Origin of the sequence: Streptomyces pimonensis, from assembly GCF_041380215.1 — a bacterium.
Lineage (GTDB): Bacteria > Actinomycetota > Actinomycetes > Streptomycetales > Streptomycetaceae > Streptomyces > Streptomyces pimonensis.
Map to the genome: position 1 here is coordinate 1 of NZ_JAHWZY010000001.1, position 451,868 is coordinate 451,868.

The 451,868-nt window shown below is 72.4% G+C and carries 419 protein-coding genes, 4 tRNA genes, 22 pseudogenes and 4 riboswitches (1 of these 449 running past the window's edge); of the genes and pseudogenes, 282 read left to right on the top strand and 163 right to left on the bottom strand.

The window, feature by feature from the left end:
• Positions 1-273 precede the first annotated feature (273 nt).
• The gene (locus KYY02_RS00005) at positions 274-1,248 is read right to left on the bottom strand and encodes a DUF1648 domain-containing protein (protein ID WP_371235288.1); all 975 of its coding nucleotides are present in this window, start codon (positions 1,246-1,248) and stop codon (positions 274-276) included.
• Complete coding sequence (locus KYY02_RS00010) at positions 1,245-1,592, bottom strand: GntR family transcriptional regulator (protein WP_371235289.1); 348 nt, start codon at positions 1,590-1,592, stop codon at positions 1,245-1,247. Before KYY02_RS00010 ends, KYY02_RS00005 begins: the two co-directional genes overlap by 4 nt.
• Before the next feature lie 442 nt (positions 1,593-2,034).
• Here KYY02_RS00010 and KYY02_RS00015 point away from each other — a divergent pair.
• Positions 2,035-2,484 (top strand): annotated as a pseudogene (locus tag KYY02_RS00015) (transposase family protein); the annotation flags it as partial.
• A 291-nt stretch (positions 2,485-2,775) separates the two neighbouring features.
• On the opposite strand, the gene KYY02_RS00020 reads toward KYY02_RS00015, so the two are convergent.
• The 3 genes and pseudogenes from KYY02_RS00020 to KYY02_RS00030 form a co-directional block, all read right to left on the bottom strand.
• The gene (locus KYY02_RS00020) at positions 2,776-3,669 is read right to left on the bottom strand and encodes an aminoglycoside phosphotransferase family protein (RefSeq protein WP_371235693.1); all 894 of its coding nucleotides are present in this window, start codon (positions 3,667-3,669) and stop codon (positions 2,776-2,778) included.
• Between the two features lie 14 nt (positions 3,670-3,683).
• A complete protein-coding gene (locus KYY02_RS00025; RefSeq protein ID WP_371235290.1) occupies positions 3,684-4,658 on the bottom strand; it encodes a zinc-binding dehydrogenase in 975 nt (324 codons plus the stop codon).
• A 111-nt stretch (positions 4,659-4,769) separates the two neighbouring features.
• A pseudogene (locus KYY02_RS00030) lies at positions 4,770-5,124 on the bottom strand (NAD(P)-binding protein); the annotation flags it as partial.
• Positions 5,125-5,180: 56 nt separating this feature from the next.
• Between KYY02_RS00030 and KYY02_RS00035 the strand changes: the two are divergent.
• Both KYY02_RS00035 and KYY02_RS00040 read left to right on the top strand, forming a co-directional pair.
• A complete protein-coding gene (locus KYY02_RS00035) occupies positions 5,181-5,858 on the top strand; it encodes a pentapeptide repeat-containing protein (protein ID WP_371235291.1) in 678 nt (225 codons plus the stop codon).
• Positions 5,859-6,060: 202 nt separating this feature from the next.
• Positions 6,061-6,261: pseudogene (locus KYY02_RS00040) on the top strand (RNA-guided endonuclease TnpB family protein); the annotation flags it as partial.
• Between the two features lie 186 nt (positions 6,262-6,447).
• Here the strand turns inward: KYY02_RS00040 and KYY02_RS00045 are convergent.
• Entirely contained in the window at positions 6,448-6,948 is a 501-nt protein-coding gene (locus KYY02_RS00045) for a hypothetical protein (RefSeq protein WP_371235292.1), read from the bottom strand.
• Between the two features lie 50 nt (positions 6,949-6,998).
• On the opposite strand from KYY02_RS00045, the gene KYY02_RS00050 reads away from it, so the two are divergent.
• Positions 6,999-8,402: a M1 family metallopeptidase gene (locus KYY02_RS00050; protein ID WP_371235293.1), complete on the top strand. Its 1,404-nt coding sequence runs from the start codon at positions 6,999-7,001 to the stop codon at positions 8,400-8,402.
• Between the two features lie 69 nt (positions 8,403-8,471).
• Here the strand turns inward: KYY02_RS00050 and KYY02_RS00055 are convergent, their stop codons facing one another.
• Entirely contained in the window at positions 8,472-9,047 is a 576-nt protein-coding gene (locus tag KYY02_RS00055) for a TerD family protein (protein WP_371235294.1), read from the bottom strand.
• A gap of 153 nt (positions 9,048-9,200) precedes the next feature.
• On the opposite strand from KYY02_RS00055, the gene arfB reads away from it, so the two are divergent.
• Positions 9,201-9,638, top strand: a complete 438-nt coding sequence (gene arfB, locus KYY02_RS00060; RefSeq protein WP_371235694.1) for an alternative ribosome rescue aminoacyl-tRNA hydrolase ArfB — start codon at positions 9,201-9,203, stop codon at positions 9,636-9,638.
• A 324-nt stretch (positions 9,639-9,962) separates the two neighbouring features.
• Here the strand turns inward: arfB and KYY02_RS00065 are convergent, their stop codons facing one another.
• A complete protein-coding gene (locus tag KYY02_RS00065) occupies positions 9,963-10,436 on the bottom strand; it encodes a GNAT family N-acetyltransferase (protein ID WP_371235295.1) in 474 nt (157 codons plus the stop codon).
• A 64-nt stretch (positions 10,437-10,500) separates the two neighbouring features.
• Positions 10,501-11,082, bottom strand: coding sequence for a flavin reductase family protein (locus tag KYY02_RS00070; protein ID WP_371235296.1), 582 nt, complete (start codon positions 11,080-11,082; stop codon positions 10,501-10,503).
• A gap of 315 nt (positions 11,083-11,397) precedes the next feature.
• On the opposite strand from KYY02_RS00070, the gene cdgB reads away from it, so the two are divergent.
• Positions 11,398-13,095, top strand: coding sequence for a diguanylate cyclase CdgB (cdgB, locus tag KYY02_RS00075; RefSeq protein ID WP_371235297.1), 1,698 nt, complete (start codon positions 11,398-11,400; stop codon positions 13,093-13,095).
• 118 nt (positions 13,096-13,213) lie between these two features.
• A complete protein-coding gene (locus tag KYY02_RS00080) occupies positions 13,214-14,158 on the top strand; it encodes a carbohydrate-binding protein (protein ID WP_371235298.1) in 945 nt (314 codons plus the stop codon).
• Between the two features lie 6 nt (positions 14,159-14,164).
• On the opposite strand, the gene KYY02_RS00085 is transcribed toward KYY02_RS00080, so the two are convergent.
• From KYY02_RS00085 to KYY02_RS00095, 3 genes are all read right to left on the bottom strand, one after another.
• On the bottom strand, positions 14,165-15,094 hold the full coding sequence (locus tag KYY02_RS00085) for a 1-phosphofructokinase family hexose kinase (RefSeq protein ID WP_371235299.1): 930 nt from the start codon (positions 15,092-15,094) through the stop codon (positions 14,165-14,167).
• Between the two features lie 116 nt (positions 15,095-15,210).
• Positions 15,211-16,365: an N-acetylglucosamine-6-phosphate deacetylase gene (nagA, locus tag KYY02_RS00090; protein WP_371235300.1), complete on the bottom strand. Its 1,155-nt coding sequence runs from the start codon at positions 16,363-16,365 to the stop codon at positions 15,211-15,213.
• Positions 16,365-17,309 (bottom strand): ROK family protein, encoded by a 945-nt coding sequence (locus KYY02_RS00095; protein WP_371235301.1) that lies wholly within the window; start codon positions 17,307-17,309, stop codon positions 16,365-16,367. Before KYY02_RS00095 ends, nagA begins: the two co-directional genes overlap by 1 nt.
• Before the next feature lie 156 nt (positions 17,310-17,465).
• On the opposite strand from KYY02_RS00095, the gene KYY02_RS00100 reads away from it, so the two are divergent.
• Positions 17,466-18,698, top strand: coding sequence for an extracellular solute-binding protein (locus KYY02_RS00100; RefSeq protein WP_371235302.1), 1,233 nt, complete (start codon positions 17,466-17,468; stop codon positions 18,696-18,698).
• 10 nt (positions 18,699-18,708) lie between these two features.
• Positions 18,709-18,963 (top strand): DUF3263 domain-containing protein, encoded by a 255-nt coding sequence (locus KYY02_RS00105; RefSeq protein ID WP_371235303.1) that lies wholly within the window; start codon positions 18,709-18,711, stop codon positions 18,961-18,963.
• Positions 18,964-19,083: 120 nt separating this feature from the next.
• Here the strand turns inward: KYY02_RS00105 and otsB are convergent, their stop codons facing one another.
• Complete coding sequence (otsB, locus tag KYY02_RS00110) at positions 19,084-19,944, bottom strand: trehalose-phosphatase (RefSeq protein ID WP_371235304.1); 861 nt, start codon at positions 19,942-19,944, stop codon at positions 19,084-19,086.
• A 56-nt stretch (positions 19,945-20,000) separates the two neighbouring features.
• The gene (locus tag KYY02_RS00115) at positions 20,001-21,404 is read right to left on the bottom strand and encodes an alpha,alpha-trehalose-phosphate synthase (UDP-forming) (protein WP_371235305.1); all 1,404 of its coding nucleotides are present in this window, start codon (positions 21,402-21,404) and stop codon (positions 20,001-20,003) included.
• Positions 21,405-21,782: 378 nt separating this feature from the next.
• On the opposite strand from KYY02_RS00115, the gene KYY02_RS00120 reads away from it, so the two are divergent.
• Positions 21,783-22,232: a hypothetical protein gene (locus KYY02_RS00120; RefSeq protein ID WP_371235306.1), complete on the top strand. Its 450-nt coding sequence runs from the start codon at positions 21,783-21,785 to the stop codon at positions 22,230-22,232.
• A gap of 22 nt (positions 22,233-22,254) precedes the next feature.
• Here KYY02_RS00120 and KYY02_RS00125 read toward each other — a convergent pair whose 3' ends face one another.
• Positions 22,255-23,226 (bottom strand): glucosyl-3-phosphoglycerate synthase, encoded by a 972-nt coding sequence (locus KYY02_RS00125; protein ID WP_371235695.1) that lies wholly within the window; start codon positions 23,224-23,226, stop codon positions 22,255-22,257.
• A gap of 135 nt (positions 23,227-23,361) precedes the next feature.
• Positions 23,362-23,518: riboswitch (SAM riboswitch) on the top strand.
• Between the two features lie 18 nt (positions 23,519-23,536).
• Here KYY02_RS00125 and thrC point away from each other — a divergent pair.
• The 4 genes from thrC (at position 23,537) to groL (KYY02_RS00145) (ending at position 27,809) form a co-directional block, all read left to right on the top strand.
• Positions 23,537-24,844: a threonine synthase gene (gene thrC / locus KYY02_RS00130; RefSeq protein ID WP_371235307.1), complete on the top strand. Its 1,308-nt coding sequence runs from the start codon at positions 23,537-23,539 to the stop codon at positions 24,842-24,844.
• 108 nt (positions 24,845-24,952) lie between these two features.
• Positions 24,953-25,228, top strand: a complete 276-nt coding sequence (locus KYY02_RS00135; protein ID WP_030864454.1) for a ubiquitin-like small modifier protein 1 — start codon at positions 24,953-24,955, stop codon at positions 25,226-25,228.
• 429 nt (positions 25,229-25,657) lie between these two features.
• The gene (locus tag KYY02_RS00140; protein WP_004929928.1) at positions 25,658-25,861 is read left to right on the top strand and encodes a cold-shock protein; all 204 of its coding nucleotides are present in this window, start codon (positions 25,658-25,660) and stop codon (positions 25,859-25,861) included.
• A 325-nt stretch (positions 25,862-26,186) separates the two neighbouring features.
• A complete protein-coding gene (gene groL / locus KYY02_RS00145) occupies positions 26,187-27,809 on the top strand; it encodes a chaperonin GroEL (RefSeq protein ID WP_371235308.1) in 1,623 nt (540 codons plus the stop codon).
• An 81-nt stretch (positions 27,810-27,890) separates the two neighbouring features.
• Here groL (KYY02_RS00145) and KYY02_RS00150 read toward each other — a convergent pair whose 3' ends face one another.
• Positions 27,891-28,247: a hypothetical protein gene (locus tag KYY02_RS00150; RefSeq protein WP_371235309.1), complete on the bottom strand. Its 357-nt coding sequence runs from the start codon at positions 28,245-28,247 to the stop codon at positions 27,891-27,893.
• Between the two features lie 155 nt (positions 28,248-28,402).
• Between KYY02_RS00150 and KYY02_RS00155 the strand changes: the two genes are divergently transcribed.
• Positions 28,403-29,533 (top strand): NADH:flavin oxidoreductase, encoded by a 1,131-nt coding sequence (locus tag KYY02_RS00155; RefSeq protein WP_371235310.1) that lies wholly within the window; start codon positions 28,403-28,405, stop codon positions 29,531-29,533.
• Positions 29,534-29,668: 135 nt separating this feature from the next.
• A pseudogene (locus tag KYY02_RS00160) lies at positions 29,669-30,052 on the top strand (MFS transporter); the annotation flags it as partial.
• Positions 30,053-30,146: 94 nt separating this feature from the next.
• Here KYY02_RS00160 and KYY02_RS00165 read toward each other — a convergent pair.
• The 3 genes from KYY02_RS00165 to KYY02_RS00175 form a co-directional block, all read right to left on the bottom strand.
• Positions 30,147-30,716 carry a hypothetical protein gene (locus tag KYY02_RS00165; RefSeq protein ID WP_371235311.1) on the bottom strand — a complete coding sequence of 190 codons (570 nt, stop codon included), beginning with the start codon at positions 30,714-30,716 and terminating at the stop codon, positions 30,147-30,149.
• Positions 30,717-30,758: 42 nt separating this feature from the next.
• Complete coding sequence (murQ, locus tag KYY02_RS00170; RefSeq protein ID WP_371235312.1) at positions 30,759-31,700, bottom strand: N-acetylmuramic acid 6-phosphate etherase; 942 nt, start codon at positions 31,698-31,700, stop codon at positions 30,759-30,761.
• Between the two features lie 129 nt (positions 31,701-31,829).
• Entirely contained in the window at positions 31,830-32,771 is a 942-nt protein-coding gene (locus tag KYY02_RS00175) for a MurR/RpiR family transcriptional regulator (RefSeq protein ID WP_371235313.1), read from the bottom strand.
• 56 nt (positions 32,772-32,827) lie between these two features.
• Between KYY02_RS00175 and KYY02_RS00180 the strand changes: the two genes are divergently transcribed.
• Together KYY02_RS00180 and KYY02_RS00185 are read left to right on the top strand one after the other, a co-directional pair.
• Positions 32,828-33,232 carry a DUF8819 family protein gene (locus tag KYY02_RS00180; protein WP_371235314.1) on the top strand — a complete coding sequence of 135 codons (405 nt, stop codon included), beginning with the start codon at positions 32,828-32,830 and terminating at the stop codon, positions 33,230-33,232.
• Positions 33,229-33,507: a DUF4031 domain-containing protein gene (locus KYY02_RS00185; RefSeq protein ID WP_371235315.1), complete on the top strand. Its 279-nt coding sequence runs from the start codon at positions 33,229-33,231 to the stop codon at positions 33,505-33,507. Before KYY02_RS00180 ends, KYY02_RS00185 begins: the two co-directional genes overlap by 4 nt.
• Here the strand turns inward: KYY02_RS00185 and KYY02_RS00190 are convergent.
• Genes KYY02_RS00190 through KYY02_RS00200 form a run of 3 tightly spaced genes read right to left on the bottom strand, consistent with a single transcriptional unit; the run spans position 33,489 to position 35,826 of the window.
• On the bottom strand, positions 33,489-34,574 hold the full coding sequence (locus tag KYY02_RS00190; RefSeq protein WP_371235316.1) for a GNAT family N-acetyltransferase: 1,086 nt from the start codon (positions 34,572-34,574) through the stop codon (positions 33,489-33,491). The genes KYY02_RS00185 and KYY02_RS00190 overlap by 19 nt on opposite strands.
• Before the next feature lie 10 nt (positions 34,575-34,584).
• Complete coding sequence (locus KYY02_RS00195) at positions 34,585-35,247, bottom strand: HD domain-containing protein (protein ID WP_371235317.1); 663 nt, start codon at positions 35,245-35,247, stop codon at positions 34,585-34,587.
• Positions 35,248-35,304: 57 nt separating this feature from the next.
• Entirely contained in the window at positions 35,305-35,826 is a 522-nt protein-coding gene (locus KYY02_RS00200; protein ID WP_371235318.1) for an ATP-binding protein, read from the bottom strand.
• Between the two features lie 109 nt (positions 35,827-35,935).
• Here KYY02_RS00200 and KYY02_RS00205 point away from each other — a divergent pair, with 109 nt between their 5' ends.
• The 4 genes from KYY02_RS00205 to KYY02_RS00220 all read left to right on the top strand — a co-directional run bounded on the left by KYY02_RS00205 (position 35,936) and on the right by KYY02_RS00220 (position 38,955).
• Positions 35,936-36,781, top strand: coding sequence for a helix-turn-helix domain-containing protein (locus tag KYY02_RS00205; RefSeq protein ID WP_371235319.1), 846 nt, complete (start codon positions 35,936-35,938; stop codon positions 36,779-36,781).
• Positions 36,778-36,981, top strand: a complete 204-nt coding sequence (locus KYY02_RS00210) for a DUF397 domain-containing protein (protein ID WP_371235320.1) — start codon at positions 36,778-36,780, stop codon at positions 36,979-36,981. The genes KYY02_RS00205 and KYY02_RS00210 overlap by 4 nt, the downstream gene beginning before the upstream one ends.
• Positions 36,982-37,489: 508 nt before the next feature.
• Positions 37,490-38,170, top strand: coding sequence for a maleylpyruvate isomerase family mycothiol-dependent enzyme (locus KYY02_RS00215; RefSeq protein ID WP_371235321.1), 681 nt, complete (start codon positions 37,490-37,492; stop codon positions 38,168-38,170).
• Positions 38,171-38,265: 95 nt separating this feature from the next.
• A complete protein-coding gene (locus KYY02_RS00220) occupies positions 38,266-38,955 on the top strand; it encodes a copper homeostasis protein CutC (protein ID WP_371235322.1) in 690 nt (229 codons plus the stop codon).
• Positions 38,956-39,125: 170 nt separating this feature from the next.
• On the opposite strand, the gene KYY02_RS00225 is transcribed toward KYY02_RS00220, so the two are convergent.
• Together KYY02_RS00225 and KYY02_RS00230 are read right to left on the bottom strand one after the other, a co-directional pair.
• Positions 39,126-41,207, bottom strand: a complete 2,082-nt coding sequence (locus tag KYY02_RS00225) for a HelD family protein (protein WP_371235323.1) — start codon at positions 41,205-41,207, stop codon at positions 39,126-39,128.
• A gap of 189 nt (positions 41,208-41,396) precedes the next feature.
• The gene (locus KYY02_RS00230) at positions 41,397-42,284 is read right to left on the bottom strand and encodes a helix-turn-helix domain-containing protein (RefSeq protein ID WP_371235324.1); all 888 of its coding nucleotides are present in this window, start codon (positions 42,282-42,284) and stop codon (positions 41,397-41,399) included.
• A gap of 93 nt (positions 42,285-42,377) precedes the next feature.
• Here KYY02_RS00230 and KYY02_RS00235 point away from each other — a divergent pair, with 93 nt between their 5' ends.
• Both KYY02_RS00235 and KYY02_RS00240 read left to right on the top strand, forming a co-directional pair.
• Positions 42,378-43,250, top strand: a complete 873-nt coding sequence (locus KYY02_RS00235; RefSeq protein WP_371235325.1) for an aldo/keto reductase family oxidoreductase — start codon at positions 42,378-42,380, stop codon at positions 43,248-43,250.
• 135 nt (positions 43,251-43,385) lie between these two features.
• Positions 43,386-43,571, top strand: a complete 186-nt coding sequence (locus tag KYY02_RS00240; RefSeq protein ID WP_371235326.1) for a hypothetical protein — start codon at positions 43,386-43,388, stop codon at positions 43,569-43,571.
• A 60-nt stretch (positions 43,572-43,631) separates the two neighbouring features.
• Here KYY02_RS00240 and KYY02_RS00245 read toward each other — a convergent pair whose 3' ends face one another.
• Positions 43,632-44,387: a helix-turn-helix domain-containing protein gene (locus KYY02_RS00245; RefSeq protein WP_371235696.1), complete on the bottom strand. Its 756-nt coding sequence runs from the start codon at positions 44,385-44,387 to the stop codon at positions 43,632-43,634.
• A gap of 221 nt (positions 44,388-44,608) precedes the next feature.
• On the opposite strand from KYY02_RS00245, the gene KYY02_RS00250 reads away from it, so the two are divergent.
• The 3 genes from KYY02_RS00250 to KYY02_RS00260 are packed head-to-tail and all read left to right on the top strand — an operon-like array spanning position 44,609 to position 47,042.
• Complete coding sequence (locus KYY02_RS00250) at positions 44,609-45,277, top strand: DUF4097 family beta strand repeat-containing protein (protein ID WP_371235327.1); 669 nt, start codon at positions 44,609-44,611, stop codon at positions 45,275-45,277.
• 20 nt (positions 45,278-45,297) lie between these two features.
• Positions 45,298-46,254, top strand: a complete 957-nt coding sequence (locus KYY02_RS00255) for an ATP-binding cassette domain-containing protein (RefSeq protein WP_371235328.1) — start codon at positions 45,298-45,300, stop codon at positions 46,252-46,254.
• Positions 46,251-47,042, top strand: a complete 792-nt coding sequence (locus KYY02_RS00260) for an ABC transporter permease (protein ID WP_371235329.1) — start codon at positions 46,251-46,253, stop codon at positions 47,040-47,042. The genes KYY02_RS00255 and KYY02_RS00260 overlap by 4 nt, the downstream gene beginning before the upstream one ends.
• Before the next feature lie 124 nt (positions 47,043-47,166).
• Here KYY02_RS00260 and KYY02_RS00265 read toward each other — a convergent pair whose 3' ends face one another.
• On the bottom strand, positions 47,167-48,810 hold the full coding sequence (locus tag KYY02_RS00265; RefSeq protein ID WP_371235330.1) for a DNA repair helicase XPB: 1,644 nt from the start codon (positions 48,808-48,810) through the stop codon (positions 47,167-47,169).
• Between the two features lie 513 nt (positions 48,811-49,323).
• Entirely contained in the window at positions 49,324-51,948 is a 2,625-nt protein-coding gene (locus KYY02_RS00270; protein WP_371235331.1) for a helicase-associated domain-containing protein, read from the bottom strand.
• A 116-nt stretch (positions 51,949-52,064) separates the two neighbouring features.
• Between KYY02_RS00270 and KYY02_RS00275 the strand changes: the two genes are divergently transcribed.
• Both KYY02_RS00275 and KYY02_RS00280 read left to right on the top strand, forming a co-directional pair.
• Positions 52,065-53,090 (top strand): hypothetical protein, encoded by a 1,026-nt coding sequence (locus tag KYY02_RS00275; protein ID WP_371235332.1) that lies wholly within the window; start codon positions 52,065-52,067, stop codon positions 53,088-53,090.
• Positions 53,091-53,327: 237 nt separating this feature from the next.
• A complete protein-coding gene (locus KYY02_RS00280; RefSeq protein ID WP_371235333.1) occupies positions 53,328-53,957 on the top strand; it encodes an HAD family hydrolase in 630 nt (209 codons plus the stop codon).
• Here KYY02_RS00280 and KYY02_RS00285 read toward each other — a convergent pair.
• Positions 53,939-54,223 carry a hypothetical protein gene (locus KYY02_RS00285; protein ID WP_371235334.1) on the bottom strand — a complete coding sequence of 95 codons (285 nt, stop codon included), beginning with the start codon at positions 54,221-54,223 and terminating at the stop codon, positions 53,939-53,941. The genes KYY02_RS00280 and KYY02_RS00285 overlap by 19 nt on opposite strands.
• A 164-nt stretch (positions 54,224-54,387) precedes the next feature.
• Here KYY02_RS00285 and KYY02_RS00290 point away from each other — a divergent pair, with 164 nt between their 5' ends.
• Positions 54,388-54,771, top strand: a complete 384-nt coding sequence (locus KYY02_RS00290) for a cold-shock protein (protein ID WP_371235335.1) — start codon at positions 54,388-54,390, stop codon at positions 54,769-54,771.
• A gap of 31 nt (positions 54,772-54,802) precedes the next feature.
• Here KYY02_RS00290 and KYY02_RS00295 read toward each other — a convergent pair whose 3' ends face one another.
• The 4 genes from KYY02_RS00295 to KYY02_RS00310 all read right to left on the bottom strand — a co-directional run bounded on the left by KYY02_RS00295 (position 54,803) and on the right by KYY02_RS00310 (position 58,396).
• On the bottom strand, positions 54,803-55,690 hold the full coding sequence (locus KYY02_RS00295; protein ID WP_371235336.1) for a 1,4-dihydroxy-6-naphtoate synthase: 888 nt from the start codon (positions 55,688-55,690) through the stop codon (positions 54,803-54,805).
• On the bottom strand, positions 55,677-56,375 hold the full coding sequence (locus KYY02_RS00300; protein ID WP_371235337.1) for a futalosine hydrolase: 699 nt from the start codon (positions 56,373-56,375) through the stop codon (positions 55,677-55,679). The genes KYY02_RS00295 and KYY02_RS00300 overlap by 14 nt, the downstream gene beginning before the upstream one ends.
• A 23-nt stretch (positions 56,376-56,398) precedes the next feature.
• Positions 56,399-56,899, bottom strand: coding sequence for a DUF2771 domain-containing protein (locus KYY02_RS00305; RefSeq protein ID WP_371235338.1), 501 nt, complete (start codon positions 56,897-56,899; stop codon positions 56,399-56,401).
• Between the two features lie 63 nt (positions 56,900-56,962).
• On the bottom strand, positions 56,963-58,396 hold the full coding sequence (locus KYY02_RS00310) for an MFS transporter (RefSeq protein WP_371235339.1): 1,434 nt from the start codon (positions 58,394-58,396) through the stop codon (positions 56,963-56,965).
• Between the two features lie 368 nt (positions 58,397-58,764).
• Between KYY02_RS00310 and KYY02_RS00315 the strand changes: the two genes are divergently transcribed.
• A complete protein-coding gene (locus KYY02_RS00315) occupies positions 58,765-59,691 on the top strand; it encodes a DUF3027 domain-containing protein (RefSeq protein ID WP_371235340.1) in 927 nt (308 codons plus the stop codon).
• A gap of 4 nt (positions 59,692-59,695) precedes the next feature.
• Here KYY02_RS00315 and KYY02_RS00320 read toward each other — a convergent pair whose 3' ends face one another.
• From KYY02_RS00320 to KYY02_RS00330, 3 genes are all read right to left on the bottom strand, one after another.
• Positions 59,696-60,127 carry a DUF4440 domain-containing protein gene (locus KYY02_RS00320; RefSeq protein ID WP_371235341.1) on the bottom strand — a complete coding sequence of 144 codons (432 nt, stop codon included), beginning with the start codon at positions 60,125-60,127 and terminating at the stop codon, positions 59,696-59,698.
• Positions 60,128-60,260: 133 nt separating this feature from the next.
• Entirely contained in the window at positions 60,261-61,265 is a 1,005-nt protein-coding gene (locus tag KYY02_RS00325; RefSeq protein WP_371235697.1) for a hypothetical protein, read from the bottom strand.
• 502 nt (positions 61,266-61,767) lie between these two features.
• Positions 61,768-62,304 (bottom strand): ATP-binding protein, encoded by a 537-nt coding sequence (locus tag KYY02_RS00330; protein WP_371235342.1) that lies wholly within the window; start codon positions 62,302-62,304, stop codon positions 61,768-61,770.
• A gap of 159 nt (positions 62,305-62,463) precedes the next feature.
• On the opposite strand from KYY02_RS00330, the gene KYY02_RS00335 reads away from it, so the two are divergent.
• Positions 62,464-63,342 carry a helix-turn-helix domain-containing protein gene (locus tag KYY02_RS00335; protein WP_371235343.1) on the top strand — a complete coding sequence of 293 codons (879 nt, stop codon included), beginning with the start codon at positions 62,464-62,466 and terminating at the stop codon, positions 63,340-63,342.
• The gene (locus KYY02_RS00340; protein ID WP_371235344.1) at positions 63,339-63,548 is read left to right on the top strand and encodes a DUF397 domain-containing protein; all 210 of its coding nucleotides are present in this window, start codon (positions 63,339-63,341) and stop codon (positions 63,546-63,548) included. The genes KYY02_RS00335 and KYY02_RS00340 overlap by 4 nt, the downstream gene beginning before the upstream one ends.
• A gap of 75 nt (positions 63,549-63,623) precedes the next feature.
• Here the strand turns inward: KYY02_RS00340 and KYY02_RS00345 are convergent, their stop codons facing one another.
• Positions 63,624-64,250, bottom strand: a complete 627-nt coding sequence (locus KYY02_RS00345) for a M23 family metallopeptidase (protein ID WP_371235345.1) — start codon at positions 64,248-64,250, stop codon at positions 63,624-63,626.
• 351 nt (positions 64,251-64,601) lie between these two features.
• Positions 64,602-64,919 carry a hypothetical protein gene (locus tag KYY02_RS00350; RefSeq protein ID WP_371235346.1) on the bottom strand — a complete coding sequence of 106 codons (318 nt, stop codon included), beginning with the start codon at positions 64,917-64,919 and terminating at the stop codon, positions 64,602-64,604.
• 143 nt (positions 64,920-65,062) lie between these two features.
• Between KYY02_RS00350 and KYY02_RS00355 the strand changes: the two genes are divergently transcribed.
• From KYY02_RS00355 to KYY02_RS00365, 3 genes are all read left to right on the top strand, one after another.
• On the top strand, positions 65,063-68,233 hold the full coding sequence (locus KYY02_RS00355; protein ID WP_371235347.1) for a sacsin N-terminal ATP-binding-like domain-containing protein: 3,171 nt from the start codon (positions 65,063-65,065) through the stop codon (positions 68,231-68,233).
• Positions 68,234-68,402: 169 nt separating this feature from the next.
• On the top strand, positions 68,403-69,182 hold the full coding sequence (locus KYY02_RS00360) for a calcium-binding protein (RefSeq protein WP_371235348.1): 780 nt from the start codon (positions 68,403-68,405) through the stop codon (positions 69,180-69,182).
• A gap of 160 nt (positions 69,183-69,342) precedes the next feature.
• Positions 69,343-70,233, top strand: a complete 891-nt coding sequence (locus tag KYY02_RS00365; RefSeq protein ID WP_371235349.1) for a hypothetical protein — start codon at positions 69,343-69,345, stop codon at positions 70,231-70,233.
• An 8-nt stretch (positions 70,234-70,241) separates the two neighbouring features.
• Here KYY02_RS00365 and KYY02_RS00370 read toward each other — a convergent pair.
• A pseudogene (locus KYY02_RS00370) lies at positions 70,242-70,583 on the bottom strand (cation-translocating P-type ATPase); the annotation flags it as partial.
• 237 nt (positions 70,584-70,820) lie between these two features.
• Positions 70,821-71,114 carry a DUF2530 domain-containing protein gene (locus KYY02_RS00375; protein ID WP_371235350.1) on the bottom strand — a complete coding sequence of 98 codons (294 nt, stop codon included), beginning with the start codon at positions 71,112-71,114 and terminating at the stop codon, positions 70,821-70,823.
• A 251-nt stretch (positions 71,115-71,365) separates the two neighbouring features.
• Between KYY02_RS00375 and KYY02_RS00380 the strand changes: the two genes are divergently transcribed.
• Positions 71,366-72,817, top strand: coding sequence for an NCS2 family permease (locus tag KYY02_RS00380; protein WP_371235351.1), 1,452 nt, complete (start codon positions 71,366-71,368; stop codon positions 72,815-72,817).
• A 79-nt stretch (positions 72,818-72,896) separates the two neighbouring features.
• Here the strand turns inward: KYY02_RS00380 and KYY02_RS00385 are convergent, their stop codons facing one another.
• Complete coding sequence (locus KYY02_RS00385) at positions 72,897-73,136, bottom strand: ribbon-helix-helix protein, CopG family (RefSeq protein WP_371235352.1); 240 nt, start codon at positions 73,134-73,136, stop codon at positions 72,897-72,899.
• Positions 73,137-73,233: 97 nt separating this feature from the next.
• On the opposite strand from KYY02_RS00385, the gene KYY02_RS00390 reads away from it, so the two are divergent.
• The 3 genes from KYY02_RS00390 to thpR all read left to right on the top strand — a co-directional run bounded on the left by KYY02_RS00390 (position 73,234) and on the right by thpR (position 76,107).
• Positions 73,234-73,671 carry a MarR family winged helix-turn-helix transcriptional regulator gene (locus KYY02_RS00390; RefSeq protein ID WP_371235353.1) on the top strand — a complete coding sequence of 146 codons (438 nt, stop codon included), beginning with the start codon at positions 73,234-73,236 and terminating at the stop codon, positions 73,669-73,671.
• A gap of 35 nt (positions 73,672-73,706) precedes the next feature.
• Positions 73,707-75,071, top strand: coding sequence for an MFS transporter (locus KYY02_RS00395; protein WP_371235354.1), 1,365 nt, complete (start codon positions 73,707-73,709; stop codon positions 75,069-75,071).
• A gap of 463 nt (positions 75,072-75,534) precedes the next feature.
• Complete coding sequence (gene thpR / locus KYY02_RS00400) at positions 75,535-76,107, top strand: RNA 2',3'-cyclic phosphodiesterase (RefSeq protein WP_371235355.1); 573 nt, start codon at positions 75,535-75,537, stop codon at positions 76,105-76,107.
• A gap of 115 nt (positions 76,108-76,222) precedes the next feature.
• On the opposite strand, the gene KYY02_RS00405 is transcribed toward thpR, so the two are convergent.
• Both KYY02_RS00405 and KYY02_RS00410 read right to left on the bottom strand, forming a co-directional pair.
• Positions 76,223-77,215: an aldo/keto reductase gene (locus KYY02_RS00405; RefSeq protein WP_371235356.1), complete on the bottom strand. Its 993-nt coding sequence runs from the start codon at positions 77,213-77,215 to the stop codon at positions 76,223-76,225.
• Between the two features lie 312 nt (positions 77,216-77,527).
• The gene (locus KYY02_RS00410; protein WP_371235357.1) at positions 77,528-78,175 is read right to left on the bottom strand and encodes a GDSL-type esterase/lipase family protein; all 648 of its coding nucleotides are present in this window, start codon (positions 78,173-78,175) and stop codon (positions 77,528-77,530) included.
• Positions 78,176-78,293: 118 nt separating this feature from the next.
• Here KYY02_RS00410 and KYY02_RS00415 point away from each other — a divergent pair, with 118 nt between their 5' ends.
• A complete protein-coding gene (locus tag KYY02_RS00415; protein WP_371235358.1) occupies positions 78,294-79,262 on the top strand; it encodes a TolB-like translocation protein in 969 nt (322 codons plus the stop codon).
• A gap of 27 nt (positions 79,263-79,289) precedes the next feature.
• Here KYY02_RS00415 and KYY02_RS00420 read toward each other — a convergent pair whose 3' ends face one another.
• Positions 79,290-80,057: a TetR/AcrR family transcriptional regulator gene (locus KYY02_RS00420; protein WP_371235359.1), complete on the bottom strand. Its 768-nt coding sequence runs from the start codon at positions 80,055-80,057 to the stop codon at positions 79,290-79,292.
• Positions 80,058-80,143: 86 nt separating this feature from the next.
• Between KYY02_RS00420 and KYY02_RS00425 the strand changes: the two genes are divergently transcribed.
• Positions 80,144-81,109 (top strand): ATP-binding cassette domain-containing protein, encoded by a 966-nt coding sequence (locus KYY02_RS00425; RefSeq protein WP_371235360.1) that lies wholly within the window; start codon positions 80,144-80,146, stop codon positions 81,107-81,109.
• Positions 81,106-81,927, top strand: coding sequence for an ABC transporter permease (locus tag KYY02_RS00430; protein ID WP_371235361.1), 822 nt, complete (start codon positions 81,106-81,108; stop codon positions 81,925-81,927). Before KYY02_RS00425 ends, KYY02_RS00430 begins: the two co-directional genes overlap by 4 nt.
• A 170-nt stretch (positions 81,928-82,097) precedes the next feature.
• Here the strand turns inward: KYY02_RS00430 and serC are convergent, their stop codons facing one another.
• The 7 genes from serC to KYY02_RS00465 all read right to left on the bottom strand — a co-directional run bounded on the left by serC (position 82,098) and on the right by KYY02_RS00465 (position 89,192).
• Positions 82,098-83,216 (bottom strand): phosphoserine transaminase, encoded by a 1,119-nt coding sequence (gene serC / locus KYY02_RS00435; protein ID WP_371235362.1) that lies wholly within the window; start codon positions 83,214-83,216, stop codon positions 82,098-82,100.
• Positions 83,217-83,339: 123 nt separating this feature from the next.
• Positions 83,340-84,590: a cytochrome P450 family protein gene (locus tag KYY02_RS00440; RefSeq protein ID WP_371235363.1), complete on the bottom strand. Its 1,251-nt coding sequence runs from the start codon at positions 84,588-84,590 to the stop codon at positions 83,340-83,342.
• Complete coding sequence (locus tag KYY02_RS00445; protein ID WP_371235364.1) at positions 84,587-85,822, bottom strand: cytochrome P450; 1,236 nt, start codon at positions 85,820-85,822, stop codon at positions 84,587-84,589. The genes KYY02_RS00440 and KYY02_RS00445 overlap by 4 nt, the downstream gene beginning before the upstream one ends.
• On the bottom strand, positions 85,819-86,436 hold the full coding sequence (locus KYY02_RS00450) for a GTP-binding protein (RefSeq protein ID WP_371235365.1): 618 nt from the start codon (positions 86,434-86,436) through the stop codon (positions 85,819-85,821). The genes KYY02_RS00445 and KYY02_RS00450 overlap by 4 nt, the downstream gene beginning before the upstream one ends.
• The gene (locus tag KYY02_RS00455; RefSeq protein ID WP_371235366.1) at positions 86,417-86,764 is read right to left on the bottom strand and encodes a DUF742 domain-containing protein; all 348 of its coding nucleotides are present in this window, start codon (positions 86,762-86,764) and stop codon (positions 86,417-86,419) included. The genes KYY02_RS00450 and KYY02_RS00455 overlap by 20 nt, the downstream gene beginning before the upstream one ends.
• Entirely contained in the window at positions 86,761-87,168 is a 408-nt protein-coding gene (locus KYY02_RS00460; protein WP_371235367.1) for a roadblock/LC7 domain-containing protein, read from the bottom strand. Before KYY02_RS00460 ends, KYY02_RS00455 begins: the two co-directional genes overlap by 4 nt.
• Entirely contained in the window at positions 87,165-89,192 is a 2,028-nt protein-coding gene (locus tag KYY02_RS00465; protein ID WP_371235368.1) for an ATP-binding protein, read from the bottom strand. The genes KYY02_RS00460 and KYY02_RS00465 overlap by 4 nt, the downstream gene beginning before the upstream one ends.
• Before the next feature lie 301 nt (positions 89,193-89,493).
• Between KYY02_RS00465 and KYY02_RS00470 the strand changes: the two genes are divergently transcribed.
• A complete protein-coding gene (locus tag KYY02_RS00470; protein WP_371235369.1) occupies positions 89,494-92,361 on the top strand; it encodes an FAD-binding and (Fe-S)-binding domain-containing protein in 2,868 nt (955 codons plus the stop codon).
• A 30-nt stretch (positions 92,362-92,391) separates the two neighbouring features.
• Here the strand turns inward: KYY02_RS00470 and KYY02_RS00475 are convergent, their stop codons facing one another.
• Complete coding sequence (locus KYY02_RS00475; protein WP_371235370.1) at positions 92,392-92,667, bottom strand: hypothetical protein; 276 nt, start codon at positions 92,665-92,667, stop codon at positions 92,392-92,394.
• A gap of 393 nt (positions 92,668-93,060) precedes the next feature.
• Here KYY02_RS00475 and KYY02_RS00480 point away from each other — a divergent pair, with 393 nt between their 5' ends.
• Positions 93,061-93,303 carry a GntR family transcriptional regulator gene (locus KYY02_RS00480; protein ID WP_371235371.1) on the top strand — a complete coding sequence of 81 codons (243 nt, stop codon included), beginning with the start codon at positions 93,061-93,063 and terminating at the stop codon, positions 93,301-93,303.
• 37 nt (positions 93,304-93,340) lie between these two features.
• Here KYY02_RS00480 and KYY02_RS00485 read toward each other — a convergent pair whose 3' ends face one another.
• Positions 93,341-93,793, bottom strand: a complete 453-nt coding sequence (locus tag KYY02_RS00485) for an NUDIX hydrolase (protein ID WP_371235372.1) — start codon at positions 93,791-93,793, stop codon at positions 93,341-93,343.
• Positions 93,794-94,035: 242 nt separating this feature from the next.
• Between KYY02_RS00485 and KYY02_RS00490 the strand changes: the two genes are divergently transcribed.
• The 9 genes and pseudogenes from KYY02_RS00490 (at position 94,036) to KYY02_RS00530 (ending at position 104,906) form a co-directional block, all read left to right on the top strand.
• Entirely contained in the window at positions 94,036-94,983 is a 948-nt protein-coding gene (locus KYY02_RS00490; protein WP_371235373.1) for an EamA family transporter, read from the top strand.
• Positions 94,984-95,862: 879 nt separating this feature from the next.
• The gene (locus KYY02_RS00495; RefSeq protein WP_371235374.1) at positions 95,863-96,660 is read left to right on the top strand and encodes a TIGR03084 family metal-binding protein; all 798 of its coding nucleotides are present in this window, start codon (positions 95,863-95,865) and stop codon (positions 96,658-96,660) included.
• A complete protein-coding gene (locus KYY02_RS00500; protein WP_371235375.1) occupies positions 96,657-98,354 on the top strand; it encodes an acyclic terpene utilization AtuA family protein in 1,698 nt (565 codons plus the stop codon). The genes KYY02_RS00495 and KYY02_RS00500 overlap by 4 nt, the downstream gene beginning before the upstream one ends.
• Positions 98,351-99,949: an acyl-CoA carboxylase subunit beta gene (locus KYY02_RS00505; protein WP_371235376.1), complete on the top strand. Its 1,599-nt coding sequence runs from the start codon at positions 98,351-98,353 to the stop codon at positions 99,947-99,949. The genes KYY02_RS00500 and KYY02_RS00505 overlap by 4 nt, the downstream gene beginning before the upstream one ends.
• 6 nt (positions 99,950-99,955) lie before the next feature.
• Complete coding sequence (locus KYY02_RS00510) at positions 99,956-101,809, top strand: acetyl/propionyl/methylcrotonyl-CoA carboxylase subunit alpha (RefSeq protein ID WP_371235377.1); 1,854 nt, start codon at positions 99,956-99,958, stop codon at positions 101,807-101,809.
• A gap of 106 nt (positions 101,810-101,915) precedes the next feature.
• The gene (locus KYY02_RS00515) at positions 101,916-103,052 is read left to right on the top strand and encodes an acyl-CoA dehydrogenase family protein (RefSeq protein ID WP_371235378.1); all 1,137 of its coding nucleotides are present in this window, start codon (positions 101,916-101,918) and stop codon (positions 103,050-103,052) included.
• Positions 103,053-103,078: 26 nt separating this feature from the next.
• Positions 103,079-103,522: pseudogene (locus tag KYY02_RS00520) on the top strand (AMP-binding protein); the annotation flags it as partial.
• Between the two features lie 47 nt (positions 103,523-103,569).
• Positions 103,570-104,304, top strand: coding sequence for an enoyl-CoA hydratase family protein (locus tag KYY02_RS00525; RefSeq protein WP_371235379.1), 735 nt, complete (start codon positions 103,570-103,572; stop codon positions 104,302-104,304).
• Positions 104,292-104,906, top strand: coding sequence for a TetR/AcrR family transcriptional regulator (locus KYY02_RS00530; RefSeq protein ID WP_371235380.1), 615 nt, complete (start codon positions 104,292-104,294; stop codon positions 104,904-104,906). The genes KYY02_RS00525 and KYY02_RS00530 overlap by 13 nt, the downstream gene beginning before the upstream one ends.
• 124 nt (positions 104,907-105,030) lie before the next feature.
• On the opposite strand, the gene pdxH is transcribed toward KYY02_RS00530, so the two are convergent.
• Positions 105,031-105,717: a pyridoxamine 5'-phosphate oxidase gene (gene pdxH / locus KYY02_RS00535; RefSeq protein ID WP_371235381.1), complete on the bottom strand. Its 687-nt coding sequence runs from the start codon at positions 105,715-105,717 to the stop codon at positions 105,031-105,033.
• A gap of 266 nt (positions 105,718-105,983) precedes the next feature.
• Here pdxH and KYY02_RS00540 point away from each other — a divergent pair, with 266 nt between their 5' ends.
• The 3 genes from KYY02_RS00540 (at position 105,984) to KYY02_RS00550 (ending at position 109,386) form a co-directional block, all read left to right on the top strand.
• Positions 105,984-107,084 carry a citrate synthase 2 gene (locus KYY02_RS00540; protein ID WP_371235382.1) on the top strand — a complete coding sequence of 367 codons (1,101 nt, stop codon included), beginning with the start codon at positions 105,984-105,986 and terminating at the stop codon, positions 107,082-107,084.
• Between the two features lie 313 nt (positions 107,085-107,397).
• Positions 107,398-107,979, top strand: coding sequence for a hypothetical protein (locus tag KYY02_RS00545; RefSeq protein ID WP_371235383.1), 582 nt, complete (start codon positions 107,398-107,400; stop codon positions 107,977-107,979).
• A gap of 12 nt (positions 107,980-107,991) precedes the next feature.
• Entirely contained in the window at positions 107,992-109,386 is a 1,395-nt protein-coding gene (locus KYY02_RS00550) for a PAS domain-containing protein (protein WP_371235384.1), read from the top strand.
• Positions 109,387-109,585: 199 nt separating this feature from the next.
• Here KYY02_RS00550 and KYY02_RS00555 read toward each other — a convergent pair whose 3' ends face one another.
• On the bottom strand, positions 109,586-110,341 hold the full coding sequence (locus tag KYY02_RS00555; RefSeq protein ID WP_371235385.1) for an SIS domain-containing protein: 756 nt from the start codon (positions 110,339-110,341) through the stop codon (positions 109,586-109,588).
• 228 nt (positions 110,342-110,569) lie between these two features.
• Between KYY02_RS00555 and KYY02_RS00560 the strand changes: the two genes are divergently transcribed.
• Both KYY02_RS00560 and KYY02_RS00565 read left to right on the top strand, forming a co-directional pair.
• Positions 110,570-111,262, top strand: coding sequence for an iron-dependent transcriptional repressor DtxR (locus tag KYY02_RS00560; RefSeq protein ID WP_344555265.1), 693 nt, complete (start codon positions 110,570-110,572; stop codon positions 111,260-111,262).
• A gap of 554 nt (positions 111,263-111,816) precedes the next feature.
• On the top strand, positions 111,817-112,695 hold the full coding sequence (locus KYY02_RS00565) for an alpha/beta fold hydrolase (protein ID WP_371235386.1): 879 nt from the start codon (positions 111,817-111,819) through the stop codon (positions 112,693-112,695).
• Positions 112,696-112,703: 8 nt separating this feature from the next.
• On the opposite strand, the gene KYY02_RS00570 is transcribed toward KYY02_RS00565, so the two are convergent.
• Both KYY02_RS00570 and KYY02_RS00575 read right to left on the bottom strand, forming a co-directional pair.
• Positions 112,704-112,901, bottom strand: coding sequence for a hypothetical protein (locus tag KYY02_RS00570; protein WP_371235387.1), 198 nt, complete (start codon positions 112,899-112,901; stop codon positions 112,704-112,706).
• 264 nt (positions 112,902-113,165) lie between these two features.
• On the bottom strand, positions 113,166-113,816 hold the full coding sequence (locus tag KYY02_RS00575) for a bifunctional DNA primase/polymerase (RefSeq protein WP_371235698.1): 651 nt from the start codon (positions 113,814-113,816) through the stop codon (positions 113,166-113,168).
• A gap of 306 nt (positions 113,817-114,122) precedes the next feature.
• Between KYY02_RS00575 and KYY02_RS00580 the strand changes: the two genes are divergently transcribed.
• Both KYY02_RS00580 and KYY02_RS00585 read left to right on the top strand, forming a co-directional pair.
• Positions 114,123-115,508: an NsdA family TPR-like regulatory protein gene (locus KYY02_RS00580; RefSeq protein ID WP_371235388.1), complete on the top strand. Its 1,386-nt coding sequence runs from the start codon at positions 114,123-114,125 to the stop codon at positions 115,506-115,508.
• Positions 115,509-115,686: 178 nt separating this feature from the next.
• The gene (locus KYY02_RS00585) at positions 115,687-117,489 is read left to right on the top strand and encodes a hypothetical protein (protein ID WP_371235389.1); all 1,803 of its coding nucleotides are present in this window, start codon (positions 115,687-115,689) and stop codon (positions 117,487-117,489) included.
• Positions 117,490-117,541: 52 nt separating this feature from the next.
• On the opposite strand, the gene KYY02_RS00590 is transcribed toward KYY02_RS00585, so the two are convergent.
• Positions 117,542-118,852 carry an ABC transporter substrate-binding protein gene (locus tag KYY02_RS00590; protein WP_371235390.1) on the bottom strand — a complete coding sequence of 437 codons (1,311 nt, stop codon included), beginning with the start codon at positions 118,850-118,852 and terminating at the stop codon, positions 117,542-117,544.
• A 172-nt stretch (positions 118,853-119,024) separates the two neighbouring features.
• Here KYY02_RS00590 and KYY02_RS00595 point away from each other — a divergent pair, with 172 nt between their 5' ends.
• Positions 119,025-119,471: an SCO4402 family protein gene (locus KYY02_RS00595; RefSeq protein WP_442538143.1), complete on the top strand. Its 447-nt coding sequence runs from the start codon at positions 119,025-119,027 to the stop codon at positions 119,469-119,471.
• Positions 119,472-119,518: 47 nt separating this feature from the next.
• A complete protein-coding gene (gene purU / locus KYY02_RS00600) occupies positions 119,519-120,400 on the top strand; it encodes a formyltetrahydrofolate deformylase (RefSeq protein WP_371235392.1) in 882 nt (293 codons plus the stop codon).
• Positions 120,401-120,592: 192 nt separating this feature from the next.
• Here purU and KYY02_RS00605 read toward each other — a convergent pair whose 3' ends face one another.
• Together KYY02_RS00605 and KYY02_RS00610 are read right to left on the bottom strand one after the other, a co-directional pair.
• Complete coding sequence (locus KYY02_RS00605; protein ID WP_371235699.1) at positions 120,593-121,744, bottom strand: zf-HC2 domain-containing protein; 1,152 nt, start codon at positions 121,742-121,744, stop codon at positions 120,593-120,595.
• 65 nt (positions 121,745-121,809) lie between these two features.
• Positions 121,810-122,391: an RNA polymerase sigma factor gene (locus tag KYY02_RS00610; protein WP_371235393.1), complete on the bottom strand. Its 582-nt coding sequence runs from the start codon at positions 122,389-122,391 to the stop codon at positions 121,810-121,812.
• A 358-nt stretch (positions 122,392-122,749) separates the two neighbouring features.
• On the opposite strand from KYY02_RS00610, the gene KYY02_RS00615 reads away from it, so the two are divergent.
• From KYY02_RS00615 to KYY02_RS00630, 4 genes and pseudogenes are all read left to right on the top strand, one after another.
• Positions 122,750-123,130: an STAS domain-containing protein gene (locus KYY02_RS00615; protein WP_371235394.1), complete on the top strand. Its 381-nt coding sequence runs from the start codon at positions 122,750-122,752 to the stop codon at positions 123,128-123,130.
• Positions 123,131-123,281: 151 nt separating this feature from the next.
• Positions 123,282-123,794 (top strand): EF-hand domain-containing protein, encoded by a 513-nt coding sequence (locus tag KYY02_RS00620; RefSeq protein ID WP_371235395.1) that lies wholly within the window; start codon positions 123,282-123,284, stop codon positions 123,792-123,794.
• 483 nt (positions 123,795-124,277) lie between these two features.
• Positions 124,278-124,718, top strand: a complete 441-nt coding sequence (locus KYY02_RS00625) for an ATP-binding protein (RefSeq protein WP_371235700.1) — start codon at positions 124,278-124,280, stop codon at positions 124,716-124,718.
• A gap of 564 nt (positions 124,719-125,282) precedes the next feature.
• Positions 125,283-125,781, top strand: a pseudogene (locus tag KYY02_RS00630) (hypothetical protein); the annotation flags it as partial.
• A gap of 169 nt (positions 125,782-125,950) precedes the next feature.
• Here KYY02_RS00630 and KYY02_RS00635 read toward each other — a convergent pair.
• The gene (locus tag KYY02_RS00635; protein ID WP_371235396.1) at positions 125,951-127,156 is read right to left on the bottom strand and encodes a flavin-containing monooxygenase; all 1,206 of its coding nucleotides are present in this window, start codon (positions 127,154-127,156) and stop codon (positions 125,951-125,953) included.
• Between the two features lie 102 nt (positions 127,157-127,258).
• On the opposite strand from KYY02_RS00635, the gene KYY02_RS00640 reads away from it, so the two are divergent.
• On the top strand, positions 127,259-127,876 hold the full coding sequence (locus KYY02_RS00640) for a GNAT family N-acetyltransferase (protein WP_371235397.1): 618 nt from the start codon (positions 127,259-127,261) through the stop codon (positions 127,874-127,876).
• On the opposite strand, the gene KYY02_RS00645 is transcribed toward KYY02_RS00640, so the two are convergent.
• The 3 genes from KYY02_RS00645 to KYY02_RS00655 form a co-directional block, all read right to left on the bottom strand.
• The gene (locus KYY02_RS00645; RefSeq protein ID WP_371235398.1) at positions 127,854-128,519 is read right to left on the bottom strand and encodes a pyridoxine/pyridoxamine 5'-phosphate oxidase; all 666 of its coding nucleotides are present in this window, start codon (positions 128,517-128,519) and stop codon (positions 127,854-127,856) included. The two genes, KYY02_RS00640 and KYY02_RS00645, sit on opposite strands and share 23 nt — an antisense overlap.
• A 27-nt stretch (positions 128,520-128,546) precedes the next feature.
• Positions 128,547-128,972 carry a pyridoxamine 5'-phosphate oxidase family protein gene (locus KYY02_RS00650; RefSeq protein WP_371235399.1) on the bottom strand — a complete coding sequence of 142 codons (426 nt, stop codon included), beginning with the start codon at positions 128,970-128,972 and terminating at the stop codon, positions 128,547-128,549.
• Positions 128,973-129,183: 211 nt separating this feature from the next.
• On the bottom strand, positions 129,184-129,819 hold the full coding sequence (locus tag KYY02_RS00655; RefSeq protein WP_371235701.1) for a TetR family transcriptional regulator: 636 nt from the start codon (positions 129,817-129,819) through the stop codon (positions 129,184-129,186).
• A gap of 134 nt (positions 129,820-129,953) precedes the next feature.
• On the opposite strand from KYY02_RS00655, the gene kbpA reads away from it, so the two are divergent.
• Positions 129,954-130,676 (top strand): AfsK-binding protein KbpA, encoded by a 723-nt coding sequence (kbpA, locus tag KYY02_RS00660; protein WP_371235400.1) that lies wholly within the window; start codon positions 129,954-129,956, stop codon positions 130,674-130,676.
• Positions 130,677-130,858: 182 nt separating this feature from the next.
• Entirely contained in the window at positions 130,859-133,249 is a 2,391-nt protein-coding gene (afsK, locus tag KYY02_RS00665) for a protein serine/threonine kinase AfsK (protein ID WP_371235401.1), read from the top strand.
• 525 nt (positions 133,250-133,774) lie between these two features.
• Here the strand turns inward: afsK and afsS are convergent.
• The 4 genes from afsS to KYY02_RS00685 all read right to left on the bottom strand — a co-directional run bounded on the left by afsS (position 133,775) and on the right by KYY02_RS00685 (position 139,178).
• On the bottom strand, positions 133,775-133,963 hold the full coding sequence (gene afsS / locus KYY02_RS00670; RefSeq protein ID WP_371235402.1) for a regulatory protein AfsS: 189 nt from the start codon (positions 133,961-133,963) through the stop codon (positions 133,775-133,777).
• A 206-nt stretch (positions 133,964-134,169) separates the two neighbouring features.
• Positions 134,170-137,127 (bottom strand): SARP-family global regulator AfsR, encoded by a 2,958-nt coding sequence (gene afsR, locus KYY02_RS00675; RefSeq protein WP_371235403.1) that lies wholly within the window; start codon positions 137,125-137,127, stop codon positions 134,170-134,172.
• Positions 137,128-137,252: 125 nt separating this feature from the next.
• Positions 137,253-137,654 (bottom strand): nitroreductase/quinone reductase family protein, encoded by a 402-nt coding sequence (locus tag KYY02_RS00680; protein WP_371235404.1) that lies wholly within the window; start codon positions 137,652-137,654, stop codon positions 137,253-137,255.
• A 12-nt stretch (positions 137,655-137,666) separates the two neighbouring features.
• Complete coding sequence (locus KYY02_RS00685; RefSeq protein WP_371235405.1) at positions 137,667-139,178, bottom strand: CehA/McbA family metallohydrolase; 1,512 nt, start codon at positions 139,176-139,178, stop codon at positions 137,667-137,669.
• A gap of 118 nt (positions 139,179-139,296) precedes the next feature.
• On the opposite strand from KYY02_RS00685, the gene KYY02_RS00690 reads away from it, so the two are divergent.
• From KYY02_RS00690 to KYY02_RS00705, 4 genes are all read left to right on the top strand, one after another.
• The gene (locus KYY02_RS00690; RefSeq protein ID WP_371235406.1) at positions 139,297-139,503 is read left to right on the top strand and encodes a hypothetical protein; all 207 of its coding nucleotides are present in this window, start codon (positions 139,297-139,299) and stop codon (positions 139,501-139,503) included.
• Between the two features lie 114 nt (positions 139,504-139,617).
• Complete coding sequence (locus KYY02_RS00695) at positions 139,618-140,481, top strand: LLM class F420-dependent oxidoreductase (RefSeq protein ID WP_371235407.1); 864 nt, start codon at positions 139,618-139,620, stop codon at positions 140,479-140,481.
• Positions 140,482-140,525: 44 nt separating this feature from the next.
• The gene (locus tag KYY02_RS00700) at positions 140,526-143,114 is read left to right on the top strand and encodes a bifunctional FO biosynthesis protein CofGH (RefSeq protein ID WP_371235408.1); all 2,589 of its coding nucleotides are present in this window, start codon (positions 140,526-140,528) and stop codon (positions 143,112-143,114) included.
• A gap of 126 nt (positions 143,115-143,240) precedes the next feature.
• Positions 143,241-143,804, top strand: a complete 564-nt coding sequence (locus KYY02_RS00705) for a L,D-transpeptidase (RefSeq protein WP_371235409.1) — start codon at positions 143,241-143,243, stop codon at positions 143,802-143,804.
• A 328-nt stretch (positions 143,805-144,132) separates the two neighbouring features.
• Here the strand turns inward: KYY02_RS00705 and KYY02_RS00710 are convergent, their stop codons facing one another.
• Positions 144,133-144,651, bottom strand: a complete 519-nt coding sequence (locus KYY02_RS00710; protein ID WP_371235410.1) for a DUF2165 domain-containing protein — start codon at positions 144,649-144,651, stop codon at positions 144,133-144,135.
• 81 nt (positions 144,652-144,732) lie between these two features.
• On the opposite strand from KYY02_RS00710, the gene KYY02_RS00715 reads away from it, so the two are divergent.
• Together KYY02_RS00715 and KYY02_RS00720 are read left to right on the top strand one after the other, a co-directional pair.
• Positions 144,733-144,960: a hypothetical protein gene (locus tag KYY02_RS00715; protein WP_371235411.1), complete on the top strand. Its 228-nt coding sequence runs from the start codon at positions 144,733-144,735 to the stop codon at positions 144,958-144,960.
• 369 nt (positions 144,961-145,329) lie between these two features.
• Positions 145,330-146,448 carry an ADP-ribosylglycohydrolase family protein gene (locus KYY02_RS00720; protein ID WP_371235702.1) on the top strand — a complete coding sequence of 373 codons (1,119 nt, stop codon included), beginning with the start codon at positions 145,330-145,332 and terminating at the stop codon, positions 146,446-146,448.
• Between the two features lie 6 nt (positions 146,449-146,454).
• Here the strand turns inward: KYY02_RS00720 and KYY02_RS00725 are convergent, their stop codons facing one another.
• Positions 146,455-148,014, bottom strand: a complete 1,560-nt coding sequence (locus KYY02_RS00725; protein WP_371235412.1) for a sodium:solute symporter family protein — start codon at positions 148,012-148,014, stop codon at positions 146,455-146,457.
• 398 nt (positions 148,015-148,412) lie between these two features.
• Between KYY02_RS00725 and KYY02_RS00730 the strand changes: the two genes are divergently transcribed.
• Positions 148,413-150,089, top strand: a complete 1,677-nt coding sequence (locus tag KYY02_RS00730) for a DUF8823 domain-containing protein (RefSeq protein ID WP_371235703.1) — start codon at positions 148,413-148,415, stop codon at positions 150,087-150,089.
• A gap of 31 nt (positions 150,090-150,120) precedes the next feature.
• Here KYY02_RS00730 and KYY02_RS00735 read toward each other — a convergent pair whose 3' ends face one another.
• Together KYY02_RS00735 and KYY02_RS00740 are read right to left on the bottom strand one after the other, a co-directional pair.
• Positions 150,121-151,011 carry an AraC-like ligand-binding domain-containing protein gene (locus tag KYY02_RS00735; RefSeq protein ID WP_371235413.1) on the bottom strand — a complete coding sequence of 297 codons (891 nt, stop codon included), beginning with the start codon at positions 151,009-151,011 and terminating at the stop codon, positions 150,121-150,123.
• 313 nt (positions 151,012-151,324) lie between these two features.
• A complete protein-coding gene (locus tag KYY02_RS00740; RefSeq protein ID WP_442538141.1) occupies positions 151,325-153,874 on the bottom strand; it encodes a D-alanyl-D-alanine carboxypeptidase in 2,550 nt (849 codons plus the stop codon).
• Positions 153,875-154,217: 343 nt separating this feature from the next.
• On the opposite strand from KYY02_RS00740, the gene KYY02_RS00745 reads away from it, so the two are divergent.
• The 3 genes from KYY02_RS00745 (at position 154,218) to KYY02_RS00755 (ending at position 156,551) form a co-directional block, all read left to right on the top strand.
• Positions 154,218-154,973, top strand: coding sequence for a GOLPH3/VPS74 family protein (locus KYY02_RS00745; RefSeq protein ID WP_371235415.1), 756 nt, complete (start codon positions 154,218-154,220; stop codon positions 154,971-154,973).
• A 302-nt stretch (positions 154,974-155,275) separates the two neighbouring features.
• On the top strand, positions 155,276-156,133 hold the full coding sequence (locus tag KYY02_RS00750; RefSeq protein ID WP_030822088.1) for a helix-turn-helix domain-containing protein: 858 nt from the start codon (positions 155,276-155,278) through the stop codon (positions 156,131-156,133).
• A 226-nt stretch (positions 156,134-156,359) separates the two neighbouring features.
• On the top strand, positions 156,360-156,551 hold the full coding sequence (locus tag KYY02_RS00755) for a DUF397 domain-containing protein (protein WP_371235416.1): 192 nt from the start codon (positions 156,360-156,362) through the stop codon (positions 156,549-156,551).
• Between the two features lie 129 nt (positions 156,552-156,680).
• Here KYY02_RS00755 and KYY02_RS00760 read toward each other — a convergent pair whose 3' ends face one another.
• The 4 genes from KYY02_RS00760 to KYY02_RS00775 form a co-directional block, all read right to left on the bottom strand.
• Complete coding sequence (locus KYY02_RS00760; RefSeq protein ID WP_371235417.1) at positions 156,681-157,568, bottom strand: MerR family transcriptional regulator; 888 nt, start codon at positions 157,566-157,568, stop codon at positions 156,681-156,683.
• An 80-nt stretch (positions 157,569-157,648) separates the two neighbouring features.
• Positions 157,649-158,158, bottom strand: a complete 510-nt coding sequence (locus KYY02_RS00765) for a glutathione peroxidase (protein WP_371235418.1) — start codon at positions 158,156-158,158, stop codon at positions 157,649-157,651.
• Positions 158,159-158,229: 71 nt separating this feature from the next.
• Positions 158,230-159,048 carry an SAM-dependent methyltransferase gene (locus KYY02_RS00770; protein WP_371235419.1) on the bottom strand — a complete coding sequence of 273 codons (819 nt, stop codon included), beginning with the start codon at positions 159,046-159,048 and terminating at the stop codon, positions 158,230-158,232.
• A gap of 254 nt (positions 159,049-159,302) precedes the next feature.
• Positions 159,303-159,590, bottom strand: a complete 288-nt coding sequence (locus tag KYY02_RS00775; RefSeq protein ID WP_371235420.1) for a DUF4190 domain-containing protein — start codon at positions 159,588-159,590, stop codon at positions 159,303-159,305.
• Between the two features lie 195 nt (positions 159,591-159,785).
• Here KYY02_RS00775 and KYY02_RS00780 point away from each other — a divergent pair.
• Positions 159,786-159,968, top strand: a pseudogene (locus KYY02_RS00780) (helix-turn-helix transcriptional regulator); the annotation flags it as partial.
• Here the strand turns inward: KYY02_RS00780 and KYY02_RS00785 are convergent.
• Both KYY02_RS00785 and KYY02_RS00790 read right to left on the bottom strand, forming a co-directional pair.
• Complete coding sequence (locus KYY02_RS00785; protein ID WP_371235421.1) at positions 159,955-160,200, bottom strand: hypothetical protein; 246 nt, start codon at positions 160,198-160,200, stop codon at positions 159,955-159,957. The pseudogene KYY02_RS00780 and the gene KYY02_RS00785 sit on opposite strands and share 14 nt — an antisense overlap.
• Positions 160,201-160,262: 62 nt before the next feature.
• Positions 160,263-160,775 (bottom strand): DUF6584 family protein, encoded by a 513-nt coding sequence (locus KYY02_RS00790; RefSeq protein ID WP_371235422.1) that lies wholly within the window; start codon positions 160,773-160,775, stop codon positions 160,263-160,265.
• 497 nt (positions 160,776-161,272) lie between these two features.
• Between KYY02_RS00790 and KYY02_RS00795 the strand changes: the two genes are divergently transcribed.
• The 4 genes from KYY02_RS00795 to KYY02_RS00810 all read left to right on the top strand — a co-directional run bounded on the left by KYY02_RS00795 (position 161,273) and on the right by KYY02_RS00810 (position 166,855).
• Positions 161,273-161,881 (top strand): superoxide dismutase, encoded by a 609-nt coding sequence (locus tag KYY02_RS00795; RefSeq protein ID WP_371235423.1) that lies wholly within the window; start codon positions 161,273-161,275, stop codon positions 161,879-161,881.
• 2,349 nt (positions 161,882-164,230) lie between these two features.
• Entirely contained in the window at positions 164,231-164,974 is a 744-nt protein-coding gene (locus KYY02_RS00800) for a prepilin peptidase (RefSeq protein ID WP_371235704.1), read from the top strand.
• 68 nt (positions 164,975-165,042) lie between these two features.
• Positions 165,043-166,242: a cyclic dehypoxanthinyl futalosine synthase gene (mqnC, locus tag KYY02_RS00805; protein WP_371235424.1), complete on the top strand. Its 1,200-nt coding sequence runs from the start codon at positions 165,043-165,045 to the stop codon at positions 166,240-166,242.
• 7 nt (positions 166,243-166,249) lie between these two features.
• Entirely contained in the window at positions 166,250-166,855 is a 606-nt protein-coding gene (locus KYY02_RS00810) for a hypothetical protein (protein ID WP_371235425.1), read from the top strand.
• A gap of 20 nt (positions 166,856-166,875) precedes the next feature.
• On the opposite strand, the pseudogene KYY02_RS00815 reads toward KYY02_RS00810, so the two are convergent.
• Positions 166,876-167,034: pseudogene (locus KYY02_RS00815) on the bottom strand (hydrolase); the annotation flags it as partial.
• A 2-nt stretch (positions 167,035-167,036) separates the two neighbouring features.
• Between KYY02_RS00815 and KYY02_RS00820 the strand changes: the two are divergent.
• Both KYY02_RS00820 and KYY02_RS00825 read left to right on the top strand, forming a co-directional pair.
• A pseudogene (locus KYY02_RS00820) lies at positions 167,037-167,201 on the top strand (acyltransferase family protein); the annotation flags it as partial.
• The gene (locus KYY02_RS00825) at positions 167,198-167,893 is read left to right on the top strand and encodes a demethylmenaquinone methyltransferase (protein WP_371235426.1); all 696 of its coding nucleotides are present in this window, start codon (positions 167,198-167,200) and stop codon (positions 167,891-167,893) included. The pseudogene KYY02_RS00820 and the gene KYY02_RS00825, both read left to right, overlap by 4 nt.
• Here KYY02_RS00825 and KYY02_RS00830 read toward each other — a convergent pair.
• Both KYY02_RS00830 and KYY02_RS00835 read right to left on the bottom strand, forming a co-directional pair.
• Positions 167,880-168,221, bottom strand: a complete 342-nt coding sequence (locus KYY02_RS00830; RefSeq protein WP_371235427.1) for a PASTA domain-containing protein — start codon at positions 168,219-168,221, stop codon at positions 167,880-167,882. The genes KYY02_RS00825 and KYY02_RS00830 overlap by 14 nt on opposite strands.
• Before the next feature lie 118 nt (positions 168,222-168,339).
• A complete protein-coding gene (locus tag KYY02_RS00835) occupies positions 168,340-168,843 on the bottom strand; it encodes a GNAT family N-acetyltransferase (protein WP_371235428.1) in 504 nt (167 codons plus the stop codon).
• A gap of 97 nt (positions 168,844-168,940) precedes the next feature.
• On the opposite strand from KYY02_RS00835, the gene KYY02_RS00840 reads away from it, so the two are divergent.
• A complete protein-coding gene (locus tag KYY02_RS00840) occupies positions 168,941-170,224 on the top strand; it encodes a geranylgeranyl reductase family protein (RefSeq protein ID WP_371235429.1) in 1,284 nt (427 codons plus the stop codon).
• Between the two features lie 271 nt (positions 170,225-170,495).
• Here KYY02_RS00840 and KYY02_RS00845 read toward each other — a convergent pair whose 3' ends face one another.
• Positions 170,496-171,353: a C40 family peptidase gene (locus KYY02_RS00845; RefSeq protein ID WP_371235430.1), complete on the bottom strand. Its 858-nt coding sequence runs from the start codon at positions 171,351-171,353 to the stop codon at positions 170,496-170,498.
• 882 nt (positions 171,354-172,235) lie between these two features.
• Between KYY02_RS00845 and KYY02_RS00850 the strand changes: the two genes are divergently transcribed.
• The 16 genes from KYY02_RS00850 (at position 172,236) to KYY02_RS00925 (ending at position 191,499) form a co-directional block, all read left to right on the top strand.
• Entirely contained in the window at positions 172,236-172,595 is a 360-nt protein-coding gene (locus KYY02_RS00850; protein ID WP_003974383.1) for an NADH-quinone oxidoreductase subunit A, read from the top strand.
• A 12-nt stretch (positions 172,596-172,607) separates the two neighbouring features.
• Entirely contained in the window at positions 172,608-173,162 is a 555-nt protein-coding gene (locus KYY02_RS00855) for a NuoB/complex I 20 kDa subunit family protein (protein WP_371235431.1), read from the top strand.
• Positions 173,159-173,911 carry an NADH-quinone oxidoreductase subunit C gene (locus KYY02_RS00860; RefSeq protein WP_371235432.1) on the top strand — a complete coding sequence of 251 codons (753 nt, stop codon included), beginning with the start codon at positions 173,159-173,161 and terminating at the stop codon, positions 173,909-173,911. The genes KYY02_RS00855 and KYY02_RS00860 overlap by 4 nt, the downstream gene beginning before the upstream one ends.
• Positions 173,908-175,239 carry an NADH-quinone oxidoreductase subunit D gene (locus tag KYY02_RS00865; protein ID WP_371235433.1) on the top strand — a complete coding sequence of 444 codons (1,332 nt, stop codon included), beginning with the start codon at positions 173,908-173,910 and terminating at the stop codon, positions 175,237-175,239. Before KYY02_RS00860 ends, KYY02_RS00865 begins: the two co-directional genes overlap by 4 nt.
• Complete coding sequence (gene nuoE / locus KYY02_RS00870) at positions 175,236-176,105, top strand: NADH-quinone oxidoreductase subunit NuoE (RefSeq protein WP_371235434.1); 870 nt, start codon at positions 175,236-175,238, stop codon at positions 176,103-176,105. Before KYY02_RS00865 ends, nuoE begins: the two co-directional genes overlap by 4 nt.
• On the top strand, positions 176,105-177,454 hold the full coding sequence (nuoF, locus tag KYY02_RS00875) for an NADH-quinone oxidoreductase subunit NuoF (protein ID WP_371235435.1): 1,350 nt from the start codon (positions 176,105-176,107) through the stop codon (positions 177,452-177,454). Before nuoE ends, nuoF begins: the two co-directional genes overlap by 1 nt.
• A complete protein-coding gene (locus KYY02_RS00880; protein ID WP_371235436.1) occupies positions 177,451-179,979 on the top strand; it encodes an NADH-quinone oxidoreductase subunit G in 2,529 nt (842 codons plus the stop codon). The genes nuoF and KYY02_RS00880 overlap by 4 nt, the downstream gene beginning before the upstream one ends.
• The gene (gene nuoH / locus KYY02_RS00885) at positions 179,976-181,349 is read left to right on the top strand and encodes an NADH-quinone oxidoreductase subunit NuoH (protein ID WP_371235437.1); all 1,374 of its coding nucleotides are present in this window, start codon (positions 179,976-179,978) and stop codon (positions 181,347-181,349) included. Before KYY02_RS00880 ends, nuoH begins: the two co-directional genes overlap by 4 nt.
• Positions 181,342-181,983, top strand: a complete 642-nt coding sequence (gene nuoI / locus KYY02_RS00890; protein WP_371235438.1) for an NADH-quinone oxidoreductase subunit NuoI — start codon at positions 181,342-181,344, stop codon at positions 181,981-181,983. Before nuoH ends, nuoI begins: the two co-directional genes overlap by 8 nt.
• Positions 181,980-182,822, top strand: a complete 843-nt coding sequence (locus KYY02_RS00895) for an NADH-quinone oxidoreductase subunit J (protein WP_371235439.1) — start codon at positions 181,980-181,982, stop codon at positions 182,820-182,822. The genes nuoI and KYY02_RS00895 overlap by 4 nt, the downstream gene beginning before the upstream one ends.
• A complete protein-coding gene (gene nuoK, locus KYY02_RS00900; protein WP_030401737.1) occupies positions 182,819-183,118 on the top strand; it encodes an NADH-quinone oxidoreductase subunit NuoK in 300 nt (99 codons plus the stop codon). Before KYY02_RS00895 ends, nuoK (KYY02_RS00900) begins: the two co-directional genes overlap by 4 nt.
• A 14-nt stretch (positions 183,119-183,132) precedes the next feature.
• Complete coding sequence (gene nuoL / locus KYY02_RS00905; protein WP_371235440.1) at positions 183,133-185,097, top strand: NADH-quinone oxidoreductase subunit L; 1,965 nt, start codon at positions 183,133-183,135, stop codon at positions 185,095-185,097.
• Positions 185,098-185,102: 5 nt separating this feature from the next.
• Positions 185,103-186,674, top strand: coding sequence for an NADH-quinone oxidoreductase subunit M (locus KYY02_RS00910; protein ID WP_371235441.1), 1,572 nt, complete (start codon positions 185,103-185,105; stop codon positions 186,672-186,674).
• Entirely contained in the window at positions 186,671-188,320 is a 1,650-nt protein-coding gene (gene nuoN / locus KYY02_RS00915; RefSeq protein WP_371235442.1) for an NADH-quinone oxidoreductase subunit NuoN, read from the top strand. Before KYY02_RS00910 ends, nuoN begins: the two co-directional genes overlap by 4 nt.
• A gap of 172 nt (positions 188,321-188,492) precedes the next feature.
• Positions 188,493-190,532: a DNA helicase RecQ gene (recQ, locus tag KYY02_RS00920; RefSeq protein ID WP_371235443.1), complete on the top strand. Its 2,040-nt coding sequence runs from the start codon at positions 188,493-188,495 to the stop codon at positions 190,530-190,532.
• A gap of 337 nt (positions 190,533-190,869) precedes the next feature.
• On the top strand, positions 190,870-191,499 hold the full coding sequence (locus KYY02_RS00925; RefSeq protein WP_371235444.1) for a hypothetical protein: 630 nt from the start codon (positions 190,870-190,872) through the stop codon (positions 191,497-191,499).
• Here KYY02_RS00925 and KYY02_RS00930 read toward each other — a convergent pair.
• The 3 genes and pseudogenes from KYY02_RS00930 to fahA all read right to left on the bottom strand — a co-directional run.
• Positions 191,495-191,680, bottom strand: a pseudogene (locus KYY02_RS00930) (acyl-CoA dehydrogenase family protein); the annotation flags it as partial. The gene KYY02_RS00925 and the pseudogene KYY02_RS00930 sit on opposite strands and share 5 nt — an antisense overlap.
• Positions 191,674-192,612, bottom strand: coding sequence for a M56 family metallopeptidase (locus KYY02_RS00935; protein ID WP_371235445.1), 939 nt, complete (start codon positions 192,610-192,612; stop codon positions 191,674-191,676). The gene KYY02_RS00935 and the pseudogene KYY02_RS00930, both read right to left, overlap by 7 nt.
• A 169-nt stretch (positions 192,613-192,781) precedes the next feature.
• On the bottom strand, positions 192,782-193,996 hold the full coding sequence (fahA, locus tag KYY02_RS00940) for a fumarylacetoacetase (RefSeq protein ID WP_371235446.1): 1,215 nt from the start codon (positions 193,994-193,996) through the stop codon (positions 192,782-192,784).
• Positions 193,997-194,310: 314 nt separating this feature from the next.
• Between fahA and KYY02_RS00945 the strand changes: the two genes are divergently transcribed.
• Positions 194,311-194,901: a hypothetical protein gene (locus KYY02_RS00945; protein WP_371235447.1), complete on the top strand. Its 591-nt coding sequence runs from the start codon at positions 194,311-194,313 to the stop codon at positions 194,899-194,901.
• On the top strand, positions 194,898-196,247 hold the full coding sequence (locus KYY02_RS00950) for a lipopolysaccharide biosynthesis protein (protein WP_371235448.1): 1,350 nt from the start codon (positions 194,898-194,900) through the stop codon (positions 196,245-196,247). The genes KYY02_RS00945 and KYY02_RS00950 overlap by 4 nt, the downstream gene beginning before the upstream one ends.
• A gap of 505 nt (positions 196,248-196,752) precedes the next feature.
• On the opposite strand, the gene KYY02_RS00955 is transcribed toward KYY02_RS00950, so the two are convergent.
• The 5 genes from KYY02_RS00955 to KYY02_RS00975 form a co-directional block, all read right to left on the bottom strand.
• Entirely contained in the window at positions 196,753-197,919 is a 1,167-nt protein-coding gene (locus KYY02_RS00955; RefSeq protein WP_371235449.1) for a glycoside hydrolase family 26 protein, read from the bottom strand.
• Positions 197,916-198,416, bottom strand: a complete 501-nt coding sequence (locus tag KYY02_RS00960) for a hypothetical protein (protein ID WP_371235450.1) — start codon at positions 198,414-198,416, stop codon at positions 197,916-197,918. Before KYY02_RS00960 ends, KYY02_RS00955 begins: the two co-directional genes overlap by 4 nt.
• A 43-nt stretch (positions 198,417-198,459) precedes the next feature.
• Entirely contained in the window at positions 198,460-200,376 is a 1,917-nt protein-coding gene (locus KYY02_RS00965; RefSeq protein WP_371235451.1) for a hypothetical protein, read from the bottom strand.
• 205 nt (positions 200,377-200,581) lie between these two features.
• Complete coding sequence (locus KYY02_RS00970) at positions 200,582-201,379, bottom strand: polysaccharide deacetylase family protein (RefSeq protein WP_371235452.1); 798 nt, start codon at positions 201,377-201,379, stop codon at positions 200,582-200,584.
• Positions 201,376-202,659 (bottom strand): glycosyltransferase, encoded by a 1,284-nt coding sequence (locus KYY02_RS00975; RefSeq protein ID WP_371235453.1) that lies wholly within the window; start codon positions 202,657-202,659, stop codon positions 201,376-201,378. The genes KYY02_RS00970 and KYY02_RS00975 overlap by 4 nt, the downstream gene beginning before the upstream one ends.
• A gap of 421 nt (positions 202,660-203,080) precedes the next feature.
• Here KYY02_RS00975 and KYY02_RS00980 point away from each other — a divergent pair, with 421 nt between their 5' ends.
• On the top strand, positions 203,081-203,953 hold the full coding sequence (locus KYY02_RS00980) for an HAD family hydrolase (RefSeq protein WP_371235454.1): 873 nt from the start codon (positions 203,081-203,083) through the stop codon (positions 203,951-203,953).
• On the opposite strand, the gene KYY02_RS00985 is transcribed toward KYY02_RS00980, so the two are convergent.
• On the bottom strand, positions 203,917-204,384 hold the full coding sequence (locus tag KYY02_RS00985; RefSeq protein ID WP_371235455.1) for a transglycosylase SLT domain-containing protein: 468 nt from the start codon (positions 204,382-204,384) through the stop codon (positions 203,917-203,919). The genes KYY02_RS00980 and KYY02_RS00985 overlap by 37 nt on opposite strands.
• A 3-nt stretch (positions 204,385-204,387) precedes the next feature.
• Positions 204,388-204,555: riboswitch (cyclic di-AMP (ydaO/yuaA leader) on the bottom strand.
• Between the two features lie 573 nt (positions 204,556-205,128).
• On the opposite strand from KYY02_RS00985, the gene KYY02_RS00990 reads away from it, so the two are divergent.
• The 4 genes from KYY02_RS00990 to KYY02_RS01005 all read left to right on the top strand — a co-directional run bounded on the left by KYY02_RS00990 (position 205,129) and on the right by KYY02_RS01005 (position 209,485).
• Positions 205,129-206,139 carry a polyprenyl synthetase family protein gene (locus KYY02_RS00990; protein ID WP_371235456.1) on the top strand — a complete coding sequence of 337 codons (1,011 nt, stop codon included), beginning with the start codon at positions 205,129-205,131 and terminating at the stop codon, positions 206,137-206,139.
• A 244-nt stretch (positions 206,140-206,383) separates the two neighbouring features.
• Positions 206,384-207,604, top strand: a complete 1,221-nt coding sequence (locus KYY02_RS00995; protein WP_371235457.1) for a LolA family protein — start codon at positions 206,384-206,386, stop codon at positions 207,602-207,604.
• Positions 207,605-207,645: 41 nt separating this feature from the next.
• Positions 207,646-208,629, top strand: a complete 984-nt coding sequence (locus KYY02_RS01000) for an ABC transporter ATP-binding protein (RefSeq protein ID WP_371235458.1) — start codon at positions 207,646-207,648, stop codon at positions 208,627-208,629.
• Positions 208,616-209,485, top strand: a complete 870-nt coding sequence (locus KYY02_RS01005) for an ABC transporter permease (RefSeq protein WP_371235459.1) — start codon at positions 208,616-208,618, stop codon at positions 209,483-209,485. The genes KYY02_RS01000 and KYY02_RS01005 overlap by 14 nt, the downstream gene beginning before the upstream one ends.
• A gap of 136 nt (positions 209,486-209,621) precedes the next feature.
• Here KYY02_RS01005 and KYY02_RS01010 read toward each other — a convergent pair whose 3' ends face one another.
• The 3 genes from KYY02_RS01010 to KYY02_RS01020 form a co-directional block, all read right to left on the bottom strand.
• Positions 209,622-210,206 (bottom strand): flavodoxin family protein, encoded by a 585-nt coding sequence (locus KYY02_RS01010; RefSeq protein ID WP_371235460.1) that lies wholly within the window; start codon positions 210,204-210,206, stop codon positions 209,622-209,624.
• Positions 210,207-210,330: 124 nt separating this feature from the next.
• Entirely contained in the window at positions 210,331-211,491 is a 1,161-nt protein-coding gene (locus KYY02_RS01015; protein ID WP_371235461.1) for an amidase, read from the bottom strand.
• A gap of 23 nt (positions 211,492-211,514) precedes the next feature.
• On the bottom strand, positions 211,515-212,009 hold the full coding sequence (locus KYY02_RS01020) for a DUF6668 family protein (RefSeq protein ID WP_371235462.1): 495 nt from the start codon (positions 212,007-212,009) through the stop codon (positions 211,515-211,517).
• 158 nt (positions 212,010-212,167) lie between these two features.
• Between KYY02_RS01020 and KYY02_RS01025 the strand changes: the two genes are divergently transcribed.
• The gene (locus tag KYY02_RS01025; protein WP_371235463.1) at positions 212,168-213,349 is read left to right on the top strand and encodes a tetratricopeptide repeat protein; all 1,182 of its coding nucleotides are present in this window, start codon (positions 212,168-212,170) and stop codon (positions 213,347-213,349) included.
• Positions 213,350-213,386: 37 nt separating this feature from the next.
• On the opposite strand, the gene KYY02_RS01030 is transcribed toward KYY02_RS01025, so the two are convergent.
• From KYY02_RS01030 to KYY02_RS01040, 3 genes are all read right to left on the bottom strand, one after another.
• Positions 213,387-213,860, bottom strand: a complete 474-nt coding sequence (locus tag KYY02_RS01030; RefSeq protein WP_371235464.1) for a VOC family protein — start codon at positions 213,858-213,860, stop codon at positions 213,387-213,389.
• A 39-nt stretch (positions 213,861-213,899) separates the two neighbouring features.
• Positions 213,900-214,934, bottom strand: a complete 1,035-nt coding sequence (gene rarD / locus KYY02_RS01035; RefSeq protein ID WP_371235465.1) for an EamA family transporter RarD — start codon at positions 214,932-214,934, stop codon at positions 213,900-213,902.
• Positions 214,935-215,096: 162 nt separating this feature from the next.
• On the bottom strand, positions 215,097-215,951 hold the full coding sequence (locus tag KYY02_RS01040) for an SDR family oxidoreductase (protein ID WP_371235466.1): 855 nt from the start codon (positions 215,949-215,951) through the stop codon (positions 215,097-215,099).
• A 99-nt stretch (positions 215,952-216,050) separates the two neighbouring features.
• Between KYY02_RS01040 and KYY02_RS01045 the strand changes: the two genes are divergently transcribed.
• Positions 216,051-216,431: a winged helix-turn-helix transcriptional regulator gene (locus KYY02_RS01045; RefSeq protein ID WP_371235467.1), complete on the top strand. Its 381-nt coding sequence runs from the start codon at positions 216,051-216,053 to the stop codon at positions 216,429-216,431.
• Between the two features lie 33 nt (positions 216,432-216,464).
• Here KYY02_RS01045 and KYY02_RS01050 read toward each other — a convergent pair whose 3' ends face one another.
• The 5 genes from KYY02_RS01050 to KYY02_RS01070 form a co-directional block, all read right to left on the bottom strand.
• Positions 216,465-217,523, bottom strand: a complete 1,059-nt coding sequence (locus tag KYY02_RS01050; RefSeq protein ID WP_371235468.1) for a 2-oxoacid:ferredoxin oxidoreductase subunit beta — start codon at positions 217,521-217,523, stop codon at positions 216,465-216,467.
• Positions 217,516-219,444, bottom strand: coding sequence for a 2-oxoacid:acceptor oxidoreductase subunit alpha (locus KYY02_RS01055; RefSeq protein ID WP_371235469.1), 1,929 nt, complete (start codon positions 219,442-219,444; stop codon positions 217,516-217,518). Before KYY02_RS01055 ends, KYY02_RS01050 begins: the two co-directional genes overlap by 8 nt.
• 133 nt (positions 219,445-219,577) lie before the next feature.
• Positions 219,578-220,237, bottom strand: coding sequence for a LuxR C-terminal-related transcriptional regulator (locus KYY02_RS01060; RefSeq protein ID WP_371235705.1), 660 nt, complete (start codon positions 220,235-220,237; stop codon positions 219,578-219,580).
• A 189-nt stretch (positions 220,238-220,426) separates the two neighbouring features.
• On the bottom strand, positions 220,427-221,791 hold the full coding sequence (locus KYY02_RS01065; protein ID WP_371235470.1) for a sensor histidine kinase: 1,365 nt from the start codon (positions 221,789-221,791) through the stop codon (positions 220,427-220,429).
• Positions 221,792-221,901: 110 nt separating this feature from the next.
• Positions 221,902-223,176: a sensor histidine kinase gene (locus KYY02_RS01070; RefSeq protein ID WP_371235471.1), complete on the bottom strand. Its 1,275-nt coding sequence runs from the start codon at positions 223,174-223,176 to the stop codon at positions 221,902-221,904.
• A 229-nt stretch (positions 223,177-223,405) separates the two neighbouring features.
• Here KYY02_RS01070 and KYY02_RS01075 point away from each other — a divergent pair, with 229 nt between their 5' ends.
• The 13 genes and pseudogenes from KYY02_RS01075 to KYY02_RS01135 form a co-directional block, all read left to right on the top strand.
• Positions 223,406-223,798 carry an NADH-quinone oxidoreductase subunit A gene (locus KYY02_RS01075; RefSeq protein ID WP_030823404.1) on the top strand — a complete coding sequence of 131 codons (393 nt, stop codon included), beginning with the start codon at positions 223,406-223,408 and terminating at the stop codon, positions 223,796-223,798.
• Positions 223,789-224,400: an NADH-quinone oxidoreductase subunit B gene (locus KYY02_RS01080; RefSeq protein ID WP_371235472.1), complete on the top strand. Its 612-nt coding sequence runs from the start codon at positions 223,789-223,791 to the stop codon at positions 224,398-224,400. The genes KYY02_RS01075 and KYY02_RS01080 overlap by 10 nt, the downstream gene beginning before the upstream one ends.
• Positions 224,397-225,671, top strand: coding sequence for an NADH-quinone oxidoreductase subunit C (locus tag KYY02_RS01085; protein WP_371235473.1), 1,275 nt, complete (start codon positions 224,397-224,399; stop codon positions 225,669-225,671). The genes KYY02_RS01080 and KYY02_RS01085 overlap by 4 nt, the downstream gene beginning before the upstream one ends.
• Positions 225,668-226,636 (top strand): complex I subunit 1/NuoH family protein, encoded by a 969-nt coding sequence (locus tag KYY02_RS01090; protein ID WP_371235474.1) that lies wholly within the window; start codon positions 225,668-225,670, stop codon positions 226,634-226,636. Before KYY02_RS01085 ends, KYY02_RS01090 begins: the two co-directional genes overlap by 4 nt.
• Positions 226,636-227,310, top strand: coding sequence for a NuoI/complex I 23 kDa subunit family protein (locus KYY02_RS01095; protein WP_371235475.1), 675 nt, complete (start codon positions 226,636-226,638; stop codon positions 227,308-227,310). Before KYY02_RS01090 ends, KYY02_RS01095 begins: the two co-directional genes overlap by 1 nt.
• Positions 227,307-227,939, top strand: a complete 633-nt coding sequence (locus KYY02_RS01100) for an NADH-quinone oxidoreductase subunit J family protein (protein WP_371235476.1) — start codon at positions 227,307-227,309, stop codon at positions 227,937-227,939. Before KYY02_RS01095 ends, KYY02_RS01100 begins: the two co-directional genes overlap by 4 nt.
• Positions 227,939-228,343: an NADH-quinone oxidoreductase subunit NuoK gene (nuoK, locus tag KYY02_RS01105; RefSeq protein ID WP_371235477.1), complete on the top strand. Its 405-nt coding sequence runs from the start codon at positions 227,939-227,941 to the stop codon at positions 228,341-228,343. Before KYY02_RS01100 ends, nuoK (KYY02_RS01105) begins: the two co-directional genes overlap by 1 nt.
• Positions 228,340-230,340, top strand: a complete 2,001-nt coding sequence (locus KYY02_RS01110) for an NADH-quinone oxidoreductase subunit 5 family protein (protein WP_371235478.1) — start codon at positions 228,340-228,342, stop codon at positions 230,338-230,340. The genes nuoK (KYY02_RS01105) and KYY02_RS01110 overlap by 4 nt, the downstream gene beginning before the upstream one ends.
• 6 nt (positions 230,341-230,346) lie before the next feature.
• Positions 230,347-231,921, top strand: coding sequence for a complex I subunit 4 family protein (locus tag KYY02_RS01115; protein ID WP_371235479.1), 1,575 nt, complete (start codon positions 230,347-230,349; stop codon positions 231,919-231,921).
• The gene (locus KYY02_RS01120) at positions 231,918-233,417 is read left to right on the top strand and encodes an NADH-quinone oxidoreductase subunit N (RefSeq protein WP_371235480.1); all 1,500 of its coding nucleotides are present in this window, start codon (positions 231,918-231,920) and stop codon (positions 233,415-233,417) included. Before KYY02_RS01115 ends, KYY02_RS01120 begins: the two co-directional genes overlap by 4 nt.
• 259 nt (positions 233,418-233,676) lie before the next feature.
• Complete coding sequence (gene htpX / locus KYY02_RS01125; protein WP_371235481.1) at positions 233,677-234,540, top strand: zinc metalloprotease HtpX; 864 nt, start codon at positions 233,677-233,679, stop codon at positions 234,538-234,540.
• Positions 234,537-234,929: a YccF domain-containing protein gene (locus KYY02_RS01130; protein WP_371235482.1), complete on the top strand. Its 393-nt coding sequence runs from the start codon at positions 234,537-234,539 to the stop codon at positions 234,927-234,929. The genes htpX and KYY02_RS01130 overlap by 4 nt, the downstream gene beginning before the upstream one ends.
• Positions 234,930-235,038: 109 nt before the next feature.
• Positions 235,039-235,571: pseudogene (locus tag KYY02_RS01135) on the top strand (SMI1/KNR4 family protein); the annotation flags it as partial.
• A gap of 161 nt (positions 235,572-235,732) precedes the next feature.
• Here the strand turns inward: KYY02_RS01135 and KYY02_RS01140 are convergent.
• Complete coding sequence (locus KYY02_RS01140; RefSeq protein ID WP_371235483.1) at positions 235,733-236,989, bottom strand: APC family permease; 1,257 nt, start codon at positions 236,987-236,989, stop codon at positions 235,733-235,735.
• Between the two features lie 93 nt (positions 236,990-237,082).
• Here KYY02_RS01140 and KYY02_RS01145 point away from each other — a divergent pair, with 93 nt between their 5' ends.
• The gene (locus KYY02_RS01145; protein ID WP_371235484.1) at positions 237,083-237,349 is read left to right on the top strand and encodes a GlsB/YeaQ/YmgE family stress response membrane protein; all 267 of its coding nucleotides are present in this window, start codon (positions 237,083-237,085) and stop codon (positions 237,347-237,349) included.
• Between the two features lie 121 nt (positions 237,350-237,470).
• Here KYY02_RS01145 and KYY02_RS01150 read toward each other — a convergent pair whose 3' ends face one another.
• Positions 237,471-237,959, bottom strand: coding sequence for a YajQ family cyclic di-GMP-binding protein (locus KYY02_RS01150; protein ID WP_108708220.1), 489 nt, complete (start codon positions 237,957-237,959; stop codon positions 237,471-237,473).
• A 235-nt stretch (positions 237,960-238,194) separates the two neighbouring features.
• Here KYY02_RS01150 and KYY02_RS01155 point away from each other — a divergent pair.
• Positions 238,195-238,276 (top strand) — tRNA-Tyr (locus tag KYY02_RS01155).
• A gap of 100 nt (positions 238,277-238,376) precedes the next feature.
• Positions 238,377-238,589 (top strand): hypothetical protein, encoded by a 213-nt coding sequence (locus KYY02_RS01160; RefSeq protein ID WP_371235485.1) that lies wholly within the window; start codon positions 238,377-238,379, stop codon positions 238,587-238,589.
• Here the strand turns inward: KYY02_RS01160 and KYY02_RS01165 are convergent.
• On the bottom strand, positions 238,586-239,242 hold the full coding sequence (locus KYY02_RS01165; RefSeq protein WP_371235486.1) for an NAD(P)H-binding protein: 657 nt from the start codon (positions 239,240-239,242) through the stop codon (positions 238,586-238,588). The genes KYY02_RS01160 and KYY02_RS01165 overlap by 4 nt on opposite strands.
• A gap of 59 nt (positions 239,243-239,301) precedes the next feature.
• The gene (locus KYY02_RS01170) at positions 239,302-240,564 is read right to left on the bottom strand and encodes an amidohydrolase family protein (protein WP_371235706.1); all 1,263 of its coding nucleotides are present in this window, start codon (positions 240,562-240,564) and stop codon (positions 239,302-239,304) included.
• Positions 240,565-240,763: 199 nt separating this feature from the next.
• On the opposite strand from KYY02_RS01170, the gene KYY02_RS01175 reads away from it, so the two are divergent.
• The 6 genes from KYY02_RS01175 (at position 240,764) to KYY02_RS01200 (ending at position 243,332) form a co-directional block, all read left to right on the top strand.
• Positions 240,764-240,836, top strand: a tRNA-Thr gene (locus KYY02_RS01175).
• A 46-nt stretch (positions 240,837-240,882) separates the two neighbouring features.
• A tRNA-Met gene (locus KYY02_RS01180) sits at positions 240,883-240,955 on the top strand.
• An 88-nt stretch (positions 240,956-241,043) separates the two neighbouring features.
• On the top strand, positions 241,044-241,208 hold the full coding sequence (gene rpmG, locus KYY02_RS01185) for a 50S ribosomal protein L33 (protein ID WP_003948671.1): 165 nt from the start codon (positions 241,044-241,046) through the stop codon (positions 241,206-241,208).
• Positions 241,209-241,332: 124 nt separating this feature from the next.
• The gene (locus KYY02_RS01190; RefSeq protein ID WP_371235487.1) at positions 241,333-241,785 is read left to right on the top strand and encodes an FAS1-like dehydratase domain-containing protein; all 453 of its coding nucleotides are present in this window, start codon (positions 241,333-241,335) and stop codon (positions 241,783-241,785) included.
• Positions 241,786-241,793: 8 nt separating this feature from the next.
• Entirely contained in the window at positions 241,794-242,222 is a 429-nt protein-coding gene (locus KYY02_RS01195; protein WP_371235707.1) for a MaoC family dehydratase, read from the top strand.
• 54 nt (positions 242,223-242,276) lie between these two features.
• Entirely contained in the window at positions 242,277-243,332 is a 1,056-nt protein-coding gene (locus tag KYY02_RS01200) for a UDP-N-acetylmuramate dehydrogenase (RefSeq protein WP_371235488.1), read from the top strand.
• Positions 243,333-243,504: 172 nt separating this feature from the next.
• On the opposite strand, the gene KYY02_RS01205 is transcribed toward KYY02_RS01200, so the two are convergent.
• Both KYY02_RS01205 and KYY02_RS01210 read right to left on the bottom strand, forming a co-directional pair.
• The gene (locus tag KYY02_RS01205; protein WP_371235489.1) at positions 243,505-244,566 is read right to left on the bottom strand and encodes an adenosine deaminase; all 1,062 of its coding nucleotides are present in this window, start codon (positions 244,564-244,566) and stop codon (positions 243,505-243,507) included.
• A gap of 149 nt (positions 244,567-244,715) precedes the next feature.
• On the bottom strand, positions 244,716-245,942 hold the full coding sequence (locus KYY02_RS01210; protein ID WP_371235490.1) for a pyridoxal phosphate-dependent aminotransferase: 1,227 nt from the start codon (positions 245,940-245,942) through the stop codon (positions 244,716-244,718).
• A gap of 271 nt (positions 245,943-246,213) precedes the next feature.
• Between KYY02_RS01210 and KYY02_RS01215 the strand changes: the two genes are divergently transcribed.
• From KYY02_RS01215 to KYY02_RS01265, 11 genes are all read left to right on the top strand, one after another.
• Positions 246,214-246,286, top strand: a tRNA-Trp gene (locus tag KYY02_RS01215).
• Positions 246,287-246,395: 109 nt separating this feature from the next.
• A complete protein-coding gene (gene secE, locus KYY02_RS01220; RefSeq protein ID WP_371235491.1) occupies positions 246,396-246,680 on the top strand; it encodes a preprotein translocase subunit SecE in 285 nt (94 codons plus the stop codon).
• A 237-nt stretch (positions 246,681-246,917) separates the two neighbouring features.
• Positions 246,918-247,748: a transcription termination/antitermination protein NusG gene (gene nusG / locus KYY02_RS01225; RefSeq protein WP_371235492.1), complete on the top strand. Its 831-nt coding sequence runs from the start codon at positions 246,918-246,920 to the stop codon at positions 247,746-247,748.
• 168 nt (positions 247,749-247,916) lie between these two features.
• On the top strand, positions 247,917-248,351 hold the full coding sequence (gene rplK, locus KYY02_RS01230; RefSeq protein ID WP_006130605.1) for a 50S ribosomal protein L11: 435 nt from the start codon (positions 247,917-247,919) through the stop codon (positions 248,349-248,351).
• A gap of 82 nt (positions 248,352-248,433) precedes the next feature.
• Positions 248,434-249,159 (top strand): 50S ribosomal protein L1, encoded by a 726-nt coding sequence (gene rplA, locus KYY02_RS01235; RefSeq protein ID WP_371235493.1) that lies wholly within the window; start codon positions 248,434-248,436, stop codon positions 249,157-249,159.
• A gap of 166 nt (positions 249,160-249,325) precedes the next feature.
• A complete protein-coding gene (locus KYY02_RS01240) occupies positions 249,326-250,249 on the top strand; it encodes an SCO4651 family lipoprotein (RefSeq protein ID WP_371235494.1) in 924 nt (307 codons plus the stop codon).
• Between the two features lie 310 nt (positions 250,250-250,559).
• On the top strand, positions 250,560-251,090 hold the full coding sequence (rplJ, locus tag KYY02_RS01245) for a 50S ribosomal protein L10 (protein WP_030823469.1): 531 nt from the start codon (positions 250,560-250,562) through the stop codon (positions 251,088-251,090).
• Between the two features lie 123 nt (positions 251,091-251,213).
• A complete protein-coding gene (rplL, locus tag KYY02_RS01250; protein ID WP_371235495.1) occupies positions 251,214-251,597 on the top strand; it encodes a 50S ribosomal protein L7/L12 in 384 nt (127 codons plus the stop codon).
• A 580-nt stretch (positions 251,598-252,177) separates the two neighbouring features.
• On the top strand, positions 252,178-255,663 hold the full coding sequence (gene rpoB / locus KYY02_RS01255; RefSeq protein WP_371235496.1) for a DNA-directed RNA polymerase subunit beta: 3,486 nt from the start codon (positions 252,178-252,180) through the stop codon (positions 255,661-255,663).
• 95 nt (positions 255,664-255,758) lie between these two features.
• Entirely contained in the window at positions 255,759-259,658 is a 3,900-nt protein-coding gene (locus KYY02_RS01260; protein ID WP_371235497.1) for a DNA-directed RNA polymerase subunit beta', read from the top strand.
• Between the two features lie 175 nt (positions 259,659-259,833).
• Positions 259,834-260,364 (top strand): DUF1707 and DUF4190 domain-containing protein, encoded by a 531-nt coding sequence (locus KYY02_RS01265; RefSeq protein ID WP_371235498.1) that lies wholly within the window; start codon positions 259,834-259,836, stop codon positions 260,362-260,364.
• 80 nt (positions 260,365-260,444) lie between these two features.
• Here KYY02_RS01265 and KYY02_RS01270 read toward each other — a convergent pair whose 3' ends face one another.
• The 6 genes from KYY02_RS01270 to KYY02_RS01295 form a co-directional block, all read right to left on the bottom strand.
• On the bottom strand, positions 260,445-261,266 hold the full coding sequence (locus tag KYY02_RS01270) for a M48 family metalloprotease (RefSeq protein WP_371235499.1): 822 nt from the start codon (positions 261,264-261,266) through the stop codon (positions 260,445-260,447).
• A gap of 591 nt (positions 261,267-261,857) precedes the next feature.
• A complete protein-coding gene (locus KYY02_RS01275) occupies positions 261,858-262,472 on the bottom strand; it encodes a Pycsar system effector family protein (RefSeq protein WP_371235500.1) in 615 nt (204 codons plus the stop codon).
• Positions 262,469-264,196 (bottom strand): hypothetical protein, encoded by a 1,728-nt coding sequence (locus KYY02_RS01280; protein ID WP_371235501.1) that lies wholly within the window; start codon positions 264,194-264,196, stop codon positions 262,469-262,471. The genes KYY02_RS01275 and KYY02_RS01280 overlap by 4 nt, the downstream gene beginning before the upstream one ends.
• A 13-nt stretch (positions 264,197-264,209) precedes the next feature.
• Positions 264,210-266,426: a hypothetical protein gene (locus KYY02_RS01285; protein WP_371235502.1), complete on the bottom strand. Its 2,217-nt coding sequence runs from the start codon at positions 266,424-266,426 to the stop codon at positions 264,210-264,212.
• Positions 266,423-267,322 carry a hypothetical protein gene (locus KYY02_RS01290; protein ID WP_371235503.1) on the bottom strand — a complete coding sequence of 300 codons (900 nt, stop codon included), beginning with the start codon at positions 267,320-267,322 and terminating at the stop codon, positions 266,423-266,425. The genes KYY02_RS01285 and KYY02_RS01290 overlap by 4 nt, the downstream gene beginning before the upstream one ends.
• Before the next feature lie 153 nt (positions 267,323-267,475).
• The gene (locus KYY02_RS01295) at positions 267,476-268,240 is read right to left on the bottom strand and encodes a Crp/Fnr family transcriptional regulator (RefSeq protein ID WP_371235504.1); all 765 of its coding nucleotides are present in this window, start codon (positions 268,238-268,240) and stop codon (positions 267,476-267,478) included.
• 397 nt (positions 268,241-268,637) lie between these two features.
• Between KYY02_RS01295 and rpsL the strand changes: the two genes are divergently transcribed.
• The 5 genes from rpsL to KYY02_RS01320 all read left to right on the top strand — a co-directional run bounded on the left by rpsL (position 268,638) and on the right by KYY02_RS01320 (position 274,110).
• Positions 268,638-269,009 carry a 30S ribosomal protein S12 gene (rpsL, locus tag KYY02_RS01300; protein WP_003948652.1) on the top strand — a complete coding sequence of 124 codons (372 nt, stop codon included), beginning with the start codon at positions 268,638-268,640 and terminating at the stop codon, positions 269,007-269,009.
• A 2-nt stretch (positions 269,010-269,011) separates the two neighbouring features.
• Entirely contained in the window at positions 269,012-269,482 is a 471-nt protein-coding gene (rpsG, locus tag KYY02_RS01305) for a 30S ribosomal protein S7 (protein ID WP_003992340.1), read from the top strand.
• A gap of 39 nt (positions 269,483-269,521) precedes the next feature.
• Positions 269,522-271,648 carry an elongation factor G gene (fusA, locus tag KYY02_RS01310; RefSeq protein WP_371235505.1) on the top strand — a complete coding sequence of 709 codons (2,127 nt, stop codon included), beginning with the start codon at positions 269,522-269,524 and terminating at the stop codon, positions 271,646-271,648.
• Positions 271,649-271,816: 168 nt separating this feature from the next.
• Positions 271,817-273,010, top strand: a complete 1,194-nt coding sequence (gene tuf, locus KYY02_RS01315; RefSeq protein WP_030823490.1) for an elongation factor Tu — start codon at positions 271,817-271,819, stop codon at positions 273,008-273,010.
• Positions 273,011-273,198: 188 nt separating this feature from the next.
• Positions 273,199-274,110, top strand: a complete 912-nt coding sequence (locus tag KYY02_RS01320) for an RpnC/YadD family protein (RefSeq protein ID WP_371235506.1) — start codon at positions 273,199-273,201, stop codon at positions 274,108-274,110.
• 218 nt (positions 274,111-274,328) lie between these two features.
• Here the strand turns inward: KYY02_RS01320 and KYY02_RS01325 are convergent, their stop codons facing one another.
• A complete protein-coding gene (locus KYY02_RS01325; RefSeq protein ID WP_371235507.1) occupies positions 274,329-275,150 on the bottom strand; it encodes an SAM-dependent methyltransferase in 822 nt (273 codons plus the stop codon).
• A gap of 695 nt (positions 275,151-275,845) precedes the next feature.
• Between KYY02_RS01325 and gdhA the strand changes: the two genes are divergently transcribed.
• Entirely contained in the window at positions 275,846-277,204 is a 1,359-nt protein-coding gene (gene gdhA / locus KYY02_RS01330; protein WP_371235508.1) for an NADP-specific glutamate dehydrogenase, read from the top strand.
• Positions 277,205-277,222: 18 nt separating this feature from the next.
• Here the strand turns inward: gdhA and KYY02_RS01335 are convergent, their stop codons facing one another.
• Entirely contained in the window at positions 277,223-277,990 is a 768-nt protein-coding gene (locus KYY02_RS01335) for a YqjF family protein (protein ID WP_371235509.1), read from the bottom strand.
• 1,843 nt (positions 277,991-279,833) lie between these two features.
• On the opposite strand from KYY02_RS01335, the gene rpsJ reads away from it, so the two are divergent.
• The 34 genes from rpsJ (at position 279,834) to KYY02_RS01505 (ending at position 302,028) form a co-directional block, all read left to right on the top strand.
• Positions 279,834-280,142 (top strand): 30S ribosomal protein S10, encoded by a 309-nt coding sequence (gene rpsJ, locus KYY02_RS01340; RefSeq protein WP_003948644.1) that lies wholly within the window; start codon positions 279,834-279,836, stop codon positions 280,140-280,142.
• A 17-nt stretch (positions 280,143-280,159) separates the two neighbouring features.
• Positions 280,160-280,804, top strand: a complete 645-nt coding sequence (gene rplC, locus KYY02_RS01345; RefSeq protein ID WP_371235510.1) for a 50S ribosomal protein L3 — start codon at positions 280,160-280,162, stop codon at positions 280,802-280,804.
• A gap of 8 nt (positions 280,805-280,812) precedes the next feature.
• Complete coding sequence (rplD, locus tag KYY02_RS01350) at positions 280,813-281,472, top strand: 50S ribosomal protein L4 (RefSeq protein WP_371235511.1); 660 nt, start codon at positions 280,813-280,815, stop codon at positions 281,470-281,472.
• Complete coding sequence (gene rplW / locus KYY02_RS01355) at positions 281,472-281,891, top strand: 50S ribosomal protein L23 (protein WP_030220990.1); 420 nt, start codon at positions 281,472-281,474, stop codon at positions 281,889-281,891. The genes rplD and rplW overlap by 1 nt, the downstream gene beginning before the upstream one ends.
• A 38-nt stretch (positions 281,892-281,929) precedes the next feature.
• Positions 281,930-282,766 (top strand): 50S ribosomal protein L2, encoded by an 837-nt coding sequence (gene rplB / locus KYY02_RS01360; RefSeq protein WP_004927281.1) that lies wholly within the window; start codon positions 281,930-281,932, stop codon positions 282,764-282,766.
• Between the two features lie 12 nt (positions 282,767-282,778).
• A complete protein-coding gene (gene rpsS / locus KYY02_RS01365; protein ID WP_108954814.1) occupies positions 282,779-283,060 on the top strand; it encodes a 30S ribosomal protein S19 in 282 nt (93 codons plus the stop codon).
• A 42-nt stretch (positions 283,061-283,102) separates the two neighbouring features.
• Positions 283,103-283,450: a 50S ribosomal protein L22 gene (rplV, locus tag KYY02_RS01370; protein WP_006130776.1), complete on the top strand. Its 348-nt coding sequence runs from the start codon at positions 283,103-283,105 to the stop codon at positions 283,448-283,450.
• Positions 283,450-284,277: a 30S ribosomal protein S3 gene (gene rpsC / locus KYY02_RS01375; protein WP_004927271.1), complete on the top strand. Its 828-nt coding sequence runs from the start codon at positions 283,450-283,452 to the stop codon at positions 284,275-284,277. The genes rplV and rpsC overlap by 1 nt, the downstream gene beginning before the upstream one ends.
• A gap of 5 nt (positions 284,278-284,282) precedes the next feature.
• Positions 284,283-284,702: a 50S ribosomal protein L16 gene (gene rplP / locus KYY02_RS01380; protein WP_007443989.1), complete on the top strand. Its 420-nt coding sequence runs from the start codon at positions 284,283-284,285 to the stop codon at positions 284,700-284,702.
• Positions 284,702-284,926: a 50S ribosomal protein L29 gene (rpmC, locus tag KYY02_RS01385; protein ID WP_007494763.1), complete on the top strand. Its 225-nt coding sequence runs from the start codon at positions 284,702-284,704 to the stop codon at positions 284,924-284,926. The genes rplP and rpmC overlap by 1 nt, the downstream gene beginning before the upstream one ends.
• Positions 284,923-285,210: a 30S ribosomal protein S17 gene (gene rpsQ / locus KYY02_RS01390; RefSeq protein WP_004927263.1), complete on the top strand. Its 288-nt coding sequence runs from the start codon at positions 284,923-284,925 to the stop codon at positions 285,208-285,210. The genes rpmC and rpsQ overlap by 4 nt, the downstream gene beginning before the upstream one ends.
• A gap of 130 nt (positions 285,211-285,340) precedes the next feature.
• Positions 285,341-285,709, top strand: a complete 369-nt coding sequence (rplN, locus tag KYY02_RS01395; RefSeq protein ID WP_003998823.1) for a 50S ribosomal protein L14 — start codon at positions 285,341-285,343, stop codon at positions 285,707-285,709.
• 2 nt (positions 285,710-285,711) lie between these two features.
• Entirely contained in the window at positions 285,712-286,035 is a 324-nt protein-coding gene (gene rplX, locus KYY02_RS01400) for a 50S ribosomal protein L24 (RefSeq protein ID WP_371235512.1), read from the top strand.
• A complete protein-coding gene (rplE, locus tag KYY02_RS01405; protein ID WP_014674377.1) occupies positions 286,035-286,592 on the top strand; it encodes a 50S ribosomal protein L5 in 558 nt (185 codons plus the stop codon). The genes rplX and rplE overlap by 1 nt, the downstream gene beginning before the upstream one ends.
• Before the next feature lie 5 nt (positions 286,593-286,597).
• Complete coding sequence (locus KYY02_RS01410) at positions 286,598-286,783, top strand: type Z 30S ribosomal protein S14 (protein WP_003948630.1); 186 nt, start codon at positions 286,598-286,600, stop codon at positions 286,781-286,783.
• 213 nt (positions 286,784-286,996) lie between these two features.
• Positions 286,997-287,395 carry a 30S ribosomal protein S8 gene (gene rpsH / locus KYY02_RS01415; RefSeq protein WP_030831671.1) on the top strand — a complete coding sequence of 133 codons (399 nt, stop codon included), beginning with the start codon at positions 286,997-286,999 and terminating at the stop codon, positions 287,393-287,395.
• Positions 287,396-287,419: 24 nt separating this feature from the next.
• On the top strand, positions 287,420-287,959 hold the full coding sequence (rplF, locus tag KYY02_RS01420) for a 50S ribosomal protein L6 (protein ID WP_371235513.1): 540 nt from the start codon (positions 287,420-287,422) through the stop codon (positions 287,957-287,959).
• 3 nt (positions 287,960-287,962) lie between these two features.
• On the top strand, positions 287,963-288,346 hold the full coding sequence (gene rplR, locus KYY02_RS01425; protein ID WP_030831668.1) for a 50S ribosomal protein L18: 384 nt from the start codon (positions 287,963-287,965) through the stop codon (positions 288,344-288,346).
• 41 nt (positions 288,347-288,387) lie between these two features.
• Positions 288,388-288,993 carry a 30S ribosomal protein S5 gene (gene rpsE, locus KYY02_RS01430; protein WP_030831667.1) on the top strand — a complete coding sequence of 202 codons (606 nt, stop codon included), beginning with the start codon at positions 288,388-288,390 and terminating at the stop codon, positions 288,991-288,993.
• 2 nt (positions 288,994-288,995) lie between these two features.
• Complete coding sequence (gene rpmD, locus KYY02_RS01435; protein WP_003974250.1) at positions 288,996-289,178, top strand: 50S ribosomal protein L30; 183 nt, start codon at positions 288,996-288,998, stop codon at positions 289,176-289,178.
• 2 nt (positions 289,179-289,180) lie between these two features.
• Positions 289,181-289,636 carry a 50S ribosomal protein L15 gene (rplO, locus tag KYY02_RS01440; protein ID WP_014674382.1) on the top strand — a complete coding sequence of 152 codons (456 nt, stop codon included), beginning with the start codon at positions 289,181-289,183 and terminating at the stop codon, positions 289,634-289,636.
• A 244-nt stretch (positions 289,637-289,880) separates the two neighbouring features.
• Positions 289,881-291,194, top strand: coding sequence for a preprotein translocase subunit SecY (gene secY / locus KYY02_RS01445; protein WP_371235514.1), 1,314 nt, complete (start codon positions 289,881-289,883; stop codon positions 291,192-291,194).
• Positions 291,194-291,847 carry an adenylate kinase gene (locus KYY02_RS01450; RefSeq protein WP_371235515.1) on the top strand — a complete coding sequence of 218 codons (654 nt, stop codon included), beginning with the start codon at positions 291,194-291,196 and terminating at the stop codon, positions 291,845-291,847. Before secY ends, KYY02_RS01450 begins: the two co-directional genes overlap by 1 nt.
• A 240-nt stretch (positions 291,848-292,087) precedes the next feature.
• Positions 292,088-292,924, top strand: a complete 837-nt coding sequence (gene map / locus KYY02_RS01455) for a type I methionyl aminopeptidase (RefSeq protein ID WP_371235516.1) — start codon at positions 292,088-292,090, stop codon at positions 292,922-292,924.
• 277 nt (positions 292,925-293,201) lie between these two features.
• Complete coding sequence (gene infA / locus KYY02_RS01460; RefSeq protein WP_004927214.1) at positions 293,202-293,423, top strand: translation initiation factor IF-1; 222 nt, start codon at positions 293,202-293,204, stop codon at positions 293,421-293,423.
• A gap of 59 nt (positions 293,424-293,482) precedes the next feature.
• Positions 293,483-293,596, top strand: a complete 114-nt coding sequence (gene rpmJ, locus KYY02_RS01465; RefSeq protein WP_003998809.1) for a 50S ribosomal protein L36 — start codon at positions 293,483-293,485, stop codon at positions 293,594-293,596.
• 192 nt (positions 293,597-293,788) lie between these two features.
• Entirely contained in the window at positions 293,789-294,169 is a 381-nt protein-coding gene (gene rpsM, locus KYY02_RS01470; protein ID WP_004984507.1) for a 30S ribosomal protein S13, read from the top strand.
• Between the two features lie 64 nt (positions 294,170-294,233).
• Positions 294,234-294,638 carry a 30S ribosomal protein S11 gene (gene rpsK, locus KYY02_RS01475; RefSeq protein ID WP_003956432.1) on the top strand — a complete coding sequence of 135 codons (405 nt, stop codon included), beginning with the start codon at positions 294,234-294,236 and terminating at the stop codon, positions 294,636-294,638.
• 154 nt (positions 294,639-294,792) lie between these two features.
• On the top strand, positions 294,793-295,815 hold the full coding sequence (locus KYY02_RS01480; RefSeq protein WP_003966937.1) for a DNA-directed RNA polymerase subunit alpha: 1,023 nt from the start codon (positions 294,793-294,795) through the stop codon (positions 295,813-295,815).
• Positions 295,816-295,955: 140 nt separating this feature from the next.
• A complete protein-coding gene (rplQ, locus tag KYY02_RS01485; protein WP_371235517.1) occupies positions 295,956-296,507 on the top strand; it encodes a 50S ribosomal protein L17 in 552 nt (183 codons plus the stop codon).
• A 139-nt stretch (positions 296,508-296,646) separates the two neighbouring features.
• The gene (truA, locus tag KYY02_RS01490) at positions 296,647-297,513 is read left to right on the top strand and encodes a tRNA pseudouridine(38-40) synthase TruA (RefSeq protein WP_371235518.1); all 867 of its coding nucleotides are present in this window, start codon (positions 296,647-296,649) and stop codon (positions 297,511-297,513) included.
• Between the two features lie 266 nt (positions 297,514-297,779).
• On the top strand, positions 297,780-299,300 hold the full coding sequence (locus KYY02_RS01495; RefSeq protein ID WP_371235708.1) for a glycosyltransferase family 2 protein: 1,521 nt from the start codon (positions 297,780-297,782) through the stop codon (positions 299,298-299,300).
• The gene (locus tag KYY02_RS01500) at positions 299,300-300,304 is read left to right on the top strand and encodes a glycoside hydrolase family 26 protein (RefSeq protein ID WP_371235519.1); all 1,005 of its coding nucleotides are present in this window, start codon (positions 299,300-299,302) and stop codon (positions 300,302-300,304) included. Before KYY02_RS01495 ends, KYY02_RS01500 begins: the two co-directional genes overlap by 1 nt.
• Complete coding sequence (locus KYY02_RS01505) at positions 300,304-302,028, top strand: glycosyltransferase family 39 protein (RefSeq protein ID WP_371235520.1); 1,725 nt, start codon at positions 300,304-300,306, stop codon at positions 302,026-302,028. Before KYY02_RS01500 ends, KYY02_RS01505 begins: the two co-directional genes overlap by 1 nt.
• Before the next feature lie 14 nt (positions 302,029-302,042).
• Here KYY02_RS01505 and KYY02_RS01510 read toward each other — a convergent pair whose 3' ends face one another.
• Entirely contained in the window at positions 302,043-302,930 is an 888-nt protein-coding gene (locus tag KYY02_RS01510) for a hypothetical protein (protein ID WP_371235521.1), read from the bottom strand.
• Between the two features lie 74 nt (positions 302,931-303,004).
• Here KYY02_RS01510 and KYY02_RS01515 point away from each other — a divergent pair, with 74 nt between their 5' ends.
• The 4 genes from KYY02_RS01515 (at position 303,005) to glmM (ending at position 307,096) form a co-directional block, all read left to right on the top strand.
• Positions 303,005-304,201, top strand: coding sequence for a glycosyltransferase 87 family protein (locus KYY02_RS01515; protein WP_371235522.1), 1,197 nt, complete (start codon positions 303,005-303,007; stop codon positions 304,199-304,201).
• Between the two features lie 234 nt (positions 304,202-304,435).
• Positions 304,436-304,879 (top strand): 50S ribosomal protein L13, encoded by a 444-nt coding sequence (rplM, locus tag KYY02_RS01520; protein ID WP_048458033.1) that lies wholly within the window; start codon positions 304,436-304,438, stop codon positions 304,877-304,879.
• A 42-nt stretch (positions 304,880-304,921) separates the two neighbouring features.
• Positions 304,922-305,434 carry a 30S ribosomal protein S9 gene (gene rpsI / locus KYY02_RS01525; RefSeq protein ID WP_371235523.1) on the top strand — a complete coding sequence of 171 codons (513 nt, stop codon included), beginning with the start codon at positions 304,922-304,924 and terminating at the stop codon, positions 305,432-305,434.
• Between the two features lie 303 nt (positions 305,435-305,737).
• The gene (gene glmM / locus KYY02_RS01530) at positions 305,738-307,096 is read left to right on the top strand and encodes a phosphoglucosamine mutase (RefSeq protein WP_371235524.1); all 1,359 of its coding nucleotides are present in this window, start codon (positions 305,738-305,740) and stop codon (positions 307,094-307,096) included.
• 113 nt (positions 307,097-307,209) lie between these two features.
• Here the strand turns inward: glmM and KYY02_RS01535 are convergent.
• Positions 307,210-307,587, bottom strand: a pseudogene (locus KYY02_RS01535) (DUF389 domain-containing protein); the annotation flags it as partial.
• 16 nt (positions 307,588-307,603) lie between these two features.
• On the bottom strand, positions 307,604-308,593 hold the full coding sequence (gene coaA, locus KYY02_RS01540; protein ID WP_371235525.1) for a type I pantothenate kinase: 990 nt from the start codon (positions 308,591-308,593) through the stop codon (positions 307,604-307,606).
• 212 nt (positions 308,594-308,805) lie between these two features.
• On the opposite strand from coaA, the gene KYY02_RS01545 reads away from it, so the two are divergent.
• Together KYY02_RS01545 and glmS are read left to right on the top strand one after the other, a co-directional pair.
• Positions 308,806-309,606, top strand: coding sequence for a hypothetical protein (locus tag KYY02_RS01545; RefSeq protein WP_371235526.1), 801 nt, complete (start codon positions 308,806-308,808; stop codon positions 309,604-309,606).
• 112 nt (positions 309,607-309,718) lie between these two features.
• The gene (gene glmS, locus KYY02_RS01550; RefSeq protein WP_371235527.1) at positions 309,719-311,566 is read left to right on the top strand and encodes a glutamine--fructose-6-phosphate transaminase (isomerizing); all 1,848 of its coding nucleotides are present in this window, start codon (positions 309,719-309,721) and stop codon (positions 311,564-311,566) included.
• Here the strand turns inward: glmS and KYY02_RS01555 are convergent.
• Both KYY02_RS01555 and KYY02_RS01560 read right to left on the bottom strand, forming a co-directional pair.
• Complete coding sequence (locus KYY02_RS01555; RefSeq protein WP_371235709.1) at positions 311,527-311,736, bottom strand: DUF397 domain-containing protein; 210 nt, start codon at positions 311,734-311,736, stop codon at positions 311,527-311,529. The two genes, glmS and KYY02_RS01555, sit on opposite strands and share 40 nt — an antisense overlap.
• Positions 311,737-311,744: 8 nt before the next feature.
• A pseudogene (locus KYY02_RS01560) lies at positions 311,745-312,437 on the bottom strand (DUF5753 domain-containing protein); the annotation flags it as partial.
• Positions 312,438-312,566: 129 nt separating this feature from the next.
• Here KYY02_RS01560 and KYY02_RS01565 point away from each other — a divergent pair.
• The 3 genes from KYY02_RS01565 (at position 312,567) to KYY02_RS01575 (ending at position 314,028) form a co-directional block, all read left to right on the top strand.
• On the top strand, positions 312,567-312,938 hold the full coding sequence (locus KYY02_RS01565) for a holo-ACP synthase (protein ID WP_371235528.1): 372 nt from the start codon (positions 312,567-312,569) through the stop codon (positions 312,936-312,938).
• Positions 312,939-312,943: 5 nt separating this feature from the next.
• The gene (locus KYY02_RS01570) at positions 312,944-313,084 is read left to right on the top strand and encodes a hypothetical protein (RefSeq protein WP_371235529.1); all 141 of its coding nucleotides are present in this window, start codon (positions 312,944-312,946) and stop codon (positions 313,082-313,084) included.
• Between the two features lie 107 nt (positions 313,085-313,191).
• Positions 313,192-314,028 carry an RNA polymerase sigma factor SigF gene (locus tag KYY02_RS01575; RefSeq protein WP_371235710.1) on the top strand — a complete coding sequence of 279 codons (837 nt, stop codon included), beginning with the start codon at positions 313,192-313,194 and terminating at the stop codon, positions 314,026-314,028.
• A gap of 80 nt (positions 314,029-314,108) precedes the next feature.
• Here the strand turns inward: KYY02_RS01575 and KYY02_RS01580 are convergent.
• Positions 314,109-314,333 (bottom strand): annotated as a pseudogene (locus tag KYY02_RS01580) (hypothetical protein); the annotation flags it as partial.
• A gap of 19 nt (positions 314,334-314,352) precedes the next feature.
• Between KYY02_RS01580 and KYY02_RS01585 the strand changes: the two are divergent.
• The 4 genes from KYY02_RS01585 (at position 314,353) to tsaE (ending at position 318,832) form a co-directional block, all read left to right on the top strand.
• Positions 314,353-315,786 (top strand): NAD(P)H-hydrate dehydratase, encoded by a 1,434-nt coding sequence (locus tag KYY02_RS01585; protein ID WP_371235530.1) that lies wholly within the window; start codon positions 314,353-314,355, stop codon positions 315,784-315,786.
• A 145-nt stretch (positions 315,787-315,931) separates the two neighbouring features.
• The gene (gene alr / locus KYY02_RS01590; protein ID WP_371235531.1) at positions 315,932-317,122 is read left to right on the top strand and encodes an alanine racemase; all 1,191 of its coding nucleotides are present in this window, start codon (positions 315,932-315,934) and stop codon (positions 317,120-317,122) included.
• Positions 317,119-318,333 (top strand): alpha/beta fold hydrolase, encoded by a 1,215-nt coding sequence (locus tag KYY02_RS01595; protein ID WP_371235532.1) that lies wholly within the window; start codon positions 317,119-317,121, stop codon positions 318,331-318,333. Before alr ends, KYY02_RS01595 begins: the two co-directional genes overlap by 4 nt.
• Positions 318,302-318,832 (top strand): tRNA (adenosine(37)-N6)-threonylcarbamoyltransferase complex ATPase subunit type 1 TsaE, encoded by a 531-nt coding sequence (gene tsaE / locus KYY02_RS01600; RefSeq protein WP_371235533.1) that lies wholly within the window; start codon positions 318,302-318,304, stop codon positions 318,830-318,832. Before KYY02_RS01595 ends, tsaE begins: the two co-directional genes overlap by 32 nt.
• Before the next feature lie 99 nt (positions 318,833-318,931).
• On the opposite strand, the gene KYY02_RS01605 is transcribed toward tsaE, so the two are convergent.
• Both KYY02_RS01605 and KYY02_RS01610 read right to left on the bottom strand, forming a co-directional pair.
• Positions 318,932-319,111 carry a hypothetical protein gene (locus tag KYY02_RS01605; RefSeq protein WP_371235534.1) on the bottom strand — a complete coding sequence of 60 codons (180 nt, stop codon included), beginning with the start codon at positions 319,109-319,111 and terminating at the stop codon, positions 318,932-318,934.
• A 164-nt stretch (positions 319,112-319,275) separates the two neighbouring features.
• Positions 319,276-319,824, bottom strand: a complete 549-nt coding sequence (locus KYY02_RS01610; RefSeq protein WP_371235535.1) for a hypothetical protein — start codon at positions 319,822-319,824, stop codon at positions 319,276-319,278.
• A 119-nt stretch (positions 319,825-319,943) separates the two neighbouring features.
• On the opposite strand from KYY02_RS01610, the gene tsaB reads away from it, so the two are divergent.
• The 9 genes from tsaB to KYY02_RS01655 all read left to right on the top strand — a co-directional run bounded on the left by tsaB (position 319,944) and on the right by KYY02_RS01655 (position 327,331).
• Entirely contained in the window at positions 319,944-320,597 is a 654-nt protein-coding gene (gene tsaB, locus KYY02_RS01615) for a tRNA (adenosine(37)-N6)-threonylcarbamoyltransferase complex dimerization subunit type 1 TsaB (protein WP_371235536.1), read from the top strand.
• Positions 320,594-321,175, top strand: coding sequence for a ribosomal protein S18-alanine N-acetyltransferase (gene rimI, locus KYY02_RS01620; RefSeq protein WP_371235537.1), 582 nt, complete (start codon positions 320,594-320,596; stop codon positions 321,173-321,175). Before tsaB ends, rimI begins: the two co-directional genes overlap by 4 nt.
• Positions 321,168-322,265 (top strand): tRNA (adenosine(37)-N6)-threonylcarbamoyltransferase complex transferase subunit TsaD, encoded by a 1,098-nt coding sequence (tsaD, locus tag KYY02_RS01625; RefSeq protein ID WP_371235538.1) that lies wholly within the window; start codon positions 321,168-321,170, stop codon positions 322,263-322,265. The genes rimI and tsaD overlap by 8 nt, the downstream gene beginning before the upstream one ends.
• Positions 322,262-322,525: a hypothetical protein gene (locus KYY02_RS01630; protein WP_371235539.1), complete on the top strand. Its 264-nt coding sequence runs from the start codon at positions 322,262-322,264 to the stop codon at positions 322,523-322,525. Before tsaD ends, KYY02_RS01630 begins: the two co-directional genes overlap by 4 nt.
• Positions 322,526-322,913: 388 nt before the next feature.
• Positions 322,914-323,048, top strand: a complete 135-nt coding sequence (locus KYY02_RS01635; RefSeq protein WP_371235540.1) for a hypothetical protein — start codon at positions 322,914-322,916, stop codon at positions 323,046-323,048.
• 197 nt (positions 323,049-323,245) lie between these two features.
• Positions 323,246-324,298, top strand: a complete 1,053-nt coding sequence (locus KYY02_RS01640; protein WP_371235541.1) for a LacI family DNA-binding transcriptional regulator — start codon at positions 323,246-323,248, stop codon at positions 324,296-324,298.
• Between the two features lie 99 nt (positions 324,299-324,397).
• Positions 324,398-325,492, top strand: coding sequence for an LCP family protein (locus tag KYY02_RS01645; RefSeq protein ID WP_371235542.1), 1,095 nt, complete (start codon positions 324,398-324,400; stop codon positions 325,490-325,492).
• Between the two features lie 112 nt (positions 325,493-325,604).
• Complete coding sequence (locus tag KYY02_RS01650) at positions 325,605-325,961, top strand: YciI family protein (RefSeq protein ID WP_371235543.1); 357 nt, start codon at positions 325,605-325,607, stop codon at positions 325,959-325,961.
• A 65-nt stretch (positions 325,962-326,026) separates the two neighbouring features.
• The gene (locus KYY02_RS01655; RefSeq protein WP_371235544.1) at positions 326,027-327,331 is read left to right on the top strand and encodes an RNA polymerase sigma factor; all 1,305 of its coding nucleotides are present in this window, start codon (positions 326,027-326,029) and stop codon (positions 327,329-327,331) included.
• On the opposite strand, the gene KYY02_RS01660 is transcribed toward KYY02_RS01655, so the two are convergent.
• Positions 327,332-328,507, bottom strand: a complete 1,176-nt coding sequence (locus KYY02_RS01660) for a THUMP-like domain-containing protein (RefSeq protein ID WP_371235545.1) — start codon at positions 328,505-328,507, stop codon at positions 327,332-327,334.
• Positions 328,508-328,597: 90 nt separating this feature from the next.
• On the opposite strand from KYY02_RS01660, the gene KYY02_RS01665 reads away from it, so the two are divergent.
• The 4 genes from KYY02_RS01665 to groL (KYY02_RS01680) all read left to right on the top strand — a co-directional run bounded on the left by KYY02_RS01665 (position 328,598) and on the right by groL (KYY02_RS01680) (position 332,678).
• Complete coding sequence (locus KYY02_RS01665; RefSeq protein WP_371235546.1) at positions 328,598-329,521, top strand: polysaccharide deacetylase family protein; 924 nt, start codon at positions 328,598-328,600, stop codon at positions 329,519-329,521.
• Positions 329,518-330,294 (top strand): polysaccharide deacetylase family protein, encoded by a 777-nt coding sequence (locus KYY02_RS01670; protein ID WP_371235547.1) that lies wholly within the window; start codon positions 329,518-329,520, stop codon positions 330,292-330,294. Before KYY02_RS01665 ends, KYY02_RS01670 begins: the two co-directional genes overlap by 4 nt.
• Before the next feature lie 300 nt (positions 330,295-330,594).
• Positions 330,595-330,903, top strand: coding sequence for a co-chaperone GroES (gene groES / locus KYY02_RS01675; RefSeq protein ID WP_006130737.1), 309 nt, complete (start codon positions 330,595-330,597; stop codon positions 330,901-330,903).
• 149 nt (positions 330,904-331,052) lie between these two features.
• Positions 331,053-332,678: a chaperonin GroEL gene (groL, locus tag KYY02_RS01680; protein WP_371235548.1), complete on the top strand. Its 1,626-nt coding sequence runs from the start codon at positions 331,053-331,055 to the stop codon at positions 332,676-332,678.
• 79 nt (positions 332,679-332,757) lie between these two features.
• Here groL (KYY02_RS01680) and KYY02_RS01685 read toward each other — a convergent pair whose 3' ends face one another.
• Both KYY02_RS01685 and KYY02_RS01690 read right to left on the bottom strand, forming a co-directional pair.
• A complete protein-coding gene (locus KYY02_RS01685) occupies positions 332,758-333,573 on the bottom strand; it encodes a pectate lyase (RefSeq protein WP_371235711.1) in 816 nt (271 codons plus the stop codon).
• Positions 333,574-333,609: 36 nt separating this feature from the next.
• Positions 333,610-334,110 (bottom strand): annotated as a pseudogene (locus KYY02_RS01690) (RICIN domain-containing protein); the annotation flags it as partial.
• Positions 334,111-334,268: 158 nt separating this feature from the next.
• On the opposite strand from KYY02_RS01690, the gene KYY02_RS01695 reads away from it, so the two are divergent.
• The gene (locus tag KYY02_RS01695) at positions 334,269-335,321 is read left to right on the top strand and encodes a hypothetical protein (protein ID WP_371235549.1); all 1,053 of its coding nucleotides are present in this window, start codon (positions 334,269-334,271) and stop codon (positions 335,319-335,321) included.
• Positions 335,322-335,856: 535 nt separating this feature from the next.
• On the opposite strand, the gene KYY02_RS01700 is transcribed toward KYY02_RS01695, so the two are convergent.
• Entirely contained in the window at positions 335,857-336,144 is a 288-nt protein-coding gene (locus KYY02_RS01700) for a hypothetical protein (protein ID WP_371235550.1), read from the bottom strand.
• Between the two features lie 274 nt (positions 336,145-336,418).
• Between KYY02_RS01700 and KYY02_RS01705 the strand changes: the two genes are divergently transcribed.
• Positions 336,419-336,709 carry a hypothetical protein gene (locus tag KYY02_RS01705; RefSeq protein WP_371235722.1) on the top strand — a complete coding sequence of 97 codons (291 nt, stop codon included), beginning with the start codon at positions 336,419-336,421 and terminating at the stop codon, positions 336,707-336,709.
• A 172-nt stretch (positions 336,710-336,881) separates the two neighbouring features.
• Here the strand turns inward: KYY02_RS01705 and KYY02_RS01710 are convergent.
• From KYY02_RS01710 to KYY02_RS01720, 3 genes and pseudogenes are all read right to left on the bottom strand, one after another.
• A pseudogene (locus tag KYY02_RS01710) lies at positions 336,882-337,304 on the bottom strand (ester cyclase); the annotation flags it as partial.
• 174 nt (positions 337,305-337,478) lie between these two features.
• Positions 337,479-338,252, bottom strand: coding sequence for an SDR family NAD(P)-dependent oxidoreductase (locus KYY02_RS01715; protein WP_371235551.1), 774 nt, complete (start codon positions 338,250-338,252; stop codon positions 337,479-337,481).
• A gap of 63 nt (positions 338,253-338,315) precedes the next feature.
• Positions 338,316-338,996 carry an MOSC domain-containing protein gene (locus KYY02_RS01720; RefSeq protein ID WP_371235552.1) on the bottom strand — a complete coding sequence of 227 codons (681 nt, stop codon included), beginning with the start codon at positions 338,994-338,996 and terminating at the stop codon, positions 338,316-338,318.
• 80 nt (positions 338,997-339,076) lie between these two features.
• On the opposite strand from KYY02_RS01720, the gene KYY02_RS01725 reads away from it, so the two are divergent.
• A complete protein-coding gene (locus KYY02_RS01725; protein WP_371235553.1) occupies positions 339,077-339,973 on the top strand; it encodes a LysR family transcriptional regulator in 897 nt (298 codons plus the stop codon).
• A 103-nt stretch (positions 339,974-340,076) separates the two neighbouring features.
• Here the strand turns inward: KYY02_RS01725 and KYY02_RS01730 are convergent, their stop codons facing one another.
• Positions 340,077-340,406: a WhiB family transcriptional regulator gene (locus KYY02_RS01730; RefSeq protein WP_371235554.1), complete on the bottom strand. Its 330-nt coding sequence runs from the start codon at positions 340,404-340,406 to the stop codon at positions 340,077-340,079.
• Positions 340,407-340,785: 379 nt separating this feature from the next.
• Between KYY02_RS01730 and KYY02_RS01735 the strand changes: the two genes are divergently transcribed.
• The 4 genes from KYY02_RS01735 to KYY02_RS01750 all read left to right on the top strand — a co-directional run bounded on the left by KYY02_RS01735 (position 340,786) and on the right by KYY02_RS01750 (position 345,962).
• Positions 340,786-341,397 (top strand): response regulator transcription factor, encoded by a 612-nt coding sequence (locus KYY02_RS01735; RefSeq protein ID WP_003948568.1) that lies wholly within the window; start codon positions 340,786-340,788, stop codon positions 341,395-341,397.
• A 1,060-nt stretch (positions 341,398-342,457) separates the two neighbouring features.
• The gene (locus tag KYY02_RS01740; RefSeq protein WP_371235555.1) at positions 342,458-343,045 is read left to right on the top strand and encodes a sigma-70 family RNA polymerase sigma factor; all 588 of its coding nucleotides are present in this window, start codon (positions 342,458-342,460) and stop codon (positions 343,043-343,045) included.
• A 159-nt stretch (positions 343,046-343,204) separates the two neighbouring features.
• Positions 343,205-344,710, top strand: coding sequence for an IMP dehydrogenase (gene guaB / locus KYY02_RS01745; RefSeq protein WP_371235556.1), 1,506 nt, complete (start codon positions 343,205-343,207; stop codon positions 344,708-344,710).
• A gap of 127 nt (positions 344,711-344,837) precedes the next feature.
• On the top strand, positions 344,838-345,962 hold the full coding sequence (locus KYY02_RS01750) for a GuaB3 family IMP dehydrogenase-related protein (RefSeq protein WP_371235557.1): 1,125 nt from the start codon (positions 344,838-344,840) through the stop codon (positions 345,960-345,962).
• Between the two features lie 547 nt (positions 345,963-346,509).
• Here the strand turns inward: KYY02_RS01750 and KYY02_RS01755 are convergent.
• A complete protein-coding gene (locus KYY02_RS01755) occupies positions 346,510-347,718 on the bottom strand; it encodes a nucleotide sugar dehydrogenase (RefSeq protein ID WP_371235558.1) in 1,209 nt (402 codons plus the stop codon).
• 818 nt (positions 347,719-348,536) lie between these two features.
• On the opposite strand from KYY02_RS01755, the gene KYY02_RS01760 reads away from it, so the two are divergent.
• The 7 genes from KYY02_RS01760 (at position 348,537) to KYY02_RS01790 (ending at position 360,578) form a co-directional block, all read left to right on the top strand.
• A complete protein-coding gene (locus KYY02_RS01760) occupies positions 348,537-350,558 on the top strand; it encodes a serine/threonine-protein kinase (protein ID WP_371235559.1) in 2,022 nt (673 codons plus the stop codon).
• Positions 350,559-350,711: 153 nt separating this feature from the next.
• Positions 350,712-353,258 carry a serine/threonine kinase C-terminal domain-containing protein gene (locus KYY02_RS01765; protein WP_371235560.1) on the top strand — a complete coding sequence of 849 codons (2,547 nt, stop codon included), beginning with the start codon at positions 350,712-350,714 and terminating at the stop codon, positions 353,256-353,258.
• Positions 353,259-353,417: 159 nt separating this feature from the next.
• A complete protein-coding gene (locus tag KYY02_RS01770) occupies positions 353,418-355,055 on the top strand; it encodes a serine/threonine-protein kinase (RefSeq protein WP_371235712.1) in 1,638 nt (545 codons plus the stop codon).
• 82 nt (positions 355,056-355,137) lie between these two features.
• Positions 355,138-356,352: a serine/threonine-protein kinase gene (locus tag KYY02_RS01775; RefSeq protein ID WP_371235561.1), complete on the top strand. Its 1,215-nt coding sequence runs from the start codon at positions 355,138-355,140 to the stop codon at positions 356,350-356,352.
• A 90-nt stretch (positions 356,353-356,442) separates the two neighbouring features.
• Entirely contained in the window at positions 356,443-356,883 is a 441-nt protein-coding gene (locus KYY02_RS01780) for a hypothetical protein (RefSeq protein ID WP_371235562.1), read from the top strand.
• A gap of 192 nt (positions 356,884-357,075) precedes the next feature.
• The gene (locus KYY02_RS01785; protein ID WP_371235563.1) at positions 357,076-358,689 is read left to right on the top strand and encodes a succinic semialdehyde dehydrogenase; all 1,614 of its coding nucleotides are present in this window, start codon (positions 357,076-357,078) and stop codon (positions 358,687-358,689) included.
• A 101-nt stretch (positions 358,690-358,790) separates the two neighbouring features.
• Complete coding sequence (locus KYY02_RS01790; protein WP_371235564.1) at positions 358,791-360,578, top strand: GMC oxidoreductase; 1,788 nt, start codon at positions 358,791-358,793, stop codon at positions 360,576-360,578.
• An 85-nt stretch (positions 360,579-360,663) separates the two neighbouring features.
• Here KYY02_RS01790 and KYY02_RS01795 read toward each other — a convergent pair whose 3' ends face one another.
• Both KYY02_RS01795 and KYY02_RS01800 read right to left on the bottom strand, forming a co-directional pair.
• Positions 360,664-361,053 (bottom strand): hypothetical protein, encoded by a 390-nt coding sequence (locus tag KYY02_RS01795; protein WP_371235565.1) that lies wholly within the window; start codon positions 361,051-361,053, stop codon positions 360,664-360,666.
• A gap of 871 nt (positions 361,054-361,924) precedes the next feature.
• Complete coding sequence (locus KYY02_RS01800; RefSeq protein WP_371235566.1) at positions 361,925-362,221, bottom strand: chorismate mutase; 297 nt, start codon at positions 362,219-362,221, stop codon at positions 361,925-361,927.
• Between the two features lie 335 nt (positions 362,222-362,556).
• On the opposite strand from KYY02_RS01800, the gene guaA reads away from it, so the two are divergent.
• Positions 362,557-364,137, top strand: coding sequence for a glutamine-hydrolyzing GMP synthase (gene guaA / locus KYY02_RS01805; protein ID WP_371235567.1), 1,581 nt, complete (start codon positions 362,557-362,559; stop codon positions 364,135-364,137).
• 9 nt (positions 364,138-364,146) lie between these two features.
• Here the strand turns inward: guaA and KYY02_RS01810 are convergent, their stop codons facing one another.
• Entirely contained in the window at positions 364,147-364,626 is a 480-nt protein-coding gene (locus tag KYY02_RS01810) for a pyridoxamine 5'-phosphate oxidase family protein (protein ID WP_371235568.1), read from the bottom strand.
• A gap of 163 nt (positions 364,627-364,789) precedes the next feature.
• Here KYY02_RS01810 and KYY02_RS01815 point away from each other — a divergent pair, with 163 nt between their 5' ends.
• Positions 364,790-365,584, top strand: coding sequence for a class II aldolase/adducin family protein (locus KYY02_RS01815; RefSeq protein ID WP_371235569.1), 795 nt, complete (start codon positions 364,790-364,792; stop codon positions 365,582-365,584).
• Positions 365,585-365,727: 143 nt separating this feature from the next.
• On the top strand, positions 365,728-367,008 hold the full coding sequence (locus KYY02_RS01820; protein WP_371235570.1) for a hypothetical protein: 1,281 nt from the start codon (positions 365,728-365,730) through the stop codon (positions 367,006-367,008).
• A 27-nt stretch (positions 367,009-367,035) separates the two neighbouring features.
• Here KYY02_RS01820 and KYY02_RS01825 read toward each other — a convergent pair.
• Positions 367,036-367,692: pseudogene (locus KYY02_RS01825) on the bottom strand (TetR family transcriptional regulator).
• Positions 367,693-367,944: 252 nt separating this feature from the next.
• Here KYY02_RS01825 and KYY02_RS01830 point away from each other — a divergent pair.
• The 3 genes from KYY02_RS01830 to KYY02_RS01840 all read left to right on the top strand — a co-directional run bounded on the left by KYY02_RS01830 (position 367,945) and on the right by KYY02_RS01840 (position 370,358).
• Positions 367,945-369,171, top strand: coding sequence for a hydroxymethylglutaryl-CoA lyase-like TIM-barrel protein (locus tag KYY02_RS01830; protein ID WP_371235571.1), 1,227 nt, complete (start codon positions 367,945-367,947; stop codon positions 369,169-369,171).
• Positions 369,168-369,899 carry a hypothetical protein gene (locus KYY02_RS01835; RefSeq protein WP_371235572.1) on the top strand — a complete coding sequence of 244 codons (732 nt, stop codon included), beginning with the start codon at positions 369,168-369,170 and terminating at the stop codon, positions 369,897-369,899. The genes KYY02_RS01830 and KYY02_RS01835 overlap by 4 nt, the downstream gene beginning before the upstream one ends.
• A gap of 267 nt (positions 369,900-370,166) precedes the next feature.
• Complete coding sequence (locus KYY02_RS01840) at positions 370,167-370,358, top strand: hypothetical protein (protein WP_371235573.1); 192 nt, start codon at positions 370,167-370,169, stop codon at positions 370,356-370,358.
• Positions 370,359-370,379: 21 nt separating this feature from the next.
• On the opposite strand, the gene KYY02_RS01845 is transcribed toward KYY02_RS01840, so the two are convergent.
• Entirely contained in the window at positions 370,380-370,586 is a 207-nt protein-coding gene (locus tag KYY02_RS01845) for a hypothetical protein (protein ID WP_371235574.1), read from the bottom strand.
• Between the two features lie 112 nt (positions 370,587-370,698).
• On the opposite strand from KYY02_RS01845, the gene KYY02_RS01850 reads away from it, so the two are divergent.
• Positions 370,699-371,229, top strand: a complete 531-nt coding sequence (locus KYY02_RS01850; protein WP_371235575.1) for a DoxX family protein — start codon at positions 370,699-370,701, stop codon at positions 371,227-371,229.
• A 7-nt stretch (positions 371,230-371,236) separates the two neighbouring features.
• Here KYY02_RS01850 and KYY02_RS01855 read toward each other — a convergent pair whose 3' ends face one another.
• A complete protein-coding gene (locus tag KYY02_RS01855) occupies positions 371,237-371,473 on the bottom strand; it encodes a hypothetical protein (protein WP_371235576.1) in 237 nt (78 codons plus the stop codon).
• On the bottom strand, positions 371,460-372,818 hold the full coding sequence (locus tag KYY02_RS01860) for a PspC domain-containing protein (RefSeq protein WP_371235577.1): 1,359 nt from the start codon (positions 372,816-372,818) through the stop codon (positions 371,460-371,462). The genes KYY02_RS01855 and KYY02_RS01860 overlap by 14 nt, the downstream gene beginning before the upstream one ends.
• 179 nt (positions 372,819-372,997) lie before the next feature.
• Between KYY02_RS01860 and KYY02_RS01865 the strand changes: the two genes are divergently transcribed.
• Together KYY02_RS01865 and KYY02_RS01870 are read left to right on the top strand one after the other, a co-directional pair.
• Positions 372,998-374,290: an ATP-binding protein gene (locus KYY02_RS01865; protein WP_371235578.1), complete on the top strand. Its 1,293-nt coding sequence runs from the start codon at positions 372,998-373,000 to the stop codon at positions 374,288-374,290.
• On the top strand, positions 374,287-375,000 hold the full coding sequence (locus tag KYY02_RS01870; RefSeq protein WP_371235579.1) for a LuxR C-terminal-related transcriptional regulator: 714 nt from the start codon (positions 374,287-374,289) through the stop codon (positions 374,998-375,000). Before KYY02_RS01865 ends, KYY02_RS01870 begins: the two co-directional genes overlap by 4 nt.
• Before the next feature lie 14 nt (positions 375,001-375,014).
• Here the strand turns inward: KYY02_RS01870 and KYY02_RS01875 are convergent.
• Positions 375,015-375,205 (bottom strand): annotated as a pseudogene (locus KYY02_RS01875) (C40 family peptidase); the annotation flags it as partial.
• Positions 375,206-375,590: 385 nt separating this feature from the next.
• On the opposite strand from KYY02_RS01875, the gene KYY02_RS01880 reads away from it, so the two are divergent.
• Complete coding sequence (locus tag KYY02_RS01880; RefSeq protein WP_371235580.1) at positions 375,591-375,944, top strand: hypothetical protein; 354 nt, start codon at positions 375,591-375,593, stop codon at positions 375,942-375,944.
• 305 nt (positions 375,945-376,249) lie between these two features.
• Here KYY02_RS01880 and KYY02_RS01885 read toward each other — a convergent pair whose 3' ends face one another.
• The gene (locus tag KYY02_RS01885; protein WP_371235581.1) at positions 376,250-377,425 is read right to left on the bottom strand and encodes a C40 family peptidase; all 1,176 of its coding nucleotides are present in this window, start codon (positions 377,423-377,425) and stop codon (positions 376,250-376,252) included.
• Between the two features lie 8 nt (positions 377,426-377,433).
• Positions 377,434-377,606, bottom strand: a riboswitch (cyclic di-AMP (ydaO/yuaA leader).
• Positions 377,607-377,846: 240 nt separating this feature from the next.
• Here KYY02_RS01885 and pcrA point away from each other — a divergent pair.
• Complete coding sequence (gene pcrA / locus KYY02_RS01890) at positions 377,847-380,324, top strand: DNA helicase PcrA (protein WP_371235582.1); 2,478 nt, start codon at positions 377,847-377,849, stop codon at positions 380,322-380,324.
• A gap of 31 nt (positions 380,325-380,355) precedes the next feature.
• On the opposite strand, the gene KYY02_RS01895 is transcribed toward pcrA, so the two are convergent.
• Both KYY02_RS01895 and KYY02_RS01900 read right to left on the bottom strand, forming a co-directional pair.
• A complete protein-coding gene (locus KYY02_RS01895; protein WP_371235713.1) occupies positions 380,356-381,822 on the bottom strand; it encodes a M23 family metallopeptidase in 1,467 nt (488 codons plus the stop codon).
• 380 nt (positions 381,823-382,202) lie between these two features.
• Complete coding sequence (locus KYY02_RS01900) at positions 382,203-383,069, bottom strand: esterase/lipase family protein (RefSeq protein WP_371235583.1); 867 nt, start codon at positions 383,067-383,069, stop codon at positions 382,203-382,205.
• Between the two features lie 413 nt (positions 383,070-383,482).
• On the opposite strand from KYY02_RS01900, the gene icmB reads away from it, so the two are divergent.
• A complete protein-coding gene (gene icmB / locus KYY02_RS01905; protein WP_371235714.1) occupies positions 383,483-383,899 on the top strand; it encodes a coenzyme B12-dependent isobutyryl CoA mutase small subunit in 417 nt (138 codons plus the stop codon).
• A gap of 278 nt (positions 383,900-384,177) precedes the next feature.
• Here the strand turns inward: icmB and KYY02_RS01910 are convergent, their stop codons facing one another.
• Both KYY02_RS01910 and KYY02_RS01915 read right to left on the bottom strand, forming a co-directional pair.
• A complete protein-coding gene (locus KYY02_RS01910) occupies positions 384,178-385,806 on the bottom strand; it encodes a DUF5691 domain-containing protein (protein WP_371235584.1) in 1,629 nt (542 codons plus the stop codon).
• A gap of 112 nt (positions 385,807-385,918) precedes the next feature.
• A complete protein-coding gene (locus KYY02_RS01915) occupies positions 385,919-387,271 on the bottom strand; it encodes an SWIM zinc finger family protein (protein ID WP_371235585.1) in 1,353 nt (450 codons plus the stop codon).
• 132 nt (positions 387,272-387,403) lie between these two features.
• Between KYY02_RS01915 and KYY02_RS01920 the strand changes: the two genes are divergently transcribed.
• The 5 genes from KYY02_RS01920 to sucD all read left to right on the top strand — a co-directional run bounded on the left by KYY02_RS01920 (position 387,404) and on the right by sucD (position 394,847).
• On the top strand, positions 387,404-388,555 hold the full coding sequence (locus tag KYY02_RS01920; protein WP_371235586.1) for an ATP-binding protein: 1,152 nt from the start codon (positions 387,404-387,406) through the stop codon (positions 388,553-388,555).
• Positions 388,552-390,876, top strand: coding sequence for a DUF5682 family protein (locus KYY02_RS01925; protein ID WP_371235587.1), 2,325 nt, complete (start codon positions 388,552-388,554; stop codon positions 390,874-390,876). The genes KYY02_RS01920 and KYY02_RS01925 overlap by 4 nt, the downstream gene beginning before the upstream one ends.
• Before the next feature lie 49 nt (positions 390,877-390,925).
• Complete coding sequence (locus KYY02_RS01930; RefSeq protein ID WP_371235588.1) at positions 390,926-392,089, top strand: vWA domain-containing protein; 1,164 nt, start codon at positions 390,926-390,928, stop codon at positions 392,087-392,089.
• Between the two features lie 673 nt (positions 392,090-392,762).
• Positions 392,763-393,941 (top strand): ADP-forming succinate--CoA ligase subunit beta, encoded by a 1,179-nt coding sequence (gene sucC / locus KYY02_RS01935; RefSeq protein ID WP_371235589.1) that lies wholly within the window; start codon positions 392,763-392,765, stop codon positions 393,939-393,941.
• 21 nt (positions 393,942-393,962) lie between these two features.
• Positions 393,963-394,847, top strand: coding sequence for a succinate--CoA ligase subunit alpha (sucD, locus tag KYY02_RS01940; RefSeq protein ID WP_371235590.1), 885 nt, complete (start codon positions 393,963-393,965; stop codon positions 394,845-394,847).
• Between the two features lie 77 nt (positions 394,848-394,924).
• Here the strand turns inward: sucD and KYY02_RS01945 are convergent, their stop codons facing one another.
• Complete coding sequence (locus KYY02_RS01945) at positions 394,925-396,097, bottom strand: sigma factor-like helix-turn-helix DNA-binding protein (RefSeq protein ID WP_371235591.1); 1,173 nt, start codon at positions 396,095-396,097, stop codon at positions 394,925-394,927.
• Positions 396,098-396,193: 96 nt separating this feature from the next.
• Here KYY02_RS01945 and KYY02_RS01950 point away from each other — a divergent pair, with 96 nt between their 5' ends.
• The gene (locus KYY02_RS01950; protein ID WP_371235592.1) at positions 396,194-397,861 is read left to right on the top strand and encodes a cell division protein PerM; all 1,668 of its coding nucleotides are present in this window, start codon (positions 396,194-396,196) and stop codon (positions 397,859-397,861) included.
• A 9-nt stretch (positions 397,862-397,870) separates the two neighbouring features.
• On the opposite strand, the gene KYY02_RS01955 is transcribed toward KYY02_RS01950, so the two are convergent.
• Positions 397,871-398,659: a hypothetical protein gene (locus KYY02_RS01955; protein ID WP_371235593.1), complete on the bottom strand. Its 789-nt coding sequence runs from the start codon at positions 398,657-398,659 to the stop codon at positions 397,871-397,873.
• A 374-nt stretch (positions 398,660-399,033) separates the two neighbouring features.
• Between KYY02_RS01955 and purN the strand changes: the two genes are divergently transcribed.
• Positions 399,034-399,672: a phosphoribosylglycinamide formyltransferase gene (gene purN / locus KYY02_RS01960; RefSeq protein ID WP_371235594.1), complete on the top strand. Its 639-nt coding sequence runs from the start codon at positions 399,034-399,036 to the stop codon at positions 399,670-399,672.
• Positions 399,669-401,231 carry a bifunctional phosphoribosylaminoimidazolecarboxamide formyltransferase/IMP cyclohydrolase gene (purH, locus tag KYY02_RS01965; protein ID WP_371235595.1) on the top strand — a complete coding sequence of 521 codons (1,563 nt, stop codon included), beginning with the start codon at positions 399,669-399,671 and terminating at the stop codon, positions 401,229-401,231. The genes purN and purH overlap by 4 nt, the downstream gene beginning before the upstream one ends.
• 45 nt (positions 401,232-401,276) lie before the next feature.
• Here purH and KYY02_RS01970 read toward each other — a convergent pair whose 3' ends face one another.
• Positions 401,277-401,876, bottom strand: a complete 600-nt coding sequence (locus tag KYY02_RS01970) for an ALF repeat-containing protein (RefSeq protein WP_371235596.1) — start codon at positions 401,874-401,876, stop codon at positions 401,277-401,279.
• 353 nt (positions 401,877-402,229) lie between these two features.
• On the bottom strand, positions 402,230-402,802 hold the full coding sequence (locus KYY02_RS01975; RefSeq protein ID WP_371235597.1) for a hypothetical protein: 573 nt from the start codon (positions 402,800-402,802) through the stop codon (positions 402,230-402,232).
• A gap of 290 nt (positions 402,803-403,092) precedes the next feature.
• Here KYY02_RS01975 and KYY02_RS01980 point away from each other — a divergent pair, with 290 nt between their 5' ends.
• The 11 genes and pseudogenes from KYY02_RS01980 (at position 403,093) to KYY02_RS02025 (ending at position 415,535) form a co-directional block, all read left to right on the top strand.
• Positions 403,093-403,947 (top strand): bifunctional methylenetetrahydrofolate dehydrogenase/methenyltetrahydrofolate cyclohydrolase, encoded by an 855-nt coding sequence (locus KYY02_RS01980; RefSeq protein WP_371235598.1) that lies wholly within the window; start codon positions 403,093-403,095, stop codon positions 403,945-403,947.
• Positions 403,937-404,428, top strand: a complete 492-nt coding sequence (locus KYY02_RS01985; protein WP_371235599.1) for a DUF3017 domain-containing protein — start codon at positions 403,937-403,939, stop codon at positions 404,426-404,428. Before KYY02_RS01980 ends, KYY02_RS01985 begins: the two co-directional genes overlap by 11 nt.
• A gap of 535 nt (positions 404,429-404,963) precedes the next feature.
• On the top strand, positions 404,964-406,103 hold the full coding sequence (locus KYY02_RS01990; RefSeq protein ID WP_371235600.1) for a helix-turn-helix domain-containing protein: 1,140 nt from the start codon (positions 404,964-404,966) through the stop codon (positions 406,101-406,103).
• A 432-nt stretch (positions 406,104-406,535) separates the two neighbouring features.
• Complete coding sequence (locus tag KYY02_RS01995) at positions 406,536-407,525, top strand: malate dehydrogenase (protein ID WP_371235601.1); 990 nt, start codon at positions 406,536-406,538, stop codon at positions 407,523-407,525.
• Positions 407,526-407,695: 170 nt separating this feature from the next.
• A pseudogene (locus KYY02_RS02000) lies at positions 407,696-407,926 on the top strand (hypothetical protein); the annotation flags it as partial.
• On the top strand, positions 407,912-408,112 hold the full coding sequence (locus tag KYY02_RS34050) for an AbeC-like domain-containing protein (protein ID WP_503167859.1): 201 nt from the start codon (positions 407,912-407,914) through the stop codon (positions 408,110-408,112). The pseudogene KYY02_RS02000 and the gene KYY02_RS34050, both read left to right, overlap by 15 nt.
• A 183-nt stretch (positions 408,113-408,295) precedes the next feature.
• Positions 408,296-409,816, top strand: a complete 1,521-nt coding sequence (locus KYY02_RS02005) for an aldehyde dehydrogenase family protein (protein WP_371235602.1) — start codon at positions 408,296-408,298, stop codon at positions 409,814-409,816.
• A 92-nt stretch (positions 409,817-409,908) separates the two neighbouring features.
• Positions 409,909-411,459 carry a GMC family oxidoreductase gene (locus tag KYY02_RS02010; RefSeq protein ID WP_371235603.1) on the top strand — a complete coding sequence of 517 codons (1,551 nt, stop codon included), beginning with the start codon at positions 409,909-409,911 and terminating at the stop codon, positions 411,457-411,459.
• On the top strand, positions 411,456-412,634 hold the full coding sequence (locus KYY02_RS02015) for a quaternary amine ABC transporter ATP-binding protein (RefSeq protein ID WP_371235604.1): 1,179 nt from the start codon (positions 411,456-411,458) through the stop codon (positions 412,632-412,634). The genes KYY02_RS02010 and KYY02_RS02015 overlap by 4 nt, the downstream gene beginning before the upstream one ends.
• The gene (locus KYY02_RS02020) at positions 412,631-414,583 is read left to right on the top strand and encodes an ABC transporter permease (protein ID WP_371235605.1); all 1,953 of its coding nucleotides are present in this window, start codon (positions 412,631-412,633) and stop codon (positions 414,581-414,583) included. The genes KYY02_RS02015 and KYY02_RS02020 overlap by 4 nt, the downstream gene beginning before the upstream one ends.
• A 1-nt stretch (position 414,584) precedes the next feature.
• On the top strand, positions 414,585-415,535 hold the full coding sequence (locus tag KYY02_RS02025; protein ID WP_371235606.1) for an ABC transporter substrate-binding protein: 951 nt from the start codon (positions 414,585-414,587) through the stop codon (positions 415,533-415,535).
• A gap of 9 nt (positions 415,536-415,544) precedes the next feature.
• Here KYY02_RS02025 and KYY02_RS02030 read toward each other — a convergent pair whose 3' ends face one another.
• Both KYY02_RS02030 and KYY02_RS02035 read right to left on the bottom strand, forming a co-directional pair.
• Positions 415,545-415,997 (bottom strand): carboxymuconolactone decarboxylase family protein, encoded by a 453-nt coding sequence (locus KYY02_RS02030; protein WP_371235607.1) that lies wholly within the window; start codon positions 415,995-415,997, stop codon positions 415,545-415,547.
• Entirely contained in the window at positions 415,994-416,494 is a 501-nt protein-coding gene (locus KYY02_RS02035) for a carboxymuconolactone decarboxylase family protein (RefSeq protein ID WP_371235608.1), read from the bottom strand. Before KYY02_RS02035 ends, KYY02_RS02030 begins: the two co-directional genes overlap by 4 nt.
• Positions 416,495-416,540: 46 nt before the next feature.
• Between KYY02_RS02035 and pdxR the strand changes: the two genes are divergently transcribed.
• The 6 genes from pdxR to KYY02_RS02065 all read left to right on the top strand — a co-directional run bounded on the left by pdxR (position 416,541) and on the right by KYY02_RS02065 (position 423,383).
• On the top strand, positions 416,541-417,926 hold the full coding sequence (gene pdxR, locus KYY02_RS02040) for a MocR-like pyridoxine biosynthesis transcription factor PdxR (RefSeq protein WP_371235609.1): 1,386 nt from the start codon (positions 416,541-416,543) through the stop codon (positions 417,924-417,926).
• Between the two features lie 155 nt (positions 417,927-418,081).
• Complete coding sequence (locus KYY02_RS02045) at positions 418,082-418,420, top strand: hypothetical protein (RefSeq protein ID WP_371235610.1); 339 nt, start codon at positions 418,082-418,084, stop codon at positions 418,418-418,420.
• 7 nt (positions 418,421-418,427) lie between these two features.
• The gene (locus KYY02_RS02050; protein ID WP_371235611.1) at positions 418,428-419,612 is read left to right on the top strand and encodes a glutathionylspermidine synthase family protein; all 1,185 of its coding nucleotides are present in this window, start codon (positions 418,428-418,430) and stop codon (positions 419,610-419,612) included.
• 109 nt (positions 419,613-419,721) lie between these two features.
• A riboswitch (ZMP/ZTP riboswitch) is annotated at positions 419,722-419,822 on the top strand.
• Positions 419,823-419,853: 31 nt separating this feature from the next.
• Positions 419,854-421,308, top strand: coding sequence for a glycine hydroxymethyltransferase (locus KYY02_RS02055; RefSeq protein ID WP_371235612.1), 1,455 nt, complete (start codon positions 419,854-419,856; stop codon positions 421,306-421,308).
• Between the two features lie 292 nt (positions 421,309-421,600).
• Complete coding sequence (trpS, locus tag KYY02_RS02060) at positions 421,601-422,593, top strand: tryptophan--tRNA ligase (RefSeq protein ID WP_371235715.1); 993 nt, start codon at positions 421,601-421,603, stop codon at positions 422,591-422,593.
• A 211-nt stretch (positions 422,594-422,804) separates the two neighbouring features.
• Positions 422,805-423,383 carry a 2'-5' RNA ligase family protein gene (locus KYY02_RS02065; RefSeq protein WP_371235613.1) on the top strand — a complete coding sequence of 193 codons (579 nt, stop codon included), beginning with the start codon at positions 422,805-422,807 and terminating at the stop codon, positions 423,381-423,383.
• Between the two features lie 17 nt (positions 423,384-423,400).
• Here KYY02_RS02065 and dprE2 read toward each other — a convergent pair whose 3' ends face one another.
• Positions 423,401-424,156, bottom strand: a complete 756-nt coding sequence (dprE2, locus tag KYY02_RS02070; protein WP_371235614.1) for a decaprenylphospho-beta-D-erythro-pentofuranosid-2-ulose 2-reductase — start codon at positions 424,154-424,156, stop codon at positions 423,401-423,403.
• A 19-nt stretch (positions 424,157-424,175) separates the two neighbouring features.
• The gene (gene dprE1, locus KYY02_RS02075; RefSeq protein WP_371235615.1) at positions 424,176-425,531 is read right to left on the bottom strand and encodes a decaprenylphosphoryl-beta-D-ribose oxidase; all 1,356 of its coding nucleotides are present in this window, start codon (positions 425,529-425,531) and stop codon (positions 424,176-424,178) included.
• Positions 425,532-425,665: 134 nt separating this feature from the next.
• On the opposite strand from dprE1, the gene KYY02_RS02080 reads away from it, so the two are divergent.
• The 3 genes from KYY02_RS02080 to KYY02_RS02090 all read left to right on the top strand — a co-directional run bounded on the left by KYY02_RS02080 (position 425,666) and on the right by KYY02_RS02090 (position 428,136).
• On the top strand, positions 425,666-426,199 hold the full coding sequence (locus KYY02_RS02080; RefSeq protein WP_371235616.1) for a phosphatase PAP2 family protein: 534 nt from the start codon (positions 425,666-425,668) through the stop codon (positions 426,197-426,199).
• Entirely contained in the window at positions 426,196-427,131 is a 936-nt protein-coding gene (locus KYY02_RS02085) for a decaprenyl-phosphate phosphoribosyltransferase (RefSeq protein WP_371235617.1), read from the top strand. Before KYY02_RS02080 ends, KYY02_RS02085 begins: the two co-directional genes overlap by 4 nt.
• 87 nt (positions 427,132-427,218) lie before the next feature.
• On the top strand, positions 427,219-428,136 hold the full coding sequence (locus KYY02_RS02090; RefSeq protein ID WP_371235618.1) for a YihY/virulence factor BrkB family protein: 918 nt from the start codon (positions 427,219-427,221) through the stop codon (positions 428,134-428,136).
• On the opposite strand, the gene KYY02_RS02095 is transcribed toward KYY02_RS02090, so the two are convergent.
• Positions 428,084-429,373: a D-alanyl-D-alanine carboxypeptidase family protein gene (locus tag KYY02_RS02095; protein WP_371235619.1), complete on the bottom strand. Its 1,290-nt coding sequence runs from the start codon at positions 429,371-429,373 to the stop codon at positions 428,084-428,086. The genes KYY02_RS02090 and KYY02_RS02095 overlap by 53 nt on opposite strands.
• Positions 429,374-429,545: 172 nt before the next feature.
• Here KYY02_RS02095 and KYY02_RS02100 point away from each other — a divergent pair, with 172 nt between their 5' ends.
• Together KYY02_RS02100 and KYY02_RS02105 are read left to right on the top strand one after the other, a co-directional pair.
• Positions 429,546-429,794, top strand: a complete 249-nt coding sequence (locus KYY02_RS02100; RefSeq protein ID WP_030829790.1) for an SCO4848 family membrane protein — start codon at positions 429,546-429,548, stop codon at positions 429,792-429,794.
• Between the two features lie 24 nt (positions 429,795-429,818).
• Positions 429,819-431,129 (top strand): metallophosphoesterase, encoded by a 1,311-nt coding sequence (locus KYY02_RS02105; RefSeq protein ID WP_371235620.1) that lies wholly within the window; start codon positions 429,819-429,821, stop codon positions 431,127-431,129.
• Positions 431,130-431,388: 259 nt separating this feature from the next.
• On the opposite strand, the gene KYY02_RS02110 is transcribed toward KYY02_RS02105, so the two are convergent.
• A complete protein-coding gene (locus KYY02_RS02110) occupies positions 431,389-432,162 on the bottom strand; it encodes a TetR/AcrR family transcriptional regulator (RefSeq protein ID WP_371235621.1) in 774 nt (257 codons plus the stop codon).
• Between the two features lie 153 nt (positions 432,163-432,315).
• On the bottom strand, positions 432,316-432,465 hold the full coding sequence (locus KYY02_RS02115; RefSeq protein WP_371235622.1) for a hypothetical protein: 150 nt from the start codon (positions 432,463-432,465) through the stop codon (positions 432,316-432,318).
• A gap of 73 nt (positions 432,466-432,538) precedes the next feature.
• Here KYY02_RS02115 and KYY02_RS02120 point away from each other — a divergent pair.
• Positions 432,539-432,640: pseudogene (locus tag KYY02_RS02120) on the top strand (DUF4132 domain-containing protein); the annotation flags it as partial.
• Positions 432,641-432,916: 276 nt separating this feature from the next.
• Here KYY02_RS02120 and KYY02_RS02125 read toward each other — a convergent pair.
• The 5 genes from KYY02_RS02125 to KYY02_RS02145 all read right to left on the bottom strand — a co-directional run bounded on the left by KYY02_RS02125 (position 432,917) and on the right by KYY02_RS02145 (position 437,135).
• On the bottom strand, positions 432,917-433,696 hold the full coding sequence (locus KYY02_RS02125) for a succinate dehydrogenase iron-sulfur subunit (protein WP_371235623.1): 780 nt from the start codon (positions 433,694-433,696) through the stop codon (positions 432,917-432,919).
• The gene (gene sdhA / locus KYY02_RS02130) at positions 433,696-435,450 is read right to left on the bottom strand and encodes a succinate dehydrogenase flavoprotein subunit (RefSeq protein WP_371235624.1); all 1,755 of its coding nucleotides are present in this window, start codon (positions 435,448-435,450) and stop codon (positions 433,696-433,698) included. The genes KYY02_RS02125 and sdhA overlap by 1 nt, the downstream gene beginning before the upstream one ends.
• 19 nt (positions 435,451-435,469) lie before the next feature.
• On the bottom strand, positions 435,470-435,952 hold the full coding sequence (locus KYY02_RS02135) for a succinate dehydrogenase hydrophobic membrane anchor subunit (RefSeq protein WP_371235625.1): 483 nt from the start codon (positions 435,950-435,952) through the stop codon (positions 435,470-435,472).
• Between the two features lie 5 nt (positions 435,953-435,957).
• Complete coding sequence (gene sdhC, locus KYY02_RS02140; RefSeq protein WP_078662030.1) at positions 435,958-436,338, bottom strand: succinate dehydrogenase, cytochrome b556 subunit; 381 nt, start codon at positions 436,336-436,338, stop codon at positions 435,958-435,960.
• Positions 436,339-436,592: 254 nt separating this feature from the next.
• Positions 436,593-437,135 carry a 2-oxo-4-hydroxy-4-carboxy-5-ureidoimidazoline decarboxylase gene (locus KYY02_RS02145; protein ID WP_371235716.1) on the bottom strand — a complete coding sequence of 181 codons (543 nt, stop codon included), beginning with the start codon at positions 437,133-437,135 and terminating at the stop codon, positions 436,593-436,595.
• A 248-nt stretch (positions 437,136-437,383) separates the two neighbouring features.
• Between KYY02_RS02145 and KYY02_RS02150 the strand changes: the two genes are divergently transcribed.
• The 6 genes from KYY02_RS02150 to KYY02_RS02175 all read left to right on the top strand — a co-directional run bounded on the left by KYY02_RS02150 (position 437,384) and on the right by KYY02_RS02175 (position 442,946).
• Positions 437,384-438,949, top strand: coding sequence for a beta-N-acetylhexosaminidase (locus KYY02_RS02150; protein ID WP_371235717.1), 1,566 nt, complete (start codon positions 437,384-437,386; stop codon positions 438,947-438,949).
• Positions 438,950-439,071: 122 nt separating this feature from the next.
• The gene (locus tag KYY02_RS02155) at positions 439,072-439,578 is read left to right on the top strand and encodes a hypothetical protein (protein ID WP_371235626.1); all 507 of its coding nucleotides are present in this window, start codon (positions 439,072-439,074) and stop codon (positions 439,576-439,578) included.
• Between the two features lie 106 nt (positions 439,579-439,684).
• Positions 439,685-440,242, top strand: a complete 558-nt coding sequence (locus KYY02_RS02160; protein WP_371235627.1) for a hypothetical protein — start codon at positions 439,685-439,687, stop codon at positions 440,240-440,242.
• A 79-nt stretch (positions 440,243-440,321) separates the two neighbouring features.
• On the top strand, positions 440,322-440,714 hold the full coding sequence (locus KYY02_RS02165) for a hypothetical protein (protein WP_371235628.1): 393 nt from the start codon (positions 440,322-440,324) through the stop codon (positions 440,712-440,714).
• 422 nt (positions 440,715-441,136) lie between these two features.
• On the top strand, positions 441,137-441,754 hold the full coding sequence (locus KYY02_RS02170; RefSeq protein WP_371235629.1) for an RNA polymerase sigma factor: 618 nt from the start codon (positions 441,137-441,139) through the stop codon (positions 441,752-441,754).
• A 235-nt stretch (positions 441,755-441,989) separates the two neighbouring features.
• Positions 441,990-442,946, top strand: coding sequence for a hypothetical protein (locus KYY02_RS02175; protein ID WP_371235630.1), 957 nt, complete (start codon positions 441,990-441,992; stop codon positions 442,944-442,946).
• Positions 442,947-443,254: 308 nt separating this feature from the next.
• On the opposite strand, the gene KYY02_RS02180 is transcribed toward KYY02_RS02175, so the two are convergent.
• Positions 443,255-443,872 (bottom strand): hypothetical protein, encoded by a 618-nt coding sequence (locus KYY02_RS02180; RefSeq protein WP_371235631.1) that lies wholly within the window; start codon positions 443,870-443,872, stop codon positions 443,255-443,257.
• Between the two features lie 496 nt (positions 443,873-444,368).
• Here KYY02_RS02180 and KYY02_RS02185 point away from each other — a divergent pair, with 496 nt between their 5' ends.
• The 3 genes from KYY02_RS02185 (at position 444,369) to KYY02_RS02195 (ending at position 446,837) form a co-directional block, all read left to right on the top strand.
• A complete protein-coding gene (locus KYY02_RS02185; RefSeq protein WP_371235632.1) occupies positions 444,369-444,734 on the top strand; it encodes a hypothetical protein in 366 nt (121 codons plus the stop codon).
• A gap of 328 nt (positions 444,735-445,062) precedes the next feature.
• Positions 445,063-445,737, top strand: coding sequence for an RNA polymerase sigma factor (locus KYY02_RS02190; protein WP_371235633.1), 675 nt, complete (start codon positions 445,063-445,065; stop codon positions 445,735-445,737).
• Positions 445,737-446,837, top strand: a complete 1,101-nt coding sequence (locus KYY02_RS02195) for a hypothetical protein (RefSeq protein WP_371235634.1) — start codon at positions 445,737-445,739, stop codon at positions 446,835-446,837. Before KYY02_RS02190 ends, KYY02_RS02195 begins: the two co-directional genes overlap by 1 nt.
• Positions 446,838-447,041: 204 nt before the next feature.
• On the opposite strand, the gene KYY02_RS02200 is transcribed toward KYY02_RS02195, so the two are convergent.
• The gene (locus KYY02_RS02200) at positions 447,042-448,010 is read right to left on the bottom strand and encodes a L,D-transpeptidase family protein (protein ID WP_371235635.1); all 969 of its coding nucleotides are present in this window, start codon (positions 448,008-448,010) and stop codon (positions 447,042-447,044) included.
• A gap of 319 nt (positions 448,011-448,329) precedes the next feature.
• Here KYY02_RS02200 and KYY02_RS02205 point away from each other — a divergent pair, with 319 nt between their 5' ends.
• The 4 genes and pseudogenes from KYY02_RS02205 to KYY02_RS02220 all read left to right on the top strand — a co-directional run.
• The gene (locus KYY02_RS02205) at positions 448,330-449,928 is read left to right on the top strand and encodes an acyl-CoA mutase large subunit family protein (RefSeq protein WP_371235636.1); all 1,599 of its coding nucleotides are present in this window, start codon (positions 448,330-448,332) and stop codon (positions 449,926-449,928) included.
• A 61-nt stretch (positions 449,929-449,989) separates the two neighbouring features.
• Positions 449,990-450,535 (top strand): annotated as a pseudogene (locus KYY02_RS02210) (Uma2 family endonuclease); the annotation flags it as partial.
• Between the two features lie 106 nt (positions 450,536-450,641).
• Positions 450,642-451,292, top strand: a complete 651-nt coding sequence (gene leuE, locus KYY02_RS02215) for a leucine efflux protein LeuE (protein ID WP_371235637.1) — start codon at positions 450,642-450,644, stop codon at positions 451,290-451,292.
• Between the two features lie 137 nt (positions 451,293-451,429).
• Positions 451,430-451,868, top strand: the 5' portion of a protein-coding gene (locus tag KYY02_RS02220; RefSeq protein ID WP_371235638.1) for a TetR/AcrR family transcriptional regulator C-terminal domain-containing protein. 212 nt of this gene lie beyond the right edge of the window; the window shows 439 of its 651 coding nt (coding positions 1-439); it begins with the start codon at positions 451,430-451,432; the stop codon falls past the right edge of the window.

Sequence of the window (451,868 nt, forward strand, 5' to 3'; positions counted from 1 at the left end):
GCCCACATACGTGCGGTCGACACGCATATCCCCCGGTGCGTGATCGAGAGCCTCACATATTTGATCAGTACCGCACAAGCGCTGGCAGCGATCAGTAACAGCTTGACCGAATACCGCCCCCAGGGTTCTCCCGCGTCAGTGGCCGAACAGTGGTTGCGGGCTCGAAATTCCGCATGACCTGTCGCCAGGGAGCGGGTAGGGGCGATTCGCTCAGAAAGGGTCCTGGCCAGGTGCGGGGGATCACCTGGCCAGGACCGGCTATCAACTTGAACGTTAAGCGTTCAAGGAGTTAAGGAGGGCAGCTCCGCGCTCGGCATCATCGACACTGACCGCAAAGTCCTTGCCATTGTGGGTGCGGATTACCAGACACTCACCGCTGCGCAGCATCACAGTTGTGCCCAGCCCGCTCAGCCGGTATCCCCAGCCACCGACCTGGGAAGGCGTACGCGTCTCGACGCGGGCAGAGGCAATGGCATCGGCCGCCCAACGTCGCGCCGGCCAGCTCAGCGGCCCGAAGGCCACCTCCAGACCTCGCTCACTGACCCGTGCCTGCACCGAGGCGAAGCCGAGCACCAGGACAGAGGCCAGAGCGAACGGCCCGGCCAGCAGTGCAGCCTCAGCCCCCATCAACCCCCCCAGTCCCGCCACGACGGCGGCCATTGCTACGACACCTGTCACGGCGGCTGTCGCATGGAGCCAGGGGTTGGATGTGCGGGAGAGCCACACGAAGCGCTCTCCTGCGGGAATCTTCATGGTCGGTCCACCTCCTGTCGGCACCACGGCCGGAGTGCGGCGGCTGGTCAGCAAGGCGGCCGTGCCCACGCCAACAGCCGCTACGAGCGTCACGACGACAGAGACCGTCACCGAGTCCGCCTCGCGCCAGTCCGCATGGTCCAGATTCGCCCGCACAATAGACGCCTGGCCGCCCAGGAGCATCACCCCCCCGAACCCGAGCGTCGCGCCGACCCACCCCCCTACTCCGCCACTCGAAGTGACACGGGCCCGCCACCACATCAGTGCCACAAGCGCCGCTGCCATCCCCCAGATCAGCGCAGGGAAGAGCGACGCGGCCCACAAAGGCATTGAACTGTCGGGCTTGCCCGAGCTGGCGTCCCAGTGCGTCGCCAGCCGGTCCGGAAGCCGGCTGCCGGCGACGAGCGGCAACGCCACCAGCAGCGCCAGGATCCCTAACACCCAGCCGGTGACACCCCACGCCGCAGCGCTCCTGCGTCCTGCACGGTCGGTCACGAAATCCCCCTGATCATGTCGATGAGATCCTTCTTGCTGTATCCGAGGCGCGCCGCGTCGGCCACGACATCCCGGACGCGATCCAGCAACGCCGAGCGTTCAGCCGCCCCATGGGCCACCGTCACGCCTCTGCCTCGCCGGAACTCCAGCACTCCCTCGTCACGCAGCGCTCGAAGACCACGCAGCACCGTATTCACGTTGATTCCCAGCGCCTGGGAGAGGTCACGTGCTGGGGGAAGCCGATCACCCGGCTCACACTCCCCCTCAGCAATGGCACGTCGGATCGCACCCGCCACCTGCTCATGCAGGGGGCGATTGTCCGCAGTGTTCAGCCTTAGCAGCATGGTGCTAAAGATGATAGCACCAAAGGCTCGAAGAGCCGAGGTGGTGATGGCTTCAGTACAGCGCCCGGCGTCTGCGGTGGAAGACCAGTCCCAGCGGCGAGCGCTGACCCTGATGACGGGTCGCCTACCAGGCCACCCCGGCCTCCTCAATACCTCGATGACCTCCTCGTCGTGGCCCTCGCCGGCCAGGAGTCGGCCGTGGGTCCGGCGGGTCCGGCGCAGCTGTGGTCGTCGCGGTGCTCGAGCTCCTCCAACAGGAACTCCCGGACCGCGGATGGCAGCGCATCGTGCGCCCGTCGGTCGACCGGACGACGGGCAACCGCACCGACAGAGGCACAAGCACTCCGGGCGGGACCGTAAAACGTTCGGATCTGTCCCGTAATCGGTGGTAACGGCGAGTGACGGGCATCGTTGGCATGGTGTGTGAGATGTCAACGAGCTTGTGAGCGTGGTGTTTTCGGGGTTGTCGGCGCTGGTCATCGAGGGTGTGGCGGACGAGGGCGGCCTGATCCGGGTGTCGGCGCGGACCCGGGACGACCCGGTGCTGTGCCCCGGGTGCGGGACACCGACAGGGCGGGTGCACGGGTTCCACGGGCGGAGAGTCGCGGACGTGCCCATGGACGGACGGCGGGTCGTCATCTCGGTGAGGTTGCGGCGGCTGGTGTGCCCGGTGCTCGGCTGCTCGCGGCAGGCATTCCGCGAGCAGGTTCCCGGCGTCGTGGAGCGCTACCAGCGCCGGACCAACCGCCTGGCCGACCAACTCAGCTCTTTGGTCAAGGAGCTAGCGGGCCGGGCGGGTGAACGCCTCTCACACGTGTTGGCCTGCTGGATCTCTCGCTCGACCGCCCTGCGCATACTCATACGCAGGGCGGTCCCGCCGCTGCGCGTCCCATGATTGGCTCCCATCGCGGTGGGACCCTGGTGCCGTGGCGCTGCAGCTCCTAGGGGGAACTGCTGGTCATCCAACGGGCGATGCGTGAGCGGACGGTGCGGCACAAGGCGGATTCAGTGGCAGGCGCCAACGAGCCCGCAAGTCGCTGATCAGGGAAAGCGGGATCCGGTGTGGTCATGTGGCACCAGCCGTCACAACCACGCGAGCCCTTGTAATGCGTAGGTCGTCGGTTCGAATCCGACAGGGGGCTCCACTCCGTCCCGGGCCGGGCCCTGTCCGGCCCGGGATCCCTCATGTCGTACGGCCGCGCAGGCGGCGGGCGATCTCCAGGTCCGCCTCGTCCGGGGGGCGGCCGTCCTCGGTCTCCCACAGGCAGTTCTGCAGCACCCGGCCGTACGTCCACGCGCGTGCACGCGCGCGGTCCAGGGCGAGGACGTCGGTCATGGCGTCGAAGCGCCAGACGACGTCCTCGGCGTCGAAGTTGTTGGCCAGGGCGGGCCAGAGGTCGAAGCCGGGGTCGCCGGCCAGGGGCTTGGGGTCGATGGCGAGCCAGGGGGCGCGGTCCGCGGCGAGGACGTTCTCGTCGTGCAGGTCCCAGTGGAGCAGACGGTCGCCGGGCTCGTCGGCGACCTCGCGCACGGCGGCCGCGCAGTCGGCGACGAGGCGGCGGGCGGCCGGGTCCGGGATGCGGTCCAGGGCCGCGGGGGTCCGCTCCAGCATGGACCGGGCGATGTCGCCGAGACGGCGCATTCCCTCGGGGGCCGGGGTGGTGTGCAGGTGGGCGAGGAGGCGGGCGATCACCAGGACGCCCTCGTGCACGTCGGGCCGGTGGGCGAGCATCCGGGAGGCGTCGAGGCGCTCCAGGAGCATGGTGCCGGTGGGTTCGTCGTGGTCGAGGAGGCGGACCGCCCCGTCGCCGTTCCACAGGCGCAGGGCGATCGGTTCGCCCTCGCTCTCGTGGTCGCGGATCTGGAGCTTGAGCACCGCGGGTGTGCCGTCCGCGCGGTCGACGGGGAGGACCAGGGCGCTCACACCGTGCATGGACGTCCCGGTGACGCGCAGGTTCCAGCGGTGCAGGAAGGCGGCGGCGAGGTCCGGGAGGGCGGCGATGAAGGCGCGGCCCGCCTCCTTGTTGTACTTCTCCTGGGCGGCGAGTTCCGCGGGGACGTCGATCACCCCGTGCAGGGTAGTGGCGCCCGCTACGGTTCCAGAACGACTTTTCCGGTCGTGCCCCTGTTCTCCAGGGCCCGGTGGGCGGCGGCGGCCTCGGCGAGGGGGAAGCGGTGCACGGCGGGGATGAGTCTGCCCTCGCCGGCTTCCGCGAGGGCGCGCAGTTCGAGGGTGCGGACCGGGTCGGAGCCGCCCGCCCTGCGCGTCATCTCGGGGCCGAGGACGTTGAGGGAGCGGCCTTCGACGAGGTGGGGGTGGCCGCCGGCGATGCCCTGGGACGACCAGCCGAACACGATGTGGCGGCCGTCGGGGGCGAGGAGGGCGAGCGCCGCGCGGGCGACGTCCCCGCCCACCCCGTCGTACACGACGGTGATCTTGCCCCGGTGGGCGTCGAGCCGTTCGGGCCAGTCGGGGGCCGTGTAGTCGACGGCGAGGTCGGCGCCGCCGGCTGCCACCCGGGCGGTCTTCGCGGGGCCGCCGGCCAGGCCGATGACGGTGGCGCCGGCGTTCTTGGCGTACTGCACGAGGAGGGTGCCGACGCCGCCCGCCGCCGCCGGGACGAGGACCACGTCCTCGGGGCCCGGTTCGGCGAACTGCACGATCCCCATCGCCGTACGGCCCGTGCCGATCATGGCGACGGCCTCGGCGAAGTCGAGGCGCCCGGGGATCTCGTGGAGCCGTTCGGCGTCGGTGACGGCCAGTTCCGCGTAGCCGCCGGGGACGAAGCCGAGGTGGGCGACCACGCGGCGGCCGAGCAGGTCCCCGGGGGCGCCCTCGCCGAGCGCGTCGACCACTCCGGCGATCTCGCGGCCGGGGACGGTCGGCAGGGCGGCCGGGGCCGGGCCGGGGCCCTGTTCGCCTTCGCGCAGGGCCGTGTCGAGGAGGTGGACGCCGGCCGCGCGGACGGCGACGCGGACCTGTCCGGGACCCGGCCGGGGGTCCTCGACCTCCTCGTAGGCGAGGTTCTCGGCCGGGCCGAAGGCGTGCAGGCGGATGGCGTGCATGTGGGATCCCCCAGGAGTCGGGTCGTGCGCCGCTAGGGCTCCCACTCTTCGACCTCAAGCATGGTTGAGGTCAAGCGCGTTCCGGCCGGGGGCGAGGGAGACGGCCGCCGGGGCGCCCCGGCGGCGCAGCCGCAGCCGGGTCACCTCCAGGGGTGGAGGCGGGCGAGGAGGCCGGTGAGAGGCCGCGTTGCCGGAGCCAGGTCCAGAGGGGGCCGCCGTCGTGGAGGGCGTGGGGTCAGTCGTCGGTCCGGTGAGGGCCTTCGGCGGTGCGGGCCCCGCCTCCCAGGGAGGGGCGGGCTCCTTGGACGGTGACCTCGGCACCCGCCTCCACGGCGGTGACGGCCGCGGTGAGGCCGGCGAAGCCGCCGCCGGCGACGGTGATGCGGTGCGTGGCCGGGGTCCTCTCCGGCCGGGGCGTCCTCCGGCCTCGCACGGAGCACGGAGCGAGGGCCGGGGAAGGTGACATGCGCGGTGTCTTTGCAGGCCGGGTGGGTTGTCAGCGGTGGGGTGCAGTATGGGGCCATGGCACGGGGAGCGGTGGGCGGTACGGGAGTGAAGGCGGCGCGGCGCCCGGAGCTGCGGCTGCCCGCGCTGGAGCGGTACGAGGGGGGCGGGCTGGAGCCGGACGGGGACTATGACGGGGTGGAGTTCCGGGCGGCCGACTTCGCGGGGCAGGACGGCGGCGGGGCGCGTTTCATGGACTGCGCGCTGACGGGGTGCGCGCTGGACGGCACGCGGCTGTCCCGGGCGCGGGTGCTGGACTCGGTGCTGGCCGGTGTGCGGGGTGTGGGGACCCGGCTGGCCGAGGCGACCCTGCGCGACGTCGAGCTGACCGACGCGCGTCTCGGGGGGACGCAGCTGCACGGGGCGGTGCTGGAGCGGGTGCTGGTCCGGGGCGGGAAGATCGACTTCCTGAACCTGCGCTCGGCCCGGCTCAAGGACGTGGTCTTCGAGGGCTGTGTCCTGGTGGAGCCGGACTTCGGCGGAGCCTTGTTGGAGCGGGTGGAGTTCGTGGACTGCGCGCTGAAGGACGCGGACCTCTCGGGGGCCACGCTGAAGGACGTGGACCTGCGCGGGGCCGCGCCGCTGGGGATCGCGCGGGGGGTGGGCCGGCTGTCGGGGGCGGTGATCAGCACGGCCCAGCTGCTGGACCTGGCGCCGGTGCTGGCGGGGGAGCTGGGGATCAGGGTGGAGGGATGAGGGGGAGGGGACACCGGGTTTCGCAGGATCGAAGAACCGGGGCGAGGCCCGGCTGAAGGCCGCCCGCGCCCACGCCAGGGTCGCCGGCGCCCGCCGCGAGTTCCGCCGGCAGCTCCCTGCCGGGCCGATCTCCGAGGACCAGGGGATCGTCGTGGAGGACCTGGCGGTGGCGGGACCGGCCCGCACCGGGCCGGCCGAGAGCGTGCGCGACGCCGGACGGCCGGCGTTCCTCAGCAGGCCGGAGTGCAGAGCGCGGCGCTACGGACGGACCCCGGTCAGGGCCGGCCGACTCCAGCCGGCGTCCCCGACCTGCTCCACCCGCGGCGCCAGGGACGGCCCCGACCCCCTGAGCGTCCGGGAAGGGACCTGTGGGGGCTGCGGCACCGTCCACGACCGGGACCACAACGCCGCGGTCGACGTGAAGACGACCGCCGGACCGGCGGCATCGGCCCGCGGAGCGCCGGTAGGACCAGAACCCGTTCCGGCGCAGCGCGACGAGACAGGAAGCCACGGATCCCCGACCGGACCCCGTGCGGCGCGGCAACGCCGGGGAGGGCCGGGACCTCCGGGCCTCAGTCCGGGGAGCAGGTCAGTTCACCCGGGGGTAGCGGGCCTGGAGGGTCCAGACGGCCGGGTTCTCGCCGAGGTCCTCGTGGAGGTCGGTCAGGTCGGCGAGGAGGTCGTGGAGGAAGTCGCGGGCCTCACGACGGAGTTCGGCGTGGGAGAAGGTCAGCGGGGGTTCGGAGGCGGGCAGCCACTCCGCTTCGATGTCCACCCAGCCGAAGCGGCGTTCGAAGAGCAGGCGGTCGGTGGATTCGGTGAAGTCCAGCTCCGCGTGCTGGGGGCGGGAGGCGCGGGAGCCGGCCGGGTCCCGGTCGACGAGCTCCACGATGTCGCACAGCGCCCACGCGAAGTCGAGCACCGGTACCCATCCCCAGGCCGTGGACAGCTCGCGGTCCGACGTGGTGTCGGCGAGGTAGACGTCCCCGCAGAAGAGGTCGTGCCGCAGGGCGTGGACGTCCGCGCGGCGGTAGTCGGTCTGCGGGGGGTCGGGGAAGCGGTTGGAGAGGGCGTAGCCGATGTCGAGCACGAGGGTGATGGTGCCACGTCATGGCGCGCCGTTCCCCATAGGATCCTGGTGTGCGTCCCTACCGCCCTGGCTCCCGCAGTGCCGTCGCCGCCCTGCTCGTGGTGTCGGCGGTCGCCTGCGGGGGTGGTCCAGGGGCTTCGGCCGGCGGTTCGGGCGTGGGTGATCCGTACTTCCCGAAGGCCGGCAACGGCGGTTACGACGTCCGCCACTACGCCCTCGACCTCGCCTACGACCCCCGCGCGCACCGTCTCACCGGCACCGCGACGATCACCGCACGGGCGAAGGAGGGCCTCTCCGCGCTGAACCTCGACCTCGAGGGCCTCGACGTCGAGGAGGTCACCGTCGACGGCGTGGCCGCCCGCTGGAGCAGGGCGGGGCAGGAGCTGACCGTCCGCCCGCGCGAGCCCGTGGAAGGCGACTTCCGGGTGACCGTCCGCTACGGCGGCGCCCCGCTGACCCTCACCGACCCGGACGGCTCCGAGGAGGGCTGGCTGCGCACCGCCGACGGGGCGCTGGCGCTGGGGCAGCCGGTGGGGTCGGCGGCGTGGTTCCCGGGCAACCACCACCCCTCCGACAAGGCGACGTACGCCCTCGCGGTGACGGTGCCGAAGGAGTTGCGGGTGGTGTCCAACGGGGAGCCGGCCGGTGAGGAGCGGAAGGGGAGCCGTACGACGTACCGCTGGCGCACCGGCGAGCCGATGGCGAGTTACCTCGCGACGCTGGCCATCGGCAGGTACGAGGTCCGCCGCACGGCGACCGCCGGCGGGCTGCCCGTGTACACGGCCGTCGATCCGGAGCAGGCGGAGGCGAGCCGTGCGGTCCTGGCACGGATCCCCGAGGTGCTGGCGTGGGCGGAGCGGACCTTCGGCCCGTACCCCTTCTCCTCCGCGGGTGCGATCGTCGAGCGTCCCGGGGACGCCGGGTACGCCCTGGAGACCCAGAACCGGCCGGTCTTCCCCGGCGCCCCCGACACCGCGTTGCTGGTCCACGAGATCGCCCACCAGTGGTACGGCGACTCGGTCACCCCGAAGACCTGGCGGGACATGTGGCTCAACGAGGGCTTCGCGACCTACGCGCAGTGGCTGTGGCAGGAGGACCACGGCGGTGACACGGCACAGCGGACGTTCGACTCGCTGTACGCCGGCGGGTACTTCCCGGACGAGGGGACCAACGAGGCGCTCTGGTCCTTCCCACCCGCCGAGCCGCCGGACGCGGCGCACATCTCCGCCACCCCCGTGTACTGGCGCGGCGCGATGGTCCTGCACAAGGTCCGGCAGACGGTCGGCGACGACGCCTTCCCGGCCCTGCTCCGGGGCTGGGCACAGCAGCACCGCCACGGCAACGCGGACACCGGCGACTTCACGTCGTACGTGGAGGAGTCGGCTCCGGACAAGGACTTCGCCGGGATCTGGGAGGACTGGCTGTACGGGGCGGGGCGGCCGGAGCGGCCCTGAGCGTGCGTCGGAGCCCCCGGCCCGGCGGGACGCCGGGCCGGGGGCTCCGATACGGAAGCGGGGCGTCCGTCAGACGTTGACGCCGAAGTCCTGGGCGATGCCCACGAGGCCCGAGGCGTAGCCCTGGCCGACGGCGCGGAACTTCCACTCCGCGCCGTTGCGGTAGAGCTCGCCGAAGACCATGGCGGTCTCGGTGGCCGCGTCCTCGGACAGGTCGTAGCGGGCGATCTCGGCGCCGCCGGCCTGGTTGACGATGCGGATGTAGGCGTTGCGCACCTGGCCGAAGTTCTGGCTGCGGTTCTCGGCGTCGTAGATCGACACCGGGAAGACGATCTTGTCGATGTCGGCCGGGAGCGCGGCGAGGTCGACGTTGATCGCCTCGTCGTCGCCGGCGCCCTCGCCGGTGCGGTTGTCACCGGTGTGGACGATGGAGCTGTCCGGGGTCTGCTTGTTGTTGAAGAACACGAAGTGGGCGTCCGAGTAGACCCTGCCCTGCGTGTTGACCGCGATCGCCGAGGCGTCGAGGTCGAAGTCCGTGCCGGTGGTGGTGCGGACGTCCCAGCCGAGGCCCACGGTGACGGCGGTCAGGCCCGGAGCCTCCTTGGTGAGCGAGACGTTGCCACCCTTGGACAGGCTTACAGCCATTGTTGGGAGTCCCTTCCCTCGTGTACGTACGACTAGAAGCTACAGCTACCACCTTGAACGCGGAGAGGGGTGCGAGAGGTTCCAGGTGTCTTTGCTTTCTTTACCCGGATCGCGGGATAATTCGGATGACGTGGCCCGGTCAGAGGCGGGAACCTGTACGACATGTCCGGTCCCTATCCCATCCGCGGCTCCGTCCCGCTGCCCGAGGCCGAGCTCATGTGGCGTTTCTCGCGGTCGTCCGGGCCCGGCGGACAGCACGTGAACACCAGCGACTCCCAGGTCGAGCTCCGTTTCGACCTCGCCCGCACCGAGGCGCTGCCCGAGGTGTGGAAGCAGCGGGCGCTGGAGCGGCTCGCCGGGCGGCTGACCGGCGGTGTGATCACCGTTCGCGCTTCGGAGCACCGCTCGCAGTGGCGCAACCGAGAGACGGCCGCGGTGCGGCTCGCGGCGCTGCTCGCGGAGGCGACCGCGCCTCCGCCGAAGCCGCGCAGGCCGACGCGCGTTCCGCGAGGGATCAACGAGCGGCGGCTGCGGGAGAAGAAGCAGCGGTCGGAGACCAAACGGGGGCGCTCCGCGCGGGACTGGGGGTGACCCCCGGCTCCCCCGGGATGTGGCCTTGGTCCCTTGGTGTGTGACCCAGGCCCCCCCTGGGGTGTGGCTCTGGTCTCTTGGGGGTGTGACCCTGGCCCCCCCGGGGTGTGGCCCCGGTCTCTTGGGGGTGACCCCCGGCTCCCCGGGGTGTGGCTCTGGTCCCTTGGGGGTGTGGCCTCGGTCCCGGTGGCCCCTGCGGGGGTGTCGGACCGGGGGTCCGGAGGCGCCCGACGGGTGTCCCCGCGGGCCGTCGTGGCCGGTCGCGCGGTTCCCCGCGTCCCTGACGGGGTGCGACTCCTCGTCCCCCGGGCGGTGCCCGGTGTTTCAGTCCAGATCCAGCACGCCCACCGTTTCGCCCTCGGCGATCTCCCCGGTCCCGCGGAAGCCCAGGTTCAGGCAGAAGTCCTCGGGGCCGTGGTCGCCGGGGTGCCAGCAGACGTGGAACCCGCGCGTGCCCCGGCGGCGGAGTTCCTGCGCCACCGACTCCACGGCGAAGCGGCCGTAGCCCTTGCCCTGCTCCTCCGCCGCGATGACCAGCCGCCGCAGGCCGGAGCGGATGACGCTGCCGCCGTCCTCGTGCCAGTCGATGTCGAGGAAGGCCGTCAGGAAGCCGACCGCGCGGTCGCCGTCCATGATCAGACGGGGCCAGGCGGAGTCCGGACGGACGTACGCCTCGGCGAGGGGTCTCACCACCGGGTCTACGGCGAATTCCTGGTCGGGGCGGACCCGTACACCGAGGGCGGCCCTGAGGTTCTTCGGCGTGATCGGTTCGAGGCGAAGCGCGGTGGTCGTCGTCACCCGGGTGCCGTAGGCAAGTAAATCCCGGCCGGCAAAAGGGATTTCGGCGACGAAGGCAAATCACTCAGCCCAACTGCCGGTAACGGCCCCGGAAATACGTCAGCGGACCGCCCTCCGCGCTCGGCACCCGGGCCGTCAGGACGCGGCCGATCACCAGGGTGTGGTCCCCGGCCGGGACCCGCTGCTCGGTGCGGCACTCCAGGGTCGCCAGCGCGCCTCCCACCAGTGGCGCCCCGCTGTGCTCGCCGCGCAGGTACGGGATGTCCGCGAAGAGCAGGCGGTCGCTGACCCGGCCCTTCATCGCGAAGCGGCCCGCGACGTGCCGCTGGCTCTCGGAGAGCACGGACACCGCCCACAGGGGCTGTTCGTCGAGGAGTTCGTCCATGCGGGAGCCGTTGCGCAGGCTGACCAGCACCAGCGGCGGATCCAGGGAGACCGACAGGAACGCGGTGGCCGTCATGCCGACGTCCTCGCCGGCCGGCGCCGCGGGGTCGTCGGGGTCCAGTGGCGGCTCCTGCGCGGTCACCAGGACCACGCCGGCGGCCAGTCGGGACAGGGCGGCTCGGAACTCGTCGTTGCTCACACCCTCAGCATGCCGGGCGTCGGACGGAACGGTGGTCGCGGGCGGGGCGGAAGTGTTCGGCACACCGGAAACGCTAATCTCCGCTCCACGGGCACGGCATCGGGCCTTGGGCCGAGCCGGGACCTAGGACCAACGCCCGGGCCGGACCCGGTCCGTGCACGGACAACACAAGGACTGCGTTCGTCGAACACACGGGGAAACCACGGAAAGACCACGCAATTGCTCACGTTTACCTGTGACTTGAGTCACAAGGGTAAAGAATTGTTGACCCTGTGTACCGAGTGGGCAGCGCGCTGTGATTCAGTGGCGGGAAGCTGCTGGGACGATACGCCGAAGACAACCCTTGATTCGCTGCGAGGTCTCGGGGGGAGGGCGAGGATGGAGACCGAGTCGGAACCCTACGTCCGTCTTGCGGCGCTGAGACAGCTCCACCAAGCCATGGCCGACATGAACACGGCCCGCAGCCTGGCGGACACGCTGCAGACGGTCGCCGACGGTGTGGTGACCGCCCTCGGGTACGAGCTGGCGTGCGTCAACCTCGTACGCCCCGACGGTGACCTGGTCGTCGCCGCCCTGGCCGGGAACTCCGCCGCCGAGGCCCTCATCACCGGCCGGACCGGCTCCCGCGCGTCCTGGGACCGCCGCCTCGGCATGGGCGAACGCTGGGGCGACCTGGTCTTCATACCGCACACCGAGGGCTGGGTCCTCGACGACGACGACGTCCCGCAGTGGTACACCGACGGGCCCGCGCCCCGCTTCGAGGACGAGTGGCACCCCTCCGACCGGCTCTTCGCCCCGATGTACGCCCCCGGCCCGCAGGGCGGCGGCGCCTCCGGGGAACTGGTCGGCGTCCTCTCCGTGGACCGCCCGCGCAACGGCCGCCGGCCCGGCGCCTGGGGTCGCGAGGCCCTCCAGATGTACGCCTTCCAGGCCGCGATCGCGCTCAGCAACGCGCGTCTGCGTGCCAACATGCAGCGCGCCCTGGTGCGCCTGGAGCGCGACCAGCAGGCGCTGCGGGCCAGCGAGGAAAGCTTCCGGCAGGCCTTCGAGTACGCCCCCTCCGGCATGGCCATCGCCGAGATGGGCGGCGACCAGCACGGCAGGATCCTGCGCACCAACGACGCGCTGTGCAGACTGCTCGGCCGCCCCGCCTCCGCGATGCGCCGCTACTCCTTCTCCGACCTGGTCCACCCCGAGGACATGGGCACCCTGCTGCGGACCTCCGCCGAGGGCGGCCGGGCCGAGCTGCGCCTGGGCCGCCGCGACGGCACCTTCGTCTGGGTCTCCCTGCGCAACTCGGTCGTCGCCGACGCCGCCGACGGCCCCCGCTTCCTGCTCACCCACGTCGAGGACATAGAGGAGCGCAAGCGCCGCGAGCTCCAGCTCGCCCACCGCGCCTCCCACGACTCGCTCACCGGACTGCCCAACTCCGCCGAGCTGCGGGCGCGGCTGTCCGCCCGGCTGTGCCGGCAGCCGCCGCAGAGCGCGCTGCCCGCCGCCGTCGACTCCATGGCGTCCTTCGAGTCCTTCGACTCCTACGGCGCCGTCTACGGCCCGCCCGCCTTCGACCGGGGACACGACTTCGACTTCCCGCCGGGCACGGAGGGGCACGGGGGCTACGACGGCTACGACCACCACGTGCACACCGTCGCGCCCGCCGCCGATTCCGACGACGGCGCCAAGGGGCTCGCGGTGCTCTTCTGCGACCTCGACGGCTTCAAGTCGATCAACGACCGGTTCGGGCACAACGCGGGTGACGCGGTGCTCGTCGAGGTCGCCCGCCGGCTGGGCAACGGCGTGCGGGACGGCGACACCGTGGCCCGGCTCGGCGGCGACGAGTTCGTGATCCTCGCCGACGGGCTCGGCCGGGCCGACGCCCAGGACCTCGCGGTACGGCTGCGCAACGAGATCATCCAGCCCATCCGGGCCGAGGGGCGGGCCGTGCGGGTCGGGGCCAGCTTCGGGATCGGGTGGGCGCACTGCGGGATGACGGCGGACGAAGTGCTGAAGTCGGCCGACGAACGGATGTACGTCGAGAAACGATCTCGTCCCAAACAGCATCGGCGTGCGGGATGAACCGCAGGTCAGTGGTTTGATGCGGTCCGGGTCACCCGTTCGGGCCACGGGAAGCGGGTAGGCTCGATTACTCCACCCCCCCATACCGCACCCGATCCGCAGCTAGGAGCACCCAGGGATGACGGCCGGCAACAACGGCGCGAGCACGCCGGAGGACGACGACCCGTTCGGCTACCTCTACGCCGACGGGCAGGCCAACGGGGCCCAGCCGCCGTCCGGGGGCTACGGCTACCCGAACTCGGTCAACCGGGTGCGGCCGGTCGGGAGCCGCCAGTACGGCCAGCCGGGGACCGCTCCGCAGGCGCCGCAGCAGCAGGGCGCCTACGGCCAGTCGAACGCCCACTACGCCGCCCCGGAGACGCTGCCCGGCGGCGGCGCCACCGCCGTCCAGTCGCACCAGTCGTCGCACGGAGGGGGCGGCCGGGGCCGCGGCCCGAACACCAAGGGCCTGCTCATCGGTGCGATCGCGGTGGTCGCCGCGGTCGTCGTCGGCATCGGCGTGGCCATAATCGGCGGCGACGAGGGCGACGACGAGGGCGGCAACCAGGCGGACTCCACGCCGACCCGGTCCCAGGACAGCGGCGAGCCGAGCCCCTCGGCGAGCGAGGGCGGGGCGGACGAGGAGAAGACCGAGCTGCCGACCGCCGACGCGCAGGCGCTCAGCCTGGGCGGTACGGCCTCCCTCGCGTCGGACGTCGAGGGCGCGCAGTCCGACGGCGGTTCCTACGTGGCCAACCTCAATCAGCCGGGCGCCTCGGTCACCTGGACCTTCAGCGGCGTTCCGGCGGACGGCGCCTACACCGTCTTCGTGCGCTACAGCACCACCGACGAGCCCCAGTCGATGACGCTCACCGTCAACGGCAAGGAGTTCGGCTCCAAGCTCAACATGGACAACTTCGCCCGAGCCAAGGACGGCGACTTCTCCAAGGGCTGGACCCAGACCTTCGCCTGGCCGACGCTCAACAAGGGCTCCAACACCGTCTCGCTCTCCTGCGCCGACGGCGACAAGTGCAACGTCCTGCTGGACCAGCTGTGGCTGAAGGAGGGGCAGGTCAAGAAGTGACCTGGCCTACGCCGCGCTCGCCTCTCCCGTCACCGTGACCCCGGTCAGCAGCTCCTCGTAGACCGCCCGGTCGAACTCGCCCGCCGTCGGGGACGCGACCGTCGCCGCCGACAGGGCCGCCGCCCGGCCGAGGCGGTCGGGCCAGGGGCGGTGTTCGACCAGGGCCGAGAGCAGGCCCGCGGCCGCCGAGTCGCCGGCGCCGGCCGGGTCGCCGTGCAGGCGCTGCGGAGGGGCCGCGCGCCAGCGGCCCTCGGGGGTCACCGCGAACAGGCCCTCCGGGCCCAGGGAGGCGACCACCGCGCCCGCGCCGCGGCGGCGGGCGTCCTGGGTGGCGCGCAGCGGCTCGTGGAAGCCGGTGAGTTCGGCCAGTTCCCCGGCGTTCGGCTTGAGGACGTCGGGACGGCCCGCGACCCCGCGGCGCAGCGCCGCCCCGCTGGTGTCGAGGAGGGTCGGCACCCCGGCCGCGCGGGCCGTGCGGATCAGGCCCGCGTACGCGCCCACCGGGACGCCCGGGGGCAGGCTGCCGCACAGGGCCACAGCCGAGGCCGAGGCCAGCAGGTCCCCGTACGCCCCCTGGAACGCGGACCACTCGGCGTGGGTGATCACCGGGCCGGGCTCGTTGAGCCGGGTGGTGGCGCCGGAGCGCTCGTCGACGACCGTGACGGTGCGCCGGGTCGTGCCGGAGACCGGGACCAGCGCGTCCGTCAGATGCGGCACCCCGGCGAGCCGGTCGCGCAGGACGCGGCCCGTCGTACCGCCGGAGAAGCCGGTGACCGTCACCTCGTGGCCGAGGGCCGCGAGCACCCGGGCCACGTTGACGCCCTTGCCGCCGGGGCGTTCCGTCACCTCGGCGACCCGGTGGGAGGTTCCCGGCCGCAGAGCCGGCACGCGATAGGTGACGTCGAGAGCGGTGTTCAGCGTGACCGTGAGGATCACCGGGCCGACCTCCCCATGTGCCTGTGCTTCCACGTGCCCCGGGGAACGATCATGCCAAACGGACGGCGGTCGGCCCACCCCTCGGACCGGCTGCCGTTCCCCGGCGACGGGACGGATCAGCCCAGTCGGGGATCGATCACCCATTCCCCCCGGCGCATGACGCCCACCAGGTCGAACCCCTCGTCCAGGACCACCAGGTCGGCGTCCTTCCCGGGCTCGAGGGAGCCGATCCGGTCGTCCAGACCGAGCAGCCGGGCCGGGTTGGCGGAGATCGCCCGTACGACGTCCTCGACGGGCAGCCCGTCCACCGTCACCGCCCGCTTGAAGGCGCGGTCCAGGGTGAGCGTGGAGCCGGCGATCGAGCCGCCCTCCACCAGTCGGGCCACCCCGTCCGCGACCTCGACCTCCATCGGGCCCAGCATGTAGCGGCCGTCGCCGAAGCCGGCCGCGTCCATCGCGTCGGTGACGAAGGCGACCCGGTCGGCGCCCGCGTGGTGGAAGGCCAGCCGGAGCGCGGCCGGATGCAGGTGCGTGCCGTCGTTGATCAGCTCGACGGTGACCCGCTCGTCCTCGAGGAGGGCGGTGATCGGGCCGGGCGCGCGGTGGCCGAGCGGCGGCATCGCGTTGAACAGGTGGGTGGCGACGGTCGCGCCCGCGTCGACGGCCTGGAGCGTCTGCTCGTACGTGGCGTCCGTGTGCCCGACGGCCGCGATCACCCCGTGCCCGGCGAGCAGCCGTACGGAGTCCAGGCCGCCCGGCAGCTCGGTGGCCAGCGTCATCATCCTCGCGTGCCCGTGCGACGCGTCGAGCAGCTTGCGGACCTCGGCCGGGTCGGGGTCGCGCAGCAGCCCCTCGTCGTGCGCGCCCTTGCGGCACGGGGAGATGAACGGCCCCTCGAAGTGGATGCCGGCGATCTCCCCCTGCTGGGCCAGCTCGGCGAGCATCCCGGCCTGCCGGGCGAGGAAGTCCAGGTCACCGGTGACGGTCGAGGCGACCACCGTGGTGGTGCCGTGCGTGCGGTGGGTGTGCACGCCCTTCAGGACGTCCTCGGCGGTGCCACCGGTGAAGGACGCCCCTCCGCCGCCGTGGTTGTGGAGGTCGACGAAGCCGGGGACCACCCAGTGGCCGCTCAGGTCGGCCGTCCCGGCCGCCCGGGAACCTCCCGGCGCCGTGTCCGCGATCCGCGTGCCCTCGACGGTCACGCGGCCGTCGTCCACGGTCCCGGTGGGCAGGACCACCCGGGCGCCGGTGAGAACCTTGGTGGGGGCCATCAGGTGGTTACCTCCGAGGGATCAGTGGTGTCGATCAGGTCCCGGGCGAGGAGCCCCGCGCCCAGGCATCCGGCGGTGTCCCCGAGGGCCGCGGGGACCAGGGACGGCGGCTCCTGGAAGGTGACCCGCCGCCGGACGGCCTCCCGCAGCGGTGCGAACAAGGTTTCCCCCGCCTCGGCGAGTCCGCCACCGATGATCAACGTGCGGGGGTCCAGCAGGGTGAGCGCGGTGACCAGCCCGTCGGCGAGCGCGTCCACCGCCTCCTGCCAGACCCGACGGGCCCGTACGTCCCCGGACTCGACGGCCTTCGCGCAGGCCGCCGCGTCCGCCCCCGGGACACCGCAGGCCGCCGCCCACGCCTCGCTCACCGCCGCGGCGGACGCGAACCGCTCCAGACAGCCGCGCTGCCCGCACGGACAGGGGGTGCCCCGGGGCCGTACGACGATGTGCCCGATCTCGCCCGCGAAGCCGTGCGCGCCCGCCTCCACCCGGCCGTCGATGCCGATGGCGCCCGCGATACCCGTGCCCAGCGCCACGAACAGGAAGCGGTCGGCGCCCCGGCCCGCCCCGATGCGGCCCTCGGCGAGACCGCCCGCGCGCACGTCGTGGCCGAGGGCGACGGGCACGCCGCCGAGGCGCTCGGTGAGCAGCGCGCGCAGCGGGACGTCGCGCCAGCCGAGGTTGGCGGCGTAGACGGCGACGCCCTCCGCCGCGTCGACGATGCCGGGGACGGCGACGCCGGCGGCGGAGGCGGGCTCGCCGTACCGCCGCACGCCGTGGGCGCGCAGTTCGGCCGCGAAGTCGAGGACGTCCTCGACGACCGCGTCCGGGCCGCGTTCGCGGCCGGTGGCCCGGCGGGACCGGTGCAGCAGTTCGCCGTCCGTCCCGACCAGGGCGGCCTTCATCCCGGTGCCGCCCACATCGAGGGCGATGACGTGTCTCACGGGGGACAGTGTGGACCGGGGACCCGCGAGAGGTCTAGTCCACTTATGTGGTGTAGACCTTGTTCCGATTATCGAAATGCTTTCGGACGGCGCGGACGCGCCGGGGCAGGGGCAGGGAAAGTGCAGCGGCGGGCCAGGGCAAGGGTGATCGCGGCGATGTCCGCACTGGGACTGACAGGAGTCCTCGGAGGATGCGGGCTCGGCGGCGGCTCCTCCGACGTGACCTTGAAGCTGGTCGCCGCCAACTACGGCGACAGCGCGGCCAACAGCTCCGAGAAGTACTGGGCCGACCTGGTCGACCGGTACGAGGCCGACCACCCCGATGTGAAGATCGACGTCAGCGTCTACTCGTGGAACGACGTCGACCGCAAGGTCAAGGAGATGGTCGACGCGGGTGACCCGCCGGACATCGCGCAGATCGGCGCGTACGCCGACTACGCGGCCGAGGGCCTGCTCTACAAGGCCGACGACCTGCTCTCCATCCCCGTCCAGGCGGACTTCCTCGCCCAGCTGACCACCGCGGGCGAGGTCAACAGCGTGCAGTACGGTCTGCCGTTCGCCTCCTCCACGCGCGTGCTGTTCTACAACAAGAAGCTGCTCACCGAGGCCGGCGTCACCCCGCCGCAGACCTGGGACGAGCTCGCCGCGGCCGCCGAGGCGCTCAAGGCGCAGGGCGTGAAGTACCCGTACGCGCTGCCGCTCGGCCCGGAGGAGGCGCAGGCCGAGACCATGCAGTGGCTGCTCAGCGGCGGTGGCGGCTACACCGACATCACGGGCACGTACAGCATCGACTCCGCGCGGAACGTCGATACCTTCACCTGGCTGAAGGACGAGCTGGTCGCCAAGGGCCTGACCGGTCCCGTCGCGCCCGGCCAGCTCGACCGGGCCGACGCGTTCGCGGCGTTCGCCGCCGGGGACGTCGGCATGCTCAACGGGCACCCCTCGCTGATGGGGATGGCGAAGGAGAAGGGCGTGGAGTTCGGCATGGTGCCGACGCCGGGCGCCGACGACGAGAGCCAGGCCACGCTCGGCGTCGCCGACTGGATGATGGCCTTCAAGGAGAACGGCCACCGCGACCAGGTCGGCGAGTTCCTCGACTTCGTCTACAGCGAGGAGAACGTGCTCGACTTCTCCCACGAGTACAACCTGCTGCCGGTCACCAACTCCGCCTCCCGGGCGATGGCCGCGTCCGACGAGGACAAGGACCTCAAGCCCTTCCTCGACCAGCTGGCGACCTCGGAGCTCTACCCGGTCGGCAAGACCTCCTGGGCGACGGTCAACGCGGAGGTCAAGAAGCAGATCGGCAAGGCGGTCGCCCCGAACGGCAGCCCCGCCGGCGTCCTCGGCGGCCTCCAGGCGACGGCGACGCGCGCGGAGACCGCGGGGTAACCTGCGGGACATGGGAACCGGGGACGAGGAGCAGGGGGCCGGCCGGCTGGCCCGCCGCGAACAGGACATCCTCGCGCTGGAACGCCGCGGCTTCACCGGCCCCGGCGTCAAGGAACGCGCGATCCGCGAGGAGCTGGGACTGGCCCCCGTCCGCTACTACCAGCTCCTCAACGCCCTCCTCGACGACCCCCGCGCCCTCGCCCACGACCCGGTGACGGTCCACCGCCTCCGCCGCGTCCGGGAGACCCGCCGCACGGAACGCTGAGCGCCCGCGCCGCCTCTTCCCGCCCCCGGAGGCCGCGCTCCGGACGGGCGGAACCGGCCCTTCCGGCGTCCGGGGAACGGGGGCCGGGGCGGGAAGGGGCGGCGCGGGCGGAAGGACCCGTCAGGACATCCGGTCCGCCAGCGCCCGCAGCAGCCGCACGACCCCCGCCGGCCCGTCCACCACCAGGTCCGCACGCTCCCTCAGCTCCGCGACCTCGTCGCTGCCGCTGCACACCAGCAGCCCCGGCACACCGGCGGTGCGGAGCTTCTCGACGGCCGTGTAGGCGGCGAGGTCGCCCAGGTCGTCACCGGCGTAGAGGACCGACCCGGCGCCGATCTCCCGGGCGTACTCCAGCAGGGCGACGCCCTTGTCCACGCCGGGCGGGCGCAGCTCCAGGACCATGCGGCCGGGCTCGACGACGAGCCCGTGCCGGGCGGCCAGCCCGGCGAGCGGCTCGCGCAGGGCCTCGAACGCGGCCTGCGGATCGGCGGCCCTGCGGGTGTGGACCGCCACCGCGCGCCCCTTCTCCTCGATCCAGGTGCCCTGCCACGCGCCGGCCCGGTCGAGCAGCCCCGGCAGCTCCGCGCGGGCGGTGGCGACACCGGGGTGCGGGGCGGGCGCGGTGACCCTGCCGGTGGCGGCCTCCCAGCGCTCCGCGCCGTAGTGGCCGAGCACGACGAGGTGCTCGAGGCCGGGGACGCCCGCGAAGCCCCCGTGCCGGACCGCGACCCCCGCCGGCCGGCCGGTGACGACCGCGACCGCCGCCACCTCCGGGGCGATCGCGGCGAGCGCGGGCACCGCGTCGGGGTGTGCGCGGGCCTGCTCGGGGTCGGCCACGATCGGCGCGAGCGTCCCGTCGAAGTCGAGCCCGATCAGCGCCTCTCCCGGGCGGGAGAGAAGTGCCTCCAGCCCTTCCCGTCCGGCCTGCGTGGCGGGCGTCGGCGTGGCGTTCGGGTCCGTGGAATCCGTATGACTGCCCATACGCCCAACCTATCCACGCCCGCCCCCTCGCACTCCTGCGTGACCGGTCCTACCGGTCAGCGGGACGCCGGACCGTGCAGCAGCGCCTCCAGCTGCTCCAGGAACCACCGCGCCGGCGGCAGCGCGGTGGCCGCCGCGGCCAGGCGCTCGGTGCGCTCGGCGCGTTCGTCCGGACCCATCGTCAGGGCCTCGTGCAGGGCACGGGCGGTCTCGACGACGTCGTACGGGTTGACCGTGAGCGCGTCCTCGCCCAGCTCCTCGTGGGCGCCCGCCTCCCGCGACAGCACCAGCGCGCAGCCGGCCTCGGAGACGACCGGGACCTCCTTGGCGACCAGGTTCATGCCGTCGCGGATCGGGTTGACCAGCGCCACGTCCGCCAGCCGGTACGCGGCGAGGGAGCGTGCGAAGTCGTCCCTGACGTGGAGGACGACCGGCCGCCAGCCGGGTGTCCCGTACCGCTCGTTGATCTCCTCCGCGAGCCGCCGCACCTCGGCGGTGTAGTCGCGGTACACGGCGAGGTCCTGTCGGGAGGGGTAGGCGAACGCGACGTGCACGACGCGCTCGCGCCACTCGGGTCGCTCGTCCAGGAGCTGCCGGTACGCCAGCAGTCCGCGCACGATGTTCTTCGACAGCTCGGTCCGGTCGACCCGGACGATCGTCCGGCGTCCCTCGCCGATCTCCTCCCGGAGCGCGGCGATCCGTTCCTCGACGTCCGCCTCGCGGGACCGGGAGCGCAGGAAGTCCGCGTCGGCGCCGAGGCCGTGCACCCCGATGCGTGTCCTCCCGAGCCCGTCCGCGAACCGCTCGCAGCACGCGGTGAACGCGTCCGCCCAACGCTGGGTGAGGAAGCCGAGCCGGTCGGCGCCGAGCATTCCGCGCAGCACCTGCCGCGCGATGTCGTCGGGCAGCATCGCGAAGTACTCCGGCGGCGCCCACGGCGTGTGCGAGAAGTGCGCGATGCGCAGGTCGGGGCGGAGCTCGCGGAGCATCCCGGGGACCAGCGTGAGGTGGTAGTCCTGCACCAGCACCGCCGCGCCCCGCGCCGCCTCCTCGGCCAGCGCCTCGGCGAACGCCCGGTTGTAGGCCTCGTACGACGCCCACTGCCGGCGGAACTCCGCGTCGAAGACGGGCTCCAGCGGCGTCTGGTACAGCATGTGGTGCACGAACCACAGCACCGAGTTGGCGATCCCGTTGTACGCGTCCGCGTGCACGTCCGCCGGGACGTCCAGCATCCGCACGCCGTCCTCGCCGACCCCGCGCCGCACCGCCTCGCGGTCGCCGTCGGACAGCACCGAGCACACCCACAGCGCCCCGGCGTCCGGCCCGATCGCCGACAGCCCGGACACCAGCCCGCCGCCACCCCGCTTGGCCCGCAGCGACCCGTCGTCCTCCACCGCGTACGAGACCGGCCCCCGGTTGGAGGCGACCAGTACCTGAGCAGCACCGTTGCTTGAAGCCATACGCCTCAACCTAGCCCGGCCCCCGGAACCTCAAACGTGCCCACGCGTCACCTCGGTGGCGATTCGGTCACACGTCTTGTGCGGGGGATGTGCACGGGCCGAGGATGCGTGGTGCACGTTTCAACTTCTCGGGGGTGGGTGACATGCGCATACGCATGTCCACAGGCTTGTCCACAGGTGTGCGCGGACTCGTGGGCACCACGGCTCTGATCGCGGCCTCCGCACTGGCGCTGGCCGGCTGCGGACAAACGGCCCGCCGCAGCCACCGCGGCACCGGACAGCAGCAGTCCCACCCCCGAGGCGTCCCCCGGCACCGGGACCCCGACCCCCACAGCCACCGCCACTCCGGTCGCCACCGCCACTCCGGTCGCCGTCACGTTGCCGGACCACACCGGCCGCAGCGTCGGGTCGGCCGTCATCGAGGCCAAGAGGGCCGACCTCGACTACACCGTCCGCCTCCAGGGCACCGGGAAGCGGGCCTCCTCCTGGGACACGGACGAGAAGGTCTGCGAGCAGACCGACGGAGCGGAGGGCGTGACGTTCACCGTCCCCCGCGACGGCCGCGACTGCGACGGCCGCCCGCTGCACACCCCGAAGCCGACCCCGGCCCCCGAACGGGCGCAGACAGGGGACACCGGCAGCGGCGGCACCGGCGGCGGCACCGGTGCCTGCGAACTCACCAGCCCGGCCGGCAACTGCTACGCCGACGGCCAGTTCTGCGCCGGGAAGCACCGCGGTCTGAGCACGCACGGCCGTGGCGGCGAGTACCTGACCTGCGCGCTGGACTCCGGCGGCACCTGGCGCCGGCCGGACGGCGTCTCCGGCTGACGTCCGGCCGGCGCCCGACGGGTCAGGCCACCCGTCGTGCCCGGTACTCCGCGATCTCCGTCATCGGCGGGCGTTCCTCCGTGTCGACGGAGTACGTGCGGGGCTCGAAGCCGTCGTCCACGCGCTCGAACTGGGTGAGGAACGGGCGGATCAGGTGGCTGCGGGCCAGGCGGAGCTGGGCGGTGCGGTAGATCGCGGCGGCCATGCGGCCGAGGGCCTGGCCGTCCTGGTGGCGGTGCTTGCGGACGCCGACGTCGACCTGGGCGAGGGCGTCCAGGCCGACCAGGTGCAGGGCGTCGACCAGCATGCCGAGCTCGACGCCGTACCCGACCGGGAACGGGAGCTGTTCGAGCAGGCTCCGGCGGGCCGCGTACTCGCCGCCCAGCGGCTGGACGAAGCCGGCCAGCCGGGGCCAGTGCATGTTCAGCAGCGGGCGGGCCATCAGCTCCGTGACCCGGCCGCCCTGGCCGGCCGCGACCGTCCCGGAGGCGCGTCCGCCGGGCATCGTGAGGGGACGGTCGTACATGGCCTTGACCAGCTGCACGTCCGGTTCGGTGAGCAGCGGGCCGACGACGCCGGAGACGAAGTCGGAGGAGAACTCCCTCAGGTCCGCGTCGACGAAGCACACGATGTCGCCCCGGGTCACCAGAAGGGACCGCCACAGCACCTCGCCCTTGCCGGGCACGGCCGGGATGCGGGGGAGGATCACGTCGCGGTGGACGACGCGGGCGCCCGCCGCCGCGGCCACCTCCGACGTGCGGTCGGTCGACCCGGAGTCCACGACCACGACCTCGTCGACGAGCGGGGCCCGCCGCACCAGATCGCGGCGGACCACCGTGACGATGTCGCCGACCGTCGCCTCCTCGTTGAGGGCGGGCAGTACCACGCTCACCGTCCGGCCCGTGGCGCGCTTGGCGGCCAGGAGCTGGTGCAGCGGCCGGTCGGTCACCGACCAGGACCGCTCGCCCAACCAGCGCTCGACTTCTTCCAGCACGGTCAGCGGCTCCTCACTTCTGTGATCCATCTCGCGGTTCGGACGACTATCTCAAATGCCCCGCTCGTCGGTTACAGTCTTGAGCAGCGCGGACGCCCACCGCAGGCCGGGGGTGTCGCGCGGACAACTGAACACCGCTCATCCAGAGGGGCAGAGGGACACGGCCCGATGAAGCCCCGGCAACCCTCCAGCCGGTTCTCGTAGATCACTGTTGATCTTTTCCGCGAGGCTCCTGGCTAGGGAAGGTGCCAAATCCGTCTCACGGCGAGATGCGTCGTGAGGAAGATGAGGAGAAAGGGCCTCGCCTCACATGGCTGTGCACACTGTTGCAACCACCACCGATTCCACGGTAGGCGCATCCGCCTCTTCCGTCGACCTGGGCCCCGCCGCCGCGCTCTCCTGCCGCGAATGCGGGCACCGGGTCCCCCTCGGCCCCGTCTTCGCCTGCGAGGAGTGTTTCGGCCCGCTGGAGATCGCGTACGACTTCTCGGCCCACGACACCGAGGAGCTCCGCAGGCGGATCGAAGCGGGCCCCGCGAACATCTGGCGCTACGCGCCGCTGCTGCCCGTCCCGGCGGACGTGGCGACCAAGCCGAACCTGAACCCCGGCTGGACCAAGCTCGTCCAGGCCGACAACCTCGCGCGTGAGCTGGGCGTCGACGCCGGCAAGCTGTTCGTCAAGGACGACTCCGGCAACCCGACGCACTCCTTCAAGGACCGCGTCGTCGCCCAGGCCATCGAGGCCGCCCGCGCCTTCGGCTTCACCACCCTCTCCTGCTCCTCCACCGGCAACCTCGCCGGCGCCGTCGGCGCCGCCGCGGCCCGTGCGGGCTTCCGGTCCTGCGTGTTCATCCCGCACGACCTGGAGCAGGGCAAGGTCGTCATGGCCGCCGTCTACGGCGGTGAGCTCGTCGGCATCGAGGGCAACTACGACGACGTGAACCGCTTCTGCTCCGAGCTGATCGGCGACCCGGCCGGCGAGGGCTGGGGCTTCGTCAACGTCAACCTGCGGCCGTACTACGCGGAGGGGTCCAAGACCCTCGCGTACGAGATCTGCGAGCAGCTCGGCTGGCGGCTGCCGGACCAGATCGTGATCCCGATCGCCTCCGGCTCGCAGCTCACGAAGATCGACAAGGGGCTGCGGGAGCTGATCGAGCTCGGCCTGGTCGAGGAGAAGCCCTACAAGATCTTCGGGGCGCAGGCGGAGGGCTGCTCGCCGGTGTCCACCGCGTACAAGGCGGGACACGACGTCGTACGTCCGCAGAAGCCGGACACGATCGCCAAGTCGCTGGCGATCGGCAACCCGGCGGACGGGCCGTACGTCCTGGACATCGCGCGTCGCACGGGCGGTGCGGTGGAGGACGTGGACGACGAGCAGATCGTCGAGGCGATCAGGCTGCTCGCGCGCACGGAGGGGATCTTCGCGGAGACGGCGGGGGGCGTGACCGTGGGGGTCACCAGGAAGCTCCTCGAGAGCGGGGCGCTCGACCCGTCCCTGAGCACGGTCGTGCTGAACACGGGAGACGGCCTCAAGACGCTGGACGCGGTGGCCGGTACCGGGCTGACCGCGACGATCCGGCCCAGTCTGGAGTCGTTCCGTGAAGCCGGCCTGGTCTGAGCCGTTCGTCCGCGGGGCCGTTCCGGCCGGTCGCGCCCCCGTGGCGGCAGCCGCATGTCACCCACAGCCCCGTGCCCCCCAGTGTGTCGTCCTTCCGGAGGTCCTGTCGTGAGCGTCACTGTCCGCATTCCGACCATCCTGCGCACCTACACCGGTGGGCAGGCCGAGGTGAGCGCCGAGGGGGCCACCCTGGGGGAGGTCATCTCGGACCTGGAGAAGAACCACACCGGGATCGCCGCCCGGGTACTGGACGATCAGGGCAAGCTGCGGCGGTTCGTGAACGTCTACGTGAACGACGACGACGTGCGGTTCGAGCAGGGGCTCGAGACGGCCACCCCGGACGGGGCCGGCGTGTCCATCATCCCGGCGGTGGCCGGCGGCTGACCATTACCTCCGGTAATGACGGTGGCCGGGGGTCCGGCGTATTGCCCCCTCCGCGAGAGAAGCGGAGGGGGCAATTCCATGAGGTTGAGCGCGGTAGAGTTGGGGAACGCGCTCCCGATCCGCTGATCGGGAACACCGAATTCCTGCCTCGGGCCGACTGGATGCAGCCAAAGTGCGGGCCCCTTTCGCGGCGTTCGTACCCTTTGCATGGCCCGAATTGCCCCGGATTCAGGTGAATTCTCGCCACCTCCCAGACCGGCGTCGTCCGGATTTCTCGTCCGATTGACCTGTTGCAGACGGCAGTTGGACAGATACATTCGGCCGCGGTCGACGCGTTCCGGCGCACGCCCCCAACCGTTGGGGGGTGAGGTCTGACCCGGGTCCGCGAAGTGCGGATCTGTGCAAGGGCCAGTAATAGGGGAGTTAGGCATGGCTCAGGGCACCGTCAAGTGGTTCAACGCGGAGAAGGGGTACGGCTTCATCGCGGTCGACGGTGGTGCGGATGTTTTCGTCCACTACAGCGCGATTCAGATGGACGGCTACCGCACCCTCGAAGAAGGCCAGCGGGTCGAGTTCGAGATCTCGCAGGGTCAGAAGGGCCCGCAGGCCGACATGGTTCGTCTCAGCGCCTGAACGCGCTACCTGCCGCAAGCGTCTTCTGCCGACGAAGGGCCCGCGACCTCCCGGGGGGCGGGCCCTTCGCCGTGCCCGCGTACGGCCGGACGGTGTTCGCGCGCGGCTGAGCGCGCCCGCGACTCCTCGAAGGCGCTTGCACTCGCATGGGTCGAGTGCTAATCATTGGCGTTAGCACTCTGAAGGTGAGAGTGACAACGAAGGACCGGGTCGGTGAGGCCCGCGGGCCGTGTGGTGCAAGGAACCACGGGGTCGGCGAGCCGTCCGTCGCGGGCGCGGGCGCGGTCCGAAGGAATCACCCCCAGTCCTGGAGGGACCACTTCACATGGCCAAGATCATCGCGTTCGACGAGGAGGCGCGGCGCGGCCTCGAGCGCGGCATGAACCAGCTCGCGGACGCCGTCAAGGTGACGCTCGGCCCCAAGGGCCGCAACGTCGTCCTCGAGAAGAAGTGGGGCGCCCCCACGATCACCAACGATGGTGTGTCCATCGCCAAGGAGATCGAGCTCGAGGACCCGTACGAGAAGATCGGCGCCGAGCTGGTCAAGGAAGTCGCCAAGAAGACGGACGACGTCGCCGGTGACGGTACGACCACCGCGACCGTTCTCGCCCAGGCCCTGGTCAGGGAGGGCCTGCGCAACGTCGCCGCCGGCGCCAACCCGATGGCTCTGAAGCGCGGCATCGAGAAGGCCGTCGAGGCCGTCTCCGCCGCCCTGCTGGAGCAGGCGAAGGACGTCGAGACCAAGGAGCAGATCGCCTCCACGGCCTCCATCTCCGCCGCCGACACCCAGATCGGCGAGCTCATCGCCGAGGCCATGGACAAGGTCGGCAAGGAAGGCGTCATCACCGTCGAGGAGTCCCAGACCTTCGGTCTGGAGCTGGAGCTCACCGAGGGTATGCGCTTCGACAAGGGCTACATCTCGGCGTACTTCGCCACCGACATGGAGCGTATGGAGGCCGTCCTCGACGACCCGTACATCCTGATCGCGAACTCCAAGATCTCCAACGTCAAGGACCTGCTCCCGCTCCTGGAGAAGGTCATGCAGTCGGGCAAGCCGCTGCTGATCATCGCCGAGGACGTCGAGGGCGAGGCCCTGTCGACCCTGGTCGTCAACAAGATCCGCGGCACCTTCAAGTCCGTCGCCGTCAAGGCCCCGGGCTTCGGCGACCGCCGCAAGGCCATGCTCGGCGACATCGCCATCCTCACGGGCGGCGAGGTCATCTCCGAGGAGGTCGGCCTCAAGCTGGAGAACGCCACGCTCGACCTGCTGGGCAAGGCCCGCAAGGTGGTCATCACCAAGGACGAGACCACCATCGTCGACGGTGCCGGCTCGGCCGACCAGGTCCAGGGCCGCGTGAACCAGATCCGCGCCGAGATCGAGAACAGCGACTCGGACTACGACCGCGAGAAGCTGCAGGAGCGCCTGGCGAAGCTCGCCGGCGGTGTCGCGGTCATCAAGGCCGGCGCCGCCACCGAGGTGGAGCTCAAGGAGCGCAAGCACCGCATCGAGGACGCCGTCCGCAACGCGAAGGCGGCCGTCGAGGAGGGCATCGTCGCCGGTGGTGGCGTGGCCCTGCTGCAGGCCACCCAGGTCTTCGAGAAGCTGGAGCTCGAGGGTGACGAGGCGACCGGCGCCCAGGCCGTGAAGCTCGCGCTCGAGGCCCCGCTGAAGCAGATCGCCGTCAACGCCGGCCTCGAGGGCGGCGTCGTGGTGGAGAAGGTGCGCAACCTCACCCCGGGCCACGGCCTGAACGCCGCGACCGGCGAGTACGTCGACCTGGTCAAGGAAGGCATCATCGACCCGGCGAAGGTGACCCGTTCCGCGCTGCAGAACGCCGCCTCCATCGCCGCGCTGTTCCTCACCACCGAGGCCGTCATCGCCGACAAGCCGGAGAAGGCCGCGGCCCCGGCCGGCGGCGGCATGCCGGGCGGTGACATGGACTTCTGATCCTTCCGGGGATCGGACCCGTCCGACACGTACCGAGGGCGGCACCCCCTGTTCCGGCAGGGGGCGCCGCCCCCGGGCGTTTCAGGCGGTGCACCACGGCACGCGGCAGGTGTGCGGCGCCGTGCCCTGCGGGCACAGGCCCCGCAGCACCGCCTTGCGGACCGCCCGCCAGGTCCGCAGCGAGCACACCAGGCGCAGCCGCAGCTCGACCGGTTCCCGTGCGCCGGGGTCCCGGCCCGGGTGCTCCCGGGCCCATTGCTCCGCCAGGAGGTCGTAGAGGTCGGCGGTCGTCGTTCCGCTCCCCGGCAGGGTGCGCAGGACGGCCCGTCCGACGAGCCGGGCGCCGCCTGCCGCCACGGCCTCGTCGACGAGCGCGCCGACCCACGCCAGCCCCTCCTCGTCCGCGTACAGACCGAAGCGCAGGAGACGTGTCCTCATCGGGTGACCGTATCCCGGTGCGCGGGGAGACGGTCCGTGACCGGGGTCACATTCGAGCGCTGAGAGGAATGCCTCCCGCCGTCGTCCGGTTGACGCTGTGCGTGCGTTAAATGCACGTGCACATACTGATAGGTATGCGAAACAGAGGAGTCCACATGACCGTCACCTCCCCGGACACCGCCGCCCGGGCCGCCGGGATTCTCTCCCGGCCCGTCGCGATCAACGGTCTGACCGTCCCCAACCGTATCGCCATGGCGCCGATGACCCGGATGTTCTCGCCGGGCGGTGTCCCCGGTGAGGACGTCGTGTCGTACTACTCCCGTCGTGCCGCCGCCGGTGTCGGGCTGATCGTCACCGAGGGGACGTACGTGGGGCACGAGTCCGCCGGGCTGAGCGACCGGGTGCCGCGGTTCCACGGGGAGGAGCAGCTCGCGGGCTGGGCGAAGGTCGCCGAGGCGGTGCACGCGGCGGGCGGCACGATCGTGCCGCAGCTCTGGCACATCGGCATGGTCCGCGAACAGGGCCAGGCGCCGTACCCCCAGGCCCCGGCGGTCGGCCCGTCCGGGGTGCGCACGGACGGCACCGAGGGCAAGGGCAGGGCGATGACGCAGGCCGACATCGACGACGTCGTCGCCGCGTTCGCCCGGGCGGCCGCCGACGCCGAGCGCATCGGCTTCGACGGTGTGGAGCTGCACGGCGCCCACGGCTACCTCATCGACCAGTTCCTGTGGGCCGGCACCAACCGCCGCACCGACGCCTACGGCGGCGACCCGGTGGCCCGCGCGAAGTTCGCCGCGGAGGTCGTGGCGGCGGTGCGCGCGGCCGTGTCGCCCGAGTTCCCCGTCATCTTCCGCTACTCGCAGTGGAAGCAGGACGCCTACGACGCCCGGATCGCCGGGACGCCCCAGGAGCTGGAGGCGATCCTCGCCCCGCTCGCCGCGGCCGGCGTCGACGCCTTCCACGCGTCCACGCGCCGCTACTGGCTCCCGGAGTTCGAGGACTCCGACCTCAACCTGGCCGGCTGGACGAAGAAGCTCACCGGCAGGCCCACCATCACCGTAGGCTCGGTCGGTCTGAAGGGCGAGTTCCTCGAGGCCTTCCAGGGGCGGGGCGCCGAGCTCGGCAGCCTCGACGACCTGCTCGACCGGATGGAGCGCGACGAGTTCGACCTCGTCGCCGTCGGCCGCGCGCTGCTCCAGGACCCGAACTGGGCGGCCAAGGTGCTGGCCGGCCGCTTCGACGAGCTGGCGCCGTACGACCCGGCGTCCCTGCAGACGCTGAGCTGACCCGGCCGGTCCTCGCGGTGCGGCGCCCCCCGGCGGGAGGGGCGCCGCACCGTCGTGTGCGGCACCCCTCGTCACATGTTTTTGGTTTGCCCAGGTCAAGCAATCGCCCTGAAGTCGCCCGAGTCGAGCCCGTTCATGAGCGAGGTATGGCACTTCGCGCCGGCGTCCTGCGTCATCGGCGTCGGCGTCACCTACGGCGCGATGCCCACGCTGATCATGGGTGCCGTGCCCGCCTCCGAGACGGGCGCCGCCAACGCCCTCAACACCCTCATGCGGTCCATCGGCACCTCCGTCGCCAGCGCCGTCGCCGGTGTCGTCCCGGCCCGGACGGCCACGCGGTTCGGCGCCTTCGCGCTGCCGTCCGAGAACGCCTTCCGCACGGTCCTGGCGCTCGGGGCCGGCGCCGCGCTGCTCGGCTTCGCCACCGCCGCCTTCATCCCGCGCCGGCGTGCCGGGTCGGCGGCGGGGGAAGCGGCCGCCGACCGCGTGCCCGATGCCGTGGAAGCCTCCGAGGCGTAGGGCCGGCCGACACCGCCGACGGCCGCCGCTCCGGGGATTTTGGGACGGCGGCCGTCGGCGTCACGGACGGGACGGGAGCGGGGCCGGCCCCCCCTCAGGCATGGCCCATCGGCTCGATGTCCACCCGCACCGGCGTCCCCCACACGCGCAGCACCTCGTAGTCGGTGAACTCGTGCACGACCCGGTACGCCATGGCGGCCCGGGGGGCACGCAGCTGCGCCGCGACGTACAGCTCCGCCTCGCGCCGGTCCCGGCGCGGGGTGCCGCACAGCTGCCACGCCTGCCCGTTCCACAGCTCCGGCAGCCAGCGCTGCTGCGGCTGCGGCCGGTCCTCGCGCACCCCGTACCGGGACGGGGCGGGGTCGGCCGGCCGGGGCTGCGGGGCGGGACCGTTGAACTCGGCGCGGCGGGCGGCGCGGCGCCGGGTCTCGCAGAGCAGGCACAGGTCCGGGGCGCTCTCGTCGACCGGTCCGGTCGGGTGCTCGGTGCAGCGCGTGCTGGGCGCGGCCGTGGTGACGCTCTCCTCCAGCAGGTCCAGGGCCCGCCGCAGGTCGGCCTTCACTTCGTGCAGCCGGGCGTCCGGGGTGTCGGCGGACAACGTCTCGCCGTGCTCCCCGAGCACGCGCAGGGCGCGGCCCAGGGCGGTGAGCTGCGCGTGGTTCATGGTTCGTCTCCGGGTCGGGTGCCTCCAGTATCCGCCCGGCCGCTACGCCCCGTCGCCCGCCCTCGCCAGCGCCGCGCGCAGGTGGCCGTCGGACTCCGCGAGGAGGCGGGCGGCCGTCGGGCCGTCCACGTCGGCCAGGATGACCAGGATCGCGTGCTTGACCTCGCCGTCCGTGGCGGTCAGGGCACGCTCGACGTCGTCGTCCGCCGCGCCCGTCGCCTGCGCGACGATACGGCGGGAGCGGGCGCGCAGCTTCTCGTTGGAGGCCCGCACGTCGACCATCAGGTTCCCGTACGTCTTGCCCAGCCGGATCATCGTGATCGTCGACAGCATGTTCAGCACCAGCTTCTGCGCCGTACCGGCCTTCAGCCGCGTGGAGCCGGTGAGGAACTCCGGTCCGACGACGACCTCGATGCCGTGCTCGGCCGCCGCCGCCAGCGCGCTGCCCCGGTTGCAGGCCAGGCCCACGGTGAGGGCGCCGCGCGCACGGGCGTACGCGACGGCGCCGACCGCGTACGGGGTGCGGCCGGAGGCGGAGACCCCGACCACCGTGTCGTCGGCGGTCAGCCCCAGCGCGGCCAGGTCGGCCTCGGCCAGCTCGCGTGAGTCCTCGGCGCCCTCCACCGAGGTGACCAGGGCGTCGGGGCCGCCCGCGATCAGGCCGACGACCCGCGCCGGATCGGTGTTGAAGGTGGGCGGGCACTCGGAGGCGTCCAGCACCCCCAGCCGGCCGGCGGTGCCGGCGCCCGCGTAGACCAGCCGTCCGCCGCGGGCCATCCGCTCGGCGACGGCGTCGATCGCGGCGGCGATCACCGGCACCTGCTCGGCCACGGCGCCGGCCACCGAGGCGTCCTCGCCGTTCATCAGCCGCGCGATGTCGAGCGTCGGCAACCGGTCGACGTCCGCCAGCTCGGGCCGGAACGCCTCGGTGGTGAGCGTCTCCAACTGGGCTCGCAGATCACGGTCGTGGGAGGTGGAGGTCATGACGGGTCTTTCCGGTTCGGGGGTCGGTCGGCCTGCCTCGGGGGCGCGGGGCTGTGTCCGGCAGGCGGCTGCCGCCGCGTGAGCGCGATCAGCCACGGACCAGCCGCGGTCGAGAACCGCGCTGCGCCCCTACGGCCCCTTGCGGGGCATCCGGTGCCGGTGCGCCAACGCCTCGTACGAAGCGGACAGCGCCGGCGCCGCCGACTCGTACGTCCGCTGGGCGACCCCCACGAACAGACAGTCCACCACCAGCAACTGCCCCGTCCGGGAGGACATCGCGGCCGGCCGCAGCTCGCTCTCGCGGGCCGTGGACGTGGTCAGGACGTGGTCGGCGTACTGCGTGACGGGGCTGTCCGGGCGGCCGGTGACCGCCACCGTCGTCGCGCCGTGCTCGAAGGCGACCCGGAGGGGTTCGACGACGTCCCCGGTCGAGCCGGAGTGGGTGACGGCGATCGCCACGTCCCCCGGACGCAGCTGCACCGCGTTGGTGACGGCGAGGTGCGGGTCGCTGTGGGCGTGCGCCAGCAGGCCTATGCGCAGCAGCTTCTGGGTGAGGTCCTGGGCGACCAGCCCCGACGCGCCGACGCCGTACACATCGGTGCGGCGGGCGCCGGCCAGGGCGGTCACGGCCGCCGCGAGCTGCACGGTGTCCAGTCCGGCCGCGGTGTCGGCGAGGGTCTGCTGCTCGTCGTGGGCGAGTTTCGCCACGACGTCGGCTATGGGGTCGTCCACCGCGATGTCGGTGGTGATGGCGGGCGCCCGTCCGGACTGCTGCTGGGCGGCGAGACCGGCCAGCGCCAGCCGCAGATCGCGGTAACCGGGGTAGCCGAGCAGGCGGGCGGTGCGGACGACGGTGGCCTCGCTGGTGCCGGTGAGCTCGGCGAGCCCCGTGACCGTGAGGGCCGCGCAGCCGGCCGGGTCGTCGGCGACGGCCTCGGCGACCCGCTGCATGGAACGGGTCATCGACGGAGCCAGCGTGCGCACCCTGGCCGTCAGGGCGGCGGGCGCGGGAGGGGCGGGCGCGCCGCCGCCGGGACCGCTTCCGAAAGTTTCCTTCACTTCACGGGTCACGACGTGAAAGGTATTTTCGTTCGGGTCGCACGGTCAAGAGTGCGCACAATGGGGACATGGACCCCCACGACGAGCCCGGCGCCCCCGGACCCCGCCCCGTCAGCCCCCTGGAACAAGCCCTGCACGCGGCGCGCGCCCTCGTGCTCGCGGATCTGGTCGCGCGCGAGGTCGCCGAGGCGGACGTGGTGTCCCTCGTCGAGGAGTCCGTCGCGCACCGGCGCTGGTGGGTGGAGCAGTGGCCGGACGGCGCCGGTTTCCTCCCCGGTCTGGTCGCCCAGGACGTACAGGACGCCCTGCTGGAACGGCACGGGCGCTGGCCGCTGTGCCCGGTCTGCAGCTCCGGCGACCCGCACGCGCTGGACGTGGAGCCGGAACTCGGCCCCGATCCGCACTGGGTGTGCCACAAGGCGGGCGTGCGGGTCGCGGCGGTGGGCACGCTGGGCGGAGCGACGCCCTCGTGACCGTCTACATCGACCCGCCCGCCTGGCCGGGCCACGGCCGGATGTGGTCCCACCTCGTCAGCGACCTCTCCTACGACGAACTGCACGCCTTCGCCGACCGCCTGGGCGTCCCCCGCCGCGCCTTCGAACGCGACCACTACGACCTCCCCCGGCACCGGTACGCCGACGCCGTGCGCGCCGGGGCGGTCGAGGTCAGCAGCCGCGAGGTGGTGCGGCTGCTGCACGGGGCGGGGCTGCGCCGCCGCAAGGGCGCGGCTCAGCCGCGGAGTTCGTAGGAGATCTGCCCGGCGTTCTCGGAGACCCGGGTGAAGCCGGCCCGGTCGACGACCTTCCGCGAGGGCGCGTTCCCCTGCTCGACGACGGCGGCCACGGTCTGCACGCCCTCCTGCTCCAGCGCCCAGCGCGACAGGGTGCGCAGCGCCTCGGTGGCGTAGCCGTGGCCGCGGGCACCCACGACGAGGTCGTAGCCGATCTCCACGCGGCCCTTCCCGTCCGGGACGCCGTGGAAGCCCATCGCGCCCACCGCGCGGTCGTCGTCCCGCCGGACCAGCACGTACATGCCCCACTCCGGGTGGAACACGCCCTCCTCGTACTGCGCGGCCATGATCCCGGCGCCTTCGCGGGTGCCGTCGGCGGCGGCCCCGCCGACCCACTCGTAGCCGCCGTCACCCGCCAGGGACAGGTCGGCGGCGGTCGCCGGGGTGACGCCCTCCAGGACCAGCCGCTCCGACCGCAGCACCGGGTTGTTGCTCCAGCGCCACCCGGTGACCGGCTCCCGCCCCGGCAGTTCGCCGCGCCCGGTGGCCCACAGCAGCGTCCGCCACGGCGCGGGCCCCGGCCTGACCTGCGGGAAGATCCGGGTGAGGACGAAGGAGGCCAGCTCGGCCGGCGGCTCGTACGTGATCCCCGTCCCCTCGGCGATGTCGTGCGTGTGCAGCAGCACCTCGGCGACGCCCATCGCGGCGAAGCCCTCACGGTTCGCGTGCCGGAAGGGGTACGGGTGGAAGGCGCGGACCGCGCGGGGGGTGGTGCGGATCGCGGCGGCGAGCAGGGCGCCGGTCGTGGTGATCACTTGGAGGGCGCCCGCGGTGTCGGCGGGGTCCAGGCCGTCCTCGCTGCCGTCGAGGGTGATCTCGAAGGGCACGTACGCGTCCTGCGCCCGCCCGGTGAGCTGTCCCGCGTACGCGACGAGAACGCTCCCGATGTGCGCCGCCGTCTCCCGGCAGTCCCACTCCAGCCGCCCGGCCCGCACCTCCGCCCAGTCCCGGTCGGCGACCGCCCCCAGCGCCGCCACGCAGTCCGCGACGGCCTCCTCGACCTGATCCGCTCCCACAGCACGCATGTGGGGCAGGCTAGGCGGTCGGCGCGGCCGGGGGCGACAGCATTTCCAGCTCGCCGCGCATGTTGTGGCGGGCGGTGGCCTCCCAGTGCTCCAACCCGTAGGGGGTGCGGAACAAGCGCGGCAGGGCGAGGAGTTGCCGCAGCACGTCGGCACGGCCCGCCCGGAACGCCTCGTTCGGCACGAAGCGGTACTCCTCGCGCACGGCGGCGGTGTAGGCGGCGTACGACGACGGCGGCGCGGCGAGGACCGCGAGGTCGGCGTCGCACAGCACCTGCCCGTTCCGGTCGTCGTCGGCCGGATCGTGCGTGACGGTGAGCCGCACCAGCCGGGCCGCCTCGGCGGTCCTCTCCGCGGACACCCCGGCCTCGGGGAGGGCCCGCTCGGCGAGCCGGGCGGAGCGCTCCTCGTTCTCGGAGCGGTCCGGCAGGTACACGGCGTCGTGGAACCAGGCGGCGAGCCGTACGACGTCCGGGTCGTCGGCGTACTCCGCCAGCACGTCGATGTGGTCCAGGACGGCGGTCAGGTGGGTGGGCGTGTGGTAGTGCCGCTGGGGTTCCCGCCAGCGTCCGAGCAGGTCGTCGGCGTACGGCAGCGGATCCGGACCGCCCCCGGGCCCGCGGGCCCCTTCCAGGGTGTGGACGAAACGGGCACGCAGGGTTTCGGTGTCGGCCATGCCGTCATTCTTCCTGGTACGTGGCCGCTCCGTGGCGAGAGGCCCGGACCGCTCACGTCACCACCGCGCGGTCGTCCGGTCACTCCGGGACGTGTCGACCGCGGGGACTTCGTCGCAGAGGTCCAGCTCGGCTCGTACCGTCTTGCCCGGTCCTCCCTCTTCGCGCGGCCCGACGGACAGCCGGCTCGCCAGGCAGGACACCAACCAGAGGCCGCGGCCCTGCTCCGCCTCGGCATCCTGAGGAGCACAGGGCCGGGCCAGCGACAAGCCACCGTCTCGGGCGTCGGTGACCTCGATGCGCACAAGGTCGCGTGCGGTCGCCAGTGCCAGGCTCAGGCGGAAGTCGCGGCCCGGAACACGGCCGTGGGTCACCGCGTTGGCGGTGAGCTCGGCCACGACCAGCGTCACGGTCCCGTTCACCTCGGACTCGTACGGGAAGCCCCAGGCGTCCAAGCGGTGGGAAGCGAGCCGTCGGGCCAGGCGGGCGCCTCGCGGGGTGGAGGTGAAGCACATGGAGAACTCTTCGGCGTGGGCTGCGGGTTGCCCGGTGTGCTCGATGGGGGGAATTTCGGTGGTCATGGGGGCGAGCCTCGTGCGCCGTACGTACGGTGACCAGCAACCACGTCCTTACACATTGTGGCTGTAAGGGCGCCGAATGTGTCTGTAAGGGCAGGAACAGGGGTGGCCCATGGTGCAGGTTCCGGAACAGGCGGTCGCGGCACGCGGCCAGGATCCTGCCGACGAGCTCCTGCGGTGCTTCGGTAGGCAGATCAAGCTCTTTCGGGAACGTGCCGGTCTCACCCAGGCCGCCCTCGGCCCGCTCCTCGGATACAGCGAGGCGCAGATCGCTGCGATCGAGCAGGGACGGCGAATCGCCAGGCCGGACACCATCGAGAAACTGGACACGCTGCTTGAGGCGGACGGGGTTCTGCTTGCGATGAAGCGAGCGGTCGCCCTGACGCGGTACCCGGCCTTCTTCCGGGATGCTGCGCGGATCGAGGAGACCGCAGTCGAGTTTCATCAGTACGCGCCGTTGATCGTGCCGGGCATGCTCCAGACCGAGGCCTACGCCAGGACGATGTTCACGGTGTGGCGCCCACGCCGGAACGAGGCGGAGATCGAGCAGATGGTGTCGGCGCGGCTCGCGCGACACAAGCTCTTCGGCCGCATGCCCGCGCCAGTGCTCAGCTTTGTCCTGGAGGAAGCCGTTCTTCAACGGCCCATCGGCGGTTCGAAGGTGCTACAAGGGCAGCTTGAACACTTGCTCCTCACCGGCCAGAACCCGAACGTAGAGATTCAGGTGATGCCGACCGGAGCAACCGACCATGCTTGCGTGGACGGTCCGTTCACATTGATGGTGCCGGAAGGAGGGGAGCAAGTGGCCTACTTGGAGAGCCAGGGAAGCGGTCGGGTGATCACCGACAGGGAAATCGTCCGTGGCATCGCGGCGCGCTATGGAATCATCCGGGCTCAGGCGCTGACCCCGAAGGAGTCCCTGCGCCGCATCGAGAAGCTGCTGCAAGGAGACTCATGACAAGCGAGCAGTCCAAGGGCCAGTCGCTCAACTGGTTCACGTCCAGCTACAGCGGTGGTTCTGGAGGCGACTGCGTCGAGGTCGCCACCCTCCCCGCCTCCGTCCACGTCCGCGACTCCAAGGACACCGGCCGGGGCGCCTTCACGGTGCCCCCCGCCGCCTGGTCCGCCTTCGTCGCTCACACGCGTCACGCTCACTGAACGAGAACCGACGCCAACACGGCATGACGGTCGGCTTGACCCGCTTCCGTCGGTCTTGGCGGCGTCGGCGGTGGCGAACAGAACACGGTGCATACGGCTGCACCGGGTCCTGGGGCCGCTCCTTCGGGAGCGGCCCGAGTGCCTTCCGAGAGGGATCGGTGTACCTGTGCCACATCGACGAGGCGGGCAACGGCCAGACACTCGACCCCGCCGGTTCCCGTCGTCGGTGGCCTCACCGTTCACGACTCCTGCGTCAAGCAGCTGACCTGCGGTTTCCTCAACGTCAAGAAGGCGTACCGGCCGCAGTCGCGCCGTGCCCCGCACCTCTCCGAAGTGATCCACCCGGAGATCAGGGGTTCCGGCGTCCGCGGGGGCGTCCGCGTCGGGGACCGTGAACGGTGCCGGGAGGTGGTGCTCCCCGTCCGGGCGGCCCGGCGCGGACGGCCGGACGGGGTCTGCCGGTGCAGGGGGAGGCCGGCGAGCCCTTCGCCGCACTAGCGTGGACGGCATGACGACTCCTGCGGATGTGCGGAACGTACGAGACCCCGAACTGCCCGGGCGGCTGCTGGCCGTCGAGCGGGACGCGCTGATCCCGCTGCTGCGGGGGAGGCCCGACGGGGACTTCGCGCTGCCGGTGGCGGCGTGTCCGGGGTGGACGGTGCGGGACGTGCTGGCGCACTGCTCGGCCGCGTTCGCCCGGGTCCTGGAGCGGCGGTTCGAGGACGGGGTGTTCTCGCCCGAGAGCAACGAGCGCGACATCGCCGAGCGGGCCGGGTGGGCGAACGCCCAGGTCGTGGACGAGCTGGACCGCGGGATGACCGGGGTCGGGCCGCTGATCGCCGACGCGGGCGGGGCGCTGGACGTGCTCGCGCTGGGCGAGTGGGTGCACGCCGGTGACGTGCGGGTCGCGCTCGGCGAGCCGGGGGCGTACGCGGGCGCGGGACTGCCGTACGCGCTGGAGCTGTTGGCGCAGGTCACGTGTCTCAAGGGGCACCTCTCCCTGCACGCCGACCTCGACGACGCCGACGAGCCGCTGCGGCTGGGCGACGCCAGGGGGGAACGCCCCCCGGCCCGCTACATCGGCGACGGGCCGACGCTCGTGCGGCTGTACGCGGGGCGTCCGGTGGACGGGGCCGCGTACGAGCTGGCCGGGGTGGAGGCGGCGGAGCTGAACATCTTCGGGGAGTGAGCGCAGGGGCGGGGCGGCCCCGGACGGGCGGTCGGGCGTAGGCTTGGATTGGACTAGACCTGTAGCCGCCGTCTGATGCCGAGGAATGGGGTCCCATGAGCAAGCGCGCAGTCCTGGAGGTGATCGCCCTCGACGTCGAGGACGCGGTCGCCGCCCAGGCCGGAGGTGCGGACCGCCTCGAGCTGGTGACCGACATGGCTGCGGACGGGCTGACACCGGCCGCGGAGACCGTCGCGGGCATCCGGGCGGCCGTGGACATCCCGGTGCGGGTGATGCTGCGGCTGGCGGACGGGTTCGCGGCGGGGTCCGTGGAGCGGCTGGTGGAGGCCGCGCGCGCGATGCGCGGGGCCGGGGCGGAGGAGTTCGTGCTCGGGTTCCTCGACCCGGACGGGGGAGTGGACCTGGGGGCGGTGGAGCGGCTGGCCCGTGAACTGGAGGGGTGCCGGTGGACCTTCCACCGGGCCATCGACCGGGCCGCCGACCGGGACGCCCTGCGCAAGCAGCTCGCGGACTTCCCCGGCCTGGACACCTACCTGACGGCCGGGGCGGCCGGTGGGGTGGACGCCGGGCTGCCGACCCTGCTCGCGGAGGCGGGGCGGCGGGGGGAGCCGGGGTACGAGCAGCGGTTGCTGGTGGGGGGCGGGCTGCGGCTGGACCATGTGCCGCTGTTGCTGAAGGCCGGCATCGACGCCTTCCACATCGGCGGCGCGGCGCGGCCACAGGGGTGGGGCGGGCCGGTCTCGGCGGAGGCCGTCGCGCGGTGGCGGCGGGTGCTGGGGGACTGAGCGTTCGCCTCCTTGCCGCCCGGCGTCGCCGCTGGGCGGGGGTGGGGCGCGCGGCCCGGCGCCTGCGGGGTGCCGGTGCCTGCGGGGTGCCGGCGCGCCCACCCGTGCCGACCGGGGGTGCCTCCCAGGCCCTTGAGGCACTGGGGAGGCACGATTGCCCGCATCGGTGGTTACGTCAGTTGGTCCGGCAGCGGGGCCGTGTGCGTCACGACCAGACCCGAGACCGCTCGGGTGAGGGCCACGTACAGGCGGCGCAGGCCCGTGCGTTCGTCCGGTTCGGCGTCCACCACCGCACGGGGTTCGTCCAGGACCACGTAGTCGTACTCCAGGCCCTTCGCCAGGGAGGCCGGGACCAGGGTCAGGCGGGTGGTGTGGGTCGTCTCCTCGCCGGGGGCGACGTACGCGATCCCGGCGGTCGTCAGCGCCCGCGCCAGTTCCGGGACGCGGACGTCCGCCGCGATCAGGCCCACCGAGCCCTCGTTGCGCAGGAGTTCGCGGCAGGCGGAGACCACGTCGTCCGTCCCCCCGGCCCGGCGGACCTCGAAGAGGCCCGGGTTCTCGCGGATCGACGCCACCGGGGTCAGGCCCGGCGCGATGTGCGTCAGGAGCCGGGAGGCGTAGGTGATGACGTCCGTGGGGACGCGGAAACCGGCCGTCAGCTCCTCGATCACCGCGTCCTGTTTGCCCAGGTGGGCCAACGCCTCCTCCCAACTGCGGGTCGCCCACGGGGTGGTGCCCTGGGCCAGGTCGCCCAGGACGGTCGCCGAGCCGGTCGTGCAGCGGCGGCCCACCGCCCGGTACTGCATGGGGGACAGGTCCTGCGCCTCGTCGAGCACCACGTGCCCGAGGGAGTGCGTGCGCTGGATGAGGTCGGCCGCCTCGTCGATCAGCACCGCGTCCGCCGCCGACCACTTCGCCGACTTCACCGAGCGCGCGGGCTTCGCCCACAGGACCGTCTTCTGCTCCTGCTCGTCGAGCAGTCCCTCCGCGTGCTCCGCCAGGAACTCCGCGTCGCCCAGCAGCCGCAGCACCAGCTTCGCCGGATCGACGGTGGGCCAGACCGCCTTCACCGCCGCCTTCACCGAGGCGTTGCGGGCCACCGCGTCCTGGACCCTGTCGTCCGGGGCCTCGCCCGCCCGTTCCATCTGCACCAGCACGGCGTGCGCGATGCGCTGCGGAAGGGCGTCGCGGGCGGCCCCGTAGCGGATGTCGCGGTCGAGCAACTGCCGGACGATCTCCTCCAGTTCGTACGCCGGAACCCGCCAGCGGCGCGATCCGCGCACGACCACGACCGGCTCGGTGGGCATCGTGACGTGGGAGTAGAGGGCCCTGCGCAGGACCCGCGCCATCCGGGCGTCGCCCTTGACCACCGCCGCCTGCGCCTCGTCCGTCCCGCGCACCTCCACGTGCGCCACCAGGTCGTCCACCGTGGCCTGCGCGACCGTCAGCTCGCCCAGCGCGGGGAGCACCTGCTCGATGTAGTGCAGGAAGGAGCGGTTCGGCCCGACGACCAGCGTGCCGGTGCGGGCGAGCCGCTCGCGGTGGGCGTAGAGGAGGTAGGCGACCCGGTGCAGACCGACGGCCGTCTTGCCGGTCCCCGGACCTCCCTGCACGCACACGCTGCCGGACAGCCCGGACCGTACGATCTCGTCCTGCTCGGGCTGGATCGTGGCGACGATGTCCCGCATCGGGCCGACGCGCGGACGCTCGATCTCCTGCTGGAGCAGCCTGCTGGTGGTGGCCGCCTCGGACGGGTCGGAGAGGTGCTCGTCCTCGTACGCGGTGAGGTCGCCGCCGGTGTAGCCGAAGCGGCGGCGCAGCGCGATGCCGTGCGGGTCCTTCCTGGACGCCCGGTAGAACGGCTGGGACACCGGCGCACGCCAGTCGATCACCATCGGGTCGCCGTCCGCGTCGTGCACGTGCCGGCGTCCGACGTAGAAGCGTTCCCCTTCCGCGCCCTCCGCCTGTTCGGCGCCGGGGGAGTGCAGGTGGTCGAGGCGGCCGAAGAACAGCGGGGTGTCGCCGAGGTCGGCCAGCGCCTTGATGCGCTCCCCGGTCTGGCGCTCCAGGACGGCCGCGTTGACCCAGTTCGCGGTGACGTCGCTGATGTCGAGGGCCTCGGCGTCCTCGCGCATGGCGCGCAGCGCGCAGCGGGACGCGGCGAGGTGGGCGCGTTCGCGGGCGAGCGGGTCGTCCGCGGGGGTGGTCGTGGAACCGTCTGCGGACTCGTCTACGGGCGTGGACGCGGACAAGGGGGTGCCTCCGGGGAACCTGCTGCTGGTTGCTGCGGCGGAATGCCGGCCGGTTTCCGTCCGGACGGCGGCGCTCCGTGAGGGGAGGCGGGCAAGAGCGGAGATTCTAGGACGCGGAACCGGTGCGGTCCAAACGGTTTGTGCGCCGGACGAGGGCGGGCACGGCGGGCACGCCCGTGGCCGCGCCGGTCAGCCCGTACGGGGCGAGCCGTCCGCTCCCCGCACGCCGGGCACGTCGACCGGCCGCCGCCCCGGTCCCGCGGTCAGCGAGGCGAGCAGGGCGAGCCGCTCGGCGTCCTCGGTCCCCGGCTCGGCGTGGTAGAGCGCGAGCATCATCCCGTCGGGGCCGTCGACGTCCAGTTTGGACATGGTGAGGTTCAGCCGGCCGACCTGCGGATGGTTCATCCCGATCGTTCCGTTGCCCGGCGGCCGGACGTCGTGGCGCGCCCACACCCGCCGGAACTCCTCGCTGGCCAGGGACAGTTCGCCGACGATCCGGACGACCCGCGGGTCGTCGACGTCGGACCCGAGACGTCTGCGGAAGGCGGCGACGCACCGGGACGCCGTGTGGGCCCAGTCCGTGTGCAGCGCCTGCTCGGCGGGGTCGAGGAAGAACGACCGGAGCCGGTTCTCCCCCACCCGCACGTTCGGGACCAGGGCGGCGGCGAGCGCGTTGGCCGCGACCACGTCGAGGGACCTGTCCGTCACGAAGGCCGGCAGCCCGACCGTCCGGAGCAGCTGTGCCGTGGCCGGCGGAACGGTCCGTCGCCGGGGCCGGCGACGGGTGCGGGGGCGCGGCGCGGCGAGCTGGTGGAGGTAGCCCGTGGCGGTGTCGTCGAGCCGGAACACCCGGGCCAGCGCGTCGAGGACCTGCGCCGACGGGTTGCGGTCGCGGCCCTGTTCGAGCCGCAGGTAGTAGTCGGAGCTGATGCCGGCGAGCATGGCCACTTCCTCACGGCGCAGCCCCGGGACGCGGCGCATCCCGTGGGCCGGCAGCCCGATGTCCTGGGGCGTCACCAGCTCCCGGCGCGCCCGGAGGTAGTCACCCAGCAGGTTCTCCTCAGGCATGTCCCTCATGCTAGGCGCGCGGGGCCGTTCGTTCCTGTCCCTGTCACTCCCAGGATCGGCGGGGACCTGGGCGGGGTGGCCGGGGACGTGGACGGTGGGGGCATGAGCACTCCGACCACATCCCTCCCCGGCGGCACCTGGACGATGGGCGATCTGACCGTCACCCGGTTCGGTTACGGGGCCATGCAGCTGACCGGCCCCGGCGTGATGGGGCCGCCGGCCGACCACGACGGCGCGCTCGCCGTCCTGCGCGAGGCCGTGCGTCTCGGCATCACCCACATCGACACCGCCGACGCCTACGGGCCGCACGTCACCAACCGGCTGATCCGCGAAGCGCTGCACCCCTACCCCGACTCGTTGCACATCGTGACCAAGGTGGGTGCGGTCCGCGACGCGCAGGGCGGCTGGCCCCCGGCCCGGGAGCCGGACGACCTGCGCCGGGCCGTCCACAGCAACCTCGAAACCCTCGGCGTGGAGTCGCTGGACCTCGTCGACCTCCGGCTCGGCGACGCCGAAGGCCCGCAGCCCGGCTCGCTCGCCGAGGCCTACGGGACCCTCGTCGAACTCCAGCAGCAGGGCCTGATCCGGCACCTCGGCCTGAGCAACGCCACCGCCGACCAGATCGCCGAGGCACAGACCATCGCCCCGTTCGTCTGCGTGCAGAACCTCTACAACCTCGCCCACCGTCAGGACGACGAACTCGTCGACCGGCTCGCCGAGCAGGGCATCGCCTACGTGCCCTTCTTCCCGCTCGGCGGTTTCAGCCCCCTGCAGTCCTCGGCGCTCTCCGCCGTGGCCGCCCGGCTCGGTGCCCGCCCGATGTCGGTCGCCCTGGCCTGGCTGCTGCACCGGTCGCCCAACATCCTGCTCATCCCGGGGACCTCGTCGGTGGCGCACCTGCGGGAGAACATCACCGGCGCGGGTCTCGCGCTGTCCGGTGAGGACCTCGCCGAGCTCGACAGGATCGGCCGCTGATCCGCCGGCTCGCCCCCTGGGGGACGAGCCGTCCCGGCTGAGGGGCACGGGTCCCCCGGAGACGTACCCGGAGGGCCGGCGGACCGGTCCCTTTGGCCGATGTCCGCCGCAGGGCCGGAGAGCGACCATGGAGACATGAGCGCAGCGACCCTCCACCCCACCACACCGCCGGTGCGGCCGGCCGGCGCGACCGCGTTCCAGGGCGGCCGTCCGCACCGCCTCGGCGACGCCCTGCGCGCCGTGAGGGTGTTCCTCGGCGCCGCCTTCGACGTGATCGTCCTCGGTGAGTACGGCGAGGAGGCGGGCGTCCGCCGCAGGTAGGCGGTGCCCCCCTCGCCCGCCCCGGGCCGCACGGCGGCCGTCGCGCCCGCGGTGGGCCGGTCACCGGTGGGCAGGTTCTTGTCCGGCGGTGTCGTCCGAGGCCGTCCCGGGTTTCGCGTAGAGGACCTCGCGGGCCTGCCCGGCGGCGCGGATCATGGTCTCGGCGACGAAGTCGAGAAAGCGGGCGGCGTTCTCCAGGCGCGTGGCGGCCGGTGTGCCGGGCCCCATGACGCCGACGCCCTGCCGGGAGGTCTCGGCCACCTGGGCGGTGGAACGGGCGCTGGCCATCATCGACTGGTACCAGATGTCCTCGTCGAAGACGTAGCGCTCACGGCGGCCTTCCTCGCGTTCCCGGCGGATGAGGCCCTGGTCCTCCAGGAACGTGATCGCCTTGGAGACGGACGCCGGGCTGACCTCGAGGCGCTGGGCGAGCTCGGCGGCGGTGAGGCTCCCGTTGTCGGTGAGGGTCAGGCAGGCCATGACCCGGGCCATCATCTTGGGCGTGCCCGACGCGATGAAGGCGGTGGTGAGCGTCTCCTCGTACTCGCGCACGGCCTCCGGGTCGCGTCCGTGCTCCTCCGGGAGCGCCTTCGGTCCCCGGGGTGCGGCCTGTCTGCGCCGGTGGGCGCGGCGTTCGGTGGCGCGGTGGGCCAGATCCGCGCGGTAGGCGGCGGGTCCGCCGTTGCGCATCACCTCACGCGTGATCGTCGAGGTGGGGCGGTCGAGACGTCTGGCGATCTCCGCGTAGGCGAGCCCGTCGGCCAGCCCCAGGGCGATCTGCTGGCGTTCCTGCTGGGTGAGCCTGCCTCCGGGCAACGCGGTCTCCTTCATGGTCCATGAGGCCTCCAGCATAGCGTTCACCCTTCATTCATTGCAACGAGCGGGATCTGCTTGTTGCGTTAAATTCCGAACCGTTGCAACGATATGTAGGCGCTGAACTGGATTAATGTATGTTGAGTGCAACAAGCTTGTTGCCGTAGTCGTGAACGCAACGTAGCGTTTCGGTTGTCAGAAACGACAAGCCGAAGGAGTGCACGATGCAGTTCGACACCCCCGCCCCCCTCTCGGTCGTCCTCGACGTCCCCGCGGGCCGCATCCGGTTCATCGCCGCCGACCGGGCCGACACCGTGGTCGAGGTCCTCCCCGCGGACGCCGCGAAGAGCCGCGACAGGAAGGCGGTGGAGCGGACCAGGGTCGAATACGACGGAGGCGTCCTGCGGATCGAGGGGCCGCCGGCGGACAACCGGTTCCTCGGCCCGTCCGGATCCGTCGAGGTCACCGTCCGGCTGCCCGTCGGCTCCCGCGTCGAGGCGAGGACGGCCGACGCGGAGCTCCGGGGCGTCGGCCGGCTCGGCGACGTCGCCTTCGAGGGCGCGCGGGGCCCGGTCGAGCTCGACGAGGCCGCAAGTGTCCGCCTCGCCGTCCTCGCCGGCGACGTCTCGGTCGGCCGCCTGGGCGGCCCCGGCGAGATCAGCACCCGGAAGGGCGACGTCCGCGTCACCGAGACCGTGCGCGGCACGGTCACGCTGCGCACGGGGCACGGCGACATCTCCGTCGGCGCCGCCCGCGGGGTCTCCGCCTCCCTGGACGCCGGCGCCGGCCACGGCCGGGTCCACAACACGCTCAGGAACGCCGACGGCGCCGCCGCCGGCCTCACCGTCCACGCGACCACCGCCTACGGCGACATCACCGCCCGCAGCCTGTGAACCTGGAGAGGAGACCCCCCGTGACCGGCTTGGCCATCGCGGCGAACGGGCTGCGCAAGTCCTACGGCGACAAGGTCGTGCTCGACGGCGTCGACCTGACCGTCCCGGAAGGCACGATCTTCTCCCTGCTCGGCCCGAACGGCGCCGGCAAGACCACCGCCGTCAAGATCCTCTCCACCCTCGTCACCGCGGACGCCGGCGACCTGCGCGTCGGCGGCCACGACCTCGCCACCGACCCCCGGGCCGTGCGGGCCGCGATCGGGGTCACCGGCCAGTTCTCCGCCGTGGACGGTCTGATCACCGGCGAGGAGAACATGCTCCTGATGGCGGACCTGCACCACCTCCCCAGGCGCGAGGGGCGGCGGGTGGCCGCCGAGCTGCTGGAGCGGTTCGACCTCACCGGGGCGGCGGAGAAGCCCGCCTCCACCTACTCCGGCGGCATGAAGCGCCGCCTCGACATCGCCATGACCCTGGTCGGCAGCCCGCGGATCATCTTCCTCGACGAGCCGACCACCGGCCTCGACCCGCGCTCCCGCCACACCATGTGGCAGATCATCCGCGAACTGGTCACCGGCGGCGTCACCGTCCTCCTCACCACCCAGTACCTGGAGGAGGCCGACGAACTCGCCGACCGCATCGCGGTGCTGAACGACGGCAGGATCGCCGCCGAGGGGAGCGCCGAGGAGCTCAAGCGCCTCGTCCCCGGCGGACACGTCCGGCTCCGCTTCACCGACCCGGCCGACTACCGGTCCGCGGCCTCCGCCCTGCCCGAGGCATCCCGGGACGACGGTGCCCTCGCCCTGCAGATCCCGAACGACGGCAGCCAGCGCGAACTGCGCGCCGTCCTCGACCGGCTCGACTCCGCCGGCGTCGAGGCGGACGAGCTGACCGTGCACACCCCCGACCTCGACGACGTGTTCTTCGCCCTGACCGGCGGCGCCGCCGTCCCCGCCCCGTCCAAGGAGGCCGTCCGATGAGCACCCTCGCCCTGGCCGTGCGCGACTCGTCCACGATGCTGCGCCGCAACCTCCTGCACGCCCGGCGCTACCCGTCGCTCACCCTGAACCTGCTGCTCACGCCGATCATGCTGCTGCTGCTCTTCGTCTACATCTTCGGCGACGCGATGAGCGCCGGCCTCGGGGACGGCGGAGGCGACCGGTCCGCGTACATCGCCTACATCGTGCCCGGCCTGCTGCTGATGACCATCGGATCCACCACGATCGGCACCGCGGTCTCCGTCTCCAACGACATGACCGAGGGCATCGTCGCCCGCTTCCGCACGATGGCCATCCACCGGGGCTCCGTGCTCATCGGGCACGTCCTCGGCAGCGTGCTGCAGTCGGTCGCGAGCGTGGTCCTCGTCGGCGCCGTGGGCGTGGCCATCGGCTTCCGCCCCACGGACGCCACGGCCCTGGAGTGGCTGGCCGCGTTCGGACTGCTCGTGCTGTTCACCCTGGCGCTCACCTGGATCGCCGTCGGCATGGGCCTGGTCAGCCCGAACGCCGAGGCGGCCAGCAACAACGCGATGCCGCTGATCCTGCTGCCGCTCCTGTCCAGCGCCTTCGTCCCGGTCGACGGGATGCCGGGCTGGTTCCAGCCGATCGCCGAGTACCAGCCCTTCACCCCCGCCATCGAGACCCTGCGCGGGCTGCTGCTCGGCACGGAGGTCGGCCACAACGGATGGCTGGCGGTGGCCTGGTGCCTGGGCCTGGCGGTGCTCGGCTACTTCTGGTCGGCCGCCAGGTTCACCCGGGACCCGAGGTAACCCCCCCCATGAGGGAACGAGCCGCGTCCCGCCCCAGGGCGGCGTACGCCGACACCGCGTCGGTGCGCGCCGCCCCGCCGGCGTTCCCGGCGGTCCGCCGCCGGGGCGCGTGCGCGGTCGCCGTTCAGCTGTCGGCCAGCAGCTCGTCCGCGTCCATGATCCGGTACGCGTACCCCTGCTCCGCCAGGAACCGCTGGCGGTGCGCCGCGAAGTCCTGGTCGATGGTGTCCCGGGCGACCACGGAGTAGAAGTGGGCCTGGTGCCCGTCGGCCTTGGGACGGAGCACCCGGCCGAGCCGCTGCGCCTCCTCCTGCCGTGACCCGAAGGTGCCCGACACCTGGATGGCGACCGTGGCCTCCGGCAGGTCGATCGAGAAGTTCGCGACCTTGGACACCACCAGGACGTTGATCTCGCCCTGCCGGAACGCGTCGAACAGCTTCTCCCGCTGGGCGTTCGACGTCTCACCCTTGATCACCGGCGCGTCCAGGTGCTCGCCCAGCTCGTCCAGCTGGTCGATGTACTGCCCGATGACGAGGATCTGCTGCCCCGCGAACCGCCGGACGATCGCCTCCGTCACCTTCCGCTTGGTCGCCGTCGTCGAACAGAACCGGTACTTCTCCTCCTGCTCCGCCGTCGCGTACGCCAGCCGCTCGGAGTCGGTGAGGCTGACCCGGACCTCCACGCAGTCGGCCGGGGCGATGTAGCCCTGCGCCTCGATCTCCTTCCACGGCGCGTCGAACCGCTTCGGGCCGATCAGCGAGAACACGTCCGACTCGCGGCCGTCCTCGCGCACCAGGGTCGCGGTCAGGCCGAGCCGCCGCCGGGCCTGGAGATCGGCGGTGAACTTGAAGACGGGCGCGGGCAGCAGGTGCACCTCGTCGTAGAGGATCAGACCCCAGTCCCGGGAGTCGAACAGCTCCAGGTGGGGGTAGATCCCCTTCCGCTTCGTCGTCAGCACCTGGTAGGTGGCGATGGTGACGGGGCGGATCTCCTTCTTCGTCCCGCTGTACTCGCCGATCTCGTCCTCGGTCAGCGAGGTCCGCCTCACCAGCTCGTGCTTCCACTGGCGGGCCGAGACGGTGTTGGTGACCAGGATCAGCGTGGTCGACTTCGCCTGTGCCATCGAACCGGCGCCTACCAGCGTCTTGCCCGCGCCGCAGGGGAGGACGACCACACCGGAACCGCCGTGCCAGAAGTTCTCCACGGCCTGCCTCTGGTACGGGCGCAGCGCCCACCCGTCCTCGACCAGCTCGATGGGGTGCGCCTCGCCGTCCACGTACCCGGCGAGGTCCTCGGCCGGCCAGCCCAGCTTCAGCAGCGTCTGCTTGATCTGCCCGCGCTCCGAAGGGTGCACGATCACCGTGTCGGGGTCGATGCGGGCGCCGACCAGCGGGGCGACCCGCTTGGAGCGCAGCACCTCCTCCAGGACCGGCCGGTCGGTGCTGGTCAGGACGAGGCCGTGCGCCGGGTGCTTGACCAGGCTGAGCCGGCCGTAGCGGTCCATGGTGTCGGCGATGTCGACGAGCAGCGCGTGCGGCACCGGATAGCGGCTGTACTGCACCAGCGCGTCCACGACCTGTTCGGCGTCGTGTCCGGCCGCCCGCGCGTTCCACAGGCCGAGCGGGGTCACCCGGTAGGTGTGGATGTGCTCGGGTGCCCGCTCCAGTTCGGCGAACGGCGCGATGACCCGACGGCAGTCGTCGGCCTGCTCGTGGTCGACCTCGAGGAGCAGAGTTTTGTCGGACTGGACGATGAGAGGACCATTCACGCGCGGCTGCCTTTCTGCGACGGGCTCGGCACGGGCACTGCACGGCCAAACCTCCAGTCTGCCCGATCGCGCGCGTCGGTGGTCCTGAGCGGACCGGGCCACATCAGTGAGGGCGGCGTGAGGTTGTTCACCAGCGCGCCCGGGGGTCACCCCTCGGCGACGAGCGCCCCCGCGGCGGCCGGGTTCGGCAACGGCAGCGCCGCGGCGGCCGGGGCGAGCACCGCGACGAGCGCGGGAGCGGAAGGACGGACGGCCGCCGCGCGGAACGGGGAAGGCGCGGGACCCCCTTGAAGGCGCGGGACCCCCTTCGTCTTCGGCCGACCGGGACGGGCCGGCCCCTGGACGAGGGGCCGGCCCGCAGCGAACGGGAAACGGATCGGAACAAGGAACGGATCGGAACGCGCAACGGATCGGACCGGAACGAGGACCCGATGCGCGACGCCCCACAAGCCTCACTCGTCGGGGGAACGGCCCGGCGTGGTGTGCATGGAGCCCGCCGTGCACCCGAACGGCTCAGTCCTCGTCGTCCGCCAGCTCCGCGACCCCCGTGATCCTGTGCAGCGGATACGTACGCACCTCGTCCGCGGTGTGGTCGTACGCCGTGACGAAGCCGCCCTCGACCCGGACCGGGGCGATGACGCGCTGGCTGGCCCCGCCCTCGGCGTTGACGTAGCCGATCCACAGCGCCTCGCCGGTGAGGACGGCTGCCTGCACGGTGGCGAGGGTCTCGGCGGCGGTCGTGCGGGGCGGCTCCCCGCGGCCCGGGTCGCCCCCGGCGGCCGGTTTGCGCGGGGCGGTGGAGGCGAGGTCGCCGGCGCGCACGGCGCGGAGCGCCGCCGCGAGCAGGGTGTCGTCGGGGACCGGCGGCCCGTCCGGGACCGGTGCGGGAGGGGTGCGCGGCGGGGTGCGGTGGGCGTCGGCCCGGGCGATCACCACGTCGCCCTCCGCGGACTCGGCGGCAGGCGCGAACCCCATCGCGCGCAGCCCTTCCAGCAGACCGGCCGGACCGGCCTGCGCGGCCAGCACGGTCGGGGCCAGCCGGCGCAGGCCCAGTCCCGCGGCCCGCTTGTCGGCGAGGATCTCGCTGAGCACGGCGTCGTCGTCGCAGCGGACGTAGGCCGAGGCGGCGCCCACCCGCAGGTGCCCGTGCCTGCGGGCGACGTCGTCGATGAGGTACGCCAGCGGCTGCGGCACCGGCGTACGGGAGTGCGCGGTGAGGAAGGCGTGCAGGTCGGAGGCGGTCCGTCCGGCGTCGAGGGCGCGCCGTACCGAGCCGGGCGTGAACCGGTAGACGGTCGCGCCACCCTTCGACTCCACGTCCGCGAGGACCCCCAGCATGTCGGCGAGCGGCCGCTCCAGCGGACCCGGCGCCACCGCCGTCAGATCGGCCTGGAGGAGCACGTGGTCCAGCGGTTCGGGCAGCAGCGGTGCGAGCAGCCGGGCGGCGGCAGCGGCGGCCGTGGCCCGTTCGGCGGAGGAGGGCGGCGCCGGCGCCGGGGCGGTCCTGTGGTGCACGGGCAGCTTGTCGCCCGGTCCCTCGGGCTCCGCCTCCGCCCGCCGGGCCGCGGGCGCGCCGATCAGCGCCCTCCCGTGCGCGGACAGGGCGCCGCGCCCGGTGATCCCGAGCATCTCCGCCTCGGAGAGCGTCCACCGCGCGACCCGCGCCCGCAGATCCTCACCGTCCCCCGCTGCCGGGGAGACCCCCGCTCCCGCGCCGTCGGCACCGCGAGCACCCTCCGCCGGTGACACGCCCGTCCCGGCGGGACCCCGCCCGACTCCGCGCGGCGGGCGCTCCCAGCGCAGCCGTGCCAGGAGCGACTCGGTGGCCGGAACCGCCCCCTCCGGGAGGCCGGCCAGCAGGGTCAGGACCCGGTGCCGTACCTCCGGGGCCGCCGAGCGGTCCAGGCCCGGGCCCAGGGCCGACAGCGCGCGGTCCTTCGCGTCCCGCCCGCCGACCAGCCCCGGCGTCCGCGTCGCCGCCAGCCACGCCGTGACCAGCTGCGCCCACCGCTCCGCGGCCGGCCGCTCGCGCCACTCGTCGTACTCCGGGGTCGCCGCGTACCGCTCGTCGGCCTCCCCGTCGGGGGCCAGCAGCCCGGCCGCGTAGGCGAGTTCCACCCAGAACGCGGCCACCGGCTCGGTCACGTCCAGTGCGACGGCGGTCCGCTTCAGGTCCCGCACGCTCAACCCGCCGGCCCGCAGCACCGCCGGGCCGCCCTCGTGCCAGTCCTTCAGCAGCTCCTCGACGGTCGTCAGCGCCGTGTACGCCTGCCCGGCCGCCGTCGCGTCCACCACCTGCGGACGGTGCGTGGCGGCGGCCCCGACGGGCGGAGGAAACGGCTCCGGCGTCCGGTGCGCCCGCCCGGCCCGCAGCCGCAGCGCCACCTCGCGCGGCAGGACGACCGTCCCGGGCGCCGTCGGCAGCAGCAGCCCCCGGTCCAGGAGCCAGCGCAGCCGGGGGCCGGGATCGGCGGTGACCTGCCCGTACGGCGGGCCCCACACCAGCCGCTCCAGCACCTCCACGGACTCGGCCGGCGCCTCGTCGAGCAGTGCGGACATCCGCGCCGGGTCGTCGAACAAGGCGGTCAGGGAGGCCACGGCGGACACCGAGTCGTGCGTCGACGGCAGCCCCACCGTCGCCACGATCTCCTGGATCCGTCCCGGCGACATCCCCGCCGTGGCCTCCCGCACCGTCGGGCCGAGCCCGGTCGGCGACGGGTGCTGCGGCGACGGCGCCAGCAGCTCACGGGCGGTCCGGACCAGCCGCAGCCGGTCGTCGCCGCCCCACACCAGAGCCTGCTCGCGCAAGCCGCCGAGCGCGTGCGGCAGCGCGGCGGAGACCGCCGGGTCACCGTCGTCGCCGGCCAGCAGTCCGAGCAGCTCCTCGTACGACGCCGGGTCCGCCGCGACGGCCAGCGCCTGCGCCGTCTGCAGCGTGAACCGGTCCAGCCGCTCCAGCGCCCGTACGACCGAGGCGCGGGTGCCGGCGCGGGTGGCGAGCTGGGTGAGGTCGGTGGGCACGGGTGTGATGAGGTCCGGCCGGCTGCGCAGCAGTGCGGCCAGGGAGACGTCGTCCCGCTCCCGAAGGGCCTCGGCGAGGGATCGGGGGGCCGCCGCGGGGTTCTCCTCGGTGCTCATCCGTCTCACGTTAGCGGGTGGTACGTCCGTGGAGTGCCGGGAGTTGGGTCGGCCGGCCCAACTCGCGGTACCGTCGGACGACGGTGTCCCGACGCATCCGTCCCGGAGGGGACTTCGTGGGTATCGAGAGCGACCAGGTCGTCTACGAGTATCTGAGCCGCGTCGGCGACGTGGCGCAGCAACGGCAGCTGCCGTCGGCGGCCCGCATGCGGCTGGTCGCCGAGCTGCGCGACGAGATCGACCGGCGCCGGGCGAAGGCCGTGGTCGATTCCCCCGCCGCGGTCCGCCGCATCATCTCCCGCATCGGCACACCGACCGAGGTCGTCACGGTGGCCGAGGACGCCTCCGGCGCCGCCCCGGGTGCCCCCGTCCCGAGCGCCGCCGCCCCCGCGCCGTCCGCCGCCGTCCCGGTGCAGCGGGAGCCGGAACGCGGCGCCGAGGCCCGCGGGGACCGCCCCAAGGGCATGCTGCGCCGGATCGTCCCCCGTCCCCGCCCGACCGGGACGCCGGACGGCGGCCCCGCCCCCGTCGGCGTGCCGTCCCCGCCGCACCGGGCCGGCACGGACGAACTCGGCGACAGCGCCACCCAGCCCGACTGGTGGCGGATGGACGGCAGCGCGTTCGGCGTCGGCGACGAGGTGCCGGGCTTCGTCGGCGGCGTCGAGATCCCCGAACTGCTCAAACCGCCCCCGGCGAAGGAGGAGAAGGCGGAGGAGACGCCGCCCGGCCCGGCCGCCGTCACCGCCGCCCCCGAGGCGGAGCCCGCCGCCGCCTCCCGCCGCCGCCTCCCGCGCCTCCCCTCCGGCCGCTGGAGCAACCCCCTGCTCCTGCTCGCCGCCGGTCTGCTGGTCGCGGGAACCGTGATCGGCGACTGGCGCGCCCTGATCCTGGGCTGGCTCATCGCCTACGCCTCCCGCCGCCTGACCCAGGCGGAGGTCAAGTGGGCGGTGGTCGTCCTCCCCGGTCTCGCGCTCGCGGGCGGCGTCGTCTGGCTCTGGGGCAGGACGGAGGGCCGCTGGGGCGCTCCCGTCCCCCAGGGCCGGATGAACGACGCGATCTCCGAGACGTGGCCGTGGGTCGTCCGGGCCGCGGCCCTCGCCACGGCCCTGTTCCTGGTCTGGCGCTCCCAGCGCCGACGCTGAGCCGTCGGCTGCGTTCAGCCCCTCCGGCGTTTGAGGAGCGGGGGCCCGGGGGCGGCGCCCCGAGGACGGGACGGGACGGGACGGGAAGGGGCGGGCGACGACCCGCCCCGGGCGTCCGGCTGCGCTCACGGCGCCGGCCAGGTGCCGCTGCGCCCACCCGGGCCGCCCCAGCGCCCGACTGCCCGCAGCCGGGTCAGGCCCGACTGCCCGCAGCGGGCGCTGGGCACAATGGCCCACATGGCCCTCACCGCCCTCCTCCCGCCCACCGTCGGCTTCGACCTCGACATGACGCTCATCGACTCCCGCCCCGGCATCCGCGCCTGCTACCTCGCACTGGCCGAGCGGACCGGGACGTACATCGACGCCGACCTCGCGGTCGGCCGGCTCGGGCCGCCGCTGGTGGACGAGCTGGTCAACTGGTTCCCGGCCGAGCGGGTCGACGAGGTGGCGGACCTGTACCGGGAGATGTACCCGGGGTACGCCATCGCGCCCACGCCCGCCCTGCCCGGCGCCCGTGAGGCGATAGCGGCCGTACGGGAGGCGGGCGGGCGGGCGATCGTCGTCACCGCCAAGTACGAGCCCAACGCCAAGCTGCACCTGGCCCACCTCGGGATCGAGCCGGACGCCGTGATCGGCGACCTGTGGGCCGAGCGGAAGGCGCTCGCGCTGCGCGAGCACGGGGCCGCCGTCTACGTCGGCGACCACCTGGGCGACGTGCGCGGCGCGCGGGCCGCCGGCGCGCTGTCCGTCGCGGTCGCCACCGGCCCGTACGGCCCCGACGCGCTGCGCGAGGCCGGCGCGGACGTCGTCCTCGCCGGTCTGACGGAATTCCCGCGGTGGTTTTCGGACTACTTCTCGGGCCGCTGACCGGAAACCGGCCCGGAAACCTGTCCCGCCCGTGCCCGACGGCGTCCCGCCGCGACCGAACGCAGTACGCCCGCGCCGGCCATCAGGAATCCGATAGCCATGAACATGCTCAGTCCGAACATGTACGTCGGAAAGGGTGTCGTACCGAGGAACAACGGGGCCACGGTGACCAGCGTGGCCACGGCGCCGACGAAGAAGACGAGGGCGCCGGCACGGACCAGGCCGTCACCGGGCGCGGGGGAATTCGCTTGGTTTTTGTCACGCACCGGACCAGGGTAGTTCCCAGCGCGAAAGAACAACCGGGTGACGTCTTGTCAGCGGCCTGAAGACCATTAGCCTTGGTGGTGGCGGGTCATCGGGCCCGCCCGAGTGCTATCCAGAGCCGATTTCCGAAGCAGTTTTCCCTACGAGTACGAGGACGAGGACGGACGTGCCCACCGGCAAGGTCAAGTGGTTCAACAGCGAGAAGGGCTTCGGCTTTCTCTCCCGTGACGACGGCGGCGACGTCTTCGTGCATTCCTCGGTCCTCCCCGCCGGAGTCGAGGCCCTCAAGCCGGGCCAGCGCGTGGAGTTCGGCGTGGTCGCCGGACAGCGCGGCGACCAGGCCCTCTCCCTGACCGTCCTGGACCCGGCCCCGTCGGTCGCGGCGGCCCAGCGCAAGAAGCCGGACGAGCTGGCCTCCATCGTCCAGGACCTGACGACCCTGCTGGAGGGCATCACGCAGCCCCTGGAGCGGGGCCGCTACCCCGACCGCGCGGCCGGAAAGAAGATCGCCGGCCTGCTCCGCGCGGTCGCCGACCAGCTGGACGTCTAGGACGCCTGGGACGCCTGGGACGTCCTGGCCTTCAGCGGAACCGCAGCGCGTCCGGGCCGAGGGGCGGCACCAGCCCCTCGGCCGCCGCGCGCGTGAGCAGCCCCCGTACGGCCGCGTACCCGTCCTCGCCCAGATCGGCCGTGAACTCGTTGACGTACAGCCCGATGTGCTGGTCGGCGACGGCCGGGTCCATCTCCTGGGCGTGCTCCATGACGTACGGACGCGACACCTCGGGCTCGTCCCAGGCCATCCGCACGGACGTGCGGATGGAGTCGGCGAGTCGTGTCAGCGTCTCCTCGCCCAGCGACCGCTTCGCGATGATCGCGCCCAGCGGGATCGGCAGCCCGGTGGTCCGCTCCCAGTGCTCGCCCATGTCGGCCAGCCGGTGCAGCCCGTAGTTCCGGTACGTGAAGCGCGCCTCGTGGATGACGAGTCCCGCGTCGACCTTCCCGTCCCGCACGGCGGGCATGATCTCGTGGAACGGCATCACCACGATCTTCCCGACCCCGCCCGGTACGACGTCCGCCGCCCACAGCCGGAACAGCAGGTACGCCGTCGACCGCTCGCTCGGCACGGCGACCGTGCGGCCCACCGGTCCCCCCCTGCCGAAAGCGTGGGAGGCGCCCCCGCCGCCCTCCTCCCGCACCAGTAGCAGCGGCCCGCAGCCCTGCCCCAGCGCGCCCCCGCAGGGCAGCAGGGCGTAGTCGTCGAGGATGTACGGCAGCACCGCGTACGACACCTTCAGCACGTCCAGCTCACCGCGCTCGGCCATGCCGTTGGTGAGGTCGATGTCGGCGAACGTCACGTCGACGGCGGGCGCGCCGGGGACGCGGCCGTGGGCGAGGGCGTCGAAGACGAAGGTGTCGTTCGGGCAGGGGGAGTAGGCGATCCGCAGCCGCTGCTGCTCAGGGGTGGTCATGCCGGTTCCAACTCTCGAGGACGGGCGCGAGCTTCCCGAAGCCCTCGGTGAGGGCCGTCAGGGCGTCGCCGATGCGCCAGGCGGCGCGGTCGCGCGGGCCGACGGGGTTCGACACCGCCCGCACCTCCAGTACGGGCACGCCGTGCGCGGCGGCGGCCTCGGCGACCCCGAAGCCCTCCATGGCCTCGGCGAGGGCGCGCGGGTGACGGGCGCGGAGCGCGGCGGCGCGGTCGGCGGTGCCGGTCACCGTCGACACGGTGAGCACGGTCCCGGTGAGCGCTCCGGCCGCGGCGGCGGCCTGCCGTACCAGGGCGGCGGGCGGCCGGTGGGCGACGGTGCCGAAGCCGAGGTCGGTGACCGGCAGGAAACCGTCGGCCGTCTCGGCGCCCAGGTCGGCCGCGGTGATCTCGTCGGCCACGACGAGACGGCCGAGGGGCGCGTGCGGCGGGAAACCGCCGGCGATCCCGGCGGAGACGACCAGGCCGTAGGGCCGACCGTCGAGGGCGGCGGCGGTGAGCGCGCCGGCCGTGGACGCGGCGGCGAGCGCCGGGCCGACCCCGGCGGCGAGCAGGTCGGGCCCGCCGGGGACCCGGTGCAGTGTCGCCCCGGGCAGGGGGAGTTCCCGCACCGGCCCGGAGAACGCCCCGGCCACCGCGTCCCGCTCGACGGGGACCGCGGTGGCCACGAGAACGCGTGACGGCGACGTGATCAGTCGTCCTGCTTCTTCAGCCGGAAGGACCACAGACCCGTGGCCGACTCCTCGCCCTCCTTGATCGACACCAGGGTCGAGTCGCCCTGCGCGCCGTACTGGGCGTTGAAGAACACGCTGCCCGGGATGGCCTGGTAGGTCTTCTTGCTGGATTCGACCAGCGGCTGACCGTTCATCAGGATGGTCCAGCCGTTGTCGGCGATGTCCGGGTCGACGCCGAAGCGCACGGTCTCGGTGGGGTCGACGGAGATCTCGTCGATGCCCTTGTCCTTCAGGCACTCGTTGAGCGTCTTGGAGCTCAGGGCCTCGCCCTCGCCACCGCAGGTGGCCTCCGAGCTCACGGAGTCGTCGCCCACCGTGATGGTGGCCATCGACGTCGGCTTGTCACAGGCGGCCAGGACGAGCAGTCCGGCGGATACGGCGCCGACGGCGGCGACGGCACGGCGGCGTCGCACAGCGCGGTGACTCATAGCGGCTGCGCCGCGGGGCAACGTGGTCATGGGGCGAAGGCTATCTGGCGCGTCCGCCGCACCCCCCATGCGGGGTACGGCGTGGCCGTGGTGTTACGCCACACGCGCCCGCCCCGCGTTCCCCTGCCGGGCCGAACGGATCAGCCCGCGGACCGTGGTCAGCCAGCCCGCGGCGACGATCGTCGCGCCCACCGCCAGCCCCAGCGCGCCGATCAGCGGCATCGCGATGCCGATCGCGCCGCCCAGCACCCACGCCATCTGCAGCAGCGTCTCCGAGCGCGCGAACGCCGACGTCCGTACCAGTTCGGGCACGTCCCGCTGGATCAGCGCGTCCAGCGACAGCTTGGCCAGCGCCTGCGCGAACCCGGCGATCGCGGCGAGACACGCCACCAGGACCGAGCCGAAGAACGCGGCGGCCAGGGTCGCCGCGCTCGCCACGCACGCCACCACCGTCACGATGATGATCTCCGGGGCGCGCGACCGCAGCCACGCCCCGACCGCCGTACCGAGCGCGTTGCCCGCGCCTGCCGCCACGCCCACGATGCCGAGCGACACCGCGGCGTTCTGACCCGTCATCGGGTGCTCGCGCAGGAGGAAGGCGAGGAAGAAGATCAGGAAGCCGGTGAGGCAGCGGATGGAGGCGTTGGCGCCGAGCGCGTGGGTGACGGCCGGGCCGACCGTGCGCAGTCCCGGGCGCTTCTCCGAGGCGCTGTGCGGGCCGTGCAGGTGCCGCTCGTCGGCGGCGAGCAGCGCCACGTCCTCGCCCTTCGCGGAGTCCACCTTCGGCGGCAGCCGGAAGGACAGGAACATCCCGGTCACGAAGATCGCGAACGCCCCGTACAGCGGCCAGCGCGGCCCGATCTGCTGCAGGCCCGCGCCGATCGGCGCGGCGATCCCGGTCGCCAGCAGCCCGCCGAGCGTCACCCGCGAGTTCGCCTTCACCAGGGAGAAGGCGGGTGGCAGCAGCCGTGGCACGACCGCGCTCCTGACCACGCCGTACGCCTTGGACGCGACCAGCACGCCCAGCGCCGCCGGGTACAGCTCCAGTCCGCCGGTGACGACCGCGCCGGACAGGACCAGCGCGAGCAGCGCCCGGGCGAGCATCGCGCCGGCCATGGCGGCGCGGCGGCCGTGCGGGAGGCGGTCCAGGAGCGGGCCGACCACCGGGGCGAGCAGGGTGAACGGAGCCATGGTGATGGCGAGGTAGAGGGCGACCCGCCCGCGCGCCTCGTCGGTCGGCACCGAGAAGAACACGGTGGACGCCAGCGCGATCGTGATCATGACGTCGCCGGCGCCGTTCACGCCGTGCAGTTCGATCAGCTTGCCGAGCCCGGACTCCCCGGCGCCGTGCGCGTGGGTCGCCCGGCGGATGCCCCGTGCGGTTCCGGTCACCGGCAGGTGCAGGGCACGTCCGAACGCGCGAAGAGGGCCGCCCGCCCGGTTCGTCCCGAAGCGTCGGCCGCTGCCCCTGACCCCTTTCGGCCCACCGGTCCCGGTGGCGTCCTGGGGTGTCCTCGCGGTAGCCACGACGCCATAGTGCCCCGGGAAGGCGGTGTGTAATGCCGTATCACCGTGGACGCCGTCCGGGGTGCGGCTGTACGGCGGAACGCCGGGGGCGGCCGGAAACCCGTCCCCGGAGGCTGCCGGGGAACCGGCCCCGGGGGCGGCCGGAAACCCCTGGAAACCGGCGCGCGGGACTCCGTAACAACCGTCGGTGTAGGCCCAGGGCACGCGAGCAGGTAGCGTGCGTATCTCAGCCATCCCGCAGAATGGATGGAGGCGCGCCCGAGCACGTTGCGGCGCGGACGTCGACGCGGTCCCACTGTCCGCTCCGTCCGCCCCCCGCGCTCGGGAGTGGCGCACTCGTGAGACGGCGTAGGAGAGAAGCGATACCTGTGAGCGCAGCGACAACGCGAAGCCGCACCCCCGACCGCCTGTGCGCCGAGGCCGTCGACCTCGCCCGCGCCGCAGCCGAGGAGGTCGCCGCGCCCGGGGTCGTGGGCGAGCACGAAGGGCTGGTCTCCGAGGGCGACCGTGTCGTCACCCACTTCTTCGGGTGCCACGAGCCCGGCTACCGCGGCTGGCGCTGGGCCGTCACCGTGGCCCGCGCCTCCCGCGCCAAGATCGTCACGGTCGACGAGGCGGCGCTGCTGCCCGGCCCCGACGCGGTCCTCGCACCGGAGTGGGTGCCGTGGAGCGAGCGGCTGCGCCCCGGTGACATGGGCCCCGGTGACCTCCTCCCCACCGACGCCGACGACCTGCGCCTGGAGCCCGGCTTCTTCGGCGAGGAGGAGCCCCCGCCGAACTCCGCGGTGTCCGGCGAGATGGCCGACCTGGTGGAGGCGGAGGACGCCGAGGTCACGGAGGGCACCCCGGCCCACCTGGCGGTGACCCCGTCCCGCGGCACGATCGCGGCGATCGCCGGGGAACTCGGCATGCGCCGCGCCCGGGTCCTGTCCCGCTACGGCCTGCACACCGCCGCCGACCGCTGGGAGGAGGCGTTCGGCGCGAAGACCCCGATGGCGCAGGCGGCCCCCGCCTCCTGCATGTCGTGCGGCTTCCTCACTCCCATCGGCGGCTCGCTGGGCCAGGCGTTCGGGGTGTGCGCCAACGAGTTCTCCCCGGCCGACGGCCACGTCGTCTCCCTGGCCTACGGCTGCGGCGGCCATTCCGAGGCCGCGGTCATGCCGAAGCCCCCGCAGCCGGCCCCGCCGGTCATCGACGAGACCCGCGTCGACCCGTTCCCCCTCCGCCCGTCCCCCGACTCCGGCTCGGTCCCGGCGACGGAGGACACGTCGGCGGCGGAGCTGGGGCACTCGTAGGACGTCATCGCAGGTTGTCCCCCCAGCCGCCCTGGACCATGGTCTGGAACGCCCACTTCCCGTCCCGTCTGAGCAGGATGTCGGCATAGCGGAGCCGCTGGGACTCGCCGTCGGCGGTCATGGTCGAGTCCGTGAAGACCACGGCCATCGAGGGGGACAGGAACACCGGGGTCCGGGTGGACTCGAAGGTGGTGTCCTGACCCCCCTCGCCCATCACCTGGGTCATGACCGCGACGAACCGCTCCCGGCCCCACTGCGCCGACCGCCCGTCGCCCGCGGAGTCGTCACTCACGAGGTTGAGGGGGAACACGGCCAGGTCCGCCATGCGCTCGACGTCACGCTTCGCGCTCGCCGCGTCGTACTCGGCGAACCACGCGTCGAGGCTCGCACGGTCCTGCGCGGTCGGGGTGTATCCGGTGTCGGGGAGGTGGGTCATACGGGCTCCTTCGAAGAGATGGCTAGTCAAATTTGTCTAGCGGTCGACGGGGAAGTTCTTGCCCCTCGCGAGGCCTGGTCAAGCTCACGAGCTATGCCCCCTGATGCGACCTGAGTCACATCAGGGGTGGGGTCTACTGGCCCTCGAAGACCTCTTCGGCCTTCGGGGCGGTCACGGCGCGGGCGAGCCAGTGGCGGAGGAGGTCGGGGTCGGTGCAGTCCGTGATGCGGCTGCGGACGTCGTCGGAGACGTCGAGGCCACGCTGCTCCAGGACGAACAGGATGTCCTCGGCGCGGCCCTCGACGCGGGCTTCCTGCCGGACTTCCCGCCGGACTTCTTCGCGGACTTCCTGCCGGACTTCCCGCTGGACTTCTTCGCGGACTTCCTGCCGGACTTCCCGCTGGACTTCTTCGCGGACTTCCTGCCGGACTTCTTTTCGGACTTCTGCCCGAACCTCTTCGGCGAGGTAGGACTTGTAGAAGGAGAGGTCCACGGCCACCAGGTTCCTCCAGAGGTGCTTGGCCGGGTTCTTGCCCAGGCCCTGTGCGGTGAATTCGATGAGGGGACTCGCGATGTCTTCGGGCTCGTCCCGCAGTGCGGTGGACAGGGCCTTCAGTATCGCATCGACGACCGGTTCGGCAGCGTGTGTGATGGCCGCCAGACTGGCCAGGGCCAGGTCGGCGCGGGCTTCCTCCGGATCGGTGATCACGGGCATGTTGTGCGGGCCTGCGACCACGGGGTGAAGGGTGAGAGTGGGCATCTGGGGCGGTCCGCAGCTCACCGACTGCTCGGCCCATTTGGCCGTGGCGTGGTCCTGGCACACGACCAGGAGGGCCGTGGGCAGACGGTACTTCGTCCACAGGTAGGCGGTGTAGTACGCCCAGCTCGCCGGCTTGTCCGGGTGCTTCCTGCTCTGGGCCTCGACAGCCAGGAGGAAGGCGCCCTGCTCCGCGGTCTCGAACCGGAGGAGTGTGTCGACCCGGCGTTCGACGGGGTTGGTCTCCGTCAGGTCGGTCGGCAGGGCTGTCGCCTTCACCGGGGTGGGGATGTCGACTCCGAGGAAGCGCGAGACGCGGCTGAAGAGTCCGGGGTCGTGCTGGAAGATGCGGTGCATCGCCTCATGGGGCGGGCTGACCATGGGTTTCCTTACTGGCTTCAGGGGTGAGCGGCGGCTGTGCGGCAGGCGCGGCAGAGGGTTTCGGTTACGGGGCGCGGAAGGCGTGGCCGCAGTCGTCGCAGCCGTCGCAGTTGCGCAGCGGGCGGTGAGGCTCTTGATGTCCACGGGGATGCCGGTGGGCGGCGACTGGATGTGGCAGCCGGGGCCGATCGCGAGCAGCGACAGTTCGGGGTGCTGGGTGAGGTGGTTGCCGATCACCACGAAGCGGGTGGTGTGGCGGGTGTTCTCGTGGACGACGTCGCCGGTGTGGTGACGCGATCGGGTCGGATTGCGGTCGGCGGCTGACTGGAGACGCGGGGGCGCGCTAGTGTTTTGGGTGTCCATCGGGAAGGGCTTGACTTCCTTGGTGGTCAGGCCCTCGCAGTGGGATGCCAGTCCCGGCGGGGGCCGAGGTCTTTTTCGGGTGGTGCGCGCTGAGCGTAGAGGTGTCGGGGGTTCGGAAATCCGGCTGATCCGGTGATGTTCACCCGCCCGAGCGATCGCGCGCCTCGGGCGGGAAAGGGTGGGGCCCGGTGGGGTTTCTTTCCCGAAGTTCCTGTTCGGGAAAGGCGCCGACGGCGCCGGAGCTGCAGGTCCCGGGTTCCGGCGATGTAAGTCGCAGTTCGGCCCAGACGGTCTTGCGTGGGAAGCGCCCCTCGGACACACCCCAGCGATCGGCGAGCGCCTCGACCAGCAACAGGCCCCGGCCGGACTCGGCCTCGGGGGAGGCCGGCCGTGGGTCGGGGAGGCGTTCGCCGCGGGTGTCGGTGACCTCGATACGGAGGGTGTCGGCGACGACGTAGAGCGTGAGCCGGAAGCCCCTTCCCGCGACGCGACCGTGGGTCGCCGCGTTGGCGGCCAGCTCCGCGATGACCTGACGGGCAGGATCCATCGGCAGCCCCCAGGAGCGGAGTTGTTCCGCACCGAGCAGACGGGCGAGACGGGCGCCGCGTGGGGTGGGGGAGAGCGGCACGGTGAAGTTGCGGACGGGGGTGGCAGGGTCGGCGGTTCGCTGATTCACATCACCCAGCGTGGCCGGATCTGCGTACCGTGATGAGTAACTCAACGCGTACGTATGGTCACTGTCCGGTGGTTGTCCGGTGCTGTCGTGGCTGTGCCGACGGTTGGTACGGGTAGGGCGCCGGGAGCGTCATGGGCGGTTCTGAAGGAGAGGTGCGGCATGACGGCGGTCGAGGTGGAGACGGGTCGGCTCAAGGAAGAGGCGGACGAACCGGGTTGGGAGGTCGACCCGGACGACGAGTGGGGCGTCGCGGTCATCACGACCGTCGGACGGCAGTTGAAGCTGCGCCGTGAGGCCGTGGGTATGCGGGCCGCCGAGTTCGGCAGGGTCGTCGGCTACGGCGAGGACATGATCTACAAGATCGAGGGCGGCAAGCGGATCCCTCGCCAGGAGTTCCTGGACAAGGCGGACGAGGTCCTGAGCGCGGGCGGCCTCATCGCAGCGGCCTGGGAGGACGTGAAGAAGGTCCGGTACCCGAGGAGCGTGCGGGTGCTGGCCGAGCTGGAAGCCAAGGCGGTCGAACTCGGGGTGTACGTCGGGCTCAGCATTCACGGCTTGCTGCAGACGCCGGAGCACGCGCGTGCTCTGTTCGAGGCGTGGCAGCCGCCGTACTCGGAGGAGGAGGTGGAGCGCCTGGTCGCTGCTCGCATGGCACGCAGGTCGATCTTCGAGCGTTCCCCGGCGCCTGCTCTCAGCTTCGTCCTGGAAGAGGCGACTCTCCGCCGACGGGTCGGAGGCACAATGGTGTGGCGTCAGCAGCTCGAACATCTGCTGGAGGTGGCCCGGTTGCGCAACGTCACGTTTCAGGTGATGCCGACGAGCGCGGGTGCCCATCCCGGTTTGGACGGCAGGATCGAGGTGCTGAAGTTCGCCGACGGCGCGGCGGCAGGCCGTTCCGACGGTGCCTTCAACGGTCGACCGACTTTTGACCCGAAGCAGCTGCGGATCCTTGAGCTGCGGTATGGGACGATCCGAGCGCAGGCTCTCACCCCTCGGGAGTCGCTGGCCTTCGTCGAGCAAGTGCTGGGAGAGACATGATCCGCAAGGCTTCTACCGGGGATGCTTCCGAACTGGCGTGGTTCAAGAGCAGCTACAGCGACGGCCCTGACGGCAACTCCTGCGTCGAACTCGCCCTCACCCCCGGCACCGTCCACGTCCGCGACTCCAAGAGCGCCGCGGGCCCCCGCCTCACCTTCACCCCCGATACCTGGGCACGTTTCGTCCCGTACGCGTCCGAGGGCTGAGCGCCGAAAGCGACCCCGAGGACGGGCGCGGGGCCGTCCTCGGGGTCGCTCGGGTGCTGCTGTGCGCGCGGCGGGTCAGACCGTCACGCCGTGGGCGCGCAGGAACTTCGCCGGGTCCATGGCGGAGCCGTAGTTCGGGGTGGTGCGGATCTCGAAGTGCAGGTGCGGGCCGCTGGAGTTGCCGGTGTTGCCGGACAGGGCGATCTTCTGTCCGGTCTTGACGATCTGGCCGGCCTTCACGTTGACCTGCGACAGGTGGGCGTACTGGGAGTACGTCCCGTCGCCGTGGTTGATGACGACCGCGTTGCCGTACGCGGGGCCGTCGCCGGCGCCGTTGGGGCCGGCCTTGACGACGGTGCCGCCGTGCGCGGCCAGCACCGCGGTGCCGGTCGGGACGGCGTAGTCCTGGCCGCTGTGCTTGGACGCCCACATGCCGCCGTTCTGGGCGAAGCTCGCGGACAGCGCGTAGCTCTTCACCGGGGAGACCCAGGAAGCCGTCGTCGCCTTCTTGGCGGCGGCCTGCTTCTTGACGGTGGTCTGCGTCTGGACGGCGGTGGCAGCGCCGGGCGCGGCCGTGTTCTCGGCGGCGACCGCGGCCCCGACTCCCAGGACGACCGTGGCGCCCATACCGGCGGCCAGGACGGCGGCGCGAGTGCGGGCCAGGGGCGTACGGGGGAAACGGGACGTGACGCGCTGGGACATCGAAACCTCGTGGGTGAGGGGGCGGGGGAAGCCACCGGCGGAACGGGTCCGTGCCGCGGTGGCCGTTCCTTGGTAACGGCCACCGCCCAAAAGCCGCAAAGGTGTGACCTACGACGAAAGGCCGTACTCCGGACATGAGGCGCACGTCTCTTGACGGACGGTCCCGGGCGGGAGGAAACCGCCATTTCAAGCTGATCGATCGGCCCTGCGCACCAAATGCCCCTTTTGGGTTCAACCACTTCTTCACTATTCCGGGTAGTACTCGGCAAAGTGCCTGTGCGGCTTGTCACTGGGCGGCCGGTCCGGCCGCCCAGTGAATGTGGCGTGGGTCTCCGGGGCCTTCCCTCCCGTTCAGCCGCCCAGCACCTCCAGCGCCACAGCGCCGCCCCCGCCCCCGCCGTCGGACGTCGGCGGCGCCGCCGGGACGGAGGCCGGGCCCGGCAGGGTGAAGCGCGTGGGGCCGATCTCGCGGGCGTGATGGTGGGCGACGCGGCGCCACAGGAGGGTGGTCGGCACCAGTACGGCGGTGAGGAAGTCGATCACCGGCCCGAAGCGGGCGTCCTCCTCCCGGACCGCCTCCAGGCGGATCGCGCCGGTCGCGGGCACGACGCCGGCCGCGGGCACCGCGATCCCGGCCTCCGGCCGGCGAACGGACGGACGACGGCGCACACCGGCACCACGGCCGGCGCGGCGGCGGACAGCGACCGGAGCAGCACGGTCCCGATCACCCCCCAGGGGGGCGGCGGGACGCGGACAGCGCGTCCCCGGGACACCCGGGGGCGGTACCTTCGACCTCACGCAGAAGTGGGCCGATGAGGAGAGTCAACGTGAGCAAGTTCGTGCGGCCCGCCGCCGAGGGCGCCGACCCGTTCGGTACGGCGCGGCTGCGGCGCGGGGTCCTGGACGCCTGGGTCGCCAGCCCCGCCCGCTTCCGGGAGGACGCCAACGCCGAGGAGGACCTCGTCCTCGGTGGGTACCGGGACCGCCTCGTCGTCGAACTCGCCCAGAACGCCGCCGACGCCGCCGCCCGCGCGGGCGTGCCGGGACGTCTGCGGCTCACCCTGCGCGACGGGGTCCTCGTCGCCGCCAACACCGGGGCCCCGCTGGACGCGGCCGGCGTCGAGTCGCTGTCCACGCTGCGGGCCTCCGCCAAGCGGGACGCGCCGGACCGGTCCGTGGGCCGGTTCGGCGTCGGCTTCGCCGCCGTCCTCGCCGTCACCGACGAGCCCGCCGTCGTCGGCCGGCACGGCGGGGTCCGCTGGTCGCTGGCCGAGGCCCGCGGACTCGCGGACGACACCGCCCGGCGCAGCCCCGGCCTGGAGGACGAGATCCGCCGCCGGGACGGGCACGTGCCGCTGCTCCGGCTGCCGTTCGCCGCCGAGGGCACCGCGCCCGCTCCGTACGACACGGTCGTCATCCTCCCGCTGCGCGACACCGCCGCCGCCGATCTCGCCGAGCGGCTGCTGCACGCCGTCGACGACGCCCTGCTGCTCGCCCTGCCCGGCCTGGAGGAGGTCGTCGTCGAGGTCGGGGACGCGGAGCCCCGCACCCTCAGCCGCCGCAGCGAGGACGGTCTCACCGTCGTCGAGGACTCTCGGCTCCGCTCGAGCGAGGGGACCCCCACCGGCGCCACCCGCTGGCGCACCGCCGTCGCGCACGGTCCGCTCACCCCCGAGCTGCTCGCCGACCGGCCGGTCGAGGAGCGGCTGCGCCCGCACTGGTCGGTCACCTGGGCCGTCCCCGTGGACTCCGACGGCAGCCCCGCCCGGCCCCGCACCAGCGCCGTCGTGCACGCGCCCACCCCCAGCGACGAGCCGCTCGGCGTGCCCGCGCTGCTCATCGCCTCCTTCCCGCTGGACTCCACCCGCCGGCACACAGCCCCCGGCCCGCTCACCGACTTCCTCGTGCAGCGCGCCGCCGACGCCTACGCCGGACTCCTCGCCGACTGGCGCCCGGTGGCCGCCGGGATCATCGACCTGGTGCCGGGGCCGCTCGGCAAGGGCGAACTGGACGGCGCCCTGCGCCGGGCGATCCTCGAGCGGCTGCCCCGTACGTCCTTCCTGCCGCCGGCCGGCGGGCAGGCCGGGCGGTACGACGACCCCGACCTGCCCGAGTCCCTGCGCCCCAGGGACGCCGAGGTCGTCGAGGGCGCGGGCGCGGACACCGTAAGGGTGCTGGCCGAAGTCCTGCCCACCCTGCTGCCCGCCGGTCTCGAACGCCGCGCGGAGCTGCGCACGCTGGACGTGGCACGGGTCCCGCTCACCGACGCGATCGACCGGCTGGCCGGCCTGGAGAAGTCCCCCGACTGGTGGCGGCGGCTGTACGACAGCCTTGCCGGGGTCGACCCGGACCGGCTGTCCGGGCTGCCGGTGCCGCTGGCCGACGGCAGGACGACGATCGGGCCCCGGCAGGTGCTGCTGCCCGGTGCGGAGGCCGCCCGGATCGACCCCGAGGTGCTGGCCCGGCTCGGGCTCAAGGTCGCCCACCCGGGGGCCGCCCACCCCCTCCTGGAGAAGCTGGGCGCGCTTCCCGCCACCTCGCGCGCCGTCCTCACCACCCCGCAGGTGCGGGCCGCCGTCGCCGCCTCGCTCGACGACGAGGGCGGGACGAACTGGGAGGAGGACGCCCCGGACGCCGAGGAGCTGGCCGACACCGTGCTCGGCCTGGTGCGCGACGCCGGGCTCGAACCCGGCGACGAGCCCTGGCTGGGCGCCCTCGCCCTGCCCGACGAGGACGGCGAACTCTCCCCGGCCTGCGAGCTGGTCCTCCCCGGTGGGCCGTTCGCCCAGGTCATGCGGGAGGGCGAACTCGCCTCGGTGGACGCCGAACTGGCCGACAGGTGGGGCGAACAGCCGCTGGCCGCCTGCGGGGTGCTGGTGGACTTCGCGTTGATCCGTGCCACCGACGTCGTCCTCGACCCCGACGAACTGGAGCCCCGCGAGAGGGACTTCGCCGAACCCGACGACGCCGGCCTGCTGGACGCCGTGGACGTGTGGAGCGAGGACGTCCTCGACCGCTTCCCGGACAGCCCCGTCCCGCCCGTCGCCACCGAGATCGTCGCCGTGCGCGACCTCGACCTCGTGGACGACGACCGCTGGCCGCAGGCCCTTGCTTTGCTGTCCCGGCCCCCGCTGCGCGACGCGCTCACCCAGCCGGTGCGGGTCCTGCTGCACGACGGTACCCACGAGGTCGTACGGCCGTACACCGCGTGGTGGCTGCGCGGGCACCCGGTGATCGGCGGGCGCCGCCCTGCCGGACTGCGCGCGGCCGGCGGCGACCCGCTGCTGCGCGGCCTGTACGACGAGGCCGACGCGACCGGGTTCGAGGACGAACAGGTGCTGCGGGCGTTGGGCGTACGGACCTCGGTGGCCGCTCTCCTCGACGAGCCCGGCGGCGCGGCGGAGCTGCTGGACCGCCTCGCCGACCCCGACCGCCCGGTCACGGCCGCACAGCTGCACGCCCTGTACGGCGCGCTGGCCGAGCTGGACCCCGAGCAGGTGACCCTGCCGGACGAGCTGCGCGCGGTCGTCGACGGCGAGGTGCGGGTGGTGGACGCCGCCGACGCGGTGGTCGTCGACTCGCCGGACCTGCTGCCCTTCACCGACGGCGTGCCGCTGCTGCCGGTACGTCCGGCCCGCGCCGCCGGGCTGGCCGAGCTGTTCCAGGTGCGGCGGCTGAGCGAGTCCGTCACCGGCGGGGTGGACTCCGAGGGCACGGAGCACGACGTACCGGAGCCGGTGCGGGTGCTGCTGGGGCCGCGCACCCCGGCGTCGTACGTCGAGCACGAGGAGCTCGTCGTCGACGGCGTGGAGATCGACTGGCGCCTCACGGACGACGGGGTCCTGCACGCCGCGACCCTGGAGGGCGTGGCCGCGGGCCTCGCCTGGGCGGCGGGCCAGTGGCCCCGGCGCTTCGAGGTGGCGGCGCTGCTGGAGGACCCGTCGCGCACGGAGGAGCTGGCGCGGGACCGCTGGTTCGACTGAGTCCGGGAAATCCTGCACGAACTTTTTGCTTCTCGTACAACCAAATGACCGAGTGGTGCATCTGATCATGCGAGTCAACAGACTCCACGATCATTCGGGGCCCCGTGCCGACGACGAGCCGTACGAAACGACCAGAGCCGGGGTCCCCTTCTCCAACGTGGGGAAACGCATGCGTATTCACGCCACCGTGGCCGCCGTCTCCGGTGCCCTGGCCCTGTCCGCCCTCGCCGTCCCGGCCGCGCACGCCGACGACTCCGTGGGCGACACGAAGATCTCCAACGTGGTGGTCAACGGCGGCAAGTCCGTCGTCGCCGGTCCCACCGCCGCCAAGAAGGTCACGGTCACCTTCACCGTCACCGACAACTCCGGCGCCGACTGGGCGCAGGCCATCCTCTACCACGGTCCGAGCGTCGAGAAGTCCGACACCGGAGCCATCGCCGACAGCAGCGACGGCGAGGCCAAGTGCACCAAGGTCAACGCCACGAAGTCGACCTGCACGTCGGCCTTCACCCTGGAGCCGGCTTACAACCTCACCAACGCGTCCGCCGGCACCTGGAAGGTGTGGGCCGTCGCCGTGGCCAAGGACGACAACTTCGTGCAGAAGGACAACGTCAAGAGCTTCAAGGTCCAGCGCGCCGCCAAGCTCACCGTCAACGCCTCCCCGGAGCCGGTGAAGAAGGGCAGGACCATCACCGTCACGGGCAAGCTGTCCCGCGCCAACTGGGAGACCGGCAAGTACGCCGGTTACACCGGCCAGTCGGTGAAGCTCCAGTTCCGCAAGAAGTCCTCCAGCACGTACACCACCGTCAAGACGGTCAAGACGAACTCGACGGGCAACCTGAAGACCACCGTCAAGGCGTCGGCCGACGGCTACTACCGCTTCGCCTTCGCGGGCACCTCGACCACCCCGGCAGCCAACGCCGCGGGTGACTACGTCGATGTGAGGTAACTCGCCTCCTGGTACCGGCAGTTCACCCTCAGGACGTCAAGGTGAACTGCCGGTGTCGTTTTCGCCAAGCCTTCGCACGGCGTGCAACCAGTCACTCCCGCCACGGATCAGAACATGTGAGTCATCAGACTCCACTGTCACCCTGTGGGGGATCCAACACATGCGTATACGTGCCACCGTGGCCGCCGTCACCGGTGCCCTGACCCTCTCCGCCCTCGTCGTGCCGGCCGTCGCACAGGCCGCCGACGACATCAGGCCGTCCTTCGGGGCGACCGTCAGCGACATCACCGCCGACCTCAAGGCCGGCCTGAAGGCCGACGCGCCCGCGCCCACCGCCCGCAGCGGCGCCTCCGTGAAGGCCGCCGCCGCGCTCGACGTCACCGTCTCCGGCGTGTCGGTCAACAACAACAAGGACATCGTCGTCGGTACGACCGGCACCTACACCGTGCCGCTCACGTACACCCTGAACCACACCGGCGACCTGGGCTACTACGGCACCGCCGCGATGATCTACCACGGCACCTCGATCGACGACGCGACCTGGGGCTTCGCCTCCGACGGCGCGGCCGCCTGCACCGAGGTCTCCTCGACCGCCCTGAAGTGCTCGACCACCGTCACCTTCCTGCCGGACGAGCTGCTCAACGAGGACGCCGGCACCTGGCGCGTCGGCGTCGTCGTGGCCACCGAGAACGACGAGGTGACCCTGGAGAACGTGGGCACCCGCAAGGTCCTGCGCACCTCCAAGGTGACCGTCGACGCCGCTCCGGAGCCGGTGAAGAAGGGCGAGACCATCACCATCACCGGCAAGCTGACCCGCGCCGACTGGGACACCAACACGTACGTCGGCTACGGCAACCAGTCCGTGGTCCTCCAGTACCGTGCGAAGGACACCAGCACCTACGGCAACGTCAAGGGCATCAAGTCCACCTCCACCGGCGCCCTGAAGACGACCGTCACGGCGAGCGCCAGCGGCCACTACCGCTTCGTCTTCAACGGCTCCCCGACCGGTGGCAAGGCCACCGCCACCGGTGACTACATCGGCGTGCAGTAACCCCGGGCCTACCCGACGGGAAAGCGGCGGCCGACCAGTCTCCACGGGAGTCCCAGGGCGGCCGCCGCCACCGCCGCGATGCCGACCGCGGCCCCACGGCACCACCGTGCCGACCAGCCTCAGCGCGAGAAGCCCCGCAGCCACGGCACGGCCAGCACCGGCAGGAACCCGGTGCCCATCGCCACCAGCCCGATCCGCCACCAGGTGCAGGGGCGGGTGATGACCGCCAGCACCCACAGCGAGATCAGGAACAGCGTCAGCTTCACGGCGCTGGTCTCCGCGGCCCGCGGGTCCGGCCCGCTGTAGTGGTGCCGCGCCACCAGGTACGTCACGAAGGTCGCCGCCCCGGCCGGCTGGTGCCGCTCGGGGCGGCAGCCGGCGCGCGTCGACCGCCGTGCCGCCGAGCCCCGGCCCGCCGGCCACCGCGCCGGCCGACACCACGTTGTCGCCGGAGATGGCTTTGGTCCGCACGTTCTGCTCGGCGAAGCAGCGCAGGGTGTCGGCGGCGTCGGTGCGCAGCCGCTGCTCCAGCACCACCGGGGCGACCGGCGGCGGCGCGAAAGCCGGCAGGGCCCGGCCGGTGGGGCTCAGTCGGCCGACGGGGCGGGGGAGCGGCCGGCCGGGGAGGCCGCCCCGGCCGCCCGCGTCCGCTTGATCGCGGCGTCGCGCCTGCGGACGTACCAGATGCCGATGAAGCCGAGCCCGCCGCCGGCCAGGCAGGTCCACAGCCACCAGGTGTGACCGTGGTCGTCGAACCAGCCGTAGAACGGCAGCTGGACCAGGAACAGGGCGAACCAGACGATCGTGCCGCCGGTGATGGTGGCGACCACGGGGCCCTCCAGGGGCTCCGGCGCCTCGTGCTTGGGGGTCCACTTCGCCATGCGGACAGCTTACGAGGGACCCGGTGCGTGACGGGGACCGCATGGACCGTGTGACGGGGACCGAGTGGACCGCGTGGCAGGGAGCCCGCGGACCGTGTGACGGGGACCGCATGGGAGCAGGGCGTTCTACGCGCGAAGATAGCGTGGACGGCGTTATATGTTCATACTGAATTCGTTTGTCTCTGACCGCTTTCATTCGTAGAAAACACCAAAGGGCTTCGGGGGGTGCCCGCCGGTGATGAGGTCCTCGCATGTCTCCGTCGGCCACCACCAAGGCCCCCACCCCCGAGCAGCCGGGGTCCGGTGCCGCGTCCGGCGCCCTCGACCGCTACTTCCGGATCTCCGAGCGCGGCAGCACCCTGTCCCGTGAGATCCGCGGTGGTTTCGCCACCTTCTTCGCCATGGCGTACATCATCGTGCTGAACCCGATCATCCTGGGCAGCGCGAAGGACATGTACGGCAACCAGCTCGACAACGGTCAGCTGGTCACCGCGACCGCCCTCACCGCGGCGTTCACCACACTGCTCATGGGCGTCATCGGCAACGTCCCGATCGCGCTGGCCGCCGGCCTCGGCGTGAACTCGGTCGTCGCCCTCCAGCTCGCGCCGCGCATGTCGTGGCCGGACGCCATGGGCATGGTGGTGCTGGCCGGCTTCGTCGTCATGATCCTGGTCGCCACCGGTCTGCGCGAGCGTGTGATGAACGCCGTCCCCTACGGGCTGCGCAAGGCCATCGCCATCGGCATCGGCCTGTTCATCATGCTGATCGGTCTGGTCGACTCCGGGTTCGTCACCCGTATGCCGGACGCCGCCCAGACCACCGTCCCGCTCCAGCTCGGCACCGGCGGTCACCTCACCGGCTGGCCGGTCCTCGTCTTCGCCCTCGGCGCGCTGCTCACGCTGGCGCTGATCGTGCGCAGGGTGCCCGGCGCGATCCTCATCTCGATCGTCGCCATGACGGTCGTCGCGATGATCGTCAACGCCGTCGCCGACATCCCGTCCTGGGGCCTGACGACGCCCACCTGGCCCGGCAACCCGCTCGCCACCCCCGACTTCGGCCTGGTCGGCCAGGTCAGCCTGTTCGGCGGCTTCGGCAAGGTCGGCGTGCTGACCGGCGTCCTGTTCGTCTTCACCGTGCTGCTGTCGTGCTTCTTCGACGCGATGGGCACGATCATGGGCGTCTCGGACGAGGCCAAGCTGACCGACGCGCAGGGCCAGATGCCCGGCATCAACAAGGTCCTGTTCATCGACGGTGTCGCGGTCGCCGCGGGCGGCGCCAGCTCCTCCTCGGCCACCACCGCCTTCGTGGAGTCCACGGCCGGTGTCGGCGAGGGCGCGCGGACCGGCTTCGCCAACGTCGTCACCGGCGGCCTGTTCGCGGTGGCGCTGTTCCTCACGCCCGTCGCCACCATGGTCCCGTCCCAGGCGGCCACCCCGGCACTGCTGGCGGTGGGCTTCCTGATCCTGGCCGGATCGATCAAGGAGATCGACTGGGCCGACCACACGATCGCCATCCCGGCCTTCGTGACGATGCTGGTGATGCCGTTCACCTACTCGATCACCAACGGCATCGGCATGGGCTTCATCACCTTCGCGGTGCTGCGCCTGGCGGCCGGACGCGGCCGGGAGGTCCCGTCGGCGATGTACGCGGTGGCTGCGGTCTTCGCCTTCTACTACCTGATGCCGGCGCTGGGCCTGACCTGATCCCGCGCCAAGGGTTTCACGGACACCATGGGCCCCACCGGGCTCGTGGGGTCCGCCGGGTTCATGGGCCCCGCCGGGCTCACGTGGCCTCGCGGAACTTCTCCGTCTCCTCGGCGGCGGCCCGGAACCGCTGGTCGGAGTCATCGCGCACGAGCGTCTGGACGGCATGGCCCCGGACGCCCATGCCGCGCCCGGCGGCATGCCCACGGAACCGTTCGAGCAGGTCGCGGTCGATGCGCAGGCCGAACACCCCGGTCCCGTGCGCACGAGGGCCGCGCCACACCACGGTGCGGCGTGTCGCGATTCCTGGAGGGGTCACCCGTACGGGTGCTAAAGCGGCGCAGTGGCGGGGCTCACGGGCGCGTGCGCACCGTCCGGGTGGTATTTAGCGAGGGTAATGAGTTACGCTAAGGAACATGCCGGACTTCAGCCATGGCGACGACGCAGCCGCCGTGAACGCCCTCCGATCCGCCGTGATGCGGCTGTCCCGTCGGCTCAAGCACCAGCGCGTCGACGAGTCCCTCAGCCCCACCGAGATGTCGGTGCTGGGCACCCTGGCCCGCTGCGGCCGGGCCACCCCGGGCGAGCTCGCCCGCAAGGAGCACGTCCAGCCGCCGTCGATGACCCGCATCGTGGCCCTGCTGGAGGCCAAGGGACTGGTCAGCCTGGAGCCGCACCCCGACGACCGGCGTCAGAAGGTCGTCACGCAGACCGAGCGGGCCGAGGCGATGCTCGAGGAGAGCCGCCGCAAGCGGAACGCGTTCCTGGCCTCGCTGGTCGGGGAACTGGACGACGACGAGTGGGCGAAACTGCGCGCCGCCGCCCCCGTGCTGGAGAAACTGGCGCACGTCTAGCACACAGCACAGCAGTACACAGGAGGCGAACGCTTTTGAGTACGGGATCCGGAGCAGCTTCCGTCCCCGCACCTGACCCTCACGACACCCTGGCCGCACCCGACGCCCCCGCCCGCACGGGCTCGATGTTCTCCTCGCTGCGGGTCAGGAACTACCGCCTGTTCTTCCTCGGCCAGGTCGTCTCCAACATCGGTACCTGGATGCAGCGCATCGCCCAGGACTGGCTGGTGCTCAGCCTCACCGGCTCCTCGGCCGCCGTCGGCATCACCACGGCCCTGCAGTTCCTGCCCATGCTGCTGTTCGGGCTGTACGGCGGCGTCCTCGTCGACCGCCTGCGCAAGCGTCCCACGCTGCTCGTCACGCAGACCGCGATGGCCCTCACCTCCCTCGTGCTCGCCGTCCTCACCCTGACGGGACGGGTCGAGGTCTGGCACATCTACGTCGCCGCCTTCGCCCTCGGTCTGGCGACCGTCGTCGACAACCCGGCCCGCCAGTCCTTCGTCTCCGAACTCGTCGGCCCCGGCCAGCTGCAGAACGCGGTCAGCCTGAACTCCGCGAACTTCCAGTCCGCCCGCCTGGTCGGCCCCGCCGTGGCGGGCCTGCTGATCACCGGCGTCGGCACCGGCTGGGCGTTCCTCCTCAACGGCCTGTCCTTCATCGCGCCGCTGGCCGGCCTGATGATGATGCGCGCCCGCGAACTGCACCCCGTGGAGCGCGCCCCGCGCGGGAAGGGGCAGCTGCGGGAGGGCGTGCGCTACGTCACCGGACGCCCGGAGCTGATCTGGCCGATCGTCCTGGTCGGCTTCATCGGCACCTTCGCCTTCAACTTCCCCGTCTACCTCTCGGCCTTCGCCGACGACGTCTTCCACGGGGGCGCGGGCGTCTACAGCATGTTCAACACGCTGATGGCGGTCGGCTCGGTCTCCGGCGCCCTGCTCGCCGCCCGGCGCGGCACGGCCCGGCTGCGGCTGCTGATCCTGGCCGCGATCGCGTTCGGCGCGCTGGAGATCCTGGCCGCCGCGTCGCCGCAGCTGTGGATGTTCGCCCTGATCATGGTCCCGCTGGGCCTGTTCTCGATGACGGTCAACGTCACCACCAACACCAGCCTCCAGATGGCCACCGACCCGGTCATGCGGGGCCGTGTCATGGCCCTCTACATGATGGTGTTCCTCGGCGGCGCCCCGGTCGGCGCCCCGGTCGTCGGCTGGATCACCGACACCTACGGCGCCCGCGTCGGCTTCGCGGCCGGCGGCGCGGTCGCGGTGGCCGCGGCGTCCGTCATCGGCCTGATCCTGGCCAGGGTCGGCGGGCTGCGCCTGTCGGTGGGCTGGCACCGCGGTCACCCCAGCGTCCGCTTCGTACCGCGGGAACGTGAGGAGGCACTGGCGCCGGTGGCGTGACCGCCACCGGGCCGCGGCCGGCCGCGGACGTCGGGCCCGACGCGCTTGCGCGGGTGCTTCACGCGTAGCCGCTCGACGACGTCCGGGGTGATCCCCCAGAGGCGCCCCGCTGCGGCGCCGTGAGGATGTGCCACCGACGGTCTCGGCCCTGCAACCCTCGGGGACGGGCATCCTCTCCGGCCACTCGTACATCATGCCGGGTGTGGGCCCGTCGCCGCTCCCGGCCCTCTCGCCCCGGTCCTCGGGGACGGTCACCGTGGCGCTCCTCCCCGGCCGCCGCTCGACGCGTGCAGCCGCGCGGTACGACGGTACGCACGGTGAGCGGGGCACGCGTGGACGTACCCGTGTGACGGTACGCACGGTGAGCGGGGCACGCGTGGACGTACCCGTGTGACGGTACGCACGGTGACCGGGGCACGCGTGGACGTACCCGTGTCCCCCGGAGGCGGGTGACACTGGACGCATGAGGCTCTTCGCCGCCGTGCTGCCCCCCGAGGACGTGCTCCAGGAGCTCGCCGCCGAGGTGGCGGAGCTGCGGAGGCTGCCCGGGGCGGACGGGATGCGGTGGACCGGGCGGGCCGGATGGCACTTCACGCTGGCGTTCTACGGAGAGGCCGGCGATGAGCTCGTACCGGAGCTGACCGCGCGGCTGGCGCGGGCCGCGGCCCGGACGGACCCCTTCGAGCTGGCCCTGTGCGGCGGGGGACAGTTCGGACACGGCAGGGTGCTGTGGGCCGGCGCGGAAGGAGACCTGCGCACCGTGCGGCTGCTGGCCGAGCGGGCCGAGGCGGCGGCGCGCAAGGCGGGCGTGGCCATGGACGGGCACCGGCGGTACAAGGCCCACCTGACGGTGGCCCGCAGCCGGGACGCCGTCGACGTAAGGCCGTACGTGGCGGCCCTGCACGCTTTCCGCAGCCGCGCCTGGACCGTGGAGGAGCTGGTGCTGGTGCGCAGCGACCTGCCGGCGTCCGGGGTGCCGGGCGAGCAGCCCCGCTACGAGGCGGTCGCCCGCCGGTCGCTGGGCGCGGCCGGTTAGGCTCGAAGGCGTGGACCCGAAGACCCGGAACCGGATCATGGCCGGTGCGCTCGTGCTGATGTTCGTCATGGTGGCGCTGGCGGCGGCGCTGGGCAGGTAGCGCCGCCGCCCGCCGCTACCAGGCGAAGACCTCCGGCGACGGCCCCGGACCAGGGAAGATCTCGTCCAGCGAGGCCAGCAGCTCCTCGCCCAGCTCCAGCTCCAGGGCGCGCAGCGCCGAGTCCAGCTGCTCCCGCGTGCGGGGGCCGACGATCGGACCGGTGACGCCGGGACGGGTCAGCAGCCAGGCGAGCGCCGCTTCACCGGGCTCCAGGCCGTGCTCGTCGAGGAGGTTCTCGTACGTCTGGATCTGCTCGCGTGTCCTGGCGTCCTTGAGCGCGTCGGCGGCGCGGCCGCTCGCCCGGCGCCCCTGGGTGGCCTCCTTCTTGAGGACACCGCCCAGCAGACCGCCGTGCAGCGGCGACCACGGGATGACCCCGAGCCCGTACTCCTGCGCGGCCGGGACGACCTCCATCTCGGCGCGGCGCTCGGCGAGGTTGTAGAGGCACTGCTCGCTGACCAGGCCGATGGTGCCGCCGCGCCGGGCGGCGGTCTCGTTGGCCTGGGCGATCTTGTAGCCGGGGAAGTTCGAGGAACCGACGTAGAGGATCTTGCCCTGCTGGACCAGGACGTCGATCGCCTGCCAGATCTCCTCGAACGGCGTGTTCCGGTCGACGTGGTGGAACTGGTAGACGTCGATGTAGTCGGTCCCCAGCCGCTTCAGGGAGGCGTCGACGGCCCGCCGGATGTTCACGGCCGACAGCTTGTCGTGGTTGGGCCACGCCTCGCCGTCGGCGGCCATGTTCCCGTAGACCTTGGTCGCGAGGACCACCTTGTCGCGGCGGTCGCCGCCCTTCGCGAACCAGCTGCCGATGATGCTCTCGGTACGGCCCTTGTTCTCGCCCCAGCCGTACACGTTGGCGGTGTCGAAGAAGTTCAGACCCGCGTCCAGCGCGGCGTCCATGATGGCGTGGCTGTCGGCCTCGTCGGTCTGCGGACCGAAGTTCATCGTCCCGAGGACGAGCCGGCCGACCTTGAGTCCCGTGCGTCCGAGCTGTGTGTACTTCATGGTCGTCAAGCCAACGGCTTGGAGTGCGCTCCATGCAAGGGGATCACTCGCGGGGGAAGCCGTCGGTCCTGGGAACGAGGTCCGCACCGGTGGTCGTCATGTCGACTCGAGCCGCTCGGACGTCTCGCCGGGCCGGCGTGCGTCGTCGCTCCCGGCCGTCGCGATCCTGCCGTCGGGGGCGGTCGTCGTGGCACTGCTCCGCGGCCGCCCGCGGACGAGCGCGACCGCGCGGCACGACGACACGCACGGTACGACGACACGCACGGCGCGCAGGGCACGGGGCCGGGCGCAGCTGCCGGAAGCCCCCGGCGGCTACGCCGCCTCGTACGGCCCGCCCAGACCCCACCCCCGCCACATCGCCTCCGCGAAGGCCCCCGCGATCTTGTGTTCGCCGCTCTCGTTGGGGTGCGTGCCGTCGTACGTGTCCGTGTGGAAGTCGTACGACGCCGGCGGCGGGACCAGCAGCAGCGGCGAGCCCGCCTCGTCCAGGTCGGCGACGGTCTTCGCCAGGAGTTCGTTGAAGCGGTCGACCTGGTCGGCGAAGGCCGGGTCCGACTCCACCCGGATGTTGCGGATCACCGGCATGACGGTCACGCGGACACGTGGGTCGGCCTCCCGCGCCGCGGCCACGAAGGCGCGGACGTTGTCCGTCGTCTGCTCGGCGTTGGTGTAGAAGCCCAGGTCGATCAGGCCCAGCGACACCAGCAGCACGTCCGCGCGGCAGGTGCGCACGGTCTCGCCGATCAGCGGGGTCATGTGGTGCCAGCCCTCGCCCCAGCCGGCCAGGTGGGCGCGGGGGAAGCCGGGATCGGCGTACGCGTACGAGGTGGGAGCGTCCGTCGCCGGGTCGTGGAGCGCCTCGCGCGGGCCGACCAGCGTGAAGGGACCGTCGTACGCCGTGCACAGGTGCCGCCACAGCCGGTAGCGCCAGGTGTGTTCACCCGCGCTCCCGATCGTCATCGAGTCGCCTACGGGCATGAACCTGAGCACCCGGTCATCATGGACGATCGGCCCGAGCGCCGCGATGTGAGTCCCGACACCCGCCGTGAAGTGCGCCGGACAATGGCACTCTTGGCACATGCGCCGACCCTTCGCCCTGCTCGCCGCGTCCCTCCTCACGGGCGCGCTCGCCATGCCCGCCTCCGCAGCCGACGGCGACGAGGGGTTCACGATCGAGGACCCGCGCATCACCGAGTCCAGCGGACTCGCCGCCTCCCGCCTCCACCCCGGCGTCTACTGGACCCACAACGACAGCGACGACGGCCCCTACCTCTACGCCGTCGACAGCGCCACCGGCAGGACCGTCGCCCGCCTCACCCTCACCGGTGTCGGTACCCCGCGGGACGTCGAGGCCGTCTCCGTCGGACCCGGCGGCAGGATCTTCGTCGGCGACATAGGCGACAACCTCGGCGGCACGTGGCCGTACGTCTGGATCTACGAACTCCCCGAGCCGAAGAGACTCGAGGACGCGACCGTGCGGGCCACGCAGTACGTCGTGAAGTACTCCGACGGGGCCCGGGACGCCGAGTCGATGGTCGTGCACCCGAAGACCGGGCGGGTCTACATCATCGACAAGAAGGAGGAGGGCGGGCACCTGTACGAGGGGCCCGCGAAGCTCTCGGCGTCCGGGAGCAACGTGTTCCGGCCGGTCGCCCCCGTCGATCTGTGGGCCACCGACGCCGCGCTCTCCCCCGACGGCGAACAGCTCGCCGTGCGCGGCTACTTCGGCGGCATCCACTACTCCTGGAACGGCGGGAGGCCGAAGCGCGAAGGACGGCTGAGCGTGCCGCTCCAGGGGCAGGGGGAGTCCTTGACCTACTCCGCCGACGGGTCCCGGCTCCTGTACGGCAGCGAGGGCGGCCGGAGTCCGGTCGAGGCCCGGGAGGCGCCCGGCGGCGACAGCGGGGACGGCGACGGGAAGGACCCCCGTGCGGAGGGCGGGGCGAGCGCCGCCGGTGAGGGGAGCGGGGACACCGTCAAGGTCGTCGCGGCGGCCGTCGTCGTCGCGGTCCTGTTCGGGCTGGTGCGGCGCCGCCGCCGGGGCTGAACCGGCCACCGGCCGGGCGGGGCGCCGTCACCGTGCCGTCCGCCGGGCGACGAACACCTCCAGCCCGTCCAGGAGGCGCTGCAGCCCGAACTCGAAGTGGTCGAAGTCGGGGCCGAAGGTGTCCTCGGAGAGCCCGGCCAGGACGGGGTAGCGCCCGCTGTCCATGGCCTTCTCCAGGGCCGGTCGCTGGGCCTCCCAGAACTGCGCGTCCGTCAGCCCCGAGCCGCGTTCGGCCTGCTCCTGGTACAGCTGCGTACGGGCGGCCCCGACCACGTAACCGTCGATCATGATGATCGCCGACAGCAGTTCGGGGTCGGACAGGCCCATCGGCTTGATCCGGGAGAGCACCTTCTCCATGCCGTCCAGCGCGCTCGGGCCGAGGACCGGGCGGGACTGGTTGACCTCCAGCAGCCACGGGTGCCGGCGGTACAGGGCGAGGGCGGCGCGGCCGAGGGCCTCCAGCGCCGCGCGCCAGCCGCCGTCGCCGAGGTCGGCGGGGTCCTCCGACGGCCGCTGCACCCGGTCCAGCATCAGGTCGAGCAGCTCGGCCTTGCCGGGGACGTAGCGGTACAGGGACATCGTGCCGGTGCCGAGTTCCGTGGCGATCCGGCGCATCGACAGCGCGCCGATCCCTTCCCGGTCGGCGACCTCGACGGCGGCCTCCACGATGCGGTCCAGCGTCAGGCCCGGCCTCGGTCCCCGGCTGGGCCGCGGGCTGGTGCCCCACAGCAGGTCGAGGGTGCGGGCGAGGTCGCCGCCGCCACTGGTCTTCGCATCGCCCCTGCCGCTGTCCATGGGGGCATTCTAAGTCCGCGGCGAAAAACCGGGTACACCGTACGCGTAATCGAGTACGGTGTACCCAGTCAATGGAAGGGGGACCCATGAACGACGACGGTTACGCGGTCCGGGCCGAGGGACTGGAGAAGCGCTACGACGGGAAGCGTGCCCTCGACGGTTTCGACCTGGCCGTCCGCGAGGGCACCGTGCACGGACTGCTCGGACCGAACGGCGCCGGCAAGACCACCGCCGTGCGGATCCTGTCGACGCTGATCCGCCTCGACGGCGGGCGTGCCGCGGTGGCCGGGCTCGACGTGGTCCGGCAGGCGCGCGAGGTGCGGGCGCGGATCGGGCTCACCGGGCAGTACGCGGCCGTGGACGAGGTGCTCACCGGGCGGCAGAACCTGGAGATGTTCGGCAGGCTGTTCCACCTGGGGGGCAGGCGCGCCGGGGCGCGGGCCGTCGAACTGCTGGAGCGGTTCGACCTGACCGACGCCGCCGACCGGGGAGTCGGCGACTACAGCGGCGGCATGCGGCGGCGCCTCGACCTCGCCGCCTCGATGATCCTCGCCCCGGCCGTGCTGTTCCTGGACGAGCCGACGACGGGACTGGACCCCCGGAGCCGGGGCGAAGTGTGGGAGGCCGTCAGGGCATTGGTGGCGGACGGCACGACGGTGCTGCTGACCACGCAGTACCTGGAGGAGGCCGACAGGCTCGCCTCCCGGATCACCGTCATCGACCAGGGCCGGGCCATCGCCGACGACACCCCGGACGGGCTGAAGAACCTGGTCGGCGGCGACCGCGTCGAGGTCGTGGTCGCCGAGCGGTCCGACATCCCGCGCGCGGTGAAGGTGGTCGCGCGGGTCGCCGACGGCGAACCCGAGTCCGACGAGACCGAGTTGCGGGTGCACGCCCCCGTGACCGACCGGGTGGCCGCGCTGACCGACGTGGCGCGCACCCTCCGGGACGAGGGCGTACGGGTCGAGGACATCGGGCTGCGCAGGCCCAGCCTCGACGACGTGTTCCTGCGCCTGACCGGACACCCCACGGAGAAGGAGGCGGCGGCATGAGCGCCCTCGACCTGACCGGCCCGGCCGCCCGCGGCCGTGCGTACTGGGCGCTCGCGGACTGCTGGAACATCGTCCGCCGAGGCCTCACCCACTACCGGCGCCAGCCCGTCAACATCGCCTGGCAGCTGGGCTTCCCGATCCTGTCGGTCCTCCTCTACGGCTACGTCCTCGGCAGCGCGATGACCGTGCCCGGCGGCGGGGACTACAAGGACTTCCTGATGCCGGGCATGTTCGTGATGACGATGGCGTTCGGCTTCATCAACACCGCGACCGTCGTCGTCCACGACTCCACCAAGGGCGTCATCGACCGCTTTCGCTCCATGCCGATGGCCTCCTCGGCGGTGGTGGCCGGACGCGGGGTGACCGATCTGACCGTCGCCTGTGCCGAGTTGGGCATCATGATGCTCACCGCGCTGGCCATGGGCTGGCGTCCGGACGGCGGCTGGGGCTTCCTGGCGGCGTTCGGGCTGCTGCTGTGGCTGCGGTTCGCGCTGATCTGGACCGGGGTGTGGCTGGGGCTGCTGGTGCCCAACCCGGAGGCGGCGGGCGGCCTGTTCGCGGTCGCCTTCCCGCTGACGATGATCTCCAGCATCCTCGTCGCCCCGCAGTTGATGCCGGACTGGCTGGGCTGGGTGGCGGCCTGGAACCCGATCTCCTCCACGGCGGCGGCGACCCGCGAGCTGTTCGGCACCCCGGTCGGCGGTGGCGACTCCTGGGTCGAGCAGCACGCTCTGCTGATGGCGGGGGTGTGGCCGGTGGTCCTGACGGCGGTCTTCCTGCCGCTCGCGGTGCGCAGGTTCCAGCGGCTCGGCCGGTGAGGCGCCCGGGGCCGGGACGAGGCGAGCGGATCGGCGTGCCTCGGCTCCGGCGAACGCCCGGAGGCGGAGTGCGCCGGGCGTGAGCTGCACGGCGAGGTGAGCACCGCATGAGCGAGGGGCGCCCGGCGGACCGGCACGATCGCCGGACGCCCCACGCGCGTACGGACCGGTTACAGCTGCTCGATCACGTAGTCCACGCACCTCGTCAGGGCCTCGACGTCCGCCGGGTCGATGGCCGGGAACATCGCGACACGGAGCTGGTTGCGGCCGAGTTTGCGGTAGGGCTCGGTGTCGACGACGCCGTTGGCGCGCAGGACCTTGGCGACGGCGGCGGCGTCGATCTCGTCGGTGAGGTCGATCGTGCCGATGACCTGGGAGCGCTTGGCCGGGTCGGTGACGAACGGGGTGGCGTGCTTGGACTCGTCCGCCCAGGTGTACAGGCGGGTGGAGGAGTCCTTGGTGCGGGCCGTGGCCCAGTCGAGGCCGCCCTGGCCGTTGAGCCATTCCAGCTGCCGGCCGAGGAGGAAGAGGGTGGCCAGGGCCGGGGTGTTGTAGGTCTGGTTCTTGCGGGAGTTGTCGATCGCCGTGGGCAGGGAGAAGAACTCCGGGACGTGGCGGCCGGAGGCGTGGATGCGCTCGGCGCGTTCGATCGCGGCGGGGGAGAACACGCCGATCCACAGGCCGCCGTCGGAGGCGAAGGACTTCTGCGGGGCGAAGTAGTAGACGTCCGTCTCGGCGACGTCGACCGGGAGGCCGCCCGCGCCGGAGGTGGCGTCCACCAGGACCAGGGCCCCCTCGTCGGCGCCGGCCACGCGCCTGACGGGCATGGCGACGCCGGTGGAGGTCTCGTTGTGGGTGAGGGCGTAGACGTCCACGCCGGCCTCGGCGGCCGGCTCGGGGTGCGTGCCGGGGGCGGCGGAGACGACGGTGGGCTCGGCCAGCCAGGGGGCGAACTCCGCGGCCTTGGCGAACTTGGAGCTGAACTCGCCGAAGGTGAGGTGCTGGGACCTGTTCTCGATCAGGCCGTGGGTCGCGATGTCCCAGAACGCGGTGGAGCCGCCATTGCCGAGGATCACCTCGTAGCCGTCGGGGAGCCGGAACAGCTCGCGGATGCCCTCGCGCACCGCGCCGACCAGGTTCTTCACCGGGGCCTGACGGTGGGAGGTGCCGAGCAGGGACGTGCCGGTCGCGGCCAGGGCGTCCAGCGCCTCCGTCCGCACCTTGGAGGGACCCGCGCCGAAACGACCGTCGGCGGGCTTGATGTCAGCAGGAATCCGGATCTCAGCCACGACCGGAGCCTAGCGGCTGCGGGAAACCCCGGTGAAACATCGTCCGTCCGCTGAGACGGGCGGGGGGACGCGGGGCGGGTGGCGGACGGACCCGGGGGGAGGCCCGCCCGCCACCCGCGTCGCTCACCCGCCCAGCTTCACCGGAAGCTCGAACAGGTCGTTCTGGGTGACCACCGGCTTGTTGCGCAGCTCGCTCGCCGGGACCGCCAGGTCCAGCTCCGGGAAGCGGGCGTACAGGGCCGGGAGGGCCACGCCCGCCTCCAGGCGGGAGAGCGCGGCGCCGGGGCACACGTGCGGGCCGTGGCCGAAGGAGATGTGCCGGTTGGCGGTCTCGCGGGTGATGTCGAAGACGCCGGCCGTCGGACCGTGCGCCTGCTCGTCGCGGCCGATCGCGGCGTACGACACGATCAGCGCGTCACCGGCCGGCAGGACCTTGTCGCCCACCGGTATGTCCTCGGTCGCGAACCGGATCAGCACGTGGGACGTCGGCGTGGCGTACCGCAGGGTCTCCTCGACCACCGCCGACCAGTCCGCCTCGCCGGACAGCACCAGCTCCCGCTGCTCGGGGTGGAGGGACAGGTTGACCACCGCGTTGACGATGAGGGAGATCGTCGTCTCGTGGCCGGCCGCCACCATCAGCTGGAGCGTGGCGACGATCTCCTCGTCGGTGAGGCGGTCGCCGTCCTCCGACGCCTGGATCAGCGCGGAGGTCAGGTCGTCGCCCGGGTTCTCGCGCTTGTGCGCCACCGTCTCTGCCATGATTCCGGCCAGCTCGGTCAGCGTCGCGAGGACCTCCTGGGGCGGGGTCTGCGTGGAGAAGAACTTCTCGAAGAGCTCCTTCAGCCGCGGCAGCCGCTCCTGCGCCAGCCCCATCAGGTCGGCGACGACGTACATCGGCAGCGGGTAGGCGAAAGCCGCCTTCAGGTCGACCGTGTCGCCGGGCTGTGCGGCCACCTGGTCCAGCAGGCCCTCGGTCAGCTCCGTGATCCGCTCCCGCATCAGCTCCACCCGGCGCGGGGTGAGCGCCTGCGCGACCAGGGTGCGCAGCCTGCGGTGGTCGGCGCCGTCCACGGTGAGCATGGAGCGGGGCGGGTTGGCCAGCCCGATCAGCGGCCAGTCGGGGGCGATCTCGCCGCGTTGCCAGGCGGTCCAGACGCTGATGTCCTTCACCACGCGCGGGTCGGTGAGCAGCTTCTTCGCCTCGGCGTGGTGGGTGACCGCCCACACCGGTACGTCCCCCGGCAGCGTCACGGCGGCCAGTGGCCCGGCCGCCCGCAGCGCGGCGCTCTCCCCGTCCAGGTCGGAGACGAAGGGGTCGAGGGGGATGCGGGTCCGTTCGGTACCCGTCGTCATGGTGTCCGTACCAGCCGTCATGCGGGCGAGCCTCCAAGGGCGGGAGTGGGTGTGAACGTGACCGGGAGTTCGGACAGCCCGCGCAGCCACGGCGACGGGCGGCGGGTCAACCGCGCGGCCGGCACCGCGAGGTCGATGTCCGGCAGCCGGTCCAGTACGACCTCGATGCCGGTCCGGGCGATCACCTCGGCGATCTCCTGCGCCGGGAACGGGCAGCGGTGCTCCCCGTGGCCGAAGGAGAAGTGGGCGCTGTTGCCGCCGGTCAGCGCCGAGCCGTCGGTGCGCACCTGGGGGTCGGCGTTGGCACCCTGCAGACCGAGCAGCAGCATGTCGCCGACACGGATCCGGCGGCCGCCGATCTGGGTGTCGCGCGACGCCCAGCGGGCGGCCACGTTCTGGGTCGGCGTGTCCTCCCACAGCACCTCGTTCATCGCCTCGGCGATGCTGTTGCGGCCCCCGAACAGGGAGGCGGCGAACCGGGCGTCGGTGAGCATCAGGTGCAGGGAGTTGCCGATCCAGTCGGCGGTCGGCTGGTGCCCGGCCGCCAGCATCACCATCAGGTCCTGGAGGATCTCCTCCTCGGTGAAGCCGCGGGAGTCGGCGAGCATCCGGGACGCGACGTCCTGGGCGGGCGCGCTCCTGCGGGCGGCCACCAGCTCCGTCATCGACGTGAGCAGGTGGTTCTGGCCGGTGAGGGCCCGCTCCCGCCCGTCGATCATGTCGTTGAGGGCGGTGACCAGGGCCGGGCCCTCCTCGTCGGAGAAGCCGAAGAGCCGGGCCAGCACCCGCACCGGCAGCAGCATCGCGAACTCGCCGATCAGGTCGGCGGTGCCCTTGGGGCAGATGCCGTCGATCAGCTCGTCCGCGAACCTCTCCGCGTAGCCGCGCAGTTCGAACGGGTCGACCGCCTCCAGCGCGTTCCCCAGCATCCCGGCCCGTTCGCGGTGCCGCTCGCCGACGGTGTAGAGGATCGACGGCTGCTTGCGGCCGATCATCGGCAGCAGCGGCCAGTCGTCGGGGATGTTCTCCCACTGGTTCCACAGCTCGGAGTCGCGGCTGAACAACACCGGGTCGCCGGTGATCTGGTGCAGCTCGCGGTAGCCGAGCACCAGCCACGCCGGCGCGTCCCCGTCCAGTACCACCGGGACGACGCTGCCGTGCTCGCGCCGCATCTCCCGGTACACGCGGGCCGGGTCGTCCTGGAGCAGGGACCCCTGGAAGCGGACGACGTTGGGGAGGGAGGCGGGACTCACACCAGCTCCTGACGGGGGGCTCGGACCGGGTCGGCGTACAGGGCCCGGACGTGCTCCACCAGCGTGATCAGCACGATCTTGCTGGACTCCCGGGACCGCGCGTCGCAGTTCACCAGCGGCACGTGCGGGTCGAGGTCGAGGGCCTCGCGGATCTGCTGGGGGGTGAAGGTGGGCCCGCCGAAGTCGTTGCAGGCCACGATGAACGGCGTGCCGTGCTTCTCCAGCCGGTCGATGGCGTACCAGGAGTCGTCGATGCGCCGGGTGTCGACCAGCACGACCGCGCCGAGCGTGCCGGAGAACAGCCGGTCCCACAGGAACCAGAAGCGCTCCTGACCGGGCGCGCCGAACAGGTACAGCACGTTGTGCGCGTCGAGGGTGATGCGGCCGAAGTCGAAGGCGACGGTGGTCGCGGTCTTGCCGCGCACCCCGCTGACGTCGTCGACCGCCTCCCCGGCCTGGGTCATCGTCTCCTCGGTGTTGAGGGGACGGATCTCGCTGACCGAGCGGACCATCGTGGTCTTGCCGGCGCCGAAGCCGCCCACGACCACGATCTTCAGGCCGTTGTCGGCCGACGCGCCCAGTGGCGTGCGTGTCTCAGAGGTTGCGGAGTCCAACGAGCACCTGCTCCAGGATGTCGGGGTCGGGTACGGCGGCCTTGCGGGGGTGACGGGCGCTGACCCGGCCCGCCGCTTGGAGGTCGGAGAGCAGGATCCGGGTGATGCTGACGGGCAGCCTCAGCTCGGCCGCGATCTCCACGACCGCCGTGGGGCGTTCGGTCAGCCGCAGGATCGCCGCGTGCTCGGACTGCATGCCGGGCACCGGATCGCACTCGGCGACGACCAGGGTCACCAGGTCGAAGGGGTTGTCGGGACCGGACCGGCTGCGCCCCCCGGTGAGGGTGTAGAGCCGGTCCGGGGTGTCATCCCTGCCGGGCCTGCTCATGAGGTGCGCGGTTGCGCGGTCAGGTGCTCGCCGAGCTGCTCCACGAGTTCGCTCAGGTTGTGTCCGATGAGCCCGGCGTCCGCGTCCTCGGTGGTGATGACGGCCAGGTGCGCTCCCTCGCCGGCCTCCACGATGAACAGCACGCCGCCGTAGAACTCGGTCATCGCCGAGCGCACGCCGCCGCTGCCGTCGCCGAACTCGACGGAGGCGCCGTGCGACAGCGACTGGATGCCGGCGGCGATCGCGGCGAGCTGGTCGGCCTGGTCGGCGGACAGCTCCGGGGTGCGGCACAGTTTCAGGCCGTCACGGGAGAGCACGAGCGCGTGTCGTGCGCCCGGCGTGCGCTCCAGCAGGCCCTCCAGCAGCCAGGTGAGCTTCTCGTCGGCGGTCGTCGTGCCGGTCATGAGGTGGTGTCGCCTTCCGGGGTAGTGGGGGTGGACTGTGCTTCGGGGGCCGGGGCGGCGGTGGCGCCGGTGTCCGGGTCGGTCGTGCCGTCCGGGGCGGGAGGCCGGACGGCCTGGCGGAAGCTGCTGAAGCGGGCGGTGCGCGCCTTGGTCTCCTCGGCGGTCGGGGCGGGCCGGTGCGCGGCGTGGCGGTTGCCCGGACGCGTGCGCTCGGCCTCGGCGAGGGTGCGGCCCCGGCGGCGGCGGGGCAGCACGAGGGGCGGGGCGTCGGCGTTCCGGTCCGGGGACTCGTGGGTCGGCACCGGGTCGGGGTCGAGGTCGGCGCCGGCGCGGGAGGCCGCGTAGGAGGGGGCGGGGCGGGCGCCCTCGGCGGGCGCCGGCCGGTCCGCCGGGGCGGTGCCGCTGCCGGTCGCGCCGCCGCCGTCGTGCGCGGTGACGTGGCTGGTCTCCGGCTCCGGCCGCTCGGGGGCGGTCACCGCGCGGCGGTGGGGGAGGACCCCGGCCGCCCGGGGTCGCGGGGTCTCGGGGGCGGGCGCCGTGGTGAGTGCGGCGGGCGTCGAGGGGACGGACGGGGCGCCGGCCGCTGTGGCGGTGCGGGGTGCCGACGGGGTGGTGCGGCCGGCCGTCACCGGGGCCGCGGGGGTCGTGTCCGACGGTACGAGGATGTCCTGCGGGACGAGCACCAGGACGCCCGTGCCGCCGCGGGCCGAGGGCCGGTAGGAGACCCGGAGCCCGTAGCGCCGGGAGAGCCGGCCGACCACGGCGAGGCCGAGCCGGGTGCCGGTGAGGCCCCCGAGTCCGGTGGACTCGCCGGAGACCGCGCGCTCGGCGCGACGCAGCTGCGCCTCGCCCATGACGAGCCCGCTGTCCTCGACGGAGACGATGACCCCGGCCGGGACCTCCTCGACGTACACGTGGACCTCGGCGGTCGGCGGCGAGAAGTTCGCGGCGTTGTCGAGGAGTTCGGCGAGCGCGTGCATCACGCCCTCGGCGGCGTGCCCGGCGACCGCGGTGTCGCTGGCGGAGTGGACCCTGATCCGCTGGTAGCCGCTGATCCGTCCCATGGCGCCGCGCAGGATCGACTCCATGGAGATGGGCCGGGCCCAGCGGCGGCCGGAGCGGGCGCCGGTGAGGACGGCGACGGAGTCGGCGAGCCTGCCCGCCTGCGCGGTGCGGTGGTCGAGGTGGAGCAGGTCGGCGAGGACCTCCTCGTCGTGGTGCTTCTCCTCCATCGCGCGCAGGTCGGCGAGCATGCCGGTGGCCAGGGCCTGCAGGCGTCCGGCCGCGTTGGCGGTCGCGGACAGCGCGGCGGCCCGGGCGCCGTCGGCCTCGCGCAGCCGGGCGGTCAGCCGCGCGTTCTCCACGGTGAGCCGGTCCCGCTCCGCCCCGAGCCGCTCCAGCTCCCCGGTCAGCCGGTCGCGCTCCTCCGCGTGGTCACGGGCCGACCGGGCGGTGTGGGCGTCGTGTTCCTCGGTGATGAGGCGCAGTTTCCCGGCGTGCTCCTCGGCGAGCAGCTTCAGCGCGGCGGCGTGGTCGTCCGTGAGCCGGGCCCGCTCGTCGGCGTGCTCCCGTGCCCGGCGGGCGGTGTCGGCGGCGTACTGCTCGGTGAGGCGGGCGCGTTCGGCGGCAAGGGCCTCGGCGAGGCGGTTGCGCTCCTGGTCCAGCTCGGCGGACGACCGGGCCCGCTCGCGGGTGAGTTCGCCGGTCAGCCGTTCGTGCTGGCGGCGGGAGTCCTCCGTCAGCCGGGTGCGTTCCTGGAGCAGCCGGCCGACGTCCTGGGTGGCGGCGTCCAGCCGGGCCCGGGCGGCCCGTGCCGACAGGACGGTGTACGTGGTCACCGTGGCGGCCGCGCACAGCAGCACGGCGGCGACCGCCCCGGTCACCATGACGGCGGTGGCCGCGGAGTCCGGCACGAGGAAGGCGGCGACCGCGACCGCGACCGCGGCGAGCGCCGCGGTGAGCAGCGGGACGGGCAGCAGGCTGCGGGGGGCGGGGCGGGCGCCGGGGAGCAGGGGAGAGGTCATCAATCAGGGTCCTCGGTCGGGTCCTCGGTCGGTCCGCGGGCGTGCGCCGTGATGCCTGCGCGGCCCTCGGGCGGGTTCCATGGCGATACCGGACCTGATTCGGGGGTCGCTTTCGAACGCGGTCCGACAACTGCGCGCAACTCGCGGTCACTATATGAGAGTTCGTGATCGCCTTGGGAAGATTCTGCTTCCGTTTTCGTCAAGGGGCCCATCCTGTGCGGGTTCCGGAAGGGTCCGGGGCGCCGCGGGAGGCGTGCGGCGTCTCCCCGCGCCGGGCCCCGCGGGCAGGCATGCTGAGGGCATGACGGATCACCGGGAACTGTCGGCCGGGCTGCGGGCGGCCGTGCGCGGCGAGGTCGACTTCACCGTGGCCGCACGGGCGCTGACCACGATGGACGCCTCCAACTACCGCCGGGTGCCGCTCGGCGTGGTGGCCCCGCGGGACGCCGACGACGTGGCGGCGGCGCTGTCGGTCTGCCGGACGCACGGCGTCCCCGTGGTGCCGCGCGGCGGTGGCACCTCGATCGCGGGGCAGGCGACCGGCACCGGTGTGGTGCTCGACTTCACCCGCCACATGAACCGTCTGCTGTCCCTCGACCCGGAGGCGCGCACGGCCGTCGTCCAGCCGGGCCTCGTCCTCGACCGCCTCCAGGAGGCCGCCGCCCCGCACGGCCTGCGCTTCGGACCGGACCCCTCCACCCACAGCCGCTGCACCCTCGGCGGCATGATCGGCAACAACTCCTGCGGCTCCCACTCGGTGGCCTGGGGCACGACGGCCGACAGCGTCCGCGAACTGTCGGTCGTCACCCCGCGCGGGGAACGCCTTCGGCCCGGACGCGGATGGGCCGGGGCCCCGGCGGGACTGCGCGATCTGGTGGACGGCGAACTGGCCCGTCTGCGCACCGGCTTCCCGGAGCTGCCCCGCCGCATCTCCGGATACGCCGTGGACGCCCTACTGCCCGAGAAGGGCGCCGACGTCGCCCGCTCCCTGTGCGGTTCGGAGGGCACGCTGGGCGTGCTCACGGAGGCGGTCGTGGACCTCGTACGGGCGCCGCGCGCGCGTGCGCTCGCCGTGCTGGCGTACGCGGACGAGAGCGGGGCGGCGGAGGCGGCGGCGGGGCTGCTGCCGTTCGGTCCGCTGACCGTGGAGGGCATGGCGGCCGACCTGGTGCCGGCCGCGGCGGACCTTCCGCGCGGCGGGGCCTGGCTGTTCGTGGAGACCGGCGGGGACACGGAGGCGGAGGCACGCGCGCGTGCGGAGACGATCGTCCGCGCGGCGGACGTCCTGGACGCCCTGGTGGTCACCGACCCGGCGCGGCGGCGCGCGCTGTGGCGGATCCGGGAGGACGCGAGCGGCACGGCGACGCGCATGCCGGACGGAACGGAGGCCTGGCCCGGCTGGGAGGACTGCGCGGTGCCGCCGGCCCGGCTCGGCGCGTACCTGCGCGACTTCCGGGCCCTCATGGCGGACCACGGACTGCGCGGCACCCCGTACGGGCACTTCGGGGACGGCTGCGTCCACGTCCGCATCGACTTCGACCTGCTGACCGAGCCGGGCATCGCCCGCTTCCGGAGCTTCTCGGAGCAGCTGGCCGACCTGGTCGTCTCCCACGGCGGCTCCCTCTCCGGCGAGCACGGGGACGGCCAGGCACGCGCCGAGCTGCTGCCGCGCATGTACGGCGCGGAGACGGTCGCCCTCTTCGCGCGGGTGAAAGGGGTCTGGGACCCGGACGGCCTCCTCAACCCGGGCATGCTGGTCAGCCCCGCCCCCCTGGACTCCCACCTCCGCTTCTCCGTCCTCCCGCGCGAACCGGTGGACGTCGCCTTCGGCTACCCCGCCGACGGCGGCGACTTCTCGGCGGCGGTGCGCCGCTGCGTGGGCGTCGCCAAGTGCCGTACGACGTCCGTGTCCGGACCGGCGGTGATGTGCCCGTCGTTCCGCGCGACGGGCGAGGAACAGCACTCCACGCGCGGGCGCGCGCGCCTGCTGCACGAGATGCTCGCGGGCGAGCTGGTGACCGACGGCTGGCGCTCCACGGAGGTACGGGACGCGCTCGACCTGTGCCTGTCCTGCAAGGGCTGCCGCTCGGACTGTCCGGTCGAGGTCGACATGGCCACGTACAAGGCGGAGTTCCTGTACCACCACTACGCGGGCCGCCGCCGTCCGGCCGCGCACTACGTGATGGGCCGGCTGCCGGTGTGGCTGGGCTGGGTGGGGCGGACGAGGTCGGCGGGGGTGGTGAACGCTCTCGCCTCGGCGGGGCCGCTCGCGCGCGTGGCGAAACGGCTGGGCGGGATCGCGGGCGAGCGGGAGATCCCCCGGGTGGCGGGGGAGACGTTCACGAGGTGGTGGCGGCGACGGCGAGCGCCCTCCGACGGCGGAAAGCTGGTGGTCCTCTGGCCGGACACCTTCACCGAGCACCTCTCGCCGTCGGTGGGCCGGGCGGCCGTACGCGTGCTGGAGGCGGCGGGCCTGCGGGTGGCCCTGCCCCCGACGCTGCGGCCGGGCGGACGCCCGGTGGGCGACGCCCGTTCACGCTCCGCCCTGTCCCTGCTGACGGCCCGCAGGGGCCGGGTCTGCTGCGGCCTGACGTACATCTCCACGGGCCAGCTCGACCGCGCGCGTACGGTCCTGAGCCGCACCCTCGACCTCCTGGAACCGGTCCTGGCCACCGACGCCCCGCTGGTGGTCCTGGAACCGAGCTGCGCGGCCGCTCTGCGCACCGACGCCCCGGAGCTCCTCCACGACGACCCCCGCGCGGCACGGCTCGCCGCACGGGTCCTGACCTTCGCGGAGACCCTGGAACGGCACGCCCCGGACTGGACCCCGCCGTCCCTGAACCGCCCGGTGACCGGCCAGACCCACTGCCACCAGCACGCGGTCCTGGGCGAGGCGCCGGACCGCCGGCTGCGCGCGGCGGCGGGCCTCACCGGCGAACTGGCCGGAGGCTGCTGCGGACTGGCCGGCGACTTCGGCTTCGAGAGGGGCCACTACGAGGTCTCCCGGGCCTGCGCGGAGGACCGGCTCCTCCCCTCGGTGCGCGAGGCCCCGGACGAGGCGGTCGTCCTGGCCGACGGCTTCTCCTGCCGTACGCAACTGGAGCAGCTCGCGGGGGTACGGGGGCGGCACCTGGCGGAGGTGCTGGCGGCGGCTCTGGAGAGTACGTGAGCGGTCGCCACCCTTCTGTCCTCGACGCGCTCAGTCGAGCCGCTGCAACCTGCGCCCTCGGCTCCCCGCCACCCGCAGCGCGTCGGCGAGGGCATCGGTGAGGCACTCGGCGAGGTGGCGGAGCTCGCCGCGCGGCGCGTCCGGGAGGAGTTCCCGGGCGTGGGCGAGCAGCTCACTGCCCATCCCGAGCTGCACGGCCTCGGTGGTGTCGGCCAGCCGGGAGACGGGCCCGCCGTCATCGGCGGTGATCAGGTAGCAGGCCTTGCCCTCGCTGCCGGACCAGGGCGGCAGGCGCGGTTCGGTCATCACGCCGCCTGCCTCTCGTGGAACCAGGACATGGCGACGTACGGGCGTACGGCGGCCGTCTCGGCTCCGTCGAGGAGGGTGATGAGGCCGTAAGGGCTGCGGTGGGAGGGGAGGGGGAAGCCGGTCGCTGCCCGAAGGGGGAAGGATGGCGCGGGGGAGGGCGTCGGGCGCGAACCGGTACGTCGATGGGTTCCTCGCGGGCAGGGCAACAGGCTCACCCACGCGACGAGGCGGCCGATAAGGTCGGTCATGTCATCAGTTCCGTTTCAATGGTTTGGGCTGATGGCCACGCCCCGGGACGGCGGCATCCGTCGCCGGAGCTTTCGGTTAACCGCGGTATACCGAAGTCTACCGCGGTCGCGCGGTCTACCGCAGAGTTCTAGCGTCCACCGCATGATTGCCGAACTCGATCGCACCCGGCCCGTCTGGAGGCAGGTGGCCGCTGCCATCGCCACGCGTATCGCGGACGGCACGTATCCGGTGGGCGCCCGGGTCCCGTCTGTCGTAGAGCTGTCGACGGAATTCGGCATCGCTGCGTCGACAGCTCAGAAGGCACTGGCCCACCTCAAGACGGAGGGGTTGATCCGCGCTGAGGTCGGCCTTGGCTCCTTCGTCGCCGAGCGGCCCGAGGCGTAGTGCCCGCCGGGGTGTCCGTGTGTACGTGCCGGCGCCCTCAGGGAACCGTCTCTCCTCGCACCAGCGGCCCGCACACCGGCTGGACGCCCTCCGGGAGGTCGTCCGGGCGGCACCAGCGGGCCTCCAGGATCTCGAAGGGGTCGAGGCGCAGTTCGCCGCCGAGCAGGCGGGCCTCGTAGGCCACCTCCATACGGGTGCGGAAGCCGCTGTTCAGCATGGTCAGGCGGCCCACCTCCACGTCGAGGTTCGTCTCCTCCTTGACCTCGCGCACCACGGTCCGCCGGAAGTCCTCGCCCTTGCGGGCGAAGCCGCTCGGCAGGCCCCACTGGCGGCCCGGCGGCCACATCCGGTGCCGGAGCATCAGCACCCGCCCCTCGTCGTCGCGCACGACACCGGTCACGCCCACCACGTACTTGGTGTGCAGCAACCACATGATGCGGCTCTGCACGGGGCGCAGGAGCCGCCAGAGACGGGCAATGAATCGTCGCACGGGACCTCGGACGGGGTAGGAGCGGACACGGATGATCACCAGAGGGAACGGTACCCGCCGGGTCCCCGTGACGAACGGAGCCGACCGAGGCGGAACGAGGGCCGCATCGTCAGGCGCACAAGCGCTTCACGGTACTGACCCGGTCCAATACTCTGGGCCGAGCAGTCCATCGAGATACACACTCGTTCGAGGTACACACTCGTTCCGGACGAGTGTCCGCTCCGACGTCCTTGGAAGGCCCCGTGACCACCCCCAGCGCCGCCACTCCGTCCACCACCACAGGGACGGGGCGGCCCGGCCGTGCGCCCGTGCCGGCCGGTGCCCCGCGCGGGCGGGGCACCCTGGGCCCGGTGGGACTGGTCCTGGCGGGCGGGATCTCCGTGCAGTTCGGCGGGGCGCTGGCGGTGACGCTGATGCCGCGGGCCGGTGCGCTCGGGGTCGTCACGCTGCGGCTGCTGGTGGCGGCGGTCGTGCTGATGGTGCTGTGCCGGCCCCGGCTGCGCGGACACTCGCGCGCCGACTGGGGCACGGTGGTCGTCTTCGGTGTCGCCATGGCCGCGATGAACGGCCTCTTCTACCAGTCCGTCGCGCGCATCCCGCTGGGCCCCGCGGTCACGCTGGAGGTGCTCGGCCCGCTCGCCCTGTCCGTCCTGGCCTCACGGCGCGCGGTCAACCTCGTGTGGGCCGGGCTGGCCCTGGCCGGCGTCTTCCTCCTCGGCGGCGGGGGCTTCAGCAGCCTCGACCCGCTGGGTGTGGTCTTCGCGCTGGGCGCCGGAGCCATGTGGGCGGCGTACATCGTCTTCAGCGCGCGTACGGGCCGCCGCTTCCCGCAGGCGGACGGACTCGCCCTCGCGATGGGCGTGGCGGCGGTCCTCTTCCTGCCGCTGGGCGTCGCCGAGTCCGGTGCGAAGCTCCTCGACCCGACGGTCCTCGCCCTGGGCGCGGCGGTCGCGGTGCTGTCCTCCGTTCTCCCGTACACCCTCGAACTCCTCGCCCTGCGCCGCCTGCCCGCCTCCACCTTCGCCGTGCTGATGAGCCTGGAACCGGCCCTCGCGGCCGCCGCCGGCTTCCTGATCCTCGACCAGGCCCTCTCCGCCACGGAGGCCGCCGCCATCGCCCTGGTGATCGGGGCGAGCATCGGCGCGGTGCGGACGCAGGTGGGGCGGGGGAAGGCCGGTGCCGGGCGGTGATCCGCTGCGTCCGCAGCCGCACCAAGAGGTTTCCCGCCGTGGCCGTCATGGCCGGCTCGCCACCGATCGCGTGCGGGTACGCCGCCGTCGTCGAGGTGTCAGACCGAGCGCTGCCCCGCTCGATCTGACCACCCCGGCCCCGGGCGACGCCCATCGCCTTGGCGACCTGGACCCGGGTGAGGCCCTGGGCCCTGCGGGGAGCGGCCAGTCCCTGTCCGTGCTCCGCCTCGCTCATCCCCGCCTCGACGGCGTCGATGCGCTCGCGCTTCTCGGGTGCGGTGTCGGCCGTCGGGCCGTCCATGGAGCCGGGCTTCATCCGTCCTGCCCTTCCCCCGCCCTTCCCTCTTCTCCTGCTCCGGCGCATCGAGGTGCGCCGCGAACCTGCCGTCCGCCTCCTCGACCACCCGGGGGTGCCAGGCCGCCCATGGGCGGCCTGCGGCCTTGTCGCCCGCCGCCGGGAAGACCGCCCGCCGCTCGGAGCCGAGGACGAACGGCATCCCGAGGCCCGCCGTCCCGCCGCTGCGTGGACGTGACTCCCGTGTGTTCCGGCAACGGCTCCTCCCGTTCGCGCGACTGCCGGTCGCCGAAGCGCCGGGCCCACGTGCCGGAGCCGTTCCCGGGCGGCCGTCACGTGGAGGTGGCTGCCGGGGTCCTCCTGGGCGAGCGCCCTGATCCAGTCCAGCACGTCCTCGAAGAGGCGCAGCTCATGGGGCCCGGCCACATCCAGAGGAGCAGCGCTGCCCAGGAGCGCGGGCAAGGGGGCGGAGCGCCGCCTCGACGAAAAGCCAGCAATCATGCTTGATTGTTTTGTTCACCGCTGCCATGCTCCACCCAACCGCGCCGCACACCGCCGTGTCCGTGCCCCGAGGGGAGCGCCTCGTGCCCGATCCGACGCCCGTGATCGACGACCTGCGTGAGGAGGGCGAGGAGCTCGACCGGCTGGTGGCCGGGCTCGGCCCCGCGCAGTGGGCGCTCTTGACGCCCGCCGCCGGCTGGACCGTCGCCCACCAGATCGCCCACCTCGCCTGGACCGACCACTGCGCGCTGCTCGCCGTCACCGACGCGGACGGGTTCCGGAAGCGGGTCGAGCGGGCCCTCGCCGCCCCGCACACCTTCGTCGACGAGGGCGCCGAGGAGTACGCCCGGTCCGCGCCCGCCGACCTGCTCGCGCGGTGGCGCGAGGGGCGCGCGGCGCTGGAGAAGGCGCTGCGCGAGGCGCCGGCCGGGGCACGGTTCCCCTGGTACGGGCCGCCCATGTCCGCCGCCTCCATGGCCACCGCCCGTCTCATGGAGACCTGGGCCCATGGACAGGACGTGGCCGACACGATCGGTGTGATGCGGCCACCCGGCGACCGGCTCCGGCATGTGGCGTGGCTCGGGGTGCGCACCCGGGACTTCGCCTACGGCGTGCATGGACTCACCCCGCCGACCGGTCCCTTCCGCGTCGAACTCGACGGACCGGGCGGTGAGCTGTGGGCCTACGGCCCCGAGGACGCCCCCCAGCGTGTCACCGGGCCCGCGCTCGACTTCTGCCTCCTGGTCACCCGGCGCGCCCACCGAGCCGACCTCGCCCTCACCGCCGACGGCCCCGACGCCGACTGCTGGCTGGACGTCGCCCAGGCCTTCGCCGGCCCGCCCGGCGGCGGGCGGGAGCCGAAGGGGGACACCGCGCGGTGACGACGACGGCGACGCCCCTGCGCATCGGCAACTTCTCCGGCTTCTACGGCGACCGATTCGACGCCCTCCGCGAGATGCTCACCGGCGGCGAGGTCGATGTCCTCACCGGCGACTACCTCGCCGAACTGACCATGCTCGTCCTCGCCCGCGACCGGCTGAAGGACCCCTCCGCCGGATACGCCCGCACCTTCCTGCGGCAGCTGGAGGAGTGCCTCGGCCTCGCCCACGAGCGGGGCGTGAAGATCGTCGCCAACGCGGGCGGACTCAACCCCGCCGGACTCGCCGACGCCGTACGCACGCTGGCCGGCCGGCTCGGCCTCCCCGTACGGGTCGCCCACGTCGAGGGCGACGACCGCACCGCCGCCCACCCGGGAGCGCTGGCCGCGCACGCCTACCTCGGCGGCTTCGGGATCGCGGAGTGCCTGCGCGCGGGCGCCGACGTGGTCGTCACCGGGCGGGTCACCGACGCGGCCCTGGTCACCGGGCCGGCCGCCGCCCACTTCGGCTGGACGGCGGGGGACCACGACCGGCTCGCGGGGGCCGTCGTCGCCGGGCACGTGCTGGAGTGCGGGGCGCAGGCCACCGGCGGGAACTACGCCTTCTTCGCCGAGCGCCGCCCCGGCGAACTGCGGCGGCCCGGATTCCCGCTCGTCGAGCTCCACGCCGACGGCAGCGGCGTGATCACCAAGCACCCCGGCACCGGCGGCTTCGTCGACGTCGGTACGGTCACCGCGCAGCTGCTGTACGAGACCGGCGGCGCCCGGTACGCAGGGCCGGACGTCACCGCGCGACTGGACACCGTACGGCTCGCCCAGGACGGGCCCGACCGGGTGCGCGTCGAAGGCGTCCGGGGAGAAGCACCTCCACCCACGCTCAAGGTCGGGATCAACCGGCTCGGCGGCTTCCGCAACGAGGTCGTGTTCGTGCTCACCGGCCTCGACATCGAGGCCAAGGCGGCCCTCGTACGGGAGCAGATGTCCGACGCGCTCGCCACGTCCCCTCCCGCCGAGGTGCGCTGGGAGCTGGTGCGCACCGACCGGTCCGATGCCGGCACCGAGGAGACCGCGAGCGCGCTGCTGCGGCTCGTCGTACGGGATCCCGCTCAGGAAGCGGTCGGGCGGGCGCTGAGCGGGGCCGCCGTCGAGCTGGCGCTGGCCAGCTGTCCCGGGTTCCATGTCATGGCACCACCGGGGAAGGGCTCCCCCTATGGCGTCTTCGAGGACATGTACGTCCCCCATGGTGACGTCGGCCATGTGGCCGTCCTCCACGACGGACGCCGTGTCCCCGTGCCACCGGCCGACGACACCGCCGTACCCGGCGACGTACCGGAACCCGCGCTTCCCGAACCGCTGCCCGCGGGACCCGTGAGACGCGCCCCCCTCGGGCTGCTGGCCGGCGCCCGCAGCGGCGACAAGGGCGGGAACGCCAACGTCGGCGTCTGGGTCCGCTCCGACGACGCCTGGCGGTGGCTGGCGCACGAACTGACCGTCGAGCGGTTCCGGGAGCTGATCCCCGAGGCCGCCGATCTGCCCGTCACCCGGCACGTCCTGCCCCGCCTGCGCGCCCTGAACTTCCTCGTCGAAGGCATCCTCGGCGAGGGCGTCGCCGCGCGGGCCCGTTTCGATCCGCAGGCCAAGGCGCTCGGCGAATGGCTGCGCTCCCGGCACCTCGAGATCCCGGAGGTCCTCCTGTGACGGTCCTCGCATCCGCCCTGGACACGGCCGGTCCGGAGTACCGGGCGCACCGTGACGCCATGCTCGCCAAGCTGGCCGAGCTCGACGCCGAGCACGCCAGGGCCCTCGCGGGCGGCGGCGACACGTACGTCGAACGGCACCGCACACGCGGCAGGCTGCTCGCCCGCGAGCGCATCGAGCTGCTCCTCGACCCGGACACGCCCTTCCTGGAGCTGTCCCCGCTGGCGGCCTGGGGAAGCGACCACACCGTCGGCGCCTCGCTCGTCACCGGCATCGGTGTCGTCGAGGGCGTGGAGTGCCTGATCACCGCCAACGACCCGACCGTGCGCGGCGGCGCGAGCAACCCCTGGTCGCTGAGGAAGGCCCTGCGCGCCAACGACATCGCGCTCGCCAACCGGCTGCCCGTGATCAGCCTGGTCGAGTCGGGCGGCGCCGACCTGCCCTCCCAGAAGGAGATCTTCATCCCCGGCGGCGCGATCTTCCGGGACCTGACCCGGCTGTCGGCGGCCGGCATCCCCACCGTCGCCGTCGTCTTCGGCAGCTCCACCGCCGGGGGCGCGTACGTCCCCGGCCTGTCCGACCACGTGATCATGGTCAAGGGGCGGGCGAAGGTGTTCCTCGGCGGCCCGCCGCTGGTGAAGATGGCCACCGGGGAGGAGAGCGACGACGAGTCCCTGGGCGGCGCCGAGATGCACGCCCGCGTGTCCGGCCTCGCCGACCACTTCGCCGTCGACGAACCGGACGCGGTCCGCCGGGCCCGCCGGGTCGTCGCCCGCCTCAACCACCGCAAGGCGTACGCCGACCCGGGACCGGCCGCACCGCCCCGGTACGACGAGGACGAACTCCTCGGCATCGTCCCCGGGGACCTCAGGACCCCCTTCGACCCGCGCGAGGTGATCGCGCGGATCGTCGACTCCTCCGACTTCGACGAGTTCAAACCGCTCTACGGCACCAGCCTCACCACCGGCTGGGCCGCCCTGCACGGCTATCCCGTCGGCATCCTCGCCAACGCCCGGGGGGTCCTCTTCAGCGAGGAGGCCCAGAAGGCCGCCCAGTTCATCCAGCTCGCCAACCAGCGCGACGTCCCGCTGCTCTTCCTGCACAACACCACCGGCTACATGGTCGGCAAGGAGTACGAGCAGGGCGGCATCATCAAGCACGGCGCGATGATGATCAACGCGGTCAGCAACTCCCGCGTCCCCCACCTGTCCGTCCTCATGGGGGCCTCCTACGGCGCCGGGCACTACGGCATGTGCGGTCGCGCCTACGACCCGCGCTTCCTGTTCGCCTGGCCCAGCGCCAAGTCCGCCGTCATGGGACCGCAGCAGCTCGCCGGCGTGCTGTCCGTCGTCGCGCGGCAGTCGGCGGCGGCGAAGGGACGGCCGTACGACGACGAGGCGGACGCGGCGCTGCGCGCCATGGTGGAGCAGCGGATCGAGTCCGAGTCGCTGCCGATGTTCCTGTCGGGCCGGCTGTACGACGACGGCGTCATCGACCCGCGCGACACCCGCACCGTCCTCGGCCTGTGCCTGTCGGCCGTCCACACCGCCCCCTACGAGGGCGTGCGCGGCGGCTTCGGCGTCTTCCGGATGTGAGGGGTCATGATTGCTTCCGTACTTGTCGCGAACCGGGGCGAGATCGCCTGCCGCATCGTCCGCACCTGCCGTGAGCTGGGAATCCGAACGGTCGCCGTGCACTCGGACGCCGACGGGGAAGCCCTCCACACACGCGTGGCGGACACGGCGGTACGACTGCCGGGGGCGGCGCCCGCCGACACCTACCTGCGCGGCGACCTGATCGTGAAGGCCGCCCTCGCGGCCGGCGCGGACGCCGTGCACCCCGGCTACGGCTTCCTCTCCGAGAACGCCGGCTTCGCGCGGGCCGTGCGGGACGCCGGCCTGGTCTGGATCGGTCCGTCCCCGGAGGCGATCGAGGTGATGGCGTCCAAGACGCGCGCCAAGGAGCTGATGGGCGTCGAGCCCCTGCGGGACGTCACCGAGGCCGATCTGCCCGTGCTGGTGAAGGCGGCGGCGGGCGGCGGCGGGCGCGGGATGCGCGTCGTACGGCGGCTCGCGGACCTGGACGGCGAACGGGACGCCGCCCGTGCGGAGGCCCTGAGCGCCTTCGGGGACGGCGAGGTGTTCGTCGAGCGGTACCTCGGCGGTGACGCGGGCGGACGGCACGTCGAGGTGCAGGTGCTCGCCGACACCCACGGCACGGTGTGGGTGCTCGGCACCCGCGACTGCTCCCTCCAGCGACGGCACCAGAAGGTGATCGAGGAGGCCCCGGCGCCCGGACTGCCCGCGCGGCTCACCGGGGAACTGCACGCCCTCGCCGTACGCGCCGCGCGTGCCGTCGCCTACGTCGGCGCCGGAACCGTCGAGTTCCTCGTCGCGGGGGAGCGGGTGCACTTCCTGGAGATGAACACCCGCCTCCAGGTGGAACACCCGGTGACGGAGGCGGTGTTCGGTGTCGATCTCGTCGCCGAGCAGATCCGCGTCGCCGAGGGCCACGCCCTGGCCGACGACCCGCCACGCGCGCGGGGACACGCCGTCGAGGCCCGCCTCTACGCCGAGGACCCGTCCCGGGGGTGGGCGCCGCAGACCGGCCGTCTGCACCGCCTCGCCGTCCCCGGCACCGTGCGCCTGGACACCGGCTACACGGACGGCGACGCCGTCGGAGTCCACTACGACCCCCTGCTCGCCAAGGTCGTCGCCCACGCCCCCACCCGCGCGGAGGCGGTCCGCAAGCTGGCCTCCGCCCTCGACCGCGCGGTGATCCACGGGCCCGTCACCAACCGGGACCTCCTCGTGCGCTCCCTGCGGCACGAGGAGTTCACGCAAGCCCGTATGGACACCGGCTTCTACGACCGCCACCTGCCCGACCTCACCGAACCGGCCCCCGATCCGCACGCCCCGCTCGCGGCCGCCCTCGCCGACGCCCACGGCCGCTCCCGCTTCGGAGGCTGGCGCAACGTGCCCTCACAGCCGCAGGCCAAGCGGTACGCGATGGCGGGCGAGGAACACGAGGTCCGCTACCGGCACACGCGCGAGGGTTTGGCGGCCGACGGGGTGCAGGTCGTGCACGTCGACGCCGGTCTCGTGATCCTCGACGTGGACGGCGTACGGCGCCGCTACGAGGTCAGCCGCTACGGCGACCGCGTGTACGTGGGCGCCACCGCCCTCACCGCCCTGCCCCGCTTCCCCGACCCCACCGACCGGCACGCCCCCGGTTCCCTCCTCGCCCCCCTGCCGGGCACGGTCGTCCGCGTCGCGGAGGGCGTGACCGAGGGGGCCGCGGTGGAGGCCGGGCAGCCCCTGCTGTGGCTGGAGGCCATGAAGATGCGGCACGGGATCACCGCCCCGGTGAGAGGCACTGTGAGCGCCCTGCACGCGGTCCCGGGACAGCAGGTGGAGGTCGGCGCCCTCCTGGCGGTCGTGGACGAAACCCCCTAGAAGCGCGGGACCGCACCGGCATGCGGTTCCACCGCGTGGGCGCGACCGGCCCGAGAAGACCCGCACCCGCCACACGACGCGAATCCCTTCCCCCCCAGGAGCGCTCATGTCCGTGATCGAACCGGAGGAGCACAAGGCCCTCCGCGAAGCCGTCGCCTCGTTCGCGAGGAACCACCCCCGCGCCCCCGGCACCGACAACAGGCAGTTCTGGCAGGACGCCGCCAAACTCGGCTACATCGGCGTCAACCTGCCGGAGGCGTACGGCGGCGGTGGCGGCGGCATCGCCGAACTCTCCCTCGTCCTGGAGGAGATGGGAGCCGCCGGCAACCCCCTGCTGATGATGATCGTCTCCCCGGCGATCTGCGGCACCGTCATCTCCCGCTTCGGCACCGAGGCCCAGAAACGGCAGTGGCTGCCCGCCCTGGCCGACGGCAGCCGGCTGATGGCCTTCGGCATCACCGAACCCGACGCCGGCTCCAACAGCCACCGCATCACCACGACGGCACGCCGCGACGGCGCCGGCTGGCTCCTCACCGGCCGCAAGGTGTTCGTCTCCGGCGTCGACATCGCCGACGCCACCCTCGTCGTGGGCCGCACCGCGGACGCCCGCACGGGCAGGCTCAAGCCCTGCCTGTTCATCGTCCCGCGTGACGCCGAGGGCTTCCGGCGGCGCCCCATCGACATGGAACTCAACTCCGTCGAGAAGCAGTTCGAACTCTCCTTCGACGACGTACGGCTGCCCGCCGACGCCCTCGTGGGCGACGAGGACGCGGGCCTGCTCCAGCTCTTCGCCGGTCTCAACCCCGAGCGCGTCATGACGGCCGCGTTCGCGATCGGCATGGGCCGCTACGCGCTCGCCCGCGCCGTCGAGTACGCGCGTGAGCGCACGGTGTGGAGCGCCCCCATCGGGTCCCACCAGGCGATCGCCCACCCCCTCGCCCGGGCGCACATCGACCTGGAACTGGCCCGCCTCATGACGCAGAAGGCCGCCCACCTCTACGACACCGGTGACGACACCGGCGCCGGCGAGGCCGCCAACATGGCCAAGTACGCGGCGGCGGAGGCCTGTGCGAAGACCGTCGACCAGGCCGTGCACACCCTCGGCGGGAACGGCCTCACGCGCGAGTTCGGGCTCGCCCCGCTGATAACCGCCGCGCGCGTGTCCCGTATCGCCCCGGTGAGCCGGGAGATGATTCTCAACTACGTCTCCCACCAGACCCTGGGCCTCCCCAAGTCGTACTAGGCCCTCCCGGCCGTCCTGGAGGAACCGTGTTCCGAAGCGAGTACGCAGACGTTCCGCCCGTGGAACCCCCCCTCCACGAGGCGGTGCTCGCCCGGGCCGTCGAGCCCGGGGGCACCCCGACGCCGATCGACGGCGCCACCCTCACCCACGAGCAGGTGGACCGCCTCCACCGGCGGGTCGCCGCCGCCCTCGCCGGGCCGGGCGTGCGCACGGGGGACGTGCCCGCCCCGCACAGCCCCGACACGGCCGCCCTCCCCCTCGCGTTCCACGCGGCCACCCGCGCGGGCGCCTCCGTCACCACCGTGCACCCCCCGGACACCGCCGAGGAGGCCGGCAGGCAGCTGGAGGACTGCGCGGCCCGCTGGACCGTCACCGTCTCACCGGTGCCGGACACCGCGCGGAGGGCCGCCGGGCCGGCCGGCGGGACCGGGGAGGACCCCGTCTGCGACAGCACGCCCGGACACCGTTCCCCGAAGGTCCTGCGCCGTGGGCTCCGCGCGGCGCACGAGGAGCCCTCGTGACCCTGATCGGCCGCACCCGCGCACGGGGCGTCGAGACGCTCTCCCTCGACGCCCCGCGGCGCCGCAACGCACTGTCCGCCGCCCTCGTCGGCGAACTGGCCGACGCGCTGGGCGCCGCGGGCGAGGACACCGGTGTCCGCGCGGTGGTCCTCACCCACACCGGCGACACCTTCAGCACGGGCGCGGACCTGCGGGACCCGCCCGCGCCCGAGGCGCTGGCGGGGCTGCTGCGGCAGATCGTGGAGGTGCCGAAACCGGTCGTCGCGCGGGTCGCCGGGCACGTCCGCGCGGGCGGTCTGGGCCTGCTCGCCGCCTGTGACGTCGCCGTCGCCTCCCGCGCGGCGACGTTCGCCTTCACCGAGGTCCGCATCGGGGTCGCGCCCGCCGTGATCTCGCTGCCGCTGCTGCCCCGCACCGATCCGCGCGCCCTGGCCCGCTACTGCCTCACCGGCGAACGCCTCGACACGGCCGAGGCCGCCCGCATCGGTCTGCTCACCGCCGCCGGCGACGACGTGGACGAGGTCCTCGCGCCGATCCTCGACGGGCTGCGCAGATCCGCCCCCGAAGCCCTGGCCGAGACGAAACGGCTGCTCACGGCTAGGGTGCTGGAGACCTTCGACCGGGACGCGGCCGGCCTGGCCGCGCTCTCGGCGCGCCTCTTCGCCTCCGCCCACGCGCGCGAGGGGATGACGGCCTTCCTCGAACGACGGGATCCGGAATGGGTGGTGTGAGCACGGCCGACCGTGCGGAACGAGTCCCCAAGCAGGACCGCAGCCGGGCCACCCGGCAGCGGCTCCTGGAAGCCGCCGTGGCCTGCCTCGCGGAACACGGCTGGGCGGGCTCCACGGTCTCCGTCGTCGCCGAACGCGCGGGCGTCTCCCGGGGGGCGGCCCAGCACCACTTCCCGACCCGCGAGGACCTCTTCACGGCCGCCGTCGAGTACGTCGCCGAGGAACGCTCCACCGCCCTGCGCGCCCTCTTCCCGGAGGGCGCCGCGGCCGGCGACCGCCGCGCGGTGGTCGCGGCGCTGGTCGGCCTCTACACCGGCCCCGTCTTCCGCGCGGCGCTCCACCTGTGGGTCGCCGCCTCCAACGAGGAACAGCTGCGCCCGCGCGTGACCGAGCTGGAGCTGCGCGTCGGCCGCGAGTCCCACCGCATCGCCGTCGAACTCCTCGGCGCCGACGAGTCCCGCCCCGGCGTCCGCGAAACCGTCCAGGGCCTCCTCGACATGGCCCGCGGCCTGGGCCTCGCCAACCTCCTCACCGACGACGGGGCCCGCCGGGAGCGGGTCGTGGCGCAGTGGGCGGAGCTGCTGGACGGGGCGTTGGACTGACCCGTGGGCGACCGGTTCCAGGTGATCGTGCCCTCGCCGCGCGCGGCGAGGGCACGGGCCTCGGCCGCCGCCTCGGCCGGCGACAGCGCCGGCTCCTCGTCCCCCGCGCGTGACTTCCGCCCCCTCACGGGCTCAGCCTCTCCACCCGCCAGCCCCCGCCCGCCTCCGCGACGTACCGCAGGCGGTCGTGGAGGCGGTTCTCCCGGCCCTGCCAGAACTCCACCGCCTCCGGGACCACCCGGAAGCCGCCCCAGTGGGGCGGTACCGGTACCTGCTCGTGCTCCGGGTAGCGGGCCGCCAGGCCGGCGTAGGCCGCGTCGAGCTCGGCGCGGCCGGCGATCACCGAGGACTGGCCGCTGGCCCACGCGCCCAGCTGGGAGCCGTGCGGGCGGGTGCGGAAGTAGGCGGCCGTCTCGTCGCGGCCGGTACGGCGCGCGGTGCCGGTGACGATGACCTGCCGGGCCATCGGATGCCAGGGGAACAGCAGCGAGACGTGCGGGTTCTCGGCCAGGTCACGGCCCTTGCGGGAGCCGTAGTTCGTGTAGAAGACGAACCCGTCGTCGTCGAAGTGCTTCAGCAGCACCGTGCGCGAGCTGGGCCGGCCCTCCGCGTCCGCCGTCGAGACGATCACGGCGTTCGGCTCGAACAGCCCGCCGTCCGTCGCGGCCTGTCCGAACCAGCGCGCGAACTGTTCGACGGGGGTGGCGGCCAGGTCGGTCTCGGAGAGCCCCTCGGTCCGGTACTGCTTGCGCATCGAGGCGAGATCGAAGGGGACGGCGTCTCGTTCGGTCACGCCGTCATCCTGCCGCATGAGCGAGGCCCTCGGGAGGGCGGTGCCCTTCGCCACGTGGTGGCACTGAGTGCCGCGGACCCTCCCCAAAGACGGCACTCGGGGATATCGTGCTGCCACTGATCCGGTTGGGTGACCGTCAGCCGGGCATCACAGGGGTGACGCCCCGGACCGCGAGTCCGTTCGAACGGACCGCGGATCCACCCGAGACGCGCCTTCGCTTCCGCCGACCCGCGGTCGTCCCACCCCACCCCGCCATCTGCCACCACCTCACAAGGAGCCGCCAGATGTCCGACTTCGTACCCGGACTCGAAGGAGTCGTCGCGTTCGAGACGGAGATCGCCGAACCGGACAAGGAGGGCGGCGCCCTGCGGTACCGGGGCGTCGACATCGAGGATCTGGTCGGGCACGTCTCCTTCGGCAACGTCTGGGGGCTGCTCGTCGACGGGGCGTTCAACCCCGGACTGCCGCCCGCCGAACCGTTCCCGATCCCCGTGCACTCCGGCGACATCCGCGTCGACGTGCAGTCCGCGCTGGCCATGCTGGCACCCGTGTGGGGCCTGAAACCGCTCCTCGACATCGATGCCGAGCAGGCCCGCGACGACCTCGCCCGCGCCGCCGTCATGGCCCTGTCCTACGTCGCCCAGTCCGCGCGCGGCCAGGGCCTGCCCATGGTGCCGCAGCGCGAGATAGACAAGGCCGAGTCCGTCGTCGAACGCTTCATGATCCGCTGGCGCGGTGAGCCCGACCCCAAGCACGTCGCGGCCGTCGACGCGTACTGGACGTCGGCCGCCGAGCACGGCATGAACGCCTCCACGTTCACCGCGCGGGTCATCGCCTCGACCGGCGCGGACGTCGCGGCGGCCCTCTCGGGCGCCGTCGGCGCCATGTCCGGCCCGCTGCACGGCGGCGCCCCCTCGCGCGTGCTGGGCATGATCGAGGAGATCGAGCGCACCGGGGACGCCGAGGCGTACGTCAGGCAGGCCCTCGACAAGGGCGAGCGGCTCATGGGCTTCGGCCACCGCGTCTACCGCGCGGAGGACCCCCGCGCCCGCGTCCTGCGCCGCACCGCCCGCGAACTCGGCGCCCCGCGCTTCGAGGTCGCCGAGGCCCTGGAGAAGGCGGCCCTGGCCGAACTGCACGCCCGCCGCCCCGACCGGGTGCTGGCCACCAACGTGGAGTTCTGGGCGGCCATCGTGCTGGACTTCGCCGAGGTCCCGGCGCACATGTTCACGTCGATGTTCACCTGCGCCCGTACGGCGGGCTGGTCGGCGCACATCCTGGAGCAGAAGCGCACCGGCCGTCTGGTCCGGCCCTCGGCCCGCTACGTCGGTCCGGGCGCGCGCGACCCGCGCGAGATCGAGGGGTACGCGGACACCGCCCACTGAGCGGGCCCCGGAGAAGCAGACGACCCGCGAGTCTGGTTCCTCCCTGAGGAGGAGCCGGCCGGACGTTACCGGCGACTCGCGGGTCGGGTGACTGCGTTGGATTGGGCCGGTTGCGTGTGTCTCGCACACGCCGGTCCGGCGCCGAACCGAGTACGACGGCGGGCCACTAGCCCGCAGCCACCTCTTCCGTCCGGTTCTCATACATCTGCCGAACCACCTCCTTTCCGAAGTACCGCCACCCTAAGAAGCGCTTGCCGTCATATCAACCACTTTTTTCGTTGACCTCCGCGCGAGGGAGCGGTTGGCTTGCCGGATGGGTGATCTTCGTGTCGAAGCCGTGGACGGCGACGCCGTGCCGCAGCAGGGGCGGCACGTCCACGACGTGATCGTGCCGCCCGCCGCGACGACGTCCGACGAGGTGCGGGAGCGCGTCGCGTGCGGGTACCGGCCGGAGAACGCGTACGCCGGCGAGGTGCTGGTCGACTGCTCGACGGTGCGGCCCCCGCGGGGGGACGACGCCGTGGTGACGGTCGTCGCGCGGGTGCTGTCCGAGCACCGGCGCAAGGGCGTGGGACGGCGTTCCGCGCGTCGGGGACCGGTCACACGCGCGGCGGGCGCCGGGGCCGTCGGGACCGTGGTCCCGGCCGCCGGCGAGGACGGCGTCCGGTTCGCTCGCGCGCGGGGCTTCGGCGAGGTCGAGCGGTGCGTCCCGCCGGGAGAGCGAGCTGTGGCTGACGTGGCGACGGATGCCTTTCCCCTGGCGGGCGGGCGGATCGGACGGAGCCGCACGACGATTCCCCCCATCTTGCGGGAACCCGGTGTGCGCTGCGTCACGTTCGAGTTGAATGATTGCAAGTGGGTGAACCGTCGTGCCGTACGTGCGGACGCAGCCTGACAGGGGGTCCAGGTGAGTGCTTCCCGGCGTAGTGGGACCACCGACGAGCTGGGGCCGGACGAGCCCGAGCCCGCGCGGCAGGGGCCGGACGGCTCCGACCTCCTCGCCGCGCTGCTCGACGGCATGGACGCCGCCCTGTGCGCCTTCGACGCGGACGGGACGGTCACGCACTGGAACCGCGAGGCGGAGCGGATCCTCGGCTGGACCGCCGCCGAGGCGGTGGGCCGGGCCGGGTTCGCCGGGTGGGCCGTGCGCAGCGCGGACGCCGAGGAGGTCGAGGCGCGGCTGATGTCGGCCAGGGACGCGCCGGGCCGGCAGGTCGACGAGTTCGCGCTGCTGACGAAGGACGGCGGCCGGGTGCTGGTGCGGACGCAGTCCGCGGCGGTGCGCGGGCCGGACGGAAAGCCGGCGGGCGTGTACTGCGCGTTCAGCGAGGTGCACGCGCAGATCGACCTGGAGCGGTCGATCGCGCTGAGCGAGGCGCTGCTGGAGGACGCGAGCTGGGGTGTCGTCCTGGTCGACGCCGATCTGCGGCCCGCGGTGGTGAACGCGCACGCCGCGCGGGCGCTGGGGGCGGGGCGGACGTCCGTCCTGGGGCGGCCGCTGGGCGAGCTGCTGGCGCAGGGCGCGGAGGAGCTGGAGAGCGCGCTCGCCCATGTGCTCGCGGAGGGTGCGCCGCCCGCGCCGGCCGAGCTGTGGGTGAGCGTGCGCACGCCGGAGGGCGAGCGGCGGCGGTGCTGGCGGAGCGGGTTCGTGCGGCTGGCGTCACCGCTCGCGGAGGAACCGGTCCCGCTGGGCGTCGGCTGGCTGTTCCAGGACGTGACCGAGTCCCGGCAGGGTGAGCAGGAGGCATCCCTGCTGCGGTTCCGCGCGCAGCAGCTGCACCGCGCGGCGCACGCGGCGGCGGAGTGCGAGGACCCGGCGGAGGCGGCGACGGTCCACCTGGACTTCGCGCTGGCCGGGTTCGCCGACCACGCGCTGATCGACCGGGTGGCCGACGGTGGCCAGGACGCCGACCGGGTGAGGCTGGTACGGGTCGCCGCCACGCCGTCCGGGGCGCCGGGACCGAGCCGGTTCACGGGGTGGGCGGGGCTGCCGGTGCGGTACGGCGAGGGGCACCCGACGGTGCAGTGCGTGGAGCGGGCCGGGACGGTGCGGGCCGGCGCCGGTTCCCTGGGCGCCGAGGAGGCGCGGGTGTGGGCGCTGTCCCGGCAGTGGCCGCCGGACGCGGTGCACGCCCTGTGCGCGGTGCTGCGGAGCCGGGGGCGCACGCTGGGTGCCGTGACGTTTCTGCGGGGGGCGGGGCGCAGCGCGTTCGAACGCTCCGACGCGATGTACGCGGAGGACGTGGCGGTTCGCATCGCCACGTCCCTGGACCTGGCGGCCCTCCTCGACGACGACCGCTGACACCCGTTTCCCCGCCCCCGCCGCCCCTTCCCGTCCAGGCCTTGAGCTCCGCCCCGGACCCCGCTCCCCGAACGCCGGAGGGCTGGAGGTCGGTCCGTCCGGGGGAGTCCGGGGGGCGAGGCCCGTCCAGGGCCGAAGGGGGGCCGGCGCGCAGCCCCGGGGACGGGAAGGGGGCGGGGCGAGAGGCCGTCGTTCCGCGTCAGCGGCGGTAGAAGATGCGGTCGGCGTACTCGTCGAAGACGCGCGCGTTCCATTCGTGGCCGCCGTCCACGTTGCCCGAGCGCAGCAGCGGCGGCTCGATGCCGCGATCGGCGAGCGACGCCGCCGCGGTGGCCATGACGGCCTGGAGGAGCGCCGTGGTGACCACCGTCGACGCGGGGGCGAAGGGCGCGGGCACGTCGTCGAGGGTGAGCTCCGCGTCACCGACCGCGATCCCGGAGTCCAGGACGAGATCGCAGTGGTCCTTCAGGAACGTCCCGGAGGAGTGCCGGGACGTCGTCCGCGCCGCGTACGCCACCGACGTCACGCCGATCACCTTCACGCCCCGCTCCCGGGCCTCCACGGCCATCTCCACGGGCAGCGCGTTGCGCCCGGACAGGGAGACGACGATCAGGGCGTCGCCCGCGCGCAGGGGCGAGGACGCGAGCACGGCGCCCGCGAGCCCGTCGACGCGTTCCAGGGCGGAGCCCAGCGTGGCCGGCACCACGTCGACGCCGACGGCCCCCGGCACGGCGAGCAGGTTCATCAGGGCGAGTCCACCGGCCCGGTAGACGAGGTCCTGCGCCGCGAGCGACGAGTGTCCCGCCCCGAAGGCGAAGAGCCGGCCGCCGTCCGCGACCGTGTCGGCGAGCAGCGCGCCCGCCGCCGCGACGGACTCGGCCTCCTCGTCGCGGATCCGCTGCAGCAGGTCGATCGCGGCGTCGAGGAACCGGCCGGCCGGCGTGCGGTCGCTCATGCGGCATCCCTTCGGGCAGGAGTGTTGCGGATCACCGTGCGGTCTGGACCAGTGCCGTGTCAACACGGCGCCCGACGGTGGGGTTTCCCCCCGGTGCGGTCCCTCGTTCTCACCGCGCGGCCCGGTTGTCGGTCGTATGCGTCAGAATTGACTCCTGGGCCAGCGCACGCGCCGGTGAGCCGTCCAGCCTCCGGCAGAGCCATCCACAGATCTCATCAAGGGGCATGTATGTCCGGACTGATCGACACCACGGAGATGTATCTCCGCACCATCCTCGAGCTGGAGGAGGAAGGTGTGGTCCCCATGCGCGCCCGGATCGCCGAGCGGCTCGACCAGAGTGGTCCGACGGTCAGCCAGACGGTGGCGCGGATGGAGCGCGACGGTCTGGTGTCCGTCGCCCCCGACCGGCACCTGGAGCTCACCGACGAAGGACGCCGGCTGGCCACGCGCGTGATGCGCAAGCACCGCCTCGCCGAGTGTCTCCTGGTCGACGTGATCGGCCTGGAGTGGGAGCAGGTCCACGCCGAGGCCTGCCGCTGGGAGCACGTGATGAGCGAGGCCGTCGAGCGCCGCGTGCTGGAGCTGCTGCGGCACCCCACCGAGTCGCCGTACGGCAACCCGATCCCCGGTCTGGAGGAGCTGGGCGAGAAGGACGGGGCCGACCCGTTCCTGGACGAGGGCATGGTGTCCCTGGCCGACCTCGATCCGGGCGCCGAGGGCAAGACGGTCGTGGTGCGCCGGATCGGCGAGCCGATCCAGACGGACGCCCAGCTGATGTACACGCTGCGCCGGGCGGGCGTGCAGCCCGGTTCGGTGGTCAGCGTGACGGAGTCGGCGGGCGGGGTGCTGGTGGGCAGCAGCGGCGAGGCGGCCGAGCTGGAGTCGGAGGTGGCCTCGCACGTGTTCGTCGCCAAGCCCTGACCGGCCGGGGCGACGGGGACGGGAGACCGGCGGGCGAGCGGTGCGGGTCCGGCGGGCGAGCGGTGCGGGTCCGGCGGGCGAGCGGTGCGGGTCCGGCGGTGCGAACGGGCCGAAGCCGAGACCCACTGGGCGGAATCGCAGCGCCCGCCGGATGCGCGTGCGAGTCTGTCGCGTGAGGCGTAGGACCTGAGCGGCTCTGGCCGGGGTGGACAGCGATGTCACCCCGGCGGGGAGGGGCGGGACGATGTGCCGTGACCACGTGAGGAGCCCCGGCGCCGCACGGCGCCGGGGCCTGTCCTCCCCTGTGCTGACCCGGAGCCCCGAGCTCTCAGGGTCATTCCCCTCGGACCGTTTTCCCCGAGCGGTCCGCCCCCCGCTGAAGATCTCCCCCGGGGCACGGCGATCAATCCCCGCAGGGTGTCACTCGAACGAGGGGTGTTGCCGGGCAAAAGGCCATTCTCGAATGCGCATTCGATAATCTGCGGACGCACGGCAACGGGCAGGGCCAGCACGGCAGGCAACGGGCAGGCAGCGAGCTTGGGGGTGCCAGGACCATGGCGCGACGCATCGACGTGACCGGGGCGGACGGCGTACGGCTCGCCGCCTGGGAGTTCGGCGACCCGCCCAAGGACGGGACCGACCCGGCGGAGAGCACCGCGCGGACCGCGCCGGGCGTGCTGTTGCTGCACGGCCTGATGGGCCGCGCCTCGCACTGGACGGCCACCGCCCGTCGGCTCTCCGGGCGGTACCGCGCGGTCGCCCTCGACCAGCGCGGCCACGGCCGCAGCGACAAGCCCCCGCAGGCCTCCTTCACCCGTGACGCCTATGTCGACGACGCCGAGGCCGTCCTGGAGCAGCTCGGTCTCGGCCCCGCCGTCCTGGTCGGCCACGCGATGGGCGCGCTGACCGCCTGGCAGCTCGCCGCCAAACGCCCCGACCTGGTGCGCGGGCTGGTCATCTGCGACATGCGGGCCTCCGCCCTCGGGGCCGCCTCGCAGCGCGAGTGGGCGGAGTGGTTCACGACCTGGCCGGTCCCGTTCGCCACGCTCGCCGACGTGCGCAAGTGGTTCGGCGAGGACGATCCCTGGGTGGAGCGGCCCAACCCGGCCCGCGGCGCCTTCTACGCCGAGACGATGGCCGAGTCGCCGGACGGCTGGCGTCCGGTGTTCGACCCGGACCAGATGCTCCGCTCCCGCGAGAGCTGGGTGCTCGACGCGCACTGGGAGGAACTGGCCCAGGTGCGCTGCCCCGCCCTGGTGGTCCGCGGCCTCGACGGCGAGCTCGGCCGCGCGGAGGCCCAGGAAATGGTCCGCGTCCTCCCGCACGGCCGGTACGCGGAGGTCGCCGACGCCGGCCACCTGGTCCACTACGACCAGCCGGAGGCCTGGCTCATGGCGATCGAACCCTTCCTGGACTCGCTGGACGACCGCTGACCGCCGGTTCAGCCCTTGTTCACCGCCGTCAGGATCTCCGGCAGCCGGCGGGCCGTCAGCGGAGCCGCCGGCCGCGGACCGAGGAGGACCGGGGTCGTGCCGCAGGCCGTGCCCACCGGCAGCAGCCGGGACAGGCCCGCCGTCGTGCGGTCGCGGACCACCGTGTCCCCGGCCGCCCGGAGGGCGGAACCGTCCGGCGGGGTCATCAGCCGCGTCAGGGACCGTGACCGCAAGACGAGCGGTCCCGCCGACGCCCAGGCGACCAGAGGAAGTTGCGCCGGCGTGACTCCGTACGCCCCCTCGCCCGCCGCATGCGCCGCGGCGACCGCCGACGCCGGCGGGAAGCACCGCAGCACGTCCGGACACCGGGGCCTGCCGCTCCGGACCGGAGGGGCCCGGCCGCTGCGCCCCGAAGTCGACCGGCTGCGCCCGACGACGATCACCAGTGACCGCGCACGACAACGGGCGTCCTATCGATCCCTGCCGCACGCATAGGCCAACGGCGAGACCAGCTCCTCCACATCCGGCAGCCACCGGTTCGCGGCCGTGGGCCGGCAGACCCACTGCACGGCCCCCCGGCACCCGACCCGGGTGGGCGGCGCGGCCACGTACGCCCCCTCGCCGAGGACCGTCAGGTCGATCGACGAAGACCACCCCAGCCTGCGCAGCAGTTCCGGCACCTTCGCCGACGCCCCCGGCAGCACGAAGAACTCCATCCGTCGGTCGGGCGTCACCGTGACCGGCCCCAGCGTCGACTTCATCCGCTCCATCCGCGCGAGCGCCAGGAAGCCCGCGGTCTCCGGCACGGAGACCGCGTCGAACGACCGCCCGGTGGGCAGCAGGATCGACGCGGCCGGCCGCTCCTGCCACAGCCGACGGGCGACGGTCGCGCTGCCGGTCGCCCGGGCCGCCCAGTCCGGACGGGCCGGGTGCGCGCCGGGCGCGGGGCACGCGGCGTCACCGCACGAGCAGCGCTGCACCCCCTCGACGGCCTCCAGCCAGGTGCCCGGGAACACGTCCCAGTGCCGCTCCTCGGCGTAGCGAACGGCGGTGTCCAGCAGCGATTCCCCGCGCTGCTTCGGGATCTGTAGGCCCGCGATCGTCTCTTCCACGATGAACACAACTACGGCCGTCACCAGGGGTTACGCCCGCCCGCATGCGCGGGGGAGGAGCACCGGTTCCCCGTTCGGGGCGCATGGGTGCATCCACAGGGGCGCGCAGGAGGATCCGCTTCCCCGGTGGGTAACCAGGAGGGGGGTCGGCAACCACCGTTACCCCGGCAATCCTCGCATGTCCTGCATTGTCCGCACTTGGGCGGGGCATTGATCCTCCCGGCCGCACCTCTCGCCAGGACGCGAGACGTACGGCCGCGGAAGACACGTCAACTCGGTGCGTGGGCAGGGCACCGCAGCCTCAGGGGGTACACCATGGCCGCAAGGCCTCTCGTCGCGCGGCAGCCGAACGAACGGCTGCAGGCGCTCATCCAGGAAGCCGGATGCTCCAACGCCGGACTGGCCCGCAGGGTCAACATGTGCGGCGCCGAGCACGGCCTCGACCTGCGCTACGACAAGACGTCGGTGGCCCGCTGGCTGCGCGGACAACAGCCGCGGGGCCGGGCGCCGGCGATCATCGCGGAGGCGCTGGGCCGCAAGCTGGGCCGCACGGTCACGATCGACGAGATCGGCATGGCCAACGGCAAGAACCTCGCCTCGGGCATCGGCCTCCAGTTCTCGCCGACGGTGCTGGGGGCCATCGAGCAGGTCTGCGAGCTGTGGCGCAGCGACGTGGGGCGGCGGGACTTCCTGTCCGGTTCCTCCGTCGCCGCCTCCGCGCTGGTGGAGCCCAGCCGGGACTGGCTGATCTCCGCGCCCGACGGGCAGGTGGCGCGCTCCGCCGGGCCCCGCGTGGGCCAGTCCGACGTGGCGGCGGTGCGGTCCATGACGCAGGCGCTGGTGGACCTGGACCACCAGTACGGCAGCGGGCACGTGCGCCCGGTCGTGGTCCACTACCTCAACAGCGTCGTCTCGGGGCTGCTGGCGGGGTCGTACCGCGAGGCCGTGGGGCGTGACCTGTTCGCGGCGGTCGCGCGGCTGACCGAACTCGCCGGGTACATGGCCGTCGACACCGGGCAGCCGGGCCTCGCCCAGCGCTACTACATCCAGGCGCTGCGGCTGGCACAGGCGGCCGGGGACCGCGGATACGGCGGGTACGTGCTCGCCGCCTCCATGAGCCACCTGGCCGCGCAGCTCGGAAACCCGCGGGAGATCGCCCAGTTGGCGCGTGCGGCACAGGAGGGCGCACGGGGGCGCGTGACACCCCGCGCGGAGGCGATGTTCCACGCGGCGGAGGCGCGCGGGCACGCGCTGATGGGCGACGTGCACGCCGCGCAGACGGCGGCGGGGCGTGCGGTGAGCGCCATGGAGGCCGTCGATCCGGCCTCGGGCGACGACCCGGTGTGGATCGCGCACTTCGACGAGGCCTATCTGGCCGACGAGTTGGCGCACTGCCACCGGGACCTCGGCCAGGCGGAGGCCGCCGCGCGGTACGCCCGCCAGGCGCTGGACGGGCATCCGGCGTCGCGGGCGCGGCGGCGGGCGATCGGCCATGTGCTGCTGGCCACCGCGCAGGTGCAGCAGCGGGAGATCGAACAGGCCTGCAGTACGGGCCTGGAGGCGGTGGAACTGCTCGACGGGATCCGGTCCAACCGGGGCTCCGAGTACCTGGACGACCTCCAGGAGCGCCTCGAGCCGTACCGGGAGGAGTCGGCGGTACGGGAGTTCGGGGCGCGGATGGAGCTCCAGACGGCGGCGTGACGCCCGTGACGTGAAGGCCGTGAAAGCGGGGAAGTGGAGCAACCAGCGTGCGGTGACCCGGTTTTGTCACCGCGCTCACAGGGCAGGAGGTCAGGTTCTGTGCTGCGTGGCACCGGGCTCCGGGGACCCGGTAGCGTGAGCCGACGATCCACAAGGTCCCCCATTGGTAGGAGTCCCGGTGACGCAGAGTGGACAGGGCGAGGAGCCCTCGGCGCGCCCCGCGCGCGAAGGCATCGTGCTGCCCTCCGACGGTGGTGGACCCATGCCGCCGGGCATGACGACCGGACCGGCCGCCCCCGGTGGCGCGGACGGCCGGAGCCCCGGCGGCGGGTTCCCCGTGTCGGCCCCGCCCGGCGGCCAGGCCTGGGGCACGCCGTGGGGCCACGGGCAGCAGAACCCGCCCCCGCCGTCCGGCCAGGAACGGCAGCCCCCGTCCGACGGCGGGTGGGGCGCTCCGGAGCCGTCCCCGTGGGGCGCGCAGCATCCGCCCGGCCCGCTCCCGCCCGAGGGCGCGCCGAACCACGGCGGTCATCACCTCCCGTACGCAGCCGGCGACGCCTACGGCGGACACGGGAGCGACGCCACGCCGTCGCACCTGCCGCAGCCGGACGCCGGATACGGCGGGAGCACCCCGCCCGGTCCGCGGGGAAACGTTCCGCACGGCGGTGCCGCCCCGTACGCCGCCGGAGCCTCCTTTCAGAACGGCTACGGCGCCGCCGCCCAGAACGGCTACGGCGCCCCCCAGTACCCGCCGGCCGTCGCGCCCGACGGGCTGGAGGGCGTCACCCAGTACATGCCGTCGGTGCCCGCCGCCGGTGACGAGGGGGCGACGCAGTTCATACCCCCGGTGTCCGCCGCCGGTGACGAGGGGGCGACGCAGTTCATACCCCCGGTGCCCGCCGCCGGTGACGAGGGGGCGACGCAGCTCATGCCCCCGGTGGGCCCGGGCATGCTGCCGCCCGAGATGCCCGCCCACGGCTCCGAGGCGGGCGGATACCGGGGCGTGCCCCCGCAGAACACGTCCGGCGTGGCCCCCCTGCCGGCCACCGGCCATCCCGACGCCGAGGCCACCCAGTACATCGCCCCCGTCACCGACCAGCCCCCCGGACAGTCCTACGGCGCCCCGCCGCCCGGTGACGGCGACCGGCAGCCGCCGGCCGAGTTCGACAACCTCTTCCGCAGCGACGCCGCCGGCGGCCCGGCCGGATCCACCCAGCAGCTCCCGCGCGTGGAACACGGGCGGCCCGCCCGGGGGGCCCGCGTCCCGGCCGACGGCCCGACCGGGCCCGCCTCCGCTGGCGGCCGGGGCGGCCGGGGCAGGGGCGGCAGCGGCGGACGCGGCAGTGGCCGCACCGGCTCACGCGTGCCGCTCATCGCGGCGGTCGGCATCGGCATCGCCGTGCTCGGCGTCGGCGCGGGCGCGCTGCTCGGCAACCCGGGCGGTGCTGACGACGGCGGCGACGGCCAGACCGTGTCCGCCACCGCGCCCGCGAGCGACGGGGCCTCCGCGTCGCCGTCCGCCGACCCGGCCCGTGAGCAGGCCGTCGCACTGGACAAGCTGCTGGCCGACAGCGGCGACAGCCGGACCGCCGTGATCAACGCGGTCGCCGACGTGAAGGCCTGCCGTGACCTGGGCCGGGCCGCCGCGGACCTGCGGGAGGCGGCCGGGCAGCGCACCCGGTTGGTGACCGACCTCTCCGGTCTGGCCGTGGACGAGCTGCCGGACCACGAGGCGCTGACCACCGCGCTCACCAAGGCGTGGGAGGCGTCGGCGTCGGCCGACAACCACTACGCCGCCTGGGCCGACCAGACCGCCGGCAAGAAGGGCTGCAAGAAGGGCCAGGCCCGGACGACCGGCCAGACCCAGGCCGGCAACCGGGCCAGCGGCACCGCGACCGCCGAGAAGCAGAAGGCCGCCGAGCTGTGGAACGTGATTGCCAAGCAGTACGGCCTGACCGAGCGCCAGCCGACCCAGTTGTGACCGGGCGCCGCCGGGGAGCGGTCCCGCCCGCCCGTCCGGGCGGGGCCGCGGGTCAGCCCAGGTCCGCTTCCCGCAGCGTCTTCGTCACGTCGGTGAAGCCCTCGCGGGCCGCGACCAGCCGGCCGTTCTCGACCACCTGAAGGGTCACGTTCGCGTTGACCAGGCGGGGGAAACCGACGGCGGCGAGCTCGTCCTGGAAGTTCCACCGCAGGGCGGGCGTGAGCCCGCCCGTGGTGACCTTCAGTCCGCTGTTCAGCGCCCCTCTCACCGTGTCGGCGCTCACCTCGCCGTCCCCCAGCGATTCGACGACCTGCTTGAACACGGTGTAGGCGATCCAGGTGGTCTGCACCCCGGCGTCCGCGGAGTCGATCCGGTTGTCGCCGAACGCCTCCTCCTTGATCACCTTCTTCATCGGGTCCCAGCGGGCGTCGCCCGCCGCCGGGTACCAGCCGGTGACGAACGACCCCTCGTACGGCCCCGACGCCCCGCCGGACGCGTCGATCGTCGTCTGGTCGACGCTGCCCAGCACGGTCGCGGTGTGCACCTCGGGGTAGTCGGCGCGAGCCCGCCGGAAGGAGTCCATGAAGGTGTTCGTGCGGTCGCCGAGGGCGGGCACCACACAGCCCCGCCCGGCCGTGTCCGCGGTGGCGTGCTCCAGGGCCTGCTGCGCCTGGCTGTTGTACGAGGTGGCGTCCTCCGGCGCCCGCTGGTCCCCGGACGGCGCGTGCCCGCCCGCCTCCAGGCCCGAGTCGAGCAGCGGCGGCAGCTGGTCGCCCGCGATGGTGTCGGGCCTGATCAGGGTGACCGGCCCGCAGCTGTCGGCCAGGGTGCGGCCGAGACCGGCCAGCAGCGCCGGCTGGCCGCCGTTGACGGGATAGGACAGGGGACTGGTGAACTCGTCGGTGGTGATGCCGTAACCGCCGATGTACGGGATGCCGGCGCCCTCCAGGGTGGGCAGGAACGAGTCGGCGTGCTGGCTGTAGGATCCGACGACCGCGACGGCGTTCTCCTGGACCGCGCGCCGGGCGCACCGTGCGACGGTCACGGTGTCGTTCTTGTCGTTGCAGGTCAGCACGTTGAGTCGACGCCCGTTGATGCCTCCCTGGGAGTTGACCCAGCGGGCGTAGGCCTCGGCGAACGCGGGCATCCCGGGCTTGTTGGTGGCCCTGGTGTCCTGGGGCGCCCACGTCATCACGGTGATGGGGTCGTTTCCGGAGCCCCCCGTGGTGCCGGGGACGACTCCGCACCCGGCGGCGAGCGACGCGCACGCCACCAGCACGCCCGCGCTCAGGGCGCCGGCTCTGACGGGCCGGTGGAGGAGGCGGGGGAGGGGGATGCTGCGGATGCGTCGCCTGCCGGTCATACTCACGCACGATTCCGCCACATGGCCAACCCGGGAGTGACCCTTGGTCAACGGAGGGTGACGCGGGGGTGAATTGCGGGGCCCGGTACCACCGGCGCGGGGCGGAAACGTACGATCGACGATCGTGCAAGGTTCGGAGAACTCTTCCCGTCGCGGCCGCCGCTCCTCCACCATGGGCGGCATGCCACTCAACGACATGCCGTGGTGGCGCTGGCGCAGCAATGTGCGCTCCGCGCTGCACATGCTCTCCGATCCCGCCTTCCAGCGGGACGTCTGGCTGGCCGGGGTCGACGGCTACGGCGACGTCACCGACGCCGTCTACCGGCTGGTCGAGGACACCTGGCTGGACAACTGGTCCGCCGAGAAGTACGTCGGCACGATCTTCCGCGACTCCCAGGAGGCGGCGCTCGTCGACACCGCGGTGCTGCGCGTCCTGCGGATCATGCACCAGGTCGGCCCGGACGCGCCGGTGGCCGCCTATCTCGAGCACGAGGGGTGGCCGGAGGCGGTACGGGCGGCGCGGGACGCGCACGTGCGGATGGCGGCGAGCGACGGGGACGACCCCGACACGCCTCCGAGCACCCTCGACGTGCTGCGGATCCTGACGCGGTCCGCGTAGCGGAACGGCCGGCCGGCCGTGACCGCGCGTGTGGGACCCTTCTGTGCATGAGCGAGCAGTCCACCCGAGCCGCGGCCCCGGCCGACCAGTACGTCCTCACCCTGTCCTGCCCCGACAAGCAGGGCATCGTGCACGCCGTGTCCAGCTACCTCTTCATGACCGGCTGCAACATCGAGGACAGTCAGCAGTTCGGCGACCACGACACGGGGCTGTTCTTCATGCGCGTCCACTTCTCGGCGGACGCCCCGGTGACCGTGGAGAAGCTGCGGGCGAGCTTCGCGGCGATCGGTGACTCCTTCCACATGGACTGGCGGATCAGCCGGGCCGACGAGAAGATGCGCGTCCTGCTCATGGTCAGCAGGTTCGGGCACTGCCTGAACGACCTGCTGTTCCGCGCGCGGACCGGAGCGCTGCCGGTGGAGATCGTCGGGGTGGTGTCCAATCACACCGACTTCGCCGAACTGGTGGCCTCGTACGACATCCCCTTCCACCACATCCCGGTGCCGAAGGACGGCAAGCCGGAGGCCGAGGCCCGGCTGCTGGAGATCGTGCGCGAGAACGACGTCGAACTCGTCGTCCTCGCCCGCTACATGCAGGTCCTCTCGGACGACCTGTGCAAGCAGCTCTCCGGGCGGATCATCAACATCCACCACTCCTTCCTGCCGAGCTTCAAGGGCGCGAAGCCGTACCACCAGGCGCACGCCCGGGGTGTGAAGCTGATCGGCGCGACCGCGCACTACGTCACCGCCGACCTCGACGAGGGGCCGATCATCGAGCAGGAGGTCGAGCGGGTGGGGCACGACGTCACGCCCGAGGGGCTCGTCGCGATCGGCCGGGACGTGGAGTGCCAGGCGCTGGCGCGGGCGGTGAAGTGGCATGCGGAGCGCCGCATTCTGCTCAACGGGCGGCGGACGGTGGTGTTCGCCTGAGGGTCCGGGGTCTCCGTCTCGTCGGCGGCCGTGGGTGCGTGAAGGCCGTTCGCGCGGTTCCCCGCGCCTCTTTCGGACGGGTCCACCGGACCCGTCCGAAAGAGGCGCGGGACTGTATCGCCATGCGGCTCTGCCGCGTGGGCGCGAGCAACCACGGACCACCCGCACCCGCCGACGAGACGGAACCCCGTCCTACATCCGGCTCATGCTCGCCGCCGCCATCAGCACGTCCCTGATGACGGCGCGGTCCCCGACCTGCCCCACCGCGGCCTCCCGCGGCGGCACGTGTCCCGCCGCCAGCCGGCAGAACTCCGCCCCGTCCAGCGCGACGTGCGCCACCTCGTGCTCCGCGGAGCCCTTCGCCGCGGGGGAGTCGAGCGGGATCAGCCACTGGCCCCCGCCGGACCCCTCGATCTCCAGCCGCAGGCTGCGTCCCGGCTCCCCGGCGGCGACCAGGCGCCGTTCCACGGGGGAGGCCAGCCCGCGCAGCCGGCGGTGCTCGAGGACGGTCGGCAGCATCCGCGCGGCCAGGTCGACGAGCCGGTGCAGGTACCGCCCGGAGGGCGGGTCGTACGGGTAGTCCACCGCCTCGGCGATGTCCTCCGCGTGCACCCAGCACTCGAAGGCCCGTTCCAGCATCGCGTCGTGCAGCGGCAGCTCGTAGTCGCCGTACGACACCGGCAGCCGTCCGGCGCCGTCGTCCGTGAAGGACGCCGTCCGCACGAGGTCGTGGCTCTGCTTCCGCCAGGGCGCCCGCACGGAGCGGGTGGGCGGGAAGCGGGAGGCCCGCCAGTACGCCTCGGTGCGCTCCCACGGGGTGGGCCGGACGGCCGCTTCGTCGCCGAGCGGGTCGCCGAGGCCGAGGGCGACCGCGACCAGCCCGTCGACGGTCAGCAGGTGCGCGATGACCCCGGCGACGGTGGTGCGGCGGCTGCTCGCCTCGTCGGACTCGTACCAGCGCAGCCGCACCGGCGCATGCCACTCGGAGTCACCGAAGTCCTGGAGCAGCGCGTCCAGCCGCGCGGTCTCGGCGTCGTACGCGGCGGCCCACTCCGGCACGGGGGTGCGGGGCGGGCGCCGTTCCAGGCAGGACTCCAGGACGCGGGTGCGCAGGCCGGGGTCCAGGTCCAGGCTCTCGGGCCGCTGGAGCAGGCCGACCGCCGCGCGCAGCCGCAGCGCCTCGTCCGCGCAGGGACCGCAGGTGCCGAGGTGCTGCTCGACGGCGTCCGCCTCCGCCGGCGTGCAGGCGGCCAGTGCCCAGGCGCCCAGCAGCGACTTCAGCACGTGGTGCTCCAGCGTGAGCGGTCCGTGGTGCTCCAGCGTGAGCGGTCCGTGGTGCTCCAGCGTGAGCGGTCCGTGGTGCTTCTGCGGTGCGTCGTACGGCTCGGCGTGGTCGACGGGGTGCTCGCTCACGCGGCACCTCCGATCCCGGGCGGGGCGTCCGGGGCACCGGTGTCGTGTGCGGTGGCCAGGAGCTGCAGGCCGAGGCGGAGCCGGCGGCGGGCCTCGTCGTCGGTGACGCCCAGGTCGGCGGCGGTCTGGCGGTAGTTCCGGCGCTGGAAGTACGCCAGCTCCAGGGCGGCCCGCAGCGGCGCCGGCATGGACTGGACGATGTAGTCGGCGCGGGCCGCCACCGAGGCGTGCCGCACCGTGCGCTCCAGGTCCTCCGCGGTGCCGGGGCCGCCGCGGGCGAGCGCCGCGGTCTTTGTGGTGCGCAGTCGCCGCACGGCCAGCCGGCCGGTCAGCGCGGCGAGCCAGGTGCGCAGGGGTTCCTGCGCGGGGTCGTAGGAGTTTGGGTGTTCCCAGACGTGGGCGAAGACCTCGCGGGTGACGGCGTCGGCGGCGTGCTCGTCGCCGACGACGCGGTGGGCGAGGCCGCGCACGAGTGAGGCGAACCGGTCGTAGAGCTCGCCGAGGGCGGCCGCCTCCCCCCGTGCGAGCCGTTGCCGCATCGTGCGGTCCCAGCGGGGCGGTACGTCCGTTTTCGGCATGTGGCCCCTCACCCCTGTTCCTCCCCCGGTACCGGGCCGGTCGTGCCCGGGGCCGGCATGTGGTCGGCGACTCCAAGAATGTAGTCGGCGCGTAGCGGGGCGCACGCCCTTTTATGGCAATGCGCACCCCTGGAGAAGCCACAGGTGCTATGGGGCCGTCCGTCCACGTCGGACGCCGTCCGGGTCGCACTCGCCCACCCCCATGCCGATCGGAACCGATCGAATCAGATCGAAGGAGACTGGAATGAGCCCTTTCCGTTCGGCTCCCGTTTTCCGGCTCGCGTTTCAGGGAACGGCCGTTGGGCAGCTGCGCTGCAAGGAAGCGTAGGGACTGCTTCCGGTTCGGCGAGCGAGGGGCGTGGTGGTGACGTTCGAAGTGACCGACGAGGAGCACGGCGAGTGGGCCGTGCTCCGGGTGTCGGGCGAGCTGGACCTGCTGACGTCCCCGGTGCTGCGCCAGCGGGTGCACGACGTGGTGGCCGAGGGCCGGCACAGCCTCGTCCTCGACCTCTCCGAGGTGTGGTTCTGCGACTCGAGCGGGGTCGGCGTGCTCATCGCCGCCCGCAGACTGCTCCGCTCCTGCCGGGGCGGCCTGCGGCTGATCCTCCCCGCGCGGGGCGCCGCCGACGGCAGCCACGTCAACAAGGTGCTCGGCGCCCTCGGGGTCCGCCGGCTCTTCGAGATCCACCCGGACGTCCCCTCCGCGGTCGACGAGGACTCCCGCCCGCTGTCGGCGTGACGCCACGCACGAGCGCTCACACGTGTCACACGCTTGTCCCGTCGTTCCCCCGGTCTTGGCCCGGGTGCCGTTTTCCGGCTCCCCGGCGGCCCTCCACCACGTACGCTCCCAGCGAGACGACCCCACTGACCTAAGGCGGCCTGAGAGAGACATGGTCACCAGCGAGTACGAGCGCAGGATCGCGGCCCGCTTCGCGGGCTTCGACCAGGACGGCAACGGCTACATCGACCGCGAGGACTTCAGTGCGGCGGCCAAGGCGCTGCTCGCCGAGTTCGGCACCGCGGCCCGCTCCGACCGGGGCCAGGCCCTGTACGTCGGCGCCGAGGCGTTCTGGCAGGGCATGGCGGGGATCGCGGACCGCGACGGCGACCAGCGCATCACGCGCGGAGAGTTCGTGAACGGCGCGGTCAAGCGGCTGCGGGACAACCCGGACCGGTTCGCCGACATCGCCCGCCCCTTCCTGCACGCGGCGCTCGCCGTCGCCGACACCGACGGCGACGGCGCGGCCACCGTCGAGGACGCCGCGCGGGGCCTCGAGGTGCTCGGCGTTCCCGAGGACCTCGCCCGCAAGGCGGCCGCCGCGCTGGACTTTGACGGTGACGGCAGGATCGGCGAGGAGGAGATCGTCCGGTCCTTCGCCCGTTACTTCACCGTCCCCGAGTAGAACGCCTCCGCGCGGATGTCACGGATCGTGGCTTTTTCATGATCACGGAAGGGTGGTGCCGGCTTGTGTCCTGTGCGGTACTCGTCACGGCCCGGAGCCGGACGTCCGCTCCGGTGCCTTGTGCCGGAGGTGAGCGGTCCCGGGCGTGCGCCGCGCGGGAGTTGCCCCGAGGCGGCTCCGTACCGGCCGGCGCCTGCGGCTGCCCGCCGGGTGACCAGGCGGAACGCCGGTACCCGTTCGACTTCCCGTGGCGGGCGTCGCACAGTATGCCGCACGTGTACTCCTTCGCGCTGGAATATGCCTGAAGCGCTTGTTGGGGTGACTGTACGTCAACCATGCTGTCCTACAAGGGATTCACGTTCCGTGACCCCTGTCCCGGCCGTTGTTCTGGCCATGCAGAGAATGGCTACGATCGTGGCCCTCGTGAGGCGCGAGTCCAAGTGTCCGCCGGTTCGGATGGTGTGAGCGGTGCAGGTGCTTCAAGTGCAGCTGGAGATCCGGCCCGACCCCGCTGAGGTGGGACGGGCCCGGCGGTGGGCCCGCTCGCGGCTGGCCGGTTCGGGCATAGGGGCCGACGAACCGCTCGCCGAGGTCCTGATCCTGCTCGTCTCGGAGCTCGTCACCAACGCCGTGGTGCACACCGGCTGTCCGGCCGTCCTGCGGCTCTCCCTGCCGGGGGCGGACGCCGAGGAGGCCACCGTCCGCCTGGAGGTGGCCGACCGCAGCGAACGGGCGCCGGTGCCGCGCTGCGTGGACGGCGAGGCGACGGGCGGACGCGGGCTCGCCCTCGTGGACGGGCTGGCCGACCGCTGGGGCTGGAGCGCGGAGGGGGCCGGCAAGCGGATCTGGTGCGAGCTGGACCGGTGCGCGCAGGTGTCCGACGGGGCGCCGACGTGTGGCGGGCTGGCGTACGAAGCGGTGTGAACGCACGCGGAGCCTGTGTGCGGGGGCGGGCACCGGAGAGCCCCGGGGTCTCCGTTCAGCCGGCGGGTGAGGGTGCGCGGGGGTGTCCGTACAGCTCCCCGCGCCCCTCGGGGAAGTCGTCCGCGTCCTCTTTCCGTGCGGTTCCCCGCGTCCCCGCGGGGGGCACGGATGCACGGTGGGTCGGCCGAACGGGTGGGGGTATGGCGCGGTGCGCCGGGTGTGCTTCCGTGCGCGGTGTCGGCGAACAGGGCATATGACTCAACTGGTCCATTGTGACCCGAATCGGTGTTGACGCGCCGTGACCGTTTGATCACTCTGTTCGTCAGCGATTCGCCGCGAGGGGACGGCGAGGGCTCGACGACGGGAGCCCTCGACGAGCGTGGGTCGTGATTCGGCGTCGGCTCCCCAGGGCCGAGGGGGAGCCTGGGAGGGACGCCGGAGCCGAAGAGCGGTGTGGCGCTGTCGTGCTCGGGGCGGACAGCGCCGCACCGCCGCCGACGGAGGCCCCCGGCCCTTTCACAGCCTGTGGGCGGCCTCCCGCTCGCCCTCCGGCCGCCGCGACCGGTGGCGTCCGGGTGGTTCACGGACCGCTTCGACGCGCGCCGGCTGCTCACGGCGTACTACGGGCCGCGGGGGATCTCGCTGCTGTTCCTGCCGGTGCTGCTGGCGCCGGGCGGACATCCGCCGACGCTGTTCCTCATCGTCTTCCACGGGCCGGGCCGCCACCGTGGTGCCGACGCTCGCCCTGTGCCGTGAGCACCACTGCGAGGACGCTCCGATCGTGCTCGGACGGGTGCTCGCCCCGTCTTCCACGGGCCGGGCCGCCACCGTGGTGCCGACGCTCGCCCTGTGCCGTGAGCACCACTGCGAGGACGGTCCGATCGTGCTCGGACGGGTGCTCGCCCCGCACCGGGTGGGTGCGGCTGTCGTCGCCTTCCCCCGGGGGCGCCGCGCGGGACACGTTCGGGTCGTGCGACGTGGTCCGGTACGCGGCGGGGCGTTGCACGCCGCGGCGGCGCTGACGGCATTGGCGACCCGGCGGCGGGCAAGCACCTCGTTCCCGGCCGTGGCCGCTCGGGGGCGGGGCCGGGCGGGGGTGTCGCGCAGCCCGGCACTGCCGGGGTGCCCTTCCCCCTCCGGCTGCGCTCGAAGGGGCCCCACCGCCCGCCCGCGGCGTCCTGGGGGTGCCTTTCGGGCCGCTTCGGGCACGGGGGAGACATGACTGCCCGCAGTCACGAGGGGAGCCGGGAAGCTCCCCCCGTGCGGGACACCGCCCTCGCGATCCGCTGCGCGTCCCGCGCCAGTTCGCGGAGGTTGCCGCTGATCGGGTGGGTGAAGCCCGTGAAGTAGAGGCCGGGGGCGCCGGCCGGGGTGCGGGCGCCGTGGACGACCGGTCCGCCGCGGTCGTCGAGGACGCCGAGCCCGCCGACCAGACCCTCCAGACCGCGTACGTAGCCCGTGGCCGCCACGATCGCGTCCGGGCCGATGCGGTCGCCGTCCGCCAGGACGACCTCGCCCTCCTCGAACCCCTCCACCGCGGCCACGACCTCCACCGCCCCCTTGCGCACGGCGTCGACGAGGCCGACGTCCTGCACGGGGACGGCCCCCTCCAGCACCCGGCTGTACAGCCCGGTGCCGGGGCGCGGGAGCCCTCGGGCCGACAGGTCCGGCAGCGCCACCCTCGCCTGGACCCGGCACAGCCGGTCGACGAGGCCGACCGGCAGCCGGCGCACCAGGACGCCCGAGTACTGCGCGGGCCAGCCCGCGGTCGAACGGCGCACGATGTGCGGAGGGGTGCGCACCGCGAGGCGCACCCGGGAGGCGCCCCCCTCCACCAGGTCCACGGCGATCTCGGCGCCCGTGTTGCCGACGCCCACGACCAGCACGTCCCGGCCGGCGAAGGGCTTCGCGTCGCGGTACTCGGACGCGTGCAGGAACTCGCCGGCGTATGTGTCCCGGCCGGGCCAGTCGGGGACGCGGGGCGTGTGGTTGAAGCCGGTGGCGACGACGACCGCCGCGCCGGTCAGCTCGCGGCCCCCGGTGGCGTGCAGCAGCCAGCCGGCGCCGTCGGGGGCGCGCTCGACCCGTGAGACCTCGACCCCGGTGACGATCTCCAGCCGGTGGTGCTCGGCGTACTTCTCCAGGTACCGGACCACGTCGTCCCGGGCCGGCCACCGCCCGAACCGGCGCGGCATCGGCAGGCCGGGCAGCGCGGACAGGCGCCGGGTGGTGTGCAGCCGCAGCCGGTCGTAGTGGCGCCGCCAGGAGTCCCCCACGCGGTCGGAACGCTCCAGGACGACGGCCCGCACCCCCCGGGCGCGCAGGGCGTAGGCGACGGCGAGTCCGCCCGGTCCGCCGCCGATGACGTAGACGGGGTGGTCCGCCCGGTTCGGCGCGGCGGGCCGTGCGGGCGTGGAGGAGTCGGAGGAGTCGGCCATGAGCGCGAGCGTAATCACGCACCCGGTTGATGGGTCTCGGTCAAGACCGGAATTGGTTGCGGATTGATCACGCGTGCGGGGATCGCGCGCCTGAATGCCCTCATGTCCTCCTCACCCGAACACACCCCGCCCCGGACCCTCCCCGAAGTCCGCGGCCACGGCCTGCGCCTGCGCGCCTGGGACCCGGAGCGCCGGGCCGACGTGGAGACGTGGCTGCGCGGCCTCACGGACCCGGAGTTCCGGCGCTGGAACACCCCGTTGCAGCCGGTCACCGATGCGGACGGTGCCCGGGAGTCGCTGCGCCGGGGCGCGCGGCGCGACGCGGACGGCACGGGGGCGTCCTTCCGGATCGCCGACGCCGGCACGGGCACGGTGCTGGGGCACATCGGGGTCAACGAGATCCACCCGGTGCTGCGGCGCGGCACGGTCGGCTACTGGGTTCTCCCCGAGGCCCGCGGCCGGGGCGTCGCCACCCGGGCGCTGCTGCTCGCCGCCCGCTGGGCGTTCACCGGGTCCGGCCTGCACCGGCTGGAGCTGGACCACGCCGTCGGGCACGAGGCGTCCTGCCGGATCGCCGAGCGGTGCGGGTTCCGCCAGGAGGGGACGATGCGCGGGGCCCTCTTCGAGGCCGGCCGGCACGACGCGTTCCGCGACGCCCATCTGCACGCCCGCCTCGCCACCGACCCGGAGACCGTCCTCAGGGCCACAGCGACTCCCTGACCCAGCCCTTTGCCCCGCGCCGGTAGCGGAGCCGTACGTGCCGCCGACGGGCCTCGCCCTGGAAGAACTCCACCTCGTCCGCCCGCAGCCGGTACAGGGTCCAGGACGGGGCCGGGGTGTCCGGCGCGTGCCGCGCCCGTTCCCAGGCCGCCTGCGAGGCCCGCACCAGCTCCTGGGCCGACCCGAGGACCGCGCTCTGCCTGCCGGTCAGCGCGGCCGCCAGCGCCCCGGTGGAACGGGCGTGCAGATCCGCCTGCGCCTCCTCGGCCGGGGCCGCCCCGACGGGCCCGCGCACCCGCACCTGGCGGCCCAGCACCGGCCAGTAGAAGGCCAGGGCGGCGTACGGGCGTGCGGCGAGGTGGCCGCCCTTGCGGCTGTGTGCGTGGGTGGCGAAGGACCAGCCGTCGCCGTCCGCGCCGTGCAGCATCACGATCCGCACGTCGGGCAGCCCTCGCGCGTCCGCCGTGGCCAGGGACATGGTGTGCGGCTCGGTCTGACCGGCGGCCACGGCCTCGGTGAACCACCGTGCGAACAGCGGCAGCGGCTCGGCGGGCGCGGCGGCCGGGTCGAACGCCGGCAGGTCGGTGACCTCCGGGTCCCACACCCGCAGCGACCTCAGCAGCTCGTGGAGATCGGGTTCCATGCACCGATTGTCGGGCGTCCGGCGGGCTCACACCGATCCGAGGTCCGACGACACCCACCGCTCGGGCCGCATCCGCACGACGACCTGCTCGCCGTGGTTCTTCCAGGCGAAGTCGACGTACCCCTCGACCTTGTCGGCCGGCAGGTAGCGCGCGGAGATCTCCCGCAGCCGCTCGATCGTGGCCGGGGTGGTGTCGAGCACCGGCCCCTCGACCGAGACGTAGCGGATGGTGGGTTCGAGGCGGTCGACCATGAGTGAGAACCGCCCCGCCGCGCTGATCAGCAGGTTCTTGCGCGAGTCCAGGCCGGTCATGATCCACACGTCGCCGCCGGGCTCGTACTGGTACCAGATCGGCACGGTGAGCGGGGCGCGGCCGTCCCCCGCGTCGACCGCCAGCGCCGCGACGTGCGGCTCGGCCAGGAACTGTTCGCGTTCTTCGCGGGTCAGGGCCATTCCGGGTTCCTCCTGCGACGTGTGCGTCGGGTGCCCACTCGGGGCTGCGATCGGCTCGCCGGTGCCCAACACCGGCCGGCGGCGCCGTATTCCCCTTTTCCCCTTCTCACCGGCATCGCGCGGAAAGCGACGGGCGGCGGTCCACCGGAGTGAACCACCGCCCGTCTGACAGGACTTGCGTGACCGTGCATCGGTGTTGACCGCCGGGCGCCTACTTCGCCGGCTTCTTGCCGGTGACCCCCAGGTGCACCAACAGGGCCAGGTTCGGCTTGAGTTCCGCCTGCTTCACGCCCCAGGAGGAGAAACCTTTCTGGTGGGAGGCGGCGGCCGCGAGCATGGCCACCAGGGACCCGGCGATCGCCGCGGGGTTCACGTCCTTGTCGATCCGTCCCCTGGCCTGCAGTTCGGTGACGGAGTCCGTCAGTGAGCTGTTCACGGAGTTCAGGATCTTCATACGGATCTTGTAGAAGCGCTTGTCGCCCTCGGCCGCGCCGAGGTCCACGACCCGCAGGATCGCGTCGTTGGCGCGCCAGAACTCCAGAAAGCCGTCCACGAGTTCCTGTGCCGTCTGCCAGCCGGCCTTCCCCACCCAGGAGCGGCCCTCCAGCAGTTCGCTCAGCCCGGCGCTCTCGGCGGCCGTGCGTTCGGCGATCTCCAGGACGGCGCCCTCGACGTCCGGGAAGTACTGGTAGAAGGTCGCGGGCGAGGTGCCCGCCTTGCGTGCGACATCGATGACCTTGACGTCCCGGTAGGGGGAGGAGCTGAGCATCTCGCTGAGGCAGTCGAGCAGTTTCTGTCGGGTCGCCTGCCCACGCCGACCGGCCACACGGCCGTCGACGGTACGCACTTGTCCTGTCATGACGTCAGCTTACCGACGGGCGATGGGAGCGCGATTCGGCCGACTGCAAATGGGGTGTGCGGGTCCGTGGAGGCTGGTGTGCCTGGTCTGCGGCCTGCGGGCGACGCGGTTACTTTGGCGGCATGGCCGAAAACAGGGCATCGGAGTACACGGAGGGCACCCCCTGCTGGGTGGACGCGCAGCTGCCCGACGTGGAGGCGGGCAAGCGGTTCTACGGTGAGCTCTTCGGGTGGACCTTCGAGGACCGGCCCCGGGGAACCGTGCGGGCGTCGAAGGGCGGCGAGCCCGTCGCCTCCCTCGCGCACAAGACGGACGGCAGGATGCCCACCGTGTGGACGGTCTCCTTCGCCACCCCGGACGCCGGGGCGCTGTGCCGGAGGATCCACGCGGCCGGTGGGCAGGTCGTCGCCCCGCCGGGGCCCTTCGGCGACCTGGGCGTCACCGCGCTGGTCACCGACCCCCAGGGGGCGGTGTTCTCCCTCTGGCAGGGTGCTCGGACCCCCGGCTTCGGACGCCGTCACGAACCGGGCACCTTCGCCTGGGTGCAGCTGTACACGAGGGACACGCGGACGGCCAACACCTTCTACGGCGGCCTCTTCCACGACGCCCTGTTCGGTCCGGGCGCCGACCCCGACTTCGGCCGCGCGCCGGTCTCCGACGTCTTCCCGGCCGAGATGCCGCCGCACTTCCTCGTCCACTTCGCCGTCGAGGACCCCGGGGCGGCCATGGAGGAGGTGGTCCGGCTCGGCGGCCGGGTCCAGGTCCCGCCCTTCGAGACGTCCTACGGCACGGCGGCCGTGGTCACCGACGACCAGGGGGCGTCCTTCGCGCTGCTGCGCCGTTGAGCCGTTTTCGCCCCCTGTGCCGTATGAGAACCTGGACACCCTATTTGTCGGCCGGTTCGCAACCGGGGGCACGGACAGGAACAATCGGGGTGCGTGCCGCCACGGCGGTGCGGTGGTGAGACGCTGCACTACGGTCGCGGGCACAGGTGGTGGCGCGACTCGTACGGGGAGGTGGCAGGCAAGTGGTGGATCAGCTGACGCAGCACGATCCGCGGCGTATCGGGCCGTTCGAGGTGCTGGGACGGCTGGGAGCCGGCGGCATGGGGCTGGTCTATCTCGCGCGCTCGGCGTCCGGGCGGCGGGTGGCGATCAAGACGGTCCGGACCGAACTGGCCGAGGACCAGCTGTTCCGGGTCCGCTTCACGCGCGAGGTCGAGGCGGCCCGCGCGGTCTCCGGTTTCTACACGGCGGCCGTCGTGGACGCCGATCCGCGCGCCGCCGTTCCGTGGCTGGCCACCGCGTACGTTCCCGCGCCCTCCCTCGAGGAGATAGTGAACGAGTGCGGGCCGCTCCCGGCCCAGGCGGTGCGCTGGCTCGCGGCGGGCGTCGCGGAGGCGCTCCAGTCGATCCACGGCGCCGGGCTGGTCCACCGCGACCTGAAGCCCTCCAACGTCCTCGTCGTCGAGGACGGCCCCCGGGTGATCGACTTCGGCATCGCCTCCGGTGTCTCGAACACCCGTCTGACGATGACGAACGTCGCCGTCGGCACCCCCGCCTACATGTCCCCGGAGCAGGCCAAGGACTCCCGCAGCGTCACCGGCGCGAGCGACGTGTTCTCGCTCGGCTCGATGCTGGTCTTCGCCGCCACGGGGCATCCGCCGTTCCACGGCGCCAACCCCGTCGAGACCGTCTTCATGCTGCTGCGCGAGGGCCCGGACCTCGAGGGACTTCCGGACGAGCTGCGCCCGCTCATCGAAGCCTGCATGCAGATGGACGCCACGGCCCGGCCCAACCCCGCCGACCTCCAGGCCCAGCTGGCCCCGCACCTGTTCGGCTCCGGCTCCGACGACAGCGGTACGGCGTCGGCGTGGCTGCCCGAGCGGGCGGTGAGCCTGATCGAGGCGCGGCGGGGCGGCCGGACGGTGGTCAGGCCCGCGCACGGAACCGGCCGCAGCGGCGGCGGGGCCCGCCCTCACATCCCCCCGCCGCCCCCGCACGACCCGGTCGTCCCGCCGCCGCCCCCGTCCAGGCCCGCCCCGGTGGGCGCTCCGGTGGGCGCTCCGGTGGGCGCCCCCGCGGGCGCCCCCGACGCCGGCCCCGTACGGCTGGCGGGCGTGGCGGTGCCCATCGGACCCGGCCCGCGCGTCGCCGACACGCGCGCGGCCGCCGCCAAGGCACCCTCGCCGGCCACCGCCCTGGCCGCCACCTGGTCCAAGCCCCGCCCCGGCGTCAACGGCGCCGACCCGGCCGTACCGGCGCCCGCCGCGCCGCCGGAGCAGCCCGGCGGCTGGCGCCCGTGGCGTTTCCGCATGTCCAATGACGTCTGGGGCACCCCGGCCGTCGACGGAGACCTCGTCTACGTCACCTCCTTCGAGGTGCACGCCCTCGACGTCGCCACCGGCCGGCGCCGCTTCAAGACCCGCGACGTCGCCTGGTCGATGGCGGTCGCCGACGGCCGTATCCACGCCTCCGACGGCCCCACCCTGTTCGCCCTCGACGCCCGCGAGGGCGGCGACCTGTGGCGGCTGCCCACGGACGCCTGGGTGTACTGCCTCAAGGCCGACCGCGGCACCGTCGTCACCGGCACGCGCGGCGGCGGCGTCCAGGCGTGGGAGGCGTCCACCGGCCGGAAGCTGTGGGAGGTCGGCGGCTGCCAGACCGACTTCGAGTCCCCCGAGGCCGGCCCCGCCGTCCACGAGGGCACGGTCTACGTCTGGCAGGACGCCCGCCTGCGTGCCCTGGACGCGCGCACCGGCGACGAGCGCTGGTCGTACCCCATCGGTGACGCCGCCTCCTGCGGCGGAGTGCCCGTCCGGGTGACGCACGCCCCCGACGGCTACGTCTACGTCTGCGCCGGCACCCGTGTCCTCGCCCTGGAGATCACCACCGGTCACGTCCGCTGGCACTTCGAGGCCCCGGCGGTCTTCCTCGCCCCGCCCGCGTTCGTCCCCGGCCCCGCGGTCACCGGCGGCGGCCTCTACCTCGCCGACTACCTCGGCACGGTCTACGCCCTCGACGCCGCCGACGGCCGCGACCGCTGGCGCATCGCCACCGAGTCCCGCGCCTCCGTCGACCCGGTCCTGGTCGCCGCCGGCCACGTCCACGTGGGCAGCGGCAAGGGCCTGTACACGCTGGACGCGGTCACCGGCACGCCGAAGTGGCGCTTCCAGTCCGGCGGCGAGATCGTGGGCGCGCCCGTGGTCGCGGAGGGCCGCATCCACTTCGGCTCCAGCGACCACCTGCTCTACACCCTGAAGGCCGACGACGGCCGCCTGAGGTGGAAGCTGGCGACCGGCGGCGAGATCACCGGCTCCCCGGTGGTCCGGGACGGCGTGGTGTACGCGTGCAGCAAGGACCGCTGCGTGTACGCGCTGGACGCGGAGAAGGGGACGGGGACGGCCCGCACGGCGTAGGCGGGGTGCGGGCCGGCCGTCGTGCCGGGGGGCACACGAGGGCGGCCGGACGGCGGACGTCGCCGCGCGGAGCGGCGGCCCGCCGCTCCCGCCGCAGACGCCATGCCGGGTGCGCGACGGTCACGAGCCGGACAGCACGTGCATCACGGCCGTACGAGGAGGGGGCCGAGGGTTCCCTCGGTGGCCGGGTGAGGGGTCGGGGCAGGTGGCTGTCGAGCGGCGCCACGACGCTGTCCTGAGGGCTCGCCGGCGCATGTGGCTGTCGGCCGGCGCAGGACTCGCGACGGCGCCGGTGACGCCGAGGACCAGGGCGATGGTGGCGAGCGCCTTCCCGGCGCGGGCCATGGGGTTCCCGCGGTGGGGAGCAGACCCGTACGGGAGGGGACGCCATGACGGGCGGTGTCCGCTGTTCGAGCGACCTGAACGGTTCTCGGCAAAGGCCGGGCGGAGAACTCCCGTGGACACACGTCGGCCGCGACGGCTCCCCCTCCGCGCCGCCGCGGCCGATCCCCGCTGGGACGGGGTCTACCTGCCGTCCAGGTTCAGGGCGGGCGGAGCCGGGGAGTGCTGGTCCAGCGTGGTGATCTCCGGGTCCCTGGCGGGCGGAGCCGGGGAGTGCTGGTCCAGTGCGGTGATCTCCGCGTCCGTGGCCGACGGCGCGGGTGAGTGCTGGTCCTGAGTGGTGAAGCCCTCGGCGTTCGTGGTCTCGCTCATGGCTCTGACTCCCGGAATCTCAAAGTGTGCTGAGCTGAGGGAAGCGCCCGTTCGGTGGCTCCCCCGTGGGCCGCCGAACGGGCGTCCGAAAGGTCTCGCACCAGGTGTGAGACCGAGGAGATCCGCCTGCCCCCCGACGCGACGGATCGACGGAATGGAGCATGTCAGGCGCACATAAACGTTCGATGAACGCCCTTGCCGAGGGCTCAGGAGGTGGTGAAGAGCGAGAGGAGGTCTTGGACCTCGTCCGCTTCCGGCGCGGACTGTTGCTCGAACACGGCCAGCGCGTCGGACCAGCACGCGCGGGCACGGTCCGACTGGTTGAGAACATGCAGTGCTTTGCCCAGCAGCGTCAGGGCGTTCGCCCGCATCCACTCACCACCGATGCAGCCGGTGGACAAGGCCTGCTCGGCGTGTCGCGCGGCCTCGGCCGGACGGAGCGCCGCCAAGTGCACCTGGGCCAGCCGGAAGTGCGTCGTTCCCTCCCAGAGGCGTTGCCGGCTCTCCAGGAAGATGCTCAGCGCGTTCCGGAGTTGCGCCAGGGCCTCGTCCAGCCTGCCCGCCTGTGTGAGGACGATCCCCGATGCGTATCTGGCGTTGGCGAGGCGTACCGACAGCCCCAGCTCGTCGTAGATGTCGATGCCCCGCTGGGCGAGCTCGACGGCGTGGTCGCTGCAGCCCATGGAGGCCATCACCCTGGACAGGTTGCACACGGCGCTGGCCTCTCCCGGCTTGTTGCTGTCCGCCTGGAACGCCGCGACGGCCCGCAGCAGGTACTCCTCGGCGTCGCGGAAACGAGCCGTGCAGTTGGCGATGATGCCCAGCTGGTTGGGTGCGGCACTGCTCGCCCAGGGGTCGTTCGCCTCCTTGTTGAGCCGGTCGGCCCGTCGGGCTTCCCGCTCCGCCTCGTGAAAACGGCCGGCCTGGCTGAGCACCTGGGCGAGTACGGTCCTGGCGCGGACCTCGGCGCGGGTGTCCCCGAGTGTCGCAGCGGCCTCGCACGCGGCCAGTGCGGTCAGCTCGTAGCGGCGCGAACCGGCTCCCGACTCCGCGAGGTCGATGGCTGCCAGGAGGAGGTCGACGGCCCGCCGCAACGTGGCGGTCCCCAACGACTGCTGGACGCAGGAGAGGAGCGGCTCGGCCTCGGCGTGCAACCAGTCCAGGGCCTCGGCGGCATCCGTGACCTGACACGTCTCGAACCGGCTCGTCTCCAGGTGGGCGACCGTCCGGTCCCCCGGCCGCTCGATCGCGTAGACCCTCGCCGCCATTGCCAGATAGAAGTCCAGCAACCGCGACAACGCCGCATCCCGCTCGCTCGGCGGCTGCTCGTCCCTCTCCGCGCACGCACGCGCGTAGAGTCGCACCAGGTCGTGGAAGCGGTAGCGTCCCGGGGCCGCCGACTCCAGCAGGGACGTGTCCACCAGGGACTCCAGCAGGTCCTCCGTGTCCTCCGTCGGCAGGTCCAGTACCGCCGCTGCCGCCGCCAGCGAGATGTCCGGGCCGTCCGCCAGGCCCAGCAGCCGGAACGCCCGTGCCTGGGCCGGTTCCAACTGTCCGTAGCCCAGCTCGAAGGTCGCCTTCACCGCGAGGTCGCCCGCCTGGAGTTCGTCCAGGCGGCGGCGTTCGTCGGCGAGCTTCGCCGCCAGGACCGAGACCGTCCAGGTACGCCGTGCCGCCAGCCTGGACGCCGCGATGCGGATCGCCAGTGGCAGGAATCCGCACGCCGCCACCACGTCCAGGGCCGCTTTCCGTTCCGCCCCGACCCGTTCCTCGCCCACGATCTTCGTGAAGAGCGCCAGCGCCTCCTCCGGCGACATCACGTCCAGGTCGACCAGGTGCGCGCCGGCCAGGCCCACCATCCGGGTCCGCGACGTCACCAGCGCCGCGCAGCCCGCCGTCCCCGGCAGCAGGGGCCTCACCTGCGCCGCGTCCCGCGCGTTGTCCAGCAGGACCAGGACCTTGCGGCCGTCCAGGACCGAGCGGTACAGCGCCGCCCGCTCCTCCAGCGAGTCCGGGATCGCCGAGTCCGCCGTGCCGAGGGCGCGCAGGAAGGAGCCCAGGACCGTCTCCGGCTCCGCCGACCTCGCGCCGGTGCCCTGGAGGTCGACGTACAGCTGACCGTCGGGGAAGGCGGTCCGGGCCTGGTGGGCCACGTGGACCGCCAGGGTCGTTTTGCCGACGCCGCCGATGCCCGCCAGTGCCGACACCGCCATCACCCGGGCCCGGTCCCCGGACGTCGGCGCGAGCACCTCGCTCAGCTCCCGTACGAAGGACGCGCGCCCCGTGAAGTCCGGCACCGTGGCCGGGAGCTGGGCCGGGCGGACGGGGGCCGCCACCGGCTCCGGCAGGGGGGCGGAGGGCTCCGCCAGGTCCGGGTCGGCCCGCAGGATGCGCTGCTGGAGTTCCCGGAGGCCGGGGCGCGGGTCCACGCCGAGTTCGTCGGCGAGGAGGCGGCGGGTGTCCGCGTACACCGCGAGCGCCTCCGCCTGGCGGCCGCTGCGGTACAGGGCAAGCATCAGCAGTTCGCGCAGCCGCTCCCGCAGCGGGTGCGCCGCCGTCAGCGCCGTCAGCTCCGAGACCGCCTCCGCGTGGCAGCCCTGCTCCAGATCCATGTCCAGCCTGGACTCGAGCAGTTGGAGCCGCCATTCCTCCAGGCGGACCCGCTGGGCCTCCGCGTACGGGCCCGGCACTCCGGCCAGCGTCTCGCCGTCCCACAGGGACAGGGCGCGGTTCAGCACGTCCCGTGCGTGGCACAGGTCCCCGGTGTTCCGAGCCTTCTCCGCCTCCGCCGCCAGCTCCTGTGCCGCCGCGAGATCCAGTGCCCCCTCGCCGAGCCCGCGCACCGCGTAGCCACCGGACTCGCTGACCAGGATCCCGGGGTCCAGCACCTTCCTCAGCCGGGAGGCGTAGGTGCGCACCGCCGCCAGCGCCTGGGAGGGGGGTTCCTCACCCCACAGGGCGTCGATGAGCTCGGCCGCCGTGGCCGTACGGCCCTCACGCAGCAACAGGGCTGCGAGCAGAGCGCGTTGCTGGGGGCTGCCGGTGGCGACGGGCTCGTCGTCACGCCAGGCGCGCACCGGGCCGAGCACGCCGAAGCGCAGCGTCGCGGGCTCCGTCGAGGAGCCGGGACGCCGCTGCTCCGGTCCCCGCGGCACACCGTCCATACCGTCCCCCTCTGCATCCTGAGCAACTACGCCAGTTTGCCTTGTTCGTGGCGGATGCGGCAGCCGTGGGAGACGGTGGTCACACGGGGAACGACGGGCCGTCACGGTGCCCACACGGTGCGTCCTCAGCCGTCCAGATCCACCCGCACCGTCAGCAGCCCCGCCCCGAAGGCCCGTACGGCGGCGCTGTTGAGGCGGGGCAGGGCGCGCAGCCGGGCCACGGGGGCGTCGTCGGGCAGGAGATGTGCGGTGCCGGTGTGCCAGCGGCCCCGGATGCGCATCCGCACCCGGGGGTCCGCCCTGATGTTGCGGACGTACTGCGACCGTTCGCCGAACTCCGACACCAGCCAGAAGGAGTTCCCGACCCGTCGGCCGCCCACCGGGGTCCGGCGGGGCAGGCCGGAGACGCGGCCCGTGGTCTCCAGGAGGGGCTGGAGCGGCAACCGGCGCAGGACGGGGTTGATCCGGCGCTGGAAGGCGGTGGCGCTCCGGTACTTGCGTTCGGCGTGCGAGGTCCCAGGAGTCATCGTGCGGTGAGCCTACCGGCGGCCGAGGAAGATCGGGTTGGTGAATCCGGCCAGGGCGCCGGGCAGCGGTCCGGCGGCCGTCTCGTGCCGCAGTTCGGCACGTACGTAGGCGGCGTACGACGCTGTGGTCCGCCACTCCACCACGCCCGCCCCGGACACCGGCAGCGGGCCGCCGGTGTGCAGCACGCCCTGGTCGGTCACGAACCGGACGGTGCAGCGCGGGGCGCCGGCGACCTCCAGGCGGACGGTGACCGGGGTCTCCCCGTCCACCCGCAACCGCTCGCCGATGCCCGCGTGTTCGCCGCGCCCGCCGGACGCGGTGAAGCCGAGGGACACCTTGCCGGACTCGGCGACGTACGAGCGCCCCGCGCGGATGCCGTCCAGGACGGCCTCCCGGGTCAGGTCGTCGGCGAGGACCACGGTCTGCGGGCTGCCGACGGCGTCCGGGTCGCGGTGGGCGTCGCTGCTGCCCATCGCCGGGATCCAGTCGCGCCCGTCCCGCACGGACGCCACCAGCATGCCGTCCCAGTCGGCCAGCGCCACCTCGTCGTCGGGCGTGTACGGGCCGTTCCACACCTCCACGGCGTCCGCCTCGCCGAAGCCGAACTTCCAGTTGCAGCCGATGCAGGTGGCGTGCGGATGGGCGGGGACGACCAGGCCGCCGGCGCGGCGGATCTGCCGGGCGAACCGGCCGAAGCGGTTGTCGCGGGCGCGGTAGCGCCAGTCGACGAACGTGCCGGGGTCCGTGCCGATCGCCACCACGTGGCCGTTCCTCGTGGTGACCTCCTCGCCCAGCAGCACCAGCAGGTCGTCGCCGGCCGCCCCGGCCCAGTGGGCGTGCGCCGCGTGCGTGTTGTGCTCGCTGCTGTTGATGAAGTCCAGCCCGGCCGCGCGGGCGAGCGCGGCGATCTCGGCGGGGGTGCGGCGGCCGTCGGAGTACCAGGAGTGCAGGTGGCAGTCGCCCCGGTACCAGGCCCGCCCCCGTCCCCTGGCCCGCTCCGGCGGGTACACCGGCCGCACGGTCTCGCCGGGCTCCCCGTAGGCCAGCGTCACGGTGATCTCGTACGACAGTCCCTGCGGGGCCACGGTGTAGGGGCCCAGCGCGATGTGCCAGGTGCCCGCGCGCACCGGCCCGGGGAGGTAGCCGGGGGTGGCGTCGTCGGCGCGGAGGAAGAACTCCGTGCGGGCCCCGCCCGACCAGCCCCGGAAGCCCCGGCCGCCGAGGCCGGTGCCGCGCTCGTCGAAGATGCCGATGTCGAGGGCGTTGCCGGTGGTGCCGGCCGGCACGGCGGGCCGGTCGTAGGTGTAGGCGACCTTGATCTCGCGGACGCCGTCGGGCACCTCGACGGGGACGTACACGAAGTCGGGGGCGCCCGGCGGGAGGGTGCCGCGCACCGTCCGCGTCTCCCGGCCGTTCCGGTCCGCCGCGGAAGCGAAGCTCACGCCTCCCAACGTGAGCGCGGCGGCGGCGCCCGTCACGAACACGGCGCGCCGCCCGATCCCGCTCTGATGCTCCTCGCACATGCTGCTGCTCCCAGGTGTCGTTTGATGACAGGGCTTGGGTGGTGCAGGGTCCGGTGCGGTGCCACCTTTGTCGTGAGCGGTGAACTGCCGTATAAGGGAAGGGAATCGACAGCAGACCATGAGATTCGCCTGGTTCGTCTGGCTCATTCGGCACATCAACGGGTTCGGTTTCGGTCACGGCCCCGTGAAAGGCGCGATCGGAACGGCCGCCGTGCTGCTCACCGCCGTGCTGCTCGGCTTGGCGCTGCGCCGCCACCGGCCGGCCGACCTGGTCGTCGGCGGTCTCACGGCGGTCGCGGGGATCGGCCGGCCGGCCTTCCACTGAGCGGGGTGCGAGGGGCCCGGGGGAGGCCGGGACCGAATGCCGACCGGTCGGTATGGACAGGTGGGGCCCGCACGGGTATGGATGGGTCCGTCGTCCGCGTACGAAAGGCCACCCATGCGCATCGCCGTCACGATCTTCCTCACCGACGAGACGATCACCCCGGTCCGGCTCGCCCGTGAGCTGGAGCAGCGCGGGTTCGCCGGGCTGTACCTGCCGGAGCACACGCACATCCCCGTCGAGCGGACCAGTCCGTACCCGGCGGGCGGGGAGCTGCCGCGGGAGTACGGCCGCACGCTCGACCCCTTCGTCGCGCTCGGGCAGGCCGCCGCCGTCACCGAGCGGCTGGGACTCGGTACCGGCATCACGCTCGCCGCGCAGCACGACCCGATCGACCTGGCGAAGCAGGTCGCGACCCTGGACCACCTCTCCGGCGGCCGGTTCACGCTCGGCCTCGGTTTCGGCTGGAACGTGGAGGAGGCCGCCGACCACGGGGTGCGGTGGCGCACCCGGCGGGAGCTGGTGCGGGACCGGATGGGACTGATGCGGGCGCTGTGGGCGGAGGAGCCGACGGCGTACGACGGGGAGTTCGGGAGTGTGCGGGCGAGCTTCGCGCACCCCAAGCCGGTGCAGAAGCCTCGCGGGCCGGTGGTCGGGCCGCGCACGCTGGTCGGCGGGGCGGCGGGACCGAAGCTGTTCGCGAGCGTCTGCGAGTACGCCGACGGCTGGCTGCCGATCGGCGGCGGGGGCCTGACGGAGTCGCTGCCCGCACTGCGCACCGCCTGGGCCGACGCGGGCCGTGATCCCGGCGCCCTCCAGGTGGTGCCGTACGCCGTGCGTCCCAGCGAGGGCAAGCTGGCCCACTTCGCGGAGCTGGGCATCGAGGAGGTCGTGGTGCAGCTGCCGCCGGAGGGGGAGACGGGGGTGCTGCGGGCGCTGGACGCGTTCCAGCCGTTCGTGGACGGGCGGGCGACCCGATGAGGACGGGCAGGGAGGCCTGATCAGTCCGAACGTATGCTCAAAGGATGACGACTTCCGTGACGACCGGAACCGGCGGCCCCACCGAGAACTCCCTGCGGCGCGCCCTCAGACGCGCCCGGGACGGCGTCTCCCTGGACGTCTCCGAGGCTGCGGTCCTGCTCCAGGCGCGCGGCGAGCACCTGGAGGACCTCTCCGCGTCGGCCGCCCGGGTGCGGGACGCGGGGCTGGAGGCGGCGGGGCGGCCCGGTGTCATCACGTACTCGAAGAGCGTCTTCGTCCCGCTGACCCGGCTGTGCCGGGACAAGTGCCACTACTGCACGTTCGTCACCGTGCCCGGCAAGCTGCGCCGGGCCGGGCACGGGATGTTCATGTCGCCGGACGAGGTGCTGGACGTCGCACGCAAGGGCGCCGCCGCCGGCTGCAAGGAAGCCCTCATCACCCTCGGCGACAAGCCCGAGGACCGCTGGCCGGAGGCGCGCGAGTGGCTCGACGCGCACGGCTACGACGACACGATCGCGTACGTACGGGCGATCTCCGTCCGGATCCTGGAGGAGACGGGACTCCTCCCGCACCTCAACCCGGGCGTCATGACCTGGACGGACTTCCAGCGACTGAAGCCCGTCGCGCCCTCCATGGGCATGATGCTGGAGACCACCGCCACCCGTCTGTGGTCCGAGCCCGGCGGCCCCCACCACGGTTCCTCGGACAAGGAGCCCGCCGTGCGGCTGCGGGTCCTGGAGGACGCGGGCCGCTCCTCGGTCCCCTTCACCTCCGGCATCCTCATCGGCATCGGCGAGACCTACGAGGAACGCGCGGAGTCGCTGTTCGCACTGCGGAAGATCTCCCGCGCCCACCACGGCATCCAGGAACTGATCATCCAGAACTTCCGCGCCAAGCCGGACACCGCGATGCGCGGCATGCCGGACGCGGAACTCGACGAGCTGGTCGCCGCGGTCGCCGTCGCCCGGCTGGTCCTCGGCCCCTCCGCCTGTCTGCAGGCCCCGCCGAACCTGGTCGACTCCGAGTACGGGCGGCTGATCGCGGCCGGCATCGACGACTGGGGCGGCGTCTCCCCGCTCACCATCGACCACGTCAACCCCGAGCGCCCCTGGCCGCGGATCGACGAGCTGGCCGAGAAGTCCCGGGCGGCCGGTTTCGAGCTGCGCGAACGGCTCTGCGTCTACCCGGAGTTCGTGCGGCGCGGCGAGCCGTGGCTGGACCCGCGGCTGCGCCCGCACGTGGCCGCGCTCGCCGACCCGGCCACCGGCCTGGCGCGTCCCGACGCGCTTCCGCAGGGGCTGCCCTGGCAGGAGCCGGACGAGGCGTTCACCGCGACGGGCCGCACCGACCTGCACCGCACCATCGACACCGAGGGCCGCACCGGTGACCGCCGCGACGACTTCGACGAGGTCTACGGCGACTGGGACGCCCTGCGCGAGGCCGCCGCTCCCGGAATGGTGCCCGAGCGCATCGACACCGACGTGCGCGAGGCCCTGCGCACGGCGGCCGACGACCCGACGAGGCTGACCGACGCGGAGGCCCTCGCCCTGCTGCACGCGGACGGACCCGCCCTGGACGCCCTGTGCCGGGTGGCGGACGACGTGCGCAAGTCGGCGGTGGGCGACGACGTGACGTACATCGTCACCCGCAACATCAACTTCACCAACGTCTGTTACACCGGCTGCCGCTTCTGCGCCTTCGCACAGCGCCGCACGGACGCGGACGCCTACACCCTCTCGCTCGACCAGGTCGCCGACCGCGCCCGGCAGGCGTGGGACGTGGGCGCGGTGGAGGTCTGCATGCAGGGCGGCATCCACCCCGACCTGCCCGGCACGGCGTACTTCGACATCGCGAGGGCGGTGAAGGAACGCGTCCCCGGCATGCACGTGCACGCCTTCTCCCCGATGGAGGTCGTCAACGGCGCGACCCGCACCGGCATGTCGGTCCGCGAGTGGCTCACGGCGGCGAGGGAAGCCGGCCTGGACACCATCCCCGGCACGGCCGCCGAGATCCTCGACGACGAGGTCCGCTGGATCCTGACCAAGGGCAAACTGCCGGCGGCGACCTGGACCGAGGTGATCACCACGGCCCACGAGCTGGGCATCCGCTCGTCCTCGACGATGATGTACGGCCATGTCGACCAGCCCCGCCACTGGCTGGGCCACCTGCGCACCCTGGCGGAGATCCAGCAGCGGACCGGTGGGTTCACCGAGTTCGTGACCCTGCCCTTCGTGCACACCAACGCCCCCGTCTACCTGGCGGGCATCGCCCGTCCCGGCCCGACGGTCCGGGACAACCGCGCGGTCACGGCGATGGCCCGCCTCCTGCTGCACCCGCACATCCCCAACATCCAGACGAGCTGGGTGAAACTGGGCGCGGAGGGTGCGGCGGAGATGCTCCGCTCCGGGGCGAACGACCTCGGCGGGACGCTGATGGAGGAGACGATCTCGCGGATGGCGGGATCGTCGTACGGCTCCTACAAGTCGGTCAAGGACCTGATCGCGGTCGCGGAGGCCGCCGGACGCCCCGCCAAGCCCCGTACGACCCTGTACGGCGAGGTGCCGGAGGAGCGCCGTCGTGCGGCGGAGGCGTCGGACGGCCACCTCCCGGAACTGCTGCCGGTGCTGGACTGAGACGAGCCGCGGGAAGCGCCGGCACTGGCAGTAGGATGATCCGAACCGCGTTCGATCGGACCCGCGGTCTTCGGACCGGAACCCGTGGCCCTCGATCGGGACCCGTAGCTGAGGAGATGCGTACCGGTGCCTGCCCGTCTTCCTTCGTGGGCCTGGGTGACCGGGCTGACCACGGGGGCGATTGCCGCGGTGGCGGTCCTGGCCGTCCAGGCGGACCAGGGGACGAAGCCCGTCGCCGCCACGCCCCGGCCGAGCGCGTCGGCGACGGCGGACGCGAAACCGTCCGCCGAGCCGCAGGAGAAGGAACCGGCGGTACCGGCCGACTCGGGCACCGGCCGCCGGATCGTCTACTCCCTCGGCGAGAAGCGGGTCTGGCTGGTGGACGCCGGCGACTCCCCCCTCCGCTCCTTCGCGGTCTGGCCGGGCACGGTCGCCCCGGACCCGGGCACGTACACGATCGGCGAGCGCACCGAGGCCACCACCGGCAGCGACGGCGTCCCGGTCGAGCACATCATGTACTTCGCCCAGAAGTCCGGTGTCTTCGTGGCCTTCTCCAACGCGGTCGACGGCTCCTCGCCCCCGCCCGCCGACCCGGGCGCGCAGACGGGCGGCATCCGCGTCGCCAAGCCCGACGGCAAGGCCCTGTGGACCTTCGGCGCGGCGGGCACGACGGTCCGGGTCGTCGAGTAGCCGCGGTGGAGCACGAGGGCACCGGTCCCGGCGACGTGCGTGGTCACCCGGTGTCCTTCGGTCGGCGAGCGGACGCGTACACGAAACGAACCGCAGGGCGCGCCTCGTCGACGAGGCAGCGGACGCGGCCGTCCGCTGCCTCCTCGCACTCCTCCCGGGGATGTTCCCGACCTCCGAGGCCGGCCCTGGCCGGCCGGCCGGCCGCGGAACGGGTGCCGACGGCCGAGGTCCGCTCGGGACAGGGGACCTCCGCGCAGGGCGTCGAGGCAGCGGCGTGTGTTCCCCGGAGGGAGCACGGACCGACGGTGATCCGGAACGTGCTCCGAAGTCAGTCGGAGGGGTGCTCGGACCGTCCGCTCTGCCGGTCCGGCAGGTGGTCGACGAGCAGGACCACCCCGCTGAGCACGAACACCCGCAGCGCCGCGTCCAGACCGTTCCAGTCCTCCGACTGCCACATCGCGAACCACTCGCCGCCGATCGCCATGAAGCCGGCGCCGAACAGGAGCATCACCATCAGCAGGCCGTACGTGGAGACGCTGCGGGCGCGTGCGTGGTCGTGGCGGGCCCAGAGCCAGGTGCCGTACACCAGGACCAGTGCGGCGGCCGTCTCCCAGACGATGATCGCGACGTACGCGGCGTCCTGCACGCCCTCGTCCGTGATCGCGCGCCACATCAGGTCGTCGTCCCTGAACGTGGTGTCCATCGCGAGGACGTGCCGGACGAACTCCTGGTTCGTCCCGAAGTCCGTGATGTTGCCGAGGGCGACCAGCGCCATGTAGAGGGCGACGGAGGCGGTGAGGAGCGTGGCGGCGAGGGGCAGCGCGCCGCGCGCGTTCGTGGTGGGCATGGCGGGTTCATTCCCCGTACGGCAGTCCCTACCCGGGGAGTCGAACCGGAATGAGGGCGGTCGGGACACGGGTGAGGGGACGTGCGTGCGGTGCGGGAACGGCTGTCGAAGCAGCGGGTCGTCCGACGGCTCCGACGCGCCGGGCGGGTGGCCCGCAGCGCCGGACGCGAGCCGTTCCGGGCGGCCTTCGGCGTCCCGCCCGAGGACGAACGGCACCGCTTCCTGTTCCGCGTGCACGGCGCCGCGGGGGTCGGGAGGACCTTCCTGGTCCGGGAGTTCGGGCAGATCGCCCGGGAACGGGGGCGCTGACGGCGTACGTCGACGGGAGCGCGGGCAGCGTGCCCGAGGTGCCGGCCGCGGTGTGCCGTCAGGCCGCCGACCGGGGCCACCGCTCCAAGGAGTCGGACAGGCTGCTGCCGGCGCACCGCGAACGGCGCCACGAGGCGGAGCCCGCCGCCCCGGACCCGGAACCGGAGGGCGGCCCGTCGGCCCCTCCTCCGCGTGGACGCGCGCCCGGCGGGACGCGGTCGCACGCCACCGCGACGGCTGGGACCCCCCTTCCGATCACTCACTTCACACGCCTCACACCTCGCGTACCTCATCGCCCCCTGAACCGACCGTCCCCGTTCGATTACAGTGCTGGCACCGCACATACGGACGATGTCCCGGGAGGTCGGGGTGGGCGGTACCGCCGGGCCCGTGTGGGGGCGCCGTGAGCAGCAGGACTTCCGCGCCCGGGTGCGCGGGACGCTGCTCGGGGTCGCTCTCGGGGACGCGCTGGGCGCGCCCGTGGACGGGGTGACGGCCGACGGGATACGACAGGCGCACGGCGCGGAGGGCCTCGTGGATCTCGCCCCCGCCCACGGCCGGCGCGGCGCCGTCACCCACCACACCCAGCTCACCCTCTTCTCCGTGGACGGCCTGATCCGCGCCCAGGTGCGGCGCGACACCGGCGCCTGGCACCCGCCGACCGATCTGCACCGGGCGTATCTGCGCTGGGCCGCCACCCAGCGGGACTGGGGCCCCGACGAGCGGCGCAGGGACGACGGCTGGCTGGCGCGCGAGGAGTGGCTGTACGCCCGCCGGGATCCCGCCCGCCCGCTGCTGCTGGGGCTCGGCGACGACACCATGGGCACGCTCGAGGCGCCCAAGAACCCCGGTGAGGCGGGGCCCGAGGCCGCCGCCCGGTCCGCGCCGTTCGGGCTGCTCGTCGGCTGGGACCCGCAGCTCGTCGCGCAGCTCGCCGTGGAGTGCGCGGCACAGACCCACGGCCATCCGGTCGCCTGCCTCACGGCGGGCGCGTACGCCGTGATCGTGCACGCGCTGGCCCGGGGCGGGAGTCTGGACACGGCGGTGCAGCACACGCTCGCGCTGCTGGCCGCCCGGCCGGGGCACCAGCCGGTGTCGGACGCGCTCCAGCACGCGCTGGGTGCCGTACGGCAGGGGACGCCCACCCCGCAGCGGATCACGGAGCTGGTCGGGAACGCCACCGCCGAGGGGCTGCTCGCCGCCGCCGTGTACTGCACGCTGGTGGGGGAGGACGTACGGCAGGGGCTGTGCCTGGCCGTGAACCACGACGGACCCAGCGCCGCCGCCGGGGCGCTGACCGGCGGGCTGCTCGGGGCGCTGCACGGCGAGACGGCCCTCCCGCCGGCCTGGCTGGCCGAGCTGGAGGGCCGTCCCACGATCCTGGAACTCGCCGACGACTTCGCGATGGAGATGACCCAGGGCTCCGCACTGCACGGACCCGCCGGTTCGTCCCCCGCCTGGCTGGCGAGATACCCGAGGGGCGCCTGAGGGCCGTCAGTCCCGCACCCGGGCGGTCCTCTCCGCCGGGGCCGGAACCGGGACCACCGCCGCGGCCGAGTCGTCGTCGGTGTTGACGCGTTCGATGATCGCCATCCGCTCCGGGGTGTCCTCCGGCTTCACGTAGCCGATCAGCACGTAGAGGACCAGCGAGACCGCCAGCGGGATGGAGACCTGGTACTCCAGCGGCACGCCGCCGTCGACGGCCCAGTGGATCGGGTAGTTCACCAGCCAGAAGGCCAGCAGGCCCATGCCCCAGCTGGTGAGGGCCGCCGTGGGGCCGGAGCGGCGGAACGGCCGCAGCAGGCCCAGCATCATCGGGATGGCGATCGGGCCCATCAGCCCGGCCACCCACTTGATGACGACCGTGATGATGTCCTTGAAGGTCGGCGAGTCGACCTGCGTCGCGACCGCCATGGACAGGCCGAGGAAGACCACCGTCGTGATCCGGGCCGCGAGCAGGCCGGACCGCTCGCCCCACGCCCGCGCCCTCGCCGACAGCACCGGCGCCACGTCACGGGTGAAGACGGCCGCGATGGCGTTGGCGTCCGAGGAGCACATGGCCATCGTGTGGGAGAAGAAGCCGACGATGACCAGGCCCAGCAGACCGTGCGGCAGCAGCTGCTCGGTCATCAGGGCGTAGGAGTCGGAGCCGTCCGCCTTCTGGGACTCCACCAGCAGCGGCGACATCCACATCGGGAAGAACAGGACCAGCGGCCAGACCAGCCACAGCACCGCCGACAGCCGCGCCGAGCGCTCCGCCTCCCTGGGGGTGGGGGTGGCCATGTAGCGCTGGGCCTGGTTGAGCATGCCGCCGTTGTACTCGAACAGCTTGATGAACAGGAACGCCAGCAGGAAGACCGTTCCGTACGGCCCGACCAGCGGCTCCCCGTGGCCCTGGAGCTCCGGCTCGTCCCACGCCCCGAAGAAGCCGCCGTGGTCGCCGAGTTCGACCAGCACCGCGAAGAACATCGCGAGACCGGCCAGCAGCTGGATGACGAACTGCCCGAGTTCGGTCAGCGCGTCCGCCCACAGACCGCCGATGGTGCAGTAGATCGCCGTGACCACACCGGTGATGAGGATGCCCTGGTTGAGCGAGACACCGGTGAACACCGACAGCAGGGTGGCGATCGCCGCCCACTTCGCGCCCACGTCCACGATCTTCAGCAGCATGCCGGACCAGGCCAGCGCCTGCTGCGTCTTCAGGTCGTAACGGTTCTTCAGGTACTCCAGCGGGGACGCCACGTGGAGTCGGGAGCGCAGCCGGTTGATCCGCGGGGCGAACAGCTTCGACCCGATGGCGATGCCCAGGGCGATGGGGAACGACCAGGTGACGAAGGACGTCACACCGTAGGTGTAGGCGATGCCGGCGTAGCCGGTGAACATCACCGCGCTGTACCCGGACATGTGGTGGGAGATGCCGGAGAGCCACCACGGCATCTTGCCGCCGGCCGTGAAGAAGTCGCTGACGTTGTCCACCCGCTTGTGCGACCAGACACCGATGGCGACCATCACGGCGAAGTAACCGATGAGAACCGCCCAGTCGAGACCGTTCATGTCCCCCCTTCCAGGGTCTTCCTTGTGAACTCCGCTCAGCTGGTTGGCACTTCGCCTGAGCGGGGTAGGAACGAGGAAGGCCGCGAAGTGCCCGCTCATCGTGGGCGTTATGACACGATCATGACAAGGAAGTGTCAGGTCAAGAGCGGGTAAAATGTTCGCCTTGATGACTTCTGTTCATATGTATGAACATCCAGCCGGCTGGGTCGATCCGTCGTCGCCGGTGCGCGAGCGGTCACTGGGGTTGACGGCCCTACAACTGCGGGGTCCCTGCTGCCAACGGCCGGTGGTCGATTAGCGTCTACATGAAGCGAGACCCTCCCGCACAAGTCGAATGGATAGCCGCAGTGGCCTTCGCCGAGCTGAGCCCGCACCGCCCTGCCCTGCGTGACAAGTCCATGCGGGATCGCCGGTCCTGGCACGAGCGCCACCGCGTCCCTCTCACCGTCCTGGTGTGTTCCCTGCCGCTGTACGGAGTGTGGGGAGCGGTGCTCGCGACTGGCGGCGGTGACCTGGCGGCGCAGGTCGCGTGGGCCGAGTTCGCGAGGATGTATCCGGGCTACGCCTACAACCTGTTCTGGTACGGCGGCCTGCACACGGCGAACTACAGCGTGATCTCGCCGTACCTGATGGCGGCCCTGGGAGTGGTGCCCGTCACCTTGCTGTCGGGGCTCGCGGCGTCGTGGCTCGCCGGCGCGGTGGTCCAGCGCACAGGGGTGCGCAGACCGGTCTGGCCCGCACTGGTGGTGATGTTCTCGCTGTGGTGCCAGGTGGTGTCCGGACGCTCGACCTTCATGCTCGGCAGTGCCTTCGCCATGGGCGCCGTGCTCGCGGTGGTCAGCGGGCGCGGCGGCCGGCACCTCACGCTGGCGGCTCTGGCCACGGCTCTGGCCACGATGGGGAGCCCGGTCGCCGGGTTGTTCCTCCTCGTGGTGGGAGCCGCCTATCTGCTCACGCGCGAGTGGGACCGCGCCCTCGTGCTGATCCTGCCGCCGGTCGCCGTGGTGGCCACGACCACACTGCTCTTCCCGTTCGAGGGTGAGCAGCCCATGCCGCTCGTGCGGATATGGCCGCCCGTCCTGCTGTGCGCGGTGATCATCCTGGCGGCACCGAAGGCCTGGCGGCTGTTGTGGTACGGCGCCGCCGTGTACGCGTTCGGGGTGGTGCTCTGCTACCTGATCGCGTCACCGATCGGCACGAACGTCGAACGCCTCACGGAGCTGGCGGCGCCCGCCGCCCTGCTCGCCATAGTGATGTACCGGTGGGACGGCCGCGAGGGGGACGGCACGCCGCCCGTCTGGCGCCCACTCGGCCGGCTCACGCCCAGGCGGCGGAAGGTGGGCTGCGCGGTGGCCCTGGCCCTGGCCCTGACCTGGCTGTCCGGCAAGACGATCGCCGACATAGTCACCAACACCGAGGTGCCCGAGTGGGCCGTCGAGACCGACGGTGTGGTCAACGAGCTCGAGCGGCTGGACGCCTGGCGGACGAGGGTCGAGGTGGTGCCGGCCCGTGACCACCGGGAGGCCGCCATCCTTGCGCCCTACATCAACATGGCGCGCGGCTGGAACCGCCAGGCCGACGTGGAGCGCGGCCGCCTCTTCTACGAGGGGCACGGCGGGACCGAGGTGCCCGAGGGCACCTTCACCTCCAGGGCCTACCGTGCCTGGCTCTCCCAGTGGGCCGTGGGCTTCGTCGTCCTCGTCAACGGTGAGCCGGACGGCCCCGCGAAGCTGGAACACGCGTTGGTGAGCAGTGAGCCGGACTACCTGGACCTGGTGTGGGAGGACGCCAACTGGAAGATCTACCGGGTGAAGAGCGCGACTCCGCTCGCCGACGAACCTGCCTCGGTGGTGAAATCCGACGGCGCCAACCTCGTCGTCCACATGCCGCGGCCCGGCACAGTCACCGTGCGGGTCGCCTACTCGCCCTGGCTGTGGGCGGACAACGGCTGCCTGGCCCCCGAGGGCGAGTTCACCCGGCTGACGGTCCAGGAGGCGGGTGACGTCCGGATCAGCTCCCTGTACGGCGGGCCCTCCCGCGAGAAACCGTTGAAGTGCGAGGAGACGGAGCAGTGACGCGGGCCGCGGCGCGGCGGCGCGCCTGCCCTCAGTCCCGGGTGTCCAGGACCCGCCGGGCCGCAGTCAGCCGGACGTCCTTCGTCGCCTTCAGGGCCCGGAAGCTCATGGGATCCGCCTTGATCAGGCCGCGCTGGATGCGTGTGTCGGCGGCGGACCAGACATCGACGACCCCCGTCTCCTCCTTGCAGCGCACGTCGGCACGCGCCGTCTCGATCTCGCGGGCCGAGGGCTTCGGGGAGCGGGCCCAGTCCGGGTCGCCGGCGGCGGCCATGGGAGTGCTGTACCGGAAGCCGCCCTTCTCCATGCAGGCGCTCCACGTGCGGAACACCTTGAGGACCTCGCCGTCGCGCTGCGACGCCTCGTACGCCTTCTTGGCATAGCCGTTCATGACGCCGTAGTCGGACTCCGGCACGTCCTCGAGCAGCTTCTCGTGCGCCTGCTGCCAGCAGCCTTCGGTGCCGTCGCGGCCGTAGGCGGCGAGCAGCACGTCCTCGTCCAGGGATTCCGCGCGTTCTTCCTGGGCCGTCGTGAACCGCACCTCCGCCGAGGGGTCCGGCGGAGTGTGGTAACCGAACCGGCGTGCCACCGGGTCCTCGATGACCCCGTACCGGCGCCGGTACGGCGGGTCCGCCTTGCCGTTGGCGACGACCACGTTCCCCCTCCGGTTGAGCACCAGGGCGTAGTACCCCGAGCCGCCCGGTCCTCCCGCGGTGGTGCGTTGGCGCGCTTCGAGCGGAGGGGACGTCGTGGTCGCGACGCGTACGCCCCCGAGGTCCACCAGGCGCAGGGACGCCAGGAAGTCCGGGGCGTGCGGGGTGCGCACGTCCACGGGGGCCAGGGCGTGGGAGAGGTGGCGTTGCCAGGTGGTCAGCCGTTCACTTCTGGGCAGGAGTTCGGTGCGGAGCTCTTCGACGATCACCGTATGAAGCCCTCCAGGTGGAGCGCACTGGACGTCATCGAGGCTGGACGGGAGGAGTGAAGACTGGTCAGATCTCTCAACTCGGTCCTGTGGTTTTTTCCCTGGTACATGGTCAGGCGGTTCTGTGACTGTTGGCGATCGCATTGACACCAGAAGTGATCAAAGCATTTACTGCTGACGTTCGGCCGTGCAATTGAATAGGTCAACGAGGTGGGGGACGCGCCACGGCGACCGGGTCCGGAGACGGGGAAACGGAACAGCGCCCTGTCCGGTCCACGCGGACCGGACAGGGCGCTCGATGTGTCGGAGCGGATCAGGTGAGACGCGTCAGCCTGTTCGTGAAGCCGGGCTCCACGAGGTCCTCCCGCAGGGCGACCGGCGCCTCGACCGCGCCCTTCGTGCCGTCGCCCACGGTGAGCGTGCCGACCTTGGTGCCGGCCTTCGCCGTGTGCGGCAGATCCTCCGCGGCGAACATCAGCTTCACCGACAGGCCCGCCCAGCCGACCGCCTTGACGTCCTCGGTGACGGCGACGGGCGTACGGCCGCCGAGACCGTCGTCCACGTACCCGACGACATCGCCCTTCTTCAGGATCCTCGCCGAGGTCAGCGCCTCCTGGGCGGCCCGCAGCGCGGGCTTGCTGACCTCGTTGACCGTCTTCAGGATCGACGGGCCCTTGTGCTGGCCGAGGATCGCGCCGACGACGACGACCGTCCGACCGTCCACCTCCTTGCGGGCCGCGAAGAGCAGGTTGCCGCCGGCCTTGGTGGTGGAGCCGGTCTTGATGCCGATCGCGCCCATGGTGTAGGGCAGCTCGTTGTAGTTGGTCCAGTACTTCCCGGTCGGGTCCGTCCAGCTGGCCGCGCTGGTGATGGCCACCATGGCCGGAATTCTCATGGCCGCGATGCCGAGCTTCGTCTGGTCCTCGGCGGTGGAGACGGTGGTCTCCTTCAGCCCCGAGGGGTCGGTGTACGTCGTGTTGGTCATCCCGAGCTCCTTGGCGGTGTCGTTCATCTTCTTGATGAACGCCTCCTCGGAACCCGCGTCCCAACGCGCCAGCAGACGCGCGATGTTGTTCGCGGAGGGGACCATGACGGCCGACAGCGCCTGCTTCTCGGTGAGGAAGTCGCCGGCCTTGACGGTGTTGAGCGTGGACTCGCCGTCCTTGTCGTAGCCGCCCTCCTCCTCCGCCCTCGCGTCGACCTCGATCTTCGGGCCTTCCTCACCGGGCTTCAGCGGGTGCTCGCGCAGGATGATGTACGCCGTCATGGTCTTGGCGACCGAGCCGATGGCGACCGGCTTCTGTTCACCGAAGCGGTCCATCGTGCCGATGCCGTCGCCGCTCATCCAACCCTGGCCCTCGTCCGGCCAGGGCAGCTTCACCGGGTCGCCGTCGAAGGTGTGGGTGTCCTCCGCGGTGAGCACCAGGGTGGGAGCCGGCAGCGGGCGTACGGCCTGCACGATCGCAAAGACGATCGCGAGGAGCGCGACCAGCGGCGCCCAGATCTTGACGCGCCGCACGGCCGTCCGCAGCGGGGTCTGCGGGGGCGGCGGGGTGTTGGTCAGCTCGGCCAGCAGGTCCAGCGGCGGCTTGGGCGGCAGCGGCTGCTGCGTGGTCCGCTCGGGGCCGACCTGCGGGAGCGAGGCGGTGGGGGCGGCGGGCGTGGCGGGCGGCTTGCGCACGCCGAGGTCCTCGTCCCGCCTGAGCGCGACGAACTTGCTGGTCCGCTCGGACTCGGCCTCGGTCGCGCGGCCCGCCGTGCCCAGCTTGAGCATGGTGGTGGGCTGGTCCACGGCCGGCGCGGAGGGCCGCCCGGTCCGGAACACGGCGGTGGGCTGGTCGACGGGGCCCCCGGTCTTCGAACGGCCGTCCCGGTCCTCGTCCTTCGCACCGGAGGCCCCGGGGACGTCGTCCGCCGCTCCGGGCCCGTCCTCGCCGTCCTGGTCGTCGCCGTCCTCGCCGGCCGCCCTCCGGGCACCCGGGACCGGCTCCGCGTCCGGCCTCCCGTCGCCGCCCCCGGACGACGGACCCGCCCCGGGGCCCTCCTCGCCCGGGGCCGCGTCCGCGGGGGCGGCCTGCGCCGTGCCGGCGGCCCCGGAGGAGCCGCCCTCCTTCGCGTCCGCGTCCGGCCCGTCCTGCGCGGCGTTCCCGGCCTCGTCCCGGCCGCGGGCGGCGTCGCTCCGGGACGCGCCCGCGGGCGTCCCGGGGTTCCCGGGCGCCTCCGCGGCGCGGGACGCGCCGTGCGCGGTGCCGGCGGGCTTCGGCGCGTGCGGGTCCGTGCCGGTCCCAAAGGCGGCCCTGCGGGCCTTCCCGGGCCCGTCCTGGCCGTCGGAGGCGTCGGTCGCGGGCTTCGGCGCGTGCGGGTCCGCAGCGGTCCCGGAGGCGGCCTGTGCGGCGTTCCTGGACCCGTCCTCGGCGCGGGACGCGCCGGCCGTGGTGGTGGGCGCCTCGCTTCGGGCGTCCTCGGGGCCCTCCCGGTCGTGGGAGGCGTCCGTCGTGTCCGCGTCCGCGGCCTCGCCCCCCGGCTTCGCGGCGACAGCCGCCGTCCGCCCGGAGGCGTCCTCGTCCGCGGTGTCCTCCCGGCCGGACTCCGGCTCCGCCCCGGGCCCGTCCTGGCCGCCGGAGGCGCCGGACTCCGGCGCGCCCGCGTCCGTACCGGTCCCGGAGGCGTCCGCCGCCCCGTCGGCGGCGCCCTCCGGCCCCTTCCCGTCCGATTCCGCCGGGCGGACCCACGTGGCCGCCGCCTCCCGCAGGCGGCCGGGCCCCCCACCCCCGTCGGCGGGCGCGTCCTCGCGCACCGACAGCACACGGGTGGCCGTGTCGACGTTCCCGCGGCCCCCGGAGGACTCGGCCTTGCGGCTCACCGCCAACCGGGGGTCCCGCTTCCCGGGAACCGGGCCCCCGCTCCCCGACGTCGTTCCTTCCGACGACTCGCGCTGCTTCGACCTGTCGGGGGACTCGCCCGCCACCGATGCCTCCTCATGCGCCGCACGCCCCGCGTGCGCCAACCGAACCGTGAACAGCCCCGCCCGGGACAGCACTCCGCAGCGCTGTCCGAACCATGTACCAGTGTCCTGTGTGCGGGCTTCCCTCACGCGGTAGACGAGAACGACATAGCTACTGGTTCCACTACGAACCGGTCACGTGCCCTCGACAGACCAATGTGAGAGGGGTCACCCTGTCATTCATCCACGCGGGGAGGCATGGATGGGCAGGAGCCGCAGAACACTTCCGGAGGAGCTTCTGCTGCTGGCACTGGACCCGGCCACGGGTACCACTGCACAGCCGCAGTCGCTCGACCTGGGTCTGGCCGGAGCACAGCTAGTGGAGCTGGCGCTGGCCGGACGGATAGCCCCAGACGGGGATCGTATCGCCGTGGTGGTGCCACGGCCGACTGGAGACCCAACACTGGACTGCGCGTTGGAGCTGCTGCGAAGGCGCGGCGCTCCGGTACGGGCGGTCCACTGGATCGGCGGGCCGCGTCTCGGGCTGCGCCAGACCTACCTCTCACATCTGGAGCGGTGCGGCATGGTGCACGCCGTGGCCGGACAGATGTGCGGGGTGCTGCCGACGACTCGCTACCAGGCGACGGACACCGAGATCAGCCGGGAGATCAGGGCCCGGCTGGACTCCGCGATCCGCACCGGCGTTCCGCCGGACCCGCGGACCGCGGCGCTCGCCGCACTGGCGCACGCGGTCGGCCTCGGCAAGCACCTGTACCCGGGGAACGAGGGACGCTCCTCGCGTTCCCGGTTGCGGGACCTGATCCGGCACGACCCGATGGGCGGACTCGTCGCGCACGCCGTGATGGACGTCCAGAACGGCGTGGCGGTCCAGCCGCGCCGCAACCCCGCTCCGGCAGGCCGGCAGGCCCCCGCCGGCGGCCGGGGCGCACCGGAACCCGCCCGAGGCGTTCCGGCGCAACCGCACCACGGATCCATGGCGCGCGCCGCGGCCCACTGAGCCGTACGTCACCCGGGGCCGACAGCACGACACGGCCGACGGATCCGCGGCAGACGGATCCGCGGCGGACAGACCCGGTCACGGGAGCCGCAGTCCGGGCGGGGCGGGGAGAACGCACGCGTTCTCCCCGCCCCGCCCGGCGCACCCGCGTCCGGCACCGGCCATCACACCGCGAAGTGGCGTGTACCCGTCGTATATCCACCGTTTCCCAGCGGTAGGAAGCCCCTTGGTGGCAGTCTGCTCGACAGCAGGCACACACAGTGGCAAGCAGTACGAGGCACGCAGCCGGAGGTGCACGTCCCGTGGCGTCCAATGTCAATCCCACCGTCAGGCGGCGCCGGTTGGGCCAGGAGCTGCGCCGGCTCCGTGAGGTCAAGGGCATGACCGCCGAGGAGGTGGCGGAGCGGCTGCTGGTGTCGCAATCGAAGATCAGCCGCCTGGAGAACGGCCGGCGGAGCATCAGCCAGCGTGACGTCCGCGATCTGTGCGGGGTCTACGAGGTGGAGGACCAGCGGATCGTCGAGTCGCTGATGCAGATGGCCAAGGACTCGCGCCAGCAGGGCTGGTGGCACGCCTTCGGCGACATCCCGTACAGCGTCTACATCGGGCTGGAGACGGACGCGGAGTCGCTCCGCGTCTACGAGCCCCAGATCATCACCGGTCTGCTGCAGACCCGCGCGTACGCCGAGGCGATCGTCCAGGGCGGTTCGCCGGAGTCGTCCGAGCAGGACAACGACAAGCGGGTCGAGGTCCGGCTGCGCAGGCAGGGCCGGATCACCGCCGAGAAGGACCCGCTGCGGCTGTGGGTGGTGCTGGACGAGGCGTCGCTGCACCGGGTCGTCGGGAGCCGGCAGGTGATGCGGGAACAGCTGGAGCACGTCATGGAGCTGTCCCAGCTGCCGCACATCACCGTGCAGGTGCTGCCGTTCGAGGTCGGTGCGCACGCCGGCATCAACGGCCAGTACTCGATCCTGGAGTTCGCCGACGCGGCCGACTCCAGCGTCGTCTACATCGAGGGCGTCACCAGCGACCTGTACCTGGAGAAGCCGCACGACGTGCAGAAGTACACGGTGATGTACGAGCACCTGCGGGCCCAGTCGCTGAACGTGGAGGCGTCCCGGCAACTCGTCGAGCGCCTCGCGAAGGACTACGCGCGCTGAAGGCCGGTCGGGAGGCGGCGGGATGGTACACCGCTGACACGTCGGCTTAGAAGACTCGCCTGGTATATGCCACCCGGTCGAGTGAACGACTACTCCGGAAGAAGAGGTTGGCGAGTAGCGTCGATCACGCCAACCACCAACGGGGGTTGGCGAAAACCGCCCTGCGGGTCCACGTCGGAACGCGCAGGACGGTGACAGCGACTCGGCATCTGGCTACGGAGCGAACATGGCAATTCGTCTGGGCGCCACGGAAACGTGGACGACGTCCTCCTACACCAACAACAACGGCGCGTGCGTGATGGTCAGGTCGACCACCGAGGCGGCGCTGGAACTCGGGGACACCAAGGCCCCCGAGGGTCCGAAGCTGTCCTTCCCCGCGGACGCGTGGAGCGCCTTCGTGGCCTCGGTCAGGAGCTGACCGGTCAGGAGATGACCGGTCCGGCGACCGGCCACCGGGCGACACCGGACCGGCACGAGCACCACCGGCAGGGCCCTCTCGACCGGTTCGCCGTCCTAGCCGAGAGGGCTCGGCCGACGCCCTCCCGACTCAGTCCGCGGCACGGGCCACGGGGGAGGCCGTCGGGAAGGCCACGGGGAAGGCCACGTCACACACCGGGTCCTCGGGGCCCGCGGCGTCCCAGTCGGTGAAGTACACCTCCCGGCAGGGTCCCGTCGGCGTCAGTCCCTCCGCCTCCATCCACTTCTCCACCGCCTCGAAGGCGGCCAGGATCTGCGGATGCGCCACCTGCGCCTTGGTGATCCGGGTGCGGGCCAGCCGCAGCGCCGGCTCCACCCGCACCGCCGTCTCCCGGGCCCGGCCCCGCCGCTCCGCCCAGGCGCGCGCCGCCGCCTCGTCGGCGACCGGCACACACGCCTCCGCGGGGCCGTCGCTCTCCATGGACACCTCGGAGTGGTACACCACGAACGACGCTCCGGCGACGCCCCCGCACTCCCGGGCAGCCTCCTCCAGCCGGTCCAGCGAGGCCCCGATCCACGCCGGCAACTCCCCCGCCAGCAGGTGCCGTTCCTCGGTGATCAGCACCTGCGCCGGCACGTCCACCGTCTCGACCACGAACTTCCCGTACATCTCGGAACTCCTCCCCGACAGCCGTCCACGGAGGTATGCCGCGAGTGTCCGCTGCCCGGCGTACCGCGCCTCGACGTCCGCCCAGTAGGCGGCGAGCCGCTTCGCGGCCGTCGCGCCGTCGTCCGCGTCGACGACCTCGGCGATCCGGGCCAGCGGCATGTCGAGCTGCCGCAACAGCGCCACCAGCCGGGCGCGTTCGACCTGGCCGGGCCGGTAGAACCGGTATCCGGTGGCCTCGTCGACCCGTGCCGGGGCCAGCAACCCCAGCCGGTCGTACAGCCGCAGCGCCTTCGCCGACAGCCGCGCCCGCGCCGCGAACGCCCCGATGCCGATCAGTTCCTCGTCCACGCCGACATCCTCCGTCGCCGGGCGGCCTCTCCGCCCGGCGACGGACACGCTCACCCCTGCCCCAGGGGCAGGGTCAACGGTCAGCCGAGCGCCTTCTCCACCGCCGCCACGACCTGAGCCGACTCCGGCTCGGTCTGCGGCGAGAACCGGGCGACGACCTCGCCGTCCCGCCCGATCAGGAACTTCTCGAAGTTCCAGCGGACGTCCCCGCTGTACCCCTCCGCGTCGGCGAACCCGGTCAGCCGCTCGTACAGGGCGTGCCGCCCGTCCCCGTTGACCTCGACCTTCTCGGTCATCGGGAAGGTCACGCCGTACGTCGCCGAGCAGAACTCGGCGATCTCCTCCGCGCTGCCCGGCTCCTGCCCGAGGAACTGGTTGCAGGGCACGCCGAGCACGGTGAAGCCCTGCTCCGCGTACCGCTCGTGCAGCCGCTCCAGTCCGGCGTACTGCGGGGTCAGCCCGCACTTGGAGGCCACGTTCACCACGAGCACGGCCCGCCCCGCGTACCGGTCGAGTCCGGCGGACCCGCCGTCCAGTGCACCGATCTCGACATCGAGGGGGGAGGAGCCGTTGTTCTCTGCAGTCGTCATGAACGGGAGCCTAGCCCCATGGCGCGCGGCGGAGCGGCGCCCCGGTCCCTCCGCCGTGCCGGGGCCGGCGGTCAGGGCTTGCGGCCCACGCCGCAGTAGGCGTCCACGGTCGCCGCCGTGTCGTCGTCCGTGTCCGGCCGCCACTGCGGCACCCGTACGACGCCCGGTTCCGCCAGCTCCAGCCCGTCGAAGAACCCGGCGATCTCGTCGACGCCGCGCACGTGGTACGGCACGGCGCCGCTGGAGTTGTACGCCTCGGACGCGGCGATCATGCCCTCGCTGGTGGCCGTGCTGTCGCTGATCACCAGGTGGCTGCCCGAGGGGAGCCCCGCCATGAGCCGACGCACCAGATCGCGGGCCTGCTCGTAGTCGGCCACATGGCCGAGCGTGTTGAGGACCGCCAGGGCGACCGGCCGGGACAGGTCGAGCGTCCCGGCGGCGGCCCGCAGCACCGCCTCGGGGTCGTACAGGTCGGCGTCGAGGTAGGCCGTCCTTCCCTCGGGGGCGCTGGTGAGCAGGGCGTTCGCGTGGGCCAGCACGATCGGGTCGTTGTCGACGTACACGATCCGGGCGTCCGGGGCGACGCGCTGGGCCACCTCGTGCGTGTTGTCGGCGGTCGGCAGCCCCGTGCCCACGTCCAGGAACTGCCGTATGCCCTGTTCACCGGCGAGGTGGCGGACGGCCCGCCCCAGGAACCGCCGGCTGGTGTGTGCCACGTCCACCAGACCGGGAAAGATCTCCTTGATCCGGTCGCCTGTCTCCCGGTCGACCTTGTAGTGGTCCTTCCCGCCGACGAAGTAGTTCCAGAACCGCGCCGAGTGCGGCTTGGTCGTGTCGATCCGGACACGGGTCGCGGAACCGGAGCCGTCCTGGGCGATGTCCTCGGGCACGGGCGAGCCTCCTGGAGCGGGCGGTCAAGAGCCGGTTCCCCAATCTAGGCGAACTGGCTCCCACCCAACGGGAGTTCGCGGACGCGGGGGCACTGCGCCGGCACGGTCCTCGGTTTCTCCTCCGGCGCGGTCTCGGCCTGCCGCTCGCCGCACGGCTGGCGCCGGCCCACCGGTTCCCGCGGCCACGGCCGCACAGCGGAGTGCGGGCGGGTACCCGGTACCCACCCGCACGCACTCGTCCTCCCGCAGGGCCACTAGCCGCCCACGTACCAGCTGAACCCACCGTTGTTCGCGGCGACGAGCAGCAGCACGAGCCACAGGACCACGTCGACGACGCCGAGGACGATGCCGGCCTTCGCCATCCCGGCACCGTTCTTGACCGCCGCCCGGCGGCGGGCGACGGCACCGAAGACGATGGCCAACGGGCCCAGGACGATGTTCAGGACGAACAGTCCGACGACGCCGCAGCACAGACTCGCGATCGCCAGGCCGTTGGTGCGCGAGCCGGAGGACGCGGCGGAAGAGCTGCCGTAACTCGTCATTGGATACTCCCGGTTGTCGGTTGCACGGACCGAACGGGCCGCAGTTTCCTTACCTTTGAACTGTTCTCTCCGAATGCCCCCTCGCCGCGCTCCCATGTCAACCGGCCGTGCCGATCGGATCGGGCACGGACCGTCGGGTCGGGGAAGAGGTCCGTTTCCTACCGTGGTGAGTGCGAAAAGTGAAGGGGACCGGGAGTGCTGGAGCGTCTCAACCAGGCCCTGGAGCACATCGGGGGCCGCCTCGACCGGCAGGTCGGCGTGGCCGAGCCGGCCCGTACCGCGGCCACCTCGGAGTACCACCTGCGCCGGATGTTCTCCGCGCTCGCGGGCATGCCGCTGTCGGAGTACGTACGGCGCCGTCGGCTCACCGCCCCCGGGCGTCGGACGCGCGGATCGACCGGACGGCGGTGCGGGTGGACAGGCTCTGCGGCGAGGCCATGGGCACCACCCGCCGCTGCGCCGACGCCGCAGCTGTCGACATCGTCGACCGGGCGGTCCCCGGGGAAGCCGTGCGCTCCACCGCCATCGGGAGCGCCCGGGCCCAGACGAACAGGGCCGGCGACGCCCTCGGCACCATCGAGGTCCGCATGTACGACCCGGTCCTGGCCATCCTGCGCGGCACCGTCAACCCCCTCGGCCGACCAGCACCCCACCGATCCGCCGGCGGGCGAGTCAGCGGAACAGGGCGATCAGTCCGTTCACCCAGATCCCCAGCATCGCCAGGACCGCCACCAGACAGCCGGCTCCTGCCAGGAAGTCGCCGAACTTCCCCACGCCGGCGTCCGGTTCGTCGTCCGGGACGGAAGCCGTCGAGTCCCAGTCCACCGGGCGCCCCAGGGCTTCGGAGCAGGCGGTTCGTACCGCTGCCAGCTGCTCCACGGCGAACCCGGAGGGGGCGAGGGACTCGGGACCGCGCCACGCGAGGGCCCTCATGCGTTCCCGGGGTGTCCGGTACCTCGCTTCGAAGGCGGAGGTCTCGTCCGCGTCCCGGTCCTCCTCGAGGTACATCCAGCGTCCTGCCTCCGCGGGCTCTCCGTACAGCCGGTACACCTCCGCGAGGCGACGGCGGAGGGTCAGGTCGGTGGGGTAGGAGGAGACCAGTCCGCGTAGACGTTGGCGTGCCATGGGTACGCGGCCGGCTGCCAGATCCGCGTCGACACGGGCGAGGGTGGCTGTCCGGGGCATGGACGCATGATCGTCCAGGCCCGGTGGGGCGGTCGACTCCTTTTCGTCGGTCGAGCGGCCGACCCCGGCCCGGTGGGACAGGACGGCCCGGCTGTCGCTCCCGGCGGCCTGGAACCCCGGGCGCGTGGAAGCGGGTGAAGGAGGCCCGGCTGCGGTTTCCCCGTGTCCACGCGGTCCTCGGAGGATCGCCGCCGTCGCCGGGGACCTCCCGCTCCTCACCACCGACTCCCCCCGGACGCGGAGGATCTCGCTGGGCGGGGGGTGCGCCGCCCGCTGGGACGAGGCGCGCGGGGCCGGCCGGATCCGGCGGACGCCGGTTGAGAAGACGATCACCTTCCTGGAAGGACCGCACCCATGTCGGGTGCTGCACCACCGGAAGCCGACGGGCCGGCCCCGCCACGACTCATGCTGATGCAACATGCATGCTGTTGCAAGTCATTCGCAATAAAGTCGTAGGCTGTCCCAGGACGGCCAACCCACCGAAGGAGACGCGCCAGATGGGCACCTACGCGCTTCCCGACCTGCCCTACGACTACTCAGCGCTCGCGCCGGCCATCACGCCGGAAATCCTGGAACTGCACCACGCCAAGCACCACGCCGCCTACGTCAAGGGAGCCAACGACACGCTGGAGCAGATCGCGGAGGTCCGGGACAAGGACCAGATCACGCCCACCGGCCTCGTCGGCCTGGAGAAGACCTTCGCCTTCAACCTCTCCGGGCACGTCCTGCACTCGATCTTCTGGCAGAACCTCTCCCCGGACGGCGGCGGCCGCCCCGACGGAGCGCTGGCGACCGCGATCGACGAGCACCTGGGGGGCTTCGAGGCCTTCAGGAAGCAGCTCACCGTGGCCACCACATCCGTGCAGGGCTCGGGCTGGGGCGTGCTCGCCTGGGAACCCCTGGGCAGGCGCCTGATCGTGGAGCAGGTCTACGACCACCACGGCAACGTCGGCCAGGGCAGCATCCCGCTGCTCGTCTTCGACGCCTGGGAGCACGCCTACTACCTGCAGTACAGGAACGTCCGGCCGGACTACGTCACCAAGCTCTGGGACCTGGTCGACTGGGAGGACGTCGCCGCCCGTCACGCCGCGGCCGTCGGCGCCTGACCGACGTCATCACATCCTGGTCAGGCCTTCGGACGTCCGGGTCAGGGGGTGGGGCGCCGGAGGAACGCCAGTGCTCCACCCCGCCCGCCGGGAGCCATGATGCCCGTGCGCCGGCCTTCCCCCCCGGCGGCACAGGCACCCCCTGCCCACCCCCATTCCGTTCGTCGCCGACCCGGGTTCGGGCCACGATCCGAGAGGGCGAGGGGAGAACCACCGGCTGGGGGATGCGGCATCCGCGTGGCGTCAGGGGCACGCCTGTGACACGACCCCGAACGCGGAGAAGGGGGCCGGCCCAGCAGGAAGCCCCTGCTGGGCCGGCCCCCTTCTCCGCGTCCCGGCGGGATTCGAACCCGCGACACCCGCTCCAGGAGTTCGGTTCGGCCTTCTCCGGCCGCGGTCGTCGGCTGGAGCGACAGCCGGACAGGCAACCGGCGTACATCTCCGTCCGGCATCGTTGGTGTCAGGTGCGGATGTCAGGAACTGTCCGAGCAGCCCCCTGGACCGGTCGTCATCACAGGTACCGGGAGTGGACGGAATCCGTTGACCGGCGACTCCGCCCCGGCCACGCCGGCCAGTGGTGCGGCCACGGAGGGCCGCACCGGTACCGACGGTGGCTCCCCGTCCTCCGTCGTGTTCCGGAGGGTGCGCAGTACCCGTACGGCGCCCTCGGCTCCGCGTGCCGCAGGTTCCCGGCGAGGGCGAGCGGTACAGGGGGTGCGTTCCTCCTCGCGGACGTGGTCCTCTCCGGGACCGCCCGGCCCTCCGTCCCGACACGGACCGGCCGGAAGCGCTCGCCGACGGCGCGGCCGGACTCGGCCGGCGCTTTGGCACCGCCGCGTACGGAGAGCCGGCGCCAGTGGCTGCAGGGTCCACCCTGGAGGGACCCGTGCCGGGTGAGCGCCGGCGCCGCGCTGGACAGCCGTACCGCCATGACGACCGCGGCGCGTGGGCCCGCCCCGTCCACCGAGAACGCCGAGACCTCCACCGGCCAGGCACCCGTGAGGGACAACACCGGTGAGAGGGGGTGCGTGCAGTACGCCGTGGGAGCGATGTACCTGCGCCGGTGCGCCGGATCACCGACCAGGCCCGCGACATCGGCCGGGGACATGCCGTGCAGGCAGTCCGCTTCGAGCAGGCTGTTCCGGCCCGGATTCGCGGCCTCGACCGTCTGCCGGAGGGGCCGCCAGCGCCTCCCTCGCCGGTGCGGCCAGCTCACCGGCGTGCCATGTACCAACGCATGAGCTGGTGGCCGCCCCATCCACCGGCCACTGCCGCTCCGGCAGCGGCAGGCCAGGCAACCGTCTCCGGGGCACCCACCGCTGACAGCAACGCTCCCACCACGCCGAACGCGGCCCCGGCGCCGGCGACCCACAACGCGAATCCGAGCCTCTCCGCTGTCCAGTGCTCCTGTCCCACAGGACTCGCCCCTCCCCGATGGTCAGTCACCCTGGGGGCGACCGGATCCCATAGGCACCCCGTGCAGGCTCATGTACCCCCTGCGAGTGGGGGTGCGACCTCCGGAGGGCTCCACGCCCACCACAGGTTCCGTAGCGACGCAGGGTGGCGGAATTCTCCGTCATCGCACGCACGGGACATATGGGGCTGCCACAGGTCTCCACCTGCGCGTGAGCGTGTTCTGCTGTCGTCGTCACGGCCGGCACCGCCCCGTCGGGGTGGATCGCGGTGCGTGAGCGCGACACCACCGGACTGAGGCCGCACCGCACGTTCACACAACTCCAGCGGTATTTCCTGGGGCAGGCGTCGTCCGCGCTCCTCTCCTGAGTCCCGTCTGCCCTGCTGTCGCCTCTCCCCGTGTCTCGGGGGAACCTCACTCCAACGGCTCCTCCGGTCGGTCGGCCCAGCGCCACCAGACATGCCGACCGGTACACCTCCACAGCGCCCGGCAGGTCCGCCGGTCGTCGTTGCCCGGTGGCGGAGCCGGTGCGCGAGGAGGGCCGGGAAGGGGATCGTGCCGCGATGACGCTGCGCATCCTGGAGCGGCGGGGGATCCCGGCGCCCGATGCCGTACGGGAGCGGGTCCGGGCCCGCACCGGTCCCGGTCGGCTCGGGCTCCGGGCCCAGCGGGCGGTGCACGCCGAGAAGGCCGAGGACCTGTTCGGCGGTCGACCGGCCGATCCGCCGGCGCCGTCGGGGGAAGTCGCGGCGGGAGGAGACCTTCGACCGCGGCCGTCCGAGTCCCTAGGATCTCCGGAGGCTCAGCAGACCCTCCTCCCGCACACCCAGGAGACCCGTCATGCCGCAGCGTCGCAGTCCCCGTCCGTCCAGCTCGGTGGTTCCGGGGAACAGGGCGACGCCGTCGGCGTGGCGCGACGTGGCCGGGGCGGCGGGATGAGCGGGTACGGCGAGCACCTGGACGTCTGGGCGGCCGTCGCCGCCGCGCTGTGGGGCGCGGCGGCCGGTGCGGTGCTGCCCCGCGCGGCCTACCGGTTCTCCGTCCCGCCCGGGGAGGAGTGGCGGACGGCGTGCCCGGCGGGGCACCCGGTCGGCGGCTGGCTCGGGCGGGCCCGGTGCGGGCCGTGCGCGGGGCCGCCGTACGGTCCCGGCGCCGCTCCCGTCGTCGTCACCGCCCTGGTCTGCGCCGCCCTCGCCGCCGTCACCGGGACCCGGCCCGAGCTGGGCGTCTGGCTGCTGCTCGCACCCGTCGGGGTACTGCTGGCGGTGGTCGACCTCCGGGTGCAGCGGCTGCCCGACCCGCTCACCCTCCCCTTCGCCGGGGCCGCCCTCGTCCTGCTCGGCCTGGCCGCCCTCGTTCCCGGGCACGCGGGGGAGTGGGCCACCGCCCTGCTGGGCGCGCTCGCGCTGGGCGCCGGCTACTTCGTGCTGTTCCTGGTCAACCCGGGCGGCATGGGCTTCGGCGACGTGAAGCTCGCGCTCGGCGCGGGCGCCGTCCTCGGCTGGTACGGCTGGCCGGCCGTGACGCTCGGCACCCTCGCCGGGTTCGTGTTCGGGGCGCTGTACGGGGGCGCCCTCGTCGTCGCCCGGAAGGCGGGGCGCAGGACGGCGATCCCGTTCGGACCCTTCCTGATCGGCGGGGCCTTCGCGGGGCTGCTGGTCGGGGCGTACGCGGCCTGACGTCGGCCGCCCCGAGGCGCTGGCGTACGCTGGATCGGTCCGTCCACACCCCTTCGAAAGGGACGCCGGTGACCGAGAAGGCCGACCTTCAGCCCATCCTCGACCGTGCCGCCGCCGGTGGGCGGATCACCCCCGAAGAAGCCCTCGACCTCTACCGGGACGCCCCGCTGCACGCGCTGGGCGCCGCCGCCGACGCCGTGCGCAGGCGCCGGTACGCCGGTACGGAGCACATCGCGACGTACATCATCGAGCGGAACATCAACTACACGAACGTGTGCGTCACGGCGTGCAGGTTCTGCGCCTTCTACGCGGCCCCCAAGGACACCGCCAAGGGCTGGACCCGCGACCTCGACGACATCCTGCGGCGCTGCGCCGAGACCGTCGAGCTCGGCGGTACGCAGATCATGTTCCAGGGCGGTCACCACCCGGACTACGGCGTCGAGTACTACGAGAAGCACTTCGCCGCCATCAAGAAGGAGTTCCCGCAGCTCGTCATCCACAGCCTGGGGGCGAGCGAGGTCGAGCACATGGCGCGGATCAGCGAGGTGGGCGTCGAGGAGGCGATCACCCGCATCCACGCGGCCGGGCTCGACTCCTTCGCCGGGGCGGGCGCCGAGCTGCTCCCCGCCCGTCCCCGCAAGGCCATCGCGCCGCTCAAGGAGTCCGGCGAGCGGTGGCTGGAGATCATGGAGATCGCGCACAACCTCGGCGTCGAGTCCACGTCCACCATGCTCATGGGGACCGGCGAGACCAACGCCGAGCGGATCGAGCACCTGCGGATGATCCGTGACGTGCAGGACCGCACGGGCGGCTTCCGCGCCTTCATCCCGTACACCTACCAGCCCGAGAACAACCACCTGAAGGGCCGCACCCAGGCCACCCTCTTCGAGTACCTGCGGATGATCGCCATCGCCCGCCTCTTCCTCGACAACGTGGCCCACATCCAGGGCTCCTGGCTGACCACCGGCAAGGAGGTCGGCCAGCTCTCCCTGCACTACGGCGCGGACGACCTCGGCTCCATCATGCTGGAGGAGAACGTGGTCTCCTCCGCCGGCGCCAGGCACCGTTCCAACCGGCTGGAGATCATCGACCTGATCCGCAAGGCGGGACGGGTCCCGGCCCAGCGGTCGACGACGTACGAGCACCTCGTGGTGCACGACGACCCGGCGAACGACCCCGCCGACGACCGCGTGGTCTCCCACATCTCCTCCACCGCCATCGAGGGCGGCACGGCCCACCCGGAGCTGAAGCTCCTCGCGTCCAACTAGCCCGCACGTGCTCACGATCCACGCGGACTCCCAGGGGCGGGCGCTCGCCGTCGACGGCGCGTGGATCGCCCGGGCGGGCTTTCTGGAGGACCTGCTCGCCGACCGTCCGCGGACCCGGGTGCGCCGGTGGCCCGGCATCCTCACCGCCGGCCTCGTCAACCTCCACGGCGACGAACTGCTGGAGGAGGCGTACCACCCGGATCCGCGTGAGGCCGACGAACTGGGCACCGAGCCGCTGACGGGGGACGCGCTCGCGTCCCTGCCCATGGACGACGCCCGCTGGGGCGCGAGCGCCCGGCGCGGGGTGCAGCGCATGCTGGCCCACGGCACGGTCGCGGTGGCCTGCGGGGAACTGCGCAACCGCGCCGTCCGGGACGCCGTGCACCGCTCCGGACTGGGCGTCGTCGGCCGGCTGGGGCGCCCCGGCGGGACGGCCGCGCTGGACCCGTACGCCTGCGGCCTGCCGGTGACGTTCGCGGAGCCCCGGGAGCCCGGCTCCGCCGCCCGGTTCGCCGTCTTCGACGTGCCGGACGAGGCCGCGCTCGCCGCACGCGGCGCCGGGACCTGCGTGGCGACCGTGGTCGGGGGGCGTCTGGTGTACCGGCGGCGCTGACCCCGCGGCGGCGCCGGCCCTCACCCCGCGAACGCCTCCCCGAACGCCCCGTCCTCCTGTTCCACGCCGCTGCAGTCCGTCAACGGGTCGTCCGCGGAGCTGTCCTCGTCGCACCGCCGGTCCCGGAACGTCGACCACATCGACACCCACGCGACGCCCTTCTCCTCCGCGAACGCGCGTCGCGTTCGAGGCGCACCCGCCGCTGGAGAGCCAGTGGTTCCTGTTCGGCGTCGGCCGGGTCCTGATCGGGGGCTGCGTGCTCGCGTGCGGCCGGGTCGAGGACGTCGCCGCGCGCCGGAAGCCGACGCTCCTGCCGGGCGGGCGGGCTGCAAGAATGGGCGCGTGACCCGCGCATCCCTGGACAAGCAGCCGCACGAAGTCGCCTCGATGTTCGATGGCGTCGCGGAACGGTACGACCTGACGAACGATGTGCTCTCCCTCGGCCAGGACCGGCGGTGGCGCAAGGAGGTCGCGAAGGCGGTCGACGCCCGGCCGGCGCAGAAGGTCCTGGACCTGGCGGCCGGCACGGGCACCTCGTCGATGCCCTTCGCCCGTGCCGGCGCCTACGTGGTGCCCTGCGACTTCTCCCAGGGCATGCTCCGGGTCGGCAAGCGGAACAACGCCTGGCTCCCGTACACGGCCGGCGACGCGACCCGACTGCCCTTCAGGGACGACGTGTTCGACGCCGTCACCATCTCCTTCGGGCTGCGCAACGTGCAGGACACGGACGCGGCCCTGCGCGAGATGCACCGGGTGACCCGGCCCGGCGGGCGGATCGTCATCTGCGAGTTCTCGCATCCGACGTGGGCGCCGTTTCGCACCGTCTACACCGAGTACCTGATGCGCGCGCTGCCGCCGGTTGCCCGGTCGGTGTCGTCCAACCCGGACGCGTACGTCTACCTCGCCGAGTCCATCCGCGACTGGCCCGACCAGCCCGCGCTGGCCGGACGGCTGAAGGGCGCCGGCTGGTCGAAGGTGGCGTGGCGCAACCTCACGGGCGGAGTGGTCGCACTGCACCGGGGCTTCAAGGAGAGCTGAGCACCACCGCGCGGGGCGGGGCGGGCTCCTCCCGTTCCCGCCGGAGCCCGCCCTCGGGCGGCGCCGGCCCGCGAGGCTCGCGCACCCCTCCGCCGCTCTCGCCCTCACCGAAGTCGAACCACACGTGGACCACGGAGTTTCGCGGCACCTCCGTGCCGGGCTGCGGATACTGGCGTACGACGTAGTCGACGACGGCGAGCCGGAAGTCCGGCCGGTCCGGGGCGTCGACGGACAGGCCCCACGCCCGGGCCGACTCGCGCGCGTCCACGGCCATCAGTCCGACCAGGCGCGGTACGCGCACTTCGGGTGCGGGTGTCCTGGGTGTCATGCGCACGGACCTCACCCCCAAGCGGTACCGGCAGAGTAGACCCGGTGCGGGCCCGCCGGAAGCACCAAGTGGCTTTCCGTGACAATGTGCTACCCGGAGTGACGGTCGGGTGTCGTGGTCAGAGGTCCAGCCGGTAGCAGTGGACCTCGTGCGGGGAAGCCGGAATCGTGAACGTCTCGGCGAGGCGCATCCCGAGCCGCCGGGTGACCCCCGTGGAACGGGAGTTGCAGGCGTCCACCATCGCCACCACGCCCTTCGGGCCCGCCACCACCCGCTCCAGCGTCTGCCGGGCCGCCGCGGTGGCGTACCCCTTGCCCCAGTGCTCCCGTCCGAGCCGCCAGCCGATCTCGATCTCGCCCGTCGGGCCCCACTCGCGCTCCCACGGCTGGGCACCGGTGAAGCCGATGACCTGCCCGGACCCGTCGAGCACGCTCCACAGGCAGAAGCCGCGTTCGGCGTCGTGCCGGCGCCGGCGGGCGGTGGGCTCCTCGTGGACCGACAGCTCCGCCCTCCTGCCGCCGTGGAACTCCATGACGTCCGGGTCGTCGAAGACCCGGTGCCGGACGAAGGCGTCCTCGTGGGTGGGGACGCGCAACCGCACGGCGGGGAGAGCTCGGTTCACGGGGCAGCCCTTCAACCGGGTGATCGATCGTGCTGAATAGACTGCCCCTGTCCAGTGCCGGTCGGCACGCAGATTTCGAACTTGGGGAGATCCCGCCGTGACCGAGCCCCTCTCCGACAACACCGCCGATGTGATCGTCGTGGGCGCGGGGCCAGCCGGCTCCACCACCGCCTACCACCTGGCCCGGTCCGGACTCGACGTGCTCCTGCTGGAGAAGACCGAGTTCCCGCGCGAGAAGGTCTGCGGCGACGGCCTCACCCCGCGCGCCGTGAAGCAGCTGGTGTCGATGGGCATCGACGTCTCCGAGGAGGCCGGCTGGCTGCGCAACAAGGGCCTGCGCATCATCGGCGGCGGCGTCCGTCTCCAGCTGGACTGGCCGGATCTCGCCTCCTTCCCCGACTACGGACTGGTCCGCAAGCGCGACGACTTCGACGAGCAGCTCGCCCGGCAGGCCCAGAAGGCGGGCGCCCGGCTGTACGAGCGCTGCAACGTGAGCGGGCCGATCGTCGACGACCGCACCGGTCGCATCACCGGAGTGAAGGCCAGGCTCGGCGAGGACAAGCGGGAGGTCACCTTCCACGCCCCGCTGGTGGTGGCCGCCGACGGCAACTCCACCCGGCTGTCCCTGGCGATGGGCCTGCACCGCCGCGAGGACCGCCCGATGGGCGTCGCGGTCCGCACGTACTTCACCTCGCCCCGCCACGACGACGACTACCTGGAGTCCTGGCTGGAGCTGTGGGACCGCCGCGGCCCGCGGGACCGGCTGCTGCCCGGCTACGGCTGGATCTTCGGCATGGGCGACGGGACGAGCAACGTCGGCCTCGGCGTGCTCAACACCTCGGACGCCTTCAAGGAGCTGGACTGGCGCGAGGTCCTCAAGGCCTGGTGCGCCTCCATGCCGGAGGACTGGGGCTACACCCCGGACAACATGACCGGCCCGATCCGCGGCGCCGCGCTCCCCATGGCCTTCAACCGCCAGCCGCACTACACGCGCGGCCTGCTGCTGGTCGGCGACGCGGGCGGCCTGGTGAACCCCTTCAACGGCGAGGGCATCGCCTACGCCATGGAGTCCGGGCAGATCGCCGCCGACGTGATCGTCCAGGCCCACGCGCGGGCCACCCCGGCCCAGCGGGAGATCGCGCTCCGGCGCTATCCGCGGGTTCTGAAGGACACCTACGGCGGCTACTACACGCTCGGCCGGGCCTTCGTGAAGCTCATCGGCAACCCGAAGGTCATGCAGATCGCCGCCCAGCGCGGACTGACGCACCCGATGCTGATGAGGTTCACCCTGAAGCTGCTCGCCAACCTGACGGACCCGACGGGCGGCGACGCGATGGACCGCGTCATCAACGGCCTGAGCAAGGTGGCGCCGAAGGCGTGAGCGGGCGCCCGCGCGGCGCGAAGCCGTGAGCGGCACCGTGGACGGCCGGGGTCCGGAGGACGGGCTCCGGGCCGTCGGCGTCCGCGCCGGGGCGCCGTGAGGGGCCGTCACGGGGCCGTACGGCGTCCGGCCGGTGCGCACCGGCGCCGTCGACCCGTCCGGGCGGCGGGACGATTCGGGCCATCGGGCGATCCCGGTCCGGTGTGCGGGGACGGTGAAGGGCCGCTGCCCCCGAGCGGCAGCGGCCCTTCGCTCCATGACGGGGCGCGGCTCAGAGCACGCGCACGGCACCCGAGGCGGGGTAGCCGGAGAGGTCCTGGATGACGACGCCCTTGGAGGGGTTGGCGGCGTCCAGGTACTGGCCGCCGCCGATGTAGACGCCCACGTGGTACGCGGAACCCTTGCCGCCCCAGTAGAGGATGTCGCCGACCTGGAGGTTGGACAGCGAGACGTCGGTGCCGACCATCGACTGGTCCTGCGAGACGCGCGGCAGGTCGACGCCGACCTGCTTGAACGCGGCCTGCACCAGGCTGGAGCAGTCCCAGGCGTTGGGGCCCGAGGCGCCCATGACGTAGGCGTCGCCCACCTGCGCCTTGAGGAAGGCGATGACCGTCGCGACGCTGCCGCCGGTGGGCGCGGAGACGGTGGCGGTGGCGGTGGTGGTGGTGGTGGTGGTGGCGGTGGTCGCGGTGAGGGCGGCGCGCTCGGCGTCGCGGGCGGCGCGCTCGGCGGCGGCCCTGCGGGCCTCCTCGGCGGCCTTCTTCTTCGCCTCGGCCTTCTTCTTGGCCTCGGCGAGGTCGGCCTCGGCCTCCTTCGCGGCCTTCTCCGCGGCCGCGTCACGCTCGGCCCGCAGCTGGTAGTCCGCGGCGACCTGCTGGGTGGCCTCCGCGGACTGGGCGACCTGAGCGGCGAGGTCGGCCGTCAGGGTCGGCAGTTCGAGGGTCTGCGTCACCGGCTCGGCAGCGTTCGCCGAACCCGACGCCCCGGCCACTGCCAGAGTGCTGAGGACGCCACCGGCGACTCCGGCCCGCATCGCCCTCGCGGTCGGGGCGGTGCGGCGGGGCTTCCGGTGGCTGCGTATGTGAGCGGTGTGGGACATGGGAACAACCGGTACCAGGCGTTGCTTCATATCTTCAAGAAACGTGGGCTGCGCCACAATTGTTCAACCAGGGCTCCGAATCCCGGGCGTGTCGCCTTTTATTGACGCCCTAACGGACATTGCGGGCGCCCGTGACCGGCCCGTGATCACGCACTTTCATCGTTTCGCCCGAATTGCCCCGCACTTACCACCGGTTGGACCGATCGGCCAACCCCTCCTCTCATGCGCCTCTCATGAACGTGACGGAGGTCACGGAACGATTGCCCACGCCATGGCGTCGGGGTGGCCGGCCGTGCTTGGGCCGTTCGCGCTTGGGGTCGGTTGCGCCCGGGGCGGCCGTGCTTGGGTCGGTCGCGCTTCGATCGACCGCGCTCCGGTCGGCCGTCGGACCGACGGGGACGCCGACGGCCGGGGGGCCGGAGCGCGTCGCCGGGACTTCGTGAACGCGTGCACACGTCCACATCCCGCCCTCGATCCCCTCCGAGGGGTGAACGGCCCTCTATCAAGAGATCGAGTCCAGCACCAATTTGCATGCACGGGAAGCCTCTTGATATGGAGACGCGCCGCTTGAGCTGCGCCGACCAGGCAGAATGTCACCTTTGGTGACCGCTTGAATGCTTGGCGTGTGAAGATCGCTGCTCATCCGACTTCATGATCGTTCGTCAGGTGGTGGAGATCACAAAGCTTGTGCGATACCCCGTGTCGCAGATCACAGACCCACAGGCATAAGATGCGGAGCGGTTGGGCTTGTGACCTGCTTCACATGTTCTCGATCTTCGCCGGGGCGGGCGTGGTTCGTGGGGCTGACGAGGCGGGGCCGGCCCGCTGCACGACCTCCCCCAGGGGCTCGGCTTCGCTCGCCCCCAGGGGGACCCCATTGCAGTCAGTGCCGACTGAGAGGAGCGAGGAGCGGTGAACGCGTATGCGCCCATCCTCGTACTGGGAGCCCTCGGGGCAGGCTTTGCGATCTTCTCCGTGGTCATGGCCACGCTGATCGGTCCGAAGCGGTACAACCGCGCCAAGCTCGAGGCGTACGAGTGCGGTATCGAACCGACCCCCACGCCGGCCGGCGGCGGGCGCTTCCCCATCAAGTACTACCTGACGGCGATGCTCTTCATCATCTTCGATATCGAGATCGTCTTCCTCTACCCCTGGGCCGTCACCTTCGACGCCCTGGGGATCTTCGGGCTCGTGGAGATGCTGCTCTTCGTGCTCACCGTCTTCGTCGCGTACGCGTACGTGTGGCGGCGCGGCGGCCTGGAATGGGACTGAGGGGCTTTGGCCATGGGACTCGAAGAAAAGCTGCCGAGCGGATTCCTGCTGACCACCGTCGAGCAGGCCGCGGGCTGGGTGCGCAAGTCGTCCGTCTTCCCCGCCACGTTCGGCCTCGCCTGCTGTGCCATCGAGATGATGACCACCGGCGCCGGCCGCTACGACCTGGCGCGCTTCGGCATGGAGGTCTTCCGCGGCTCACCGCGGCAGGCGGACCTCATGATCGTCGCCGGGCGGGTCAGCCAGAAGATGGCTCCGGTGCTGCGCCAGGTCTACGACCAGATGCCGAACCCCAAGTGGGTGATCTCCATGGGGGTCTGCGCCTCCTCGGGCGGCATGTTCAACAACTACGCGATCGTGCAGGGCGTCGACCACGTCGTTCCGGTCGACATCTACCTCCCCGGCTGCCCGCCCCGCCCCGAGATGCTGATGGACGCCATCCTCAAGCTCCACCAGAAGATCCGGACCTCCAAGCTCGGCGTGAACGCCGAGGAGGCGGCCCGCGAGGCGGAGGCGGCGGCGCTCAAGGCCCTGCCCACGATCGAGATGAAGGGGCTGCTGCGATGAGCGACGCGAACGGCGCGGGCGGGCCGGACGGGGTGAACCCGGAGAAGGACCTGTCCGCCGAGAACCTTCCCGGACAGCGTGGACAGGGTGGGGAGGAAGTCCGGGTCCAGCGCGGCATGTTCGGCGCCGACAACGGCGGCGACACCTCCGGCTACGGCGGACTGGTCCGCTCGGTCCGGCTCCCGGGACCGGCGGCCCGCCCCTACGGCGGGTGGTTCGACGAGGTCGCCGACGAGCTGGAGGGAGCTCTGGAGGAGCAGGACCTGCTCCCGGAGAACGTCATCGGGAAGACGGTCGTCGACCGCGGCGAACTCACCTTCCACATCGAGCGCGAGCACCTGGTCCGGGTCGCGAGGACCCTGCGCGACGACCCCGCCCTGCGTTTCGAGCTGTGCACCGGCGTCAGCGGCGTGCACTACCCGAACGACAGGGGCCGCGAGCTGCACGCCGTCTACCACCTGCGCTCGATCACCCACAACCGGCTGATCCGCCTCGAGGTCAGCGCCCCCGACAGCGACCCGCACATCCCGTCGCTGTTCTCGGTCTATCCGACGAACGACTGGCACGAGCGCGAGACGTACGACTTCTTCGGCATCGTCTTCGACGGCCACCCGGCCCTCACGCGGATCATGATGCCGGACGACTGGCAGGGCCATCCGCAGCGCAAGGACTATCCCCTCGGCGGCATCCCCGTCGAGTACAAGGGCGCCCAGATCCCGGCTCCGGACCAGCGGAGGTCGTACTCATGAGCACGTCGCACGCATCCGCCGCCTCGGCGCGCGAGACCACCGAGGGAACCGTCTACACCGTCACCGGCGGCGACTGGGACGAGGTCGTCGAGACCGCGGCCCGCACCGACGACGAGCGGATCGTCGTCAACATGGGTCCGCAACACCCGTCCACCCACGGGGTGCTCCGGCTGATCCTGGAGATCGACGGCGAGACGGTCACCGAAGCCCGCTGCGGCATCGGCTACCTCCACACCGGCATCGAGAAGAACCTCGAGTACCGGACGTGGACCCAGGGCACCACGTTCGTGACGCGCATGGACTACCTGACGTCGTTCTTCAACGAGACGGCGTACTGCCTCGCGGTCGAGAAGCTCCTCGGCATCGAGGACCAGGTGCCCGACCGGGCCTCGGTCATCAGGGTGCTCCTGATGGAGCTGAACCGGCTCTCCTCCCACCTGGTGTGCATCGCCACCGGCGGCATGGAGCTCGGCGCCACCACGATCATGATCTACGGATTCCGTGATCGTGAACTCATTCTCGACCTCTACGAGCTCATCACCGGGCTCCGGATGAACCACGCGTACATCCGTCCCGGCGGACTCGCCCAGGACCTGCCGCCCGGCGCGGTGGACCGGATCCGCGAGTTCGTGAAGACGATGAGGAAGAACCTCCCGGAGTACGACAAGCTCGCCACCGGGAACCCCATCTTCAAGGCCCGCATGCAGGACGTCGGCTACCTGGACCTGGCCGGCTGCATGGCCCTCGGCGCCACCGGCCCGATCCTGCGCTCCACCGGCCTGCCGCACGACCTGCGCAAGGCACAGCCGTACTGCGGCTACGAGACCTACGACTTCGAGATCCCGACCGCCGACACCTGCGACTCCTACGGCCGCTTCCTGATCCGGCTGGAGGAGATGCGCCAGTCGCTGCGCATCGTCGAGCAGTGCCTGGACCGGCTCCAGCCCGGACCGGTCATGGTCGCCGACAAGAAGATCGCCTGGCCCGCCCAGCTCGCCCTGGGGCCGGACGGACTGGGCAACTCCCTCGACCACATCAGGAAGATCATGGGCAGCTCCATGGAGGCCCTGATCCACCACTTCAAGCTGGTCACCGAGGGCTTCCGGGTCCCGCCGGGACAGACGTACGTGGCGGTCGAGTCGCCCAAGGGCGAGCTCGGGGCGCACGTCGTCTCCGACGGCGGCACCCGCCCCTACCGGGTCCACTTCCGTGACCCGTCCTTCACCAACCTGCAGGCCATGGCGGCGATGTGCGAGGGCGGCCAGGTCGCCGACGTCATCGTCGCCGTCGCGTCCATCGACCCCGTGATGGGAGGCGTCGACCGGTGACCACCTCTTCTTCCGAGCGGTCCGAGCGGGGCGTCGGCCTGGGCATGCCCGAACTGCCCGCGCCCCCCTACCCGGACGACGTCCGGGCCCGGCTAGAGGCCGACGCGCGCGAGGTCGTCGCCCGCTACCCGGACTCCCGGTCCGCCCTCCTGCCGCTGCTGCACCTCGTGCAGTCGGAGGAGGGCCACGTCACGCGCACCGGGATGCGGTTCTGCGCGGAGACGCTGGGCCTGACCACGGCCGAGGTGACCGCGGTCGCCACCTTCTACACCATGTACCGGCGCCGGCCGAGCGGCGACTACCAGGTCGGGGTGTGCACCAACACCCTGTGCGCCGTCATGGGCGGCGACGCGATCTTCGAGGAGCTCCAGGAGCACCTGGGCGTCGGCAACGGCGGGACCACCGACGACGGCAAGGTCACGCTGGAGCACATCGAGTGCAACGCGGCCTGCGACTTCGCGCCGGTGGTGATGGTCAACTGGGAGTTCTTCGACAACCAGACCCCCGAGAGCGCCAAGCGCATGGTCGACGACCTGCGCGCCGGCCGCCCGGTCGCGCCCACCCGCGGGGCGCCCCTGTGCACGTTCAAGGAGACCGCCCGCATCCTGGCCGGCTTCCCCGACACGCGCGAGGGAGCCGTCGAGGCCACCGGCAGCGCGGGACCCGCCTCGCTGATCGGCCTGAAGCTGGCCAAGGGGGAGGCCGCGCCCGCGCGTGTGGTGCACCCGCGCGGTGAGGCGCCCCGGGACACCCCGCCGCACGATCCGTCGCCCACCGAGCACCTCAGCTCGCACGACGCGCCGCAGGACACATCGGCCTCCGACCCGTCCCACCCGGCGGGTCCCGTCGCCGAGGAGGGGGAGTGATGACCTTGGCACCCGAACTCAAGGACATGAGCCCACAGAAGCTGCTCGCACCCGTGCTGTCGGCCTTCTGGGACGAGGACGCGTCCTGGACGCTGGGCGTCTACCGGAGGCACCAGGGGTACGAGGGGCTGCGCAAGGCGCTCGCCATGTCACCGGACGACGTCATCGCGTACGTCAAGGAGTCCGGCCTGCGCGGGCGCGGCGGCGCCGGCTTCCCGACGGGCATGAAGTGGCAGTTCATTCCCCAGGGGGACGGCAAACCCCACTACCTGGTGGTCAACGCCGACGAGTCGGAGCCCGGAACGTGCAAGGACATGCCGCTCCTCTTCGCGAACCCGCACAGTCTCATCGAGGGCATCGTCATCGCCTGCTACGCCATCAGGTCGTCCCACGCCTTCATCTATCTGCGGGGTGAAGTCGTCCCCGTGCTGCGGCGGTTGCACGAGGCCGTGCGCGAGGCCCGCGCGGCCGGCTTCCTCGGCGAGGACATCCTGGGCAGCGGACTCGACCTCGAACTCACCGTGCACGCGGGCGCGGGCGCGTACATCTGCGGCGAGGAGACCGCACTGCTCGACTCGCTCGAGGGCCGCCGGGGCCAGCCGCGGCTCCGTCCCCCCTTCCCCGCGGTCGCGGGCCTCTACGCGTGCCCCACCGTGGTGAACAACGTCGAGTCGATCGCGTCGGTTCCCGCCATCATGAACCGGGGCAAGGAATGGTTCCGCTCGATGGGCAGCGAGAAGTCCCCCGGCTTCACGCTCTACTCCCTCAGCGGCCACGTCGCCAACCCCGGACAGTACGAGGCGCCCCTCGGCATCACGCTGCGCCAGCTGCTGGAGATGAGCGGCGGGATGCGGCCGGGACACCGGCTGAAGTTCTGGACGCCGGGCGGCTCCTCGACGCCGATGTTCACCGACGAGCACCTCGACGTCCCCCTCGACTACGAGGGAGTGGGCGCCGCGGGTTCCATGCTCGGCACGAAGGCCCTGCAGTGCTTCGACGAGACGACCTGCGTCGTCCGCGCCGTCACCCGCTGGACCGAGTTCTACGCCCACGAGTCCTGCGGCAAGTGCACGCCCTGCCGCGAGGGCACGTACTGGCTGGTCCAGCTGATGCGGGACATCGAGGCCGGCAAGGGGCGGACGGCCGACCTCGACAAGCTGAACGACATCGCCGACAACATCAACGGCAAGTCCTTCTGCGCCCTCGGCGACGGCGCCGCCTCGCCGATCTTCTCCTCGCTCAAGTACTTCCGCGAGGAGTACGAGCAGCACATCACGGGCCGGGGCTGCCCCTTCGACCCGGCCAGGTCCACGGCCTGGGCCGACCACCGTACGGAGGTGAACGCATGACTGTTCAGCAATCCGACAGCGGCTCTGCCGCGGGCCAGCGCTCCTCCGGCGGAGGAGAAGCCGCGGTCCCGCCCGAGGACCTCGTGACGCTGACCATCGACGGCGCCGAGATCAGCGTGCCCAAGGGCACCCTGGTCATCCGGGCCGCCGAGCAGCTCGGCATCGAGATCCCCCGGTTCTGCGACCACCCGCTCCTCGACCCGGCGGGCGCCTGCCGCCAGTGCATCGTCGAGGTCGAGGGCCAGCGCAAGCCCATGGCGTCCTGCACCATCACCTGCACCGACGGGATGGTGGTGAAGACGCAGCTCTCCTCGCCGGTCGCGGAGAAGGCCCAGAAGGGCGTGATGGAGCTGCTGCTCATCAACCACCCGCTGGACTGCCCGGTCTGCGACAAGGGCGGCGAGTGCCCGCTGCAGAACCAGGCGATGTCGCACGGCAACGCCGAGTCCCGCTTCGAGGGCAGGAAGCGCACCTACGAGAAGCCCGTCCCGATCTCCGCACAGGTGCTGCTCGACCGCGAGCGGTGCGTGCTGTGCGCCCGCTGCACCCGGTTCTCCCAACAGATCGCGGGCGACCCGATGATCGAGCTGATCGAGCGGGGCGCGCTCCAGCAGGTCGGCACCGGCGAGGGCGACCCCTTCGAGTCGTACTTCTCCGGCAACACCATCCAGATCTGCCCGGTCGGCGCGCTCACCTCGGCGGCGTACCGGTTCCGCTCCCGCCCCTTCGACCTGATCTCGTCGCCGTCGGTGTGCGAGCACTGCTCCGGCGGCTGCGCCACCCGCACCGACCACCGGCGCGGCAAGGTCATGCGGCGGCTCGCCGCCCACGACCCCGAGGTCAACGAGGAGTGGGTCTGCGACAAGGGACGCTTCGCGTTCCGGTACGCGCAGCTGAGGGACCGCCTCGACACGCCGCTGGTGCGCAACCCGGAGGGCGAGCTGGAGCCGGCGTCCTGGCCGGACGCGCTGCAGATCGCGGCACAGGGCCTGCTGGCCTCGCGCGGGCGCACCGGTGTCCTGACCGGCGGCCGGCTCACCGTCGAGGACGCCTACGCGTACAGCAAGTTCGCGCGGGTGGCGCTCGCCACCAACGACATCGACTTCCGCGCGCGCGTGCACAGCGCCGAGGAGGCCGACTTCCTCGCCGCGCAGGTCGCGGGACGCGGCCGTGACCTCGACGGCACGGGCGTCACGTACGCCTCCCTGGAGAAGGCGCCCGCGGTCCTGCTGGTCGGCTTCGAGTCCGAGGAGGAGGCCCCCGGCGTCTTCCTGCGGCTGCGCAAGGCCTGGCGCAAGCACGGGCAGAAGACCTTCGCCCTGGCCACGCACGCCACGCGCGGGCTCGAGAAGGCCGGCGGCACGCTGCTGCCGGCGGCCCCCGGGACCGAGACCGAGTGGCTGGACGCCCTGTCGAGCGGCGTCGGGCTGGAGGGCGACGGGGCCAGGGCCGCCGAGGCGCTGCGGGGCGAGGGCGCGGTCGTCGTCGCCGGCGAGCGGCTGGCCGCCGCACGGGGCGGCCTGACCGCGGCCGTCCGGTTCGCCGCCGCGACCGGCGCCCGGCTGGTGTGGATCCCGCGCCGGGCCGGGGAGCGCGGCGCCGTGGAGGCGGGCGCGCTGCCGGCGCTGCTGCCCGGCGGCCGTCCGTCGACCGACCCGCGCGCACGCGCGGAGGTCGCCGCCCTCTGGGGCCTGGCCGAGCTGCCCCACCGCTACGGCCGCGACACCGGACAGATCGTCGAGGCGGCGGCACGCGGTGAGCTCCAGGCGCTGCTGGTCGCGGGCGTGGAGGTCGCCGACCTGCCCGATCCGGCACGCGCGCGTGCCGCACTCGCCGAGGCCGGGTTCGTGGTGTCGCTGGAGCTGCGGCCCAGCGAGGTCACCGCACTCGCCGACGTGGTCCTGCCGGTCGCCGCGGTCGCCGAGAAGGACGGCACCTTCCTCAACTGGGAGGGCAGGGTCCGCCTGTTCGAGGCGGCGCTCAAGCCCGACCAGATGACCCGGCGGCCCGCGCCCACCGACGCGCGCGTGCTGCAGATGCTGGCCGACGCCATGGACGTCCACCTGGGGCTGCCGGACCTGCGCACGATCCGCGCGGAGCTCGACCGGCTCGGCGCCTGGGACGGCCCCCGGGCCACCGACCCGCTGGAGACCGCGGGCGTGCTGCCCCGGCCGGCCGCCGGGGAGGCCGTGCTCGCCGGGCACCGGCTGCTGCTCGACGAGGGCGTCCTGCAACGGGGCGACGAGGCGCTCGCCGGCACCCGGCACGCCGCCCGCGCGCGCGTGTCGGCGGCCACGGCCGCCGAGGCCGGCGTCAAGGACGGCGACCTGCTCGCGGTGACCGGCACCGAGGGGACGGTCGAGCTGCCCCTGGCCGTCACCGAGATGCCCGACCGCGTGGTGTGGCTCCCGCTGAACTCCGTCGGCGGCGGCGTCGCCTCCGGCACCGGGGCACTGCCCGGCTCACTCGTCCGTATCGGCCCGGCGGCCCTCGCCGACGAGACCCCCGAGGAGGTGGAGGCATGAGCCCGTACCTCGCCGCCGAGGACCTCTCGATGTTCGGCCGCGATCCCTGGTGGCTGATCGCCCTCAAGGCGGTCTTCTGCTTCGCCTTCCTGATGGTGACCGTGCTGATCTCCATCGTCATGGAGCGCAAGGTCGTCGCCTGGATGCAGCTGCGCATCGGCCCCAACCGGCACGGCCCCTGGGGCATGCTCCAGTCGCTCGCCGACGGCGTGAAGCTGATGCTCAAGGAAGACGTCGTCGTCAAACGCGCGGACAAGGCCGTCTACGTCCTCGCACCGGTCGTCGCGGCCATCCCCGCCTTCATGGCGTTCGCGGTGATCCCCTTCGGACCGGCCGGCAACGAGATCTCGGTCTTCGGCCAGCGCACCACCATGCAGCTGACCGACCTGCCGATCGCGATGCTGTACATCCTCGCGGTCGCCTCGGTCGGCATCTACGGCATCGTCCTGGCGGGCTGGAGCTCCGGCTCCACCTACCCGCTGCTGGGCGGTCTGCGCTCCTGCGCGCAGATGATCTCGTACGAGATCGCCATGGGCGCGGCGTTCGCCTCCGTGTTCCTGTACTCGGGGTCGATGTCGACGTCGACGATCGTCGAGGCGCAGACCGACCGCTGGTACGTCCTGCTGCTGCCGGTCTCCTTCCTCATCTACGTCGTGACGATGGTCGGCGAGACCAACCGCGCCCCCTTCGACATGCCGGAGTCCGAGGGCGACCTGGTCGGCGGCTTCAACACCGAGTACTCGTCGATCAAGTTCGCGATGTTCATGCTCGCCGAGTACATCAACATGGTGACCGTCTCGGCCGTCGCCGTGACCCTCTTCCTGGGCGGCTGGCGGGCCCCGTGGCCGGTCAGCACGTTCTGGGAGGGTGCGAACCACGGCTGGTGGCCGATGCTCTGGTTCACCGGCAAGCTGCTGACCCTGCTGTTCGGCTTCGTCTGGCTGCGCGGCACGCTCCCGCGGGTCCGCTACGACCAGCTGATGAAGCTCGGCTGGAAGGTCCTCATCCCGGTCTCCCTGGTGTGGCTGATGCTCGTCGCCACCGTGCGGGCGCTGCGGAACGAGGGTTACGACTTCACCGACATCGCGCTCTACGTCGCCGCGGGCGTCCTCGGCCTGCTGCTGCTCTCCTTCGTCGCCGACATGTTCCGGCCGAAGGCGAAGGAGTCCGAGCAGCCCGAGGGCCCGCCCGCCTTCGACCCCATGGCGGGCGGGTTCCCCGTACCGCCGCTGCCGGGACAGGAGGTGCCGCCGGTGCCCCGACGCCGTTCGCGCCGGGAGCGGGAGCTGGTTGTCAGTGGTGCCCCCGATACCCGGAGTGACGAATCTCCGGGCGGATCCACGGATGGAAAGGAGGCGTCCGATGGCTGAGGAGCCCAAGGGGACCGAGCCCGGTTTCCTGAACCCCGTGGCCGGCTTCGGCGTGACCTTCAAGGCCATGTTCAAGAAGCGGCTGACCGAGCAGTACCCGGAGCAGCAGAAGACCACCGCCCCGCGTTTCCACGGACGGCACCAGCTCAACCGCCATCCGGACGGCCTGGAGAAGTGCGTCGGCTGCGAGCTGTGCGCCTGGGCCTGTCCCGCCGACGCGATCTACGTCGAGGGCGCGGACAACACCGAGGAGGAGCGCTACTCGCCCGGCGAGCGGTACGGCCGCGTCTACCAGATCAACTACGCCCGCTGCATCCTGTGCGGGCTGTGCATCGAGGCGTGCCCCACGCGCGCGCTGACGATGACCAACGAGTTCGAGCTGGCGGACTCCAGCCGCGCCAACCTCATCTACACCAAGGAGCAGCTGCTCGCCGGTCTGGAGGAGGGCATGGTCGACTCCCCGCACGCCATGTACCCGGGCACCGACGAACAGGACTACTACCGGGGCCTGGTGACCGAGGCCGCGCCCGGCACGGAGCAGCAGGTCGCCCACTCCAGGGGCGAGGTGGTGCAGGAGGCCGCCTCGACCTTCGGCCCGGAGGAACCGGCGTCGGAGCAGGTGATCAAGCGATGACCGGGCAGCTCGCCGCCTACTCCACCTCCACCGGGGAGGCCTTCCAGTTCTGGGTCCTCGGCACGGTCGCCGTGATCGGCGCCCTGTGCACCGTCTTCATGCGGCGGGCCGTGCACAGCGCGCTCTGCCTCGCCGGCACCATGATCGTCCTGGCGGTGTTCTACCTGGCCAACGGCGCCTACTTCCTGGGCGTCGTCCAGATCGTCGTCTACACCGGCGCGATCATGATGCTGTTCCTGTTCGTGGTGATGCTCGTGGGCGTCACCGCGGCGGACTCCTTGAAGGAGACCATCAGGGGCCAGCGCTGGCTGGCCCTGCTGTGCGGGCTCGGCTTCGGCGCCCTGCTGATCGGCGGGATCGGGAACGCCTCGCTCAGCGAGTTCAACGGCATCGGCGAGGCCAACGCGGGCGGCAACGTGGAGGGCCTCGCGGCCCTCCTCTTCACCAAGTACGTCTTCGCCTTCGAGATCACCGGCGCCCTGCTCATCACGGCCGCCGTCGGCGCCATGGTGCTCACCCACCGGGAGCGCACCGAGCGCGCCAGGACGCAGCGGGAGCTGGCCGAGCAGCGCGTGCGCGAGGGCAAGCACCTGCCGCCGCTGCCGGCACCGGGTGTGTACGCCCGGCACAACGCCGTGGACATCGCGGGCCTGCTGCCCGACGGCACCCCGTCGGACCTCACCGTCAGCAAGACGCTGCGGGAGCGCGGCCAGATCCGTGACGTGTCGCAGGAGGCGATCAACGACCTGCGGGCGATGGAGCAGCGGGCTCAGGAGCGGCTGGGGCGCACCGCGATCGACGCGCCGACCTTCAAGCGGGCCGAGGAGGCGGCGAAGTGAATCCGGTCAACTACCTGTACCTGGCCGCGCTGCTGTTCACGATCGGCGCCACGGGCGTACTGGTCAGGCGCAACGCGATCGTCGTCTTCATGTGCGTCGAGCTCATGCTCAACGCCTGCAACCTCGCGTTCGTCGCCTTCTCCCGGATGCACGGCAACCTCGACGGCCAGATCATCGCCTTCTTCACGATGGTCGTCGCCGCCGCGGAGGTCGTGGTCGGGCTGGCGATCATCGTGTCCCTGTTCCGTTCCCGCCACTCGGCCTCGGTCGACGACGCCAGCCTGATGAAGCTGTGAGGGGCTGCTGAATCGTGGAGAACCTGATTGCGCTGCTGGTGGCGGCGCCCCTGCTCGGAGCGGTGGTCCTGCTGTGCGGTGGACGCCGGCTGGACGCCGTCGGCCACTGGATCGGCACGCTGCTCGCGGCCGTCTCCTTCGGGCTCGGCCTGGTGCTGTTCACCGACCTGCTGGGCAAGGGCGCCGAGGAGCGCACCGTCACGCAGCACCTGTTCAGCTGGGTCCCGGTGGAGGGCTTCCAGGCCGACGTCGCCTTCCGGCTCGACCAGCTGTCGATGACGTTCGTCCTGCTGATCACCGGCGTCGGCTCGCTGATCCACCTGTACTCCGTCGGGTACATGGAGCACGACGAGCGGCGCCGCCGCTTCTTCGGTTACCTGAACCTGTTCCTCGCGGCGATGCTGATCCTCGTCCTCGCCGACAACTACCTGCTGCTGTACGTCGGCTGGGAGGGCGTCGGTCTCGCCTCCTACCTGCTGATCGGCTTCTGGCAGCACAAGCCCGGCGCGGCGACGGCGGCGAAGAAGGCCTTCCTGGTCAACCGCGTCGGCGACATGGGCCTGTCCATCGCGATCATGCTGATGTTCCTGTGGTTCGGCACCTTCGCCTTCGGGCCGGTGCTCGGCACCCTGGAGGAGCCCGGCCTCGCCGGGCAGGCCGGTGAGGGCAAGCTCACCGCGATCGCGCTGATGCTGCTGCTCGCCGCCTGCGGCAAGTCCGCCCAGGTGCCGCTGCAGTCCTGGCTCGGGGACGCGATGGAGGGCCCGACCCCCGTATCGGCCCTGATCCACGCCGCGACCATGGTGACGGCGGGCGTGTACCTGATCGTCCGCTCCGCGGCCGTCTTCAACGGCGCCCCGGACGCCCAGCTGGTCGTCACCGTCGTCGGCGCGGTCACGCTGCTGTTCGGTGCGATCGTCGGGTGCGCGAAGGACGACATCAAGAAGGCGCTGGCCGGCTCGACCATGTCGCAGATCGGCTACATGGTGCTCGCCGCCGGCCTCGGCCCCATCGGCTACGTCTTCGCGATCATGCACCTGGTGACGCACGGCTTCTTCAAGGCCGGGCTGTTCCTCGGCGCCGGCTCGGTGATGCACGGCATGAACGACGAGGTCGACATGCGCCGTTACGGCGGGCTGCGCACGTACATGCCGGTCACGTTCGTCACCTTCGGTCTCGGCTACCTCGCGATCATCGGCTTCCCGGGCCTGTCCGGCTTCTTCTCCAAGGACAGGATCATCGAGTCGGCGTTCGCCAAGGGCGGCGCCGAGGGCTGGATCCTCGGCGCCTGCGCCCTGCTGGGCGCGGCCATCACCGCGTACTACATGACGCGCGTGATGCTGATGACGTTCTTCGGCGAGGAGCGGTGGCGCAACGCGCCGACGCCGTCCCCGGCGGAGCCGGACGTGGAGCTTGCCGCCGAGACCCGCGGCGCCTACGAGCCGCCGCACCCGCACGAGTCCCCGAGGACCATGACGATCCCGATGATCGTGCTGGCGGTCGGCTCGGTGTTCGGCGGCGCCTTCTTCGGCATCGGCGACCGCTTCATGCACTGGCTGGAGCCCGTCACCGGGCACGACCACGGTCACGCGCCGATCAGCGCCATGACGGTCACCGTCGCCACGGTCGCCGTGATGGTCATCGGCGTGGCGGTCGCCTGGGCCCAGTACGGGCGCCGGCCGGTGCCGGCCGTCGCCCCGCGCGGGTCGCTGCTCACCCGGGCCGCCCGGCGCGACCTGCTCCAGGACGACTTCAACCACGTGGTCCTGGTCCGCGGCGGTGAGCACCTCACCCGCTCGCTGGTGTACGTCGACCACACCCTGGTCGACGGGGTCGTCAACGGCACGGCGGCCTCCATGGGCGGCCTGTCCGGGCGGATGCGCAGGCTGCAGAACGGCTTCGCACGGTCCTACGCGGTCTCCATGTTCGGCGGCGCGGCGGTCCTGGTCGCCGCGACCCTGCTGATGAGGGCGGTCTGATACCGATGTCCTTTCCTCTGCTGACAGCGACGGCGGCGCTCCCGGCCATCGGGGCGATCGCCACGGCCGCGGTACCGGCCGCGAAGCGCACGGCGGCCAAGTGGCTGGCCCTGCTGTTCTCGCTCGCCACACTCGCCTCGGCGGTCGTCGTCCTGGTGCGGTTCGACCCGGACGGCGACCGCTACCAGCTCACCGAGTCCCACGCCTGGATCGCGGACTTCGGGGTCCGGTACGAGCTGGGCGTGGACGGCATCGCGGTGGCGCTGATCGCGCTGACCGCCCTGCTGATCCCGTTCATCGTCCTCGCGGGCTGGCACGACGCCGACCCGCTGGAGACGGGGAACAGGAGGTGGCGGCCGACGCAGGGCTTCTTCGCCCTGATCCTGGCCGTCGAGGCGATGGTGATCCTCTCCTTCGAGGCCACCGACGTCTTCCTCTTCTACATCTTCTTCGAAGCCATGCTGATCCCGATGTACTTCCTCATCGGCGGCTTCGGGGACCGGGCCCACGAGCACGGCGAGGAGAAGGCGGCGACGCAGCGGTCGTACGCGGCGGTGAAGTTCCTGCTCTACAACCTGGCCGGCGGTCTGGTCATGCTGGCCGCGGTGATCGGGCTGTACGTGGTCGCCGGGAACTTCTCGCTCACCGGGATCGCCGAGGCGCGGGCCGACGGCTCGCTGGACATGGCGACCAGCACCGAGCGCTGGCTGTTCCTCGGTTTCTTCCTCGCCTTCGCGGTGAAGGCGCCGCTGTGGCCGCTGCACACCTGGCTGCCCAACGCCATGCAGGAGTCCACCGCCCCGGTGGCCGTGCTGATCACGGCGGTCGTCGACAAGGTGGGCACCTTCGCGATGCTCCGCTTCTGCCTCGGGCTGTTCCCGGAGGCCAGCAAGTGGGCGACGCCCGCCGTCCTCGTGCTGGCGGTCGTCAGCATCATCTACGGCGCGCTGCTCGCGGTCGGCCAGCGCGACATCAAGCGTCTGATCGCGTACGCGTCGATCTCGCACTTCGGCTTCATCATCATGGGCATCTTCGCGATGACCAGCCAGGGCCAGTCCGGGGCGACGCTCTACATGGTCAACCACGGCATCTCGACCGCCGTGCTGATGCTGATCGCCGGGTTCCTGATCTCGCGGCGCGGCTCCCGGCTCATCGCCGACTACGGCGGGGTGCAGAAGGTCGCCCCGGTGCTCGCCGGCACCTTCCTGATCGGCGGGCTCGCGACCCTCTCCCTGCCGGGGCTCGCGCCCTTCGTCAGTGAGTTCCTGGTCCTGGTGGGCACGTTCACCCGCTACCCGGTGATCGGCATCATCGCCACCTTCGGCATCGTCCTCGCCGCGCTCTACACCCTCGTCCTCTACCAGCGGACGATGACCGGCCCGGTGGGACCCGAGGTCTCCGCGATGCCCGACCTGCGGGTGCGGGAGATCGCGGTGGTGGCGCCGCTGGTGGTGCTGCTGGTCTTCCTGGGCGTCTACCCGAAGCCCGTCACGGACGTCGTGAACCCGGCGGTGGAGCACACCATGTCCGACGTACAGAAGAAGGACCCCCGGCCCGAGGTGGAGGCGGCCAAGTGAGCGCAACAGCCGTCCACAGCCTGTGGACAACGGCGGCCGACCCGATCTCGAAGATCGACGCGCCGAAGATCGAATACGGGCAGCTCGCGCCCACCCTGATCGTCGTCGGAGCGGCGGTCCTCGGGGTGCTGGTCGAGGCGCTCGTACCGCGCAGGTCGCGCTACTACGCGCAGATGTTCGTCGCCGTGGTCGCGCTGGCCGCCGCCTTCGCCGCGGTCGTGGTGCTCGCCGCGAACGGCTACGGCACGACCAAGGCGGGCATCGCGGCGATGGGCGCCGTCGCCGTCGACGGGCCGGCCCTGTTCCTGCAGGGCACGGTCCTGCTGACGGCGCTGGTCGGCCTGTTCACCTTCGCCGAGCGCCGGCTCGACCCGGAGGCGCACGGCAACCGGGTGGACTCCTTCGCCGCGCAGGCCGCGTCCGTACCGGGCAGCGACAGCGAGAAGAAGGCGGTCAGGGCCGGGTTCACCACCACCGAGGTGTTCCCGCTGCTGCTCTTCGCCGTCGCCGGCATGCTGGTCTTCCCGGCGGCCAACGACCTGCTGACGCTGTTCGTGGCGCTGGAGGTCCTCTCCCTCCCGTTGTACCTGCTGTGCGCGCTGGCCCGCCGCAAGCGGCTGATGTCGCAGGAGGCGGCGGTCAAGTACTTCCTGCTCGGCGCGTTCGCCTCCGCGTTCACGCTGTTCGGCATCGCGCTGCTGTACGGCTACTCGGGCTCGATGTCGTACGCCACGATCGCGCAGGTCGTCGACGGCACGGTCCAGGACGTCGACCCGGCGCTCGCCGACACCATGGGCAACGACGCGCTGCTGCTGGTCGGCGCCGCGCTGCTGGTCATGGGGCTGCTGTTCAAGGTCGGCGCCGTCCCCTTCCACATGTGGACGCCCGACGTGTACCAGGGCGCCCCGACGCCGGTGACCGGGTTCATGGCGGCGGCGACCAAGGTGGCGGCGTTCGGCGCGCTGCTGCGGATCCTGTACGTCGTGCTGCCGGGCCTGCGCTGGGACTGGCGGCCGGTCATGTGGGCCGTCGCCATCGTGACCATGCTGGCCGGCGCGATCGTGGCGATCACCCAGACCGACATCAAGCGGCTGCTGGCGTACTCGTCGATCGCGCACGCGGGCTTCATCCTCGCGGGCGTCATCGCGACCACACCGTCGGGCATCTCGTCCGTCCTCTTCTACCTGGCGGCGTACTCGTTCGTGACGATCGGCGCGTTCGCGGTGGTCACACTGGTCCGGGACGCCGGCGGCGAGGCGACGCACCTGTCGAAGTGGGCGGGCCTCGGCCGTCGCTCCCCGCTGGTGGCGGTGGTGTTCGCGGTGTTCCTGCTGGCCTTCGCGGGCATCCCGCTGACCTCGGGCTTCGCGGGCAAGTTCGCCGTGTTCAAGGCGGCGGCGGAGGGCGGGGCGGTCCCGCTGGTCGTGGTCGGCGTGATCTCGTCGGCCATCGCGGCGTTCTTCTACATCCGCGTGATCGTCCTGATGTTCTTCAGCGAGCCGCGTCCCGAGGGCCCGACCGTCGCGGTGCCGTCACCGCTGACGATGACGGCGATCGGCGTCGGCGTGGCCGTCACGGTGGTCCTGGGCGTCGCGCCCCAGTACTTCCTGGAGCTGGCGGGGGACGCGGGAGTGTTCGTGCGCTGACCCGGCACCCACCGGCACGGCGGCGGCCCGGCGCCCTTCGGGGAGCCGGGCCGCCGCCGTCGTACGGGTGAGTCCGTGGACAACCCGGGGGCTGTCGGTGCGGGCCCCTATCGTGGGGGGCAGTGGTCGAGGGACGGCTCACGAGGGCACGGCGACGGGCGGTAGTGGCGGGATGGCAGTGATGGAGAGCGAGGCGCTGGCCGCGCTGCACCGGGTGTTCGGGTACGACGCCTTCCGGGGCGAGCAGGAAGCGGTCATCGAGCACGTGATCACGGGCGGCGACGCCGTCGTGCTCATGCCGACCGGCGGCGGCAAGTCGCTCTGTTACCAGATTCCGGCCCTGGTCAGGCCGGGTACGGGAGTCGTCGTCTCCCCGCTCATCGCGCTGATGCAGGACCAGGTGGACGCGCTGCGGGCGCTGGGCGTGCGGGCCGGGTTCATGAACTCCACGCAGGACTTCGACGAGCGGCGCGTCGTCGAGGCGGAGTTCCTCGCCGGCGAGCTGGACCTGTTGTACCTCGCACCGGAGCGGCTGCGGCTGGACAGCACCCAGGACCTGCTCTCGCGTGGCAAGATCTCCGTCTTCGCGATCGACGAGGCGCACTGCGTGTCCCAGTGGGGGCACGACTTCCGGCCGGACTACCTCATGCTGTCCCTGCTCGGCGAGCGGTGGCCGGACGTGCCCCGCATCGCGCTCACGGCGACGGCCACGCACGCCACGCACCGGGAGATCACCGAGCGGCTCGGCATGCCGGACGCCCGGCACTTCGTGGCGAGCTTCGACCGGCCCAACATCCAGTACCGGATCGTGCCCAAGGCGGACCCCAGGAAGCAGCTGCTGAACTTCCTGCGCGAGGAGCACGCCGGGGACGCCGGCATCGTCTACTGCCTGTCGCGCAACTCGGTGGACAAGACCGCCGAGTTCCTCAACCGCAACGGCATCGAGGCGGTGCCGTACCACGCAGGTCTCGACGCGGGGACGCGCGCCGCGCACCAGGCGCGGTTCCTGCGGGAGGAGGGCCTGGTCGTGGTGGCGACCATCGCCTTCGGCATGGGCATCGACAAGCCGGACGTCCGCTTCGTCGCCCATCTCGACCTGCCCAAGTCGGTCGAGGGCTACTACCAGGAGACGGGCCGCGCGGGGCGCGACGGACTGCCGTCCACGGCCTGGATGGCCTACGGGCTCAACGACGTCATACAGCAGCGCAAGCTGATCCAGTCCGGCGAGGGCGACGAGGCGTTCCGGCGGCGGGCGAACCAGCACCTGGACGCGATGCTCGCCCTGTGCGAGACCGTCCGGTGCCGGCGCGGCCAGCTCCTCGCCTACTTCGGCCAGGACCCCGACCCGGCGGGCTGCGGCAACTGCGACACCTGTCTCACCCCGCCGGAGACCTGGGACGGGACCGTCGCGGCACAGAAGGTGCTGTCCACGGTGGTGCGGCTGCAGCGGGAACGCGGGCAGAAGTTCGGCGCGGTGCAGATCATCGACATCCTGCTGGGACGGCGCACGGCCAAGGTCATCCAGTTCGACCACGACCAGCTGTCGGTGTTCGGCATCGGTGAGGAGCTGACCGAGGCGGAATGGCGGGGTGTGGTGCGCCAGTTGCTGGCCCAGGGGCTGCTCGCGGTCGAGGGGGAGTACGGCACGCTGGTGCTGACCGGGGCCAGCGGGGCGGTGCTGCGGCGGGAGCGGGAGGTGCCGCTGCGCAAGGAGCCGAAGAAGCCGGCGGCGGACCGGAGCACGAGCGGCCGGGGCGAACGCAGGGCCAAGGCCGCCGCGGCCGAGCTGCCCGAGGAGCTTCAGCCCGCGTTCGAGGCGCTGCGCGCCTGGCGCGCCGAGCAGGCCCGCGAGCAGGGCGTCCCGGCGTACGTCATCTTCCACGACGCCACACTGCGGGAGATCGCCACGGCGTGGCCCACGTCGGTGGCCGAGCTCGGCGGGATCAGCGGGGTGGGGGAGAAGAAGCTGGCGACGTACGGGGAGGGGGTGGTGGCGGTGCTGGCCGGACTGGAGGGGCCCGACGGCGCCGCTTCCGGCCCCATGAACGCGGACGCCCCCGGTCCGGACACCGGCGATCCCGGCACTCCCGGCCCGGACGCCTTCGGTCCGCATGCCGGCGATCTGGACACCGGCGATCCCGGCGCCCCCGGCTCGGGCGCCCCCGGTCCGGACGACCGGCCCGACGAGGAGCCGGAACCGGACTGGACCTAGGCCGCCGGGCCGGCCGCGAGTCGGCCGGAATGCCCGCACCCGTCCCGGACGCTCGCTCACGCCGCCACCGTGCGCGGTGTGCGGGCGGGCAGGGGGACGAGGAGTCCGGCGAGGTCCTCGTTCACGGTGACCGGACGACCCTGCGGTGCCGGGCGCATAGCGGTCCGCGCCGGCCGTGGGACCCGTCCGCCGCGCTCCCGCGGTGGGGCCGGGAGTACCGGCTCCGGCCCCGGTCCCGGCTTCCGCCGGCCCGCGCCCCGGGGAGCCCACGTCCCCACCGTCTTGTTCGCACCCGGCGTCCGAAGTCCTGCACCGCTGATGAACAGAAGGATGCGCGATGCAGATCCTGATACCCGACGACCCCGTGTTCATCAGCAAGTTCACTGCGATCGAGCAGCCTCTGCTGCACCACCTGTACTACTTCTGCCTGCCCGACCTCGACAGCACCGAGGCCGAGACCATCTGCACCGCCTACGACAGCTGGGACCGGATTCGGCAGTGTCTGCCCGCCCCCCTGCGGTGGCCGGAGACCACCGCGGTGGTCGGCCCGGAGCGGCACACGTCCGCGGGTTACACCCTTTACGGCCCCGACGGCCGTGAGCTGCCCAGCCTGTACGCCGTGAAGCTGCCACTCGGCCACCTGTGCACCCTGCGGGCCTGCTGCGACCTGTTGCGGGAGGCACGGACGAGGACCGGCGGCCCCCTGGCGGAGGCTCTCGACGAGTTGGCCGACCACGGGCCGGACCTCGTCGACGACTTCCGGCGCGCGGTGGAGGTGATGGAGCTCAGTGCCCCGCGGCGTCTGCTGGAGGTGCTCCAACGGGCTTCGTCCGCCGGGCCGGTCACCTCCCTCGACCTCGATGAGGCCCAGCGGGCCGACTACCGTGACTTCTGCGGTCGCGTCGTGTACGTCCTCAGCATCGGCAACGCATTCGGTTACTCCTGCCACCGCGCCCTGTACCGCTGACCGGCATGAGCGCGAGGCCACCGAGCAGCATCTCGCCCGCGGCCTTGACCCGGATCACCTTGTCGGCGCCTTCGGCGGTGATGGCGCCCCCGTTCACGGCGAGCCGGCCGGCGATGCCGTTGGCGAGGATCAGGCCCTGGGCGCCGCAGCGTTCGCGGCACTCGGTCATGACGGCTACGGCAGGGCGGTCAGGCCCGGCGCGAAGGTGATCAGCAGGGGGAGCAGGGGGACCAGCGCCGCCGCCGTGGTCGTCAGGGCGCGGTGGCGGGGGTCGAGGCGGGGCGGGGGCTTCAGGAGGCGGTCGACGCGTTCGCCGAGCAGGCGACGACTGGAGGCGCAGGAGAGCACGCCGCGGTGCTGGTTGAGCTCGATCAGCGCCAGCGCCGTGGTCAGGTGGCCGCAGCGGCGGGAGGCCGTGTCGTCGGCGGACAGTTCCACCAGGCGGTGGGTCTGGTCGCAGAAGTGCGCGAACAGCGGGACCCGGGGGAAGCCGGTGGCCAGCGCGGTGGAGAGGTGCAGCAGCCAGTCGTGGCGGGCGCGGGCGTGGCCCCGCTCGTGGGTGAGGACGGCGTCGAGCTGGTGGTCGGTGAGGCGTCGCAGGGCGCCGGTGGTGACGATCAGCTGGGGCGGGCTGCCCGGCATCCACCAGGCGTCGGGGTACTCGTCCTCCAGCACCAGCAGGGGGCCGCGGGCCGCGGGCAGACCGGCGGGGAGGTCGGGGGCGCGTTCCCGCAGCTGCGCCCGGGAGCGGGCGCGCCGGCGGCAGGCCTCGACCAGTTCGCGCCCGAGCACGGCCGTCGTCCAGGCGGCCCCGCACGCCAGCAGCAGGGTGAGGGCGATGGTCCAGGGCGAGGTGGCGGACAGGTCGTATGCCGCGGTGACCGCGGGCGGGGCCGGGGCGAAGAGCTGGGCGCGGACGGTGCCGAAGACGGCGGCGGCGCCCAGGGCGAGGGCCGTGACGCAGCACAGCAGGACGGTGGCGACCAGGCACTGCCACACCCACAGGGCGACCACCGGTTCCCGCTCCGGCCACTTCGACCGGGTCAGCGCCCGGGGGACGGGCACGGCGGCCGTCACGGCGACAACGCTCAGCAGGAGCAGGCAGACGGTCATGCCACGGGCTCCGGATCCTGTCGGAAGAGGGCGGCTTCGGGTCGTGCTGGGGGCGTGCGGGAAGTGCAGGGGGAGCGAGGCGCGAACGCGCACACCGCCCGACGCCCAGTATGACGGCGAAGGGCGGTGCGAGTCAGGGGTCGTCGGAGATCGGCGAGGGCCGGACGGGTCAGACCGCGGGGACCACCCGGCCCGTGACCTCGCCGAGGCCCACGCGGACGCCGTCCGGGCCCGGCGCCCAGGCCGACAGCGTCACCACGTCGCCGTCCTCCAGGAACGTCCGTTCGCCGTCGGGGAGTTCGAGGACGTCGCGGCCGTTCCAGGTCAGTTCGAGCAGCGACCCGCGTTCCCGCTCGGCGGGGCCGCTCACCGTGCCGGAGCCGTACAGGTCGCCGGTGCGCAGACAGGCGCCGTTGACGGTCATGTGGGCGAGCTGCTGGGCGGCGGTCCAGTACATGGTGGAGAAGGGGGGTTCGGAGACGACGTGACCGTTGACCGCGACGGTGATCCGCAGGTCGTAGCCGCCGGGTTCCTCGTCCGCGTCGTCCAGGTACGGCAGTAGCTCGTGGGTGCGCTCCGGCGGCGCGACGCGAGCCTCCTCCAGGGCGTCCAGCGGGGTGATCCAGGCCGACACCGAGGTCGCGAAGGACTTGCCGAGGAACGGGCCGAGGGGGACGTACTCCCAGGCCTGGACGTCGCGGGCGGACCAGTCGTTGAGGAGGCAGAGGCCGAAGACGTGGTCGCGGAAGTCGCCGAGCGGCACCGGCCGGCCGAGCTCGGACGGCACGCCGACCACGAAACCGACCTCGGCCTCGATGTCCAGCCGGACGGACGGCCCGAGGACCGGGGCGGCGTCCGTGGGCGCCTTGCGCTGGCCGGAGGGGCGTACGACGTCGGTGCCGGACACCACGACCGTGCCGGAGCGGCCGTGGTAGCCGATCGGCAGGTGCTTCCAGTTGGGGGTCAGGGAGTCGGCGGCGTCGGGGCGGAAGATCCGGCCGACGTTCCGGGCGTGGTTCTCGGAGGCGTAGAAGTCGACGTAGTCCGCGACCTCGAAGGGGAGGTGCAGGGTCACCTCGGACAGCGGGTGGAACAGGGGCCCGACGGTCTCCCGGTGCGCCGGGACGGTCACCCACGCCGTGAGCGCCCGCCGCACGTCCGACCAGGCCGTGCGGCCCGCCGCCAGCAGCGGGTTGAGGGTCGGGCGGGCGAGCAGGGAGGCGTAGGGGGAGCCCAGGGCGTGCGCCGCCGCGCCGGCGTCGAGGACGTGGTCGCCGAGCCGGACGCCCACGGTCCGCTCCGGCGAACCGGGGGTCGAGAACACGCCGTACGGCAGGTTGTGCGGGCCGAAGGGATCGCCCTCGGGGACATCGAAGGGGGGCATCGGGTGCTGCCTCGCTTTCGTGTGCGCAAGTGCTCCACGTGTCCGTGGCCGTGCCACACGTTACGGGTGGGACGGCGGTCTTGGGCAGAGCCGACGTGGTGGCGCTCCCCCTCTTCCCCCCCGCGTACCGGGGGTTATCCACAGGATGGACGCAATCTTGACGGAGCGGTGCGAACGGGGCGACTCTGGGCGGGTGCCGGAAGGCCTCGGGGAGGGGGTGTTCCGAAGGCACACGGGGGGGGCGGATGACCATGGGCGAGGCCGGTCCGCGCTCGGCGCGCTCGGGATCGCAGCCGGAACGGCCGGAAGGGATCATGAGCGGCCGGCCCGGCCGGGAACGCGTGTACGTGCCGTCGTGCGGGGGCGGGCCGTCCGCGACGCTGCGCCACTGCTGTCCGCCGGGCGGCCGGGTGCTGATGCCGCCGGTCGACGACGGCGTCGTTCTCCCCGTGGCGCAGGCGGCCGGACTGCGGCCGGTGCAGGCGCCGTCGGACCCGTTCGACGGGCCCGTCGACGCCGTGCCCGGGCAGACGGGGGTCTCGCTGTCCGCCGTACTGACCACGAACCTGTACGGCACCCCGGCGCCGCGGCCGCGGGCCCGTCGCGACGCGCTGGGCGTCCCGCTGCCGGAGGGCGGGGCGCACGTGATCGGCAGCGAGGCCGGCGGACGGCCGGCCGGGGCCCGGGGCGAGGCCTCCGTCCCCAGTCCTTCCGAACAAGCCGACGTCCGGGCGGGCGCCGTCCTCCCGCTCGCCGGACCGGGCCCGGTCGGCGCCGTGCGGTCCACCTGCGGCGCACTGCTCACCCCGCCCCGTCCGGCGTCCGGACTCGCTCGGCCCGCACGGCCGTACGCGGAGGCCGCCGTCCGCGGGCCGGGGACGGCGGCCGCCGGGGCCGGGCCGTGACCGACACCCGGGTGCACGAGTCCGCCGCGGCGGGCGCCGACGACGGGCCCCGGTCCGCCGGGGACGCACCGGGATCCGACTCCCTGTTCAAGAACGCCTACTTCCTGATGCTCAGCACGGGTGTGTCCGCCGTCCTCGGGCTGGGCTTCTGGCTCGTGGCCGCCCGCCACTACTCCGAGGACGCCGTCGGCCAGGGTTCCGCCGCGATCGCCGCGATGCGGCTGCTCGCCGGCATCACCGCGACCACGATGATCGGCGCCGTGGTCCGCTTCGTACCGCGCGCCGGCCGCGAGACCGGACGCCTGGTGTGGGGCGTGTACCTGGCGAGCTCGGTGGTCGTCGCCCTGGCCGCGGGCGTCTTCCTGCTCACGCTCGACCGGTGGGGCCCCTCCTACGCGCCCCTCGGCACACCGCTGGTCGGGACGCTGTTCGTCGCGGCGTGCGTGGCGTGGGCGCTGCTCACCCTCCAGGACGGCGTGCTCACGGGACTGCGCAGGGCCGAGTGGGTGCCGGCCGGGAACGCGGTGTTCTCCGTCGGCAAGCTGGTCCTGCTGGCCGTCTTCGCGAGTGCGCTGCCCGTGCTGGGCGTCTTCGTGTCCTGGGCCGTGGCCATCGCGTTCTCCACACTGCCGCTCGGCTGGCTGATCTTCCGTCGGCTCATCCCGCGCCAGGCCGCCGCCGACCACGACGTGGAACCGCCCGGCCTGCGGTCCATGGGCCGCTTCCTGGCCGGTGACTCGCTCGGCGCTCTGTTCAGCCTCGCCATGATCAACCTGTTGCCGGTGATGGTCGCGGTCCGCTTCAGCGCGGCGGAGAACGGCTACTTCTATGTGGCGTACACCGTCGGCGGCACGATGGAGTTCATGGCCATCAACATGGCCTCCTCGCTCACCGCCCACGCCTCGCACGACCCGCGCCGGCTCGCCGACGGCGTGCGGGGGGCGCTGCGCAGGATGACGCTGCTGCTGGTGCCGGTGGTCGCGGTGCTGGTCGTCCTCGCGCCCCAGATCCTCACGCCGTTCGACGCGGACTACGCCGAGCACGGCTCGACCGTGCTGCGGCTGCTCGCGCTCGGGGCGCTGCCCCGCGTGGTCGTGGAGCTGTACATCGGGGTACTGCGGGTGCAGGGGCGCACCGGTGTGCTCGCCGCGCTCCAGGGCGCGATGTGCACGCTGGTGCTGGGCAGCGCGGCCGTGCTGTTCACCCCGGCGGGGATCGCGGGGGCCGGATGGGCCGTGCTGACCGGCATGACGCTGGTCGCGGTCGTCTCGGTGTTCGGGCTGCGTGCGGCGCTGCGCGAGAAGGCCGGCGGGCCCGTGGAGCGGGCCACCGCCGCCCCCGGGTAGGGCACGCGCCGGGCCCGGCCCGACGCCACCGCCGGATACGGCACGAGCCGGGCGGCGTACGAGCACAAGGAAGCGGAGGACGACGAGGACACCGTCACGCCGTTCACCGGCCGTCCCGGCTGCGGACGGGAGGCCCTCCGGGCGCGCACGGTGGCGTTCGTCGTGCGGCCGCCGGCCTCGGACGGGCAGGAGGGGGACGGCCCCGGCGGCGAGGAGCGGGCGCCCGGCGAGGAGGACGACGTCCGGGAGGAGCCGTCGGAGGCGCGGGGAGGGGGACGACGTCCGGGAGGAGTCGTCGGAGGCGCGGGGAGGGGGAGCCGGACCGGGGCGAGGACCCGGCGGGGATCGGGCCGCCGGGCCACGTCGGGCAGTCCGGCGACGAGGTGCCGGACGGTGAGGTGTTGGACGGCGGCGGAGAACAGCCCTCCGAGCCCGTCCGGCCCGCGCTCCGCGGCGGACGGAACGGCCCGTCCGGCCGCTGAGCGGCCCGGGAGCCGGGCACTGCTCAACGGGACGGCACGGGCTGCTGGAAGTACTCGTCCCTCCCCGCCTTCCGGTACCCCTCGAGCCCCGGGCCGTCGTCGACGGTCAGATCGCACTCGGGCTTCTCGGAGGTCGGCCGGTTCCAGTGCACCAGGGCCTTCACCTCCGGGAGCTCCCTCACGGCGCCGGGGATCCCGGTGTACCAGTCGCGCTGGCGCCCCGGGTCGTCGGCGTCGGGAGCGGTGGCGAACTCCGCGAGCATCACCGGTTTGTCGTCGGTGACGTTCGCGCGCAGCCATTCGTAACTGGGCTGCTGGCTGCGCAGGAAGTCCTTCCAGTCGGTGGTGTCGTGGCAGGCGTAGTAGTTGTACTGGTCCATCGCGATCCAGTCGACGTACTCGTCCCCGGGGTAGAGGGCCTTCATCTCCTTCCCGCTGCCGAGGTAGCCGGAGACGGTCCACACCCACACGACGTTGTCGGCCCCCAGTTCACGGAACCGGTCGTGGAGGTGGCGGTACGCGGCGACGAACTCCGCCGGGGTGCCGGCGCCCTCCTCGATGCGGGCGTCGGTCTCCTGGTCGAAGGAGAAGAAGACGCGTTTGCCGTAGGCCCTGAGGCGCCGGATCTGCGGATCGATGATCTCCTCGTCGTACTTCCCCGAGGCGATGTTCCTCCAGCCGAGCTGGGTCTCCGTCCAGTTCTCGTGGTGCGGTTCGGTCCAGACGGTGGACTCCCAGGCCAGCATGAGCAGCCGGTCCCTGCCGAGTTCCTGCTCGTCGGGGGTGAGCAGCTGCCCGTCGAGCTCGGTGCCCGACATGTCGTGGTAGTTGTAGACGAGGTCGAGCCTGCGGCCGATCCTCTTCTCGAAACCGAGCACGGCGTCCTTGAGCGATCCGTTCTCCGCGTACGGCACGTACGCTCCCCACCAGGCGCCGCAGGGCGGGACCAGTGTGTCGCTGGGGGCGCAGGGGCCGGTGGGCAGTGCGCCGGAGGCCGCGTCGCCGGGCAGGCCCCGGCCGGAGGGGTCCGCCTCGTCGGGACGGCAGGCCCAGAACCCGAGCCCGGTCAGCAGCGCGACGACCGTCACCAGGACGACCGCCGTGTAACCGCGCCTCGAGCGTCCCGTGTCCCCCGGCGCGCGCCACCTGGACCGCTCGCGCTCCCCGCGCAGCCGGTGCGGCCCCGTCATGCGCCACCGCCGTCCGCGGGCCCGCGCCCGGCGCGCTCCACCGCGCCGCGCCGGGCGGCGGGCAGCGGCAGCCCCGGCAGGGCCGCGACGACCGTGGTGAAGACGGCGAGCGAGACGAGGAAGGAGGTAGTCGAGAAGCTCTCCACCAGGAACAGTGAGGTGGCGGTGAGCACACCGAGCGAGAGGCTGATCGGCGCGGCGAGCGCGACGGCCTCCAGCCGGGCGCCGGTGGCCGGCCCGCCCGGCTGCGGGTACAGCGCAGCACAGCCCGGACCGAACAGGGTGAAGAGCAGCACCGGTGTCCAGCGCAGGGGCGAGGGACCGGACACGGCGGTGGCGGCCAGCGCGAGCCAGCCCGAGGCACCGATGAGGACTCTGAGGTGCGTCCCGGTGACCCGGATGCCTCCGGGGGCACCGGCCGCACCGGTTCCGGTGACGCCCGCGGAACCCGTGGGGGCCGCGGAACCGGCGGAGTTCGAGGAGTCGGTGCCGCTCATGGGCTGACCTGACGGAACGGGTTGTCCTTCAACGTCACTTCGATCACCTTGGGGTCGATCCTCGGGCGGCCGGACGGTACTCCAGGACGACGCCGTAGGAATGGCTTTCGACGGTCCAAAAGAGCGGGGAGGCGGAGAGCTTCGTGCGCAGCGTCTCGAAGCCGCCGGCGGGCAGCAGGCCCTCGCCGGCGGTGTAGACGTCCTGGGTGCGGGTGAGGACGACGTACGTCCTGGTGTCCGGCGGGATCCCGTCGGCGAGGTAACGGGCCGGGTCCTCCAGCATCCTCCCGTTCTCGGGCAGCTCCTGCTCGGCGAAGAACCAGTGCTCGAGGCGGTCGTACCGGTGCAGTGCCCGCGGGAAGGAGCCGCTGGTGGAGAGGATCAGCGAGCCGTCGGGGGCGTTGTCGAGGGTCCGGGTGACCAGCGCGGTCTCCTCGGGCGGCGTGTAGTACATCCTCTCCTTGCCGTAGTACGAGGGCAGGAAGCCGGCCTGCAGCACCAGCAGGACGGCCGGCAGGGCGACGGCCGCGGCTTTGCGCCGCAGCGCCTTCGCCCGGCCGGAGCGGGTGCCCGCGGCGGGCACGAGCGCGGCGGCGGCGAAGAACGCCGCACCCGGAAGGCCGAACAGGTAGACGCGGAAGAGCATTTCGCCGCCGTAGTCGTTGACGGCGAAGAGCGGAACCGGGGCGGCGGAGACCAGCAGCAGCGGCAGCGCGCTGCGGACCAGCCGGCGCCGCAGCACGAGGGCGGCCCCGGCGAGCGCGGCGACCGCGAGCACCATCAGCACGCCCGCGGTCCCGGCGAGTTCGGGCCCCGGGCCGGTGAGCTGTCCCGCGTATCCCGCGCGGGAGTTCTGCGTCAGTTCGCCGATCGACTCCTTGAGGGTGGACAGCGTCTCGACGAACAGCGGCCGCCCCATGGTGAGGTCCCAGGCGAGCATCAGCAGCACGGTGACGGCCAGCAGCCCGTGATTGCGGTAGCGGCGCGTGAGGGTGAGCGCGAACAGGCAGATGCAGAGCATCACCGGGGTGAGCTGGTGCGTGGCGTTGACGGCGGCGATCAGCGGGGCGAGGACCACCACGCAGACCGCGCGCTGCCGGGTCCCCGTGGGCGGCGGCACGCAGGCGGCGGTCGGGTCGAGGGTGGTACGGTCGCGCAGCCGCCCGGCGGACCCGGGGCGCACGAAGTGCCGCAGCACCACCGCGACGACCGTCAGGTGCAGCAGGTACGCGAGCCCTTGGGGGGCGAAGTAGTCCTGGCCCACCCAGTTGGCGAGCTGAAAGACCCACACGGCGGTCCACACCAGCCGCCAGTCCTGGCAGAAGGTGCGGTAGATCAGGACGAGCACCGGCATCATCAGCAGGCCGAGGACGACCGGCGCCCAGTTGGCGTACGCGGCGGCGCTCTCCACGCCGAAGGCGCGCACCAGACCGGAGTTCAGCGTGAAGAAGCCCGGCCACTGGTCGTACGCGGACATGTTGCCCGACAGCTCGGCACCCGGCCGCAGTTCACCGTTGGCGAGCAGGGTGTCGACGACGGCGTCGTGCTTGGAGGCCCACGGGTAGCGGACGGCGTCGTACAGCATCGCCGGCGGAGCCTTGAGCGCGAACAGCAGTGCGGCGCAGTGCGCGGCCGGCCACCAGGGCGCGGTGCCCGCGCGCCGCAGGCTGAGGACGAAGCCGGCGGTGAGGACCAGCAGCGACAGGTGGTAGGTGGCCGGAAGGCGGTCCAGCAGCCCGTAGTCGCCCATCTCCCGGAAGCCGATGCGGGGGAGGGCGTGGAACCACAGTCCGGCGGCGAGCAGCAGCGTCAGCAGCCCCGCGTCGGGCGGACCGCTCGGGACCGGCCAGGGTCTGCGGCCGCCGCCGGAGTTCCCTCCCGGCTCCTTCGGGCCGGCGGCCGGCTCGGGGCCGGGCAGCGCGCCGCTCCGCGTGGTCGGTACGGGCACATGGTGTTGCACGCCGAGACTCCCTCCCCCGCGACGAGTATAGGAATTACCTCTGTTTTTCACATCAAAAACGTCGAACTCGTCATGAAGCCGAGGAAACGAGGGAAACTACGGAAGCGGGAGAAGTGGGGGAGGAAGGAAAGCCGAGGGAAGCGGCAGCTGCCCGGTACCTCCCGCACGCCCCGGCCCGCCCCGGCCCGACCCCGGCCTGTCCCCGTCAACCGGCGAAGGCGGGACGGCCGCGCAGGACGGTGCGGGCCCGGCGGTACCACCGCCAGCCGACGGTCCTCGGCCCGTCCCGGTACGGGGCGATCCGCGCGCCACCGCCCGCCAGCCACGCCTCGACGTCGGCGACGGTGTGACCGCGGCGGACGATCAGGCGGGCGATGCGGTAGCGCTCGTCCCGCTCCGAGCTGAGCGCGTGCCGCACGGCGGTCGCCGTCTCGTAGCCGGCGCGGGAGGCCATGGCGCGCACCCGGGGGCTGCTGTAGCCGTGCGGATAGGCGAGGTGGGGGACGGAATGGCCGAGGGCGTCCTCCAGCACGGCCCTGGAGTCCAGGAGTTCGGCGCGCAGCCGTCCGGTGGTCAGCGTGTCGAGCGGGGCGTGGGTGACCGTGTGGCTGCCGATCTCCATGCCGGACCGTTCCAGCTCCGCCACCCGGTCCAGGCTCATCATCGGGGCGGGCGGCAGCAGACTGCGGCCGCCCGGGGTGATGGCGCCGGTGGTGAGGTACGCGGTCGCGGGCAGCGCGCGCTCGGCCAGGGCGTCGGCGGTGGGCCCGGGCAGGTCGGCGAAGCCGTCGTCGAAGGTGAGCAGCACCGGCCGGGGCGGCAGGGGGGCCCGGCCGGTGAGGTGGTCGGCGAGGGCGCTGATGGTGACGGGCGTGCGGCCGCTGTCCACGACGGCGTCGAGGTGAGCCGCGAACTCCTTGGGCGTGACGGTGAACTCGGCGATCCAGTCCGGCGGATCGTCCGTCACGGCGTGGTAGAGGAAGACGGGTACGACCGTGTTCATCCCGTCCCCCGCCCCGTGGCGTTCCCCGGTGCCCGCCGTGCCCGCAGGTATCCGAGCGGCCCGTACAGCATCCCCCTGCGCTGCAGCCGCGACAGGCGGCGTGGCCAGGGGTGGGTGCGGGCGTCGTGCCCGCCCGGCGGACCGCCGCCGTCCGTGTCGCGCGCCCCGGTCAGCGTGCGGGCGTGCGCGAGGCCGCGCGGCAGCCGGGCGAGGAACGCCGGCAGCAGTGCGGGCCGGTTGACCAGGATCGCGGTGAGGTAGGCGGTGAGGCCGGCGCCGTAGCCGTACGCCTGGGTCTCGAGGTCGGCCCAGGTCTCCCGGTGGTGGTGCCACACCAGCGCGTACGGCGTGTAGTGCAGCCGGTGCCCCTGGGCGAGGACACGGACGAAGCCGTACAGGTCGTCGCCGCCCCGGGCGGGTGTCCCGGCGCCGGTGGCCGGGTCGAAGCCGCCGACGGCACGCAGCACCTCCGTGCGGAAGGCCATGTTCGCGCCGGAGCCGAAGCGGCCCGCGGCGAAGGGGAACAGCGGCTCGTCGCGGGGCGGGTCGCCGGGGTCGTACGTCGTCGGCGTGAAGCCCTTCGCGAAGCCGCCGTGGCTCTCCAGCAGGACCTGGGCCGGGGTGCGCAGCCGGGCGGGCAGGATCAGGCCGGTGGTGCAGCCGAGCCGGGGGTCGGCGGCGAACGGCGCGGTCAGCTCGGTGAGCCAGCGGGCATCGGCGACCACGTCGTCGTCGGTGAACGCGATCACCTCGCCCCGCGCCACCGCCAGCCCCCTGTTGTGCGCGACGGCGAGTCCGGGAGCCGGCTCGCACACGTACCGCACCCGCTCGCCGTACTTGCGCTCCACCAGTTCGCGGGTCCCGTCGGTCATCGGCGCGTTGTCGACGACGACGATCTCGAACCGCGGATGTTCCTGTGCGAGCAGCGAGTCCAGCGCCCGGGCGAGCTGTCCGGCCCGCTCCCGGGTGGCCACGACGACCGAGGCGTACGGCGGCTCCCCGCCGCCCCCCGCCTCCACGGCCACCCCCGTCACCCCGGCGGCCGCCTCCGTCAGCACCGCCCGTGGGTCCGCGCCCTCCGGCACCCGTGCCAGCAGGGTCCCCACCGGGCGGCCGGCCCATCTGACCAGCAGGAACACCTCGCCGTGGGTCACCGGAGGGCTGCCCGGGCCGGGTCTCACCACGGCCTCGCCACCGCCCAGGTCCAGTTCGGCGACCTGCACCGCGCCGATGGCCAGGAACCGCCGTATCTCCTCCTGCGTACGCGTTCTCCGGGACACCTGTCCTCCCCCCTCCCCACGACCGGCGCAGCCGTGCCGCACCCTTCGGGGTCCGTGCCGCCGACGCCACCGGGCGCGGACGGGTGCGGACGAAGCCGTGCGCGCGGCGCACGGGCCCGCGGTTCAGCCGGTGCGGTGCGGCGCCCCGCTCCCGCCCCCCTAGCCGAGCTCCTCGGGTCCCAGCACGCCCATGCGTCCACCGCTCACCCGACCCCCCGATCAAGTCCCCCGGACCCCTGGAAGGTACCGCCGGGGGCCGGGCGGACGGTAGAGAGCGGACCATGTTCTTGCCAAACGGGGAAAGAGTCCTGAACCGGTCCTTACCCGGCGCCGAGGGAAGGCGGAAGAAGGGAACCGGACCGAAAGCGAGCGCAAACGGGCAGGGTGAATCGGACCGCCGGGCTGTCCGTATTCTCTGATCATGGCCGCACCCACCGCGTACTCACTCATCGCCACCGACCTGGACGGGACGCTGCTGCGCGGCGACGACACCCTCTCCGACCGGTCCCTCGCCGCGCTCGCGCGGGTGGAGCGGGCGGGTGCCCGGCATCTCGTGGTGACGGGGCGCCCGGCCCCCAGGGTGCGGTCGCTCCTGGACGCCCTCGGCTGCACGGGGCTCGCGGTGTGCGGACAGGGCGCTCAGGTGTACGACGCCGGCGCGGGTCGGCTGCTGTGGTCCGTGACACTGGACCGGGAACTGGCGGAGACCGCGCTCGGCAAGATCGAGGCCGAGGTGGGGGAGGTGCACGCCGCGGTCGACCAGGACGGGGCCGACGGGCTGACGCTGATCGAGCCCGGCTACCTGATGCCGCACCCGACCCTGCCCGCGGTGCGGGTCGAGCGGCGCGGGGAGCTGTGGGACCGGCCGATCAGCAAGGTGCTGCTGCGCCACCCCGACCTGTCCGACGACGCCCTGGCGGCGGCGGCCCGGTCGGTGGTCGGCTCGCTGGCCACGGTCACCATGTCGGGGCCGGGCACCGTGGAGCTCCAGCCGTGCGGGGTGACCAAGGCGACCGGGCTGGCGCTGGCCGCCGAGCACCTGGGGCTGGGCCCGGAGCGGACGATCGCCTTCGGCGACATGCCGAACGACATCCCCATGTTCGGCTGGGCGGCCCACGGCGTCGCCATGGCGAACGCGCATCCCGAGCTGAAGGCGGTGGCGGACGAGGTCACCACGTCGAACGAGGACGACGGCGTGGCCGTCGTCCTCGAGCGACTGTTCGGCGGGGCGATGACGCTCGCCCGTCAGCGGGTGGCTCAGTACGGGCCGAAGACGTTGTCGATGGAGCCGTAGCGGTCGGCCGCGTAGTTGCAGGCCGCCGTGATGTTCGCGACCGGGTCGAACGGGTCGAAGGCGGTGCCGGGCACGTGGTAGGCCGCGAAGGTCGGGTCGATGACCTGCAGCAGGCCCTTCGACGGGGTGCCGGCGGCGGCGTTGGAGTCCCAGTTGTTGACGGCGTACGGGTTGCCGGAGGACTCGCGCATGATGTTGCGGTGGATGGCGTCGTAGCTGCCCGGAATGCCGTGCTGCGCCATGACGTCCAGCGACTCGCGGATCCAGCCGTCGAGGTTGTCCGGGTACGCCGTCACGGAGGCGGCGGTCGTCGTCGGCTCGGTGGTGGCGGCGGCGCCGGTCGCGCCGAACAGCGGCAGTGCGACCACGGCGACGCCGGTGACGGCGAGGGAGCGGGCGAGGCGGCGGCGGTGCCGAACGGAAGCAGGCATGTCTGGGTTCCTCTCCTACGCCTGCGAGGTGAGCTGTCGGGTTCGGGCGGGAGAGTGCCCGGCCGTGCCCCTGCGGACATGGCTTCACCCCTAGCCGTTCCGGTACGTGTCCGGCCCGGCGGCCTACCTGGGTCCCCCGCTCCTGCCGTCCTGAGTGGTCGTCGTCGGTTGATGCGGGCGGCGGCAGGATCAGGCGTCCACCCGGCAGGCCCGGAACGTATGCGAGAGCACATGCCGGAAACAAGCGCGGTCCTCGTGCAGGTCCCCCTTTGATCTTGTAAAGGGCGTTTTGTGACGCTTGATCCTTCGCGAGTGCCAAGGGTCAACTCGACCCCCTGCAAAGGAGGGTGACGAGTGACGGGCCGCGGTGGGGGCGCCGGGACGCGCGTGACCCACTTCACGGGGGACTGTCGGCGGGCGCATTCTTCCCCAAAAGGAATTGAGTTGACACTTGCGGCAAGTCGGACACCGGGGCGGGCGGGGTGGTTCGCGTGGCGGGGCGCGACCCGGCGAGCGGGTCGGAGGCCGGTCCGGGGCGGAGTGGTGCATCCGGGATAGTCAGGAAATGTCCGCTGTTATCGAATGACCCAAAGCGCTCCGCTCCTGACCTCGTACCGCCCCGCCCCTGACGCCGGGCGCTGACGGTGATCGAAACATGACCGGATACGCTGACTTGAGTGATGGCAGCGACCTATCGACATTCCGTGTAATCGCCAGTGGACACCAGCAGACAGGAGACCCCTCGTGACCGTCGTCGGGCCGTTCGGGCTGAGCGTGCGGGACCAGGCTCTGGAAGCCGATGTCCAGGCCGGGATGACGGCTGTCGAGGAAGGGCTGATCGAGGCCACCAAGAGTGAGGTCCCCTTCATCGCCCGGGCCGCCCAGCACCTGGTGCGGGCCGGCGGCAAGCGGTTCCGCCCGCTGCTCGTGATGCTCGCCGCCCAGTTCGGCGACCCCCATGCGCCCGGTGTCGTGCCCTCGGCCGTGGTGGTGGAGCTCACCCACCTGGCCACGCTGTACCACGACGACGTGATGGACGAGGCCGAGGTGCGGCGCGGGGTCGACAGCGCGAACGCCCGCTGGGGCAACTCCGTCGCGGTCCTCACCGGCGACTTCCTTTTCGCGCGGGCCTCGCACATCCTGGCCGACCTCGGGCCGGAGGCCGTACGGGTGCAGGCCGAGGCGTTCGAGCGGCTGGTCACCGGGCAGATCCTGGAGACCGCGGGGCCGCAGGACGGCCGCGACCCGGTCGACCACTACCTCGACGTGCTCGGCGGCAAGACCGGCTCGCTGGTCGCCGTCGCCTGCCGGTTCGGCGCGATGATGTCCGGCGCCGACGAGACGGTGGTGGACGTGCTGACCCAGTACGGCGAGCGGCTCGGCGTCGCCTTCCAGCTCGCCGACGACGTCCTGGACATCGCCTCCGACTCCCACGAGTCCGGCAAGACCCCCGGCACCGACCTGCGCGAGGGCATCGCCACGCTGCCCGTGCTGCGGCTGCGCGAACGGGCGGACCGGCTGCGGCTGGCCGAGGACCTCGCCCTGTGCGAGCTGCTGGACTCCGACCTCACCGACGACGCCCGGCACGCGGAGGCGCTGCGGCTGCTGCGCGCCCACCCCGCGCTGGAGCAGGCCCGCCGGGACACCGTGCGCTACGCCGAGGAGGCGCGCGCCGCGCTGGCCCCGCTGCGGGAGTGCGAGGCGAAGGCGGCACTCGTGCAGCTGTGCGACGCGGTGGTGCACCGCGCGGGCTGAGCCGGCCGACGGCGCGAACTCCTCCGTGACCCCTACTGGTCGGGGGAGGAAACCACCTCCCGTGTCATACCGGAGCAGTACACGGAGTTGAGCCCGGGGTCTGACGTATCCGCCTGCCGGATTTGGTCGGATGGACCACGACGGACAACACCACTTCTCACCGGTTCGGGTGAGAATGGCGGCTCAGGGTGAGACTGGTGCGAGGACACGAGACGGAAGCCGCCGCCGACCACGGAGGGCACACATGGCACCGTACGAATCCGAGAACACGACAGCCGCGGAGGAGCTCGACGAGCCGCGCACGAGGCGGCACAGGGCCGCGCGGTACGTCGTCCCGGTCACGGTGATGGGGGTGGCGGCCGCGACCATCGGGCTCGTCCCCGCGATCGCCGACTCCGGCGACCCCGACCTGCCGGAGATCACCGCCGCGCGACTCATCGAGAAGATCGCGCAGTCGGACGTCGAGCAGCTGTCCGGCACCGTGAAGATCACCACGGATCTCGGGCTGCCGGACCTCGGCGGCCTGGAGAGCGGCTTCGCGTCCGGCGCGATGGAGCAGGGCGGTGACGACGGCTCCTCGGCCGACCCGTCCGCCAAGCTCGCCGAACTGGCGTCCGGCACGCACACGCTGCGGGTCGCGACCGACGGCCCCGACCGGCAGAAGGTGTCGCTCCTCGAGGACGCCGCCGAGTACAGCCTGATCCACAACGGCAAGGACGTCTGGGGCTACGACAGCAAGTCCAACGAGGTCTACCACGGCACCGTCGACGAGTCCGGCGAGGCGCGGGAGCAGCAGCCCCCGGCCACCCCGAAGGACTTCGCCGAGGAGGCGCTGAGGTCGGTCGACGACACCACGTCCGTGACCGTCGACGGCACCGCGCAGGTGGCGGGCCGGGACGCGTACAGGCTGGTCGTCAAGCCCAAGCAGTCCGGCTCCACGGTCGGCGCGATCAGCATCGCGGTCGACCACGAGACCGGGATGCCGCTGAAGTTCACGCTCACCCCGTCCAGCGGCGGCGCGGCCGTCGTGGACGCCGGCTTCACCAAGGTGAGCTTCGACCGGCCGGCCGCGTCGACCTTCGAGTTCACCCCGCCCGAGGGCGCCGAGGTGACCGAGGACGGCGTACTGGACAAGGGCGGGGAGCACGCCGAGAGGCCCAAGGGCGCCCCGAAGTCCGAGGAGGACCTGGCCAAGGGCCTCGACGGGCTGAAGATGCTCGGCGAGGGCTGGAACTCGGTCGCCGCCTTCGACACCGGCAGCGAGGGAGGTCTGCCCACCGGCGAGGCCGGCGGTGACCTCGGCGGCTTCCTCGGTTCGCTCGGCGACCAGGTCGAGGGCGAGTTCGGCACCGGCACGGTGTTCAGCACCCGCCTGGTGAACGCCCTGATCACCGAGGACGGCAAGGTCTACGTGGGTACCGTCACCAAGGACGCGCTCGTGAAGGCGGCCGACGCGGGGAAGTGAGGTCCCGAAACCTCACGACACGACAGGGAACGAGGGAGCCGATGGGCGAGGCGTCCGCCACGGAGCCGGAGCGGCGCGACAGGGAGGCCACGGGCGACGGAGCCATCGCCACCCGCGCGCTCACCAAGCGCTACCGCGGCGGACAGCTCGCCGTCGACGGTCTGCACCTGACCGTCCCGGAGGGCAGCGTCTTCGGCTTCCTCGGCCCCAACGGCTCCGGCAAGACCACCACCATCCGCATGCTGATGGGTCTGATCGAACCGACCTCCGGCACGGCGCACGTCCTGGGGCGCCCCATGCCGCGCTCCGCGCGCGCCGTGCTGCCCCACGTCGGCGCCCTCATCGAGGGTCCGGCCCTGTACGGCTTCCTCTCCGGCCGTGACAACCTCCTGCGCCACGACGCCGCCGACCCCACCGCCGATCCGCGTACCCGGCGCGCCCGCGTCGCCGCCGCACTGGGCCGGGTGGGCCTCACGGCCGCCGCCGGCAAGAAGGCGAAGGCGTACTCCCTCGGCATGAAGCAGCGCCTGGGCCTGGCGTCCGCCCTGCTCCAGCCGCGCCGGCTGCTCGTCCTGGACGAGCCGACCAACGGCCTCGACCCGCAGGGCATGCGGGAGATCCGCACGCTGGTCCGCGAGTTGGCCTCGGAGGGCACCACCGTCTTCCTCTCCTCGCACCTGCTGGACGAGATCGAGCAGGTGTGCACGCACGCCGCCGTGATGGCCCGGGGGCGGCTGATCGCCCAGGGCCCGGTCGCCGATCTGGCCGCGGGCGCCCGGGGCCGGCTGGCGGTGACCACACCGGACCCGGCGGACGCGGCCCGGGTGCTCAAGGAGCAGGGGGCCGCCGATGTCGTCGTGGACGGGGAGCGGGTGACCGGCGAGGTGCCCGGGCGCGACCTCGCCGAGGTGAACGCGGCACTGGTTATTGCCGGTGTCCGGGTGCGCGGCTTCGGGGTGGAACGGGCCTCGCTCGAGGACGCCTTCGTGGCGCTGACCGGGGAGGGCTTCGATGTCGCGGGCTGAGGCGGTGCGGAAGGCGAGCCCGCTGTGGACCCTCGGACTGCTGCGCAGCGAGCTGCTCACCACCTTCCGGCGCTGGCGCACCCTCGCCCTGCTCGGGGTGCTGGCCGCCGTACCGGTCCTGGTCGGCATCGCCGTACGGATCGAGACGGGCGACGGCTCGTCGGCCGGCGGCGGGGGCGGCGGAGGACCGGCGTTCATCTCGCAGATCACCAACAACGGCCTGTTCCTGGTCTTCACCGCGCTCGCCGCCACCCTGCCGTTCTTCCTGCCCATGGCGATCGGGGTCGTCGCGGGTGACACCATCGCAGGCGAGGCGAGTTCGGGAACCCTGCGCTACCTCCTGGCCGCCCCCGCCGGCCGCAGCCGTCTGCTGCTCACCAAGTACGCGACGGTCATGGTCTTCTGCCTGGTCGCCACGCTCGTGGTCGCCGCCTCGGCGCTGATCGTCGGTGCGCTGCTGTTCCCGCTGGGCGATCTCACGACCATCTCGGGCACCCGGATCAGCTTCTCCGAAGGGCTGGCCAGAGCCCTGCTGATCGCCCTGGTCGTCGCCCTGTCACTGATCGGAGTGGCGGCGCTCGGCCTGTTCGTCTCCACACTGACCAACAGCGGCATCGCGGCGATGGCGACCACGGTCGGACTGCTGATCACGGTGCAGATCCTCGACCAGATCCCCCAGCTGCACGCCCTGCACCCCTACCTCTTCTCCCACTACTGGCTGTCCTTCGCCGACCTGATGCGCGAACCGGTCCACTGGGACGACCTGACCAGGAACCTCGGCCTCCAGGCCCTCTACGCGGCCGTCTTCGGCTCGGCGGCCTGGGCGCGGTTCACGACGAAGGACATCACCTCCTAGGAAACCCGGTGGCCCGGGCCGACCGGGCGTGCGACCGTACCGCCCATGGGCGACTCAGTGGCCCGGAAGCCCGCCGCGCACATCGGCAACGAGGTCCCCCCGGGCGAGGCGCGGCTCGGCCGGCGGGGGCGGGCGGTCAGCCGGCCTCGTGGGGGAAGCGGGCGAGCGGCGCGTCCTGCGCGAAGAACGCCTTGGCCCGTGCCAGCGCCTCCGTGTCCTTCAGCACGTCGCCCGGCTTGCTGCCGTTGCCGAGCAGGACTCCGCCGAAGCGCATCCCCAGGTACGCGGCCGAGTTGTTCAGTGTGTCGACCAGCGGGTCGGCGACCTCCGGCTCCTCGTGGGCGAGCGCGGTGACGCCCCAGAGGGTGCGCCCGGCCATGGCCGCCTTGAAGTCGAGGCCGGGGGTGCGCAGCCAGCCCGACCAGTAGTCCAGGTAGCGCTTGGTCTGCGCGGACACCGAGTACCAGTACAGGGGCGAGGCGATCACCACGTCCGTCGCCGCCAGGGTGGCGTCCAGCAGCAGGGCCACGTTGCCCTCGGTGGGGCGGATGTGGTCGCTGTCGTGGCGCAGGTCCTCGAAGTCGGGAACGGGGCGAGCGGTGAGGTCGATCCACTGCTGCTCCACGTCCGGGGGCAGCTGTTCGGCGGCCCGGCGGGCCAGCAGCTCGGTGTTGCCGTCAGGGCGGGCGCTGCCCAGGACGAAGAGAAATCGACGGGTCATGGTCATCCCCAGATGCTCGACACACTCAATTATTAGCATCTGCATCATATGCATGTGCAAGTAAATCGCCAAGAGTTTTCAGGCACAAGCCCCGCAGGCACAAGCCCCGCAGACACAAAGCCCCTCAGGCGCGGGGCCCTCGGACGACGGCCCCGCGTCGCTCCGCCTCCCGTGCCACGGCGAGCAGGACCTCCTCCTGCCCGCGCGCCGCCACCAGCTGGAGCCCGGCCGGACAGCCGTCGGTGCCGAACCCGGCCGGGAGGCTCAGGGCAGGGTGACCGCTGACGTTGAACGCCCAGGTGAGCGCGGTCGAGTAGACGTCGCCAGGGCCATCGTGGCCGTGCGGCGCGGTGGGCGCGGTGGGGGTGAGCAGCAGGCCGGTGCGGGCGAAGAGGGCGTCCAGGCGCCGGTCGTTCACCGCTCGGACGCGGTGGGCGTCGGCGGGGTCGGCTCCGGGGGTGCGCAGGGCGAGCCAGGCCGGGGCGGGGTCGACGAGCAGGGGCTGTGGCCACACCGGGGGCCGTGTCAGCCGTACGACCCCGGCGTCGACGAGCCGGTCGACCGACGCCCGGGCCAGGGCGACGGGTCCGGGGGCCGGGGCGGCGAAGCCGAGGTCGGGGGACCAGATGGCGGTGACGGGGAAGGACGGAGCGGCAACGGCCTCGCCGGTCCGCCCCGACACCACCCTCCACCAGGCCGTCGCGTCCGCGGCCGTGCGGGTGAGGACCCCGGGCGACGCGAGGCCCGTACGGTCGGGCGAGGGGAGGCGGCCGCCCGTGACCTTCAGTCCGACGACCCCGCACCACGCCGCCGGGATCCGCACCGAGCCCGCGCCGTCGCTTCCCGTCGCCAGGGGCACCAGCCCGGCCGCCACCGCCACGGCCGCCCCGGCCGAGGAGCCGCCCGGCGTACGGTCCGCCCGCCACGGGTTGACGGTACGGCCGTGCGCCCCGAGCCCCCACGTCTGCCAGGACGTCCCCGGGCCGGGCACCGAGGTGGCGCCCACCGCCACGCAGCCGGCCTCCAGCAGCGGGCCCGCCGCACGCAGTCCGCGCCGGCCCTTGACCGCGACCGGCACCCCGGCCAGTGGCAGCGGCTCCCCGGCGGCGACCCGCGCGTCCACCTCGCCCGCCCGCCGCAGCGCCTCCCCGCCCCACACCTCGGCGAACGCGCACAGCACCGGGTCCGTCCGCTCGATCCGCGCCAGCGCCTCCGCGGCCACGTCCACGGCCCGCAGCCGCCGCCCGCGCACGGCGGACGCGATCCCCTCGACCGCGGCGGACACAGGAGGGCCGCACTCCCGGCTGCTCAGCGCATCCCGCCCGTCAGGCGGACCAGCGGCTCCGTCCCGCGGGGCGGCCGCCCGGACAGGTCGCCCAGGCGCCACGCGTCCACCCAGGGCACGCGGTACACGTCGGTCACCGACTCGACGAACCGGATCCGGTGGGCGAGGGGACGCGGCAGCCGTCCCGGCGCGTCCGCCACCAGGACCACGGCCGCCAGGTCGGTCCCCCGCGGCGCCCCGCCGCGCCGGACCGCGTCCACCGCCGGGGCCACGGCGTCCAGGCCGGCCGCGTGGGTCCGGGCGACGAGCAGCACCGACGGCGGACCGGCGGGGCCGGGCCAGGCACGTCCGCCGTCATGACCGCCGTAGACCGCGGCGAGCGTGGAGACGCCCGCGCCGCCGTGCAGGCCGACCCAGGAGAAGCGGCGGGCGGTCGCCCGCGCGTGGGCGGGCTCCGGCGGGGCCGTCTCCGGTACCGCCACCGGCCCTCTGATCCAGATCTCCGGTCCCTGTCCCATGCCTCCATCCTGCTCGCCACCTCGGTCTCCATGCCGCCGGGCGGACGGGGAACCGCCGCGGACGGCCCTTGGGACGAGCCTGTGACAGCGTGGTGACGTGAGAAACGCGGGCGAGCGGACACACTCGACGGCAGGTGTACGACCCGGATGAGGGAACGATGTCTCGACTCAGCCGCGAGAAGAAGCGGGAACAGCAGCAGGCCGCACATGCGGCGAACCTTGCGGCAGCGCCGATCGACGTCCGTGTCCCCGTGGGCGGGGCGGGCGCGGGCGGGGCGTCGGTCGGCGGGGTGACGGTGATCGCCGGGCCCGGCGAGGAGATCCAGCAGGCGGTGCTGGACCGCCTCCACCGCATCGCCGTCGCCTCCGGTCACGCCGTCCTCGCCACCGTGCACGATGAACGCATCGGCTGCGTCGTCCCGCTCCGGGTCGACCCGGACGGCTCCAGCCACTTCACGGCACAGCCGGTCCTGACGGCGCCGGCGCGGGATTCCGGCACGGACCGGCCGACGCACCTTCCGTGTCCCGCGTCCGAGCCGGCGCCGGAAGGGACGTCCGGACCGGCTCCCGTACGGGACGCCACCCCCACCTTCGAGCTGCGCCCCCTGCCCGCGCCAAAGGCTCCCCGGGACGCCGCACCGGCGTTCGAACCGCGGGCCCTCCCCGGGGCGGCGGAGGCCGTGCCGCCCGGTACGGTCGCGCCCCCGACGGGCGTGTTCGGCCCGCCCCCGACCATGGACGCGGGACCGCTTCCCGACCGGCTCCGGGCACCCGAGGCCGCACCGGTCCCCGAGTCCCTGCCCGACCCCGAGCCCACCCCGCCCCGCGGGTTCGACGCCGTGGCGGAGGCGGTGCTCGGTGACGAGCCCCCCGTCGCAGGCGGGAGCCACCTCGCCGGACCCATGGCCCGGATCAACCACGCCGTCCGGGAGGGCAGGATCGACGAGGCGGCCCGGCTGGCCGAGGAGACCGTCGCGGAGGCCTCGGAAACCCTGGGGCCGGAGCACCCCGAGGTGCTGCGGCTGCGCGGACTCGCCGCGTACATCGCCTACCTGGCCGGTGAGCCGCTGCGCGCCTTCCGGATCTCCCTCGACCTCGCCGTGCTCTGCCGCCGCGCGGGGGACGCGGAGGCCGCCTACGGCAACGTCCGCAGCGCGGCGACCGCATGGCGCGCGGTGCGCGACCCGCTGCTCGGACTGGAGCTGGGGCACGAGCTGATCGCCCTGTGGACCGAGCTCACCGCCGAGGACGGGCCCGCCGCCGACGAGATCGAGGAACTGGAGTCCGCCCGCGCCCGCATGGGCCGGCTGACCGGACGCGCCCGCGCCCAGCAGTCCTGAGGAGCCCTTGCCGCAGGGGAGGACCAGGCGAAGCCCCCTAATGCAGGCAGAACTCGTTGCCCTCCGGATCCGTCAGGAGGAGCCATCCCCCGGAAGGCTCCTCCACCCGCCGCAGCACGCGTGCGCCGAGCCCCTCCAGCCGGGCGAGCTCCTCCTCACGGCGGCCCGCGCCGGGATGCAGGTCGAGGTGGAGCCGGTTCTTGACCGTCTTCTCCTCCGGTACGCGCTGGAACAGCAGTCGCCGTCCACGGCCGGTGCCGCTCTCCTCCTCGTACGGGTCGTCGGGGTGCCGTACCGCCGCCAGGTCGCGCCACGCCCGGCGGCCGTGGGACTCGACGGTCAGCTCGTCCGGGACGGCGCCCGCACCCAGCAGTCTCCTGATGAGCGCGCTGTTGTCCTCGACCACGTACCGGAGGGCGGCGGCCCAGAAGTCGGCCTGCGCGTGCGGGTCGGCCGCGTCGATGACGATCTTCCAGTGCACGGGGGCGGCCGGTGTCGGCGTCTGTGTCATACGACCAGTTATAGGGCCCCGCTCCGACAACGCCCGGCCCTACGGCCTGGCCTCCAGCCGGTCCGCCTCGGCCACGGCGGCCACGGCGGCCACGCTCCCGGTGTCCGGGGTCGGAGCCGCGCCCGCCGTGCCCGCCGGCACACCGGTCCCGGCCACGCCGGTGCCCCCGGCGAGCGCGCGGGCGGCCCGGCGGGCGGTGCGCAGCACGTTCCAGGTGAGGAGGGCGAGCGCCAGCCACACCAGGGCGAAACCGGCCCAGCGCTCGGGCGGCATGGCCTCCTTGAAGTAGAGGATTCCGATCAGGAACTGGAAGACCGGCGCCAGGTACTGCAGCAGTCCCAGCGTGGACAGCGGCACGCGGATCGCGGCGGCGCCGAAGCAGACCAGGGGGAGTGCCGTGACGATTCCGGTCGCGGCGAGCAGCGCGGCGTGCCCCGCCCCTTCGGCGGCGAACGTGGAATCGCCCCGGGCGCCCAGCCACAGCAGGTAGCCGAGCGCGGGAAGGAACTGGACCGCGGTCTCGGCGGCCAGCGACTCGACGCCGCCGAGGTTGACCTTCTTCTTCACCAGCCCGTACGTGGCGAAGGAGAAGGCGAGGCAGAGCGAGATCCACGGCGGCCGGCCGTAACCGACGGTGAGGACGAGCACCGCCGCGGCGCCCACCCCGACCGCCGCCCACTGGACGGGCCGCAGGCGTTCCTTCAGCAGCAGCACGCCCATCGCGATCGTGACCAGCGGGTTGATGAAGTAACCGAGGGAGGCCTCGACGACATGCCCGGAGTTCACGGACCAGATGTAGACGCCCCAGTTGACGGTGATGACCGCCGCGGCGACCGTGATCAGCGCCAGCTTGCGCGGCTGCCGCAGCAGCTCGCCGAGCCAGGCCCAGCGGCGTACGAGGAGCAGGGCGGCGGCCACGAAGACCAGGGACCAGACCATCCGATGGGCCAGGATCTCCACCGCCCCGGCGGGTTTGAGCAGGGGCCAGAACAGCGGGACGAGCCCCCACATCCCGTACGCCGCGAAGCCGTTCAGCAGTCCTGTGCGCCGCTCTGCGGCCGACTTCCCGGTCACGGGCCCCTCCTTCGTGTCCGACGCGTGCCCTGTCTCCCGCGACGCCCGCGCACGCGCGCGGTGTTCGCCGGACGACGGTAACGCCGGACACCCCCGCGTGTCATGTCCGTACCGGAATACGGTCATGACGGGCGGGGGTGGCGGGTTCGGCGGCCTCCCCGGTCAGCCCTTGAGCGCGGCGGCGACGGCCTCGGCGAGCGGGGTGGTCGGGCGGTCGGCCAACCGGGACAGGTCGCCGCTGTCGACGACCAGCTCCCCCTTCTCGATCGAGGCGTCCACGCCCGCCAGTACGGCGGCCATCGGCTCGGGCACCCCGGCACCGGCCAGGATGCCGGTGAGCGCCTCGGGCGTGACCGGGTGGTAGGCGATTTCCTCACCGGTCTGCCGGCTCAGCTCGGCCGCGTACTCGGCGAAGCTCCACGCCTCGTCGCCGCCCAGCTCGTACGTCCTGTTCTCGTGTCCCTCGCCGGTCAGCACGGCGACGGCGGCGGCCGCGTAGTCGGCCCGCGAGGCGGAGGAGACCCGGCCCCCGCCGGCGGCGGCGACGACCGCGGAGTGCTCCAGCACCGGGGCGAGGTTCTCGGTGTAGTTCTCGTGGTACCAGCCGTTGCGCAGCAGCACGTACGGCACGCCCGAGCCCAGCAGCGCCTCCTCGGTGCCGCGGTGGTCGTCGGCGAGCGCGGCGGTCAGGGTGCCGGGGGCGCTGGTGTACGCGAGCAGGGCGACCCTCGCGGCCTTCGCGGCGTCGATGACGACCCGGTGCTGGCCCACCCGGCCCTTGTCGAACTCGTTGCCGGAGATCAGCAGGACCCTGTCGCCGGCCGCGAACAGGCCGTCGAAGGTCTCGGGGGCGTTGTAGTCGGCGACCGCGACCCGCACCCCGCGCCCGGCGAAGTCGGCCGCCTTCTCCTTGCTGCGGACGACGGCGGTGATCTGTCCGGCCGGGACCTTCTCCAGCAGCTGTTCCACGACGTGACGGCCGAGGTGTCCGGTGGCGCCGGTGACGACGATGCTCATGGTGTGCAACTCCGGTGGGGGTGCGTGTGCGGGTGTGTCACCCACCCTAGGAGTTACGCTAACTAATGGAAAGTACCCACTTTGGAGTAAGGTACTGGCATGGCGGTAAGTGACGGTGGCCGGCGGAGCGAAGCAGAGGCGGTGTGCCCGCACCGGCTGGTCCTGGAACACGTGACCAGCCGCTGGGGCGTCCTGGTGCTGATCCAGCTGCTGGAGCGCCCGTACCGCTTCAGCGAACTGCGCCGGGCGATCGGCAGGGTCAGCGAGAAGATGCTCACCCAGACCCTCCAGACGCTGGAGCGCGACGGCCTGGTCCACCGCGACGCCAAGCCGGTCATCCCGCCCCGCGTCGACTACTCCCTGACCGGCCTGGGCCGCGAGGCGGCCGAGCAGGTGCGCGACCTGGCCCTGTGGACCGACAGGCGCATGGCCGAGGTCCTCGCCGCCCGGCAGGCGTACGACGAGGCCCGGGCGCCGTAGGGCGCCCGGGCCTCGTCGCGACCGCCGGGGGACTCAGCCGGCGACGGTCCAGGTGTCGCCGCCGGTGAGCAGCGCGGCGAGGTCGCCCTTGCCCTGCTGCTCGACGGCGGTGTCGAGCTGGTCGGCCATGAGGGTGTCGTAGACGGGCCGGTCGACGGAGCGGAAGACCCCGATGGGGGTGTGGTGCAGGGTGTTCGGGTCGGCGAGCCGGGAGAGCGCGAAGGCCGTGGTCGGGGACGTGGCGTGGGCGTCGTGGACCAGGACGTCGGCCTCGTTGTGCGCCGTCACCGTGACGACCTTCGGGTCACCGGTGGCCGGGTCCCGCACGACGCCCTTCGCGTTGTCGGTGCCGAAGCGGATCGGCTGCCCGTGTTCCAGGCGGATCACCGCGTCCTCGGCCTGCTGCCGGTCCTTGAGGGCCTCGAAGGCGCCGTCGTTGAAGATGTTGCAGTTCTGGTAGATCTCCACCAGGGCGGTGCCGGGGTGGTCGGCGGCCTGGCGCAGCACCTCGGTGAGGTGCTTGCGGTCGGAGTCGACGGTGCGGGCCACGAAGGACGCCTCCGCGCCGATCGCCAGGGACACCGGATTGAACGGCGCGTCCAGTGATCCCATCGGCGTCGACTTGGTGATCTTGCCGATCTCGGAGGTGGGGGAGTACTGCCCCTTGGTCAGGCCGTAGATGCGGTTGTTGAACAGCAGGATCTTGAGGTTGACGTTGCGGCGCAGGGCGTGGATGAGGTGGTTGCCGCCGATGGAGAGCGCGTCGCCGTCGCCGGTGACGACCCAGACGGACAGGTCGCGGCGGGAGGTGGCCAGGCCGGTGGCGATGGCGGGGGCGCGGCCGTGGATGGAGTGCATCCCGTAGGTGTTCATGTAGTACGGGAAGCGGGAGGAGCAGCCGATGCCGGAGACGAAGACGATGTTCTCCTTCGCCAGGCCGAGCTGGGGCATGAAGCCCTGCACGGCGGCGAGGACGGCGTAGTCGCCGCAACCGGGGCACCAGCGCACTTCCTGGTCGGACTTGAAGTCCTTCGTCGACTGCCGGCCCCCGGCCCTGGGCACCAGCTGGAGAAGGGCGTTGGCGTCAGTCATCGATGGCCTCCTTCAGCGCGGCGGCGAGTTGCTCCGCCTTGAACGGCATGCCGTTGACCTGGTTGTGGGAGCGGGCGTCCACCAGGTACCTCGCCCGGACGAGGGTGGCGAGCTGCCCCAGGTTCATCTCCGGGACCACCACCTTGTCGTACCTTTCGAGCACCGTGCCGAGGTTGCGCGGGAAGGGGTTGAGATGGCGCAGGTGCGCCTGCGCGATCGACTCCCCGGCTGCGCGCAGCCGCCGTACCGCCGCCGTGATCGGCCCGTAGGTCGACCCCCAGCCCAGTACCAGGGTCCGCGCCCCGTCCGGGTCGTCGACCTCGACGTCGGGGACGTCGATGCCGTCGATCTTCGCCTGCCGGGTACGGACCATGAAGTCGTGGTTGGCCGGGTCGTAGGAGATGTGGCCCGTGCCGTCCTGCTTCTCGATGCCGCCGATGCGGTGCTCCAGATGAGGGGTGCCGGGGACGGCCCAGGGACGGGCCAGGGTGTGCGGGTCCCGCTTGTAGGGCCAGAACACCTCGGTGCCGTCGTCCAGGACGTGGTTCGGCCCCTGCGCGAACCGCACGGTCAGGTCCGGCAGCTCCTGGAGGTCCGGGACGCGCCAGGGCTCGCTGCCGTTGGCGAGGTAGCCGTCGGAGAGCAGGAACACCGGCGTGCGGTAGGCGAGGGCGATGCGGGCCGCCTCCAGGGCGGCGTCGAAGCAGTCGGCCGGGGTGCGGGGCGCGACCACCGGGACCGGCGCCTCGCCGTTGCGGCCGTACATCGCCTGCAGCAGGTCCGCCTGCTCGGTCTTGGTCGGCAGCCCGGTGGAGGGACCGCCGCGCTGGATGTCCACGATCAGCAGCGGCAGCTCCAGCGAGACGGCGAGCCCGATGGTCTCGGACTTCAGCGCCACACCCGGCCCGGAGGTGGTGGTGACCGCGAGCGAACCGCCGAAGGCCGCACCCAGCGCCGCGCCGATGCCGGCGATCTCGTCCTCGGCCTGGAAGGTCCGCACGCCGAAGTTCTTGTGCCGGCTCAGCTCGTGCAGGATGTCCGAGGCCGGGGTGATCGGGTAGGAGCCGAGGTAGAGCGGCAGCCCCGCCTGGCGGGAGGCGGTGATCAGTCCGTAGGACAGGGCCAGGTTGCCGGAGATGTTGCGGTACACACCCGGCGGGAAGGCGGTGGCGGCGGGGGCGACCTCGTAGGAGACGGCGAAGTCCTCCGTCGTCTCGCCGAAGTTCCACCCCGCCCGGTAGGCCGCGATGTTGGCGGCGGCGATGCCGGGCTTCCCGGCGAACTTGGCCCGCAGGAACCTCTCCGTGCCCTCGGTGGGCCGGTGGTACATCCAGCTCAGCAGCCCGAGGGCGAACATGTTCTTGCTGCGCTCGGCCTCCTTGCGGGTGAGGCCGAACTCCCTGAGCGCCTCCACGGTCAGCGTGGTCAGCGGTACCGGGTGCAGGCTGTAGCCGTCCAGCGAGCCGTCCTCCAGCGGGCTGCTGTCGTAGCCGACCTTCTGCATCGCCCGCCTGGTGAACTCGTCCGTGTTGACGATGATCTCCGCCCCGCGCGGCAGATCGGCGATGTTGGCCTTCAGCGCGGCCGGGTTCATCGCCACCAGCACGTTCGGCGCGTCGCCGGGGGTGAGGATGTCGTGGTCGGCGAAGTGGAGCTGGAAGGACGACACACCGGGCAGGGTGCCGGCGGGCGCGCGGATCTCGGCCGGGAAGTTCGGCAACGTGGAGAGGTCGTTGCCGAACGACGCGGTCTCCGAGGTGAAACGGTCACCGGTGAGCTGCATACCGTCACCCGAGTCCCCCGCGAACCTGATGATCACCCGGTCGAGCCGACGGACGTCCTTCCTGCCCGCCACTGTGCGCTGCTCCCCTACGGCTGCTCCGTCGGCCTGTTCCGCTGTGCTGCTGACCTGACTGGTCACTGAACTGGACCTCCTCGAGGGCGGCTGTCCGGGACGGCCTTCCCGCAGGCCTTCCCCGCATAAACCCTACGTCCGTGAGGGGCGCCTTCTCCGGGTCATTCGCATGGTGGACACAACGTCGAGACGCCCCCGCTCAGGAGTTGAGGTAGGTGAGAACGGCCAGCACCCGCCGGTGGTCACCGTCGCTCGGGGACAGCCCCAGCTTCAGGAAGATGTTGCTGACGTGCTTCTCCACGGCGCCGTCGCTGACCACCAGCTGCCGGGCGATCGCCGAGTTCGTCCGGCCCTCCGCCATCAGCCCCAGGACCTCCCGCTCACGCGGGGTGAGTCCCGCGAGCACGTGCTGCTTGCGGCTGCGCCCCAGCAGCTGCGCGACCACCTCGGGATCCAGGGCCGTGCCGCCCCGGGCCACGCGCACCACCGCGTCCACGAACTCGCGGACCTCGGCCACCCGGTCCTTGAGCAGGTAACCGACGCCACGGCTGGAACCCGCGAGCAGCTCCGTGGCGTAGCGCTCCTCCACGTACTGCGACAGCACCAGCACCCCGACGCCGGGATGCGTCCTGCGCAGCTGCACCGCGGCCCGCACCCCCTCGTCCGTGTGCGTCGGCGGCATCCGCACGTCGGCCACCACGACGTCCGGGAGCAGGTCCTCCCCGTCCAGTTCGGCGATGGTCCTGATCAGCGCGTCGCCGTCACCGACACCGGCCACGACCTCGTGCCCACGGTCGGTCAGCAGCCGGGTCAGGCCCTCCCGCAGCAGCACCGAATCCTCGGCGATGACCACCCGCACCCTGTCCTCCACGTTCCTCGGCTCCCCGCGCCCCTGATCCGGGCCCGCCCCTGTGGCGGACCCGGTCATCGGGTCCAGCATTCCAGCATCCGGCGGAGGACGTGACGGGGCGTCGGGATCGGGGGTGCCGTCGAGACGGGCGGGTGCGGGACCGCGGTCCCGCACCCCCCCGCCGGTCTCAGCCCGCGCTCACCGCGTCGGCTCCGTCCGCCACGGCAGCTCGGCGGTCACCCGCGTCGGACCGCCCGCCGGGGAGTCCACCACCAGGACCCCGTCCACCGCGTCCAGCCGCTCCGCCAGCCCGGCCAGTCCGGATCCCTCGGACGCCTCGGCGCCGCCCACGCCGTCGTCCACGACCTGGAGCATCAGCCGGTTCTCCGTCCGCCACACCTCCACCGAGGCCGAGCGGGCCCGGCTGTGCTTGCTGATGTTCTGCAGGAGCTCCGAGACGGTGAAGTAGGCGATGCCCTCGATGGCCGACGCGGGCCGCTCCGCCAGGTCCACCTCCACCCGCACCGGCACCGCGCACCGCGAGGCGACCGAGGACAGCGCGGCGTCCAGCCCCCGGTCGGTCAGGACCGCGGGGTGGATGCCGCGGGCCAGGTCCCGCAGCTCCTGCAGCGCCGTCTTCACCTCGCCGTGCGCCTCGTCCACCATCCGCGCCGCGGTCTGCGGATCCTCCCGCAGCTTCTCCTTCGCCAGCCCCAGGTCCATGGCCAGAGCCACCAGCCGGGCCTGCGCCCCGTCGTGCAGATCGCGCTCGATGCGCCGCAGGTCCGCCGCCGCCGTGTCCACCACGACCCCGCGGTCCGACTCCAGCTCCACCACCCGGGTGGCCAGCCGCGACGGTCCCAGCAGCCCGTGCACCATCACCCGGTCCACCATCGTCAGCGCCCGTACGATCCACGGCGTGGCGAGGGTGAACAGCAGACCCACCCCCGCGGTCACCGCGACCTCGAACGGGTTGTCCAGATAGATCCGGTGGTGCTCGTCCCCGTACAGCTGTATGCCGTCCTGCCCGGCGTACATCGGGAAGACCCAGAACCACAGCGGATACGTCAGCAGCGACCAGCCCACCGACCAGACGGTCACGCCGACGACGAAGGAGAGCACCGCCCACGGCAGCTGCAGCACCGCGTACAGCAGGGCCCGCCAGGAGGCGCCGCTCCTGAGCACGCCCCCGATCCACGCCGTGAACCCCTGCCGCCTCGTCCGCAGCGGCTCCGGCTCGGCCACCTCCAGGTCCAGCAGCCCCCGCGCCCGCGCCCGTTCCACCGCCCCGAACCCGCGGCAGCCGGCGAGCGCCGCCGCCAGCACCGGGACACCGAGGAACGTCACCAGCAGGCCCGCCCCCAGCGACACCATCGTGACCGCGTAGGTGAACAGCAGGATGCTGATCGGCAGGCTCAGCAGCACGTATCCCAGCTCGCGCCAGGCGCGTCCCTCGACCGGCGCCCGCAGGGCGGCCGGCAGCCGGCGCCGCCGTCCCCCGGCGTGCCCGGGGTGTCCGGGCTCCGCGGGGAGCCCGTAACCCTGTCCGTAGTCCGTGGCCATCGGCTTCGTCCTTCTCCTCGTCCGGCGGCTGTGCTGTCGTACCTCCAGACTCCTCCGCCGCAGGTCGGCGGACCATGGAGGACGTCGCAGTCTTGGTCGGGGGGTTTTCCCTACCCCCGGCCGCGGACGGACGCCTTCCCGGCCGTCCTCCCGGTCCTGCCCGCGTCCCCGGCCAGGGCACCGGAGCGGTCACGCCACGGCAGCTCCGCCGTCACCGTCGTCGGACCGCCCTCCGGCGAGTCCACGACGAACAGCCCGTCCACCGCGCCCATCCGGTCGGCGAGACCGCGCATGCCCGTCCCGCCGTCCAGGCTCGCGCCCCCGCGCCCGTCGTCCCACACCTGGATGAACAGTCGGCCCTCCGACCGCCACACCTCCACCGAGGCCGAGCGGGCCCGGCTGTGCTTGCTGATGTTCTGCAGCAGCTCCGAGACGGTGAAGTAGGCGATGCCCTCGATGGCGGCGGCCGGCCGCTCGTCGAGGTCGACCGTCACCTTCACCGGCACCGTGCAGCGCGAGGCGACCGAGGACAGCGCGGCGTCCAGCCCCCGGTCGGTCAGGACCGCGGGATGGATGCCGCGGGCCAGGTCCCGCAGCTCCTGCAACGCCAGCTTCACCTCGCCGTGCGCCTCCTCGACCATGGAGGCCGCGGCGTCGGGGTCCTCCAGCAGCTTCTCCTTGGCCAGTCCCAGACCCATCGCCAGATTGACCAGCCGGGCCTGCGCCCCGTCGTGCAGATCGCGCTCGATGCGCCGCAGGTCCGCCGCCGCCGTGTCGACCACCACGCCCCGGTCGGACTCCAGCTCGGCGATGCGCCGCTCCAGTTCGTCGGAGGGCGACAGCAGGCCGCGCACCATCGCCCGGTCGGCGTTGGCCAGGCCCCGCACGACGAACGGCAGCACCGGCCACAGCACGAACAGACCGGTCAGCGTGACGGTGAAGGTGAGGACACCCCACGGCAGCCGTATCAGCCCGTACAGGACCGTGCGCCAGCCCACCGGGTCCCGCAGCGCCATCCACAGCGGCTGCCAGAACCCGCCGGCACCACCGCCCCACGGCAGCCGGCTCGGCTCCTCCACCCGCACCCCGAGCAGTCCCCTCGCCCGCGCCCGCTCCATCCTGCCCAGCAGCCGGGAGCCCATCAGCCCGAGCGCGAGCAGCGGGAACCCGATCACCGTCACGGTCAGCCCGGCACCGGTGGACAGCATGGTCACCGTGTAGACGAAGCCGGCCAGCGACGCCGGCAGGTTCGCCAGGAGGTGGGCGATCTCCTTCCAGGTGTGCACGTCGTACGCGAAGCGGGCCGGCGGCGGGCGGTCGCCGCGTCCGGCCGGTTCCAGGACTGCCGTCACGGGCGTGCCGGGACTCGGGAGGGGTTCGGTCATGGGCATAGCGTGCCCGGAGCCGGGGGCCCGCGCCATGAGGTGGACCGCCAGGAGGCACTGGGGAAAACCCCACCCCGCATGCCGAGCGGTGACGGGCTGCTTACGGTGCATTTATCAGGCTCTAGACTCCCGTGCGTACAGATCGTCGATCCGTGACGTTCGCCGGCACGGATCACGGGCACGGCACAGACACGGGCCAGGGCGCCGATCAAGGGAGTGAGGGGCGGACGTGCGGGAAACGACCGTGGTCGCGGCGGACTACTTCCAGTCCTACTCGGTCGTCGGACTGCTCGCCGTCGTCGGCCTGCTGTTCGTCGCCGTCGCCTTCGGGGCGGGACGCCTGCTGCGGCCGGTGGTCCCCACGCCCGAGAAGCTCCTGACGTACGAGTGCGGAGTCGACCCCGTCGGCGAGGGCTGGGCCCACACCCAGGTCCGCTACTACGTCTACGCCTTCCTCTACGTGATCTTCGCCGTCGACTCGATCTTCCTCTTCCCCTGGGCGACCGTCTTCGCCGCCGACGGCTACGGCGCGACCACCCTCGTGGAGATGTTCGTCTTCCTCGGCTTCCTCGCCGTGGGTCTGCTGTACGCATACAAGAAGGGCGTCCTGACATGGACGTGAACCCCGCCGCCCCCGAGCCCGTCCTGCTCCCGGAACCGAAGCGGCTCGGCGCGCTCGCCCGACTGGCCCCCGAGCCGATGAAGGTGGTCCTCAACTGGGGCCGCCGCTATTCGCTGTGGGTCTTCAACTTCGGCCTCGCCTGCTGCGCGATCGAGTTCATCGCCGCGTCGATGGCCCGCCACGACTTCATCCGTCTCGGCGTCATCCCCTTCGCTCCCGGACCGCGCCAGGCCGACCTGATGGTCGTCTCCGGCACGGTCACGGACAAGATGGCGCCCGCGGTGAAGCGCCTGTACGAGCAGATGCCCGAGCCCAAGTACGTCATCTCCTTCGGCGCGTGCAGCAACTGCGGCGGCCCGTACTGGGACTCCTACTCCGTCACCAAGGGCGTGGACCAGATCATCCCGGTCGACGTCTACGTCCCCGGCTGCCCGCCCCGGCCCGAGGCGCTGCTCCAGGGGATCCTGAAGCTCCAGGAGAAGATCGCACGGGAGTCGCTGGGGGAGCGCTACGGACCCGGCGGCGCGCGGCCGTCCGCGGCGGCGCTGCAGAGCGGGCTGGTCCGGCCGCCGGCGCCGTCCGGGGAGGGGGAGGGCCGATGACCGCGGTCGGCTGGCTCCCCGCCGACACCGGGGAACTGTTCGGTGCGCAGGCCACGGCGGAGGAGTCGTACGGCGTCCTGACCGTCGACGTACCGCCCGCCTCCTGGATCACCGCGCTGGAGGCCGCGCGCGACCGGGTCGGCTGTACCTTCTTCGACTGGCTGAGCGCGGTCGACGAACCCGGCGCCGGGTTCCGCGTCACGGCGCACGTCGCCGCCCTGGCCCCGGTACGGCGCCTGTTGCTGCGCACCACGGTGCCGCACGAGGCCCCGGTGCTGCCCTCCGCCGTGGACGTCTACGCGGGCGCGGCCTGGCACGAACGCGAGACGCACGAGATGTTCGGCGTCGACTTCACGGGCCACCCGGGCCTGGACCACCTCCTCCTGCCGGACGGCTTCGAGGGCCACCCCCTGCGCAAGGACTTCGTCCTCGCGGCCCGGGTCGCCAAGGCCTGGCCCGGGGCCAAGGAACCCGGGGAGCCCGCCGCGGGCGCGGCGCACGGCGGCCCCAAGCGCCGCCAGATGCTTCCCCCGGGCGTCCCCGACCCGAACGAATGGGGCCCCCTCAAGGGCCGGCTCCCCCCGGCCACGGCCCGCCCGGCCCGGGGCACGGGCAGGACGGCGGCAGGCGCGACACGGGCGGCAGCCGACGGCCCCCGCCGGGCGCGTACGGCGGCGGAGGGCTCGACGAGCCAGTCGGCCGCCCCGGAGGCGCCCGCCCAGCCCACGCCCCCGCCCCGCCGCACCCGCACGGCGGCGGAGGGGCCCGCGAGCCAGGCCGCGGGGGCGTCCTCCGGGCCGACCGCCGCCCCCGTGCGGCGTGCGCGGAGCGCGAGTGAGGGGTCGGCGTCGCAGCGTTCCGGTGCTTCGGCAGCCGACGGCCCCCGCCGGGCGCGCGCCGAGTCCGAGGGGTCCGCGAGCCGGCGCGCCACCCCGCGGGCTCCGGAGCCGTCCGGCGAACCCGCGGCAGCGGGCGACGCGTCCGCCCCCGTGCCCGCCGAGGACCGCCGGGACCGAAGGCCTCCCGCCGCTCCCCGCAGCCCGGACGCTCCCTGGCACCACGCCCGCCCCGCCTTCACCCGACCCGGCGCGGGGGCGGAGCCCGACGCCGGCCCGGCCCGTGAGGCCCCGGGGGACGCTGCTGCGGACACCGGCTCGGAGCCCGAAGCCGGCACCGGGTCCGACGCCGACGCGACCCCCGAGCCCCGCTCGGAGACCGGGAGCGACCCCGAGAACCCCACCCCCGAAGACCCCTCAGGAGGCCCGCGGTGAACGACGTGCTCGACGTCGCCCTGCGGCTCCTGGCCGTGTTCGTCGTCTTCCTCACCCTCCCCCTGATCGTGGGGCAGACCGAGCACAAGGTGATGGCCCACATGCAGGGCCGCCTCGGCCCGATGTACGCCGGCGGCTTCCACGGCTGGGCCCAGCTCATCGCCGACGGCGTGAAGTTCGCGCAGAAGGAGGACGTGGTCCCGGCCGGCGCGGACCGGCGTATCTTCCAGCTCGCCCCCGCCGTCGCCCTCCTGCCGTACCTCCTCGTCCTGCTCGCCGTCCCGGTCGGACCGGGTGAGGGCGCGGTCGGCCAGGTGATCGACGCGGGTGTGTTCTTCGTCCTCGCCGTCATGGGGGTCGGCGTCCTCGGCTCCCTGATGGCCGGCTGGGCCTCCGCCAACAAGTTCTCCCTCCTCGGCGGCCTGCGCACCGCCGCCCAGCTGCTCTCCTACGAACTCCCGATGCTGCTCACCGCCGCCTCGGTGGCGATGGCGGCCGGCACCGTCTCCCTCGTCGGCATCCTCGACGCGTTCGAGTGGTGGTGGCTGCCCTGGCAGATCACCGGCGCGCTCGTCTTCTTCGTCGCCGGCCTCGCCGAACTCCAGCGCCCGCCCTTCGACATGCCGGTCGCCGACTCGGAGATCATCTTCGGCGCGTACACCGAGTACACCGGCCTGCGCTTCGCCCTCTTCCTCCTCGCCGAGTACGCCGGGATCGTCGTCCTGTGCGGTCTGACCACCGTCCTCTTCCTGGGCGGCTGGCACGGCCCCTGGGGTGCCGACGGGCTCGGCTGGGTCTGGACCCTGCTGAAGACCGCGGTCCTCGCCTTCGTCGTCATCTGGCTCCGCGTCACCTGCCCCCGCATGCGGGAGGACCAGCTCCAGAAGTTCTCCTGGACCCTCCTCGTCCCCCTGTCCCTCGCCCAGATCGCCCTCACCGGCGTCGTCAAGGTGGTGTTCCTCTGATGGCCCCGATCCCCGGCTCCGGCCTGGCCAAGGGCCTGGCCGTCACCCTGCGGACGATGACGAAGAAGTCCGTCACCGCCCCGTACCCGGACACCCAGCCCGACCTCCCGCCCCGCACCCGCGGAGTGATCGGCCTGTTCGAGGAGAACTGCACGGTCTGCATGCTGTGCGCCCGCGAGTGCCCGGACTGGTGCATCTACATCGACTCCCACAAGGAGACGGTCCCGGCGACGGCCCCCGGCGGCCGCGAACGCAGCCGCAACGTCCTCGACCGCTTCGCCATCGACTTCTCCCTGTGCATGTACTGCGGCATCTGCATCGAGGTCTGCCCTTTCGACGCCCTGTTCTGGTCCCCGGAGTTCGAGTACGCCGAGACCGACATCCGTGACCTCACCCACGAGCGCGACAAGCTCCGCGAGTGGATGTGGACCGTCCCGGCCCCGCCCGCCCTCGACCCCGGCGCCGAGGAGCCGAAGGAGCTCGCCGCCGCCCGCAGGACCGCCGAGAAGTCGGCCACCGTCCGGGCCGCGGAGACGGCGGCCCCGCCCCCGGCGCCCTCGGCCGGCACCGAGCCGCACGCCGACGAACAGGCCCGCGCCGCCGAGTCGCCCGCACGACCGGCGGGCGAGTCGAAGCAGCAGGCGGACCAGCCACGGCAGGAGGGCAGGGAATGACCCCCGCAGCGACTCTCGGCGACCTCGCGGCCGACACCGTGAACCTGGCGGCCGAGTCCCGCGGCTTCCTCTCCCCGACCGGGGTGGAGATCGCCTTCCTCCTCGTCGGCCTGGTCACCTTCGGGGCCGCCGTCATCACCGTCACCACCCGGCAGCTGGTGCACGCGGCCCTGTGGCTGGTGGTGGCCCTCGGCGGCCTCGCCGTCGAGTACCTCCTGCTCACCGCCGAGTTCATCGCCTGGGTGCAGGTCCTCATCTACGTCGGTTCCGTGGTCGTCCTCCTCCTGTTCGGGCTCATGCTCACCAGGGCGCCCATCGGCCGCTCACCGGACGCCGACTCCGGCAACCGCTGGATCGCCCTCACCGTGGCCGGCGCCGCCGCGGCGGCCCTGGTCTGGGTCGTCGTCGACGCCTTCCGCACCACCTGGATCGACCTGGACGGCACCCCCGCCGGCTCCACGGACGTCACCGGAGCGAGTCTCTTCCAGCACTGGGTCCTCCCCTTCGAGGCCCTCTCCGTCCTCCTCCTCGCCGCCCTCGTCGGCGCGATCGTCCTGTCCCGCACGGCGAAGGCCGGCGCCGCGTCCGGCGCGACGGACACCCGGCGCGGCACGGAAGGGGCCCGCTGATGTACCTCGCCTATCCCGCCGTCCTGTCCGCCCTCCTCTTCTGCACCGGCCTGTACGGCGTCCTCGCCCGTCGCAACGCGATCCTGGTCCTGATGTCGGTCGAGCTGATGCTCAACGCCGTCAACCTGAACCTGGTCGCCTTCGACATCTGGCTCAGCCGGACCGCCGAGGAGAGCCTGCACTCCGGCCAGGCCCTGACCCTGTTCACCATCGCCATCGCCGCCGCCGAGATCGGCATCGGCCTGGCGATCGTCCTCGCCGTGTACCGCAACCGCGGCACCTCGGACATCGACAAGCTCCGCGACACCGCCGAGGGCCACGAGCCCGACGGCTCCGACAGCGCCGCCGGCCGCGAAACCTCCACGCCCCGGACGGCCGGCGAGAAGACCGAGGCCACCGCGTGACCACGACCACCCTCGCCGTCCTCGTCCCCCTCCTTCCGTTCCTCGGCGCGCTCGCCGGGCTGCTCCTGGGCCGCGCGGCTCCCGGCTTCGTCCGCCCGCTCGCCGTCCTGCCGACGCTCGTCTCCCTCGCACTCGCCGCCACGGTCGCCTGGCGCCAGGGCGGGGGCCAGGCCGTCGACGCCGTGACCGAGCTCACCCCCACCGGCTCGGTCCCGATCGAACTCGCCCTGTACGTCGACGGATTCGCCGCGCTGACCGCCGTCCTGGTCACCGCCGTCGCCGCCTGCGTGCAGATCTACTCGGCGGGCTACCTGCGCGACGACCCGCGCTACCCCTCCTACGCCGCCCTCGTCTCCCTGTTCACCTCCGCGATGCTCCTGGTCGTCCACTCCGGCGATCTGATGGTGCTGCTGGTCGGCTGGGAGGTCATGGGCATCTGCTCCTACTTCCTCGTCGGCCACTACTGGGAGACCCCCGAGGCCCGCGCCGCCTCCCTCAAGGCCTTCCTGGTCACCAAGCTCGGCGACGTCCCCTTCCTCATCGGCCTGTTCGCCCTGGCCACCGACGCCGGGTCCTTCCGGATCACCCGGATCCTCGGCGCCGTCGAGAACGGCGGCATCGAGCACCCCACGCTCGTCGTCCTGCTGCTCCTGGCGGGCGTGGCCGGCAAGTCGGCGCAGTTCCCGCTGCACACCTGGCTCCCCGACGCGATGGCGGGCCCCACCCCCGTCTCCGCGCTGATCCACGCCGCGACCATGGTCGCCGCCGGTGTCTACTTCATCGCCCGTCTCCTCCCGCTCTTCGAGGCCTCGCGGGCCGCGATGACCGTCCTCGCCGTCATGGCCGCCGTGACCATGGCCGGCTCGGCGCTCGCCGCGCTCGCCCAGGACGACATCAAACGCGTCCTCGCCTACTCGACGATCGGTCAGCTCGGCTACATGACCGGCGCCCTCGCCGTCGCCGACCGCGGTGCCGCCGTCTTCCACCTCCTGTCCCACGGCGCCTTCAAGGCGCTGCTGTTCCTCGCGGCCGGCGTGATCATCCACGCCGCCGGCACCAACTCGCTGGCCGCCATGTCCCGCATGGGCCGCCTGCGGGACCGGGCCCCCGACGCCTACTGGACGATGACCGTGGCGCTCCTCGCCCTCGCCGCGATCCCGCCGTTCAGCGGCTTCTTCTCCAAGGAGGCCGTCCTCGGGGCCGCCGAGCACGTCGTCACCGGCCACAACACCGGACACGCGCCCGCCGCGGCGGGCTGGATCGTCCTCCTCGCCGGCCTCGTCACCGCCCTGCTGACCGCCGCGTACGCGATGCGCCTGTGGCTGCTGGCCTTCTGCGGGTACGGCGCCGAGGCACCCGACCACGGCAGGCAGCCACTGACGATGACCGTGGTGCTGTGGGTGCTCGCCGTACCGTCCCTCGCACTCGGCGGTCTCGCCTTCCGCGCGCTGCCCCACTGGTTCGACGGCCACGACCTGACCCCGACCCTCACCACCTCCGTGCTCGGCACGGGAGCGGCCCTGGCCGGCGGCATCATCACCTACGCCACCTGGCGGCACACCACCGCACACGCGGCGGCCCGTGTCCCCCTCGGCACCGTCGCCGCCCACCCCGGGGGCGACGCCGGGCTGGTCGAGACGGAGGCCGTCGCCACCCACGAACCGGCCTACGGGGACATCGCGTACGCACCCGACCCGTCGGACCCCGGACGACTGCTGCTCGGCCCGCTGCACCGCCCCGCGGCCGCCGGCTTCCATCTGGACGCCCTGTACACGGCGCTCCTCGTCCGCCCGGTCCGGGCCGGCGCGAGCCTCGTGCGGTTCCTCGACCGCGAGGTCGTCGAAACCTACGTACGCGGCGCGGGCACGCTGCCCCGCTGGCTCGGCGCCGCCGTACGACGGGCCCAGACCGGCAATCTGCAGACCTATGTGAGCGCGCTGCTCGCCGGCACCGTCGTCCTCGCGGTCGCCGCCGTCCTCGTCGCCACGGGAGCGTGAGCAGGCGTGATCGATATCAACGAGTCCGTGATGCAGTTCCTCCTGGCGTTCCTCGTCGTCGGCCCGCTCCTCGGCGCCGCCGCCGCCCTCCTGCCGGCCCCGCCCGGACTGAAGGGGAAGTCACCCGACCAGGCGGTGCTCCGCCACGGCGCGACCGTCACCGGCGCGGTCCTCGTCGCGGCGATCGTCCTCGCGCTCGGCTTCGACCACGACCAGCCGTCGAGGATGCAGGCCACGACCGACATCAGCTGGATCCCCGCACTGGACGTGCGCATCCACCTCGGCACCGACGGCATCTCCCTCCCCCTTCTGGTCCTGACCGCGCTGCTGACCTTCCTCTGCGCGCTCCACTCGTACTTCAAGCCGCCCACGGGGCCGTCCCCGAAGGCCTTCGTCGCCCTGCTGCTCGTCCTCGAGTCCGGCACCCTCGCGACCTTCGCCGTCCTCGACCTGATCCTGTTCTTCCTCGCCTTCGAGACGGTCCTCGTCCCGATGTACTTCCTCATCGCCCGCTGGGGCGGCGAGGGCCGGGCCGGGGCCGCCTGGAAGTTCATCCTCTACACGCTGCTCGGCTCCGTGGTCATGCTGCTCGGCCTGCTCCTGATCGGAATCGAGGCGGGCACATTCGACATGGTGGCACTCGCCACTGACAACGGCCGGTCACTGACCGCATCCGTGCAGGTCGTCGCCGTACTGGCGATCGGGATCGGGCTCGCGGTCAAGACCCCGATGTGGCCGCTGCACAGCTGGCTGCCCGACGCCCACACCGCCGCCCCGACCGTCGGCTCCGTCCTGCTGGCCGGCGTCCTGCTGAAGATGGGCACGTACGGTTTCGTGCGCGTCCTGCTGCCCGCCGCGCCGGACGGCTTCCGCACCTTCGCGCCGTACCTCGCCGCGTTCGCCGTCGTCGGCGTCGTCTACGGATCCCTCGCCTGCCTGGCCCTCGCCAAGCGGGGCGCGAAGGGCGACCTCAAACGCCTCATCGCCTACTCCTCCGTCGGCCACATGGGCTTCGTCCTCCTCGGCATTGCGACCATGACCCCGACCGGCGTCAACGGCGCCCTGTTCGCCAACGTCGCCCACGGCCTCATCACCGGCCTGCTGTTCTTCCTGGTCGGCGCCCTCAAGGACCGCACCGGCAGCACCGACCTCGACGCCCTCGCGAAGGAGACCGGCGCAGCCCTCTACGGCAGGGCCCCGCGCCTGGGCGGCCTGCTCGCCTTCGCCGCCGTCGCCTCCCTCGGCCTGCCCGGCCTCGCCGGATTCTGGGGCGAGATGCTCGCCCTGTTCGGCGCCTTCGACCCCGCCGAGGGCCTCAGCCGCCCCGCCTTCCTCACCTTCATGGCCGTCGGCGCGTTCGGCACCCTGCTGACGGCCGCCTACCTGCTGCTCGTGGTCCGCAGGGTCTGCATGGGCGCCGCACCCCAGGAGACCCCGCGCCTCACCGACGTGCGCTCCCACGAGTTCGCGGCCTGGATCCCGCTCGTCGTCCTCACCGTCGTCGCCGGGCTCTGGCCGAAGACCCTCCTCGGACTGACCGACCCGGCCGTGCAGCAGCTCCTCGCAGGAGGCACCCGATGAGCTCCCTCGTCCAGTCCGTCGACTGGCTGGCCATCGCGCCGCCCACCATCGCGGCGGTCGCCGCACTCGTCGTCCTCGTCGCCGACCTCTTCGTGAGCGAGGCCAGGAAGCCGCTCCTCGGCCGGCTCTCGGTGGCCGGACTCGCCGTCGCCACGCTCATGCTGCTCCCCCTCCTCGACGCCGACCGCAGCACCTTCTGCCTGGTCGGCGACGAAGGGGTGTGCAGCTACACCGCGGACCGCTTCACCCTCGTCATCCAGTTCCTGGTCCTCGGCGGCGCCCTCCTGGCAGCCCTCCTGTCGGTCACCGCCCTGAAGGACGAGGGAAAACGGCTCCCCGAGGGCGAGTACTGGTTCCTGTTCCTCTCCTCCGCGGCCGGCGCCGCCCTCCTGCCCGCCTCCCGCGACCTCGCGACCCTCGTCGTCGCCCTGGAGGTCGCCTCCCTGCCCGCCTTCGCCCTGGTCGGCCTGCGGCACGGGGACCGGAAGTCCTCCGAAGCGGCCCTGAAGTTCTTCCTGTCCTCCGTCACCGCCACCGCGGTCAGCCTGCTGGGCGTCAGCTTCGTCTACGCCGCCACCGGGACCCTCCACCTCACCCTGGTCGCCGAGCGCGTCCAGCACGTCGACGGACAGCTCCACACCCTCACGCAGACCGGCGTCGTCCTGACCCTCGTCGGCTTCGCCTTCAAGTCCGCCGCCGCCCCCTTCCACTTCTGGGTCCCCGACACCTACGTGGGCGCCCCCCTGCCCGTCGCCGCCTACCTGTCGGTCATCGGCAAGGTCGTCGGTTTCTCCGGGCTCGTCCTCGTCACCGTCGTCGCCCTCCCGTCGTACGCCGACGTCTGGGGTCCGGCCCTCGCCGCGCTGGCCGCCCTCACCATGACCGTCGGCAACGTGGGCGCCCTTGGACAGCAGGCCACGCGCGCGTACAGCGCGGTACGCCTCCTCGCCTGGTCGTCCGTCGGCCAGGCCGGCTACCTCCTGGTGCCGATCGCCGCCGCCGCGTACTCCCGCGACGCCGAGGGGTCGATCGGCTCCACCGTCGCCTACGCCCTCATGTACGGCGCCGTGAACCTGGGAGCGTTCGCCGTGGCCGCCCTCGTCGGCCGCGCGCACCGGCTCAACCGCGTCGCCGACTACCGCGGCCTGTACGCCTCCAACCCTCTCACCGCGCTCCTCCTGGGCTTCTTCCTGCTCTGCCTCGCCGGACTCCCGCCGGGCGTCATCGGCCTCTTCGCCAAGGTCACCGTGTTCTCCGCGGCCGTCGACGCCGGACTGGGCTGGCTCGCCGTCGTCATGGCCGTCAACGTCGTCATCGCGCTGGTCTACTACCTCCGGTGGACGGCCCTGCTGTTCCGCGCCCCCGAGGGTGAGCCGGTGAAGCACCGGCTCACCGTCCCCCTCACCGCCGCCCTCGCCCTGACCGGCGTCCTCGGCATCGCCCTGTCCGGCGCCCCCCAGCTGGTCCTGCGTTTCACCGGCACCGGGCTCTTCTGACCACCGGGACCCGCCCGACGCGCGCGTGGAGGCACCCGACGCCCACGCGCGCGCGGCCCGGGAACGCGCGGGACGGGGCGTCACCCGGACGGTTGACATGTGCCACCACGCGCACAAGGGAACTAGTGCCCCGCGCCTGGCGTTGACCGGTACAGGAGGGTCCACTGGACGTGACACCACCAGACCGGTGGACAGTGCAGGCCAGAAGGAAGACCAGCAAGCGAGGGTCCCCCCTGTCGCACGATTTGGAGGGCGTACCGTGCACCGCCGGCACAATGGGCTCAGGACAGCGGTCCTCCTCGGGGGACTGTCCGCACTCATCATCGTCATCGGAAGCTTCTTCGGCCGCACGGGGCTCGTCGTCGCCGTCCTGATCGCGTTGGGCACCAACGCGTACGCGTACTGGAACAGCGACAAGCTGGCCCTGCGCGCGATGCGCGCCCGCCCGGTGAGCGAGTTCGAGGCCCCGGGGCTGTACCGCATGGTCCGCGAGCTCTCCACCCAGGCCCGCCAGCCCATGCCGCGTCTGTACATCTCTCCGACCGAGGCCCCCAACGCCTTCGCCACCGGCCGCAATCCGCGCAACGCCGCCGTGTGCTGCACCGAAGGCATCCTGCGCCTGCTCGACGAGCGGGAGCTGCGCGGTGTCATCGGCCACGAGCTCAGCCACGTCCACAACCGCGACATCCTGATCTCCTCGGTCGCCGGAGCCCTCGCCTCCGTGATCATGTTCCTGGTCAACTTCGCCTGGCTGATACCGATCGGCCGCTCGGACGACGACGACGGCCCCGGCCTCCTCGGCATGCTGCTGATCATGATCCTCGGGCCGCTCGCCGCGTCCCTCATCCAGCTGGCCGTCAGCCGCTCCCGGGAGTACGAGGCCGACGCCTCCGGCGCCCAGCTCACCGGCGATCCGCTCGCTCTCGCCCGAGCCCTGCGCAAACTGGAACACGGCGCCAAGCAGCTCCCCCTGCCCCCCGAGCCCCGTATCGAGACGGCCAGCCACATGATGATCGCCAATCCGTTCCGCCCGGGCCAAGGGCTCTCGAAGATGTTCTCCACCCACCCGCCGATGGCGGAACGCATCGCCCGGCTCGAGAAGATGGCAGGTCACCACCAGTGAAGACGATCCTGAATCTCATATGGCTCGTCGTCAGCGGCTTCTGGCTGTTCCTCGGCTACCTGCTCGCGGGCGTGCTGCTCTGCATCACGGTCATCGGCATCCCCTTCGGCGTCGCCGCGTTCCGCATCGGCGTCTACGCCCTGTGGCCCTTCGGGTACACGACGGTCGAACACCGGGACGCGGGAGCCCCTTCCTTCCTCGTCAACGTGCTGTGGCTGCTCCTCGCGGGCTGGTGGTTGGCGCTCGGCCACATCCTCACCGGCATCGCCCTGTGCGTGACGGTCGTCGGAATCCCGCTCGGCATCGCCAACTTCAAGCTGATCCCGGTCTCACTGTTCCCGCTGGGCCGGGAGATCGTGCGCACCGACCAGCCGTTCACACAGCGCTGACCAGCCCGAAGGCGCATCCCTCGACCACGTCACGGCCCAGGGTTGTCCACAGGCCGGAGGTTGTCCACAGGCCCGCACGCATGTCAGCGGCGGCGCGCATCATGAACCCATGACCGAGCACGAGCAGTTGCTGACACAGGTGGCGGACAAGGCCCGTGACACCCGCTCATGGGGCCGGCCCTCCCTCCCCGACCCCATCGACGCGGCCACCCGGCGCGTGCCGAGGCCACGCCGGGTTTCGCCCTGTACCCGTTGCCCACCGAGTTCTCCCTGTACGGGGCGGACGGCGGATTCGGCCCCGAGTGCGGATTGCCGCCTCTGCTGGACAGCACGCCCTCCGGCGAACCCGCCGCCGTGGCCCAGTACCTCGCCCGCCGAGGGGGCGGCAGCGAGGACCCTGACTGGCCCTGGCCCGAGGGAATACTGCCCATGTCCCACTGGGGCTGCGGCATGTACGCCTGTGCGGACCGCCGCTCCCCCCAGGCCACCGTCCTCCTCTTCGAACCCGGCCCGGGCGGCCCCGACCGCGCCCGGTTCCTCGACGTGCCCGGCCTCACGGACCGGCTCCACTCCCGGGTCCGGGGCACGGGCCGGCACGAGGAGGAGAACGAGAGGGCGGACCTGGCCCCCTGGACCGGTTTCGCGGGCTTGCGGGGCGCCGGTGCCCTGACCGGGCTCTGCGGGGACCACCGCGGCTCTCCGGAGGGATGTCCCGGAGAGCGAGGCCCGGGAGGGGCGGGCGCCCCTGGGAAACCAGCCGCAGTCGGCGAGCGCGGCTTCCCTCGCACCCGGGCCCGCGACGGCTACCGGTCGCGGCCCGCCCTCGGCCCCCGGCGCACGCCGTAGGCCGCCACCCCCACCACCAGTACCCCCGCGCCCACGGCCATCGAGACCCACGGCAGCGAGAACGCCAGCACCAGGCACCCGGCGAACCCCACCGCCGGCACCACCCGCGTCACCGGCCGTGAGTCGAGTGTCCAGGCCGACGCGTTGGCCACCGCGTAGTACGCCAGCACACCGAAGGAGGAGAACCCGATCGCGCCCCGCACATCCACCGTGGCGGCCAGGACGGCGACCACCGCGCCCACGGCCAGCTCCGCCCGGTGCGGCACGTGGAACCGCGGGTGCACGACGGCGAGGACACCCGGCAGATGCCGGTCCCGGGCCATGGCCAGTGTCGTCCGTGAGACCCCCAGGATCAGGGCGAGCAGCGAACCCAGCGCGGCCACCGCCGCACCCACCCGCACCACCGGCGCCAGCCAGGGAACACCGGCGGCCCGCACCGCGTCGGCGAGCGGCGCGGTGGCCCCGCCCAGCCCCTCCGGTCCCAGCACCGAGAGGACGGCCACGGCGACAGCCGCGTACACGACCAGTGCGATGCCCAGGGCCAGCGGGATCGCCCGCGGGATGGTGCGCGCCGGATCCCGGACCTCCTCAGCGAGGGTCGCGATACGGGCGTACCCGGCGAAGGCGAAGAACAGCAGACCGGCTGCCTGCAACACCCCGCCGGCACCGCCCGGGACCCCGGGGCCCAGCCGCCCGGCATCGGCTTCCCCCGACGTCAGGCACACGACCACCACGAAAGCGAGGACGGCCAGGACCACACCCACGATCACCCGCGTCAGCCATGCGGACTTCTGGACACCGCCGTAGTTCACCGCGGTCAGCGCCACCACGGCGGCCACCGCCACGGCGTGCGCCTGCCCCGGCCAGACGTAGGCGCCCACGGTGAGGGCCATCGCCGCGCAGGAGGCCGTCTTCCCGACCACGAACGCCCAGCCCGCGAGGTAACCCCAGAAGTCCCCGAGCCGCTCGCGCCCGTACACGTACGTGCCGCCCGAGGCCGGGTAGAGGGCGGCGAGGCGCGCCGACGACGTGGCGTTGCAGTAGGCGACCACGGCGGCGACCGCCAGCCCGAGGAGCAGCCCGGAACCGGCCGCGTCCGCGGCGGGTGCCAGAGCGGCGAAGATCCCGGCCCCCACCATCGAGCCGAGACCGATGACCACGGCGTCACCGACACCGAGCGTGCGGCGCAGTTCGGGACCGGAGGTGTGCGTCATGAGGCCGCACCCTACTGCTCAGGTGCAACCGGCAGGTGTACGCGTGCCGTCCTTCATGGTGCAAGGGCGGCGGGAGAAGGGCAGGTAAGCGGCATGACGATCATCAGCTGGATCATCCTGGGACTGCTGGCCGGGGCGATAGCGAAGTTCCTGCTGCCCGGCCGCGACCCGGGCGGCCTCGTCGGCACGACGCTGATCGGCGTCGCCGGTGCGTTCATCGGCGGCTGGATGTCGGCCCGTTGGCTCGACCACCCGATCACCAAGGACTTCTACGACGGCACCACCTGGGCCGCCGCGATCGGCGGCTCGCTCGTCCTCCTGGTCGCCTACCGCATCCTGTTCGGCCACTCACGCGACTGACCGGGCGCCGCGGGCCCCGGAGGCCGCAGCCGGCAGGCGGGAAGGGCGGTCACCGCTCGGGTGTCCACCCTTCCTCGCGCCCGTGCGGCGTGCGAACGCCACCGGTTCCGGCCGGCCGGACCTACCGGTAGTTCACGAACTGCAGGGCGAAGTCGAAGTCCTTGCCCTTGAGCAGCGCGATGACGGCCTGCAGGTCGTCGCGGCTCTTGGAGCTGACCCGCAGCTCGTCGCCCTGCACCTGGGCCTTCACGCCCTTCGGTCCCTCGTCACGGATGATCTTCGCGACCTTCTTCGCGTTCTCCTGGGAGATGCCCTCCTCGATCGACGCGAAGATCTTGTACTCCTTGCCCGAGAGCTGCGGCTCACCGGCGTCCAGGGCCTTCAGGGAGATGCCACGCTTGATCAGCTTGGACTGGAAGACGTCGAGGACGGCCTTGACCCGGTCCTCGGAGTTCGCCTCCATAAGGATCTTCTCCCCGGACCACGAGATCGAGGCGCCCACGCCCTTGAAGTCGTAGCGCTGCGAGATCTCCTTGGCGGTCTGGTTGAGGGCGTTGTCGACCTCCTGCCGCTCGACCTTCGAGACGATGTCGAAACTGGAGTCGGCCATGTCCTGTGGCTCCTTGAATCGGGGTGCGTACCGGGCTGCGCACCGGGTGCGTACCGGCGTACGTGAAGCGGCCCCCGAGCCCGGCATCGGTCCCCGGCCGCATCCGGACCAGCCTAGTCACCCCCCGGCCTCCGGGTCGCGATCAATCGGGTGGCGAAGCACCCCTGCCCATCGGGTATTGTTTACGTCGTTGCCACAGAGCACCGCCGAAAAGCGGTTCGACGGCAGCAACCCCGGCGGTGTGCCCGAGCGGCCAAAGGGAGCAGACTGTAAATCTGCCGGCTCAGCCTTCCCAGGTTCGAATCCTGGCGCCGCCACACTGGGGAAGACCCCCTCCGACTGCGGAAACGCAGTCGGAGGGGGTCTCTTCACGTTCGCGGGGGGAACACCCCGGGGGGCGAGGGGCACACTGGCCCCATGTCGTCCCGTCGCCGCCCCTGCCCCGTGTGCCGTCGTGAGATCGCCGTCGTCGCCGGACGGTACGCGCGGCACGATCCGCCCGGTGCCCGGGGGAGCGGGGAACTGACCTCGTGCCCCGGGTCACGCAGGCATGCCCCGCTCGGTGCGGAACAGCCCTCGCTGGACGGTTACGTGGTGCCGGACTTCCCGGGGCAGATGCCCCTCTTCTAGTTGCCGGCCACCGACTTCACGGCCACCGACACCGGTGCGGAGCCGCTGATCAGCTCCAGGGTCAGGCCGGCCGTCGCGGGGGTGTCCACCAGCTCCGCCAGCACGGCGGCCACGTCGTCGCGCGGGACCGGGCCGCGGCCCGTGCGGGCCTCCAGGCGGACCAGGCCGGTGCCGGCGTCGTCGGTGAGCTGACCGGGGCGCAGGATCGTCCAGTCCAGGGCGTCCAAGCCGCTTACGTACGCGTCCGCCTCGCCCTTGGCGCGCAGGTACACGTCGAAGACCTCGTCGCCCTCGTGGGCCGGGTCCGCGCCCATGGACGACACGATCACGAAACGCCGTACGCCCGTGCGGACGGCCGCGTCGGCGAAGAGGACCGCCGCAGCCTTGTCCACCGTCTCCTTGCGGCCCACACCGCTGCCCGGCCCGGCGCCCGCCGCGAAGACCGCCGCGTCCGCGCCCTCCAGCCGCTGTGCGACCTCCTCCACCGACGCCGACTCCAGGTCGAGCACGACGGGCTCGGCACCCAGTCGCCGCAGTTCGTCGGAGTGTTCGGGGTTGCGGACGATGCCCGCCACCTCGTCCCCGCGCGCGGCGAGCAGCCGCTCCAGCCGCAGCGCGATCTGACCATGACCACCAGCGATGACAATGCGCATGCCTCCGACCGTACGCCGGGACGACCGCATCCGCCGCACAACGCCCCGGGTGCCCGGCCCTATGCGTCGCCCCGGCTCTGTCTGGGCAGCCCCGGTTCCGTCTCCGCCGCCGGACCGCCGTACTCCCGTACCGCGCTCGTCCGCGCCACCACCCGCCCCCCGTGCACCACGACACGGCTGTACCCCAGCGACAGCGCCCCCGGGAGCCCGTCCCCGCGGACCGCCAGCAGCTCGGCGGGGAAACCCGCCTCCACGCGCACCTCGGGCAGCCCCAGGGCCGCCCGCGCCGCCCCGCTCACCGCGGTGTAGGCGTCCTCGGCGGACAGCCCGTGACGGGAGGCCAACAGGTACGCCGCCTCCAGCGGGTCACCGCGACCCACCGGGTTCGACACGTCCCGCAGGGTGCCGCTCCCGGCGGCCACCCGCACCCCCGCCGACCGCAGCAGCCGCACCGGCGCCGTGCCCCGGTGCTCCACGGCGCCGCAGCCGCCCTGCGGCAGGCACACCACCGTCACCCCGGCCGCCGCGAGCCGGTCCGCGGTCCGGGCGGCCGGCTCGGCGGGCAGCCGGGCGAGGCCGCCGCACGGGCCGAGGGCGACCCCCGGCCGCAGCCCGCCCGCCATGGCCGCGAACCGGGCCAGACGGGCGGGGTCGTCGGCGTCCGTGTGCAGGTCGACGGGGCAGTCGTGTTCGGCGGCGACCTCCAGGACCGCCGCCACGTACCCCGTGGGATCGGGATCGAGATCGGGGCAGCCGCCCACCACGGACGCGCCCATCCTCACCGCGTCCCGCAGCATCGCGAGCCCGTCCGCCCCGGCCACCCCGGTCAGTACCCGGGGCACCGCCACCGTCGTCAGTTCGACCAGTCCGCGCAGCGAGCGCTCCGCCCGCAGTACGGTGGCCAGCGCGCCGAGCCCGGCCATGTCGCCCACGCGCACGTGCGCCCGCAGCGCCGTCGCGCCGTGCCCGAGCTGGAGCAGCGCGGCCTCCGTCGCGCGGCGCCGGACGTCCCGGGGGGCGTACGAGACGGGGCCGCCGTCGTCGGCGGACAGCGCGGTGTCCGCGTGGACGTGGGGCTCCGCGGGGGCCGGCAGGAGCAGGTAGCCGGTGAGGTCGACCTGTGTGTCGCACGCGCGCGTGCCGTCCGCCGCCAGGCTGCCGGCCGTACCGACCGCCTCGATGCGGCCGCCGCCCAGCCGTACGTCCACGGTCCTGCCGTCGGTGAGGCGCGCGCCGCACAGCAGCAGCGGGTCCGGGCCGGCCGCGGCCGGGCCCGGGGGCGAGGGCGGGCGGGGCGGTGGCTGCGGCCGGCTGTCGGGCATCGCGTTCCAGAGGCTCGGGCTGCGCACCGGGGGCGAGGTCACGCAGGCAAGATCACGCAGAGTGAGTCGAGCCTAGGCCGGGGGTCCGCGCCTCGCAGGGAGGAGCTCAATAGTCGTACCGGCGTGGTCAGCCCCGGGAAGGAGGGGGCGAAACGGATTTGGGCGAACGGCGGCGGACCGTGTAATGTCTTCATCGCTCGCCCCAATAGCTCAGTCGGCAGAGCGTCTCCATGGTAAGGAGAAGGTCAACGGTTCGATTCCGTTTTGGGGCTCTGGTGTGTGAGGTTCCCGCCGCGAGGCGGGGACCGATCGCATCAAAGCGGTGTAGCTCAGTCGGTAGAGCAAGCGGCTCATAATCGCTGTGTCACCGGTTCAAGTCCGGTCACCGCTACAGACAGTAGCCGATTGCGGGGTCGGTCCTTCGATCGGCTACTCTTCTTGCGTAAATACAGTCAATCCGTTCGTCAAGGAGCACTCACGTGGCTGCCACCGACGTCCGCCCGAAGATCACGCTGGCCTGCGTGGAGTGCAAGGAGCGGAACTACATCACCAAGAAGAACCGGCGTAACAACCCGGACCGTCTTGAGATGAAGAAGCACTGCCCGCGTTGCAATGCGCACACCGCGCACCGCGAAACGCGATAAAACAGGCTCGTACACGAGGCCGTCCCCCCAGCCAAGGGGGGCGGCCTCGTGTCGTTTTCCCGTCGGCCGGCCCGGTCAGGACCGGTCGCAGGCAGACACAGACGACACAGGAGGTGCCGCGCGTATGGCGCTCGACCAGTCCTTCGTGGGGCGGACCTACCCGCCCACCGAGCCCTACGAGGTGGGCAGGGAGAAGATCCGCGAGTTCGCCGAGGCGGTGGGGGACGCCAACCCGGCGTACACGGACGCGGAGGCCGCCAAGGCGCTCGGCCACCCCGATGTGATCGCCCCGCCCACCTTCGTGTTCGCGATCACCTTCAAGGCCGCGGGCCAGGTCGTCGCAGATCCCCGGCTCGGCCTCGACTACAGCCGGGTGGTGCACGGCGACCAGAAGTTCGCCTACGTCCGTCCGGTGCGCGCCGGTGACCGGCTCACCGTCACCTCGACCATCGAGACGATCAAGTCGATGGCCGGCAACGACATACTGGACATCCGCGGCGAGGTGCACGACCAGGACGGCGAACACGTCGTCACCGCATGGACCAAGCTGGTGGCCCGCGCGGCCGAGGAGGCGTGACGAACACCATGACGGCGAAGATCTCCTACGCCGACGTCGAGGTCGGTACCGAGCTGTCCGCACAGACGTTCCCCGTGACCCGCGCCACCCTCGTCCAGTACGCGGGCGCCTCCGGTGACTTCAACCCCATCCACTGGAACGAGAAGTTCGCCAAGGAGGTCGGTCTGCCCGACGTCATCGCGCACGGCATGTTCACCATGGCCGAGGCGATCCGCGTGGTGACCGACTGGGTGGGCGACCCGGGCGCGGTCGTCGAGTACGGCGTCCGTTTCACCCGTCCGGTCGTCGTCCCCAACGACGAGCAGGGCGCCGTCATCGAGGTCAGCGGCAAGGTCGCCGCCAAGCTCGACGACCACACGGTCCGCGTGGACCTGACCGCGACCAGCGCGGGACAGAAGGTCCTGGGCATGTCGCGGGCGGTCGTCCGGCTGGGCTGACCCGGACGGGCCGGGGGAGCGTGGCCGCCGGCGCCGTCTCGTAGTCTTGGCCCCGTGCAGGAACTCCACGACGCCCCCCTCGCCCCGCTGACCACCTTCCGGTTGGGCGGCCCCGCGACCCGGCTGGTCACCGCGACGACCGACGACGAGGTGATCGCCGTCGTCCGCGAGGCCGACGACAGCGGTACGCCGCTGCTGGTCATCGGTGGCGGCTCCAACCTGGTCATCGGCGACAAGGGCTTCGAGGGCACCGCCCTCTCCGTCGCGACCAAGGGTTTCGCCCTGGACGGGACGCGACTGGAGCTGGCCGCCGGCGAGGTGTGGACCGACGCCGTCGCCCGCACCGTGGAGGCGGGCCTGGCCGGCATCGAGTGCCTGGCCGGCATCCCCGGCTCGGCGGGCGCCACCCCGATCCAGAACGTCGGCGCGTACGGGCAGGAGGTCTCCTCCACCCTCACCGAGGTCGTCGCCTACGACCGCCGGACCCGCGAGACCGTCACGCTCGGCAACGAGGAGTGCGCCTTCTCCTACCGCCACAGCCGCTTCAAGGCCGACCTCGAGCGTTACGTCGTCCTGCGGGTGCGCTTCGCGCTGGAGGACGCGGACGGCCTCTCCGGCCCCGTCAAGTACGCCGAGACGGCCCGCGCCCTCGGTGTCGCACCGGGCGAGCGGGTACCACTGGCCACGGCCCGCGAGACGGTCCTGAAGCTCCGTGCGGGGAAAGGCATGGTCCTGGACCCCGAGGACCACGACACCTGGTCGGCCGGCTCCTTCTTCACCAACCCGATCCTCGACGACGGGGCGTTCGCGGCCTTCCGCGCGCGCGTACGGGACCGGCTCGGCGACGACGCCGAGCCCCCCGCGTACCCCGCGGGCGAGGGGCGCACCAAGACCTCCGCGGCCTGGCTGATCGACCGGGCGGGCTTTCCCAAGGGCTACGGCGAAGGCCCGGCCCGCATCTCCACCAAGCACACCCTCGCCCTCACCAACCGGGGCGAGGCGACCACCGAGGACCTGCTGGCACTCGCCCGCGAGGTCGTCGCCGGCGTGCACGAGGCCTTCGGCATCACGCTGGTCAACGAACCGGTCACGGTGGGCGTGAGCCTGTAGCGGCCGAGTTCCCGTTGTCGTCCGGTGCACGGGCCCGCGATCCCGGGTCCGTGAGGCCGACCGCATGCAGCCGGGCCGCGCCGGTTCCGACCCCGTACGGGCCCGCACGAGCACCGCGTCGTCCAGCCCCGGCACCCCCTGCGCCACACCCCGCTGCGGCCCGGAGCCCACTTCAGGCGACCGGGGCGGCGAGCCAGTCGTCCACGCCTGACAGCAGCCTCGCCTTCACGTCCTCCGGGGCCGCCGAGCCCCGTACCGACTGCCGGGCCACCTCCGCCAGCTCCGCGTCCGTGAAGCCGTGGTGGTCCCGCGCGATCTGGTACTGCGCCGCCAGCCGGGAGCCGAACAGCAGCGGGTCGTCCGCGCCCAGCGCCAGCGGGACCCCCGCCTCGAACAGGGTGCGCAGCGGGACGTCCTCCGGTTTGTCGTACACGCCCAGCGCCACGTTCGACGCCGGGCACACCTCGCACGTCACCTGACGGTCCGCCAGCCGCCGCATCAGCCGCGGGTCGTCCGCCGCCCGCACCCCGTGCCCGATCCGGTCCGCCCCCAGGTCGTCCAGGCAGTCCCGGACCGAGGCCGGCCCCGCCAGCTCGCCGCCGTGCGGCGCGGACAGCAGCCCGCCCTCCCGCGCGATCGCGAACGCCCGGTCGAAGTCGCGGGCCATCCCGCGCCGCTCGTCGTTGGAGAGGCCGAACCCGACGATCCCCCGGTCCGCGTACCGCACCGCCAGCCGGGCCAGCGTGCGCGCGTCCAGGGGATGCTTCATCCGGTTGGCCGCCACCAGCACCCGCATCCCGATCCCGGTGTGCCGTACCGCCGCGTCCACCGCGTCCAGGATGATCTCCAGCGCCGGGATCAGCCCGCCCAGCCGGGGCGCGTACGACGTCGGGTCCACCTGGATCTCCAGCCAGCCCGAGCCGTCCCGCAGGTCTTCCTCCGCCGCCTCCCGCACCAGCCGCTGGATGTCCTCCGGCTCCCGCAGGCACGAGCGCGCCGCGTCGTACAGCCGCTGGAAGCGGAACCAGCCGCGCTCGTCCGTGGCCCGCAGTTTCGGCGGTTCCCCGCTGGTCAGCGCGTCGGGCAGGCGTACGCCGTACTTGTCGGCCAGTTCCAGCAGGGTGGCGGGCCGCATGGACCCGGTGAAGTGCAGGTGCAGATGGGCCTTCGGCAGTTCGGAGAGATCACGTACACGCGGGGGGTTCGGGGGGTACCCCCCTGAAGAGCTCAGCATTCACCGATCCTGCCGCACGCCCCGTCCGTCCGGGTAGCGCTTTCCCCGTTCGTGGTTCTGCCCGCGCGGAAGAACTTCGTGGTCCTGCCCGCGGAAGAACAGGGACGCCCGGGAGGGAACCCGGGCGTCCCTGTGGCGGAAGGACGGCGTCAGTCGCGCGCCTCCGCCAGCAGCTTCTGGATCCGGCTCACGCCCTCGACGAGGTCCTCGTCGCCCAGCGCGTACGACAGCCGCAGGTAGCCCGGCGTGCCGAACGCCTCACCCGGCACCACCGCGACCTCGGCCTCCTCCAGGATGAGCGCCGCCAGCTCGACCGAGTCCTGCGGGCGCCTGCCCCGGATCTCCTTGCCGATCAGGGCCTTCACCGAGGGGTAGGCGTAGAACGCGCCCTCGGGCTCCGGGCAGACCACGCCGTCGATCTCGTCGAGCATCCGGACGATGGTCTTCCGTCGCCGGTCGAAGGCCTCGCGCATGGCCGCGACCGCGTCCAGGTCGCCGGAGACGGCGGCGAGCGCGGCCACCTGGGCGACATTGGAGACGTTCGACGTGGCGTGCGACTGCAGGTTGGTCGCGGCCTTCACCACGTCCTTCGGGCCGATGATCCAGCCGACCCGCCAGCCCGTCATCGCGTACGTCTTCGCGACACCGTTGACCACGATGCACTTGTCGCGCAGCTCGGGCAGCAGCGCGGGCAGGGACACGGACACGGCGTCGCCGTAGACCAGGTGCTCGTAGATCTCGTCGGTGAGCACCCACAGGCCGTGCTCGACGGCCCACTTGCCGATCGCCTCGGTCTCGGCCTCGCTGTAGACCGCGCCGGTCGGGTTCGACGGGGAGACGAAGAGGACGACCTTCGTCCTCTCGGTGCGGGCCGCCTCCAGCTGCTCCACGCTCACGCGGTAGCCGGTCGTCTCGTCGGCGACCACCTCGACCGGGACACCGCCGGCCAGCCGGATCGACTCCGGGTACGTCGTCCAGTACGGAGCCGGGACGATGACCTCGTCGCCCGGGTCGAGGATCGCGGCGAAGGCCTCGTAGATGGCCTGCTTGCCGCCGTTGGTGACCAGGATCTGGGAGGGGTCCACCTCGTAGCCGGAGTCGCGCAGCGTCTTGGCGGCGATCGCGGACTTCAGCTCCGGCAGACCGCCGGCCGGCGTGTAGCGGTGGTACTTCGGGTTCTTGCAGGCCTCGATCGCGGCCTCGACGATGTAGTCCGGCGTCGGGAAGTCGGGCTCACCGGCGCCGAAGCCGATCACCGGACGCCCGGCGGCCTTGAGGGCCTTGGCCTTGGCGTCCACGGCGAGGGTGGCGGACTCGGAGATCGCGCCGACTCGGGCGGAGACCCGGCGCTCGGTGGGAGGGGTTGCAGCGCTCATGGGCCCATCGTTCCAGACCGGAAACCCGCGCGGCACGGGGGTTTCACGTACTGAACAACACCGGGCAAACCCCTGAACACCAGCCCGGAACGACGTCGCCGCGGCGGCACGGCAGGACGATCTTCCGCCGGGGTGGTGCTTCCCGGGCGCTTTTCGTTCGACGCCCGGCCCGGGAACACGTACACTCTCACCTCGTTGGCCTTCAGCGGCCCGCGCTCAATCGGTGCACGCCAAGCACCCGGTCGGATGCGGTACGTTGGGGGACACACAAAGGGTCGTAGCTCAATTGGTAGAGCACTGGTCTCCAAAACCAGCGGTTGGGGGTTCAAGTCCCTCCGGCCCTGCTACACACACCTTCGCCAGGATGTGTGCGCATGTACGTACAGCAATGCACCGCCGTGCGGGCTCTGACCGGGCGCGGCACGGCCACGACCCGGAATCAGGTGAGGACGAGTGACGGACGCCGTGGGCTCCATCGACATGCCTGATGCCGAGGACGAGGCTCCGGACTCCAAGAAGACCCGCAAGGGCGGCAAGCGGGCCAAGAAGGGCCCGCTGAGGCGCCTCGCGCTCTTCTACCGTCAGATCATCGCGGAGCTCCGCAAGGTCGTCTGGCCCACTCGTAACCAGCTGGCGTCGTACACGACCGCCGTGATCGTCTTCGTCGTCGTGATGATCGGTCTGGTCACCCTGATCGACTACGGCCTCAGCCACGCCGCCAAGTACGTCTTCGGCTGAGCTCCCGGCAGGGGTGCCGGGTTCCCCGGTGCCCTTTTCGCGCATTCCGGGAAGGGATGGTGCTCCGTGATAGGCTCTTTGCGCCCGTAAGGGTGTCGTGGCAGGGCCTGCCAGAGGGATGACACCGCGTCGGCGGTCGAGCGTCCGTGAACCTCACCCCATCGGGTTGGAACCCTTCCGCCTTTCAGGCGGCAGGGCGAGGTCAACCCTTGTATCCAGGAAGAAGAAGCAGTCACCGTGCCTGACCAGAACCTGAACGACGCCATCGAGCCCGGTGAGTCCGTCGACGACGAACTCGACACCGTCGAGGGCGCGAACGAGGACCTGGACGAGGTCGGGACTGCCGTTTCCGGGACGGGTGATCCCGGGGACGACGCGGCCTCACTCGTCGAGGGCGACGAGGCGGCGGAGCCGGAGGACGAGCCCGAGGGCGCCGCCGAGGAGGACGACCGCGACCCGGTCGAGAAGCTCCGCGAGGAACTGCGGACGCTGCCCGGCGAGTGGTACGTCATCCACACGTACGCGGGCTACGAGAACCGGGTGAAGACCAACCTGGAGCAGCGCGCCGTCTCGCTGAACGTCGAGGACTACATCTTCCAGGCCGAGGTGCCGCAGGAGGAGGTCGTCCAGATCAAGAACGGCGACCGCAAGACGATCAAGCAGAACAAGCTCCCGGGCTACGTCCTGGTCCGTATGGACCTGACGAACGAGTCCTGGGGCGTCGTCCGCAACACCCCCGGTGTCACCGGCTTCGTGGGCAACGCCTACGACCCGTACCCGCTGACGCTGGACGAGATCGTCAAGATGCTCGCTCCGGAGGCCGAGGAGAAGGCCGCCCGCGAGGCCGCCGAGGCCGAGGGCAAGCCGGCCCCGCAGCGCAAGGTCGAGGTCCAGGTGCTGGACTTCGAGGTCGGCGACTCGGTCACCGTCACCGACGGTCCGTTCGCCACGCTCCAGGCGACCATCAACGAAATCAACCCCGACTCCAAGAAGGTCAAGGGCCTGGTGGAGATCTTCGGCCGCGAGACGCCGGTCGAGCTCTCCTTCGACCAGATCCAGAAGAACTAGCCCTTCTGGCACACAGCGTCCGAGCAGGTCAGGCGAGCGGTCGTACGCGCGCCTGACCTGCTCGGTTTTCAGCCGCGCATCTATACCCGTTATCGTTGTGCGGTATGCCTGCGTCCGGGTTGTCCCCATGGCGCGGGCAGGACCCGAACCGAAAGGACCCGGAGAGCCATGCCTCCCAAGAAGAAGAAGGTCACGGGGCTCATCAAGCTCCAGATCCAGGCCGGTGCCGCGAACCCGGCTCCGCCGGTCGGCCCCGCGCTGGGTCAGCACGGCGTGAACATCATGGAGTTCTGCAAGGCCTACAACGCCGCGACCGAGTCGCAGCGCGGCTGGGTCATCCCGGTGGAGATCACGGTCTACGAGGACCGCTCCTTCACCTTCATCACCAAGACCCCGCCGGCCGCCAAGATGATCCTCAAGGCCGCGGGCGTGGAGAAGGGCTCCGGCGAGCCGCACAAGACCAAGGTCGCGAAGATCACGCGTGACCAGGTCCGTGAGATCGCCACCACCAAGATGCCCGACCTCAACGCCAACGACCTGGACGCCGCCGAGAAGATCATCGCCGGCACCGCCCGTTCCATGGGCGTCACGGTCGAGGGCTGACCTCCACCCCGCAAGCCCAGCAGTAGTGGCAGGGCCTGCTCGGCCCGGACCACGACTCCTCGACAATTCACAGGAGCTTTCAGTGAGCAAGCGCAGCAAGTCTCTCCGCGCTGCGGACGCCAAGATCGACCGGGAGAAGCTGTACGCCCCGCTCGAGGCCGTCCGTCTCGCCAAGGAGACGTCCACGACCAAGTTCGACGGTACCGTCGAGGTCGCCTTCCGCCTGGGTGTCGACCCGCGCAAGGCCGACCAGATGGTCCGTGGCACCGTGAACCTCCCGCACGGCACCGGTAAGACCGCCCGGGTCCTGGTCTTCGCGACCGGTGACCGTGCCGAGGCCGCGCGTGCCGCGGGCGCCGACATCGTCGGCGCCGACGAGCTGATCGACGAGGTGTCGAAGGGCCGTCTGGACTTCGACGCCGTCGTCGCCACCCCGGACCTCATGGGCAAGGTCGGCCGCCTCGGCCGCGTGCTCGGTCCCCGTGGTCTGATGCCGAACCCGAAGACCGGCACCGTGACCCCGGACGTCACCAAGGCCGTCAACGACATCAAGGGCGGCAAGATCGAGTTCCGCGTCGACAAGCACTCGAACCTGCACTTCATCATCGGCAAGACGTCGTTCGACGACACCAAGCTGGTGGAGAACTACGGCGCGGCGCTGGAGGAGATCCTCCGTCTGAAGCCGTCCGCCGCCAAGGGTCGCTACATCAAGAAGGCCGCCGTCACCACCACGATGGGCCCCGGCATTCCGCTCGACCCGAACCGCACCCGCAACCTCCTCGTCGAGGAGGACCCGGCCGCCGTCTGAGCCGGGTGGGCCGGGCGACCGGCCCGTGCACGTTGTGAGAGCCCGTCCCCGCGCCTCGTTCGAGGCGCGGGGACGGGCTTCTTCCGTACGGCGGTGTCAGTGGCGTGGGTTACCGTTCCTTTGACTTCACAGGCGTAGCACAGCGAAACAACCAGGGGTGGGACTCATGGGCATGGCCGCATGGAAGCGCGCGGGTGTCTCTCTGACGGCCGCGGCCGTCGTCGTGGGCGTCGCGGGCTGTCAGGACGGTGACTCGGCGGGAGCCGGGGGCCAGACGCAGAACGAGATGACGAAGGTCCTCCAGGCCGCCTTCGAGAACACCTCGGAGGCCAAGTCCTCCAAGGTCCGGATGACCATGACGATGCCGGCCGCGGTGGGCGGCGGCACCGTGGAGCTCTCCGGCGTGCAGGGCTGGGACCCGGCCGTCATGGACGTCACCATGAAGGGCTCCGCGCTGACCGCAGCCGGCCCGGACGCTCCGAGCCGGGTCCGCGTGATCATGCTCGACAACGTCATGTACATGGACATGGGCGCGAAGCAGGTCGCCGAGACGGACGGCAAGCGCTGGATGAGAATGGACTTCGCCGCCATCGCCGAGGCGTCCGGCGACGCCGAGGTGCAGAAGCGGATGACCAGCGGCCTGGAGAACATGAACCAGGACCCGGCGAAGCAGCTCGCCCTGCTGCTGGAGTCGCCGAACCTGACGCACATAGGCCCGGAGAAGGTCGACGGCGTCCAGACGCAGCACTACAAGGGCACCCTGAGCGTCGAGGAGATGCTCGACGCCAACAAGTCGACGGACGGCCTGCTCTCCCGGGAGGAGCGCGAGGAGCTGATCGCCGTCGTCGAGGAGACGGGCCTGAAGGGCTACGACACCGAGTTCTGGGTCAACGAGGACAACTACCCGGTTCGGATGGTCGTCGGCGTGAAGACGCCGCAGGGCACGATGAACATGACGGCCGACTACTCCGACTACGGTGCCGCGGTCGAGGTCGAGGCCCCGCCGGCGAAGGACACGCTCGACCTCATGGAGATGCTGAAGGGGCTGGAGGGCCTCGGGGCGGACTCCGAGGCCGGCCTCAGTTCCTGAGGGCCCCTGGTCCCGATGCCCATGATCGGGCGATTTGCTTGACGCCGATCCGTTCGCGTACTCTTCCACGGAAGCCAAAGACCGCTGGTCGTTGCCGTGTGCTCGCAGAGTTCACGGTGGCCGAAGGATCCGCTGAACTGCGGACGACCCGCGCAGGTGTCAGTGGAAGAGTTCCCGGAACTCGCTGCCGCAAGGATGCGAAAGACCGGTTGAGCTGAGCCCCGTGCGCCTGCGCCCGGGGCGTTTCGTTTTCCCCAGTCCTCCTTCGGGTCCGCGCGGTCCGAATCACCCGGAAGGAGGCCGAGGCTCTATGGCGAGGCCCGACAAGGCTGCCGCGGTTGCCGAGCTGACGGACAAGTTCCGCAGCTCCAACGCCGCCGTGCTGACCGAGTACCGCGGTCTCACCGTGGCGCAGCTCAAGACGCTGCGTCGTTCGCTCGGTGAGAACGCCCAGTACGCCGTGGTGAAGAACACGCTGACCAAGATTGCGGCCAACGAGGCCGGGATCACGCTCGACGACCAGCTCTTCGCTGGCCCGACGGCGGTCGCCTTCGTCACCGGTGACCCGGTGGAGTCGGCGAAGGGTCTTCGTGACTTCGCCAAGGACAACCCGAATCTCGTCATCAAGGGCGGTGTCCTTGATGGCAAGGCGATGTCCGCCGACGAGATCAAGAAGCTCGCGGACCTCGAGTCCCGCGAGGTTCTGCTCGCCAAGCTGGCGGGCGCCTTCAAGGGCAAGCAGACGCAGACTGCTCAGCTCTTCCAGGCGCTCCCCTCGAAGCTCGTCCGCACCGTGGACGCGCTCCGTGCCAAGCAGGACGAGCAGGGCGGTGCCGAGTAATTCGGCTCGCTTTCCGATCCTCGCCGCGTGAACCGCACGAGGTGAGGGTCGACGCGGGCCCGACGTACGCCCGCCTCACCCCGTACATCCGGCACCTGCCGATTTAGTGGAAGGACCGCCATCATGGCGAAGCTCAGCCAGGAAGACCTGCTCGCCCAGTTCGAGGAGATGACCCTCATCGAGCTCTCCGAGTTCGTGAAGGCCTTCGAGGAGAAGTTCGACGTCACCGCCGCCGCGGCCGTCGCCGTCGCCGGTCCGGCCGGCCCGGCCGCCCCGGTCGAGCAGGCCGAGGAGAAGGACGAGTTCGACGTCGTCCTCACCGCCGCCGGTGACAAGAAGATCCAGGTCATCAAGGTCGTGCGTGAGCTGACCTCCCTGGGTCTGAAGGAGGCCAAGGACCTCGTGGACGGCGCCCCGAAGCCCGTCCTCGAGAAGGTCGCCAAGGACGCCGCCGAGAAGGCCGCCGAGTCCCTCAAGGGCGCCGGCGCCTCCGTCGAGGTCAAGTAACACCTTCGGGGTCCCCGCCGGATCCCTGCGCGTCCCCAGGGGCGTGTAACGCTCAAGCGCCGAGGAGCGATCATCCATCCGGGTGGTCGCTCCTCGGCGTATGAGGGGGCCGGTGGCGGCTGCCTTGCACCCGGGACGGCGGGGGGTAGGGTGATCTTCGTCGTGCCTCCGGGGGCTACGAGGATGCGCCTGGTGACAGGCGGTTCCGGCAAGAGGGGCCTTGACGAACCGCACGCAGCGCGCAATTCTCAGGACGCGTCGTCGCAAGGATCCGAATCCGAGGCATGGATCGACGGCAAAGAGGGCAGTATCACGGTGCGTTGAGGGCAGCGCCTTGTCGCAGGAGTTGAGAAGAACGAGGGCCTCCACCGGGTTCGTAAACCGGCATTGGACATCAGTGTGCCAAATGGCTACACTGACCCTTTGCGCTGCCTGTTAGCTGTCCCCTGCCCGTCACCAGGGGCATGCCCTCGCTTGAGCACCGACGACTAGATCATCTCTGACCTGGGATGTCTGTCTCTCTGCCCGGTGGGGGACCGGTACGCGCGTAGTGAGTCCGAGCCCTCGGAAGGACCCCCTCTTGGCCGCCTCGCGCAACGCCTCGACCGCGAATACGAACAACGGTGCCAGCACCGCCCCGCTGCGCATCTCCTTTGCAAAGATCAAGGAGCCTCTCGAGGTTCCGAACCTGCTCGCGCTGCAGACCGAGAGCTTCGACTGGCTGCTCGGGAACACCGCCTGGCAGAGTCGGGTCGAGGAGGCTCTCGAGAACGGGCACGACGTCCCCACCAAGTCCGGTCTGGAGGAGATCTTCGAAGAGATCTCCCCGATCGAGGACTTCTCCGGGTCGATGTCGCTGACCTTCCGCGACCACCGCTTCGAGCCGCCGAAGAACTCCATCGACGAGTGCAAGGAGCGCGACTTCACGTACGCGGCCCCGCTCTTCGTCACCGCCGAGTTCACCAACAACGAGACCGGCGAGATCAAGTCCCAGACCGTCTTCATGGGCGACTTCCCGCTCATGACGAACAAGGGCACGTTCGTCATCAACGGCACCGAGCGTGTCGTGGTGTCGCAGCTGGTCCGTTCGCCCGGTGTCTACTTCGACTCCTCCATCGACAAGACGTCCGACAAGGACATCTTCTCCGCCAAGATCATCCCGTCCCGGGGCGCCTGGCTGGAGATGGAGATCGACAAGCGCGACATGGTCGGTGTCCGCATCGACCGCAAGCGCAAGCAGTCCGTCACCGTCCTTCTGAAGGCGCTCGGCTGGACCACCGAGCAGATCCTCGAGGAGTTCGGCGAGTACGAGTCCATGCGCGCCACCCTGGAGAAGGACCACACCCAGGGCCAGGACGACGCGCTGCTCGACATCTACCGCAAGCTGCGTCCGGGCGAGCCCCCCACGCGTGAGGCCGCGCAGACGCTGCTCGAGAACCTCTACTTCAACCCCAAGCGCTACGACCTCGCCAAGGTCGGCCGCTACAAGGTGAACAAGAAGCTCGGCGGGGACGAGCCGCTGGACGCCGGCGTGCTCACCACCGACGACATCATCGCCACCATCAAGTACCTGGTGAAGCTGCACGCCGGTGAGACCGAGACGGTCGGCGAGTCCGGTCGCTCGATCATGGTCGAGACCGACGACATCGACCACTTCGGCAACCGCCGCATCCGCAACGTCGGCGAGCTGATCCAGAACCAGGTCCGTACGGGTCTCGCCCGTATGGAGCGCGTCGTGCGCGAGCGCATGACCACCCAGGACGTCGAGGCGATCACGCCGCAGACCCTGATCAACATCCGGCCGGTCGTCGCCTCCATCAAGGAGTTCTTCGGCACCAGCCAGCTGTCGCAGTTCATGGACCAGAACAACCCGCTGTCGGGGCTGACGCACAAGCGTCGTCTGAACGCCCTCGGCCCGGGTGGTCTCTCCCGTGAGCGGGCCGGCTTCGAGGTCCGTGACGTGCACCCCTCGCACTACGGCCGCATGTGCCCGATCGAGACGCCGGAAGGCCCGAACATCGGCCTGATCGGTTCGCTCGCCTCGTACGGCCGGATCAACCCGTTCGGCTTCATCGAGACGCCGTACCGCAAGGTCGTCGACGGCCGGGTCACCGACGAGGTCGACTACCTGACCGCCGACGAGGAGGACCGCTTCGTCATCGCGCAGGCCAACGCCCCGCTCAACGACGAGATGCGGTTCGTCGAGAACCGGATCCTGGTCCGCCGTCGTGGCGGCGAGGTCGACTACGTCCCCGGTGACGACGTCGACTACATGGACGTCTCGCCGCGCCAGATGGTGTCGGTCGCGACCGCCATGATCCCGTTCCTCGAGCACGACGACGCCAACCGCGCCCTCATGGGCGCGAACATGATGCGCCAGGCCGTGCCGCTGATCAAGAGCGAGTCCCCGCTCGTCGGCACCGGCATGGAGTACCGCTCCGCCGTCGACGCCGGCGACGTGGTCAAGGCCGAGAAGGACGGTGTGGTCCAGGAGGTCTCCGCGGACTACATCACCACCGCCAACGACGACGGCACGTACATCACGTACCGCCTGGCCAAGTTCTCGCGCTCCAACCAGGGCACCTCGGTCAACCAGAAGGTCATCGTCAACGAGGGCGACCGGATCATCACCGGCCAGGTCCTCGCCGACGGCCCGGCCACCCAGAACGGCGAGATGGCGCTCGGCAAGAACCTGCTGGTCGCGTTCATGCCGTGGGAGGGTCACAACTACGAGGACGCGATCATCCTGTCGCAGCGCCTCGTGCAGGACGACGTCCTCTCCTCGATCCACATCGAGGAGCACGAGGTCGACGCCCGTGACACCAAGCTGGGCCCCGAGGAGATCACCCGGGACATCCCGAACGTCTCCGAGGAGGTCCTCGCCGACCTCGACGAGCGCGGCATCATCCGCATCGGCGCCGAGGTCACCGCCGGTGACATCCTCGTCGGCAAGGTCACGCCCAAGGGTGAGACCGAGCTGACCCCCGAGGAGCGCCTGCTCCGCGCGATCTTCGGTGAGAAGGCCCGTGAGGTCCGTGACACCTCGCTGAAGGTGCCGCACGGCGAGACCGGCAAGGTCATCGGCGTGCGCGTCTTCGACCGCGAGGAGGGCGACGAGCTTCCCCCCGGCGTCAACCAGCTGGTGCGCGTCTACGTCGCGCAGAAGCGCAAGATCACCGACGGTGACAAGCTCGCCGGCCGCCACGGCAACAAGGGCGTCATCTCCAAGATCAACCCGATCGAGGACATGCCGTTCCTGGAGGACGGCACGCCGGTCGACATCATCCTCAACCCGCTGGGCGTCCCGTCCCGAATGAACCCGGGACAGGTCCTGGAGATCCACCTCGGCTGGCTCGCCAGCCGCGGCTGGGACGTCTCCGGCCTCGCGGAGGAGTGGGCCGAGCGGCTCCAGGCCATCGGCGCCGACAAGGTCGAGCCCGGCACCAACGTCGCCACCCCGGTCTTCGACGGTGCGCGTGAGGACGAGCTCGCGGGTCTGCTCCAGCACACCATCCCGAACCGCGACGGCGAGCGCATGGTGCTCCCGTCCGGCAAGGCGCGACTGTACGACGGCCGCTCGGGCGAGCCGTTCCCGGAGCCGATCTCGGTCGGCTACATGTACATCCTGAAGCTGCACCACCTGGTCGACGACAAGCTGCACGCGCGTTCGACCGGTCCGTACTCCATGATCACCCAGCAGCCGCTGGGTGGTAAGGCTCAGTTCGGTGGCCAGCGGTTCGGCGAGATGGAGGTGTGGGCACTCGAGGCGTACGGCGCCGCCTACGCGCTCCAGGAGCTGCTGACCATCAAGTCCGACGACGTCACCGGCCGCGTGAAGGTCTACGAGGCCATCGTCAAGGGCGAGAACATCCCCGAGCCCGGCATCCCCGAGTCCTTCAAGGTCCTCATCAAGGAGATGCAGTCCCTGTGCCTGAACGTGGAGGTGCTGTCCAGCGACGGCATGTCCATCGAGATGCGTGACACCGACGAGGACGTCTTCCGCGCTGCGGAGGAGCTCGGCATCGACCTGTCCCGGCGCGAGCCGAGCAGCGTCGAAGAGGTCTGACGGGAGTGGGGCGGCCCGGTGAACTCCGGGCCGCCCGCCCCAGGACCCCCGTTTCAGACCCCAAGACTTACAACCCTGAGAGGGATTGACGCATAGTGCTCGACGTCAACTTCTTCGACGAGCTCCGGATCGGTCTGGCCACCGCTGACGACATCCGTCAGTGGAGCCACGGCGAGGTCAAGAAGCCCGAGACCATCAACTACCGCACCCTCAAGCCCGAGAAGGACGGACTCTTCTGCGAGAAGATCTTCGGTCCGACCCGGGACTGGGAGTGCTACTGCGGCAAGTACAAGCGCGTCCGCTTCAAGGGCATCATCTGTGAGCGCTGCGGCGTCGAGGTCACGCGCGCCAAGGTGCGCCGTGAGCGGATGGGCCACATCGAGCTGGCCGCGCCCGTCACGCACATCTGGTACTTCAAGGGTGTTCCGTCGCGTCTGGGCTACCTGCTCGACCTCGCCCCGAAGGACCTGGAGAAGGTCATCTACTTCGCGGCGTACATGATCACGTACGTCGACGAGGAGCGCCGCACCCGCGACCTGCCCTCCCTGGAGGCGCACGTCTCCGTCGAGCGGCAGCAGATCGAGAACCGCCGCGACGCCGACCTCGAGGCCCGCGCCAAGAAGCTCGAGACCGACCTGGCCGAGCTGGAGGCCGAGGGCGCCAAGGCCGACGTGCGCCGCAAGGTGCGCGAGGGCGCCGAGCGCGAGATGAAGCAGCTGCGCGACCGCGCGCAGCGCGAGATCGACCGCCTCGACGAGGTGTGGACCCGGTTCAAGAACCTCAAGGTCCAGGACCTCGAGGGCGACGAGCTGCTCTACCGCGAGCTGCGCGACCGCTTCGGCACGTACTTCGACGGCTCGATGGGTGCCGCGGCGCTGCAGAAGCGCCTGGAGTCCTTCGACCTCGATGAGGAGGCCGAGCGTCTCCGCGAGATCATCCGCACCGGCAAGGGCCAGAAGAAGACCCGTGCGCTCAAGCGGCTGAAGGTCGTCTCCGCCTTCCTGCAGACGTCCAACAGCCCCAAGGGCATGGTGCTCGACTGCGTGCCGGTCATCCCGCCGGACCTGCGTCCGATGGTGCAGCTGGACGGTGGCCGCTTCGCGACCTCCGACCTGAACGACCTGTACCGCCGCGTCATCAACCGCAACAACCGCCTGAAGCGGCTTCTCGACCTCGGCGCGCCCGAGATCATCGTGAACAACGAGAAGCGCATGCTCCAGGAGGCCGTCGACGCGCTCTTCGACAACGGCCGTCGCGGCCGCCCGGTGACGGGCCCCGGCAACCGTCCGCTGAAGTCGCTGTCCGACATGCTCAAGGGCAAGCAGGGCCGCTTCCGTCAGAACCTGCTCGGCAAGCGGGTCGACTACTCGGCGCGTTCCGTGATCGTCGTCGGCCCGCAGCTGAAGCTGCACCAGTGCGGTCTGCCGAAGGCGATGGCGCTGGAGCTCTTCAAGCCGTTCGTGATGAAGCGCCTGGTCGACCTGAACCACGCGCAGAACATCAAGAGCGCCAAGCGCATGGTCGAGCGCGGCCGCACGGTCGTGTACGACGTCCTGGAAGAGGTCATCGCGGAGCACCCGGTCCTGCTGAACCGTGCTCCCACGCTGCACCGCCTCGGCATCCAGGCCTTCGAGCCGCAGCTGGTCGAGGGCAAGGCCATCCAGATCCACCCGCTCGTCTGCACCGCGTTCAACGCGGACTTCGACGGTGACCAGATGGCCGTGCACCTGCCGCTGTCCGCGGAGGCGCAGGCCGAGGCCCGCATCCTGATGCTGTCCTCGAACAACATCCTCAAGCCGGCCGACGGCCGTCCGGTGACGATGCCGACCCAGGACATGGTCCTCGGTCTGTTCTTCCTCACCACCGACGGCGAGATGCGCGACCTCAAGGGCGAGGGCCGTTCCTTCGCCTCGGTCGCGGAGGCGATCATGGCCTTCGACGCGGGCGAGCTGTCGCTCCAGTCGAGGATCGACGTCCGCTTCCCGGTCGGCACCATCCCGCCGCGCGGCTGGACCCCGCCGGCGCGCGAGGAGGGCGAGCCCGAGTGGCAGCAGGGTGACAGCTTCCGGCTGAACACCACCCTGGGCCGCGCGCTCTTCAACGAGCTGCTGCCCGAGGACTACCCGTTCGTCGACTACGAGGTCGGCAAGAAGCAGCTCTCCGAGATCGTCAACGACCTCGCCGAGCGCTACCCGAAGGTCATCGTGGCGGCGACGCTCGACAACCTGAAGGCGTCCGGCTTCTACTGGGCCACCCGTTCCGGCGTCACCGTGGCCATCTCCGACGTCGTCGTCCCCGAGGCGAAGAAGGAGATCGTCCGCGGCTACGAGGCGCAGGACGAGAAGGTCCAGAAGCAGTACGAGCGCGGTCTGATCACCAAGGACGAGCGCACGCAGGAGCTCATCGCGATCTGGACCAAGGCGACCAACGAGGTCGCCGAGGCGATGAACGACAACTTCCCGAAGACCAACCCGATCTTCATGATGGTGAGCTCGGGTGCACGAGGCAACATGATGCAGATGCGTCAGATCGCCGGTATGCGTGGTCTGGTGTCGAACGCGAAGAACGAGACGATCCCGCGGCCCATCAAGGCCTCGTTCCGTGAGGGTCTGTCCGTGCTGGAGTACTTCATCTCCACGCACGGCGCCCGTAAGGGTCTGGCGGACACCGCTCTGCGTACCGCCGACTCGGGTTACCTCACCCGTCGTCTGGTCGACGTCTCCCAGGACGTCATCATCCGCGAGGAGGACTGCGGCACCGACCGCGGTCTGCGTCTCAGGATCGCGAGCCGGGACGCGGAGGGCGTGCTCCGCAAGGAGGGCGACGTCGAGACGTCCGTGTACGCGCGCTGCCTCGCCGAGGACATCGTGGTCGACGGACAGGTGCTGGCCCCGGCCGGCACCGACCTGGGCGACGTCCTCATCGAGGAGCTCGTCTCCCGCGGCGTCGGGGAGGTCAAGACCCGTTCGGTCCTGACCTGCGAGTCCGCCGTCGGCACCTGCGCGATGTGCTACGGCCGTTCGCTGGCCACCGGCAAGCTGGTCGACATCGGTGAGGCGGTCGGCATCATCGCCGCCCAGTCCATCGGTGAGCCCGGTACCCAGCTGACGATGCGCACCTTCCACACCGGTGGTGTGGCCGGTGACGACATCACCCAGGGTCTGCCCCGTGTCGTCGAGCTCTTCGAGGCCCGTACGCCGAAGGGCGTCGCCCCGATCTCCGAGGCCTCCGGCCGCGTGCGGATCGAGGAGACCGAGAAGACCAAGAAGATCGTGGTCACCCCGGACGACGGCAGCGACGAGACGGCGTACCCGATCTCGAAGCGCGCCAAGGTCCTGGTCTCCGAGGGCGAGCACGTCGAGGTGGGCCAGCAGCTCACCGTGGGTGCCACCAACCCGCACGACGTGCTGCGCATCCTGGGGCAGCGTGCCGTCCAGGTCCACCTGGTCGGCGAGGTCCAGAAGGTCTACAACTCGCAGGGCGTGTCGATCCACGACAAGCACATCGAGATCATCATCCGGCAGATGCTGCGCCGTGTGACGATCATCGAGTCGGGCGACGCCGAGCTGCTGCCCGGCGAGCTGGTCGAGCGCTCCAAGTTCGAGACCGAGAACCGTCGTGTGGTCCAGGAGGGCGGTCACCCGGCCTCCGGTCGTCCGCAGCTGATGGGTATCACCAAGGCCTCGCTGGCGACGGAGTCCTGGCTGTCGGCCGCCTCCTTCCAGGAGACGACCCGAGTCCTGACGGACGCGGCGATCAACGCCAAGTCCGACAGCCTCATCGGCCTCAAGGAGAACGTCATCATCGGTAAGCTCATCCCGGCCGGTACGGGTCTGTCCCGCTACCGCAACATCCGGGTCGAGCCGACCGAGGAGGCCAAGGCCGCGATGTACTCGGCCGTCGGCTACGACGACATCGACTACTCGCCGTTCGGCACGGGCTCCGGCCAGGCCGTTCCGCTGGAGGACTACGACTACGGTCCGTACAACCAGTAAGGCGTACGTCCGAAGCACCGAGGGGCGGTCACTCCGTACGGGGTGGCCGCCCCTCGGCGTGTCCGCGGACGGGGCCGCGGGCCGGTCCGTGGAACCAATTACCGGGTACGGTGCGTTCACTTCGGTGAAGAGCAGTCCACCGCAGAGGGATTCACCGTCTGCCCAGGAGGCGGTTGTGTCGTACCCGACCCCGTGGCGGGACAACCCGCCGCAAGGCCCCGGCGCTCCGTCCATGCTGGCCGCCCACGCGGACCGCGAACGCGCGGTGGACGTGCTCCGGGCCGGTTACGCCGAGGGCAGGCTGGATCACCCGGAGTTCGACAAGCGGGTCGCCCGCGCCTACTCCGCGCGCACGGTGGCCGAGCTGTCCCTGCTGGTCGCCGACCTGCCCCAGGGCCCGGTGGCGCAGTCGGCGGCCGTCGGCGGACCCGTACCGGCGACCTTCCTCGCCAGGCCGCACCCGAGGACCAACGGCAAGGCGATCGCCTCGATGGTCTGCGGCGTCCTGTGCGTGGCCACGGGCGGGCTCACCGGGCTCCCGGCGGTGGTCCTCGGCCACATGGCCCAGTCGGAGATGCGGCGCACCGGTGAGGGCGGCGACGGCTTCGCGCTGACCGGACTGGTCCTCGGCTGGCTCTCCGTGGCCGGCTGGGCACTGTTCCTCGGTCTGTTCGGTCTGGTGGCCGTGCTGGCGACGGGGAGCTGAGCCGAGGGGCCGGGTGAGCCGAGCGGTGGGGTCCCGGTCGGTGCCGTGGGCATCGCTTCGGCCCTCGGTCTCGGGACGGGTCAGCGGGGAGGCTGGAGGTAGGGCCCCAGGTGGTGCAGCCGGGTGTGGTAGTCCGGGTGCGAGGACAGCAGCGTGCTGGCCGGGGTCCGGGCCGGTGCGGCATGGCCGGCGGCGGCGAGTGCGGCGAGCTGCTGCTGTTCCTGGTGGTGCAGTTTGTGCAGTACGGCGGCCAGCATCGGGGCGAAGCCGAGGGCGGCGGCGTGCTGGTCGGCGCGCAGCTCGGAGCGGCGGCCGACGGCGGCCAGCGCGTACGGAACGGCGAGGATCAGCAGGGGCAGGCCGTACAGGGAGCTGATCGTGGCCAGCGCGATCCCGCTGACACACAGGCCGAAGAACAGTACGCCGAAACAGGAGAAGACGCGGGAGACCCGGTACATGAAACCGGTGGCCGCGCGCAGCACCCGCCAGGCGATCCGGCCGGGCAGCGCGTACCAGTAGCCCAGCAGTGAGGACCAGGCGTGTCCGCCGACGTGGTGGCCCAGCTCGTGGGCCAGGACGGCGGCCAGCTCGCCGTTGGGAAGCTGGTGCACGGCGAAGCGGGTGACGCCGACGATGTGACCTGCCGCCGCGACCGCGTTCAGGCCGTCGCTGTCCTCCACCCACAGTTCGTAGTTCCGGCCCTCGACCCCCGCGCGGGCGGTGACCTCGCGCCAGACCGGTTCGAGTTGGGCTCTTTCCTGCGGCGTGGGGTAGCGCAGACGGAGCAGATGGCGTGCCAGGGCGCTCTCCGTCGGGCGGTGGAAGACGAGCGCGCCGCTCAGCAGCCAGGCCAGGACGAACAGCAGGCCGAAGCCGCCGAAGAACAGCGAGACCAGGGCCACGACGACGAGGCTGCACAGGAAGTTGGGCAGGTGGAGGAGCAGGTTGCCGAAGGCGGTGACGTCGGTGTGGCGCTGCCGCTCGGCGATGTGGACGCGACCGCGGTCGGTGCTGATGTGGTGCGGGTGCAGCGGTGAGTCGGGGGCGGGGTCGGGGCCGGTGGACTGGGGCGGCGGCGCCGTGGCGGGGGCCGGGCCCGTCTGCGAGTACGGGGGAGGGGCGGCGGGGTTCGCATACGCGGGCTGAGCGGGCTGAGCGGGCTGCGTGGGTGGAGGGGCCGGGTACGGGGGAGGGGCAGGCTGCGTGGGAGGGGCCGGGTAAGGGGGAGGGGTCCGGGTGGTGGGGTGGCGCGGGTACTGCGGGGGGGCGGGGGGCCGGACCTGCGGCTGAGGGGGCTGTCGCGGCTCCGGACAGGGCGGCGGGGCCTGCGAGGGCCGGCTGTGGGTCCGGGGGTGCTGCGGAGAGGGCTGGGCGGCCCGGGGGTCCGGCGGCGGAGCGGGACGGCCGCTCGGCGCGGGGTACTCCGGGGGCGTCGGCGATGGCTGGTTCACGGTGCTTCCTTCGCTGGGCGTGAGCGACGGTCGGCCTGTGGGTCAACCGATGAGCAGGGAGGCGGGCAGCAGGAGCGTTCCGGCGCAGAAGGCGATCAGGCCGGTGCGGATCCACTGGTGCTTGCGCCAGGCGATCCGGCTCGTCTCGGTGAGCGCCGCGGTCAGCGCGGACACGGGGTCGGACTCGGTGTCGGCCAGCGCGACGTCCAGCCGGCCCGCCCGCACCGCGCGCCGGATGTCGCCGAAGTACGACAGCGGCATGCCCGGTGACCAGGCTCCGTCGCGGTAGCGGGGCAGTACGGCCAGGAGCAGTGCGAAGAGGGAGAGGGCGAGGGCGAGGATCCCCGCCCACCACACGGTGGCGCCGGTCGCCGTGAGGGCGTCCGGTGACCAGTCCCGGCCCGCGAGGAGACCACCGAACACGCCCGCGGTGATACCGAGCGCGGCGACCAGCACGGCGGCCTTGCTGTCCGCGCGGGCGATCTCGGTCCGCAGGTCCCCGAGCAGCCGTTCGCAGAGCTGGACACGGGGGGAGACGGGCGGCGGGGACGCGGGGCCGGGTACGGGTTCCGGTTCGGGCGCTGGGCCGGGATCAGGGGGGAGCGCGGAATCGGAGGTGCCCGCCGCGGGAGTGGTCCCGGGGCCGGCAGCCGTCATGGACCGGTCTCCTTCGGTGCGGGTTCTGCCTGGTCGCCCGTGCGCCCGTCCTCGCCGCCGTCTCCGGTCGGCGGGGCGGGAGCGGCGGCCGGCGGGGCGGCCCGGTCCGTGGGCGCGGCTGCGGGCGCCGTCGGGGTGGTCCCGTAACCCGGGGGCGGCTGCCAGGCGGGCGCGGTGGGGTGCGGCGGGTACGCCGCGGGCACCGACGCGGGCGGTACGGGCACGGTGGTGGGTACGGGCGGCGCGGCTTGCTGCGGGAACGGCCCCGGCGCGGGCGGCGGGGGGCACGACGACTGCGGGGGGTACGGCGGGTGCGGGGGACGGTGCGCGTGCGGGAGGTACGGCGCGCCGGGTGGCGCGGGGGCTGCGGCCGGAGCGGCACCGGGAGGAGCCGCGGCGGGCACTGGCGCGGGGCTCGGCGCGGTTCCCGGCTGTGCCGCCGCGCCCGGCGCGGGTGCCGGTGCCACGGCGCCCTCCGGTGTCGTCGGCGAAGCGTACGGTGAGGGACCGCTCCCGGGTGGGGTGTACGGCGAGGGACCGCTCCCGGGCGGGTCGTACGGCGAGGCGCCACCCTCCTGCGAGGGGGGCGGGGCCGGGGCGGCGGCCGGAGCGGGCTGGTCCGGTGCGGGGAGCAGGGGCGGGGTCTGCGGGACGCCCGGGAGACGCTGGTTCAGGATGTCGCTGACGGTCCGGAGCGCGAGCTGCTTGGGCCCCTCCAGTTCGAACTTCTCGGCGCCCTCCCCGGCCAGCAGCTCCTTCACGAGGTCCAGCTGCGCCTGGATCATGCGCAGCTGGTCCTCCCGCATGCTGCTCATCACGAGCCGTGAGTCCTCCGGGTGCTGGGCGAGGTGGAGCGCCCAGGCCTGCACCCCGCCCTGCGACAGGTGCCACTGGTAGAACTCGATCTTCTTCGCCTCGATCTGCTGCAGCTCCAGCAGCTGCTGTCCCTGCAGCATCGCCCGCTCGTGGTGCCAGCGCTGCTGCGCCATGGCCAGCTCCTGCTGCTGACGCCCGTACTCCAGGGCCCGGGCGGCCTGCAGCTCGTCCTGCTGCCGGTGGCGGTGGTCGGTCTCGGCGTCGACCCGCATGCCCTGCTGCGCCGTCCGGACCTGCTCCGCCGCGGAGTGGTCGATCGCCTGCAGGCGCTGCTGGTGGTCGATGTTCGCCTGGTCACGGCGGACCCGCAGCGTCCAGCTGGTCCGCAGTCCCGCGGGCGCGCCGAGCGGTCCGACGGCGTCGACCGCGTTCAGCAGCTCCTGTTCGGCGCGCCCGCTGTCGGCGATGGCGAAGCTCCGCGCGACCGGCCGGGCCGCCCGCTGCAGCTCGCCGAGCAGCAGCGCGGGCACGTCCCGGATGCCGCTCGCCACGAACCGCGCCGGGTCCAGCACCTGCCAGGAGACGTCCACCTCCGCGGTGAACTCGAACGCGTCGTTGTCGCTGGGCAGCGTGAGCGTGTCGGTGAAGGGGTGGACGCCCGTGTCCACCTCGTACACGGCGGTGTACCGGCGGGAGGCGATCTCCGCGCGGGACGGCCGGGTGGGCGGCGGATACGCCTCGTAGCCGCCCTTCGGGGTGGAGAAGACCAGCGCGTGGTCGATGCGGACGACGTGCTTCAGGGACAGTTCGAAGCGTGACAGCTGCCGTACGGTGAGGACCGGGTCGATCAGCCGGGTGTGCCGGTCGGCCGGCTGCTGCCACTCGGGCGGGCGGTGGAAGGTGGGCATGGCGTGTCCTTCGTCAGCGTGGTGCGAGCGTGCTCAGCAGGCGGGCGGCGACCGGCGGCGGGGGGTTCTTGTCCTCGCCGGGCATGGTGCGCAGCAGGTGGCTCAGCCGCTGGTGGTCGGCCGGGGTGACGACGAGCCTCGGCAGGAGCGCGGCGAGCGCCCATTCGGCGGTCGTCGAACGGTCGGCGGTCAGGACCCAGCCCCGCATCACCCGCAACGCGCGCTGGGTGTGGTGCGGGTCGCCGAGCGCCTCCCGCCACAGGCACGCGATGCCCAGGGCGGCCCGCTCGTCGTCCGCCGTGGCACGGGCGTACCAGGCCAGGACGAGCGGTGTGCCGTACCGCTCCTCGTCCTCGGTGCGGCCGCAGGCACTGACGAAACCGCTCAGGGCCATATCGCGCACGGCCCGGTCGTCGTCGAGGCGGTCGGTGAGGTCGCCGAGGACCTCGGGGGCGGCCGAGGACAGCAGCAGCAGCTCCACGGCCTCGGCCAGCTCCCGCGCCGTCTCCCGGTCGAAGTCGTCCGGATCGGCGAAACGCTCGTACAGCCGGCGGGCCGCGTCACGCAGCGCGGCGAGGGCCTGCTCGGGCCGCTCCGGTCCGATCAGCGCGTACGCGCGGACCGCGACCCAGCGCAGCCGCCGGTCCTCATGGGCGGACCAGGCGTCGAGGACGCGCGGGATGTTGGGGGTGCCGATGTGGTGGGCCAGCGTGAGCGAATTGACCGCGACGAGCCGGTGCCGGAACCGGTTCGAGGTGGCCCACGGCTCGATGACCAGTGCCATCGCGGAAGGCAGGTCGGTACGGGCGAGGACGGCGACGGTGGACGCGGCCCGGGTGCGCACCAGGGGCCGGCCGTCGTCGGCGAGCCGGCGCAGCCAGGCGATCAGCGCCGGCCGGGCGGACGGGTGGCCGGTCCACACCTCCCGCAGCAGCACCAGAGGGGTCCGTTCGTCGGCGAACACCGCCTTCGACTGCGTCACCGGCCCCCACTCGGTGTGCTCCTCGCCCTCGTAGCGCTCGGCGCGCGCCAGCTGGAGGCGCTTGCCGATGTGGGTGCCGAACACGGGGACCCTGGGAGCCCGGGTGGGATCGTCGGTCTTCTGGAGGAACTGGTACAGCAGGTCGCTGAGTTCGGCGGTGAGCGCGTACGGGGCGTCGTCGAAGGCGGCGAGCGCGACGAGGAACGCCTTGTCGCGCAGGTGGATCGACGTCTCGTCCTCCTCGAACCACTCCTGGACCTGGCTCTCCAGCGAGCCGAGCGAGAAGCCGTCGACGTCCCGTTCGGTGACCGTTCCGACGGCGTACCGGCCGAGCACCTGTGCGAAGGCGGCCACCTCGCGGAGCTGGTGGCCGCGCTCCAGGAACTCCTTGACGGCCGGCAGCCCGAGCAGCCGCCCGGCGGTCTCCGCGTCGGTGTGGGCGCCCAGGTGCGCGGCGAGGACGTCGGCGGCCACCGGCGGCCTCCACTCGGCCACGGACACGTCGTCCTCCAGCACGGCGGTGGGGCCGACGGTGACGACGAGGTACGCGTCGTGCTCGGCGAGCCGGTCCCGGGCGGCCAGCAGGTGCGTCTCGCGCAGCGCGTCGCCGCGCCGGGTCGCCACGTCGCACAGCACGTATCCGCGGGTGCCCCCGGCGCCGTCGCCGGGGACGGGAGCCGTGACGCGGTCGGCCAGGGCGCCGGGCACGGTGTCGCGGTCCAGAGCCTGTACGGGACCGGCGCCGAGCCGGTGCAGCAGCATCAGGGCCGCCGTGCGGCGGCCGGTGAAGCGGGCGCCGGACAGGACCAGTACGCGTTCCCGGCGCAGCCGGTCCAGCAGGGCGGTGACGGTGTCCCCGTCGGCGACGAAGGAGGCGGCGAGCCGCTCCAGGGTGGCGCGGGGGATCTCCCCGGACGTGGCGGCCGACAGGGAGAGCCTCGGGAGCGACCAGTGGTGGATCTCCGTCTTGCTGCCCATGATCACGCCGCCGGTGACATGACCGCCGGAGACGCCGTGCTGGTCGCCGCCGGTGTAGCCGCCGCCGAAACGGGCGCGGGAGCCGACGTTCATGGTGCGGGGGCTGTGGTCGACCAGGTCGCGCCGGGCGGACCAGGCAGTCTGCGGCTGGTCCTGCTCCTCGGGTTGCCCGGTGCCGCCGTCCTTGTGGGACTCGTCCTGCGAGACCTCGCCCGGATCGGCGGCCCGGCCCCCGACCTGGGCGTCGGCGGGCGGTTCCTGGCCGCTCACGGTCGCTCACCCCGGTCCGTGTTGCTGCCCATGACCACGTCGCCGGTGACGTGGCCGCCGGAGACGCCGTGCTGGTCGCCGGCCACGTAGCCGCCGCCGAAGCTCATCGTGCCGCCGGTGACGTGCAGGACCGCGCCCGGCGCCGGGGCTCCCCGGTCTCCGGCCGGCGCCGGGCCGCTCCTCTGCGGGCCGTCGGACTCCGTGCGGCCCCGCGGGTGGGCGGTGGCCGGCGCCGGGCGGTCCCCCGATCCGCCCGGCGCCTCCTCCCCCCGCTCACCGTGGTCCGCGTGGTCCGCCGCGGCCCGCGCCCGGCCGTCGGCCGCAGCGGGCACCGGCCCGTGCAGCCACGCCGTCAGCGGGCCGTTCTTGCTGTCCACCGTCGCCGCGTGGAAGTCCGCCGCCGGAATGCCGGGATGGTCGTGCCGTACGACTCCGGAATACAGGGCGTCCGAGACGCACAGCGCGAAGTCGTCGGCGCGTTCCCGCAGGGCGGAGCGGAGCAGGTGCGCGTCGAGCAGTCGGCAGGCGTGGTTGAGGTCCGAGCCGACCCAGCCATCGTGCCGGTCGACGGCCACGTAACCGGTGGCGACGACGCCGCGCAGCCGGATCTGCGCCGAGCGGGACGCCATCCGGTTGACCGAGCGCAACTGGCTGGGCACCTCGGTGAGCAGGGCCCGCAGCAGCGCCGTGACCGGGGCGTTCGCGTCGATCAGCTCCATCACGGCGTCCCCGCGGTCGGCCCGCAGGCGCTGCGTCTCGTCGATGCCGGCGCTCTCCAGGGCACGGTCGGTGACGTCGTAGAGCATGCGCCGCAGATACGCCTGCTCCACGTCGTCCCGGTCGCTGTACCTCTCGATGTCGAGCAGCAGGATCGTGCGGCTCACGGGGTCGGTCATGGTCGCCCTTCGAACGGTGGGGGATGGCCGTGCAGGGCAGCAGAGTGGCGGGAGCGGCGGGTGGTGCGTGAGGGCGTATGACCCAGTGGAACTGTGAACGCGTACACAGAACGCGCCCCGCGCGCCGGCGCGACGCGTCCGGTGGCGTGCCGGTCAGCTCGCGGTCTCGTGGGAGAGGGGGCGCTGCGGGCCGGGGACCGCCGCGGCCGGGTGGTCCGTGGCGGCGATCCGGCGCAGGACGTCGGGGCGACTGATGAGCAGGGTGCGGCGGCCCGTGGAGACCGCGTCCTTCTCACGCAGTTCGCGCAGCAGCCGCTGTACCATCTCCCGCGAGGCGCCCACCGACCCCGCCAGTTCCTGCTTGCTGAGCGGGACGGAGAGCTCGACGCCGTCGGGCGTACGTCGTCCGTGGCTGCGCGCCAGGTCCAGCAGGAGCACCGCGAAGCGCTGGCGCACGTTCATCGACGCGAACTCCAGGCGCCGCCGGTCGGCCGCCCGCGTACGGTCCGCGGTGAGAGCCAGCAGGGCGAACGACGCCGCCGGGGAGCGGCCCAGGAACGTCTTGAAGCGCTCGTGCTCCACGGCCACCGCCCGCACCGGCTCCAGCGCGGTCACCGTCGCCGACCGGGGCCGCCCGGTCAGCGCGGCGGACTCGCCGACCACGTCCCCCGCCCCGCGCAGCGCGAGGAGCGCCTCGTACCCGTTGGCCGCCGCGGCCGTCACCTTCGTCCAGCCCTGTACCAGGAACAGCACGTGCGACGAGGGTTCGAGCTGGTGCAGCAGTGCGGAGCGCGGCGCGAACCGCAGCTCGCGGCCGAGCGACAGCAGCGCGGTGCGGTCCTGGTTCTCCAGGCGTGCCAGGAAGGGCACCCGGTCCTCCAGGCCCCCGTCGTCCGGCCCGTGCGGAGTCGGCTTCATCAAGTGGCCCCCGTTCGTGTACGGCGGACGGATCAAAGTACCGACCACGGCCCGTGGCAAGGACGCGAATCGGCCAAGGAGCCGAAGGCGCCACGTGAGGGGAGGCCCGTGCGGACGGAGGCCGAGGACGGAACCGGCACGTCCGGCGCGCCGGGCCGGGCTCCATTTGTTTTGACCGGAGTCCGTGCGATAGGTACGCTCAGACCTTGTGCCTGGGGTGTGCCCTGGTCTTCGTGCGTGCCATCACACCGCACCGGGGGCCGATGAACGGCCACCGCAATCCACACGTTCCTTCCGCCCTCCGGCGGAGGTTCGCGGGATTCGACACACCCGACCGCGTGGGTCGGCGACGTTCCAGGTTAGCTTCACCATTCGGCACACAGAAACCGGAGAAGTAGTGCCTACGATCCAGCAGCTGGTCCGCAAGGGCCGGCAGGACAAGGTCGAGAAGAACAAGACGCCCGCACTCGAGGGTTCCCCTCAGCGCCGTGGCGTCTGCACGCGTGTGTTCACGACCACCCCGAAGAAGCCGAACTCGGCCCTGCGTAAGGTCGCGCGTGTGCGTCTGACCAGTGGCATCGAGGTCACCGCTTACATTCCGGGTGAGGGACACAACCTGCAGGAGCACTCCATCGTGCTCGTGCGCGGCGGCCGTGTGAAGGACCTGCCGGGTGTTCGCTACAAGATCATCCGCGGTTCGCTCGACACCCAGGGTGTCAAGAACCGCAAGCAGGCTCGCAGCCGTTACGGCGCCAAGAAGGAGAAGTAAGAATGCCTCGTAAGGGCCCCGCCCCGAAGCGCCCGGTCATCATCGACCCGGTCTACGGTTCTCCTCTGGTGACCTCCCTGATCAACAAGGTGCTGCTGAACGGCAAGCGCTCCACCGCCGAGCGCATCGTCTACGGCGCCATGGAGGGTCTGCGTGAGAAGACGGGCAACGACCCGATCATCACGCTGAAGCGCGCGCTGGAGAACATCAAGCCGACCCTCGAGGTCAAGTCCCGCCGTGTCGGTGGTGCGACGTACCAGGTTCCGATCGAGGTCAAGCCCGGTCGCGCCAACACGCTCGCGCTGCGCTGGCTGGTCGGTTACTCCCGCGCCCGTCGCGAGAAGACCATGACCGAGCGTCTGCTCAACGAGCTTCTCGACGCCTCCAACGGCCTCGGTGCCGCTGTGAAGAAGCGCGAGGACACGCACAAGATGGCCGAGTCCAACAAGGCCTTCGCGCACTACCGCTGGTAGTCGCTACCCACATCGAGACCGAGAGAAGACTGAAGCCTTATGGCTACCACTTCACTTGACCTGGCCAAGGTCCGCAACATCGGGATCATGGCCCACATCGACGCGGGCAAGACGACCACCACCGAGCGGATCCTGTTCTACACCGGTGTGTCGTACAAGATCGGTGAGGTCCACGACGGCGCCGCCACCATGGACTGGATGGAGCAGGAGCAGGAGCGTGGCATCACGATCACGTCTGCTGCCACCACCTGCCACTGGCCGCTCGAGGACAACGACTACACGATCAACATCATCGACACCCCCGGGCACGTCGACTTCACCGTCGAGGTGGAGCGTTCCCTGCGTGTGCTCGACGGTGCCGTGACCGTGTTCGACGGTGTCGCCGGTGTCGAGCCCCAGTCCGAGACGGTGTGGCGTCAGGCCGACCGCTACGGCGTCCCGCGCATCTGCTTCGTCAACAAGCTGGACCGTACCGGCGCCGAGTTCCACCGCTGCGTGGACATGATCTCGGACCGGCTGGGCGCCCAGCCGCTCGTCATGCAGCTCCCGATCGGTGCCGAGGCCGACTTCCAGGGCGTCGTGGACCTGGTCCGCATGAAGGCGCTCGTGTGGTCCGCCGAGGCGGCCAAGGGCGAGATGTACGACGTCGTCGACATCCCGGCCACGCACACCGAGGCCGCCGAGGAGTGGCGGGGCAAGCTGGTCGAGGCCGTCGCCGAGAACGACGAAGAGATCATGGAGCTGTACCTGGAGGGCCAGGAGCCCACCGAGGAGCAGCTGTACGCCGCGATCCGTCGCATCACCATCGCCTCCGGCAAGTCCAGCGACACCACGGTCACCCCGGTGTTCTGCGGTACCGCGTTCAAGAACAAGGGCGTCCAGCCCCTGCTCGACGCGGTCGTGCGCTACCTGCCGACCCCGCTCGACGTCGAGGCCATCGAGGGTCACGACCCGAAGGACGCCGAGACCGTCGTCAGGCGCAAGCCGTCCGAGGACGAGCCGCTCGCCGCGCTCGCCTTCAAGATCATGAGCGACCCGCACCTCGGCAAGCTCACCTTCGTCCGGGTCTACTCGGGCCGCCTGGAGTCCGGCACCGCCGTGCTGAACTCCGTCAAGGGCAAGAAGGAGCGCATCGGCAAGATCTACCGCATGCACGCCAACAAGCGTGAGGAGATCGAGTCGGTGGGCGCCGGCGACATCGTCGCCGTCATGGGCCTGAAGCAGACCACCACCGGTGAGACGCTGTCCGACGACAAGAACCCGGTCATCCTGGAGTCCATGGACTTCCCGGCACCGGTCATCCAGGTCGCCATCGAGCCCAAGTCGAAGGGCGACCAGGAGAAGCTGGGCGTCGCGATCCAGCGTCTGGCCGAGGAGGACCCGTCCTTCCAGGTCCACTCGGACGAGGAGACGGGCCAGACCATCATCGGCGGCATGGGCGAGCTGCACCTCGAGGTGCTGGTCGACCGTATGCGCCGTGAGTTCAAGGTCGAGGCCAACGTCGGCAAGCCCCAGGTCGCCTACCGCGAGACGATCCGCAAGGCCGTCGAGCGCGTGGACTACACCCACAAGAAGCAGACCGGTGGTACCGGTCAGTTCGCCAAGGTGCAGATCGCGATCGAGCCGATCGAGGGCGGCGACGCCAGTTACGAGTTCGTGAACAAGGTCACCGGTGGCCGCATCCCGAAGGAGTACATCCCTTCGGTGGACGCCGGTGCGCAGGAGGCCATGCAGTTCGGCATCCTGGCCGGCTACGAGATGACGGGCGTCCGCGTCACGCTCATCGACGGCGGCTACCACGAGGTCGACTCCTCCGAACTCGCGTTCAAGATCGCCGGTTCGCAGGCCTTCAAGGAGGCCGCGCGCAAGGCTTCGCCCGTGCTCCTGGAGCCGATGATGGCCGTCGAGGTCACCACGCCCGAGGACTACATGGGTGAGGTCATCGGCGACATCAACTCCCGCCGTGGCCAGATCCAGGCCATGGAGGAGCGGGCCGGTGCCCGCGTCGTGAAGGGTCTCGTACCCCTCTCGGAGATGTTCGGCTACGTCGGCGACCTGCGAAGCAAGACGTCCGGCCGCGCCAGCTACTCCATGCAGTTCGACTCCTACGCCGAGGTTCCGCGGAACGTCGCCGAGGAGATCATCGCGAAGGCCAAGGGCGAGTAAGGGACTCCGTTCCACGGACTCCGTTCGCACGCTTTAGGCTTGACCCCGGAGCCTGCAAGTGGGCATTCCGTCGCAACCCGGCGGAATGCCCCGGGTCCGGGTTTCCCAGCAAAGATCACCTGGCGCCGATGAGTAAGGCGTACCAGAACCACTCTCAGGAGGACCCCCGTGGCGAAGGCGAAGTTCGAGCGGACTAAGCCGCACGTCAACATCGGCACCATCGGTCACATCGACCACGGTAAGACGACCCTCACGGCCGCCATTACCAAGGTGCTGCACGACGCGTACCCGGACCTGAACGAGGCCTCGGCCTTCGACCAGATCGACAAGGCTCCCGAGGAGCGCCAGCGCGGTATCACCATCTCCATCGCGCACGTCGAGTACCAGACCGAGACGCGTCACTACGCCCACGTCGACTGCCCCGGTCACGCGGACTACATCAAGAACATGATCACGGGTGCGGCGCAGATGGACGGCGCCATCCTCGTGGTCGCCGCCACCGACGGCCCGATGCCGCAGACCAAGGAGCACGTGCTCCTGGCCCGCCAGGTCGGCGTTCCGTACATCGTCGTCGCCCTGAACAAGGCCGACATGGTGGACGACGAGGAGATCCTGGAGCTCGTCGAGCTCGAGGTCCGTGAGCTGCTCTCCGAGTACGAGTTCCCGGGCGACGACGTTCCGGTCGTCAAGGTCTCCGCGCTGAAGGCCCTCGAGGGCGACAAGGAGTGGGGCAACTCCGTCCTCGAGCTGATGAAGGCCGTGGACGAGTCCATCCCGCAGCCCGAGCGTGACGTCGACAAGCCGTTCCTGATGCCGATCGAGGACGTCTTCACCATCACCGGTCGCGGTACGGTCGTCACCGGCCGCATCGAGCGTGGTGTCCTCAAGGTCAACGAGACCGTCGACATCATCGGCATCAAGACCGAGAAGACCACCACCACGGTCACCGGTATCGAGATGTTCCGCAAGCTGCTCGACGAGGGCCAGGCCGGTGAGAACGTCGGTCTGCTGCTCCGCGGCATCAAGCGCGAGGACGTCGAGCGCGGCCAGGTCATCATCAAGCCCGGTTCGGTCACCCCGCACACCGAGTTCGAGGCCCAGGCCTACATCCTGTCGAAGGACGAGGGTGGCCGTCACACCCCCTTCTTCAACAACTACCGCCCGCAGTTCTACTTCCGTACGACGGACGTGACCGGCGTCGTGACCCTCCCCGAGGGCACCGAGATGGTCATGCCGGGTGACAACACCGAGATGAAGGTGGAGCTCATCCAGCCCGTCGCCATGGAGGAGGGCCTGAAGTTCGCCATCCGTGAGGGTGGCCGGACCGTGGGCGCCGGCCAGGTCACCAAGATCAACAAGTGAGCTTGCTGATCTGACCCGGTAGCTCCTGCCGCGAGCACCTGAGAGGGCCCGCACGACTTCGGTCGTGCGGGCCCTTTCGCCTGTGCGGCACTCTCGGGCGTCACCGCGGTGCCGATCAGGTCGCTCGGTCGCGTGAACGGTGCCGCATATGTGCATGGCTTATGCCGCTGCGCCCGTAGGTTCGCCGCATGGTCAGCTCATCCCATGAGGCCCTGCACCGGATCTTCCAGCAGGAACCGGGCCTCTTCGCACGCGTCACCAGGAACCTCGGCGTCGCCTTCCCCCCACCCGTGTCCGCCTCCGAACTCTCCACCGACCTCACGGAGACCCGGCCGCTGGAGCGGCGGGTGGACACGTTGCTGCGCATGGACACCGAGGACGGCAGTTTCGTCCTGGCCGTCGAGTCGCAGAGCAAGCCGAGCCGGCACAAGCCGGCCAGCTGGGCCTACTACCTCTCCCACGTGTACGCCAAGTACCGCGTTCCGCCGGTGCTCCTCGTCGTGTGCCCGGACCGGAAGGCGGCTGCCTGGGCGGCCCAGCAGTTCGACATCGGCCCACGCCAGTGGCCCTCGCTCACACTGCGGCCCCTGGTTCTGGGGCCCGACGACCTGCCGGTGATCGACAGTCCCGACGAAGCAGCTCGTGACATCCCGCTCACGATCCTGTCGGCGGCACTTCACCGTTGCGAGCCGGAGGCCGATGCCATACTGAATGCGCTGGCAAAGGCACTGAAAGGCCTGTCGGCCGACGACGAGAACACCGCAGGCACCTTCATCGAACTCATGGAACAAGGCCTCGGCATGACGCCGGCCGCGGATCTCTGGAGGCATCTCATGGCCGTCGACCTCTCGTTCTTCCAGTCGCAGACCGCCCAGCAGCTCCGGGCCGAGGGCCGGGCCGAGGGCCGGGCCGAGGGTGAGGCGAAGGCCCTTCTGCGTCTGCTGGGTCACCGGAGCGTCGAGGTCAGCGAAGAGGACCGGGAGCGGATCGCCGGCTGCGGTGACCCCGACGTACTGGACCTGTGGTTCACGAGGGCCCTCACCGCGACGTCGACGGCGGAGATCTTCGCGCCGGCCGGGGGAGCCGGGACCGCGGACTGACGGACCTTTCCTGGTTCCGGTCGCGGACGGCTCAGCGGTTCCGGGCGGAGGGTCGAGTGGAAGGCCGGGCGGAGGCACGGGCCGGGGCGGGCCCGGGAGGACGGCTGTGCGGGAAGGGCCGCAGGCACCGGAAGGGCTGAGGACGCCCCCCGGAGACCCCGGGACCGGCCGCGCACGACCGGTCCGGGGACGGTCCTCCTCCCGGCGTCCGGCGGAGCTCACACCTTGCGGGCCACCGTCACGTATGCCCCGCTGTGGACACCCTCCTGCCCGGGGACCGGCTCACCGAGCTCCGGGTGCCACTCCTCGGCCGCCACGATGCCGGGGTCGACGACCTCCAGCCCTTCGAAGAACCGGGCGAACCGGTCCCGGCTGCGCATGTCCATGGTGAGCCCGCCCGCCCGGTACAGGTCGGTCACCTTCTTCGACGCCTCCTCCGGGTGGAAGTCGGGCGTGAGGTGGGACATGACCAGGTAGCTGCCGGGTGCCAGCGCCTCCTTGAGCCGCTCCACCAGCTCGTACGCCCCGTCCTCGTCGCCGATGAAGTGCAGCAGCGCGATCAGGGAGAGCGCGACCGGCCGCTCGAAGTCCAGCGTCCTGCGGGCCCGTTCGACGATCGCGGCGGTGTCGCGGGCGTCCGCCTGCACGTAGTCGACGGCCCCCTCGGGAGTGCCCCGCAGCAGCGCCTCGGCGTGGACCAGGACGATCGGGTCGTTGTCGCAGTACACGACCCGTGCGTCGGCGGCGACCTCCTGAGCCACCTGGTGCAGGTTCGGCTCCGTCGGGATGCCCGTCCCGATGTCGAGGAACTGGCGCACCCCCTGGCCGGCCACCCAGCGGGTGGCACGGTGCATGAACGCCCGGTTCATCCGCGCCATGACCGGAATGGGCGGCGCGAACGCCACGAGCTGCCTGCCCAGCTCCTCGTCCACCGGGTAGTTGTCCTTGCCGCCGAGGAACCAGTCGTACATCCGCGCGGGATGCGGCTTGCCGGTGTCGATCCGTATGGGAGCGTCCATGCCGGAGTCCTGCTGATCCACGTCGATTCCCCTCGGCTCGCCGGTCAGTCGGCCTTCTCAGTTTGTGACCGTCACGATAGCCAGAACCGGTCCGGCGGCGCTCCCGCCCCCGGTGCCCCGCGAGTTTCCCCGGTACCAGGGCGTCCCCCACGCCGGACGCGCGGAAGTACGGTGCGACGTGCACCGGCACGCCGACCTCCTCCAGCAGCGTCCGTGCGGGCCCGGGCAGCCGCACCCCGTACGCGCCGGCCGTACCGAACCGGCGCAGGCCGTCCCGGCCGAAGTGAGCGAGGGCCGGATCCGGAGCGGACGTCGACAAGGAAGCGCCTCACCCGGCTGACGGGCGAACGACGCCTCGACGACAGGCGGCGGGACGCCTCAGGCGGCCACGCGCCGCGGGGACGGCCTCCCGAGGACACGGAGAGGGTCCGGTGACCCAGGAGGACCCGGGTCCGACTCCCCCGAGGGGCGCACACCCGCTCCCGATCGCATACGGGGAGTGGGACGCTGCGGCGTTCCGTGTTCCGTGCGGGGGTCTCAGATGGCGGACAATCGGACGAGCCTCTTGCCGTTCCGGTTTACACAGGGGTAACACTGGAAAGCTGGCCGCCTTGGGCGATCGCCCCCAACCGGCCGCTGTCCTGCGCGCGGCAACGGCGCCGAGCGCCCATCACCGGTCACCGTATCGGTGTCAGCCGCGCCAGAAAGGGACCCTCGTGACCTCACGACCCGACCCCAAGACCTCGCTCGACCTGCTCCGTGCCGAGATCGAGCGCCGCAACCCGGCGGAGCCCGAGTTCCACCAGGCCGCACGCGAAGTGCTGGACACCCTCGCCCCGGTGCTCGCCGCGCGCCCCGAGTACGCCGAGCCGGGGCTCGTCGCGCGGCTGGTCGAGCCGGAGCGGCAGATCATGTTCCGGGTGCCGTGGCAGGACGACCAGGGCCGGGTCCACGTCAACCGGGGCTTCCGGATCGAATACAACAGCGCCCTCGGCCCCTACAAGGGCGGCCTGCGCTTCCACCCCTCCGTGAACCTCGGGATCATCAAGTTCCTCGGCTTCGAGCAGATCTTCAAGAACGCCCTGACCGGCCTCGGCATCGGCGGCGGCAAGGGCGGCAGCGACTTCGACCCGCAGGGCCGCAGCGACGCGGAGGTCATGCGCTTCTGCCAGTCCTTCATGACCGAGCTGTACCGGCACATCGGTGAGTACACCGACATTCCGGCCGGCGACATCGGCGTCGGCGCCCGCGAGATCGGCTACCTCTTCGGCCAGTACCGGCGGATCACCAACCGCTGGGAGGGCGGCGTGCTGACCGGCAAGAGCGCCGGCTGGGGCGGCTCGCTGATCCGCCCGGAGGCGACCGGGTACGGCAACGTGCTGTTCGCGGAGGCCATGCTGCGCGCCCGCGGCGAGGACCTGGAGGGGCAGACCGTGGTCGTCTCCGGCTCCGGCAACGTCGCGATCTACACCATCCAGAAACTGGCCGCCCTCGGCGCCAACCCGGTGACCTGCTCCGACTCCAGCGGCTACGTCGTCGACGAGAAGGGCATCGACCTGGAGCTGCTGCGCCAGATCAAGGAGGTCGAGCGCGGCCGGGTGAGCGCGTACGCGGAGCGCAGGGGTGCCTCCGCGCGGTTCGTGCCCGGCGGGCGGGTCTGGGAGGTCCCGGCGGACGTCGCCCTGCCGTCGGCGACCCAGAACGAGCTGAACGCCGTGGACGCCGACATCCTCATCCGCAACGGCGTGAAGGCGGTCTCCGAGGGCGCGAACATGCCGACCACGCCGGAGGCCGTGCAGCTGTTCCAGCGGGCCGGCGTCGCCTTCGGCCCCGGCAAGGCGGCCAATGCGGGCGGTGTCGCGGTCAGCGCGCTGGAGATGACGCAGAACGCGTCGCGCACGTCGTGGAAGGCCGACCAGGTCGAGAACGAGCTGGCCCGCATCATGGCCGACATCCACACCACCTGCGCCGAGACCGCCGAGCGCTACGGTGCCCCCGGCGACTACGTGACCGGTGCGAACATCGCCGGCTTCGAGCGGGTGGCGGACGCGATGCTCGCGCAGGGCGTCATCTGACGCACCCGCCTCGCACCGTCAGGGTGTGGGGATGCCGGCCGGACGGGCCGGGGGGCCGAAGCGGGCGGGGACGCCCGGTGAGTACAGCACGCTCACCGGCTCCCCGGCCGGCCTCGGCAGCCCGGCCGCGGCGACCAGGTCCTCCTCGCACTCCAGCAGCTCGGCCCGGTGCAGGGGCCAGCGCGGATGGGCGTTGGGCAGGTACATCGACCGCCCGAAGAAGGCGCCGTGCATGCCCCAGCGGGCGGTGAGGAAGTGCTCCAGCCCGGTCGGCTCCTCGATCGGCTCGCCCCTGCGTACGGTGATACGTCCGCCGGCGCCCCGCGGCCCGGGCCAGCGCCGGCTGCTGGTGTACGTCACCGTGCCGCCGTCGAGGTGCTCCACCCGCATCCGGGACCAGAGGTACGGCATCCGGAACCCCAGCCTGCCGACCGCCACCGGGATCAGCCGGGAGGCGTCCAGGGAGAGGAAGACGACCCCGCGCCGCCCGTGCGCGTCCACCGAGTACAGGCGGACGTTGGTCTCCGGGAAGTTCCCGAGGTACGGGACGCCCGGCAGGCGCAGCCACCCCACCCGGTGCATCCGGAACGCGACGAGACCGACGTACGTGACACCGTCCAGGGTGTCGGGCACGGTGCCCGGCGGCAGCAGGAGCGCCACGTCGGCAGGATCCACCGCCCAGTGCACGAAGGTCAGGTCCAGCCACGACTGGGTGAGCAGCGGACGCGCGATCGCCTCCGGCGGGTCGGGCGTGATGGGCTGCGGGGACGGCGGTGTCGACGGCACCGCGCCAGTATCCCGGAGGGCTCGGACAGCCCCGTACGCCGCGACGTGCCCCCACACGGCCCGGCCGAGCGCGGGACGCCTCGGGAAGGCCGGAACCATGCGGGAGACACCCCTCGACGCCCTCGCCCGCGCACACCTGGAACGCGCCGCCACCGCCCCCGACGGCCGCGGCGACACCACCGGCCACGGCGGCCCCGGGCACACTCTGCGCCAGACCCTCCTCGCACTGACCGCCGGCACCGCCCCCGCCGAGCACGACGGCCCCGGCGGGGCCTCTCCTGGTCCCGCGCGGCCGCGTCCGTCCCACCAGGGGCGCCACCGACCGGGAGGGGCGCACGGGCGACCTGATCGTCATCCCTCCCGCCCGGCACGGCCCGGAGGCCCCGGAGGACGCGGCGCTGCTGCTCACGGTCGCCGAACGGGGCCGAGCGCTCCGCCGGGAGGTACGGCGACGTGCCGTCGGTCGTCCGCGGCCCCGTCGCGGCCGGTCGCGCCCCGCGTGGCGGAGTCGCACACGAGTACAGTCCGCGTCCCTCCAGGCGCAGTCGGACCGCGGTGGACTTCGCCGCTCCCGCTCGCCTCCACCCGCCGCGGCCTCCGGTCCCGGCTCCTTAAGCACGAGTGCAGCGGAGAGCGGGACGGCTGGTTCGCCAACGACCCGGTGGACGGCATGCTCGGCGTCATGAGCCGGGACCCCGCCGCCGCGGCGGACCGCCTCGGCTCCGACGAACGCATGAAGTACCTCATGCGGGAGCGGGACTGGGAGGTCACCCTGCACGAGCGGGAGGGGGCCGAGGCGAGCACGTACACACTCGGTGTGGACGGTGACAGCCGCGCGGGCTTCGGCGCCGCCCTGCAGGCCGCGGCGACCGGTGTCGACCCGTCGGACGAGAACGCCCGCTACGTCGCGCACACCGAGGTGAAGAAGGCGGGGGATTCCCGGCGGAAGGCCACACCGTCGGCATCCCCGAGGCCGGTCCGGCCCCGCGGCGTACGGCACCGTGGACCGGGGGCCGCGGGGCGTGCGCAAGGAGAAGGGGAGGGCACGGCCAAGAGACTGCGGGCGATCGGCGACGAGCCGTCCCGGCGGTTCCGGGGGCGCGCCGACGTCGTACGGACCTTGCTGGTGACACTGCCGTCGGGCGGTACCCGTTGCGACTCGGGCCGCCCGGAACGGCGAAGTCCGAGATGGTGCGGGAACCCGCGGGCCGGACCCGCCGCCCCGGGAACGGGCGCGGGTCCGGGTCCGTCGCCGGCATGCGAAGCGGACCCCCGGCGGCACCGGCGAGCGGCTCGCCGGACACCCGGCCCGCCCTGCGACGGCGACGTCCGCGAACCCGCGTGGGGACGGTGCCGGGGAGGCCGCCGGTGCAACGGCTCCTCCGGTTCCGTACCGGTGGAGCGCCCCGGCCCCGGCCGGCCGCCGCGCCGCTTCAGGGGCGTCCGCGTTTGATCCCCGTCACTTACGGGGTAATCTCTTCCGCTCGATTGGCCAGCCCCGGTCCCCGTGTGGCAGACTGTCCGAGTTGCTCGGTCGAGTGTTGATGCTGCGCGCCTCCCGCCGGGAGGACCGGAAGCGAGTCCCACAGTACTCGTCGTTCCTGATCAGGAACGGACGTACGGGAATCTTCCGGGAAGCGTTGCGCGGCGCCGGCCAGGCGCCCGGTGGGCCTTTCGCCCCCGGTCCATGGTTCGGGTAGGGCCGTGTCAATCCCGCGGGGATGTTCGAACAAGGGACATTCATGTCGACGGGAGTGCGACACACCCGACCGCGTGGGTCGGAGGACGAGCCCTGGAGCATCGGGTTCCGGAGCGTAAAGAGAGACAGGACTACGAAGTAGCCATGGCGGGACAGAAGATCCGCATCCGGCTCAAGGCCTACGACCACGAGGTCATCGACTCCTCGGCGAAGAAGATCGTCGAGACGGTGACCCGCACTGGTGCGTCGGTCGCGGGCCCGGTGCCGCTGCCCACTGAGAAGAACGTGTACTGCGTCATCAAGTCGCCGCACAAGTACAAGGACTCGCGCGAGCACTTCGAGATGCGCACGCACAAGCGCCTGATCGACATCCTCGACCCCACCCCCAAGACCGTTGACTCTCTGATGCGACTCGACCTCCCGGCCGGTGTCGACATCGAGATCAAGCTCTGAGGCCGGTGATCTGAGAGATGGCAAAGCAGATCAAGGGCATCCTGGGCGAGAAGCTCGGCATGACGCAGGTGTGGGACGAGAACAACCGTGTTGTTCCGGTCACCGTCGTCAAGGCCGGCCCCAACGTCGTCACCCAGGTCCGTACGAACGATGCCGACGGCTACGAGTCGGTCCAGATCGCCTTCGGCGAGATCGACCCGCGCAAGGTGAACAAGCCCCTCAAGGGTCACTTCGCCAAGGCCGACGTCACCCCCCGTCGTCACCTCGTCGAGATCCGCACCGCGGACGCCTCCGAGTACACGCTGGGCCAGGAAGTCACCGCCGAGGTGTTCGAGGCCGGCGTGAAGGTCGACGTGACCGGCAAGAGCAAGGGCAAGGGCTTCGCCGGTGTCATGAAGCGTCACAACTTCAAGGGCCTCGGCGCCGGACACGGCACCCAGCGCAAGCACCGCTCGCCCGGTTCCATCGGTGGCTGCGCCACCCCGGGTCGTGTGTTCAAGGGCCTGCGCATGGCGGGTCGCATGGGCAACGAGCGGGTCACCACCCAGAACCTGACCGTCCACGCCGTTGACGCGGAGAAGGGTCTGCTGCTCATCAAGGGCGCGGTTCCCGGTCCGAACGGCGGCCTCGTCCTGGTCCGCACCGCGGCCAAGGGGGCCTGAGGTAACCGATGAGCACTGTTGACATCCTTTCGCCGGCGGGCGACAAGGCCGGTACCGTCGAGCTCCCCGCGGAGATCTTCGACGTTGAGAAGGTCAGCATCCCGCTGATCCACCAGGTCGTCGTCGCGCAGCTGGCCGCTGCCCGCCAGGGCACCCACAAGACCAAGACCCGCGGTGAAGTCCGTGGTGGCGGCAAGAAGCCGTACCGCCAGAAGGGCACCGGTCGCGCCCGTCAGGGTTCGACCCGCGCACCGCAGTTCGCCGGTGGTGGCGTCGTGCACGGTCCCGTGCCGCGCGACTACTCCCAGCGCACCCCCAAGAAGATGAAGGCTGCCGCCCTGCGTCACGCCCTCACCGACCGGGCGCGCCACAACCGCATTCACGTCGTCTCCGGCGTGATCGAGGGCGAGACCCCCTCCACGAAGGCCGCCAGGACGCTGTTCGGCAAGATCTCGGAGCGCAAGAACCTGCTCCTGGTCGTCGACCGCGCCGACGAGGCCGCGTGGCTGTCCGCCCGCAACCTGCCCCAGGTCCACATCCTGGAGCCGGGCCAGCTGAACACGTACGACGTTCTCGTCTCGGACGACGTGGTCTTCACCAAGGCCGCTTTCGAGTCCTTCGTCGCCGGCCCGAACAAGGCCAACGACAACGAAGGGAGCGAGGTCTGATGGCTGCCCGTCACCCCTCGATCGCCTCGAAGGCCGCCAAGGCGGCCAAGGCCGCCCGCGTCGCCAAGGCGCGCCGCCACGAGGCCGAAGGCAAGAACACCGTCGTCACCCCGGCGAGCAAGGCGTTCACGGACCCCCGTGACGTCCTGCTGAAGCCGGTCGTGTCCGAGAAGAGCTACGCGCTCATCGACGAGAACAAGTACACGTTCATCGTCGCGCCGGGCTCCAACAAGACCCAGATCAAGGAGGCCGTCCAGGCGGTCTTCGAGGTCAAGGTCACCGGGGTCAACACGATCAACCGCGTCGGCAAGCGCAAGCGCACCCGCACCGGCTTCGGCCAGCGCGCGGCGACCAAGCGCGCGATCGTGACCCTCGCCGAGGGCGACCGTATCGACATCTTCGGCGGTCCGACCGCGTAAGCGGTCAGGATCGTCCGATATCGGACGAGGACTGAGAAATGGGTATCCGCAAGTACAAGCCGACGACTCCGGGCCGTCGTGGCTCCAGCGTCGCCGACTTCGTCGAGGTCACGCGGTCCACGCCGGAGAAGTCGCTGGTCCGTCCCCTGCACAGCAAGGGCGGCCGTAACAATTCCGGTCGTGTGACCGTCCGCCACCAGGGCGGTGGCCACAAGCGCGCCTACCGCGTGATCGACTTCCGTCGTCACGACAAGGACGGCGTGCCGGCGAAGGTCGCGCACATCGAGTACGACCCCAACCGCACCGCGCGCATCGCGCTGCTGCACTACGCCGACGGCGAGAAGCGCTACATCCTCGCCCCGCGCAACCTGCAGCAGGGCGACCGCGTCGAGAACGGTCCCGGGGCCGACATCAAGCCGGGCAACAACCTGGCCCTCCGCAACATCCCGGTCGGTACCACGATCCACGCGATCGAGCTCCGTCCCGGTGGCGGCGCCAAGTTCGCCCGCTCCGCCGGCGCCTCCGTGCAGCTGCTCGCGAAGGAGGGCTCGATGGCCCACCTCCGCATGCCGTCCGGAGAGATCCGTCTGGTCGACCAGCGCTGCCGCGCCACGGTCGGCGAGGTCGGCAACGCCGAGCAGTCCAACATCAACTGGGGCAAGGCCGGCCGTAAGCGGTGGCTGGGCGTCCGCCCGACCGTCCGTGGTGTCGTCATGAACCCGGTCGACCACCCGCACGGTGGTGGTGAGGGCCGGACCTCCGGTGGCCGCCACCCCGTGTCCCCGTGGGGCAAGAAGGAAGGCCGTACTCGTTCGCCCAAGAAGGCGTCGAACAAGTACATCGTCCGCCGCCGCAAGACGAACAAGAAGCGCTAAGGACGGGTTGAGATGCCTCGTAGCTTGAAGAAGGGACCCTTCGTCGACGACCACCTGATGAAGAAGGTGGACGTCCAGAACGAAGCCGGTACCAAGAACGTCATCAAGACCTGGTCCCGTCGCTCGATGATCGTCCCGGCGATGCTGGGCCACACGATCGCGGTGCACAACGGCAAGACCCACATCCCGGTGTTTGTCACCGAGTCCATGGTCGGCCACAAGCTCGGCGAGTTCTCGCCGACGCGCACCTTCCGGGGTCACGTCAAGGACGACCGGAAGTCGAAGCGCCGCTAGTCAGCGGGGTGAATGACCATGACAAACACTGAAGGGACAACCATGGAAGCCAGGGCCCAGGCGCGGTACATCCGCGTCACGCCCATGAAGGCCCGCCGCGTGGTGGACCTCATCCGTGGCATGGACGCCACGGAGGCTCAGGCGGTCCTGCGTTTCGCCCCGCAGGCCGCGAGCGTGCCGGTCGGCAAGGTGCTGGACAGCGCCATTGCCAACGCCGCGCACAACTACGACCACACCGATGTCGACAGCCTCTTCATCTCCGAGGCCTACGTCGACGAGGGCCCGACCCTGAAGCGGTTCCGTCCGCGCGCCCAGGGCCGCGCCTACCGGATCCGCAAGCGGACCAGCCACATCACCGTGGTCGTCAGCAGCAAGGAAGGAACCCGGTAATGGGCCAGAAGGTTAACCCGCATGGGTTCCGGCTCGGTGTCACGACCGACTTCAAGTCGCGTTGGTACGCCGACAAGCTGTACAAGGACTACGTCAAGGAAGACGTCGCCATCCGTCGGATGATGACGTCCGGCATGGAGCGCGCCGGCATCTCCAAGGTCGAGATCGAGCGCACCCGTGACCGCGTGCGTGTGGACATCCACACCGCTCGTCCGGGCATCGTCATCGGCCGCCGCGGCGCCGAGGCCGACCGCATCCGCGGCGACCTCGAAAAGCTCACCGGCAAGCAGGTCCAGCTGAACATCCTCGAGGTCAAGAACCCCGAGACGGACGCTCAGCTCGTGGCCCAGGCCGTCGCCGAGCAGCTCTCCTCCCGTGTCTCCTTCCGCCGTGCCATGCGCAAGAGCATGCAGTCGGCGATGAAGGCGGGCGCCAAGGGCATCAAGATCCAGTGCGGTGGCCGCCTCGGTGGCGCCGAGATGTCCCGCTCGGAGTTCTACCGCGAGGGCCGTGTGCCCCTGCACACGCTCCGCGCGAACGTGGACTACGGCTTCTTCGAGGCCAAGACGACCTTCGGCCGCATCGGCGTGAAGGTCTGGATCTACAAGGGCGACGTCAAGAACATCGCCGAGGTCCGCGCCGAGAACGCCGCCGCCCGTGCCGGCAACCGCCCGGCCCGTGGTGGCGCTGACCGCCCGGCCCGTGGTGGCCGCGGTGGCGAGCGTGGCGGTCGCGGCCGCAAGCCGCAGCAGGCTCCCGCTGCCGAGGCCCCCAAGGCCGAGGCTCCGGCTGCCGCTCCGGCTGAGAGCACCGGAACGGAGGCCTGACCGACATGCTGATCCCCCGTAGGGTCAAGCACCGCAAGCAGCACCACCCGAAGCGCCGTGGTATGGCCAAGGGTGGTACGACCGTCGCGTTCGGCGAGTACGGCATCCAGGCCCTCACGCCGGCGTACGTGACCAACCGCCAGATCGAGGCGGCCCGTATCGCGATGACCCGCCACATCAAGCGTGGCGGCAAGGTCTGGATCAACATCTACCCGGACCGCCCGCTCACGAAGAAGCCGGCCGAGACCCGCATGGGTTCCGGTAAGGGTTCGCCGGAGTGGTGGATCGCGAACGTGCACCCGGGTCGGGTCATGTTCGAGCTGTCCTACCCCAACGAGAAGATCGCCCGTGAGGCGCTGACCCGTGCGGCCCACAAGCTGCCGATGAAGTGCCGGATCGTCAAGCGCGAGGCAGGTGAAGCGTGATGTCGGCCGGTACCAAGGCGTCCGAGCTGCGCGAGCTGGGCAACGAGGAGCTTCTCGCGAAGCTCCGCGAGGCCAAGGAAGAGCTGTTCAACCTCCGTTTCCAGGCGGCGACCGGTCAGCTCGAGAACCACGGTCGGCTGAAGGCCGTCCGTAAGGACATCGCGCGGATCTACACCCTGATGCGCGAGCGCGAGCTGGGCATCGAAACGGTGGAGAACGCATGAGCGAGAACAACGTGACTGAGACGAACACCGAGGCTCGGGGCGACCGCAAGACCCGTGAGGGCATCGTCGTCAGCGACAAGATGGACAAGACCGTCGTCGTCGCCGTCGAGGACCGCAAGAAGCACGCGCTGTACGGCAAGGTCATCCGCAGCACGAGCAAGCTCAAGGCCCACGACGAGCAGAACGCCGCCGGCGTCGGCGACCGCGTCCTCCTGATGGAGACCCGGCCGCTGTCCGCGACGAAGCACTGGCGCATCGTCGAGATCCTCGAGAAGGCCAAGTAGGTAATTCCCGTAAGGGAATTCCCAAAAGTACGTTCCTGCTAGGCATCCCTCGCAGGACAGTTCCGCCAGGCTCCGGGGGCCGTTCAGCCGAACGGCCCCCGGGGAACCGGCAGACAAACAGGAGATAGACGTGATCCAGCAGGAGTCGCGACTGCGCGTCGCCGACAACACGGGGGCGAAGGAAATCCTTTGCATCCGTGTGCTCGGTGGCTCCGGTCGCCGCTACGCGGGCATCGGTGACGTCATCGTCGCCACCGTCAAGGACGCGATCCCCGGTGGCAACGTGAAGAAGGGTGACGTCGTCAAGGCGGTCATCGTTCGCACCGTCAAGGAGCGCCGCCGTCCGGACGGCTCGTACATCCGCTTCGACGAGAACGCCGCCGTCATTCTGAAGAACGACGGCGACCCTCGCGGCACCCGTATTTTCGGCCCCGTGGGCCGTGAGCTGCGCGAGAAGAAGTTCATGAAGATCATCTCCCTCGCGCCGGAGGTGCTGTGAGCATGAAGATCAAAAAGGGCGACCTGGTCCAGGTCATCACCGGCAAGGACAAGGGAAAGCAGGGCAAGGTCATTGCCGCTTACCCGCGCCAGCAGCGTGTCCTGGTCGAGGGTGTCAACCGGGTCAAGAAGCACACCAAGGCCGGCCCGACCGCCAGCGGTTCGCAGGCCGGCGGCATCGTGACCACCGAGGCCCCGGTCCACGTCTCCAACGTCCAGCTGGTCGTGGAGAAGGACGGCAAGAAGGTCGTCACGCGCGTCGGTTACCGCTTCGACGACGAGGGCAACAAGATCCGCGTTGCCAAGCGGACGGGTGAGGACATCTGATGGCTACCACCACCACTCCGCGTCTGAAGACGAAGTACCGCGAGGAGATCGCGGGCAAGCTGCGTGACGAGTTCAAGTACGAGAACGTCATGCAGGTTCCCGGCCTCGTCAAGATCGTGGTCAACATGGGTGTGGGCGACGCCGCCCGCGACTCCAAGCTGATCGAGGGCGCCATCCGCGACCTCACCACGATCACCGGTCAGAAGCCGGCCGTCACCAAGGCCCGCAAGTCCATCGCGCAGTTCAAGCTGCGTGAGGGTCAGCCGATCGGTGCCCACGTCACGCTCCGCGGTGACCGCATGTGGGAGTTCCTGGACCGCACCCTGTCGCTCGCGCTGCCGCGCATCCGTGACTTCCGCGGTCTGTCCCCCAAGCAGTTCGACGGCCGTGGCAACTACACCTTCGGTCTCACGGAGCAGGTCATGTTCCACGAGATCGACCAGGACAAGATCGACCGTGTCCGGGGTATGGACATCACCGTGGTCACCACGGCGACCAACGACGAAGAGGGCCGTGCCCTTCTCCGTCACCTCGGCTTCCCGTTCAAGGAGGCGTGAGCGAGATGGCGAAGAAGGCTCTCATCGCGAAGGCTGCTCGCAAGCCCAAGTTCGGAGTGCGCGGCTACACCCGCTGCCAGCGCTGCGGCCGTCCGCACTCCGTGTACCGCAAGTTCGGCCTGTGCCGCGTGTGCCTTCGTGAGATGGCTCACCGTGGCGAGCTGCCGGGCGTGACCAAGAGCTCCTGGTAGTCCGGGTAATTCCGGACCCCCAGGACTCTCGGTAAGCAAGGGGAACGGCGGGAGGCCCGCTCCGCATGGCTTAGGCTTGCGGGGTTGGGCACCTGCCGTGCCCCAGACGACTTACTACGCCGTAGGTCCACCGCGCCGCACCCGTCCCGTCTCGGATCGGGGAGAGGGATGGCGCACCAGGAAACCCCGGCGAGAGAGGCCGAAGGCCAATTCATGACCATGACTGATCCGATCGCAGACATGCTCACGCGTCTGCGGAACGCGAACTCGGCGTACCACGACTCCGTGGCGATGCCGCACTCGAAGATCAAGTCGCACATCGCGGAGATCCTCCAGCAGGAGGGCTTCATCACGGGCTGGAAGACCGAGGACGCCGAGGTCGGCAAGAACCTCGTCCTCGAGCTGAAGTTCGGCCCGAACCGTGAGCGCTCCATCGCGGGCATCAAGCGGATCTCCAAGCCCGGTCTCCGGGTGTACGCGAAGTCCACCAACCTGCCGAAGGTGCTGGGCGGCCTCGGCGTGGCGATCATCTCCACGTCGCACGGGCTCCTCACCGACAAGCAGGCCGGCAAGAAGGGCGTGGGTGGGGAAGTCCTCGCCTACGTCTGGTAGCGGAAGGGAACGGAGGAAACAGCTATGTCGCGCATCGGCAAGCTCCCCATCGCGGTTCCCGCCGGCGTGGACGTCACCATCGACGGCCGTACGGTCTCGGTCAAGGGCCCCAAGGGCACACTGACCCACACCGTCGTGGCGCCGATCGAGATCGTCAAGGGTGAGGACGGCGTGCTGAACGTCACCCGCCCCAACGACGAGCGTCAGAACAAGGCCCTGCACGGCCTGTCCCGCACGCTGGTGGCGAACATGATCACCGGCGTGACCCAGGGTTACGTGAAGAAGCTCGAGATCAGCGGTGTCGGTTACCGCGTTGTCGCCAAGGGTTCGAACCTGGAGTTCTCCCTCGGCTACAGCCACCCGATCACGGTCGAGGCGCCCGAGGGCATCACCTTCAAGGTCGAGGCCCCGACCCGTTTCTCGGTCGAGGGCATCGACAAGCAGAAGGTCGGCGAGGTTGCGGCCAACATCCGCAAGCTGCGCAAGCCCGACCCGTACAAGGCCAAGGGCGTCAAGTACGAGGGCGAAGTCATCCGCCGCAAGGTCGGAAAGGCGGGTAAGTAAGCCATGGCATACGGGCAGAAGATCCTCAAGGGCGACGCCTACAAGCGTGCTGCTATCAAGCGTCGTCACATCCGGATCCGCAAGAAGGTCGCCGGCACCGCCGAGCGTCCTCGCCTGGTCGTGACCCGTTCCAACCGCCACATCGTGGCGCAGGTGATCGACGACCTGAAGGGCCACACCCTGGCGTCGGCGTCCACCCTGGACGCGTCGGTCCGGGGCGGCGAGGGCGACAAGTCCACGCAGGCCAAGCAGGTCGGCGCCCTGGTCGCCGAGCGCGCCAAGGCCGCCGGTGTCGAGGCCGTCGTGTTCGACCGTGGTGGCAACCAGTACGCCGGGCGCATCGCCGCCCTGGCGGACGCCGCCCGCGAAGCCGGACTGAAGTTCTGAGCCGGTTCCGTAGCTAGCGGAAACAGAGAGAGGTAATTCCAATGGCTGGACCCCAGCGCCGCGGTGGCGGTGCCGGTGGCGGCGAGCGGCGGGACCGGAAGGGCCGTGACGGCGGCGCAGCTGCCGCCGAGAAGACCGCGTACGTTGAGCGCGTCGTCGCGATCAACCGCGTCGCCAAGGTTGTGAAGGGTGGTCGTCGCTTCAGCTTCACCGCGCTGGTCGTGGTGGGCGACGGTGACGGCACCGTGGGTGTCGGATACGGCAAGGCCAAGGAGGTGCCGGCCGCCATCGCCAAGGGCGTTGAGGAGGCCAAGAAGCACTTCTTCAAGGTCCCCCGCATCCAGGGCACCATCCCGCACCCCATCCAGGGTGAGAAGGCTGCCGGCGTCGTGCTGCTCAAGCCCGCGTCGCCCGGTACCGGTGTGATCGCCGGTGGTCCGGTGCGTGCCGTGCTCGAGTGCGCCGGTATCCACGACGTGCTGTCGAAGTCGCTCGGCTCCGACAACCAGATCAACATCGTGCACGCGACCGTGGCGGCCCTCAAGGGCCTGCAGCGTCCCGAGGAGATCGCGGCCCGCCGTGGTCTGCCCCTCGAGGACGTCGCTCCCGCGGCTCTTCTCCGTGCGCGTGCCGGGGCGGGTGTGTGATCATGGCGCAGCTCAAGATCACGCAGGTCAAGTCCTACATCGGCAGCAAGCAGAACCACCGTGACACCCTGCGTTCCCTTGGTCTCAAGGGCATCAACACGCAGGTCGTCAAGGAGGACCGCCCCGAGTTCCGCGGCATGGTGCACACCGTCCGCCACCTCGTGACGGTCGAGGAGGTCGACTGATCATGGCGGAGCAGAACCCGCTCAAGATCCACAACCTCCGTCCCGCCCCGGGCGCCAAGACCGCCAAGACCCGTGTCGGTCGTGGTGAGGCGTCGAAGGGTAAGACGGCCGGTCGTGGTACCAAGGGCACCAAGGCCCGTTACCAGGTTCCGGAGCGCTTCGAGGGCGGCCAGATGCCGCTCCACATGCGCCTCCCGAAGCTGAAGGGCTTCAAGAACCCGTTCAAGACCGAGTACCAGGTCGTGAACCTCGACAAGCTGGCCGCGCTCTACCCCGAGGGCGGCGAGGTCACCGTCGAGGGCCTCGTGGCCAAGGGTGCCGTGCGCAAGAACAGCCTCGTCAAGGTCCTCGGCCAGGGCGAGATCTCCGTGGCGCTGCAGGTGACGGTCGACGCCGTCTCCGGCTCCGCCAAGGAGAAGATCACCGCCGCCGGCGGTACCGTCACCGAGCTCGTCTGACCCGTTCAGGTGTCTCGATGACGTAGAGCGATCCCGACCGGGGATACCCCACATTTGGGGTATCCCCGGTTGGTCGTTCCTAGGGCGGCATGGTCGCCGGTAAGGTGGCCTGCGCTGCCCATTGACCTCGGGCGCCCCACGCGGGGCACTCAGGGCGGCAGTTGACCGTTACGTAATCGTCCTTAGTCGGAATCTCAAGACCGTCACCCTTGACGCAGTTGCGCGGGGGGTCGCAGGAGGCACCGTGCTCACCGCGTTCGCCCGGGCGTTCAAGACGCCCGACCTGCGCAAGAAGCTGCTCTTCACGCTCGGCATCATCGTGGTGTACCGCGTCGGTACCAACGTTCCCATTCCGGGCGTCGACTACCGCAACGTCCAGACCTGCATCGACAACGCCGAAGCCAACTCGGGTCTGTTCGGCCTGGTCAACATGTTCAGCGGCGGGGCGCTGCTCCAGATCACGATCTTCGCCCTGGGCATCATGCCGTACATCACCGCGGCGATCATCCTGCAGCTGCTGACCGTGGTGATCCCGCGTCTGGAAGCCCTCAAGAAAGAGGGCCAGGCCGGTACGGCGAAGATCACGCAGTACACCCGTTATCTGACGGTGGCGCTGGCGATCCTGCAGGGCACCGGCCTGGTGGCCACCGCCCGCAGCGGCGCCCTGTTCCAGGGCTGCCCGGTCGCGAGCCAGATCGTCCCGGACCAGTCGATCTTCGTGACCGTCACCATGGTCCTCACCATGACCGCCGGCACGGCCTTCGTCATGTGGCTCGGTGAGCTCATCACCGACCGCGGCATCGGCAACGGCATGTCGATCCTGATGTTCATCTCGATCGCCGCGACCTTCCCCTCCGCCCTGTGGGCCATCAAGGAGCAGGGCAGCCTCGCGGACGGCTGGATCGAGTTCGGCACCGTCATGCTCGTCGGGTTCGTCATGGTCGGCCTGGTCGTCTTCGTCGAGCAGGCCCAGCGCCGGATCCCCGTGCAGTACGCCAAGCGCATGGTCGGCCGCCGTTCCTACGGCGGGACGTCGACGTACATCCCGCTCAAGGTGAACCAGGCGGGCGTGATCCCCGTCATCTTCGCCGCGTCGCTGCTGTACATCCCGGCGCTGATCGTCCAGTTCTCCAACTCGACGGCGGGCTGGGCGACGTGGATCGAGGCGAATCTCGCCAATCCCGCCGCCACGGCGCACATCGTTCTGTACTTCCTCCTGATCGTGTTCTTCGCCTTCTTCTACGTGGCGATCTCCTTCAACCCCGAAGAAGTCGCCGACAACATGAAGAAGTATGGTGGCTTCATCCCGGGCATCCGGGCTGGCCGACCGACCGCTGAGTACCTCAGCTACGTACTCAACCGGATCACCTGGCCGGGTTCGCTGTACCTGGGGCTGATCTCTCTCGTGCCGACAATGGCGTTGGCTGGTTTCGGGGCGAACCAGAACTTCCCGTTCGGCGGGACCAGCATCCTGATCATCGTGGGTGTCGGTCTCGAGACGGTGAGGCAGATCGAGAGCCAGCTCCAGCAGCGCAATTACGAAGGGTTCCTCCGCTGATGCGAATCGTCCTCGTCGGGCCGCCGGGTGCCGGTAAGGGTACGCAGGCCACCCGCCTTGCCGAGAAACTGCGCATCCCGCACATCTCCACAGGCGACCTGTTCCGTGCCAACATCAGCCGGCAGACCGAGCTCGGGAAGCTCGCGAAGTCCTACATGGACGCGGGCAATCTCGTACCCGACGAGGTCACCATCGCCATGGCCAAGGACCGCATGGAGCAGCCCGACGCCGAGGGCGGCTTCCTGCTGGACGGTTTCCCGCGCAACGTGTCGCAGGCCGAGGCGCTGGACGAGCTGCTGCAGACCGAGGGCATCAAGCTGGACGCGGTCCTCGACCTCGAGGCCCCGGAGGACGAGGTCGTCAAGCGGATCGCCGGGCGGCGGGTGTGCCGCAAGGACTCGGCGCACGTGTTCCACGTGACGTACAGCCCGTCGAAGCAGGAGGGCGTGTGCGACCTCTGTGGTGGTGAGCTGTACCAGCGCGACGACGACTCCGAGGAGACGGTGCGGACGCGGCTGGAGGTCTACCACACGCAGACCGAGCCGATCATCGATTACTACCGGGTGCAGGGGCTGGTCGTCACCATCTCGGCGATGGGGTCCGTCGACGAGGTCACGGGCCGTGCGCTGGAGGCGCTGAAGAGCGGTAAGTAGTCCGATCTCGCTGGTTGCAGCCGCGGTTCCTTCGGGGACCGCGGCTGTGGCTTGACGGGCGCGTTCGCGCGGTCCGGCGCTCGCGGGGCGCCTCCCCCGCTTTCGGCTTCGCCCGGGCGGGGTCCCTCATCGCCCCCGGGGCGCCTCCCAGGCCCTTGAGGTGCCGGGGAAGGCGCGACCGCCCCGTATCGTTGGAAGTGTTCGTCTCCTCTCCTGGTCCCAGAAAGGCCGTCGTCCCCCATGGTGCAGATCAAGAGCCCTGAGCAGATCGCCAAGATGCGTGAGGCGGGGTTGGTCGTCGCCGCCATCCACGCGGCCACCCGTGAGGCCGCCGTGCCGGGAGCCACGACGAGGGACCTGGACCAGGTCGCCCGCAAGGTGCTCGCCGAGCACAACGCCAAGCCGAACTTCCTCGGCTACGGCGGCTTCCCCGCGACGATCTGCACCTCGGTGAACGACGTCGTCGTCCACGGCATCCCCTCCGACGACGTCGTCCTCAAGGACGGCGACGTCATCTCCATCGACTGCGGCGCGATCATCGACGGGTGGCACGGCGACGCCGCCTACACCGCGTTCGTCGGGTCCGGCCACTCCCCGGAGCTGGTCGAGCTGTCCCGGGTGACCGAGGAGTCGATGTGGGCCGGCATCGCGGCCATGAAGCAGGGCAACCGGCTCGTCGACATCTCCCGCGCCGTCGAGACGTACATCCGGCGCCAGCCCAAGCCGGGCGGCGGCAAGTACGGGATCATCGAGGACTACGGTGGCCACGGCATCGGCACCGAGATGCACATGGACCCGCATCTGCTGAACTACGTCGACCGCAAGCGGGGCAAGGGTCCCAAGCTGGTCCCGGGCTTCTGCCTCGCCATCGAGCCGATGGTCTCCCTGGGCACCCCGAGGACGAAGGTCCTCTCCGACGACTGGACGGTCGTCACCACCGACGGCACCTGGTCCTCCCACTGGGAGCACTCGGTGGCCCTGACCGAGCAGGGGCCGCTGGTCCTGACGGCCCCTGACGGCGGCAAGGCGAAGCTCGCCGAGCTGGGCATCACGGCGGCGCCGGATCCGCTCGGCTGACGACGCACGCCAGGCGGAAGGCGGACTCGCCGGCCGAAGGCCGGTGCGGCCGTGCGGAGCCCGTGAGGCGCCCCCGGCGCCGGACCCGCGGGAGCGCGGCGTCGGCGGCGGGCTCCGCCCGGTTAAGGATCTCCGGGGTGGGGCAGGATTCTCGATTCGTGTTTCCGGGGGAGCTGACGTAGACTGACTCGTCGGCTCTCGTGCACCCGCATGTCCGCATGTACTACACACGGTGCACACCAGAGTCGATCAAGGTAGTCGATTCGAAGGGCGAAGCGTGGCCAAGAAGCAAGGTGCCATCGAGATCGAGGGCACTGTCGTCGAGTCTCTTCCGAACGCCATGTTCAGGGTCGAGCTCCAGAACGGCCACCAGGTCCTGGCACACATCAGCGGCAAGATGCGCATGCACTACATCCGCATCCTCCCTGACGACCGGGTCGTGGTGGAGCTGTCTCCGTACGACCTGACGCGTGGCCGGATCGTCTACCGGTACAAGTAGATCTTGCCCGCTCCCCGGCCCGCCGGGGTGATGGCACTGACCCGGAGAACCTCACACCCATGAAGGTCAAGCCGAGCGTCAAGAAGATCTGCGACAAGTGCAGGGTGATCCGCCGTCACGGCCGGGTCATGGTCATCTGCGAGAACCCGCGCCACAAGCAGCGCCAGGGCTGACCGCAGCACGATCGACCCCCTGCGACTTCCGCAGAACTTCGCGCGACGCGAGCAGTACACGTTCATACGCAGGTCCCGAGCCGCACGGCTCGACACCCCCGGCTCGGAGGCCGGGGACCCGGTCCGTACCTGATACGGCGGGCTGGGATCCGGTCCTGTGGAAGACCTCCGACAATCAACTGGAGCCATTGAATGGCACGCGTTTCCGGTGTTGACATCCCGCGCGAAAAGCGCGTGGAGATCGCCCTCACCTACGTGTTCGGCATCGGCCGGACGCTTTCGCAGCAGACGCTGGCCGCCACCGGCGTCGACCCGAACACCCGCGTTCGCGACCTCTCCGAGGAGCAGCTCGTCGCGATCCGCGAGTACGTCGACAACAACATCAAGACCGAGGGTGACCTCCGTCGCGAGATCCAGGCCGACATCCGCCGCAAGGTCGAGATCGGCACCTACCAGGGTCTGCGTCACCGTCGCGGTCTGCCCGTCCGCGGTCAGCGCACCAGCACCAACGCGCGTACCCGCAAGGGCCCGCGTCGCGCCATCGCCGGCAAGAAGAAGCCGGGCAAGAAGTAGTCCGCAGCGGACCTCTGTCCACGGTCTTCGCTGTAGGACCGACCACCTCCCGTAGGAGAACGACATGCCCCCCAAGGGTCGTCAGGGCGCTGCCAAGAAGGTGCGCCGCAAGGAAAAGAAGAACGTCGCTCACGGCCACGCGCACATCAAGAGCACGTTCAACAACACGATCGTGTCGATCACGGACCCGTCCGGCAACGTGATCTCCTGGGCCTCCGCCGGCCACGTCGGCTTCAAGGGCTCCCGGAAGTCCACGCCGTTCGCCGCGCAGATGGCCGCCGAGTCGGCCGCCCGCCGCGCCCAGGAGCACGGCATGCGCAAGGTCGACGTGTTCGTCAAGGGCCCGGGCTCCGGTCGTGAGACCGCGATCCGTTCCCTGCAGGCCACGGGCCTCGAGGTCGGCTCCATCCAGGACGTCACCCCGACCCCGCACAACGGCTGCCGTCCGCCGAAGCGCCGTCGCGTCTGAGACGCCGGCCGCTTCGTTCGGCTTCGGGTCCGGGCGGTACGGCTCGCAAGGGCCGTACCGCCCGTACCCTTGCAGTACCCGCACTTTTCACCGGGTGCGGTCTCCGTCGGACGTCAAATAGCGGGCGTCCACGAAAGAAGGATCTGATCACCCCATGCTGATCGCTCAGCGTCCCTCGTTGACCGAAGAGGTCGTCGACGAATTCCGCTCCCGGTTCGTGATCGAGCCGCTGGAGCCGGGCTTCGGCTACACCCTCGGCAACTCCCTCCGCCGTACCCTCCTGTCGTCGATCCCCGGTGCCGCTGTCACCAGCATCCGCATCGACGGCGTCCTGCACGAGTTCACCACCGTGCCGGGCGTCAAGGAGGACGTCACCGACCTGATCCTCAACATCAAGCAGCTGGTCGTCTCCTCGGAGCACGACGAGCCGGTCGTGATGTACCTGCGTAAGCAGGGGCCGGGTCTGGTCACCGCCGCCGACATCGCGCCGCCGGCCGGTGTCGAGGTGCACAACCCCGACCTCGTCCTCGCCACGCTCAACGGCAAGGGCAAGCTGGAGATGGAGCTGACCGTCGAGCGCGGTCGCGGCTACGTCTCCGCCGTGCAGAACAAGCAGGTCGGTCAGGAGATCGGGCGCATCCCGGTCGACTCGATCTACTCGCCGGTCCTCAAGGTCACCTACAAGGTCGAGGCGACCCGTGTCGAGCAGCGCACCGACTTCGACAAGCTGATCGTCGACGTCGAGACCAAGCAGGCCATGCGTCCGCGCGACGCCATGGCGTCGGCCGGCAAGACCCTGGTCGAGCTGTTCGGTCTGGCCCGTGAGCTCAACATCGACGCCGAGGGCATCGACATGGGTCCGTCCCCCACGGACGCCGCCCTCGCCGCCGACCTGGCGCTGCCGATCGAGGAGCTGGAGCTCACCGTCCGGTCGTACAACTGCCTCAAGCGTGAGGGCATCCACTCCGTGGGCGAGCTCGTCGCCCGCTCCGAGGCGGACCTGCTCGACATCCGCAACTTCGGTGCGAAGTCCATCGACGAGGTCAAGGCCAAGCTCGCCGGCATGGGCCTCGCGCTGAAGGACTCGCCCCCCGGGTTCGACCCGACCGCTGCGGCGGACGCGTTCGGCGCGGACGACGACGCGGACGCGGGCTTCGTCGAGACCGAGCAGTACTGAGGGCTCGGGACTCGTCGTCCGTACCTGGCTGCGGACCCTCCGGGCGCCGGAAGGCGCCCGGATCTCCGACAGACAACCGTCTGCTCGGATACTGACCCCGGTACCTGATACGGCCGGGGCAGACACCTAGGAGAAACACCATGCCGAGGCCCACCAAGGGCGCCCGTATGGGCGGCAGCGCCGCGCACGAGAAGCTGCTCCTCGCGAACCTCGCGAAGGCGCTGTTCGAGCACGGCCGCATCACCACCACCGAGGCGAAGGCGCGCAAGCTGCGTCCGTACGCCGAGCGTCTGGTCACCAAGGCGAAGAAGGGCGACCTTCACAACCGCCGTCAGGTGCTCCAGGTCATCACGGACAAGAGCATCGTCCACACGCTCTTCACCGAGATCGGCCCGCGGTACGAGAACCGTCCCGGTGGCTACACCCGCATCACCAAGATCGGTAACCGTCGTGGCGACAACGCGCCCATGGCCGTCATCGAGCTGGTCGAGGCGCTGACGGTGCAGCAGCAGGCCACCGGCGAGGCCGAGGCCGCCACCAAGCGTGCCGCCAAGGACGCCGAGGCCAAGGTCGACACGACCAAGGCCGAGGAGACCACCGAGGCCAAGGCCGAGGAGACCACCGAGGCCAAGGCCGAGGAGACCACCGAGGCCAAGGCCGACGAGGCCGCCGAGGAGTCGAAGGACGCGTAGGCGTTCCGCCGGAGGCCGTGCGACGGCAGTCGCGGCAGCGCCGTGGTGCGTCGCTCGGTTCCCGTGCCCCTTCAGGGCGTTGCGGGCCCGTCCCTTTCCAGGGGCGGGCCCGCTTTCGTGTGTCTGAGAGGATCTGTGCGTGAGTGACGAAGTGCAGCCAGGGTTCGTGCGGGTCCGTCTTGACCTCTCCTACGACGGGACCGGATTCTCCGGGTGGGCCAAGCAGGCCGGCGGGCGGCGGACCGTGCAGGGGGAGATCGAGGACGCCCTGCGGACCGTGACGCGGTCCGGGGGGACGACGTACGAGCTGACCGTGGCGGGGCGGACCGACTCCGGTGTGCACGCGCGGGGTCAGGTCGCGCACGTGGACCTGCCGCGCGAGGTGTGGGCCGAGCACCACACGAAGCTGCTCAAGCGGCTCGCCGGGCGGCTGCCGAAGGACGTACGGGTGTGGGCGCTCAGGGAGGCGCCCAGCGGCTTCGACGCCCGGTTCTCCGCGATCTGGCGGCGCTACGCCTACCGCGTCACCGACAACCCCGGCGGGGTGGACCCGCTGCTGCGCGGGCACGTGCTGTGGCACGACTGGCCGCTCGACGTCGACGCCATGAACGAGGCGGCCCGCGGGCTGCTGGGGGAGCACGACTTCGCCGCGTACTGCAAGAAGCGGGAGGGGGCCACGACCATCCGGACCCTCCAGGAGCTGAGCCTGGTGCGCGGCGAGGACGGGATCGTCACCGCCACCGTCCGGGCCGACGCCTTCTGCCACAACATGGTCCGCTCGCTGATCGGGGCGCTGCTGTTCGTCGGCGACGGCCACCGTCCGCCGGACTGGCCGGGCAAGGTGCTGGCGGCGGGCGTGCGGGACTCGGCCGTCCACGTCGTACGGCCGCACGGCCTGACCCTGGAGGAGGTCGGCTACCCGGCCGACGAGCTCCTCGCCGCCCGCAGCAGGGAGGCCCGCAACAAGCGGTCCCTGCCCGAGCGGCCGGGCTGCGCGACCTGCTAGTCCCCTCCCGTCCCTGATCCTGCGTCCCTCCCGGCGCGTCCGGAACGCGGCACTGCGGTCGCCCCCTTACGGTCCTCCTGTCTCTCGGATAGCCTTGCGGCGCCCGGTCATGGGTTCGGGGAGACCGGGCGAGGGCGGGGGGCGACGGGCCGTCGGGGCCCGGGGGGTTTGCCATGGGTTCAGTGGGCCCGGTGCGGGCCGGGGGGCGTCGTGACCTGCGCAGGAGCGGCGGGCGGCGCAGGGCGCCACGCGGCGGCGGGGCCCCGATGGGGCTGTTGCCGCTGCCGCCGACGGACAGGGAGAAGTACGCCTACGCGCGCCGGCACCTGTGGATCCTGACGACCGGCTCGCTGGTCAGCTTCTGCTGCCTGGCGGTCAGCCAGTTCGAGCTGGCGAGGTCCGCACCGCCGTTGTGGGCGTACACGCCGCTGCTCGCCTTCACGGTCGTCTACTACCTGGTGTCGCTCCGGGTGAACGCTTTCACCCGTGACTTCGACATCGCGCACCACAAGCGGCTGGTCCGTGACTGGCGCCCCAAGGCGTACCCCACCGTCGACGTGTTCCTGCCCGTGTGCGGTGAGCCCATCGGGGTCCTGCACAACACCTGGAAGCACGTGCGGGCGATGGCCGACCACTACCCGGGCGTCTGTGTCCCGTTCGTGCTGGACGACGGCGCCAGTTCCGAACTTGAGGCGATGGCCCGGGACTTCGGTTTCCGCTACGGGACCCGCGAGAACCGTGGCTGGTTCAAGAAGGCGGGCAACCTGCACTTCGGGTTCGGCCGGTCCGGCGGTGAGTACATCCTGATCCTCGACGCCGACTTCACCCCGCGCGCCGACCTGCTCCAGGAACTGCTGCCGTACATGGCGGCGGACCCGCGCATCGGCATCGTCCAGTCGCCGCAGTACTTCCGCGTCCTGGACTCGCAGAACTGGATCGAGCGCGGCGCGGGCGCCGTGCAGGAGCTGTTCTACCGGTCCGTGCAGGTCTCCCGGCAGGGCAGTGACGGTGCGATCTGCGTGGGCAGCTGCGCCGTCTACCGGCGCGCGGCCCTGGAGGCCAACGGCGGGACCACGCTGATCGAGCACTCCGAGGACGTGCACACCGGTTTCGACCTGCGCGGTCTCGGCTGGGACCTGCGCTATGTGCCGGTCGCGGTGTCGACGGGCGTGTGCCCGGACAACGCGGGCGCCTTCCTCAACCAGCAGTACCGCTGGTGCGCCGGCTCCATGAGCCTGCTGGGCAGCGGGAAGTTCTGGCGGACGAGGATCAGGCTGTCGAGCCGCCTGTGCTACATCTCCGGCTTCCTCTACTACATCCACACGGCGCTGTTCACCTTCGCGGCCCCCGTGATCCCGATCGTGCTGCTGCTGGCGATGCCGGAGAAGCTCCTGGTCGAGCACCTGTTCCTGGTGCTCCCGAGCATCGTCTACACCACGATCGTCTTCCCGGCGTGGCACAGGGCGCCCTACCGCCTGGAGGCGTGGGCGGCCCGCATGATGTACGGCTGGGCACACACCTTCGCCATCTGGGACATCCTGCGCGGGAACCGCATGGGCTGGCAGCCCACCGGCTCCTCCGACGCCGGGAGGAACAGGACCCGGCGCTTCTGGACCGGCATGTGGGTGTGGAGCGGCGGCACCGCACTGGTGTGGGTGGTCGCCGCGGTGTACCGCACGTTCACCATGGACGCCCCGGACTTCGCGCTGCTCCTCTCCTCCGGGCTCTTCTACGCCCTGGTGGTGGCCCGGGTCCTGGTGCAGCCCCGGACGGAGGCGACGGCCTGATGCGCTTCCTCTCCCGCACCCGTGCGGCGCTGTCCTCCTGCCTGCTCGCGGCACTGCTGCTCAGCGGCTGCTCGCTGTCCGGCGACGAGCCGGCCGGCCCGGACGCGGCCGGCGGCGGCCCGGGCGCCGGGAGCGCCGGGGCGGGCGTCCCGTACGACGTCGTACCGCTGCTGAAGCCGGCGAAGAAGTACTTCGGCGCCGCCGTCGAGGGCTCGCCGCACTCGATGAAGGGCATCGACGCCTACACCGGGATGGTCGGCAAGCAGCCGAACCTCATCGAGTACTACGCCGCCTGGGGCGACGGTTTCGACGCCACCGGTGTGCGCAACGCCTGGGCGGAGGGCGCCCTGACGCTGATGTCCTGGGAGCCCTTCGACACCCCGCCGGCCGACATCGCGGCCGGCGCGTCGGACGCCTACGTCAGGAAGTACGCGACGGCGGTGCGCGAGCTGAACCTGCCCGTGGTGATCTCCTTCGCGGACGAGTTCAACGGCCACTGGGAGAAGTGGGGAACCGGGAACACCACCCCCGAGGAGTACGTGGCCGCCTGGCGGCGCCTCCACGACACCTTCGTCGACGTCGGCGCCTCGAACGTCATCTGGGCCTGGTCGCCGAACATCGTCAACCCGGTCAGCGAGGTCGAACTCGAGCCGTACTACCCGGGCGACGGCTACGTCGACTGGATCGGCCTGATCGGCTACTGGACGGCGGAGGAGGACAGCGCCTTCGACAGCCTCTTCGGTCCGACCCGGGACCAGGTCCGCACCTTCACCGGGAAGCCGATGCTGCTGCTGGAGACGGCGGCCGTGGCCGGCGAGCGGCGGCGGGCCGACATCCGCAGCCTCTTCGAGGGCGTCACGGCCGACGACGACATGCTCGGCTTCGTCTGGTTCAACCACAGGAAGCGCGCCGACTGGCGGCTGGAGGCGAGTCCCCGGGCGCTGGAGGAGTTCAGGCGCCTGGCCGCGGACGACCGGTTCGGCTTCGACGTACGGAAGCCGTGATGTCTCGACACGACCACCGCACACCGCAGCCCTCCGACCCGTACGCGGAGGAGGACACGGCCGGCGGCCGGTTCGGCTCCGACGGGTTCGCACCGCGGCAGCCGAGCGGTCCGCGGGACGGTCACGACGACCGGCCGACCCGCGCGCTGCGGGTCGTGGGGGAACGGGCGCCGGCCGGGCCGGGCTACCACGTGCCCGACACCCCCGAGGTGGGCTGGGCCATGGCCGCCGGCAGACGGCGGACCTGGGTCAGCCGGACCGTGCTGCTGTGCGTCCTGGTCGTCCAGGCCGTGCTCTCGCTGCGGCTGTCCAACACCGCCTTCCAGGACGAGGCCCTGTACCTGGCGGCCGGACACGCCCAGCTCGACCACCTGCTGCACGGCACCCCGCTCCCGAGGGACTACGCGGCGTACTTCTCCGGCTCGCCGCAGCTGTACCCGGTGCTCGCCGCGCTCGTGGACGGGCGGTTCGGGCTCACCGGGGCGCGGTCACTGAGCCTGGTGTTCATGCTCGCCGCCACCGGGCTGCTGTACTCCCTCACCCGCCGCCTGTTCAACGAGCGGGCGGCGCTGGCCGCGGCGGCGCTGTTCGCGGTGGTGCAGTCGACCGTCGTCATGGGGTACTACGCCACCTACGACGCGGCCGCCGTGTTCCTGTTGGCGCTGGCCACTTGGATCGTCGTCCGCACCGGCCGGGCGCCCGCCGCGGCCGTGCTGCTCGCCGCGCCCGTGGCGGTCCTGGCCGTCGGCGTGAAGTACGCGGCCGCGCTGTACCTGCCGACCGTCGTGGTGCTGGCCCTGCTCACCACGTGGCCCCGCCGGGGCGCGAGGGTGGCGGTCGGGCGGATGGTGCTGCTCGGCCTGGGCGTCGGCGCCCTCCTCGCGGCCGGCGTGTACGCCACCGATCTGATGGCCGGCGTGCGGCAGACCACCACCGACCGGGAGCACGGCACCGACAGCGCCGGCTTCCTGCTGCGGCGGTCGGCGGAGTGGGGCGGCCTGCTGTTCCTCGCCGCCGTCGGCGGCGCCGTCTCCTACGCCCGGCGCAGCCGCATGCACGAGTCGCCGCTCGCGCGGCGACTGGACGACCCCGGCCGGCGCCGGCGGGCCCTGCTCGGGCTGGTGCTGTGCGGCACGGCGGTGCTCGCGCCCGCCTACCAGGTGCACCTGGCCACCCAGGTGTCGCTGTTCAAGCACATCGGCTTCGGTCTGTTCTTCGCCGCGCCCATGGCCGGTGTCGGCGTGACCCGTCTGGTGGGCGCGCACTTCCGGTACCCGCAGCTCGGCATCGTGCTGTGGACGGCGATGCTCTGCCTGGGCATCGCGCAGGCGGACTGGCGGTTCGCCCTGTGGCCCGACTCATCGAGGATGGTCCGGACCGTCGAGCCCCACATGAACTCCACGGACCGCTACCTCGCTTCCACACCCGAGGTGCCCCTCTACTACTTCCGTGAGAGGACCACGCACCGCCAGTGGCAGAGCGTCTTCGGCATGGAGTACACGGACGGGAAGGGCACGTACTTCGCCGGGGACGCCGCCTACCGGGCGGCGCTGCGCGACGGCGAGTTCGATCTGATCGTCCTCGACGGGCTCACCAACCCACGGGTGGACGACGTCGTCGCGGACGCGGTCAGGGGCAATCCGCACTACCGGCTCCTGGCGGACCTGCCGTTCCGCAACTCCGCCGGCACCGGCGAGTACCGCATCTGGATCAGGATCTCGTGAGCGCCGGCCGGCGGCTACTCGTCCGCCGCCGCCGACGCCTGGGCCACGCCCCGGCGGCGGATCTGGCGGAACGTGAACTCCTGCAGGTCGTCGCCGATGGCGAAGACGGCCGTGTCCCTCGTCGTCACGTCCTTGCCGGTGGTGAAGCCGGCGATGGTGAAGTAGGTGTAACGGCCGTAGGAGTTGGTGGTGGAGCGGCAGACCGCGCCGGAGCAGAAGTCCTTGACGCCGCCCCCCGACAGCGACCTGACGATGCTCTTCTTGTCGGCCTGCCGCTTGGCCCTCGTCGCCCGGGCCTCGGTGTCGAAGACCGCCACGCCGACCGTCACCGCCACGTCGTCCTTGGTGTAGGTGACCCGGATCAGACGGGTGCAGCCGTTGTCGTTCAGGACCTTCGGGAGCGTGGACTTCGCGGCCGAGGCGCAGTTTCCGGTGTCCGCCGTCGGGCCCTTCCTGTACACCGTCCCACCCATGGTCAGCCGGGTACCGGGGAAGAGGACGTCGGGGCTCAGCGGGGCCTTGTCCTTCTCCGCGCCGGCGATGAAGTCCATCGGGTCCAGCGGCGGCGGGGCGCTCGTCGGGGCGAACGACGGGACCGTGCCCGTGGGGCCCGGGAGGCCGGTGTCGGAGCCCCCGGGCGGCTGGGCGGAGGTGCCCGGCGAGGTCCCGTCACCGCCGTTGGACGAGACGACGGCGACCGCCACGGCCGTGCCTATCGCGAGGGCGGCGAGCGCCCCGCCGCCTATGAGCATCAGCCGGCGCCGCTTGGCGCGGGCCTCGGCGGCGTCGGCGAGCGCGGCCCAGTCCGGTGACTGGTTGGAGCCGCCGCCGCTCCAGGGCTGCTGGGAATTCGGTTTCCAGGGATCCCACTGCTGCTGAGGTCCCCCCTGCCCAAGACTCATGGGGCGCATCTTAGACGGGGCCCGGGGCGTGCTGGTCCGTCTCAACGAGGCCCGCAGGCCCTAGCGTTGCCGCCATGACGACGGACAAAAGCGACATCTCCGGGTGGTTGGTGCGCCCCGCGGGCGGACCCCTGTGGGCCGGACTCGCGGCGGTGCTGGGGGCGCTGGCGGTGCACACGGTGCTGGTGACCTCGGGCGGAGGGATGGACAACGCGATCGTCGTGGACGCCGGGCGGACCTGGCTGGCCGGTGGCTCGCCCTACGACGACCGGCACTTCCTCTACTTTCCGAGCGCGGTCGTGGTCGCCGCCCCGCAGGCGCTGCTGCCGCGGGCCGTGCTCGACGTGGCCGTGCCGGTGGCGGTGGTCCTCGCCCTCGTGCTGGGCTGGGCCTGCGCCCTGCGGCTGCACCGGGTGCCGCTGCGCAGCAGGCTCGCCGTCCTCGGGCTGCTGGGCCCGGCGGCCGGCTTCGCGCCGTTCGGGCAGCTGGTGCGGCTGGGCAACTGGACGGTGACGGCCGTGCTGGCGCTGCCGCTGTGCCTGCTGCTGGCGAACCGGGGCCGGTGGGTCGCGGCGGGCGCGGTCATCGGGGTGGCGGTGGCGCTGAAGCCGCTGCTCGCGCCGATGGCGCTGCTGTTCCTCTTCGCGCGCCGCTGGGCGGCGCTGGCGGTGCTGGTGCTGGTGCCGGTGGTCGCCTCGGTGGTGGCGGCGCTGTTCCTGCCGGACCCCACGGGCTTCCTCACCCGTACCCTGCCGTTCCTGCTGAGCGGCGACGACGCCTTCGTGCGGCTCTACGAGGCCTCGCCGGCGGCCGTGCTGCCCCGACTCGGCGTTCCCGGGGCCGTGGCCACGGCGCTCGCGCTGCTCGCGGCCGCCGCGGGAGTGGTGTGCGCGCACCGGCGCTGGCGCGGCCCGGGGCCGGCGGAGCTGCGGCTGGCGGAGACGTCCGCGGGGCTGATGCTCTCGGCGTTCCTGGTGTCGCGCCCCTCCTACGACCACTACCTCCTGGTCGTCCTGCCGCTGCTGCTCGCCGGTCTGCCGTACGCCGGGGCGGTGGCGCGGCGGCCCTGGTTCTGGCTCGCCCTGGTGCCGCAGCTGCCGGGGGTGACCTGGCCGTGGCTGGAGCCGGGCCGGCGCCGGGCCTTCCGTGACTCCTTCACGCTGTGCGCGCTGGCGGTGACGGTCGCCCGTCACTGCGTACGGGGGACGCGGGAGGCGGGCCGCCCGGGTGGGGCGGCGGAGGAGCGGCGCACGGCCGTAGAATCGGTGTAGCCCCTCGCGGACGGAGCTCGTTTTGACCCGTCCGGCCGACGATGGGTATCCTGCATTTTCGTTGTGTGTAGTGGCTTACTCATTCTCACGTGAGGGGCCCTTACACCGGTCCACCGGGCCGATGACCAGCGACCGGCACGCGGTTTGCGTCACCGCAGTGCGGTCAGGGCTGTCGTGATCGTCTTCGGTGACCTTGTCAGGACTCATTCACTGAAGAAGCGAAGGCTACGAACCGTGCGTACGTACAGCCCCAAGCCCGGCGATGTGACGCGCCAGTGGCACGTCATCGACGCTCAGGACGTCGTCCTGGGTCGTCTGGCCTCCACTGCGGCCTCCATCCTGCGCGGCAAGCACAAGCCGATCTACGCGCCCCACGTCGACACCGGTGACTTCGTCATCATCATCAACGCGGACAAGGTGCACCTCTCCGGCAACAAGCGGACCCAGAAGATGGCGTACCGCCACTCGGGCTACCCGGGTGGTCTGCGCTCCGTCCGCTACGACGAGCTGCTCGCGAAGAACCCCGAGAAGGCCGTCGAGAAGGCCGTCAAGGGCATGCTCCCCAAGAACACCCTGGGCCGTCAGATGCTCTCGAAGCTGAAGGTCTACTCGGGCGACCAGCACCCGCACGCTGCCCAGCAGCCGGTGCCGTTCGAGATCACCCAGGTCGCGCAGTAAGTCCGGCCACCCCCTAAGACTGAAGAGAATCTGAGGAGAATCGTGGCCGAGACCACTGCCGAGCAGCCGCTCGAAGAGCTTGACATCGACAGCTACACCACCGAGTCCGAGGTGCCCGTCGAGGGCGAGTACACCTCGGAGTCCATGGCCTCCCAGTTCGGCGAGCCCCAGCCGGCCGCCGGCCTGGGCCGCCGCAAGAACGCCATCGCCCGCGTCCGGATCGTCCCGGGCTCCGGCAAGTGGAAGATCAACGGTCGCACCCTCGAGGACTACTTCCCGAACAAGGTGCACCAGCAGGAAGTCAACGAGCCCTTCAAGGTGCTCGAGCTCGAGGGCCGCTACGACGTCATCGCCCGCATCGCGGGTGGCGGTGTCTCCGGTCAGGCCGGTGCGCTCCGTCTGGGTGTCGCCCGTGCGCTGAACGAGGCGGACGTCGACAACAACCGCGGCCCGCTGAAGAAGGCCGGCTTCCTCAAGCGCGACGACCGTGCGGTCGAGCGCAAGAAGGCCGGTCTGAAGAAGGCCCGTAAGGCCCCGCAGTACAGCAAGCGCTGATCTCGTAGGCGCTCGCGCGTACTCCGAACGCCCCGGCGGCACGCCACAGTGCCGCCGGGGCGTTCGTTTATTCGTTGCTGTGGGCGTATAACGACACAAGGCACTCAAAGGCTAATGTGATCGGATGGTCGGACATCGTCGCTGTGGCGCGTGTCCGCGGATGCGGAGCCGCACTCGCGTCGCGACCGTCGAACACATCACCAGCACCGTCAGCGGCACGACCGTCGACCGCGCGGACGGACCCGGCGCCCGGGCACGGCCTCGGCGACGGTTTTCGATACTGACGCACCCTCAGGAGGACAAGTGGGACGGCTCTTCGGCACGGACGGCGTGCGCGGTGTCGCCAACGCGGACCTGACGGCGGAGATGACGCTCGGCCTGTCCGTCGCCGCCGCACACGTACTGGCCGAGGCGGGCACGTTCGAGGGACACCGGCCCACCGCCGTGGTCGGACGTGACCCGCGCGCGTCCGGAGAGTTCCTGGAGGCCGCCGTCGTCGCGGGCCTCGCCAGTGCGGGCGTGGACGTCCTGCGGGTCGGCGTGCTGCCGACGCCGGCGGTGGCGTACCTCACCGGCGCGCTCGGCGCCGACCTCGGCGTCATGCTCTCCGCGAGCCACAACGCCATGCCGGACAACGGCATCAAGTTCTTCGCCCGCGGCGGTCACAAGCTCGCCGACGAGCTGGAGGACCGGATCGAGTCCGTGTACGAGGAGCACCGCACCGGGGCCCCCTGGGACCGCCCGACCGGCGCCGGTGTCGGCCGTGTGCGCGACTACGAGGAGGGGCTCGACAAGTACGTCGCCCACCTCGTCGGCGTCCTCCCGAACCGCCTGGACGGTCTGAAGATCGTCCTCGACGAGGCGCACGGCGCCGCCGCGAAGGTCTCCCCGGAGGCGTTCACCCGGGCCGGGGCCGAGGTCGTCACCATCGGCGCGGACCCGGACGGGCTCAACATCAACGACGGCTGCGGTTCGACCCACCTCGACCAGCTGAAGGCCGCGGTCGTCGAGCACGGGGCCGCACTGGGCATCGCGCACGACGGCGACGCAGACCGGTGCCTGGCGGTGGACCACACCGGCGCCGAGGTCGACGGCGACCAGATCCTCGCCGTGCTCGCGCTGGCGATGCGGGAGCGTTCCGTACTGCGCTCCGACACCGTCGTCGCGACCGTGATGTCCAACCTCGGCTTCAAGCTCGCCATGGAACGCGAGGGCATCCGGCTCGTGCAGACCGCGGTCGGCGACCGCTATGTGCTGGAGGAGATGAAGGAGAAGGACTACGCCCTCGGCGGCGAGCAGTCCGGCCACGTCATCGTCCTCGACCACGCGACGACCGGCGACGGCACGCTCACCGGCCTGCTGCTCGCGGCGCGGGTCGCCGGGACCGGCCGTACGCTGCGGGACCTGGCCTCGGTGATGCAGCGCCTCCCGCAGGTCCTCGTCAACGTGCCGGACGTCGACAGGTCCCGGGTGGGGACCTCCGCGGAACTCGCCACGGCCGTCACCGAGGCCGAGCGCGAGCTGGGGGAGACGGGACGCGTCCTCCTCCGCCCCTCGGGCACGGAACCGCTGGTCCGCGTCATGGTCGAGGCCGCGGACATCGACCAGGCCCACTCGGTGGCGAGCCGCCTCGCGGACGCGGTGAAGTCGGCGCTGGGGTAGGCGCGGCGGGCTCCGTACGGCGAAGGCCCGTACCCCTGGGCGCTTCCCGTTCCAGTGCTCGTCGCGACACCGGGCAGGACCCCGGGAGCCGGGAAGGGGCCCGGCTCCCGCGTCGTGGCCAGCGTGATGAACATGAGATAGGCGACCGAGAGCGTCGACTCCTCGTGGGTGGCCTCGGTCAGGCGTTCCCACAGCACCGCGTCCGCGCTCTCGCCCGGCGCGTCCTCCTCCGCCCTCTCGGCCCGCTTCGACAGCGACAGGTCGATGTCCTCCACGGCGATGGAACCGCTCGTGTCCAGTCCCAGCCGCTGCAGCCCGCCGAGCAGGTCGTCGCCGGCCTCCCGCGCCACGTCGCACATCACGACGTCCCCGGCGGGATCGCGGGCGGCGCCCGGCAGCACGCACAGGTGCGTGGTGCCGATCGTCCCCTCGACCAGGCGGACCACGGCATCGGTCCTGTCGGCCGGGGTGATCAGGCGCAGGTGCAGCATGGCGGCGGGGGAGCGGTCACAGCTTGCGCAGGCTGAGGCGCTGGACCTTGTGGTCGGGGCCCTTGCGCAGGATCAGGGTGGCCCGGCCCCGGGTCGGGGCGATGTTCTCCACGAGGTTCGGCTTGTTGACGGTGCGCCACATCGTGCGGGCGTAGTCGAGGGCCTCCTCCTCGGAGACCTGGGTGTACCTGCGGAAGTACGACGACGGGTCCTGGAACGCGGTCTCGCGCAGCCGCTTGAAGCGGTTGAGGTACCAGCGCTCGATGTCCTCCGTGCGGGCGTCGACGTACACGCTGAAGTCGAAGTAGTCGGCGAGGCCCACGCGCGTGCGGCCGTCCTGGCCGGGCAGCGCGGGCTGGAGGACGTTGAGGCCCTCGACGATCAGGATGTCCGGGCGGCGCACGGTGAGCCTCTCGCCCGGGACGATGTCGTAGATCAGGTGGGAGTAGACGGGGGCGGAGACCTCCGCCCTGCCCGCCTTGACGTCGGCGACGAAACGGGTCAGCGCACGGCGGTCGTACGACTCGGGGAACCCCTTCCGCGCCATCAGGCCCCGTTCCTGGAGCTCCTTCGTCGGCAGCAGGAACCCGTCCGTCGTCACCAGTTCCACGCGCGGGTGCTCGGGCCAGCGGGACAGCAGCGCGCGGAGCAGCCGGGCCACCGTGGACTTGCCGACGGCCACGGAACCGGCGACCCCTATGACGAAGGGCGTGCCCGACTGGGAGCCCTGCTCGCCGAGGAACGTGTTCAGCGCGCCCCGCAGTCCGTCGGTGGCGCCGACGTAGAGGTTGAGCAGCCGGGACAGCGGCAGGTAGATGTCCCGGACCTCGTCGAGGTCGATGACGTCGCCGAGGCCGCGCAGCCGTTCGACCTCCGCCGCCGACAGGGGCAGCGGGGTCTTGTCGCGCAGCGCGCTCCACTCGGCGCGGGTGAGGTCCATGTAGGGAGTCGCCTCCGGCCGCTGCCGGTGGGCGCTCCGGGGTGTCGGGGAGACCGGAGATATCACAGTCCATTGTTAACGGAGTTCGAACAGGGTGGCGGGTGGGCTGCGTCACGCCGCCCCGCCGCTTCCGTGGCCCTTCCTTGATCACACGGTTGTCACGGTCGCGTACCGGGTGATCTTCTGATGATCATCTGTGCGGTGGCTGTGCTCGGGATCCGCTTGAATTGCGCGCAACGCCTTGCGGAGCCCTCCGCGCCCTCGAGAAAGAGTCCCACGTGAGAACCACCGCCGTCCGCCGTACCGTGCTCGCCGCCTCCGCCGCCGCGCTCGCCCTGCTCGCCACCGCCTGCGGCGGCTCCGGCGACGAGGACAAGGCCGGCGACAGCAAGGGCAAGGGCGACCCGGCCGCCTCCGCCTCCGCCTCTGCCTCCGCCGCACCGGCGGCCAAGGCGCTCACCGCCGCCGAGCTGGAGAAGGCCGCGCTGGCGCAGGCGGACGTCAAGGACGGCAAGGTGACGGAGGTGTCCGCCGCGGAGGACGCCTCCGCCGACAAGGTGAAGTCGAAGGACGCGGCCTGCCAGCCGCTCGCCCAGTTGCAGATGGGCGTGCCCGCGGGCACGCCGGCGGCCACGGTGAAGCGGTCCTGGACGGGTGAGCCGCAGAAGCCGGCCGCGGACGTCAGCCCCGAGGAGGCCCTGCTCGCCGGACTCGACGCGGAGAAGATGATCGTCACGCTCGCCTCCTACGAGGACGGCGGCGCCGAGCAGGTCGTCAAGGACGTGGAGACCGCTGCCGGCAAGTGCGCCGGAGGCTACGCCTACGACGCCATGGGCGAGGCGCTCGAGATCGTGTCCGTCGAGAAGGCCGAGGCACCCGGTGGCGGCGACGAGGCGGTCGCGATCACGGCGTTCGTGGCCGCGGACGAGGGCGTGAAGGCGCCCATGAAGCTGGTCGTCGTCCGCAAGGGCGCCACCGTCGCATCCTTCACCGTCACCAACTTCGCCTCCGCCGCCACCGGCGAGGACTTCGACTTCCCGACGGCGGTCTCGGACGCGCAGCTCGGCAAGCTCGCCTGACGCGTCCCGCGTTCCGTCCCTTCCCACCGGTGCTGCGTGCACCGGTGGGAATTTCCGTTTTCGGGCAGGCGAAGGCCCTTTCCGGCGGCCCTCGGACCGTAGGCTGCCGGGCATGTGCGGAATCGTGGGATACGTGGGGCCGCAGTCGGCGCTGGGCGTCGTGACGGCCGGGCTGAAGCGGCTGGAGTACCGGGGGTACGACTCGGCGGGCGTCGCCGTGCTGACGGACGGCGGCCTGGCCACCGCCAAGCGGGCCGGGAAACTCGTCAACCTGGAGAAGGAACTGGCCGAGCGGCCGCTGCCGACCGGGACCACCGGCATCGGGCACACCCGCTGGGCCACCCACGGCGGTCCGACGGACGCCAACGCGCACCCGCACCTCGACAACGCGGGCCGGGTCGCCGTCGTCCACAACGGCATCATCGAGAACTTCGCCGCCCTGCGCGAGGAGTTGGCCGCGCGCGGCCACCACCTCGCCTCCGAGACGGACACCGAGGTGGTCGCGCACCTGCTCGCCGAGGAGTTCTCCGGCTGCGCCGACCTCGCGGAGGCGATGCGGCTGGTCTGCCGGCGCCTGGAGGGCGCGTTCACCCTGGTCGCCGTGCACGCGGACGAGCCGGACGTGGTGGTGGGCGCGCGGCGGAACTCGCCGCTGGTGGTGGGCGTGGGGGAGGGGGAGGCCTTCCTCGCCTCCGACGTGGCCGCGTTCATCGCGCACACCCGGGACGCCGTCGAGCTGGGGCAGGACCAGGTGGTCGAGCTGCGCCGGGACGCGGTCACGGTCACCGACTTCGACGGCGCCCCGGCCGACGTCCGCGAGTACCACGTCGACTGGGACGCCTCCGCCGCCGAGAAGGGCGGCTACGCCTCCTTCATGCTCAAGGAGATCGCCGAGCAGCCGAAGGCGGTCACCGACACCCTGCTGGGCCGCATCGACGGCTCGGGCTCGCTCACCCTGGACGAGGTGCGCATCCCGGCGAACGTCCTGCGCGAGGTCGACAAGGTCGTCATCGTCGCCTGCGGTACGGCCTTCCACGCCGGGCTGATCGCCAAGTACGCCATCGAGCACTGGACCCGGATCCCCTGCGAGGTGGAACTGGCGAGCGAGTTCCGCTACCGGGACCCGATCCTCGACCAGCAGACCCTCGTCATCGCCGTCTCCCAGTCCGGCGAGACCATGGACACGCTGATGGCGCTGCGCCACGCCCGCGAGCAGGGCGCGCGCGTGCTGGCGATCTGCAACACCAACGGATCGACCATTCCGCGCGAGTCGGACGCCGTGCTGTACACGCACGCCGGTCCGGAGGTCGCGGTCGCCTCGACCAAGGCGTTCCTGACCCAGCTGGTCGCCTGCTACCTGGTCGCGCTGTACCTGGGCCAGGTGCGGGGCACCAAGTGGGCCGACGAGATCCGCGCGGTGGTGCGGGACCTGTCGTCGATCTCCGGTGCGGTGGAGCGCGTCCTGGGGACGATGGAGCCGGTACGGGAACTGGCCCGCTCGCTGGCGGGGAAGGACACGGTGCTGTTCCTGGGCCGGCACGTGGGCTACCCGGTCGCACTGGAGGGCGCGCTGAAGCTGAAGGAGCTCGCGTACATGCACGCGGAGGGCTTCGCGGCGGGCGAGCTGAAGCACGGGCCGATCGCGCTGATCGAGGACGACGTGCCGGTGGTCGTGGTCGTCCCCTCGCCCCGGGGGCGGTCCGTCCTCCGCGACAAGATCGTCTCCAACATCCAGGAGATCCGGGCGCGGGGCGCGCGGACGATCGTCGTCGCGGAGGAGGGGGACGAGGCGGTGGTGCCGTACGCGGACCACCTGATCCGGATTCCGGCCACCCCGACGCTGCTCCAGCCCCTGGTGGCGACGGTGCCGTTGCAGGTGTTCGCCTGCGAGCTGGCGACGGCGCGGGGCAACGAGGTGGATCAGCCGCGGAACCTGGCGAAGTCGGTGACGGTGGAGTAGGTCTTCACCCCGTCCAGGAACGCGGAGAAGGCTCCGGCCGGGAAGGTGAGGGTCGCCCCGGCCGGGGCTTTCGAGTCGCGGACGGCTGTACAGGTGGGGCGGGTCGCGATTTCGACGCAGTCGTTGCCGTCGCCCGGGCCCGAGTAGGACGACTTGCGCCAGTTGTCCATCGAGTGCCTCACAGCTCTTTGATCAGACGGTTGATGAAGTCACGCGAGCGTTCCGGTTCCGGTGACGCGGCTTCAACTTTACGGAAACGCATTCGTTGGGCGCCGAGCTGTGCCTCTGCATCGACAAAGGCCGAGCCGTGAGGCGCGTCGCGTACGACCGTGTCCAGTCTGGCGACGGGGCCGCCCACATAGGTCATGGTGCTTGCGGCGAGGCCGAAGCCGTCCAAGTCGAAGGGGACGACGCGCACGGTGATGTCGTCCGCTTCGGACGAGTTCAGGAGCGCGGTGAGCTGAGCGCGGGATGTCGCGCGGTCGCCGACCCTGATGCGCAGGGCCGCTTCGTGGATCACCAGTCTGTACGGGAAATCGGCTCGCTTGCGTGCCATCCGGTGTCGTACGCGCATTTCCAGCTCGTCATCGGTCAGTTCGGGAACCCTGGCGGAGAAGACGGCTCGGGCGTAGTCCTCGGTCTGCAGCGGACCCGGGACGTACAGGATCGCGACCTCGTGGCGGAACGTGGCGTGGTGGTCAAGCCCGGCGAGGTCGAGGAACGAGGTGGGCAGCCGCCACCGGTACTCCTCCCACCAGCCGCGCGTTCGGTCGGTGGCCATCGCCACCAGTGCGTCGATGAACCCCTGGTCGGTACAGGCGTAGTGGGAGGCGAGTCGGCGCAGACGCTCCTCGCTCACTCCTGCGATGCCCCAGCCGGGGGAAGCTGGTGTGGTGCGAGCTGGGCGCGGCCTGACGGGGTGCGTCCGTGGCCGTCGGGCCACTCGTCGGCGGGCGTCCGCTGCGGCGTGCCCCCGCTCCCGCCGCCGTAAGGTGCCCGCATGAGCATCATCGGAGTCGGGATCGACGTGGCCGAGATCGAGAGGTTCGCGGAGTCGCTGGAGCGGACGCCCGCGCTGGCCCGGCGGCTCTTCCTGGAGAGCGAGCTGCTGCTGCCCAGCGGCGAGCGGCGCGGTGTCGCCTCGCTCGCCGCGCGGTTCGCGGCCAAGGAGGCGCTCGCCAAGGCGCTCGGCGCGCCCGCGGGGCTGTACTGGACCGACGCCGAGGTGTGGTGCGAGGACAGCGGGCAGCCGCGGCTGAGGGTGAAGGGGACGGTGGCCGCCCGCGCCGCCGCGCTGGGCGTGCGGTCCTGGCACGTGTCGCTCAGCCACGACGCCGGGGTGGCCTCGGCGGTCGTGATCGCGGAAGGGTGAGGCCGGTGCCCGTGCCCGTCCTCCCCCTCGCCTTCCCGGGGGCAGGGGTCGACCTGCCGGTCTGGGGCGACGCGTTCCTCGTCGTCGCCGCCGTGCTCACCGTCGTCTTCGCCCTCGTACGGCTGCTGCGCCGACGTCGCCGATGAACGGGTGGAAAGAGGGTGCGTGTATCGCGTGGACGGGGGTAGACGCGTTTGAGCCGGTGCCGGAAGTGGGGCCGAACAAACAGGGAGGGCGAACAGTGACGTCGACGATGGCGCGGACCGACCGAGCTCAGACAGTGACCGAACTGCCGGAGGTCGCCGATCCCGGTCAGGTCGCGCCGAAGGACGCCCGGGAGCTGTCCAAGCAGTTCTTCCGCCGGCTGACGGAGCTGGAGGAGGGCACGCACGAGTACCAGTACGCGCGCAACACCCTCATCGAGATGAACATGTCCCTGGTCCGCTTCGCGGCCGGCCGGTTCCGCAGCCGCGGGCCGGAGGAGATGGAGGACATCGTCCAGGTCGGCATGATCGGGCTGATCAAGGCGATCGACCGGTTCGAGCTGTCCCGCGAGGTGGAGTTCACCTCCTTCGCGATCCCGTACATCGTCGGCGAGATCAAGCGGTTCTTCCGCGACACGTCGTGGTCCGTGCACGTCCCGCGCCGCCTCCAGGAGGCCCGGGTGCAGCTCGCCCGCGCCACCGAGGAGCTGCGCAGCCGGCTGGGCCGCACGCCCACGACCGCCGAACTCGCCCAGCTGATGAGCCTGACCGAGGAAGAGGTCAACGAGGCCCGGATCGCCTCCAACGGCTACAACTCCGCCTCCCTGGACGCCGCCATCGGCAGCGAGCCGGACGGCGAGAGCGTGCTCGCGGACTTCATCGGCACCGAGGACGCCGCGCTGGAACTGGTCGAGGACTTCCACGCGCTGGCGCCGATGATCGCCGAGCTCGACGAGCGTGAGCGCAAGATCGTGCACTGGCGCTTCGTGGAGGAGCTGACGCAGGCGGAGATCGGTGAGCGGCTCGGCTGCTCCCAGATGCACGTCTCGCGACTGCTGTCCCGCACGCTGAAGCGGCTGCGGGCGGGGATGCTCGCCACGAACTGAGGCGACGACGGGTGCGCGGCGGGACGCACGGCGGGGTGCGGCGACAGGGAGCGCCGTACCCCGCCTGTGTGTCTCCGCCAGCAGATCGACCGACCGCTGTTCACCAGCCGGTTGTTGCGGAACGTCGTGTTCTCGCCGCAGGGGCTCTCGCGGATCGACGAGTTGGTCACCATGGGGTTCTGGACGGTGATGTCCCGGTTGTCCGCGAACTCCGAGCGCGCCGCCGGCCGGATCCCGCCGCCGGTGACCGTGCCGCTCCGGGCAGCGAGGTTCACGTCGTAGCAGTTCTCGATGAGGATCGCGTTCTGCGGGAGACTCGGACACATGCGTACTGCGTACAGCGTGGAGACGGTCAGGACGGCGGAACGGGAACTGATGGCACGGCTGCCGGAGGGGGCGCTGATGCGGCGCGCCGCCGCCGGGCTCGCCGCGGCCTGCGCGGACGTCCTGGGGCGGGTGTACGGCAGCAGGGTCGTCCTGCTGGTCGGCAGCGGGGACAACGGCGGTGACGCCCTCCACGCCGGCGCCCGGCTCGCCCGGCGCGGCGCGGGCGTGAGCGCGGTGCTGCTCGCGCCGGAGCGCGCCCACGCCGGAGGGCTCGCGGCACTGCGCCGGGCGGGCGGGCGGACCACGGGCACGGACGGCGCCGACGGGCTGATCGAGCGGGCCGATCTCGTCGTCGACGGCATCGTCGGGATCGGCGGCAAGGGCGGGCTGCGTCCGGAGGCGGTGCCGCTCGCCGACGCCGCCGGGCGGGCGCGGGCGGCCGTGGTCGCCGTCGACCTGCCGAGCGGGGTCGACGCCGACACCGGGGAGGTGCGGGGGGCGGCGCTCCGCGCCGACCTCACGGTGACCTTCGGGACGCACAAACCGGGGCTGCTGATCGACCCGGCACGGGAGTACGCGGGGTCGGTGAGGCTGGTCGACATCGGGCTGTCGCTCCCGGAGGAGCCGGAAGCGGAGGCGTTGCAGCACGCGGACGTGGCCCGGCTGCTGCCGGTGCCGGCCGTCGAGAGCGACAAGTACCGGCGGGGCGTCGTCGGGATCGCGGCCGGGTCCGCCCGGTACCCGGGGGCCGCGGTGCTCGCGGTGGCGGGGGCGCTGCGGGGCGGTGCGGGGGCCGTGCGGTACGTCGGTCCCGCCGGGCAGGCGGTGATCGCCCGCTTCCCCGAGACGCTGGTGTCGGACGGGGGGCCGAAGCGCGCGGGGCGGGTGCAGGCGTGGGTGGTCGGGCCGGGGGCCGGGGACGACGCGGCGACGGTGGCGGAGGTGCTGGCGGCGGACGTGCCGGTGCTGATCGACGCGGACGGGCTGCGGCTGGCGGAGGCGTCGGCGGTCCGGGGGCGGCGGGCGCCGACGCTGATGACCCCGCACGCGGGGGAGGCCGCGGCGCTGCTCGGGGTCGAGCGGGAGGAGGTCGAGGGCGGCCGGCTGGGCGCGGTGCGGGAGCTGGCGGGGCGGTACGGGGCGACGGTGCTGCTGAAGGGGTCCACGACCCTGATCGCGCCCCCGGGCGGGGGTGCGGTGCGGGTGAATCCGACGGGAACCTCGTGGCTGGCCACGGCGGGGAGCGGGGATGTGCTGTCGGGGCTGGCGGGGTCGCTGCTGGCGGCGGGGCTGTCGGCCGTCGACGCGGCGAGCGCGGGGGCGTATCTGCACGGGCTGGCGGGGCGGTTCGCGGCGGACGGGGCGCCGATGGGGGCGCACGACGTGGCGGAGGGGATCGCGGGGGCGTGGCGGAGCGTGGTGCGGGGATGAGGCGGACGCCCCGGGTGTCTCGCCCCGCCGCCCCCGCCCGTCCCGCCCCGGGGGCGCTGCCCCGGACCCCCCTCACCTCGAACGCCGGAGGGGCCGGTTCGGCCGACGGGCAGGCGCGGCGGGGCGCTCTGAGAGACTGGGCGGGATGAACGAGACAGTTGCCCCGGGGGGTGCGGAGCTGCGGGCCCGTGCCGAGATCGACCTCGCCGCCGTGCGGGCCAATGTGCGCACCCTGCGCGAGCGCGCGTCCGGCGCCGCCTTCATGGCCGTGGTCAAGGCCGACGGGTACGGGCACGGCGCCGCCCCCTGCGCGCGGGCGGCCGTCGAGGCCGGGGCGACCTGGCTGGGCACCGCCACCCCGCAGGAGGCGCTCGCGCTGCGCGCGCCCGGCGCCGGGGTGCCCGACGGCGTACGGATCATGTGCTGGCTGTGGACGCCCGGCGGGCCCTGGCGGGAGGCGATCGAGGCCGACCTCGACGTGTCCCTGAGCGGCAGGTGGGCGCTGGACGAGGTCACCCGGGCCGCTCGTCTCGCGGGGCGGCCCGCACGGGTGCAGCTCAAGGCCGACACCGGGCTGGGGCGCGGCGGCTGCCAGCCCGGGGACGACTGGGCGGAGCTGGTCGCCGAGGCGCTGCGCGCCGAGGCCGAGGGGCTGCTGCGGGTCACCGGCCTGTGGTCGCACTTCGCCTGCGCCGACGAGCCGGGGCACCCCTCCATCGCCGCCCAGCTGACCCGGTTCCGGGAGATGGTCGCGTACGCCGAGAGCCGGGGCGTCGCCCCCGAGGTGCGGCACATCGCCAACTCGCCCGCCACCCTCACCCTCCCCGGGAGCCACTTCGACCTCGTGCGCCCCGGCATCGCGATGTACGGCGTCTCGCCCAGCCCCGGGATCGGCACCCCCGCCGACCTCGGACTGCGCCCGGCGATGACCCTCTCCGCCTCGATGGCCCTGGTCAAGCACGTTCCCGGCGGCCACGGCGTCAGTTACGGCCACCACTACGTCACCCCGGGCGCCACCACCCTCGGCCTCGTCCCGCTCGGCTACGCCGACGGCATCCCGCGCCACGCCTCCTCCACCGGGCCGCTCCTCGTCGAGGGCAAGTGGCGCACGGTCGCCGGGCGGGTCGCGATGGACCAGTTCGTCGTCGACCTGGGCGGGGACGAGCCGGGGCCGGGCGCCGAGGCCGTCCTCTTCGGGCCCGGCGACCGCGGCGAGCCCACCGCCGAGGACTGGGCGCAGGCCGCCGGGACCATCGCGTACGAGATCGTCACCCGGATCGGGACCCGCGTCCCGCGCGTCTACGTCAACGAGGGGAACGAGGGGAGCGGCAGGTGAGCGAGGGCATCGCGGAGGCCGCCGTCTCCGCGGCCGGCGGAGGCTGGCGCCGGGCCACCGGTGTCGCGGGCGTCGCGATAGGCGTGCTCGCCACCGGGGCCGCCGCGGGCGTGGCGATAGAGCGGATGACGGTCGGCCGGGGCATGCGCCAGAAGGCCCGGCTCGCCCTCGACTCCGCGGGACCGTACGGCGCGCTGCGCGGCACGCCCGGCAGGGCGTACGCCGACGACGGCACCGAGCTGTACTACGAGGCCGACGACGTCGACCCCGCCCCGACCCCCGAGCGCAGACGCCGGCTGTTCGGCCGCAGGGCACCCGCCCCGGTCACCGTCGTCTTCAGCCACGGCTACTGCCTCAACCAGGACTCCTGGCACTTCCAGCGGGCCGCGCTGCGGGGCGTCGTGCGGACCGTGCACTGGGACCAGCGCAGCCACGGCCGCTCGGCGCGGGGCGCGGCGCAGGTGGAGCGGGGCGAGCCGGTCACCATCGAGCAACTGGGGCGGGACCTGAAGGCCGTCATCGACGCGGCGGCGCCCGAGGGCCCGCTCGTGCTGGTCGGTCACTCCATGGGCGGGATGACGGTGATGGCCCTCGCCGACCAGTACCCGGAGCTGATCCGGGAGCGGGTCGTGGGCGTCGCCCTGATAGGTACCTCCTCGGGGCGGCTCGGCGAGGTCAACTTCGGGCTTCCGGTGGCCGGCGTCAACGCGGTGCGGCGGGTGCTGCCCGGGGTGCTGAAGGCGCTGGGGCAGCGGGCCGAGCTGGTGGAGCGGGGGCGCCGGGCGACGGTGGACCTGTTCGCCGGGGTTATCAAGCGGTACTCGTTCGCGTCCCGGGACGTGGACCCGGCGGTCGCCCGGTTCGCCGAGCGGATGATCGAGGGCACGCCGATCGACGTGGTCGCCGAGTACTACCCGGCGTTCAACGACCACGACAAGACCGGGGCACTCGCCCACTTCGCCGACCTGCCGGTGCTGGTGCTGGCCGGAGTACGGGACCTGGTGACGCCGAGCGAGCACAGCGAGGCGATCGCCGATCTGCTCCCGGAGACGGAACTGGTGCTGGTCCCGGACGCCGGGCACCTGGTGATGCTGGAGCACCCGGAGGTGGTCACCGACCGCCTCGCCGACCTGCTCACCCGCGTGGGTGCGGTGCCCGCACCGGCTACCGTTAAGGGCTATGGAAGCAGCAGCACCGCACGGCCCGGCTGAGCCGACACCGTCCGCGCACTCCGCCGGACTGACCGTCACCTCCCCCGAGCGGATGCGCGAACTGGGGCGCAGGCTCGCCGGACTGCTGCGCGCCGGCGACCTGGTCCTGCTCTCGGGTGAACTCGGCGCGGGCAAGACGACGCTGACCCGGGGGCTCGGCGAAGGGCTCGGCGTGCGGGGCGCGGTCACCTCGCCGACGTTCGTGATCGCCCGGGTGCACCCCTCCCTGGGGGACGGTCCGCCGCTGGTCCACGTCGACGCGTACCGGCTCTCCGGCGGGCTGGAGGAGATGGAGGACCTCGATCTCGACGTCTCGCTGCCGGAGTCGGTGATCGTCGTGGAGTGGGGCGAGGGCAAGGTCGAGGAGCTGACCGAGGACCGTCTCCAGGTCGTCATCCACCGGGCGGTCGGCGACACCACCGACGAGGTGCGCCGGGTGACCGTGACCGGCCTGGGCACGCGCTGGGCGGCGACCGACCTGGCCGTGCTGTCGGCCTGACGGAGGCGTCCGGGCGTTCCGCCGTCCGGGTGTCCTGCCCTTCCTGTCGTCCTGCCCTTCCTGCCGTCCGGGCGTTCGCCCGGCCGGGTGGCCGGGTGGCTACGCCGCCTCGCGGTGGTCCTTCGCCGGTTCGCAGGGGCGGGGTTCCGGCGCGCGGGGCGGGGTGGAGACCGCGGCGGCCGCGGCGCAGGACGCCAGCAGGTCGCGCATCGATATCCCGGGGACCGGCTGGGGCCGCGACTGCGCCGTGGTCCGGCGGGCGCTCTGGTGGGCCGGCATGGACGCCTCCTGAAGGGCGGGGGCGGGCGTGGTTAGGCAGACCTAACAACGAGCTGGATACCATGTGACCACGCCTGGGACACCGAACGCAACATCTTGCCGACGTCTTGTCGGAATGTACGGGTCCCGTTCACGCGATCCGGCCGAAACGCGCACACCGGGACTCACCGTACGACGACGACCTTCCGCCCGATCGTCGCGAAGTCCCACATCGCCGCGCCGTCCTCGCGGGTCTCCCGGATACCGCCCGTCCGCTCCTCCGGGTCGGGTCGCGGAGCCGAACCGTCGACCTCCGCGCTGAACCCGATCGCCGTGCCCTCGACGGACGCGAACAGCACCACGTGCTCGACCGGGACGCCGTCCGACCCGGTGGCCGTGCCGGACCGGGACGTGACCCGGTAGGTGCCCGGCGCAGGGTCCACCGAGCTGGGGGTCACCCCGAAGGTGCGCCGCACCCTGCCGCTCCCCTCGACCAGCCACACCCGGTCGGCGCCCAGCGCGTACACGACCCGCTCGCCGGTCCCCGACCGTGCGGGCAGGGCGGTGGGGTGGTCCCCCTCCCGGGGGGTCTGGTGGAGGGCCGCCGCGGCGCCGGGCTCCGAAGGGCGCAGCTCGGCCGGGACGGTCACCGCCGCCCGGTGGCCGAGGTGGCCGACCGTCGCGAGGGCCGCCGCGGTCAGCCCCGCCACGATCATCGAGCTGGTACCTGTCACCGTCGTCACCTCTGTCCCGTTCTGCACTGTTATGTACACACGTCGATGCGACCGTAGCAGTACGTGACCGGTCGACCCGTGCGGCCGTGGCCCGGGCGTGGGAGCCGTAGGCTGTTTACGTGCTCTTGCTCGCTCTGGATACCGCCACCCCCGCCGTCACCGTCGCGCTGCACGACGGCCACGACGTCGTCGCCTCGTCGAGCCAGGTGGACGCCCGCCGCCACGGTGAGCTGCTGCTCCCGGCGATCGACCGGGTGCTCGTCGAGGCAGGTCTGCGGCTGGACGCCGTCACCGGGATCGTCGTCGGCGTCGGCCCCGGTCCGTACACCGGGCTGCGCGTCGGCCTGATGACCGCGGACGCCTTCGGGCTCGCGCTGGGCGTGCCCGTGCACGGTGTGTGCACGCTGGACGGCCTGGCCCGTGCGGCCGACCTGGAGGGCCCCTTCGTCGTGGCGACCGACGCCCGCCGCAAGGAGGTCTACTGGGCGCGCTACGCCGACTCCCGCACCCGCCTCACCGAACCCGCCGTGGACCGGCCCGCGGACATCGCCGGGCAGGTCGCGGGCCTGCCCGCGGTCGGCGCCGGCGCGCTGCTCTACCCGGACACCTTCCCCAAGGCGCACGAGCCCGAGCACGTGTCCGCCGCCGCCCTGGCCCGGCTGGCCGCCGAGCGGCTGGCGGCGGGCGAGGAGCTGCCCGCGCCCCGGCCGCTGTACCTGCGCCGGCCCGATGCCCAGGTCCCCAAGAACTACAAGGTGGTCACCCCCAAGTGACGGGAACCGAGACGGTCGTGCTGCGCGAGATGCGCTGGTGGGACATCGACGCCGTACTGGAGCTGGAGCGGGACCTGTTCCCCGAGGACGCCTGGTCGCGCGGCATGTTCTGGTCCGAGCTGGCCCATGCGCGCGGGCCCGGGGCGACGCGGCGCTACTTCGTCGCCCGGGAGGGCGACCGGATCGTCGGCTACGCGGGCCTCACCACCTCCGGCGCGGAGTCCGACGGCGACGCCGGCCAGGGCGGCGACAGCGTCCCGGCGGCCGACGTGCAGACCATCGCCGTCACCCGGGACCACTGGGGCACCGGCCTCGGCTCGCGGCTGCTGACCGAGCTGCTGCGGGCGGCGACCGCCTTCGAGTGCGCCGAGGTGCTGCTGGAGTGCCGGGTGGACAACGTCCGGGCCCAGAAGCTCTACGAGCGCTTCGGCTTCGAGACCATCGGCGTCCGGCGCGGCTACTACCAGCCGGGGAACGTGGACGCCCTGGTGATGCGACTGACCGACCCCTCCACCTCCGTGAACCCGGCGAGTCCCGTCGACGGGAACGGCGTACAAGGAACCGAGACCCATGGCTGACGAACCCCTGGTACTGGGGATCGAGACCTCCTGCGACGAGACCGGTGTCGGCATCGTGCGCGGGACCACCCTGCTGGCGGACGCCGTCGCCTCCAGCGTCGACGAACACGCCCGCTTCGGCGGCGTCGTCCCGGAGGTGGCGAGCCGCGCCCACCTGGAGGCGATGGTCCCCACCATCGAGCGCGCGCTGAAGGAGGCGGGCGTCAGCGCCCGCGACCTCGACGGCATCGCCGTCACCGCCGGACCCGGACTCGCGGGCGCGCTGCTGGTCGGCGTGTCGGCGGCCAAGGCGTACGCCTACGCCCTCGGCAAGCCCCTCTACGGCGTCAACCACCTCGCCTCGCACATCTGCGTCGACCAGCTGGAGCACGGCGCGCTGCCCGAGCCGACGATGGCGCTGCTGGTCTCCGGCGGCCACTCCTCCCTGCTGCTGTCCGCGGACATCACCTCCGACGTCCGCCCCCTCGGCGCGACCATCGACGACGCGGCCGGCGAGGCCTTCGACAAGGTCGCCCGGGTGCTGAACCTGGGCTTCCCCGGCGGCCCGGTCATCGACCGGTACGCGCGCGAGGGCGACCCGGAGGCGATCGCGTTCCCGCGCGGTCTGACCGGCCCGCGCGACCCGGCGTACGACTTCTCCTTCTCCGGGCTGAAGACGGCGGTGGCCCGCTGGATCGAGGCCAAGCGGGCGGCGGGCGAGGAGGTGCCGGTGCGCGACGTGTCGGCGTCCTTCCAGGAGGCGGTCGTGGACGTGCTCACCCGCAAGGCCGTACGGGCCTGCAAGGGCGAGGGCGTCGACCACCTGATGATCGGCGGCGGCGTGGCCGCCAACTCCCGGCTACGGGCCCTGGCCCGGGAGCGCTGCGAGGCGGCCGGCATCCGGCTGCGCGTGCCGCGCCCCAAGCTGTGCACGGACAACGGCGCGATGGTGGCGGCGCTGGGCGCGGAGATGGTCGCCCGGAACCGCCCGGCCTCCGACTGGGACCTGTCGGCCGACTCCTCGCTGCCGGTGACGGAGCCGCACGTCCCGGGCGCCTCGCACACGCACGACCACGTGCACGAGACCGCCGGGGACAACCTGTACTCATGACGGTCGCACTGATGTGGGAGGCCCGGTCGGTCCCCGGCCGGGGCGCCGAACTGCTGGCCTGGGCGCAGGAGCGGGTGCGGGAGCTGCCCGAGCGGCCCCTGCGCCGCGAGACCCTCCGCGCCCCGCAGGACCGTGTTCTGGTCATCACCTGGTGGGACGCCCCGTACGACGCCGACCTGCCCGAACTGCCGGAGCCGGAGGGGGATCTGGTCGCCCGCCCGGTGCACCGGTGGCGGTTCGAGTCGCTCGGGGGCGGCTGAGCCGGCGCCGAGGAGTTGCCCGACGAGGTGGACGACAGGATCACGGATGGTCGCCGGCGGAGTACGTCCGCGTCGGAGCACTCCCCGATCGATACGGGTTCGAGCGCGACCCGCAGCCGTACCCGGACGTGCTCGACCAGGTCGCGCCGCGCCTTCCGGCGGGCGCCGCGGCCTGGGTGAGGGAACCGGGGCACCACGACTTCGGCAGTCCCCGGTGCGTCAAGGACCTGACGGTCGGGCGCGCCTCCCCGGCAGAGGGGGCGGTCGCGGTGGAGCTGTACCTGGACCCCAGTCCGTGGAAGCGCGACGAGGGCCTGCACCTGCGGTACGCGGGCGTGCGCGCCGGTTCCGTACGGTGGCGGACGAGGACGACGGCACGCTCCCCCGGTTGGGCGGTCTCCCACTGGACGAGGTCCTTCCGCACCCGGCGGGCCCGAGCCACGAGATCGCGTTCACCAACGGCTCGGTCCGCGTCGTCGCCGCCGACCTGACGGCACGATGGCACCGGGCACCGGGGAACTGATCGCCGGTGTCCCGGGCGGTCGGCGCCGATCTCGTACGAGCCGCCGTGGCCGATGGCGTACAGCGGGGTGCGAGGAGGGCGAACGGTTCTCTCCCGTACGCTGCGGAGAAAGTTTCGGAGTATCCGCCGAATGTTCCGGTGAGTCATGGGATGCCGAGGTCTTCGTCAACACGGCCCGCAGGGTTACGATCGCCGCCATGACTTCCCCGCAGCCCGCCGAGATCCAGGCGCAAGGGCGCAGTGCCCGGACGGCGACCCTCGCCGAGATCGCCCGCGAGGCCGGCGTCTCCGCCCCGACTGTTTCGAAGGTCCTCAACGGCCGCGTCGATGTCGCCCCCGCCACCCGGAGCCGGGTCGAGGGGCTGCTGCGCGCCCACGGCTACCGGCGCCGCCGCGCCGAGTCCACCCGCTCTCCCCTGATCGACCTGGTCTTCCACGAACTGGAGAGCGCCTGGGCGATGGAGGTCATCCGGGGCGTGGAGAACGTGGCCCGGGACGCGGGCCTGAGCGTCGTCCTCTCCGAGAGCGCGGGCCGGCTCACACCGGGGCGCACCTGGGCCGACCAGGTCGCCGCGCGCCGCCCGCACGGCGTGATCCTCGTGCTGTCCGGCCTCGACGAGTCCGGGCGGGCCCTGCTGACCAGCCGCTCCATCCCGTTCGTGGTGATGGACCCGGCCGGCGACCCGGGCACCGACGTGCCCTCCATCGGCGCGACCAACTGGCAGGGCGGGCTCGCCGCGACCCGGCACCTGGTCGAGCTGGGCCACACCCGGATCGGCGCGATCAGCGGACCCGCGCGGATGATGTGCAGCCGTGCCCGCCTCGACGGCTACCGGGCCGCCCTGGAGACCGCCGGACTGCCGGTCGACCCCGGACTGATCGCGGCCGGGGACTTCCACCACGAGGCCGGCTACCGGCAGGGCCTCGCCCTGCTGCGCCGCGAGGACCGGCCCACCGCGGTCTTCGCCGGCAACGACCTCCAGGCCCTCGGACTGTACGAGGCCGCGCGCGAGCTGGGGCTGCGGATCCCGGAGGACCTGAGCGTGGTCGGGTTCGACGACCTGCCGGTGGCCCGCTGGGTGGGGCCGCCGCTGACGACCGTGCGGCAGCCGCTGACGGAGATGGCGGAGGCGGCGGCCAGGCTGGTGCTCGATCTGGGCCGGGCCGAGGACTCGGCGGCGGCGACCCGGGTGGAGCTGGCGACGAGCCTGGTGGTGCGGAGCAGTACGGCGGCGCCGACGGGGGTGTGAGCCGGTCCGAAAGTTTCGATCCGTCGGGCGGCACGCCGGAAGTCTGAGAACTTCACAAGAAAACCGTCTGCGGAGCGCTGCTCGTCATAATTCGGACTTATGTTCCTGCCTGTGAGGGAACACGAGAAGAGCGACGGGACCGGGGACGACGACGGGACCGGGGGCGAGGGCGCGGGCATACGAACGGGCCGGCGGGCGACGGCGCTGAAGATCACGGGGTTCACGCTGGCGGGCCTGCTGGTCCTGGGCGCCGGAGCCGCCGGCTGGGTGTACTGGCAGCTCAACGGCAACATCGACAGCGTCGACATCGACAGCGCCCTGGGCGACGACCGCCCCGCCGGGGCCGCGGTCGTCCCGGACGCGTCCGCCACGGCCCCGCCCCTGCCGACCGGGTCCCTGAACATCCTGGTGCTCGGTTCCGACTCGCGCAGCGGCGAGGAGAACCAGGAGCTCGGCGGCGGTGACAGCGGCGGCGCCCGCTCCGACACCGCCATGGTCGTCCACCTCGACGCCGGCCGGACCGCCGCGACGGTGGTCAGCATCCCCCGGGACACCCTCGTCGACCGGCCCTCCTGTCCCCTGGAGGACGGGGGGTCGACCCGTGCGGCCTCCGGTGCGATGTTCAACAGCGCGTACGAGGTGGGCGGGCCGGTGTGCGCCGTGAAGACCGTCGAGTCGCTCACGGACGTCCGCATGGACCACTACGTCGAGATCGACTTCGCCGGTTTCGCCCGCCTGGTCGACGCGCTCGGCGGGGTCACCGTCACCACCGAGGAGGACATCGACGACGACCGCAGCCACCTCACCCTGGACGCCGGCACCCACCACCTCGACGGCGCGGACGCCCTCGCCCTGGCCCGCACCCGGTACGGCGTCGGCGACGGCAGCGACCTCGACCGCATCGGGCTCCAGCACCGGCTGGTGAAGGCGCTGCTGGAGCAGGTCGCGGACGAGGACCTGCTGACCGGCCCCGCCCGGCTGTACCGGATCGCCGACGCCGTCACCGGCAGCCTCACCACCGACACCGGCCTGGACTCCCTGGGTGAACTGACCCGCCTCGGGCAGAGCCTGCGGGACCTCCCGGCCGACGGCGTCACGACCCTCACCATGCCGGTCGTCCCGGCCCCCTGGGACCGCAACCGCGTGGTGGCGGACCAGCCGGAGGCGGGGGAGCTGTGGGCCTCTCTGAAGTGAGGCGGAGGCGGGGCGGAAAAACCCCGGCACCGGTGTCGAATCCGGTGTCCCCCGTTCGACGCAGGGGTGAGAGGCCGGGAAGGACCCGGTCCGCACGACCCGAGGAGTCACCATGCCGCGCTTTCTCTCCCTGATCCGGATCGACGAGAACAACGCCCCCGAAGGCGGCCCCGGCCCCGAACTGATGCAGCGGATGGGCGAGCTGATCGAGGAGATGACGAAGGCCGGGGCCCTGCTGGACACCGCCGGACTGGTCCCGGCCGCCCAGGGCGCCCGGGTGCACTACGAGGGCGGCCGGCTGTCCGTGACGGACGGGCCGTTCACCGAGACCAAGGAGGTCATCGGCGGCTACACGATGCTGCAGGCCAAGGACAGGGCCGAGGCGATCGAGTGGACCAAGCGGTTCCTGAAGGTGCACGAGCCGCACTGGACGGTGACCTGCGAGGTGCGGGAGGTCATGGAGGGCTGACGGCTCCCGCGCGCCCAAAGACCCCTCCTTGGCTCCGCCGCCGTACGGGTGTCTGATGGTGGGTCGTGACACCACAGCCCACCACAGGCCCCCGCGACCCGGACCCGGACCCGGACCCGGACATGGACACGGCACGGACCGTCGAGACCGTGTTCCGCATGGAGTCGCCCCGGGTGATCGCCGGCGTGGCCCGTGTCGTCCGGGACGTCGGCATCGCCGAGGAGCTCGCACAGGACGCCCTCGTCGCCGCGCTGGAGCAGTGGCCGCGGGACGGGGTGCCCGACAACCCGGGCGCCTGGCTCATGGCCACCGCCCGCAACCGTGCCGTCGACCTGATCCGCCGCAGGGAGACCTACGCCCGCAAGCTGGCCGAGATCGGCCGGGACCAGCCGGTGGTGGCAGCTCCGCCGGAGGAGCCCGCGGACCCGGACGACATCGACGACGACCTGCTCCGTCTCGTCTTCACCGCCTGTCACCCGGTCCTGTCCGCCGAGGCCCGCACCGCCCTCACCCTGCGGCTGCTCGGCGGCCTGACCACGGCCGAGATCGCCCGCGCCTTCCTCGTGCCGGAGTCGACGGTGGCCCAGCGGATCGTGCGCGCCAAACGCGCCCTGGCGACGGGGAACGTCGCCTTCGAGGTGCCCCACGGCCCCGACCGGGAGGCCCGCCTCGGCTCGGTCCTCGACGTCATCTACCTGATCTTCAACGAGGGGTACGCCGCCACGGCCGGCGACGACTGGCTGCGCCCGGCACTGTGCGAGGACGCGCTGCGGCTGGCCCGCGTGCTGTCCGCACTGATGCCGAGGGAGCCCGAGGTGCACGGGCTCACCGCGCTGCTGGAGTTGCAGTCCTCGCGCGCCGCGGCCCGCACCGGCCCGGACGGCGAACCGGTCCTCCTCGAGGACCAGGACCGCGCCCGCTGGAACCGCATGCTCATCGCCCGCGGTGTCACCGCCCTCACCCGCGCCGACGCCGTCGCCGCCGGCGCCCCGGGCCCGTACGTCCTCCAGGCGGCCATCGCCGCCTGCCACACGCACGCGTACCGCTACGAGGAGACCGACTGGCCCCGCATCGCCGCCCTGTACGCCCTGCTCGCCGCCCGAGCCCCCTCCCCGGTCGTCGAACTCAACCGCGCGGTGGCCGTCTCCATGGCCGAGGGCCCCGCCGCGGCGCTGCCCCTGGCCGACGCCCTGACCGGCGTACCGGCGCTGCGGGACTACCACCTGCTGCCCAGCGTCCGCGGCGACCTGCTGGCCCGCCTGGGCCGCACGGAGGAGGCCCGGGCGGAGTTCCGGCGCGCGGCGTCGCTGACCCGCAACGCACGCGAACGGGAGCTGCTGCTGCGCCGCGCGGCGCGGGCCGGCGCGTGATCACCGCACCGGGTGCCCCAGCAGCATCGTCGGGGCGCCGTCGACGCGGGTCAGGAAGACCGTGACGGACTCGGGGCCGTACGGCTTGGACAGGACCTTGCGGCGCAGTTCCTCCGGCTCGACGGCCGAGCCGCGCTTCTTCACGGTCAGGACGCCGACCCGGCGCTCGCGCAGCAGCGCCTTCAGCCGCTTGACGTTGAAGGGGAGCCGGTCGGTGAGCTCGTAGGCGGTGGCGTACGGCGTCGGGCGGTGCTCGTCGGCGGTGACGTAGGCGATGGTCGGGTCGATGAGCCCGCCGTCGAGTTCCGCGGCGACCTCGGCGACGAGGTGCGACCGGACGACGGCGCCGTCGGGCTCGTACAGGTACCGGCCGGGCGGGCGGACCGCGGGGTCGGGCAGCCCGCGGGAGAGGAGGGTGCGCGGACCGGGGAGGAGGGTCGCGCGGACCGCCGCCTCCTGCCCGGCGCCGAACCACAGCACCGCCTCCTTCACGTCCCCGCCGTCCGAGATCCACTCGGCCCCCGCGTCGGCGGGGACGGCCTCGTGCGGGATGCCCGGCGCGACCTTCAGCGCGGCGGCGCGCGGTGCCGTGCGGGCCGCCGCGACCGCCCAGGACAACGGGGGCGAGTACGCCTCGGGGTCGAAGACGCGGCCCCGCCCGCCGCGCCGGGCCGGATCGACGAACACGGCGTCGTGGCCGGCCGTGTCCACCTCCGTCACGTCCGCCTGCCGTACCTCGATCATGCCGGCGAGCCCCAGCGCCTCGGCGTTCGCCCGCGCGGCCGCCGCGGTGAGCGGGTCCCGGTCCACCGCCAGCACCCGGATCCCGGCGCGGGCCAGCGCGATCGCGTCCCCGCCGATCCCGCAGCACAGGTCGGCCACGGAGGCCACGCCGAGCTCCTGGAACCGCCGGGCCCGGTACGCCGCCACACTCGCCCGCGTCGACTGCTCCACCCCGTTCGGCGTGAAGAACATCCGCCGCGCGTCCTCCGCCCCGAACTTGGCCACCGCGCGCTGCCGCAGCCGCGCCTGGCCCAGCGCCGCCGAGACCAGGTCGGCGGGGTGCTCGCGGCGCAGCCGGGTCGCGACGGCGAGTTCGTGGGCCGGATCGGTGTCGCGCACCTCGTCGAGGAGGGCGCGGCCTTCGGGGGTGAGGAGGGGGGCGAGGTCGTTCACCGGGTCATTGTGGGCCAGTCGGTGGACCGTGTGCCTCCGGTCGCGGTGTCGGACCGGATCGCCGGTGGCGGACTGCGAGGATCCGGCACCATGCGAGCAGTAGGACAAAACGATAAAAAGTGGCCATTCGGCGGTGTCCGGACCGGCCTCGCGGTACTCGCTCTCGCCTCCGTCGCCGCGGGCTGCGGACCGGGCGGCGGCGCCCCGGCCGAACCGGCGGGCGGTCAGCAGCCCCTGCAGGCGCCCCCGGCCCGCGCGCTCGACGCCTACGCCACCAAGCTGCGCGCGGCGCACGCCGCGAGGGTCGCCGCCGCGAAGCGCTGGGGACTGAAGCGGGTGCCGCTGGCCGCTCCGCCGCCCCCGGCGAAGAAGCCCCGGATCACCACCCGCGACGGCTTCGAGGTCGACGGCCACCGGCGGCTGGGACTCCCCCCGGTCTTCACCACCGTCCCCACCGACGAGAAGATCCTCTTCCTCACCATCGACGACGGCGCCGAGAAGGACCCGGCGTTCCTGCGGATGATGAGCGAGCTGAAGGTCCCCTACAGCGCCTTCCTCAGCGACTACCTGGTCAAGGAGGACTACGGCTACTTCAGGCAGATGCGGGACCGGGACGTCGCCCTGCACAACCACACCCTCCACCACCCCTACCTGCCGGCCCTGTCCTACGCCCGCCAGAAGCGTGAGATCTGCGGCATGCAGGAGGTCATCGAGGAGCGCTACGGCGAGCGCCCCGTCCTCTTCCGCCCGCCCTACGGCAACTACGACAAGGCCACCCTGCGCGCCGCCAAGGCCTGTGGGATCACCCACGTCCCCCTCTGGAACGAGGAGGTCTTCGTCGACCGCTGGGAGTACCGCGAGTGGGACCGCGAACTGCGCCCCGGCGACATCGTCCTCAGCCACTTCCGGGGCCGCGGGGACTGGAAGGGCACGATGCCGGACATGGTCCGCCGCTTCCTGGACAAGGCCACGGCGGAGGGGTACGCGGTGGCCCGCCTGGAGGACTACCTGTGAGGGGCCGTCTCCTGGCGGGCGCCGCCGCCCTGCTGGCCGTGGTCGCCGGATGCGGTCCGTCGGGCGGGACGCAGGACGGCGCGGGCCGGTCGCCCGGAGCCGGTCCGGCGCCGGGGACCGGCGCCCTCCCGCCCGTCGTCGACCGCGTCCCGACCCGTGACCGGGTCGTCTTCCTCACCTACGACGACGGAGCCGAACGCGACCCCCGCTTCGTCGACCTGGTGCGCGAGCGCCGGCTGCCCGTCAGCCTGTTCCTCACGGACAGCGTGGTGGGCCCCGGGTACGCCCACTTCGCCCGGCTGCGCTCGGTCGGCGCGAGCCTGCAGAACCACACCCTCGACCATCCCGCCCTGCGCGGTCTGCCGTACGCCGGCCAGCGCGCCGAGATCTGCGGCCAGCAGCGCAAGCTCGCGTCCCGCTTCGGCGTCCGCCCCCGCCTCTTCCGCCCGCCCTACGGTGCGTACGACACCACCACCCTGCGGGCCGCCGCGGACTGCGGCATCGCGGCGGTGGTGCTGTGGCGGGTCACCCTGGAGCCCGACGGCCACCTCACCTACGCCGACGGCCCCCGCCACCTGAGCCCCGGCGACATCATCGCCGTACCGTCGGGCGAGGCCCCGGCCCTGTCGTTGGCGGAACGGACGACACGGGTGCTGGACGAACTGGCGGAGCGGGGGCTGAGGGTGGGCAGGCTGGAGGACCACGTCGGGCAGACCGGTCCGTCGGCGGTTCCTGGCGAGCACCGCTCACCTCTCAGCCCGTCCGGCGTTTGAGGACGAGGCCCGTTCAGGGCCGAAGCGGGGCCTGGGGGCGGCAGCCCCCGGTGACGGTCACCGCAACGCCGTCGGCTGCACACCCCGGTGCGAACGACGCCCCCACCCCGCGACGCGCCGCAGGCAATTGGCACTCCGCTTGACCGAGTGCTAATCGCAGTCATAGTCTCAGGTCTGGCACTCCCCCCTGGAGAGTGCCAAACACGCGACGGGCAGGTCCGGCACCCGCGACGACGGATCCACCTGGTCGCCACCTCAGACAGTTAACCCCGTGAGATCTCCGAAGGGGGAGGTCGGATCGTGACGACCGCCAGCTCCAAGGTTGCCATCAAGCCGCTCGAGGACCGCATCGTGGTCCAGCCGCTCGACGCCGAGCAGACCACGGCTTCGGGCCTGGTCATTCCGGACACCGCCAAGGAGAAGCCCCAGGAGGGCGTCGTCCTGGCCATCGGTCCGGGCCGCTTCGAGGACGGCAAGCGCGTCGAACTCGACGTGAAGGTCGGCGACGTCGTTCTGTACAGCAAGTACGGCGGCACCGAGGTCAAGTACAACGGCGAGGAGTACCTCGTCCTCTCGGCCCGCGACGTCCTCGCGATCGTCGAGAAGTAAGGGGGGATCCGGGGGCCACCCCGGACAACCCGACCTCGTAGCAAGCACTTTTGCTCGAACCACTGCGCCCCTGGCCCCAGCATCCGACAAGGACCGGGCGCCCGGGGCGCAGTGATTTCACCCAGAATTCCGAGAGGGCTCCCGCTGCCATGGCGAAGATCCTGAAGTTCGACGAGGACGCCCGTCGCGCCCTCGAGCGCGGCGTCAACAAGCTTGCCGACACGGTGAAGGTGACGATCGGCCCGAAGGGCCGCAACGTCGTCATCGACAAGAAGTTCGGCGCCCCCACCATCACCAACGACGGTGTCACGATCGCCCGCGAGGTCGAGATCGAGGACCCGTACGAGAACCTCGGCGCGCAGCTGGTGAAGGAGGTGGCGACCAAGACCAACGACATCGCGGGTGACGGCACCACCACCGCCACCGTGCTGGCCCAGGCGCTGGTCCGCGAGGGCCTGAAGAACGTCGCCGCCGGCGCCTCCCCGGCGCTGCTGAAGAAGGGCATCGACGCCGCCGTCGCCGCGGTCTCCGAGGACCTGCTCGCCTCGGCCCGTCCGATCGACGAGAAGTCCGACATCGCCGCCGTCGCCGCGCTGTCCGCCCAGGACCAGCAGGTCGGCGAGCTCATCGCCGAGGCGATGGACAAGGTCGGCAAGGACGGTGTCATCACCGTCGAGGAGTCCAACACCTTCGGTCTGGAGCTGGACTTCACCGAGGGCATGGCCTTCGACAAGGGCTACCTGTCGCCGTACTTCGTGACGGACCAGGAGCGCATGGAGGCCGTCCTCGACGAGCCCCAGATCCTCATCACCCAGGGCAAGATCTCCTCCATCGCGGAGCTGCTGCCGCTGCTGGAGAAGGTCATCCAGGCCAACGCCTCCAAGCCGCTGCTGATCATCGCCGAGGACGTCGAGGGCGAGGCCCTGTCGACCCTGGTCGTCAACAAGATCCGCGGCACCTTCAACGCGGTCGCCGTGAAGGCCCCCGGCTTCGGTGACCGCCGCAAGGCGATGCTGCAGGACATGGCCGTCCTCACCGGCGCCACGGTCGTCTCCGAGGAGGTCGGCCTCAAGCTCGACCAGGTCGGCCTGGACGTGCTCGGCTCCGCCCGCCGCGTCACCGTCACCAAGGACGACACCACGATCGTCGACGGTGCCGGGAACAAGGAGGACGTGCAGGGTCGCGTCGGCCAGATCAAGGCCGAGATCGAGACCACCGACTCCGACTGGGACCGCGAGAAGCTCCAGGAGCGCCTCGCGAAGCTGGCCGGCGGCGTGTGCGTGATCAAGGTCGGCGCCGCCACCGAGGTGGAGCTGAAGGAGAAGAAGCACCGTCTGGAGGACGCCATCTCCGCGACCCGCGCCGCGGTCGAGGAGGGCATCGTCTCCGGTGGTGGCTCCGCGCTGGTCCACGCCGTCAAGGTCCTCGAGGGCAACCTCGACAAGACCGGCGACGAGGCTACCGGTGTCTCCGTGGTCCGCAAGGCCGCCGTCGAGCCGCTGCGCTGGATCGCCGAGAACGCCGGCCTCGAGGGCTACGTCATCGTCTCCAAGGTCGCCGAGCTCGAGAAGGGCAACGGCTACAACGCCGCCACCGGCGAGTACGGCGACCTGGTCAAGGCCGGCGTCATCGACCCGGTCAAGGTGACCCGCTCCGCCCTGGAGAACGCCGCCTCCATCGCCTCCCTGCTGCTGACGACCGAGACCCTGGTCGTCGAGAAGAAGGAAGAGGAAGAGCCGGCCGCCGGCGGTCACGGCCACGGCCACGCCCACTGAGCGACCCGCTCACAGCACGACGAGGGCCCGGCACCGCTGAACAGCAGCGGTGCCGGGCCCTCGCCCCGTGCGGTGCGTCCTACTGGTACGTCACGTCGGAGGTCTTGTAGATGCAGGCCTTGCCGTCGGGACCACCGCCGAGCTCGGTCGGCTCGTCCCCGTTGTCGTTGCCCTTGAAGCGCTCGCAGACGACGATCTTCTTCTTGCTGTCGCCGGCGATCGTCACGTCCGAGAGGGTCGCGGTGTCACCGTAGTTGGCGTTGACCCCGGCGAGGACCTTGCCGGGGCTCGTGACCAGGACGTTGTCGATCACGACGTGGCGCTGGTACTGGGTCCCGCAGTTGCCGCACGAGCGGTAGAGCTTGCCGAAGTCGGACACCTGGAAGTTCCTGATCGTCAGGGTGCCGGCGCCGTTGTGCTGGAAGACCTTGTCGTCGGCCTTGCGGGCACCGCCGCCGTCGACGACGTAGGCCGCCGAGGCGGACTTGCCCTTGAAGCTGGCGGCGTCCTCGCCGACGTCCTCCCACCACACGTTGACCAGGGTGCAGCTGCCCGAGCAGTGCACTCCGTCGGCGGCGGGCGTCCCCAGGATCACGTTCTTCAGCGTCGCGCCGTCGGCGAGCTTGAACAGCGGGTCCTGCCCCTCGTCCTGGCCGCTGCCGCCGAGGTCGCCCGAGCCGTGGAAGCGCTTCAGGGAGCCGTCGTACACGCCCTTCACCTCGATGGTCGAGGAGACGGGCTGCTCGTCGGTGGCGGTGGGCCAGGAGGCGAACGCGGTGTCACCGGCCGGCTCGTCGTCCGCGGGCGCGGTGGGGGAGGCGGAGGCGGGAGCGCTCGCCGTCGGAGCCGCCGTCGGCGTCGACGCGGGGGGCGTCGAGCCGTTCACCTCCTGCAGGGTCCAGGTCTTGCCGGCGGCCTTGTCGCAGGAGTTCTGCTGGAGCAGGCCGCCCTTGGGGTTCAGGCACTTCTCGCTGTGCGCGTTGACCAGGTGGTAGGCGTCACCGACGGGGCTCACCTTCCAGACCTGGGAGGAGCCCTCGCCGCAGTCCTGCTGCTGCACGGCCTTCCCGGCGGAGACCGCGTCGCCCTTGACGCCCGCGCACAGACCGGTGGCGGACGACGTCACGGTGAAACCGTCGCCGGAGTCGGCCAGTTCCCAGCTCTGGTCCGCGCCCCCGTCGCAGTCCGCCAGGGCCAGCCGCACCCCGGCGCCGGCGCTTCCCGACGGAACCTCCAGACAGGTCCCGCCCGCCGCGTTCACCAGGCGGTAGGTGCCCGCGCCCGGTTCCGCCGCGGACGCCGACATCAGCACGCCGCCGACCACGGCGCCGCCCACGAGCGACGTGGTGAGGGCGCCGATCAGGACGGTGCGGCGCCGGCCGTTCTTCCTCCGGTGCCCCGCGGGCGGGGCGGTGTTACCAGTACTGCGCATGTCACGGCTTTCGTTCGATGTGCGATGGCCCTCGTTGTCCACCGCCCTGAAGTCGCCGCCGTACGGCGGGAGGTTGCCGCCCGGCCGCGATATTTTTCGACGAGGGCGCGGCGCGTGAGGACGGAACCGCAGCCGGCCGGGAACAGGAGGGGAATGTGATGAGCCAGGTGCTCTACGGGGAGCGGTCCCGCAACCCGTTGGCGCGGACCGTGGAACTCACCGAGGACGGGTTGCGCAGAGGCGGCCGGACGACACCGGCGGGCGAGCTGAACCTCGGCGCCATGGCCGAGGCGTACCTGCGGGGGTGCTGGCTCGGCGGCGCCGGCGCGGAACGCCCCCTGGCCTCGCTGGCGCAGGGACCCGGCAGGGTCCCGGTCACCCGGGTGACGGGGACGACCACGCCTGTGAAGGCGCATCGGGCAGCCGACTTCGCCCGAGCCCTGGGCGAGTGGGCGGTCCGCGGGTGCGGCGGGGCGGAGCGGGTGGCCGCCCTCGCCGCGCGGGCGCACGCGGAGGGCGTGCCCCTGTGGATCGCGCGGCGCCACGCGCCCGGCCCCGCCGGACCGGTCACCGTCGCCGTGGACCGGCGCCTGGTCCGCGTGGACGTCTGGGGCCCGCACGCCCCCGCCGTACGGCTCAGGGCGCCGTACGGCTTCCGCGGGGACTCCACCGCCCCGGACGGCGACCTGCACCTGACCGTCGGCGACGCCACCGCGCACCTCGAACTCCGCCGCACGTTCCGCAAGTCCAGGAGCAGCGTCGGGATACGCCTGCCCGACCGGCACTGGACGCTGCGGCGCGAGAACGCGGAGAGCTCGTGGCTGCTGCGTGACGACCGGCGGGTCGCGTTGCTGACCCGTCCGTCGCGGTGGCCGGGCCCCCCGCCCGGCACCGTGCTGCTGCCGCTGGCCGCCGTGCACCACGAGAGCCCCGACCCCCTGGACGCCGTGATGGCCCACGCGGTCGCCGTGTCCTTCGGCCTCGGGGACACGACGGGCCTGGCCAGGTTCCGCCCCCGCTCCCGATCGGAGGCGGAAGCCGACACCTGGGACCTCCCCTGGTTCAGCAACCTCGGCACCGGCCGGAACGACAACGAACGCGGCGGCGGCGACGGCTGGGGCAGCGACGGCGGGGAGGGCGGCGACGGCGGCGGAAGCGGCGACGGCGGCGGAAGCGGTGGTGACGGGGGAGGCGGCGGAGGAGGTGACTAGCCGGCGGGGACTCAGCGCATCGCGGCCAGGACGACGCCGCTGAGCACACTCGTGATCACGAAGAACGGCGCGTTGAGGGCCCCGTGGTACGGCGGGCGCGGGAAATTCGGGTTGATGGCGATCTGGAAGGTGATCGCACCGAGATCACCGACGCCGACGAGGAGCCCGAAGACCCCGGCGTCCCCCCATGCCCGTGATGCCGAGCGCCTCGACGAGCACGGCGCTGGTCAGGACGGTGAGGAGGAGACACACCGGCGGCCCCGCCAGGGTGACCGCCCCTCGCCCACCAGGTACGACGCGCCCCACGGCAGTCGTCCGGCGGGGTGGTGGGGGAGGGTGGCGGGCTTGTCGGGGTGGGTGTCCGCCGGCCCACCCCGCCCCGACGGCCGCCCGCTGTGGCCGTACGTGCGGGCGAGTGGGCTGTGCCGGGCAGCCTCGCGCTGACCTGATCGCGGACTTGGCGGACTTGAAGGGGCACCCGCCGTCCAACGGCCGCTGCCCCTTTCTTCTTTTGTCCCTGTGGAGCCCCCAGCTTCTACGGCCCTGTCAGCGGGTGGCGGTAAGGGGTGATGAGGCCCTCACCCCGGTAGCGGGTGCACCCCGTTGTCGTCCGTGACCTCGTACGCGTCGATCCGCAGCAGCTCGCGGACGCGGGCGGGAAGCCGAGGACCCCGGTCACGGTGGCCGTCAGGGCTGACCACCACAGACCGTGGGGGCTCCCCTTCCTGGTCGCTGTCCACCACGCCAGGCCGCCCATGGCGAGGCCGACGAAGGCGAGGACGGCCAGAAAACCGTAGTGGCCGTCGAATATGGCTGCAAACATGTTCGTCTTTCACGTCGTGGACGCCGGCGCCTCACCGTGTCCGGGGCGCCGGCGTCTCATGGCGATGCTCAGCAGTGGGCGGCCGGCGTCTGATACGGCCCACCACTGTAGGAGAACAGGCCGACGCTGTTCAGGCAGGCCTTGTCACCCCGGGCCTCCTCAGGAACGGGTACGAGCTGGAGGCCCACGACTTCCGGGAGCTGTTCGCGGGGAGCGTGCGTCGGCGGTCGTCTTCCCCCTTCCCTGGCCCCGGTGGGAGCACGGCGTCCACCCGGTGAGCCCGGACGGCACGTTCGAGGTCTTCTCGGGGCAGCGCGCGGTACGGGCCATGGGAACGGACGGGAAGACGCTGTGGGAGTACCGGCACAACTGCTGGGGCCCCGAGCCGGATCACCCGCACACGGGCGACGAGCAGGAGGTGTGCCGTGGTCCGGCGCACGGCTCCTCCCGGAACTCGGACGACGGCCGGCTCATGTGGGCGCATGCAGTGGCAGAGCCGGAGCCGGGCGACCGGCAGGAGCGCCGGGTGGCCCTGGACGCCCGTGACGGACGGGAGCCGGGGTGACTGTCACTGGTCGACAGCGCGGCGGCCGGCTCGTGCGACCTCCCCCACCCGGACGGCGTCCATATGGGACTGTGCATCGGCATGGGCCAGGACGGCACCCTGCTGCACCGGGCGCGTCGGGAGGGCGGGAAGCTGGTCGGCTGGGACGTGAACGAGGGCCTGGACCGCGTCCGAGGGCGGCGACGTCCTGCTCGTCGGCCGGATCGTGGTCGTGGCAGCCCTCCTCGACCAGGCCCGTCGACGAGGACAGGTCGTCCGCGGTGGTGACCACCTCGAGGAAGCGCCGCGCGGACTACGCGTTCAGCCGCTCGTCGCGCACCACGTCCAGGTCCGTGAAGGTCGGCACACCGTCGCACAGGGCCACCATCTCCCGGAATATCCTTCCGGTCTCCGGCAGTTCGGAGTTCCGCATCGCCTCCTCGTACGAGGGGAACTCCACGATCTCGACGACGTGCGACGTGTCCGCGCGGTCCTTGCCGACCACCGCGTGCGTCGCCGTCCGCTTCCCCTTGGTCTGCTCGACCCACTGGTCCATGAGCCGGTCCATCTCCTCGAACCGGCTTGTCCTGCAGTCGATGAGCTGTACGAAGGTCATGACGCTCGCCTCCGGTCCCCCCTGGGTCCGGGTCGCTCCGTAGCACCCATTCTCTCCCGGACAGCGGGTTCCGTCCCGCCGGGACCGCGCGCCCGCCGGGACCGCGCGCCCGCCGGGACCGCGCGCCCGCCGGGACCGCGCGCCCGCCGGGACCGCGTGGGCGCGCGGCGACCGTCACCGGGGCCCGTACTTCCGTCCCGTCCGCGACGAGACCCCGCCCAGCACCCCGCGCGGGACCAGCTTCGCCGCCCCCATCAGCGCCTTGTAGCGCGGGTCCGGGATCGACAGCGTCTTGCCCCGGGCCAGGTCCGTGAGCGCCGCGGCGGCGACCTTGTCCGCGTCCAGCCACATCCAGTTCGGGATGTTGTCCGTGCCCATCCCGGCCCGCGCGTGGAACTCGGTGCGCACGAAACCGGGGCACAGCGCCATCAGCCGTACGCCGTGCCCCGCCAGGTCCTGTGCCGCGCCCTGGGTGAACTGCACGACCCATGCCTTGGAGGCCCCGTAGGTCCCGCGCGGTACGAAGGCGGCGGTCGAGGCGACGTTCACGACACCTCCGCGCCCGCGCCCGCGCATCGCCTCCACCGCCGCAGACGTCAGCCGGAGCACCGCCTCGCAGTGCACCTTGAGCATCCGCAGCTCGTCGGCCATGGGGACCTCGAGGTAACGGCCCCGGTGGCCGAAGCCGGCGTTGTTGACCAGCAGGTCCACGGGGTTCTTCGGGTCGCCGAGGCGGTCGGCCACCGCCTCGATGCCCTTGTCCTGAGCCAGGTCGGCGGTCAGCACCTCCGCCTCGATGCCGTGGCGGTCGTGCAGCTCGGTCGCCTGTTCGCGCAGCCGGACGGTGTCGCGGGCGACCAGCACCAGATCATGTCCGTCGGCCGCCAGCCGCCGCGCGAACGCGGCACCGATCCCAGCCGTCGATCCCGTAATCAGAGCCGTTGTCATGGCGTAAGAGTAGTTACCCGGAGCGGGAGCCTCCGCTTCGTGTCATCCCATGGACACATGTCGTCAGGCCGTCGACCGGGCCCCGTACTTCTCCACGTACGTCCGCGCCGTCGCCAGCACCTCCGGATGCAGCGCCCCGCCCGCCGCCAGCAGCCGGGGCAGCAGCGTCCGCTCGGTCGTCGCCGCACGGAACTGCAGCGCGACCGTCACCTCGTGCTCCGGCCGGTGCACGATCCGTACGGCGTCGCCCGCGCGTATCTCACCGGGCCGGATCACCCGGAAGTACGCCCCCGGCGCGCCCCGCTCCGTGAACCGCTTCACCCAGCCCTTCTCACCCAGATGGCCCTGGAAGGTGCGGCAGGGGATGCGTCCGGAGGTCACCTCCAGCACCACCTCCGGCCCGACGGCCCAGCGCTCGCCGATCAGGGCGCCGGACACGTCGACCCCCTCGGTGGTGAGGTTCTCGCCGAACACGCCGTTCGTCAGTGGACGCCCCAGGGTGCGCTCCCACTCGTCGAGGTCCTCGCGGGCCACGGCGTACACCGCCTGGTCGTCCCCGCCGTGGTGCCGCGTCTCGCATACGGCGTCCCCGGCCAGGCCGCTCGCGCCGGCCCCCTTCGGCCCCGGCGCCGCCACCCGCACCGGCCCGTCCACGGGCCGCTTGTCGATGCCGGTCACGCCGTCGCGCTGGTCCGTGTACGGCACGGCCCGGGGGCGACCCAGATTCACAGACAGAAGCTTCATGGGGCGCACGGTAGGCGATGGGCGTCAAAGCGTCGACGCATTATCCGGTGCCGTGCCAAAGGTCTGCTTATCCTTGAGGAGTGATCGAAGCTCGTCATCTCCGTGTGCTGCGCGCCGTGGCCGCCACCGGTTCCTTCTCCGCGGCGGCCCGTGAACTGGGCTGCACCCAGCCCGCCGTCAGCCAGCAGATGAAGGCCCTGGAGGCCTCCGTCGGCACGCCTTTGCTCATCCGCAGCGGCCGCGAGATGCGCCTGACGCAGGCCGGGGAGGCGCTGGTGCGGCACGCGGCCGGGATCATCGCCGGGCTGACCGCCGCCGAGGAGGAGGTCGCCGCCATCGCCGGGCTCCGCGCGGGCCGGGTCCGGCTCGTCTCCTTCCCCAGCGGCAGCTCCACCCTCGTCCCCACGGCCCTCGCCGCCCTGCGCGCCGCCCACCCCGGCACCCGGGTCTCCCTGGAGGAGGCCGAGCCGCCCCGCTCCGTGGAGATGCTGCGCGAGGGCGACTGCGACGTGACCCTCGCCTTCCGGTACGAGGGGGCGGCGGGCGCCGAGGAGTGGGACGACCTCGTCGTACGGCCGCTGCTGTCGGACCGGCTGGTGGGGCTCGTGCCCGAACGGCACCGGCTCGCCCGCGCGGAGTCGGTCGCCATCGGCGAACTCGCCGACGAGCCCTGGATCGCCGGCTGTCCGCGCTGCCGGGGGCAACTGGTCGAGGTGTGCGAGACGGCCGGTTTCACCCCGCGCATCGATTTCGCGACCGACGACTATCCGGCCGTCGTGGGACTGGTCGGCGCCGGACTCGGGGTGGCGGTGCTGCCCCAGCTGGCCGTCGAGTCCGTACGGCCCAGGGGAGTGCGCGCCGTGGCGCTGGAGCCCGCCGTGCGCCGGGAGATAGTCGCGCTCACCCTCCCGGACCTCGCCCAGGTGCCGGCGGTCACCGCGACGCTGGAGAAGCTGGCCGGGGCGGCCGGCCGGTGAGGGGACCGGGGACGTGATCACCGTGCGTGAAGGACGGTCGATCACCCCCGGTGACGAAGCAGGGGCACGCGTGTGTGCCCCGTGTTCCTGAAGAAACGTTCCCTCAGTCGTCCGAAGCGGCGTGCCCGCCAGTGGCCGACGCCGACACCAGCCGGTTGCGCGCCCGCCCCATCAGCTCTTCGCGCTCGTCCTCGGTCAGACCGCCCCACACGCCGTACGGCTCGCGCACCGCCAGCGCGTGTGCGGCACACTCGGCGCGCACCGGGCACCTCATGCAGACCTCTTTGGCCGAGTTCTCGCGAGCGCTTCGGGCCGCGCCCCGTTCGCCCTCCGGGTGGAAGAAGAGCGAGCTGTCCACCCCGCGGCAGGCGGCCAGGAGCTGCCAGTCCCACAGGTCCGCGTTCGGTCCGGGAAGGCGGGAGAAATCTGCCATTGCGTGACCCCTTGTAGCCGTTCTGGGCGGATCCGGTGTCCACGACCGTATGAATACGATCCAAGGAGATGAAAATATGACTCATTGCGAATCTAGCCCCGGACACCAGCAAAGGGGAAGAAAAGGGTCTGAATGGGGCACGGGTTGTGAGGAAAGTTCGGGGTCCGCCGCGCATATCCCCACCGTGTCCGCCCCCTCACGTAGAGTTCCGAAGATGGCAGACGGCCCCGTAACTCTTTCGAGTGACCGTCGTTGAGAGTGCGAGGCGGTTGAAGGAAGAAGCGCTCGGACGGACGTCCGGGACGGTCGACCGCACAGGTGACGATTTCGTACCAGCCTGGAGGCTCAAGGTGACGCGCATCAGCTGCGGAGGGCGGCCATGACTTCCGTCCTCGTCTGCGACGACTCCCCGCTTGCCCGAGAGGCGCTCCGCCGCGCGGTCGCGACCGTGCCCGGCGTCGAGCGCGTGACGACGGCTGCCAACGGCGAGGAAGTCCTCCGCCGCTGGGGAGCCGACCGCTCGGACCTGATTCTGATGGACGTACGCATGCCCGGTCTGGGCGGCGTAGAGACGGTCCGGCGGCTGCTGTCCGCCGACCCCGGAGCACGCATCATCATGCTCACGGTCGCCGAGGACCTCGACGGCGTGGCGCTCGCGGTGGCGGCCGGCGCGCGTGGCTACCTGCACAAGGACGCCTCCCGCGCGGAGCTGCGGGCCACGGTCACACAGGCGCTGGCCGACCCGACCTGGCGGCTCGCACCGCGCCGGCTTCGCTCCGCCGAGATGGGTGCGGCGCCCACGCTCACCGCGCGGGAGATCCAGGTCCTCGAAGGCATGAGCCACGGCCGTTCCAACGCCGAGATCGGCCGGGAGCTGTTCCTCTCCGAGGACACCGTCAAGACGCACGCGCGGCGGCTCTTCAAGAAGCTCGGCGCGTCGGACCGGGCCCACGCGGTGGCGCTCGGCTTCCGGTGGGGCCTGGTGCGCTAGGGCCTTGCGCGGGAATCGCGCCGGGTGACGGGCGGGCCCCGCGCCCTGGGCCGCGGGACGGCGGGAGCCGGTCCGTGACTCCGGGTGCCCGCATCCGCGCGGGCCGGGACGGAAACGGGGCTCAGGGGCCCGGCACGATCCGTACGAGGGGGGCCCTGGGCCCTCCCCGCCCCGGGGCCGGTCCGTCCCGGTGTGCGGCCCCCACGGCACTCGATGCCGCGGGGGCCGGTGAGCGCCTCCGCCCGGACCCGGCCACGACCCTCGGCGCGACACCCCGCGTGACCGGTCGCACACGCACCGGCCCGGGTGAAGCCCGCCGGTCGGCGACGCGAGGCCCGGCGGCCGCGGGGTTCCGCGGCCCGATGGGCGTGTTTCCGGCGGCCGTGAAGCTCGCGGCTCCGGGGGTCCGCTTCCGGCGGGAGTGCGGGGAGTGACTCCACGTGGTGTGTTCCCGGCGGGCGCGGGGTCCGCGGCTCCGCGCGGTGCGCTTCCGGCGGAATGCGCGGGCGCTGACGCCGTGCGGTGCGTTCCCGCCGGGTGTGCGAGGCGTGTTTCCTGCGGTGCGCTTCCGGCGGGTGCGAGGGCCGCGGCCTCGTGCGGCGTGCTGCCGGCGCGCGGGAAGTCCGTGGCTCCGGTCGGCGTGCTGTCGGAGGGTGCGAGAACCATGGTTCCGTGCGGCCTGCCACCGGCCCCACGGACCCGGACCGAACCACACGGCACGCCGCGGAGCGGACCGGGCCGGCCCCGGAGCACAGCAAGCCGCCGCAGTCGGCCGGATACGCCGCAGTCGGCCGGAGCCGTCGTGCCCGGGGTGCGGGCAAGCCGCCGCGGGGTGCGAGAACCCCGCTCCACCAGCGCGCCGACGGCAGCCGCCGGACGCTCGCTGCTCGTTTCGCCGGGGATGCCGCATCCTTGAGGTGTGGAGTTCCTCGGGGACGAGTCGGTCGAGCGGAAGAGGAGGGCGCAGGGGATGAGTTCCGGCGCACCTGCTCATAACGCTTCGGTGCACAACCAGGGACACGGTGCCGCGGACCAGGCGTCCGCAGGGCACCATGGACCGATGCGCGACGACGAGGCGGGCGCTGCCCGAGGGGCGATCGGTGCGCTCGTCCACCGCGCGGTCGACGGGGACGAGCAGGCCACGCACGATCTGCTCGCCCACGTCCACCCCCTGGCACTGCGCTACTGCCGCACCCGCCTGTCGCGGCTGCCCGGCGACGCCCGGCACTTCGTCGAGGACCTCGCCCAGGAAGTCTGCGTCGCGGTGCTCCTCGCGCTGCCCCGCTACAAGGACACCGGCCGGCCCTTCGAGGCGTTCATCTTCGCCATCGCCTCCCACAAGGTCGCCGACCTGCAGCGCGCGGCGATGCGCCACCCCGGCTCGACGGCCGTGCCCTCCGACGAGATGCCCGAACGCCCCGACGACTCCCTCGGCCCGGAGGAGCGTGCCCTGCTCAGCAGCGACGCCGAGTGGGCCAAGAAACTGCTGGCCAACCTGCCCGAGAACCAGCGCGAGCTGCTCCTGCTGCGGATCGCCGTGGGCCTCACGGCGGAGGAGACCGGACAGATGTTGGGAATGTCACCCGGCGCCGTCCGGGTGGCCCAGCACCGCGCGCTGAGCCGGCTGCGCGCCCTGGCGGAGCAGTAACGGCCGCCGTCGCGTGCCCCTTCGGCACATGAACGGACGGTCGGCCGTTCCCGTACGAACATACGAAGCCCGGAGCCGTACGAGATCGTGGAATGAGACGCCCACGCTTCCCGTTAGCATGGACATCCGCACCGATCAAGGCCATTTGAGGAAGGTGTCATGACTGCCAACGTCGACGGAGTGCCCGGTAAATTCGCGACACTCGGGCTGACCTACGACGACGTGCTGCTGCTGCCGGGCGCGTCGGACATGGCGCCCGACCAGATCGACACCGCCTCGTACGTCTCCAAGAACGTGCGGGTCAACATCCCGCTGCTGTCCGCCGCCATGGACAAGGTCACCGAGGCGCGCATGGCGATCGCGATGGCCCGCCAGGGCGGCGTCGGTGTCCTGCACCGCAACCTGTCCATCGAGGACCAGGCCAACCAGGTCGACCTGGTGAAGCGCTCCGAGTCCGGCATGGTCACCGACCCGATCACCATCCACCCGGACGCCACGCTCGCCGAGGCCGACGCCCTGTGCGCGAAGTTCCGCATCAGCGGCGTCCCGGTCACCGACGGCAACAAGAAGCTGCTCGGCATCGTCACCAACCGCGACATGGCCTTCGAGACCGACCGCTCCCGTCGGGTGCGCGAGGTCATGACGCCGATGCCGCTGGTCACCGGCAAGGTCGGCATCTCCGGCCCGGACGCCGTGCAGCTGCTGCGCCGCCACAAGATCGAGAAGCTTCCGCTGGTCGACGACCACGGCGTCCTCAAGGGCCTCATCACGGTCAAGGACTTCGTGAAGGCCGAGAAGTACCCCAACGCCGCCAAGGACGCCGAGGGGCGCCTGCTGGTCGGCGCCGCGGTCGGTGTCGCCGGCGACGCGTTCGAGCGCGCCCAGGCGCTGGTCGAGGCGGGTGCCGACTTCATCGTCGTCGACACCGCGCACGGCCACTCCCGCCTGGTCGGCGACATGGTCGCCAAGATCAAGTCGAACTCCTCCGGCGTCGACGTCATCGGCGGCAACGTCGCCACGCGCGACGGCGCCAAGGCCCTCGTCGACGCGGGCTGCGACGGCATCAAGGTCGGTGTCGGCCCCGGCTCCATCTGCACCACGCGTGTCGTCGCCGGCGTCGGCGTCCCGCAGGTCACCGCGATCTACGAGGCCGCCCTCGCCGCCAAGGAGGCCGGTGTCCCGGTCATCGGCGACGGCGGTCTGCAGTACTCCGGCGACATCGCCAAGGCGCTGGTCGCCGGTGCCGACACGGTGATGCTGGGCTCGTTGCTCGCGGGCTGCGAGGAGTCCCCGGGCGAGCTGATGTTCATCAACGGCAAGCAGTTCAAGTCGTACCGCGGCATGGGCTCGCTCGGCGCCATGCAGACCCGCGGCGACCGCAAGTCGTTCTCCAAGGACCGCTACTTCCAGGAGGGTGTCGCCTCCGACGAGCAGCTGGTGCCCGAGGGCATCGAGGGCCAGGTGCCCTACCGCGGCCCGCTCTCCTCGGTCGTCCACCAGCTGGTCGGCGGCCTGCGCCAGTCGATGTTCTACGTCGGCGGACGCACCGTGCCCGAGCTCCAGGACAACGGGCGGTTCGTGCGGATCACCTCCGCGGGCCTCAAGGAGAGCCACCCGCACGACATCCAGATGACGGTCGAGGCGCCGAACTACAGCCGCAAGTAGACGGCGGACCTCGGCGGGGGCGGCTCCGGGGCGTCCGGGCCGCCCTCGCCGTATGTCCGGGCGGTGGGCGCCGCGGCCGTCGGGGATACTGGAAGGCGCTGCAACGCATCAGGGAAAGGCCACAGACGTGACTGAGATCGAGATCGGGCGCGGCAAGCGCGGCCGCCGGGCGTACGCCTTCGACGACATCGCCGTCGTCCCCAGCCGCCGTACGCGGGACCCGAAGGAGGTCTCGATCGCCTGGCAGATCGACGCCTACCGCTTCGAGCTGCCGTTCCTGGCCGCTCCCATGGACTCGGTCGTCTCCCCGGCCACCGCGATCCGCATCGGTGAGCTCGGCGGCCTCGGCGTGCTGAACCTCGAGGGCCTGTGGACGCGTTACGAGGACCCGCAGCCGCTGCTGGACGAGATCGTCGGCCTGCCCGTCGAGTCGGCCACCCGCCGCCTGCAGGAGATCTACGCCGCTCCCGTCAGGGAGGAGCTGATCGGGCAGCGCATCAAGGAGGTGCGCGACTCGGGCGTGGTCACCGCCGCCGCTCTCTCCCCGCAGCGCACCGCCGAGTTCTCCAAGGCCGTCGTCGACGCGGGCGTGGACATCTTCGTCATCCGCGGTACGACGGTCTCGGCGGAGCACGTCTCCGGCGCGCACGAGCCGCTGAACCTGAAGCAGTTCATCTACGAGCTCGACGTCCCGGTGATCGTCGGCGGCTGCGCCACCTACACGGCCGCCCTGCACCTCATGCGCACCGGTGCCGCGGGCGTCCTGGTCGGCTTCGGCGGCGGCGCCGCGCACACCACGCGCAACGTGCTGGGCATCCAGGTCCCGATGGCCACCGCGGTCGCCGACGTGGCCGCCGCCCGCCGCGACTACATGGACGAGTCCGGCGGCCGGTACGTGCACGTCATCGCGGACGGCGGCGTCGGCTGGTCCGGCGACCTGGCCAAGGCGATCGCCTGCGGCGCGGACTCCGTGATGATGGGCTCCCCGCTGGCCCGCGCGACGGACGGTCCGGGCCGGGGCAACCACTGGGGCATGGAGGCCGTCAACCAGGAGCTGCCACGCGGTCAGAAGGTCGACCTCGGCACGGTCGGCACCATGGAGGAGATCCTCACCGGCCCGTCCCGCACCCCCGACGGCTCGATGAACCTCTTCGGCGCCCTGCGCCGCGCGATGGCCACGACCGGCTACAGCGAGCTGAAGGAGTTCCAGCGCGTCGAGGTGACGGTGGCGGACTCGCAGCACCGGCGGTAGGGCCTGCGCGGGCTTCGACACGGCACGGAGGGCCGGCCACCTGATCACGGGGTGACCGGCCCTTCTGCGTGTCGGGCGGGGCGCGTGGCGCTCAGGGGGCGCGCGGTTGCCTTCGGGGCGGATCCGTGGGGAGGGGCAGCGCCGAGTCGGCAATGGCCGCGTCCGGCGCCCCGGCTCTCCGGGGCGCCCCCTTCCAGGGAGACCGTCCCGGACTCCGGCCCTCGGGGCCCGGCCCGCATTCCGGACGGACCGCCCACCGGGCTGACGGCGGCATCGTGGAAGGGGAGCGCGCCGCGGGGTGTCACCGCGAGTCCACCGCCCGGGGCCGTGTCCGTCTGCGGACGGTGACGTTCCGGAGGAGGCGCATCCTGTGGATCCACGGGAAGTGAGCAGCCACCCCTGCGTGAGCCGGGGCGGACACTCCGTTCACTTCTCAGGAGCCTGCCGCAGCGCCCGCCGCGGCGGGCACCACCTGTTTGCCACCGCACCCGCGCGGCGCCTCGCCCGCCACCGGACCCTGTGGCGCGGACGGCGTTCGCGCGCCCCCTCACAACCGGTGCGCCGCCCCCGTGGGAGTGGCCCCCCGCGTGTCCAGCATCAGCTGGGCCTTCACGGACAGGCCCTGGAGGTCGTACGTGCGGTGCTGCTGGAGCAGGATCGTCAGGTCGGCGTCGGCGGCGGCCTCGTAGAGGGAGTCCGCGCGGGGGACGGGGCGGTCGAGGACGCTCCAGGACGGCACGTACGGGTCGTGGTAGCTGATGGAGGCGCCCAGCTCCATCAGCCGGACCGCGATCTCCTCGGCCGGGGAGCCCTGCAGATCGGCGAGGTCGGGCTTGTAGGTGACGCCGAGGAGGAGCACGTGCGCGCCGCGCGCGGACTTGCCGTGCTCGTTGAGGAGCGCGGCGGCGCGTTGCACGACGTAGCGCGGCATGCGGCCGTTGACCTCCCGGGCGAGTTCCGTCATGCGCAGGGTGCGGCCCGCGTGGGCGGTCAGGTCCTGCGGCACGGCGTGGCCGCCGACGCCGGGGCCGGGGCGGAACGCCTGGAAGCCGAAGGGTTTGGTCTCCGCGCAGCGCAGGACGTCCCACAGATCGATGCCCAGGTCGTGGCAGAGGGCGGCCATCTCGTTGACGAGGGCGATGTTGACGTGCCGGAAGTTGGTCTCCAGGAGCTGCACGGTCTCCGCCTCGCGCAGACCGCGTGCGCGTACGACCTTGTCGGTGATGCGTCCGTAGAAGGCGGCTGCCGACTCGGTGCAGACGGGGGTGAGACCGCCGATGACCTTGGGGGTGTTGGCGGGGGTGTGGTCGCGGTTGCCCGGGTCGACCCGGCTGGGGGAGTAGGCGAGGTGGAAGTCGTGCCCCGCGCGCAGGCCCGACACCGACTCGAGCAGGCGCAGCAGGGGCCCCTCGGTCGTCCCCGGGGGCACGGGGGACTCGAGGATCACCGTGGTGTGCGGGCGCAGCCGCGCGGCGAGGGTGCGGGCGGCCGTCTCCACCTGGCCCAGGTCCAGTCCGCCGTTCGCACCGCGCGGCGTCGGGGCGCAGATGACCGCGGTGCGCACCCGGCCGAGCTCGGCGGCGTTGGCGGTCGTCCGGAAACCCCGTGCGAGCATGCGGCGCTGTTCGGCGGCGCTGAGGGAGCCCGTCTCGGGGCCGGTCCGGTAACCGATGGTGGGGATGCCGGCGGCGACGGCGGCCTGGGCCAGGGGCAGGCCGTACGGGCCGAGTCCGACGACGGCGAGATCTGCGGGCATGGCGTGGGCCGTCCTTCCCAGTAACCGGAGTGCGACAGGTGCGCAAGCCCGGTGGACCGGGCAGGCGAGCGCAATGTCAGACTAGGAGTAAATATGACCGATATGTGGGATTGATCGGCCAAGTTTCGGTGAGTCGTCCTGCGGGGCTGCCCACGGGCTGGGGTCCGTGGTGGCTGAAGTAGGGCGAGCCGGTCGGGATTTGGGCATGGGGGCGGGGGGCCGGACTCCGCCCGACGGTGCGGCCGATGCGACCGATGAGCGGGAGGCGGCGGTGAGGACAGCGACACCGGGGCCGGCGCAGCGCGCCGGATCGCTCGCGTCCGCCGGCCGCCCGCGGGCCGAGCCGGGCGACGTCGGTGCCGTCGGCCGCGTGGGAGCGGCCGTGCGGCGAGGGCGGAGAGGCCCGGGAAGCCGGGAAGGCGGTGCCCGTCCGGCGCAGCGGGGCGATGACGCGGTGTTCGGCCTCGGCGGGGTCCGCACGGCCGGTGACCTGTTCGACGACCGGGCCGAGCGGGACGCGGTCGGTGTTCGAGCAGGGAAACGGCCAGGAGTGCGTCCGCAGGCGGGACGGCCGGGGCCGAGGAGGCGGTCGGGGCGAGCAGGGCCGGGGACACGGGAACGGCCAGGAGTGCCCGAAGCGGCGGCATCCCGGCTCCTCCCAGGTCGGAGGCCCGTCACGCAGGCCGGGAGAGCGCGTCCGTCACCCGGGTGCCGCGCGATCCGGTACCGATGCGCGGCCAGAGGCACCCTGGGCGTCGGGCACTTGTCGAGTGAGGGACAATGAAGGCTCTGTCAGGGCGGGTTGCATGAGGGGACGCATGTCGGAGGCGGAGCGGGCGGGGACATCCCGTCAGGACAAGAGCGCACGTCTCCTCGCCGGGCGGTACCGGCTGGGAGATGTGCTCGGCCGCGGCGGCATGGGCACGGTGTGGCGGGCCCAGGACGAGACCCTGGGGCGGACCGTCGCCGTCAAGGAACTCCGCTTCCCGTCGAACATCGACGAGGAGGAGAAGCGGCGGCTGATCACGCGGACGCTGCGTGAGGCCAAGGCGATCGCGCGGATCCGCAACAACAGCGCCGTGACCGTCTTCGACGTGGTCGAGGAGGACGACCGGCCCTGGATCGTGATGGAACTCGTCGAGGGCAAGTCGCTCGCCGAGGCCATCCGGGAGGACGGCCTGCTGGAGCCGAAGCGCGCGGCGGAGGTCGGCCTCGCCATCCTGGACGTCCTGCGCTCCGCGCACCGCGAGGGCATCCTGCACCGCGACGTGAAGCCGTCCAACGTGCTGATCGCCGAGGACGGCCGGGTCGTGCTCACGGACTTCGGCATCGCCCAGGTCGAGGGCGATCCGTCCATCACCTCGACCGGCATGCTGGTCGGTGCGCCCTCCTACATCTCCCCGGAGCGGGCCCGCGGGCACAAGCCGGGGCCGGCGGCCGACCTGTGGTCGCTCGGCGGACTGCTGTACGCGGCGGTGGAGGGCACACCGCCGTACGACAAGGGGTCCGCGATCGCGACGCTCACGGCGGTGATGACCGAGCCGCTCGAGGAGCCGAAGAACGCGGGACCGCTCAGGGACGTCATCTACGGGCTGCTCACCAAGGACCCCGCCCAGCGGCTCGACGACAGCGGCGCCCGGGCCATGCTGAACGCGGTCCTCAACGCGCCCGCGCCCAAGGAGGCCGGGGAGCCGGCGGACGCGACGAAGGTCGTGCCGCTGCCCGAGCAGCCGGACGAGCGCGCGGGCGCCGGGGGCAGGCGCGGCGAGGAGGCCGGGGAGAAGCTGCGGGGCGCGTTGCGTTCCGTGCGGAAGGCGGCGGCCGGTCCGGCCGGGGCCGCCGCGGCGACCCGTGCCAGGTCCGGCAGCGGCAGCGCCGCTTCGGCCGCGGGTACCAGGGGCACGCCGACGGGCGCCTCCGGGACACGGCCCGGCGCCACGTCGCCCTCCGCCCCGGCCGTGCAGCCGGTCCAGGCCTCCGGGCCGGGTGCGCGGGGGGCCGCGCGGCAGAAGCTGCCGGCCGGCGGACGCAGTTCGGGCTGGCCGGTGATGACACCGCCGGACCTGCCGGCCAGGCCCGTGCCGCGGGCGCCGCTCACCGATGTGGTGCCGCGGCGGACGCTGCTCGTCATCGCGGTGGTCGTGGTGCTCGCCGTGCTCGGCACCGTGCTGGCCCTCACGCTCGGCAACGACGAGAGCGGCAAGGGAGCCGACGGCAGCGGCGGCGCGACCGTCGCCGGCGGGACCCCGAGCGCCGACACCGGGGGCGACGAAGGCGACGGCACCCGGACCGACGGCACGGCGACCGAGTCGACGGGCACCGAGCCGGGAGCGGGCGCGGCGACCGCCACCGCGGGCACCGGCGGCCCGGCCGGGGACGAGGCCGATGAGGAGGAGGACGGCGGTACGTCGGCGGCGAAGACGTACAACGGCAGCCAGGGGTACTCGATCGGGCTGCCCGAGGGATGGAAGTTCCGGTCGACGGGGGCCGCCGGGGACCGGTTCACCGGCCCCGACGGGCAGAAGCTGCTCATCGGCTGGACGACCACGCCGAAGGACGACCCGGTCGCGGACTGGAAGAACCAGGAACGCGCCATGGTGCGCGCCCAGTACCAGCGCATCCGTATCGAGGCGGTGGAGTACCGCGGCTGGGACACGGCCGACTGGGAGTTCACCTATGTGGAGAGCGGGACCAAGTACCGGTCCATCGACCGGGGGACCGTCGTGGGCGACCGGCTCGGGTACGGGCTGATGTACACGGCCAGGGCCGCCGACTGGGACAGCGACCGGCGCAAGGACACCTGGCGGACGCTGACGAAGACGTTCCGGCCGAAGTCCTGAGCATGACCGGTCCGCGAAATGGGGAGTCAGATGTGGCATCCCCTCTCTGCGGGTTGCCTCCGGCACGTATCGTGAGTGCCTGCGGACCGTACGAAGCCGGGGCGGCCCGCCGGGCGAACGGAACCGGCCGACCGTAGTGCCGGGGGAGGCAACGTGGACGACTACGCGGGACGGGTGCTCGCCGACCGTTACCGCCTGCCGCTGCCGCCCTCCGACGAGTACGAATTGACCGAGACCCGCGCCTTCGACACCTACAGCGGGCAGGAAGTCCTGGTCAGGCAGGTCCCGTTGCCGGAGGTCGTCGAGGCCGAGGTGCTGGACGCGGAGGGGCTGCCCGACGGTTTCACCGCCCGTGACGGGGGCGCGCGGCGGGGCGGTCCCGGACCCGCGCGCGGGGGCCCGCGGCGGCCCGCCGACCCGGTCGTGCGGCGCGCGATCGAGGCCGCGCAGGCGGCGGCCGCCATCCCCGACCACCCGCGCCTGGACCAGGTCTTCGACGTGTTCGCGGAGGGCGGTTCACTGTGGATAGTCAGCGAACTCGTGCCCGCGCGTCCGCTTGCCGCCCTGCTCGCCGAGAAGCCGCTGTCCCCGTACCGGGCGGCCGAGGTCGCCTCCGACGTCCTGACCGCGCTGCGGGTACTGCACGCCCACGGCTGGGTGCACCGCAACATCACCGCGCGCACGGTGCTCGTCTGCGACGACGGCCGGGTGATGCTCACCGGTCTCGCGGTCGGCGCGGCCGAGGAGGCACTGTGCGGGTACGACCCGGTGCCCCCTTCGGACGAGGAGCCGGTGCGGACGGCGGGAGCGCTCGAGGCCCCGGAGCCGGGGACGCCCGTGGGAGCGCCGGATGCCGGGCGCGGTCCGTCCTGGCCGCCCGGGTTCACCGCCGGCCCCGGCCCCGACGCCACGCGCCGGGCCGCCATCGAGGCGCGGGCCGGCCGGATGTCCGACGGGGCGGACACGGCGGGCGGCCCCTCACCCGTGGTGGCGCCCAAGGCCCTCGACAGCGCGGGAGACGTGAGGGCGGCCCGTGCGGGGGCGATCGCCGCGTACCGGGCGGGCACCCGCGCCGCCGCCCGGGTGCAGGAGGCCCAGCAGAACGGCCGTGCCACCCTGCCCGCGCCCTCGTCCGCCGCCCCCGAGGACGGCGGTCCGTCCGCCGCCCCGCAGCACGGTGACGGCTCCGCACGGTCGCCGTACGTCTCCCGGCCGGGGGGCGAGGGCGCGGACACGGCAGCCGCCGCGATCCCGCCGGGACAGATAGCCGACCCCTACGGTGTGGGAGCCGCCGGCCGGCACGGGGCCGCACCCCGTACGGGCGGCGGCACCGGACGCACCGCCCCCGGAGCGCCCGAAGTCCCCGCCCTCGAACCGGCGGCCGCCGCCCCGTCCGCACGCTGGGACGACCCGGCGGCGCACGCCCCCGCCCGCCGCGGCCCGACCACCGCGCTGGCCGCCGAGCGGGCGCGGCAGACGCGTATGGCCGTCGTCGGACCCGTGACCGAGCGGTGGGCGCCGGAGCAGGCCGGCCCCGTGCACGAGAACTGGCAGCTGGCCGCCCCGATCGGCCCCGCCACCGACCTCTGGGCGCTGGGCTCCCTGCTGTTCCGGGCCGTGCAGGGACACGCGCCCTACCCGGAGGAGTCGACGGCCGAGCTGGTGCAGATGGTGTGCGCCGAGCCGCCCGCGTTCGCCGAGGAGTGCGGGCCGCTGCGTCCGGTCGTGGAGTCGCTGCTGCGTCAGGATCCCACCGAGCGGCTCGACTTCGAGGAGCTGAGCGGCTGGCTGCGTTCGCTGGTGCGGTCGGCGCCCGAGCCCGAGGCGGGTGTGCACGTCATAGCGGCGCCGCCCGTGGACGCCGGCCGGCTGCCCGTCATACGGCGCCGGGGCGAGCTGGTGCGCAGGCGCCGGGCCGGGCTCCCCGCGCACCACGGACGGCACAAGCGGGCCAGGCAGGACACCGGTTCACCGCGTCGGCTCGGTCGTACCCTGCTCCTGCTGGTGCTGCTCGCCATGGCGGCGGTGATCGCGTACGCCATGCTGTTCATGCCGAAGTCCGGTGAGGACAACTCGGGTTCGGCCGACCGCACCGGAGCCACCGGTGGGGTGAGCCCCGCGCCGGGCCCGTCGGACGCCGGCGGGGAACCGACGGACGGGAAGAACTCGGCCGAGCCGGAGGGCGGTTCCCAGGACGGCCCCGAGGAGTCGTCCGCCTCCGCCGAGACGCAGACCACCGGCCCCGCGGTCGCCGACGGCTTCACCCTGGCCAAGGACCCGGAGGGTTTCCGGATCGCCGTCGCCGAGGGCTGGCAGCGCACCGCGAAGAACGGCAGCGGCCAGGTCGTCTACGCGAGCGGTGACTTCGAGCTCATCGTCGTACCGGGCCGGGACAGCGCGCGGACGTACGGCAGCGATCCCATGGCCTACCAGCGGGACGACGAGCGCGAGCTCCAGCCCTACCGCGACTCCAGCTGGGCCACCTCCACCGGTCTGAAGACCATCGAGGTGGGCGGACGGACCATGGCCGAGGGCCAGTTCACCTGGACCGGCGACGGCGGCGAGCTGTACGTCCGCAACCTCGCGGCGCTGATCGACGGCCGTTACCACGTGGTGCAGGTGCGCGGTCCGGAGGCCGAACGGGACGAGGTGACACGGCTCTACGAACAGGCCGCGGCGACCTACCGGTTCACCGGCTGAACCACGAACTCCACGCCGTCGCGGACGTTCTGGTTGCCTGACGCCCCGTACAGCGACAACTGTCACAGTGCGGTCTCCAAGCCACCCCCTCGGTTCCCAGGACGCGCCGGGATACTTACGCTGGTCCTGTCAATATTATTGCGGGGCAACGTGAATCAGATGCAGGGCTCGCTCGTCGCGGGCCGCTACCGGCTCGGTGAGTCGATCGGGAGCGGTGGCATGGGCCGGGTATGGCGCGCCCATGACGAGGTGCTGCACCGGGCCGTCGCCATCAAGGAACTGACCGCGGCGCTCTACGTCTCCGACAGCGAACAGGCCATGCTGCTGGCCCGTACCCGCGCGGAGGCGCGGGCGGCCGCGCGGATCAACCACTCCGCCGTCGTCACGGTGCACGACGTGCTGGAGCACGACAGCCGGCCGTGGATCGTGATGGAGCTGGTCGAGGGGCATTCGCTGGCCGACGCGGTGAAGGAACGGGAACGCGTCGAGCCCCGCGAGGCCGCGCGCATCGGCCTGTGGGTGCTGCGCGCGCTGCGCGCCGCGCACACCGCCGGCGTGCTGCACCGCGACGTCAAGCCCGGCAACGTCCTCCTCGGCCGGGACGGCCGGGTGCTGCTCACCGACTTCGGCATCGCGCAGATCGACGGCGACACGGCCATCACCCGCACCGGTGAGGTCGTCGGCTCGGTCGACTACCTCGCGCCCGAGCGGATCCGCGGCCACGACCCCGGCCCCTCCTCCGACCTGTGGGCGCTCGGCGCGACGCTGTACACGGCGGTGGAGGGCAGGTCGCCGTTCCGCCGCACCTCACCGCTGACCACCATGCAGGCGGTCGTCGAGGAGGAAGCCGAGGAGCCGCGGCACGCCGGCCCGCTCGCGCCCGTCATCAGCGCACTCCTGCACAAGGATCCGGCCGGCCGCCCCGATGTGGACCGGGCCGAGCAGATGCTCGCCGAGGCCGCCGAGGGACGCCGGCCGCCCGCCGCGCAGGAGTACGTGCCGACCCGGGCCGACGACGCCCACGTGCCGCTGCCGTACGAGATCCGGCCGGAGACGGCCTCGCAGCACCCGCCGGTCCTGCAGCACCCGCGCGGCGGCCCCACGGCCGTTCAGCAGATGTACGCGCCCCCTGCCGCCGCGCCCCGTCGGCGGGTGCGCGGGCGGCTGGTCGCCCTGGTCGTCGTCCTGGCGGCGGTCGTCGGCGGGGGGACCGCGGTGATGCTCCGGCAGGGGGACCGGGACGGCGCCGCGGCCGTCCCGTCCTCGACGGCCACCGCCGCCTCCACGCCCGGCCCCGCCGGGACGGAGCGGACCGGGTCGCGGGACGGCCTCCCGGAGGGGTGGGTCCGCCGCAGCGATCCCTACGGCTTCAGCATCGTCCTGCCCGGCGACCACTGGAAGCGCGAGGTCTTCGACGAGGGGACCCGGCAGGTCGACTACACGCCCGACGGCGGCGACCACTTCATCCGCATCGCCATCGACGACTCGCCCGACTTCGACGACCCGTACGAGCACCTGAGCGACCTGGACCAGCAGATAGGGGGGCGCCTGGTCGACTACCGGCGGATCGTCCTGGACCGCCGCGTCTACCGGGACCGCGAGAGCGCCCGGCTGGAGTACGGCTGGACCGCGCTGGCCAAGGACACCGACTTCCCGGGGCCGCGCCGGGCGGTCGACCAGATGTACTTCTCGCGGGACGGGGTCGAGTACGCGATCTACATGTCCGGGCCGGCCGAGGACTGGGCCACGACCGGCGAGCAGTTCGAGACGGTGCTGAAGGGATGGCGCGAGCCCTGACGCCCGGGGCGGGCACGGATGCACGCCGCTTGGCCGAATCGCCGTACCGGAGGCGACACATCCGGTGGTGCATGATGGGCCCATGGGGACCGACGGGGACGCCGAGAACGCGACCGCCAGTACCAACGGCCGTCTCATAGCCGGCCGTTACCGCCTGGAGGCGAGGCTCGGGCGCGGTGGCATGGGTGTGGTCTGGCGGGCCACCGACCAACTGCTCGGGCGGGGGGTCGCCGTCAAGGAACTCCCCCTCGACGAGACGCTCTCCGCGGCGGACGCCCGGCGGCAGCGGGACCGCACCCTGCGCGAGGCGCGTGCCCTGGCCCAGTTGAGCCACCCGCACATCATCGTCGTCCACGACGTCGTCGAGGACGACGAACACCCGTACATCGTCCTGGAGCTGATCGACGGGCCGTCCCTCGCCGACCGGGTCGCCGAGCAGGGCCCGGTCGACGCCGCGGAGGCCGCGCGGATCGGGATCGACCTGCTCGGCGCGCTGCGCGCCGCCCACACGGCCGGTGTGCTGCACCGTGACCTCAAACCCGCCAACGTCCTGCTGGAGAACGGCACCGGCAGGGTCGTCCTCACCGACTTCGGCATCGCCCGGGTGTCGGGCTCCACCACGCTCACCGAGACCGGCTCCTTCGTCGGCTCGCCCGAGTACACCGCCCCCGAGCGGATGTCCGGCGCCAGGACGGGACCGGAGTCCGACCTGTGGTCGTTGGGCGCACTGCTGTGCACGGCGCTCAGCGGCGAGTCGCCGTTCCGGCGGGACTCCCTCGGCGGGGTCCTGCACGCCGTCGTGGTCGACGAGATACGGCCGCCCGCCGAAGCGGGACCGATCCTTCCCGTGGTGCGCGGCCTGCTGGAGCGCGATCCCGACCGCCGGCTGGACGCGGACCGGGCCGAGCGGATGCTGCGGGCGTTCCGGGAGACGGGCCGTACGCCGGAGTCGGCGCCCCCCGTGCTGCCGCCCCCGGGCCGGGACGCGCCCCGGCGGCGGTCCCCGGCGCGGCAGGAGGAGGAGGCGGGCGGGGGGCCCGAGGTGCGTCCGGCCCGGCGGCAGCCCACCAGGGGTGCGCTCGTCGCGGCACTGGCGGTCGCCGCCATGGTGGGAGCGGGCGTGTCCGCGGCGGTGCTGCTCCTGCAGGACCGGGGCGAGGACGGAGGAGGCACACCGACGAGCACGGCGCCGGAGACGCCCGCGAGCGCCTCGCCCTCCGGGTCCCTCGCCCCCTCGCCCCCTCCCACGCCCGCCGACTCCTCGATCCGGCCGCATACCACCGTGAACGGGAGATAGGCCCCCGCGAGGGTCACGGGTCTGTGACCGGTCGGCGTCCGCAGTGTCGGGGACCGGCCGGGTGTGTCCCTCGTGGTTCCGGAAGGGTTCGTGAGGGACAGGCCCTCCGATGACTCGGACGGGACCCTCGTCTCCTTCACCGACCCCAGCGGAATGGTGCGGATCGAGACCGACCGCGACCTCAGGTCCGAGGACGAGGACATCGAGGCATCGGCGTCGGAGGAGGCGTTCTCGCACTGGAACGAGCTCAAGGACGGCGAGTACGGCTGGGGCATCGCCTCCGCGCCGGCGCTCGGGGGACAGCCGCGCGAGACCACGTACAAGGACCGCGAGGCGGCCACGAACACCATCGTCTGCACGACGACCGCCACGCCGCCCGTGGTGCACGAGGCGCAGGTCACGTACTACCGGAACGAGGACGGCGACATGTACCGGCTCCGGGTCGTCTATCCGGGCAAGGGCCACTTCGCCGAGGACGGCCGGGAGATCGCCCGTACGGTCCTCGGGTCGTGGGACGTCCACGAGCTCTGAACCGGCCGCGCCGGGGAGGACGGTGTTCCAGGGCGCCCGGGACCGGCCCGGGACCGGAACGCGGCCGGTTCGGGTCGCTCTCGCCGTCGACGCACTGATCAGGGGCTTTCCGCCGGCGCTCACCGGCGCGCCGTGCGGGAATCTGTTACCGACGGGTACACAAGGTGTTCCCCCCGGCATACCCTGCGGCTCATGACGGACGCGCAGCCCCGGGAAACGACCGGCGCCAACCCCCTCGCCCCCGCGCCTGCGGGCGCCCGCACCGCCGCCGACGTGGTCACGCCGGAGCTGGTCGCCCGGCTCACCAGAGGCGTGACCGGTTCCGGCCGGACCGCCAACCACACGCCGTTCACCGGCGAGAAGCTGGCCGATCTGCCCGAGTCGACGCCCGGGGACGTCGCGAAGGCCTTCGAGGCGGCCCGCGCCGCCCAGGCCGTCTGGGCGCGGATCCCGGTACGGGAGCGCGCCGCCGTGCTGCTGCGCCTCCACGACCTGGTGCTGAGCCGCCAGGCCGAGGTGCTCGACCTGATCCAGCTGGAGACCGGCAAGGCCCGGCTGCACGCCCACGAGGAGGTGCAGGCCGTCGCCGTCGCCGCCCGCCACTACGGCCGCCGGGCCGCCGCCTATCTGCGGCCCAGGCGGCACGCGGGCGCCGTGCCCGCCCTGACGAAGGTCACCGAACTGCGCCACCCGCGCGGTGTCGTCGGCCAGATCGCGCCCTGGAACTACCCCCTCGAACTCTCCGTCGGCGACGCGCTCCCGGCGTTCGTCGCGGGCAACGCGGTCGTGATGAAGCCCGACACGGAGACCTGCCTCACCGCGCTGTGGGCCCGTGATCTGCTGATCGAGGCCGGGCTGCCCGCCGACGTCTTCCAGGTGGTCCTGGGCGAGGGCCCGGTCGTGGGCCCCGAGGTGGTCCGGCACGCCGACTACGTCTCCTTCACCGGCTCCACCCGTACCGGCCGCGAGGTGGCCCAGGGGGCCGCCGCCCGGCTGGTCGGCGTCTGCCTCGAACTCGGCGGCAAGAACGCCATGCTGGTCCTGGAGGACGCCGACCTCGACAAGGCCGCCGCGGGCGCCGTCCGCGCCTGCTTCTCCAGCGCGGGCCAGCTGTGCATCTCCATCGAGCGGCTGTACGTCCACGAGTCGGTCGCGGACGCCTTCCTGGAGCGCTTCGTCACCCGCACCAAGGCGATCCGTCTCGGCGCGTCCCTCGCCTACGGCGCCGACATGGGCTCGCTGGTCGGACAGCGCCAGCTGGACGCCGTCACCCGGCACGTCGACGACGCCGTCGCCAAGGGCGCCGAGGTGCTCGCGGGCGGCACGGCCCGCCCCGACATCGGCCCCTACTTCTACGAGCCGACCACCCTCGACGGCGTCGAGGCCCCGATGAGCGTCTGCTCCGAGGAGACCTTCGGCCCGGTCGTCTCCGTCCACCGCTTCTCCTCCGACGCCGAGGCGGTCGAGCGCGCCAACTCCACGCCGTACGGTCTGAACTCCTCCGTGTGGACCAGGGACGCCCGGCGCGGCCGCGGGATCGCCGTCCGGCTGCGCACCGGCACGGTCAACATCAACGAGGGCTACGCGTCCGCGTACGGCAGCGTCCAGTCGCCGATGGGCGGCATGAAGGACTCCGGTCTCGGCCGCCGGCACGGGGCCGAGGGCATCCTCAAGTACACCGAGGTCCAGACCGTCGCCCACCAGCGCCTGCTCCCACTGGCCCCGTCACTGGGCATGGACGACGAGAAGTACGCGGCCTTCATGAGCCGCGGCCTGAGCCTCATGAAGACACTCCGGTTCAGGTGACCGGCCCGAAGGGGCGCGGGACCGCATCGACGTGCGGCTCCGCCGCGCGAGCGCGGCCGGCCGCAGACAACCCGCACGCGAAACCCGACGAGGAGACACCCGTGCCCAAGGACGCCCACGACTACGACGTCATCGTCGTCGGTTCAGGTTTCGGCGGTTCCGTGACCGCCCTCCGTCTGACGGAGAAGGGATACACCGTCGGCGTCCTGGAGGCCGGCCGCCGCTTCACCCGCGACACCCTGCCGAAGAACTCCTGGGACCTGAGGAACTACCTCTGGGCGCCGAGGTTCGGCATGTACGGCATCCAGCGCATCCACCTGCTCGGCAACGTCATGGTGCTGGCCGGCGCGGGCGTGGGCGGCGGCTCGCTCAACTACGCCAACACCCTCTACGTACCGCCGAAGCCGTTCTTCGAGGACCCGCAGTGGGGGCACGTCACCGACTGGCAGGAGGAGCTGGGCCCGTACTACGACCAGGCGAAGCGCATGCTCGGCGTACGGCTCAACCCGACGACGACCCCGTCGGACGTGCACCTGAAGGCGGTGGCCGAGCGGATGGGGGTGGGCGACACCTTCCACATGGCCCCGGTCGGCGTCTTCTTCGGCGACGGCGAGGACGCCGACGGGAGGACGAAGGCGAAGCCGGGACAGGAGGTGCCCGACCCGTACTTCGGCGGGGCGGGGCCGTCGCGCCGGGCCTGTGCCGAGTGCGGCGAGTGCATGACCGGCTGCCGGCACGGCGCGAAGAACACCCTCAACGAGAACTACCTCCACCTGGCCGAGAAGGCGGGCGCGGTCGTGCACCCCATGACGACGGCCGTATCGGTCACGGAGGACTCGCGGGGCGGGTTCGCCGTCGCCACGCTCCCGACCGACGACCGCCGCAAGGGAGGGGGCCGCACCTTCCGCGCCCGCCGGGTCGTCCTGGCGGCCGGCACCTACGGCACCCAGACGCTGCTGCACCGGATGAAGGCGGGCGGTCAGCTGCCGCACCTCTCGGACAGGCTGGGCGAACTGACCCGCACCAACTCCGAGGCCCTCGTCGGCGCGCAGACCGACGACCGCCGCTACCGCAGGGCCACCGGCGCGCCGAAGGCCGACTTCACCCGCGGCGTGGCCATCACGTCGTCGATCCACCCCGACGAGAACACCCACATCGAGCCGGTCCGCTACGGCCGGGGCTCCAACTCGATGGGCGGGCTGTCGATCCTCCAGGTGCCGTACGCGGGCGGCGGCCCGGGCGCCGCCCGGGTGCTGGGCTGGCTGGGCAACGCGGCGCGGCACCCCTGGCTGCTGCTCCGTTCGCTGTCCAACCGGCGCTGGTCGGAGCGGACCATCATCGGACTGGTGATGCAGTCGCTGGACAACTCCCTGACGACGTACCTCAAGCCGTCCGGAGCCGGCCGCGGGCTGCTCACCGCCCGGCAGGGCCACGGCGCCCCCAACCCCAAGCAGATCAAGGCGGCCACCGACGGCGCGTCGGCGCTGGCGGCCGAGATCAACGGCTTCGCCGGATCCAACGTCGGCGAGCTGACGGGGATGCCGCTGACCGCCCACTTCCTGGGCGGCTGCCCGATCGGCGGCTCCCGCGAGACCGGTGTGATCGACCCGTACCACCGCCTCTACGGCCACCCCGGCATCTCGGTCGTGGACGGGGCGGCGGTCTCGGCGAACCTGGGCGTCAACCCCTCCCTGACCATCACGGCACAGGCCGAGCGGGCGATGTCGTACTGGCCCAACAAGGGAGAGGCCGATCCGCGCCCCGCGCAGGGGGAGGCCTACCGGCGCCTGGAGCCGGTCGAGCCGAAGTCCCCGGCGGTCCCGGCGGAGGCGTTCGGCGCGCTGCGGCTGCCGTTCCTGGGGATGCCGGCGGTGCCGCCGAGGAAGTAAAGGGAAAAGGACCTGTGCCCCCCTCCGAGCTCAGGTCCTTCGCCCTGGTCCTGGGTGATGCCGCACGCGGTGCGGCCGGGCGGCGTTACGCCCCCGAGCCGGCCCTGCGCCGGCGCGCCACCAACACCGCGCGGGCGCCGGCCGCGACGGCGCCGCCGCCGGCCAGGCCGGTCACCGGCGGAGCGGGGCTCGAACCGGTCCCGGCGAGGCTGCCGGCGACCTCGACGTCCTTCGCCTCGGCGAGCGCGACCTCGCCGCCGGTCCGCGGCTCGGCGCCGTTCGGTCTCCCGGGGGCGGAGCCGGCGGCGAGGATCTCGTCGTCCGCCGGGAGGTTCCCGCCCCCGGCCGGAGTGCTCGTCGAGGTGCTCGGCTTCTCCTCGCCGCCGGTCGCGAAGGCCGCCGGAGCCGGGAGCAGGGCCGGCGGCGCTGTGACGGCCGTCGTGGCCGCCACAGCCATGGCGCGGCGAAGCTTCATGAAGACCTCGGTGACTCCGGTGTACCGCTCGGGTGCGGCACGAGGTGGGAGGCGCCTTCGCAGAGGGCGCTACGGGTGTGGTCCGTGAGGATCCGGAGAGTTCGATCAACAAGACCGGTGGATGGTTGTCCCGACCTTCATGGAATTCTCATGTGAGGTGCATCACAGGTGGGATGTGATCGCCGCGGACACACGCTCGGCGGCCTGCGACCGCCGGCGGGAGAAGGCCCGCGACCCGTGGCCGGACAGCCGTCCGGGAGGTCCGGACCGGAGTCCCCGTCCCTTCCCTGCGCCGTCCGGGAGAGGTTCGTCCAGGACGGTGAGCGCGACCTCCGCGCCTCCGCCCCCAAGGAGCCGTCCGCACGGGCGCGCACGGTGACGGAGCGGCTGCGGGCCATGGACGAGACGCAGGCCGGGGCGGCCGGGACGGGAAGCGGACGCCCGGCCCGGCCCGAAGGACGGCGCCACGGGACCGGTCCGGCAGGAGAGGGGCGGCCGCGGCCCGCGCCGGCGCCGGGTCCGGAGCGCGGTCGGCGTGGTGGTGGCCGCGGGGCCGGCCGTGGCCGCCGTCGCCCCGTCCGCCGCGCTGTCCTGAAGGGCCGGTTCCGGCGGCCGGTCCCGGGCGGTCCCGGGACCGGCCGTTCTCCGGGGTGACCGGGCCGCTGTCCCCTGCCGTCCGGTCACCCGTCCGGAGCGAGGTCCCACGGCGTACGGCGGAGCCGCACGCCTCGTCGCTCCGGCGAGCCACGCGTGGTCCCCTCCGGCCCGTCCCCGGCCGGCACGGACACCGGTACCAACGAGGCGGCCCCGGTGCCGGTCACGCGCCGTACGGGTGAGGGGCGGTGCGTGCGTCCGTACCGCGAACGCGGGTTCAGATCCTGCCGCGGCACAGCTCCAGCAGGGTCATCGCGAGCGCGGTGCCCGGCTTGCCCAGGGCGTCCCTGTAGGTGGCGAGGACCTCCATCTCGCGGGACAGGTTCACCCGCCGCCCGCCGGAGGCGATCCGTTCCTTCTGGATGACGGCCGACACGGCCATCCGTTCCTGCACCAGACCGATGATCCGGTCGTCGAGCGCGTCGATCCGCTCGCGGGCGCCGGTGATCAGCTCGGCGGCCTCTGCGGTGCGGGCGCCGGTCCTCTCGGTCGGCTGCGTCGTGGTGGCGGTCATGTCGGGGCTCCTCGATGGACGGGTGCGGTGCCCCGGAGCGACGGGGTCCGGAGGAGAACGCCAGGCGCCCCGGACCTTGTCGGCCCGGGGCGCCTGGGAAGTCGCTTGTCAGTTGCTCAAGCAGCACGACCATGGCAGCCGGCGGGCCGGTCGCCATAGGTAAAGAGGAAGGTCGGGTGCGTGAGCATGGGGCAAGTATGCCCGGCCGGCCGCGGCCGGCCAACACGGGTCGCATGGTGAGACGGGGCCCGTTCCCGGCGGCGGGACGTGTCCTTCCGTCGTCTCGGTAGAATTGGGAGGCACAAGACCCCCGCCCCACCGCCGGAAGGCACCTCGTGTCATCAGCGTTTCCCGCTGCCAACGCGCCCGACACCGTCCTGGTCGTCGACTTCGGCGCGCAGTACGCCCAGCTCATCGCCCGTCGCGTCCGCGAGGCGCGGGTCTACAGCGAGATCGTGCCGAGCACCATGCCGGTCGAGGAGATCCTCGCCAGGAACCCGGCGGCGATCATCCTGTCCGGCGGTCCCTCGTCCGTGTACGAGGAGGGCGCCCCCAGCCTCGACCGTGAGATCTTCGAGGCCGGCGTCCCCGTCTTCGGCATGTGCTACGGCTTCCAGCTCATGGCCCAGAGCCTGGGCGGCCAGGTGGACAACACCGGCGCCCGCGAGTACGGCCGCACGGACCTGCGTGTCTCCAGGAACTCCTCCACCCTCTTCGAGGGCACCCCGGAGGAGCAGGCCGTCTGGATGTCGCACGGCGACGCCTGCTCCGCCGCCCCCGAGGGCTTCACCGTCACCGCCTCGACGGACATCGTCCCGGTCGCCGCGTTCGAGAACGACGACAAGAAGCTCTACGGCGTCCAGTACCACCCCGAGGTGATGCACTCCACGCACGGACAGCAGGTGCTGGAGCACTTCCTGTACCGGGGTGCGGGCCTGACCCCGGACTGGACCACCGGCAACGTCATCGACGAGCAGGTCGACGCCATCCGCGAGCTGGTCGGCGACAAGCGCGCCGTCTGCGGCCTGTCCGGCGGCGTGGACTCCGCCGTCGCCGCCGCGCTCGTCCAGAAGGCCATCGGCTCCCAGCTGACCTGCGTGTACGTCGACCACGGCCTGATGCGCAAGGGCGAGACCGAGCAGGTCGAGAAGGACTTCGTGGCCGCGACCGGCGTGCAGCTCAAGGTCGTGGACGCCCAGGAGCGGTTCCTCGCGGCCCTCAAGGGCGTCTCCGACCCCGAGGAGAAGCGGAAGATCATCGGCCGGGAGTTCATCCGGGTCTTCGAGCAGGCCCAGGCCGAGATCGTCGCGGACGAGGGCCCGGCGGTGGAGTTCCTGGTCCAGGGCACTCTCTACCCGGACGTCGTGGAGTCCGGCGGCGGCACCGGCACCGCCAACATCAAGTCCCACCACAACGTGGGCGGCCTCCCCGAGGACCTCGAGTTCAAGCTGATCGAGCCGCTGCGCAAGCTGTTCAAGGACGAGGTCCGGATGGTCGGCCAGGAGCTCGGCCTGCCCGAGGAGATCGTCCAGCGTCAGCCGTTCCCCGGGCCGGGCCTGGGCATCCGCATCGTCGGCGAGGTCACCAAGGAGCGGCTCGACCTGCTCCGCGAGGCCGACGCCATCGCCCGCGAGGAGCTGACCGCGGCCGGTCTCGACCGGGACATCTGGCAGTGCCCGGTGGTCCTGCTCGCGGACGTGCGCTCGGTGGGCGTCCAGGGTGACGGCCGCACCTACGGCCACCCGATCGTGCTGCGCCCGGTCTCCAGCGAGGACGCCATGACCGCCGACTGGTCGCGGCTGCCGTACGACGTCCTCGCGAAGATCTCGACCCGGATCACCAACGAGGTGCGGGACGTCAACCGCGTCGTCCTCGACGTGACCTCCAAGCCGCCGGGCACCATCGAGTGGGAGTAGCCCCCACCGTCACGTCCGTCTGAGAGCGCGCACCGGCTCTCCGGGCTTCCAGACCTGGACGACCAGGTGCTTGTCGTCCTCGACGCGGGTCCGTACGACCTCCGTCAGCTCGGTGCGGAAGAGGTGGAACGGCTCCGGCGGTTCCACCTCTTCGACGTACCTGCGCCGGGTCCCCGTGTCGTCGTCGGGGACCTCGACCGCCCGGCCGCTGATCCGGACGTCGCCGCCGCCCATGCCCGTACCGTCGCCGGGGTTCGCCTGGAGCGCGAAGCGCGGGTCGCGGCGCAGGTCGAGCGCCTTGAGCGAGCCCGGCATCATGCCGAGCCACAGCTCCCCGTCCAGGAAGCGGACCTCCAAGCCGGTGGTACGCGGTGAGCCGTCCTTGCGCAGGGTCGCGAGAACGTGGTGGGTGTACGCGGCGAAGCGCTCCTCCACGGTCTTCGCGAGATCCGGTTCGGCGGCGACGAGGGCCGCCCAATTCGTGTGCATGGGACGAGTGTTGCGTGGAAACCGGACATCCTGTGTCGGGTATCGGCGGGGTCCTCCGGACGGAGCAGCGGGCCCCGTACCGCATCCTTACGGAAGAGAGCTGTCGTACGGGGCGGCTCGCCGGTGACTTCCGCCCCGTACGCGCACCCCCGCGGGAGGACTCATGCACGGGCCCATGCCGCCCCTGCCGCTGCCCACCGGCAAACTGCGCTTCGCCATGCCGCCGATGCACGAGTCGGTCGACGACGAGCGCCGGCACCGCAAGCAGCGGCTCGCGGGCGCGCTGCGGCTCTTCGGGCGGCTCGGCTACGAGGACGGCGTCTCGGGGCACATCACCGCACGCGACCCGGAGTTCAGCGACTGCTTCTGGGGCAATCCGTTCGGGATGCCCTTCCGGCAGGTCACCGTGAGCGATCTGCTGCTCGCCGACCGGGACGGCCAGGTGGTCGAGGGCGGCCACCACGTCGACCAGGCCGCGTTCACCGTGCACGCCCAGGTGCGCGCGGCCCGGCCCGACGTCGTCGCCGTCGCCCACTGCCACTCGGTGCACGGCCGCGCCCCCGCGGCCCTCGGCGGCCTGCTCGACCCGATCACCCAGGAGAGCTGCGCCTTCTACGAGGACCACGCCCTCTACGACGCCTACAGCGGCGTCACCGCCGACGCCGGGGAGGGACGGCGGATCGCGGGTGTGCTCGGCTCCCGCGAGGCGCCGGTGCTGCGCACCCACGGGCTGCTCACCGTGGGCGACTCGGTGGACGCGGCAGCCTGGTGGTTCGTGACGATGGAGCGGTCCTGCCAGGTGCAGCTCACCGCGAAGGCGGCGGGCCGGCCCGTCCCGATCGACCACCGGCAGGCGGTGGCGACGCGGGAGCAGCTGGGCGGGGACCTGGTGGCGTGGATCAACTACCAGCCGATGTGGCAGGACATCAGCCGGAGCGAGCCGGACCTGCCGAGTTAGGCGACGGGTCAACCCGACTCCGCGAAATTCACTCGGCCGGGCCGGGTCTGCCGGACGGGGAGGCGGCGAGGTAGGGCACAATTCGCTTTCGTCGCGGGGGACTTGTGTCGTGTTTTTGATGGCGGGGAAGGCGGGCTTCGGGCGTGGCGGTGCAGGAGGCGAGACAGGGCGGCCCCGACGTGGGCGCCCACGAGGGCGGCTGCACCTGCGGGGACTGCCCGCACGGAGTGCGTGAGGGGCATCGGCGCGCGGTCGCCGCGTTCCTGGTGAAACGGGACGAGTTCGCGGCCGGACAGGGGGTGCCGGCCGCGGTGGCCCACTCCGCCTCCGCCTCCCGGCAGTGGGTGTCGGAGGAGCTGACGCAGGCCGCGGAGGTCGTCGCCGAACGGGGACGGGCCGAGGGCACGGCGTGGCTGGCGCGGCTGTGGCGGCGGACCGCGGGCGCGGTGTGGGCGGGCGTCGTGCTGCTGCTCCTGGGGCAGGCGCTCACGGCGATCGGCGCGGGGTGGACCGCCGCGCGTACCGCCGGGTTGCTGGCCGCGCTGGTGGTGGCCTGCGCGCTGACCGCCGCGTCGTGGTTCCACCGGGCGCGCGGGGGTGCGCTGGCGCCGGTGATCGGGGAGGACAACCGGCTCTCCACGTCCCGTGCGGTGGCCGCGTGCTGGGTGCTGTTCCTGGCGTTCGCGGTGCTCGTTCTGGTGGGGCAGCTCGCGGCCGCCTCCGGGAACCGGGAGCGGGACGCCCTGATCGACGGGCTGGAACTCGCCCGCGGCGCCGGTGTGGTGACCGTGCTGGCCGTGGTGTGCGGGATCGCCGTGCTGGTGCGGCGGGTGGTCGGGCTGCGGGTGCTGGGGCAGCGGCTGCAGAAGGTGCGCGCGTACCGCCCCAGGGCGGCGGACCTGTTGACCGACGACTCGGGGCGGGGCAGCTTCGCCGACATCCAGTACGTCGTGATCAGCGGGGTCGCCCTGGTGTTCGCGGCGGTGCGGCTGGCCCGGCGGCCGGACCAGCTGCCGGACCTGCCGTGGGGACTCGCGGTGGTGGCGCTGGTGTCGGCGGCGACCTACCTCGCGGGGAAGTACGCGGAGGGCGGGCGTCCGGTCATTCTGTCGGTGGTGCGGGCGCGGGAGGCCGGCGCCCTGGACGCGCCGATCCGGACCGGCGACGACATCGAGATCCGCGGGGCCGGGTTCGTGCCGGCGGGGGCCCAGGGCGCGGACCGGCTGTCACGGATGGTGGTGCGGGTGGGACCGGTGCATGTGCATGTGCCCCTGGTCCCGGTGAAGGGCGGCTTCGACAACCCGACGGACGCGCTGCTGACCGTCCCGGTCCCGGCGGAGGTGGAACCGGGCCGAGTGGAGGTCCAGGTCGTCACGGCAGCAGGCGCGGAAACGAACCGCTACACGATCGACGTGACGGACTAGTGTCCCGCGCCGGGAATCCGGTTCGGATCACGCGGCGGACTCCCGCCCCAGGACACTGGTCGAGAGCGCGACCAGCCGGGCGACCAGGTCTTCGAACGGTCCGCCGGCCGGCTCGTCCCCCAGTACCCGCCGGATGGCGGCGGTCGTCTCCTCGCAGGAGGCGGCGCCGACCGCCGGCAGCGCCGCCCAGTCATGTACGGGCTGCGCCTGGAGTCCCCCGCGGCACCCGCTGCCCGCCCGGCCGCAGCAGGGCCGTCGACCCGGCCGGGGAGATCAAGCGGCGGACGGCCACCCCGGGCGGGCGGGGGCTCCGGGACGCGCAGATGCGCGATGATCCGCTCGTACGCGGCCTGTCGTACCGGGGCGACGAGGGCGTCGGTGGGGGAGCCGGCGGCGGGGCCGCCGCGCGGCAGAGCGGGGAAGCCGGGGTCGTGTTCCTCCTCGAAGTCGAAGAAGCGGGCCGTCCGCCCGCAGCAGCCGGGAGCCCGGCGGTCCCGGGCGGTTTCCCGAAGCGGCCCGCCAGGCCGCCGGCAGTACGCCGCGACGCGGCCTCGTACCGGCCCGGTCCGCCGGGACACGGTGAGGGACGAGAGAGCGTGAGACGCCCGGGGCCGACACCGTCTCGTCGATCGGGACCTCGTCGGGCGAGCGGCGGCTGAGGAGTTCGAGGGCGGCCTCGATCAACTGCTGCCACCGCTTTTCGGCGCCCGTCCTGCGGCGTACCCCGTAGCCGTGCGAACGCCGTGCGAACGCCGTGCAAACGCTTTGACGATCGAATTCGGCCTTCGGGCGGACCGGCACGAGACCGGGTGATCAGCTGTCCGGCCCACCGACCGCTCCTCACGTGATCTTCACTGTCTGGTAATCGATTAACACCGCAAAGCGACTGACGTCGTGATCACCTGTGGGCGTGACGGCTTCGCCCAGGAGGTTTCGATGGATCTGATACGTCAGTCGGCCCAGGCCGGCCGAGTGGTGCTCTGGGAGGAATCCGCCCGCGACGGCGCCCAGGCCAAGACCCTGATGACCCCTGAGTTCCGGGTGCGGCTGGCCCAGGAGACGGGGCGCGTGTTCGGGGCGGACGGGCCACGGCACGTGGTGTTCGCCGCGGGCTTCCCCGCCGTGTGCGACGAGGAGTTCGAGGCCGTGCGCAAGGTCGCGGCCGAGGCAGAGGGGACGGTCAGCGTGGCCGCGGTGTGCCGGGGCGCGCTCCGGGACGTCGAGCAGGCCGTGTCGTCGGTGCGCGGCAGCCGGCACTCCCGCGTGATGGTGGTGGTCCCGGCCTCCGAGGCGATGGCGCAGGTGATGGTCCACAGGACGGCCGAACAGGCCCTGCGGGGAGGGATCGACCTGGTCGAGGCGGCCCGTGGCCTGGACGAGACGGTCGCGGTGGACATCTGCCTGGCGGACGCCTCCCGCGCCGACACCTCCCTCATGAGCCACTACGCACAGGCCATGACCGGGGCCGGCGCGGGCCTGGTAGTGCTGGCCGACACAGTCGGCGCCCAACTGCCGGGCGCGTGCCGGGACATGTTCGCCGCGGTGGGGACGGGAACCGACGACGACGTGGTGCTCGCCTCCCACCTGCACAACGACCTCGGACTCGGGCTGGCCAACACGCTGCAGGCGCTGGGCGCCGGGGTGCGGGTGGTGTCCGGTTCCTGGCTGGGCATCGCCGAGCGGGCCGGGATGGTCGCCACCGAGCAGTTGCTGTTCCTCCTCGCCCGGCACGGCCAGGAGTTCCTGGGCGCCGACGCCGCCCCCTGGTGGACCGCTCCCGACCTGACCCGGCTCCCCACGATCGCACGGCTGGTGGCCGAGGAGACCGGGGTCCCGCTGAGTGTCACGACCCCGATCGTCGGCACCGGAGTGGGCACCATCTCCACCGGTACGCCGTTCGTCCACCCGCAGCTCTTCCAGCCGTACGACCCGACCCAGGTCCTGGGCATCCAGCCGAAGGTCCTGCTGACCCAGCTGGCCAGCGCCCGCGTCATCACCGCCGCCGCCGACCGCCTCGGCCACCGGCTCGACAGGGAGCAGACGCGGGCGGCGATGACCTGGGTCAAGACCCGCGCCTTCCGCACCGGCCGGGCCGTCGTGGACGACGACGCCTTCGCCGACTACCTCGACGGCCTCGTCCACCCGCACCGGGTCGGCGCATGACCGGCTCGCCGGTGGTGAGCGCGGACCGCGTACCGGTGTCGCTCGCCCGGGCCGGACAGATGCTGGACGCCGGGGCGGCGGTCGTCCTGCCCAACCCGGCGCCGCTCACCCACGTCGTCACCGCCCGCCGGGCCCGGACCGTGAACGAGGCCAAGGGCCGCCCCGGCGACCAGCCGGTCGCCCTGTGGGCCCACCACCCCGACACGCTGAACGCCCTCGACCAGGTCTGGGAGCTGGGCCCCGACCAGAGCGCGAGGGCCCGGTGGCTGCTGACGCGGGAACACCTCACCGTCCTGGTGCCGGTGCGGAACGGTCCGGAGCTGCCGTCCTGGGCGGCCCCGGCGGTCAAGGACGGCTGGATGCTGCTGTTCGGCGCCCGCTGGCAGCCTCTGCGTCCCTTGCTCGACGAACTGCCGCTGCTGTACGTCAGCAGCGCCAACCGCACCGGCCGGCAGCCCGTCGCCACCACGGCCGGCGCCCTGGCCATGTTCCCCGCCGCCGTCGCCGTCCTGGCCGTGCCGGACACGGACGATCCGCCGGCGGCGGAAAGCCTGGAGCGGCGCGCCACGACCACGGTCCGCCTGCACCGCGACGGTCGCCTGGAGCTGCACCGGCACGGTGCCCAGGACCGGCACCACGCCGATCCCGCCGACTATCTGAGAGATCTCGAGAAGCGCCGCGGTGACGTCGTCCCCCCACCACGCACGCCACGCACGCCACGGCGGTGAAGGGCCGCGCCGGACCGACAGCCTCCGGCCCGGAGATCTCCGGGCCGGAAGCCCCCTGGGCGGTTTCGCTGGATCAGCGTGCGGACCAGAGGCGGACGCCTGCGACGCGGAGTCCGGCCAGGTGGATGGTGGCGGTCTTCTCGCAGCGGGTGGCGATGTCGCGCCACTGCTTCGAGCGGTCGACGCACCGCTCGACGGTGTCGCGCTGCGTGTGGGTCTCGCGGCCGAAGGCCGGTGTCCGCGGCCTCGGCCACCCCGATGGAACCGGTGGCTCCGCCGGAAGCGGGCGTCGTGTACGCCGAACCCGGCCCCATCGGCGCGTTCACCGGGGAGGAGAAGCGCGTGCGCGGCCACGTCCCCGGCAGCCCCGACTCCGGGGCGGGCGGCACCTGCGGACTCTCCGTCCGGAGCGCGCGTCCGGCCGGCGACGACGGCTTCCGGCCGAGGGCGGCCACCTGACCGGCGGCCGCTGACGGCTGGTCAGCCGGCCCGTACGGGAACGACGACCGTCGGCAGCGGCCCCGCCACTTCCCGCGGGTCCACCGCCAGGCCGAACTCGCTCTCCACCGCCTCCAGCACGGCAGCCGGGTCGGAGGAAGTCCTCATCCGGGCCGCGCAGACGCCCCGGCCCGTGCCGGCGCAGACGCCCCGGCCCGTGCCGGCGCGGGCGCCCCCACCGGCACCCACGAGCACCGTACTCCGAAGAAAAACCCCGCCCTCGGGGTTGAGCCGCCCTCATGTGTCGTACGTATGGTCTGTCGAGGAGTGCCGGCACGGTAGTGAGAGGCGGCGGACAGCGATGACTCACGGTATGCGCACGGAAGCACACCCCCCGCACCTGGACGGCGACGGAGACCGGCGGGACACCGCCACCCGCTACGCCCTCGTCCCCCTGCGCATCTTCCTGGGCATCACCTTCGTCTACGCGGGCCTCGACAAACTCACGGAGAGCGCGTTCATGAAGGACGCCGGCGCCGGATCGATCGGCGACATGATGCGCGGGGTCCGCGATTCCTCCGCCGTCCCCGCGCTGGTCGACATGGCGTTGGAGAGCCCCGTGGCGTTCGGATACGCCATCGCCCTCGGGGAGCTGGCCGTCGGCATCGGCGCCCTGCTCGGCCTGCTCACCCGCATCGCGGCCCTGGGCGGCGCGCTGATCTCCCTCGGTCTGTGGCTGACCGTGAGCTGGGCCGCCGATCCGTACTACTACGGCAATGACCTCCCGTATCTGATGGCCTGGACTCCGCTGGTGCTGGCGGGCGCTCCGCTGCTGTCCGTGGACGCCGCTCTGCGCACGCGGCGGCGGCAGCGGACGGGGGAACACCGGTAGCGCCCGCTCAGGGTGTTGTCCCCGCGTCGGTCCTCCGGGGGCCCGGTCTGTCCCGGCGGCGGCGTACGAGGCCGGTCAGGGAGCCCACCGCACCGGCCAGGCAGAGCCCGCCGGTGACCACGGGGATCGCCACGAACCACGGAGCCTCCCAGGCACCGCTCGCGTCACCGGCGTAGATCACCGCGGCGAGGGTGAGGAAGGCGCCGGCCACCAGCCTGCCGGGCTGGAACTCATGACGCAGCACGGCTCACCTCCGCCTGTCCCGCGCCGACCTGGAGATCGAGGTCGAGCGTGCCCGCCCCCTCGGCGCCGGCCGGCGGCTCCAGGGTCACCTCCTTGTGTTTGCCCGGTGCCACGTCCACGTCCTTCTGCCTGTCGCCCGGCAACTGGATGTCGCCCACTCCCACATCGACACTCAGCCTCACGGTCACGTCCCTGGGCACGATCACGTGGATCCGGCCCAGGCCGACATCGGCCCGCGTCGAGACGGTGCGGTCCTCGGGGATACGTATTGCGGACAGGTCCAGTTCGCCCTCGCCGGCTCCCAGGTCGTAGGCCGGGCGTATCTGCGCGACCGAAGTGGGCTCCCAGGTCGTGCGCGTCCAGTCGGTGCCGATGTCCTTGGGCAGGGCGGCCGTGCCGGCGAGCAGGCCCGCCGTGACGACCGCCAGGACGATCGATCCCGCCCCGGTACGGCCGAGGAACGCGCTGACGGCCACGCCGACGCCGAAGACGGCGAGCGCGCAGGCGAGACCGGTCTGCAGGCTGGTGCCGAGGGGGTGCGCCTCCCACGTCAGTCCGGTGCCGAGACCACCGGCGAGCAGGGCGAGCAGGAGGATCCAGCTGCCGGTCCCGCGGGGGCCGCGTGGCTTGGGCGGCCGGTGGAGCGGCGCGTACGCGATGTCGCGGATGCCGGTGCGGGGGGCGAGGCCGACGTCGACGGCGGAGGCGATGTCCATGTCGCGGGAGTCCCGGGGACCCCACAGATAGCCCGTCCCACCGACGTGTGTGCCGTCCTTGACGATCGGATCACGCCACCACGACGGGAAGGCGGAGGGGACCGGTGGCGCCTGGGGCTCCGGTGGGGCGTCGGCCACGGCCTGGGCGGCGATGTGGTCGGGGCTGGGCGCGCCGCGCCGCCGCGACCAGTACCCGGCGCCGGCGAGCAGCAGGGACAGTATGACGGCGAAGCTCAGCACTCCGTCGTTGCTCAGCATGGTGAGGAAGACGCCGCAACCCACCAGCGCGAACAGCACGGCCGTCAGGGTGTGGCCGTCGACCCGGCCGGTCAGCAGCCGGCGGATCTCGTTCTCGTCCTCGTCCTCGTACGGGGCGAAGAGCCAGGCGAAGCCGTAGAAGATGAGGCCGACGCCGCCGGTGGCGGACAGGACCGCGAGCGTGATCCGGAAGATCACCGGGTCCATGTCGCACTGCCGGCCGAGCCCCGCGCACACCCCGCCGAGCAGCTGGTGCCGACGGTCGCGCCGGAAGCGTCCGCTCTCGCCGGCCGGCTCCGGCGGCGGGGCGGTCGCTCCCTCCGGGGCGGAGACGGGTCCCGGACCCGTCGCGGCGTGCTGGTGATCGGTCATGGGTCCATGGTGACGGGCGAGCCGCCGCGGCGGCAGTCGGTACGACCCTGGCCGGACCCTGATATCGGTCCCCGAGGGGTGCCGGGGGAGCGTTCGACGGTCCCGGTCCGTGGAGATCAGGGGAGTCTCCGGGGCCGACCCTGATGTTCCGGTACTTCGGCCGTGTGACCATCGTTGGCATGTCGGAAGCCGCAGCAGCGCCAGTGGCCGAGCCGCGGCCGCCGCGCAAGCTCTACCGCAGCAGTGACGGACGCTGGCTGGGTGGTGCGGCGCGGGGGCTCGCCGGGCACCTCGGGCTGCCCGTGTTCTGGGTACGTCTCGTCTTCGTCGGCCTGTTCATGGCCGACGGTCTCGGCGCGCTGCTGTACGCCGCGTTCTGGTTCTTCGTGCCCCTGGGCGTCGGCGGTGTGGACGTACAGAGGCCGCCCTCGCTGGTGGCGACGGAGACCTCGCCGGACGGCCGGCGCAGACTCGTCACCCGCAGACCGGACAAGGGGCAGATCGTCGCCCTGCTCCTCATGGTCGTCGTGGCCATGATCTTCGTGGGCAAGGTGGACCTGAGCAACGGCACCAGGGCCTACCTCTGGCCGACCGTGCTGGTCGGCGCGGGCGTCGCCCTGGTCTGGCGGCAGGCGGACAACGCCCGCCGGGCCCGCTGGATGGAAGTCGGCCGCCGACGGCGCACGGTCACGCTGCTGCGGGCCGTGGCCGGTGTGCTCCTGGTGACGGCGGGTGCCTCGGGCATCTTCGTCCTGCGGGGTTCTGGCAGCCACCTGGGCTCGGTGCTCCAGGCGGCCCTCGCGGTCCTCGTGGGCATCGCCCTCCTCGCCGGCCCTTATCTCGTGCGCATGACGCAGGACCTCTCCGAGGAGCGCCTGATGCGCATCAGGGCCCAGGAACGCGCGGAGGTCGCCGCCCACGTCCACGACTCGGTGCTGCACACCCTCACCCTGATCCAGCGCAACGCGGACGACGCGGGCGAGGTGCGACGTCTGGCCCGGGCCCAGGAGCGCGACCTGCGTGCCTGGCTCTACAAGCCGGAGGGCAACGGAAAGGACGAGGACGACGAACCCACCACGCTCGCCGAGGCGGTGAAGCGCAATGCCGCCGAGGTGGAGGACAAGCACGGCGTCCCCCTCGAGGTGGTGGTCGTCGGCGACTGCCCGCTCGACGACAGAATCAGCGCACAGATGCAGGCCGCGCGTGAAGCGATGGTCAATGCCGCCAAGTACGGTGGCGAGGGAGGTGCGGTGCAGGTCTACGCCGAGGTCGAGGGGAGGACGGTCTTCGTGTCCGTCCGGGACCGCGGCCCCGGCTTCGACCTGGACTCGATACCCGCCGACCGCATGGGCGTCAGGGAATCGATCATCGGCCGCATGGAGCGCAACGGCGGCACGGCGCGGCTGCGCGCGGTGCCGGACGGCGGCACGGAGGTCGAGCTGGAGATGGAGAGGGCGGAGAAGACGTCATGAGCGAGCCGACCGAGGCGAACGGAACGACGGGAGCGGCGGAGGGTGCCGGGCGTCATGTGCGTGTTGTCCTCGTCGACGACCACCGCATGTTCCGCACGGGTGTCCAGGCGGAGATAGGACAGACCGCGCAGACGGGCGTCGAGGTGGTCGGCGAGGCCGCCGACGTCGACCAGGCGGTCACGGTCATCACCGCGACCCGGCCCGAGGTGGTCCTGCTCGACGTGCACCTGCCCGGTGGCGGCGGCGTCGAAGTGCTGCGCCGTTGCGCCCCGTTGATGGGCGACGCCGAGCAGCCGGTCCGTTTCCTCGCCCTGTCCGTGTCGGACGCGGCGGAGGACGTGATCGGGGTGATCCGGGGCGGTGCGCGGGGATACGTGACCAAGACGATCACCGGGACCGACCTGGTCGACTCGATCTTCCGGGTCCAGGAGGGGGACGCGGTCTTCTCGCCGCGGCTGGCCGGCTTCGTCCTGGACGCCTTCGCCTCGACCGACGCCCCGCCGGCCGACGAGGACCTCGACCGCCTCACCCAGCGCGAGCGGGAGGTCCTGCGGCTGATCGCCCGCGGTTACGCCTACAAGGAGATCGCCAAGCAGCTGTTCATCTCGGTGAAGACGGTCGAGTCCCATGTCTCGGCGGTCCTGCGCAAGCTCCAGCTGTCCAACCGCCACGAACTGACCCGCTGGGCGACGGCTCGGCGCCTGGTCTGAGCAGGTCCTCGGACCATGCGCGTGGCGCCCGCGAAGGACGTCTCGTCGATGGGGCCACGCGGACCGGGGCCGAGGGGTTCAGGGAGTGGATCATGCGGCCGTCGCCGGCGTGGACGCCGACGTGGCTGATGCCGGAGCAGAAGAAGGCCAGGTCACCGGGGCGGAGTTCGGAGCGGGGGATGCGGCGGCCGGTGTCGATGCGCGCTGTCGGGTCCTGCGGTGCGCTGCCACCCGGACGCCCGTCCTTCCCGGCGACCGCGCGGAGCGGGCCGCCGTCCCGCGGCCCGGCGGCGGAGGCACGGGGGGAAGCCGTCCGCCGCCGGACCTTCTCGGCGGTGGTGCCCGGATGTCGTCCCTGTACCGGACGGCGGTGGAGAGCCGGTCACCCGGGAAGGACCCTAGGCCCGGCCGCGCGGGCCCGGTAACGGGTTGTGCGGAAGTGGCGTGAGCGGACCGTCGGGTGACCGCAAGTGACAGGAACCCCGTCCTGGCTTCACCGTCTTCACTCAGGGTGGTGACCGATGCGGCGAAGGGGGGACGGACGAGGGTGCCGGAGTGCTACGAAGTGGCTGTGGCTAGGCTCCGGCCCCATGGACGTACTCATCCACCTCTTCGTCGGTCTGCACATCATCGGTATCGCGTCGCTCCTCGGCGGCTTCCTCACCCAGATGAAGGCGATGGGCCAGGGCACCGCCCGCTTCGTCCCCGCGATGCTGCACGGTGCGCTGACGATGCTGGTCACCGGTGTGGTCCTGGTCGGCCTCAACCAGGCCCAGGACTACTCCGTCGACAACATCAAGATCGGCGTGAAGCTGGCCCTGCTGATCGTGATCCTCGGCCTGGTCTACGTGAAGCGGGACGACGGGAAGGTGGACAAGGGCCTGTTCGGCCTGGTCGGCCTGCTGACCGTGGCGAACGTCTTCATCGCGGTGCTGTGGACCTGACCCCTTCCTCCACGGGGCCGGACGTGACCGTGGCCCGCGCGGCGGCGACCGCCGCCCACAACAGCCGCAGAGCGAACTCCGCCGCCGGCCCCGGCCGGGCGGCGCAGGCCGGCACGAGGCCGACCCGGGAGAGGATCCCGCGCCCCGCCGGGTGCAGGGCGACCGGCACGGTGCCGGTCGCCCTCACGGCGGCGCCGGCCGCCGGCGAACGCCGCGCCCACCAGGCGCGGAAAGGAGACGGGGGGACGGGGCCGGACATGCTCCGATGCCGGGAGAGCCCGCCGGGCTCCGTGCCCCCGGACAGGTCAGGCGGGGCGGACCACGCTGTGGACCGAGGACTCGCCGTCGTAGTAGACGGACTCCTCGCGGACGTACGTGCCGGGCTTCGGCGCGTGGATCATCATCCCGTTGCCGATGTAGAGGCCCACGTGGGTGATGTCGTCGTAGAAGAAGACCAGGTCACCGGGCCGGGCCTGGGAGACGGGGACCGTCGTGCCCGCGTCGACCTGGTCGTAGGTGGTGCGCGGGAGGGTGATGCCGGCGGCCTTCCAGGCGGCCTGGATGAGGCCGGAGCAGTCGTAGGAGCCGGGGCCGGTGGCGCCCCAGACGTACGGCTTGCCGATCTGCGCGCGGGCGAAGGCGAGGGCCCTCTCGGCCTTGGTGGCGTACGAGGAGTCCGTCGGCGTCGACGGTGAGGCGGCCGGGGCCGGGGCCGGGGCGCCCGACGTGCCGCCGTCCTGCCGGGCGGCGGTCCTCTCCTCGGCCTTCCGCTGCTCCGCCTGCTGCCGGGCGAGCTCGGCGGCCTTGCGGGCGGCCTCCTCCTGCTTCTCCTTCTCGATCGCCGCGAGCCGCGCCTTCTCCTCGGCGGTCAGCTTCGCCATCAGTTCACGCGCGTCGGTGAGCTTCTTCTGGACGGTGGCCTTGGCCGTCTTCAGATCGCCCTGGGCCTCGGTGAGCGTTCGGAGGCTCTCGGTGGCCTCCCGGCGCTTCTTCATCGTCTCGGACTGCTGGGCGACGTAGTCGTCGACCGCTTTCTTCTGGCGGCCGGTGATCCGGTCCAGCACCTGACGCTGGTCGAAGACGTCCTGCGGCGTGTGTGCGAGCAGGAAGGTCGCGGTGTCGGGAATACCGGAGCCGGTCCGGTACTGGGCGGCGGCGAAGGAGCCCAGCTCCTCCCGCGCGTCGTTGAGCTTCTGGGTGCGCTTGGCCACGTCGTCGAGGAGCGTGTCGACCTGCTTGCGCTGCTTCGCGGTCCGCTCCTTGGCCGCGTTGTACTTCTCGGTCGCCGACTCCGCCTGGCGGTAGAGGTCGTCGACCTTCTTCTCGACCTCCTCCAGGCTGGGCCTGCCGTCGTCGGAGGGGGCGGCGGTGGCCGTCTGGGAGAGCAGGGCCACGGAGGCCAGGGCGGCCGTGGCGAGGGCCGGGGGCCGGATGCCTGCCACGCGGATGCCGGGGGTGCGCGACTTGCGGTGCGACGCCAAGGGAGGCGACTCCTTCCCACGCTCCGCCTACCGGGTTAGCTGTCGGGTTCGGGCGGGTGCTTGGAAGGGTTGCCCTACGGCCGCTCCGCGAGGGAGTGGGCCGATTCACCCCGTGATCTCGGTGGGTCCCCGGCTCCGGCTGCCGCGCGAGGGGCAGGGACGGACTCGGCGGAGGCCGCGCGGCCCGGCGAGGTTCGCCGGTGGGGGTCGTGCGGCCCGCCCGCACCGTAGCCAACCGGTGTGGCCCCTGTGAAGGTTGATGGGTGATATGCCCGATACATTTTCGTGACCTCGCGCGCGGGGTGACTCAGGGTGAGACGGTGTTCCTGGAGGGTGAGGGACCCGTTCAGGCCGCCGGAAGCCGGGGATGTTCCCGGGGTGGCCCCGGGTTGTCGGTGGAGCGCCCTAGACTCGGAGAGCGATGAGCAGCCTCTTTGACGACAGTTTCCTGGCGGACCTCCAGGCCCAGCGGGGCCCCGAGGGCGAGCCCCCGCCACCGCCCGAGGACGAGCACGTACCGGAGCCGATCCCGGACGACCTGTTCGGCGGGAAGTTCGACCTGCCGCCGGAACGGGACACCCACTACCGTGACGGCGCCCCGCGCCCAGTGATCGACGCCGCCGCGCTCCTCGAGGGGCTGAACGACAACCAGCGCGCCGCCGTCGTGCACTCCGGCTCCCCGCTGCTCATCGTGGCCGGCGCCGGTTCCGGCAAGACCCGCGTGCTCACCCACCGCATCGCCCACCTGCTGGCCGAGCGGCACGTCCATCCGGGCCAGATCCTCGCGATCACCTTCACCAACAAGGCCGCGGGCGAGATGAAGGAGCGCGTCGAGCAGCTCGTCGGCCCACGCGCGGGCGCCATGTGGGTCATGACGTTCCACAGCGCGTGCGTGCGCATCCTGCGTCGCGAGAGCAAGAAGCTCGGCTTCACGTCGTCGTTCTCGATCTACGACGCCGCCGACTCCAAGCGGCTGATGGCCCTGGTCTGCCGCGACCTGGACCTCGACCCCAAGCGCTTTCCGCCGAAGTCCTTCAGCGCCAGGATCAGCAACCTGAAGAACGAGCTGATCGACGAGGAGGACTTCGCCGCCCGGGCGGCCGACGGCTTCGAGAAGACCCTCGCCCAGGCCTACGCGCTCTACCAGTCCCGGCTGCGCGAGGCGAACGCGCTGGACTTCGACGACCTGATCATGACGACGGTCAATCTGCTCCGCGCCTTCCCGGACGTCGCCGAGCACTACCGCCGCCGGTTCCGGCACGTCATGGTCGACGAGTACCAGGACACCAACCATGCCCAGTACGCCCTGGTGCGCGAACTCGTCGGCACCTTTGAGCACCCCGCCGGCGTACCGTCCGAGGCCGAGGTCCCGCCCGCCGAACTGTGCGTGGTGGGTGACGCCGACCAGTCGATCTACGCCTTCCGCGGCGCGACGATCCGCAACATCCTCCAGTTCGAGGAGGACTACCCGGACGCGACCACGATCCTGCTGGAGCAGAACTACCGTTCCACCCAGACCATTCTGAGCGCGGCCAACGCCGTCATCGAGCGCAACGAGTCGCGGCGCCCCAAGAACCTGTGGACCAACGCCGGCACGGGCGCGCGGATCACCGGGTACGTCGCGGACACCGAGCACGACGAGGCCCAGTTCGTCGCCGACGAGATAGACCGCCTCACCGACGCGGGCGAGGCGAAGGCGGGCGACGTCGCCGTCTTCTACCGCACCAACGCCCAGTCCCGTGTCTTCGAGGAGGTCTTCATCCGCGTCGGCCTGCCCTACAAGGTCGTCGGCGGCGTCCGCTTCTACGAGCGCAAGGAGGTCCGGGACGTCCTGGCCTACCTGCGGGTGCTCGCCAACCCCGAGGACTCGGTGCCGCTGCGCCGCATCCTCAACGTACCCAAGCGGGGCATCGGCGACCGCGCGGAGGCGATGATCGACGCCCTCGCCCAGCGCGAGAAGATCAGTTTCCCGCAGGCGCTGAAGCGCGTCGACGAGGCGTACGGCATGGCCGCGCGGTCGTCGAACGCCGTGAAGCGGTTCAACACGCTCATGGAGGACCTTCGTACGGTCGTCGAGTCCGGCGCGGGCCCGGCCACGGTCCTGGAGGCGATCTTCGAACGCACCGGCTATCTGGCCGAGCTGCAGGCCTCCACCGACCCGCAGGACGAGACCCGGATCGAGAACCTCCAGGAGCTCGCCGCCGTCGCCCTGGAGTTCGAGCAGGAGCGCGGTGAGGGCGAGGCGGTCACGCTGTCCGACTTCCTGGAGCAGGTCGCCCTGGTCGCCGACTCCGACCAGATCCCCGACGAGGAGGACGGCTCCGGCGTCATCACCCTGATGACCCTGCACACCGCCAAGGGCCTGGAGTTCCCGGTCGTCTTCCTCACCGGCATGGAGGACGGCGTCTTCCCGCACATGCGCGCCCTCGGCCAGACCAAGGAGCTGGAGGAGGAGCGGCGCCTGGCGTACGTCGGCATCACGCGCGCGCGTGAGCGGCTGTACCTGACCCGGTCGACGCTGCGCAGCGCGTGGGGTCAGCCGTCCTACAACCCGCCCTCGCGGTTCCTGGAGGAGATCCCGGCCGCCCATCTGGAGTGGAAGCGGACGGGGGCGAGCGCGCCCGTGTCCTCCGGTCCGGCGTCGGGAGTGGCGGCGTCGCTGTCGTCGTCCCGTTCCCGTTCGTCGGCGTCGGGCGCCTCCGGTTTCGCCACCCGGCGGACCGCGGAGAAGCCCGTGGTGGCGCTGGCGGTCGGGGACCGGGTCACCCACGACCAGTTCGGCCTCGGCACCGTGGTCGCGGTGAAGGGCACGGGCGCGAACACGGAGGCGACGATCGACTTCGGGGACACCAAGCCCAAGCGGCTGCTGCTGCGGTACGCGCCGGTGGAGAAGCTGTAGCCGTCCGCCGGGACCCGTCGGGGGACGAACCCTACGACGGGTCCAGGCCGTGGCTGCGGAACCAGGCGAGCGGGTCGATCGCCGAGCCGCCGCCCGGGCGCACCTCGAAGTGCAGGTGCGGACCGGTCGAGTTGCCGGAGTTCCCGGAGAACGCGATCGGGTCGCCGGCCTTCACGGTCGTACCGGAGGCGACCTGGTAGCTGGAGAGGTGGCAGTACCACGTCTCCGTGCCGTCCTTCGCCGTCACGATCATCATGTTGCCGTAGGCGGAGTTGTACTGGGTGCGCACCGTGCCGTCGGTCGCGGCCATCACCGTCGCGCCGTACGAGACGGGGAAGTCGATACCGGAGTGGACGGACATCCAGTTGATGCCGGACTGGCCGTAGTAGGCGCTGAGACCGTGCTGTACGACCGGGAGCGCGAACTTCGGCCGCAGCCGCTCCTTGCGGGCCGCCTCCTCGGCGGCCTCCCTGCGCTCGGCCGCCTGCTGCGCCTCGAGGTCGATGCGCTCCTGGGTGCGGCTGGCCCGGTCGGCGAAGTCGTCGGCGCCGGCGGCGACGCTCTCCACCTGGGTGTCCAGCTTGTTGTTGGCGGTGGAGGGTTTCACCGGCCGGGCGTCCGCCGCGGTCGTCGCCGTCTCCTGGCCGCCGCCGTCGGTCAGGCTGCCGACCGAGGCCGCGGCGATGCCGGCGACGCCCATCACGCACGCCGAGGGCACGGCCACCGTCAGCAGCGCGGAGCGCCTGGCGGGCGTACGGCGGCGGGAGCGGGACCCGGCGCGCGGGGCCGCGCGCGGCGTCGGGGCGGGAACGGTCTCCTCCTGCCCGTCGAGCAGGTGCACCGCGGGCAGCTCACCGGTGTCGGCCGGCTCGGCGGCGGCGGGGGCCCCGTAGGGTTCCTGGTCGAACGACTCGGTCCGGTGCTCGTAGGACTCGGCCTGCGGCTCGTAGGCGTCGGACGCGGGCGCCGGGGCGGCGTCACCGCCGTCGGAGTTCCACTGCGTGGCGTCGTAGGTGCCGCTGTCGAAGGTCTGCGTGCCCCAGTCCCACTGCTGGGTCCGGTCGGCGGGGTTCCCGGCCTGATCGGGCTGGAGCCACTCGCCGGAGTCCCACTGGCCGCTGGTCTCCGGCGAGCCGGCCTGCGGCGGGATCACCGCCAGCGGGTGATGGTCGGTGGTCCAGGCGGTCATGTCGTAGCCGCCGGTGTCGTACGCGGCCGGGTACAAAGCCGCGTAGCCGTCGTACTGCCCGGTGTCGTAACCGCCCGCGGGCCAGTGCACGGTCTCGTGCGCGCCCGTGTCGTGGCCGCCGGGGAGGTCGCCGAAGAGGGGGTCGGCGGCCAGGGCTCCGGTGGTGTGGTCACCGGTCCCGAAGTGAGTGGCGGTAAAACCGGTGGAGTCGTGCTCGCCGTACGTGGTGAGATCGCCGTACGGGGCTTCCTGCGTGCCGTACGACGCATGGGGCGCCGAGACGGCATCGGAAGCCGGAGCCGGGTCCATGGTCCCCGACGGGTGACGGTCGTTCACCAACTTCTCTTTCGCCTCGACAACAGGGGCTGCCAGAGCAGTGCGGCGACTGTACCCGGCGGTATGCGGGCACGACAATCTTCCACAGGTTTCGTGCGCGCAGGAAACGGGCAATCGGTTGTGTTTTGGCGGACGGCAGGCGCGGTCTTGGCTTTTTGTTCGAGACCTGTTCGAGGAATTGGGGAGGGTGGCGGCGGTAAGTGAGCCGTCGCTGACCGTTGTTGTTCGGGTCGCCGTCGATGGGGCGCGCGGTTCCGGTTGTCCCGGGGCGCGGGTGCCGGGCGTGTCGCGCCACCGCCGCGCGCCTCCCCGCGCGGCGGCGGGGCCCGGGGCGACCGGCCGTCAGGCCACTGTCAAGCCACCGTCAGGCCTTCCGGGCGGCCGGTGGACGGCTCTCCGGGATGCGCCGTGTCCAGGGCCTGCCGTATGCGGGTCGCCACGGTCGGGTGCACGGGCAGGGCGAGATGGCCCACGCCGCTCACCCGCACGTTCACCGACGTCAGGTCGGGGTGCTCGACGCACGCCGACTCCAGCGGGTCCATGATGTGGTCGAGGTCGCTCCAGAAGGCGACGAAGTGCGTACGGCAGCCCGGCGCGGGCCGGGCGAGCTCCTCGAGGACCGGTGAGCCGGGGCGCATCTGGCGCACGATGGGGTGCGCGTTGGCCAGCGGTGCGACGCGGGTTCCGGAGTGCGGGGTGCCGAGTGTGACGAGCGTCCGCACGCGGGCGTCACCGCCCAGTCGCTGCACGTAGTACCGCGCGATGAGCCCGCCGAGGCTGTGCCCGACCACATCGACCCGGTGACTGCCCGTGCGTTCGCACACCTGCTCTATGTGTCGGCCGAGCAGTTCGGCCGCGATGCGGATGTCGCAGGTCAGCGGCGAGTAGTTGAGCGACTCGACCTGCTGCCTGCCGTGCTGGGCGAGACTGCGGCGCAGCAGGACGAAGACCGACCGGTTGTCGATGAAGCCGTGGAGCAGCACCACCGGGGGCTTGGCCTCCGTCGGCAGCTGCGGGGTGCCGTCCTGGGCGGGCAGTGCGGGGGGCGTGCCCCGGCGCTCCTGGGCGATGCCGGCGGGATAGAGCAGGAGGTGGCCCGCCAGGATCGCCAGCTCCAGGGCGGTCGCCTTCAGCAGGGTCAGGGAGAGATCCGCCAGCCGGGTCGGCAGAAGACGCCGGCAGAGCGGCAGGAAGGGGAGAGCTGCCTCGGTGACCTTCATGGCCGACCTCCTGTCGGCACGCGGGAGGACAGCACTGTCCCCCGTATGCCCTCATGGGAGACCGCTACGAGAGCGGTCGACGGCCCGCGCGTGCGGTGCGTGGCGGGGGTGCGGTGACGCGGCGACCTCGGTGCGAATCCCTTGTACGCATGGTCCCACCGTTGTCCGAGTGGTGCACGGGTACGTGGTGCGTGGGTCCGGGAGGCCGGGAACGCTGCGCGGTGAACATGTTCCTCTGTGTGATTTGCCCCTCCCCGCGCACCGTGAAACTGCCGGTTGCGGGATGCTGGGGATAACGTTCGTTCACTTCCCCGGCCGGTTCGGGCCGGGGTGCCCGAGCGGTGTGCGGGGCATGACGGATGTGTGCGGTACTTGTCGGTACGGATGGATGTAGTCGCTTCATGGAGGCAGTGATGGGTGTGGCAGCCGGTCCGATCCGCGTGGTGGTGGCCAAGCCGGGGCTCGACGGTCACGATCGCGGGGCCAAGGTGATCGCGCGGGCGCTGCGCGACGCCGGTATGGAGGTGATCTACACCGGGCTTCACCAGACCCCCGAGCAGATCGTCGACACCGCGATCCAGGAGGACGCCGACGCGATCGGTCTGTCCATCCTCTCCGGGGCGCACAACACGCTCTTCGCGGCCGTCATCGAGCTGCTCCGGCAGCGGGACGCGGCGGACATCCTGGTCTTCGGCGGCGGGATCATCCCCGAGGCGGACATCGCTCCGCTGAAGGAGCAGGGTGTCGCGGAGATCTTCACCCCGGGTGCGACCACGGCGTCCATCGTGGACTGGGTGCGGGCGAACGTGCGGCAGCCGGCGGAGGCGTAGGCCCCGTTCGGGGTGCCTCGCGGGCGAGGGCCGGGCCCGCACCGCCGCTCCCGCGGGCAGCCGTGCCGCCGGGGCGACGGAGGTCGTCCCCCCGCTCGAGCGAAGTCGGGAGCGGGCGGACACGGCGGCACCTCGCAAGCGCCGGGCCGCGCGCCGGGCCCCCGTGCCGTACCGGTCCCGGGTCGGCAGGGCCGAGGTGCCGGCCGGAGCGCCGAGTCCGGTCCGGCGGCCTCGTACGACCGGTGCGGCATCGGTTCCGTTCGTCCGAAGGCGCCCGGTCAGGTGGCGGCCGGGGTCAGTTCGGTCAGCATGGCAGCGCGCAGGCGCAGCGTGGTGACCAGGCGCTGGAAGGCCTCCGACCAGTAGCCGCCGGCTCCGGGCGACGCGTCCTCCGGCTCGTCCGGCACCGCCAGGAGCGCGTCGAGACGGCCGGCCTCGGACGGGTCGAGGCAGCGTTCGGCCAGGCCCATGACTCCGCTGAAACTCCATGGATAACTCCCCGCGTCACGCGCGATGTCGAGCGCGTCGACCACCGCCCGTCCGACCGGTGCCGCCCAGGGCACGGCGCACACCCCGAGCAGTTGGAACGCCTCGGACAGGCCGTGCGTCTCGATGAACCCGGCCACCCACTCGGCCCGCTCGGCGGCGTCCAGCGTGCCGAGCAGCTTGGTGCGTTCGGCCAGGGACACCGCCCCCGGGCCGCCCGCCTCCGGCGCCGAGGGCTCCCCGAGCAGCGCCCGGGACCACGCCGCGTCGCGCTGCCGTACCGCCGCCCGGCACCAGGCCGCGTGCAGTTCGTCCTGCCAGTCGTCCGCCACCGGCAGTGCCACGATCTCCCGGGGCGTACGCCCGCCGAGCCGCCGCGACCAGCTGCCCAGGGGCGCCGCCTCCACGAGCTGACCGAGCCACCAGGACCGTTCGCCCCGGCCCGCCGGGGCCCTGGCCACCACGCCGTCGCGTTCCATGCCCGCGTCGCATGCGTGCGGCGCCTCGACGGTGAGCGTCGGCGTGTCCCGTGTGTGGTCGACGGCCACGCACGCCCCGGCCCGGACCGCCATGCGTTCCGCCAGCGCGGAGCCCGGCAGCGCCGACAACAGCTCCGCCGCCGTCGCCCGTACGTTGCGGCTGCGGTCGGCCAGGGCCTGCTCGAGGAAGGGCTCGTCGTCGGGGCCGAGTCCGGTGCGCAGCGAGTCCAGGAACATCAGGCGGTCCTCCGCCCGTTCCGTCGCCCAGCTCGCCGCGAGGAGCTCCCGCCCGGTGGCCGGCCTGCGGGAGCGCAGGGCGCCGAGGAGGGCGACCCGCTCGGCGAAGAGGCCCTCCTCCCAGAGCCGCCGTATGCCCTCGGTGTCGTGGAGGCCGGGCGTGGAGGTCCCGCCGCCCGGTGCGGAACGCAGGGCGAACCGCCATACGGGGTTGAACCGGGCCAGCCACAGGGCGCGCGGCCCCGCGAACCGCAGTGCCGCCGGACGCAGGTCGGTCCGTCCCCGTGCGGCGTCGAGCAGGGCGGGCAGCGCGGCGGGGGGCGCCGCGAACCCGCGGGCGTTCGCCGCCGCCAGCCACTGGGGCAGCAGCTCCATGAGGTCCGGGGCCGTGCTCCGGCGCCCACCGCCGGAGGCGCCGGGACGGTCCGCGAGCAGCATCGCGAGCCGGCGCGCGGCGGCGGGCGGCAGCGGGGGGCGCGGGTCCTCGGGGGCGGGCCGCGGACGCTCCGCGGCCCGCGTCGGCCGCAGTCCGGCGCGTCGCCTTACGGTCGCCACGGCCGCCGCGTCCAGCAGGGCCGACGGCGCGTCCGGTCCGGGTGCGGAGCCCGCCGGTGTGCGCCGGTCCGTGCCCAGCAGGGCGGTGGTCACCAGCTCCTCCCAGGAGTCCGGGAGGGGCGTGCCCACGGGGGTGGTCGTGCTGCTCATGAGCTTCCTTCCCGACGGGCGCCCCGGCACGGTCGCATACGCACACGCACCGGGTGTCCCGTGATGTCCGAAAGATTCCCGGGGCGGGCGGGGACCGGGGTGGGCGCGTCGTTCAGCACAGCGGCACCATCTCGCCGGCGCCCTCCGGCCATGCCGCCAATGGAGTGAATCCCTGGTGGCCGCACTCGCCGAAGACCCTGACCGGGGCGCCGCCCGACAGGGCGACCAGACGCCACAGCCCGGGGCGGGACCGCGCGGCCGGCGTGAGCGGCAGGGCCGCGTCCTCGTCGGCGTCGGCCAGCTGCCAGCCGTCCCCGTCCGGAGCCGGTGTCACCCGGTCCAGCGTCACCGGGACCGAGTCCAGCCAGGGGTCTTCGCACAGCGCCTCGCCGTAGCGGGCGACCGCCCGGGCCGTCGTCGTCCCCGGTGGCCGTACGTCCGCAGGTACGGGCGGCGCGAACCGCTCGCCCAGGGCCATCCGCGGCTGCCCCGTACCCGGATGTGCGGACAGCTCCGCGTCGAGGGCCAGCCCGACCGGCAGCGCGAGCTCCGGGGCGCGGCCCGCCGCACCGTAGGAGAGGAGCAGCGCCGTGCGCCCCGAGTCCGTGCCGTACAACCAGACGTGGCGGGTCGTCAGAAGGCTCTCCGCCGTGTCGTACCGGGCGAGGACCAACCAGCGGTCCCGTACCGCCGGGCCTTCCGCCGACACGGGCAGGCCGACACGGGAGCGGACGGTCGCGGCCAGGCCCTCCGGCAGCCGCTCCCGGCGCAGCCAGCCCCGGCCGAGGAGGTGGAGCAGCGCGCACTCCTCCAGCAGCCGCACCGGCCCGCCCGGCCCGGTGCCCGCGAACGCCCCCAGCCCCCGCACCCGGGCGGCCAGTCCCGGAGCCTGGGCGTCGACCATGCGGGCCGCGGTCTCCTCCCACAGCCCGTACCCCGGTTGCTCGGCCGCCGCCAGGCCGCCGCGGAGCAGATCCGCCAGGCGCTGCTCCAGCTCCACCGCGCCCGCCGTCACCCGCTCGGCCCGGCGTTCCGCCCTGCGCCGCGCCGCCTCCGGGCCGGCGGAACCCGAGGAACCCGAGGACCCCGCGGTCGGCTTCTGTTCGGCGTGCGCGCGCCGGCCCGCGATCCACTGCTCGGCCCACTCCGGTACCTCCCTCCGCGGCACCTTCCCGCCCCCGCCCGCCCAGAGCAGCAGCAGTCCGAGCGCGTGCTCGCACGGGGACTCACCGCTCGGGCAACTGCAGTGGTACGCGGGCCCGGAGGCGTCCGCGACGTCGACGACCGTCCGGTACGGAGTGCTCCCGCCGCCCTCGCACAGACCCCACACCGTCCCCTCGCCCGAACTGCCGGCCCCGGACCACGGACCGGCCGTACCGAGTCTGCTTCCCGCCGTGCGTGACGTGGAGCCGGGTGCCAGTGCCAGCACCTGGTCCGCGGTCCAGCGCACCCCTTGCTGAGTCATGCCGTCGAAACTAGATCCCGCCACTGACAATCGCCCCGACGGCTGCGTCCGTGCAGGTCGGAGCGATTGTCAGTGGCGTGGTGCACGGTTGGTGGCAGATCCGGACCGGCCGAGCTGGAGGGGGACTCAACCATGCCTGTCCCTGTTGAACCGATGTCCGTCGACCCGAGCCGGGACGGCTCCGCGCCCGCGGGCGCGCCTCCCGCGCAGACCCTGCGGCCACACGCCGAGGACGCCTTCGCCGACGAACTCGCCGCGCTGGCGGCGCAGGACGACCGCCCCCGCCCCGCCCGCTGGCGGCTGTCGCCGTGGGCCGTCGCCACCTACCTGCTCGGCGGCACGCTGCCGGACGGCACGGTCGTCACACCGAAGTACGTCGGTCCCCGCCGCATCGTCGAGGTCGCGGTGACCACCCTCGCCACCGACCGCGCCCTGCTCCTGCTCGGTGTGCCCGGCACCGCGAAGACCTGGGTCTCCGAGCACCTGGCCGCCGCGGTCAGCGGCGACTCCACCCTGCTCGTGCAGGGCACGGCCGGCACCCCGGAGGAAGCCATCCGCTACGGCTGGAACTACGCCCGGCTGCTCGCCCACGGCCCCAGCCGCGACGCCCTCGTGCCCAGCCCGGTGATGCGGGCCATGGCGGAGGGCATGACGGTCCGCGTCGAGGAGCTGACCCGCATCCCGGCCGACGTCCAGGACACGCTGATCACCATCCTGTCGGAGAAGACCCTGCCGGTACCGGAGCTGGGCCAGGAGGTGCAGGCGGTCCGCGGCTTCAACCTGATCGCCACCGCCAACGACCGCGACCGCGGGGTCAACGACCTGTCCAGCGCCCTGCGCCGCCGCTTCAGCACCGTGGTGCTGCCGCTGCCGGAGACCCCGGAGGCGGAGGTCGACATCGTCTCGCGCCGGGTCGACCAGATCGGCCGATCCCTCGACCTGCCGGCCGTGCCCGACGGCATCGACGAGATCCGCCGGGTCGTCACCGTCTTCCGCGAGCTGCGCGACGGGGTCACCACCGACGGCAGGACGAAGCTCAAGTCGCCCAGCGGCACGCTGTCGACCGCCGAGGCGATCTCCGTGGTCACGGGCGGGCTGGCACTGGCCGCCCACTTCGGCGACGGCGTGCTGCGGGCCGGGGACGTCGCCGCGGGCGTCCTCGGCGCGGTCGTCCGCGACCCGGCGGCGGACCGCGTCGTCTGGCGGGAGTACCTGGAGACCGTGGTCCGCGAGCGCGACGGCTGGAAGGACTTCTACCGGGCCTGCCGGGAGGTCGGTGGATGAGCGGCGGGCAGCCGGACACCACGGGGCCGCTGCTGCTCGGCGTGCGGCATCACGGGCCGGGGTCCGCGCGGGCCGTGCGGGCGGCGCTGGAGGCGGCCCGGCCGTCCGCCGTGCTGGTCGAGGGCCCGCCGGAGGCGGACGCGCTGGTCCCGCTCGCCGCCGAGGAGGACATGCGGCCGCCGGTCGCGCTGCTCGCCCACGCGGTGGACGAGCCCGGCCGCTCGGTCTTCTGGCCGCTGGCCGGGTTCTCCCCGGAGTGGGTCGCGCTCCGCTGGGCGCTGGAGCACGAGGTCCCGGTCCGTTTCATCGACCTGCCGGCCGCGCACACACTGGCCCGGGGGAGCGACGAGAGCCGTGAGCCCGACGAGGGCGACGGCGTGCGGGTCGATCCCCTGGGGGTGCTCGCCGAAGCCGCCGGGTACGACGACGCCGAGCGGTGGTGGGAGGACGTCGTCGAGCACCGGGGCGTGGGCGCGGGGGACCCGGTCGCGCCGTTCACCGCGCTCGAGGAGGCCATGACCGCGCTGCGGGAGGAGTGCGGGAGCGGGGGACGCCGGCGGGACCTCGTGCGCGAGGCGCACATGCGGCTGCGGATCCGGGCGGCACAGCGGGAGTTCGAGGACGGCGTGGCCGTGGTCTGCGGGGCCTGGCACGTGCCGGCGCTGCGGCGGAAGGTCACCGTCGCCGCCGACCGCGCCCTGCTGAAGGGGCTGCCCAAGGTGAAGACGGACATGACCTGGGTGCCCTGGACCCACCGCAGGCTCTCCCGGACGAGCGGCTACGGCGCGGGTATCGACTCCCCGGGTTGGTACGAGCACCTGTTCGACGTCCCGGACCGGCCGGTCGAGCGGTGGCTGACCAAAGTGGCCGGGCTGCTGCGGGCCGAGGACCGGATCGTCTCCTCCGCGCACGTCATCGAGGCCGTGCGGCTGGCGGAGACCCTCGCTGCGCTGCGCGGACGTCCGCTGCCCGGCCTGAGCGAGACGACCGACGCCGTACGGGCGGTGATGTGCGAGGGCTCCGACGTGCCGCTGGCACTGGTGCACGACCGGCTGGTCGTCGGCGACGTGCTCGGGGAGGTGCCGGCGACCGCGCCCGCCGCGCCGTTGCAACGGGACCTCGCGCGGATCCAGCGCCGGCTGCGGATGAAACCCGAGGCCGGGGAGCGGGAGCTGGAGCTCGACCTGCGCAAGGAGACCGACGCGGAGCGCGGCAGACTGCTGCACCGGCTGCGGCTGCTCGGCGTCGGCTGGGGAGAACCCGCCGTCGCACGCGGCGGTACGGGAACCTTCCGGGAGACCTGGCGACTGCGCTGGGAGCCGGAACTGTCCGTGCGGGTCGCCGAGGCCGGGGTCTGGGGGACGACCGTGCTCGCCGCCGCCACCGCCAAGGCGGAGGCGGACGCCGTCGGCGCGCGGGGCCTCGCCGAGATCACCGGGCTCGCCGAGCACTGCCTGCTGGCCGCGCTGCCCGAGGCGCTGCCCACGGTGATGGGGATCCTCACCGACCGCGCGGCCCTCGACACGGACGTCGGCCATCTCGCCCGTGCGCTGCCCGCCCTGGTCCGCTCGCTGCGCTACGGCGACGTGCGCGGCACCGACACGGCGGCGCTGGCCGAGGTCGCCGCGGGTCTCGCCGAGCGGGTCTTCGTCGGACTGCCCCCGGCCTGCGCCGCCCTGGACGCGGACGCCGCCGACGAGATGCGGCGCCACATCGACGCGGTGCACGGCGCGGTGGGTCTGCTCGGCGACGACCCCGCACCGGGCCACGGGAGGCTGCGCGCCCGCTGGCGGTCGGTGCTGCGGACCCTGTCCGCACGGGACACCGTGCCCGGCGCCATACGGGGGAGGTCCGTGCGGCTGCTGCTGGACGACGGGGAGCTGGCGCAGGACGAGGCGGGGCGGCTCATGGGGCTCGTGCTGTCGCCGGGCACGCCGCCGGCGGACGCGGCCGCGTGGATCGAGGGCTTCGTCGGCGGCCCCGGCGGCGGACTGCTCCTGGTCCACGACGAGCGGTTGCTCGGACTGGTCGACGCGTGGCTGACGGGCGTACCGGCGGAGGCGTTCACGGACATGCTGCCGCTGCTGCGGCGGACGTTCTCGGCGTACGGGACCGGGGTGCGGCGCACCCTCGGCGAACTGGTCCGGCGCGGACCGGGGGCACCCGGCGGCACGGCGGCCGCGGTCCGCGGCGTCCCCGGCTTCGCCCCCGACCCCGACAGCGCCCGCGCGGACGCCGTGCTGCCGGTCCTGCGGCTGCTGCTCGGGCCGGACGGGGAGGACGGGGGAGCGCGCGGGGGGCTCGTGGGGGCGTCGGGATGACGGACACGCGGGGGCGGCGGAGATGACGGACAGGCGGAAGGAGGCGGAGATGACGGACACGACGACGGATCCGGCGCGGGAGCGGCTGCGGCGCTGGCGGCTCGTGCTCGGCGGGGACACGGCGGACGGGACCGGGTGCGCGCTGTCCGGACAGGACGCGGCGATGGACGGGACGCTGGCCGCGCTCTACGGCAAGGAGGACGGACCGCGGGCGGACCACGACCGCCAGGCGGGGCTCGGCGCGTCGGCGCCCTCGGTGGCCCGCTGGCTCGGGGACATCCGGACCTACTTCCCCTCCTCCGTCGTCCAGGTCATGCAGCGCGACGCCATCGACCGGCTCGGCCTCGCCACGCTCCTGCTGGAACCGGAGGTGCTGGAGGCCGTCGAGGCCGACGTCCACCTCGTCGGCACGCTGCTGTCGCTCGACAAGGCCATGCCGGAGACGACGAAGCGGACGGCACGGGCGGTCGTGCGCAGGGTCGTCGAGAACCTGGAGAAACGGCTCGCCACCCGCACCCGGGCCACCCTCGCCGGCGCCCTCGACCGCAGTGCCCGCGGCAACCGGCCGCGCCACCACGACATCGACTGGAACCGCACCATCGCGGCCAACCTCAAGCACTACCTCCCGGAGCACCGGACGGTCGTGCCCGAGCGGCTCATCGGCTACGGGCGTGCCTCGCGGTCGGTGAAGAAGGAGGTCGTCCTCTGCGTCGACCAGTCCGGGTCGATGGCGGCGTCCGTCGTGTACGCGTCGGTGTTCGGGGCGGTGCTCGCCTCCGTGCGGTCGATCGACACCCGGTTCGTCGTCTTCGACACGGCGGTCGTCGACCTCACCGATCAGCTCGACGACCCCGTCGACGTGCTCTTCGGCACCCGGCTCGGCGGCGGCACGGACATCAACCGGGCGCTGGCGTACTGCCAGGCGCGGATCACCCGGCCGGCGGAGACGGTGGTCGTGCTGATCAGCGACCTCTACGAAGGGGGGATACGCGACGAGATGCTCAAGCGGGTGGCGGCGATGAAGGCGTCGGGGGTGCAGTTCGTGACGCTGCTCGCGCTGTCCGACGAGGGAGCGCCCGCGTACGACGGGGAGCACGCGGCAGCGCTCGCCGCGCTGGGCGTACCGGCGTTCGCCTGCACACCCGATCTGTTCCCGGAGGTGATGGCGGCGGCGATCGAGAAGCGGCCGCTGCCGGTACCGGACGCGACGTGAGGAGCGGACCCGGGCCGGCGAGAACGGACAGGAGCCGCGCCGAGGCGGCCGGTGCGCGGGACCCGTACCGGAGGGCCCGGTCCCGCCCGCCTGGGGACCGGCCCTCCCGCGCTGCGGACACGCGCGCGAGGGCGCGGCCGGCCGGTCCGTCCGGGCGCCGTCGTGTCCTGGCGGAAGCCGCGGCGGACCCCGCCACGGAGCCCGGCCGGGCGCCTCCGCGTCCCACCCGTATCCGACTCACGGATGACGAAGGACTCCGCGGGGGCATCAGGCCCGGACGGCCGGGAGCCGTCGGTCCGTCCGGTCGGAACCTCGTGGAGGGCGGCCGGTCCCATGGGGGTGGGACCCGGTCCCCCGCATCCCGAAGGACCGGGCGTTCACCGCTCCTTCGGACTGTTCACCAGGGACTCACCGGGCCGGCCCCGGCGCGGTGAGTCCCCTCACGTCCGGCACGCCGTGCCAGAGAAGGCGTCATCATGTGACGGGTATCACCGCTCACGTGTGACCCGCGATTTAGAGAGGCCACCCAAGCGGCGATAACCTGCGAGACGGACATGCCGCGCGCTCGGACACCGTGTGCGCCTCCCTTGTGACACAGCGGACGTCACGTTGCCCTTCGCGGCACGCCCACGCATCCAACGAACCGCGAGATCACTGATAGGGACGGAAGCGCGTGGACCTGTTCGAGTACCAGGCGAGGGACCTCTTCGCCAAGCACGATGTACCGGTGCTGGCCGGTGAAGTCATCGACACGCCTGAGGCGGCCCGCGCAGCCACCGAGCGGCTCGGTGGCAAGTCCGTCGTCAAGGCCCAGGTGAAGGTCGGTGGCCGCGGCAAGGCCGGCGGCGTCAAGCTCGCCGCCACCCCCGACGAGGCGGTCGAGCACGCGACCAACATCCTCGGCATGGACATCAAGGGCCACACGGTCCACAAGGTGATGATCGCCGAGACCGCCCCGGAGATCGTCGAGGAGTACTACGTCTCCTTCCTCCTCGACCGTGCCAACCGCACCTTCCTCTCCATCGCCTCCGTCGAGGGCGGCGTGGAGATCGAGGAGGTGGCGGCCACCCGCCCCGAGGCCGTCGCCAAGACCCCGATCGACGCCAACGAGGGTGTGACCCCCGCCAAGGCCCGCGAGATCGTCGAGGCGGCGAACTTCCCGGCCGAGGTCGCCGACAAGGTCGCCGACGTCCTGGTCACCCTGTGGAAGACCTTCGTCGCCGAGGACGCGCTCCTCGTCGAGGTCAACCCGCTGGCCAAGGTCGCCTCCGGCGACGTCATCGCGCTGGACGGCAAGGTCTCCCTGGACGAGAACGCCGAGTTCCGTCAGCCGGAGCACGAGGCGCTGCAGGACAAGGCCTCCGCCAACCCGCTCGAGGCCGCGGCCAAGGAGAAGAACCTCAACTACGTCAAGCTCGACGGCGAGGTCGGCATCATCGGCAACGGCGCGGGGCTCGTCATGAGCACCCTGGACGTCGTCGCCTACGCCGGTGAGGCCCACGGCGGCGTCAAGCCCGCCAACTTCCTCGACATCGGCGGCGGCGCCTCCGCCGCCGTCATGGCGAACGGCCTGGAAATCATCCTCGGCGACCCGGACGTCAAGTCCGTCTTCGTCAACGTCTTCGGCGGCATCACCGCCTGCGACGAGGTCGCCAACGGCATCGTGCAGGCGCTGCAGCTGCTCGCGGACAGGGGCGAGGAAGTCACCAAGCCCCTCGTCGTCCGCCTCGACGGCAACAACGCCGAGCTGGGTCGCAAGATCCTCTCCGACGCCAACCACCCGCTGGTGCAGCGCGTGGACACCATGGACGGCGCGGCCGACAAGGCCGCCGAGCTCGCGGCTGCGAAGTAAGGAAGAGGGACTCAGACAGCCATGGCTATCTTCCTCAACAAGGACTCCAAGGTCATCGTCCAGGGCATGACCGGCGCCACGGGCATGAAGCACACCAAGCTCATGCTGGCCGACGGCACGAACGTCGTCGGCGGCGTGAACCCCCGCAAGGCGGGCACGTCCGTCGACATCGACGGCAACGAGATCCCGGTCTTCGGCACGGTCGCCGAGGCGATGGAGAAGACGGGCGCGAACGTGTCCGTCCTCTTCGTACCGCCGGCCTTCGCCAAGGCCGCCGTCGTCGAGGCCATCGACGCCGGGATCCCGCTCGCGGTCGTCATCACCGAGGGCATCGCGGTGCACGACTCCGCCGCCTTCTACGCGTACGCCGTGGAGAAGGGCAACAAGACCCGGATCATCGGCCCGAACTGCCCGGGTCTGATCACCCCCGGTCAGTCGAACGCCGGCATCATCCCGGGCGACATCACCAAGCCGGGCCGCATCGGCCTGGTCTCGAAGTCCGGCACGCTGACGTACCAGATGATGTACGAGCTGCGTGACATCGGCTTCTCCTCGGCCGTGGGCATCGGCGGCGACCCGGTCATCGGCACCACGCACATCGACGCGCTCGCCGCGTTCGAGGCCGACCCCGACACCGACCTGATCGTGATGATCGGTGAGATCGGCGGCGACGCCGAGGAGCGGGCCGCGGCCTTCATCAAGGAGAACGTGAAGAAGCCGGTCGTCGGCTACGTCGCGGGCTTCACCGCGCCCGAGGGCAAGACCATGGGCCACGCCGGCGCCATCGTCTCCGGTTCCTCCGGCACGGCCGCCGCGAAGAAGGAGGCCCTCGAGGCCGCCGGCGTCAAGGTCGGCAAGACCCCGACCGAGACGGCGAAGCTGGCGCGCGCGATCCTCGCAGGCTGAGTCGCCCGCGCAGGGCACGGCACGGGTGGGCCCGTTCCCCGCGGTGGGGACGGGCCCACCGTCGTCCCCGCCGGCCGCTACCGCAGCTGCGGCACCAGCCGTTCCGGTCCCCGCGGCAGTTCCTCCCGCAGCCGGGTGCGCAGCTCGCGCTGCTCCTCCGACAAGGGGCCGGGCGCCACTCGCGGCGGGACACCCCGCACCGTCTCGCCCGGCGGCACCGGTGGCTCGTAGCGGGTCGGGGCGGTGTGCAGGGTGAGCGCCGTGGTGCCGATCAGCACGACCGTGAACGCGACGACGGCCCGGGTCCGGAACCGGGCCCGGCGCTCGCCGCCGCCGCGCACCGCCGGCGGCTCGGCCGCCCGCAGTCGCCCGGTGCAGGCCAGGTCGGCCAGCCGCCGGCGGAGCTCCCGCGGGTCCGACAGGTCCGGGAGCCGGGCGGCGACGGTCTCCCGCGCGTGCGCCAGCCGGCCGGCCGTCGCCCGGGTGCTGGCCTCCGTCTCCGCCGCCGTCTCGGGCAGACCGAGGCCGAGCCCGTCGTACAGCAGGAGCGCGCGGCGGTACGGCGGCGGCAGGTGCAGCAGGACCGCCAACAGCGCGCGGTCGTCCTCGTTCGCCGGCGGCGGTTCGGGCTGCCGGTGGCGGCGGCGGAACCGGTGCCACGGGGAGAGCGCCCACTCGTACGCCGCCGCGCGCACCCAGCCGGCCGGGTCCGGGTCCCGGGCCACCTCGGGCCAGCGGTCCCAGGCCAGCTGGAAGGCCCGCTCCACGGACTCGCGGGCGAGTGCACGGCGGCCGGTGAGCAGGTAGGTCTGCCGGACGAGGGCGGGGGCGCAGAAGGAGTACAGGGCGTCGAAGGCCTGAGCGGGCGTCAGATGTGTCTCCCGGAAGGCGGACGACGACGGGGGTGCCTGCGCGAACGCGGAGGGTTCCGGCGCGACCGCTCCGAGACGGCCGTCGCCGTCCGGTTCGTCCGGACACACCGTCACCACCGCGGTGGCCTCCTTCCGGAGAACGGACACGGACTCCCGCGTTCCCGCACCGGCGGTCCCTTCCGCCAGACCGGCCAGCAGCTCCGCGTACGCCTCCCGGTTCCGGCCCCGGGGCGAGCTGCGGCCGGACTCCCACGCGCGCACCGTCTCCGGCCGGACGCCCACGCGTTCCGCGAGCTGAGGCCGCGTCAGCGAGGCCGCCTCGCGCAGACGTCGGCGTTCTTCGGGCGAGGGGAGCGGGGTGGCGGGGCTCCGTGTCACTGGTCGCCCCTCCGTCCATAAAAGTACATAAACATATATTGAGCGACACAGCCACGGTTCGCCCGTTACGCCGGGAAGGCGCGTGTCGTTGGGAGCATGGCGGACGTGACCCAGATGACCGCTCGCCGTACCACGTCGGCCGCCCTGCTCACCCGGCTGCGCGACCGCTCGCCCGGGCTCGCCTCCGGCCTCCTCGGCGGCGCCCTCGCGGCCGGGCTGGGGCTCGCCGCGCTCACCGTGCTCGTGATCCTGCTGTGGATCAGCTCGCCCTACCCGGACAGCGGGCCCGGCGGCGCCCTGCGTATCGCGGCGGCGCTGTGGCTGCTGGCCCACGGCTCCGAACTGGTCCGCGCCGACACGCTCTCCGGAGTCCCCGCACCCGTGGGTGTCCCGCCGCTGCTGCTGCTCGCGCTGCCGGCGTGGCTGCTGCACCGGGCGGCCCGAGACGCGGCGGAGGGCGGTGCGGGCAGCGAGGCCCCGCTCGTCCCCGGCCGTACGGCGTGGGCGGGAGTCCTCCTCGGCTACCTCGCCGTCGGCGCTCCCGCCGCACTCTCCTGTGCGGGCGGCGCGCTGCGGCCGGCGTGGCAGTGGACCGCGGTGTGCGTGCCGCTGGTCGCCGCACTGGCCGCCGGGGCGGGGGTGTGGACGGCGTACGGCCGTCCGAGCGGACCGCTGGAGCGGGTGCTGGGGGCGGTGCTGCCGAGGGGGGTGCGCCATCTGGTCCTCGGACCGGACGGCCGTCCCGGGGTCGCGGCGCGGGCGGCGACGGCCGGGGCGACGGTGCTGGTCGGCGGCGGGGCGCTGCTCCTCGCGGTGTCGCTGGGGTGGCACGCGGGGGAGACCCGGCAGGCGTTCCTGCGGCTGACGGAGGACTGGTCGGGATGGCTGGCGGTGCTGCTGCTCTGCGTCACCCTGGTGCCGAACGCCGCTGTGTGGGCGGCGGCGTACGCCCTCGGCCCCGGCTTCCTCCTCGGGACCGGCACCCGGGTGACCCCGCTGCTCTCCCCGCCCGCCCCGCCGCTGCCGCCGTTCCCGCTGCTCGCGGCGGTACCGGACGCGGGGGCGGGAACCGCCCCGAACTGGGCGGCGGCGGCACTGCCGGTGGCGGCCGGACTGGTGGCGGGGTGGTTCGTGGGGCGGGGCGCAGCGCGGAGCGGACCGGTGCCGGCCCCGGCCTGGACCCATGGCCGGACCGCCGGGGCGGCGGGACTGGCGGCCGTGCTCTGCGCGGCCCTGCTGTCCGTGCTCGCCGCGCTCGCGGGCGGGCCGCTGGGGGCGGCCGCGCTCTCCCGGTTCGGCCCGGTGTGGTGGCAGGTGGGAGCCGCGACACTGGTGTGGCTCACGCTGGTGGCGGTCCCCACGTCGCTGGTGGTGCGCGCCTGGCGCCGCCGCCCGCCCCGGGGCGGGCCGGAGGGCCGGCTTCCGGCGCCCGCGTCACCACGGAACCGCCGAGGGACGGGGGACCGGCTCCCGGCGCCCGCGTCACCACGGAACCGTCGGGAACCGGGGGACCGGCTCCCGGGACCCGGCGCACCCCGGAGCCCCCGTGCCTCCGAGGAGGCGAAGCCCGCGCCCTCCGCACGCCGCCGGCCGACCCCGCCGCACCCGCGCGACGACCCGTACGCGTCCCCCCGCACCCGGGGCTCCGCCCCCGCCCCCCGGGGCTCCGCGTCCGGCCGGTGGGACTGGGACATGCCGTTCGGTGTGCGGGACGCGATCGCCGACCCCCGCGGGGAGACCCCCGCCCCCGGCGCCCGGGAGTGAGCGCGGACGTCAGTCGCCGGTGCCCAGGAGGTCGCGCAACTGCTCCGGGAGGAGATCGCCGCAGGACTGGCGGGCCTCCTGGGTGAGGGCGTCCTCGGTGCAGGTGTAGTAGTCGCTGTAGACCAGCTGGGCCGTGAAGGACGCGGCGACCAGGGCGAGCGCCAGCGCCCCCGTGACCACTCCGCTCACCGCGGCCGTGGTCTGCGGGCGGCCCCTCGGTTCGGGCGCCGGGGTGTCCGGGTCCTGCGGCCGGGGCCTGGCGCGCAGGGTGCTCACGCCCCAGTACAGGGCCAGCGCGCCCAGCAGCAGTGCGACGTACGGCCAGCCGAAGAGGCCGAAGAAGAAGGCCCACATGCCGGACAGCAGGGCGTAGCGCGCACGGCGCTGGGCCGGGTCCGTGGGATCCCAGCGCATACCGGGCCCCTGGGGGCCGCCGCCCTGCCCCTCGGGGCCGCGCGGGCGCTCGCCGAAACCGCCGGAGGAGCGGCCGGGCTGCCGGTCGCTCCAGTTCCGGCCCCAGGAGGAGCGGCCGCCGCCCTCTCCGCCGGACGGGTGCCTCGGCTGCCAGGGCCGGTCGGGAGCCCCCTCCGGCGGTGGCGCGAACGGATTGTCGTCCTGCGGCTCCCGGGGGCCCTGCGCGCCCTCGGAGCCCTGGGGCCCGCGGCGCCCGTCGTCGCCCTCGCCCCGGGAGGCGCCGGGCGGCGAGGCGGGGCGCTCCCGCAGCAGCACGGTGCCCCGCTCCCCTCCCTGGGCGGACTGCTGGGGGAACGTGAGAAGTCGCAGGCTGCGGTCCGGCATCAAGTGAGCGTCTTCCCCTTTAATGAAGCACGGCGTGGTCCGGCGCGACCGCCTCGCACGACGTATCGACTACGACTGGGCTGGTGAGCCGGCGCGTTCCCGGCGGCTCTTCGCGGCCCGGGTCCGTCATCCTGTGAACGCCCGGTGCACGGTTCGCGTTCCCACGCGCCCCGGCGTTCCAGGACCGGCTCCTCCCAGACGCTACCCTCCGGCCACGCCCCCGTCCCGTGGGGGCCGCCCGGTGTGCCGGTATCGTTGCTGACGGTCGGCCGCTTCGTAGGCTTCCCCGTATCCGGGGACGCGAAGCATTCGTGGGAATGTACAAAGCGCTGTGCCGCCGGCCGTACAGACGCTCCCCGAGAAAGGGCCCCACCGTGGCCGCCAAGCCCGTGGCCGAGCGCGCCAGGCGTCTCGTCGTGCTGGTCTCCGGATCCGGCACCAACCTCCAGGCGCTCCTCGACGAGATCGCCGCCACCGGCGCCGAGGCGTACGGGGCCGAGATCGTGGCCGTCGGCGCCGACCGTGAGGGCGTCGAAGGGCTGGCCCGCGCCGAGCGTGCCGGGCTGCCGACCTTCGTGTGCAAGGTCAAGGACCACGCGACCCGGGAGGAGTGGGACGTGGCGCTCGCCGAGGCCGTCGCCGCCCACGAGCCCGACCTCGTGGTGTCCGCCGGGTTCATGAGGATCGTGGGGAAGGAGTTCCTCGCGCGCTTCGGCGGGCGGTTCGTCAACACCCACCCCGCCCTGCTGCCCAGTTTCCCCGGAGCCCACGGCGTACGGGACGCGCTCGCGTACGGCGCCAAGGTCACCGGCTGCACCGTCCACTTCGTCGACGACGGCGTCGACACCGGGCCGATCATCGCGCAGGGCGTGGTGGAGGTCCGGGACGAGGACGACGAGAGCGCTCTGCACGAGCGCATCAAGGAAGTCGAGCGAAGGCTGCTCGTCGAGGTCGTGGGGCTCCTCGCCCGCAACGGCTATCGCATTGAGGGACGAAAGGTAGTTATCCAGTGACCGCCGAGAGCAACAAGCGGGCCATCCGACGGGCGCTCGTCTCCGTCTACGACAAGACCGGCCTCGAGGACCTCGCACGCGGCCTGCACGAGGCCGGCGTGGAGCTCGTCTCCACCGGGTCCACCGCCGCGAGGATCGCCGCCTCGGGCGTGCCCGTCACCAAGGTCGAGGAGCTCACCGGCTTTCCCGAGTGCCTGGACGGCCGCGTCAAGACCCTGCACCCGAAGGTCCATGCCGGCATCCTCGCCGACCTGCGCCTGGAGGACCACCGGAGGCAGCTCGCCGAGCTGGGCGTGGAGCCGTTCGACCTCGTCGTCGTCAACCTCTACCCGTTCCGCGAGACCGTCGCCTCGGGCGCCACGCCCGACGAGTGCGTGGAGCAGATCGACATCGGCGGCCCGTCCATGGTGCGCGCCGCCGCCAAGAACCACCCGTCGGTCGCCGTCGTCACCAGTCCGGCGCGGTACGCGGACGTCCTCGCCGCGGTCAAGGACGGCGGCTTCGACCTCGCCGCCCGCAAGCGGCTGGCCGCGGAGGCCTTCCGGCACACGGCCGAGTACGACATCGCCGTCTCCACCTGGTTCGCCTCCGACTACGCGCCCGCCGGGGACGCGCAGTTCCCCGAGTTCCTCGCCACCAGCCTGGAGCGCACCCGCACCCTGCGCTACGGCGAGAACCCGCACCAGCCCGCCGCCCTCTACACCGCGGGCACGGGCGGCCTGGCCGAGGCCGAGCAGCTGCACGGCAAGGAGATGTCGTACAACAACTACACGGACACGGACGCCGCGCGCCGTGCCGCGTACGACCACGACGAGCCGTGCGTGGCGATCATCAAGCACGCCAACCCCTGCGGCATCGCGATCGGTGCGGACGTCGCCGAGGCGCACCGCAAGGCGCACGCCTGCGACCCGCTGTCGGCGTTCGGCGGTGTGATCGCGGTCAACCGCCCGGTGTCGAAGGAGATGGCCGAGCAGGTCGCCGAGATCTTCACCGAGGTCATCGTCGCGCCCGACTACGAGGACGGCGCGCTGGAGGCTCTCGCCAAGAAGAAGAACATCCGCGTGCTGCGCGCCCCGGGCCGTCCCGACCAGCCGGTCGAGGTCAAGCCTATCGACGGCGGCGCGCTCCTCCAGGTCGCCGACCGCCTCCAGGCCGAGGGCGACGCCCCGGTCACCTGGACGCTGGCCACCGGCGAGGCCCTCTCCGAGGCGGAGCTGGCCGAGCTGGCCTTCGCCTGGAAGGCGTGCCGCGCGGTGAAGTCCAACGCGATCCTGCTCGCCAAGGACGGCGCCTCCGTCGGCGTCGGCATGGGCCAGGTCAACCGCGTCGACTCCGCGAAGCTGGCGGTGGAGCGGGCGGGCGCCGAGCGCGCGGCCGGTTCCTACGCCGCCTCCGACGCGTTCTTCCCCTTCCCCGACGGCCTGGAGATCCTCGCCGAAGCCGGCGTGAAGGCCGTGGTCCAGCCCGGCGGTTCGGTCCGCGACGAGCTGGTCGTCGAAGCCGCGAAGAAGGCGGGCGTGACGATGTACTTCACGGGCACGCGCCACTTCTTCCACTGACCGCCCGCCCGACCGCCCGCACGGGCGGCCGGGCGGCCGGAACCCCTACTTGTCCACCTCGTACCGGCCGACCTCGAGGAAGTGCCGCAGCTCCTCGGGCGTACCGTCAATGACCTCCTGCGCGGCCGCGCGGAGGGCGTCGCTGATGCCGGGGTCGGCCAGGATGCGGAAGACGGCGACCCGGTCGTCCTCGGCCTGGGCGAGGCGGTAGCCGGTTTCGAGGAAGGCGCGGGCGGCTTCCGGGGTGCCCGCTTCGAGGGCTTCGGTGGCTTCGCGCTCGACGCCCCTGCCGGAGTCGGGGTCGGCCAGGATGCGGAAGATGGCGACCCGGTCGTCCTCGAACTGCGCGAGGCGGTAGCCGGTCCTCAGGAACTCGCGCATGTCCTCCACGGTGCCGTCGAGGGCTTCGCTCGCTTCGCGCTCGACGCCCTCGCCGGAGTCGGGGTCGGCCAGGATGCGGAAGATGGCGATGCGCAGCTCCTCTTCCGACATCTCGTCCACCGGTGTGCCGGGGGCGTCCGTGTCCGCCGCCGTCACGGCGACGGACGACGGCGCCGCCTCCGAGGCGAAGGCCGGAGCGGTGAGGAGGAGGGCCGGCGTGAGAGTCGCGGCGGCCGCCAGCAGAACACCGCGGGTCAGTCCCATACGTGAACCTGCCTTGTGGATAGGGGTCCTCACGGAGGGCGGCGATCGCCGCCCCGTGCACCTTCTCACCACCCCGCCCTGAGGATCACTGCCGGGAACAAGCAGTCCTGACGCCCTGTCATTGCCGGGTGGTGATACCGGCGGACACGCCTCCGCGCCGCGTGACGCGGGACCCGTGTCCCCGGCGGCCACGACCCGGCCGTGCCCGCACGCCCTCCTTCCCACAGGCGCGGGCCCGGGACGGAGACGGGGACGCCCCGTGCGGCTTCCGCCGCCCCCGGACGTACCAGGGCCGTGTCCTCCTGTCCGGGGAGGACACGGCCCTGGTGGTGGTGTGCCCGGGGCGGGCGCCCTCAGTAGCGCGGGCGGTTGAACCAGGCGCTGCCCGCGGCGTTGCCGACGAACACGGCGATCAGGATCGCCAGCACCGTGTGGATCAGACCCACGATGATGAAGGGGTAGAGGCCGAGGACGGCGGTGATGATGCCGAAGACCAGCGCGGTGATGCGGACGCCGTTGCCGCCCTTGCCGAACTTGAGGGCCAGCACGAGCGCGAACACGCCCCACGCCAGCGCGAACAGGGTCAGACCCCAGAGCAGGCCGGACGAGTAGTCGGCGAGCTGCTCGAACGCGGGCTCCTCGCTCAGCGTCGGGTCGTCCTTCGCGGCCTCCACGCTCACGGCGGTGATCGCGAACAGCGCCACGCCGATGAGCTGCAGGGCCACGATGACCCACAGCAGCACGCGTGCCGTGCTCACCGTGCCCGGCATGGACGTCGGCGCCGGGGCACCGGGGTAGGCGCCCATCGGCGGCGCCGCCGGATAGCCGTACCCCTGCTGGGGCTGCTGGGGCTGCTGGGGATAGCCGTAACCGGGCGGCTGACCCTGCGGGGCACCATAGGGATTGTTCGGGTCGCCGAAACTCATGGCGGTTCTTCCTCCGTTGTGCTTCAGGTGCGGGGACGACGCGAGACTCGGCGCGGAGGAAGTTCTACAGATGCGGTCCGTCCCCCCGGTTCTGCCCGCGGCACTGTGCCCTCATCGTTCTCGACCGTTCCTTTCCTTGTCCAGGCGTAAGCCGTATGTGTTGTGCAAGTGCAACCTCACGATCTTGGCCGGAAACGGGGGGACGGGGGACACGTGATCCGGGGGCGTCGTGGCCGCCCGGAATGCGGGCGGATTGGAACCAGGGCCCGGTCATCCGCGAGGATGGGGCCATGACCGCCCAGATTCTCGATGGCAAGGCCACCGCAGCCGAGATCAAGTCCGATCTGACCGCCCGTGTGGCGGCGCTGAAGGAGAAGGGCGTCACGCCCGGCCTCGGCACGATCCTCGTCGGGGAGGACCCCGGAAGCCAGAAGTACGTCGCCGGAAAGCACCGTGACTGCGCCCAGGTGGGCATCGCCTCCATCCAGCGCGAGCTGCCGGGCACGGCCACGCAGGAGGAGATCGAGGCGGTCGTCCGCGAGCTGAACGAGGACCCCGCCTGCACCGGGTACATCGTCCAACTGCCGCTTCCCAAGGGCATCGACGAGAACCGCATCCTCGAACTGATGGACCCGGACAAGGACGCCGACGGCCTCCACCCGATGAACCTCGGCCGTCTGGTCCTGGGTGAGCCGGCCCCCCTGCCCTGCACCCCCAACGGCATCATCACCCTGCTGCGCCGCCACGGCGTGGAGATCAAGGGCGCCGAGGTCGTGGTCGTCGGCCGCGGCGTGACCATCGGGCGCCCGATGCCCCTGCTGCTGACCCGGCGCAGCGAGAACGCCACGGTGACCCAGTGCCACACCGGCACCCGCGACCTGGCGGCCCATCTCCGGCGCGCGGACATCATCGTGGCCGCCGCGGGCAGCGCCCACCTGATCCGTCCCGAGGACGTCAAGCCGGGCGCGGCCGTCCTCGACGTCGGCGTCTCCCGCAACGCCGAGGGCAAGATCATGGGCGACGTCCACCCGGGCGTGGCCGAGGTGGCCGGCTGGGTCGCCCCGAACCCCGGTGGCGTCGGCCCGATGACCCGGGCCCAGCTGCTGGTCAACGTGGTCGAGGCGGCGGAGCGCAGTGTCGGCTGAGCGCGGCACCCCGGACGCCTCCGAGGAGCGGGCCGAGGACATCACGGTCCGCGACCCCGTCAGCGCGCCCGACGCCGAGGGCAGGCCGCGCCGCACCACCCGGCGGTTCCCGCTGTTCACCAGGGACACCGCGCGCCCCGAGGGCGGGGGCAGGGCCGCCCCGGGCGACGCCCCCGCGCCCGCCCGTCAGTGGCCGATCCTCGCCGTGCTGCTCGTGGTCGGACTGGGGCTGCTGCTGACCGCGCTGGACCAGTTCCGGCTCGGCACGCTGCTGGTCGGCGGGGCTCTGCTGGCCGGGGCCCTGCTGCGCTGGCTGGTGCCGGACGTCGGCATGCTCGCGGTGCGCTCCCGCTTCACGGACATCGTCACGTACGCGGGGCTGGGCCTGGTGATCGCGCTGCTGGCGCTGATGGTGCAGCCGCATCCGCTGCTGGAGATCCCGTTCCTGGAGGACGCGCTGCACTTCACGGTCGACAGTTAGCCGGAGGCGGAGCGACGTGAACGGCGGCCCGTCCGCACCCCCGTGAGAGGACGGGCCGCCACCGGGACCACACTCCTGCACCGTGAAGGGCCTGTTCAACAGCTGTCCGGCCGCTGTGGCACGGAAGTGACCATTCCGCTACGCTCCCCGGAATCCCCGTACGGCTTCGCGACGTGTCCGTATGTGACCGACAGTGTCGATGTATTGACAAACGTGCGGTCGCGCGACGAAGTAGTGGGACAGTGGACCGGTGTGAGCGGACGGGACGGTCCGGAGGCCCCGCGCGCGGCTGCCCGGTTCCGTTCGGTCGAGGGGGCGACCGGTGGGACACTGGACCGCGAATGAGTAGGCGTGCGACGGTGCCTGCCCGCGGCTCCGACGCTCCCGTGCGCCCCCATCCCGGGAACTGGGACCCTGCCTGGCGGCATCCTCGTGGGTAGTCACGACGGGGACTCGGCGAGGGGCACCGTGCGCGAGGGAACAACCAGCACCAACCGGGGGGAAGAGGGGGGAAGCAATGCCTCGTTGGAAGGCCTTGCCGGATGAGCTCGATCCGCAGATCAGGGAGTTCACGAGTCAGCTCCGGAGGGTCGTGGACCGCAGCGGCCTGAGCGTCGCGTCGGTCTCCGACCGCACGGGCTACAGCAAGACGTCCTGGGAGCGGTACCTGAACGGCCGGCTGCTCGCGCCCAAGGGCGCGATCGTGGCCCTGGCCGAGGTCACCGGAACCAACCCGGTGCACCTCACCACCATGTGGGAGCTCGCCGAGCGTGCCTGGAGCCGCTCGGAGATGCGTCACGACATGACGATGGAGGCGATCCGGATCTCGCAGGCGCGCGCCGCGCTCGGCGAGCTCGCCGGCCCGTCCTCCGGCTCCGGCGGCAGATCCGCCCGCAAGGGCGCGGCCGCGGTCCGTCCGGGCGTCGCGGGGCCGGCCGGGGTCGTATCGGGCGTGCCGCCGCAGCCGACCGCCGCGGACGTGCGCGACGCCACCGGTGTACGGGAGGGCGGCGTGTCCGGGACGAACTCCTGGGGGGTCGCCGCCCCGGCGAACTCGCCGCGCACGGGCCGGCACGCCTCCGGCGCCGCGGGGGGCGGACGCGTGCCCGGGCCCTCCGGCACGTACGGCGCACCGCCCCCGGTCGTGCCCGGTCACGGCCGCCAGGGCGCCGGCCGTTCCGACGGCAGGCGGCGGACGTGGACGTTCGTAGCCGGAGCCGTGGGAGCGCTGGTGGTGGTCGTCGCCGCGTTCTACGTCACCGGCACCGAGGGCGACAAGGGCGAGGCCCGGACGTCCCCCTCGCCCACCGCCACCGCCGGCGTCGACCTGCCCCCCGGCGTGAAGTGCAGCGGCGACAGTTGCGCGGGCAAGGACGCCGAGGCCATGGGGTGCAGCGGCGACCTGGTGGCCACGGCCCGGACCGCGACCGTCGGCGCCACCACGGTGGAGGTCCGCTACAGCGAGGCCTGCGCCGCGGCCTGGGGGCGCATCACGCAGGGCGCGCAGGGGGACGAGGTCGAGATCGGCACGGGCGCGGGGAGGAAGCAGAGCGACAGCATCACCGCCGCCGGCGACACGGTCGCGTACACCCCGATGGTGCCGGTGAAGAGCGCGACGGAGGCGAGGGCCTGCGCGGTACTGGCCGCCACCGGTGAGAAGGGCTGTACCGGGTAGCGTCCCCGTACGTGGCCCCGCGCCCCACATGTACGGGTCCGCACGGACCCGTACATGTGGGGGAAATGTGGCGACATGCATGGAGCGGCGAAAGGCGGGCAGCCGGAAGGTACCCCCACGGGAACCCGGCGCGGTCGGTCCCGGCGGCGGCCGCCCCGTCCCCACCTCTCCCGGACGGAGCGGCCGCCTTTCGCGCGGCACTCGGCTACCCGCCCACCCGGGCCGTCACTCTGTGGGGCGGGCCACAGGGAGCCCGGCCGTCCGTGCCCGCGGATGCGCGATAGCCTGACCGCTGGATCTCTCTTGACGCCAAGAGATCGATCATTCGAACCGATGATCGATCATCGTGGCGGACGCCGGTCACGAGCCGGAGCGGGATCCCGCACCCGGGGCAGGGACCGCCCCACCGCCAGCTGTCATACGGAGAACGCCATGACTCGCACTCCCGTGAACGTCACCGTCACCGGCGCGGCCGGCCAGATCGGTTACGCCCTGCTCTTCCGCATCGCCTCCGGCCAGCTGCTCGGCGCGGACGTGCCGGTCAGGCTGCGCCTGCTGGAGATCACCCCGGCGCTCAAGGCCGCCGAGGGCACCGCGATGGAGCTGGACGACTGCGCGTTCCCGCTCCTGCAGGGCATCGACATCACGGACGACCCGAACGTGGCCTTCGACGGCGCCAACGTCGGCCTTCTCGTGGGCGCCCGCCCGCGCACCAAGGGCATGGAGCGCGGTGACCTCCTCGAGGCCAACGGCGGTATCTTCAAGCCGCAGGGGCAGGCCATCAACGCCCACGCCGCGGACGACATCAAGGTCCTGGTCGTCGGCAACCCGGCCAACACCAACGCCCTGATCGCCCAGGCCGCCGCCCCGGACGTCCCGGCCGAGCGGTTCACCGCCATGACCCGCCTGGACCACAACCGTGCGCTGACCCAGCTCTCGAAGAAGACCGGCGTCCCGGTCTCCGAGATCAGGAAGCTGACGATCTGGGGCAACCACTCCGCCACCCAGTACCCCGACATCTTCCACGCCACGGTCGCCGGCAGGAACGCCGCCGAGGTCGTGAACGACGAGAAGTGGCTGGCCGAGGACTTCATCCCGACCGTCGCCAAGCGCGGTGCCGCGATCATCGAGGCCCGTGGCGCCTCGTCGGCCGCCTCCGCCGCCAACGCCGCCATCGACCACGTGTACACCTGGGTCAACGGCACCGACGAGGGCGACTGGGTCTCCATGGGCATCCCGTCGGACGGCTCCTACGGCGTCCCGGAGGGCCTGATCTCCTCCTTCCCGGTCACCGTGAAGGACGGGAAGTACGAGATCGTCCAGGGCCTGGAGGTCAACGAGTTCTCCCGCGCCCGCATCGACGCCTCCGTCAAGGAGCTCGAGGAGGAGCGCGAGGCGGTCCGCGGCCTCGGCCTCATCTGAGTCCGTCCCGGCCTCCGCGGGGCCCCGTGCCGGTTCGTCCGGTGCGGGGCCCCGCGCGTGTCCGGCCCTCCGGACACGGTCTCGCCCGGCAATCCGGTTCGCCGGGACGCGCGCTTCCCCTGTGCTGGTCCCCCGTCGCTCCGGGCGTCTGCCGCGCATCGGGGATCCGCGTGAGCACCGCCTACGGGCCGCAGCAGCCGCAGCACACCGGCGCGGAGCCGCCGTCCGGCCCGCCGCCCGCAGCACCACCGCACGCCGGCGAGGCGTCCCGCCTGCCGTGCGCGGGCGTCTACCTGGACCCCGGCCACCGCGACCGGGTCATCGAGCAGCTCCACCTCCACGAGCAGCGCGTCGTCGCGCCCTCGCTCGGCTTCGGCGCCGCCCGCGTGCTCGCGCACGCGCCGCCCGACGGGCCGGCCCGCTCGGTGCGGGAGCCGGCCCCGGTGTCCACCGGGTCCACTTTCCAGGAGACGCATGCCGTCCGGTACCTCAGGAGCGTCCAGGACCGCATCGGGCGCGGGGTGCGGCCGGCGCTGACGGACCTCGCTCACTTCTGCCCCCCGGATGTCGCCTGTCGGCAGGGTTGACCCGCGTTCCCCGAACGAACCCAAGCCTTTTCTCCTGTTTCGCCCCCGTGTTCCGTGATCCGGAGCACTTTCGGCCATGGATTACGCATGCACCGGTGGTCGAAGGGCAGGCACCCCCGGTCCGTGGATCACATCCGCGTGATCCACGGGTGACGAACAGGAACGGAAGGCAGCGGACCGATCATGGCGGACAGTACGGAACTCCAGGCGCGCGACACCATCCACGCGGGGGGCGAGTGGCGGGCGGCCGTCTCGGGGGCCACGCGCGAGATCCTCGACCCCGCGGACGCCCTGCCGTTCGCCGTGGTCGCGGAGGGCGACGAGCAGGACACCGACCTCGCGGTGGCCGCCGCCCGCCGCGCTTTCGACGAGGGTCCGTGGCCGGGCACCCCCGTCGCCGAACGGGCCGCGCTGCTGCGCCGCGTGGCCGACCTGCTGGTCCGGGACCGGGAGGAGCTCGGTCTGCTGGAGAGCCGGGACGCGGGCAAGACCGTCGAGGAGGGGCGCGTCGACATCGACTGCGTCGCCGACGCCTTCCGCTACTTCGCCGACCTGGTCGCCGGGGAGGCGCCCGGACGCGTCGTCGACGCGGGCTCGTCCGACGTCCACAGCGTCGTCGTGCACGAACCGGTCGGCGTCTGCGCCCTCATCACCCCCTGGAACTACCCTCTGCTCCAGGCCAGTTGGAAGATCGCCCCCGCGCTCGCGGCCGGCAACACCTTCGTGGTCAAGCCCAGTGAGATCACTCCGCTCACCACGATCGCCCTCATCGGCCTGCTGACCGAGGCGGGACTGCCCGCCGGCGTCGCCAACATCGTCACCGGACCCGGCCGCACCGTCGGCGCCCGGCTCGCCGAACACCCGGGCGTCGACCTCGTCTCCTTCACGGGCGGCCTGGTCAGCGGCGTCAAGGTCGCCCAGGCCGCCGCCCCGACCGTGAAGAGGGTGGCCCTCGAACTCGGCGGCAAGAACCCCAACGTCGTCTTCGCCGACGCCTGCGCCACCGACGAGGGCTTCGACACCGCCGTCGACCAGGCCCTCAACGCGGCCTTCATCCACAGCGGCCAGGTCTGCTCGGCGGGCGCCCGGCTGATCGTCGAGGAGTCGGTCCGGGACCGCTTCGTCACCGAACTCGCCCGCCGCGCCCGGAGGATCAGGCTCGGCCGGGGCACCGTGGACGGCGTCGAGTGCGGGCCGCTGGTCTCCGAGCAGCAGCGTGCGAAGGTCGAGGCGTACGTCGAGTCCGCGCTCGGGGAGGGCGCGGTGCTGCGCTCCGGCGGCAAGCGCCCCGAACCGTCCGCCGAGCGCCCCGAGAACGGCTACTTCTACGAGCCGACCGTCCTCGACCGCTGTCACCGCGAGATGAAGGTCGTACGCGAGGAGGTCTTCGGACCGGTCCTCACCGTCGAGACCTTCCGCACCGAGGACGAGGCCGTCGCCCTCGCCAACGACACCGAGTACGGGCTGGCCGGCGCCGTGTGGACCGCCGACGCGGGCCGCGCCCGCCGGGTGGCCGGACGGCTGCGCCACGGCACCGTGTGGATCAACGACTTCCACCCGTACCTCCCGCAGGCCGAGTGGGGCGGCTTCGGCAGGAGCGGGGTGGGCCGCGAACTCGGCCCGGCCGGTCTCGCCGAGTACCGCGAGACCAAGCACGTCTACCAGAACCTGGCGCCCGAGCCGGTGCGCTGGTTCGCGGGCTGAACGCGGCCCCCTACGGCGCCCCGTCCGCCGCCGCGTCCCGAAGCCGCACCACGATCCCACCTCTCCCGAGTCCCCGGAGGAGTACCGCACAGATGACTGCTCACACCCACGAACACGACAGCGAACACACATACGACTACGTCGTCATAGGCGGCGGCACCGCAGGCTCCGTCATCGCCTCCCGGCTCACCGAGGACCCGGACGTCACCGTCGCCGTCATCGAGGGCGGCCCCAGCGACGTCGGCCGCGACGACGTGCTGACCCTGCGCCGCTGGATGGGCCTGCTCGGCGGCGAGCTGGACTACGACTACCCGACCACCGAACAGCCGCGCGGCAACTCGCACATCCGGCACAGCCGTGCCCGCGTCCTGGGCGGCTGCTCCTCGCACAACACGCTCATCGCGTTCAAGCCGCTGCCGTCCGACTGGGACGAGTGGGAGCGGGCGGGCGCCAAGGGCTGGGGCGCGGTGCCGATGGAGGCGTACTTCGCCCGGCTCAAGAACAACATCGTCCCGGTCGACGAGAAGGACCGGAACGCCATCGCCCGCGACTTCGTCGACGCCGCGCAGAAGGCTCTTCAGGTCCCCAGGATCGAGGGCTTCAACAAGAAGCCGTTCCACGAGGGCGTCGGCTTCTTCGACCTCGCCTACCACCCGGAGGACAACAAGCGTTCGTCGGCGTCGGTGGCGTACCTGCACCCGGTGATGGACGAACGCCCCAACCTCACGCTCCTGCTGGAGACCTGGGCGTTCAAGCTGGAGCTGAACGGCGCCCGCGCCGAGGGCGTCCACGTGCGCACCAAGGACGGCGAGGAGATCCTCGTCCGCGCCCGGGGCGAGGTCGTGCTGTGCGCCGGCGCCGTGGACTCGCCCCGGCTGCTGCTGCACTCCGGCATCGGTCCCCGTGAGGACCTCGAAGCACTCGGCATACCCGTGGCGCACGACCTGCCCGGCGTCGGCGAGAACCTGCTCGACCACCCCGAGTCGGTGATCGTCTGGGAGACGAACGGGCCCCTCCCGGAGAACTCCGCGATGGACTCCGACGCCGGCCTGTTCGTCCGCCGCGACCCCGGACACGCGGGTCCCGACCTGATGTTCCACTTCTACCAGATCCCGTTCACGGACAACCCGGAGCGACTGGGCTACGAGCGCCCGGAGTTCGGTGTCTCCATGACCCCGAACATCCCCAAGCCGAAGAGCCGGGGCCGGCTGTACCTCACCAGCGCCGACCCGTCCGTGAAACCGGCCCTGGACTTCCGGTACTTCACCGACGAGGACGACTACGACGGCCGTACCCTCGTCGACGGCATCCGCATCGCCCGCGAGATCGCGAAGACCGAACCGCTCGCCGACTGGCTCAAGCGCGAGGTGGCCCCGGGACCGGACGTCACCGGCGACGAGGAGCTCGGCGAGTACGCCCGCAAGGTCGCGCACACCGTCTACCACCCGGCGGGCACCTGCCGCATGGGCGCCGTGGACGACGAACAGGCCGTGGTCGACCCCGAGCTGAGGATCCGGGGCCTGGAGGGCATCCGGATCGCGGACGCCTCCGTCTTCCCGGCCATGACCGCCGTGAACCCGATGATCGCGGTCCTGATGGTCGGGGAACGCGCCGTCGACCTGATCGGCGGTGGTGCGCGATGAGTACCGCGAGCACCGCTCCCGTCTTCTCCGTCGAGGGGCTGTGGAAGGTCTTCGGCCCCAGGGCCGACCGCGTCCCCGGCGACCCGGACCTCACCGCCCTCGACCCGGCCGAGCTGCGCTCCCGCACCGGCTGCACCGCCGCCGTGCGGGACGTCTCCTTCGACGTGCGCAAGGGCGAGGTCTTCGTCGTCATGGGCCTGTCCGGCTCGGGCAAGTCCACGCTGGTGCGCTGTCTCACCCGGCTGATCGAGCCGACCGCCGGCGCCATCGCCATCGACGGCGAGGACGTCCGCGCCATGGACGGGGCCCGGCTGCGCGCACTGCGCCGGCACCGCGCCGCCATGGTCTTCCAGCACTTCGGCCTGCTGCCGCACCGCACCGTCCTCGACAACGTGGCCTACGGCCTGGAGATCCAGGGCGTGGGCAAGGCGGAACGCCGGCAGCGGGCCGCCGAGGTGGTCGCCAAGGTCGGGCTGGAAGGCATGGAGCAGCGCAGACCCGCCCAGCTCTCCGGCGGCCAGCGCCAGCGCGTCGGCCTGGCACGGGCGCTGGCGGTGGACCCCGAGGTCCTCCTCTTCGACGAGCCGTTCAGCGCGCTCGACCCGCTGATCCGGCGGGACATGCAGGAGGAGGTGGTGCGGCTGCACCGCGAGGAGGGCCGCACGATGGTCTTCATCACCCACGACCTCCAGGAAGCCCTGAAGCTCGGCGACCGCATCGCCCTGATGCGCGACGGCCGCGTGGTCCAGCTCGGCACCCCCGAGGAGATCGTCGGCTCACCCGCCGACGACTACGTCCGCGCGTTCGTCCGCGACGTCCCCCGCGAACAGGTCCTGACGGTCCGCACGGCGATGCGCCCCGCCGCCTCCTCGGAGGAGACCGCCACGGGCCCGGCGATCCGCCCCGACGCCACGGTCTCGGAGGCCATAGAGACGGTGGCCCGCGCGGGCAGCCCGGCCCGGATCATGGACGAGGGCCGCTGCCTGGGCGTGGTCGACCCGGCAGCGCTGCTGGATGTGGTCGCAGGCGCCACGGCCGCGGACGGTCGCGCCGCCGGGACGACGGGGGTCCCCCCGTTCGAGCGAGGCCGGGAGAGAGGGAGGGCGGGCGCAGCGGCACCGGCCCGGCGCCGCGAGCCGGCACGCCCCACGGCCACCACCGAGGAGCCGGCATGACGGCAACGCTCACAGCGGCACCCCGTAAGGCGTCCCCGCCGGGCGTTCTGGCGCACAGGACCACCCGCAAGCTCCTCGCCCTCGCCCTCATCGCAGCGGTCCTGGCCCCCCTCGCCGCCGCCCGCGGGGCGAACGGCACCTGGCCCGAGGCCCTCACGATCGACGTCTCCGCCTCCCTCGCCGGAATCAGCGACTGGATCATCGACAACAGGGACACGCACCCCCTGTTCCTCCACTTCCTCGGCCACGTCAGCAACACCGTCGTCATCGCCGTACGCGCCGTCTACCTCGCCCTCCTCGCCGTCGGCTGGGCGGGGGTGACCGCCGTGTCCGCCCTGATCGCCTGGCGCGTCGCCGGCCTCCGCCTGGCCCTCGGCACCGCGACCGCGTTCCTGGCGTGCGGCCTGCTCGGCATGTGGGTGCCGACCATGCAGACGCTCGCCCTGATGGTCGTGGCGGTGGCCGCGTCCGTCCTCGTGGGCGCGTTCCTCGGCCTCGCGGCCGGCCTCTCCGGCCGCATGGACCGCGTCCTGCGCCCGGTCCTCGACACCATGCAGGTCCTTCCGGCCTTCGCCTACCTCCTCCCCGTCGTCCTGGTCTTCGGCATCGGCGTTCCCGCGGCCGTCCTGGCCACCGTCGTCTACGCCGCCCCGCCCATGGCCCGCCTCACCGCGCTCGGCCTGCGCGGCGCCGACAGGGAGGTGCTGGAGGCGGTCGAGTCGCTCGGGACCACCGCCCGCCAGCGCCTGCTGACCGCCCGCGTCCCGCTGGCCCGCAGGGAACTCCTCCTCGGCCTCAACCAGACGATCATGATGGCGCTGTCCATGGCCGTCATCGCCTCCGTGATCGGCGCCGGCGGCCTCGGCGACCGCGTCTACCAGGCGCTGGCCTCGGTCGACGTCGGCGCCGCGCTCGCGGCCGGCATCCCGATCGTGCTGCTCGCCGTCGTCCTCGACCGGGTGACCGGTGCGGCCGGCGCGCGACTCGGACGGGCGCCCGCGCCGCGCGCCCGCGCGCTGTGGGCGTACGCCGGGACCGCCGCCGTGGCCGTCGCGGTCGCCGGACGTCTGGCGGACCGCCTGGAGTGGCCCGACGGATGGGTCGTCGGCATCGCCGAGCCGGTCAACCGGGCCGTCGGGTGGATGACCGGCCACCTCTACTCCGGCGTCCCCGTCATCGGCGGCACCGCCGACTGGGCGGGCCACTTCACCACCTGGGTCCTCGACCCGCTCCGGGGCGGCCTGCAGGGGCTGCCCTGGTGGGCGGTGCTCCTGACCGTCGCCGCCCCGGCCTGGCTGATCGGCACCTGGCGCACCGCGCTCACCGCGGTGCTCGCCATGGCCGCGATTGGGATGCTCGGCGTGTGGAAGCCGTCCCTGGACACGCTCTCGCAGGTCCTCGCGGCCGTCGCGGTGACCCTCGTCATCGGCTTCGCGACCGGCGTCGCAGCCGCCCGCAGCAACCGCGTCGAGCGCCTGCTGCGTCCCGTCCTGGACGTGCTCCAGACGATGCCGCAGTTCGTGTACCTGATCCCGGTCGTCGCCCTGTTCGGCGTCGGCCGCGCCCCGGCCGTCGCCGCCGCGATCGTCTACGCGCTCCCCGCCGTCGCCCGCATCACCACCCAGGGGCTGCGCCAGGTCGACCCGGCCGCCCTGGAATCGGCCCGCTCCCTCGGCGCCACCGGCGCCCAGCAGCTGCGCCAGGTCCAGCTCCCGCTGGCCCGCCCGGCGCTGCTGCTCGCCGTCAACCAGGGCGTGGTCCTGGTCCTCGCCGTCGTCGTCATCGGCGGCCTGGTCGGCGGCGGAGCGCTCGGCTACGACGTCGTCTTCGGCCTCGCCCAGGGCGACCTGGCGACCGGCCTGGTCGCCGGGGCCGCGATCGTCTGCCTCGGCCTGATGCTCGACCGGGTGACCCAGCCGACCGGGCGCCGTACGGCGAAGGGAGCCTGAGATGTCCCGCACACGTGTGACGGCGGCCGTCGCCGCGCTGGTGCTGACCACCGGCTGCGGCGCTGCCGACATGACCGAGCAGGCGTCCCCCTTCGCGAACGCCCGGGGCGCCGGGACGGTCACCCTGTCCGTGCAGTCCTGGGTCGGCGCGCAGGCCAACGTGGCCGTCGCCCAGTACCTGCTGGAGCGCGAACTCGGTTACCGCGTCGACACCGTCCAGGTCGACGAGGTGCCCGCCTGGGACGCGCTCAGCCAGGGCCGGGTCGACGCCGTCCTGGAGGACTGGGGGCACCCGGAGCAGGAGCAGCGGTACGTCGACGACAAGAAGACGATCGTGAACGGCGGCGACCTCGGCGTCACCGGGCACATCGGCTGGTTCGTGCCGACGTACTTCGCGAAGCAGCACCCCGACGTCACGGACTGGAAGAACCTCAACAAGTACGCCGAGCGGTTCCGCACCCCGGAGAGCGGTGGCAAGGGCCAGCTGATGGACGGCTCCCCGTCCTACGTCACCCACGACAAGGCGCTGGTGAGGAACCTGAAGCTGGACTACCGGGTGGTGTTCGCCGGCTCCGAGGCCGCGCAGATCACCCAGATCAAGCAGTTCGCCAAGGAGAAGAAGCCCTTCCTCACCTACTGGTACACACCCCAGTGGCTGTTCGAGAAGGTGCCGATGACCGAGGTGAAGCTGCCCGCGTACGAGGAGGGCTGCGACGCCGACCCGGCGGAGGTCGCCTGTGCCTACCCGGTGACCCCGCTGCAGAAGTACCTCAACGCGGACTTCGCGGAGCACGGCGGCGAGGCGGCGGACTTCCTGAAGCGGTTCAGGTGGACGACCGAGGACCAGAACGAGGTCTCCCTGATGATCGCCGAGCAGAAGCTGTCGCCCCGGGAGGCGGCGGAGAGGTGGGTGGACAGCCACGAGTCCACCTGGCGCACGTGGCTGTCCTGACCCCTCGGTTCACCACTCGGTGGAGCCCGGGGGGATCCGGCGGGCGACCATCAGCCGGTTCCAGCTGTTGACCGCGGTGATCAGTGCGACGAGGTGGGCGAGCCGGGCGGCGTCGAAGTGCCGGGCCGCCCGCTCGTACACCTCGTCCGGCACGAACCCCCCGGTCAGCACCGTGACCGCCTCCGTCAGCTCCAGCGCGGCCCGCTCCCGCGCGTCGAAGACGTCGGCCCCGGCCTCCTCCCAGGCGTCCAGCAGATCGAGCTGCGCCTCGCGCACCACCCCGTCCTCGCGGGCGATCGCGAGGTGCATGCCGAGGCAGAACGCGCAGTGGTTGAGCTGCGAGGCGCGGATCTGGACCAGCTCGGCCAGCCCGGGATCGCCGAGGCCCTTCCCGGCGGCGGCGCTCACCGCCCGCAGCGCGCTGCGGACACCGGCGTCGAGACGGGTCGTACGAGCCGTCACCCGTGCTGCCCCGGCGTGTAGTGACCCGGCGTCATCCGGCAGGTCACGCCGAACCGGTTCCACGCGTTGATCACCGCGATCGCGGCGATCAGCTGCGCCAGCTCCGGCTCCTCGAACTGCTTGGCGGCCCGCTCGTACACCTCGTCCGGCACGAAGCCGTCCGTCAGCACGGTGACCGCATCGGTCAGCTCGATCGCCGCGAGCTCCTTCTCCGTGTAGAAGTGCCGCGACTCCTCCCACGCGCCGAGCTGCACGATCCGCTCGACGCTCTCGCCCGCCGCGAGCGCGTCCTTGGTGTGCATGTCCAGGCAGAACGCGCAGTGGTTGAGCTGCGAGGCCCGGATCTTGACCAGCTCGTACAGCCTGGCGTCGAGACCCTTCCTGGCGGCGGAGTCCAGCCGGACCATCGCCTTGTAGACCTCGGGGGCGTGCCGGGCCCACTCCAGCCGGACGGGCGGCTCGGCGGCGTACGTCGTGTTCGTTTCGGCAGTGCTCATGCCTCGACCCTAGGAGCAAGGCAGCCCAGGGGTATGGTCCACTTCCATGGCAGAACGCTGGGCCACTTTCGGCATCGACCTGCACCTCGAACCGGCCGGCCCCGGCCTGCGCCGCGGCCTGACCGACGCCCTGCGCGAGGCCGTCCGCACCGGCCGGCTCGCCCCCGGCGCCCGGCTGCCCTCCTCCCGCTCGCTCGCCGCCGACCTGGGCATCGCCCGCAACACCGTCGCCGACGCCTACGCCGACCTGGTCGCCGAGGGCTGGCTCACGGCCCGGCAGGGCTCCGCCACCCGGGTCGCCGACCGCGCGGTGCCCCGTCCGCCGGCCCGCCGGCCCTCCCCGCGCCGGGCCCCCGGCCGGCCTCCGTACGACCTCGTGCCGGGCACCCCCGACCTCGCCTCCTTCCCCCGCGCCGAATGGCTCAGGGCCGCCCGCCGCGCCCTCGCCGCCGCACCGCACGACGCCCTCGGCTACGGCGACCCGCGCGGCCGCCCCGAACTGCGCACGGCCCTCGCGGACTACCTCGCCCGGGTGCGCGGCGTACGCGCCGACCCCGAACGGATCGTCGTCTGCTCCGGTTTCGCCGGCGGCCTCCGCCTCCTCTGCGAGGCCCTGCGCGCCCGCGGCGCCCGTGTCCTCGCCGTGGAGTCCTACGGACTGGACGTCCACTGGGACCTGGCCACCCGCGCCGGCCTGACCACCACCCCGCTGCCCTTCGACTCCCTCGGCACCCGCGCGCAGGACCCGGGCGACGCCGACGCGGTACTGCTCAGCCCCGCCCACCAGTTCCCGCTGGGCGGCGCCCTGCGGCCCGAGCGCCGCGCCGCCGTCGTCGACTGGGCCCGCCGCACCGGCGGACTGATCCTGGAGGACGACTACGACGGCGAGTTCCGCTACGACCGCCAGGCCGTCGGCGCGCTCCAGGACCTCGATCCCGACCACGTGGTCTACCTCGGCACGGCCAGCAAGTCCCTCGCCCCCGGACTCCGCCTCGGCTGGGTGGTCCTGCCCCCGTCCCTGGTCCCGGACGTCATGGCCCACGGCGGCGGTCGCTCCGTCGGCGTCCTCGACCAGCTCACCCTCGCCGAGTTCCTCACCTCCGGCGCCTACGACCGCCACGTCCGCGCCGCCCGCCTGCGCTACCGCCGCCGTCGCGACTCCCTGGTCGAGTCCCTCGCCGCCCGGGCCCCCGGCGTCCGGATCACCGGCATCGCGGCCGGCCTGCACGCCGTCCTCCGACTCCCGCCCGGCACCGAACGGTCCGTGGTCCAGGCCGCCGCCTGGCAGAACCTCGCCGTCCACGGCCTCTCCCGCTTCCGCCATCCCGCCGCCGACACCGTGGCGGGCGACGGCCTGGTCGTCGGCTACGCCACCCCGCCGGACCACGCCTGGACCCGCGCCCTGGACGCCCTGTGCCGGGCGCTGCCCTGACGCGCCGAGCCGGCATAACGCGCCAAAGGCGGCAAACGGGCAACCGGGGAGTGCCCTCGGCAGGGGGCTCCCGCGTGCGGCGGCCGGCCGGTCTCTAGGCTGTCCGCCGCGGGCCGGGAGAAGTGACCCGGGGAGTGCGAGGGGGAGTGAAGGACATGGCTCAGTCACGGCGGCGGTTGCGGTCCAGCACGGTGGTGCTCGGGGGGATGGGCGTCCTCGCGGCGGCCTTGACCTCGTGCGGGTCGGATCCGGACCGGCGGTGCGTGGACCGGGACAGCTACGACCACCTCAACGGCTACAAGATCGTCGCCGACAGGAGCTGCACCTCCTCCGGGACCGCTTCCGGTTCGGCCGGCAGGACCCGCACCGACGCCGACTGGTACTACGACGCCGACGTCAGCAACGGCTACGCCGACGACGGCACCTTCAGCCGCAGCGAGGCCGTCGACCGGGGCGGCTTCGGCTGCTCGGGCTCCGGCAGCAGCGGCGGCTGAGCGGGTCATGGAACGGCGTACGACCGAGCCCCGCCCCGGCTGGCAGGAGACCGTCGAGGAGCAGGGGCTCGTCTACCCGCTCACCCGTCACCCCGACGGGTCCCTGCGCCCCTACTGGGACGAGAGCGCCTACTACGTCTTCAGCCTGGAGGAGATCGAGGCGCTGGAGGAGGTCGTCGAGGAACTGCACGGCATGTGCCTCGCCGCAGCCGAGCACATCGTCACCGCCGGCCGCTTCGCCGACCTCGGCATCACCGACCCGCGCATCGCCCGGGTGGTCGCCGAGGCCTGGCACCGGCGCGCGGAACTCCCCTCCGTCTACGGCCGCTTCGACCTCCGCTACGACGGGAGGGGTCCCGCGAAGCTCCTGGAGTACAACGCCGACACCCCGACCTCCCTCGTGGAGGCCGCCTCCCCCCAGTGGTTCTGGATGGAGGAACGCTTCCCCGGCGCCGACCAGTGGAACTCCCTCCACGAACGCCTCGTCGACGCCTGGAGGAGGCAGGCCGCCCTCCTCCCGCCGGGCGCCCCGCTGTACTTCGCCCACTCCTCCGCCGACGAACTCGGCGAGGACCTCATGACCGTCGCCTATCTCAAGGAGACCGCCGAGCAGGCCGGCCTCGACACCGACTGGATCTCCATGGAGGAGATCGGCTGGGACCGCCTCTCCGGCCGCTTCGTCGACAACCGGCTCCGGTTCATCCGCAGCATCTTCAAGCTGTACCCCTGGGAGTGGCTCACCACCGACCGCTTCGCCGACCACGTCCTCGACACCCTCGACAACGGCGGCGGCACCGGCACCACCCTGTGGATCGAGCCCGCCTGGAAGATGCTGCTCAGCAACAAGGCCCTGCTGGCGATCCTCTGGGAGCTCCACCCCGGCCACCCCAACCTCCTCCCCGCCTACCTGGACGGCCCGCGGGAGCTGGCGGACACCACCGGCTGGGCCGCCAAGCCCCTGCTCGGCCGTGAGGGCGCCGGCGTGACCCTCCACGAGCCCGGCGCCGACCCCGTCCTCCGCGACGAACCCTGCTGCTACCAGCAACTCGCCCCTCTTCCCGACTTCGACGGCAACCACGTCGTCCTCGGCACCTGGGTGGTGGAGAACGAGTCGGCGGGCCTGGGCATCCGTGAGTCGTCGGGCCTGGTGACGGACGAGTACGCCCGCTTCCTGCCGCACGTGATCCTCTAGCGCGCCGCCCGCGCCGCCCGCGCCGCCCGCGCCGCCCGCACCGACGGGGTGGACGCCGTCGCCCGCATGGTGGACGCCCCCGTGGCACTTCGCGCCGCCCGGTAATGTGACCGTGGGCCGTGACTGGCGCGCTGGGATGGAGCAACCATCGGGAAGCGGCCCCGGGCCCCTCGGGTCCGGACACATGTGCCGTGCGCCTGGGCCGTACCGTGAACGCAGAACGCCACGTCCGGAGGTCCCCATGTCAGCCGCCGAGCAGCCGCTCACCCCCGCGTCCACCGCCTTCCGCTCCGCCCTCGACGTCATCCGCGCCGTCGAGCCGCGCGTCGCCGACGCCATCGGCCAGGAGGTCGCCGACCAGCGCGAGATGCTCAAGCTGATCGCCTCCGAGAACTACGCCTCCCCGGCCACCCTCCTCGCGATGGGCAACTGGTTCAGCGACAAGTACGCCGAGGGCACCGTCGGCCGCCGCTTCTACGCCGGCTGCCGCAACGTGGACACCGTCGAGTCGCTCGCCGCCGAGCACGCCAAGGAGCTCTTCGGCGCCCGCCACGCCTACGTCCAGCCGCACTCCGGCATCGACGCCAACCTCGTCGCCTTCTGGTCCGTCCTCGCCGACCGCGTCGAGGCCCCCTTCCTGGAGAAGACCGGCGCCCGCCAGGTCAACGACCTCTCCGAGGCCGACTGGGCCGAGCTCCGCCAGGCCTTCGGCAACCAGCGCATGCTCGGCATGTCCCTGGACGCCGGCGGCCACCTCACCCACGGCTTCCGCCCGAACATCTCCGGCAAGATGTTCGACCAGCGCTCCTACGGCACCGACCCGGCCACCGGCCTGATCGACTACGAGGCCCTGCGCGTCTCGGCGCGCGAGTTCAGGCCGCTGATCATCGTCGCCGGCTACTCCGCCTACCCCCGTCTGGTGAACTTCCGGATCATGCGCGAGATCGCCGACGAGGTCGGCGCCACGCTCATGGTCGACATGGCCCACTTCGCCGGTCTCGTCGCCGGGAAGGTCCTCACCGGCGACTTCGACCCGGTACCGCACGCCCAGATCGTCACCACCACCACCCACAAGTCGCTGCGCGGCCCGCGCGGCGGCATGGTGCTGTGCGACGACTCCCTCAAGGACCAGGTCGACCGCGGCTGCCCGATGGTCCTCGGCGGCCCGCTCCCGCACGTCATGGCCGCCAAGGCCGTCGCCCTCGCCGAGGCCAGGCAGCCCGCCTTCCAGGACTACGCCCGGCGCGTCGTCGACAACTCCCGTGCCCTCGCCGAGGGCCTGACGCGCCGCGGCGCCACCCTGGTCACCGGCGGCACCGACAACCACCTCAACCTGATCGACGTCGCCACCTCCTACGGCCTCACCGGCCGCCAGGCCGAGGCCGCCCTCCTCGACTCGGGCATCGTCACCAACCGCAACGCCATCCCCGCCGACCCCAACGGCGCCTGGTACACCTCCGGCATCCGCATCGGCACCCCCGCACTGACCACGCGCGGTCTGGGCACGGCGGAGATGGACGAGGTCGCGGGTCTCATCGACCGCGTCCTGACCACCACGGAGCCCGGCACCACCAAGTCCGGCGCCCCCTCCAAGGCCGCTCACGTCCTCGACGCGAAGGTCGCCGACGAGATCTCCCGCCGCGCCACCGACCTGGTCGCCGGCTTCCCGCTCTACCCGGAGATCGACCTCGGCTGAGGCGGCCTGCCCCGCCCGACGCGCCCGCGGCGGTCCGGTCACGTACCGGGCCGCCGCACGGCGTACCCGCGGGATTCCTGCGCTCCAGGCCGCGATCCCGCAGGCCGCCCGGGCCGCCCCGTCGGCACCGCCGCCGTGCCCGTCGCCACCGCGCACACCGGTCGCCGCCCCTCCCGCCTCCCGTCCCCTGTCACACCACCGGGTCGGACCGGAACTTCCTGTTCCGGACCCGTGCCCGAGCGACCCCCCGGAGCCTGAGAGAATGGTGGGCATGGCGACTGACCGACCCCGCGTGCTCTCCGGAATCCAGCCCACCGCAGGCTCGTTCCACCTCGGCAACTACCTCGGCGCCGTCCGCCAGTGGGTGGCCCTGCAGGAGACCCACGACGCGTTCTACATGGTCGTCGACCTGCACGCGATCACGGTCCCGCAGGACCCGGCCGAGCTGCGCGCCAACACCCGGCTGGCCGTCGCCCAGCTGCTGGCCGCCGGTCTGGACCCGGACCGCTGCACCCTCTTCGTGCAGAGCCACGTGCCCGAGCACGCCCAGCTCGCCTGGGTCATGAACTGCCTCACCGGCTTCGGCGAGGCCTCCCGCATGACCCAGTTCAAGGACAAGTCCGCCAGGCAGGGCGCCGACCGCGCCTCGGTCGGCCTGTTCACGTACCCGGTCCTGCAGGTCGCGGACATCCTGCTCTACCAGGCCGACGAGGTGCCGGTGGGCGAGGACCAGCGCCAGCACATCGAGCTCACCCGTGACCTCGCCGAGCGTTTCAACGGCCGGTTCGGCGAGACGTTCAGGACGCCGGAGGCGTACATCCTCAAGGAGACGGCGAAGATCTACGACCTCCAGGACCCGACGGTCAAGATGAGCAAGTCGGCGTCCTCGCCGAAGGGCCTCATCAACCTTCTGGACGAGCCGAAGGCCACCGCCAAGAAGGTGAGGAGCGCGGTCACCGACACCGACACGGTGATCCGCTACGACGTCGTGGAGAAGCCCGGTGTGAGCAACCTCCTGACGGTCTACTCGACCCTCACCGGAGCGGACATCCCCGCACTGGAGGAGAAGTACGACGGCAAGGGCTACGGCGCGCTCAAGACGGACCTCGCCGAGGTCATGGTCGAGTTCGTGACCCCCTTCAGGGAGCGCACCCAGCAGTACCTGGACGACCCCGAGACGCTCGACTCGGTCCTGGCCAAGGGCGCGGAGAAGGCGCGCGCCGTCGCCGCGGAGACCCTCTCCCGGGCGTACGACCGGGTCGGCTTCCTGCCCGCCAAGCACTGAACCGCCGGGCCCCGGCCCACCGGGCGTCGAACCGGCGCTGAACCGGCCCGCGGCGGCGATCCGTACCACCGCGCAGCGCTGCACGTCACTCCGGTTGCGCCTGCCCGCATCCGGGCCGTGGCCGTACAGTCGATGACAGGGTGACCGCTCGGGCGGTCACCCGGCGCTCACCGCAGTTCCACCCCGCTCCACCACAACGACAGGAGACGACGTGGGGACCGTAACGATCGGCGTGTCGATCGCGGTCCCGGAGCCTCACGGCAGCAGGCTTCAGCAGCTGCGCGCGGGCTTCGGCGACGCCGCGGCTCACGGTATCCCCACGCACGTCACCCTGCTGCCGCCGACGGAGATCGGCGACGCCGAGCTGCCGGCCGTCGAGGCGCACCTGGGCGAGGTCGCCGCGGCCGCCCGCCCGTTCCCCATGCGGCTGTCCGGCACCGGCACCTTCCGGCCGCTGACGCCGGTGGTGTTCGTCCAGGTCGTCGAGGGCGGTGCGGCGTGCACCTGGCTGCAGAAGCGGATCCGCCACGCCTCCGGCCCCGTCGCCCGCGAACTGCAGTTCCCGTACCACCCGCACGTCACCGTGGCGCACGGCATCGAGGAAGCGGCCATGGACCGCGCCTTCGAGGAACTCGCCGGCTACGAGGCCGAGTGGCCCTGCACCGGCTTCGCGCTCTACGAACAGGGCGCCGACGGGGTGTGGCGCAAGCTGCGCGAGTTCTCCTTCGGCTCCCTGGCGGTGCCCCCGCAGTCCGGAAGCGTGGACCGGGGGTCCGTCTCCGCCCACTGAGCGCCCCCGGCCGGCCGTCAGAGCGGCAGCCGACGGAACACCCCGCGCGGCAGGTGCCGCAGCGCCGACATCACCACCCGCAGCGCCCCCGGCACCCACACGGTCTCCGCGCGGCGCCGCAGCCCCAGCTCGACGGCCGCCGCGACCGCCTCGGGCGTGGTGGCCAGCGGCGCCTCGGGGAGCCCGGCGGTCATCCGGGTGCGGACGAACCCGGGACGTACGACCATGACGTGCACCCCCGTGCCGTGCAGCGCGTCGCCGAGACCCTGGGCGAAGGCGTCCAGGCCGGCCTTGCTGGAGCCGTAGATGAAGTTCGCGCGGCGGGCCCGCTCGCCCGCCACGGAGGACAGCACCACCAGCGAGCCGTGGCCCTGTGCCTGGAGCGCGCCCGCGCACACCAGGCCCGCCGAGACCGCTCCGGTGTAGTTGGTCTGCGCGACCCGCACCGCGGCCCGGGGGTCCCGCTCGTCGTGCGCCTGGTCGCCCAGGGTGCCGAAGGCGAGCAGCACCAGGTCGACGTCGCCCTCGGCGAAGACCTTGCCGAGCGCGTCCTCGTGGGCGGCGGGGTCGAGTGCGTCGAAGGCGACCGTGCGCACCTCGGCGCCGAGGCCGCGCAGCTGTCCGGCGGCCTCGTCCAGGCCCGGGGAGGGGCGGCCGGCCAGCCACACCGTGCGGGTGCGGCGGGCGATCAGCCGCCGCGCGGTGGCCAGCGCGATCTCGGACGTACCGCCGAGGACGAGCAGGGACTGGGGGAGGCCGAAGGCGTCCTTCATGACAGCTCCTGGAGGTTGTCTAGAGATGGAGGCGGCGGGCCAGGTCGGAGACGAACACCCCGCGCGGGTCGAGATCGGCGCGCAGCGCGCGGAAGTCGTCCAGACGGGGGTACATGGCCGCGAGCAGTTCCGGGCGCAGCCGGGAGTCCTTGGCCAGGTAGACGCGCCCGCCGGCGCCGACGACCTCCTCGTCGAGCTCGTCGAGGAAGCCGCCGAGGCCGGGCAGGGACGCCGGGACGTCCAGGGCCAGGGTCCACCCCGGCACCGGGAAGGACAGCCAGCCCGGGTCGGCCTCCCCGAAGCGCTTGAGGACGGCGAGGAAGGACGGGCACCGGCGCCCGGAGATCCGGCGCACGATCCGGCGCAGGGCGTCCTCCCGGCCGTGTCCGACGACGAACTGGTACTGCACGAAGCCGCCCCGGCCGTAGACCCGGTTCCAGTGCGGCACGCCGTCGAGGGGGTGGAAGAACGCGGGGATGCACTGGAGCTGCCCCGTCCGGGCGCGGGGGGTCTTGCGGTACCAGAGCTCGTTGAACAGCCCCACGGTGGTGCGGCTGAGCAGACCCCCGGGGAGGAAGGAGGGGGCGGCCGGGAGCCGGGAGGTGCGGAAGGAGAGGGGCTCCCGGCGCGCACGGCCGCTCCGGGGCAGTGCGTCCAGGGGGGCGTGGTCGCCGCGCGTGAGCACCGCGCGGCCGGTGGCCCGGCCGCGGGCCAGCAGATCGATCCAGGCGACCGAGTAGCGGTAGCGGTGGTCGGTGTCGGCGAGGCGGGCCATCAGGTCGTCGAGGTCGTCCGCGCGCTCGGTGTCGACGCACATCAGCGAGGTCTCCACCGGCTGGAGCCGGATCGTCGCGGTGAGGACCACCCCGGTCAGGCCCATGCCGCCCGCGGTCGCCTCGAACAGCGGCGTGCCCGGCACGACCGTACGGACCCGCCCGTCGGCGGTGAGCAGTTCCAGGGACAGCACGTGGCGGGAGAAGGAGCCGGAGACATGGTGGTTCTTGCCGTGGATGTCGGCGCCGATCGCCCCGCCGACCGTCACGTAGCGGGTGCCCGGCGTCACCGGCACGAACCAGCCGAGCGGCAGCAGCACCTCCATCAGCCGGTGCAGGGAGACGCCCGCGTCGCACAGCACGGTGCCGCCGTCGGCGTCGACCGCGTGCACGCGGTCCAGACCCGTCATGTCGAGCACGGCGCCGCCCGCGTTCTGCGCCGCGTCCCCGTACGCCCGCCCCAGTCCTCGCGCGATGCCACCGCGGGCCCCGCACCCCCGCACGGCCAGGGCGGCCTCCTCGTACGTCCGTGGGCGGATCAGCCGGGCGGCGGAGGGAGCGGTACGGCCCCACCCCGTGACGGGAACGGTGTCGGCAGGCATGACGGTGACCGTATCGTCCCTATGTGACTTTTTAGTTTTGAAACGTCTTCCCCGTCCCTGAAACGAGTGATTAATGGGATGTCGCTCCCTGGTGACGGGCATTCCGGTCCGCCGGGCGTGAACAGTGGGTCCCCATGGACGACCTCCACGACCTCCCCCGCGCCCCCGGCCTGCACGCCATGGACCGCCGGATCGTCTCGGCCTTCAGAGCGTGCGGCGCGGACCCGCGCGTGGCGGTGGCCGCGCGGGTCCTGTCCCGGGCGGGGGAGCACGGGGCGGTGTGGCTCGTGACCGGGCTCGCCGGGGCCGCCGTGGACCGTGCCCGGCGCGGCGCCTGGCTGCGCGGCACCGCGCTCACCGCGGGCGCCCACGTCGCCGGATCGGTCGTGAAACGGGTCGTGCGCCGTCCGCGGCCCGCGCACGTCGAACCCCTGGTCGGCACGGTCGGCCGGCACTCCTTCCCCAGCTCGCACGCCACCTCCTCCGCTGCCGCGGCCGTCGCCTTCGGCGCGCTGGGCCTTCGCGCGGTGCCCCCGCTCGCCGCGGCCGTCTGTGTGTCCCGCCTGGTCGCCGGCGTCCACTACCCGTCGGACGTGGCGGCCGGCGCCGTCCTCGGCGCGCTCGCCGCCCGCCTCGGCGCCCGCTGGATGACGGGAGGCCCCGCGTGACCCTCCTGCGCGAGCGCTCCGACCGGCGGCGGACCGCGCCGTCCGACACGGGCGGCCTCCTCACGGGGCTGCTGCTGACCGCGCGGCCCAAGCAGTGGGTCAAGAACGTCCTGGTGATCGCCGCCCCGGCCGCCGCCGGCGAACTGTTCTCCGTCCACGCCCTGACCCGGCTCGCCCTGCTCTTCGTCCTGTTCACCGCCTGCGCCGCCGCCGTCTACCTCGTCAACGACGCGCGGGACGCCGCCGCCGACCGTGCCCACCCGGTCAAGTGCCGCCGCCCGGTCGCCGCCGGCCGGGTTCCCGTGCCGGTCGCCTACGCCACCGGAATCGCCCTCGGCGCCCTCGCGCCCGCCGTCGCGGTCCGGCTGTGCCCCCCGGAGGCCGCCGCCCTGCTGACCGCCTACCTCGCCATGCAACTGGCGTACTGCTTCAGCCTCAAGCAGGTCCTCGTCGTCGACCTCGCCGTCGTCACCACCGGCTTCGTGATGCGCGCGGTGATCGGCGGTCTCGCCCTCGGCATCCCCCTGTCCCGCTGGTTCCTCATCACCACCGGGTTCGGCGCCCTGTTCATGGTCGCCGCCAAGCGCTACTCCGAAGCCGTGCAGATGACCGGGGAGACGGGCGCCACACGCGCGTTGCTCACCGAGTACACCACCGGCTACCTCCGCTTCGTCTGGCAGCTCGCCGCCGGCGTCGCCGTCCTCGGCTACTGCCTGTGGGCCCTGGAGGAGGGCGGCGTGCCGCACACCAGCGTGCTGCCCTGGCGGCAGCTGTCCGTGATCGCCTTCGTCCTCGCCGTCCTCCGGTACGCCGTCTTCGCCGACCGCGGGACCGCGGGCGAACCCGAGGACGTGGTGCTGGGCGACCGCGCGCTCGCCGTGATCGGCCTGGTCTGGGCGGCGATGTACGCCCTGGCGGTGGCCGACTGGTGAGGGGCCGTCCGCTCCGCCACCGGTCACGGAGGCCCGGTTCCGGGGTACCGGGACATGGGGCTTCCACGAGGGGGGCAGGGGCGGATCATGGACTGGCTGAAAAAGCTCCCGATCGTCGGGCCGTGGACGGCCCGGCTGATGCTCACGCACGCGTGGCGGTCGTACGAGCGTCTGGACCGGGTGCACTGGACGCGGCTGGCCGCAACGATGACGTTCACCAGCTTCGTCGCGCTGTTCCCACTGCTCACCGTGGCCGCCTCGATCGGCGCCGCCACGCTCGGCCGGGAGCAGCAGGACACCCTCCAGGACGAGATCGCCGACCAGGTGCCCGGCATCTCCGACCAGCTGGACGTCGGGGGGCTGGTGGAGAACGCCGGCACCGTCGGACTCATCGCCGGCGCCGTGCTGCTGTTCACCGGCATCAGATGGGCCGGTTCCATGCGCGAATGCCTGCGCGCGGTGTGGGAGCTGCCCGACGAGGAGGAGAACCCCCTCGTGGGCAAGGGCAAGGACCTGGGCACCCTCGTCGGCCTGGGCGGCGCGGTCCTGGTCACCCTGGTCGCCTCCACCGTCGCCTCCGCGATGGTCGGCCGGATCAGCGACGCCATCGGGCTGGAGGCGGGCGGCTGGGGCGGGATCGTCCTGCACGTCGCGGCGTTCGCCGTCGCCGTCGGGGCCGACTTCCTGCTCCTGCTGTACGTCCTCACCCTGCTGCCCGGCGTCGAACCCGGCCGGCACCGTCTGCTCGTCGCCGCCCTTATCGGCGCGGTCGGCTTCGAGCTGCTGAAGCTGCTGCTCAGCGGCTACCTGCAGGGTGTGGCCGCGAAGAGCATGTACGGCGCGTTCGGCGTTCCGGTGGCCCTGCTGCTGTGGATCAACCTCACCTCGAAACTGGTCCTGTTCTGCGCCGCCTGGACGGCGACGCGGAGCAAGCGGGACGAGGTCCCCGGGCTCACGGACGCGAGCGGCGGCGCACCAGGTCCGGCAGCGGCCAGCGCCGGTTGACCAGGAAGGCTCCGCCCGCGAGCAGCACCAGCGCCCCGCCGGCGACGCCCAGCGCGACCCCGAAGCCGTCGGTGCCGCCGCCCGGCGCGGCGCTCGCCACCGGCTTCGAACCGGCCGCGACGCCCCCGTCCCCGGTGCCCCCGGCCTCACCGGGGGAGGCGGACGGGCCCGGCCGGGCGCCGGCCTGCGCCGCGCTCCTCGGCCGCACCAGCTCACCCACCGGCTCGACCTTGCCGGCCGCCTCGAAACCCCAGTCGAAGAGCTTCGCGGTCTCCTTGTAGACCGCGTTGTGCTCGTTCTTCGACGGGTTCATCACGGTGACCAGCAGTACCTTGCCGCCCCGCTCGGCGACACCGGTGAAGGTGTACCCCGCGTTGGTGGTGTAGCCGTTCTTCACACCGGCTATGCCCTGGTAGACCGGCACGTCGTAGTCGCCGGCCAGCAGCCGGTTGGTGTTCTGGATCTCGAAGGACCCGCGGACCTTCTCGCCCTTCTTGTTCTTCTTCGTCTCGCCAGGGAACTTCGCCGTGACCGTCGAGCTGTACTCCCGGAAGTCCTTCTTCTGCAGCCCGGAACGGGCGATCAGCGTCAGGTCGTACGCGGACGACACCTGCGTCGGGGCGTCGTAGCCGTCCGGGCTGACCACGTGCGTGTCGAGCGCCTGGAGCTCCTCGGCGTGCGCGTTCATCTCCTCGACGGTGGCGTCGATCCCGCCGTTCATCGCCGACAGCACACGCACCGCGTCGTTGCCGGAGCGGAGGAAGACACCCAGCCACAGGTCGTGGACGGTGTACGTCTCGTTCTCCTTGACGCCGACCATGCTGGAATCGACGCCGATCCCGGCCAGGTCGGACGGCTCGACCCTGTGCTCCGTCGTTCTGGGCCACTTCGGCAGCAGCGTGTCGGCGAACAGCATCTTCAGCGTGCTCGCGGGGGCCAGCCGCCAGTGCGCGTTGTGCGCGGCGAGCACCTCGCCGGACTCGGCGTCGGCGACGATCCAGGAGCGGGCCGACAGCTCCTTCGGCAGCACCGGCACCCCGCTCGCGAGGTTGACCTGCGTCCCCGGCTGCCCGAGCCGGGCACCGCCCACCGTCGACATCGTCGCCGGGGGCGTGGCCGACGGACTCGTCGACGGCTTCGGGGCCGCGAGGGCGGCGGGCGCGGTCAGCGCGGTGGACAACAGGACGGCGGAGGCGACCAGCAGCGATCGCCGGACGGTGTTCTCGGGTGCGGGCACGACCGGAAACGTACATGCCACGAGCGGCGAAGTCCCGGGCAGGTTCCCACCCCGGGCAAAGATCCGGACACCGCCCGGTGATACTGGACTTGTGCCGTGCTCCTCAGGGGGGCACCCCCCGGGCCCCCGGCCGACGGAGGGCGCCCGGCGCTGTGAGGAAAGGTCTTTTCTGGTGAAGCTCAGCCGCCCCGTCTCCTGGTTCCTGCTCGCCTTCGGGGTGTGGAGCTGGGTCATCTGGGTCACTTTCGTCAAGAACCTGGTCAAGGACAGCAGCGGACTCGCGTTCGAGGACGGGCACCCGACGGCGTACTTCTTCGTTCACCTGACGCTCGCCGTGGTCTCCTTCGTACTGGGGACGGTCATCGGGGGCATCGGGTTGCGCGGACTGCGCGCACTGAGCCGGACGTCACGGACGTCCTGACCGGGAACAGGGGAACTCCGCCTCGTGACCATCGTTTTCGTACTCATCGCGCTACTGGTCGTGGCCGTCCTGGTGACGGGCAACTGGTACGTGTGGCGGCGTCTGTTCCGGGACACCACGAGGGGGCCGGGCGCGGTGCGCCGCGCGGGCGCCGTGGCGATCGCCGGCGGCTGGGCGCTGACCGTCGGCGCCCTCGTCGCCGAGCGCGGCGGGGCCCCCTTCTGGCTCCAGCAGGTCCTGGCCTGGCCCGGCTTCCTGTGGCTGGCCCTTGCCCTGTACCTGCTGCTGGCGGTGCTCGCGGGCGAACTGGTGCGCCCGGTGCTGCGGCGGATCCTGGAACGGCGGGCGCGGACGTCGGAGGTGGCGGCGCCCGTACCGGCGCGGCCGGAGCCGATACCGGCCGGGCCGGGCCCGGGGCGCGGTCCGAGCGGTCCGCCGGACGCCGGGACGGCCGGGGACGGCCCGGCGCCCGGCGGCGGCGCGTCCGGTTCGCAGGAAGTGCCCGCCGCCCCCTCCCGGCGGCTGTTCGTCTCCCGTGTCGTCGGCGGGGCCGCCGCCGCGGCGGCCCTGGGGACCGTCGGCCACGGGACGTACGGAGTGCTGCGCGGGCCGCAGGTGAAACGGGTCACCGTGCCGCTCGCCAAGCTTCCCCGCGCGGCGCACGGTTACCGCATCGCGGTGGTCAGCGACATCCACCTCGGACCGGTGCTCGGGCGGGGCTTCGCGCAGAAGGTCGTCGACACGGTCAACTCGACCCAGCCGGACCTGATCGCGGTCGTCGGTGACCTGGTGGACGGGAGCGTGAAGGACCTCGGCCCGGCCGCGGCTCCGCTGGCGCAGCTGAGGGCGCGTCACGGCTCGTTCTTCGTCACCGGCAACCACGAGTACTTCTCCGGTGCCGAGCAGTGGGTCGAGGAGGTGCGGCGGCTCGGGCTGAACCCGCTGGAGAACGCCCGTACGGAGCTGCCGCACTTCGACCTGGCGGGGGTCAACGACGTGGCCGGTGAGGACGAGGGCCAGGGCCCGGACTACGCGAAGGCGCTCGGTGACCGGGACCGGGGGCGTGCGTGCGTGCTGCTCGCCCACCAGCCGGTGCAGATCCACGACGCCGTCGACCACGGTGTCGACCTCCAGCTCTCCGGGCACACCCACGGTGGTCAGCTCTTCCCCGCCAACCTGGTGGCCGGTCTCGCCAATCCCACCCTCGCGGGGCTGGACCGCTACGGCGACACCCAGCTGTACGTCAGCCGGGGGGCGGGGGCGTGGGGGCCGCCCACGCGGGTGGGCGCGCCGTCGGACATCACGGTGATCGAGTTGGCCTCGCGGCAGGCCTGACGACGCGCCGGCCGGGCCGGGTTCGCTCACCCGCGCTCGCGGGGTGCCGCCGCGCCCACCCGTGCCGCCCCGGCGGCACGACCGCCCGCAGCCGCGGAAGCCGATGAGTCACGTTCGCACGACGCCTGTTCCGGCCGGCCTTCAGCGGTGGGTCGCCGGCAGGGAGTGCGGGGGCCGGCCGGCGGTGACGCCGCCGTCGAGGCGTGCGGACGGCTGCGTGGCCGTCCCGAGCGTGCTCGCCGCCGTCACCCTGCCGCCGTCAACCGGCGGTGCCGGGGCGCCCGTCGCCGGCGGGCGCCCCCTTCCCCTTCTCCGCCGGGTCGGGCAGCGCCTTCGTCATCCCGGGCAGGAACTCCGTGAACAGCTCGTGCACCTCCCGGACCAGGGGGCGCAGCACCCGGAAACGGGCCAGGGCGATGCCCCGCGCGGTGATCCGGGCGCCGCGCTCGGCCAGCCGGTAGCTGCGCTCCCGGCCCTCGGTCCGGTCGAAGATCCAGTACAGGACGAGCCCCATCTGGGACAGCCACATCAACTCGGGCAGGATGCCCCGCAGTTCCTCGGGCACCTTGCCCTTCGTCCCGGCGAGCACCGCGCGGTGGACGCTGATCGCCTCCATGCGCGCGTGCTCGGACTCGGGGGAGAAGGGGCTGAGCGGGCTGTCCGGGTCGGCGGCGTTCTTGAAGAACTGCACCGCGAACTCGTGGTACGGCGTGGCGATGTCCAGCCACGCCTTCAGCACGCCCGCCAGCCGGGCCTCCAGGTCGGTCTCCCGCTCCAGGACCTCCCGGGCCGCCACCTGGTGCTGGGCGGCGATCCGGTCGTAGAAGCCCTGGATCAGGTGTTCCTTGCCCTCGAAGTAGTAGTAGGCGTTGCCGACGGAGACCCCGGCCTCCTTGGCGATGGCCCGCATGGTCGTCTTGTCGTACCCGCGCTCCTGGAAGAGCCGCATGGCCGTCTCGAGGATCAGGGCGCGGGTCTGTTCGGACTTGCTGAGGGTGGCGCCGTCGCCGGGGCCGTCGTTCTTCGCGGGCACGGAAGGAGCCTAACGCCAGGGCGGGCGTGCCCTACGGGGCGGTGCGGGTGCCGGCGCAGTTCGGCGGGGTGCAGCTCCAGCCGTCGCGCGGATCGTAGGTCCACCCGTCGCCCCGGTGGTACACGCCCCGCCCCACCCGGTCGTCGCCCCGCGTCACTGGGCGGCGGCCGGCACCGCACCCCTGGCGAGCCGGGCGCCGGACGGGGTGCTCAGCCGGCGGGCCAGCCGCCGGTGCTTTTGCAGCGCCCACAGGGCGACGACCCAGGCGGCGGCGCCCCGGTAGACCTGCCCGGCGTCACCCACGACGGTGATCTCCGGACGGTGTCCTGCGCACCCTCACCGACGATCCCGTGACCGGGGACGCCGAGGTCGCCCTGTGGCACCCGGCCGGGAACCCGCCGAGACCGTCGCCTGGCGGGACTGGCTGGAGCGGCACGGCGTCACCCAGCCGTTCGAGCAGGCCCACCGCGAGGTGTACCCGATCACCGACGCCGAGCGCACCACGCGCACGTACTCCAACCGCTTCGCGGCCCACGCCCGCGTCGGCACCGGTTCCACTCCCTGGCGGCCGTCCGGGGCCGGCGCGACCGACTGCGGCTGTGCGTGGACGGTCCGGCACCGCCGGCCGCCCGCGCCCTGCCCGCCGGGGGCCTGCGCGCCGCCCGGTCGCGTCCACCCGAACGCGTGGCATATGGCAGAGGGCCCCGTCTCCGGCGGAGACGGGGCCCTCGCGGACGTGGCGAACGACGTGACGTCAGTAGCGGCGCGTGATCAGCGCACGCTTCACTTCCGCGATCGCCTTCGTGACCTCGATGCCGCGCGGGCAGGCGTCCGTGCAGTTGAAGGTCGTGCGGCAGCGCCAGACGCCGTCGCGGTCGTTGAGGATCTCCAGGCGCTGCTCGCCCGCCTCGTCACGCGAGTCGAAGATGAAGCGGTGCGCGTTGACGATGGCCGCCGGGCCGAAGTACTGCCCGTCGTTCCAGAACACCGGGCACGAGGACGTGCACGCGGCGCACAGGATGCACTTGGTCGTGTCGTCGAAGCGCTCGCGGTCCTCGGCGGACTGCAGCCGCTCGCGCGTCGGCTCGTTGGTGTCCTTCGTGATCAGGAAGGGCATCACGTCCCGGTACGCCTGGAAGAACGGCTCCATGTCGACGACCAGGTCCTTGAGGACCGTCAGGCCCTTGATGGCCTCGACCGTGATCGGCTTCTCGGGGTTGAGGTCCTTGATCAGCGTCTTGCACGCCAGGCGGTTCTTGCCGTTGATCCGCATGGCGTCCGAGCCGCAGATGCCGTGGGCGCAGGAACGGCGGAAGGTCAGCGTGCCGTCCAGGTCCCACTTGATCTTGTGCAGCGCGTCGAGGACGCGCTCCTTGGGATCGATCTCCAGCTGGAAGTCTTCCCAGACCGCCTCGGCCGAGACCTCCGGGTTGAACCGGCGGATCCGCATCGTGACGGTGATGTACGGGGAGTCGGCGAAACCGGGCTCGGGGGAACCGGCCGCGTCCGCCTTGTCCAGAACAGGGGTAGCCATCAGTACTTACGCTCCATCGGCTGGTAGCGGGTCTGGACGACCGGCTTGTAGTCCAGACGGACGGTCTCGGTGCCGTCGGCGCCGACCTCGCGGTACGCCATCGTGTGGCGCATGAAGTTGACGTCGTCGCGGTTCGGGTAGTCCTCGCGGTAGTGACCGCCGCGGGACTCCTTGCGGGCCAGCGCGGAAACGGCCATGACCTCGGCCAGGTCGAGCAGGTTGCCCAGCTCGACGGCCTCGAGGAGGTCGGTGTTGAACCGCTTGCCCTTGTCCTGGATGGCGACGTTCCGGTAGCGCTCGCGCAGCTCGGCGATCTTCTCGACCGCCGTCTTGATCGTCTGCTCGGTGCGGAACACCATGACGTTGGCGTCCATGGTCTCCTGCAGCTCACGGCGGATGGTGGCCACCCGCTCGTTGCCGGTGGAGGACCGCAGCCGCTCGATCTGCTCGACGACGAAGGACTCCGGGTTCTCCGGCAGCTCGACGAAGTCGGCCTTCTGGGAGTACTCCGCCGCCGCGATGCCGGCCCGCTTGCCGAACACGTTGATGTCCAGCAGCGAGTTGGTGCCCAGGCGGTTGGCGCCGTGCACCGACACGCAGGCGACCTCGCCGGCCGCGTACAGACCCGGCACGACGGTGGTGTTGTCCGCCAGCACCTCGCCCTGGACGTTGGTCGGGATGCCGCCCATGGCGTAGTGCGCGGTCGGCTGGATCGGGATCGGGTCCGTGTAGGGCTCGATGCCGAGGTAGGTCCGCGCGAACTCCGTGATGTCGGGCAGCTTGGCGTCCAGCTGCTCCGGCGGGAGGTGCGTGAGGTCCAGGTAGACGTGGTCGCCCTCGGGACCGCAGCCGCGGCCCTCGCGGATCTCCGTGTAGATGGAGCGCGAGACGACGTCACGGGACGCGAGGTCCTTCATGACCGGCGCGTACTTCTCCATGAAGCGCTCGCCGTCCTTGTTGCGGAGGATGCCGCCCTCACCGCGGGCGCCCTCCGTCAGCAGGATGCCCATGCGCCAGATGCCGGTCGGGTGGAACTGGAAGAACTCCATGTCCTCCAGCGGCAGCCCGCGCCGGTACACGGCGGCCTGGCCGTCACCGGTCAGCGTGTGCGCGTTGGACGTCACCTTGAAGAACTTGCCGGTGCCGCCGGAGGCGTAGATCACGGCCTTCGCCTGGAAGACGTGGATCTCGCCGGTGGCCAGCTCGTAGGCGACCACGCCGGCCGACTTCCTGACGCCGTCGACCTCGGTGATCAGCTGGTCCAGGACGTAGAACTCGTTGAAGAACTCCACGCCCTCCTTGACGCAGTTCTGGTACAGCGTCTGGAGGATCATGTGGCCGGTGCGGTCGGCCGCGTAGCAGGAGCGGCGGACGGGCGCCTCGCCGTGGTTGCGGCTGTGCCCGCCGAAGCGGCGCTGGTCGATGGTGCCGTTCGGCGTCCGGTTGAACGGCAGGCCCATCTTCTCCAGGTCGAGGACCGAGTCGATGGCCTCCTTCGCCAGGATCTCGGCGGCGTCCTGGTCGACCAGGTAGTCACCGCCCTTGACCGTGTCGAAGGTGTGCCACTCCCAGTTGTCCTCCTCCACGTTGGCCAGCGCGGCGGCCATGCCGCCCTGCGCGGCGCCCGTGTGGGAGCGGGTGGGGTAGAGCTTCGTCAGGACGGCGGTGCGGCTGCGCTTGGTCGACTCGATGGCCGCGCGCATGCCGGCGCCACCGGCGCCGACGATGACGGTGTCGTACTTGTGGATCTTCATGATTCTCGCAGCCCCGTGCCTAGCGGATGTTCGGGTCGAAGGTGAAGATCACCAGCGTGCCCAGCAGGATGGTGAACACCGTGGCGGTGTAGAGCAGGCCCTTGAGCCACAGCCGGGTGTTCGGCCGCTCCGCGTAGTCGTTGATGACCGTGCGCAGCCCGTTGGCGCCGTGCAGCATCGCCAGCCACAGCATCAGCAGGTCCCAGACCTGCCAGAACGGCGAGGCCCAGCGGCCGGCCACGAAGGCGAAGCCGATCTTGGAGACGCCGCCGTCCAGCACCAGCTGGATCAGCAGGTGACCGATGACCAGGACGACCAGGACGACGCCGGACAGGCGCATGAACAGCCAGGCGGCCATCTCGAAGTTGCCGCGGGTGCTCTTCGGGCTCTTCCTGGTCCGCTTGCGCGGGGGCTCGATGACCGGTGCCGGGTTGTCGACGGAGTAGAGCGGGGCGCCTTCGACGGGGCCGACGCCCGAGGGGGTGGTGTCAGTGGTGGACATGGGCGTCAGCTCCCGAACAGTTCACGAGCGGCGTGGCCGAGCACGGGGTAGATCGCCCCGAGCATCAGCACGAGCCACAGGGCGACGACGGTCCAGAGCATCTGCTTCTGGTAGCGGGCGCCCTTGACCCAGAAGTCGACGGCGATGACACGCAGGCCGTTGAGCGCGTGGAACAGGATGGCGGCGACGAGGCCGTACTCCAGCAGCGCGACGATCGGCGTCTTGTACGTGGCCACGACGGTGTCGTAGGCCTCGGGGGACACCCGCACGAGAGCGGTGTCCAGCACGTGAACGAACAGGAAGAAGAAGATGAGGACGCCGGTGACTCGGTGAGCCACCCAGGACCACATTCCTTCCCGGCCGCGGTACAGCGTTCCAGCCGGCACGGAAGTTTCCTCCGGGAGCGGGGTTCAGGGCCGCGCCGGCTTTCCTTGTCGGTCGGGCCCGGCCGGGTACGGTCCACCGGCCCCCAGCATGTTAGCGACGCTCGCCCTCGGTGCTCACAGGGGGCCTGCCGGTGTGATCGAACAGGCACGCTTACGGGCTATCGCGGCGGCGTCCGGGAGGGAATGTCCGGTTCTGCGCGAGGGCGGCGGCGCCGTCGCGGCCGGGCGCGCCCGCGCGGCGGAGCCGCAGGTCGTCACAGCCCCGCGCCCTCAAGGGTGCTCACCAGTCTGCCCCGTGCCAGGCGGCGGAGCTCCTCGGCCGCCACCGCCCGTTCCTCGTCCGGATCGTTCGCCAATCGTGACCGGATGTCCTCCAGGACCCGGCCCAGGGTCTCCTCCCGGGGCACGCCGTCCAGGCAGATGACGAAGACGTGGCCGAACTTGCTCTCGTACGCCGTGTGGGCCGCGGTCAGGGCCGTGTGGGCGGCGGAGTAGGTGTCCTCGGGGAGGGCGGGGAGGTCCTCCGCCGCCAGGGCCTGCGCCAGTTCCCCGGGGGAGAGGTCGTACATCGCCTCGTCGGAGGCCGCCAGGAGGGACGGCAGGTCGGGGTAGGGGCGGTGGCCGGAGAGGCGCAGGGCCCAGCGCGGGCTGCGCAGGCAGGCGAGGAGGGTGCGCCCGGCGTCCTCGGCGGAAGCGGTGTTGAACCGCTCGAGCGCGGGCGGGGCGCCGGGCGCGCCGCGGGACTGTCCGGGTATGGCGACTCGGCCGGGGAGGTCTGGGAGACGGTGCGCAGGCAGCGTGGGTCCTCGTGGGCGTCACGTGTGTGTCGGTGGGAGATGCTGTGAGAGTTGTGACGTCACGTTATCGAGTGAGTCCGAGTCGTGTCCGATCAGTACCCCGAATTCACCCGAACGGCAGAGTTTGAAGGCGGCTCGACGACGCCCTTCACCCGTTCGGGTCGTAAGTTGGCCGGGTGAGCCGGCACAGGAAGTACAGGCAGCACAGGCACCGCGCGGCGGCGGGGACGGTGCGGCGGCGACGGGTGCTGACCGGGGCGGTCGCCGCGGGCGCGCTGGTGGCCGCGTCCGGCGTGGGTCTCGGTCTCTGGGCGGCCTCGGACGGCGGCGGGTCCGCGGGCTCGACGGCGGCGTCCCCCGCGCAGAGCCCGGGGCCGAGCCGTTCCCATCCGCTGTCGAAGGCGCCGCGCACCATACCCGCCGTACGCGACCACACCGCGGAACGCGGTCCGGGCTGGCGCCCCGCGCAGGGCCACCGGGTGGTCGTGGACGACCCCGCGCTGGCCGACGAGGGACGCCTGGCGGCCGGTGAGCTGGGACTGACGTACGCGGGGGAGAGGGACGACCGGCGGGCCGGCGATCTGCGGCTGGAGCTGAACCGGGACGCGGGCGCGAACCCCGAGTCGTACACGATGACCGTGCGGGACGGGCGGGTGACCGTGACCGCCCCCGGCGAGGCCGGCGTGTTCTACGGCACCCGCACCCTCAAGCAGGAGGTCGAGGGGGCCGGCGCCGCCCCCGAGGGCGTGGTGCGCGACGAGCCCGCCAAACAGCGGCGCGGGCTGATGCTGGACATCGCGCGCAAGCACTACACCGCCGACTGGATAGCGGACCGGATCCGCGAGCTCGGCGATCTGAAGTTCAACGAGATCGGCCTGCACTTCTCCGACGACCAGGGCTTCCGCATCGAGTCCGACACGCACCCGGAGGTCGTGTCCGAGCAGCACCTGACCAAGGCGCAGGTGAAGAGGATCGTCGACCTCGCGGAGAGCCGGCACATCACCGTCGTCCCCGAGATCGACTCGCCCGGACACCTGGGCGCGGTCCTCGCCGCCCACCCGGAGCTGCAGCTGCGCGACGCGGACGGCGACGCGGTGCGCGGTGCGATCGACATCTCCAAGCCCGGGTCCGCCGAGATCGTCGACGACCTGCTGGAGGAGTACGCCGGGCTCTTCCCCGGCGGACAGTGGCACCTGGGCGGCGACGAGTACCAGGCGCTGGTGGTGTCCGACCCCGAGGCGTCGTTCCCGGGCCTCGCCGCCGCCGCGCGGGAGAAGTACGGCTCCGGCGCGACCGTGGAGGACCTGACCACCGGCTGGCTCAACGACCGGTCCGCCACGGTCCGCGCCCACGGCCGCACGCCCCGTGCCTGGAACGACGGGTTCTTCAGGGGCGGCTCGGTGCGGGCCGCGAAGGACATCCAGGTCGCCTACTGGACCGGCAAGGAGATCGGCGCCCGGCAGCCCGCGGAGTACCTGAGCGAGGGCCGTGAGGTCATCAACCACAACGACGAGTTCCTCTACTACGTGCTCGGGGAGCCCCTGACCTTCGTCTATCCGACGGGCGAGCGGATCTACGAGCAGTGGACGCCGTTGGTGCTGCGCGGCACCACCGCCGTCCCGGAGCGGTACGACGGGCAGATCCTCGGCGGGGCCCTCGCCGTCTGGGGCGACATCCCCCGGGCCCAGACCCAGGACCAGGTCGCGGCCGGGATCCGGCTGCCGCTGCGGGCGACCGTCCAGAAACTCTGGGATCCGGACGAACCGGAGCTGTCCTGGGCGCAGTTCCGGGACCTGGCGGACGAGCTGGACTGACCGGGCGCCGGGCCGGTCCGTGCCGCGGAACGGATTGCCGCATACGGCTGCGGGCCCCCGCACGACTGTGGTGGTGTTCTGGACAGGCCGAAGGAACCGACACAGCGGGGGAACACCGGCATATGGGTTACTGGGGGTATTTCGTCGTGGGCCGCGGGGAGCGGCCGCTGGCCGAACTGGACACGCTGGCCGGTGCGGCCGGGGGCATGACCCTGCACACCTCGGCGCCCGGCGGCTGGCAGGTGTGGGAGTACCCGGGCGGCCGGGGCGACGTCGGGAACATGAACGACCTGGCCCGGGAGACCGGCGCGCCCGCGCTGTTCGGGTACGTCATGGACGGCGACTGCGTGGTGGTGGAGGCGGCGTCACCGGAGAGCGGGGCGTGGACGACCTGCCTGGTGCGGGCCAGCATGGCCGGTTACCTCGAGGGGCAGCAGGAGGGGCTCACGCTGGAGGACTACTTCCTGGAGCCCTCCGACGCCGCCGAGCGGGCCGTTTTCTGGGCCGAGGAGGCGGGGCGCACCGCCTCCGTCGAGGACCTGGTCGAGGTGCTGACCGCCACCCCCGACCGGATGGCCGAAAATCTCTTCTTCCGCCTGCTCGACCGGCTCGGGGTGGTGCCCCTGTGACACTCCCGGCCCGTCGCACGCAGTAAGGGGAAATGCGGGCTCCGTGAGGAACGGGGCACGTGAGGGCCCCGTCGGGGGCCCGCGAACACTCCTTGGGGAGGCGTGGATGAGCCTGGTGGAAATGATCGCGCGGGCCGACGAGCGCGGACTGGCCGTGAGCGGGTTGGCTTGTTTGGATCGGTGTGTGCCGTTGCTGGGTGGCGGCGACGAGGTGCTGCGGCCCCTGTGGGCGAGCCTCGCTCAGGCCGCGCCCGCCGAGGACTGGGGGCAGCGGCTGGAACAGGTCCGCGGTGCCCTGGACACGGCGGACGGCGGCGCGGACGAGGCCGCGGCGCTCGCGCACCGGATGCTCGCCGGCGCCCCCGCCGAGCGGTCCGCCGCCGGATTGCGGGAGTGGGCCGACGACTGTTCCGTCGCCGCGCTGCGGATCCACCGGATGCTGGACGGCGCCGCCGACGACTCCGGCCTCGCCGGCGCCCGCCGCGACGGCCGCCCCGACGGCCTGTCGCCGCTGCTCGCCGCCGAACTGCGCCGCCAGCTCACGGTCCTGGAACTCCTCGCCGCCCACGGCCCGGCGGGCCTGCGCAAAGCCCTCCAGGTCTCGACGGAGGGACGCCGGGTCCTGCGCGCCGTGGTGTCCCGCCGCAGCCGCAGGGACGGCTGATGACCCGAGTCGGAGCCGCGGCGACAGTGACGAAACGCTTCGCCGGAGCGCTTACCAGGATGTGACGACTGCGACGACTGTGACCACACAGCAGGGAACCAGGGCCTCGGCCGCGACCAAGCCGGTCCGCTGGGCGGCGGACGCGGTGGCGGCGATGCGCGAAGGGGCGCGGCTGCGCCTCGACTACTCGGCGCGCAGTCTGTGGAGCGTCGACCGGGTGATCGAGGAGATACGCCGGGAGGCGGCTCCGTTCGCCGCCGTGGAACTGGTGCTGCGCGGATTCGGCTCCTATGCCGGCGAGGTGATTGCCCGTCAGACCGGTGGCGAGTGGTGGTCCTCCGGCGGCGACCACTGGGTCCGCACTCCCGACGGCCGCCTCTGGGACCCCATCGACGAGGCCCGCCGCTGCTACACGGGCGACGGCTCCCTCCGCCTGCTGTGCCGCGACGCGTCGGACGGTGCGCGGACCTGACACGTACGACGGCCGGGGCCCGCACGGCGCGGGGCCCGGCCGTCGTCGTACCGGTGGTGCGGACACGGCGCCGGAGCCCGGCCGGGCCGTGCGTCCGCCGCCGGGCCGAGGGCGCCTTTGCCGGGACGTGCGAGCCGCCGTGACCGGGGTCCGGGCCCACAGCTGCGTCGCCGGCGCCCGGCCCCACGGGCGGGACGGCGCCCACCTGGGCGGTCCCGCGGTTCCCCGGCATCGGGTCACGGGAGAACCGGCCTCCGCCCGCATGTGCCGTATGCGACGCATGAGGCGCCTGTGACGGGTGACGGGCTGTGACACTTTCGTGGCGCCGGACGCTGATGATCGTGGGGGTGCAGGCGCCGTCAGGCGTGCTCACGCCAAGCGATAGCGGTGCGCTACGCGCTCGGTACGGACGAGGACAGTTCTTGGGCCACGGAGGGGAATCCCGCCGCGCACAGGCGCACGACGGGGAACTGGGCGCGGCCGTCGCGCGGGCCCAGAAGGGGGACGAGGCCGCCTTCGCCGTGGCCTACCGGCTCATACAGCCCGGCCTGCTCGGCTATGTGCGCGGGCTCGTCGGGGACGACGCCGAGGACGTGATGTCGGACGCCTGGCTGGAGATAGCCCGCGACCTGGGGAGGTTCAAGGGCGACGGGGCCGGGTTCCGGGGCTGGACGGCCACCATCGCCCGGCACCGGGCGCTGGACCATCTGCGCCGGCAGCGGGTACGGCCCCGGCCGTCGACCCTGGAACAGGACGTCCTGGACCTCCCCGGGCCACAGAGCACCTACGACCAGGCCATGGAGGCCATGTCCACCGAACGTGCCCTCGAACTGGTCGGCGGGCTGCCGCGCGACCAGGCCGAGGCCGTGCTGCTACGGGTGGTCGTCGGCCTCGACGGCCCCGCCGCCGCCCGCGTCCTCGGCAAGCGGCCGGGCGCGGTGCGGACGGCCGCGCACCGGGGGCTGAAGCGTCTGGCGAGGCAGCTCGGCGTCGAGGGTGTGACGGATGAGGCGTCACGGACGCTGGGTGAGTCGGCATGAACGCCGGCCGGGCCGGCGGACACGGCGGGCGGCGCGGCGACGCACGACCCGGGCCGGCCGCGCCCGGCGGCCCACGACGGCCTCCGGGGTCGTCGGCCGAACGGGCCGGACATGCGGAACCTATCCGTCGGTCCGGGCGGTACCGTCCACGCGGCCGATCCGCACGGGCACGGCGGGCCGGACGAGCCGCGTCGGCAGCGTGTATCAGGTGGAACGAGCAGGAACGGGATCGGACATGGGTGAACGGCAGAACGACGGCGGGCCGGCCGGCCGTCGGCGTGTGCACCCTGAGGGCGCGCCGTCCGGGCACATCGGTCCGCATCCCGTCACCGGTGGGCGCCGGATCGTCGACGCCGCCGACCTGGAGGCGCTGCTCGCCGCCGCGCTGATCCGCCGGGACGTGGACGCCGGGGCCGAACAGCGGGCCGTCGCCGTGTTCCTGGCCGTCCGGGAGTCGGGGGCGCACGGCGCGCGCACCCGCCGCCGGGACGACTGGCGGACCCGGAAGAGCCGGCTCGGCCGCCACTCGCTGAAGGCCACGCTCTCCGTGGTGGTCGCCGGTCTCGCCCTGAGCGGGGTAGCGGTCGCCGGTATCGGTGCGACGGGCTCGTCCACGGACGGTCCGACGGAGGACGACAGGCGCACCCACGCCCCCTCGCCCGGCACCACCGGCCCGTCCGCCGGAGGTGCCGCGGGCCCGGGCGCCGACGCCGGCGCCGACCGGTCGGGCCTGCCGGGGGCCGCCCGGGAGGCCGAGGCCCACTGCCGTGCCTACGAAGAGGTCCGGAGGCGCGGCAAGGCGCTGGACGCGGCGGCCTGGAAGCGGCTGACGGAGGCGGCGGGCGGTGCGGCGAACGTCGACGCCTACTGCGCCGAGCGGCTGGAAGGAGCGGTGGGGACCGGAGGGCGGCCCACCGACACCCGGGTGCCGGAGGAGAAGGGTGACGATCCGGCCGACCGGCCCGGAAACGTCCCCTCGGAGGTCCCGAGCGGTAACGCCACGCGCAACGTGGGCGGCGGTTCGGGTACTGCGAACAGCGGCTCGGGCGGCGGTTCGGGTACTGCGGGCGGTGGTTCGGGTGGCGGTTCGGGTGCCGCGGGCGGTGGTTCGGGCGGCGGTTCGGGTGCCGCGGGCAACGGCTCGGGCGGCAGCACGGGGAAGCCCGGCGACCCGGGCGTCGAGCGCCCGTAGCCGTACCCGTGCGAACCGCGGTCGCCCGCTCGCCGTCGCCGCCCGTTCGGCGACGGCGGTGACCACGTCGAGCCGACGCCGCCGGTGACCGATGTCCGCGCACGGCCACGCCGGATGCGCGTGGGCGGCGGATCGTGTGATCCGCCGCCCACGTCACCACTCCGTCAGAGATCCGTGCCCTACGGAGTCCCTGGGGCCGGATGCCGGTTTTGAGACCAAGGTTATCGATTTCAGGCCGAAAGGCATTCGACGCTTTACGGAGGCAGCCACCACTGATCGAGGGTGAGTTCGGAAATAGAACATCCGATTCATCGCGTGGTGGTACTGAGTACTCCGCTCACATTCAGAACCTCGTGACACTCCGGCGCCTGACGACCCGTGGCCGGTGTACCGGGCTTCGCGCAGGTCACATCGATGGTCACCGTGTCGTTCTCGGAGATCTTGATGGGAGTGACCCAGTGGTAGTCCTGGTTGCGGAACGTCTCCAGCGCGATCGTGGTGATCTTGCGGTCGCCGAAGCTGATCGTCATCACGCCCTCGTCGCCCTGGAAGTTGGCGACGACGATGTCGGTGACCCCGAAGACGCTGTTCTCGGGCACCTTGTAGGTACCGGTCCTGGTCGCCCCGGTGCCCGTCTTCAGGTCGATGGTCGCCGAACTCTGCTGGCCGCCGACCGCGGTGCCGCCCCCGGCCGTGGAGCCGCTTCCGTCGCCGCCCGAACCGGCCGCACCCGCCTCCGTCACCGGCTCCTGGCCGTCGCCTCCGGGCCGGCTGTCCGCGCCGGTGCCGGGGGACTCTCCGGCGGCCTCCTGCTCCCCGGCCGGCGTCGGCCTCGGCTGGACCGCCTCGGTGGCCGCCTCCCCGGCGGCGCTGCGCACCGCAGGACGGACCAGCGTGAACCAGGCGAGCAACAGCGCGAGCAGCACCAGCAGCCACTTGGGGAAGATCGGGATCTGGACGAACTCCGCGTCCAGCGGCGGCCGTGCGACGGCGCGGCGACCCGGCCCTGCGGTACGGGCCGGCGAACCGGCCGGCCGGAGAGCTTCTTCGGGCAGGGCCGCGCCTTCGCCGTCCAGGGCCGCACCGGCAAGGAGTGGTACGACGTCACCGTCACGATCCGCCGGGCCCGGACGACAGGCCGCCCGTCTTCCAGCCCGAGGCCCTGCCGGCCGACGCCTCACCGGGCGCCGACGAGGTGCCGCAGGCCGTGCTGGAGCACCCCGAGGGAAAGGACACCAAGCTCGACAGCCACCACAACTCCGCCGCCACCGTGGGTTCCTCGAGCGGCAGCTCGGCCAGCAAGGGCGCCGGAGGTCTCGCCTTCGGGCTCGCCCCCTCGCTCCGGGGCTGTGGTTCGGTGCCGCCGCCACCGTCGGCGCCCAGCCCTGGCAGTCCTCCCGCGAGCCCCGCCGGCAGACGAACGTGGCCGAACCGCGCGTGCTGCGCAGCGACAAGGGCACGGTCGAGGTGGAGCGCAAGGTGCGGTACGAGGTGCGGATCCGCAAGCACGGCACCGAGGGCGAGCAGACCTTCGGGGACTCCGGCCCCCTCACCCAGCGCGTGCCGACCGAGCACCTGGTCCCGGTCGGCACCGAGGTGCCACTCCCGCCCCGGCCGGTGACCGAGGCCACCTCCCGGGACGTCTCGCTCTCTGACTCCCTGGCCCCGGTCGCGGTGGCCGACGAGGCCGCCCCGCACCAGGGCGGCGGCGGGCTCTCCGACGCCGTCGCCTCCGTGCTGCACCCCGTGCCCGGCGCGCCGGGCCGCAGCCGGCTCTGTACTCGGTGACCTGCCAAAGCAACGGCCGGGGCCGCCACCCCCCACAGGAGAGGCCCCGGCCGTCGCGCGGTACGGGCCGCGCGGCGACCCGTACTTCCCACAGCGCCGTGAGCGCATTTTCTGTCACACCCTCCCGGGTCACGGGTCGGTCGCATCCTGGACCGACATGGACGGGAAGGGGATTCAGGCCGTAACGTGCCTTTCGCACCAGGCCGCGCCGGACACATGACCACGAACCACCCGCGGCCGGAGACCGCAACCATCAACTGAGCAATCACGACGGCGAGAACCCGGTCCGCGAGAGCGGCGCCGGTTTAGGCGCAAAGAAGGTGCGCGTGTGCTGGGGGACGACGCGGAGCTGACCGCCGCGGTGCGTGCGGCGCAGGACGGGGACGAGAGCGCGTTCCGGACTGTGTACCGCGCCGTGCACCCGCGGCTGCTGGGATACGTACGCACACTGGTCGGCGAGCCCGACGCCGAGGACGTGACGTCCGAGGCGTGGTTGCAGATCACCCGTGACCTGGAGCGCTTCACCGGAGACGCGGACCGGTTCCGCGGCTGGGCCGCCCGCATCGCCCGCAACCGAGCGCTGGACCACATCCGCATGCGCGGACGCCGCCCCGCGATCGGGGGCGACGAGACCGAGCTCACCGGGCGGGCCGCCGAGTCCGACACGGCCGGCGAGGCGATCGAGGCGCTGGCCACCGACGGCGCGTTCTCCCTCATATCCCGCCTGCCGCAGGACCAGGCCGAGGCCGTCGTCCTGCGCGTGGTCGTGGGTCTCGACGCCAAGTCCGCCGCCGAGACCCTGGGCAAACGACCGGGTGCCGTACGGACGGCCGCGCACCGGGGTCTGAAGCGCCTGGCCGAGCTGATCGGCGGCGATCCGAAGGCCCATCCGGAATCCGCCGGGGTGCTCGACGCCCTTCCTCCTCAGAGAGAATCACGCCGTCGTACGGTGACGTCCGCGAGTGTGACGCAGACACGAACGCGGACGCAGAAGGACATGTGATGGCCGACGAGCAGCACAGGTGGCTGGACCGCGGGACTGCGGAGCGCTTACTGAGCGGAGAGCCCCCGGAAACCACCGATCCCGTCGCCCGCGACCGGGCCCGACGGCTCGCCGGGACACTGCGCGCGCTCTCCGCGCCACCCTCTGCGGCCGACGGGGAACTCCCCGGGGAGGCGGCTGCCCTGGCCGCCTTCCGCAGGTCGCGCGAGGAACGGGAGGAGCGGGCCGAGCCGGCTCTCGGCACGGACCGGCCGGACGGAACACGGCCCTGCGGCATCGGGTCGATCCGTATCGGCGCCCGGCGCGGTGACCGTTCCGGAACCGTGACCGTGGACGAACCCCGGCGGGGGCGTTCCCTGCGCCTCGGGCTGGCCGCCGCGCTGGTCGCCGGCATGGCCGGGGGCGCCGCGGTGCTGGCGGGAACCGGAGTCCTGTCCCCGCCCGACGGCTCCCGGTCCGACCCGGCCGCCTCCGTCACGGCCACAGGCGCGCGTCCCGAGCGCTCTCCGGTGTCCCCTCCGCCGAAGGGCGCCGCACCGGGCGGAGTCGTGCCCGAGGACCGGCACTCCGAAAGCCTCCCCGGTACGGCCGGGGACGGCGAGGGCGCCGCCGGGGGCGCCGACGGGTCCCGCGCACCGGAGGAGCCCGACGCGGACACCGGCGACGGCGCGGTCCGTTCCGGACGCGGCGGGAAGCAGATCGCCGAGGCCTGTCGCGCATGGCGCGACGGCAGGGCGCTGGACGGGGAACGCGAGCAGCTCCTCGAGGACGCGGCGGGCGGCCCCTCCCGGGTCGGCCCGTACTGCGAGGACGTGCTCTCCGGGCCGGACACCTCCGGCGCGTCCGGCGCGACCGGCACCGACGAGGAAGCCCCCGGGAGCAACGGCAACGGCAACGGCAACGGCAACGGGAAGGCCGACGGTCAGGGGCAGGGCGGCGGGGGCGACAGCGCCGGGAAGGGCGGCAACGGCAACGCAGGGAACAGCGGCAAGGCAGGGAACAGCGGCAACGCAGGGAACAACGGCAACGCAGGGAACAACGGCAACGCCGGGAACAGCGGCAACGGCAACGGCAACGGCGGCGACAAGAAGAACTCATGACGCGGCCGCCCCTGACCTGCGCTTTTGCCGACTGCTGAAATTTCTTCCCCAGTAGGTGTGACACTTTCGGCCCTCGTGGCGCAGTAAAGAGTGAGCCGACTGGTCATCGGCTGTCGCACGGAGCCGGGGTTCCCCCCGTACCTACGGCTCGTGCATTTCGGCGCGGGCGGGACACGTTCCCCCGGGTTCCGCCCGCGCCCCCTCTCACCAGTGCACGACGACCTTGTCGCCGTTCCGCACCTGCCCGTACAGCAGGGCGACGGCTTCCTCGTCCCGTACGTTGACGCAACCGTGCGAGGAACCGGCGTACCCCCGCGCGGCGAAGTCGGCCGAGAAGTGCACGGCCTGGCCGCCGCTGAAGAACATGGCGTACGGCATGGGGGAGTCGTAGAGCGTGGACACGTGGTGCCGGGACTTCCAGTAGACGTGGAAGACGCCCTCACGGGTCGGCGTGTACTCGGAACCGAAGCGCACCGGCATCGTCGACACCGTCCGCCCGTCGATCATCCAGCGCAGGGTGCGGCTCGACTTGCTGATGCACAGCGCGCGGCCGGTCGTGCAGCGCGGGTCGGGCGCGTCGGCCGGCTGGCCGCCCATCAGGTACAGCTCCCACCTGCCCGGTTCGCGCGTCATGGCGAGCAGCCGCTGCCAGGTGACGGAGTCGGTCACCCCCGTCCTCGGCAGCCCGCGCTTGCCCTGGAAGCCCCGGACCGCCTTCGCCGTCAGGTCGTCGTACGTCCCCGTGGGCCCGTGGAAGATCCAGGCGACCTGCCGCAGCCGGGCCTGGAGCTCGCGTACGTCGCGCCCGGAGTCACCGGGGGACCACAGCACGCGCGGTACCGGGGCGCCGGGACGGGTGGACTTCCCGCCGGCGTCCGGAGCCCGTGACGCCGACTCCGGATCCGACCCCGACGCCGGATTCGACCCCGACTCCGACTCCGACGCCGGATTCGACTCCGACTCCGACGCCGACGCCGGATTCGACCCCGACTCCGACTCCGACTCCGACTCCGGATTCGACCTCGACTCCGGCGCCGACGCGGAGGGCGTCCGGCCCGGCACCTCGATGCGCACCGGCGGCCCGCCCTCCCCGGCGGGCCGCACCGTACAGCCGGCCGTACACACCGTCAGGGCGGCCAGCGCCGCGAGACCCGCGGTCCCTCTCCTTCGCATGCCTTTCCTCCCCATGCCCCTCCTCCGCCCAGCAGCCCCGCCGTCCCACCGGCCGCGCCCGGCCGTCATCTGAGATGTTCCCCGGGTGTGACCGCCGACGAACAAGGGTGCATGGTGGTGAGTGACCGGAGGACGAGCGCCGGGGCGGTGCTGTGAGCGGGCCCCACCGTGGCTGTGAGGAAGGTCCCAGAGTGCGTCCCTCCACCGGGCCGCACGCGCACCGCTACAGTCCGTCGAAAGGTCGGCCTGTACCGACGGGCAAGTGACGGGTACCGGGCGGGCAAGTAGAGCAACGCCGCTCAGCGGGAGGTATCACACCATGGCGCGCGAGTCGGGCAGTGCCCGGACCACCGAGAGTGGACTGCCCATCGAGCCGGTCTACGGGCCGGGGGCTCTCGAGGGCTGGGACCCGCCCGGGAAGCTGGGCGAGCCGGGGGCGTACCCCTTCACCCGGGGCGTGTACCCGACGATGTACACCGGCCGGCCCTGGACGATGCGCCAGTACGCCGGTTTCGGCACGGCGACGGAGTCCAACGCCCGGTACAAGCAACTGATCGCCAACGGCACGACGGGTCTGTCGGTCGCCTTCGACCTGCCCACCCAGATGGGCCACGACTCCGACGCCCCGATCGCGCACGGCGAGGTCGGCAAGGTGGGCGTCGCCATCGACTCCGTCGACGACATGCGGGTGCTGTTCGACGGCATCCCGCTGGACCAGGTCTCCACGTCGATGACGATCAACGCCCCCGCCGCCCTGCTCCTGCTCCTCTACCAACTGGTCGCCGAGGAACAGGGCGTGGCGGCCGGCGAACTCACCGGCACGATCCAGAACGACGTGCTGAAGGAGTACATCGCCCGCGGCACCTACATCTTCCCGCCCAAGCCGTCCCTGCGCCTGATCGCCGACATCTTCCAGTACTGCGGGACCGAGATCCCCAAGTGGAACACGATCTCGATCTCCGGCTACCACATGGCCGAAGCCGGCGCCTCCCCCGCGCAGGAGATCGCCTTCACCCTCGCCGACGCCGTCGAGTACGTCCGCACGGCGCTCGCGGCCGGCATGGACGTCGACGACTTCGCCCCACGCCTTTCGTTCTTCTTCGTGGCCCGCACCACCATCCTGGAGGAGGTCGCCAAGTTCCGCGCCGCCCGCAGGATCTGGGCACGGGTGATGAAGGAGGAGTTCGGCGCGAGGAACCCCAAGTCGATGATGCTGCGCTTCCACACGCAGACGGCCGGGGTGCAGCTGACCGCCCAGCAGCCCGAGGTGAACCTGGTCCGCGTCGCCGTCCAGGGCCTGGGCGCGGTCCTCGGCGGCACCCAGTCGCTGCACACCAACTCCTTCGACGAGGCCATCGCGCTGCCGACCGACAAATCCGCCCGCCTCGCCCTGCGCACCCAGCAGGTCCTCGCCTACGAGACCGACGTCACCGCCACCGTCGACCCCTTCGCCGGCTCCTACGTCATCGAGAGGATGACCGACGACCTCGAGGCGGCGGCACTGGAGCTGATGGGCAGGGTCGAAGACCTCGGCGGCGCGGTCAACGCCATCGAGCACGGCTTCCAGAAGAACGAGATCGAGCGCAACGCCTACCGCATCGCCCAGGAGACCGACTCCGGCGAACGCGTCGTGGTCGGCGTCAACCGCTTCCAGCTCGACGAGGAGGAACCCTACGAGCCGCTCCGCGTCGACCCCGCCATCGAGGCCCAGCAGGCCGAACGCCTGGCGAAGCTCCGCGCGGAGCGCGACCGGCAGGCGGTCGACTCGGCCCTGGCCGCCCTGAAGAAGGCCGCCGAGGGCGAGGACAACGTCCTGTACCCGATGAAGGACGCCCTGAAGGCCCGCGCGACGGTGGGCGAGGTGTGCAACGCGCTGCGCGAGGTCTGGGGGACGTACGTGCCGTCGGACGCCTTCTGACCCGGTCTGTTACCCCGTATGAGTGACCGTGGGCGGAAGCCGTTCGTCCCCGGTCGCTCTCGTGGGGAGCGGACCCTCGACCTCGGCGGGCGCCCGGGCCGTACCGCAGCGGGAACCGACCCCGGACGCGACTGCCGACCAGCTCGCCCGTGCACTGCCCGGCCACCGCGTGGAGATTCTCCGGGGGAGGCTCACTGGGACACCGCCGCCGGACGGCCCGCACGGGTTGTCGCTGACGAAGTTCTGCGGAGCGCTCGAGCGTGCGGGTACCGGGGGAGACGGAGCCGAACGGATCCGGGGCGTGGGCCTGTGGCTTCCCGCGCTGCCCGCGGACTCCGCGATCCCCGGCCCGTCCGTCGTCGACGAGGACTTCCGCGACGCTCACGTCACCAGGACCCCCTACGCCCCGGACGTCTTCCGTGGGGTCGTCGGGACCACGTCGTCCGACCGGTCCGGCCGCCTCGGCCCCAAGGCCGGGTGTGGCGCCCGGGCGGGCGTCCCCGCCTGCCGGGTCGTGGACCGCAAGCACGACGAGGTCCTGCTCCCCACCGATCCGGCCGCCGGCGAGTACCCTGCCCCCCGGCGCTTCGAGCGGGGTCAGGACGTGACCGTGCCGGAGCCGGGCGGCGTAGGTGCCGAGAGCTCGGCGGACCCCCCTCCCGACGGACGAAACACCGGAGCGGAGTGCCGCGCCCCCGTGCGACACTCCCCCCATGTTCGGCGTCATCGACCTCCCCACCTATCTGGCGGGACTGATCCTCATCATCCTGCTGCCCGGCCCCAACTCCCTCTACGTCCTCTCCGTCGCCGCCCGTCGCGGTGTGCGAGCCGGGTACACGGCCGCCGCCGGGGTCTGGTGCGGGGACGCCGTGCTGATGACGCTGTCGGCCGCCGGGGTCGCCTCGCTGCTCCAGGCCAACGACGTGCTGTTCGGGATCGTGAAGTACGCGGGCGCCGGATATCTGACCTGGCTGGCCGTCGGGATGCTGCGCGCCGCGTGGGGGATGTGGCGGACGCGGCGGGACGAGGACGCGACCGGGGCCCCCGCCGTGTCCGCACCCGGTGAGCGCCCGTTCCGCCGGGCCCTGGTGGTCAGTCTGCTCAACCCCAAGGCGATCCTGTTCTTCATCGCCTTCTTCGTGCAGTTCGTCGACCCGGCCTACGCCTATCCGGTGCTCTCCTTCGTCGTCCTAGGCGCCTTCGCCCAGATCGCCAGCGTGCTCTACCTCAGCGCGCTGATCTTCGGCGGCACCCGGCTCGCCGAGGCCTTCCGTCGCCGCAGGCGCCTGTCGGCGGGGGCGACCTCGGCGGCCGGCGCCCTGTTCCTGGGCTTCGCGGCGAAGCTGTCACTGGCGAGCGCGTAGGGATCAGCGCCCGAGGGCGAGGCCGGTCGGTCCGGCGCCCACGACCAGCACATCGGTGTCGCTCACGACCACTCTCCTTAACTTCGTTAAGTAACGCGCTCCGCGCGCGTGCCCTTAACGGTGTTAAGTCGTCAAACGTGAGTTCGGAACGACGCACCCCCCTGGACCGCCGACGGGTCGCCGACACGGCGCTGAGACTGCTGAACGAGGTCGGCCTGGAAGGCCTGACGCTGCGCGCGATCGCCAGGGAACTGGACGTCAAGGCGCCCGCCCTCTACTGGCACTTCAAGGACAAGCAGGCGCTGCTCGACGAGATGGCGACGGAGATGATGCGGCGCATGAGCGCCGACCTGACCGCCCGTCCGGCCGGCGACTGGCGGGAGGCGCTCCGCCTGATGATGGGCGGCCTGCGCGAGCACCTCCTCGGCTACCGCGACGGCGCCAAGGTCTACGCGGGAACCCGCTTCACCGACATGTCGTACGCCGAACCGATGGAGGCGAGTCTGCGGGTGCTCACCGACGCGGGGTTCACCCCGGCGGCCGCCGCCCGCGCCTGGTCCACGGCGTACAGCTACA

Bases quoted from the DNA above. Each gene is read 5' to 3' on its own strand.
- KYY02_RS00010 (WP_371235289.1), bottom strand. From the start codon at position 1,592: ATGCTGCTAAGGCTGAACACTGCGGACAATCGCCCCCTGCATGAGCAG.
- KYY02_RS00025 (WP_371235290.1), bottom strand. From the start codon at position 4,658: ATGCACGCCATCCGCCTGCACGCCTTCGGCCCGGCCGAGAACCTCGCC.
- KYY02_RS00035 (WP_371235291.1), top strand. From the start codon at position 5,181: ATGGCACGGGGAGCGGTGGGCGGTACGGGAGTGAAGGCGGCGCGGCGC.
- KYY02_RS00055 (WP_371235294.1), bottom strand. From the start codon at position 9,047: ATGGCTGTAAGCCTGTCCAAGGGTGGCAACGTCTCGCTCACCAAGGAG.
- cdgB (WP_371235297.1), top strand. From the start codon at position 11,398: ATGGAGACCGAGTCGGAACCCTACGTCCGTCTTGCGGCGCTGAGACAG.
- KYY02_RS00080 (WP_371235298.1), top strand. From the start codon at position 13,214: ATGACGGCCGGCAACAACGGCGCGAGCACGCCGGAGGACGACGACCCG.
- nagA (WP_371235300.1), bottom strand. From the start codon at position 16,365: ATGGCCCCCACCAAGGTTCTCACCGGCGCCCGGGTGGTCCTGCCCACC.
- KYY02_RS00100 (WP_371235302.1), top strand. From the start codon at position 17,466: ATGTCCGCACTGGGACTGACAGGAGTCCTCGGAGGATGCGGGCTCGGC.
- KYY02_RS00105 (WP_371235303.1), top strand. From the start codon at position 18,709: ATGGGAACCGGGGACGAGGAGCAGGGGGCCGGCCGGCTGGCCCGCCGC.
- otsB (WP_371235304.1), bottom strand. From the start codon at position 19,944: ATGGGCAGTCATACGGATTCCACGGACCCGAACGCCACGCCGACGCCC.
- KYY02_RS00115 (WP_371235305.1), bottom strand. From the start codon at position 21,404: ATGGCTTCAAGCAACGGTGCTGCTCAGGTACTGGTCGCCTCCAACCGG.
- thrC (WP_371235307.1), top strand. From the start codon at position 23,537: ATGGCTGTGCACACTGTTGCAACCACCACCGATTCCACGGTAGGCGCA.
- KYY02_RS00140 (WP_004929928.1), top strand. From the start codon at position 25,658: ATGGCTCAGGGCACCGTCAAGTGGTTCAACGCGGAGAAGGGGTACGGC.
- groL (WP_371235308.1), top strand. From the start codon at position 26,187: ATGGCCAAGATCATCGCGTTCGACGAGGAGGCGCGGCGCGGCCTCGAG.
- KYY02_RS00150 (WP_371235309.1), bottom strand. From the start codon at position 28,247: ATGAGGACACGTCTCCTGCGCTTCGGTCTGTACGCGGACGAGGAGGGG.
- KYY02_RS00155 (WP_371235310.1), top strand. From the start codon at position 28,403: ATGACCGTCACCTCCCCGGACACCGCCGCCCGGGCCGCCGGGATTCTC.
- KYY02_RS00165 (WP_371235311.1), bottom strand. From the start codon at position 30,716: ATGAACCACGCGCAGCTCACCGCCCTGGGCCGCGCCCTGCGCGTGCTC.
- murQ (WP_371235312.1), bottom strand. From the start codon at position 31,700: ATGACCTCCACCTCCCACGACCGTGATCTGCGAGCCCAGTTGGAGACG.
- KYY02_RS00180 (WP_371235314.1), top strand. From the start codon at position 32,828: ATGGACCCCCACGACGAGCCCGGCGCCCCCGGACCCCGCCCCGTCAGC.
- KYY02_RS00190 (WP_371235316.1), bottom strand. From the start codon at position 34,574: ATGCGTGCTGTGGGAGCGGATCAGGTCGAGGAGGCCGTCGCGGACTGC.
- KYY02_RS00195 (WP_371235317.1), bottom strand. From the start codon at position 35,247: ATGGCCGACACCGAAACCCTGCGTGCCCGTTTCGTCCACACCCTGGAA.
- KYY02_RS00200 (WP_371235318.1), bottom strand. From the start codon at position 35,826: ATGACCACCGAAATTCCCCCCATCGAGCACACCGGGCAACCCGCAGCC.
- KYY02_RS00205 (WP_371235319.1), top strand. From the start codon at position 35,936: ATGGTGCAGGTTCCGGAACAGGCGGTCGCGGCACGCGGCCAGGATCCT.
- KYY02_RS00210 (WP_371235320.1), top strand. From the start codon at position 36,778: ATGACAAGCGAGCAGTCCAAGGGCCAGTCGCTCAACTGGTTCACGTCC.
- KYY02_RS00215 (WP_371235321.1), top strand. From the start codon at position 37,490: ATGACGACTCCTGCGGATGTGCGGAACGTACGAGACCCCGAACTGCCC.
- KYY02_RS00220 (WP_371235322.1), top strand. From the start codon at position 38,266: ATGAGCAAGCGCGCAGTCCTGGAGGTGATCGCCCTCGACGTCGAGGAC.
- KYY02_RS00230 (WP_371235324.1), bottom strand. From the start codon at position 42,284: ATGAGGGACATGCCTGAGGAGAACCTGCTGGGTGACTACCTCCGGGCG.
- KYY02_RS00235 (WP_371235325.1), top strand. From the start codon at position 42,378: ATGAGCACTCCGACCACATCCCTCCCCGGCGGCACCTGGACGATGGGC.
- KYY02_RS00240 (WP_371235326.1), top strand. From the start codon at position 43,386: ATGAGCGCAGCGACCCTCCACCCCACCACACCGCCGGTGCGGCCGGCC.
- KYY02_RS00250 (WP_371235327.1), top strand. From the start codon at position 44,609: ATGCAGTTCGACACCCCCGCCCCCCTCTCGGTCGTCCTCGACGTCCCC.
- KYY02_RS00260 (WP_371235329.1), top strand. From the start codon at position 46,251: ATGAGCACCCTCGCCCTGGCCGTGCGCGACTCGTCCACGATGCTGCGC.
- KYY02_RS00270 (WP_371235331.1), bottom strand. From the start codon at position 51,948: ATGAGCACCGAGGAGAACCCCGCGGCGGCCCCCCGATCCCTCGCCGAG.
- KYY02_RS00280 (WP_371235333.1), top strand. From the start codon at position 53,328: ATGGCCCTCACCGCCCTCCTCCCGCCCACCGTCGGCTTCGACCTCGAC.
- KYY02_RS00295 (WP_371235336.1), bottom strand. From the start codon at position 55,690: ATGACCACCCCTGAGCAGCAGCGGCTGCGGATCGCCTACTCCCCCTGC.
- KYY02_RS00305 (WP_371235338.1), bottom strand. From the start codon at position 56,899: ATGACCACGTTGCCCCGCGGCGCAGCCGCTATGAGTCACCGCGCTGTG.
- KYY02_RS00320 (WP_371235341.1), bottom strand. From the start codon at position 60,127: ATGACCCACCTCCCCGACACCGGATACACCCCGACCGCGCAGGACCGT.
- KYY02_RS00325 (WP_371235697.1), bottom strand. From the start codon at position 61,265: ATGGTCAGCCCGCCCCATGAGGCGATGCACCGCATCTTCCAGCACGAC.
- KYY02_RS00335 (WP_371235343.1), top strand. From the start codon at position 62,464: ATGACGGCGGTCGAGGTGGAGACGGGTCGGCTCAAGGAAGAGGCGGAC.
- KYY02_RS00340 (WP_371235344.1), top strand. From the start codon at position 63,339: ATGATCCGCAAGGCTTCTACCGGGGATGCTTCCGAACTGGCGTGGTTC.
- KYY02_RS00345 (WP_371235345.1), bottom strand. From the start codon at position 64,250: ATGTCCCAGCGCGTCACGTCCCGTTTCCCCCGTACGCCCCTGGCCCGC.
- KYY02_RS00355 (WP_371235347.1), top strand. From the start codon at position 65,063: ATGAGGAGAGTCAACGTGAGCAAGTTCGTGCGGCCCGCCGCCGAGGGC.
- KYY02_RS00360 (WP_371235348.1), top strand. From the start codon at position 68,403: ATGCGTATTCACGCCACCGTGGCCGCCGTCTCCGGTGCCCTGGCCCTG.
- KYY02_RS00365 (WP_371235349.1), top strand. From the start codon at position 69,343: ATGCGTATACGTGCCACCGTGGCCGCCGTCACCGGTGCCCTGACCCTC.
- KYY02_RS00375 (WP_371235350.1), bottom strand. From the start codon at position 71,114: ATGGCGAAGTGGACCCCCAAGCACGAGGCGCCGGAGCCCCTGGAGGGC.
- KYY02_RS00380 (WP_371235351.1), top strand. From the start codon at position 71,366: ATGTCTCCGTCGGCCACCACCAAGGCCCCCACCCCCGAGCAGCCGGGG.
- KYY02_RS00390 (WP_371235353.1), top strand. From the start codon at position 73,234: ATGCCGGACTTCAGCCATGGCGACGACGCAGCCGCCGTGAACGCCCTC.
- thpR (WP_371235355.1), top strand. From the start codon at position 75,535: ATGAGGCTCTTCGCCGCCGTGCTGCCCCCCGAGGACGTGCTCCAGGAG.
- KYY02_RS00405 (WP_371235356.1), bottom strand. From the start codon at position 77,215: ATGAAGTACACACAGCTCGGACGCACGGGACTCAAGGTCGGCCGGCTC.
- KYY02_RS00410 (WP_371235357.1), bottom strand. From the start codon at position 78,175: ATGACGATCGGGAGCGCGGGTGAACACACCTGGCGCTACCGGCTGTGG.
- KYY02_RS00415 (WP_371235358.1), top strand. From the start codon at position 78,294: ATGCGCCGACCCTTCGCCCTGCTCGCCGCGTCCCTCCTCACGGGCGCG.
- KYY02_RS00420 (WP_371235359.1), bottom strand. From the start codon at position 80,057: ATGGACAGCGGCAGGGGCGATGCGAAGACCAGTGGCGGCGGCGACCTC.
- KYY02_RS00425 (WP_371235360.1), top strand. From the start codon at position 80,144: ATGAACGACGACGGTTACGCGGTCCGGGCCGAGGGACTGGAGAAGCGC.
- KYY02_RS00430 (WP_371235361.1), top strand. From the start codon at position 81,106: ATGAGCGCCCTCGACCTGACCGGCCCGGCCGCCCGCGGCCGTGCGTAC.
- KYY02_RS00440 (WP_371235363.1), bottom strand. From the start codon at position 84,590: ATGACGGCTGGTACGGACACCATGACGACGGGTACCGAACGGACCCGC.
- KYY02_RS00455 (WP_371235366.1), bottom strand. From the start codon at position 86,764: ATGAGCAGGCCCGGCAGGGATGACACCCCGGACCGGCTCTACACCCTC.
- KYY02_RS00460 (WP_371235367.1), bottom strand. From the start codon at position 87,168: ATGACCGGCACGACGACCGCCGACGAGAAGCTCACCTGGCTGCTGGAG.
- KYY02_RS00465 (WP_371235368.1), bottom strand. From the start codon at position 89,192: ATGACCTCTCCCCTGCTCCCCGGCGCCCGCCCCGCCCCCCGCAGCCTG.
- KYY02_RS00470 (WP_371235369.1), top strand. From the start codon at position 89,494: ATGACGGATCACCGGGAACTGTCGGCCGGGCTGCGGGCGGCCGTGCGC.
- KYY02_RS00475 (WP_371235370.1), bottom strand. From the start codon at position 92,667: ATGACCGAACCGCGCCTGCCGCCCTGGTCCGGCAGCGAGGGCAAGGCC.
- KYY02_RS00480 (WP_371235371.1), top strand. From the start codon at position 93,061: ATGATTGCCGAACTCGATCGCACCCGGCCCGTCTGGAGGCAGGTGGCC.
- KYY02_RS00510 (WP_371235377.1), top strand. From the start codon at position 99,956: ATGATTGCTTCCGTACTTGTCGCGAACCGGGGCGAGATCGCCTGCCGC.
- KYY02_RS00515 (WP_371235378.1), top strand. From the start codon at position 101,916: ATGTCCGTGATCGAACCGGAGGAGCACAAGGCCCTCCGCGAAGCCGTC.
- KYY02_RS00530 (WP_371235380.1), top strand. From the start codon at position 104,292: ATGGGTGGTGTGAGCACGGCCGACCGTGCGGAACGAGTCCCCAAGCAG.
- pdxH (WP_371235381.1), bottom strand. From the start codon at position 105,717: ATGCGGCAGGATGACGGCGTGACCGAACGAGACGCCGTCCCCTTCGAT.
- KYY02_RS00540 (WP_371235382.1), top strand. From the start codon at position 105,984: ATGTCCGACTTCGTACCCGGACTCGAAGGAGTCGTCGCGTTCGAGACG.
- KYY02_RS00545 (WP_371235383.1), top strand. From the start codon at position 107,398: ATGGGTGATCTTCGTGTCGAAGCCGTGGACGGCGACGCCGTGCCGCAG.
- KYY02_RS00555 (WP_371235385.1), bottom strand. From the start codon at position 110,341: ATGAGCGACCGCACGCCGGCCGGCCGGTTCCTCGACGCCGCGATCGAC.
- KYY02_RS00560 (WP_344555265.1), top strand. From the start codon at position 110,570: ATGTCCGGACTGATCGACACCACGGAGATGTATCTCCGCACCATCCTC.
- KYY02_RS00565 (WP_371235386.1), top strand. From the start codon at position 111,817: ATGGCGCGACGCATCGACGTGACCGGGGCGGACGGCGTACGGCTCGCC.
- KYY02_RS00570 (WP_371235387.1), bottom strand. From the start codon at position 112,901: ATGACCCCGCCGGACGGTTCCGCCCTCCGGGCGGCCGGGGACACGGTG.
- KYY02_RS00580 (WP_371235388.1), top strand. From the start codon at position 114,123: ATGGCCGCAAGGCCTCTCGTCGCGCGGCAGCCGAACGAACGGCTGCAG.
- KYY02_RS00590 (WP_371235390.1), bottom strand. From the start codon at position 118,852: ATGACCGGCAGGCGACGCATCCGCAGCATCCCCCTCCCCCGCCTCCTC.
- KYY02_RS00595 (WP_442538143.1), top strand. From the start codon at position 119,025: ATGGGCGGCATGCCACTCAACGACATGCCGTGGTGGCGCTGGCGCAGC.
- purU (WP_371235392.1), top strand. From the start codon at position 119,519: ATGAGCGAGCAGTCCACCCGAGCCGCGGCCCCGGCCGACCAGTACGTC.
- KYY02_RS00610 (WP_371235393.1), bottom strand. From the start codon at position 122,391: ATGCCGAAAACGGACGTACCGCCCCGCTGGGACCGCACGATGCGGCAA.
- KYY02_RS00620 (WP_371235395.1), top strand. From the start codon at position 123,282: ATGGTCACCAGCGAGTACGAGCGCAGGATCGCGGCCCGCTTCGCGGGC.
- KYY02_RS00635 (WP_371235396.1), bottom strand. From the start codon at position 127,156: ATGGCCGACTCCTCCGACTCCTCCACGCCCGCACGGCCCGCCGCGCCG.
- KYY02_RS00640 (WP_371235397.1), top strand. From the start codon at position 127,259: ATGTCCTCCTCACCCGAACACACCCCGCCCCGGACCCTCCCCGAAGTC.
- KYY02_RS00645 (WP_371235398.1), bottom strand. From the start codon at position 128,519: ATGGAACCCGATCTCCACGAGCTGCTGAGGTCGCTGCGGGTGTGGGAC.
- KYY02_RS00650 (WP_371235399.1), bottom strand. From the start codon at position 128,972: ATGGCCCTGACCCGCGAAGAACGCGAACAGTTCCTGGCCGAGCCGCAC.
- kbpA (WP_371235400.1), top strand. From the start codon at position 129,954: ATGGCCGAAAACAGGGCATCGGAGTACACGGAGGGCACCCCCTGCTGG.
- afsS (WP_371235402.1), bottom strand. From the start codon at position 133,963: ATGAGCGAGACCACGAACGCCGAGGGCTTCACCACTCAGGACCAGCAC.
- afsR (WP_371235403.1), bottom strand. From the start codon at position 137,127: ATGGACGGTGTGCCGCGGGGACCGGAGCAGCGGCGTCCCGGCTCCTCG.
- KYY02_RS00680 (WP_371235404.1), bottom strand. From the start codon at position 137,654: ATGACTCCTGGGACCTCGCACGCCGAACGCAAGTACCGGAGCGCCACC.
- KYY02_RS00685 (WP_371235405.1), bottom strand. From the start codon at position 139,178: ATGTGCGAGGAGCATCAGAGCGGGATCGGGCGGCGCGCCGTGTTCGTG.
- KYY02_RS00690 (WP_371235406.1), top strand. From the start codon at position 139,297: ATGAGATTCGCCTGGTTCGTCTGGCTCATTCGGCACATCAACGGGTTC.
- KYY02_RS00695 (WP_371235407.1), top strand. From the start codon at position 139,618: ATGCGCATCGCCGTCACGATCTTCCTCACCGACGAGACGATCACCCCG.
- KYY02_RS00700 (WP_371235408.1), top strand. From the start codon at position 140,526: ATGACGACTTCCGTGACGACCGGAACCGGCGGCCCCACCGAGAACTCC.
- KYY02_RS00710 (WP_371235410.1), bottom strand. From the start codon at position 144,651: ATGCCCACCACGAACGCGCGCGGCGCGCTGCCCCTCGCCGCCACGCTC.
- KYY02_RS00725 (WP_371235412.1), bottom strand. From the start codon at position 148,014: ATGAACGGTCTCGACTGGGCGGTTCTCATCGGTTACTTCGCCGTGATG.
- KYY02_RS00730 (WP_371235703.1), top strand. From the start codon at position 148,413: ATGCGGGATCGCCGGTCCTGGCACGAGCGCCACCGCGTCCCTCTCACC.
- KYY02_RS00745 (WP_371235415.1), top strand. From the start codon at position 154,218: ATGGGCAGGAGCCGCAGAACACTTCCGGAGGAGCTTCTGCTGCTGGCA.
- KYY02_RS00755 (WP_371235416.1), top strand. From the start codon at position 156,360: ATGGCAATTCGTCTGGGCGCCACGGAAACGTGGACGACGTCCTCCTAC.
- KYY02_RS00765 (WP_371235418.1), bottom strand. From the start codon at position 158,158: ATGACGACTGCAGAGAACAACGGCTCCTCCCCCCTCGATGTCGAGATC.
- KYY02_RS00775 (WP_371235420.1), bottom strand. From the start codon at position 159,590: ATGACGAGTTACGGCAGCTCTTCCGCCGCGTCCTCCGGCTCGCGCACC.
- KYY02_RS00785 (WP_371235421.1), bottom strand. From the start codon at position 160,200: ATGGCCAGGACCGGGTCGTACATGCGGACCTCGATGGTGCCGAGGGCG.
- KYY02_RS00790 (WP_371235422.1), bottom strand. From the start codon at position 160,775: ATGCCCCGGACAGCCACCCTCGCCCGTGTCGACGCGGATCTGGCAGCC.
- KYY02_RS00795 (WP_371235423.1), top strand. From the start codon at position 161,273: ATGGGCACCTACGCGCTTCCCGACCTGCCCTACGACTACTCAGCGCTC.
- KYY02_RS00800 (WP_371235704.1), top strand. From the start codon at position 164,231: ATGAGCGGGTACGGCGAGCACCTGGACGTCTGGGCGGCCGTCGCCGCC.
- KYY02_RS00830 (WP_371235427.1), bottom strand. From the start codon at position 168,221: ATGACACCCAGGACACCCGCACCCGAAGTGCGCGTACCGCGCCTGGTC.
- KYY02_RS00845 (WP_371235430.1), bottom strand. From the start codon at position 171,353: ATGAAGCAACGCCTGGTACCGGTTGTTCCCATGTCCCACACCGCTCAC.
- KYY02_RS00855 (WP_371235431.1), top strand. From the start codon at position 172,608: ATGGGACTCGAAGAAAAGCTGCCGAGCGGATTCCTGCTGACCACCGTC.
- KYY02_RS00860 (WP_371235432.1), top strand. From the start codon at position 173,159: ATGAGCGACGCGAACGGCGCGGGCGGGCCGGACGGGGTGAACCCGGAG.
- KYY02_RS00865 (WP_371235433.1), top strand. From the start codon at position 173,908: ATGAGCACGTCGCACGCATCCGCCGCCTCGGCGCGCGAGACCACCGAG.
- nuoF (WP_371235435.1), top strand. From the start codon at position 176,105: ATGACCTTGGCACCCGAACTCAAGGACATGAGCCCACAGAAGCTGCTC.
- KYY02_RS00880 (WP_371235436.1), top strand. From the start codon at position 177,451: ATGACTGTTCAGCAATCCGACAGCGGCTCTGCCGCGGGCCAGCGCTCC.
- nuoH (WP_371235437.1), top strand. From the start codon at position 179,976: ATGAGCCCGTACCTCGCCGCCGAGGACCTCTCGATGTTCGGCCGCGAT.
- nuoI (WP_371235438.1), top strand. From the start codon at position 181,342: ATGGCTGAGGAGCCCAAGGGGACCGAGCCCGGTTTCCTGAACCCCGTG.
- KYY02_RS00895 (WP_371235439.1), top strand. From the start codon at position 181,980: ATGACCGGGCAGCTCGCCGCCTACTCCACCTCCACCGGGGAGGCCTTC.
- KYY02_RS00910 (WP_371235441.1), top strand. From the start codon at position 185,103: ATGTCCTTTCCTCTGCTGACAGCGACGGCGGCGCTCCCGGCCATCGGG.
- recQ (WP_371235443.1), top strand. From the start codon at position 188,493: ATGGCAGTGATGGAGAGCGAGGCGCTGGCCGCGCTGCACCGGGTGTTC.
- KYY02_RS00925 (WP_371235444.1), top strand. From the start codon at position 190,870: ATGCAGATCCTGATACCCGACGACCCCGTGTTCATCAGCAAGTTCACT.
- KYY02_RS00935 (WP_371235445.1), bottom strand. From the start codon at position 192,612: ATGACCGTCTGCCTGCTCCTGCTGAGCGTTGTCGCCGTGACGGCCGCC.
- fahA (WP_371235446.1), bottom strand. From the start codon at position 193,996: ATGCCCCCCTTCGATGTCCCCGAGGGCGATCCCTTCGGCCCGCACAAC.
- KYY02_RS00945 (WP_371235447.1), top strand. From the start codon at position 194,311: ATGAGCGGCCGGCCCGGCCGGGAACGCGTGTACGTGCCGTCGTGCGGG.
- KYY02_RS00955 (WP_371235449.1), bottom strand. From the start codon at position 197,919: ATGACGGGGCCGCACCGGCTGCGCGGGGAGCGCGAGCGGTCCAGGTGG.
- KYY02_RS00960 (WP_371235450.1), bottom strand. From the start codon at position 198,416: ATGAGCGGCACCGACTCCTCGAACTCCGCCGGTTCCGCGGCCCCCACG.
- KYY02_RS00970 (WP_371235452.1), bottom strand. From the start codon at position 201,379: ATGAACACGGTCGTACCCGTCTTCCTCTACCACGCCGTGACGGACGAT.
- KYY02_RS00980 (WP_371235454.1), top strand. From the start codon at position 203,081: ATGGCCGCACCCACCGCGTACTCACTCATCGCCACCGACCTGGACGGG.
- KYY02_RS00985 (WP_371235455.1), bottom strand. From the start codon at position 204,384: ATGCCTGCTTCCGTTCGGCACCGCCGCCGCCTCGCCCGCTCCCTCGCC.
- KYY02_RS00995 (WP_371235457.1), top strand. From the start codon at position 206,384: ATGGCACCGTACGAATCCGAGAACACGACAGCCGCGGAGGAGCTCGAC.
- KYY02_RS01000 (WP_371235458.1), top strand. From the start codon at position 207,646: ATGGGCGAGGCGTCCGCCACGGAGCCGGAGCGGCGCGACAGGGAGGCC.
- KYY02_RS01005 (WP_371235459.1), top strand. From the start codon at position 208,616: ATGTCGCGGGCTGAGGCGGTGCGGAAGGCGAGCCCGCTGTGGACCCTC.
- KYY02_RS01010 (WP_371235460.1), bottom strand. From the start codon at position 210,206: ATGACCCGTCGATTTCTCTTCGTCCTGGGCAGCGCCCGCCCTGACGGC.
- KYY02_RS01020 (WP_371235462.1), bottom strand. From the start codon at position 212,009: ATGGGACAGGGACCGGAGATCTGGATCAGAGGGCCGGTGGCGGTACCG.
- KYY02_RS01025 (WP_371235463.1), top strand. From the start codon at position 212,168: ATGTCTCGACTCAGCCGCGAGAAGAAGCGGGAACAGCAGCAGGCCGCA.
- KYY02_RS01030 (WP_371235464.1), bottom strand. From the start codon at position 213,860: ATGACACAGACGCCGACACCGGCCGCCCCCGTGCACTGGAAGATCGTC.
- KYY02_RS01040 (WP_371235466.1), bottom strand. From the start codon at position 215,951: ATGAGCATCGTCGTCACCGGCGCCACCGGACACCTCGGCCGTCACGTC.
- KYY02_RS01045 (WP_371235467.1), top strand. From the start codon at position 216,051: ATGGCGGTAAGTGACGGTGGCCGGCGGAGCGAAGCAGAGGCGGTGTGC.
- KYY02_RS01050 (WP_371235468.1), bottom strand. From the start codon at position 217,523: ATGACTGACGCCAACGCCCTTCTCCAGCTGGTGCCCAGGGCCGGGGGC.
- KYY02_RS01065 (WP_371235470.1), bottom strand. From the start codon at position 221,791: ATGGCCACGGACTACGGACAGGGTTACGGGCTCCCCGCGGAGCCCGGA.
- KYY02_RS01070 (WP_371235471.1), bottom strand. From the start codon at position 223,176: ATGACCGAACCCCTCCCGAGTCCCGGCACGCCCGTGACGGCAGTCCTG.
- KYY02_RS01080 (WP_371235472.1), top strand. From the start codon at position 223,789: ATGGACGTGAACCCCGCCGCCCCCGAGCCCGTCCTGCTCCCGGAACCG.
- KYY02_RS01085 (WP_371235473.1), top strand. From the start codon at position 224,397: ATGACCGCGGTCGGCTGGCTCCCCGCCGACACCGGGGAACTGTTCGGT.
- KYY02_RS01095 (WP_371235475.1), top strand. From the start codon at position 226,636: ATGGCCCCGATCCCCGGCTCCGGCCTGGCCAAGGGCCTGGCCGTCACC.
- KYY02_RS01100 (WP_371235476.1), top strand. From the start codon at position 227,307: ATGACCCCCGCAGCGACTCTCGGCGACCTCGCGGCCGACACCGTGAAC.
- nuoK (WP_371235477.1), top strand. From the start codon at position 227,939: ATGTACCTCGCCTATCCCGCCGTCCTGTCCGCCCTCCTCTTCTGCACC.
- KYY02_RS01120 (WP_371235480.1), top strand. From the start codon at position 231,918: ATGAGCTCCCTCGTCCAGTCCGTCGACTGGCTGGCCATCGCGCCGCCC.
- KYY02_RS01140 (WP_371235483.1), bottom strand. From the start codon at position 236,989: ATGACGCACACCTCCGGTCCCGAACTGCGCCGCACGCTCGGTGTCGGT.
- KYY02_RS01145 (WP_371235484.1), top strand. From the start codon at position 237,083: ATGACGATCATCAGCTGGATCATCCTGGGACTGCTGGCCGGGGCGATA.
- KYY02_RS01150 (WP_108708220.1), bottom strand. From the start codon at position 237,959: ATGGCCGACTCCAGTTTCGACATCGTCTCGAAGGTCGAGCGGCAGGAG.
- KYY02_RS01160 (WP_371235485.1), top strand. From the start codon at position 238,377: ATGTCGTCCCGTCGCCGCCCCTGCCCCGTGTGCCGTCGTGAGATCGCC.
- KYY02_RS01165 (WP_371235486.1), bottom strand. From the start codon at position 239,242: ATGCGCATTGTCATCGCTGGTGGTCATGGTCAGATCGCGCTGCGGCTG.
- KYY02_RS01170 (WP_371235706.1), bottom strand. From the start codon at position 240,564: ATGCCCGACAGCCGGCCGCAGCCACCGCCCCGCCCGCCCTCGCCCCCG.
- KYY02_RS01190 (WP_371235487.1), top strand. From the start codon at position 241,333: ATGGCGCTCGACCAGTCCTTCGTGGGGCGGACCTACCCGCCCACCGAG.
- KYY02_RS01195 (WP_371235707.1), top strand. From the start codon at position 241,794: ATGACGGCGAAGATCTCCTACGCCGACGTCGAGGTCGGTACCGAGCTG.
- KYY02_RS01205 (WP_371235489.1), bottom strand. From the start codon at position 244,566: ATGCTGAGCTCTTCAGGGGGGTACCCCCCGAACCCCCCGCGTGTACGT.
- KYY02_RS01210 (WP_371235490.1), bottom strand. From the start codon at position 245,942: ATGAGCGCTGCAACCCCTCCCACCGAGCGCCGGGTCTCCGCCCGAGTC.
- rplK (WP_006130605.1), top strand. From the start codon at position 247,917: ATGCCTCCCAAGAAGAAGAAGGTCACGGGGCTCATCAAGCTCCAGATC.
- KYY02_RS01240 (WP_371235494.1), top strand. From the start codon at position 249,326: ATGGGCATGGCCGCATGGAAGCGCGCGGGTGTCTCTCTGACGGCCGCG.
- rplJ (WP_030823469.1), top strand. From the start codon at position 250,560: ATGGCGAGGCCCGACAAGGCTGCCGCGGTTGCCGAGCTGACGGACAAG.
- rplL (WP_371235495.1), top strand. From the start codon at position 251,214: ATGGCGAAGCTCAGCCAGGAAGACCTGCTCGCCCAGTTCGAGGAGATG.
- KYY02_RS01275 (WP_371235500.1), bottom strand. From the start codon at position 262,472: ATGACGGCTGCCGGCCCCGGGACCACTCCCGCGGCGGGCACCTCCGAT.
- KYY02_RS01280 (WP_371235501.1), bottom strand. From the start codon at position 264,196: ATGCCCACCTTCCACCGCCCGCCCGAGTGGCAGCAGCCGGCCGACCGG.
- KYY02_RS01290 (WP_371235503.1), bottom strand. From the start codon at position 267,322: ATGACCGACCCCGTGAGCCGCACGATCCTGCTGCTCGACATCGAGAGG.
- KYY02_RS01295 (WP_371235504.1), bottom strand. From the start codon at position 268,240: ATGAAGCCGACTCCGCACGGGCCGGACGACGGGGGCCTGGAGGACCGG.
- rpsG (WP_003992340.1), top strand. From the start codon at position 269,012: ATGCCTCGTAAGGGCCCCGCCCCGAAGCGCCCGGTCATCATCGACCCG.
- fusA (WP_371235505.1), top strand. From the start codon at position 269,522: ATGGCTACCACTTCACTTGACCTGGCCAAGGTCCGCAACATCGGGATC.
- KYY02_RS01320 (WP_371235506.1), top strand. From the start codon at position 273,199: ATGGTCAGCTCATCCCATGAGGCCCTGCACCGGATCTTCCAGCAGGAA.
- rpsJ (WP_003948644.1), top strand. From the start codon at position 279,834: ATGGCGGGACAGAAGATCCGCATCCGGCTCAAGGCCTACGACCACGAG.
- rplC (WP_371235510.1), top strand. From the start codon at position 280,160: ATGGCAAAGCAGATCAAGGGCATCCTGGGCGAGAAGCTCGGCATGACG.
- rplD (WP_371235511.1), top strand. From the start codon at position 280,813: ATGAGCACTGTTGACATCCTTTCGCCGGCGGGCGACAAGGCCGGTACC.
- rplW (WP_030220990.1), top strand. From the start codon at position 281,472: ATGGCTGCCCGTCACCCCTCGATCGCCTCGAAGGCCGCCAAGGCGGCC.
- rplB (WP_004927281.1), top strand. From the start codon at position 281,930: ATGGGTATCCGCAAGTACAAGCCGACGACTCCGGGCCGTCGTGGCTCC.
- rpsS (WP_108954814.1), top strand. From the start codon at position 282,779: ATGCCTCGTAGCTTGAAGAAGGGACCCTTCGTCGACGACCACCTGATG.
- rplV (WP_006130776.1), top strand. From the start codon at position 283,103: ATGGAAGCCAGGGCCCAGGCGCGGTACATCCGCGTCACGCCCATGAAG.
- rpsC (WP_004927271.1), top strand. From the start codon at position 283,450: ATGGGCCAGAAGGTTAACCCGCATGGGTTCCGGCTCGGTGTCACGACC.
- rplP (WP_007443989.1), top strand. From the start codon at position 284,283: ATGCTGATCCCCCGTAGGGTCAAGCACCGCAAGCAGCACCACCCGAAG.
- rpmC (WP_007494763.1), top strand. From the start codon at position 284,702: ATGTCGGCCGGTACCAAGGCGTCCGAGCTGCGCGAGCTGGGCAACGAG.
- rpsQ (WP_004927263.1), top strand. From the start codon at position 284,923: ATGAGCGAGAACAACGTGACTGAGACGAACACCGAGGCTCGGGGCGAC.
- rplX (WP_371235512.1), top strand. From the start codon at position 285,712: ATGAAGATCAAAAAGGGCGACCTGGTCCAGGTCATCACCGGCAAGGAC.
- rplE (WP_014674377.1), top strand. From the start codon at position 286,035: ATGGCTACCACCACCACTCCGCGTCTGAAGACGAAGTACCGCGAGGAG.
- KYY02_RS01410 (WP_003948630.1), top strand. From the start codon at position 286,598: ATGGCGAAGAAGGCTCTCATCGCGAAGGCTGCTCGCAAGCCCAAGTTC.
- rpsH (WP_030831671.1), top strand. From the start codon at position 286,997: ATGACCATGACTGATCCGATCGCAGACATGCTCACGCGTCTGCGGAAC.
- rplF (WP_371235513.1), top strand. From the start codon at position 287,420: ATGTCGCGCATCGGCAAGCTCCCCATCGCGGTTCCCGCCGGCGTGGAC.
- rplR (WP_030831668.1), top strand. From the start codon at position 287,963: ATGGCATACGGGCAGAAGATCCTCAAGGGCGACGCCTACAAGCGTGCT.
- rpsE (WP_030831667.1), top strand. From the start codon at position 288,388: ATGGCTGGACCCCAGCGCCGCGGTGGCGGTGCCGGTGGCGGCGAGCGG.
- rpmD (WP_003974250.1), top strand. From the start codon at position 288,996: ATGGCGCAGCTCAAGATCACGCAGGTCAAGTCCTACATCGGCAGCAAG.
- rplO (WP_014674382.1), top strand. From the start codon at position 289,181: ATGGCGGAGCAGAACCCGCTCAAGATCCACAACCTCCGTCCCGCCCCG.
- KYY02_RS01450 (WP_371235515.1), top strand. From the start codon at position 291,194: ATGCGAATCGTCCTCGTCGGGCCGCCGGGTGCCGGTAAGGGTACGCAG.
- map (WP_371235516.1), top strand. From the start codon at position 292,088: ATGGTGCAGATCAAGAGCCCTGAGCAGATCGCCAAGATGCGTGAGGCG.
- rpmJ (WP_003998809.1), top strand. From the start codon at position 293,483: ATGAAGGTCAAGCCGAGCGTCAAGAAGATCTGCGACAAGTGCAGGGTG.
- rpsM (WP_004984507.1), top strand. From the start codon at position 293,789: ATGGCACGCGTTTCCGGTGTTGACATCCCGCGCGAAAAGCGCGTGGAG.
- rpsK (WP_003956432.1), top strand. From the start codon at position 294,234: ATGCCCCCCAAGGGTCGTCAGGGCGCTGCCAAGAAGGTGCGCCGCAAG.
- KYY02_RS01480 (WP_003966937.1), top strand. From the start codon at position 294,793: ATGCTGATCGCTCAGCGTCCCTCGTTGACCGAAGAGGTCGTCGACGAA.
- rplQ (WP_371235517.1), top strand. From the start codon at position 295,956: ATGCCGAGGCCCACCAAGGGCGCCCGTATGGGCGGCAGCGCCGCGCAC.
- KYY02_RS01495 (WP_371235708.1), top strand. From the start codon at position 297,780: ATGGGGCTGTTGCCGCTGCCGCCGACGGACAGGGAGAAGTACGCCTAC.
- KYY02_RS01500 (WP_371235519.1), top strand. From the start codon at position 299,300: ATGCGCTTCCTCTCCCGCACCCGTGCGGCGCTGTCCTCCTGCCTGCTC.
- KYY02_RS01505 (WP_371235520.1), top strand. From the start codon at position 300,304: ATGTCTCGACACGACCACCGCACACCGCAGCCCTCCGACCCGTACGCG.
- KYY02_RS01510 (WP_371235521.1), bottom strand. From the start codon at position 302,930: ATGAGTCTTGGGCAGGGGGGACCTCAGCAGCAGTGGGATCCCTGGAAA.
- KYY02_RS01515 (WP_371235522.1), top strand. From the start codon at position 303,005: ATGACGACGGACAAAAGCGACATCTCCGGGTGGTTGGTGCGCCCCGCG.
- glmS (WP_371235527.1), top strand. From the start codon at position 309,719: ATGTGCGGAATCGTGGGATACGTGGGGCCGCAGTCGGCGCTGGGCGTC.
- KYY02_RS01555 (WP_371235709.1), bottom strand. From the start codon at position 311,736: ATGGACAACTGGCGCAAGTCGTCCTACTCGGGCCCGGGCGACGGCAAC.
- KYY02_RS01565 (WP_371235528.1), top strand. From the start codon at position 312,567: ATGAGCATCATCGGAGTCGGGATCGACGTGGCCGAGATCGAGAGGTTC.
- KYY02_RS01575 (WP_371235710.1), top strand. From the start codon at position 313,192: ATGGCGCGGACCGACCGAGCTCAGACAGTGACCGAACTGCCGGAGGTC.
- KYY02_RS01585 (WP_371235530.1), top strand. From the start codon at position 314,353: ATGCGTACTGCGTACAGCGTGGAGACGGTCAGGACGGCGGAACGGGAA.
- alr (WP_371235531.1), top strand. From the start codon at position 315,932: ATGAACGAGACAGTTGCCCCGGGGGGTGCGGAGCTGCGGGCCCGTGCC.
- tsaE (WP_371235533.1), top strand. From the start codon at position 318,302: ATGGAAGCAGCAGCACCGCACGGCCCGGCTGAGCCGACACCGTCCGCG.
- KYY02_RS01605 (WP_371235534.1), bottom strand. From the start codon at position 319,111: ATGCCGGCCCACCAGAGCGCCCGCCGGACCACGGCGCAGTCGCGGCCC.
- tsaD (WP_371235538.1), top strand. From the start codon at position 321,168: ATGGCTGACGAACCCCTGGTACTGGGGATCGAGACCTCCTGCGACGAG.
- KYY02_RS01630 (WP_371235539.1), top strand. From the start codon at position 322,262: ATGACGGTCGCACTGATGTGGGAGGCCCGGTCGGTCCCCGGCCGGGGC.
- KYY02_RS01640 (WP_371235541.1), top strand. From the start codon at position 323,246: ATGACTTCCCCGCAGCCCGCCGAGATCCAGGCGCAAGGGCGCAGTGCC.
- KYY02_RS01645 (WP_371235542.1), top strand. From the start codon at position 324,398: ATGTTCCTGCCTGTGAGGGAACACGAGAAGAGCGACGGGACCGGGGAC.
- KYY02_RS01650 (WP_371235543.1), top strand. From the start codon at position 325,605: ATGCCGCGCTTTCTCTCCCTGATCCGGATCGACGAGAACAACGCCCCC.
- KYY02_RS01665 (WP_371235546.1), top strand. From the start codon at position 328,598: ATGCGAGCAGTAGGACAAAACGATAAAAAGTGGCCATTCGGCGGTGTC.
- groL (WP_371235548.1), top strand. From the start codon at position 331,053: ATGGCGAAGATCCTGAAGTTCGACGAGGACGCCCGTCGCGCCCTCGAG.
- KYY02_RS01695 (WP_371235549.1), top strand. From the start codon at position 334,269: ATGAGCCAGGTGCTCTACGGGGAGCGGTCCCGCAACCCGTTGGCGCGG.
- KYY02_RS01700 (WP_371235550.1), bottom strand. From the start codon at position 336,144: ATGTTTGCAGCCATATTCGACGGCCACTACGGTTTTCTGGCCGTCCTC.
- KYY02_RS01715 (WP_371235551.1), bottom strand. From the start codon at position 338,252: ATGACAACGGCTCTGATTACGGGATCGACGGCTGGGATCGGTGCCGCG.
- KYY02_RS01720 (WP_371235552.1), bottom strand. From the start codon at position 338,996: ATGAAGCTTCTGTCTGTGAATCTGGGTCGCCCCCGGGCCGTGCCGTAC.
- KYY02_RS01730 (WP_371235554.1), bottom strand. From the start codon at position 340,406: ATGGCAGATTTCTCCCGCCTTCCCGGACCGAACGCGGACCTGTGGGAC.
- KYY02_RS01735 (WP_003948568.1), top strand. From the start codon at position 340,786: ATGACTTCCGTCCTCGTCTGCGACGACTCCCCGCTTGCCCGAGAGGCG.
- KYY02_RS01740 (WP_371235555.1), top strand. From the start codon at position 342,458: ATGCGCGACGACGAGGCGGGCGCTGCCCGAGGGGCGATCGGTGCGCTC.
- guaB (WP_371235556.1), top strand. From the start codon at position 343,205: ATGACTGCCAACGTCGACGGAGTGCCCGGTAAATTCGCGACACTCGGG.
- KYY02_RS01755 (WP_371235558.1), bottom strand. From the start codon at position 347,718: ATGCCCGCAGATCTCGCCGTCGTCGGACTCGGCCCGTACGGCCTGCCC.
- KYY02_RS01760 (WP_371235559.1), top strand. From the start codon at position 348,537: ATGTCGGAGGCGGAGCGGGCGGGGACATCCCGTCAGGACAAGAGCGCA.
- KYY02_RS01770 (WP_371235712.1), top strand. From the start codon at position 353,418: ATGCAGGGCTCGCTCGTCGCGGGCCGCTACCGGCTCGGTGAGTCGATC.
- KYY02_RS01775 (WP_371235561.1), top strand. From the start codon at position 355,138: ATGGGGACCGACGGGGACGCCGAGAACGCGACCGCCAGTACCAACGGC.
- KYY02_RS01785 (WP_371235563.1), top strand. From the start codon at position 357,076: ATGACGGACGCGCAGCCCCGGGAAACGACCGGCGCCAACCCCCTCGCC.
- KYY02_RS01795 (WP_371235565.1), bottom strand. From the start codon at position 361,053: ATGAAGCTTCGCCGCGCCATGGCTGTGGCGGCCACGACGGCCGTCACA.
- KYY02_RS01800 (WP_371235566.1), bottom strand. From the start codon at position 362,221: ATGACCGCCACCACGACGCAGCCGACCGAGAGGACCGGCGCCCGCACC.
- KYY02_RS01810 (WP_371235568.1), bottom strand. From the start codon at position 364,626: ATGCACACGAATTGGGCGGCCCTCGTCGCCGCCGAACCGGATCTCGCG.
- KYY02_RS01815 (WP_371235569.1), top strand. From the start codon at position 364,790: ATGCACGGGCCCATGCCGCCCCTGCCGCTGCCCACCGGCAAACTGCGC.
- KYY02_RS01830 (WP_371235571.1), top strand. From the start codon at position 367,945: ATGGATCTGATACGTCAGTCGGCCCAGGCCGGCCGAGTGGTGCTCTGG.
- KYY02_RS01835 (WP_371235572.1), top strand. From the start codon at position 369,168: ATGACCGGCTCGCCGGTGGTGAGCGCGGACCGCGTACCGGTGTCGCTC.
- KYY02_RS01850 (WP_371235575.1), top strand. From the start codon at position 370,699: ATGACTCACGGTATGCGCACGGAAGCACACCCCCCGCACCTGGACGGC.
- KYY02_RS01860 (WP_371235577.1), bottom strand. From the start codon at position 372,818: ATGACCGATCACCAGCACGCCGCGACGGGTCCGGGACCCGTCTCCGCC.
- KYY02_RS01865 (WP_371235578.1), top strand. From the start codon at position 372,998: ATGTCGGAAGCCGCAGCAGCGCCAGTGGCCGAGCCGCGGCCGCCGCGC.
- KYY02_RS01870 (WP_371235579.1), top strand. From the start codon at position 374,287: ATGAGCGAGCCGACCGAGGCGAACGGAACGACGGGAGCGGCGGAGGGT.
- KYY02_RS01880 (WP_371235580.1), top strand. From the start codon at position 375,591: ATGGACGTACTCATCCACCTCTTCGTCGGTCTGCACATCATCGGTATC.
- pcrA (WP_371235582.1), top strand. From the start codon at position 377,847: ATGAGCAGCCTCTTTGACGACAGTTTCCTGGCGGACCTCCAGGCCCAG.
- KYY02_RS01895 (WP_371235713.1), bottom strand. From the start codon at position 381,822: ATGGACCCGGCTCCGGCTTCCGATGCCGTCTCGGCGCCCCATGCGTCG.
- KYY02_RS01900 (WP_371235583.1), bottom strand. From the start codon at position 383,069: ATGAAGGTCACCGAGGCAGCTCTCCCCTTCCTGCCGCTCTGCCGGCGT.
- icmB (WP_371235714.1), top strand. From the start codon at position 383,483: ATGGGTGTGGCAGCCGGTCCGATCCGCGTGGTGGTGGCCAAGCCGGGG.
- KYY02_RS01910 (WP_371235584.1), bottom strand. From the start codon at position 385,806: ATGAGCAGCACGACCACCCCCGTGGGCACGCCCCTCCCGGACTCCTGG.
- KYY02_RS01915 (WP_371235585.1), bottom strand. From the start codon at position 387,271: ATGACTCAGCAAGGGGTGCGCTGGACCGCGGACCAGGTGCTGGCACTG.
- KYY02_RS01920 (WP_371235586.1), top strand. From the start codon at position 387,404: ATGCCTGTCCCTGTTGAACCGATGTCCGTCGACCCGAGCCGGGACGGC.
- KYY02_RS01925 (WP_371235587.1), top strand. From the start codon at position 388,552: ATGAGCGGCGGGCAGCCGGACACCACGGGGCCGCTGCTGCTCGGCGTG.
- KYY02_RS01930 (WP_371235588.1), top strand. From the start codon at position 390,926: ATGACGGACACGACGACGGATCCGGCGCGGGAGCGGCTGCGGCGCTGG.
- sucD (WP_371235590.1), top strand. From the start codon at position 393,963: ATGGCTATCTTCCTCAACAAGGACTCCAAGGTCATCGTCCAGGGCATG.
- KYY02_RS01950 (WP_371235592.1), top strand. From the start codon at position 396,194: ATGGCGGACGTGACCCAGATGACCGCTCGCCGTACCACGTCGGCCGCC.
- KYY02_RS01955 (WP_371235593.1), bottom strand. From the start codon at position 398,659: ATGCCGGACCGCAGCCTGCGACTTCTCACGTTCCCCCAGCAGTCCGCC.
- KYY02_RS01970 (WP_371235596.1), bottom strand. From the start codon at position 401,876: ATGGGACTGACCCGCGGTGTTCTGCTGGCGGCCGCCGCGACTCTCACG.
- KYY02_RS01975 (WP_371235597.1), bottom strand. From the start codon at position 402,802: ATGAGTTTCGGCGACCCGAACAATCCCTATGGTGCCCCGCAGGGTCAG.
- KYY02_RS01980 (WP_371235598.1), top strand. From the start codon at position 403,093: ATGACCGCCCAGATTCTCGATGGCAAGGCCACCGCAGCCGAGATCAAG.
- KYY02_RS01995 (WP_371235601.1), top strand. From the start codon at position 406,536: ATGACTCGCACTCCCGTGAACGTCACCGTCACCGGCGCGGCCGGCCAG.
- KYY02_RS02005 (WP_371235602.1), top strand. From the start codon at position 408,296: ATGGCGGACAGTACGGAACTCCAGGCGCGCGACACCATCCACGCGGGG.
- KYY02_RS02010 (WP_371235603.1), top strand. From the start codon at position 409,909: ATGACTGCTCACACCCACGAACACGACAGCGAACACACATACGACTAC.
- KYY02_RS02015 (WP_371235604.1), top strand. From the start codon at position 411,456: ATGAGTACCGCGAGCACCGCTCCCGTCTTCTCCGTCGAGGGGCTGTGG.
- KYY02_RS02020 (WP_371235605.1), top strand. From the start codon at position 412,631: ATGACGGCAACGCTCACAGCGGCACCCCGTAAGGCGTCCCCGCCGGGC.
- KYY02_RS02025 (WP_371235606.1), top strand. From the start codon at position 414,585: ATGTCCCGCACACGTGTGACGGCGGCCGTCGCCGCGCTGGTGCTGACC.
- KYY02_RS02035 (WP_371235608.1), bottom strand. From the start codon at position 416,494: ATGAGCACTGCCGAAACGAACACGACGTACGCCGCCGAGCCGCCCGTC.
- pdxR (WP_371235609.1), top strand. From the start codon at position 416,541: ATGGCAGAACGCTGGGCCACTTTCGGCATCGACCTGCACCTCGAACCG.
- KYY02_RS02045 (WP_371235610.1), top strand. From the start codon at position 418,082: ATGGCTCAGTCACGGCGGCGGTTGCGGTCCAGCACGGTGGTGCTCGGG.
- KYY02_RS02050 (WP_371235611.1), top strand. From the start codon at position 418,428: ATGGAACGGCGTACGACCGAGCCCCGCCCCGGCTGGCAGGAGACCGTC.
- KYY02_RS02055 (WP_371235612.1), top strand. From the start codon at position 419,854: ATGTCAGCCGCCGAGCAGCCGCTCACCCCCGCGTCCACCGCCTTCCGC.
- dprE2 (WP_371235614.1), bottom strand. From the start codon at position 424,156: ATGAAGGACGCCTTCGGCCTCCCCCAGTCCCTGCTCGTCCTCGGCGGT.
- dprE1 (WP_371235615.1), bottom strand. From the start codon at position 425,531: ATGCCTGCCGACACCGTTCCCGTCACGGGGTGGGGCCGTACCGCTCCC.
- KYY02_RS02080 (WP_371235616.1), top strand. From the start codon at position 425,666: ATGGACGACCTCCACGACCTCCCCCGCGCCCCCGGCCTGCACGCCATG.
- KYY02_RS02090 (WP_371235618.1), top strand. From the start codon at position 427,219: ATGGACTGGCTGAAAAAGCTCCCGATCGTCGGGCCGTGGACGGCCCGG.
- KYY02_RS02125 (WP_371235623.1), bottom strand. From the start codon at position 433,696: ATGGCTACCCCTGTTCTGGACAAGGCGGACGCGGCCGGTTCCCCCGAG.
- sdhA (WP_371235624.1), bottom strand. From the start codon at position 435,450: ATGAAGATCCACAAGTACGACACCGTCATCGTCGGCGCCGGTGGCGCC.
- KYY02_RS02135 (WP_371235625.1), bottom strand. From the start codon at position 435,952: ATGTCCACCACTGACACCACCCCCTCGGGCGTCGGCCCCGTCGAAGGC.
- KYY02_RS02155 (WP_371235626.1), top strand. From the start codon at position 439,072: ATGGGTTACTGGGGGTATTTCGTCGTGGGCCGCGGGGAGCGGCCGCTG.
- KYY02_RS02160 (WP_371235627.1), top strand. From the start codon at position 439,685: ATGAGCCTGGTGGAAATGATCGCGCGGGCCGACGAGCGCGGACTGGCC.
- KYY02_RS02175 (WP_371235630.1), top strand. From the start codon at position 441,990: ATGGGTGAACGGCAGAACGACGGCGGGCCGGCCGGCCGTCGGCGTGTG.
- KYY02_RS02195 (WP_371235634.1), top strand. From the start codon at position 445,737: ATGGCCGACGAGCAGCACAGGTGGCTGGACCGCGGGACTGCGGAGCGC.
- KYY02_RS02200 (WP_371235635.1), bottom strand. From the start codon at position 448,010: ATGCGAAGGAGAGGGACCGCGGGTCTCGCGGCGCTGGCCGCCCTGACG.
- KYY02_RS02205 (WP_371235636.1), top strand. From the start codon at position 448,330: ATGGCGCGCGAGTCGGGCAGTGCCCGGACCACCGAGAGTGGACTGCCC.
- leuE (WP_371235637.1), top strand. From the start codon at position 450,642: ATGTTCGGCGTCATCGACCTCCCCACCTATCTGGCGGGACTGATCCTC.